The sequence below is a fragment of the Pseudomonas sp. 01L34 genome, assembly GCF_056400265.1.
The window spans coordinates 226,773-688,145 of the sequence record NZ_JBFTSX010000004.1 but is presented as its reverse complement, the minus strand read 5'-3'; the positions used below and the strand labels follow the sequence as shown (position 1 = coordinate 688,145).

General features: G+C 60.0%; 382 protein-coding genes, 5 tRNA genes, 1 other RNA gene, 3 pseudogenes and 1 riboswitch (2 of these 392 running past the window's edge). Of the genes and pseudogenes, 218 read left to right on the top strand and 173 right to left on the bottom strand.

Annotated features, from left to right (window positions below; translation table 11 throughout):
- A protein-coding gene (gene fliK, locus AC1DQM_RS15170; RefSeq protein WP_477746440.1) for a flagellar hook-length control protein FliK crosses the window boundary here: on the bottom strand, window positions 1–1,449 show its 5' portion. The gene continues 126 nt to the left of window position 1, outside the view; the window shows 1,449 of its 1,575 coding nt (coding positions 1–1,449); its start codon is at window positions 1,447–1,449; the stop codon falls past the left edge of the window.
- A 197-nt stretch (window positions 1,450–1,646) separates the two neighbouring features.
- On the opposite strand from fliK, the gene ccmA reads away from it, so the two are divergent.
- The 10 genes from ccmA (at window position 1,647) to AC1DQM_RS15120 (ending at window position 9,032) form a co-directional block, all read left to right on the top strand.
- Complete coding sequence (ccmA, locus tag AC1DQM_RS15165; RefSeq protein ID WP_028940002.1) at window positions 1,647–2,282, top strand: cytochrome c biogenesis heme-transporting ATPase CcmA; 636 nt, start codon at window positions 1,647–1,649, stop codon at window positions 2,280–2,282.
- A complete protein-coding gene (ccmB, locus tag AC1DQM_RS15160; protein ID WP_477746439.1) occupies window positions 2,279–2,947 on the top strand; it encodes a heme exporter protein CcmB in 669 nt (222 codons plus the stop codon). The genes ccmA and ccmB overlap by 4 nt, the downstream gene beginning before the upstream one ends.
- Window positions 2,948–3,027: 80 nt before the next feature.
- Window positions 3,028–3,783, top strand: coding sequence for a heme ABC transporter permease (locus AC1DQM_RS15155; protein WP_007939194.1), 756 nt, complete (start codon window positions 3,028–3,030; stop codon window positions 3,781–3,783).
- Entirely contained in the window at window positions 3,780–3,956 is a 177-nt protein-coding gene (ccmD, locus tag AC1DQM_RS15150; RefSeq protein WP_007939192.1) for a heme exporter protein CcmD, read from the top strand. The genes AC1DQM_RS15155 and ccmD overlap by 4 nt, the downstream gene beginning before the upstream one ends.
- Window positions 3,953–4,408: a cytochrome c maturation protein CcmE gene (ccmE, locus tag AC1DQM_RS15145; RefSeq protein ID WP_007939191.1), complete on the top strand. Its 456-nt coding sequence runs from the start codon at window positions 3,953–3,955 to the stop codon at window positions 4,406–4,408. Before ccmD ends, ccmE begins: the two co-directional genes overlap by 4 nt.
- Window positions 4,409–4,411: 3 nt before the next feature.
- Window positions 4,412–6,415 carry a heme lyase CcmF/NrfE family subunit gene (locus AC1DQM_RS15140; protein ID WP_018925072.1) on the top strand — a complete coding sequence of 668 codons (2,004 nt, stop codon included), beginning with the start codon at window positions 4,412–4,414 and terminating at the stop codon, window positions 6,413–6,415.
- Window positions 6,412–6,948, top strand: coding sequence for a DsbE family thiol:disulfide interchange protein (locus AC1DQM_RS15135; RefSeq protein ID WP_018925073.1), 537 nt, complete (start codon window positions 6,412–6,414; stop codon window positions 6,946–6,948). The genes AC1DQM_RS15140 and AC1DQM_RS15135 overlap by 4 nt, the downstream gene beginning before the upstream one ends.
- Window positions 6,945–7,418 carry a cytochrome c-type biogenesis protein gene (locus AC1DQM_RS15130; protein ID WP_018925074.1) on the top strand — a complete coding sequence of 158 codons (474 nt, stop codon included), beginning with the start codon at window positions 6,945–6,947 and terminating at the stop codon, window positions 7,416–7,418. Before AC1DQM_RS15135 ends, AC1DQM_RS15130 begins: the two co-directional genes overlap by 4 nt.
- The gene (gene ccmI / locus AC1DQM_RS15125) at window positions 7,411–8,619 is read left to right on the top strand and encodes a c-type cytochrome biogenesis protein CcmI (protein WP_477746438.1); all 1,209 of its coding nucleotides are present in this window, start codon (window positions 7,411–7,413) and stop codon (window positions 8,617–8,619) included. The genes AC1DQM_RS15130 and ccmI overlap by 8 nt, the downstream gene beginning before the upstream one ends.
- A 14-nt stretch (window positions 8,620–8,633) precedes the next feature.
- Window positions 8,634–9,032, top strand: a complete 399-nt coding sequence (locus AC1DQM_RS15120) for a hypothetical protein (RefSeq protein ID WP_477746437.1) — start codon at window positions 8,634–8,636, stop codon at window positions 9,030–9,032.
- 56 nt (window positions 9,033–9,088) lie between these two features.
- On the opposite strand, the gene AC1DQM_RS15115 is transcribed toward AC1DQM_RS15120, so the two are convergent.
- From AC1DQM_RS15115 to AC1DQM_RS15105, 3 genes are all read right to left on the bottom strand, one after another.
- Window positions 9,089–9,664 carry a PIN domain-containing protein gene (locus AC1DQM_RS15115; RefSeq protein WP_477746436.1) on the bottom strand — a complete coding sequence of 192 codons (576 nt, stop codon included), beginning with the start codon at window positions 9,662–9,664 and terminating at the stop codon, window positions 9,089–9,091.
- The gene (locus tag AC1DQM_RS15110) at window positions 9,661–10,128 is read right to left on the bottom strand and encodes a helix-turn-helix domain-containing protein (RefSeq protein ID WP_018925078.1); all 468 of its coding nucleotides are present in this window, start codon (window positions 10,126–10,128) and stop codon (window positions 9,661–9,663) included. The genes AC1DQM_RS15115 and AC1DQM_RS15110 overlap by 4 nt, the downstream gene beginning before the upstream one ends.
- A gap of 244 nt (window positions 10,129–10,372) precedes the next feature.
- Window positions 10,373–11,578 (bottom strand): MFS transporter, encoded by a 1,206-nt coding sequence (locus AC1DQM_RS15105; RefSeq protein ID WP_477746435.1) that lies wholly within the window; start codon window positions 11,576–11,578, stop codon window positions 10,373–10,375.
- 235 nt (window positions 11,579–11,813) lie between these two features.
- Here AC1DQM_RS15105 and AC1DQM_RS15100 point away from each other — a divergent pair, with 235 nt between their 5' ends.
- Window positions 11,814–12,446 carry a hypothetical protein gene (locus AC1DQM_RS15100; RefSeq protein ID WP_477746434.1) on the top strand — a complete coding sequence of 211 codons (633 nt, stop codon included), beginning with the start codon at window positions 11,814–11,816 and terminating at the stop codon, window positions 12,444–12,446.
- 57 nt (window positions 12,447–12,503) lie between these two features.
- Here the strand turns inward: AC1DQM_RS15100 and AC1DQM_RS15095 are convergent, their stop codons facing one another.
- From AC1DQM_RS15095 to gcl, 8 genes are all read right to left on the bottom strand, one after another.
- Window positions 12,504–13,502 (bottom strand): sulfate ABC transporter substrate-binding protein, encoded by a 999-nt coding sequence (locus AC1DQM_RS15095; RefSeq protein ID WP_430954874.1) that lies wholly within the window; start codon window positions 13,500–13,502, stop codon window positions 12,504–12,506.
- A gap of 106 nt (window positions 13,503–13,608) precedes the next feature.
- The gene (locus AC1DQM_RS15090; protein ID WP_064619420.1) at window positions 13,609–14,433 is read right to left on the bottom strand and encodes an ion transporter; all 825 of its coding nucleotides are present in this window, start codon (window positions 14,431–14,433) and stop codon (window positions 13,609–13,611) included.
- 21 nt (window positions 14,434–14,454) lie between these two features.
- On the bottom strand, window positions 14,455–15,369 hold the full coding sequence (locus AC1DQM_RS15085; protein ID WP_477746433.1) for an urea transporter: 915 nt from the start codon (window positions 15,367–15,369) through the stop codon (window positions 14,455–14,457).
- Between the two features lie 218 nt (window positions 15,370–15,587).
- The gene (pyk, locus tag AC1DQM_RS15080) at window positions 15,588–17,003 is read right to left on the bottom strand and encodes a pyruvate kinase (protein WP_096479727.1); all 1,416 of its coding nucleotides are present in this window, start codon (window positions 17,001–17,003) and stop codon (window positions 15,588–15,590) included.
- Window positions 16,993–18,273: a glycerate kinase type-2 family protein gene (locus AC1DQM_RS15075; protein ID WP_477746432.1), complete on the bottom strand. Its 1,281-nt coding sequence runs from the start codon at window positions 18,271–18,273 to the stop codon at window positions 16,993–16,995. The genes pyk and AC1DQM_RS15075 overlap by 11 nt, the downstream gene beginning before the upstream one ends.
- A gap of 208 nt (window positions 18,274–18,481) precedes the next feature.
- Window positions 18,482–19,375, bottom strand: coding sequence for a 2-hydroxy-3-oxopropionate reductase (locus AC1DQM_RS15070; RefSeq protein WP_018925086.1), 894 nt, complete (start codon window positions 19,373–19,375; stop codon window positions 18,482–18,484).
- Window positions 19,376–19,562: 187 nt separating this feature from the next.
- Entirely contained in the window at window positions 19,563–20,345 is a 783-nt protein-coding gene (gene hyi, locus AC1DQM_RS15065; protein ID WP_018925087.1) for a hydroxypyruvate isomerase, read from the bottom strand.
- A gap of 141 nt (window positions 20,346–20,486) precedes the next feature.
- Window positions 20,487–22,262 (bottom strand): glyoxylate carboligase, encoded by a 1,776-nt coding sequence (gene gcl / locus AC1DQM_RS15060; protein ID WP_018925088.1) that lies wholly within the window; start codon window positions 22,260–22,262, stop codon window positions 20,487–20,489.
- Window positions 22,263–22,528: 266 nt separating this feature from the next.
- Between gcl and AC1DQM_RS15055 the strand changes: the two genes are divergently transcribed.
- The 5 genes from AC1DQM_RS15055 (at window position 22,529) to AC1DQM_RS15035 (ending at window position 27,247) form a co-directional block, all read left to right on the top strand.
- Window positions 22,529–22,969, top strand: a complete 441-nt coding sequence (locus AC1DQM_RS15055) for a GlcG/HbpS family heme-binding protein (protein ID WP_204125191.1) — start codon at window positions 22,529–22,531, stop codon at window positions 22,967–22,969.
- 223 nt (window positions 22,970–23,192) lie between these two features.
- Window positions 23,193–23,858 carry an arylformamidase gene (gene kynB / locus AC1DQM_RS15050; protein WP_026286331.1) on the top strand — a complete coding sequence of 222 codons (666 nt, stop codon included), beginning with the start codon at window positions 23,193–23,195 and terminating at the stop codon, window positions 23,856–23,858.
- Complete coding sequence (gene kynA / locus AC1DQM_RS15045; protein WP_064619411.1) at window positions 23,855–24,709, top strand: tryptophan 2,3-dioxygenase; 855 nt, start codon at window positions 23,855–23,857, stop codon at window positions 24,707–24,709. Before kynB ends, kynA begins: the two co-directional genes overlap by 4 nt.
- Before the next feature lie 98 nt (window positions 24,710–24,807).
- Window positions 24,808–26,211 carry an amino acid permease gene (locus tag AC1DQM_RS15040; protein WP_477746431.1) on the top strand — a complete coding sequence of 468 codons (1,404 nt, stop codon included), beginning with the start codon at window positions 24,808–24,810 and terminating at the stop codon, window positions 26,209–26,211.
- Window positions 26,212–26,233: 22 nt separating this feature from the next.
- Window positions 26,234–27,247, top strand: coding sequence for an AraC family transcriptional regulator (locus AC1DQM_RS15035; RefSeq protein WP_477746430.1), 1,014 nt, complete (start codon window positions 26,234–26,236; stop codon window positions 27,245–27,247).
- A gap of 228 nt (window positions 27,248–27,475) precedes the next feature.
- On the opposite strand, the gene AC1DQM_RS15030 is transcribed toward AC1DQM_RS15035, so the two are convergent.
- Window positions 27,476–27,949: an Lrp/AsnC family transcriptional regulator gene (locus AC1DQM_RS15030; RefSeq protein ID WP_007939165.1), complete on the bottom strand. Its 474-nt coding sequence runs from the start codon at window positions 27,947–27,949 to the stop codon at window positions 27,476–27,478.
- Window positions 27,950–28,158: 209 nt separating this feature from the next.
- On the opposite strand from AC1DQM_RS15030, the gene kynU reads away from it, so the two are divergent.
- From kynU to AC1DQM_RS15015, 3 genes are all read left to right on the top strand, one after another.
- Window positions 28,159–29,409, top strand: a complete 1,251-nt coding sequence (kynU, locus tag AC1DQM_RS15025) for a kynureninase (RefSeq protein WP_111454381.1) — start codon at window positions 28,159–28,161, stop codon at window positions 29,407–29,409.
- A gap of 106 nt (window positions 29,410–29,515) precedes the next feature.
- A complete protein-coding gene (locus tag AC1DQM_RS15020; protein ID WP_477746429.1) occupies window positions 29,516–30,829 on the top strand; it encodes an OprD family porin in 1,314 nt (437 codons plus the stop codon).
- A 74-nt stretch (window positions 30,830–30,903) separates the two neighbouring features.
- Window positions 30,904–32,313: an amino acid permease gene (locus AC1DQM_RS15015; RefSeq protein WP_019579615.1), complete on the top strand. Its 1,410-nt coding sequence runs from the start codon at window positions 30,904–30,906 to the stop codon at window positions 32,311–32,313.
- 71 nt (window positions 32,314–32,384) lie between these two features.
- Here the strand turns inward: AC1DQM_RS15015 and AC1DQM_RS15010 are convergent, their stop codons facing one another.
- On the bottom strand, window positions 32,385–32,990 hold the full coding sequence (locus tag AC1DQM_RS15010; RefSeq protein ID WP_007939160.1) for a TetR/AcrR family transcriptional regulator: 606 nt from the start codon (window positions 32,988–32,990) through the stop codon (window positions 32,385–32,387).
- 134 nt (window positions 32,991–33,124) lie between these two features.
- Here AC1DQM_RS15010 and AC1DQM_RS15005 point away from each other — a divergent pair, with 134 nt between their 5' ends.
- Window positions 33,125–34,039 (top strand): DUF808 domain-containing protein, encoded by a 915-nt coding sequence (locus AC1DQM_RS15005; RefSeq protein ID WP_111454379.1) that lies wholly within the window; start codon window positions 33,125–33,127, stop codon window positions 34,037–34,039.
- Window positions 34,040–34,136: 97 nt separating this feature from the next.
- Here the strand turns inward: AC1DQM_RS15005 and AC1DQM_RS15000 are convergent, their stop codons facing one another.
- Window positions 34,137–34,925 (bottom strand): MlaA family lipoprotein, encoded by a 789-nt coding sequence (locus tag AC1DQM_RS15000; RefSeq protein ID WP_477746428.1) that lies wholly within the window; start codon window positions 34,923–34,925, stop codon window positions 34,137–34,139.
- Entirely contained in the window at window positions 34,918–36,216 is a 1,299-nt protein-coding gene (locus tag AC1DQM_RS14995; protein ID WP_477746427.1) for a serine/threonine protein kinase, read from the bottom strand. The genes AC1DQM_RS15000 and AC1DQM_RS14995 overlap by 8 nt, the downstream gene beginning before the upstream one ends.
- Window positions 36,217–36,437: 221 nt before the next feature.
- Here AC1DQM_RS14995 and AC1DQM_RS14990 point away from each other — a divergent pair, with 221 nt between their 5' ends.
- Window positions 36,438–36,794 carry a hypothetical protein gene (locus AC1DQM_RS14990; RefSeq protein ID WP_477746426.1) on the top strand — a complete coding sequence of 119 codons (357 nt, stop codon included), beginning with the start codon at window positions 36,438–36,440 and terminating at the stop codon, window positions 36,792–36,794.
- Between the two features lie 94 nt (window positions 36,795–36,888).
- Here the strand turns inward: AC1DQM_RS14990 and AC1DQM_RS14985 are convergent, their stop codons facing one another.
- Window positions 36,889–38,484 (bottom strand): glycoside hydrolase family 17 protein, encoded by a 1,596-nt coding sequence (locus AC1DQM_RS14985; protein WP_477744256.1) that lies wholly within the window; start codon window positions 38,482–38,484, stop codon window positions 36,889–36,891.
- A 285-nt stretch (window positions 38,485–38,769) separates the two neighbouring features.
- Between AC1DQM_RS14985 and AC1DQM_RS14980 the strand changes: the two genes are divergently transcribed.
- The 3 genes from AC1DQM_RS14980 to AC1DQM_RS14970 all read left to right on the top strand — a co-directional run bounded on the left by AC1DQM_RS14980 (window position 38,770) and on the right by AC1DQM_RS14970 (window position 41,784).
- The gene (locus AC1DQM_RS14980; protein ID WP_018925103.1) at window positions 38,770–39,621 is read left to right on the top strand and encodes a glycine betaine ABC transporter substrate-binding protein; all 852 of its coding nucleotides are present in this window, start codon (window positions 38,770–38,772) and stop codon (window positions 39,619–39,621) included.
- A gap of 196 nt (window positions 39,622–39,817) precedes the next feature.
- Complete coding sequence (locus AC1DQM_RS14975) at window positions 39,818–40,129, top strand: DUF485 domain-containing protein (RefSeq protein WP_007939152.1); 312 nt, start codon at window positions 39,818–39,820, stop codon at window positions 40,127–40,129.
- Entirely contained in the window at window positions 40,126–41,784 is a 1,659-nt protein-coding gene (locus AC1DQM_RS14970; protein ID WP_018925104.1) for a cation acetate symporter, read from the top strand. The genes AC1DQM_RS14975 and AC1DQM_RS14970 overlap by 4 nt, the downstream gene beginning before the upstream one ends.
- 385 nt (window positions 41,785–42,169) lie before the next feature.
- Here AC1DQM_RS14970 and gltA read toward each other — a convergent pair whose 3' ends face one another.
- The gene (gltA, locus tag AC1DQM_RS14965) at window positions 42,170–43,459 is read right to left on the bottom strand and encodes a citrate synthase (RefSeq protein WP_018925105.1); all 1,290 of its coding nucleotides are present in this window, start codon (window positions 43,457–43,459) and stop codon (window positions 42,170–42,172) included.
- A 364-nt stretch (window positions 43,460–43,823) separates the two neighbouring features.
- On the opposite strand from gltA, the gene sdhC reads away from it, so the two are divergent.
- The 12 genes from sdhC to AC1DQM_RS14905 all read left to right on the top strand — a co-directional run bounded on the left by sdhC (window position 43,824) and on the right by AC1DQM_RS14905 (window position 58,150).
- The gene (sdhC, locus tag AC1DQM_RS14960; RefSeq protein WP_015096190.1) at window positions 43,824–44,198 is read left to right on the top strand and encodes a succinate dehydrogenase, cytochrome b556 subunit; all 375 of its coding nucleotides are present in this window, start codon (window positions 43,824–43,826) and stop codon (window positions 44,196–44,198) included.
- A complete protein-coding gene (sdhD, locus tag AC1DQM_RS14955) occupies window positions 44,192–44,560 on the top strand; it encodes a succinate dehydrogenase, hydrophobic membrane anchor protein (protein WP_003210573.1) in 369 nt (122 codons plus the stop codon). The genes sdhC and sdhD overlap by 7 nt, the downstream gene beginning before the upstream one ends.
- Before the next feature lie 3 nt (window positions 44,561–44,563).
- Window positions 44,564–46,336, top strand: a complete 1,773-nt coding sequence (gene sdhA, locus AC1DQM_RS14950; protein ID WP_477746425.1) for a succinate dehydrogenase flavoprotein subunit — start codon at window positions 44,564–44,566, stop codon at window positions 46,334–46,336.
- 11 nt (window positions 46,337–46,347) lie between these two features.
- Window positions 46,348–47,052: a succinate dehydrogenase iron-sulfur subunit gene (locus tag AC1DQM_RS14945; protein WP_018925107.1), complete on the top strand. Its 705-nt coding sequence runs from the start codon at window positions 46,348–46,350 to the stop codon at window positions 47,050–47,052.
- 262 nt (window positions 47,053–47,314) lie between these two features.
- The gene (locus tag AC1DQM_RS14940; protein WP_018925108.1) at window positions 47,315–50,146 is read left to right on the top strand and encodes a 2-oxoglutarate dehydrogenase E1 component; all 2,832 of its coding nucleotides are present in this window, start codon (window positions 47,315–47,317) and stop codon (window positions 50,144–50,146) included.
- 42 nt (window positions 50,147–50,188) lie between these two features.
- Window positions 50,189–51,403, top strand: a complete 1,215-nt coding sequence (odhB, locus tag AC1DQM_RS14935; RefSeq protein WP_018925109.1) for a 2-oxoglutarate dehydrogenase complex dihydrolipoyllysine-residue succinyltransferase — start codon at window positions 50,189–50,191, stop codon at window positions 51,401–51,403.
- A gap of 108 nt (window positions 51,404–51,511) precedes the next feature.
- Window positions 51,512–52,948: a dihydrolipoyl dehydrogenase gene (lpdA, locus tag AC1DQM_RS14930; RefSeq protein ID WP_018925110.1), complete on the top strand. Its 1,437-nt coding sequence runs from the start codon at window positions 51,512–51,514 to the stop codon at window positions 52,946–52,948.
- A 199-nt stretch (window positions 52,949–53,147) separates the two neighbouring features.
- Window positions 53,148–54,314: an ADP-forming succinate--CoA ligase subunit beta gene (gene sucC / locus AC1DQM_RS14925; RefSeq protein WP_007919879.1), complete on the top strand. Its 1,167-nt coding sequence runs from the start codon at window positions 53,148–53,150 to the stop codon at window positions 54,312–54,314.
- Window positions 54,314–55,195: a succinate--CoA ligase subunit alpha gene (gene sucD / locus AC1DQM_RS14920; protein WP_007919877.1), complete on the top strand. Its 882-nt coding sequence runs from the start codon at window positions 54,314–54,316 to the stop codon at window positions 55,193–55,195. Before sucC ends, sucD begins: the two co-directional genes overlap by 1 nt.
- A 336-nt stretch (window positions 55,196–55,531) precedes the next feature.
- Window positions 55,532–56,845: a branched-chain amino acid transport system II carrier protein gene (gene brnQ / locus AC1DQM_RS14915; RefSeq protein ID WP_477746424.1), complete on the top strand. Its 1,314-nt coding sequence runs from the start codon at window positions 55,532–55,534 to the stop codon at window positions 56,843–56,845.
- Window positions 56,846–57,011: 166 nt separating this feature from the next.
- Window positions 57,012–57,749, top strand: a complete 738-nt coding sequence (locus AC1DQM_RS14910; protein WP_018925112.1) for a DUF599 domain-containing protein — start codon at window positions 57,012–57,014, stop codon at window positions 57,747–57,749.
- On the top strand, window positions 57,749–58,150 hold the full coding sequence (locus AC1DQM_RS14905) for an MAPEG family protein (RefSeq protein WP_018925113.1): 402 nt from the start codon (window positions 57,749–57,751) through the stop codon (window positions 58,148–58,150). The genes AC1DQM_RS14910 and AC1DQM_RS14905 overlap by 1 nt, the downstream gene beginning before the upstream one ends.
- 76 nt (window positions 58,151–58,226) lie before the next feature.
- Here the strand turns inward: AC1DQM_RS14905 and AC1DQM_RS14900 are convergent, their stop codons facing one another.
- On the bottom strand, window positions 58,227–58,472 hold the full coding sequence (locus AC1DQM_RS14900) for a hypothetical protein (RefSeq protein ID WP_064619386.1): 246 nt from the start codon (window positions 58,470–58,472) through the stop codon (window positions 58,227–58,229).
- A gap of 156 nt (window positions 58,473–58,628) precedes the next feature.
- On the opposite strand from AC1DQM_RS14900, the gene AC1DQM_RS14895 reads away from it, so the two are divergent.
- The 4 genes from AC1DQM_RS14895 to AC1DQM_RS14880 all read left to right on the top strand — a co-directional run bounded on the left by AC1DQM_RS14895 (window position 58,629) and on the right by AC1DQM_RS14880 (window position 62,336).
- Complete coding sequence (locus AC1DQM_RS14895) at window positions 58,629–59,105, top strand: PaaI family thioesterase (protein ID WP_477746423.1); 477 nt, start codon at window positions 58,629–58,631, stop codon at window positions 59,103–59,105.
- On the top strand, window positions 59,102–59,554 hold the full coding sequence (locus tag AC1DQM_RS14890; protein ID WP_019579626.1) for a PaaI family thioesterase: 453 nt from the start codon (window positions 59,102–59,104) through the stop codon (window positions 59,552–59,554). Before AC1DQM_RS14895 ends, AC1DQM_RS14890 begins: the two co-directional genes overlap by 4 nt.
- A gap of 81 nt (window positions 59,555–59,635) precedes the next feature.
- Window positions 59,636–61,540, top strand: coding sequence for a molecular chaperone HtpG (gene htpG / locus AC1DQM_RS14885; RefSeq protein WP_064621333.1), 1,905 nt, complete (start codon window positions 59,636–59,638; stop codon window positions 61,538–61,540).
- 67 nt (window positions 61,541–61,607) lie between these two features.
- Window positions 61,608–62,336 carry a dienelactone hydrolase family protein gene (locus AC1DQM_RS14880; RefSeq protein ID WP_230174789.1) on the top strand — a complete coding sequence of 243 codons (729 nt, stop codon included), beginning with the start codon at window positions 61,608–61,610 and terminating at the stop codon, window positions 62,334–62,336.
- 93 nt (window positions 62,337–62,429) lie between these two features.
- On the opposite strand, the gene AC1DQM_RS14875 is transcribed toward AC1DQM_RS14880, so the two are convergent.
- The 5 genes from AC1DQM_RS14875 to purM all read right to left on the bottom strand — a co-directional run bounded on the left by AC1DQM_RS14875 (window position 62,430) and on the right by purM (window position 66,542).
- Window positions 62,430–63,317 (bottom strand): pirin family protein, encoded by an 888-nt coding sequence (locus AC1DQM_RS14875; RefSeq protein WP_064619378.1) that lies wholly within the window; start codon window positions 63,315–63,317, stop codon window positions 62,430–62,432.
- A 61-nt stretch (window positions 63,318–63,378) separates the two neighbouring features.
- Window positions 63,379–63,795: an OsmC family protein gene (locus AC1DQM_RS14870; RefSeq protein WP_007936063.1), complete on the bottom strand. Its 417-nt coding sequence runs from the start codon at window positions 63,793–63,795 to the stop codon at window positions 63,379–63,381.
- Window positions 63,796–64,111: 316 nt separating this feature from the next.
- The gene (locus AC1DQM_RS14865) at window positions 64,112–64,825 is read right to left on the bottom strand and encodes a DUF3108 domain-containing protein (protein WP_064619375.1); all 714 of its coding nucleotides are present in this window, start codon (window positions 64,823–64,825) and stop codon (window positions 64,112–64,114) included.
- 8 nt (window positions 64,826–64,833) lie between these two features.
- Complete coding sequence (gene purN, locus AC1DQM_RS14860; protein WP_018925121.1) at window positions 64,834–65,484, bottom strand: phosphoribosylglycinamide formyltransferase; 651 nt, start codon at window positions 65,482–65,484, stop codon at window positions 64,834–64,836.
- A complete protein-coding gene (purM, locus tag AC1DQM_RS14855) occupies window positions 65,484–66,542 on the bottom strand; it encodes a phosphoribosylformylglycinamidine cyclo-ligase (protein ID WP_007936066.1) in 1,059 nt (352 codons plus the stop codon). The genes purN and purM overlap by 1 nt, the downstream gene beginning before the upstream one ends.
- Window positions 66,543–66,926: 384 nt before the next feature.
- Between purM and AC1DQM_RS14850 the strand changes: the two genes are divergently transcribed.
- From AC1DQM_RS14850 to AC1DQM_RS14830, 5 genes are all read left to right on the top strand, one after another.
- Window positions 66,927–67,976, top strand: a complete 1,050-nt coding sequence (locus AC1DQM_RS14850) for a DUF2066 domain-containing protein (RefSeq protein ID WP_477746422.1) — start codon at window positions 66,927–66,929, stop codon at window positions 67,974–67,976.
- Between the two features lie 32 nt (window positions 67,977–68,008).
- On the top strand, window positions 68,009–69,082 hold the full coding sequence (locus AC1DQM_RS14845) for an AI-2E family transporter (protein WP_018925123.1): 1,074 nt from the start codon (window positions 68,009–68,011) through the stop codon (window positions 69,080–69,082).
- 230 nt (window positions 69,083–69,312) lie between these two features.
- The gene (gene hda / locus AC1DQM_RS14840) at window positions 69,313–70,017 is read left to right on the top strand and encodes a DnaA regulatory inactivator Hda (protein WP_007936072.1); all 705 of its coding nucleotides are present in this window, start codon (window positions 69,313–69,315) and stop codon (window positions 70,015–70,017) included.
- A gap of 214 nt (window positions 70,018–70,231) precedes the next feature.
- Entirely contained in the window at window positions 70,232–70,867 is a 636-nt protein-coding gene (locus AC1DQM_RS14835; RefSeq protein WP_477746421.1) for a C40 family peptidase, read from the top strand.
- Window positions 70,868–71,033: 166 nt separating this feature from the next.
- Window positions 71,034–71,570 carry a C40 family peptidase gene (locus AC1DQM_RS14830; protein WP_019579635.1) on the top strand — a complete coding sequence of 179 codons (537 nt, stop codon included), beginning with the start codon at window positions 71,034–71,036 and terminating at the stop codon, window positions 71,568–71,570.
- A gap of 128 nt (window positions 71,571–71,698) precedes the next feature.
- On the opposite strand, the gene AC1DQM_RS14825 is transcribed toward AC1DQM_RS14830, so the two are convergent.
- Both AC1DQM_RS14825 and AC1DQM_RS14820 read right to left on the bottom strand, forming a co-directional pair.
- Window positions 71,699–73,012 (bottom strand): PQQ-dependent sugar dehydrogenase, encoded by a 1,314-nt coding sequence (locus AC1DQM_RS14825; RefSeq protein ID WP_477746420.1) that lies wholly within the window; start codon window positions 73,010–73,012, stop codon window positions 71,699–71,701.
- Window positions 73,013–73,080: 68 nt separating this feature from the next.
- Complete coding sequence (locus tag AC1DQM_RS14820) at window positions 73,081–73,665, bottom strand: hypothetical protein (protein ID WP_477746419.1); 585 nt, start codon at window positions 73,663–73,665, stop codon at window positions 73,081–73,083.
- A 154-nt stretch (window positions 73,666–73,819) separates the two neighbouring features.
- Window positions 73,820–74,054: riboswitch (cobalamin riboswitch) on the top strand.
- Between the two features lie 81 nt (window positions 74,055–74,135).
- On the opposite strand from AC1DQM_RS14820, the gene cobO reads away from it, so the two are divergent.
- From cobO to AC1DQM_RS14750, 14 genes are all read left to right on the top strand, one after another.
- Complete coding sequence (cobO, locus tag AC1DQM_RS14815) at window positions 74,136–74,747, top strand: cob(I)yrinic acid a,c-diamide adenosyltransferase (RefSeq protein WP_007936078.1); 612 nt, start codon at window positions 74,136–74,138, stop codon at window positions 74,745–74,747.
- Window positions 74,744–76,069: a cobyrinate a,c-diamide synthase gene (locus AC1DQM_RS14810; protein ID WP_477746418.1), complete on the top strand. Its 1,326-nt coding sequence runs from the start codon at window positions 74,744–74,746 to the stop codon at window positions 76,067–76,069. Before cobO ends, AC1DQM_RS14810 begins: the two co-directional genes overlap by 4 nt.
- Entirely contained in the window at window positions 76,066–76,716 is a 651-nt protein-coding gene (gene bluB, locus AC1DQM_RS14805; protein WP_477746417.1) for a 5,6-dimethylbenzimidazole synthase, read from the top strand. The genes AC1DQM_RS14810 and bluB overlap by 4 nt, the downstream gene beginning before the upstream one ends.
- Window positions 76,713–77,621 (top strand): adenosylcobinamide-phosphate synthase CbiB, encoded by a 909-nt coding sequence (gene cbiB / locus AC1DQM_RS14800; RefSeq protein ID WP_018925130.1) that lies wholly within the window; start codon window positions 76,713–76,715, stop codon window positions 77,619–77,621. Before bluB ends, cbiB begins: the two co-directional genes overlap by 4 nt.
- Window positions 77,614–78,606, top strand: a complete 993-nt coding sequence (gene cobD / locus AC1DQM_RS14795) for a threonine-phosphate decarboxylase CobD (RefSeq protein ID WP_477746416.1) — start codon at window positions 77,614–77,616, stop codon at window positions 78,604–78,606. Before cbiB ends, cobD begins: the two co-directional genes overlap by 8 nt.
- Complete coding sequence (locus tag AC1DQM_RS14790; protein WP_477746415.1) at window positions 78,603–80,054, top strand: cobyric acid synthase; 1,452 nt, start codon at window positions 78,603–78,605, stop codon at window positions 80,052–80,054. Before cobD ends, AC1DQM_RS14790 begins: the two co-directional genes overlap by 4 nt.
- A gap of 42 nt (window positions 80,055–80,096) precedes the next feature.
- Window positions 80,097–80,618 carry a bifunctional adenosylcobinamide kinase/adenosylcobinamide-phosphate guanylyltransferase gene (gene cobU, locus AC1DQM_RS14785; protein ID WP_018925133.1) on the top strand — a complete coding sequence of 174 codons (522 nt, stop codon included), beginning with the start codon at window positions 80,097–80,099 and terminating at the stop codon, window positions 80,616–80,618.
- Window positions 80,615–81,670 carry a nicotinate-nucleotide--dimethylbenzimidazole phosphoribosyltransferase gene (gene cobT, locus AC1DQM_RS14780; RefSeq protein WP_018925134.1) on the top strand — a complete coding sequence of 352 codons (1,056 nt, stop codon included), beginning with the start codon at window positions 80,615–80,617 and terminating at the stop codon, window positions 81,668–81,670. Before cobU ends, cobT begins: the two co-directional genes overlap by 4 nt.
- Window positions 81,667–82,242 carry an alpha-ribazole phosphatase family protein gene (gene cobC, locus AC1DQM_RS14775; protein WP_477746414.1) on the top strand — a complete coding sequence of 192 codons (576 nt, stop codon included), beginning with the start codon at window positions 81,667–81,669 and terminating at the stop codon, window positions 82,240–82,242. Before cobT ends, cobC begins: the two co-directional genes overlap by 4 nt.
- A 2-nt stretch (window positions 82,243–82,244) precedes the next feature.
- On the top strand, window positions 82,245–82,976 hold the full coding sequence (locus tag AC1DQM_RS14770; RefSeq protein WP_477746413.1) for an adenosylcobinamide-GDP ribazoletransferase: 732 nt from the start codon (window positions 82,245–82,247) through the stop codon (window positions 82,974–82,976).
- A gap of 254 nt (window positions 82,977–83,230) precedes the next feature.
- Window positions 83,231–83,635 carry a MarR family winged helix-turn-helix transcriptional regulator gene (locus AC1DQM_RS14765; protein ID WP_007898923.1) on the top strand — a complete coding sequence of 135 codons (405 nt, stop codon included), beginning with the start codon at window positions 83,231–83,233 and terminating at the stop codon, window positions 83,633–83,635.
- Between the two features lie 52 nt (window positions 83,636–83,687).
- Window positions 83,688–84,896, top strand: coding sequence for an MFS transporter (locus AC1DQM_RS14760; protein ID WP_019579647.1), 1,209 nt, complete (start codon window positions 83,688–83,690; stop codon window positions 84,894–84,896).
- Complete coding sequence (locus AC1DQM_RS14755) at window positions 84,893–85,015, top strand: hypothetical protein (RefSeq protein ID WP_007936107.1); 123 nt, start codon at window positions 84,893–84,895, stop codon at window positions 85,013–85,015. The genes AC1DQM_RS14760 and AC1DQM_RS14755 overlap by 4 nt, the downstream gene beginning before the upstream one ends.
- 71 nt (window positions 85,016–85,086) lie before the next feature.
- Window positions 85,087–85,638 (top strand): glutathione peroxidase, encoded by a 552-nt coding sequence (locus AC1DQM_RS14750; protein WP_305411662.1) that lies wholly within the window; start codon window positions 85,087–85,089, stop codon window positions 85,636–85,638.
- Between the two features lie 89 nt (window positions 85,639–85,727).
- On the opposite strand, the gene AC1DQM_RS14745 is transcribed toward AC1DQM_RS14750, so the two are convergent.
- The 3 genes and pseudogenes from AC1DQM_RS14745 to AC1DQM_RS14735 all read right to left on the bottom strand — a co-directional run.
- A complete protein-coding gene (locus tag AC1DQM_RS14745; protein ID WP_064619339.1) occupies window positions 85,728–86,996 on the bottom strand; it encodes an OmpP1/FadL family transporter in 1,269 nt (422 codons plus the stop codon).
- Window positions 86,997–87,142: 146 nt separating this feature from the next.
- Window positions 87,143–87,625 carry a hypothetical protein gene (locus AC1DQM_RS14740; protein ID WP_007936111.1) on the bottom strand — a complete coding sequence of 161 codons (483 nt, stop codon included), beginning with the start codon at window positions 87,623–87,625 and terminating at the stop codon, window positions 87,143–87,145.
- A gap of 410 nt (window positions 87,626–88,035) precedes the next feature.
- A pseudogene (locus AC1DQM_RS14735) lies at window positions 88,036–88,157 on the bottom strand (phosphatidylcholine/phosphatidylserine synthase); the annotation flags it as partial.
- Between the two features lie 484 nt (window positions 88,158–88,641).
- Here AC1DQM_RS14735 and AC1DQM_RS14730 point away from each other — a divergent pair.
- From AC1DQM_RS14730 to AC1DQM_RS14695, 8 genes are all read left to right on the top strand, one after another.
- Window positions 88,642–89,691: a hypothetical protein gene (locus AC1DQM_RS14730; protein WP_477746412.1), complete on the top strand. Its 1,050-nt coding sequence runs from the start codon at window positions 88,642–88,644 to the stop codon at window positions 89,689–89,691.
- Between the two features lie 177 nt (window positions 89,692–89,868).
- On the top strand, window positions 89,869–91,917 hold the full coding sequence (locus AC1DQM_RS14725; protein ID WP_477746411.1) for an iron-containing redox enzyme family protein: 2,049 nt from the start codon (window positions 89,869–89,871) through the stop codon (window positions 91,915–91,917).
- Complete coding sequence (locus tag AC1DQM_RS14720; RefSeq protein ID WP_086945827.1) at window positions 91,914–93,755, top strand: carbamoyltransferase family protein; 1,842 nt, start codon at window positions 91,914–91,916, stop codon at window positions 93,753–93,755. The genes AC1DQM_RS14725 and AC1DQM_RS14720 overlap by 4 nt, the downstream gene beginning before the upstream one ends.
- 141 nt (window positions 93,756–93,896) lie before the next feature.
- Window positions 93,897–94,853 carry a TauD/TfdA family dioxygenase gene (locus AC1DQM_RS14715; protein WP_064619327.1) on the top strand — a complete coding sequence of 319 codons (957 nt, stop codon included), beginning with the start codon at window positions 93,897–93,899 and terminating at the stop codon, window positions 94,851–94,853.
- Between the two features lie 57 nt (window positions 94,854–94,910).
- On the top strand, window positions 94,911–96,167 hold the full coding sequence (locus AC1DQM_RS14710) for an ATP-grasp domain-containing protein (RefSeq protein ID WP_018925147.1): 1,257 nt from the start codon (window positions 94,911–94,913) through the stop codon (window positions 96,165–96,167).
- Window positions 96,164–97,360 carry an ATP-grasp domain-containing protein gene (locus AC1DQM_RS14705; RefSeq protein WP_477746410.1) on the top strand — a complete coding sequence of 399 codons (1,197 nt, stop codon included), beginning with the start codon at window positions 96,164–96,166 and terminating at the stop codon, window positions 97,358–97,360. The genes AC1DQM_RS14710 and AC1DQM_RS14705 overlap by 4 nt, the downstream gene beginning before the upstream one ends.
- Complete coding sequence (locus tag AC1DQM_RS14700; protein ID WP_018925149.1) at window positions 97,357–98,142, top strand: SDR family oxidoreductase; 786 nt, start codon at window positions 97,357–97,359, stop codon at window positions 98,140–98,142. Before AC1DQM_RS14705 ends, AC1DQM_RS14700 begins: the two co-directional genes overlap by 4 nt.
- Complete coding sequence (locus tag AC1DQM_RS14695; protein ID WP_477746409.1) at window positions 98,139–98,774, top strand: LysE family translocator; 636 nt, start codon at window positions 98,139–98,141, stop codon at window positions 98,772–98,774. The genes AC1DQM_RS14700 and AC1DQM_RS14695 overlap by 4 nt, the downstream gene beginning before the upstream one ends.
- A 405-nt stretch (window positions 98,775–99,179) precedes the next feature.
- Here AC1DQM_RS14695 and AC1DQM_RS14690 read toward each other — a convergent pair whose 3' ends face one another.
- Window positions 99,180–99,404, bottom strand: coding sequence for a hypothetical protein (locus AC1DQM_RS14690; RefSeq protein ID WP_007898912.1), 225 nt, complete (start codon window positions 99,402–99,404; stop codon window positions 99,180–99,182).
- A 992-nt stretch (window positions 99,405–100,396) separates the two neighbouring features.
- Between AC1DQM_RS14690 and AC1DQM_RS14685 the strand changes: the two genes are divergently transcribed.
- Both AC1DQM_RS14685 and AC1DQM_RS14680 read left to right on the top strand, forming a co-directional pair.
- Window positions 100,397–100,720, top strand: a complete 324-nt coding sequence (locus AC1DQM_RS14685; protein WP_082920890.1) for an SEL1-like repeat protein — start codon at window positions 100,397–100,399, stop codon at window positions 100,718–100,720.
- A gap of 175 nt (window positions 100,721–100,895) precedes the next feature.
- Window positions 100,896–102,260, top strand: a complete 1,365-nt coding sequence (locus tag AC1DQM_RS14680; RefSeq protein WP_477746462.1) for a DNA recombination protein RmuC — start codon at window positions 100,896–100,898, stop codon at window positions 102,258–102,260.
- 176 nt (window positions 102,261–102,436) lie between these two features.
- On the opposite strand, the gene AC1DQM_RS14675 is transcribed toward AC1DQM_RS14680, so the two are convergent.
- Both AC1DQM_RS14675 and AC1DQM_RS14670 read right to left on the bottom strand, forming a co-directional pair.
- Complete coding sequence (locus AC1DQM_RS14675) at window positions 102,437–105,907, bottom strand: hybrid sensor histidine kinase/response regulator (RefSeq protein ID WP_477746408.1); 3,471 nt, start codon at window positions 105,905–105,907, stop codon at window positions 102,437–102,439.
- 159 nt (window positions 105,908–106,066) lie between these two features.
- On the bottom strand, window positions 106,067–106,606 hold the full coding sequence (locus tag AC1DQM_RS14670; protein WP_064619319.1) for a TetR/AcrR family transcriptional regulator: 540 nt from the start codon (window positions 106,604–106,606) through the stop codon (window positions 106,067–106,069).
- Between the two features lie 91 nt (window positions 106,607–106,697).
- On the opposite strand from AC1DQM_RS14670, the gene AC1DQM_RS14665 reads away from it, so the two are divergent.
- The 4 genes from AC1DQM_RS14665 to AC1DQM_RS14650 all read left to right on the top strand — a co-directional run bounded on the left by AC1DQM_RS14665 (window position 106,698) and on the right by AC1DQM_RS14650 (window position 111,480).
- Complete coding sequence (locus AC1DQM_RS14665; RefSeq protein ID WP_477746407.1) at window positions 106,698–107,891, top strand: MFS transporter; 1,194 nt, start codon at window positions 106,698–106,700, stop codon at window positions 107,889–107,891.
- 42 nt (window positions 107,892–107,933) lie between these two features.
- The gene (locus AC1DQM_RS14660) at window positions 107,934–108,245 is read left to right on the top strand and encodes a cupin domain-containing protein (RefSeq protein WP_007936125.1); all 312 of its coding nucleotides are present in this window, start codon (window positions 107,934–107,936) and stop codon (window positions 108,243–108,245) included.
- A 106-nt stretch (window positions 108,246–108,351) separates the two neighbouring features.
- Window positions 108,352–109,503: a TDT family transporter gene (locus tag AC1DQM_RS14655; RefSeq protein ID WP_477746406.1), complete on the top strand. Its 1,152-nt coding sequence runs from the start codon at window positions 108,352–108,354 to the stop codon at window positions 109,501–109,503.
- Between the two features lie 102 nt (window positions 109,504–109,605).
- Window positions 109,606–111,480, top strand: coding sequence for an MFS transporter (locus AC1DQM_RS14650; RefSeq protein ID WP_477746405.1), 1,875 nt, complete (start codon window positions 109,606–109,608; stop codon window positions 111,478–111,480).
- Window positions 111,481–111,605: 125 nt separating this feature from the next.
- Here the strand turns inward: AC1DQM_RS14650 and sugE are convergent, their stop codons facing one another.
- The 3 genes from sugE to rdgC form a co-directional block, all read right to left on the bottom strand.
- Window positions 111,606–111,920: a quaternary ammonium compound efflux SMR transporter SugE gene (gene sugE / locus AC1DQM_RS14645; RefSeq protein ID WP_018925158.1), complete on the bottom strand. Its 315-nt coding sequence runs from the start codon at window positions 111,918–111,920 to the stop codon at window positions 111,606–111,608.
- Window positions 111,921–112,039: 119 nt separating this feature from the next.
- Entirely contained in the window at window positions 112,040–113,005 is a 966-nt protein-coding gene (locus tag AC1DQM_RS14640; RefSeq protein WP_018925159.1) for a bile acid:sodium symporter family protein, read from the bottom strand.
- A 177-nt stretch (window positions 113,006–113,182) separates the two neighbouring features.
- Window positions 113,183–114,103, bottom strand: coding sequence for a recombination-associated protein RdgC (rdgC, locus tag AC1DQM_RS14635; protein ID WP_007936132.1), 921 nt, complete (start codon window positions 114,101–114,103; stop codon window positions 113,183–113,185).
- Window positions 114,104–114,262: 159 nt separating this feature from the next.
- Between rdgC and AC1DQM_RS14630 the strand changes: the two genes are divergently transcribed.
- From AC1DQM_RS14630 to AC1DQM_RS14615, 4 genes are all read left to right on the top strand, one after another.
- A tRNA-Val gene (locus AC1DQM_RS14630) sits at window positions 114,263–114,338 on the top strand.
- 19 nt (window positions 114,339–114,357) lie between these two features.
- Window positions 114,358–114,434 (top strand) — tRNA-Asp (locus tag AC1DQM_RS14625).
- A 198-nt stretch (window positions 114,435–114,632) separates the two neighbouring features.
- A tRNA-Val gene (locus tag AC1DQM_RS14620) sits at window positions 114,633–114,708 on the top strand.
- 19 nt (window positions 114,709–114,727) lie between these two features.
- Window positions 114,728–114,804 (top strand) — tRNA-Asp (locus AC1DQM_RS14615).
- Window positions 114,805–114,947: 143 nt separating this feature from the next.
- Here AC1DQM_RS14615 and AC1DQM_RS14610 read toward each other — a convergent pair.
- Together AC1DQM_RS14610 and AC1DQM_RS14605 are read right to left on the bottom strand one after the other, a co-directional pair.
- Complete coding sequence (locus AC1DQM_RS14610) at window positions 114,948–116,084, bottom strand: catalase family protein (protein ID WP_477746404.1); 1,137 nt, start codon at window positions 116,082–116,084, stop codon at window positions 114,948–114,950.
- A 3-nt stretch (window positions 116,085–116,087) separates the two neighbouring features.
- Window positions 116,088–117,920 carry a di-heme-cytochrome C peroxidase gene (locus AC1DQM_RS14605; protein ID WP_018925161.1) on the bottom strand — a complete coding sequence of 611 codons (1,833 nt, stop codon included), beginning with the start codon at window positions 117,918–117,920 and terminating at the stop codon, window positions 116,088–116,090.
- A gap of 269 nt (window positions 117,921–118,189) precedes the next feature.
- Between AC1DQM_RS14605 and AC1DQM_RS14600 the strand changes: the two genes are divergently transcribed.
- The 6 genes from AC1DQM_RS14600 to AC1DQM_RS14575 all read left to right on the top strand — a co-directional run bounded on the left by AC1DQM_RS14600 (window position 118,190) and on the right by AC1DQM_RS14575 (window position 122,239).
- Window positions 118,190–118,903, top strand: a complete 714-nt coding sequence (locus AC1DQM_RS14600; RefSeq protein WP_018925162.1) for an FKBP-type peptidyl-prolyl cis-trans isomerase — start codon at window positions 118,190–118,192, stop codon at window positions 118,901–118,903.
- A gap of 295 nt (window positions 118,904–119,198) precedes the next feature.
- Window positions 119,199–119,654 (top strand): YkvA family protein, encoded by a 456-nt coding sequence (locus tag AC1DQM_RS14595; protein WP_028940036.1) that lies wholly within the window; start codon window positions 119,199–119,201, stop codon window positions 119,652–119,654.
- Between the two features lie 113 nt (window positions 119,655–119,767).
- Window positions 119,768–120,109: a helix-turn-helix domain-containing protein gene (locus AC1DQM_RS14590; protein WP_026286335.1), complete on the top strand. Its 342-nt coding sequence runs from the start codon at window positions 119,768–119,770 to the stop codon at window positions 120,107–120,109.
- Entirely contained in the window at window positions 120,106–120,477 is a 372-nt protein-coding gene (locus tag AC1DQM_RS14585) for a hypothetical protein (protein ID WP_007898892.1), read from the top strand. Before AC1DQM_RS14590 ends, AC1DQM_RS14585 begins: the two co-directional genes overlap by 4 nt.
- Window positions 120,478–120,885, top strand: a complete 408-nt coding sequence (locus tag AC1DQM_RS14580; RefSeq protein WP_477746403.1) for an SEL1-like repeat protein — start codon at window positions 120,478–120,480, stop codon at window positions 120,883–120,885.
- A gap of 259 nt (window positions 120,886–121,144) precedes the next feature.
- Complete coding sequence (locus AC1DQM_RS14575) at window positions 121,145–122,239, top strand: hypothetical protein (protein ID WP_477746402.1); 1,095 nt, start codon at window positions 121,145–121,147, stop codon at window positions 122,237–122,239.
- Window positions 122,240–122,421: 182 nt separating this feature from the next.
- Here the strand turns inward: AC1DQM_RS14575 and AC1DQM_RS14570 are convergent, their stop codons facing one another.
- A complete protein-coding gene (locus tag AC1DQM_RS14570; RefSeq protein ID WP_477746401.1) occupies window positions 122,422–124,224 on the bottom strand; it encodes a hypothetical protein in 1,803 nt (600 codons plus the stop codon).
- 634 nt (window positions 124,225–124,858) lie between these two features.
- Between AC1DQM_RS14570 and AC1DQM_RS14565 the strand changes: the two genes are divergently transcribed.
- A complete protein-coding gene (locus AC1DQM_RS14565; RefSeq protein WP_477746400.1) occupies window positions 124,859–125,182 on the top strand; it encodes a hypothetical protein in 324 nt (107 codons plus the stop codon).
- 357 nt (window positions 125,183–125,539) lie between these two features.
- Here AC1DQM_RS14565 and AC1DQM_RS14560 read toward each other — a convergent pair whose 3' ends face one another.
- Window positions 125,540–127,330: a bifunctional diguanylate cyclase/phosphodiesterase gene (locus AC1DQM_RS14560; protein WP_477746399.1), complete on the bottom strand. Its 1,791-nt coding sequence runs from the start codon at window positions 127,328–127,330 to the stop codon at window positions 125,540–125,542.
- Between the two features lie 134 nt (window positions 127,331–127,464).
- Complete coding sequence (locus AC1DQM_RS14555; RefSeq protein ID WP_167331168.1) at window positions 127,465–129,546, bottom strand: carboxy terminal-processing peptidase; 2,082 nt, start codon at window positions 129,544–129,546, stop codon at window positions 127,465–127,467.
- Between the two features lie 140 nt (window positions 129,547–129,686).
- Here AC1DQM_RS14555 and AC1DQM_RS14550 point away from each other — a divergent pair, with 140 nt between their 5' ends.
- On the top strand, window positions 129,687–130,649 hold the full coding sequence (locus AC1DQM_RS14550) for a zinc-binding dehydrogenase (protein WP_019579685.1): 963 nt from the start codon (window positions 129,687–129,689) through the stop codon (window positions 130,647–130,649).
- 167 nt (window positions 130,650–130,816) lie between these two features.
- Here the strand turns inward: AC1DQM_RS14550 and AC1DQM_RS14545 are convergent, their stop codons facing one another.
- The 6 genes from AC1DQM_RS14545 to AC1DQM_RS14520 all read right to left on the bottom strand — a co-directional run bounded on the left by AC1DQM_RS14545 (window position 130,817) and on the right by AC1DQM_RS14520 (window position 136,223).
- Window positions 130,817–131,470, bottom strand: coding sequence for an HAD family hydrolase (locus tag AC1DQM_RS14545; protein ID WP_007936171.1), 654 nt, complete (start codon window positions 131,468–131,470; stop codon window positions 130,817–130,819).
- A 34-nt stretch (window positions 131,471–131,504) separates the two neighbouring features.
- Complete coding sequence (locus AC1DQM_RS14540; RefSeq protein WP_007936172.1) at window positions 131,505–132,494, bottom strand: ABC transporter ATP-binding protein; 990 nt, start codon at window positions 132,492–132,494, stop codon at window positions 131,505–131,507.
- On the bottom strand, window positions 132,491–133,291 hold the full coding sequence (locus AC1DQM_RS14535) for an ABC transporter permease (protein WP_064619278.1): 801 nt from the start codon (window positions 133,289–133,291) through the stop codon (window positions 132,491–132,493). Before AC1DQM_RS14535 ends, AC1DQM_RS14540 begins: the two co-directional genes overlap by 4 nt.
- On the bottom strand, window positions 133,278–134,114 hold the full coding sequence (locus tag AC1DQM_RS14530; protein WP_167331172.1) for an ABC transporter permease: 837 nt from the start codon (window positions 134,112–134,114) through the stop codon (window positions 133,278–133,280). The genes AC1DQM_RS14535 and AC1DQM_RS14530 overlap by 14 nt, the downstream gene beginning before the upstream one ends.
- A 5-nt stretch (window positions 134,115–134,119) precedes the next feature.
- Window positions 134,120–134,926 (bottom strand): alkaline phosphatase family protein, encoded by an 807-nt coding sequence (locus AC1DQM_RS14525; protein ID WP_018925176.1) that lies wholly within the window; start codon window positions 134,924–134,926, stop codon window positions 134,120–134,122.
- A gap of 229 nt (window positions 134,927–135,155) precedes the next feature.
- A complete protein-coding gene (locus AC1DQM_RS14520; protein WP_018925177.1) occupies window positions 135,156–136,223 on the bottom strand; it encodes an ABC transporter substrate-binding protein in 1,068 nt (355 codons plus the stop codon).
- 351 nt (window positions 136,224–136,574) lie between these two features.
- Here AC1DQM_RS14520 and AC1DQM_RS14515 point away from each other — a divergent pair, with 351 nt between their 5' ends.
- Window positions 136,575–137,288 (top strand): UTRA domain-containing protein, encoded by a 714-nt coding sequence (locus AC1DQM_RS14515; protein WP_007940851.1) that lies wholly within the window; start codon window positions 136,575–136,577, stop codon window positions 137,286–137,288.
- 24 nt (window positions 137,289–137,312) lie between these two features.
- Here the strand turns inward: AC1DQM_RS14515 and AC1DQM_RS14510 are convergent, their stop codons facing one another.
- The 7 genes from AC1DQM_RS14510 to minC form a co-directional block, all read right to left on the bottom strand.
- Window positions 137,313–139,466, bottom strand: coding sequence for a mechanosensitive ion channel family protein (locus AC1DQM_RS14510; RefSeq protein WP_477746398.1), 2,154 nt, complete (start codon window positions 139,464–139,466; stop codon window positions 137,313–137,315).
- A 77-nt stretch (window positions 139,467–139,543) separates the two neighbouring features.
- Window positions 139,544–139,720 (bottom strand): hypothetical protein, encoded by a 177-nt coding sequence (locus AC1DQM_RS14505; RefSeq protein WP_477746397.1) that lies wholly within the window; start codon window positions 139,718–139,720, stop codon window positions 139,544–139,546.
- Window positions 139,721–139,972: 252 nt separating this feature from the next.
- Window positions 139,973–141,262 carry a M18 family aminopeptidase gene (locus tag AC1DQM_RS14500; protein WP_018925179.1) on the bottom strand — a complete coding sequence of 430 codons (1,290 nt, stop codon included), beginning with the start codon at window positions 141,260–141,262 and terminating at the stop codon, window positions 139,973–139,975.
- 258 nt (window positions 141,263–141,520) lie between these two features.
- Window positions 141,521–142,156: an RluA family pseudouridine synthase gene (locus AC1DQM_RS14495; protein WP_018925180.1), complete on the bottom strand. Its 636-nt coding sequence runs from the start codon at window positions 142,154–142,156 to the stop codon at window positions 141,521–141,523.
- 91 nt (window positions 142,157–142,247) lie between these two features.
- Window positions 142,248–142,502, bottom strand: coding sequence for a cell division topological specificity factor MinE (gene minE / locus AC1DQM_RS14490; protein WP_007940845.1), 255 nt, complete (start codon window positions 142,500–142,502; stop codon window positions 142,248–142,250).
- Window positions 142,502–143,314, bottom strand: coding sequence for a septum site-determining protein MinD (minD, locus tag AC1DQM_RS14485; protein ID WP_007940844.1), 813 nt, complete (start codon window positions 143,312–143,314; stop codon window positions 142,502–142,504). Before minD ends, minE begins: the two co-directional genes overlap by 1 nt.
- 201 nt (window positions 143,315–143,515) lie before the next feature.
- A complete protein-coding gene (gene minC, locus AC1DQM_RS14480; protein ID WP_026331736.1) occupies window positions 143,516–144,253 on the bottom strand; it encodes a septum site-determining protein MinC in 738 nt (245 codons plus the stop codon).
- A 118-nt stretch (window positions 144,254–144,371) separates the two neighbouring features.
- Between minC and AC1DQM_RS14475 the strand changes: the two genes are divergently transcribed.
- Entirely contained in the window at window positions 144,372–145,304 is a 933-nt protein-coding gene (locus tag AC1DQM_RS14475) for a lipid A biosynthesis lauroyl acyltransferase (protein WP_477746396.1), read from the top strand.
- Between the two features lie 35 nt (window positions 145,305–145,339).
- The gene (locus tag AC1DQM_RS14470) at window positions 145,340–146,512 is read left to right on the top strand and encodes a patatin-like phospholipase family protein (protein WP_111454643.1); all 1,173 of its coding nucleotides are present in this window, start codon (window positions 145,340–145,342) and stop codon (window positions 146,510–146,512) included.
- Between the two features lie 116 nt (window positions 146,513–146,628).
- Here the strand turns inward: AC1DQM_RS14470 and AC1DQM_RS14465 are convergent, their stop codons facing one another.
- The 7 genes from AC1DQM_RS14465 to puuE all read right to left on the bottom strand — a co-directional run bounded on the left by AC1DQM_RS14465 (window position 146,629) and on the right by puuE (window position 154,064).
- Window positions 146,629–147,414 (bottom strand): outer membrane protein OmpK, encoded by a 786-nt coding sequence (locus AC1DQM_RS14465; protein ID WP_019579695.1) that lies wholly within the window; start codon window positions 147,412–147,414, stop codon window positions 146,629–146,631.
- A 567-nt stretch (window positions 147,415–147,981) separates the two neighbouring features.
- On the bottom strand, window positions 147,982–149,340 hold the full coding sequence (locus AC1DQM_RS14460) for a nucleobase:cation symporter-2 family protein (RefSeq protein WP_018925185.1): 1,359 nt from the start codon (window positions 149,338–149,340) through the stop codon (window positions 147,982–147,984).
- A gap of 229 nt (window positions 149,341–149,569) precedes the next feature.
- Window positions 149,570–150,871 carry a urate hydroxylase PuuD gene (locus tag AC1DQM_RS14455; RefSeq protein ID WP_019648213.1) on the bottom strand — a complete coding sequence of 434 codons (1,302 nt, stop codon included), beginning with the start codon at window positions 150,869–150,871 and terminating at the stop codon, window positions 149,570–149,572.
- 51 nt (window positions 150,872–150,922) lie between these two features.
- Window positions 150,923–151,426, bottom strand: coding sequence for an ureidoglycolate lyase (locus AC1DQM_RS14450; protein ID WP_018925187.1), 504 nt, complete (start codon window positions 151,424–151,426; stop codon window positions 150,923–150,925).
- A gap of 115 nt (window positions 151,427–151,541) precedes the next feature.
- On the bottom strand, window positions 151,542–152,537 hold the full coding sequence (alc, locus tag AC1DQM_RS14445; RefSeq protein ID WP_007940834.1) for an allantoicase: 996 nt from the start codon (window positions 152,535–152,537) through the stop codon (window positions 151,542–151,544).
- An 88-nt stretch (window positions 152,538–152,625) separates the two neighbouring features.
- On the bottom strand, window positions 152,626–153,141 hold the full coding sequence (gene uraD / locus AC1DQM_RS14440; RefSeq protein ID WP_477746395.1) for a 2-oxo-4-hydroxy-4-carboxy-5-ureidoimidazoline decarboxylase: 516 nt from the start codon (window positions 153,139–153,141) through the stop codon (window positions 152,626–152,628).
- Window positions 153,138–154,064 carry an allantoinase PuuE gene (puuE, locus tag AC1DQM_RS14435; protein WP_007940832.1) on the bottom strand — a complete coding sequence of 309 codons (927 nt, stop codon included), beginning with the start codon at window positions 154,062–154,064 and terminating at the stop codon, window positions 153,138–153,140. Before puuE ends, uraD begins: the two co-directional genes overlap by 4 nt.
- 435 nt (window positions 154,065–154,499) lie before the next feature.
- Here puuE and uraH point away from each other — a divergent pair, with 435 nt between their 5' ends.
- Window positions 154,500–154,853, top strand: coding sequence for a hydroxyisourate hydrolase (gene uraH, locus AC1DQM_RS14430; protein ID WP_007940831.1), 354 nt, complete (start codon window positions 154,500–154,502; stop codon window positions 154,851–154,853).
- 190 nt (window positions 154,854–155,043) lie between these two features.
- Here uraH and AC1DQM_RS14425 read toward each other — a convergent pair whose 3' ends face one another.
- The 3 genes from AC1DQM_RS14425 to AC1DQM_RS14415 form a co-directional block, all read right to left on the bottom strand.
- Entirely contained in the window at window positions 155,044–155,670 is a 627-nt protein-coding gene (locus tag AC1DQM_RS14425; protein ID WP_018925190.1) for a LysE family translocator, read from the bottom strand.
- Between the two features lie 72 nt (window positions 155,671–155,742).
- The gene (locus AC1DQM_RS14420) at window positions 155,743–157,092 is read right to left on the bottom strand and encodes an NCS2 family permease (RefSeq protein WP_064619262.1); all 1,350 of its coding nucleotides are present in this window, start codon (window positions 157,090–157,092) and stop codon (window positions 155,743–155,745) included.
- A gap of 361 nt (window positions 157,093–157,453) precedes the next feature.
- A complete protein-coding gene (locus tag AC1DQM_RS14415) occupies window positions 157,454–157,909 on the bottom strand; it encodes a MarR family winged helix-turn-helix transcriptional regulator (protein WP_019648217.1) in 456 nt (151 codons plus the stop codon).
- A gap of 82 nt (window positions 157,910–157,991) precedes the next feature.
- Between AC1DQM_RS14415 and AC1DQM_RS14410 the strand changes: the two genes are divergently transcribed.
- A complete protein-coding gene (locus AC1DQM_RS14410) occupies window positions 157,992–159,158 on the top strand; it encodes an aminotransferase-like domain-containing protein (protein WP_477746394.1) in 1,167 nt (388 codons plus the stop codon).
- A 99-nt stretch (window positions 159,159–159,257) separates the two neighbouring features.
- Here the strand turns inward: AC1DQM_RS14410 and AC1DQM_RS14405 are convergent, their stop codons facing one another.
- The 5 genes from AC1DQM_RS14405 to AC1DQM_RS14385 all read right to left on the bottom strand — a co-directional run bounded on the left by AC1DQM_RS14405 (window position 159,258) and on the right by AC1DQM_RS14385 (window position 162,041).
- On the bottom strand, window positions 159,258–159,629 hold the full coding sequence (locus AC1DQM_RS14405) for a glutathione S-transferase N-terminal domain-containing protein (protein ID WP_018925194.1): 372 nt from the start codon (window positions 159,627–159,629) through the stop codon (window positions 159,258–159,260).
- A gap of 101 nt (window positions 159,630–159,730) precedes the next feature.
- Window positions 159,731–160,276 carry a GTP cyclohydrolase I FolE gene (gene folE / locus AC1DQM_RS14400; RefSeq protein ID WP_007988130.1) on the bottom strand — a complete coding sequence of 182 codons (546 nt, stop codon included), beginning with the start codon at window positions 160,274–160,276 and terminating at the stop codon, window positions 159,731–159,733.
- Window positions 160,277–160,353: 77 nt separating this feature from the next.
- On the bottom strand, window positions 160,354–160,911 hold the full coding sequence (locus tag AC1DQM_RS14395; protein ID WP_008005647.1) for a Smr/MutS family protein: 558 nt from the start codon (window positions 160,909–160,911) through the stop codon (window positions 160,354–160,356).
- An 87-nt stretch (window positions 160,912–160,998) separates the two neighbouring features.
- On the bottom strand, window positions 160,999–161,319 hold the full coding sequence (locus tag AC1DQM_RS14390) for a hypothetical protein (RefSeq protein ID WP_018925195.1): 321 nt from the start codon (window positions 161,317–161,319) through the stop codon (window positions 160,999–161,001).
- Between the two features lie 131 nt (window positions 161,320–161,450).
- Complete coding sequence (locus AC1DQM_RS14385; protein ID WP_007940817.1) at window positions 161,451–162,041, bottom strand: cysteine hydrolase family protein; 591 nt, start codon at window positions 162,039–162,041, stop codon at window positions 161,451–161,453.
- Between the two features lie 238 nt (window positions 162,042–162,279).
- Here AC1DQM_RS14385 and prmB point away from each other — a divergent pair, with 238 nt between their 5' ends.
- Entirely contained in the window at window positions 162,280–163,188 is a 909-nt protein-coding gene (prmB, locus tag AC1DQM_RS14380) for a 50S ribosomal protein L3 N(5)-glutamine methyltransferase (RefSeq protein WP_477746393.1), read from the top strand.
- A gap of 57 nt (window positions 163,189–163,245) precedes the next feature.
- Here the strand turns inward: prmB and AC1DQM_RS14375 are convergent, their stop codons facing one another.
- Both AC1DQM_RS14375 and AC1DQM_RS14370 read right to left on the bottom strand, forming a co-directional pair.
- Window positions 163,246–164,037 carry a hypothetical protein gene (locus AC1DQM_RS14375; protein ID WP_064619253.1) on the bottom strand — a complete coding sequence of 264 codons (792 nt, stop codon included), beginning with the start codon at window positions 164,035–164,037 and terminating at the stop codon, window positions 163,246–163,248.
- An 87-nt stretch (window positions 164,038–164,124) separates the two neighbouring features.
- Window positions 164,125–165,123: an alpha/beta hydrolase gene (locus AC1DQM_RS14370; protein ID WP_019579707.1), complete on the bottom strand. Its 999-nt coding sequence runs from the start codon at window positions 165,121–165,123 to the stop codon at window positions 164,125–164,127.
- An 85-nt stretch (window positions 165,124–165,208) separates the two neighbouring features.
- On the opposite strand from AC1DQM_RS14370, the gene aroC reads away from it, so the two are divergent.
- From aroC to mtnC, 5 genes are read left to right on the top strand one after another with little or no spacing between them, the layout of a single operon-like run.
- Window positions 165,209–166,300 (top strand): chorismate synthase, encoded by a 1,092-nt coding sequence (gene aroC, locus AC1DQM_RS14365; protein WP_007940813.1) that lies wholly within the window; start codon window positions 165,209–165,211, stop codon window positions 166,298–166,300.
- Window positions 166,301–166,328: 28 nt separating this feature from the next.
- Window positions 166,329–167,480 carry an MFS transporter gene (locus AC1DQM_RS14360; protein WP_477746392.1) on the top strand — a complete coding sequence of 384 codons (1,152 nt, stop codon included), beginning with the start codon at window positions 166,329–166,331 and terminating at the stop codon, window positions 167,478–167,480.
- On the top strand, window positions 167,477–168,103 hold the full coding sequence (locus AC1DQM_RS14355; protein ID WP_018925202.1) for a methylthioribulose 1-phosphate dehydratase: 627 nt from the start codon (window positions 167,477–167,479) through the stop codon (window positions 168,101–168,103). Before AC1DQM_RS14360 ends, AC1DQM_RS14355 begins: the two co-directional genes overlap by 4 nt.
- Window positions 168,104–168,123: 20 nt before the next feature.
- On the top strand, window positions 168,124–168,669 hold the full coding sequence (locus AC1DQM_RS14350) for a 1,2-dihydroxy-3-keto-5-methylthiopentene dioxygenase (protein ID WP_018925203.1): 546 nt from the start codon (window positions 168,124–168,126) through the stop codon (window positions 168,667–168,669).
- 4 nt (window positions 168,670–168,673) lie between these two features.
- Window positions 168,674–169,357 carry an acireductone synthase gene (gene mtnC / locus AC1DQM_RS14345; protein WP_477746391.1) on the top strand — a complete coding sequence of 228 codons (684 nt, stop codon included), beginning with the start codon at window positions 168,674–168,676 and terminating at the stop codon, window positions 169,355–169,357.
- A gap of 120 nt (window positions 169,358–169,477) precedes the next feature.
- Here the strand turns inward: mtnC and AC1DQM_RS14340 are convergent, their stop codons facing one another.
- The gene (locus AC1DQM_RS14340; protein WP_018925205.1) at window positions 169,478–169,756 is read right to left on the bottom strand and encodes a DUF3509 domain-containing protein; all 279 of its coding nucleotides are present in this window, start codon (window positions 169,754–169,756) and stop codon (window positions 169,478–169,480) included.
- A gap of 343 nt (window positions 169,757–170,099) precedes the next feature.
- Here AC1DQM_RS14340 and AC1DQM_RS14335 point away from each other — a divergent pair, with 343 nt between their 5' ends.
- From AC1DQM_RS14335 to AC1DQM_RS14290, 10 genes are all read left to right on the top strand, one after another.
- On the top strand, window positions 170,100–171,938 hold the full coding sequence (locus AC1DQM_RS14335; protein ID WP_111454651.1) for a long-chain-acyl-CoA synthetase: 1,839 nt from the start codon (window positions 170,100–170,102) through the stop codon (window positions 171,936–171,938).
- A gap of 111 nt (window positions 171,939–172,049) precedes the next feature.
- Complete coding sequence (locus AC1DQM_RS14330; RefSeq protein WP_019648228.1) at window positions 172,050–172,568, top strand: ankyrin repeat domain-containing protein; 519 nt, start codon at window positions 172,050–172,052, stop codon at window positions 172,566–172,568.
- A gap of 225 nt (window positions 172,569–172,793) precedes the next feature.
- Window positions 172,794–173,324 carry a hypothetical protein gene (locus tag AC1DQM_RS14325; protein ID WP_064619242.1) on the top strand — a complete coding sequence of 177 codons (531 nt, stop codon included), beginning with the start codon at window positions 172,794–172,796 and terminating at the stop codon, window positions 173,322–173,324.
- 83 nt (window positions 173,325–173,407) lie between these two features.
- A complete protein-coding gene (locus AC1DQM_RS14320; protein ID WP_007940802.1) occupies window positions 173,408–173,599 on the top strand; it encodes a PLDc N-terminal domain-containing protein in 192 nt (63 codons plus the stop codon).
- Window positions 173,600–173,837: 238 nt separating this feature from the next.
- Window positions 173,838–174,713 carry a polyamine aminopropyltransferase gene (speE, locus tag AC1DQM_RS14315; RefSeq protein ID WP_018925208.1) on the top strand — a complete coding sequence of 292 codons (876 nt, stop codon included), beginning with the start codon at window positions 173,838–173,840 and terminating at the stop codon, window positions 174,711–174,713.
- 155 nt (window positions 174,714–174,868) lie between these two features.
- On the top strand, window positions 174,869–175,102 hold the full coding sequence (locus AC1DQM_RS14310; protein WP_064619239.1) for a hypothetical protein: 234 nt from the start codon (window positions 174,869–174,871) through the stop codon (window positions 175,100–175,102).
- A gap of 198 nt (window positions 175,103–175,300) precedes the next feature.
- A complete protein-coding gene (locus AC1DQM_RS14305) occupies window positions 175,301–175,642 on the top strand; it encodes a ribonuclease E inhibitor RraB (RefSeq protein WP_018925210.1) in 342 nt (113 codons plus the stop codon).
- A gap of 379 nt (window positions 175,643–176,021) precedes the next feature.
- On the top strand, window positions 176,022–177,431 hold the full coding sequence (locus tag AC1DQM_RS14300) for a circularly permuted type 2 ATP-grasp protein (RefSeq protein ID WP_477743805.1): 1,410 nt from the start codon (window positions 176,022–176,024) through the stop codon (window positions 177,429–177,431).
- A 12-nt stretch (window positions 177,432–177,443) separates the two neighbouring features.
- Window positions 177,444–178,394 (top strand): alpha-E domain-containing protein, encoded by a 951-nt coding sequence (locus AC1DQM_RS14295; protein ID WP_026286340.1) that lies wholly within the window; start codon window positions 177,444–177,446, stop codon window positions 178,392–178,394.
- Window positions 178,391–179,200: a transglutaminase family protein gene (locus AC1DQM_RS14290; protein WP_477746390.1), complete on the top strand. Its 810-nt coding sequence runs from the start codon at window positions 178,391–178,393 to the stop codon at window positions 179,198–179,200. The genes AC1DQM_RS14295 and AC1DQM_RS14290 overlap by 4 nt, the downstream gene beginning before the upstream one ends.
- 153 nt (window positions 179,201–179,353) lie before the next feature.
- On the opposite strand, the gene AC1DQM_RS14285 is transcribed toward AC1DQM_RS14290, so the two are convergent.
- Window positions 179,354–180,181 (bottom strand): c-type cytochrome, encoded by an 828-nt coding sequence (locus AC1DQM_RS14285; RefSeq protein WP_018925214.1) that lies wholly within the window; start codon window positions 180,179–180,181, stop codon window positions 179,354–179,356.
- Window positions 180,182–180,761: 580 nt separating this feature from the next.
- Between AC1DQM_RS14285 and AC1DQM_RS14280 the strand changes: the two genes are divergently transcribed.
- The 3 genes from AC1DQM_RS14280 (at window position 180,762) to AC1DQM_RS14270 (ending at window position 184,993) form a co-directional block, all read left to right on the top strand.
- Window positions 180,762–181,967 carry an acetyl-CoA C-acetyltransferase gene (locus tag AC1DQM_RS14280; RefSeq protein ID WP_477746389.1) on the top strand — a complete coding sequence of 402 codons (1,206 nt, stop codon included), beginning with the start codon at window positions 180,762–180,764 and terminating at the stop codon, window positions 181,965–181,967.
- Between the two features lie 38 nt (window positions 181,968–182,005).
- A complete protein-coding gene (locus tag AC1DQM_RS14275) occupies window positions 182,006–184,150 on the top strand; it encodes a 3-hydroxyacyl-CoA dehydrogenase NAD-binding domain-containing protein (protein ID WP_477746388.1) in 2,145 nt (714 codons plus the stop codon).
- A gap of 108 nt (window positions 184,151–184,258) precedes the next feature.
- Window positions 184,259–184,993: an amidotransferase gene (locus AC1DQM_RS14270; protein WP_018925217.1), complete on the top strand. Its 735-nt coding sequence runs from the start codon at window positions 184,259–184,261 to the stop codon at window positions 184,991–184,993.
- An 84-nt stretch (window positions 184,994–185,077) separates the two neighbouring features.
- On the opposite strand, the gene AC1DQM_RS14265 is transcribed toward AC1DQM_RS14270, so the two are convergent.
- The 3 genes from AC1DQM_RS14265 to AC1DQM_RS14255 all read right to left on the bottom strand — a co-directional run bounded on the left by AC1DQM_RS14265 (window position 185,078) and on the right by AC1DQM_RS14255 (window position 187,821).
- A complete protein-coding gene (locus AC1DQM_RS14265) occupies window positions 185,078–186,049 on the bottom strand; it encodes a magnesium and cobalt transport protein CorA (RefSeq protein ID WP_086945797.1) in 972 nt (323 codons plus the stop codon).
- Between the two features lie 146 nt (window positions 186,050–186,195).
- Window positions 186,196–186,918, bottom strand: coding sequence for a 1-acylglycerol-3-phosphate O-acyltransferase (locus AC1DQM_RS14260; RefSeq protein WP_018925219.1), 723 nt, complete (start codon window positions 186,916–186,918; stop codon window positions 186,196–186,198).
- Between the two features lie 213 nt (window positions 186,919–187,131).
- Window positions 187,132–187,821 (bottom strand): crotonase/enoyl-CoA hydratase family protein, encoded by a 690-nt coding sequence (locus AC1DQM_RS14255; protein WP_064619225.1) that lies wholly within the window; start codon window positions 187,819–187,821, stop codon window positions 187,132–187,134.
- 308 nt (window positions 187,822–188,129) lie between these two features.
- Here AC1DQM_RS14255 and AC1DQM_RS14250 point away from each other — a divergent pair.
- The 8 genes from AC1DQM_RS14250 (at window position 188,130) to AC1DQM_RS14215 (ending at window position 191,465) form a co-directional block, all read left to right on the top strand.
- Window positions 188,130–188,219: transfer RNA gene (locus tag AC1DQM_RS14250), tRNA-Ser, on the top strand.
- Window positions 188,220–188,398: 179 nt separating this feature from the next.
- Complete coding sequence (locus tag AC1DQM_RS14245; protein ID WP_019579730.1) at window positions 188,399–188,719, top strand: YbjQ family protein; 321 nt, start codon at window positions 188,399–188,401, stop codon at window positions 188,717–188,719.
- 148 nt (window positions 188,720–188,867) lie between these two features.
- Window positions 188,868–189,062 carry a hypothetical protein gene (locus AC1DQM_RS14240; RefSeq protein WP_007940781.1) on the top strand — a complete coding sequence of 65 codons (195 nt, stop codon included), beginning with the start codon at window positions 188,868–188,870 and terminating at the stop codon, window positions 189,060–189,062.
- A gap of 347 nt (window positions 189,063–189,409) precedes the next feature.
- A complete protein-coding gene (locus AC1DQM_RS14235; RefSeq protein WP_019648242.1) occupies window positions 189,410–189,775 on the top strand; it encodes a glycine zipper domain-containing protein in 366 nt (121 codons plus the stop codon).
- A gap of 193 nt (window positions 189,776–189,968) precedes the next feature.
- Window positions 189,969–190,394, top strand: a complete 426-nt coding sequence (locus tag AC1DQM_RS14230; protein WP_477746461.1) for a hypothetical protein — start codon at window positions 189,969–189,971, stop codon at window positions 190,392–190,394.
- 128 nt (window positions 190,395–190,522) lie between these two features.
- A complete protein-coding gene (locus tag AC1DQM_RS14225) occupies window positions 190,523–190,693 on the top strand; it encodes a hypothetical protein (RefSeq protein ID WP_018925238.1) in 171 nt (56 codons plus the stop codon).
- Window positions 190,694–190,797: 104 nt separating this feature from the next.
- Entirely contained in the window at window positions 190,798–191,013 is a 216-nt protein-coding gene (locus tag AC1DQM_RS14220) for a hypothetical protein (RefSeq protein ID WP_477746387.1), read from the top strand.
- Between the two features lie 101 nt (window positions 191,014–191,114).
- On the top strand, window positions 191,115–191,465 hold the full coding sequence (locus tag AC1DQM_RS14215; RefSeq protein WP_477746386.1) for a hypothetical protein: 351 nt from the start codon (window positions 191,115–191,117) through the stop codon (window positions 191,463–191,465).
- A gap of 93 nt (window positions 191,466–191,558) precedes the next feature.
- Here the strand turns inward: AC1DQM_RS14215 and AC1DQM_RS14210 are convergent, their stop codons facing one another.
- Both AC1DQM_RS14210 and AC1DQM_RS14205 read right to left on the bottom strand, forming a co-directional pair.
- Entirely contained in the window at window positions 191,559–191,957 is a 399-nt protein-coding gene (locus AC1DQM_RS14210) for a hypothetical protein (RefSeq protein WP_477746385.1), read from the bottom strand.
- 3 nt (window positions 191,958–191,960) lie between these two features.
- On the bottom strand, window positions 191,961–196,826 hold the full coding sequence (locus AC1DQM_RS14205) for an RHS repeat-associated core domain-containing protein (protein ID WP_477746384.1): 4,866 nt from the start codon (window positions 196,824–196,826) through the stop codon (window positions 191,961–191,963).
- A 262-nt stretch (window positions 196,827–197,088) separates the two neighbouring features.
- Here AC1DQM_RS14205 and AC1DQM_RS14200 point away from each other — a divergent pair, with 262 nt between their 5' ends.
- A complete protein-coding gene (locus AC1DQM_RS14200; RefSeq protein ID WP_064619198.1) occupies window positions 197,089–197,784 on the top strand; it encodes an HAD-IA family hydrolase in 696 nt (231 codons plus the stop codon).
- A gap of 74 nt (window positions 197,785–197,858) precedes the next feature.
- On the opposite strand, the gene AC1DQM_RS14195 is transcribed toward AC1DQM_RS14200, so the two are convergent.
- Complete coding sequence (locus tag AC1DQM_RS14195; RefSeq protein WP_477746383.1) at window positions 197,859–198,605, bottom strand: 3-oxoacyl-ACP reductase family protein; 747 nt, start codon at window positions 198,603–198,605, stop codon at window positions 197,859–197,861.
- Window positions 198,606–198,729: 124 nt separating this feature from the next.
- Between AC1DQM_RS14195 and AC1DQM_RS14190 the strand changes: the two genes are divergently transcribed.
- The gene (locus AC1DQM_RS14190; RefSeq protein WP_477746382.1) at window positions 198,730–199,653 is read left to right on the top strand and encodes a LysR family transcriptional regulator; all 924 of its coding nucleotides are present in this window, start codon (window positions 198,730–198,732) and stop codon (window positions 199,651–199,653) included.
- A gap of 107 nt (window positions 199,654–199,760) precedes the next feature.
- Here the strand turns inward: AC1DQM_RS14190 and AC1DQM_RS14185 are convergent, their stop codons facing one another.
- The 3 genes from AC1DQM_RS14185 to AC1DQM_RS14175 all read right to left on the bottom strand — a co-directional run bounded on the left by AC1DQM_RS14185 (window position 199,761) and on the right by AC1DQM_RS14175 (window position 203,334).
- Window positions 199,761–200,489 (bottom strand): aspartate/glutamate racemase family protein, encoded by a 729-nt coding sequence (locus AC1DQM_RS14185; RefSeq protein ID WP_019579738.1) that lies wholly within the window; start codon window positions 200,487–200,489, stop codon window positions 199,761–199,763.
- Window positions 200,490–200,546: 57 nt separating this feature from the next.
- Window positions 200,547–202,088, bottom strand: a complete 1,542-nt coding sequence (locus AC1DQM_RS14180; RefSeq protein WP_086945777.1) for an NCS1 family nucleobase:cation symporter-1 — start codon at window positions 202,086–202,088, stop codon at window positions 200,547–200,549.
- A gap of 505 nt (window positions 202,089–202,593) precedes the next feature.
- Window positions 202,594–203,334: a phosphoadenylyl-sulfate reductase gene (locus AC1DQM_RS14175; protein WP_007942164.1), complete on the bottom strand. Its 741-nt coding sequence runs from the start codon at window positions 203,332–203,334 to the stop codon at window positions 202,594–202,596.
- Window positions 203,335–203,505: 171 nt separating this feature from the next.
- Here AC1DQM_RS14175 and thrH point away from each other — a divergent pair, with 171 nt between their 5' ends.
- Window positions 203,506–204,123 (top strand): bifunctional phosphoserine phosphatase/homoserine phosphotransferase ThrH, encoded by a 618-nt coding sequence (thrH, locus tag AC1DQM_RS14170; protein WP_477746381.1) that lies wholly within the window; start codon window positions 203,506–203,508, stop codon window positions 204,121–204,123.
- Between the two features lie 167 nt (window positions 204,124–204,290).
- Here thrH and pabB read toward each other — a convergent pair whose 3' ends face one another.
- From pabB to rloA, 4 genes are all read right to left on the bottom strand, one after another.
- The gene (gene pabB / locus AC1DQM_RS14165; protein WP_018925247.1) at window positions 204,291–205,628 is read right to left on the bottom strand and encodes an aminodeoxychorismate synthase component I; all 1,338 of its coding nucleotides are present in this window, start codon (window positions 205,626–205,628) and stop codon (window positions 204,291–204,293) included.
- Window positions 205,629–205,855: 227 nt separating this feature from the next.
- The gene (locus tag AC1DQM_RS14160) at window positions 205,856–206,842 is read right to left on the bottom strand and encodes an alpha-L-glutamate ligase-like protein (protein ID WP_138866058.1); all 987 of its coding nucleotides are present in this window, start codon (window positions 206,840–206,842) and stop codon (window positions 205,856–205,858) included.
- Complete coding sequence (rloB, locus tag AC1DQM_RS14155) at window positions 206,842–208,377, bottom strand: osmotic stress tolerance membrane protein RloB (protein ID WP_018925249.1); 1,536 nt, start codon at window positions 208,375–208,377, stop codon at window positions 206,842–206,844. The genes AC1DQM_RS14160 and rloB overlap by 1 nt, the downstream gene beginning before the upstream one ends.
- A 5-nt stretch (window positions 208,378–208,382) precedes the next feature.
- A complete protein-coding gene (rloA, locus tag AC1DQM_RS14150) occupies window positions 208,383–208,919 on the bottom strand; it encodes a retropepsin-like aspartic peptidase RloA (RefSeq protein WP_019579744.1) in 537 nt (178 codons plus the stop codon).
- 297 nt (window positions 208,920–209,216) lie between these two features.
- Here rloA and AC1DQM_RS14145 point away from each other — a divergent pair, with 297 nt between their 5' ends.
- The 6 genes from AC1DQM_RS14145 to prpD all read left to right on the top strand — a co-directional run bounded on the left by AC1DQM_RS14145 (window position 209,217) and on the right by prpD (window position 217,745).
- Complete coding sequence (locus AC1DQM_RS14145; RefSeq protein ID WP_019648256.1) at window positions 209,217–209,939, top strand: GntR family transcriptional regulator; 723 nt, start codon at window positions 209,217–209,219, stop codon at window positions 209,937–209,939.
- A complete protein-coding gene (gene prpB / locus AC1DQM_RS14140; protein WP_018925250.1) occupies window positions 209,936–210,826 on the top strand; it encodes a methylisocitrate lyase in 891 nt (296 codons plus the stop codon). Before AC1DQM_RS14145 ends, prpB begins: the two co-directional genes overlap by 4 nt.
- Before the next feature lie 218 nt (window positions 210,827–211,044).
- Window positions 211,045–212,172, top strand: coding sequence for a bifunctional 2-methylcitrate synthase/citrate synthase (gene prpC, locus AC1DQM_RS14135; RefSeq protein WP_018925251.1), 1,128 nt, complete (start codon window positions 211,045–211,047; stop codon window positions 212,170–212,172).
- A gap of 111 nt (window positions 212,173–212,283) precedes the next feature.
- Entirely contained in the window at window positions 212,284–214,878 is a 2,595-nt protein-coding gene (gene acnD / locus AC1DQM_RS14130) for a Fe/S-dependent 2-methylisocitrate dehydratase AcnD (RefSeq protein WP_111454666.1), read from the top strand.
- Window positions 214,879–214,930: 52 nt separating this feature from the next.
- Complete coding sequence (gene prpF, locus AC1DQM_RS14125) at window positions 214,931–216,121, top strand: 2-methylaconitate cis-trans isomerase PrpF (RefSeq protein WP_086945773.1); 1,191 nt, start codon at window positions 214,931–214,933, stop codon at window positions 216,119–216,121.
- A gap of 139 nt (window positions 216,122–216,260) precedes the next feature.
- The gene (prpD, locus tag AC1DQM_RS14120; RefSeq protein WP_477746380.1) at window positions 216,261–217,745 is read left to right on the top strand and encodes a 2-methylcitrate dehydratase; all 1,485 of its coding nucleotides are present in this window, start codon (window positions 216,261–216,263) and stop codon (window positions 217,743–217,745) included.
- 35 nt (window positions 217,746–217,780) lie between these two features.
- On the opposite strand, the gene ppsR is transcribed toward prpD, so the two are convergent.
- Window positions 217,781–218,599, bottom strand: coding sequence for a posphoenolpyruvate synthetase regulatory kinase/phosphorylase PpsR (gene ppsR / locus AC1DQM_RS14115; protein ID WP_018925255.1), 819 nt, complete (start codon window positions 218,597–218,599; stop codon window positions 217,781–217,783).
- 174 nt (window positions 218,600–218,773) lie between these two features.
- Between ppsR and ppsA the strand changes: the two genes are divergently transcribed.
- From ppsA to AC1DQM_RS14075, 8 genes are all read left to right on the top strand, one after another.
- A complete protein-coding gene (gene ppsA / locus AC1DQM_RS14110; protein WP_138866055.1) occupies window positions 218,774–221,149 on the top strand; it encodes a phosphoenolpyruvate synthase in 2,376 nt (791 codons plus the stop codon).
- A 95-nt stretch (window positions 221,150–221,244) separates the two neighbouring features.
- Window positions 221,245–222,234 carry an alpha/beta fold hydrolase gene (locus AC1DQM_RS14105; RefSeq protein ID WP_477746379.1) on the top strand — a complete coding sequence of 330 codons (990 nt, stop codon included), beginning with the start codon at window positions 221,245–221,247 and terminating at the stop codon, window positions 222,232–222,234.
- Between the two features lie 192 nt (window positions 222,235–222,426).
- Window positions 222,427–222,918, top strand: coding sequence for a ribonuclease E activity regulator RraA (gene rraA, locus AC1DQM_RS14100; protein ID WP_019579751.1), 492 nt, complete (start codon window positions 222,427–222,429; stop codon window positions 222,916–222,918).
- Window positions 222,919–222,955: 37 nt separating this feature from the next.
- Window positions 222,956–223,951: a zinc transporter ZntB gene (locus tag AC1DQM_RS14095; protein ID WP_477746378.1), complete on the top strand. Its 996-nt coding sequence runs from the start codon at window positions 222,956–222,958 to the stop codon at window positions 223,949–223,951.
- 63 nt (window positions 223,952–224,014) lie between these two features.
- A complete protein-coding gene (locus AC1DQM_RS14090; protein WP_007940635.1) occupies window positions 224,015–224,263 on the top strand; it encodes a hypothetical protein in 249 nt (82 codons plus the stop codon).
- A gap of 2 nt (window positions 224,264–224,265) precedes the next feature.
- Window positions 224,266–225,090 (top strand): mechanosensitive ion channel family protein, encoded by an 825-nt coding sequence (locus tag AC1DQM_RS14085; RefSeq protein ID WP_007940637.1) that lies wholly within the window; start codon window positions 224,266–224,268, stop codon window positions 225,088–225,090.
- Window positions 225,091–225,176: 86 nt separating this feature from the next.
- The gene (gene sigX, locus AC1DQM_RS14080; RefSeq protein WP_017337463.1) at window positions 225,177–225,767 is read left to right on the top strand and encodes an RNA polymerase sigma factor SigX; all 591 of its coding nucleotides are present in this window, start codon (window positions 225,177–225,179) and stop codon (window positions 225,765–225,767) included.
- Between the two features lie 107 nt (window positions 225,768–225,874).
- Window positions 225,875–226,906 (top strand): OmpA family protein, encoded by a 1,032-nt coding sequence (locus AC1DQM_RS14075; RefSeq protein ID WP_018925262.1) that lies wholly within the window; start codon window positions 225,875–225,877, stop codon window positions 226,904–226,906.
- 84 nt (window positions 226,907–226,990) lie between these two features.
- On the opposite strand, the gene cobA is transcribed toward AC1DQM_RS14075, so the two are convergent.
- The 8 genes from cobA to AC1DQM_RS14035 form a co-directional block, all read right to left on the bottom strand.
- Window positions 226,991–227,755 (bottom strand): uroporphyrinogen-III C-methyltransferase, encoded by a 765-nt coding sequence (cobA, locus tag AC1DQM_RS14070; protein WP_064619181.1) that lies wholly within the window; start codon window positions 227,753–227,755, stop codon window positions 226,991–226,993.
- Between the two features lie 10 nt (window positions 227,756–227,765).
- Window positions 227,766–230,483 carry a nitrate reductase gene (locus AC1DQM_RS14065; RefSeq protein WP_477746377.1) on the bottom strand — a complete coding sequence of 906 codons (2,718 nt, stop codon included), beginning with the start codon at window positions 230,481–230,483 and terminating at the stop codon, window positions 227,766–227,768.
- Window positions 230,483–230,800 (bottom strand): nitrite reductase small subunit NirD, encoded by a 318-nt coding sequence (nirD, locus tag AC1DQM_RS14060; RefSeq protein ID WP_007902067.1) that lies wholly within the window; start codon window positions 230,798–230,800, stop codon window positions 230,483–230,485. Before nirD ends, AC1DQM_RS14065 begins: the two co-directional genes overlap by 1 nt.
- Window positions 230,797–233,250 (bottom strand): nitrite reductase large subunit NirB, encoded by a 2,454-nt coding sequence (gene nirB, locus AC1DQM_RS14055; RefSeq protein ID WP_477746376.1) that lies wholly within the window; start codon window positions 233,248–233,250, stop codon window positions 230,797–230,799. The genes nirD and nirB overlap by 4 nt, the downstream gene beginning before the upstream one ends.
- A 334-nt stretch (window positions 233,251–233,584) precedes the next feature.
- Window positions 233,585–235,255 carry a bifunctional protein-serine/threonine kinase/phosphatase gene (locus tag AC1DQM_RS14050; protein ID WP_477746375.1) on the bottom strand — a complete coding sequence of 557 codons (1,671 nt, stop codon included), beginning with the start codon at window positions 235,253–235,255 and terminating at the stop codon, window positions 233,585–233,587.
- 7 nt (window positions 235,256–235,262) lie between these two features.
- Window positions 235,263–236,474 (bottom strand): nitrate/nitrite transporter, encoded by a 1,212-nt coding sequence (locus AC1DQM_RS14045; RefSeq protein ID WP_018925267.1) that lies wholly within the window; start codon window positions 236,472–236,474, stop codon window positions 235,263–235,265.
- Between the two features lie 377 nt (window positions 236,475–236,851).
- The gene (locus tag AC1DQM_RS14040) at window positions 236,852–237,427 is read right to left on the bottom strand and encodes an ANTAR domain-containing response regulator (RefSeq protein WP_018925269.1); all 576 of its coding nucleotides are present in this window, start codon (window positions 237,425–237,427) and stop codon (window positions 236,852–236,854) included.
- 15 nt (window positions 237,428–237,442) lie between these two features.
- Window positions 237,443–238,654, bottom strand: a complete 1,212-nt coding sequence (locus AC1DQM_RS14035; protein WP_477746374.1) for a CmpA/NrtA family ABC transporter substrate-binding protein — start codon at window positions 238,652–238,654, stop codon at window positions 237,443–237,445.
- A 226-nt stretch (window positions 238,655–238,880) separates the two neighbouring features.
- Between AC1DQM_RS14035 and AC1DQM_RS14030 the strand changes: the two genes are divergently transcribed.
- On the top strand, window positions 238,881–239,900 hold the full coding sequence (locus AC1DQM_RS14030) for a quinone-dependent dihydroorotate dehydrogenase (RefSeq protein ID WP_026331742.1): 1,020 nt from the start codon (window positions 238,881–238,883) through the stop codon (window positions 239,898–239,900).
- A 307-nt stretch (window positions 239,901–240,207) separates the two neighbouring features.
- Here AC1DQM_RS14030 and rmf read toward each other — a convergent pair whose 3' ends face one another.
- The gene (gene rmf, locus AC1DQM_RS14025) at window positions 240,208–240,423 is read right to left on the bottom strand and encodes a ribosome modulation factor (protein WP_003223300.1); all 216 of its coding nucleotides are present in this window, start codon (window positions 240,421–240,423) and stop codon (window positions 240,208–240,210) included.
- 531 nt (window positions 240,424–240,954) lie between these two features.
- On the opposite strand from rmf, the gene rlmKL reads away from it, so the two are divergent.
- A complete protein-coding gene (rlmKL, locus tag AC1DQM_RS14020; protein WP_018925272.1) occupies window positions 240,955–243,225 on the top strand; it encodes a bifunctional 23S rRNA (guanine(2069)-N(7))-methyltransferase RlmK/23S rRNA (guanine(2445)-N(2))-methyltransferase RlmL in 2,271 nt (756 codons plus the stop codon).
- A 143-nt stretch (window positions 243,226–243,368) separates the two neighbouring features.
- A complete protein-coding gene (locus AC1DQM_RS14015; protein ID WP_477746373.1) occupies window positions 243,369–245,759 on the top strand; it encodes a sensor domain-containing diguanylate cyclase in 2,391 nt (796 codons plus the stop codon).
- A gap of 95 nt (window positions 245,760–245,854) precedes the next feature.
- Here the strand turns inward: AC1DQM_RS14015 and dacB are convergent, their stop codons facing one another.
- A complete protein-coding gene (gene dacB / locus AC1DQM_RS14010; protein WP_477746372.1) occupies window positions 245,855–247,315 on the bottom strand; it encodes a D-alanyl-D-alanine carboxypeptidase/D-alanyl-D-alanine endopeptidase in 1,461 nt (486 codons plus the stop codon).
- Between the two features lie 234 nt (window positions 247,316–247,549).
- Between dacB and AC1DQM_RS14005 the strand changes: the two genes are divergently transcribed.
- Window positions 247,550–247,894 carry a YggL family protein gene (locus AC1DQM_RS14005; RefSeq protein ID WP_007941073.1) on the top strand — a complete coding sequence of 115 codons (345 nt, stop codon included), beginning with the start codon at window positions 247,550–247,552 and terminating at the stop codon, window positions 247,892–247,894.
- Window positions 247,895–247,934: 40 nt separating this feature from the next.
- On the opposite strand, the gene AC1DQM_RS14000 is transcribed toward AC1DQM_RS14005, so the two are convergent.
- Window positions 247,935–249,125 (bottom strand): benzoate/H(+) symporter BenE family transporter, encoded by a 1,191-nt coding sequence (locus tag AC1DQM_RS14000; RefSeq protein WP_477746371.1) that lies wholly within the window; start codon window positions 249,123–249,125, stop codon window positions 247,935–247,937.
- A 409-nt stretch (window positions 249,126–249,534) separates the two neighbouring features.
- On the opposite strand from AC1DQM_RS14000, the gene AC1DQM_RS13995 reads away from it, so the two are divergent.
- Window positions 249,535–250,299, top strand: coding sequence for a GntR family transcriptional regulator (locus AC1DQM_RS13995; RefSeq protein ID WP_007941070.1), 765 nt, complete (start codon window positions 249,535–249,537; stop codon window positions 250,297–250,299).
- Between the two features lie 90 nt (window positions 250,300–250,389).
- Here AC1DQM_RS13995 and guaD read toward each other — a convergent pair whose 3' ends face one another.
- The 4 genes from guaD to xdhA form a co-directional block, all read right to left on the bottom strand.
- The gene (gene guaD / locus AC1DQM_RS13990) at window positions 250,390–251,688 is read right to left on the bottom strand and encodes a guanine deaminase (protein ID WP_477746370.1); all 1,299 of its coding nucleotides are present in this window, start codon (window positions 251,686–251,688) and stop codon (window positions 250,390–250,392) included.
- A 61-nt stretch (window positions 251,689–251,749) separates the two neighbouring features.
- Window positions 251,750–252,595: a xanthine dehydrogenase accessory protein XdhC gene (gene xdhC / locus AC1DQM_RS13985; RefSeq protein ID WP_019579882.1), complete on the bottom strand. Its 846-nt coding sequence runs from the start codon at window positions 252,593–252,595 to the stop codon at window positions 251,750–251,752.
- Between the two features lie 117 nt (window positions 252,596–252,712).
- Window positions 252,713–255,112 (bottom strand): xanthine dehydrogenase molybdopterin binding subunit, encoded by a 2,400-nt coding sequence (gene xdhB, locus AC1DQM_RS13980; RefSeq protein ID WP_477746369.1) that lies wholly within the window; start codon window positions 255,110–255,112, stop codon window positions 252,713–252,715.
- Window positions 255,105–256,559: a xanthine dehydrogenase small subunit gene (gene xdhA / locus AC1DQM_RS13975; RefSeq protein WP_477746368.1), complete on the bottom strand. Its 1,455-nt coding sequence runs from the start codon at window positions 256,557–256,559 to the stop codon at window positions 255,105–255,107. The genes xdhB and xdhA overlap by 8 nt, the downstream gene beginning before the upstream one ends.
- Window positions 256,560–256,825: 266 nt before the next feature.
- Between xdhA and AC1DQM_RS13970 the strand changes: the two genes are divergently transcribed.
- The 6 genes from AC1DQM_RS13970 to ffs all read left to right on the top strand — a co-directional run bounded on the left by AC1DQM_RS13970 (window position 256,826) and on the right by ffs (window position 266,170).
- Entirely contained in the window at window positions 256,826–257,485 is a 660-nt protein-coding gene (locus AC1DQM_RS13970; protein WP_477746367.1) for a GntR family transcriptional regulator, read from the top strand.
- Window positions 257,486–257,487: 2 nt separating this feature from the next.
- The gene (gene smc / locus AC1DQM_RS13965; protein ID WP_477746366.1) at window positions 257,488–260,976 is read left to right on the top strand and encodes a chromosome segregation protein SMC; all 3,489 of its coding nucleotides are present in this window, start codon (window positions 257,488–257,490) and stop codon (window positions 260,974–260,976) included.
- A 258-nt stretch (window positions 260,977–261,234) separates the two neighbouring features.
- On the top strand, window positions 261,235–262,086 hold the full coding sequence (gene zipA, locus AC1DQM_RS13960; protein ID WP_018925283.1) for a cell division protein ZipA: 852 nt from the start codon (window positions 261,235–261,237) through the stop codon (window positions 262,084–262,086).
- A gap of 156 nt (window positions 262,087–262,242) precedes the next feature.
- Complete coding sequence (gene ligA, locus AC1DQM_RS13955; protein WP_477746365.1) at window positions 262,243–264,600, top strand: NAD-dependent DNA ligase LigA; 2,358 nt, start codon at window positions 262,243–262,245, stop codon at window positions 264,598–264,600.
- A 154-nt stretch (window positions 264,601–264,754) separates the two neighbouring features.
- Window positions 264,755–265,918, top strand: coding sequence for a zinc-binding metallopeptidase family protein (locus AC1DQM_RS13950; RefSeq protein WP_477746364.1), 1,164 nt, complete (start codon window positions 264,755–264,757; stop codon window positions 265,916–265,918).
- Window positions 265,919–266,073: 155 nt separating this feature from the next.
- Window positions 266,074–266,170, top strand: an RNA gene (gene ffs / locus AC1DQM_RS13945) — signal recognition particle sRNA small type.
- A gap of 184 nt (window positions 266,171–266,354) precedes the next feature.
- Here ffs and AC1DQM_RS13940 read toward each other — a convergent pair.
- Window positions 266,355–266,669, bottom strand: coding sequence for a helix-turn-helix domain-containing protein (locus AC1DQM_RS13940; RefSeq protein ID WP_018925286.1), 315 nt, complete (start codon window positions 266,667–266,669; stop codon window positions 266,355–266,357).
- Window positions 266,670–267,077: 408 nt separating this feature from the next.
- On the opposite strand from AC1DQM_RS13940, the gene AC1DQM_RS13935 reads away from it, so the two are divergent.
- Window positions 267,078–268,778 (top strand): putative bifunctional diguanylate cyclase/phosphodiesterase, encoded by a 1,701-nt coding sequence (locus AC1DQM_RS13935; protein WP_477746363.1) that lies wholly within the window; start codon window positions 267,078–267,080, stop codon window positions 268,776–268,778.
- Between the two features lie 30 nt (window positions 268,779–268,808).
- Here the strand turns inward: AC1DQM_RS13935 and AC1DQM_RS13930 are convergent, their stop codons facing one another.
- Entirely contained in the window at window positions 268,809–269,552 is a 744-nt protein-coding gene (locus AC1DQM_RS13930; protein WP_111454680.1) for a substrate-binding periplasmic protein, read from the bottom strand.
- A 145-nt stretch (window positions 269,553–269,697) separates the two neighbouring features.
- Here AC1DQM_RS13930 and dnaX point away from each other — a divergent pair, with 145 nt between their 5' ends.
- The 3 genes from dnaX to recR all read left to right on the top strand — a co-directional run bounded on the left by dnaX (window position 269,698) and on the right by recR (window position 273,074).
- Window positions 269,698–271,791, top strand: a complete 2,094-nt coding sequence (gene dnaX, locus AC1DQM_RS13925; RefSeq protein ID WP_477746362.1) for a DNA polymerase III subunit gamma/tau — start codon at window positions 269,698–269,700, stop codon at window positions 271,789–271,791.
- Between the two features lie 67 nt (window positions 271,792–271,858).
- Window positions 271,859–272,197, top strand: a complete 339-nt coding sequence (locus tag AC1DQM_RS13920; RefSeq protein ID WP_018925290.1) for a YbaB/EbfC family nucleoid-associated protein — start codon at window positions 271,859–271,861, stop codon at window positions 272,195–272,197.
- 274 nt (window positions 272,198–272,471) lie between these two features.
- Entirely contained in the window at window positions 272,472–273,074 is a 603-nt protein-coding gene (gene recR, locus AC1DQM_RS13915; RefSeq protein ID WP_064619124.1) for a recombination mediator RecR, read from the top strand.
- Window positions 273,075–273,151: 77 nt separating this feature from the next.
- Here the strand turns inward: recR and AC1DQM_RS13910 are convergent, their stop codons facing one another.
- The 8 genes from AC1DQM_RS13910 to ccoG form a co-directional block, all read right to left on the bottom strand.
- The gene (locus AC1DQM_RS13910; RefSeq protein ID WP_007933355.1) at window positions 273,152–273,700 is read right to left on the bottom strand and encodes an adenine phosphoribosyltransferase; all 549 of its coding nucleotides are present in this window, start codon (window positions 273,698–273,700) and stop codon (window positions 273,152–273,154) included.
- A 79-nt stretch (window positions 273,701–273,779) separates the two neighbouring features.
- A complete protein-coding gene (gene fnr / locus AC1DQM_RS13905) occupies window positions 273,780–274,514 on the bottom strand; it encodes a fumarate/nitrate reduction transcriptional regulator Fnr (protein ID WP_018925294.1) in 735 nt (244 codons plus the stop codon).
- A gap of 93 nt (window positions 274,515–274,607) precedes the next feature.
- Window positions 274,608–275,990 carry an oxygen-independent coproporphyrinogen III oxidase gene (gene hemN, locus AC1DQM_RS13900; protein ID WP_018925295.1) on the bottom strand — a complete coding sequence of 461 codons (1,383 nt, stop codon included), beginning with the start codon at window positions 275,988–275,990 and terminating at the stop codon, window positions 274,608–274,610.
- Window positions 275,991–276,107: 117 nt separating this feature from the next.
- Entirely contained in the window at window positions 276,108–276,791 is a 684-nt protein-coding gene (locus tag AC1DQM_RS13895) for a sulfite exporter TauE/SafE family protein (RefSeq protein WP_477746361.1), read from the bottom strand.
- Window positions 276,784–277,002, bottom strand: coding sequence for a cbb3-type cytochrome oxidase assembly protein CcoS (gene ccoS / locus AC1DQM_RS13890; RefSeq protein WP_007933363.1), 219 nt, complete (start codon window positions 277,000–277,002; stop codon window positions 276,784–276,786). Before ccoS ends, AC1DQM_RS13895 begins: the two co-directional genes overlap by 8 nt.
- Window positions 277,003–277,024: 22 nt before the next feature.
- Window positions 277,025–279,475 carry a heavy metal translocating P-type ATPase gene (locus AC1DQM_RS13885; RefSeq protein WP_064619119.1) on the bottom strand — a complete coding sequence of 817 codons (2,451 nt, stop codon included), beginning with the start codon at window positions 279,473–279,475 and terminating at the stop codon, window positions 277,025–277,027.
- Window positions 279,476–279,662: 187 nt separating this feature from the next.
- Entirely contained in the window at window positions 279,663–280,202 is a 540-nt protein-coding gene (locus tag AC1DQM_RS13880; RefSeq protein WP_111454683.1) for a FixH family protein, read from the bottom strand.
- A gap of 11 nt (window positions 280,203–280,213) precedes the next feature.
- Window positions 280,214–281,629: a cytochrome c oxidase accessory protein CcoG gene (gene ccoG, locus AC1DQM_RS13875; RefSeq protein ID WP_007933370.1), complete on the bottom strand. Its 1,416-nt coding sequence runs from the start codon at window positions 281,627–281,629 to the stop codon at window positions 280,214–280,216.
- A 486-nt stretch (window positions 281,630–282,115) separates the two neighbouring features.
- Here ccoG and AC1DQM_RS13870 point away from each other — a divergent pair, with 486 nt between their 5' ends.
- On the top strand, window positions 282,116–283,120 hold the full coding sequence (locus AC1DQM_RS13870) for a metallophosphoesterase family protein (protein ID WP_477746360.1): 1,005 nt from the start codon (window positions 282,116–282,118) through the stop codon (window positions 283,118–283,120).
- Between the two features lie 55 nt (window positions 283,121–283,175).
- Here the strand turns inward: AC1DQM_RS13870 and ccoP (AC1DQM_RS13865) are convergent, their stop codons facing one another.
- The 8 genes from ccoP (AC1DQM_RS13865) to ccoN (AC1DQM_RS13830) form a co-directional block, all read right to left on the bottom strand.
- Window positions 283,176–284,159 (bottom strand): cytochrome-c oxidase, cbb3-type subunit III, encoded by a 984-nt coding sequence (gene ccoP / locus AC1DQM_RS13865; RefSeq protein ID WP_018925300.1) that lies wholly within the window; start codon window positions 284,157–284,159, stop codon window positions 283,176–283,178.
- On the bottom strand, window positions 284,156–284,341 hold the full coding sequence (locus AC1DQM_RS13860) for a CcoQ/FixQ family Cbb3-type cytochrome c oxidase assembly chaperone (RefSeq protein WP_003175465.1): 186 nt from the start codon (window positions 284,339–284,341) through the stop codon (window positions 284,156–284,158). Before AC1DQM_RS13860 ends, ccoP (AC1DQM_RS13865) begins: the two co-directional genes overlap by 4 nt.
- 5 nt (window positions 284,342–284,346) lie before the next feature.
- The gene (gene ccoO, locus AC1DQM_RS13855) at window positions 284,347–284,955 is read right to left on the bottom strand and encodes a cytochrome-c oxidase, cbb3-type subunit II (RefSeq protein WP_018925301.1); all 609 of its coding nucleotides are present in this window, start codon (window positions 284,953–284,955) and stop codon (window positions 284,347–284,349) included.
- Window positions 284,955–286,397: a cytochrome-c oxidase, cbb3-type subunit I gene (ccoN, locus tag AC1DQM_RS13850; protein WP_007942208.1), complete on the bottom strand. Its 1,443-nt coding sequence runs from the start codon at window positions 286,395–286,397 to the stop codon at window positions 284,955–284,957. The genes ccoO (AC1DQM_RS13855) and ccoN (AC1DQM_RS13850) overlap by 1 nt, the downstream gene beginning before the upstream one ends.
- Before the next feature lie 482 nt (window positions 286,398–286,879).
- The gene (ccoP, locus tag AC1DQM_RS13845) at window positions 286,880–287,833 is read right to left on the bottom strand and encodes a cytochrome-c oxidase, cbb3-type subunit III (protein WP_018925302.1); all 954 of its coding nucleotides are present in this window, start codon (window positions 287,831–287,833) and stop codon (window positions 286,880–286,882) included.
- The gene (locus AC1DQM_RS13840; RefSeq protein WP_018925303.1) at window positions 287,830–288,030 is read right to left on the bottom strand and encodes a cbb3-type cytochrome oxidase subunit 3; all 201 of its coding nucleotides are present in this window, start codon (window positions 288,028–288,030) and stop codon (window positions 287,830–287,832) included. Before AC1DQM_RS13840 ends, ccoP (AC1DQM_RS13845) begins: the two co-directional genes overlap by 4 nt.
- A gap of 3 nt (window positions 288,031–288,033) precedes the next feature.
- Window positions 288,034–288,642: a cytochrome-c oxidase, cbb3-type subunit II gene (gene ccoO / locus AC1DQM_RS13835; RefSeq protein WP_007942211.1), complete on the bottom strand. Its 609-nt coding sequence runs from the start codon at window positions 288,640–288,642 to the stop codon at window positions 288,034–288,036.
- Window positions 288,643–288,652: 10 nt separating this feature from the next.
- Window positions 288,653–290,077, bottom strand: a complete 1,425-nt coding sequence (gene ccoN, locus AC1DQM_RS13830; RefSeq protein WP_007942213.1) for a cytochrome-c oxidase, cbb3-type subunit I — start codon at window positions 290,075–290,077, stop codon at window positions 288,653–288,655.
- 111 nt (window positions 290,078–290,188) lie between these two features.
- On the opposite strand from ccoN (AC1DQM_RS13830), the gene AC1DQM_RS13825 reads away from it, so the two are divergent.
- A complete protein-coding gene (locus tag AC1DQM_RS13825; RefSeq protein WP_258612443.1) occupies window positions 290,189–290,863 on the top strand; it encodes an alpha/beta family hydrolase in 675 nt (224 codons plus the stop codon).
- A gap of 99 nt (window positions 290,864–290,962) precedes the next feature.
- On the opposite strand, the gene AC1DQM_RS13820 is transcribed toward AC1DQM_RS13825, so the two are convergent.
- From AC1DQM_RS13820 to acnA, 3 genes are all read right to left on the bottom strand, one after another.
- Window positions 290,963–292,528, bottom strand: coding sequence for a methyl-accepting chemotaxis protein (locus tag AC1DQM_RS13820; protein ID WP_018925305.1), 1,566 nt, complete (start codon window positions 292,526–292,528; stop codon window positions 290,963–290,965).
- A 107-nt stretch (window positions 292,529–292,635) separates the two neighbouring features.
- Window positions 292,636–293,427, bottom strand: coding sequence for a CPBP family glutamic-type intramembrane protease (locus AC1DQM_RS13815; protein ID WP_477746359.1), 792 nt, complete (start codon window positions 293,425–293,427; stop codon window positions 292,636–292,638).
- A gap of 112 nt (window positions 293,428–293,539) precedes the next feature.
- On the bottom strand, window positions 293,540–296,281 hold the full coding sequence (gene acnA, locus AC1DQM_RS13810) for an aconitate hydratase AcnA (protein ID WP_477746358.1): 2,742 nt from the start codon (window positions 296,279–296,281) through the stop codon (window positions 293,540–293,542).
- Window positions 296,282–296,503: 222 nt separating this feature from the next.
- Here acnA and rlmM point away from each other — a divergent pair, with 222 nt between their 5' ends.
- Window positions 296,504–297,577, top strand: a complete 1,074-nt coding sequence (rlmM, locus tag AC1DQM_RS13805) for a 23S rRNA (cytidine(2498)-2'-O)-methyltransferase RlmM (RefSeq protein ID WP_018925308.1) — start codon at window positions 296,504–296,506, stop codon at window positions 297,575–297,577.
- A 77-nt stretch (window positions 297,578–297,654) separates the two neighbouring features.
- Window positions 297,655–297,906 carry a sulfurtransferase TusA gene (gene tusA, locus AC1DQM_RS13800; protein ID WP_007907805.1) on the top strand — a complete coding sequence of 84 codons (252 nt, stop codon included), beginning with the start codon at window positions 297,655–297,657 and terminating at the stop codon, window positions 297,904–297,906.
- A 47-nt stretch (window positions 297,907–297,953) separates the two neighbouring features.
- On the opposite strand, the gene AC1DQM_RS13795 is transcribed toward tusA, so the two are convergent.
- Window positions 297,954–299,363 carry an MATE family efflux transporter gene (locus tag AC1DQM_RS13795; protein ID WP_477746357.1) on the bottom strand — a complete coding sequence of 470 codons (1,410 nt, stop codon included), beginning with the start codon at window positions 299,361–299,363 and terminating at the stop codon, window positions 297,954–297,956.
- A gap of 214 nt (window positions 299,364–299,577) precedes the next feature.
- On the opposite strand from AC1DQM_RS13795, the gene pdxB reads away from it, so the two are divergent.
- Entirely contained in the window at window positions 299,578–300,720 is a 1,143-nt protein-coding gene (gene pdxB / locus AC1DQM_RS13790) for a 4-phosphoerythronate dehydrogenase PdxB (RefSeq protein ID WP_477746356.1), read from the top strand.
- 90 nt (window positions 300,721–300,810) lie between these two features.
- On the opposite strand, the gene AC1DQM_RS13785 is transcribed toward pdxB, so the two are convergent.
- Window positions 300,811–300,990 carry a PA1571 family protein gene (locus AC1DQM_RS13785; protein ID WP_018925311.1) on the bottom strand — a complete coding sequence of 60 codons (180 nt, stop codon included), beginning with the start codon at window positions 300,988–300,990 and terminating at the stop codon, window positions 300,811–300,813.
- A gap of 267 nt (window positions 300,991–301,257) precedes the next feature.
- On the opposite strand from AC1DQM_RS13785, the gene AC1DQM_RS13780 reads away from it, so the two are divergent.
- On the top strand, window positions 301,258–303,042 hold the full coding sequence (locus AC1DQM_RS13780) for an ABC transporter transmembrane domain-containing protein (RefSeq protein WP_138866038.1): 1,785 nt from the start codon (window positions 301,258–301,260) through the stop codon (window positions 303,040–303,042).
- Window positions 303,043–303,121: 79 nt separating this feature from the next.
- Here the strand turns inward: AC1DQM_RS13780 and AC1DQM_RS13775 are convergent, their stop codons facing one another.
- Window positions 303,122–305,050 (bottom strand): transglycosylase SLT domain-containing protein, encoded by a 1,929-nt coding sequence (locus tag AC1DQM_RS13775; protein WP_477746355.1) that lies wholly within the window; start codon window positions 305,048–305,050, stop codon window positions 303,122–303,124.
- A gap of 213 nt (window positions 305,051–305,263) precedes the next feature.
- On the opposite strand from AC1DQM_RS13775, the gene AC1DQM_RS13770 reads away from it, so the two are divergent.
- Complete coding sequence (locus AC1DQM_RS13770; RefSeq protein ID WP_018925314.1) at window positions 305,264–307,186, top strand: ATP-binding cassette domain-containing protein; 1,923 nt, start codon at window positions 305,264–305,266, stop codon at window positions 307,184–307,186.
- 79 nt (window positions 307,187–307,265) lie between these two features.
- Here AC1DQM_RS13770 and AC1DQM_RS13765 read toward each other — a convergent pair whose 3' ends face one another.
- Window positions 307,266–307,703: a universal stress protein gene (locus AC1DQM_RS13765; protein WP_007933196.1), complete on the bottom strand. Its 438-nt coding sequence runs from the start codon at window positions 307,701–307,703 to the stop codon at window positions 307,266–307,268.
- Between the two features lie 104 nt (window positions 307,704–307,807).
- Here AC1DQM_RS13765 and AC1DQM_RS13760 point away from each other — a divergent pair, with 104 nt between their 5' ends.
- The 7 genes from AC1DQM_RS13760 (at window position 307,808) to AC1DQM_RS13730 (ending at window position 316,232) form a co-directional block, all read left to right on the top strand.
- Window positions 307,808–308,245: a hypothetical protein gene (locus AC1DQM_RS13760; protein WP_007933194.1), complete on the top strand. Its 438-nt coding sequence runs from the start codon at window positions 307,808–307,810 to the stop codon at window positions 308,243–308,245.
- Between the two features lie 513 nt (window positions 308,246–308,758).
- Window positions 308,759–310,906, top strand: coding sequence for a fatty acid oxidation complex subunit alpha FadB (fadB, locus tag AC1DQM_RS13755; RefSeq protein ID WP_477746354.1), 2,148 nt, complete (start codon window positions 308,759–308,761; stop codon window positions 310,904–310,906).
- A 30-nt stretch (window positions 310,907–310,936) separates the two neighbouring features.
- Complete coding sequence (gene fadA, locus AC1DQM_RS13750; protein ID WP_007933190.1) at window positions 310,937–312,112, top strand: acetyl-CoA C-acyltransferase FadA; 1,176 nt, start codon at window positions 310,937–310,939, stop codon at window positions 312,110–312,112.
- Window positions 312,113–312,211: 99 nt separating this feature from the next.
- On the top strand, window positions 312,212–312,448 hold the full coding sequence (locus tag AC1DQM_RS13745) for a DUF1653 domain-containing protein (RefSeq protein WP_007933188.1): 237 nt from the start codon (window positions 312,212–312,214) through the stop codon (window positions 312,446–312,448).
- A 114-nt stretch (window positions 312,449–312,562) separates the two neighbouring features.
- Entirely contained in the window at window positions 312,563–315,190 is a 2,628-nt protein-coding gene (gene topA, locus AC1DQM_RS13740; protein WP_018925317.1) for a type I DNA topoisomerase, read from the top strand.
- 142 nt (window positions 315,191–315,332) lie between these two features.
- Window positions 315,333–315,857 (top strand): DUF6586 family protein, encoded by a 525-nt coding sequence (locus AC1DQM_RS13735; protein WP_064619098.1) that lies wholly within the window; start codon window positions 315,333–315,335, stop codon window positions 315,855–315,857.
- A 141-nt stretch (window positions 315,858–315,998) separates the two neighbouring features.
- Window positions 315,999–316,232, top strand: a complete 234-nt coding sequence (locus tag AC1DQM_RS13730) for a hypothetical protein (RefSeq protein ID WP_007933173.1) — start codon at window positions 315,999–316,001, stop codon at window positions 316,230–316,232.
- Between the two features lie 94 nt (window positions 316,233–316,326).
- Here AC1DQM_RS13730 and sulA read toward each other — a convergent pair whose 3' ends face one another.
- The gene (gene sulA / locus AC1DQM_RS13725; RefSeq protein WP_018925320.1) at window positions 316,327–316,800 is read right to left on the bottom strand and encodes an SOS-induced cell division inhibitor SulA; all 474 of its coding nucleotides are present in this window, start codon (window positions 316,798–316,800) and stop codon (window positions 316,327–316,329) included.
- A gap of 10 nt (window positions 316,801–316,810) precedes the next feature.
- On the bottom strand, window positions 316,811–317,419 hold the full coding sequence (lexA, locus tag AC1DQM_RS13720) for a transcriptional repressor LexA (protein WP_026286346.1): 609 nt from the start codon (window positions 317,417–317,419) through the stop codon (window positions 316,811–316,813).
- 230 nt (window positions 317,420–317,649) lie between these two features.
- Between lexA and AC1DQM_RS13715 the strand changes: the two genes are divergently transcribed.
- The 5 genes and pseudogenes from AC1DQM_RS13715 to AC1DQM_RS13695 all read left to right on the top strand — a co-directional run bounded on the left by AC1DQM_RS13715 (window position 317,650) and on the right by AC1DQM_RS13695 (window position 321,135).
- A complete protein-coding gene (locus tag AC1DQM_RS13715) occupies window positions 317,650–318,357 on the top strand; it encodes a TetR/AcrR family transcriptional regulator (protein WP_477746353.1) in 708 nt (235 codons plus the stop codon).
- A 155-nt stretch (window positions 318,358–318,512) separates the two neighbouring features.
- Window positions 318,513–319,523, top strand: a complete 1,011-nt coding sequence (nagZ, locus tag AC1DQM_RS13710) for a beta-N-acetylhexosaminidase (protein ID WP_019579917.1) — start codon at window positions 318,513–318,515, stop codon at window positions 319,521–319,523.
- Window positions 319,524–319,535: 12 nt separating this feature from the next.
- Window positions 319,536–320,273, top strand: a complete 738-nt coding sequence (locus tag AC1DQM_RS13705) for an S-methyl-5'-thioinosine phosphorylase (protein WP_019579918.1) — start codon at window positions 319,536–319,538, stop codon at window positions 320,271–320,273.
- 11 nt (window positions 320,274–320,284) lie between these two features.
- Window positions 320,285–320,497, top strand: a pseudogene (locus tag AC1DQM_RS13700) (sigma-54-dependent Fis family transcriptional regulator); the annotation flags it as partial.
- 383 nt (window positions 320,498–320,880) lie between these two features.
- Window positions 320,881–321,135: a DUF1652 domain-containing protein gene (locus tag AC1DQM_RS13695; RefSeq protein WP_018925324.1), complete on the top strand. Its 255-nt coding sequence runs from the start codon at window positions 320,881–320,883 to the stop codon at window positions 321,133–321,135.
- Between the two features lie 48 nt (window positions 321,136–321,183).
- On the opposite strand, the gene AC1DQM_RS13690 is transcribed toward AC1DQM_RS13695, so the two are convergent.
- From AC1DQM_RS13690 to AC1DQM_RS13680, 3 genes are all read right to left on the bottom strand, one after another.
- Window positions 321,184–321,540, bottom strand: a complete 357-nt coding sequence (locus AC1DQM_RS13690; protein WP_018925325.1) for a hypothetical protein — start codon at window positions 321,538–321,540, stop codon at window positions 321,184–321,186.
- A 249-nt stretch (window positions 321,541–321,789) separates the two neighbouring features.
- Complete coding sequence (locus AC1DQM_RS13685; RefSeq protein ID WP_477746352.1) at window positions 321,790–322,191, bottom strand: lysozyme inhibitor LprI family protein; 402 nt, start codon at window positions 322,189–322,191, stop codon at window positions 321,790–321,792.
- A gap of 59 nt (window positions 322,192–322,250) precedes the next feature.
- A complete protein-coding gene (locus AC1DQM_RS13680; RefSeq protein ID WP_018925327.1) occupies window positions 322,251–323,171 on the bottom strand; it encodes an ADP-ribosylglycohydrolase family protein in 921 nt (306 codons plus the stop codon).
- A 198-nt stretch (window positions 323,172–323,369) separates the two neighbouring features.
- Here AC1DQM_RS13680 and AC1DQM_RS13675 point away from each other — a divergent pair, with 198 nt between their 5' ends.
- Complete coding sequence (locus AC1DQM_RS13675) at window positions 323,370–323,858, top strand: SRPBCC family protein (RefSeq protein ID WP_018925328.1); 489 nt, start codon at window positions 323,370–323,372, stop codon at window positions 323,856–323,858.
- Window positions 323,859–324,431: 573 nt separating this feature from the next.
- On the opposite strand, the gene AC1DQM_RS13670 is transcribed toward AC1DQM_RS13675, so the two are convergent.
- On the bottom strand, window positions 324,432–325,757 hold the full coding sequence (locus tag AC1DQM_RS13670; RefSeq protein WP_258612435.1) for an aminotransferase-like domain-containing protein: 1,326 nt from the start codon (window positions 325,755–325,757) through the stop codon (window positions 324,432–324,434).
- Window positions 325,758–325,846: 89 nt separating this feature from the next.
- Between AC1DQM_RS13670 and AC1DQM_RS13665 the strand changes: the two genes are divergently transcribed.
- A complete protein-coding gene (locus AC1DQM_RS13665) occupies window positions 325,847–326,476 on the top strand; it encodes a LysE family translocator (protein ID WP_018925330.1) in 630 nt (209 codons plus the stop codon).
- 26 nt (window positions 326,477–326,502) lie between these two features.
- Window positions 326,503–326,832 carry an antibiotic biosynthesis monooxygenase gene (locus AC1DQM_RS13660; RefSeq protein WP_018925331.1) on the top strand — a complete coding sequence of 110 codons (330 nt, stop codon included), beginning with the start codon at window positions 326,503–326,505 and terminating at the stop codon, window positions 326,830–326,832.
- Between the two features lie 37 nt (window positions 326,833–326,869).
- Here the strand turns inward: AC1DQM_RS13660 and inhA are convergent, their stop codons facing one another.
- The gene (inhA, locus tag AC1DQM_RS13655; protein WP_064619088.1) at window positions 326,870–327,556 is read right to left on the bottom strand and encodes an isonitrile hydratase; all 687 of its coding nucleotides are present in this window, start codon (window positions 327,554–327,556) and stop codon (window positions 326,870–326,872) included.
- A 90-nt stretch (window positions 327,557–327,646) separates the two neighbouring features.
- On the opposite strand from inhA, the gene AC1DQM_RS13650 reads away from it, so the two are divergent.
- Window positions 327,647–328,639: a GlxA family transcriptional regulator gene (locus AC1DQM_RS13650; protein ID WP_204124995.1), complete on the top strand. Its 993-nt coding sequence runs from the start codon at window positions 327,647–327,649 to the stop codon at window positions 328,637–328,639.
- Here AC1DQM_RS13650 and AC1DQM_RS13645 read toward each other — a convergent pair.
- The 3 genes from AC1DQM_RS13645 to AC1DQM_RS13635 form a co-directional block, all read right to left on the bottom strand.
- Window positions 328,608–329,498 carry an alpha/beta fold hydrolase gene (locus AC1DQM_RS13645; RefSeq protein WP_477746351.1) on the bottom strand — a complete coding sequence of 297 codons (891 nt, stop codon included), beginning with the start codon at window positions 329,496–329,498 and terminating at the stop codon, window positions 328,608–328,610. The two genes, AC1DQM_RS13650 and AC1DQM_RS13645, sit on opposite strands and share 32 nt — an antisense overlap.
- A 59-nt stretch (window positions 329,499–329,557) precedes the next feature.
- On the bottom strand, window positions 329,558–329,947 hold the full coding sequence (locus AC1DQM_RS13640; protein WP_086945113.1) for a hypothetical protein: 390 nt from the start codon (window positions 329,945–329,947) through the stop codon (window positions 329,558–329,560).
- 507 nt (window positions 329,948–330,454) lie between these two features.
- Window positions 330,455–332,278 (bottom strand): glycoside hydrolase family 15 protein, encoded by a 1,824-nt coding sequence (locus AC1DQM_RS13635; protein WP_477746350.1) that lies wholly within the window; start codon window positions 332,276–332,278, stop codon window positions 330,455–330,457.
- Between the two features lie 196 nt (window positions 332,279–332,474).
- Here AC1DQM_RS13635 and AC1DQM_RS13630 point away from each other — a divergent pair, with 196 nt between their 5' ends.
- The 5 genes from AC1DQM_RS13630 (at window position 332,475) to AC1DQM_RS13610 (ending at window position 365,449) form a co-directional block, all read left to right on the top strand.
- Complete coding sequence (locus AC1DQM_RS13630) at window positions 332,475–333,209, top strand: thioesterase II family protein (protein ID WP_477746349.1); 735 nt, start codon at window positions 332,475–332,477, stop codon at window positions 333,207–333,209.
- A 298-nt stretch (window positions 333,210–333,507) separates the two neighbouring features.
- On the top strand, window positions 333,508–345,879 hold the full coding sequence (locus AC1DQM_RS13625; protein WP_477746348.1) for a non-ribosomal peptide synthetase: 12,372 nt from the start codon (window positions 333,508–333,510) through the stop codon (window positions 345,877–345,879).
- A complete protein-coding gene (locus AC1DQM_RS13620; RefSeq protein ID WP_477746347.1) occupies window positions 345,879–359,396 on the top strand; it encodes a non-ribosomal peptide synthase/polyketide synthase in 13,518 nt (4,505 codons plus the stop codon). The genes AC1DQM_RS13625 and AC1DQM_RS13620 overlap by 1 nt, the downstream gene beginning before the upstream one ends.
- On the top strand, window positions 359,393–362,626 hold the full coding sequence (locus tag AC1DQM_RS13615) for a non-ribosomal peptide synthetase (protein ID WP_477746346.1): 3,234 nt from the start codon (window positions 359,393–359,395) through the stop codon (window positions 362,624–362,626). The genes AC1DQM_RS13620 and AC1DQM_RS13615 overlap by 4 nt, the downstream gene beginning before the upstream one ends.
- A 342-nt stretch (window positions 362,627–362,968) precedes the next feature.
- The gene (locus tag AC1DQM_RS13610) at window positions 362,969–365,449 is read left to right on the top strand and encodes a TonB-dependent siderophore receptor (RefSeq protein WP_477746345.1); all 2,481 of its coding nucleotides are present in this window, start codon (window positions 362,969–362,971) and stop codon (window positions 365,447–365,449) included.
- A gap of 269 nt (window positions 365,450–365,718) precedes the next feature.
- Here the strand turns inward: AC1DQM_RS13610 and AC1DQM_RS13605 are convergent, their stop codons facing one another.
- The 5 genes from AC1DQM_RS13605 to pvdM all read right to left on the bottom strand — a co-directional run bounded on the left by AC1DQM_RS13605 (window position 365,719) and on the right by pvdM (window position 375,524).
- Complete coding sequence (locus tag AC1DQM_RS13605; RefSeq protein ID WP_477746344.1) at window positions 365,719–369,894, bottom strand: amino acid adenylation domain-containing protein; 4,176 nt, start codon at window positions 369,892–369,894, stop codon at window positions 365,719–365,721.
- 29 nt (window positions 369,895–369,923) lie between these two features.
- The gene (locus AC1DQM_RS13600; protein ID WP_477746343.1) at window positions 369,924–371,582 is read right to left on the bottom strand and encodes a cyclic peptide export ABC transporter; all 1,659 of its coding nucleotides are present in this window, start codon (window positions 371,580–371,582) and stop codon (window positions 369,924–369,926) included.
- A 131-nt stretch (window positions 371,583–371,713) separates the two neighbouring features.
- Window positions 371,714–372,601 carry a dihydropyoverdine dehydrogenase gene (gene pvdO, locus AC1DQM_RS13595; protein WP_477746342.1) on the bottom strand — a complete coding sequence of 296 codons (888 nt, stop codon included), beginning with the start codon at window positions 372,599–372,601 and terminating at the stop codon, window positions 371,714–371,716.
- 275 nt (window positions 372,602–372,876) lie between these two features.
- Complete coding sequence (pvdN, locus tag AC1DQM_RS13590; RefSeq protein ID WP_477746341.1) at window positions 372,877–374,157, bottom strand: pyoverdine-tailoring periplasmic protein PvdN; 1,281 nt, start codon at window positions 374,155–374,157, stop codon at window positions 372,877–372,879.
- Window positions 374,154–375,524: a pyoverdine-tailoring dipeptidase-like protein PvdM gene (pvdM, locus tag AC1DQM_RS13585; RefSeq protein WP_477746340.1), complete on the bottom strand. Its 1,371-nt coding sequence runs from the start codon at window positions 375,522–375,524 to the stop codon at window positions 374,154–374,156. Before pvdM ends, pvdN begins: the two co-directional genes overlap by 4 nt.
- 326 nt (window positions 375,525–375,850) lie before the next feature.
- On the opposite strand from pvdM, the gene pvdP reads away from it, so the two are divergent.
- On the top strand, window positions 375,851–377,479 hold the full coding sequence (pvdP, locus tag AC1DQM_RS13580; RefSeq protein ID WP_477746339.1) for a pyoverdine maturation tyrosinase PvdP: 1,629 nt from the start codon (window positions 375,851–375,853) through the stop codon (window positions 377,477–377,479).
- Window positions 377,480–377,545: 66 nt separating this feature from the next.
- Here the strand turns inward: pvdP and AC1DQM_RS13575 are convergent, their stop codons facing one another.
- Genes AC1DQM_RS13575 through AC1DQM_RS13565 form a run of 3 tightly spaced genes read right to left on the bottom strand, consistent with a single transcriptional unit; the run spans window position 377,546 to window position 382,094 of the window.
- Window positions 377,546–378,940 (bottom strand): efflux transporter outer membrane subunit, encoded by a 1,395-nt coding sequence (locus tag AC1DQM_RS13575; protein ID WP_477746338.1) that lies wholly within the window; start codon window positions 378,938–378,940, stop codon window positions 377,546–377,548.
- Between the two features lie 7 nt (window positions 378,941–378,947).
- Complete coding sequence (locus AC1DQM_RS13570; RefSeq protein ID WP_477746337.1) at window positions 378,948–380,921, bottom strand: MacB family efflux pump subunit; 1,974 nt, start codon at window positions 380,919–380,921, stop codon at window positions 378,948–378,950.
- Window positions 380,922–382,094 (bottom strand): efflux RND transporter periplasmic adaptor subunit, encoded by a 1,173-nt coding sequence (locus AC1DQM_RS13565; RefSeq protein ID WP_138867974.1) that lies wholly within the window; start codon window positions 382,092–382,094, stop codon window positions 380,922–380,924.
- Between the two features lie 333 nt (window positions 382,095–382,427).
- Here AC1DQM_RS13565 and AC1DQM_RS13560 point away from each other — a divergent pair, with 333 nt between their 5' ends.
- The 6 genes from AC1DQM_RS13560 to AC1DQM_RS13535 all read left to right on the top strand — a co-directional run bounded on the left by AC1DQM_RS13560 (window position 382,428) and on the right by AC1DQM_RS13535 (window position 392,084).
- The gene (locus AC1DQM_RS13560) at window positions 382,428–382,910 is read left to right on the top strand and encodes a sigma-70 family RNA polymerase sigma factor (RefSeq protein ID WP_018925353.1); all 483 of its coding nucleotides are present in this window, start codon (window positions 382,428–382,430) and stop codon (window positions 382,908–382,910) included.
- Between the two features lie 131 nt (window positions 382,911–383,041).
- Window positions 383,042–384,379: a lysine N(6)-hydroxylase/L-ornithine N(5)-oxygenase family protein gene (locus AC1DQM_RS13555; RefSeq protein ID WP_477746336.1), complete on the top strand. Its 1,338-nt coding sequence runs from the start codon at window positions 383,042–383,044 to the stop codon at window positions 384,377–384,379.
- 430 nt (window positions 384,380–384,809) lie between these two features.
- Window positions 384,810–387,527 (top strand): magnesium-translocating P-type ATPase, encoded by a 2,718-nt coding sequence (gene mgtA, locus AC1DQM_RS13550; RefSeq protein WP_477746335.1) that lies wholly within the window; start codon window positions 384,810–384,812, stop codon window positions 387,525–387,527.
- Window positions 387,528–387,700: 173 nt separating this feature from the next.
- Window positions 387,701–388,078: a chemotaxis protein CheY gene (locus tag AC1DQM_RS13545; RefSeq protein ID WP_086945096.1), complete on the top strand. Its 378-nt coding sequence runs from the start codon at window positions 387,701–387,703 to the stop codon at window positions 388,076–388,078.
- Window positions 388,079–388,220: 142 nt separating this feature from the next.
- The gene (locus AC1DQM_RS13540) at window positions 388,221–388,841 is read left to right on the top strand and encodes a response regulator transcription factor (RefSeq protein WP_064619022.1); all 621 of its coding nucleotides are present in this window, start codon (window positions 388,221–388,223) and stop codon (window positions 388,839–388,841) included.
- Entirely contained in the window at window positions 388,842–392,084 is a 3,243-nt protein-coding gene (locus AC1DQM_RS13535; RefSeq protein ID WP_477746334.1) for a transporter substrate-binding domain-containing protein, read from the top strand.
- A 3-nt stretch (window positions 392,085–392,087) separates the two neighbouring features.
- On the opposite strand, the gene dkgB is transcribed toward AC1DQM_RS13535, so the two are convergent.
- Window positions 392,088–392,891 carry a 2,5-didehydrogluconate reductase DkgB gene (gene dkgB / locus AC1DQM_RS13530; RefSeq protein ID WP_477746333.1) on the bottom strand — a complete coding sequence of 268 codons (804 nt, stop codon included), beginning with the start codon at window positions 392,889–392,891 and terminating at the stop codon, window positions 392,088–392,090.
- Between the two features lie 243 nt (window positions 392,892–393,134).
- Between dkgB and AC1DQM_RS13525 the strand changes: the two genes are divergently transcribed.
- The 3 genes from AC1DQM_RS13525 (at window position 393,135) to AC1DQM_RS13515 (ending at window position 396,192) form a co-directional block, all read left to right on the top strand.
- A complete protein-coding gene (locus tag AC1DQM_RS13525; RefSeq protein WP_477746332.1) occupies window positions 393,135–394,001 on the top strand; it encodes a pirin family protein in 867 nt (288 codons plus the stop codon).
- 136 nt (window positions 394,002–394,137) lie between these two features.
- Window positions 394,138–395,586, top strand: coding sequence for a mechanosensitive ion channel family protein (locus AC1DQM_RS13520; protein ID WP_064619013.1), 1,449 nt, complete (start codon window positions 394,138–394,140; stop codon window positions 395,584–395,586).
- Between the two features lie 165 nt (window positions 395,587–395,751).
- The gene (locus AC1DQM_RS13515; RefSeq protein WP_018925362.1) at window positions 395,752–396,192 is read left to right on the top strand and encodes a carboxymuconolactone decarboxylase family protein; all 441 of its coding nucleotides are present in this window, start codon (window positions 395,752–395,754) and stop codon (window positions 396,190–396,192) included.
- 9 nt (window positions 396,193–396,201) lie between these two features.
- On the opposite strand, the gene AC1DQM_RS13510 is transcribed toward AC1DQM_RS13515, so the two are convergent.
- Both AC1DQM_RS13510 and AC1DQM_RS13505 read right to left on the bottom strand, forming a co-directional pair.
- Entirely contained in the window at window positions 396,202–397,794 is a 1,593-nt protein-coding gene (locus AC1DQM_RS13510; RefSeq protein WP_258612415.1) for a DHA2 family efflux MFS transporter permease subunit, read from the bottom strand.
- The gene (locus tag AC1DQM_RS13505) at window positions 397,791–398,918 is read right to left on the bottom strand and encodes an HlyD family secretion protein (RefSeq protein ID WP_477746331.1); all 1,128 of its coding nucleotides are present in this window, start codon (window positions 398,916–398,918) and stop codon (window positions 397,791–397,793) included. Before AC1DQM_RS13505 ends, AC1DQM_RS13510 begins: the two co-directional genes overlap by 4 nt.
- A gap of 171 nt (window positions 398,919–399,089) precedes the next feature.
- Here AC1DQM_RS13505 and AC1DQM_RS13500 point away from each other — a divergent pair, with 171 nt between their 5' ends.
- The 3 genes from AC1DQM_RS13500 to AC1DQM_RS13490 all read left to right on the top strand — a co-directional run bounded on the left by AC1DQM_RS13500 (window position 399,090) and on the right by AC1DQM_RS13490 (window position 403,082).
- Window positions 399,090–399,590, top strand: a complete 501-nt coding sequence (locus AC1DQM_RS13500) for a sigma-70 family RNA polymerase sigma factor (RefSeq protein WP_436275655.1) — start codon at window positions 399,090–399,092, stop codon at window positions 399,588–399,590.
- A complete protein-coding gene (locus AC1DQM_RS13495) occupies window positions 399,587–400,561 on the top strand; it encodes a FecR family protein (protein WP_477746330.1) in 975 nt (324 codons plus the stop codon). The genes AC1DQM_RS13500 and AC1DQM_RS13495 overlap by 4 nt, the downstream gene beginning before the upstream one ends.
- 97 nt (window positions 400,562–400,658) lie before the next feature.
- Window positions 400,659–403,082, top strand: a complete 2,424-nt coding sequence (locus AC1DQM_RS13490) for a TonB-dependent siderophore receptor (protein WP_477746329.1) — start codon at window positions 400,659–400,661, stop codon at window positions 403,080–403,082.
- A 60-nt stretch (window positions 403,083–403,142) separates the two neighbouring features.
- Here AC1DQM_RS13490 and AC1DQM_RS13485 read toward each other — a convergent pair whose 3' ends face one another.
- Both AC1DQM_RS13485 and AC1DQM_RS13480 read right to left on the bottom strand, forming a co-directional pair.
- Entirely contained in the window at window positions 403,143–404,669 is a 1,527-nt protein-coding gene (locus AC1DQM_RS13485) for a trypsin-like serine peptidase (protein WP_477746328.1), read from the bottom strand.
- A gap of 125 nt (window positions 404,670–404,794) precedes the next feature.
- Entirely contained in the window at window positions 404,795–405,946 is a 1,152-nt protein-coding gene (locus tag AC1DQM_RS13480) for an MFS transporter (RefSeq protein WP_018925366.1), read from the bottom strand.
- Between the two features lie 168 nt (window positions 405,947–406,114).
- On the opposite strand from AC1DQM_RS13480, the gene AC1DQM_RS13475 reads away from it, so the two are divergent.
- Window positions 406,115–407,107 (top strand): diaminopimelate epimerase, encoded by a 993-nt coding sequence (locus AC1DQM_RS13475; RefSeq protein WP_477746327.1) that lies wholly within the window; start codon window positions 406,115–406,117, stop codon window positions 407,105–407,107.
- A gap of 57 nt (window positions 407,108–407,164) precedes the next feature.
- Here the strand turns inward: AC1DQM_RS13475 and codA are convergent, their stop codons facing one another.
- The 5 genes from codA to AC1DQM_RS13450 form a co-directional block, all read right to left on the bottom strand.
- Window positions 407,165–408,409 (bottom strand): cytosine deaminase, encoded by a 1,245-nt coding sequence (gene codA, locus AC1DQM_RS13470; protein WP_018925368.1) that lies wholly within the window; start codon window positions 408,407–408,409, stop codon window positions 407,165–407,167.
- 13 nt (window positions 408,410–408,422) lie between these two features.
- On the bottom strand, window positions 408,423–409,694 hold the full coding sequence (gene codB, locus AC1DQM_RS13465) for a cytosine permease (protein WP_477746326.1): 1,272 nt from the start codon (window positions 409,692–409,694) through the stop codon (window positions 408,423–408,425).
- Between the two features lie 310 nt (window positions 409,695–410,004).
- Window positions 410,005–410,835 carry an alpha/beta fold hydrolase gene (locus tag AC1DQM_RS13460; protein WP_258669942.1) on the bottom strand — a complete coding sequence of 277 codons (831 nt, stop codon included), beginning with the start codon at window positions 410,833–410,835 and terminating at the stop codon, window positions 410,005–410,007.
- A 112-nt stretch (window positions 410,836–410,947) separates the two neighbouring features.
- On the bottom strand, window positions 410,948–411,304 hold the full coding sequence (queD, locus tag AC1DQM_RS13455; protein WP_007933061.1) for a 6-carboxytetrahydropterin synthase QueD: 357 nt from the start codon (window positions 411,302–411,304) through the stop codon (window positions 410,948–410,950).
- An 85-nt stretch (window positions 411,305–411,389) separates the two neighbouring features.
- Window positions 411,390–412,469 carry a patatin-like phospholipase family protein gene (locus AC1DQM_RS13450; protein ID WP_477746325.1) on the bottom strand — a complete coding sequence of 360 codons (1,080 nt, stop codon included), beginning with the start codon at window positions 412,467–412,469 and terminating at the stop codon, window positions 411,390–411,392.
- Window positions 412,470–412,748: 279 nt separating this feature from the next.
- Here AC1DQM_RS13450 and AC1DQM_RS13445 point away from each other — a divergent pair, with 279 nt between their 5' ends.
- The 8 genes and pseudogenes from AC1DQM_RS13445 (at window position 412,749) to AC1DQM_RS13410 (ending at window position 418,995) form a co-directional block, all read left to right on the top strand.
- Entirely contained in the window at window positions 412,749–413,057 is a 309-nt protein-coding gene (locus tag AC1DQM_RS13445; RefSeq protein WP_064618979.1) for a PepSY domain-containing protein, read from the top strand.
- Window positions 413,057–413,362, top strand: coding sequence for a PepSY domain-containing protein (locus AC1DQM_RS13440; RefSeq protein ID WP_018925373.1), 306 nt, complete (start codon window positions 413,057–413,059; stop codon window positions 413,360–413,362). The genes AC1DQM_RS13445 and AC1DQM_RS13440 overlap by 1 nt, the downstream gene beginning before the upstream one ends.
- Before the next feature lie 3 nt (window positions 413,363–413,365).
- A complete protein-coding gene (locus AC1DQM_RS13435; protein ID WP_018925374.1) occupies window positions 413,366–414,034 on the top strand; it encodes a response regulator transcription factor in 669 nt (222 codons plus the stop codon).
- The gene (locus AC1DQM_RS13430) at window positions 414,031–415,344 is read left to right on the top strand and encodes a sensor histidine kinase (protein WP_477746324.1); all 1,314 of its coding nucleotides are present in this window, start codon (window positions 414,031–414,033) and stop codon (window positions 415,342–415,344) included. Before AC1DQM_RS13435 ends, AC1DQM_RS13430 begins: the two co-directional genes overlap by 4 nt.
- Before the next feature lie 193 nt (window positions 415,345–415,537).
- Window positions 415,538–416,854 (top strand): Na+/H+ antiporter family protein, encoded by a 1,317-nt coding sequence (locus tag AC1DQM_RS13425; protein WP_477746460.1) that lies wholly within the window; start codon window positions 415,538–415,540, stop codon window positions 416,852–416,854.
- Between the two features lie 91 nt (window positions 416,855–416,945).
- Window positions 416,946–417,770: pseudogene (locus tag AC1DQM_RS13420) on the top strand (cache domain-containing protein); the annotation flags it as partial.
- A 36-nt stretch (window positions 417,771–417,806) separates the two neighbouring features.
- On the top strand, window positions 417,807–418,628 hold the full coding sequence (locus AC1DQM_RS13415; RefSeq protein ID WP_370695268.1) for a methyl-accepting chemotaxis protein: 822 nt from the start codon (window positions 417,807–417,809) through the stop codon (window positions 418,626–418,628).
- A gap of 208 nt (window positions 418,629–418,836) precedes the next feature.
- On the top strand, window positions 418,837–418,995 hold the full coding sequence (locus AC1DQM_RS13410) for a metallothionein (RefSeq protein WP_086945083.1): 159 nt from the start codon (window positions 418,837–418,839) through the stop codon (window positions 418,993–418,995).
- 72 nt (window positions 418,996–419,067) lie between these two features.
- On the opposite strand, the gene AC1DQM_RS13405 is transcribed toward AC1DQM_RS13410, so the two are convergent.
- Window positions 419,068–419,295: a DUF6555 family protein gene (locus AC1DQM_RS13405; RefSeq protein WP_086945082.1), complete on the bottom strand. Its 228-nt coding sequence runs from the start codon at window positions 419,293–419,295 to the stop codon at window positions 419,068–419,070.
- Window positions 419,296–419,440: 145 nt separating this feature from the next.
- Here AC1DQM_RS13405 and AC1DQM_RS13400 point away from each other — a divergent pair, with 145 nt between their 5' ends.
- The 3 genes from AC1DQM_RS13400 to AC1DQM_RS13390 all read left to right on the top strand — a co-directional run bounded on the left by AC1DQM_RS13400 (window position 419,441) and on the right by AC1DQM_RS13390 (window position 421,485).
- Window positions 419,441–420,229 (top strand): AraC family transcriptional regulator, encoded by a 789-nt coding sequence (locus tag AC1DQM_RS13400; protein ID WP_086945081.1) that lies wholly within the window; start codon window positions 419,441–419,443, stop codon window positions 420,227–420,229.
- A 96-nt stretch (window positions 420,230–420,325) separates the two neighbouring features.
- A complete protein-coding gene (locus tag AC1DQM_RS13395; protein ID WP_007933035.1) occupies window positions 420,326–420,499 on the top strand; it encodes a DUF1427 family protein in 174 nt (57 codons plus the stop codon).
- A gap of 29 nt (window positions 420,500–420,528) precedes the next feature.
- Window positions 420,529–421,485 carry a quinone oxidoreductase family protein gene (locus AC1DQM_RS13390; protein ID WP_018925381.1) on the top strand — a complete coding sequence of 319 codons (957 nt, stop codon included), beginning with the start codon at window positions 420,529–420,531 and terminating at the stop codon, window positions 421,483–421,485.
- Between the two features lie 76 nt (window positions 421,486–421,561).
- Here AC1DQM_RS13390 and AC1DQM_RS13385 read toward each other — a convergent pair whose 3' ends face one another.
- Together AC1DQM_RS13385 and AC1DQM_RS13380 are read right to left on the bottom strand one after the other, a co-directional pair.
- A complete protein-coding gene (locus tag AC1DQM_RS13385; RefSeq protein ID WP_477746323.1) occupies window positions 421,562–422,596 on the bottom strand; it encodes a purine-nucleoside phosphorylase in 1,035 nt (344 codons plus the stop codon).
- Between the two features lie 24 nt (window positions 422,597–422,620).
- The gene (locus tag AC1DQM_RS13380; RefSeq protein WP_258612407.1) at window positions 422,621–423,577 is read right to left on the bottom strand and encodes a nucleoside-specific channel-forming protein Tsx; all 957 of its coding nucleotides are present in this window, start codon (window positions 423,575–423,577) and stop codon (window positions 422,621–422,623) included.
- A gap of 308 nt (window positions 423,578–423,885) precedes the next feature.
- Here AC1DQM_RS13380 and selD point away from each other — a divergent pair, with 308 nt between their 5' ends.
- Both selD and mnmH read left to right on the top strand, forming a co-directional pair.
- A complete protein-coding gene (gene selD, locus AC1DQM_RS13375; RefSeq protein WP_019648372.1) occupies window positions 423,886–424,920 on the top strand; it encodes a selenide, water dikinase SelD in 1,035 nt (344 codons plus the stop codon).
- Window positions 424,920–426,023 (top strand): tRNA 2-selenouridine(34) synthase MnmH, encoded by a 1,104-nt coding sequence (mnmH, locus tag AC1DQM_RS13370; protein ID WP_477746322.1) that lies wholly within the window; start codon window positions 424,920–424,922, stop codon window positions 426,021–426,023. The genes selD and mnmH overlap by 1 nt, the downstream gene beginning before the upstream one ends.
- Window positions 426,024–426,086: 63 nt before the next feature.
- Here mnmH and AC1DQM_RS13365 read toward each other — a convergent pair whose 3' ends face one another.
- Complete coding sequence (locus AC1DQM_RS13365) at window positions 426,087–426,761, bottom strand: histidine phosphatase family protein (protein WP_086945078.1); 675 nt, start codon at window positions 426,759–426,761, stop codon at window positions 426,087–426,089.
- A 307-nt stretch (window positions 426,762–427,068) separates the two neighbouring features.
- Here AC1DQM_RS13365 and AC1DQM_RS13360 point away from each other — a divergent pair, with 307 nt between their 5' ends.
- From AC1DQM_RS13360 to hemB, 3 genes are all read left to right on the top strand, one after another.
- A complete protein-coding gene (locus AC1DQM_RS13360; RefSeq protein ID WP_477746321.1) occupies window positions 427,069–427,776 on the top strand; it encodes a glutathione binding-like protein in 708 nt (235 codons plus the stop codon).
- A 23-nt stretch (window positions 427,777–427,799) separates the two neighbouring features.
- Complete coding sequence (locus AC1DQM_RS13355) at window positions 427,800–428,642, top strand: PhzF family phenazine biosynthesis protein (protein ID WP_477746320.1); 843 nt, start codon at window positions 427,800–427,802, stop codon at window positions 428,640–428,642.
- 139 nt (window positions 428,643–428,781) lie between these two features.
- Entirely contained in the window at window positions 428,782–429,756 is a 975-nt protein-coding gene (hemB, locus tag AC1DQM_RS13350) for a porphobilinogen synthase (RefSeq protein ID WP_018925389.1), read from the top strand.
- 15 nt (window positions 429,757–429,771) lie between these two features.
- Here hemB and AC1DQM_RS13345 read toward each other — a convergent pair whose 3' ends face one another.
- Window positions 429,772–431,301 carry an FAD-dependent monooxygenase gene (locus tag AC1DQM_RS13345; RefSeq protein ID WP_477746319.1) on the bottom strand — a complete coding sequence of 510 codons (1,530 nt, stop codon included), beginning with the start codon at window positions 431,299–431,301 and terminating at the stop codon, window positions 429,772–429,774.
- Window positions 431,302–431,461: 160 nt separating this feature from the next.
- On the opposite strand from AC1DQM_RS13345, the gene AC1DQM_RS13340 reads away from it, so the two are divergent.
- A complete protein-coding gene (locus AC1DQM_RS13340; protein WP_477746318.1) occupies window positions 431,462–432,556 on the top strand; it encodes a DUF1615 domain-containing protein in 1,095 nt (364 codons plus the stop codon).
- Between the two features lie 81 nt (window positions 432,557–432,637).
- Entirely contained in the window at window positions 432,638–433,258 is a 621-nt protein-coding gene (locus AC1DQM_RS13335) for a glutathione S-transferase N-terminal domain-containing protein (RefSeq protein ID WP_018925392.1), read from the top strand.
- A gap of 179 nt (window positions 433,259–433,437) precedes the next feature.
- On the opposite strand, the gene AC1DQM_RS13330 is transcribed toward AC1DQM_RS13335, so the two are convergent.
- Window positions 433,438–433,878: a CBS domain-containing protein gene (locus AC1DQM_RS13330; protein WP_007939416.1), complete on the bottom strand. Its 441-nt coding sequence runs from the start codon at window positions 433,876–433,878 to the stop codon at window positions 433,438–433,440.
- A gap of 485 nt (window positions 433,879–434,363) precedes the next feature.
- Here AC1DQM_RS13330 and AC1DQM_RS13325 point away from each other — a divergent pair, with 485 nt between their 5' ends.
- Window positions 434,364–439,148, top strand: a complete 4,785-nt coding sequence (locus AC1DQM_RS13325) for an NEL-type E3 ubiquitin ligase domain-containing protein (protein WP_477746317.1) — start codon at window positions 434,364–434,366, stop codon at window positions 439,146–439,148.
- Between the two features lie 100 nt (window positions 439,149–439,248).
- Here AC1DQM_RS13325 and AC1DQM_RS13320 read toward each other — a convergent pair whose 3' ends face one another.
- Window positions 439,249–441,981 (bottom strand): RHS repeat-associated core domain-containing protein, encoded by a 2,733-nt coding sequence (locus AC1DQM_RS13320; protein WP_477746316.1) that lies wholly within the window; start codon window positions 441,979–441,981, stop codon window positions 439,249–439,251.
- 195 nt (window positions 441,982–442,176) lie between these two features.
- Here AC1DQM_RS13320 and AC1DQM_RS13315 point away from each other — a divergent pair, with 195 nt between their 5' ends.
- Window positions 442,177–444,537 carry a DNA polymerase II gene (locus AC1DQM_RS13315; protein WP_477746459.1) on the top strand — a complete coding sequence of 787 codons (2,361 nt, stop codon included), beginning with the start codon at window positions 442,177–442,179 and terminating at the stop codon, window positions 444,535–444,537.
- Here the strand turns inward: AC1DQM_RS13315 and AC1DQM_RS13310 are convergent.
- From AC1DQM_RS13310 to AC1DQM_RS13300, 3 genes are all read right to left on the bottom strand, one after another.
- The gene (locus AC1DQM_RS13310; RefSeq protein WP_018925394.1) at window positions 444,502–444,972 is read right to left on the bottom strand and encodes a DUF1810 domain-containing protein; all 471 of its coding nucleotides are present in this window, start codon (window positions 444,970–444,972) and stop codon (window positions 444,502–444,504) included. The two genes, AC1DQM_RS13315 and AC1DQM_RS13310, sit on opposite strands and share 36 nt — an antisense overlap.
- Before the next feature lie 30 nt (window positions 444,973–445,002).
- The gene (locus AC1DQM_RS13305; protein ID WP_477746315.1) at window positions 445,003–445,824 is read right to left on the bottom strand and encodes an aldo/keto reductase; all 822 of its coding nucleotides are present in this window, start codon (window positions 445,822–445,824) and stop codon (window positions 445,003–445,005) included.
- A gap of 176 nt (window positions 445,825–446,000) precedes the next feature.
- A complete protein-coding gene (locus AC1DQM_RS13300) occupies window positions 446,001–447,149 on the bottom strand; it encodes an aldose epimerase family protein (protein ID WP_477746314.1) in 1,149 nt (382 codons plus the stop codon).
- Between the two features lie 248 nt (window positions 447,150–447,397).
- On the opposite strand from AC1DQM_RS13300, the gene AC1DQM_RS13295 reads away from it, so the two are divergent.
- Together AC1DQM_RS13295 and AC1DQM_RS13290 are read left to right on the top strand one after the other, a co-directional pair.
- Window positions 447,398–448,147 (top strand): hypothetical protein, encoded by a 750-nt coding sequence (locus tag AC1DQM_RS13295; RefSeq protein WP_018925397.1) that lies wholly within the window; start codon window positions 447,398–447,400, stop codon window positions 448,145–448,147.
- A 164-nt stretch (window positions 448,148–448,311) separates the two neighbouring features.
- Window positions 448,312–449,097, top strand: a complete 786-nt coding sequence (locus AC1DQM_RS13290) for a sulfite exporter TauE/SafE family protein (RefSeq protein ID WP_018925398.1) — start codon at window positions 448,312–448,314, stop codon at window positions 449,095–449,097.
- Here AC1DQM_RS13290 and AC1DQM_RS13285 read toward each other — a convergent pair.
- Complete coding sequence (locus AC1DQM_RS13285) at window positions 449,079–449,474, bottom strand: VOC family protein (RefSeq protein ID WP_007939410.1); 396 nt, start codon at window positions 449,472–449,474, stop codon at window positions 449,079–449,081. The two genes, AC1DQM_RS13290 and AC1DQM_RS13285, sit on opposite strands and share 19 nt — an antisense overlap.
- A 164-nt stretch (window positions 449,475–449,638) precedes the next feature.
- Here AC1DQM_RS13285 and AC1DQM_RS13280 point away from each other — a divergent pair, with 164 nt between their 5' ends.
- On the top strand, window positions 449,639–450,184 hold the full coding sequence (locus AC1DQM_RS13280) for a DUF4174 domain-containing protein (protein WP_019579989.1): 546 nt from the start codon (window positions 449,639–449,641) through the stop codon (window positions 450,182–450,184).
- 138 nt (window positions 450,185–450,322) lie between these two features.
- Here the strand turns inward: AC1DQM_RS13280 and ampC are convergent, their stop codons facing one another.
- Window positions 450,323–451,477, bottom strand: coding sequence for a class C beta-lactamase (ampC, locus tag AC1DQM_RS13275; protein ID WP_477746458.1), 1,155 nt, complete (start codon window positions 451,475–451,477; stop codon window positions 450,323–450,325).
- Between the two features lie 160 nt (window positions 451,478–451,637).
- On the opposite strand from ampC, the gene AC1DQM_RS13270 reads away from it, so the two are divergent.
- Entirely contained in the window at window positions 451,638–452,510 is an 873-nt protein-coding gene (locus AC1DQM_RS13270) for a LysR family transcriptional regulator (RefSeq protein WP_477746313.1), read from the top strand.
- Between the two features lie 193 nt (window positions 452,511–452,703).
- Here AC1DQM_RS13270 and gudD read toward each other — a convergent pair whose 3' ends face one another.
- A complete protein-coding gene (gene gudD, locus AC1DQM_RS13265; RefSeq protein ID WP_477746312.1) occupies window positions 452,704–454,047 on the bottom strand; it encodes a glucarate dehydratase in 1,344 nt (447 codons plus the stop codon).
- Window positions 454,048–454,070: 23 nt separating this feature from the next.
- On the bottom strand, window positions 454,071–455,417 hold the full coding sequence (locus AC1DQM_RS13260; protein WP_111454106.1) for an MFS transporter: 1,347 nt from the start codon (window positions 455,415–455,417) through the stop codon (window positions 454,071–454,073).
- Between the two features lie 283 nt (window positions 455,418–455,700).
- On the opposite strand from AC1DQM_RS13260, the gene AC1DQM_RS13255 reads away from it, so the two are divergent.
- Window positions 455,701–456,417 carry a FadR/GntR family transcriptional regulator gene (locus AC1DQM_RS13255; protein WP_007940425.1) on the top strand — a complete coding sequence of 239 codons (717 nt, stop codon included), beginning with the start codon at window positions 455,701–455,703 and terminating at the stop codon, window positions 456,415–456,417.
- 36 nt (window positions 456,418–456,453) lie between these two features.
- On the opposite strand, the gene trhP is transcribed toward AC1DQM_RS13255, so the two are convergent.
- Entirely contained in the window at window positions 456,454–457,779 is a 1,326-nt protein-coding gene (gene trhP, locus AC1DQM_RS13250) for a prephenate-dependent tRNA uridine(34) hydroxylase TrhP (RefSeq protein ID WP_477746311.1), read from the bottom strand.
- 175 nt (window positions 457,780–457,954) lie between these two features.
- On the opposite strand from trhP, the gene AC1DQM_RS13245 reads away from it, so the two are divergent.
- On the top strand, window positions 457,955–459,016 hold the full coding sequence (locus AC1DQM_RS13245; RefSeq protein ID WP_018925405.1) for an AI-2E family transporter: 1,062 nt from the start codon (window positions 457,955–457,957) through the stop codon (window positions 459,014–459,016).
- Here AC1DQM_RS13245 and AC1DQM_RS13240 read toward each other — a convergent pair.
- From AC1DQM_RS13240 to AC1DQM_RS13230, 3 genes are all read right to left on the bottom strand, one after another.
- A complete protein-coding gene (locus AC1DQM_RS13240) occupies window positions 459,013–459,195 on the bottom strand; it encodes a hypothetical protein (RefSeq protein WP_018925406.1) in 183 nt (60 codons plus the stop codon). The two genes, AC1DQM_RS13245 and AC1DQM_RS13240, sit on opposite strands and share 4 nt — an antisense overlap.
- Window positions 459,196–459,296: 101 nt before the next feature.
- Window positions 459,297–459,491 carry a hypothetical protein gene (locus AC1DQM_RS13235; protein ID WP_018925407.1) on the bottom strand — a complete coding sequence of 65 codons (195 nt, stop codon included), beginning with the start codon at window positions 459,489–459,491 and terminating at the stop codon, window positions 459,297–459,299.
- Between the two features lie 192 nt (window positions 459,492–459,683).
- Window positions 459,684–460,052 (bottom strand): hypothetical protein, encoded by a 369-nt coding sequence (locus tag AC1DQM_RS13230; protein WP_018925408.1) that lies wholly within the window; start codon window positions 460,050–460,052, stop codon window positions 459,684–459,686.
- Between the two features lie 238 nt (window positions 460,053–460,290).
- Here AC1DQM_RS13230 and AC1DQM_RS13225 point away from each other — a divergent pair, with 238 nt between their 5' ends.
- Complete coding sequence (locus AC1DQM_RS13225) at window positions 460,291–461,109, top strand: shikimate 5-dehydrogenase (RefSeq protein WP_018925409.1); 819 nt, start codon at window positions 460,291–460,293, stop codon at window positions 461,107–461,109.
- 163 nt (window positions 461,110–461,272) lie between these two features.
- On the opposite strand, the gene AC1DQM_RS13220 is transcribed toward AC1DQM_RS13225, so the two are convergent.
- On the bottom strand, window positions 461,273–461,373 hold the 3' end of the coding sequence (locus AC1DQM_RS13220) for a YceH family protein (RefSeq protein WP_018925410.1). Its footprint extends 547 nt past the window's final position; the window shows 101 of its 648 coding nt (coding positions 548–648); its start codon lies off the right edge, out of view; its stop codon occupies window positions 461,273–461,275.

The window sequence follows — 461,373 nt, the reverse complement described above, 5'->3', positions numbered from 1 at the left end:
CAGATTGCTTTCGATCAGGCTCGCAGTGTACGGCCGTTCGGCCCACAGCTGACTGGAGAGGCTGCCTTTGATCAGTTGGGCCTGAATCTGCAACGGCCCCAACGGTTCCATGTCGAATGCCAGCTCGACGCGCCATAGCGGTTGCTTGGGTTCGCGTTCGTCGCGGCGTTCGCGCGGTTGTTCTTTTTCGGGGGCTTCTTCGCGCTGGAATTTGACCTGCAACGGCACGATGTCCTGCAGGTTGCGCATGGGGATTTCCAGTTGCCAGGTGCTCATCAACCGCCCGTCACTGGTGACGCCAGTCTGCTCAAGGCTCGACAGCTGATGACTTTGCAAACGTGAAACCGCCGCCGCAGCCAGGCGCAGCAGGTGCTCGAGATCATCTTCGCCTTCCGCGCTTTGCAACAGGCGCTCGGGCAGTGGGAAGCTGGTCGGCGACGGTTTGGCACTGACTTGCCCGAGCATGCCGAGGGCATTGCGCACGAAACTCGGCATGGCCTGGGCCAGGGTGTTGGCGGCGATGATTGCGTTGAGATTGGTGTTGGCCGGCAGGCCCGGCGTCAGCTGGGCGATCAGCTTGAGCAGGTCGCCTTTCATGTCTGGCGCCAGCGTCGGGTTTTGTCCGGTCAGCAATTTGGCTTCGAGGAACAGGCCACTGTTGGCCAGCGCCTGGGCCAGGCCTTTGGGCGTACTCAATTGTTGGACGTCCGGCAGGCCGGCGAGCAATTTGTCCACGGCAGCGCGCAGGTCGCTGGAGGTTTGATCCGACGGCGGCAGGTTTTGCAGGACCTTGATCAAGCCATCCAGAGAACCCTGGCGACTTTGCTGGCTGACCAATTGTTGCGTCACCGCCAACTGTTCCTGACGGCTGCTCAGCGGCACGAATTTGAGTGTCTGGGTGTCCTGCACCAAGGCGCTCAGCAAGCTGCCGATGCGCAGCGGCGTCGGGCTGTCGATGCTCAGCGTGCTGCCGCTCAGCGCGGTGTTGAGCAGGCTCACCATCGAGCGAAACACCGTCGGCTGGCCCGGCACCTGCGGCATCACCTGAGAGGTCAGCACTTTGCCTTGCAGCAGGGTGCCGACCGGCAGTTGCGCCGTGTCGATACGGGTAAGGGTGGCGACGCTGGAGGCGATGGCCTGTTGCACCGTGACTGCCAGATTGCCCGCCGACGGTTGGGTAACCGTCAGGCTGGCGCCCTGGGGCAAAGGCTGAGTGCTGGTGGCCTGGACAGTGGTCTGGTGGCCGCTGTCGAGAGTGACCTTGAGCAACAGTTGAAAGGTCTGATCCGCCTGCTTGAGTGACAGCACTTCAGCCTTGGCGGTCTGACCGGCCGTGATCAGGCCCTCCATCGGCGTCAGCAGATTGAGCAACTCGCTGCTGATCACCAATGGACGCGAAGTCGCCGGGTTGGTTGGCGGGAGCGGGAGGATGTTCATTTCGCCTGTCATACGCGGACACAACCTGAGGAAATTGCACTCTTGAGAGTAGGGAACGCCATGTATAATGCCGCCCGTCTTTCGCTGAGTGGCGAAAACTTTGCAATTGATTGACGCAGCTCTCTAGAACAAGCCGTCATAGCATCTATGCTGCATCTCTTTAGCGGCCGCGCCAGAGCCGACTTGAACCGCATAAGGCCCGTGAACCCTTGACCAGTCCTGTCCTGCAAACCGTTGCCCTTGCCTGTGAGCGAGACCTTCGGCTGCTTTTCGAAAATCTCGAATTGCGACTGGCCAGTGGCGAAATGTTACAGATCAGCGGCCCCAACGGCAGTGGCAAGACCAGCCTGTTACGTCTGCTTTGTGGCTTGATGCACCCGACCGCCGGTCAAGTGTTGCTCAACGGCCAGCCACTGAGCGAACAACGCAGCGAACTGGCGCGCAACCTGCTGTGGATCGGCCATGCCGCTGGCATCAAGGACCTGCTGACCCCCGAAGAAAACCTCAGCTGGCTCTGCGCCTTGCATCAACCGGCCTCCCATGAGGCGATCTGGCAAGCACTGGCGGCGGTGGGGCTGCGCGGTTTCGAGGATGTTCCCTGTCACACCCTGTCTGCCGGCCAGCAACGTCGTGTGGCGTTGGCGCGGTTGTACCTGGACAGCCCGCCGCTGTGGATCCTCGACGAGCCATTCACCGCGCTCGACAAACAAGGCGTGGCGCAACTCGAAGAACACCTGGCCGCGCACTGCGAGCGCGGCGGCATGGTGGTGCTGACCACTCACCACACGCTGAGCCGGATGCCGGCCGGTTATCGCGACATTGATTTGGGGAATTGGGCCGTATGAGTGTTTTCGGCCTGTTGGTCGCCCGTGAGGCTCGTTTGCTGTGCCGCCGTCCCGCCGAATTGGCGAACCCGTTGGTATTTTTCGCCATCGTCGTCTCCTTGTTCCCGCTGGCGGTTGGTCCCGAGACTCAATTGTTGCAAACCTTGTCTCCGGGGCTGGTCTGGGTGGCGGCGCTTTTATCGGTTTTACTCTCGCTGGACGGGCTCTTCCGCAGTGATTTCGAAGACGGATCCCTTGAACAGTGGGTCCTTTCGTCGCACCCCCTGCCTCTTCTGGTGCTGGCCAAGGTGCTGGCACACTGGGCCTTTTCCGGCCTGGCACTGGTTTTGCTCGCGCCATTGCTGGCGTTGATGCTCGGTTTGCCTGCCGCTTGTCTGCCGGTGTTGCTGCTTTCTTTATTGCTCGGTACACCGGTGTTGAGCCTGCTCGGTGCGGTGGGCGCGGCGCTGACGGTAGGATTGAAGCGTGGTGGCCTGTTGCTGGCGCTGCTGATTCTGCCGCTGTATATCCCGGTGTTGATTCTCGGCAGTGGCGCCTTGCAGGCGGCATTGCAGGGCATGCCGGCGACCGGTTATCTCTTGTGGCTTGGTAGCCTGACCGCCCTGGCGATAACCCTGGCACCTTTTGCAATAGCTGCTGGCCTGAAGATCAGTGTCGGCGAATAATGAGGTCTGGTTAAAATTTAACCAGTAAAGACCCTTTGGCTGTTTCGTGATAACGAACAGCAACCGTGATGGAAACAGCAATGAACTGGACCTGGTTTCATAAGCTCGGCTCGCCCAAATGGTTTTACGGCATCAGTGGCAAATTGCTGCCCTGGCTGAGCGTCGCGGCGTTGCTGCTGATTAGCGTCGGCGTGGTCTGGGGCCTGGCCTTCGCACCGCCGGACTACCAGCAAGGCAATAGCTTTCGAATCATCTATATCCACGTTCCTGCCGCCATGCTGGCGCAGTCGATCTACGTGATGCTGGCCGTGTGCGGCGTTGTCGGGCTGGTGTGGAAAATGAAACTGGCCGATGTCGCCCTGCAATGCGCCGCCCCGATCGGTGCCTGGATGACCGCCGTGGCGCTGGTTACCGGAGCGATCTGGGGCAAACCGACCTGGGGTTCGTGGTGGGTCTGGGATGCGCGACTTACGTCCATGTTGATTCTGCTGTTTCTGTACTTCGGTCTTATTGCGCTGGGCAACGCCATCAGCAATCGTGACAGCGCGGCCAAGGCCTGCGCGGTGCTGGCGATTGTCGGCGTGATCAACATCCCGATCATCAAATACTCGGTGGAGTGGTGGAACACCCTGCACCAGGGCGCGACGTTCACCCTCACCGAAAAACCGGCGATGCCTGCCGAGATGTGGCTGCCACTGCTGCTGACGGTGCTGGGTTTCTACTGTTTCTTCGGCGCGGTGCTGTTGCTGCGCATGCGCCTTGAAGTGCTCAAGCGCGAAGCCCGGGCGAGCTGGGTGAAATCCGAAGTGCAGAACAGTCTGGAGGCCGCTCGATGAGTTTCGCTTCATTCGGCGACTTTCTCGCCATGGGCCATCACGGCCTGTATGTCTGGTCAGCCTATGGCATTTGCCTGGCGGTGCTGGCCCTCAACGTGGCGGCGCCGATCCTGGCCCGCAAGCGGTATCTGCAACAAGAGGCGCGTCGTTTGCGCCGGGAGAACGGCCAGTGAATCCGCTGCGTAAAAAGCGTCTTGTCATCATTCTCGCGATCCTGGTCGGTGTCGGCGCTGCCGTCGGCCTGGCCCTGAGCGCCCTGCAGCAGAACATCAATCTGTTTTACACCCCGACCCAGATCGCCAATGGCGAAGCGCCGCAAGACACGCGCATCCGTGCGGGCGGCATGGTCGAAAAAGGCTCGCTGCAACGTTCCGGCGATTCCCTGGACGTGAAATTCATCGTCACCGACTTCAACAAATCCGTGACCATCAGCTATCGCGGCATCCTCCCGGACCTGTTCCGCGAAGGGCAGGGCATCGTTGCCCTCGGCAAGCTCAACGCTGATGGCGTGGTGGTGGCCGACGAAGTGCTGGCCAAGCACGACGAGAAGTACATGCCGCCGGAAGTGACCAAGGCGTTGAAAGACAGTGGTCAGTCGGCACCTACGCCAGCCAAGGAGGGCTAACGGATGACTTCCGCACTTTACAGCTCGGGGCTGTTCATCCCCGAACTCGGCCATCTGGCCATGATCCTGGCGTTGTGTTTTGCGTTGGTGCAGGCCGTGGTGCCGTTGCTCGGTGCCTGGCGCGGCGACCGTTTGTGGATGAGCCTGGCCCAGCCGGCTGCGTGGGGGCAGTTCGCGTTTTTGCTGTTCGCCTTCGGTTGCCTGACCTATGCGTTCATGACGGACGACTTCTCCGTCGCCTACGTGGCCAGCAACTCCAACAGCGCGCTGCCGTGGTACTACAAGTTCAGCGCCGTGTGGGGCGCTCACGAAGGGTCGTTGCTGCTGTGGGCGTTGATTCTCGGCGGCTGGACCTTCGCGGTGTCGGTGTTCTCCCGACAGTTGCCGCAAGTGATGCTGGCCCGGGTGCTGGCGGTGATGGGCATGATCAGCACGGGTTTCCTGCTGTTCCTGATCCTGACGTCTAACCCTTTCGCCCGGATCTTGCCGCAGATGCCGGCGGACGGGCGCGATCTTAATCCTCTGCTGCAAGACATCGGCCTGATTGTTCATCCGCCGATGCTGTACATGGGTTACGTCGGTTTCTCCGTGGCCTTCGCCTTCGCCATCGCCGCGCTGTTGGGCGGTCGTCTCGATGCGGCGTGGGCGCGCTGGTCCCGCCCGTGGACCATCGTCGCCTGGGCCTTCCTTGGCATCGGTATCACGTTGGGCTCCTGGTGGGCCTACTACGAACTCGGCTGGGGCGGCTGGTGGTTCTGGGACCCGGTGGAAAACGCGTCCTTCATGCCTTGGCTGGTGGGTACGGCGCTGATTCACTCGTTGGCGGTCACGGAAAAACGTGGTGTGTTCAAGAGCTGGACCGTGCTGTTGGCCATTGCCGCATTCTCGTTGAGCCTGCTCGGGACCTTCCTGGTGCGTTCCGGCGTGCTGACCTCGGTTCACGCCTTTGCCTCCGACCCTGAGCGTGGCGTGTTCATTCTGGTCTTCCTGCTGTTTGTGGTCGGTGGTTCATTGACGCTGTTCGCCCTGCGCGCGCCGGTGGTCAAGAGCCATGTCGGCTTCAACCTCTGGTCCCGGGAAACCCTGCTTCTGGGCAACAACCTGGTGCTGGTGGTGGCTGCTTCGATGATTCTGCTGGGCACCTTGTACCCGCTGATCCTCGATGCAATGACCGGTGCCAAGCTGTCGGTCGGCCCGCCGTACTTCAACGCGCTGTTCATTCCGTTGATGGCGATCCTGATGATAGTGATGGCGGTCGGTGTGGTGGTGCGCTGGAAAGACACCCCGGTCAAATGGCTGGTGAGCATGCTGACCCCGGTATTACTCGGCAGCGCCGCGCTGGCCGTCGTGGCGGGCGTTGCTTACGGCGATTTCAACTGGGCGGTGCTGGCAACCTTCATGTTGGCTGCCTGGGTGTTGCTGGCCGGTGTGCGGGACATTTTCGACAAGACTCGCCACAAAGGCCTGATCAAAGGACTGCCGACCCTGACCCGCAGTTATTGGGGCATGCAACTCGCGCATTTGGGCATTGCCGTGTGCGCGCTGGGTGTCGTGTTGTCGAGCCAGAACAGTGCCGAGCGTGATCTGCGCCTGGCACCGGGTGAGTCCATGAGCCTGGCCGGTTACCAGTTTGTGTTCGAAGGCGCCAAGCACTTCGAAGGCCCGAATTTCACGTCCGACAAGGGCACCGTACGGGTGATCCGCGACGGTAAGGAAGTCAGCGTGCTGCACCCGGAAAAACGCCTGTACACGGTGCAGAACTCGATGATGACCGAGGCCGGGATCGACGCCGGTTTCACCCGTGACCTGTACGTCGCACTGGGCGAGCCGTTGGGCGAGGGCGCCTGGGCGGTTCGCGTGCACGTCAAACCGTTCGTGCGCTGGATCTGGTTCGGTGGGCTGCTCACAGGTGTAGGCGGGTTGCTGGCGGCGCTGGATCGCCGTTATCGGGTCAAGGTAAAAAGTCGTGTGCGTGAAGCGCTCGGCATGACGGGAGCCACCGCATGAGACGTTGGTTGATGCTGTTGCCGCTGGCGATTTTTCTGGTGGTTGCTGTTTTTCTGTATCGGGGGCTGTACCTGAACCCGGCCGAGTTGCCCTCGGCGATGATCGGCAAGCCGTTCCCGGAGTTTTCCCTGCTCTCGGTGCAGGGCGACAAAACCCTGACCAAAGCAGACATTCTGGGTAAACCGGCGCTGGTCAACGTCTGGGGCACCTGGTGCATTTCCTGCCGGGTCGAGCACCCGGTGTTGAACAAACTGGCCGAGAAGGGCGTGGTGATCTACGGCATCAACTACAAGGACACCAATGCAGACGCCTTGAAGTGGCTGGCCGAGTTCCACAACCCGTATCAACTGGACGTCCGTGACGATGAAGGCACCCTGGGCCTGAACCTCGGCGTGTATGGCGCACCGGAAACCTTCTTCATCGACGCCAAGGGCATCATCCGCGACAAATTCGTCGGGGTGATCGACGAACAGGTCTGGCGCGAAAAACTGGCGGCCAAGTATCAGGCGCTGGTCGACGAGGCCAAGCCATGAAGCGCTGGATTGCCGCCGCCGTTCTGGGGTTGAGCATGGCTGGCGTGGCCCACGCCGCCATCGATACCTATGAGTTCGCCAAAGAAGGCGATCGCGAGCGTTTTCGCGAGCTGACCAAAGAGCTGCGTTGCCCCAAGTGCCAGAATCAGGACATTGCCGATTCCAACGCACCGATCGCCGCCGACCTGCGCAAAGAGATTTTCCGCATGCTCGGCGAGGGCAAGGACAATCAGCAGATCATCGACTTCATGGTCGACCGCTATGGTGATTTCGTCCGTTATAAACCTGCTCTGAATGCCAAGACCGCATTGCTCTGGTTCGGCCCGGCCGGCCTGCTGCTGGGCGGTTTTGTGATCATCGCCGTGATCGTCCGCCGTCGTCGCGTGCAACGCGCTGACAGCCCGGACACGCTTTCTTTTGATGAGCGCGAGCGCCTCGACCACCTGTTGGATAAAACCAAGCATGATTGATTTCTGGCTCGCTGCAGGCCTGCTGCTTCTGGTAGCCCTGAGTTTTTTGCTGATCCCCGTTCTGCGCGGTCGTCGCGCCCAGCTTGAAGAGGATCGTACGGCGCTTAACGTCGCGCTGTATCAGGAGCGCGTGGCTGAGTTGCAGACTCAGCAGGAAGAAGGCGTACTCAACGCCGAACAAATGAATGCCGGTCGCGCCGAAGCCGCCCGTGAACTGCTTGCCGACACCGAAGGCGTCGAGGCACCGCGAGTGTCGCGCCTGGGCAAGCCATTGCCGTTGCTGGCGGCAATTCTGGTGCCTGTGCTGGGCCTTGGGCTGTATCTGCATTTTGGTGCCAGCGACAAAGTCGAGCTGACCCGCGAGTTCGCCCAGGCGCCGCAGTCGATGGAAGACATGACCCGTCGCCTGGAGCGTGCGGTTGCGGCCCAACCGGATTCGGCCGAAGGCCTGTACTTCCTCGGCCGCACTTACATGGCTCAGGACCGCCCTGGCGATGCGGCGAAGATCTTCGAGCGTACCGTGAACCTGGCCGGTCGCCAGCCGGAACTGCTCGGGCAGTGGGCTCAGGCCCAATACTTCGCCGATGGCAAGAAGTGGTCGGACAAGGTCCAGGCCCTGACTGACGAAGCACTGAAAGCCGATCCGAAGGAGGTCACCAGCCTAGGTCTGCTGGGCATCGCGGCCTTCGAAGGCGAGCGTTACCAGGAAGCCATCGACTACTGGAATCGTCTGTTGGTGCAACTGCCGCCGGATGACCAGTCCCGTGTCGCGCTGCAAGGCGGCATCGCCAAGGCCGCCGAGAAGCTTGAAGCCAGCGGTGGCAAGGTGGCTCAGGTTCAGGCTCCGGCAGTGAAGGTTGCAGCACTGCTCAAGGTGCGTGTCGATCTGGCGCCCGACTTGAAAGCCAGGGTCCAGCCCGGCGACAGCGTGTTCATCTTCGCCCGCGCCATTTCCGGCCCACCCGCGCCGCTGGCCGCCAAGCGTCTGACCGTTGCCGACCTGCCAGCGACCGTCGAGCTGGGCGATGCCGATGCAATGATGCCCCAGTTGAAACTGTCGAACTTCCCCGAAGTCCAACTGGTTGCGCGCATCTCCCGCGCCGGCCAACCGACTGCCGGCGAATGGATCGGTCGTAGCCAACCTTTGGCCAGCAGCACCAGCGCGCCACAAAAACTGACCATCGACAGCCCGGATAAATAACAGGAAACGCCACCATGACCGCCTTCGCTCGTATCACTCTCCTCAGCATGATGGTTTTGGGGCTAAGCGCGTGTGCGGTCCAGGAGCACGAGCCCGAACGGCTGCCGCCAATCCCGCCCTCGCAGCCGAGCACCAAACCGACCACACCGAGCAAACCGGTCACGCCGAGCAAACCATCGAAGCCGGTGCCACGCACCTCCGCCAGCTTCGCCCCGCCACCGGGGGGCAATAGCCATTGGGATGCGAAACTCGGTGTTTACGTCCTCGACAATCAAACCAACACCTTCTACCGCCAGCGCACCTACTACCGCTGGGACAACGGCTGGAGCCGCTCGATCAGCCCTAACGGGCCGTGGGAAGAGACGGATATCCATGGCGTACCGGGTGGGTTGGGCAGACAATTCGGGCAGTGAATGGAAACGGCGATCTGAGGATCGCCGTTTTGCTTTTCGGCATTTATGAAGGGCGGTTAAAGAATCGCCTGATAGTGGGTCAACGCCTTGATCGACCGATTCAGGCCCTGGCGTAACAGCAGTTCGAGATAAGTGGTGACATCCATCGGCGGCGTCTTTAGCTGTTTGCGTTGTCGTTGTGCTGCCGCAACAACTGCTGCCGGGTCCAGATCAAACAGGTTATCGACGAACTCGTCAGGATGCTGGGCTTCGATGCCAAAGGCTCCCAGTGTTTCATCCGGAAAATCTTTCTGGTTAAAGGTCACGATGACACTGGCATTGCAGCGTATAGCGGCAGCCAGAACATGTCGGTCATCGACATCAGGCAGTGTTAGCCCTTCGATCAGCCTTTCGTAACCGTAGACGCAAGCATCAGGTATGGCCTGATCCATCAAGTCGGACGTGCGATCCAACTGCTCTGTTGTCAGGTCCGGGCGGTTCTTCAGTAAATTGCGCTTCCATTCGTTATGTATCTCCAGTGACCATCGCGCCCTGAAACGCCCGGAGAGCGCGAGCCACATCAAAAAATCTCTCAAGGGGGCGGGGTACAAAACACATGCGTCATATACAGCGGTAAAAGGGGAGTGCCTCACTCGTATCCTGTCCTTAACGCTTGTGCCTGCTCGGCGAGAAGCGTCATTGCTTGCTCGCTGGCTATGTCGCGCTGGGTTTTATAGTCCATCAAATCGGTAAAGCGCACACGTCGGTGCTTGCCGGTTTTGTGGTAGGACAACTCACCGGACTCCAGCAGTTTGATCAGGTGCGGGCGTGAGACATTGAGCAAGTCCGCCGCTTCCTGGGTGGTCAGTTCAGCGTGTACCGGGACCACTTTGACGGCGTTGCCTGCAGCGAGCTCTGCCAGGATGTCGACAAGCAACCGAAGCGCTGAGGTGGGAAGTTCGACGCTGTGTGCTTCATTCTGCTCATCGAAAATCTGGATATGCTGAGTTTCGAATTGGGTGGCGAGGTAGGCAGCCAAGGCGCGCTGACCTTCGATAGCGGCCTGGACCTCACGCTCCATGGGCAGGTTAAGGGGGGGATGGATAACTGGTGACATGATGCTTTCCAATATTCTGAATAATCGATATTGGAAGGCTATTCGAATCAAACGAAAATCGCAATAAACGAAACGACCGGCTTTTCAGCTCCTTATGCAGTCGCGTTAGTGCTGGAGATCGAGTGTGTAGGCTTGTTCGCGAAGGCGGTGTGACATTTAGCAGAAATGTCGACTGACCTGACGCTTTCGCGGGCAAGCCCGCTCACCCAGGGACTTACGTTTGTTCACGATGTTTCTAACGTTGTTACGCCGTCGCCAGTGCCGGTTTCTCCGACACACTCAAAAACCGCAACAACGCCAGCAACGGAAACACGCTGCCGACGATCACGATCCACAACCAGCCACCGTGTTCGTACACCGCACTGGCCACTGATGAGCCGAACGCGCCGCCGATGAAGATGCTGGTCATGTACAGTGCATTCAGACGGCCGCGGCTCTTGGCGTCGAGGGTGTAGACCGCGCGCTGGCCGAGGACCATGTTCATTTGCACGCAGAAATCCAGTACCACGCCGGTCACGGCCAGGCCGATGACGCTGTAGGCCGGGTGGATGAAGGCCGGCAGGAAGCTCAGGCTGGCGAACAGCATCGCCAGCAGCGAGGCGAGGCGGGTGTGGCCGGCATCGGCCAGTCGACCAGCGATGGGTGCAGCAATCGCGCCGATGGCTCCGACCAGGGCGAAGATCGCGATCTGGGTTTGCGACAGACCGTGATTGCGCGCCAGTTCCAGCGGCACGGCGGTCCAGAACAGGCTGAACGTAGCGAACATGCAACCCTGATAAAACGCCCGTTGACGCAACACCGGTTGCTGGCGCAGCAGCGTCCAGAGCGAGCCCAGTAACTGGCCATAAGAGGCGCTGTGATCAGGCTGGCGCTTGGGCACCGTCAGGGCCAGTACGATGCTGATTGCAGCCATCAAAACTGCGGCAATGACGAACATAGCGCGCCAGCCGAAGTGGTCAGCCACTACGCTGGACACCGGCCGGGCCAGCAGAATCCCCAACAGCAGACCACCCATGATCCCGCCAACCACACGGCCGCGCGACGCTTCCGGCGTCAGGTGGGCGGCCAGCGGAATCAGGATCTGTACCGACACCGAGCTGAAACCCACCAGCAACGAAATCAGCAGAAACACGTTCGGCTGATCGGTGAACGCCGCGCCCAGCAGACTGACAATCGCCACCGCGGTGGTGATGATCATCAAGCGGCGGTTTTCCAGCAGATCGCCCAGCGGCACCAGGAAGAACAGGCCCAGCGCATAACCAATCTGCGTCAGCGAAACGATCAGGCTGGCCATGGTGTCGGTCAGGCCGATGTCCGGCGCGATCAGGCCGATGATCGGCTGGGCATAGTAGATGTTGGCGACGATCGCGCCGCAGCAGAAGGCGAAAAGCAGCACCATGCCCCGGGTCATTGTCGCGGCACCGTGGGGCGCCTGAGTCGCTGGATTCATAACATGGCTCGCTGAACAAGAAGGAATGCGCAGAGGCTAATCGGCTGGCTAGAGCGGCGGAAGAGGGTTTGGATTGATAGTAATCATTCCTTTGCGGAATGAGTGACGCCGGTATGCGCTGCCTGCCGATGAACCATGCGTCCAAACAGTGGGATCCGATGATACATTCACTGACATCTTCTTCGATAGCGTGCTTATGTTCTTCTGCGCTCCATAAACCGGAAGGTACTTCGATATGAATGCGATGTTCCATCACCTGATCCGCGGCGCTTGCGTTGTTACCCTGATCAGCTTGTTCACGGCAGGTCTTGCCCAGGCCGCCGATGTGCCGCCGGGAATGCGCATTGGCGTGCGCGGCGAGATCACCGGCATCAGCGCCGACGTCATGAAAGTCCACGTCAACAGCGGCGAAAACGTGGTGATCAACCTGACCAAGGACACCAAAATTCGCGCCGTCACCCTGGCCAATATCGAAGACATCAAGCCCGGCAGCTACATCGGCTCGGCTGCCGTGCCGCAGGAGGATGGCACGCTCAAGGCGCTGGAAGTCCACGTCTTCCCGCCGGAACTGGCCGGCAGCGGCGACGGCCATCGGCCTTTTGATCTGGTCAAGGGCAGCAGCATGACCAATGGCAGCGTAGGCGATCTGGTGGTCAGCAACGGCCGGGTTCTGACCGTCAATTACAAGGGCGGCCAACAGACGATTCTGGTGCCGGAGGATGTGCCGATCGTCAATCTGGTGTCGGGGGATCGCAGCTTGCTGAAGGTGGGCGTGAAGATCGTGACGTTTGTGACCCAGAGTGCCGACGGGACATTGACCGCTCAATCCATTTCGGCCGGCAAGGACGGTGTGACACCGCCGATGTAACGGTATCCCACAAAAAAGGCGACCTTCACAGGTCGCCTCTCTCATTGAACTCAGTGATTACTGGCCGTTGTAAATCTGGTCGAAAACCCCACCATCATTGAAGTGAGTCTTCTGCACGGTGCGCCAGTCACCAAAGGTCTTCTCCACCGACAGGAAATCCACTTTCGGGAAGCGATCGGTGTATTTCGCCAGCACCGCCGGGTCACGCGGACGCAGGTAGTTGGCAGCCGCAATTTCCTGACCTTCCGGGGACCACAGGTATTTCAGATACTCCTCGGCCGCCGCGCGAGTGCCTTTCTTGTCGACGGTTTTGTCGACCACCGACACCGGCGGCTCGGCTTCGGCGGAAACACTTGGGTAAATCACTTCGAACTGATCACGACCAAACTCGCGAGCAATCATTTCCGCTTCGTTTTCGAAGGTCACCAGCACGTCGCCGATCTGGTTGGTCATGAACGTAGTCGTGGCGGCGCGGCCACCGGTATCCAGCACCGGCGCTTGTTTGAACAGTTTGCCGACGAAGGCTTTTGCCTTGTTTTCGTCACCGCCATTTTTCAGCACATAGCCCCAGGCCGAGAGGTAGGTGTAGCGGCCGTTGCCCGAGGTTTTCGGGTTGGGGACGATCACCTGCACGCCGTCCTTGAGCAGGTCCGGCCAGTCTTTCAGGGCTTTCGGGTTACCTTTGCGCACGATGAATACGGTGGCCGAAGTGAACGGCGCGCTGTTGTTCGGCAGGCGTGTGACCCAGTTGTCCGGGACCAGTTTGCCGTTGTCCGCCAGGGCGTTGATGTCGGTGGCCATGTTCATGGTGATGACGTCAGCCGGCAGGCCATCGATCACCGAGCGCGCCTGTTTGCTGGAGCCGCCGAAGGACATCTGCAGCGTGATGTTTTCGTTGTGCTCGGCTTGCCAGTGTTTCTGGAAGGCAGCGTTGTAGTCCTTGTAGAAATCTCGCATCACGTCGTAGGAAACGTTAAGCAGGGTCGGTGCGGCCTGAGCCATGCTGCTCAAGGCCAGGCCAGCGGCCAGAAGTGAGGCGCCAAAGAGTTTTTTCACTGCGCATTCCTTATTTTATCAAACGTGTTCGATGGAGATTATTGGCAATTTGCCAGCGACTATAGCCGGACCCGCATAGTCGCTTAAAGATTAAAAAACACTTTGCTTATTCCATTTTCTTGAACAACGCATTGCCACAACGAGAGCAGAACGCCGCGCTGTGCTCGTGGCTGTTTTTCTTGCAGACCGGGCAATCGTGTTGCAGTTGATCACCGCGCATGGCGTTGGCCAGTTCCGCGGTAAAGATCCCCGTCGGCACAGCGATGATCGAGTAACCGGTGATCATCACCAGGGATGAAATCACCTGGCCCAGCGGCGTCTTGGGCACGATGTCGCCAAAACCCACGGTGGTCAGCGTCACGATAGCCCAATAGATCCCTTTGGGGATGCTGGTGAAGCCGTGCTCCGGGCCTTCGATCACGTACATCAAGGTGCCGAACACCGTCACCAGGGTGCTGACGCTGAGCAGAAATACGACGATTTTCTGCTTGCTGCCGCGCAACGCCGACATCAAATAGTTGGCTTGTTTCAGATACGGGCTGAGCTTGAGCACGCGGAAAATCCGCAGCATTCGTATGATCCGGATGATCAGCAGGTACTGCGCATCGCTGTAATACAGCGCGAGGATACCCGGCACGATCGCGAGCAAATCCACCAGTCCATAGAAGCTGAACGCGTAGCGCAGCGGCTTGGGCGAGCAATACAGGCGCAGGCCGTATTCGATGACGAAAATGACGGTGAAGCCCCATTCGATGTACGCCAGCACGTCGGCGTAGTTCTGGTGAACGCTGTCGATACTGTCCAGAACCACGATCACCAGGCTGGCGAGGATGATCAACAACAAGATGCTGTCGAAGCGCCGACCGGCCCGGGTGTCGGTCTGGAAGATCATGACGTAAAGCTCTTCACGCCAGTTTTTGCTGCTGTCCATGGATAACGCCTGAATCGAGAATCAGCGCAGCCTAGGGTGATTCTCCCCGCTAGCGCAAGGTGCGCTGTCCATGGCGGACTGACGCAACACCCGAATGCCAGCGCGAATCAGCCAGCAGGCAAGAATGAACGGCGCGGTCAGCGTTGCCAGGCCCAGTGCGGCGAACCCCGGCGTGAGCAATACCGCGAGCAGAATGCCGAGCAGCGGCAGCCAGGGTTGGCGGCGTTGCGGGCTGAAGGCGAGGGCGGCGAGTACCGCGTTGTAACCGCTCAAACCCTGCAAGGCATTTGAAGTTTCGCCATGCAGAAGGGCAAATCCGAGGCCGGCAGCGGAGCCCAGCAGCGCCCAGACAAAGGCGTGGCGATCGGCGATCAGTAATCCGGCGGCAATCAGCGCGCCGGCCAGGGGATGGCCGAGAAACATGACTTGCCCCAGGCCTTTCAATTCGGCAGCGAGCAGGTTGAGGGTGTTCAGTTCGATCAGCGGCGCGGGTTGCTGTGGTGCGGCAAAGCCGAGCAATAACCAGCTCAACCCAACGAAGGGTGCGGTGTACGCCGGTAGACATTGATGATCGCGAGCACCTTTGAGCCATTGCTGAGTGAGCATCGCACTCAGGCCGCCGCAGGCGATGATCAGCGGTGGCAACAGTGCTGACCATGGGAAATACAGGCTCAGCAGCAGGCCGAGCAAAATACCGTTGTAACTGAATAGTCCGGCCTGACGATCCGCCTTGGCATACCCGCGACGTTGCGCGGTAAGCAACCCGGCGACACCGCCCAGCAGCGCACCGCCGAGCAGAGCGGGCGCGGTAAATAGAATCGCTAACAGACACAACAGCCCGCACAGCGGATGGCGCAGGAGAAAGATCTGACTGAAGCCGTTAAGCAGGGCGGTCGCCCAGTCGGGGCAGTGGGTGTTGAAGTGGTTGGCAGGCATGGGTGGGGTCTAGGGCAGAGGAAAATCCAGGGTCTTGCACAAACCTGTGGCGAGGGAGCTTGCTCCCGCTGGGCTGCGGAGCAGCCCTGAAATCAGCAATGCGGTCTTTCTGTTGAAACCGTCATGCCAAAGCGACGACTGCTTCGCAGCCGAGCGGGAGCGAGCTCCCTCGCCACAGGGGTAGTTCTTACCGGGGTAGCTCTTACAGGGGGAGTTCTTTAGATCAATGTCTCGATGCGCAACGAATTGGTTGACCCCGGCTGCCCAAAGGGCACGCCCGCGGTAATCAGCAACGTATCCCCGCGCTGAGCCATCCCCTGTGCCTGGGCGATTTCCAGCGCCGTCGAGCACACTTCATCCACCTGTCGCAGTCGATCGTTGACCACCGAGTGCACGCCCCACGCCACCGTCAATCGCCGGGCGGTTTGCAGGTTTGGCGTCAGGTTGAGGATCGGCACCGTCGGCCGCTCCCGTGCGGCCCGCAGGCTCGAGGTGCCGGACTCGCTGTAGTTCACCAGCACCGCCACCGGCAGCACGTTGCTGATGCGGCGGATCGCGCAACTGATGGCGTCCGACACCGTGGCCTCGGCTTTTGGCCGGCTCACGTCCAGTTGGGTCTGATAATCCGGGCCGTTTTCCACCTGGCGGATGATCTTGCTCATCATCTGCACGGCTTCCAGCGGGTACTCGCCAGACGCGGTTTCCGCCGACAGCATCACCGCATCCGCGCCTTCGGCCACCGCGTTGGCGACGTCGGTGACTTCGGCGCGGGTCGGGGCCGGGGAGAAGCGCATCGACTCCAGCATCTGCGTCGCCACCACCACCGGTTTGCCGAGTTGGCGGCAGGTGCCGATGATGTTTTTCTGAATCTGCGGCACGCTTTCGGCCGGCACTTCCACGCCCAGATCACCGCGAGCGACCATGATCGCATCGCTCAATTCAGCGATTTCCCGCAGCTGAGTCACGGCCGATGGCTTCTCGATCTTGGCCATCAAGAACGCTTTGTCGCCGATCAGCGCGCGGGCTTCGCGGATGTCTTCCGGGCGTTGCACGAACGACAGCGCGACCCAGTCCACCCCCAGCTCCAGACCGAAGCTCAAATCACGGCGGTCCTTGGCGGTCAGCGGGCTCAGGTCGAGCACCGCTTGCGGCACGTTGACGCCTTTGCGGTCCGACAGTTCGCCGCCGTTGAGCACCGTGGTGTCGATGGCGTCGGCGTACTTGGTCACCACCCGCAGGCGCAGCTTGCCGTCATCCAGCAGCAAGTCCATGCCCGGCTCCAGCGCGGCGATGATTTCCGGGTGGGGCAGGTTGACCCGGCGCTCGTCCCCCGGCGTCGCATCCAGATCCAGGCGCAGCGCCTGACCGCGATACAGCTGCACTTTGCCCTGGGCGAATTTGCCGACCCGCAGCTTCGGGCCTTGCAGGTCCATCAAAATGCCCAAGGGGTAATTCAGCTGGCGCTCGACCTCACGAATCCACTGATAGCGCTGCGCGTGGTCGGCGTGATCGCCGTGGCTGAAATTCAGGCGAAAGATATTGACCCCCGCCCGCACCAGTTCACGGATATCGTCGATCCCGTCGGTGGCCGGGCCGAGGGTGGCGAGGATTTTAACCTTCTTGTCAGGCGTCATGTTTAGGGCTCTCGAGGATCAGTATGGCGCGGAAGTCGTTGACGTTGGTGCGGGTCGGCTCGGTGACGATCAGTGCATCGAGCGCCGCGAAGTAGCCATAGCCATTGTTATTGTCCAGTTCATCGCTGGCGCTCAAACCGAGAGCTGCGGCGCGGGCGTAGCTGTCCGGAGTCATGAGGGCGCCGGCATTGTCTTCGGAGCCGTCGATACCATCGGTGTCACCGGCCAGGGCGTAGACGCCGGGCAGGCCCTTGAGGCTGTCGGTCAGGCTCAGGAGGAATTCGGCATTACGCCCGCCACGGCCATTGCCGCGCACCGTGACGGTGGTTTCGCCGCCGGACAGAATCACGCACGGCGCCGCCAGCGGCTGGCCGTGCTGGAGGATCTGCCGCGCAATGCCGGCGTGGACCTTCGCCACTTCCCGGGATTCACCTTCCAGGTCGCCGAGAATCAACGGGCTGAAACCAGCCTGACGGGCTTTCACCGCCGCCGCTTCCAGTGATTGCTGCGGACGGGCGATCAATTGGAAGTGACTGCGGGCCAGGCTCGGATCGCCGGGTTTGACCGTCTCCGACTCGGGGCTTTGCAGCCAGTTGCGCACCGAGGCCGGGACTTCGATGGCATAACGCTTGAGGATCGCCAACGCTTCAGCCGAGGTGCTCGGGTCGGCCACGGTGGGGCCGGAGGCGATGACGGTGGCGAGATCGCCCGGCACATCGGAAATTGCATAGGTGTAAACCGTGGCGGGCCAGCAGGCTTTGCCCAGACGACCGCCTTTGATCGCCGAGAGGTGCTTGCGCACGCAGTTCATCTCGCCGATGGTCGCGCCGGATTTGAGCAGCGCTTTGTTGATCGATTGCTTGTCGGCGAGGGTGATGCCGGCGGCGGGCAAGGCGAGCAGGGCAGAGCCACCGCCCGAGAGCAGGAAGATCACACGGTCGTCTTCGCTCAGGTTGCTGACCAGTTCCAGAACCCGTTTCGCGACGGCCAGACCGGCAGCGTCCGGCACCGGGTGCGCGGCTTCGACCACTTCGATTTTTTCGCACGGGGCGCCGTGGCCGTAGCGGGTCACCACCAGGCCAGACACTTCACCCTGCCAGCAGCGTTCGACCACCTGGGCCATGGCTGCGGCGGCTTTACCGGCGCCGATGACGATCACCCGACCGCTGCGGTCAGTTGGTAAATGGGCTTCAAGGACATGCTGCGGATGGGCCGCGTCGATGGCTGTGGCAAACAGCTCGCGCAGCAATTGTTGCGGATTGACCGACATGGCGGGCTCCCGGAATTCTTGTTATTGGGTTTGTCGCGGACCCTGTGGGAGCGACTCTGTGGCGAGGGGGCTTGCCCCCGTTGGGTTGCGAAGCAGCCCCAAAATCTGTGATGCACTGAAGATCTTGTGAGTGCTGCGCACTCAAACGGGGGCAAGCCCCCTCGCCACAGGCTCGCTCCTGCAGGTTTGATGCGGTTTGGGGCAGGGCTTACTTCTTGTCGCGAATCGAGAAGTTCGCCATGTGTTCCAGGCCCTTGATCAGCGCCGAGTGATCCCAGTTGCTGCCACCGATGGCCGCGCAGGTGCTGAACACCTGTTGGGTATTGGCGGTGTTCGGCAGGTTGATGTTCAGCTCGCGCGCACCGGCCAGGGCCAGGTTCAGGTCCTTCTGGTGCAGGCTGATGCGGAAGCCCGGGTCGAAGGTGCCCTTGATCATGCGCTCGCCGTGAACTTCAAGGATCTTCGACGAGGCGAAACCACCCATCAGCGCTTCACGCACTTTCGCTGGGTCGGCACCGTTTTTCGAAGCGAACAGCAGCGCTTCGGCCACGGCCTGGATGTTCAGCGCGACGATGATCTGGTTCGCCACTTTCGCGGTTTGCCCGTCGCCGTTGCCACCGACCAGGGTGATGTTCTTGCCCATGGCCTGGAACAGCGGCAGGGCGCGTTCGAAGGCATCGGCTTCACCACCGACCATGATGCTCAGGGTCGCAGCCTTGGCGCCGACTTCACCGCCGGAAACCGGTGCGTCGAGGTATTGCGCGCCTTTCTCGTTGATTTTGGCGGCGAAGGTTTTGGTGGCGGTCGGCGAGATCGAGCTCATGTCGATCACGACTTTGCCCTTGCTGACACCCGCCGCAACACCGTCGGCGCGGAACAGCACGTCATCGACCTGCGGGGTATCCGGCACCATGACGATGATGAATTCGGCTTCCTGGGCGACTTCTTTCGGGTTGGCCAGCGCAACGGCGCCAGCAGCCAGCAGATCGGCAGGGGCGGCGTCGTGGTGCGCCGACAGGAACAGGCTGTGACCGGCTTTCTGCAGGTTCAACGCCATTGGGTGGCCCATGATGCCGGTGCCGATAAATCCGATTTTAGCCATGAGAAAATCCTCTTGTTTTTTGTGTGGCTCCCGGCTCTGGACCGATGAGCTCTTTGTGGCGAGGGGGCTTGCCCCCGTTGGGTCGCGAAGCGGCCCCAAAACTGTTTGCGCAGTGAATCAGGTAGAGCGCGTGTGCAGGTTTTACGACTGCTTCGCAGCCGAACGGGGCAAGTCCCCTCGCCACACGTCAGATTGCGTTATGGGTTTTCAACCAGCCCAGACCCGCTTCAGTCGTGGTCAGCGGCTTGTATTCACAGCCGACCCAACCCTGGTAACCGATGCGGTCCAGGTGTTCGAACAGGAAGCGGTAGTTGATTTCACCGGTGCCCGGTTCGTTGCGCCCTGGGTTGTCTGCCAATTGCACGTGGTTGATCTCGTCCAGGTGCGCGGCCATGGTGCGGGCCAGGTCGCCCTCCATGATTTGCATGTGATAGATGTCGTATTGCAGGAACAGGTTGGCGCTGCCGACCTGTTCGCGAATCGACAGGGCTTGCGCCGTGTTGTTCAGGTAGAAGCCCGGAATGTCGCGGGTGTTGATCGCTTCCATCACCAGTTTGATGCCCGCCGCTTGCAGCTTGTCGGCCGCGTACTTGAGGTTGGCGACGAAGGTTTTTTCCACGGTGGCCTCGTCGACGCCTTGTGGACGAATACCGGCCAGGCAGTTGACCTGGGTGTTGCCCAGCACTTGGGCGTAGGCAATGGCCAGATCGACACCGGCGCGGAACTCTTCGACCCGATCCGGCAGGCACGCGATACCGCGTTCGCCCTTGGCCCAGTCACCGGCCGGCAGGTTGAACAACACCTGGGTCAGACCGTTGGCATCGAGCCTGGCCTTGATTTCGGCAGAGCTGAAGTCATAGGGGAACAGGTACTCGACACCACTGAAGCCAGCCTTGGCGGCAGCATCGAAACGGGCAAGAAAATCCTGCTCGGTGAACAACATGGACAGGTTGGCTGCGAAACGCGGCATGGTGATCTCCTGTATATGTGTGAGGCCTCCTGTAGGAGCCGGCTTGCTGGCGATGGCGGTGTATCAATCGACATTGATGTGATTGACACATCGCCATCGCCATCGCCAGCAAGCCGGCTCCTACAGGGGAACGATCAGCGGTTAATCGAGCAACGAAATCGCCGTTGGCGCATCGTTGCCGACCAGCGCCAGGTCTTCGAATTCGTTGACGGCGTTGATCTCGGTGCCCATGGAAATGTTGGTCACGCGCTCCAGAATGATCTCGACGATTACCGGCACCTTGAACTCTTCGATCATCTCCTGAGCCTTGCGCAGGGCAGGCTGGATCTGGCCGGGTTCGAATACCCGCAGGGCCTTGCAACCCAGGCCTTCGGCGACCGCGACATGGTCGACACCGTAGCCGTTGAGCTCTGGAGCGTTGAGGTTGTCGAAGGACAGCTGCACGCAGTAGTCCATGTCGAAACCGCGCTGCGCCTGACGGATCAGCCCCAGGTACGAGTTGTTCACCACGACGTGGATGTACGGCAGCTTGAACTGCGCGCCCACCGCCAGTTCTTCGATCATGAACTGGAAGTCGTAGTCGCCCGAGAGCGCCACCACCTTGCGGGTCGGATCCGCCTTGACCACGCCGAGCGCGGCCGGAATGGTCCAGCCCAACGGGCCGGCCTGGCCGCAGTTGATCCAGTGACGCGGTTTGTAGACGTGCAGGAACTGCGCGCCGGCAATCTGCGACAGACCGATGGTGCTGACGTAGCAGGTGTCCTTGCCGAACACCTGGTTCATCTCTTCGTAAACGCGCTGCGGCTTGACCGGCACGTTGTCGAAGTGAGTCTTGCGCTGCAGGCTGGCTTTGCGCTGCTGACAGTCTTGCAGCCAGGCGCTGCGGTTTTTCAGCTTGCCAGCGGCTTGCCACTCGCGAGCGACTTCGATGAACACGGTCAACGCGGCAGCGGCGTCGGACACGATGCCCAGGTCCGGGGTGAACACGCGGCCGATCTGGGTCGGTTCGATGTCGACGTGGATGAATTTGCGGCCTTCGGTGTAAACGTCGACCGAACCGGTGTGACGGTTGGCCCAGCGGTTACCGACACCCAGCACCACGTCGGACTTCAACATCGTGGCGTTGCCATAGCGGTGCGAGGTTTGCAACCCGACCATGCCGACCATCAACGGGTGATCGTCCGGGATGGTGCCCCAGCCCATCAGGGTCGGGATGACCGGAATACCGGTCAGCTCGGCGAACTCCACCAGCAACTCGCTGGCGTCGGCATTGATGATGCCGCCACCGGCCACCAGCAATGGGCGTTCAGCCTGGTCGAGCATGGCCAGGGCTTTTTCCACCTGCACGCGGGTCGCGCTCGGCTTGGCCAATGGCAGCGGCTGGTAGGCGTCGATGTCGAATTCGATTTCGGCCATCTGCACATCGAACGGCAGGTCGATCAGCACCGGGCCCGGACGGCCGGAACGCATCTCATAGAAGGCTTTCTGGAACGCGTAAGGCACCTGGCCCGGCTCCAGAACCGTGGTCGCCCACTTGGTGACCGGCTTGACTATGCTGGTGATGTCGACGGCCTGGAAGTCTTCCTTGTGCATACGGGCCCGCGGTGCTTGCCCGGTGATGCACAGGATCGGGATCGAGTCGGCCGAAGCGCTGTAGAGCCCGGTGACCATGTCAGTACCGGCAGGTCCCGATGTGCCGATGCACACGCCAATGTTGCCGGCTTTGGTGCGGGTGTAACCCTCGGCCATGTGCGAGGCGCCTTCAACGTGGCGAGCGAGGACGTGATCGATGCCACCGACCTTCTGCAAGGCGGAGTACAGCGGGTTGATCGCGGCGCCCGGGATGCCAAAAGCGGTATCGACCCCTTCGCGGCGCATCACCAGAACGGCGGCTTCGATTGCTCTCATTTTGCTCATGGTTTTGTGCCTCTTACGTTTTGTAATTGTATACAAGTGGCTTTGCGCAGAGTGTATTCACGGCGGACGGCGCAGGTCAATCCATTTTCTCAAGCGGCTGTTTCATTCGTCGGAAGCCCAAATAACTGTGGCTTTTCGTCGCATGTCGCGCTTTTCGAAAATTATTGTATACAAAAAAATAATTCATTGTGTTCTATTTGTTGCATCGGATTGCGCAACACAAAGCAATCCAACGGCTTTCCCTATAACAAAATGAGGACGGCACCATGAGCGCTTTAACCTTGAAAGTCGCAGTCAACCTGGCCGGTCAGGCCATCACCGCGGGGCGGGCGATCTCTGCCGCGCCATTGACCGTTGCAGTACTGGATGCCGGCGGGCACCTGATAACGCTGCAACGTGAAGACGGCGCCAGCCTGCTGCGTCCGCAGATCGCCATCGGCAAGGCCTGGGGCGCGATTGCCCTGGGCAAGGGCTCACGCCTGCTGGCACAGGACGCCCAACAACGCCCGGCCTTCTTCGCCGCGCTGAATAGTCTGGGGCAGGGCAGCGTCGTCCCGGTACCCGGCGGCGTGTTGGTTCGGGATCAGGACGGGACTGTGTTGGGAGCGGTGGGCATCAGCGGTGATCTGTCAGATGTCGATGAGCAATGTGCGATCCGCGCGATCGAGGGGCAGGGGTTGAAGGCGGATGCGGGGGTGGCTGGTTGATCTTCGGCGCCTGATTTACCGCTTTCGCGAGCTTGCTCGCGAAAGTGCCTTGCGGACGAAAACAGCTTTTTAGCTGCCTGCTTTCTCCGTTGAAATTTCCATCCGGTAAATTCCGGATTTTTAGAATTTTGTGCGAAACATTTGGCTGTTGCCGAATATTTTCGCAAGAAAATTCATAGGTATCACTCGTATCATTCTCTCGGAACAGGCCGAGAGCTTTACAATGAAAACAACACTGTCGTGGTGGGATATCAGCCCGCCTCTTAGCACCGCTACACCTACCTGGCCGGGTGACACACCTTTCCAGGAAGAGCGCGTTTGGACGTTCGGACCCGAGTGTCCGGTGAATGTCGGGCGTATCACCCTGTCGCCTCACACGGGGGCCCATGTCGACGCGCCGCTGCATTACAGCGCTGATGGAGTGGCCATTGGCGATGTGTCGCTCGATGTCTATATGGGGCCTTGCCGTGTGCTGCATTGCCTGAATAGCGGCCGGCTGGTACACCCCGAGCAGCTTGAAGGTCGCTTGCAAGACCTGCCTGAACGGGTGCTGCTGCGCACCTGGCAACAAGCGCCATTGAGCGCCTGGGATCCGGATTTCACCGCCGTCGCCAAAGAAACCGTCGACCTGCTGGCGAACCTCGGTGTGCGCTTGATCGGTATCGATACGCCATCGCTGGACCCTCAGCAATCCAAAACCATGGATTCGCACAATGCCGTAGCCCGACATGGCATGGCCATCCTCGAGGGCATCGTGCTCGATGACGTCCCGGAAGGGGACTATGAATTGATCGCGCTGCCGCTGCGTTTTGCCCATCTGGACGCCAGTCCGGTCAGGGCAATTTTGCGTCCACTGAATAAACCGCAACTTGAGGAGCCGACTCAATGAGCCAATGCCCCTATTCAACTGCAAACCAGACGGAAGAATGGCATAACGCCGAGCTGAATTTTTCCGACTCCATGAGCTACGGCGACTACCTGGATCTGGGGCGCATTCTCAGCGCACAGCACCCGTTATCTCCGGACCATAACGAGATGCTGTTCATCATCCAGCATCAGACGTCAGAGCTGTGGATGAAGCTGATGCTGCACGAGCTCAAAGCCGCTCGTGAACACATTCGACAGGGAGAGTTGCCGCCCGCGTTCAAGATGCTGGCGCGGGTCTCGCGGATTTTTGATCAACTGGTGCATGCCTGGACGGTGCTGGCCACCATGACACCCACCGAGTACCACGCGATACGGCCGTTTCTGGGGCAGTCATCGGGCTTTCAGTCGTTCCAGTACCGCGAGATCGAATTCATTCTGGGCAACAAAAGCGCGACCCTGTTGCGCCCCCATGCGCATCGGCCGGAACTGTTGCAGGCGCTTGAAAAGGCGATCGCCACACCGTCGCTGTATGACGAGGCGATTCGCTTGATGGCCAGCGCAGGCTTGACCATCGACCCACAGCGTTTCGAGCGCGATCCGAGCAGTCCGACGGCGCATGACGCGTCGGTCGAAGCCGCCTGGCGCGAGGTCTACACTGACCCTTCGCGTTATTGGGATCTCTATCAGCTGGCGGAGAAACTCATCGACCTTGAGGACTCGTTCCGTCAATGGCGCTTCCGGCATGTGACCACGGTCGAGCGGATCATCGGCTTTCAACCAGGGACCGGTGGCACAGAAGGTGTCGGTTATCTGCGCAAGATGCTCGATACCGTGTTGTTCCCGGAGTTGTGGCGAGTGCGCTCAACTCTTTAATTTACCGAGAATGATGTTTGAACGCTTAAACCGAGCGGCAATTGAGTAAATTGACGCATTCAAACCATGCCTGACCATAACAATTAAAAGGTAACCAGATGGCGGATGAAATCTTGAGGCAAGGCGAGCTCAAGCGAGGGCTGAAAAATCGTCATATTCAGCTGATCGCATTGGGCGGAGCGATAGGGACCGGGTTGTTTCTCGGCTCTGCCGGAGTACTCAAATCGGCCGGGCCGTCGATGATCCTCGGCTATGCGATTGCCGGCTTCATCGCCTTTCTGATCATGCGCCAGCTGGGCGAGATGATTGTCGAGGAACCGGTGGCCGGCTCCTTCAGTCATTTTGCCCACAAGTACTGGGGCGGCTATGCCGGCTTTCTGTCCGGCTGGAACTACTGGGTGTTGTATGTGCTGGTGGGCATGGCCGAGTTGACGGCTGTCGGCAAGTACGTGCAGTTCTGGTGGCCGGAAGTCCCCTCCTGGGTCAGCGCGGCGGTGTTCTTCGTCCTGGTCAATTTGATCAACATGATGAACGTCAAAGTTTTCGGCGAGATGGAGTTCTGGTTCGCCATCATCAAGGTCGTCGCGATCATTGGCATGATCGTCCTAGGCTGCTACATGTTGTTCAGCGGAACAGGCGGCCCGCAGGCCTCGGTCAGCAATCTGTGGAGTCACGGCGGCTTCTTTCCCAACGGCACCACCGGATTGCTGATGTCCATGGCGTTCATCATGTTCTCCTTCGGCGGCCTGGAACTGGTCGGTATCACCGCCGCTGAAGCCAGCGAGCCGGGTAAGGTGATTCCCAAGGCGATCAACCAGGTGGTTTATCGCGTGCTGATCTTCTACGTCGGCGCACTCACCGTGTTGTTGTCGCTGTATCCGTGGGATCAACTGCTACAGACACTGGGCGCTTCGGGCGATGCCTATAGCGGCAGCCCGTTCGTGCAGATCTTCTCCTTGATCGGCAGCGACACCGCAGCGCACATCCTCAATTTCGTGGTGCTCACCGCAGCGCTCTCTGTCTATAACAGTGGCGTCTACTGCAACAGCCGCATGCTCTATGGCCTGGCCGAACAGGGCGACGCACCCAAGGCGCTGATGAAACTGAACAAGCAGGGCGTGCCTCTACTGGCGCTGGGCGTATCTGCGTTGATCACCATGCTGTCCGTGCTGGTTAACTACCTCGCCCCGCATGAAGCGCTTGAGTTGCTCTTTGCACTGGTGGTCGCATCGCTGATGATCAACTGGGCGATGATCAGCCTGACGCACCTGAAGTTTCGCAAAATCATGGGCCAGCGAGGTATCGTGCCGGGCTTCAAGGCGTTCTGGTTCCCTTACAGTAATTACCTGTGCCTGGCCTTCATGGCCATGATCGTCTGCGTCATGCTGATGATTCCAGGGATACGCGCTTCAGTCTTCGCCATACCGGTGTGGGTGTTGATCATCTTCGTTTTTTACCGGATGCGTATGGCCAAGGATCGGGCCTTGCCGATAGTTCAATAGCTTTTGCCGTGGGTGCGCCGTGATGAGTAGCAACGCTGATCCGCAGTTTCGCGACATTCGTATCGATCACTATGACCTCGAGGGTGCAAGGAGCTGGATGTCTGGTATCTGCGGGCCGCACCGCCTGCAGACTTCGACGCCCGAGCGGATCCGCTTTCATCACAGCGCCAATGTGTTCAAGTCGATGGCCACGACCCTGGGCACGCTCTCATACGGCACCGATGTCACCATCGATATCGAAGACGCCGAGCACTTCAGCAGTTACAGCCTGAGTTTGCCTTTGGTGGGCGAGCAGGAGCTGAGCAAGAATGGCAGCGTGTCGAAATCCAACCGCGATCAAGGGGTGATCATTTCCCCGAACGAGAACCAGATGCTGGCGATCTCCGGCGACTGCCGCAAAGTTCAGGTGGTGATCACCCGCGTCGCCATGAGCGAGTCGTTGGAGGGCCTGCTGCAGCGACCGCTGGATACGCCGCTGCGTTTCGAGCCGGTGATGGATGCGGTGGATGGCGCGTCGGCCTCGTGGTGGCGCATGGCGCGTTATTTCATCGCGGAGCTGGAACGCAGCAATGAACTGTACGAACAGGTGGTCTTCACTCGGGACATCGAAAGCTCATTGATCAAAGGCTTGATCCTCGCCCAGCCGAACAACTACTCCGAAGAATTGCGCAACGTGCTCGGCGTGAAACTGCCGCACTACCTGATCAGGGCCAAGCAATACATTCACGACAATGCTCGCGAAGCCTTGCACCTGGAGGATATCGAGGTCGCGGCCGGGGTCTCGCGTTTCAAGCTGTGCGAGGCGTTCAAGAAGTACTTCGCCCTGTCGCCGATGGTCTACCTGAAAAAGTACCGGTTGAACGCTGTGCGCCAGGAAATCCTCGAACACGGCTCGGCGCGCAATATTTCTGCGATTGCCATGGGCTGGGGCTTTACGCATTTGGGACGTTTTTCCGCCGAATACCGCAAGTTGTTCGACGAATCCCCCAGCACGACCTTGCAGCGTAACGAAGCCCGGCGCATGCGCGGGGGCTGAATATCCCGGTGTCCAGAATTGAATCAGATCTGCGACAGCAGCCTGATGAAGCTCTATTTGTGGCGAGGGAGCTTGCTCCCGCTGGGCTGCGAAGCAGCCCTAAAGCCTGCGGATGGGGGATCTCTGACAAACCTCGGTTGCGAATTTCAGGACCGCTTCGCGCTCCAGCGGGAGCAAGCTCCCTCGCCACAATTGATCACCTGATCATCGATATCCATTAACTGGCGCTCACTTACGCACCACCAAATCAAGCAACGTCTCCCGCTCCTTGATTTTCTGCAACACGATTTCCGAGCGGATATCAGTCACTCCCGCCGTACGGTTCAGTTGGTTGACGATGAAGTCGGAGAAGTGTTTGACGTTGCGCGCCTGGACCCGCAGAACATAATTGCTCGCCCCGGTAATCACGTAGGCGGTGACGACTTCCGGCCACAACTGGACCTTCTTGATGAAGGTCTCGTGCCAGTCCTCGACGTCCTGTCGCAATGACACATGGACGATGGCTTCCAGTTCGACTCCCAGCTTCTCTGCGTTCAGCATCGCGCGATAGCCGGTGATGATTCCTTCACTTTCCAGCAGGCGTAAACGGCGCAAACAGGCCGACGGCGACAGTGCGACCTTTTCTGCCATTTCGTGGTTGCTGATACGGCCATCTCGTTGCAAGAGGTGCAGGATCCGCAGGTCTGTGGGGTCGAGAGTCATGACTAGAATAAATCCGCGATATTTGGAGTTGGATTCGAATTTTCTTCGAGATAAATACTAGATGGCCGCTTACTTTGCACGAAAATTCTCTAAAGCTTCGTTCATTATTTCCTCACCGTGAAGGCGCAAATAACGCCTGAAACACGACACTCACACCCAACTATCGCGATCTGCCCGGACGGCACTTCTTTCAAAAAGCAGGACACCCAATGACTACAAGAAACGATTGTCTGACGCTTGATGCGCAGGACGCTCTGGCCCCTCTGCGTCAGCAGTTTGCGCTCCCCGAAGGGGTGATCTATCTCGACGGCAACTCCCTCGGCGCGCGCCCGGTCGCAGCGCTGGCGCGTGCTCAGGCAGTGATCGCCGATGAATGGGGCAATGGCCTGATCCGCAGTTGGAACAGCGCCGGCTGGCGCGACCTGCCTGAACGTCTGGGCAATCGACTGGCGGGGCTGATTGGCGCCGGTGACGGCGAAGTGGTGGTGACCGACACCACCTCGATCAACCTGTTCAAGGTGCTCAGCGCCGCCCTGCGCGTGCAGGCCACGCGGGCACCGACGCGGCGGGTGATCGTCAGCGAGACCAGCAACTTTCCGACTGACCTGTATATCGCCGAAGGTCTGGCGGACATGCTGCAGCAGGGCTACAGCCTGCGTCTGGTCGACAGCCCGCAAGAGCTGCCGCAAGCGATTGACCAGGACACCGCGGTGGTCATGCTCACCCACGTCAACTACAAGACCGGCTACATGCACGACATGCAGGCCCTGACCGCGCTGACCCATGAATGCGGCGCGCTGGCCATCTGGGACCTGGCGCATTCCGCCGGGGCGGTGCCGGTCGACCTGCATCAGGCGCGCGCCGACTACGCCATCGGTTGCACCTACAAGTACCTCAATGGCGGTCCGGGCTCGCAAGCTTTCGTCTGGGTTTCCCCTGAGTTGTGCGATCTGGTGGCGCAACCGCTGTCCGGCTGGTTTGGTCATTCGCGGCAGTTCGCCATGGAGTCGCATTACCAGCCGAGCAGCGGAATCGCCCGCTATTTGTGCGGCACCCAGCCCATCACTTCATTGGCGATGATCGAGTGTGGTCTGGATGTCTTCGCCCAGACCGACATGGCCAGCCTGCGCAGCAAGTCCCTGGCGCTGACGGACCTGTTCATCCAGTTGGTCGAGCAGCGCTGCGCCGCTCACGAGCTGACCCTGGTCACTCCACGCGAACACGCCAAGCGTGGCAGCCATGTCAGCTTCGAACATCCCCAGGGTTATGCGGTGATCCAGGCCTTGATCGCCCGTGGAGTGATCGGCGATTACCGCGAGCCGCGGATCATGCGGTTCGGCTTCACCCCGCTGTACACCCGCTTCACCGAGGTCTGGGATGCGGTGCAGATCCTCGGCGAAATACTTGATCAGAAAACCTGGTCGCAAGAGCAATTCCAGATCCGCCACAGCGTCACCTGATACCCCCCGACGCCTTTGTCTTGCTGCCGCGAATTTCCCGGCAGCAGGGCTTCGGTCGCCTCCGATAAGCACTTCTGTGAAAACACAATAATAAGGAACACGCAGAATGAAATTGTCCCTTTGGCCCGCCTTGCCGCTCGCCATTACCAGCTGTCTCGGCCAAGTGGCCCATGCCGTACCCGACAATGGATTCGTTGAAGACAGCAGCCTGACCCTGACCCATCGCAATTTCTATTTCTACCGCAACAACCTCAACAACCCGGGCGGCCAGAACTATCGGGAGGAGTGGGCCCACGGACTTATGCTCGATTATCGTTCCGGCTATACCCAGGGCACAGTGGGTTTCGGAGTCGACGCCTACGCGCAGTTGGGTCTCAAGCTCGACAGCGGCAGGGGGCGTACCGGCACCGGTTTGTTGCCGGTCGGTTCCGATGGACGCGCCGAGGATGAGTATTCCGAAGCGGGTGGCGCGCTCAAGGCGCGGATCTCGAAGACCGAACTCAAATACGGCAATCTGACACCGCTCAACCCGGTGTTCGGCACCGGCTCGGCGCGCCTGTTCACCACCTACGCCAATGGTTTCCAGCTGACCAGCAACGAGTTGAAAGGACTGCAACTCGATGCCGGGCACTTCACCTCGGGCAATGACAGTGCGTCGACCAACGACGATGGCGCCCTCAAGGCACTGTATGCCGGGGTGGAAACCCGCAGCGTCGATTATCTGGGCGGCAGTTATGCCCTGAGCGATCAATTGAGCGTCAGCCTGTACGGTTCGCAGTTCGCTGATATCTGGCGGCAGTACTACGCCAACGCCAACTACAGCTATGCCCTGAGCGGAAACCAGTCGTTGAACCTGGATTTCAACCTCTATCGCACCAACGACTATGGCCAACGCCTGGCCGGCAAGATCGACAACACTACCTGGTCGCTGGCCGCCGCGTACAAGGTTGGCGCGCACCGCTTGACCCTGGCCTACCAACGGGTCGATGGCGATGAACCGTTCGATTATCTCGGCTTCGATCAGCAGCCGGGCACCTCGGTATTCCTTGCCAACTCGGTACAGATCCTCGACTTCAACGCGCCCAATGAGCGTTCCTGGCAGCTGCGTTATGACCTGGACATGGCGCCCTTTGGCGTGCCGGGCCTGAGCTTCATGTCGCGCTATGTGAGCGGTGACCATATCGACGACAGCCACTACGACGGCGGCCCCAATGGTGCCTATGGACGTTACGGCAGTGACGGCAAGCGCTGGGAACGCGACCTTGAAGCGCGCTACGTGGTGCAGGAGGGCAAGGCCAAGGACCTGTCGATACGTGTGCGTCAGGCCAGTGTGCGTTCCACCGCCCAGGTGGCCCGGGCGGACACCACCGACAACAACGAAGTCCGGGTGATCGTCGAGTATCCGCTGAATATTTTCTGATCCGTGGCTGATCCCCACCGGCAACCCAAACGATTTGCTCTCTTCAAGAAAGACAATATTCAGAGGAAAGAAAAATGACCGATAACGCCGGTTTTGAAAACATCTCCAAGCGTGAGCAGGGCCTCAGGCGCCAGCTCACCTCGGGTCAGATGAGCATGATCGCCATTGGCGGTGCGATTGGCACCGGGCTGTTCATGGGCAGTGCCTACGCCATTGGTTATGCCGGGCCGAGCGTGCTGCTCAGCTATGCGATTGGCGCGATCATCACCCTGCTGTTGATGGGCTGTCTGGCGGAAATGACGGTGGCCCATTCGACCTCCGGCTCGTTCGGCGCCTATGCCGAATTCTATGTCAGCCCATTGGCCGGGTTCCTGGTGCGCTATGCCTATTGGGCGGCGATTGTGCTGGCAGTGGGTACGGAAGTGACGGCGGTGGCGATGTACATGAAGTACTGGTTCGCCAACGTGCCGGAATGGATCTGGATTGTTTCGTTCTCGAGCATGCTGATCGTGCTCAACGCCATCAGCGTGAAAACCTTCGGCACCTTCGAGTACTGGTTCTCGACCATCAAGATCGGTGCGATTGTCGGCTTCATCATCCTCGCGGTGTATGTGGTGTTCGGATCCGGCAACGCGGATTACGGTGTGCACAATTACACCGCCCACGGCGGCTTCTTTCCCAATGGTCTGCAAGGCATGTGGATTGCGGTGATCGTCTCGATCTTCAGCTATCTGAGCGTGGAAATGATCGCAGTGGCCGCCGGCGAGGCGCAGGACCCGGAGCGGGCGGTGAAGAAGGCCTTTCGCGCGACCATCGTGCGGCTGGTGGTGTTCTACCTGCTGACCCTGGCCCTGATGCTGGCGATTGTGCCGTGGGTCCAGGCCGGTCAAGCGCAGAGCCCGTTCGTCACCGTCATGCAGACCATCGGCATTCCCGGCGCAACCGGCGTGATGAATTTCGTGATCCTGATTGCGGCGTTGTCGGCGATGAACAGTCAGCTCTACATCACCACCCGCATGATGTTCAGCCTGTCCCGCGGCGGTTATGCACCCAAGTCCATGGGGGTGTTGAGCAAGACCGGAATCCCGCTGAATGCCTTGTTGCTGTCGAGCTCCGGCATTGCCCTGGCAACGTTGCTCAATGTGCTGTACCCGGAAAGCTCCTTCACCTTGATGATGGCGATCTCGATGTTCGGCGCGATCTTCACCTGGTTCATGATCTTCCTGACCCACTACTGTTTCCGTCGCTACCACGAGCGCAACGGTGAACGGAAACTGTCCTTTCGCATGCGCCTGTTCCCGTACACCACGCTGTTGGGGCTGCTGCTGATGGGCGCGGTGATGATCACCACCTACTTCACCGATGCCTTCAAAATGACCTTGGTATTCGGTGTGCCTTTCCTGCTGATCCTCACGATCGTCTACTGGATCTTCTTCAGAAAACCCAGGGCAGCCGTGGCGTTGAATCCGCTGCCGAAGGTTTAGAGGGCGCAAACACGCAATCCCGACCGGCAGTTTTCATGGACTGCCGAGTCGGCATTGATCCTGGGCCGCTATCAGTCCGGCTCACATCCCTTGAGCACCAACCGGATAATTGTCTGCGCCGCCGCTTCATAGTCGGCCTCATCCAGCTTGGCCTTGCCGGTCACTGCAGAAATCTGCCAGTCGAAATCGGCGTAGGTCTGGGTCGCGGCCCAGATGCTGAACATCAGGTGGTTGGGGTCGATCGGGGCGATCTGGCCGCGGTCGATCCAGGTCTGGATGCAGTCGATGTTGTGCCTGGCCTGGCCGTTGAGCTGCTCGACCAGGTCGGGGCTCAAATGCGGGGCGCCGTGCATGATTTCGCTGGCAAACACCTTGGAGGCGAAGGGCAGGTCGCGGGAGATGCGGATTTTCGAGCGGATGTAGCCACTGAGCACTTCGCTGGGCACGCCGTCGGCGTTGAACGGCGTCGAGGCTTGCAGGATGGGCTCGATGATGCTTTCCAGGACCTCGCGGTAGAGGTTTTCCTTGGATTTGAAGTAGTAGTAGACGTTAGGCTTGGGCAGCCCGGCCTTGGCCGCGATGTCACTGGTTTTGGTCGCAGCGAAGCCCTTGTCGGCAAATTCTTCACTGGCGGCACGCAGGATCAGTTCTTTGTTGCGCTCGCGGATAGTGCTCATAAACCAAGGGGTTCCTTGCCTGTTCTGGCGGTTGCGCATGGTAGCACCGGCCTCGCGCGACGCTCAAGAATGCCCCGTGTGGCCTCGGGTCGCGTTATGCTGCGCACCATTCATTCAAGAAGGAAACCCGATTCATGGCAGGAAGCAGTTTGCTGGTGCTGATCGACGACATCGCCACCGTACTGGACGATGTAGCGTTGATGACCAAAATGGCCGCGAAGAAGACCGCCGGTGTACTGGGCGACGATCTGGCGCTCAACGCCCAGCAGGTTTCCGGCGTGCGTGCCGAACGGGAAATCCCGGTGGTATGGGCAGTCGCCAAGGGCTCGTTTCTCAACAAGCTGATCCTGGTGCCGTCGGCGTTGGCCATCAGTGCGTTCATTCCGTGGCTGGTCACACCGTTGCTGATGGTCGGTGGCGCTTACCTGTGCTTCGAAGGCTTCGAAAAACTCGCCCACAAATTCCTGCACAGCAAAGCCGAAGATCAGGCTGAACACGCAGAGCTGGTCGAGGCCGTGGCCAACCCGGCAGTCGATCTGGTGGCGTTCGAGAAGGACAAGATCAAAGGGGCGATTCGTACCGATTTCATTTTGTCAGCGGAAATCATCGCCATCACGTTAGGCACGGTGGCTGACGCTTCACTGACCCAGCAAGTGATCGTGCTCTCGGGTATCGCCATCGTCATGACTATCGGCGTCTATGGCCTGGTGGCCGGCATCGTCAAGCTCGACGACCTTGGCCTGTGGCTGACCCAGAAGCCGGGCCAGATGGCTAAAAGCATCGGCGACGGGATTCTGCGCGCGGCGCCGTACATGATGAAAAGTCTGTCGGTGATCGGCACGGCGGCGATGTTTTTGGTCGGCGGCGGGATCCTGACCCATGGTGTGCCGGTGGTGCATCACTGGATCGAGAGTGTCACCGCAGCGTCTGGTGGGGCCGGGTTTATCGTGCCAACGTTGCTCAATGCAGTGGCCGGGATTGTGGCAGGGGCGGCGGTGCTGATTGGGGTAATGGCTGTCAGCAAGGTTTGGAAGACAGTGAAAGCCTGAAGCCTCGCTCCTACAGTGATTGGTGGTGTTTGATACGCCGCGCATGAAAAAGGCCATTCGACGCAAATCGAATGGCCTTTTTTTGTTGTCGACGAAGTTACTCGGCGATCTGCAGCTTGCGCGCCTCGGTATACACGTAACGCACTTTTTCATACTCGAACGGTGTGTTCATCTGCCCGTAGCGGAAGCCGTTCTGATAGCGCTTGTCGATGCCGCGCAGTACCCAGATTTCCGGGTGGTTGGAACTGACTTCGGACACGTTCAGGAAATTGATCGCCGATTCGCCGGTGTAGTCGACCGCCAGGCCTGCGGTGTCACGCAGGTTCGACGGGCCGAGGATCGGCAGCACCAAGTAGGCGCCGCCCGGTACGCCGTAGAAGCCCAGGGTCTGGCCGAAGTCTTCATTGCGGCGCGGCAGGCCCATGGCGGTGGCCGGATCCCACAGGCCGGCGACACCGATGGTGGTGTTGAGCAGCAGGCGAGCGGTGGTGTCCAGCGAGCGCTGCCCCTTGAATTGCAGCAGGCTGTTCAAAAGGTTCGGCACATCACCGAGGTTGTTGAAGAAGTTGCTGACGCCGGTGCGCAGGAAACTTGGGGTGACGTAGCGATAGCCGTTGACCACGGGCAGGAACACCCATTCGTCGAACCGGTAGTTGAAGTGGTAGACGCGGCGGTTCCACTCCTCCAGCGGGTCATAGACGTTCAGCGCGTTGAGCGATGAGCGTTCGAACTCGCGCTGATCCAGCCCCGGGTTGAATTTGAGTTTGCTCAGCGGTTCCTTGAAGCCGTCTTTATCGATCAGCACTGGGGCGTTGGCTTTGCTGTTGTCGGCATTGGCGACGCCTGCACAGAGTAATGCTGCGATCAGCAGGAAGTATTTAGCCACGGAAAAACTCCAGCATGGCGTCGCTGTTGACGCGATAGTTGAGGTTGCCGCAATGGCCGCCCAATGGATAAACAGTCAAACGGTCGCCAAAGGTGCGGCGCAGAAAGCCCAGGTCGCCAGGGCCGAGGATCACGTCGTCGGCGTTGTGCATGACGGCGATTTTCGGGCTGTCGTGCAGGTAGTCCTTCAGTGCATACAGGCTGACCTGATCGATCAGTTGCAGCAGGCTGCCACCATCGGTGCGGGCGCGCCACATCGGGATGACCTGCTCGGTGATGTAGCAGTCGAAGTCGCACTGCAGCGCGCGTTTAAGGAACGGCGTGAGGGTTGTGCCTTCGGTGATCGGGAATTTCGGTGGCGTGATCAGGCCGCGACGGTTGATCAGGTCCGAGGTAAAGGCGATGTCCGCCGCCGAGAAACGGAACGAAGTGCCGATCAGCATTGCCATCTGCTCGTTGCTCAGGTGTTGCTTGGACTGCTGGAAGTCGTAGAGCAGGGCGTCGTTGAGGTCGATGTAGCCCTTTTGCTGGAAGTAGCGGGTCAGTTTCCCCAGCACCAGCTCATAGAAAGTGGTGGTGTTGTTGATGCCCTTGACCTCGGTCTGTACCAGCTTGTCCAGGTTGGTGACCGAGGTGTAAAGGTTGACCGGCGGGTTGAGCAGCAAGACTTTCTTGAAGTTGAAGCTGCGACGGGTTTCATCCAGGTGTGCAACAAAAGCCGCATCCAGGGCGCCGAGGCTATAACCGGTCAGGAAATAATCGGTGACCGGCAGCTTCGGGTTTTGCGCCCGCACGGCCTGCATCACCCGGTACATGTCTTCGGCATCTTCCTTGGTTACGCCCGGGGTGGCGAAGCGCGAGGCGGCGCTCATGAAGTCGAAGCTGGTGGGCGACGACAGCTGCACCACGTGATAGCCGGCCTTGTAATAGAGCTTTTTCAGGTATTCGTTAAGGGTGCTGTCATAGCGTGCACCGGTGCCGGAGATCAGGAAGATCAACGGTGCGGCATGATCCTGCGTGGCGATGCGATAGGTGAGTTTTTTCACCGGCCAGAAGTTGTCCGGCAGATTGAACTCACGCTCCGGGCGCATCGTGACACTGCGGTCTGACTGATTGATGTCTTCATCCAGCGGCAATTCCGGGCGCAAGTCGGGCGGTGTCGTGGCGATGGTCGCCTCGAACGGGTTGGTCAGGGGGTAGCCATAACTGGCGGCGTCAATATCGGTCGCCAGTACGGACGCACTTAAAAGCAAGCCGCCAAACAGGGCGACGAAGCGCAAGGAACGGAGCATGACTAGATCCCTTAGAGGAAGGTGCCAGATGAAGTTCGCAGGCTATGACCATCGGATTTGGGCCAAAGTGCCATGCATCGGCCGCAAACAGGCCTGATTTCGGAGCAACGGTAGCGGGACGATACACTTTGCAGTTATTTCATGAACAGTTAATTGATGTTATTTGCTTACCAAGGGCGGGGGATTAAGCTGGCGGCCGATTTCGTTTATTGGAGTGTTTCATGTCCCGCCGTCTGCCCGTGATTCTGCTGCTCGTTCTTCTGCCATTGTGGCTGGCCGCCAGTTATGGCGCGCGTTATGGCTTCATGGAGGATGCTCAATGGGTCGGCATCTGCGTTGATGAGGCCAGTCGCTGGGAGTGCCAGGTGCGCTCGAACCTGGGTTTGATGATTCATTTCAATGTGTTGGGCTGGGCGGCAGTGGCGGCAGCCGTGACCGGTTTTGTGCTGCCGGGGCGGGCAGGGTGGTGGCTGGCGGTACTGGCGCTGGTGCTCGGGTTTCCGGCGCTGGCGTTGTACACCACCACGTTGGCGGTGTTTGCGGTGGTGATTGCTGCTTTGCGTCTGGTTCGGGCATAAAAAAGATCGCAGCCTGCGGCAGCTCCTGCACGGGGATATGCGTTTCCCTGTAGGAGCTGCCGCAGGCTGCGATCTTTTGATCTTGCTGTGTTGATTACCCTTTGCGAACCCGCAAGCTGCGCCACAACGCCGCGACCATCAACACACTCACCAGCGCCCAGCCCCAAGCCTGCTGATTCTGCAGACCTTCACGAAACAGCTGCGGCGCAATGCCGGCGCCGATGATGAAGGTCAGCACGGCGATTTCCCGACGAGGCACTCTCACCGGCCGGCACAGGTACACCAGCGCCGGCAGGATGAAGGCGACACTCGGGAAGCTGCGATAACGCGGGTCGAACACCAGTTCCAGCATCATCACCGCCGCGGCAAAACCTGTCGCTGCCAGCCACCAGCCGGCTCGACGTTCGAGTGCATTGAAGGCGCGTCCACGCCAACCGGTGCGGGCGCTCAAGGTCAGCGCGGCATGGGCCAGTACCAACAGGTTCAACCCCGTCAGCAACGCTACCCACAACCATTCACTGGCAAATCGGGTGGTGACGCGGGCCAGGTCGCCCCAGGCGCCAATCGAGCAGGCCGCCAGGGCACCGAGCAGTGGCAGCACCAACGCTGCGCGGGTGCTGCGAACCCGACCGCCGAGGATCAGCGTGCCGATGAAGATCAAGCCACCCACCGCCAGCCATTGCGACCAGTACGGCACGTTCGAGACCGGCCCGGCGAGCACGCCCTTGTCCTGGCGATCGGCATCGAACAGTCCCCAATAACCGCCCACCGCACCTTCGCTGGCGCGTTTCCAGGGCTGGTCGAACGCCTCGATCAGGTTGTAATGCCAGCCTTGCTGCTCGGCCATGATCACAAAGCTGCGGATGAACTTGGCTTCATTGACCCGGCTCGGCAGCGCCGTTTCGCGCTGACGACCTTCGCTCGGCCAGCCGGTTTCGCCAATCATCACGTCCTTGGGCGCGAACTTGTTGCCGAACACCTGGCGCACTTCTGCCACATGTTGCAACGCAGCATCGATGTTCGACGGATCGTCTTCCCAGTACGGCAATAAATGGATGGTCAGGAAATCCACTGCCGGGGCGACTTCCGGATGTTTGAGCCAGAACTCCCAGACGTCGGCGTAGGTCACTGGTTGCTTGATCCGGCTTTTGACTTTATTGATCAGCGTTGCCAGTTGCGCGCCGGTGACTTCCTTGCGCAGCAGGGCTTCGTTGCCGACGATGACCGAGGTCACCACATCCGGGTTGGCATTGGCCGAGGCGATCAGCAGGTCGACTTCCTTGGCGGTGTCCACCGGGTTGCTGTTGACCCAGGCGCCGATCATCAGCTTCAAGCCGTGCTTGCGCGCCAGGTCGGGCAGATCCTGGAGGCCGGTCATGGAATAGGTGCGGATGCATTCGAAACGGGTCGCCAGCAGCGCGAGGTCGGCGTCCATGCGCTCGGGGCGCAGTTTGAACGGCACGTCGAATGGCGATTGGTCCTTGTCGAACGGGGTGTAGGAGGCGCATTGCAGCTTGTGCGTTGCGCTGACCACGTCCGGCAGGATCACCGGTTTGCCGAGGCCGTACCAGAAGCCGCCGAGGGCAAACAGCCCCAGCAGGCAAGCGAAAAGATAAGCCAAAAAAGGAAAGCGTGATGTCGCGGGCATGTTCAGGCCGTCTGGGAGCAAAGCCGGGCATGTTACCTGCATTTGGCCTACGCTTGGTGGGCTGCTTGGTTTTGACATGCAAAGTTCAGGCGGGATGGCCTATGCATTTTTAGCGGTCGCGATTAATGGCCTTCTGATGTCGTTTCTCGATGTTTTGAGGTCGCTGGCAGAGCAGGTCACTGTTGGCGTCAGGTTGATGATCGACACGTCAGTACTCCACTGATAATCGAGCGAGTTTGCGGTCGGCGTGATGGGGGCGCTGTGCACCATAAAAATACGTTGAGCGACTCGGCATCCGTCGAGTGCAGCACTTTCGGGGAAGTAACGATGAAGATGCGACGACTCTTGGGCGCAGGTGCCGCTTTGGTGCTGGCAATCAGTTCTACCGTAGCCAGCGCTGAAGGCAAGGCAGTAACGATCGGTTATGTGGACGGCTGGTCGGACAGCGTCGCCACGACCAACGTGGCTGCTGAAGTGATCAAACAGAAACTCGGTTATGACGTGAAACTGCAAGCGGTTGCCACCGGGATCATGTGGCAAGGTGTGGCCACCGGCAAACTCGACGCCATGCTGTCGGCGTGGCTGCCTGTGACTCACGGCGAATACTGGGCGAAGAACAAGGATCAGGTCGTCGACTACGGCCCGAACTTCAAGGATGCGAAAATCGGTCTGATCGTGCCGGAGTACGTCAAGGCCAAGTCGATTGCGGACCTGAAAACCGACGAGAGCTTCAAGGGCCGTATCGTCGGCATCGACGCCGGTTCAGGCGTGATGCTCAAGACCGATCAGGCCATCAAGGATTACGGTCTGGACAATTACACCCTCAAGGCCAGTTCCGGCGCCGGCATGATTGCCGAGCTGACCCGTGCCGAGAAGAAAAACGAATCCATTGCCGTCACCGGTTGGGTGCCGCACTGGATGTTCGCCAAGTGGAAACTGCGCTTCCTGGAAGACCCGAAAGGCGTTTACGGCGCAGCTGAAACCGTGAACAGCATCGGCAGTAAAGAACTGGCAACCAAAGCGCCTGAAGTCGCGAAGTTCCTGAAGAACTTCCAGTGGGCGTCGAAAGACGAAATCGGCCAGGTCATGTTGGCGATTCAGGACGGTGCCAAGCCTGAAGCGGCAGCGAAAGATTGGGTGGCTAAACACCCGGATCGCGTTGCCGAATGGACCAAATGATTTGAGCTGAAGCGTCTGGTCAGCACCTCCCAAGGCCCCTTGGCTTAAATGCCAAGGGGCTTTTTGCTTTCTGTGGGAATTCGGCGGGGGAGAAACCGTCATGTCGTTCTAATACTAAGGTCGTCTGGAACCTCTCCGGCAGCCGCATAGAGTGGATAACGTTCCAACTAAAATCTGTGCTGCGAGGATAAAAACAATGAACGACAGCATTTACCTCTCGATTCAAAACAGCCCGCGCTTCAAGGAGCTGGTTAGCAAGAGAGAACGATTCGCCTGGATTCTTTCAGCGATCATGCTTGGGCTGTACTCAGGATTCATCCTTTTGATTGCTTACGGGCCGCATATTCTGGGCGCAAAAATCAGCCCCGAGTCTTCGATTACCTGGGGCATTCCGATCGGTGTCGGGCTGATTGTCTCGGCCTTTGTCCTGACTGGCATCTACGTACGACGCGCCAACGGCGAATTCGACGACTTGAACAATGCGATTCTCAAGGAGGCTCAGCAATGATCCGGCGTCTAATCGCTCTCTTGAGCATCGCAGCCTTTGCACCGGGCGCCTGGGCGGCTGAGGCCCTGACAGGTGCAGTGCAGAAACAACCGCTCAACGTATCCGCGATCATGATGTTCGTGGTATTCGTCGGGGCAACCTTGTGCATCACCTATTGGGCGTCCAAGCGCAACAAATCGGCCGCCGACTACTATGCGGCGGGTGGCAAGATCACCGGTTTCCAGAACGGTCTGGCGATTGCCGGTGACTACATGTCCGCGGCGTCCTTCCTGGGTATCTCCGCCCTGGTGTTCACCTCCGGCTACGACGGCCTGATCTACTCGATCGGCTTCCTGGTGGGCTGGCCGATCATTCTGTTCCTGATCGCCGAACGCCTGCGTAACCTGGGCAAGTACACCTTTGCCGACGTGGCGTCCTATCGCCTGGGGCAAACCCAGATCCGCTCGCTGTCGGCGTGCGGTTCGCTGGTGGTGGTGGCGTTCTACCTGATCGCGCAAATGGTCGGTGCCGGCAAGCTGATTCAGCTGCTGTTCGGCCTGGACTACCACGTTGCGGTGATCCTGGTCGGTATCCTGATGTGCCTGTACGTGCTGTTCGGCGGCATGCTGGCGACTACTTGGGTGCAGATCATCAAGGCGGTGCTGTTGCTGTCCGGTGCCTCGTTCATGGCGCTGATGGTGATGAAGCACGTCAACTTCGACTTCAACACGCTGTTCTCCGAGGCGATCAAGGTTCACGCCAAAGGTGAAGCAATCATGAGCCCGGGCGGCCTGGTGAAAGACCCGATCTCGGCGTTCTCCCTCGGCCTGGCACTGATGTTCGGTACCGCTGGCCTGCCGCACATCCTGATGCGCTTCTTCACCGTGAGTGACGCGAAAGAAGCGCGTAAAAGCGTGCTGTATGCGACCGGCTTCATTGGTTACTTCTACATCCTGACCTTCATCATCGGTTTCGGCGCGATCCTGCTGGTCAGCACCAACCCGGCCTTTAAAGATGCGGCAGGTGCGCTATTGGGCGGCAACAACATGGCGGCGGTGCATTTGGCCAACGCGGTGGGTGGCAGTGTGTTCCTGGGCTTCATCTCGGCGGTGGCGTTCGCGACCATTCTGGCGGTGGTGGCCGGCCTGACCCTGGCCGGTGCCTCGGCAGTGTCCCATGACCTGTATGCCAGCGTGATCAAGAAGGGCAAGGCCAACGAGAAGGACGAAATCCGCGTCTCGAAAATCACCACCATCGCCCTGGCGGTGCTGGCGATCGGCCTGGGCATTCTGTTCGAGAAGCAGAACATCGCGTTCATGGTGGGCCTGGCGTTCTCCATCGCGGCGAGCTGCAACTTCCCGGTGCTGCTGCTTTCCATGTACTGGAAGAAACTGACGACTCGCGGTGCGATGATCGGCGGTTGGTTGGGGCTGGTCAGTGCGGTTGGCTTGATGGTGCTGGGGCCAACCATCTGGGTGCAGATCATGGGTCACGAGAAGGCGATCTTCCCGTATGAATACCCGGCGCTGTTCTCGATGATCATTGCCTTTATCGGGATCTGGTTCTTCTCGATCACTGACAAATCTGCTGCGGCTGACAATGAGCGGGCGCTGTTCTTCCCGCAGTTTGTCCGTTCGCAGACGGGGTTGGGGGCGAGTGGGGCGGTTTCGCACTAAGGCTTCTTATATATAAGCTGCGCTGACACGAATGCCCCGGTCGAGAGATCGGGGCATTTTTATTGGGCTTTTATGGGCGGTTATCGCCCTTTGTAGGGGCGAGGCTTGCCCGCGAAGGCTATATGCAAAAGCCAAAGCGAGGCGGCCGACCGGCCGGCCTGATCGGACGTGGGGATATATTCCTCCCGCAGGAACTGCCGAAAGCTGCGATCTTTTGATCTTGCCGTTGCTTTGGCTTTTGATCTGTCTGCACGTTTCCCGGAGGCCGAGCCGCCGTTACCGAAGAAACGGATATATACACAACCAAAGAGCACAAACAAAAACGGCCTCTATCTACATAGAGGCCGTTCTCGGTGCAACTTAAGACGTTATCGCAAGACAGGTCTTATTTGCGGTCTTCAAGCGGGGTGATGTCACGCGACTCGTAGCCGGTGTACAGCTGGCGCGGACGGCCGATCTTGTACGGGCTGGAGAGCATTTCTTTCCAGTGGGAGATCCAGCCGACGGTCCGCGCCAGGGCGAAGATCACGGTGAACATACTGGTTGGAATGCCGATCGCCTTGAGGATGATCCCCGAGTAGAAGTCGACGTTCGGGTACAGCGAGCGTTCGATGAAGTACGGGTCGGTCAGGGCGATCTCTTCCAGGCGCATGGCCAGTTCGAGTTGCGGATCGTTGGTGATGCCCAGTTCCTTCAATACTTCGTCGCAGGTCTGCTTCATGACGGTAGCGCGTGGGTCGCGGTTTTTGTAAACCCGGTGACCGAAGCCCATCAGTTTGAACGGATCGTTCTTGTCTTTGGCCTTGGCGATGTACTTGTCGATGTTCGAGACATCGCCAATTTCATCGAGCATGGTCAACACGGCTTCGTTCGCACCGCCGTGGGCAGGGCCCCACAGTGCAGCGATACCGGCGGCGATACAGGCGAACGGGTTGGCCCCCGAGGAACCTGCCAGACGTACGGTGGAGGTCGATGCGTTCTGTTCGTGGTCGGCATGGAGGATGAAGATCCGGTCCATGGCCTTGGCGAGTACCGGGCTGATCGGTTTGATCTCGCACGGGGTGTTGAACATCATGTGCAGGAAGTTTTCCGCGTACGACAGGTCGTTGCGCGGGTACATCATGGGTTGGCCCATGGAGTACTTGTAAACCATTGCAGCCAGGGTCGGCATCTTGGCAACCAGGCGGATCGCGGAGATTTCGCGATGCTGCGGGTTATTGATGTCGAGGGAGTCGTGGTAGAACGCCGAGAGGGCGCCAACTACACCGCACATGACGGCCATCGGGTGGGCGTCGCGACGGAAGCCGTTGAAGAAGGTCTTCAACTGTTCGTGGACCATGGTGTGGTTCTTCACGGTGCCGACGAACTGGGCCTTCTGTTCTGCGGTCGGCAGTTCGCCGTTGAGCAGCAGGTAGCAGGTTTCCAGATAGTCCGACTTTTCAGCCAGCTGTTCGATCGGGTAGCCGCGGTGCAGCAGAATACCGTTGTCGCCGTCGATGTAGGTGATCTTCGACTCGCAAGAGGCGGTCGACATGAAACCAGGGTCAAAGGTGAAACGGCCCGTGGCCGTCAGGCCCCGAACGTCGATAACATCGGGACCAACGGTGCCGGTTAAAATGGGCAGCTCGACGGGGGCTGCGCCCTCGATGATCAACTGCGCTTTTTTGTCAGCCATGTGGCCTCCTATTTATGCTTGAAATCATCAGACAGACCCCCCACGCAGGGCCCGCACCACTATAGTGAGATAAATTCGAATGTCAATTTGCCTAAAGTCTTGCTCCAGAAGGCTTTAACCGCACTTTTTTCTCGAAATTGTCTGCCGTTTACGCCTTTTATGTCACTTGTGCAATCCGCTATTAGGGGAAGGTGAACGCGTTGTCATTAGTAGCCTAACTGTCTATACTCGGCCACCGACCGCCAGGGGCTTTTGGGCCTGCTTTATTGGGGGTCGCATCCCTGGGTGGTGGTTACCTGACCAGTGCACTCCCCAACAACTTTGCCCTGATTGTTAGGGGCTCTTCAGTGTGAAAAAAAAAGCCGTGAAAAGCCAACGACCTGTAAACCTAGACCTAAGGACCATCAAACTCCCCATCACCGGCGTTACGTCGTTTCTTCACCGTGTTTCCGGCATCATCCTCTTCCTGGGCCTTGGCTTCATGCTTTATGCATTGGGCAAGTCTCTGGGTTCCGAGGAAGGTTTTGCCGAGGTGAAGGCATGCTTGACCAGCCCGCTGGCCAAGTTCGTAGCATGGGGCCTCCTGTCCGCTCTTCTGTATCACCTGGTAGCCGGTGTGCGCCACTTGATCATGGACATGGGCATCGGTGAGACGCTGGAAGGCGGCCGCCTGGGCTCGAAAATTATCATCGCCGTTTCCGTGGTGTTGATCGTTCTGGCAGGAGTTTGGATATGGTAACCAGCGTTACGAACCTTTCGCGTTCGGGCCTCTATGACTGGATGGCGCAACGTGTGTCTGCGGTTGTTCTCGCGGCTTATTTCATTTTCCTGATCGGATACCTCGCTGCGAATCCTGGCATTGGCTACGCCCAATGGCATGGCCTGTTCGCCCACAACGGGATGCGTATCTTCAGTCTGCTGGCCCTTGTGGCCCTGGGCGCTCACGCCTGGGTCGGCATGTGGACCATCGCGACCGACTACCTGACGCCGATGGCGCTGGGCAAGTCCGCGACTGCAGTACGTTTCCTTTTCCAGGCGGTATGCGGCGTTGCGATGTTCGCTTACTTCGTCTGGGGTGTGCAGATTCTCTGGGGTATCTGATCCATGGCTAACATTCCAACGATTTCTTTCGACGCCATCATTATTGGTGGCGGCGGTGCCGGCATGCGCGCAGCGCTGCAACTGGCACAAGGCGGTCACAAGACTGCCGTGATCACCAAGGTTTTCCCGACTCGTTCGCACACCGTATCGGCCCAGGGCGGCATCACTTGCGCCATTGCATCTGCGGATCCGAACGATGACTGGCGCTGGCACATGTACGATACCGTCAAGGGTTCCGACTACATCGGTGACCAGGACGCTATCGAATACATGTGTCAGGAAGGTCCGGCCGCAGTTTTCGAACTGGACCACATGGGCCTGCCGTTCTCCCGTACCGAAACCGGTCGCATCTACCAGCGTCCGTTCGGCGGTCAGTCCAAGGACTACGGCAAGGGCGGCCAGGCTGCACGTACCTGCGCGGCGTCCGACCGTACCGGTCACGCGCTGCTGCACACCCTTTATCAGGGCAACCTGAAAGCCGGCACCACGTTCCTGAACGAATACTACGCTGTCGATCTGGTAAAGAACGGTCAAGGCGAGTTCGTCGGTGTGATCGCGATCTGCATCGAAACCGGTGAAACCACCTACATCCGTGCCAAGGCCACCGTACTGGCCACCGGCGGTGCAGGTCGTATCTACGCTTCGACCACCAACGCCCTGATCAACACCGGTGACGGCGTTGGCATGGCGCTGCGTGCCGGCGTACCGGTACAAGACATCGAAATGTGGCAGTTCCACCCGACCGGCATCGCCGGCGCCGGTGTACTGGTAACCGAAGGTTGCCGTGGTGAAGGTGGTTACCTGATCAACAAGCACGGCGAGCGTTTCATGGAGCGTTATGCTCCGAACGCCAAAGACCTTGCCGGTCGTGACGTGGTTGCCCGTTCGATGGTTAAGGAAATCATCGCCGGCAACGGTTGCGGTCCGAATGGCGACCACGTAATGCTCAAGCTCGACCACCTGGGCGAGGAAGTGCTGCACAGCCGTCTGCCAGGCATCTGCGAACTGTCCAAGACTTTCGCGCACGTTGATCCGGTCGTCGCTCCGGTTCCGGTTGTTCCGACTTGCCACTATATGATGGGCGGCGTTGCCACCAACATTCATGGCCAGGCGATCACTCAGGACGCCGAAGGCAAGGACACCATCATTACTGGCCTGTTCGCGGTTGGTGAAGTGGCTTGCGTATCGGTTCACGGTGCCAACCGTCTGGGCGGCAACTCGTTGCTCGACCTGGTGGTTTTCGGTCGTGCGGCCGGTCTGCACCTGGAAAAAGCGCTGACCGACGGTATCGAATACGACGACGCCACCGACGCCGACATCAATGCGGCCCTGTCGCGTCTGTCCGCTCTGAACGAGCGTACCGATGGTGAAGACGTGGCAACCCTGCGTCGCGAGCTGCAAAGCTGCATGCAGAACTACTTCGGTGTATTCCGTACTGGCGAATACATGCAGAAGGGTATTGCTCAACTGGCTGATCTGCGTGGTCGTATCGCCAACGTCAAGATCAACGACAAGAGCCAGGCGTTCAACACCGCGCGTATCGAAGCGCTGGAGCTGCAGAACCTGCTGGAAGTGGCCGAAGCTACCGCCATCGCTGCAGAAGTACGTAAAGAGTCCCGCGGTGCTCACGCCCGTGAAGACTTTGAAGACCGTGACGACGAAAACTGGCTGTGCCACACCCTGTACTTCCCGGGTGAGAAGCGCGTTGCCAAGCGTGCAGTGAACTTCTCGCCGAAGACTGTTCCGACTTTTGAACCTAAGATTCGGACTTATTAAGGGTGGCCGCCATGTTGCAAGTCAGTGTTTATCGTTACAACCCTGATCAGGACGCTGCGCCGTTCATGCAGGAATTCCAGGTTGATACCGGTGGTAAAGACCTGATGGTGCTGGACGTGCTGGCCCTGATCAAAGAGCAGGACGAGGGTTTCTCCTATCGTCGCTCTTGCCGTGAAGGTGTTTGCGGTTCCGACGGCATGAACATCAACGGCAAAAACGGTCTGGCGTGCATCACGCCGCTGTCTGCCGTCGTAAAAGGTAACAAGCTGATCGTTCGTCCTCTGCCAGGTTTGCCGGTTATCCGTGACTTGGTCGTCGATATGAGCATCTTCTACAAGCAATACGAAAAGGTTAAGCCATACCTGCAGAACGACACGCCGGCTCCGGCCATCGAGCGTCTGCAGTCCCCTGAAGAGCGTGAAAAACTCGACGGTCTGTACGAGTGCATCCTGTGCGCTTGCTGCTCGACTTCGTGCCCGTCCTTCTGGTGGAACCCGGACAAGTTCCTGGGCCCGGCTGCCCTGCTGCAAGCGTACCGCTTCCTGGCAGACAGCCGCGACACCAAGACGTCCGAGCGTCTGGCTTCGCTGGATGACCCGTTCAGCGTATTCCGCTGCCGGGGCATCATGAACTGCGTCAACGTTTGTCCGAAAGGCCTGAACCCGACTAAGGCCATCGGTCACATCCGTAACATGCTGCTGCAAAGCGGCGTGTGATTCAGCTGCTGTACCCGTAGAACCGCTGTACCCGTAGATGCTACGGCGCAGGCTTCAACCGGCGCCGTAGTTTTAACCTGAGCAGCAGCCCATAAGGCTGCGGCTCTTATTTTGAAGAAATGAGACAAGCAGGGGCATCCGGGCTGGTACCCGGACTATCAGCGTGATCCTAAGTGGCTTGTTTTAGTCGCTGCATTCGGACTTCTGCAAGTTTGCTCGGTGTCGACGCCGGTGGTGTTCCCCTAACCGAGGGTGACCAAGCATGCAAGAAAGCGTGATGCAGCGCATGTGGAACAGCGCCTACCTTTCCGGTAGTAACGCTGCCTATGTGGAAGAGCTCTACGAGCTCTACCTGCACGACCCTAACGCTGTGCCAGAAGAGTGGCGCACCTACTTCCAGAAGTTGCCTGCTGATGGCAACACTGCCACCGATGTTTCGCACTCCACAATTCGCGATCATTTCGTCTTGCTGGCAAAGAACCAGCGCCGCGCCCAACCGGTTTCCGCCGGCAGCGTGAGCAGTGAGCACGAGAAGAAGCAAGTTGAAGTGCTGCGATTGATCCAGGCCTACCGTATGCGTGGCCACCAGGCAGCCCAGCTTGACCCGCTGGGGCTGTGGCAGCGTCCTGCACCTGCAGACCTGTCAATCAATCATTACGGCTTGACCAATGCCGATCTTGATACGACCTTCCGTGCCGGCGACCTGTTCATCGGCAAAGAGGAGGCGAGCCTACGCGAAATTCACGAAGCGTTGCAGCAGACATATTGCCGCACCATCGGCGCTGAATTTACGCACATCACCGATTCCGAGCAGCGCCAGTGGTTCCAGCAGCGTCTGGAAAGCGTGCGTGGCCGTCCGACGTACTCCGCCGACATCAAGAGTCACCTGCTCGAGCGCGTCACTGCCGGCGAAGGTCTTGAAAAATACCTTGGGACCAAGTATCCGGGTACCAAGCGTTTCGGTCTGGAAGGCGGCGAGAGCCTGATTCCGATGCTCGATGAACTGATCCAGCGTTCCGGCTCCTACGGCACCAAGGAAATCGTCATCGGCATGGCCCACCGTGGTCGTCTGAACGTGCTGGTCAACACCTTTGGCAAGAACCCGCGCGAGTTGTTCGACGAGTTCGAAGGCAAGAAGAAGGTCGAGCTGGGTTCCGGTGACGTTAAATATCACCAGGGCTTCTCGTCCAACGTCATGACCACCGGCGGTGAAGTTCACCTGGCGATGGCTTTCAACCCGTCTCACCTGGAAATCGTTTCTCCAGTGGTCGAGGGTTCGGTCCGTGCCCGTCAGGATCGTCGTAACGATCCTACCGGTGAAAAGGTTCTGCCGATCTCCATCCACGGTGACGCGGCATTCGCCGGTCAAGGCGTGGTCATGGAAACCTTCCAGATGTCGCAGACCCGCGGTTTCAAGACCGGCGGCACCGTGCACATCGTGATCAACAACCAGGTCGGCTTCACCATCAGCAACCCGCTGGACTCGCGCTCCACCGAGTACGCGACCGACGTTGCGAAGATGATCCAGGCGCCGATCCTCCATGTGAATGGTGATGATCCGGAAGCCGTGTTGTTCGTGACCCAGTTGGCCATCGACTACCGCATGCAGTTCAAGCGTGACGTGGTGATCGATCTGGTCTGCTACCGTCGTCGCGGCCACAACGAGGCTGACGAGCCAAGCGGTACCCAGCCTCTGATGTATCAGCAGATCACCAAGCAGCGCACCACCCGTGAGCTGTATGCCGATCGTCTGACCCAGAGTGGGGTGCTGGACGCTGAGCGTGTTCAGGCGAAAGTCGACGAATACCGCAACGCGCTGGACAACGGTCTGCACGTAGTAAAAAGCCTGGTCAAAGAGCCGAACAAAGAGTTGTTCGTGGACTGGCGTCCGTATCTGGGCCACGCCTGGACCGCGCGTCACGATACTCGCTTCGATCTGAAAACCTTGCAGGAACTGTCCGCCAAGCTGCTGGAGATTCCGGAAGGCTTCGTGGTTCAGCGCCAAGTCTCGAAAATCTACGAAGACCGTCAGAAGATGCAAGCCGGCGGCCTGCCGATCAACTGGGGTTACGCCGAAACCATGGCGTACGCGACCCTGGCGTTCGAAGGTCACCCGATTCGCATGACGGGTCAGGACATCGGTCGCGGTACGTTCTCGCACCGTCACGCTGTCTTGCACAACCAGAAAGACGCGGGTACCTATATCCCGCTGCAAAACCTGTACAAGGGTCAGCCACGTTTCGACCTGTACGATTCATTCCTGTCCGAAGAAGCGGTTCTGGCGTTCGAATACGGTTATTCGACCACCGAGCCAAACGCTCTGGTTATCTGGGAAGCCCAGTTCGGCGACTTCGCCAACGGTGCCCAGGTGGTTATCGACCAGTTCATCACCAGTGGCGAGCACAAGTGGGGCCGTCTCTGCGGTCTGACCATGCTGCTGCCGCACGGTTATGAAGGTCAGGGGCCGGAGCACTCCTCGGCTCGTCTGGAGCGTTACCTGCAGCTGTGCGCCGAGCACAACATTCAGGTAGCCGTGCCGACTACGCCGGCCCAGATCTACCACTTGCTGCGTCGTCAGGTGATTCGCCCGCTGCGCAAACCATTGGTAGTCCTGACTCCGAAGTCGTTGCTGCGTCACAAGCTGGCCATCTCGACCCTGGAAGATCTGGCCGAAGGTTCGTTCCAGACCGTGATCCCGGAAATCGATGCGCTTGACCCGAAAAAGGTCACTCGCATGATCCTGTGCAGCGGCAAGGTCTACTATGACCTGCTGGAAAAACGCCGTGCCGAAGGTCGTGAAGACATCGCCATCGTGCGTATCGAGCAGCTGTATCCGTTCCCTGAGGACGACCTGATGGAGGCGCTCGCCCCTTACACCAACCTCGAAAACGTGGTTTGGTGCCAGGAAGAGCCGATGAACCAGGGCGCCTGGTACAGCAGCCAGCATCACATGCGTCGCAGCCTGACCAACCATAAACAAGGCCTGGTCCTGGAATACGCTGGTCGTGAGGCGTCTGCCGCACCTGCTTGCGGTTACGCTTCGATGCACGCCGAGCAGCAGGAACAACTGCTGCAAGATGCTTTCACTGTTTAACGCCTTCGCGCACCTGAAACCGAATTTAAGGACCCACAGATAATGGCTATCGAAATCAAAGCCCCCACTTTCCCGGAATCGGTTGCCGATGGCACCGTTGCCACCTGGCACAAAAAACCGGGCGACGCCGTCAAGCGTGACGAACTGATCGTCGACATCGAAACCGACAAAGTCGTACTGGAAGTTCTGGCCACTGCTGATGGCGTGCTGGGCGCGATCGTCAAGAACGAAGGCGACACCGTTCTGTCCGACGAAGTTCTGGGCTCCATCGGTGAGGGCGGTGCTGCCGCCGCTCCAGCCGCTGCTGCACCTGCCGCTGCTGCCGCTGCTCCTGCCGAAGCGGGCGAAGACGATCCTGTTGCTGCACCGGCTGCTCGCAAGCTGGCTGAAGAAAACGGCATCAACATCGCTTCCGTTGCCGGTACTGGCAAAGGCGGTCGTGTGACCAAGGAAGACGTGGTAGCAGCTGTTGCCGCCAAGAAAGCCGCTCCGGCTGCTGCACCTGCCAAGGCTGCTGCACCGGCTGCTTCGGCTCCGGTATTCGCTGCTGGCGACCGCGTAGAAAAACGCGTTCCGATGACCCGTCTGCGTGCCAAGGTTGCCGAGCGTCTGGTTGAAGCTCAATCGAACATGGCCATGCTGACCACTTTCAACGAAGTCGACATGACCGAAGTCATGGCCCTGCGTTCGAAGTACAAGGACCTGTTCGAGAAGTCCCACAACGGCGTACGCCTGGGCTTCATGTCGTTCTTCGTGAAAGCGGCTACCGAAGCGCTGAAACGCTTCCCGGCTGTCAACGCGTCGATCGACGGTGCCGACATCGTTTACCACGGCTACGCCGACGTTGGTGTGGCTGTTTCCAGCGACCGCGGTCTGGTTGTACCGGTTCTGCGTAACGCCGAACTGATGAGCCTGGCTGAAATCGAAGGCGGCATCGCTACCTTCGGCAAGAAAGCCCGTGACGGCAAACTGTCGATGGAAGAAATGACCGGCGGCACGTTCACCATCACCAACGGCGGTACTTTCGGTTCGATGATGTCGACTCCGATCGTCAACCCGCCACAGGCTGCGATTCTGGGTATGCACAACATCATCCAGCGCCCTATGGCGATCAACGGTCAGGTAGTTATCCGTCCGATGATGTACCTGGCGCTGTCCTACGATCACCGTCTGATCGATGGCAAAGAAGCTGTGACCTTCCTGGTGACCATCAAGAACCTGCTGGAAGACCCGGCTCGTTTGCTGCTGGATATCTGATTTCGTTGCACGGGCCGTTCAGATGGACGGCCCTTCTGTAATGACCAGCTTCGTCCCACGACGGTCCTCAAAAGGGGCCGTCCGGTTTGATTCGAGAAGGAATGACACATGACTCAGAAATTCGACGTGGTAGTGATTGGCGCGGGTCCTGGCGGCTACGTGGCTGCCATTAAAGCAGCGCAACTGGGCCTCACCACTGCCTGCATCGAGAAATACACCGACAAGGAAGGCAAACTGGCCCTCGGCGGTACTTGCCTGAACGTCGGCTGCATTCCATCCAAGGCGCTGCTGGACAGCTCCTGGAAGTTTCACGAAGCGCAAGACGGCTTCGCGATCCACGGTATCAACCACGCTGGCGTGACCATGGACGTGCCAGCAATGGTCGGCCGTAAAGCCAACATCGTCAAAGGCCTGACCTCCGGCGTTGCAACGCTGTTCAAGGCTAACGGCGTCACTTCGATCCAGGGCCACGGCAAACTGCTGGCTGGCAAGAAAGTCGAAGTCACCAAGCCTGACGGTTCGGTTGAAGTCATCGAAGCCGAAAACGTCATCCTGGCTCCGGGCTCGCGTCCGATCGACATTCCACCGGCTCCGGTCGACCAGAATGTGATCGTCGATTCGACTGGCGCTCTGGAATTCCAATCCGTACCAAAACGCCTGGGTGTAATCGGCGCTGGTGTTATCGGTCTGGAACTGGGTTCGGTATGGTCCCGTCTGGGCGCTGAAGTCACCGTTCTCGAAGCACTGGATACCTTCCTGATGGCAGCGGACACCGCTGTTTCCAAGGAAGCGCTGAAAACCCTGACCAAACAGGGTCTGGACATCAAGCTGGGCGCTCGCGTGACCGGTTCCAAAGTGAACGGCGACGAAGTCGTTGTGAACTACACCGATGCCAACGGCGAACAGAACATCACTTTCGACAAGCTGATCGTAGCCGTTGGTCGCCGTCCGGTGACCACTGATCTGCTGGCTGCCGATTGCGGCGTGACCCTGGACGAGCGCGGTTTCGTGCACGTTGACGATCACTGCGCCACCACCGTACCGGGCGTTTACGCCATCGGTGACGTGGTTCGCGGCATGATGCTGGCTCACAAAGCCTCGGAAGAGGGCATCATGGTTGTCGAGCGCATCAAGGGCCATAAAGCCCAGATGAACTATGACCTGATCCCTTCGGTTATTTATACTCACCCGGAAATCGCGTGGGTCGGTAAAACCGAGCAGGCCTTGAAAGCTGAAGGCGTAGAAGTTAACGTCGGCACCTTCCCGTTCGCAGCCTCTGGCCGTGCCATGGCCGCCAACGATACCGGTGGTTTCGTCAAGGTCATCGCTGATGCCAAGACTGACCGCGTATTGGGCGTCCACGTGATTGGCCCGAGCGCCGCAGAACTGGTTCAGCAGGGCGCGATCGGCATGGAATTCGGCACCAGCGCTGAAGACCTGGGCATGATGGTTTTCTCCCATCCGACCCTGTCTGAAGCCTTGCACGAAGCAGCGTTGGCAGTGAATGGCGGCGCCATCCACATCGCCAACCGCAAGAAACGCTAAGCGGATAATAAGAAACCACGGCGGTACGGCCCGTCGTGAGCCTTGCGAGCAAGACTCACCGCGGAATGTCCGCTGGACGCAGTCTTGCGTAGCTGCACCGGGTACCCGGAAAGGTTACGCAAGCAGCAGTCACAGGTGGTGCGGCACTTGAATGAGTGCAGCACCGAATGCGCAGTACCTAACGAAGACGGTAATAAGCATGAATCTTCACGAGTATCAGGGTAAGCAGCTGTTCGCTGAGTACGGCCTGCCAGTATCCACCGGTTACGCGGTAGACACCCCGGAAGCAGCAGCAGAAGCTTGCGACAAAATCGGCGGCAGCGAATGGGTTGTCAAAGCCCAGGTTCACGCCGGTGGTCGCGGTAAAGCGGGCGGCGTAAAGCTGGTTCGCAGCAAAGAAGACGCTAAAGCATTCGCACAGCAGTGGCTGGGCAAGCGTCTGGTGACTTACCAGACTGACGCCAATGGTCAGCCAGTCACCAAAATCCTGGTTGAATCGTGCACTGATATCGCTAAAGAGCTGTACCTGGGCGCTGTCGTTGACCGTTCGAGCCGTCGCATCGTGTTCATGGCTTCCACCGAAGGTGGCGTGGACATCGAGAAAATTGCTCACGACACTCCAGAAAAAATTCTGAAAGCCACTATCGATCCACTGGTTGGCGCTCAGCCATTCCAGGGTCGCGAGCTGGCATTCCAGCTGGGTCTGGAAGGCAAGCAAGTTGCTCAGTTCGCCAAGATCTTCGTAGGTCTGGCCAAGCTGTTCAAGGATCACGACCTGGCTCTGCTGGAAGTGAACCCGCTGGTGATCAAGGCTGACGGCGATCTGCACTGCCTCGATGCCAAGATCAACATCGACGCCAACGCCATGTACCGTCAGCCTAAGCTGAAGACTTTCCACGATCCGTCGCAAGACGATCCGCGCGAAGCGCACGCTGCCAAGTTCGAACTGAACTACGTAGCACTGGAAGGCAACATCGGTTGCATGGTCAACGGTGCTGGCCTGGCCATGGGTACCATGGACATCGTCAACCTGCATGGCGGCAAACCAGCCAACTTCCTCGACGTGGGCGGCGGTGCTACCAAAGAACGCGTAACCGAAGCGTTCAAGATCATCCTGTCCGACACTAACGTCGCTGCAGTACTGGTCAACATCTTCGGCGGCATCGTTCGTTGCGACATGATTGCCGAAGGCATCATCGGCGCTGTGAAAGAAGTCGGCGTGAAAATCCCGGTTGTTGTTCGCCTTGAAGGCAACAACGCTGAGCTGGGCGCTAAAGTACTGGCAGAAAGCGGTTTGAACATCATCGCTGCTACCAGCCTGACCGACGCTGCTCAACAAGTTGTCAAAGCTGCGGAGGGCAAATAATGAGCGTCCTGATCAATAAAGACACCAAAGTTATCTGCCAGGGTATTACCGGTTCGCAAGGTAGTTTCCACACCCAGCAAGCCATCGAGTACGGCACCAAGATGGTTGGCGGCGTAACTCCAGGCAAAGGCGGCACCGAGCACCTGGGCCTGCCAGTGTTCAACACCGTGAAAGACGCTGTAGCTGCCACTGGCGCCACCGCCAGCGTGATCTACGTTCCAGCTCCTTTCTGCAAGGACTCCATCCTGGAAGCAGCCTTCGGCGGCATCAAGCTGATCGTTTGCATCACTGAAGGCATTCCTACCCTGGACATGCTGGATGCCAAGGTCAAGTGCGACGAGCTGGGCGTAGTCCTGATCGGTCCTAACTGCCCAGGCGTGATCACTCCAGGCGAATGCAAGATCGGCATCATGCCAGGTCACATTCACTTGCCAGGCAAGGTCGGTATCGTTTCCCGTTCCGGCACCCTGACCTACGAAGCTGTGAAGCAGACTACTGACGCCGGTTTCGGTCAGTCGACTTGCGTCGGCATCGGTGGTGACCCGATCCCGGGTTCGAACTTCATCGACATCCTGAAGCTGTTCCAGGAAGACCCGAAGACCGAAGCGATCGTGATGATCGGCGAGATCGGCGGTTCGGCTGAAGAAGAAGCGGCTGCCTACATCAAGGCACACGTGACCAAGCCGGTTGTTTCCTACATCGCTGGTGTGACTGCTCCTCCGGGCAAGCGCATGGGCCATGCTGGCGCAATCATCTCTGGCGGCAAAGGCACTGCAGACGAGAAATTCGCTGCTCTGCAAGACGCAGGCGTTAAAACCGTGCGTTCGCTGGCAGACATCGGCAAGGCCCTGGCCGAGCTGACCGGTTGGGCCGTCAAGTAAGCCTCGCGCTTAACTGACGCTCCACCAAACAAAGGCCACCTTCGGGTGGCCTTTGTCATTTCCGGGGTTTGAGATATTCGCAGCGCTTTTTGTAGCGAGGGAGGTTGTGAAAATTAGATATGTAAACACGACACTGAAATGTCGCGTATCGGATAGTTCGCCCCGTAATAGTGCGTTTGGTGGGCAAATTCGGTAGGCTAGCCGCCATTTTGCGTTTGCGGCCCACAAGGCTGCGGCGCGCTAAACGGGTCAGTCCTATACGGATCGACAGCATTTCCCTCACCCATAAGGGAAATCCCTCTCTAAATTCCGATTCAGTAGTGTGGTATTTCCTTAATGAAAGTGTTGAAAGGCCAGGACATCCTGGCACTGGGCTTCATGACATTTGCCCTGTTCGTCGGGGCTGGCAACATCATCTTCCCGCCTATCGTCGGTTTGCAGTCCGGGCCTAATGTCTGGATGGCGGCGCTGGGTTTTCTGATCACCGCAGTCGGTCTGCCGGTGATCACCGTGGTCGCCTTGGCCAAGGTCGGTGGTGCAATGGATGCCTTGAGCAGCCCGATCGGTAAAATCGCCGGGGGCCTGCTGGCAGCCGCGTGCTACCTCGCTGTCGGCCCGTTGTTCGCGACACCACGCACCGCGACCGTGTCGTTCGAAGTGGGTCTGGCGCCGCTGACCGGCGAGAGCCCGCTGGCGCTGTTTCTCTATAGCTCGGTGTACTTCCTGCTGGTGTTCTTCATCTCGCTCTATCCGGGCCGTCTGCTGGACACCGTAGGACGGTTCCTCGCACCGCTGAAAATCATCGCCCTGGCCGTACTCGGCATCGCAGCGTTCGCGTTGCCGGCCGGTAACATTGGCGTGGCTACCCCTGAATATGTTGCGGCACCGTTCTCCCAGGGCTTCATCAATGGTTACCTGACCATGGATACCCTGGGTGCGCTGGTATTCGGCATTGTCATCGTCAATGCGATCCGCTCCCGTGGCGTGGAATCGCCGGTGTTGATCACCCGTTACGCGATCATCGCCGGGCTGATTGCCGGTGTAGGTCTGGCGCTGGTTTACGTCAGCCTGTTCCGTCTCGGCTCGGGCAGCCATGAAGTGGCCGCCGGTGCCACCAACGGCGCGGCGGTATTGCACGCCTACGTGCAGCACACCTTCGGTTCGCTCGGCAGCGGTTTCCTCGCGGTGCTGATCTCCCTGGCCTGCCTGGTGACTGCGGTCGGTCTGACCTGCGCCTGTGCCGAATACTTCAGCCGTGTGCTGCCACTGTCCTACAAGACGCTGGTGATCATCCTGGCCGCGTTCTCCCTGCTGGTGTCCAACCTGGGCCTCACCAAGCTGATTGCGTTCTCGATCCCGGTACTGACCGCCATCTACCCTCCGTGCATCGCTCTGGTGGCCCTGAGCTTCTGCAAGGACTTCTGGCATGAGCAGGGCCGCATCGTCGGTCCGGTGATGCTGGTGTCGTTCGTTTTCGGCATGATCGACGCGCTCAAGGGCGCCGGTCTGGCCGACTGGATGCCGGCTCAACTGGCTCACCTGCCGCTGAGCGAGCAGGGCCTGGCGTGGCTGGTGCCGTCGGTCATGACCTTGGCGGTTGCCGTGGCTTGCGACCGCCTGCTGGGCAAGCGCGAAGAAGCGCTGGCTTAAGCCGCTTCATGACCCGCCACAAGCGGGCTTGAGCTACAAATGGAAATGCCCCGTATCAATCGATACGGGGCATTTTTATGCGCGTGATGCAGTGTCTTTTTCCTTGGGTTAACGTCGAAGCACTATCCGCAGGTTTCATCATCGTCTACACATCACAAGGAACTGCATGTCGTTCATCCACGCCAATCTGATCCACATCCTCGCCGCGCTCTGGTTTGTCGTCTGCTGGGGTGGCTACACCCGTTACGCGACATGGAAGGGCCGTGACACCGCATGCCTGGCCAGTGTGCTGCACCTGTACCGCGAAGACTGGATGCGCCGCATGCTGTTGCGCGACAACCGTATCGCCGATGCCAGCGTGATCGGTAACCTGGAGCGCAACGCCTCGTTCTTTGCTTCCAGCACATTGATTATCCTGGCCGGTATTCTCACGGTGTTGGGTGCATCCGAAAGAGCCGTGTCGTTGCTTGCGGATATCCCGATGGTGCAACAGGCTTCCCAAGGCATGTCGGAGATCAAGTTGTTGTGCCTGGCGCTGGTGTTTGTCTATGCGTTCTTTACGTTCAGCTGGTGCATGCGTCAGTACAACTTTGCGGCCATTCTCGTGGGTTCGGCACCGATGATCGGTGAGCGGCATGTGTCCGAGCAAGAGCGTAACGCCTTTGCTTCCCGAGCCGCCCGTGTCATCTCCATGGCGGCCAACCAGTTCAACTTCGGTCTGCGTTCCTATTACTTCGGCATGAGCATGCTGGCGTGGTTTGTCAGCCCCTGGTTGTTCATGTTGATGAGCGCCGGTGTCGTGTTGGTATTGTATCGCCGCGAGTTTCACTCCGACGTTCTTGACGTGATGGTCTATACACCTACAGAGGCGCCATTGCCTGAGCTGAACAAAGAGGCGGCTTGATGAGTATTCCATTCTGGTGTGTGTTTATCAGCGCCTTGTTGATTTTCGTGGCGCGCATGCCGGTGGCCAAGGCGATGAAAGAGCAGGGCGGTTACAACAATCACCTGCCGCGTCAACAACAGGCGCAACTCACAGGTTTCGGCGCCCGGGCATTGGCGGCCCACCAGAACAGTTTCGAGGCGTTCATTTTGTTTGCGGTCGGGGTGTTGATGGCGCACACCACGCAAACGGCGGGATGGCTGATCGATGCACTGGCGATCGCCTTCGTGATCGCGCGCGTTATCTACTTACTGTGTTATTGGGCTGATCTGGCCTGGCAGCGAAGTCTGGTGTGGTTCGTCGGATTAGTGTGTTCGTTGTTGCTAATGATTAGTCCGACTTTTAGGACTGTTTTGCTCTAAGGACGCGTTTCGAGCAAAATTTCAGATAAAAGAAAACCCGCACTTGGCGGGTTTTCTTTTATCACTAAAAACGCTTTTAGTTTTTAGGTGCTTCTGGAGCGGCTTCTTTTGCCGCTGCTTCGTTCGATTCAGTCTGAGCTTTGGCAGCTTCAGCGTTTTCTTTTGCCGCCTCGTTCACTTTATCCTGAGCTTCGCTCATTTTTTCCTGAGCTTGCTCTGTATGTTGGGTGGCTTCTTGAGCTTTGTCCTCGGATTTTTTACCGCAAGCGGCGAGACCGAGGGAAGCGGTCAACATCAAGGCAATAGCTAAAGTCTTACGCATGGGGTGTTTCTCCTGATGGAAAATATTTACTGGCCTTTCGAGCACAGCGACCAGGGTTAAGTTCCTTAAATCATTCAGATATATAAGTTTGTTTTGCTACGGAACTTTTACTTAAGAGCCGGCTACTTCGCCCGGACACTAAGGAGCGTTTACCAAATGGCCGAAAACCCCGTTTTTGAGCGTGCGACGCGATTCCTGTCGGCGTTGCGCCATTGTCAGGTACTCGGCATGCGCCTTCACAGCGCCAGCAGCGAAGGGCTGACGGTGATTCTGCCGTATAGCCCGCAGATCGTCGGCAACCCGCAAACGGGGGTGATTCATGGCGGTGCGCTGACCTCGCTGATGGACACCGCCTGCGGCATGGCCACCCTCTGCGTGCTGCCTGAGTTCGAAGTCTGCCCGACGCTCGACCTGCGCATCGACTACATGCATGCCGCTGAGCCACACAAGGACGTTTACGGCTTCGCCCAATGCTACCGAGTGACTACCGATGTGATTTTTGCGCGCGGTTTTGCCTATCAGGACAACCCCGAGCAGCCCATCGCTCATGTAGTGGGCACCTTCATGCGCATGGGCAAGGGTCTCAAAGGCGCTAAAGGCTTTGGCGGCGCCATTTCCGGAGGTACGAAATGACCGACACGTTCAAGGAGCAGCTTCAACAGGCCCATGCTCAGGGGGACTACGCCGCGCTGCTGCAGCTGATTCCTTACGCCGAGCTGATCGGCGTCGAATGTTCGCGGGTAGGAGATGAGCTGCTGTTTCGTCTGCCGGCCAACAAGGACAACATTGGTAACCCTTTACTGCCAGCGATTCATGGTGGGGTGATTGCCGGGTTCATGGAGCTCTCGGCGGCGCTGCACCTGTTGATTTTCACCGGCTCGCCCGGTGTGCCGAAGATTATCGACTTCTCCCTCGACTACCTGCGCGCGGGGCAGTTTCGCGATACCTGGGCCCGATGCCAGGTTTGTCGCCAGGGGCGGCGGGTGGCGAACGTGGCGATTACCGCCTGGCAAAGCACTGAAGCCGAGCCCATTGCCACGGCCCGGGCCCACTTCAAAATCGAAGAGCCCTTGAAATCCTGATCTCAGCCCCCAACTCTGAGGACAACCCGCCGCCGACCCTCAAGGTCGCGGCCACTGCCATCTGATTGGAGTTTGATGACCATGAGTGTGGAAACTCAAAAGGAAACCCTGGGCTTCCAGACCGAGGTGAAGCAGCTGCTGCACCTCATGATCCATTCGCTGTATTCCAACAAGGAAATCTTCCTTCGCGAATTGATCTCGAACGCCTCTGACGCTGTCGATAAATTACGTTTTGAAGCGCTGGCCAAGCCTGAATTGCTGGAAGGCGGCGCTGAGCTGAAAATCCGTGTGAGCTTCGACAAGGACGCTAAAACCGTCACCCTCGAAGACAACGGCATCGGCATGAGCCGTGAAGATGCGGTCACTCACTTGGGCACCATCGCCAAGTCCGGTACCGCCGATTTCATGAAGCACCTGTCTGGTGATCAGAAAAAAGACTCGCACCTGATCGGTCAGTTCGGTGTTGGTTTCTACTCGGCGTTCATCGTCGCCGATAAAGTTGACGTATTCAGCCGCCGTGCCGGCCTCGCTGCCAGCGAAGGTGTGCACTGGTCGTCCAAGGGCGAAGGCGAATTTGAAATCGCCACCGTCGAAAAAGCTGATCGCGGCACCCGTATCGTTCTGCACCTGAAATCCGGCGAAGACGAGTTCGCCGATGGCTGGCGCCTGCGCAACATCATCAAGAAGTATTCCGACCACATCGCCTTGCCGATCGAGTTGCCGAAAGAAGTGGCAGCCGCCGAAGGCGAAGAGAAGCCTGCCGTTGAGTGGGAAACCGTCAACCGCGCCAGCGCCCTGTGGACTCGCCCTCGCACTGAAGTGAAGGACGAGGAATACCAGGAGTTCTACAAGCACGTTGCTCACGATTTCGAAAACCCGCTGAGCTGGAGCCACAACAAAGTCGAGGGCAAGCTCGAGTACACCTCGCTGCTTTATGTGCCGACCCGTGCTCCGTTCGATCTGTACCAGCGTGAAGCGCCGAAGGGCCTGAAACTGTACGTGCAGCGCGTGTTCGTCATGGATCAGGCTGAGTCGTTCCTGCCGCTGTACCTGCGCTTCATCAAAGGCGTGGTTGATTCCAACGACCTGTCGCTGAACGTGTCGCGGGAAATCCTGCAGAAAGACCCGATCATCGACTCCATGAAATCGGCGCTGACCAAGCGCGTTCTGGACATGCTGGAAAAACTGGCGAAGAACGAGCCTGAGCAATACAAAGGCTTCTGGAAGAACTTCGGTCAGGTCATGAAAGAAGGCCCGGCAGAAGACTTCGCCAACAAAGAAAAAATTGCCGGTCTGCTGCGTTTTGCGTCCACTCAGGGCGACGACGGTGAGCAGGTTGTAAGTCTGGCCGACTACCTGGCTCGTACCAAGGAAGGTCAGGACAAGATCTACTACCTGACCGGCGAAACCTACGCGCAAGTCAAAAACAGCCCGCACCTGGAAGTTTTCCGCAAGAAAGGCATCGAAGTGCTGCTGCTGACCGACCGTATCGACGAGTGGCTGATGAGCTACCTCAGCGACTTCGACGGCAAGAGCTTTGTCGACGTGGCACGCGGTGACCTGGACCTCGGCAACCTGGATTCGGAAGAAGACAAGAAAGCCGCGGAAGAAGTCGCCAAGTCCAAAGAAGGCCTGGTTGAGCGTCTCAAGACCGCTTTGGGTGAGTCCGTTGCTGAAGTGCGGGTTTCCCATCGCCTGACCGATTCCCCGGCGATTCTGGCCATCGGCGAGCAGGACCTGGGCCTGCAAATGCGTCAGATCCTGGAAGCCAGCGGTCAGAAGGTTCCGGATTCGAAGCCGATCTTCGAATTCAACCCGGCTCACCCGCTGATCGAGAAGCTCGACAACGAGCAGAGCGACGAGCGCTTCGGCGACCTGTCGCACATTCTGTTCGATCAGGCGGCCCTGGCGGCCGGCGACAGCTTGAAAGACCCGGCCGCTTATGTGCGTCGTCTGAACAAGCTGCTGGTTGAACTGTCGGTTTAACCACGTTGTATAAAAACCCGCTTCGGCGGGTTTTTTCATTCTGGTGTTTTTTTACTGGGAGTCAGTCATGAGCCAAATCACTGTTCGATCCGTCGCCTATCAGATCGACGGCCAATCGTATGAAAGCCGTCTGGCCTTCGATGCCGACCATAAAGGCCCGCGTCCGGGTCTGTTGATGGCGCCGAACTGGATGGGTGTCAGCTTTGGCGCCGAGGAGATTGCCAAATCGGTGGCATCCAAGGGTTATGTGGTGCTGATCGCGGATCTGTACGGGCAATCGGTTCGTCCGCAGAACGGCGACGAGGCAGGCGCGGCGATGATGCCGCTGAAGAATGATCGCGCCTTACTGCGCAAACGCATGCAGGCAGCCTTCGAACAACTGCAAGGGCAGGGCGAGGCGGCGGTCGATACCTCGAAACTGGCGACCTTTGGTTTCTGCTTCGGTGGTTGCTGCGCGCTGGAGCTGGCGCGTAGCGGTGCGCCGGTGAAGGCTGCGGTGTCGTTCCACGGCACGCTCGATACGCCGAACGTGAACGATGCGAAAAACATCAAGGGTTCGGTGCTGGTGCTGCATGGCGCTGCCGATCCGCTGGTGCCGAAAGAGCAGCTGCCAGCGTTTGAAGCTGAGATGAATGCCGCCGGTGTGGATTGGCAATTGCTGAGCTATGGCGGCGCGGTGCATTCGTTCACCGACCCGCATGCCAACGTGCCGGGCATGATGATGTATGACGCGAAAACCGCGGCTCGCGCGTTCACGTCGATGCATAACTTGCTGGATGAAGTGTTCAAGGGCTGATTGCTGCTCTCGGTCCGGACGATGATCGTTCCCACGCTCTGCGTGGGAATGCCTCTAGGGACGCTCGCGGCGTGGGAACGATCAGCCGATCAGTTACAGGGGCGTTGGCGGGCTTCGGTGTTTCGGCAACTCAATCCGCTCACTTTCCCCCGGCACCGTCGGCCAATCCCCGGCCGCCCAGCGCCGACGTGCTTCATCAATCAACGCCGGATCACTGGCCACGAAGTTCCAGTTGATCCGTCGTGGCCCGTCCAGTGGCGCTCCGCCAAACAGCACGGCATGGCAGTCACTCTCGGCGAACAGCGTCATCTCTTCCCCGGCCGGCAACACTACTAGCGTGTAGGGCTCCAGCAGCTCGCCATCAAGCTGCGCCTCGCCGCTCAACACATACAGCGCCCGTTCTTCATGCTCGGTGGGAATCAGCAGCGTGGTCGCCGTTTGCAGGTTCAATTCGGCATACAGCGTAGGCGAAAGCACCGGGACCGGTGATTCAAGGCAAAAGCCCTTCCCGGCGATCATTCGTATCTTCACGCCAAGGTTTTCGCTGGCGGGCAGCGTGGCTGCTGGATGGTGGCTGTAGTGTCCTGGGCCGTGCTCACGGTCCTTGGGCGAAGCCAGCCAGATCTGTAAGCCGTGCATCGTACCGCCACTGTTCTTCAAGGCTTCGGGCGTGCGTTCGACGTGGGCAATCGCACTGCCGGCGGTCATCCAGCTGACATCGCCGGCATTCACCACCTGATCGGAACCGAGGCTGTCCTTGTGCTGGATTTGCCCTTCGAACAGGTAGGTGAGGGTGGACAGCCCGATGTGCGGATGCTGACGGATGTCCATGCCTTTGCCCGGTGGATAACGGGTTTCGAGCATGTGGTCGAAAAACACGAAGGGCCCGACGTTGCGGCATTTGGCTGACGGCAAAGGGCGAAGGATCGGCTGGCCTTCGACATCTTCGGCGCGGGGGCGGATCACGAGCGGAGTGTTCATGGTGCGTTCCAGGCTGAGCGGGTGACGCAGGGAGCATAACCCGCTTGCGCAGCCGTTGCCGCTATTGGCTGAAGGCGCCTTCGGACAGATGAGTCTCGATGCTGACTTCAGAGGTGGTCATCAGCTTGTGTACCGGGCAGCGGTCGGCCACGCGGTGCAGCTCGTCGCGCTGGGCGTCGGTGAGTACGCCCTTGAGCGTGAGTTTGACGTGCAGGGCATATTTGCCTTTCTGCTCTTCACTGTTGTCGCGCTTGACCTCGACCCCGACGCCGGTCAGTGGGATGCCCTTCTTCTTCGCATACAGTTTCAGGGTCAGGGCCTTGCAGGCGCCGAGGGCCGCGTCGAAATAGTCATGGGGCTCTGGCGCGGTGCCTTCGCCACCGGACGACTTGGGAACATCGGCAAACAGTTCATGGTCATCGATCTGGACGCTGTGACGAAAACCTTCGGCGGAGACAGTATTGACGGTAACGGTCATGGGAAACCTCGCAGGGATCAGGAAAAGTCATTCGATCAAAAAAGACCCTGAATTTATAGAGTATTCCTTCACGTTCGCGTTCCTATTTATTGCCTGACGATTTGGCCACAACATCTGTGGCGAGGGGGCTTGCCCCCGTTGGGTTGCGAAGCGGCCCCAAAACCAGGCAACGCGGCGAATCAGGGAAAACGCGGACACAGGATTTACGACTGCTGCGCAGCCGAACGGGGGCAAGCCCCCTCGCCACAGCTCAAAGTTGTTTAAGCACCAGACGAAAAAAAGCCCCGCGTTTGCGGGGCTTTCATGTCGGTCCGGATCAGCTGCCTTTGACCGTCTTGCCGTTGACCGTACCGTCGAGGAGCATGATGTTGTACTCCTTGCCGTCGGTTTCGACCTGTTGCAGACGGACCAGCAGGTAATCCCAATCCTTGGCGAACCACAGCACGGTGATGCGCTTGCTTTGTGTCGGATCGCGCACGCGCTCGACCTTGACCGCATCGATCTGGCCTGCCTTGGTGTCGACTTTCTCCGAGCCCAGCACGCGGAAGTCATAGGTATCGACTTCGCCGGCATCGACGACCTGATAGCTCATGCTTTTCTTGCCGGAGGCCACGTCATGCTGCAGCGCCAGTTGATAGGTGGACTTGTCGACCATGCCGCGGTTGAGCGGGAGCTTGACGGCGTCACCGCGATCGGTGCCGGTGACCATCTTGTTGGTCCAGTCGAAATCCAGATCAGCCTTCTTGGCTTTGCCCAGGCCACCGCGTTCGAAGTGGTAGGACTGCGGCAGCAGCGTGTCCTTGTCCAGGGTCAGGGTGCTTTCTTCGGTCAGGCTGGCGATCATCATCGATGCCTTGAAGCTGAGTTTCCAGACGCCGTTGGCTTCCTTGGTCAGGCTGCGTTCGGCGGTGCCGCTCATGGGCAGTTGCTTCCAGTCGGCGGTGTAGCTGGCGGAGAAGGGATGAAGGTCCGCGGCCTGCGCAAACGGCAGGGCGAGCAGGGCGCAAGCGAAGAGCAGGGCACGACGCATAAAATCTCCTAGGTTCGAATCAAGTGGCCGCTGGCCGCGAGTAACTGTCCGTCCAGTAAAGCACCTTGTTCGCCGAGTGATAAACGGCCTTCAGCAAACCAGCGTACGGCCATCGGGTAGATCAGGTGTTCCTGGGTGTGGACTCGCTGCGCCAGACTCTGCGGCGAATCGTGCAACTCTACCGGTATTACTGCCTGTACGACCAGTGGTCCGCCATCGAGTTCCTCGGTGACGAAGTGCACGGAGCAGCCGTGTTCCGTATCGCCGGCCTCCAGCGCGCGCTGATGAGTGTGTAACCCTTTGTATTTGGGCAGCAGCGAGGGATGGATATTGAGCAGGCGACCCTGGTAATGGCGCACGAAGTCAGCGCTGAGAATGCGCATGAAACCGGCCAGTACCACGAGTTTGGGGTTGAAGGCGTCGATCAGTTCGATCAGCGCGGCATCGAAGGCCTCGCGGCCCTCGAAAGCCTTGTGATCCAGGGTGCGGGTGTCGATACCCGCGTCCCTGGCGCGTTGCAGGCCGTAGGCGTCGGCGCGGTTGGAAATCACCGCAGCAATGCGGGCCGGGCTGTCGCCGGTCCGCGTGCTGTCGATCAAGGCCTGCAAGTTACTGCCGGTGCCGGACAGCAGCACCACCACATCACAGGTCTGGGACATTAATGAGCCTTGAGGTTCTTCAGTTCGACCTGAGCCGCGCCTTCGGCAGCGGTGGCGATCTGACCGATGACCCATGGCTGCTCGCCAGCTTCACGCAGGACGTTCAGCGCGGTTTCAACGTGCTCTTGAGCCACGCAGATGACCATGCCGACGCCGCAGTTCAGCACGCGGTGCATTTCGGTTTCGTCGACGTTGCCTTTCTCTTGCAGCCAGTCGAACACCGCAGGGCGGGTCCAGCTCGCGACGTCAACCACCGCTTGAGCGCCTTTTGGCAGTACGCGCGGGATGTTGTCCAGCAGGCCGCCACCGGTGATGTGGGCCATGGCTTTGACGGCGCCGGTGTCCTTGATCAGCTTGAGCAGCGGCTTCACGTAGATACGGGTCGGAGCCATCAGCAGGTCGGTCAGCGGTTTGCCGTCGAGCTGGATATTCTCGATGTCGGAACCCGACACTTCGATGATCTTGCGGATCAGCGAGTAGCCGTTGGAGTGCGGGCCGGAAGACGGCAGGGCGAGCAGGGCATCGCCGGCAGCGACTTTCGAACCGTCGATGATTTCGGATTTTTCCACGACGCCGACGCAGAAGCCGGCCAGGTCGTAGTCTTCACCTTCATACATGCCAGGCATTTCAGCGGTTTCGCCGCCGACCAGGGAGCAGCCGGACAGTTCACAGCCGGCGCCGATGCCGGTTACAACCTGAGCAGCGGTGTCGACGTTCAGTTTGCCAGTGGCGTAGTAGTCGAGGAAGAACAGCGGCTCAGCGCCGCAGACCACCAGGTCGTTCACGCACATGGCCACCAGGTCGATGCCGATGCTGTCGTGCTTGTTCAGGTTCAGCGCCAGGCGCAGCTTGGTGCCGACGCCGTCAGTGCCCGATACCAGCACCGGTTGTTTGTAACCGGCCGGGATTTCGCAGAGGGCGCCGAAACCGCCCAGGCCGCCCATGACTTCCGGGCGCGCAGTGCGCTTGGCGACGCTCTTGATGCGTTCGACCAATGCTTCACCGGCGTCGATGTCTACACCGGCGTCCTTGTAGCTCAGGGAGGGTTGCTTGCTCATGATCCAGGCCTTTAGGGGGGATTCAGGGGTAACGACCGAGTTCAGCGGGCCTGTCGAAATTGATGAGGCAATTGCCTCACGCGCTATTTTGACACTACCCGGCTGTAGCCGGTCTGCGAAGGCGCGCGATTTTATCAGGCTTGAGGGGCAGCGGCCATCCTCGTGCCGACGGGCAGGGGCATATCGCGTTAAAAAAACTGATATTGCCCGTGTTGGCGACGTCCCACATGGCTGTATAAGGTACGACGTTAACCGTCTATCGTTATGACAGTGCGAAAACTTACCGCGATCGTGTGAATGTTTTGCTTGGGCCTGCGGTCACAGCCCTGGCTCAATCGTCTTCATGCGGTCTGTTCCAGCCGCTCTTGTCGTCAGGAATCTTCCATGCGTTTTCTTAAATTCTTGTTCGTGGGCTGTTTATCCGTGGTCAGCCTGGCCAGCCATGCCGAAACCGTCAAAGGCCTCTATCAAGTGCGCCAACCGGTCAGCGGCCAGACACCGGAGGAGCGCGACCAGGCGACTCAGCAGGCGCTGGAAACGCTGGTGTTGCGCTTGACCGGCGATCCCAAGGCGGCGCAAAGCCCTGGCCTTGCGACCGTGCGCAAAGACCCTCAGCAGATCATCAGTCAGTTCGGCTACGACGCCGGGCCACCGCAAGTGCTGAAAGTCGATTTCGACCCGGCCACCACCGAGCAGGCCTTGCGTCGTGCCGGGCTGGCCGTGTGGGGGGCCAATCGGCCGTCGATCCTCGGCTGGTGGTTGAACGATTCCACCGAAGGTTCGAGCCTGGTCGGCGATGGTCAGGCCAGTGCTGCGCCCTTGCGTCGGGCGGCTCAGCACCGAGGCTTGCCGCTGCGTTTGCCGCTGGCTGACCTGAATGAACAGATCGTCGCCACGGCACCGAATCTGGAAGGTGCCGACCCTGCGCCACTGCGCAGTGCCTCCGACCGTTACAATGCCGATGCCTTGCTGGCGGTGCATGCCCGTGAAGAAGGGGGGCAATGGCAAGCCAAGTGGCGACTGTGGCTGGGCGATCAAAAAGAGGCCGGCAGCGTGCAGGGCGCCGATACCGCCGCCGTGGCCGATGCGGTGATGCTGGCGGTCAGCGAGCGTCTGGCGTCGCGTTTCGTTGCCAAGCCAGGTGTGTCGGGCGAGCAGTTGTTGGAAGTGCAGGGCATGAATCTGGAGCGTTATGCGACGCTTGGGCGTTTGTTGGAGCCTTTTGGCGCGCGTCTGCAAAGTGTCGATGGCGACCGCGTGCTTTATCGCGTCAACGGCAGCGCCGATCAGCTGCGAGCTCAGTTGTCCCTGGCGCAATTGCAGGAAGTTCCGGCCAGTCAGGTGCCGGCACCTGTTCAGCCGGTGACTGTGGGTTCTGCGCCGGCCGCAGCGCCAGCGCCTGCCCCGACGCCGCAGTTGCATTTCCGTTGGTGAGTTTTTTCTTTATATAGAAGCAGGAGTGGTACATGGCCGATACGCGGCGTTGGTTCTGGCTCGGTGGGGTGGCCCTGCTTTGCGCGTTTGTTTACCTGTTGCATCCGATCCTGACGCCGTTCCTGGTGGCGCTGTTGCTGGCCTATCTGTTCGACCCGCTGGTGGATCGGCTGGAGAAGCTCGGCTTGTCCCGGACATGGGGCGTGGTGGCGGTGTTCGCGTTGTTCACGATGGTCCTCACCACGCTGTTGTTGGTGTTGGTGCCGATGCTCGCCAAGCAGCTGTTTCGCTTGTATGAACTGGCGCCGCAGATGCTCGACTGGTTGCAGCACACCGCGTTGCCGTGGGCGCAATCGAAGTTGGGTTTGTCGGAGGGCTTCTGGAAGTTCGACAAGCTCAAGGCGGCGATCAGCGAGCACATGGGCCAGACCACCGACATTGTCGGCGTGGTGCTGAGTCAGGCGACGGCTTCAGGCCTTGCGCTGATCGGCTGGCTGGCCAATCTGGTGCTGATCCCGGTGGTGAGTTTTTATCTGCTGCGCGACTGGGACCTGATGATGGCCAAGATCCGCAGCTTGCTGCCGCGTGATCGTGAAGAGCGTGTCATGACCCTGGCTGGGGAATGCCATGAAGTGCTTGGGGCGTTCGTGCGCGGACAGTTGCTGGTGATGCTGGCGCTGGGTGTGATCTACGCCGCTGGCTTGATGATCGTCGGGCTGGAGTTGGGGTTGTTGATCGGTCTGATTGCCGGTCTGGCGGCGATCGTGCCGTACATGGGGTTTGTCATCGGGATTGGCGCGGCGTTGATTGCCGGTCTGTTCCAGTTCGGTGGCGATCTGTATCCCATGATCGGTATCGTCGCGGTGTTCATGGTCGGCCAGGCGCTGGAAGGCATGGTTCTGACGCCGTTGCTGGTGGGTGACCGGATCGGCCTGCACCCGGTGGCGGTGATCTTTGCGATTCTGGCCGGCGGCGAGCTGTTCGGTTTTACCGGTGTGCTGCTGGCATTGCCGGTGGCGGCGGTGATCATGGTCCTGGTGCGCCATGTGCATGATTTGTATAAAGATTCGGATATCTACGGCGGTGTCGACGAGTCTGAGAAGTAAGGCTTCGAGATCGCTCGTCGCGGGCAGCCTGGTTTCACGCCGGGTTTGCCCGTATCCCTCGCGCGGCTGTCACATGCACCGCCAAAGAAACTGTCATAAAACCAGCACGTTAACGCAAACCTTTGATTTTGCTTGTGGTCTGTCGCATTGTGCCGTCAGCTTCACGGGTATAAACTTCGCAAACTTTACACAGAGGCCACTAACGGTTCCTTTGGAACTGTTCAGTCAGCATGAAACCGATTCAGCTGCCCCTAGGTGTGCGTCTGCGTGATGACGCCACCTTTATCAATTACTACCCAGGCGCCAATGCCGCTGCACTCGGCTATGTCGAGCGGCTGTGCGAAGCCGACGCCGGCTGGACGGAAAGCCTGATTTACCTCTGGGGCAAGCACGGGGTAGGGCGCACGCATTTGTTGCAGGCGGCTTGCCTGCGTTTCGAGCAGATGGGTGAACCGGCGGTGTATCTGCCGCTGGCCGAGTTGATGGACCGCGGCATCGAAATCCTCGACAACCTCGAACAATACGAACTGGTTTGCCTGGACGATTTGCAGGCGGTCGCCGGCAAGGCGGATTGGGAAGAGGCGTTGTTCCATCTGTTCAATCGTCTGCGTGACAGCGGTCGGCGTCTGCTGATCGCCGCCTCGACATCCCCGCGCGAACTACCGGTGAAGCTGGCGGACCTCAAGTCTCGGCTGACACTGGCGCTCATCTTCCAGATGCGTCCGCTCTCTGACGAAGACAAGTTGCGTGCCTTGCAGTTGCGCGCCTCCCGTCGTGGCCTGCACCTGACTGACGAAGTCGGGCATTTTATTTTGACTCGCGGTACCCGCAGCATGAGTGCGCTTTTCGAGCTGCTTGAACGCCTCGATCAGGCCTCCCTTCAAGCTCAGCGCAAGCTGACAATCCCGTTCCTGAAAGAGACGTTGGGCTGGTAAAAGCCAGGTTTTTCGCGGGTTCCGGCATATTCCAGGCGTCAACAAATCCGCTTTCCTGCAGGGGAGCAGGCTGCGCAAAGGTTCAAAATGGGCTTAAGCGCTTAGATGGAAACGAGAAACCGATAAGTCACATAAAGATCGATTGAATTTGCAAATGAGATCGATAGCGGGCATAGTCTCGGCTTCTTTACAACTATCAGCCACGGTCGTGCCCATGCTAAATCGCTTCGCACCCCTCGTGCCTCTCGCACTCGTCACCCTGTTGTTCGGTTGCGCTGCTCACTCTCCAGTGTCCCAGCAAGAGCCACAACAACAGGTTTCAAATTCAGTTACCGCGCAGTCTTCTTCCATTCTTTTCCAGGAAGAGCTAGCAACCAATAAAGAACTGGCAGACTTCGCCGGCGGCAAGTCGTACCAGCTTCCGGTTCTGGCTGACAGCATCCTCGAACGTGGCATGTCCCTGATCGGTACCCGTTACCGTTTCGGCGGCACCTCCGAGGCTGGCTTCGACTGCAGCGGCTTCATCGGTTATCTGTTTCGTGAAGAGGCTGGCATGAACCTGCCGCGCTCCACTCGCGAAATGATCAACGTTGACGCTCCGTTGGTGGCTCGCAGCGCCCTCAAGCCGGGTGACCTGCTGTTCTTCGCCACCAATGGCCGTCGCGGTCGTGTCAGTCACGCCGGGATCTACGTGGGTGACAACCAGTTCATCCACTCCAGCAGCCGCAAAAGCGGTGGTGTCCGGGTCGATAGCCTGGGCGACAGCTACTGGAGCAAGACCTTCATCGAAGCCAAGCGTGCACTCGCAATGGCACCGGCTGCAGCGCCTATCGTCACTGCGCGCAAATAAGCGGACAGTTTATAAGGCGAACTTAAAGTCTTACTTGAAGTTTGCCGCGTAGCCGCTAGAATCCTGATCTATTATTGATGGTAAACCGCCTGCGTTCTGCGCAGGCGGTTTTCTTTTCTGTCTTTGTGGCAGAAAAAAGCCGCAGCCAGATCAGGATGTTCTGTTTATGACGATGTCGGCCCGCCTCGCACTCATGTTCTTCGCAGCGCTGCTCAGCGCCTGCGCCAGCCGCACACCGCCACCTGCGCCGGTGGTTCGCGCACCGATTGTTTTCGGTTCTCCCCAAGCCTTTTCCCCTGCGGCAGAAGACGTGCTGTTTCGCGCGCTCGGTCTGGTGGGGACGCCTTATCGTTGGGGCGGCAACACGCCGGATTCCGGGTTCGATTGCAGCGGTTTGATCGGTTACGTCTATCGCGATGTCGCAGGCATTTCCTTGCCGCGGTCCACACGCGAGATGATCGGCATGCAGGCTCCCAACGTCGGCAAGGAAGGCCTGCAAACCGGCGACCTGATTTTCTTCGCCACCAATGGCGGCTCCCAGGTCAGCCATGCCGGGATCTATGTCGGCGAAGGGCGCTTCGTCCATGCACCAGCCACGGGCGGCACGGTGAAACTGGACAGCTTGTCCAAGGCTTATTGGCAGAAGGCTTATCTGAGCGCCAAGCGCGTCTTGCAACCTGAACACTTGGCACATAATCCCTAGGGGTTTGTCATGATCGTTCTGGCGGAGTTGTAGGAGCGAGGCTTGCCCGCGAAGGCGGCAGCACAGTCAACATTGATATCGACTGACACACCGCTTTCGCGGGCAAGCCTCGCTCCTACGGACAGACTTTACTTGGCCGCGGAAACGCGCCAAATCTTGTTCCCCACATCATCTGCCACCAACAAGCCGCCCTGCTGATCGATCACCACGCCCACCGGCCGCCCCATGGCTTTTCCCTCGTCGTTGAGGAAGCCGGTAAGCACATCCAGCGGCTGTCCGCTCGGTTTGCCGGCGCTGAACGGCACGAAAATTACTTTGTAGCCGCTGTGCGGTTTACGGTTCCACGAGCCATGCTGGCCGATGAATGCCCCTTGGGTGAACGGCGCGGGCAACTTGCTGCCTTCGGCGAACGTCAGGCCCAGCGACGCGGTATGGGGCCCCACCGCGTAGTCTGGAGTAATGGCCTTGGCGACCAGATCAGGGTTTTGTGGCTCGACGCGAACATCGACATGTTGCCCGTAATAGCTGTAAGGCCAGCCATAGAACCCGCCGTCCTTCACTGAAGTGATGTAGTCCGGCACCAGGTCGCTGCCGATTTCGTCACGCTCGTTGACTGCGGTCCATAAAGCGCCGGTCTGAGGCTCCCAGGCCAGGCCGTTCGGGTTGCGAATCCCCGAGGCGAAGATTCGATGGTTGCCGGTGGCGCGATCCACTTCCCAGATCGCCGCGCGACCTTCCTCCTGATCCATGCCGTTTTCACCGACGTTGCTGTTCGAACCCACGGTGACGTACAGCTTGCTGCCGTCCTTGCTGGCGATGACGTTTTTGGTCCAATGGTGATTCAGTGTGCCGCCCGGCAAATCGACCACTTTGATCGGCTGCGACTTGATCGCCGTCTCGCCGTTTTCATAGTGGAAACGCAGCAAGCGGTCGGTGTCGGCGACGTACAGGTCTTTGCCGACCAAGGTCATGCCGAAGGGCGAGTTGAGGTTTTCCAGGAACACCGTGCGGGTTTCGGCGACGCCGTCGTGGTCCTTGTCCCGCAGCAGAGTGATGCGATTCGGGCTGGGAACGCCGGCCCCGGCACGGCCCATGACTTTGCCCATGACCCAGCCGCGAATGCCTTTGCCGTCGTCGGGTTTGGGCGGCGAGTTGGTTTCGGCCACCAGCACATCGCCGTTGGGCAATACGTAGAGCCAGCGGGGATGATCGAGGCCTTCGGCAAACGCCGCCACCTGAGTCCCTGGCGCGGCAGTGGGTTTTTTACCTTGAGGCCAGCCGATCGCCGGGGCGATGTTCACCGTCGGGATCAGGGTTTTGTTCGGTTCCGGCAGCTTGGGCGACGGTCCGGTGCCGTCCGAGACTTGCAGGCTGGAGGTTTCACCACAGGCGGCGAGCCCTCCGGCGAGCGCGATGATGAAAACGAGCTGGGGTTTGCGCATTACTGATCTTCCCTATGAATGCATTGACGTAATCATAGAGAAGCGTAGACACCCGATGGTTCAACCAGTCAGCCGCGGGCTTCCTTGAACAGCACGGCGATACCCGGGTGGTAGTTGCCGGCTTCATTGCGCAACTTGCGGTAGGCGTAAGGGAAATACCAGGCCACGGCGCAGGTGTGTTCCTTTTGCAGGTCGTCGAGCATGTCCTGGAGTTCTTCCGGGGTGGCGCTGTGCTGGGCTTTTTGCGGGGCGACAAACAGGCAGCCGAGTTTCAGGTCGCTGGCGTAGCTGATGCGCTTCGCGTCGCTGGTGATGTCCGCCAGTGCCTGGGTCAGGTTCAAGCTATTGACCCGCGGCCAGCGCTGGGTGGCTTGCAGGTATGCGCGTTCTTCGCTGGTGGCGATAAACAGATCGGCGCGGGCGTTGCGTTCGCCTTCTTCGGTCTGTTTGCGCGTCGGTGTTTGCTGCAGCGTGACCATTTCCGCCATCCAGGCTGCGGCAGAGAGCAGGCCGAGGTTGGCGTTTTCGTCGTACCAGTAAGGCGTATCGTTATCGCCGCGCACGGCGTTGTAGCGGTCGATACAGTCAAACCAGCGTTCCAGCACCGGGCGCAGGAATTCCAGCTTCGGATTGCTGATGATCATGCCTTGCATGTGGCTCACCCTTGTTATTGTGTTATGAGGTTGTGGCTCTTTGATATCACTGCTGGCAGTGTGGCACAAGATTGGCGTCAGATAATTGATCGGCGGCAGTTATTCGCCGGAAGGCGTCCCGTCTTTAATTGACGCTCCACCCCCAACCCTCTAACCTTCGCGGCTTGTTTCAGGTGCTCTGTGGCCTTGGTCGACAGAGTGAAACAGGGAAGCCGGTGAGTGAGTTTCTTCCAGCGAAGAACGATCGCGATCCCGGCGCTGCCCCCGCAACGGTAAATGAGTGAAGACTGCGCCTTGAGCCACTGTGTCGACGATTGACATGGGAAGGCGCGCAGTCGGGCCAAGTGCCGCTCATGAGCCCGGAGACCGGCCTGATCCATTCAGCGGCATCACGGTGGGCGATGCCAGGCTTCTTGCCGTCTATTCTTGTGCCTGCCCGCCGTTATCCAGCCTCAACGGAGAGCTCCCCCATGACTGATACCCCCGATCGTGACGAACGCCATCTGGCGCGCATGCTGCGCAAAAAAGCCGTGATCGACGAACGCATCGCCAACTCGCCGAATGAATGCGGCCTGCTGCTGGTGCTGAGCGGCAACGGCAAAGGCAAGAGCAGTTCGGCGTTCGGCATGCTTGCGCGCTCCATGGGCCACGGCATGCAATGCGGCGTAGTGCAGTTCATCAAGGGGCGCAGCAGCACCGGCGAGGAGTTGTTCTTCCGGCGCTTTCCGGAGCAGGTGCGTTTTCATGTGATGGGCGAGGGCTTCACCTGGGAAACCCAGGACCGCCAGCGTGACATCGCCGCCGCCGAAGCTGCGTGGGCGGTGTCCCGCGAACTGCTGAGCGATCCGTCGATTGGCCTGGTGGTACTCGATGAATTGAACATCGCCCTCAAGCACGGTTACCTCGATCTCGATCAGGTGCTCAGCGACTTGCAAGCCCGTCCGCCGATGCAGCATGTGGTGGTCACTGGCCGTGGCGCCAAACCGGAGATGATCGAACTGGCTGACACCGTCACCGAAATGGGCATGATCAAGCACGCCTTCCAGGCCGGGATCAAGGCGCAAAAAGGCGTCGAGTTGTGAATCAACCACGTCAATGCCCGGCGGTACTGATTGCCGCGCCGGCCTCCGGTCAGGGCAAGACCACCGTCACCGCCGCGCTCGCCCGTTTGCATCGCAATCAGGGGCGCAAGGTGCGCGTGTTCAAATGCGGCCCGGACTTTCTCGACCCGATGATTCTAGAGCGCGCCAGCGGTGCGCCGGTCTATCAGCTGGACATGTGGATGGTCGGCGAGCAGGAAAGTCGTCGCCTGTTGTGGGAAGCCGCTGGCGAAGCTGACCTGATTCTCATCGAAGGCGTCATGGGGTTGTTCGACGGTACGCCGTCCAGTGCCGATCTGGCGCGGCATTTCGGTGTGCCGGTGCTCGGCGTGATTGACGGCACCGCGATGGCGCAGACGTTTGGTGCACTGGCCCTGGGGCTTGCGCGCTATCAGCCGGATTTGCCGTTTGCCGGTGTGTTGGCCAACCGGGTTGGCACCCTGCGTCATGCGCAATTGCTCGAAGGCAGTCTGACAGAAGGCTTGCGCTGGTACGGCGCGCTGTCCCGGGAAACCGGCATCGAATTGCCGAGTCGGCACCTCGGCCTGGTACAGGCCAGCGAATTGAATGATCTCGATCTGCGCCTCGATGCAGCCGCCGCCTCGCTGGCCAGCAGTTGCGACGTGGCGTTACCGCCTGCCGTGGAATTCGCCGCGCCTGAAGTGATCGCCGCCGAACCATTGCTGGCCGGTGTGCGGATTGCCGTGGCCCGGGACGAAGCCTTTGCATTTACCTACGGCGCGAGCCTGGATCTGCTGCGGGCGATGGGCGCCGAGTTGTCTTTCTTCTCGCCGATCCGCGACCGCGAGTTGCCGGCGGCAGACAGCCTTTATCTGCCGGGCGGTTACCCTGAATTGCACCATGTGGCGTTGTCACAAAACACGCCAATGCTGATCGCCATTCGCGATCACCACGCAGCGGGCAAACCGTTGCTGGCCGAGTGTGGCGGCATGCTGTACCTGCTGGACTCGTTGACCGATGTCGAGGGTACTCGCGCTGAGCTGGTTGGCTTGTTGACCGGTGATGCGGTGATGCAGAAGCGTCTGGCGGCGTTGGCCTTGCAGGCGGTGGAACTGCCTGAAGGTTTGCTGCGCGGGCACACCTATCACCACTCGCTGACCAGCACCGAGCTTGAGCCGATTGCGCGTGGCCTGAGCCCCAATGGCGGGCGAGGGGCAGAGGCGGTTTATCGTGAGGGGCGGATGACGGCCTCTTATGTGCACTTTTATTTTCCGTCCAATCCGGCGGCGATTGCTGCGTTGTTGGCGCCCGATCGTGAAGCCGTCATCGCGAGCAGGCCATGACAGAAAACGCCTTTTCCGAAGCCGAACGCGATGCGGTCTACCGAGCCATCGGCGAGCGTCGTGACATGCGCCACTTCAGTGGCGGCACGGTTGAGCCCGAGTTACTGAGGCGCCTGCTCGAAGCCGCGCACCAGGCGCCGAGCGTCGGTCTGATGCAGCCCTGGCGGTTCATCCGCATCAGCGACCGGGCGCTGCGCGGACAGATCCAGCAACTGGTGGAGGAAGAACGCGTCCGCACCGCCGAAGCCCTCGGCGAGCGCTCCGACGAGTTCATGAAGCTCAAGGTCGAAGGCATCCAAGACTGCGCCGAAGTGCTGGTCGCTGCGCTGATGGACGATCGCGAACGGCATATCTTCGGCCGTCGTACGTTACCGGAAATGGACATGGCCTCGCTGTCCTGTGCCATCCAGAACCTGTGGCTGGCGTCCCGCGCCGAAGGCCTGGGCATGGGCTGGGTGTCGCTGTTCGAGCCGCAAGCCTTGGCGAACCTGTTGGGTTTGCCGACCGGGGCCAAGCCTTTGGCCGTTCTTTGCCTGGGGCCGGTCAAGGAATTCTATCCAGCGCCGATGCTGGTACTCGAAGGCTGGGCGCAAGCGCGTCCGCTCAACGAGTTGCTGTATGAAAATTATTGGGGAGTGAGTCAATGAGTGTGGCGTTGTTGAGTGTCGCCGCGGTCGCGCTGGATGCGCTGCTGGGTGAACCCAAACGCTGGCATCCGCTGGTGGCGTTCGGTCGTTTTGCCGATCGCATCGAACAACGTTTCAACTCCGCTGGCCGCGGCTGGCGCAGTCACGGGGTGACGGCCTGGGTGATGGCGGTCGTGCCGCTGACCTTGCTGGTCACCGCGCTGTCCTGGGCACCTTATGTTGGCTGGATCGTCGAGATTCTCGCGCTCTATTGCGCGCTTGGCATGCGCAGCCTCGGCGAGCATGTCGAGCCGGTGGCCAAGGCCCTGCGCAGCGATGATCTGGTTGAGGCGCGCACACGCGTCGGTTATCTGGTCAGCCGTCAGACCAGCGAACTGGACAAAACCGAAGTCGCCCGCGCCGCCACCGAATCGGTGTTGGAGAACGGCAGCGATGCAGTGTTCGCCGCGCTGTTCTGGTTTGCCGTGGCGGGTGCGCCCGGTGTGGTGCTCTATCGTCTGAGCAACACCCTGGATGCGATGTGGGGTTATCGCAACGAACGCTTCGAGCGTTTCGGCTGGGCTGCCGCAAAGATCGACGATGTCCTGAACTACATTCCTGCACGCCTGGTGGCGTTGACCTACGCACTGTTGGGCAAAACCCGACTGGCGCTGAAATGCTGGCGCACCCAGGGGCCGACCTGGGACAGCCCGAATGCCGGGCCGGTGATGGCGGCTGGTGCCGGTGCGTTGGGTGTCGAGTTGGGCGGGGCGGCGATTTATCACGGCGAACTGCATCAGCGTCCGCAGTTGGGCGAAGGCGTGCCGGCGGATGCCGATTCCATCGACCGTGGCTGGCAATTGGTCCAGCGCGGGGTATGGTTATGGCTGCTGATTCTCTGCGTGGGGGCTGAATTCTATGCTTGAACACGGTGGCCGGTTGCGCAAGGCAGCACTTGAATACGGTATCGCCGAAGCCGATTGGCTCGACCTGTCCAGTGGTCTTGCGCCCTGGCCATTCCCGGTTCCGGATATCCCGCTGCGGGCCTGGGCACGTTTGCCGGAAACCGATGACGGTCTGGAGCAAGCCGCCTGCGACTATTACGGTGCGGCCCAGGTGTTGCCCGTGGCCGGTTCGCAAATGGCGATTCAGTTGCTGCCGCGTTTGCGCAGGGCCGGCAAGGTCGGCGTGCTGTCGCCGTGTTACGCCGAGCACGCTGAAGCCTGGCGTCGCAACGGTTATGTCGTGCGTGAAGTCCTGGAGTCGGAAGTCGATTTCTTTCTCGACAACCTGGACGTGCTGGTGGTGGTCAATCCGAACAATCCCACTGGCCTGAGCCTGACCCCGGCCCGTCTGCTGGATTGGCATGCGCGGCTGGCCCAGCGCGGTGGCTGGTTGGTGGTGGACGAGGCGTTCATGGACAACACACCGCATTTGAGTCTGGCACCGTTCACCAACCAGATCGGCTTGATCGTGCTGCGTTCCTTCGGCAAGTTTTTCGGCCTGGCCGGTGTGCGGCTAGGGTTTGTGCTGGCCGAGCGCAAGTTGCTCAAACTGTTAGCCGAGCAGGTCGGGCCTTGGGCGGTCAGTGGGCCGACCCGCGTACTGGGCCAGGCGTGCCTGACGGATACGCACGGGCACACCCGACAGCGCATTCGCACTGACGAAGCTGGCGAACGTCTGGCGTTGCTGCTTGAGCAGTATGGTTTCAAACCTCAGGGCGGTTGCGCGTTGTTCCAGTGGCTGATCACCGAGCGCGCCCAAGCGCTGCATGAATTCATGGCCCGGCGTGGCATTCTGCTGCGGTTGTTCACCCACAACAGCAGCCTGCGTTTTGGTTTACCTGCGGATGAAGCGGACTGGTCGCGCCTCGAACAAGCCCTGCAAATCCATGCCAAGGAAAACCCATGACAACGTTGATGGTGCAAGGCACCACATCCGATGCCGGTAAAAGCACACTGGTGACGGCACTGTGTCGCTGGGTCACGCGCCAAGGCGTGAGCGTGGTGCCGTTCAAGCCGCAGAACATGGCCCTCAACAGTGCGGTGACCGCCGACGGTGGCGAGATCGGTCGCGCTCAGGCGGTGCAGGCCCAGGCTTCAAACCTTGAACCGCACACCGACATGAACCCGGTGCTGCTTAAACCCAACAGTGATACCGGCGCCCAAGTGATCATCCATGGCCGCGCCGTCACCACCATGAATGCGGTCGCCTATCACGACTACAAAGCCATCGCCATGCAGGCGGTGCTGGCCTCCCATGAACGGTTGAGCGCGGCGTATCCGCTGGTGATGGTTGAAGGGGCGGGCTCGCCGGCCGAGATCAACCTGCGCGCCGGCGACATCGCCAACATGGGGTTTGCCGAGGCGGTGGACTGCCCGGTAGTGCTGATTGCCGACATCAATCGCGGCGGGGTTTTCGCGCATTTGGTCGGTACGCTGGAGCTGCTGTCGCCCAGCGAACAGGCGCGGGTCAAAGGCTTCATCATCAACCGCTTTCGCGGCGACATCGCCTTGCTGCAACCGGGGCTGGACTGGCTGGAAGCGCGCACCGGCAAACCGGTGATCGGCGTGTTGCCTTATGTGATGGACCTGCATCTTGAGGCCGAGGACGGCCTCGATCAGCGTCAGGCCGACAAGGCCGATCAAGTGCTCAACGTGGTGGTGCCGGTGCTGCCGCGCATCAGCAACCACACCGATTTCGATCCACTGCGCCTGCATCCGCAAGTGGACCTGCAATTCATCGGCCCTGGCCAGGCGATTCCACCGGCCGACCTGATAATTCTCCCGGGTTCGAAAAGCGTACGCAGCGACCTCGCGTACCTGCGGAGCAACGGCTGGGACTCGGCGATCGCGCGGCACTTGCGCTACGGCGGCAAAGTGCTGGGAATCTGCGGCGGCCTGCAAATGCTCGGCGAGCAGGTGCATGACCCGCTGGGCCTCGAAGGCGCGCCGGGTTCCAGTGCCGGTTTGGGTTTGCTGGCGTTCGAAACGCAGCTCGAAGAAGAGAAGCAGTTGCGCAACGTACGTGGGCGTCTGGCGCTGGAAGATGCGCAGGTCAGCGGCTATGAAATTCATGCCGGCGTGACCACCGGGCCGGCGCTGGAAAACGCCGCCGTGCAGCTGGACGATGGTCGCAGCGATGGTGCGCAAAGTGCCGATGGGCAGATTTTCGGTACGTACCTGCATGGCCTGTTCGAATCACCGGCGGCGTGCAGTGCACTGTTGCGTTGGGCTGGTTTGCAGGAGGTGCAGGAGGTGGATTACCACGGGTTGCGCGAGCGCGATATCGAGCGGTTGGCGGATCTGGTGGAGAAGCATCTGGATACCTCGCTGTTGCGTGAACTCTGCGGGTTTTGAGGTGGCTGCACTGGCCTCATCGAAGATTTTAAGGAATGAACCATGCTGCAACTGATCCTCGGCGGCGCCCGCTCCGGCAAAAGTCGTCTGGCTGAAAAGCTGGCGACTGACAGTCAGCTCCACGTCACTTACATCGCCACCAGCCAACCCCTGGACGGTGAAATGAACGAGCGGGTGGCCCATCACCGTGCCCGTCGTCCGGCCGAATGGGCGTTGATCGAGGAACCGCTGGAGCTGGCCCGCGTACTGCGCGAAAGCGCCGGCGTCGACCGTTGCCTGCTGGTGGATTGCCTGACGCTGTGGCTGACCAATCTGCTGATGCTCGATAACGCCGAGCGCCTGTCGGCCGAGCGCGAGGCCCTGCTGGACTGCCTGGCATCGTTGCCGGGTGAAATCATTTTTGTCAGCAACGAGACCGGAATGGGTGTCGTGCCGCTGGGCGAATTGACTCGCCGCTATGTCGATGAAGCCGGTTGGCTGCATCAAGCCTTGGCCGAGCGCTGCCAACGTGTCGTCCTGACCGTCGCCGGCCTGCCCCTGACTTTGAAAGGAACTGCATTATGACTCACACCTGGTGGCTGAACCCGTGCAAGCCAATCGATGCACAAGTGGTCGAACAGGCGCAGGCGCGTCAACAGCAACTGACCAAGCCTGCCGGTTCCCTCGGCCAGCTCGAAGCGGTGGCGGTGCAACTGGCCGGGTTGCAGGGGCAGGTCAAGCCGACCCTCGATCAGCTGTGGATCGCGATTTTTGCCGGTGACCATGGCGTGGTCGCCGAAGGGGTGTCGGCGTTTCCGCAGGAAGTCACCGGACAGATGCTGCACAACTTCGTCAGCGGCGGCGCGGCGATCAGCGTGTTGGCGCGGCAGTTGGGCGCGTCCCTTGAAGTAGTCGACCTCGGCACCGTTACGCCGTCATTGAATCTGCCGGGTGTGCGTCACCTGAACGTCGGCCCGGGCACGGCGAATTTCGTCCAGGGCCCGGCGATGACTCAGGCCCAGGGCGAACTCGCCTTGCAGGCTGGTCGCGACAGTGTGCAGCGCGCCATCGCGGCAGGCGCGCAGTTGTTCATCGGCGGCGAAATGGGCATCGGCAATACCACGGCGGCCAGCGCCTTGGCCTGTGCTTTGCTCGATTGCCCGGTGGTGCACCTGGCCGGACCGGGCACTGGCCTGAACGCGGCGGGTGTCAGCCATAAAGCCCAGGTCATCGAGCGCGCCTTGGCGTTGCATGGTGCTCAGCGTGGCGATGCGCTGCAAACCTTGTTCAACCTCGGCGGTTTCGAAATCGCTGCGCTGGTTGGCGCGTACCTGGCTTGTGCTCAGGAAGGTGTCGCGGTGTTGGTCGACGGGTTTATTTGCAGCGTCGCCGCGCTGGTGGCGGTGCGTCTGAATCCGGCCTGTCGTGAGTGGTTGCTGTTCGGTCATCGTGGTGCCGAGCCAGGTCATCGCCATGTGCTGGAAACCCTGAACGCCGAACCGTTGCTGGACCTCGGTCTGCGGTTGGGCGAGGGCAGTGGTGCGGCGTTGGCCGTGCCATTGCTGCGCCTGGCCTGCGACCTGCACGGACAGATGGCAACATTCGCCGAAGCCGCAGTGGCGGATCGCCCGGCATGACCTTGCGCCTGGACCTGTTGCGTCATGGCGAAACCGAACTCGGTGGCGGCCTGCGCGGCAGCCTCGATGACGCGCTGACCGGCAAGGGCTGGGAGCAGATGCGCGCTGCGGTGGTTGAGCAGGGCCCTTGGGATCGCTTGGTCAGCTCGCCGTTGCAGCGTTGTGCACGCTTTGCTGAAGAGCTTGGGACGCAACTGGGGTTGCCGGTGCAGCTGGAAAAGGATCTGCAAGAGCTGCACTTCGGCGCTTGGGAAGGGCAGAGCGCCGCGGCGCTGATGGAAACCAGTGCCGAGGCATTGGGCTTGTTCTGGGCCGATCCCTATTCGTTTACGCCGCCTGATGGTGAGCCGGTTGCCGACTTTTCGACGCGGGTGTTGGCGGCCATTGAGCGGTTACACGCGGTCTATGCGGGTGAGCGGGTCCTGCTGATCAGTCATGGCGGCGTCATGCGATTGTTGCTGGCGCAAGCGCGCGGATTGCCGCGTGAGCAATTGCTCAACGTTGAGGTCGGCCATGGCGCGTTGTTCTCGTTGACGGTTGAATCTGGCGCCTTGTTAAGGGAAGCGATCTGATCATGTTGCCGTTCTGGATCGCCCTGCAATTTCTCAGCAGCCTGCCGATTCGCCTGCCGGGCATGCCAACGCCCGAGGAGCTGGGCCGGTCGCTGCTGTTTTATCCGCTGGTCGGCGTGCTGTTCGGTGCCATTCTGTGGGCGCTGAACGGGCTGTTGCAGGGCGCGCCGTTGTTGCTTCATGCCGCACTGTTATTGACTGTGTGGGTGTTGCTCAGCGGAGCGTTGCACCTGGATGGCCTGGCCGATAGCGCCGATGCGTGGCTCGGTGGTTATGGCGACCGTGAGCGCACTCTCACGATCATGAAAGACCCGCGTAGCGGGCCGATCGCGGTGGTGACGCTGGTGCTGGTGTTGCTGCTCAAATTCGCCGCGTCGCTGGCGTTGATTGAGCAGCAGCACAGCGTGGTGCTGATCATCGCCCCACTAATTGCTCGCAGCGCGCTGTTGGGATTATTCCTGACCACACCTTACGTGCGTCCTGGTGGATTGGGGCAGGCGCTGGCCGATCATCTGCCGCGTTTGGCCGGGAAACAGGTGTTGGTGATCAGTGCGGTGGCGTGTGTGTTGATCGCGGGCCTCAGCGGTGTGTGGGCGCTTGCGCTGGCAGCTGTGGTGTTTGTCTGGTTGCGGCAAGTCATGATGCGGCGATTGGGCGGGACGACCGGCGACACTGCCGGGGCGTTGCTGGAGTTGCTGGAAGTAGCGGTGCTGGTGGGGTTGGCGCTGCTCTGAATCCCCGTAGAAGCGAGGCTTGTCAGCCCGCTAAGCGGATTCAGGTGCAGCACACTCTTGGTAGCAGCTGCCGAGCTCGCGAGGCTGCGTTCGGCTGCGAAGCGGTCGCGAGTTCGGCTGAGGCGGTCTGCCTGATGCGCCGCAAGTTCTGATTTTACGACTGCTGCGCAGCCGAACGCAGGCTTCGCCAGCTGTTACAGGTAAAATGTGTCGAAATATTTGCTTTCATTTAACCGCGGGTATATACACGCACCATGCTTCCTTCTCAATGTTTGTGCACTAACCTGCGTCGCGCCGCTCGTGGCGTCAGCAGGCATTACGACGGCGCGCTCGACGGCTTCGGGATCAACGTTGCCCAGTATTCTCTGCTGTGCAACCTGCAGCGTCTGGATCAGCCGAGCATCTCGACACTGGCCGAGGCCATGGGCCTGGATCGCAGCACCCTGGGGCGCAATCTTCGGGTGCTGGAAGGTGAAGGTCTGGTGACGCTGGTCGAGGGCGAAGACATGCGCAATCGCATCGTCCTGCTCACCGAGACGGGGCGCGAACGTCTGGCAGCGGCCTTGCCGGCCTGGGAAGCGGCGCAGCAGCGGTTGATCGACCGTCTGGGTGCCGAGAAGCGTGAAACCTTGCTGAAACTGCTGGACGAACTGGCTTGAGGCCAGTTTTTTCGATCTTAAGCGGGTATATACCCGCTACCGGAGAACAACAATGACATCGATGTGGCGTACGTGCGGTTGGGTGCTGTTGGGCAGTGCGCTGATTCTGGCGTTGTCCCTGGGGGTGCGACACGGCTTCGGGCTGTTTCTGGCGCCGATGAGTGCCGAATTCGGCTGGGGCCGCGAAGTGTTTGCCTTCGCCATTGCCCTGCAGAACCTGATCTGGGGCCTGGCGCAGCCATTCACCGGCGCATTGGCCGACCGCTTTGGCGCCGCAAAGGTGGTGTTGATCGGTGGTGTTCTGTACGCCCTGGGCCTGATGTTCATGGGGTTGTCCGATTCGGCGGTGACCTTGTCCTTGAGCGCCGGGTTGTTGATCGGTATCGGTCTGTCCGGCACCTCGTTCTCGGTGATCCTTGGTGTGGTCGGCCGTGCCGTACCACCGGAAAAACGCAGTATGGGCATGGGGATCGCCAGTGCTGCCGGTTCCTTCGGTCAATTCGCCATGTTGCCCGGCACGCTGGGGCTGATCGGCTGGCTGGGCTGGTCTGCGGCATTGCTGGTGCTGGGCCTGCTGGTGGCGCTGATCGTGCCGCTGGTGAGCATGCTTAAAGACAAGCCGTTGCCGGTGCTCGGGCATGAGCAAACCCTCTCTGAAGCGCTACACGAAGCCTGCTCCCATTCAGGGTTTTGGTTGTTGGCGTTCGGCTTTTTTGTCTGCGGTTTTCAAGTGGTGTTCATTGGTGTGCACTTGCCGGCGTATCTGGTGGATCAACACCTGCCAGCCTCCGTCGGCACCACGGTGCTGGCGCTGATCGGGCTGTTCAATATCTTCGGTACCTATACTGCAGGCTGGCTTGGTGGACGGATGTCCAAGCCGCGTTTGCTGACCGGTTTGTATCTGTTGCGGGCGGTGGTGATTGCACTGTTCCTCTGGGCACCGGTCACTCAGGTCACGGCCTATTTGTTCGGCATGGCCATGGGTTTCCTCTGGCTGTCGACGGTGCCCTTGACCAACGGCACGGTGGCAACCTTGTTTGGTGTCCGAAATCTGTCCATGCTCGGCGGGATTGTTTTCCTGTTCCACCAGCTGGGCTCGTTCCTCGGCGGCTGGTTGGGCGGGGTGGTGTATGACCGAACCGGGAGCTACGACTTGATCTGGCAGGTGGCGATTCTCTTGAGTCTGATGGCCGCGGCCCTGAACTGGCCAGTGCGCGAGCAGCCGGTGGCGCGCCTGCAAACCCAAGTGAGTGCCGCATGAACAGTCTTTGGCCGCGGATGGCAGCCATCGCCGTCGGCGTATTGCTGCTGGCCCTGGTTTGGTGGGGCTGGCATCAGGGTGGGCTGGCATTGATGCAGCTGGGCATGGGTGCTTGCTAGCGAGCTGCTTGCTAGCGAGCGGCGAAGGCGAGTAGTTTCGCGTTCTGACGATTGCTCAAGGATGCACCGACATGCCGATGCGCTGGCTTGCAGTTCCTGCGTTGCTGATGGTTTTTTCCGGGCTGGCTCAGGCAGCTGAATGCCCGGAGCTGTTGCAAGGCTCATTGCCGAAGCTGCGCGCTAAGGAATCCATCGATTTGTGCCAGCGCTTCGCCGGCAAACCGTTGGTGGTGGTCAATACCGCAAGCTTCTGTGGCTTCGCCCCGCAGTTCAAAGGTCTTGAGGCGCTGTATCAGCGCTACAAGGATCAAGGGCTTGAGGTGGTTGGTGTTCCATCCAATGACTTCAGGCAAGAGTCCAAGGATGGCGCAGAGACTGCCAAGGTCTGTTACGTGAATTACGGCGTGACCTTCACCATGACCGAACCGCAGAAAGTCCGCGGCGATGACGCCACGCATTTGTTCAAGGTTCTTGCCGAGCAAAGCAGTTCGCCGAAGTGGAATTTCTACAAATACGTGGTCGATCGCCAAGGCAACGTGATCGCCAATTTCTCCAGCCTGACCAAGCCCGACAATCCCGAGTTCATCGAGGCGGTGGAGAAAGCCCTGGCCTCGAAGCCCTGATCGACGCGCACTAAAAAGCCCCGCCTCTGTACAAGAGTGCGGGGCTTTTTCAATTCAGGCGGCGAGGGGTTCAGGTTCGCCGTGAATGATCAGAAACGGTAGGTCGCGCCTACACCGAAACCGTTTGCCCAGTTTTCATACTTGGCGTTGTAGCTCTGGCGGCCGTTGCTGTTGTTGACCTTGACCGACTCTTCGCGCAGGTACGAGTACGCTACGTCGATGGTCAGGTCGTCGGTCGGACTCCAGCCCGCGCCCAGGCTGAAAATCTTGCGATCGCCAGTCGGAATGCGCGGGGAGCGGTTTTCGTTGTTGGTTGGTGCCTGGTCGACGGACAGACCGGTACGCAGAACCCATTGTTTGTTCAACTGGTACGAAGCACCGATGGCGTGAGCCCAGGTGTCATGCCAGTTCTGTTCTTCGGTGATGGTACCAAACCGGCTGTTCAGGGCTGCAGGGACGCCGCTGTTTTCGACGCTGATTTCTTTCAGGCGGCTCCAGCGAGTCCAGGTGCTGCCCGCGTAGAGGGTCCACTTGTCATCCAGTTGGTGAGTGAGCGAGATATCAACCGACTCAGGAGTCGTTATGTCCAGGGATGCATCGTACTTCTGGTTAGGGTTCTGACCCAGAGCTCCGAGGAGGCTGTAGTTGACCTTGGTGTCACCTTCGAGCTTGTACTTCACTTTCGAGTGGTAGGTCAGGCCAACGCGAGTGCTGTCGGTCGCTTGTACCAAGATGCCGATGTTGTACCCCAGCGCGGTGTCGTCACCTTTGATCTTGACGTTACCGTCCGCTGCGCGCGGGTTTAGTGACAGGTTCGATTCCAGGGTGCCGTCAATGCGGTTGATGGTCGGACCGAAACCGATCGACACCTTGTCGTTGAAGGCATAGCTGATGGTTGGCTGGAGAGTCACGATTTTGACTTCGCTTTTACTGCCGAAGTAACGGCCGGCGAAGCCGTTCTCGTAGTCGGTCACCAGACCGAATGGAGCATAGACGCCGAAACCGACTGCCCACTGGTCATCGAGTGGCTTTACGTAGTAGCCCATGGGCACGCCCATGAAAGGGACCATGTCACCTTTGTTGGTACCACCATTCGGGCTGGAGCTGGCATCACTGATGTCAGCGTGCGCGTCGATAAATGCAACACCGCCGGTCACTTGTTCGCGCTTGAGGCGAGACATGCCGGCAGGGTTACCAAAAACAGTGGATGCGTCGTCGGCAGAAGAAGATCGCCCGGCAAAACCTGTCCCCATCCCGCTGATGCTTTGTTCGTTGAGGGCAAAGCCACTGGCGAAGATCTGGGTGGATGCCAAGGCAACGGCGAGGCTAAGGGTGGTTTTGAGCATTACTTTTTTCATTATTAGAACTCCTGGTGATCACCGGAGCGAAAATTACCAACATTTTCGTCCGGGCGCCATAGCCTGTATTGCTTGATTTAGAGCGGTTTTGTAGGACAATCCGACCAAAATCGCGACCTGTTGGGCGATTTTCTGAAATGGGTGAATCAGCAGGCGACCTGATTCAACGATGAAACACAGGTTTGCCAGGCGTAGGTGAAGTCTCGCAAACGACCTTGGGGCTGGAAGGTCTGGCGCCAGATTCGGGCCATTCCTAGCAAGTCATCGGAGGCGGGGAGGGGAGTGTTCTGTTCTTCTACCAGCAGCCAGGCGATGGCTGTGGCATAACGCAGGTTGACGGTCAATTCCAGGTGCGGCCCGCTGAGAAAAGCATGCTGGCTGGCCAGGCCGCGAACCAGGCTCGCCCGCTCCGGGTCCAGGGCCAGGTAGTGATCCCAGAGGGCCTGGTGGCGGGGCTCGGCGATCCGGTACAAGCCGTGTCCACGGCGGTCATGCAGGGCTGAACCAAGGGCTGACTGACTGGCGGCGATGCCCAGCAGCAGGGATTCGGCAGTCGCGCTATGGCGCCCGAGGTAGATCAATGTCGGACGGATCACATAACGGCACAGTTCGCTGGCAGCGATACCCATAAAGCCCTCGAAACATCAAGTGGTCGGCGATACCTGAAGAGGCCTTGGCAGCTGTGGATCGAATCAGGCTCGCCGTAAGCGGATCAAGCCGCTTGAGTTGAAGTGTAGTGTCATTATTTTGCTGTAAAGGACTGTTTTTAAAATATTTCCGGCTTCGAGTTATAACCGTTATATCGGTTGGTGCTTAGGCAATGGCGGCTAAAAGAGAAATATCGGGCGATAAAAACCCCGCTTTTCAGGGTGATGCTGTTCACCTAAGCGGAGCCGCCTTACCGTCCTTGGCCTGGAAGGCCTTGGACGGTACAGGCGCGACTCACTCTATGGGGGTGTTTTGGAGGAAGGTGCTCAGGAGCCGGCGTACGCGACGGCGACAGGTCGATGATGTAAAGGCACAGTGCAACCACGTTCTACGTGGCGGCGAAGCCCTGGAAGGAGTTGTCCTTGCTCTTCATGTTGACATTGCAAAAGCAAACAGCGACGGCACCAGAATCAGCGACACGGCCAGCAGCAGGGTGTCGTCAGGCAACTTGACCGGGCATTCATAGGGTTTGTTGATTTACGCGCCTTTTCATGAATATTTTTTTTTCTTGGATAAAATGCAGGTGCTTCATTTGACATTTGGGATCCAATGTCTAGAATCGATCGCATGAGCCCCTCGGATGGGCCAAAAAGAATAAAAGTAAGAAGGAAGATACAATGCATGGAAGCTATCCGTATCAGCGTATTGCAGTCTGCAATACCTTCAAATTGCACCTCGCAAAAATCATCACTGAATTTCCCGCCTCGTCGCATTGTGCTGTGAATTATTTTGCTCGCGCACGGTTTTAATTAATTTCGACCTTCATGCATCTAACAGTTTGGATTGTTGATATCCCAAACTTATGGTGCCTGGCTTGCTGTGGGCCGTTATTGGCAGGTTCGCACTTTCGATATTGAATAATCGAAATAGACGTTCGTCCCAAAAAAGTTGGCTGATCAAATGGAATTCCGATTCTCGCTAAAGGAGTGGCTTGGCCATGTTTAAAAGACGCAAGCGCACCGCGCTGGATGATCCCAGTCTGGAACGTGTGAAGTTAACACCCCAGATGCTCACCTACGATCAATTCGCCAGTCGCAGTCGTTCCCAGTACTTGCCTTATGTGATGGGTTTCAATGCCGCCGATTACCGTTCGGAAGCGATCAATACCGATCGGCTCGGATTTCGCCTGGCCTATGATGCGCAAGGTCGGCCGGTCAGTGTTGGCACCCTCGAGGCCAGCACGCTATCAGAGGTGAATTTACTGGTCGGGGCCTCGTCAGCCTTGGGTTACGGGGCTTCCAGTGATGCCGCCTCGGTAGCGAGCCGCCTGTCCACGCATGATCCCGACGCTACGCCATGGCTGAATTTCGCGGGGCATACCTTTAATGCGACCCAGGAATTGATGCTGTTCATGCTGCATGCTCATCGACTGCCCAAAGTGCGACGCATCGTGATCATGGGCGGCTTCAATACTCTGGTCATGGCGCGTCTTCCTGAGTTCATTCGAGGTGATCTGCCACCGTTCTACTTCTGCGGTGACTATTACGAAAAGTTTGATGAAATTGCTGAGGAAAATGGTGCAGAACTGCCGCCTGGAAAACTTCCAAAATGGCCGGCCGAAACGACTGAGGTTCCGCCTGTTTCGCAAACTCTGGTACGCGCTCTGCAAGACACCATGAATTGTCTGACTACCTGGAAACGCCTCGCGGATTCTTTGGGTGCAGAACTTACGTTTGTTCTCCAGCCCTTGGCGACTTGGGTAAGAACGCCGTGTGCCGAAGAACAGAAGCTGTTCAATGAGCTTGATCAGATTTCCCGGTTTGGTACCTGGCAGCATTTATATGGCGATATATCCGCCCCCACGGTCGCGGAATATTACGCCGATAGTCTGGCCAACAGTTGTCATGACTTGGGTGTTCGATTTGCCAGTTTGATCGATGATTTTAGAGAGCGTCCGGATGATGAATGGTTATACGTTGATCGCGCGCACTTTACCGACCTTGGCAGTGATGTCGTAGCACGCGCCATTCATCGATACCTGCAATGAAAATTTAGGGGGCTCTATGTTAAAGCGAATTCGCAAGGCACTTGGTTCTTTGTTCAAGAAAAAGAAAAAAGCCAAGAAGAAAAACAATTCCTCCATATATCCAATGCACTGATGAAGACTAATAGGAAAATCTTTTCCAGCTTCCTCGGGGCAGAGACCGGGGGAGAGGCCAGGCGCATGTTCACGCCGGTCAGCCTGCGCACTTGCCTGGGTGAGGTGCATGGGACGACGGACTTGGTAGACGTCGACTTCACCAGCCCGGCGGCTTTGGCGGGGCTGGCGAGTGTTGCATGCGAGCGGCTTGGGCCGTTGCGCGACGGATTCCGAAGGTTGGCACAGACAATCGAGGGGAACGAAGCGGATGCCCAGGCGTTGCGTGCCAAGGCGGCGTTGGAGTCGGCTCCCTTTCTGATCGGCAGTCAGCACCTGATTCATGGGGTGTGCGGCAGCTGGAATAATGAAGCACGCCATGCCATGGCAGCGCTTAGTATCCATGCGGCGGATGTGGGTGCCGGTCAGCCAGGGGCCAGTCGTATCCAGCGCTACCTGGAATTGCTGCGTCAGCACGCGCTGGCAGATGCTGGCGAAGATCTCTTGCGAGCAGTGGCCGACCCAAGGATCTCGGACGGTGCCTTCAACTTTGCCTCGACCCTGCTCGTATTGGGGCATTTTCCGGAGTCGCTGACGGCCCAGATCCTGGGGATCAACCTTTACCTGCGTCATTGCGGGCTGTTGCCCTCGTTTGAGTTCATCGCCCATAACGAGCCGTCCGCCCGCCAGTTTCTCGATCTGCGTCGCGACCCCGCTGGTAGTGCCGACGATCTTGCCGTGCTCGCCGAAACGGCAGTCCGGGAATTTCTCGTGCAAATGGGCGCTGCCGGAAACGATGGGGTACGCCAAGGCTACCTGTGGGCGCGCCGGCAGGCCGAGGAGATGAACGAAGCGCTGCTCGATGTGCTTGAGCGTTGGCTCGATCCGAGAGAGGCGGCGCGCCACCTGATCAGCCGACGTCGGCTGGATGCTTGTCAATACCATGACAAGACTCAGTTGAATAAGGTGCCGATGAAGCCCTTGCTCGCAGTCGACGACTCCTTGAAGTTTCTCGACCATCTTGCCGCCAGCGCTTACGTGCGGGCGGGCAGGCCGGAATCGAGTCCACTGCTCACCAGCCTGATTTCGCCGCGGGGCAAGATGTTCCGAATCTTCAGTCGCGACGATATTGCCATTCTTCACCGCTGGATCTGCGGCTTGCCTTACTCCGATGCGCCCAGGCAGACCCCGGCTTTCCAGGTATGGAAAGACGACGGCAAACTCGCCGGGGCTCTTCGCGAGGTCGCTGAAACCCAAGCGTTGGTCGCCAGATTCAGCCCGCGACAGGCCTACCCGCGCCTGTTGCGAATAGAGCTCACGCCGTCGGAGGAATCCTATGCCGGTCACTACGTGAAGAGCTGGCTGGCCAGGGCCGCCCGTGGCGTCACCAAGGGGTATTGCTCGTTGCCGGAGCGTTGGGCTCCCGGTGTCTTGCAGCAGTGGTTGCAGGGCCAGCATGAAGCTTCCAACCAGGCACTGGAGCAGGACGAAGAGCTGCCGTCTCGCGATGAGGTGGTCGCCGATATCCTGTCCCTGGCGCCGCTGACAATGATCGACGGGGCCTGGCTGGCCGGGTTCGCCCACCCGGCGGTAGCCTCCACGGCGTACGGCAGCAGACTGTTCGAAACGCTTTTCGATGAGTTGGGCAACGGAATCGAGGCGCAAAACCATCCCGTCATCTACCGCCATCTGCTCAAGGCAGTACATGGCGAGTTGCCGGCCACCGCCGACCCTGGATACGCCAACGCCGCTTGCTTCAACGACGAGAACTTCGAGCTGCCCGTGTTCTGGTTGTCTATCGGGCGATATCCCCAAACCTACTGCCCGGAGATTCTCGGGCTGAACCTGGCGATGGAGCTATCCGGAGTAGGGGGCGGTTACCGGCGTACCCACAAGGCGTTGGTTGCCTATGGCTATCCGACGATGTTCGTCGATCTGCACAACTCCATCGACAACATCTCCACCGGGCATACGGCATGGGCTGCCGCGAGTCTGGATACCTACCTTTGTGCTTTTTCTCGTAGTGACCGTGATGAACTCTGGGCGCGCGTCCGTAATGGATTCGTCGCGCTCAATCCACCCAGGGAGCAAACAATGCTGGATAAGTTTCGCGAAAAAGTGAGGTCGCTGCTATGACGATTACGCTTGGCATCTCTGCCTTTTATCACGACAGCGCGGCCACTCTGGTAGTGGACGGCAAGATCGTTGCCGCGGCCCAGGAAGAGCGTTTCAGCCGGATACGGCATGACCCGGGTTTCCCACGCAAGGCCATCGAGTACGTCCTGAGGAACGCAGGTATAAACCTGGCCGATGTCGACCATGTCGCCTATTACGAAGACCCGGCACTGAAGTTCCGTCGGGTACTCTCGACGGCCGCCGTGGCCGGGCTTTCGGCAGCGCGCACCTACGCACCGGTGCTTGGCGAATGGCTATCAACCAAGCGCCGGATGGACCGTGAGGTCGTGCGTCATCTCAGAGCGATGGGAGACCGGGACGGTCGCCGAATCGAAGTGCATGGTCACCACGAGTCCCACGCCGCATCGGCATTTTTCCCCAGTCCTTTCGAGAGCGCCGCGATCCTGTGTATCGACAGTGTCGGCGAGTGGGCGACGACCACCATCTGGCACGGCAGGCCAGAAGGTATCAAGCTGGTTGCCGAGTTGTCCTTTCCCCATTCGCTGGGCCTGCTTTATTCGGCCTTCACCTATTTCTGCGGCTTCAAGGTGGACTCCGGCGAATACAAACTCATGGGACTTGCGCCATATGGCAAGCCTCATTACGTCGACACGATCCTCTCGCATCTGATCGATGTGAAGCCCGATGGCAGCTTCAGGCTCGACTGGACCAAGTTTGAGTTCATCAAAGGCCAGGTCATGACGGGCGATGCCTTTGAGCAGCTGTTCGGTGGCCCCCGGCGCTTGCCCGAGGCCCCCCTTACCGATCGCGAGTTCGATTTGGCCGCATCGGTGCAGAAAGTCACGGAGATCGTCGTTTCGCGCCTGGCCAAGACCGCCCGTGAGCTCACTGGCGAGACCGCGCTGTGCATGGCCGGGGGCGTTGCCCTTAACTGCGTAGCCAACGGCGTGATCTCGCGTGAGCGGATATTCGACCGTCTGTGGGTGCAACCGGCGGCTGGCGATGCGGGTGGCTCGCTGGGCGCCGCGCTGCTGACTGACCGCAAGTATCGCGGCGTAGCAAGCCGCGAGCTGCCTGCTGGCGTGCGTGATGGCATGAGCGGAGCATTGCTTGGGCCGGAGTACAGCGAAGAGCAGATCAGGGACGAACTGGAAGCCTGCGGCGCTGTTTTTCACAGGCTTTCGCCGGAAGAGCTCGACCAGCGGGTGAGCACCAGCATCGAGGACGGCGGGGTCATCGGCTGGTTCCAGGGGCGAATGGAGTTCGGTCCGCGATCGCTTGGCAGCCGTTCGATCCTGGGTGATCCGCGCCGCTCGGACACCCAGTCAAACATGAACCTGCGCATCAAGTTCCGCGAGTCCTTCCGCCCCTTCGCTCCCGTGGTGCTTGAGGAAAAAGCGGCAGACTACTTCGACATCGTCGAGGAAAGCCCCTACATGCTGGTGGTCTCGCCCATTGCAACGGGCATTCGCAAGGCGATCCCACAGGAGAGTGCGCGGCTTACCGGGATCGACTTGCTCAAGTTGGTGCGTAGCGATCTGCCGGCAATCACCCACGTGGACTTCTCGGCAAGGGTGCAGACCGTTGACCGGGAGCGCAACCCGCGGTTCCGGGCGCTGCTTGAACACTTCTATCAGCGTTCAGGGTGTCCTGTATTGGTCAACACCTCGTTCAACGTGCGCGGTGAGCCGATTGTGAACACGCCGTTCGAAGCCTATCGCTGCTTCATGCGTACCAACATGGATGTGCTGGCGATTGGCGACTTCTACCTCGATAAATCGGAGCAGCCTCAGTTCGAGGAGGCGGTCGACTGGCGCGAGACAGTACCGCTGGATTAACTCTTTCATACACTAGGGAAGGTGCACTATGGATTATGTTCTGCTCTACCTGATCCTGCCGTTGGGGATGTTTATCCGACGAACCAAGGCGTTCGCCCATCAGCCGGACCCCAAGGTCACCTCATACCTGAACCGCAAATCATGAGCGTCATGGCCATGGATGTTCAGGAGGCTTCATTGGTACAGGTGGTGGTCGTCAATGATCCCGACCTGACCGGGCTGGAGGGCTGTCGTGTGAGGCTGGCCGAAACGCCGCACTGCGCTGAGAGTGTGGGAGCAGTCGGCGGGGACTGGCTCGGCACAGTGTTGGGCCGGGACATCGTCGAGGCAATTCGCGCATTTCCTGACAGCCCTCACAAGGCGCTGCTCATCAGAGGCATTTCGCTCTCTACGGACGTCGCGACGCCGCGCAATGGTTTCCTGCCCAACGCCGAGTGTGTTCTTGACTTCGATCTGCTGCACTTTGGCATGTTGCGGCTGCTGGGTGTCAGGCCGCATGCAGTCGAGTATGAGAACTTCGGCAAGCTGGTCAGAAACGTCGTTCCGGTTCCGGAGGCCGCGGGCACCACCAGCTCTTGGGGCGCGGATGTGGAGTTTTTCTGGCACACCGACAATCCCAACTGGCCCTTCGCCGATCAAAGCCGAAATGTCGCGACCGCCGTGCCGAACTTCTTGGCCTTTACCGCCGTGCGCAACTTTGAAGGCGCCTCCACCGACATTGTTTGTGTGGATCATGTCCTTTCAAAGCTGCCCGGCTGGGCGATCGCCCAGTTGCAGAAGTCTGCCTACACCTTTGGTGCCCCTGCCTCCAACGAGGGCTTCGATGGCCAGCCGAGGGTGCTGCCGGTGCTGGAGCACGACGAGGGCGGTTATCGCCTGCGCTTTGACGATGGCATCGTGGCCGCCCTCGACCTGGACAGCGAAAAGGCACTTGGGCTCCTGCGCCAGTGCCTGCGCGATGCCCAGGGTATAGAGGTGGTGTTGCAACCAGGCGACTTCTTCATTTTCAAAAATGCCCGCGTGCTGCACCGCCGCAAGGCGTTCCAGCCTCTGCTCAACGGCAAGGCGCGCTGGCTGCGCCGGGTGTACGGCAGTTGAGCCTTTGCTTCAAGAACCATCACACAACAAACATCACAGTAGACAGGGAGTTCATGCATGAATAAGCGTATCGCAGTAGTCGGTGGTCGTCCCTCGCCCATTCACGGTGCCAAGGAGCTGGGCATCGACGTAGTGCTGGTGCATCAGGAGGGTGACTACGAGCAGGAAATCCTCGCCCATTGCGAACAGGTGGTGCATGCCAGGATTGACGACGCCGAGGCCATCATCAAGGTCCTCGAGCCCCTGCACCGCGACCGTCCGTTCGATCGCATCATGACCACTACCGAAGTGGCAGGCGAGTCAACGGGCAAAGTGGTCGATCACTTCGGTCTCACCGGGGTTTCCTATAAGACTGCGCGCCTGCTCAAGGACAAAGTGGCCATGCGCGAGTTGCTGGTCGAGCACAACCTGAGCCCGGTTGCCTATCGCCATGTCACCAGTGCGCAGGATGCCGTCGCGTTCGTCAAAGAGCATGGCAAGTCGGTTCTCAAACCCGCCGAAGGCGTGGCCAGCCTGCATATCCATCCCTGCGATGACGCAGCCTCTGCTTCCAAGGCCTGGCAGGCGCTTCAGGATGCCGACGTCAAGCACATTATCATCGAGGAGTACCTGGAGGGGCCGGTCGTCAGCGTCGACTCCTTCTCGTTCCAGGGGCGCCACCTTCCCATTGGTTACTCCCAGTACCGCATGAACGACAAATACGTTGAGTGGGAAGTCAGCACGCCGAGCACCGAGGCCAGGAAATGGCTGAGCGAGCTGAAGGAAATGACCTGTCGCCTGCTCGACGCCGTAGAACTGGAAGAGGGGCCCTCCCATAGCGAGTTCGTGCTGACCCCCAAGGGGCCTCGTGTACTCGAATCCCATGCTCGCCTGGCGGGCTCGGGTGCCCCTGAACTGGTGCGGCGTGCGTTCGGCCTGGACCTGAACCGCATGTTCCTGACTGTGCCGCTGGGTATCGACACTCTGCCGCAAGTGTCGCCCGAGCCGAAAGCGGGTGCCGCGATCCAGTTCTTCGTACCGACACCTGGCAAGGTCAGAAAGGTCGAGCTCGATCTCAAGCCTGACGTCGATGTGCGCCATACCAAGTCAGGCGAGACTCCACGGGTGTTCTTGCCGTTCCTGTTCGAACTGGGCGCAGCCGAGCGTGCCGTAGTCATCCAGAAGCATGAGGGCGATACGATTCCACCGCTCGACACCGTTGCCGACTGCGTTTCAGGGTATGTCCTGGCAACAGGCACCTCGCGCGAGGATGCCGTGCGTATCGGTGACGAACTGGTAGCGGCGGTCAACTTCATCGTGGATCCCACGGAATGAAATATGTCCTCTGCTTGCACCGTTGGGTCGGTAGCCAAGCGCTATACGACCGATACGAACTGCCGGCAGGAATGCAGATTCGGGCGATCTGTACGCCCGAATCCTGCGCGTCCCTGCCGAGCGAGCGCCTGGCGTCAAGCTCGGTGCTCGTCTCACTGGACGATGCTGAGGCGGTCATGGCTGAGGCCGAGCGTCTGGTCGAGCAACATGGGGTTCCAGCGCTGGTGGTTGCCCTCAATGAGGGCGACCTGCTCAATGCGGCTTCTATCCGTGAGCGATGGCAGGTACCGGGAGATCTTGTCGCGTGGACCGAGCGGTTCCGCGACAAGCTCACCATGCTGGAGGTCGCAGGCCGGCAATCGTCGATCGGCGTGCTGCCTGCGTCGCCTGCCGATTCCCGCGAAGCGGTGGAGCGACTGGCCGCTGAACATGGCTATCCGCTGGTGCTCAAGCCGCGCTACGGCACGGCGAGTCGCGGCGTAAAGTTTCTTCGCGGCCCAAGGGATCTTGATCAGATCGGGCAGGCCACGGAGCCGATGATGGTCCAGGCTTGCTGCGCGGCCCCCATCCTGCACGTTGACGGCTGGTGGGATGGGCAACGGATTGTGGTAGTCACGGCGTCGCGTTATGTGAACAGCTGTGCCGATTTCGGTCCGGATAGCCCGCTGGGCAGTATCGAACTCGAGGAGGGCGACAACGAACGGCGGATTGCGGGGCGCGTCGAACAACTGCTAGCAGTCTTCGCGCCTGAGCGAGAAATCGTCTTCCACCTCGAACTGTTCGACCTGGATGACAAATTGCTGTTCCTGGAAATCGGTGCCCGGGTCGGTGGCGCCGAAATCCCGTTCCTCTGGCGAGAGGTGAGGGACATCGACCTGCTGGGGATCGCTTGGGAAATCCAGACCGGGGCGTCTACCCGCTACCGGGACCTTGCGCGCAGCCTTAGCAAGGAGGGCAGGCCATTGCACCGCGAGCGGGGGGCATGGGTTATTGCCCGCCGCAACAGCTCGCCGCGTGAAGGCTTGGGTACCCTGTACTGGGCTCAGCCGCAGAACCTGGATCGCTTCGCCAGCGGTGTTTATGAGGGCGCTGGCACGCGCCTTCGGCTGCGCAGCTTCGATCGTCCCGCGCTGGTACGTGACGTGGGGAAGATCTTCGAACAGTTATCCGAAGCATGGGGAGCTCAATCTTGAAAACAGCAGTTGTTACCGGTGCAAGCAGTGGCATTGGCGAGGCATGCGCTCGTACCTTGGCCAGTCGTGGTTGGCGGGTATTCCTTGTGGCGCGCAGGGGGGATCGGCTCGAGCAGATTGCCGGCGAAACCGGCGGACGCGCCATTGTGCTGGATGTGACACAGGCGCGAGAGGAGGACTTGGTGCAGGTTTTCGAGTGCGATCTTCTGGTGAACTGTGCGGGCGGGGCGATTGGCCTGGATGGGGTAGACGCGGCCAGTGCCGAGGACTGGACGAACATGTTCAACAGTAACGTCCTTGGGACTTTGCGGATGACCCAACTGCTATTGCCTCGGCTCATCGCGTCCCAAGGGTGCATCATCAATATCACCTCAACGGCTGCGCTAGCCGGATATGAGGGGGGAGGCGGCTATTGCGCGGCCAAGAGTGCCCAGCGCGCACTGACCCATTCCTTGCGACTGGAGATGAAGGGTATACCGGTGCGCATCACCGAAGTGCTCCCCGGCATGGTGCATACGCCAGAGTTTTCCTTGAATCGTTTTCGCGGTGACGCCGAACGGGTCAGTGCCCTCTACAAGGATGTCGACCGGCCTTTGAGCGCGGACGATGTCGCCCAGGTTGTGGCTTGGGTTGCCGATCAGCCTGCACATGTTAATGTCGATGAAATCGTGGTTCGGCCAGTGGCACAGCGTGCTCAGCATGCGCTGTTCCGCGGCAGCCTCGGCTGGTTCGAGCCGCAGCGGGCCGACACATCCCCTTTGAACGATGGAGCACGCCAATGATGGCGCTGGAAAGCCTGGCCGGTGTGGCCATCATCTCCTTGGGCATGGTGCTGACACCGGGGCCCAACATGGTCTACCTGACCTCGCGGGCGATTTCCCAGGGGCGGCTGGCCGGGATGATTTCGCTGGCGGGTGTGGCGCTAGGCTTCGTGTGCTACTTGTTGGCGGCGGGACTGGGACTGGCCGCTTTGTTCAAGGCAGTGCCAGTCGCCTACGATGTCGTCAGGGTCGCAGGCGCATTTTATCTGGGCTATCTGGCCTGGAACATGCTGAAGCCCAGGGGGAGTTCCCCCTTCGAGGCGCGGGAGCTGCCACCTCACTCGCGGAGACGGCTGTTCACCATGGGGCTTGTGACGAACCTGCTGAATCCGAAGATTGCGCTGATGTATTCCGCGCTGATCCCGCAGTTCATCGACCCTTCCGCAGGATCTACCTTCCAGCAATTCATCCAGATGGGGCTGGTACAGATCACCATTGCCGTCACCGTGAACGGCATGATCGTTCTCGCCGCCTCCCGGGTCAGTGGATTCCTGGCCAAGCGACCTTCTGCCATGCGCACCCAACGCTGGGTGTCCGGGACTGTCCTGGGCGTCTTCGCGGTCGATATCCTGCTGCGCAAACCGCTCACCTGATAGGGAGCGAGTGTTTCGCCTGACCGTAATGCTGTTCACTTGAGTATTTGAGCCTCAGCCGGACTTCCTCGAAAATCCGATGCCAGACCTCTGGCATCGGATTTTTATGGTGCGCCCGGCATGGGCGTAATCTTGTGCGTAGATCCGGCGGTTGTGCGGGGACATTGTCGTGCAACTGATCGTGATGGCCGCGGACAACCCGATTTCAGGTACAGGCGGATGATTGGCAGGGTTAAGAACCGGTATCGGAGGGGTGTTTCTGAATCACCGTCCAAGGCCTTCAAGGCCAGGGACGGTGAAAATATCAAAGCCCCGGTTTCCAGTGGACCGTAAGGCTGCTCCGCTTAAGTGAGCAGCATTACGCTTTTCAGCAGGGCTTTTGAGGTTTTCAGCCTTTCTGGCGTCTCAGGCAACCAGTGCCTGGCGAGTACGCTCGATCACAGCCTGCAGCGGTTCGGCGCTGGAGTATTGATCGGGGTACAGGCGTTCGCTGTGACGAGCGATGCCGTGTTCGTTGACCAGAGTGAAGCTGAAGCAGCCTTTGCGAGCGGCCATGATCAGGCAGTTCATTGGAGCAAAAGCGTTGGTTAGGGTGCGAATGGCATCCTGAGTGTGGATTTGAGTAGACATAATCGGGTGTTCCTACAAGCGACACGGATAAGAACCGTGCAAAATTAAAACGTTCCAGTGACGACGACCACCATTGGTCGAACGAAGAACCCGACTGGAACAAAGCAGCCAGTTTGAAGCGCTGATAAGTTGGCGCGCTTGGGCTGGCAGGTAGGTACTTAGGAGGGCAGGCAACACATCAGGGGCAAAGGTTCTGGGCCCGGGGTGAAGATCCTGATCAATTTGCAGGTTGGTTCGGTCAGAGTAAGTGAACTTCGCAACACCCTTTGCTTTCGATTCAAAGGCTGTGTTGACGCAAGATTTACCTGGAAACCATCGAGGTGGTCGATCCCGCTTTGTCGGTGAAGGCTTCTCTCAGGGAAGGCTGACCGGGGGGATTTGTTCGACCAGAATTGACTTTCAGCTTGGTACTAACGCCGCGGATACTAACGGATTGAATGGCCGAAGGGAAGCCTGCTCGCAAAAAAACACTGAAGTGCCGGCCGACCACATCCGCAAGTGCTGTCGGAAAATGTCATCGGCCGACACGTGCCCCGCAATTGCCCAAAAAACGGCCGTTGATCCGAGAGGGCGATCGAGCCAGGATCAATCTGCGGCGCGGGTTGCCGGGTTTATCCCCAGGCGTCACCGTAAAAACGCGCCGAAAAAGCGCACCGATATAACCGCCTCGCAGGTACTTGTGCACATTAGTTGCGCGGACTGTCATCCCACTGTCATCCTCGCTTCACCGAGGGTGGGTGCCTGTAACGAAAATTTAAGTCAATGAAAAACATCGCTTTTTTTTACTGGTGAAAAAATCGTCAGTTTGACTGCGAGCCCCATTCCACACGGCTTTGCGCGACTTCAAGGGCGGTTGTCCACTGAGTTATCCACAGCTTCTGTGGATTGTCCCGAGCGCTTGCTCTAGGACGGGCGTGCAGGCTTTTCTCGACTTTACCTGTGCGAAAAAAAGAGTAGAGTGGCGCGCCTTCCGATCTGCCCCACAGTGCTTTATGAAGTTTCGCTCAGTACCAGTCTCTCCTGCCTCAGCACCCTCCAGCATTAACCCACCCAAGCGCTTTTCGATGCGTGTGGCCGAGTGGCTACTGGACAGCCCGCGCCTGGGCGAAAACCCCAACGTCAAACACTTCGCCGGACGTTTACTCAAGCAACCTGCCCGTGAAGGCGTAGTGGCCGCGCAAAGCCGCCTCGGCCAATTGATGTGCCGCGAATGCGGGAATGCCCGGGATCGCCGTATTGGCCAGGACCTGTTGCGCCAGGCTGCGCGCGCAGGGGACCGACGCGCCCAGCAGGAACTCGGCCTGATCGAAGACTGAGCTGTCCAAGACCTGACGCCTTGGTTAACCTTCACGCTTTATCTAATCGGCAGGAGTGGCTATGGCGATGGACTTGACCAGCGCATTGCTGGGGCTGGCGGGCGCTGCACTGCCATTGCTGGTACTGGCTTGGCAACTTCAGCGTCGGGCGAGTACGGGGCAGGCCGAACTGGCATTGCTGGAAGAGCGCCTGGCCATGGCCCAGCTGACGCAGGATGGCTTGAACGCCCAGCTCGACACCTGCCGTGATGAAGTCGCTGACCTGAGCCAGGCCAACGCCGCCAAACAAGCCAATCTGGCCGCCCTGCGCCGTGAAGTCGAATTGCTGCAGATCGAACGCGACGATGCCCGCGACGCAGCCCACGCCTGGAACATCGAACGTGCCGGCAAAGAAGCTGAGTTGCGTCGCCTGGACGCTCAGGCTGCCTCCCTCAACGCCGAGTTGCGTGAGCAGCAGGAAAGCCATCAGCAGCGCCTCAACGACCTGCAAGGCTCGCGAGACGAACTGCGAGCGCAATTTGCCGAGCTGGCGGGCAAGATCTTCGACGAGCGCGAACAGCGTTTTGCCGAAACCAGTCAGCAGCGTCTGGGGCAATTGCTCGATCCGTTGAAGGAACGCATCCAGTCGTTCGAAAAGCGCGTCGAGGAAAGTTATCAGGCCGAAGCCCGCGAGCGCTTTTCCCTGGCCAAGGAACTGGAGCGTCTGCAACAACTGAACCTGCGCCTGAGCGACGAAGCCACCAACCTCACCCGCGCCTTGAAAGGGCAGAAAACCCAAGGCAATTGGGGTGAACTTATTCTTGAGCGGGTGCTTGAACACGCGGGCCTGGAGAAGGGGCGCGAGTACCAGACCCAGGTCAATCTGAAGGGGCCGGACGGTGAGCGATTCCAGCCGGATGTGATTATTTACCTGCCTGGCGACAAGCAGGTCGTGGTCGATTCCAAGGTCAGCCTCACGGCTTATCAGCAATATGTGGCCGCCGAAGACGACGGCATCGGCCAGATCGCCATCAAGCAGCACGTGCTGTCCCTGCGCAATCATGTCAAAGGCCTGGCCGGCAAGGACTACAAGCGGCTCGACGGGCTGCACAGCCTGGATTTCGTCCTGCTTTTCGTCCCGATCGAAGCGGCGTTTTCCGCGGCGTTACAGGCTGAGCCGACGTTGTTTCAGGAGGCCTTCGACCGCAACATCGTGATCGTCAGCCCGACCACGTTGCTGGCCACTTTGCGGGTCATCGACAGCCTGTGGAAGCAGGAGCGCCAGAGCCAGAACGCTCGGGAAATCGCCGAGCGCGCCGGGTGGCTGTACGACAAGTTCGTGTTGTTCATTCAGGATCTGGATGAGGTCGGCAATCGCTTGCAGCAGCTGGACAAGGCCTACAGCTCTGCCCGCAATAAGCTGACAGAAGGCCGCGGCAACCTGGTCAGTCGCAGCGAACAGCTCAAATTGCTTGGCGCGCGGGCCAGCAAGAGCTTGCCGGCGGACCTGCTGGAGCGGGCCATGACGGATGTCGATGGCTTGGCCGAGTTGCCCGAATAAGCCATCTTTTTCGATGGCATCTGTGGCGAGGGGGCTTGCCCCCGCTCGGCTGCGAAGCAGTCGCAAAGCAGGCAGAGCGGTATGCCTGAAACACCGAAGCTGCACAAATCAGGGCTGCTGGCAGCCCAACGGGGGCAAGCCCCCTCGCCACCGTGGTGTGTACCAAACCTGCCCTACTACAACGGTAAATGCCGGCTCAACAACGCCCGTAACGCCGCCGGCTTCACCGGTTTGGCCAGGTAATCCAGGCCCGCTGCATGCACCTGGGCCACGGTCTCCGGCCGTCCATCGGCGCTGATCACCACCCCCGGCACCGGCTCGCCCAATTGCGTGCGCAACCACGCCATCAAGTCGGTTCCGGTCTCGCCATCGTCCAGGTGGTAATCCACCAGCGCCAACTGCGGGCGCATCCCGTCGTTGAGCAGCGTCGCGCATTCATCACGGTTGCGCGCGGTCCAGACCTGGCAACCCCAGCGCGTGAGCAGGCTGTTCATGCCGATCAGGATGCTGTCCTCGTTATCGATGCACAGCACCTGTGCGCCGCCGAGCAAATGGCCATTGAGTTCGGCAACCTTGGCCGGCACCGCGGCTTGTGCCCGAGCCAACGGCACGCTGACACTGAATACACTGCCGCGCCCCGGCCAGGAGCGTACGCGCAAAGTGTGACCGAGCACGCGGCACAGTCCATCGGCAATCGCCAGTCCCAGGCCCAGGCCTTTCTCGGCCCGGGTCTGGTGGCTGTCGAGGCGTTTGAACTCTTCGAAAATCACCTGTTGTTTGTCTTTCGGAATACCCGGTCCACGGTCCCAGACCTCCAGGCACAGCTCGCCGTTGCGCCGCCGAACGCCGAGCAGCACGGGGCCTCTGGCGTAGCGGAAGGCATTGGTCAGGAAGTTCTGCAAGATCCGTCGCAGCAGTTTGATGTCGCTGTCGACCCGTAGCGTGCTGCCCCGGACGCGGAATTTCAGCCCCTGTTCCTGAGCCAGTGCCTTGAACTCGGCCCCCAGCGTGTCAAACAACTCATTGAGCACGAAGGGCCTGCGATCAGGGTTGATCTTGCCGCTTTCCAGACGGGAAATATCCAGCAGATCACTGATCAGGTCTTCGGCCGAACGCAGTGAGCTGTCCAGGTGATGAACCAGCTTCTGCGCTTCGCTGGACAAACCCTCTTCCTGATGGGAGAGGGCGGCGGAGAACAGCCGCGCGGCGTTCAGCGGTTGCATCAAGTCATGGCTGACGGCGGCCAGGAAACGCGTTTTCGACTGGTTGGCCGATTCGGCGGTGCCCTTGGCTTCGGTCAGGGCAAGGTTGAGTTGCGACAGTTCGTGGGTCCGTTCGGCGACCCGCCGCTCAAGGCCTTCATTGGCTTCGGTCAGCGCCTGCTCGGCTTCGCGGAACGCGGTAATGTCGGTGAAACTCATGACGAAACCGCCGCCGGGCATCGGGTTGCCGATCAGTTCGATCACTCGGCCGTTGGGGAACAGTCGCTCGGAGGTATGGGCGCGGCCCTGACGCATCCAGTGCAAGCGACGGGCGACATGCACTTCCGCTTCGCCGGGGCCACACAGGCCGCGTTCGGCGTTGTAGCGAATGATGTCGGCAATCGGCCGGCCGACGCTGATCAAACCGTCGGGGTAGTTGAACAGCTCCAGGTAGCGCCGGTTCCAGGCCACCAGTTTCAGCGACTGGTCGATCACGCTGATGCCCTGGGTGATGTTCTCGATGGCGCCTTGCAGCAGGGCGCGGTTGAATTGCAGCACTTCCGAGGTTTCGTCGGCGATCCGTACGACGTCCTCCAGTTGCATTTCCCGACCTTCGATGGCGGCTTTTACCACCGCCCGAGTCGAAGAGGCGCCGAGTACACCGGCCAGCAAGCGTTCGGTATGGGCGATCCATTCGCCGTCGGCGTTCTGGTTCGGGTTGAAGCCTTTGCCCTGGCGGTAGGCGAAACGGATGAAGCTCTGACGGGCCCGTTCTTCGCCGACAAACCGGGCAGCCAGTTGCAGCAAATCGTCGATCTGTACCGCCAGCATCGAGCGGGCGCTGGGGCGGGGGCTGATTTCCTGGCCGATGAAACGACCGGCCTGCCAGTGCTCCGAAACCCGCGTGCGTGACAGCACCGAGACCCAGGCGAACAAGGTGAAGTTACCCGCCAGGGACAACACCACGCCCTGAGTCAGCGGCGTGATCGGCAGGTTCAGCGGATTGCTTTGTAGCCAGGCCAGGCCCGGAAAACCGCTCAAGGGCAAGCCGAGGCTGTTGGCTGCAATCGGCAACACCAGGGTGTAGAACCAGAGGAATGTCCCGGTGGCCAGACCGGCGAACACGCCACGGCGGTTAGCCTGTTTCCAGTACAGCGCGCCGAGCATGGCCGGGGCCAGTTGGGTCACAGCGGCGAAGGCAATCTGGCCGATGGTCGCCAGGCTCGCGGTCGAGCCCAGCAGGCGATAGCTGACGTAGGCCAGCAGCAGAATGACCACAATGCTCACCCGGCGCACCGAAAGCATCCACTGGCGGAACACTTCGAATGGCCGTTCGGCGTTGTTGCGCCGCAGCAACCATGGCAGCAACATGTCGTTGGAGAGCATGGTCGACAGCGCCACGCTGGCGACAATCACCATGCTGGTCGCCGCCGAAGCGCCGCCGATAAACGCCAGCATTGCCAGGGCAGGGTGAGATTGGGCCAGAGGCAGGCTGATAACGAATGAGTCCGGCAGCACCGAACTGGGTAGCAACATCTGACCGGCCAGTGCAATCGGCACCACAAAAAGCGCGGCCAGCGCCAGATACGTCGGGAACACCCACTTGGCCAGGCGTAAATCCTGGGGGTCGATGTTTTCCACCACGGTCACGTGGAACTGCCGGGGCAGGCAGATGATCGCCATCATCGCCACACCGGTCTGCACTACCATGGACGGCCAGTTGATGGTTTCCTTCCAGTACTCTTCCAGGCGCGGGGCGAGCATGGCCTGGTCGAACAGGTCGTCGAAACCGTCGTACAGGCCGTAGGTCACGAACGCGCCCACCGCGAGAAAAGCGAACAGCTTGACCAGCGATTCAAAGGCAATCGCCAGCACCATGCCGCGGTGGTGTTCCGTGGCGTCGAGGTTGCGGGTACCGAAAACGATGGTGAACAGCGCCAGTACCAGGGAGACGATCAGCGCCGTGTCCTGCGCGCGCGTGCCCATGGCGTCGGCGCCGGCGCCGATCAACAGGTTTACACCCAGCACGATGCCCTTGAGCTGCAAGGCAATGTAGGGCAGCACGCCGACCAGGCAGATCAGCGCGACGACTACCGCCAGGGACTGGGATTTACCGTAACGAGCGGCGATGAAGTCGGCGATGGAGGTGATGTTCTCCTGCTTGCTGATCATCACCATTTTTTGCAGGACCCACGGCGCGCACACCAGCAGCAGGATCGGCCCGAGGTAGATCGGCAGGAAGGACCAGAGTTGTTCGGCTGCCTGGCCCACGGCGCCAAAGAACGTCCAGCTGGTGCAATAAACCGCCAGCGACAGGCTGTACACCCAGGCACGCACCCGTGGCGGCAGCGGCGTGCTGCGACGGTCGCCGTAAAAGGCGATGGCGAACAGGATGGCCATATAGGCCAGGGCGACAATGGCGATCAGCCCGGTGGACAGCGACATGGGAACTCCAGACAAAAGACATCCGGGACTGCGCCCGATCCAGACAGTCTCGCATGACCGCCTGAGTTAGTCAGTGTCGACCAAGGTCGTGGCGTGGCGGGGTGTCGCAGGTTGGGAGTCAGTTGGATCTTTGGTGTCTTTTCGGGTCTCTTCGCGGCGTTACTGACTCAACGCAATATCGATCAGCCGATGCAACTCTTCAACCTCCAGCGCCTGCGCCGCAAACAGGATGCGAAACACCGTCGGTGCCACCACCATATTGATCAACCGGTCGACACTTGGCCGTGATTGATCGGGATAGCGATCCAGAATCGTCTGCAACTGCCCGCCAATGATCGTCACGCAATAGCCCGGCGTGGCGCTGGATTGCACGTCGCGCATCATGTTGCGCCCGGGTTCGGAACTCATTTCGTCCAGATATTGCTCCGCCCAGGCCCGCACGTCCCCGCGCAGGCTGCCGGTATTGGCCGGCTCACTGTCGGGGCGCATGCGGGCGAGGGCGACATCGGCCAGCAGTGCAGACAGATCACCCCAGCGCCGATAAATGGTCGACGGCGTCACCCCGGCCCGGGCAGCGATTTGCGGCACGGTCAGGGTCGCCCGATCCTGCTCTTCAAGGAGCGCGCGGACAGCCGAATGAATCGACTCTTGAACCCTGGCACTTCTGCCACCAGGGCGTAAACCTTCTTTAATAGCCATGCGGCGGACCTTAACACAAAGAATTTGCTTTAAGCGCTGACCAGTAGCAGACTCCGCAAAAGCAAAAAATTAGCTTTTGCGGAGTGTGCTCATGTCTCTTCCAGCGACAAATCGTTTCAGCCTGTGGTTTCTGGCGATCACCTTACTCAGTTTTCTCGCCGCTTCCACCGCGCCGACCCCGTTGTATCACCTCTATCAGGAGCACCTGCAGTTCTCAGCCGCGACCCTGACCCTGATTTTCGGTGTCTACGCCCTCAGCTTGCTGGCGGCGCTGCTCACGGTCGGTTCGCTGTCGGATTATCTGGGGCGCAAACCGGTGATTTTTACCGCCGTGTTGCTGAATATGCTGGCGATGTTGCTGTTCATCAACGCCGACAGCGTCGCCTGGTTGATCGGTGCGCGAGTACTTCAGGGGTTTGCGACGGGAATGGCCACCGCCGTCTTGAGTGCGGCGTTGCTGGACACCGATCGCCAGCAAGGGCCGATGGTCAACAGTGTCGCGCCATTGCTGGGCATGGCGCTGGGGGCCATGGGCTGCGGATTATTGGCCGAGTTTGCGCCCCTGCCGCTGCAATTGACCTATTGGGTGTTGTTCGCGCTGTTTTTGATGCAAGCGCTGTACGTCTGGCGCCTGCCGGAAAGCGTCAGTCGACAACCGGGCGCCTGGGCCTCGCTGCGCCCGACCCTGCATGTGCCGATTCAGGCGCGGCGAATGTTGTGGCGGGTGCTGCCGATAGACCTCGCGGTGTGGGCGCTCGGCGGCTTTTTCGCCTCCCTGGCGCCGTCCCTGGTGCGGACAGCCACCGGGTCCACGTCGAACCTGATTGGCGGTGCGACGGTGGCCGTGTTGACGGTGACCGGTGCCTCGATGATCTACACCTTGCGCAATCGGCCGGCCGACAAGGTCTTGCTGCTGGGCGCGAGCTTGCTGCCCGCAGGCGTTGCGCTGATTCTGCTGGCGGTCCACAGCGCCAGCCTGCCATTGTTTTTCTTCGGCACGCTGGTGGCGGGCAGCGGATTCGGTACGGGTTTCCTTGGCGCCTTGCGCAGCATCGTGCCGCTGGCCTTGCCTCATGAGCGGGCCGGGTTGATGTCGGCGTTTTATGTGCTCAGTTATCTGGCGTTCTGCTTGCCGTCGTTGCTGGCCGGTAATCTGACCCGCAGCTTTGGGCTGGTGGCGACCACCGACGGTTACGGCGCGGTACTGATCATCCTGTCGCTCGGTGCGCTGATCGGGTTGCTTCGTGAGCGGTCTGTCAAAGTCTGTGGCGTCGATGTCAGATGACCGTTAGCCTTGGCACCGCCATTCATTTCGACGGACCGACCCATGAAGATCATCCGCAGCAAATCCTTCACCGGTGACCGCGCCTGGGCGGCGCTGGACATCGCCAACATGAACGGTATCACCACCCGTTTGCACTGGACCGATCAGCCGTATAAATGGCACGTCAACGATGGCCAGGAAGTGTTCGTGGTGCTCGACGGTCAGGTGCAGATGCGTTATCGCGAAGCAGGCCTCGAAAAGGAAACCCTGCTGGAGGTCGGCGATATTTTCTATGCCTCGGTGGGCACCGAACATGTGGCTCATCCGCAGGGCGTGGCGAGGATATTGGTGATCGAGACTGAAGGCAGCGTCTGATGCTATATCTGTAAAACAGATAACAGTTAGAGATATTGCCCGTTATATCGATATTCTATTCGGATCTATCATGAGCTCCTCCCTCATTAGAGGACAGGAGTTCGCCATGACCTGCACCCGTAGCGTTAAACCCGGTATCAAGCCGCTCAGTCATCTGCAGCACCCAAGAGAAGCCATCCGCCAATTCACCCCGAACTGGTTCGCGGCGACCATGGGCACTGGTGTATTGGCGCTTGCGCTTGCGCAACTGCCGGTGTCGACTCCCGGTCTGCATGCGTTGGCCGAAGGCTTGTGGCTATTAAATATTGGCCTGTTTGTGTTGTTCACGGCCATGTATGCCGCGCGTTGGGTCATGTTCTTCGACGAAGCGCGGCGGATTTTCGGCCACTCCACGGTTTCGATGTTTTTTGGCACCATTCCCATGGGCCTTGCGACCATCATCAATGGCTTTCTGCTGTTCGGCCTGCCGCGTTGGGGCGACGGTGTGATTCATGTCGCCGAAGTGCTGTGGTGGCTGGACGTGGCGATGTCGCTGGCCTGCGGCGTACTGATTCCCTACATGATGTTCACCCGTCAGGAGCACAGCATCGACCAGATGACCGCTGTCTGGCTGTTGCCGGTGGTGGCGGCGGAAGTGGCGGCTGCCAGTGGTGGCTTGCTGGCGCCGCACCTGGCCGATGCTCATTCGCAGTTAGTGGTGCTGGTGACCAGCTACGTGCTTTGGGCTTTTTCCCTGCCGGTGGCGTTCAGCATTCTGACCATCCTGTTGCTGCGCATGGCGTTGCATAAATTGCCCCACGAAAACATGGCCGCCTCGAGCTGGCTGGCGCTTGGGCCGATTGGCACGGGTGCGCTGGGCATGTTGCTGCTGGGCGCCGACGCGCCGGCGATCTTTGCCGCCAATGGTCTGCCGGGGATCGGTGAAATAGCTGAGGGCCTTGGGCTGGTGGCCGGGATCACGCTGTGGGGCTTCGGGCTTTGGTGGATGCTGATAGCACTGCTGATCACCGTGCGTTACTTGCGCGCCGGTATCCCGTTCAATCTCGGCTGGTGGGGTTTCACGTTCCCGCTGGGTGTCTATTCCCTGACTACGCTGAAACTGGCCAGCACCTTGAACCTGACGTTTTTCAGTGTCTTTGGTTGCGTGTTGGTGGCCATGCTGGCGGCGATGTGGCTGATTGTCGCCAAACGCACGGTGCAGGGCGCGTGGAAGGGCGAACTGTTTGTCTCACCGTGCATCGCAGGATTAAAGAAATAACCGGCAAAGATTAGGTAATGTGTGTGGCCTGGATCGACGTTCGACATTCCAATAACAGTATCCACGCCACCCTCTACCAAAAAAATCAGGGACACATGGAAGATGAGTCACCCCTCGCAGTTCACCTTGCTTCGCACTCGGCGCTTCCTGCCTTTTTTTGTCACGCAGTCCCTTGGGGCCTTTAACGACAACATCTTCAAGCAGTCGCTGATCCTCGCCATTCTTTACAAGCTGACCATCGAGGGTGACCGTTCGATCTGGGTCAACCTGTGTGCGTTGCTGTTTATCCTGCCGTTCTTCCTGTTCTCGGCCCTGGCCGGGCAGTTCGGGGAGAAGTTCGCCAAGGACGCGCTGATTCGTCTGATTAAGATCGGGGAAATCGTCATCATGACGGTGGGCGCGGTCGGTTTCATGTTCGATCACCTGTCGCTGATGCTGTTGGCGCTGTTTGCCATGGGCACCCACTCGGCGCTGTTCGGGCCGGTGAAGTACTCGATTCTGCCGCAGGCCTTGCGCGAAGAAGAGCTGGTGGGTGGCAACGGGTTGGTGGAAATGGGCACCTTCCTGGCAATTCTCGCCGGGACGATTGGCGCCGGCATCATGATGTCCGCCAGCAACTACGCGCCGGTGGTGTCCACGGCAATCATCGGCATTGCGGTGCTCGGTTACCTGGCCAGCCGCAACATTCCCCGAGCTGCGGCGGCATCGCCGCAAATGCGCCTGAACTGGAATATCTTCAGCCAGTCCTGGGCTACGTTGAAGCTGGGCCTGGGGCAAACCCCTGCGGTCTCGCGTTCGATTGTCGGCAACTCATGGTTCTGGTTTGTCGGGGCGATTTATCTGACGCAAATCCCGGCGTATGCCAAGGAATGGATGCACGGCGACGAGACCGTGGTGACGCTGATTCTTACCGTGTTCTCGGTCGGTATTGCACTGGGTTCGATGCTTTGCGAGAAACTCTCCGGGCGCAAAGTCGAGATCGGTCTGGTGCCGTTCGGCTCATTCGGCCTGACCGTATTTGGCCTGTTGCTGTGGTGGCATTCCGGTGGAATTCCGGACAGCGTTACCGGCCATGGCTGGATCGAAATCCTTGGCTTCGGTCACACCTGGCTGGTGTTGATCGACATCCTCGGGCTGGGAGTCTTCGGCGGTTTCTACATCGTGCCGCTGTATGCGCTGATCCAGTCCCGCACCGTCGAGAACGAACGGGCCCGAGTGATTGCCGCCAACAACATTCTCAACGCCCTGTTCATGGTGGTGTCGGCGATTGTGTCGATCGTCTTGCTGAGCATCGCCAAGCTGTCGATCCCGCAGCTGTTTCTGGTGGTGTCGCTGCTGAACATCGGCGTCAACGCGTACATCTTCAAAATTGTCCCCGAGTTCAGCATGCGTTTCATGATCTGGCTGCTCGGCCATTCCATGTACCGCGTCGAGCATCGCAACCTCGAGCTGATTCCCGATGAGGGCCCTGCGCTGCTGGTTTGCAACCATGTGTCGTTCGTCGATGCGTTGCTGATTGGTGGCGCCGTGCGTCGGCCGATTCGCTTTGTGATGTATTACAAAATCTACAACCTGCCGGTGCTGAACTTCATCTTCCGCACGGCCGGGGCGATTCCGATTGCCGGGCGGCAGGAAGACATTCAAATCTACGAAAAAGCCTTCACCCGCATTGCCCAGTATCTGAAGGATGGCGAGCTGGTGTGTATTTTCCCTGAAGGCAAGTTGACCGCTGATGGCGAGATCAACGAGTTCAAGGGCGGGCTGACGCGGATTCTCGAAGAAACGCCGGTGCCGGTGATTCCGCTGGCGTTGCAGGGGTTGTGGGGGAGTTTCTTCAGCCGCGATCCGAACAAGGGCTTGTTCCGTCGGTTGTGGTCGCGGGTGACGTTAGTGGCGGGGCCGGCGGTGGCGGTCGAGGTGGCGGAGCCGGCGAAGTTGCAGGTGTTGGTGGGGGATTTGCGGGGGACTGTCAGGTAGTCGGTGACTTTGCGGGCCTCATCGCGGGCAAGCCCGGCTCCCACAGGTTTTGTGTTGTGCCACATAGTGTGGTCACACTATCAATCCCTGTGGGAGCCGGGCTTGCCCGCGATGACGTCAGTGGCCTAAGCGCTGACCTTGAGCCCAACCAACCCGGTAATGATCAGTGCCACACTGGCCAACCGAAACAGTGCCATGGATTCACCAAACAGAATGATCCCGGCGATCACCGTGCCCACCGCACCCACGCCGGTCCAGATCGCATAGGCCGTGCCCAGCGGCAATTCCTTCATGGCAAGGCCCAGCAGGCCAAGGCTGATGGCCATGGCGGCAACGGTCAATGCGGTGGGAAGAGGGCGGCTGAAGCCGTCGGTGTATTTCAGGCCAACGGCCCAGCCGACTTCGAACAGGCCGGCGAAAAACAGAATGATCCAGGACATGGAAGACCTCCATCGATGGATGGGGTCGTCCCCGGATTAAGCACTCGATCGAGCCGCGAGGTCGTCCCCGCGTTGCGCGATAGAGTGCCCATCATTAACCCGAGGATCAAGTTTTCGGATCAGTCAGCCACTTGCTGAGCAGCGATTTTCCGATCCTCTTTTTCGCTCATGCGACGGAAATAGGTGGAGAGCAGGGCCCCGGAAATGTTGTGCCAGACGCTGAACAGCGCGCTCGGCACCGCCGCCAGTGGCGAGAAGTGCGCACTGGCCAGTGCCGCACCCAGGCCGGAGTTCTGCATGCCGACTTCCAGTGCCAGGGATTTGCGTTGGGCCAGCGGCAGGTTGAACAGGCGCCCGGTGAAGTAACCCAGCAAGTAGCCGAAGCTGTTGTGCAGCATCACCACGGCCATGATCAGCAGACCGGATTCGGCAATCTTCGCCTGACTGGCAGCCACCACGGCCGTGACGATGATCACGATGCTCACCACCGACACCAGCGGCAACACTTCTACCGCGTGACGAACCCGATCACCGAGCACGCGTTGGGCAACCACGCCAAGTACGATCGGCAACAGCACGACTTGCAGGATCGACCAGAACAGCTCCATGAACGACACCGGCAACCAGGCCGAGGCCAGCAGCCAGATCAGCGCCGGTGTCAGCAATGGCGCGAGGAGGGTGGTGACGGCGGCAATGGCCACCGACAACGCCAGGTCGCCGCGAGCCAGCCAGGTCATCACGTTCGACGAGGTGCCGCTCGGGCAACAGCCGACCAGAATCACCCCGACGGCGATCTCTGGCGGCAGGTGGAATACCTGGCAGAGCAACCACGCCATGCCGGGCATGATCACGAAATGGGCGACCACGCCCAAGGCCACGCGCCACGGATGGCGAGCGACTTCGGCGAAGTCTTCGAGCTTGAGGGTCAGGCCCATGCCGAACATCACCAGCCCCAGCAGCGGCACAATGGCGCCTTTCAAACCGATGAACCAGGCCGGCTGCAGAAACGCCACGATGGCGAAAATCAGTACCCAGTAAGCGAAGGTGTTGCCGACAAAACGACTCAATGCAGCGAGTGCGCGCATGGCCTGATCCTTGTTATGTGTTTAAAAGCGGGTAGGGCTTGGAACTTGGGTTGCCTGCAAAAAGATCGCAGCCTTCGGCAGCTCCTACATTTGAAATGCGATCCTTTGTAGGAGCTGCCGAAGGCTGCGATCTTTTCTTACCAGGCGCCGCCGATCAAGGCCGGCGCCCTAAGGCAATCAGATACCCTGTGGGGTCTCTTCACCGCCCAACGCTTCAACCAGTGCCGGCAGGAAGTCGCCGAAGGTCAGCATCATCAGGGTGAAGCTGGCGTCCAGTTGACCCAGTGCTTCGTCGCCACCGTCCTGTTCCGCCTGATCTTGCAGCAGGTCTTCGAACTTCAGGCGCTTGACCACCATTTTGTCGTCGAGCACGAAGGACAGTTTGTCCTGCCAGGCCAGCGACAATTGAGTGACCACTTTGCCGGTGCTCAGGTGCAGCTGGATCTCTTCGCTGGTCAGGTCCTGACGCTTGCAGCGCACGATGCCGCCGTCTTCGTGGGTGTCGCGCAGTTCGCACTCATCCAGAACGAAGAAGTCATCCGCAGCTTTCTGAGTGGTAACCCACTCGGTCATGGTCGCGGTCGGGGACATCTTCACCGTCAGCGGACGTACCGGCAGCGAGCCGATCACTTCACGCAGGGTGGACAGCAGGTCTTCGGCGCGTTTCGGGCTGGCCGAGTTCACCAGGATCAGGCCCTGTTTCGGCGCAATGGCGGCGAAGGTCGACGAGCGACGGATAAAGGCGCGGGGCAGGAAGGCCTGGATGATTTCATCCTTGATCTGATCGCGTTCCTTTTTATAGACCTTGCGCATTTGTTCGGCTTCGATCTCTTCGACCTTTTCCTTCACTGCGTCACGCACGACGCTGCCCGGCAGAATGCGTTCTTCTTTACGGGCGGCGATCAGCAGGAAGTCTCCGCTGACGTGTACCAGCGGTGCATCTTCGCCTTTGCCGAAGGGCGCGACGAAACCGTAGGTGGTCAACTCCTGGCTTGCACATGGACGCGCCAGTTTGGTGGCCAGTGCAGTTTCCAACGCCTCGGCATCAAAAGGCAGATCTTGGGTCAGGCGATAGATAAGCAGGTTTTTGAACCACATGGGGTGAGTCTCTCCTTTATACAAAGGGGGGCATTATTGTCTTCGCCGGGTCATAGGCCAACCCTTCTCTAAGCCTTTGGAAGGCCTGAGAAAATTATTTAAAAAAGTGCTTGCCAGAGGTTGGGTCGCTCCGTAGAATGCGCGCCACACCGAAGCGAAGGGTGATTAGCTCAGCTGGGAGAGCGTCTGCCTTACAAGCAGAATGTCGGCGGTTCGATCCCGTCATCACCCACCATTCGTTTCAAGTGTTTAGCGCAGCGGTAGTTCAGTCGGTTAGAATACCGGCCTGTCACGCCGGGGGTCGCGGGTTCGAGTCCCGTCCGCTGCGCCATATTCGGTAACCTGGACCACTGAACGCCAGGTCACCACGGAAAAACCCGCTGAGGCGGGTTTTTTTCTGTCTCAAGTTTGTACCTTGTTCCATCGGGTTGTGTCGTTTCACCGGTTCTCGGATTTTTTTGAAAAAAACTTCAATTAAATCAACACTTTACGAAAACTTGTGGCATAATGCGTCCCGTAACGAAGCGAAGGGTGATTAGCTCAGCTGGGAGAGCGTCTGCCTTACAAGCAGAATGTCGGCGGTTCGATCCCGTCATCACCCACCATTCGTTTCAAGCGTTTCGCGCAGCGGTAGTTCAGTCGGTTAGAATACCGGCCTGTCACGCCGGGGGTCGCGGGTTCGAGTCCCGTCCGCTGCGCCATATTCGGTATCTGGAACACTGAACGCCAGATCACCACAGAAAGCCCGCTTAATGCGGGCTTTTTGCTGTCTGGGATTTGGCTTTTTGCCGGATTCACTGAAGAAAGCGACCTGTTCAGGTCGCTTTTTTCGTTTCTGCCTTACTTATTGTTCGCCGTTGCGGCTGTGTCGATAGTCGCTGACGGCCTCGTACACCGCTTTGCGCAACCGGTTGATCCCACCAATCGGCCGATGGGCTTCAAGGCCGAACCATGGATTGAACGACAGGTTGTCGCATTGCAGGTTCAGCGCCGGGGTGTCGAAATCCTGGGCAGGCAGCTTGATCCTGGCCACGGTTTCGAAAGGCGCGTCTTGTTCACGCCACTCGATGCTGGTGTCTTCGATCGGCATATATTGGCTCGGATCCTGGCGTTGGACCTGTAACACGAAGCAGGCCGGCACCCGATCAGTCGACAGCTGCTGGTTCAGCGCACTGCGCAGGAAGTTCGGCAGGTTTTGATTTTGCGTGGGCAGCGTGTAGGTCGGGCAGCTCTCCGGATCCGGGATTACCCGGAATTTGACGTTGGCCTCACCAAACTTGTACGGCGAAACCGAAAAGTAGGTGGTCTGGGTCGGGCTTGCCGGGGCAGGGGAGAGTGTCGCCAGCGCAATAAACAGATGACGAACCTGCCAGGTGCGCGGATCCCAAGCCGGGAAGAACGCCATTATCGTTTTGCCGTCAGCCTGAGCGGCCACATTCTGACGATACTCGGCGACATCGCTGACAAAGAAGTTCGGATGGTTGAACATCACGAAATCCTGCTCGTTGCGCCCTTGTCGATCACTCAGCAACTGTTTACCCGGCACATCGAACAACTTGATCGCCATGCCCCGGGCATCGCGGATGCTGTCGAACTGCGGATAGGCATTGCCGTTGGACAGCCGCATCGTCGCTTGCCAGGTTTTGCCGGGTTCGCTGAACACGCCTTGGCGCAACGCCGTCGCCAGATCCGGCAGCACCTGAACCTCGGCCTTCACGCAACCATGGGCCTTGGCGTGAGCGTCGCGCAGATAACGAGTACTTTCGCGGTGTTGATCGACGATCCGCACCGCTGTCTGGATGATGTCCCGGGTCATCGCCGCTTCGCCGTCCGGAATCAGTTCTTCACCCGATACCGGGCCGCGATGTTGCCAGGCGAGCCATGCCATGGTCAGCGCCCAGCCGAGGACCCCCAAACCCAACAACCAAAGCAGGGTTTTACCAAGGAAGGCACCCAGACGTAGCCAGAGCGTGATCAGCATGGGTCAATCCTTTTGACTGATGAGGTGGTCTGGCAATTGCGACTCCAGCGGGCCGCCCAACACTTTCAGGTATTCCAGCAGTGCCCAGCGCTCCTGCGGTTGCAGCAGGCGACCGATCACGCCATTACCGCGCTCGCCGTCGCGGAATTCGTGGCCGCTGTTGTGATTGCCGGTAATACGCGTGTCGAACACAAAACCGTTGGTAAAGGCTTCGGTGCGATAGCCCAGGTGTTTGGGATCGTATTCGAAGGTGCCCTTATAGAACGTTGTTGCGCGTTCATCCTGGGGCGAGAGCAGTTGATAAATGCTCGGCACCGAACCGTTGTGCAGAAACGGCGGCGTGGCCCAGACGCCCGCCAGCGGCCGGGCCTTATAGCTGCGCAATTCCTGGACACCGATAGGCAGGCCGAAACCGTCCAGGTTCGGGCGCTCCGCCGGTGTCACATTGGCAGCGCGATAGGCCTGGTTCCCCACGAAAGCAGTGACGTAGGCCAGCCCCTTGGCCACTGACAACTGGCTCAAATCCAAGGGCTCCGTGGGTTTTGGATGCAATTGCACGTCCAGTTGCGCAAGCTCTGCCGGATCCCACTGCAGGGCTGTCAGATCGAAGCGATGGTCGGCAATATTGTTGGCGGCGCCGGGGTCTGTGCCAATCACCTCCACGGGCAGTAAGTTCAGGTGGTGCACCGGTCTGCCGTCGCTTTGGGTGACGCGGGGGACGTGGCACCCAGCGCAGTTTTCAGCGAATAGTGCGCGGCCTTTTGCGGCCAACGGTTTGTCGATGGAGCCCAGCAAGGCTTCCGGCCAGACGGGCGGCTTGAGTCGTTGCAGGGTTTGTTCGATCCGGTGCAGATCGCGTACCCGGACGCTGGACGGGTAGCGATCGTCGCCCTTGAGTGGCTGCCCGCTGGCGTCGAAGAAATTCAGCGTGGCGCCGACACCCAGGGCCTCGCCGATGTTACGGGCCATCGGTTGCTGCGCCGAACCGTTCCACTGCACCCAGTCGAAGGTCCACATGTCCCACAGTTGCGGGTAGTCCACCGGCGCGTTGGCCACGCGGTAGTTGGCCGGCGAAATGGCGTCGCCGAAGCTGGCGTTGGCAATGCGCCCGAAGGCGTCGGTACGGCCGGGGCCTTCTTCGGTGGGGTAGAGCCCGCGATGGGTGTCGTTCCAGGCCACTTTCAAGAAGGTATCGAGTGAGCTTTTGAAGTCCTGGCGTAGCTGTTGATGCCGGGCGTCATAGTCCTGGCCCAGGACATTGCGCGCGAAACGTTCGAATTTCCACGGGTTGTAGTAAGTCGAGGCGAGGCTGGCCACCAGTGCCTGGCCGAAACTGCCGCCGCGCAGGGTCGGGACGCTGGATGGCAACACATGCTGGGCCGAGCCACCGTCGATGCGCACGGCCTGGCCGTTGAAACGCAATTCGCCGGTGTGGCAGGCGGAACAGGTGATGTCCAGAAACTCTTCCTGGCTGCCCGGATTCTGATGACGGGCGAAACCGACAGGCAGGTTGCCAGGGTTGTCTGGCGTGGCTTTCTGGCTCGGATCGATCAGAAAACCAAAGCGTGCGAGGTATTCGGGGGCGGCGAATCGTTTTTGCGAGAACGGCAGTTCGAGGGCGTTGAACCAGTCATAGCGCAAGCCTTTGACTTGGGTGCCTTGAGGCGTGAAGTAGTAGGCCTGGCGGTCTGCGGCGCTCCATTGCTCCAGGTAATGCACCTGTTGCGCCGGTGACCAGGCCGGTAATTTCGGGTTGGCGACGTAGTACAGCACCACGGCGAGGCCCAGCCCCAGTAGTACTGCGATCAGAATCAGCAAGCGGATTATGAGGCGCACGATAAACATCCTTGTCAATTTGTAGCTCTCTTATGCCTCAGCTGATGAAGTGCGGCAAGAGGCCATTACGCCAAGGGCTGTGGGAACCGGCATCGGGGGCTGTGAGAGCCAGATGACAGAAGCTTCATCGTTCTAATCCCGAAATGCGTTTAAACACCTGAACTTATCGGAAGTTTCCTGCTCTCATGCCGGTAGCCATTGGTCGTGGCCGCCTGATAAGCTCGCGGCTTTACTCGATTGCCCTTTAGGCGCATGAACAAGGAAATAGCATGAAACAGCATCGGTTGGCGGCGGCGGTGGCCCTGGTTGGCCTGGTACTTGCGGGTTGTGATTCGCAGACCAGCGTAGAGCTGAAAACCCCGGCGCAAAAAGCTTCCTACGGCATTGGCCTGAACATGGGCAAAAGTCTGGCTCAGGAAGGCATGGATGATCTGGACTCCAAAGCCGTAGCCCAAGGCATCGAAGATGCCGTCGGCAAGAAAGAACAGAAACTGAAGGATGAGGAACTGGTTGAAGCCTTCGCAGCGCTGCAGAAGCGTGCCGAAGAGCGTTTGGCCAAGATGAGCGAAGAGTCGGCAGCCGCCGGCAAGAAATTCCTCGAAGAGAATGGCAAGAAAGCCGGTGTCGTCACCACGGCTTCCGGCCTGCAATACGAAGTGGTCAAGAAGGCCGATGGCGCACAGCCTAAGCCGACCGACGTAGTGACTGTTCACTACACCGGTAAACTGACCAACGGCACCGTTTTCGACAGCTCCGTCGAGCGCGGCAGCCCGATCGATCTGCCGGTCAGCGGTGTGATTCCGGGTTGGGTCGAAGGCCTGCAACTGATGCACGTTGGCGAGAAGTACAAACTGTACATCCCTAGCGACCTGGCTTACGGCGCCCAAAGCCCTAGCCCGGCGATTCCAGCCAACTCGGTGCTGGTATTCGACCTGGAGCTGCTGGGCATCAAGGATCCAGCCAAACAAGACGACGCCAAGTAATCCGCGTCTGCTCGAAAAAACAACGCCTCGCTTATGCGGGGCGTTGTTGCATCTGGGGTTTGGTGAAGGTAAACAAAGCGAACGGATGCGGTACGCTGCAGTCATAGCCAGTGAGAGTGCCCGAGCTAGACGTACCGGTGCGCCAAGTCAATGAAATCTTGGGTTTTTTTATGTGAGTAAAAAACGCCCGATCTGAGCAAGACCCTTGTGAAACGGGGCTTCCAGCGGTGAAATGCAGCTCTGTTCACAAGGTTATCCACAATTTGTGTGGATAACATTTCAGTGGGAGGAAAAGATGAAAATGCCCTGGAATTTCGCCCGCTTCCTGCCAATGGCCGGGCGCCTGCTCGCCCGTGGTCGTTTGCCGACCCTGCTGTTCGCGGTTGCCAGCAAAGGCGCGAGCCAAGGTAATCGTCTGGGCAAACTTAAAGACGATCTGCGCTTGTTACAGGCACTCTGCCTGGCCTACTGGCGTGGCGAGTACCGAGCCATCAGCCCGAAAGCGATGGTTTCGGTGGTGGCCGGCCTGATGTATTTCCTGAGCCCGGTGGATGCGATCCCGGATTTCATCCCGGTGTTCGGCATGCTCGACGACATTGCCGTCCTGGCATGGCTGATGAAAGTCCTCGATGACGAACTCAACGCCTTCCGCGCCTGGCGCAAGCGTCAGGCGCCGGAAAAACTCGCAGTGGTTGAACGCCTGCCCGATACCCCGGAACAACTGCAACTTCAGGGCCCGAAAAAAAACTGAACCGATTCAGGATCATCCATATTCATACCCCCCCGCGACCTTGGCCGCTGTTAGGATTACACTTCTAAGGAAAAGTGCCGACTCGCTACGTGTCGTTGTCCTACGGGGTAGTCATGGATATTCAGATAATTACACGCGAAGGCGAACCAGAATATGCGGTTCTGCCATGGGCTCAGTATCAGGCTCTACTGAAAGCAGCAGGCATCAACGAACAACCACCGCGCGAAGCCACAGTGCGTCCCGCGGCCACATCAGACCAGACTCTTCCGGGTCTGGATCAACTACGCAGTTTGCGCGAAGGGAAGGGCATCGCCATTGAGGCGCTTGCCCGCACGGTAGGCATCAGCCCGTCATATCTCGCCTTGATCGAAAGCGGTGAGCGTCAACCCGACGCTGCTATTCGCCGCAGCCTCGCCTGGGAGTTGACGGTGCCAGGATGGAGGGATGAATCGTGAGCGTACGCATCAGTCGTCAACATTGGGATGGATTGCTGGGGGAACTGGATCAGGCGCGCCGTCAGCGCCATCTTCTGACTTATCGGGCATTGCTGGAGCGATTGCAGCTACCCACGCCCGCCATGCAAACCCTGACCGCCGCCCTTGAACACCTGGCCGCGCTGGACGCCAGGGCCGAGCAGCCACTGCGCAGCTCGCTGGTGATCAGCCAGGGCGCCAGTCGTTTGCCGCGCACCGGCTTCTTCGAATGTGTCGAGCGCCTCGGGCGCTTCTCCGGACCGTCCGACGGCGTGGCTGCCGCGTCCTGGCATGCCTCGGAAGTGGTGCGGGTGTTCGAATACGAATACCCCGAGTCGGCGGAAGCCTGAGTGTTTCTACGACTCAAGGCGCGGGCCGGTTACTGGCTGGCCCGGCGCTTATTCCACTGGTCGTGGTTTGTGCGCCAACCGCGCGGCTGGCGCTGGCTCGAGGGCCAGTTCGCGCGCATGGCCAACCTGGGCGATGTCGGCGCCCAGAGCTTCTACGGCCACATCCTGACCTTTCGCGGGGTCGGTCTTGGGGCTCGCGAGGAAGGCGTACGATTACTGCGCCTGGCCGCGTTGGCGGGGGATGGCAAGGCGGCGTATCAGGTGGGCGTGATCTGCCTCGCGGGGACGCCGAGCAAGGCACCGGATCCGGTGGAAGCGGCGCGGTTTTGGCGTATTGCCTTGAAGGCCGGGCATCCGTTGGCTGAGCTTAAGTTGAAAGGGTTGGCGAGTGGCGAGACTGAGCCGTGATTTGATGTTCTTCGATGAGCAAGTGTTGTGGGGGGGCTAATTGATGGTCAATTATAAACTCTATGGCGAGCTGCTTTCGGTCAGAAGGGGACTTTAGAGCGGGAAAAATATGTCTCTTTTCGAACCATTGACGACTTACTGGGTAATTTTTATATAGCTTTTAGCTGCGCGTTCGACACCGTTCACTTCATTCATTGGACTCGTAAAAGCTACGACTTTGCGAGTCTGTTAGCTAAATCGTTAGGTATCATCAACTCCCATGACAACCCCTTCCCACACACCATTCTTCGCCGCACCAGAAAACCTGGAGTCACTTCGACTCTATTCCCGAACACTCAGAAGTTTCGCAGCAGCATCTGATTCCTCTCAGGTCGCGAAATCGCTGCTGCAGATCATCGAGCTGATGATTTCAAACGCGGCTCGATTTGATGAGTATTGCACTTCGAACATCGAGTGGATCGGTGATCAGTTCATGCGAGAGGTTCGAGAGTTTCCAAATCTTGCCGACGACAAGAGATCTGAGGCGATTACCTCAGCTTTCACGTCAGCTTTCCGCTTCTTGTGCGAGCTAGAGTTTGTGCAGCCTGCAGAACCAAGCATTGAAGTCCGGCGGATCGGAAACTTCGTTGATGAAAACCTTGAACTGTTCACCGGGAACGACCGGCAACAGATCACATTCGCAAGATACTCGATGCCAATTCAAGTAGCGAAGAAACTCCTGAACGATCCTGCTATCGCCGAGTTTCGAAAATTCTCGCAAACAGTCGAAGCGGCGTCGAAGCTCAAAGTGGACTGGGACTCCGAACTCGACGAGCGACGACTACATGTCGAGGCCATTAAGCAGGGACTAAAAGACACAACCTCGTCCTACAACTTCGTTGGTCTTGTTGATGGGTTTCGCCAGTTGGCAGCCACAAAGCTCATTGAACGTAGAGTTGCATTCTGGTCGCTGATTGTGCTTGCACTAGCGATGATCGCGCCACCAACCTTTCAGATTTCTTACGTAGTTTCTCACGTAGACGCCATAGAGTCGAAAAAAGGGCTACTGCTGTATACACTTCCAACGATTCTCGCGATCGAAGTGATCCTCATCTACTTCTTTCGCGTTGTCCTCGCGCAATTCCGATCCGTCAAAGCACAAGTTCTTCAGCTCGACCTGCGAATAGCTTTGTGCCAGTTCGTACAAAGCTATGCGGAGTACTCGATGAAGATAAAGAAAGATGACCCGAGCGCTCTCGCGAAGTTCGAGGCCGTTGTCTTCAGCAGCCTTGTCTCAGAAAGCGAAGGCATCCCCTCCACCTTTGATGGCGCTGAGCAACTTGCTAACCTCATCAAGAGCATCCGAGGAACGTAGCGCGGTTAAGCGCAATTGCAACACCGTGCTTCCGTTCCTCGCCCAACTGTCGATTCAACGCGAACGCCAAAGCTGGCCATGCCTTCGGCATTTTCATGACCAGCTTTGGTACCCTCCCTTCTGCGAGCCACGGTGCCGGACAACCTATGGTGTTAGCGTCCGCTTTGGGGCGTTAGTTGCCGTTATTCAATTTCTTTTATTTTGCGCAATTCATCTCTTAGTGCATCGATTTCAGCGAGCAATTTTTTATTCTCCTGCTTTAGAAAGCTTTTTGATGGGCTCTCAGGATTATGATACAAGGGAATAGCGTAGAGTAACTCCAGTTCATCTTTGTAAGGCATCAAAGGTTGGTATAACTGATAAAAAGCACGCCCAACCGCGCCTCGAAATAACTCGAGCGCTGGTTTATTTGCACCAACAGAAAGAATATGGTCAGTAGCGATACCCGGATAGGGATCGATATATATGATTTTCACAATGCCTAGTTGATAAGCTTTTTTCGCACAAAGCTCACAGGGGCTGGCAGTCGTAAACAGAATGCCGCCAAGAAGTTTTTGTCCACCATTTTTCGCTATTTGTAAAAAAGCATTCTCTTCCGCATGCAACGACCTAGTATGGACCTGATTTTTTTCTCCCTCAATTTCATTTTGTATAGATTTGAAACAGAATGGAATGTTTCGCTTTTGAGTAGCGCCAGACTTTATCAAGTCAAAATACTTATCACTTAATGCTTTGCGGAATACATTGTCGTTTTTCTCGTACTCACTATAATCAAAAATATTAACTCCGCTTAGCAAGTCTTCAGCGCTTCTCAGCAAGCATGGGGTTTGTCCTTGAGGAGTACTATTCCAACCTACACATTTCACACTGTAACTATCATCAGTTACTACAGCCCCAACCTGTCGCGATATACAGCCTGAGCTTTGCTTAACTGTGTACGCTATTTGCATACAGTTTTCAACCGATGTAGGCATTACTAAGCCTGGATGCATCATAAGTGCTAGATACCATGCTAACTGACTCACAAGATCATTCTGATTAAACTCACTTGTTTTTGAGTTGTGAATGTGGATATCAGCGATCTCGATGCAAGCTTGAATATTTTGTGCAATAAATTTACTAGTTCCGGAAATTTTCCCAGGATACTCTTTGTTATCGAGATCATGTACTTCTTTTATTGATAGCTTTCTGTACTCATGTAGACTGTTCAGTCTCTTGGTGTTTGATGTATTTATCGACATTAGGTAGAAATTCGCATACCTTCTTTTCAGAAAGAATGCCTCGTACGGATTTCTAATTGCATCTATAACAATTCTGCATGGCGCTCCTTTTGCTTTTGTAAACTTGCGAACAAGCTTAATTAAAAAATTCAAATGCTTGGGGAAGTTGAATAATTTATCGGCATCAAAAAGATTACTATTTGCAAATCCCGATGATCTGATGTTGTCTCCCGACTCTTGATAGAGCTTGGTGAAGGTAGCTCCTCCCAAGTTGTTTTTTAATCTCTCGGTCACAGAGGGTAGTGCTGAGAAGTACAACTCCATCCACGACGCAATTTCGCCCGTCTCAACTTTTCCATTGAACGAGTGAAGCCGAAGTAGCTCTTCTCGTACACAATTCAGGTTGTTATAGCTTTCAGTTGCCTTTTCTTGACGAATATCTGCGCCCGCAACACTTGTCAGGTATGATATAAATGACTCTTTATCCAGCAACAATAGATGATATGTAATTATCGAGCGTGCCTCGAGCTTGTAAAATGGGGTCCATTCGTCTCCTTTTAAGTATTTATGTATTATTTTATGCTTTTTAAGTTCGTTTTCTGTTAAGCCTTCATAGCCATCGGCTGGAAAATCGAAACTCGAAGCACCCAACTTACTAGCCGCAGTGGAGCAACCTGAACCTGTGCGTCCCGTGAGACCAATTATTAGAAAGCTCTTTGCTTCGTCATAAACACCATTTATCGCTTCGCTGGTATTTGCGGACATTCCTTCTTCCTTTTAAGCTCTGTTACCTATGAACGGAAAAATAGGGTCACATATAAACTCATTAGGGAAAGCAATCAGTACCACCTGCGGCGCTACAAATAAAATGTAGCTGGTTTTTGGACGCACCATAGAATTTCGCGAGGCCGAGGCACTACCAAATCTTTGAGAATGATGGACTAACTGCGTTTTGCCGATTGCTGCCTGTCGCCACCAGCAGCTATGGCTCGAAACCGGCTAACCCACAGTGGAGAAAATCAAGCCAGGCTTCAGCGAAGCCTTCCGCCACGTTTGCCTTTTTTGAGCGAAATTTCTGGGCAAGGTCTTCGGAAGTTTCCTTCAAGTTGTGGCGGTTTTCGTGAACTGGTGCGAAAGGAATTCAACCGATAGCCTTTGGTGGTCACTGCACATTCAGTGGCAGGGTGTAGGAACCCTCCAGACCATGAGAAACGCTTTGGCGTCGACACCTGATTTGCGGCTGTTACCATGCGCCCGTAATATCAGTAGCGGCGGCTGTGCGCGGGCACGCTTCGGTGTGGTCGAGTTCTCTGGTCTCGATATTCCTACCCCGCGTATAGCTGCCACCCAAGCCTGTAGGACGGCCGATGGTAGCTCCACTTCTACCAGAGGTTTAAAAATGAAAAATCTTCATCCTGATCCACCCTACGAAAAACCAATTCCCCACCCCAAAAACCGCTTCATGGCGTTGACCAGCAACTGCACCGACATGCCCACCCTGTTTGTCGACACCCATGCGCCGCTGGATATTCTGACCGAAGCCGCCAGCTACCGAATTCGCGCCGTCACCCAAGTGCTTGAGAACCTGTCCATGCGTGGCTCAGTCGAGTGCGATTCGATGATCCTCAGCGACTTTGCCTTGCTCTGTGCCATTCCACTGCGCGATGGCTGTGATGTGCTGGATGTGATTGGGCGGCGGTTGCGGGCTCGGTCTTCGGAGTAGCGTCTAGCGGCTTTTTGTGGCGAGGGGGCTTGCCCCCGTTCGACTGCGAAGCGGTCGCCAAACCAGGCCCCGCGGTGTACCTGACAAATCCGGAATGCAGGTTTTGGGGCCGCTCCGCAGCCCAACGGGGGCAAGCCCCCTCGCCACAGGGTGGGAGTTGTGGTGGTTGGGGCCGCTCCGCAGCCCAACGGGGGCAAGCCCCCTCGCCACAGGGTGGGAGTTGTGGTGGTTGGGGCTGCTGCGCAGCCCAGCGGGAGCAAGCTCCCTCGCCACACAAGAGCAAGATCAAAAGATCGCAACCTTTGGCAGCTCCTGCGCGCCTGTGGGCGCTGCCGAAGGCTGCGATTTTTTTGGTGATCACCGCCGGCCTGAGATCAGTGTCTCTTCGCCGACTGGCACCGCCAGGCTATCAATCACATGCACGCTATACCCCGGCACATTCTTCGCGTGGTGTTTGGCCTGTGAGGCCATTTCCGCCAGTTGGCTCGCATCGAGCTGTCCGCAGGCCTGTGGATGCAGATGCACTACGCCGATGGACAGGGACAGCAGCGGAAACTCCTGGCGTACGCCCTGGCGGTTGGGGGCGATGAAGCAGCCGGCTTCCAGGTGTTCGCTGCGGTAGAAGCGTCGGCATTGGCTGTGGAAGTCGTCCAGCAGTTGGTTCAGGCGTTTGCGCCAGTCTTCCGGGCCGAGCACCAGCAGGAAGTCGTCACCGCCGATATGGCCGACGAAGTCGCGGGATGGGTCGACGCGGTCGTTCAGGCATTGCGCCAGGCACAGTAGGACTTCGTCCCCGCGACCGTAGCCGTAGATGTCGTTGAAGGGTTTGAAGCTGTCGATGTCCACGTAGCAGATCACCGACTCCCGTTCCTGTTGTAGCAGGCGTGTCAGGCATTGCTGGATCGGCACGTTGCCTGGCAGCAGGGTCAGCGGGTTGGCGTAGCGGGCTTGCTGGATTTTCAGTTCGGTAATCAGTTTGAGCACGTCGATCACTCGGCCCAGGCCCAGATAGCCGCCGTTGAGGGTGATGATGAAGTCTTCTTCGATGCGCTGGCGGGCGCGGCTGGTGATCAGGCGGCTGACCTGTTGCAGCGACTGGCTCAGTTCCACGGCGAGGAAGTCGTCGCTCATCAAGCGGCTGATGGGTTTGCGGGCGAACAGGTCGGTGGCAAACGGCTTGAGCAGGGCGTCCGAGAGCGAATGACGGTGAACGATGCCGCACGGCCGGCCTTGCTTGTCGAGCACTGCCAGGGAGTTCAGGTTGGCCTGGCGGCGGAAGGCTTCCAGTACGGTGGCGGTCGGGGTATCGCTGGCCATCGCCGGTTGGTTGTTGAGCAGGGCGCTGAGGTCACTGGCGTCCTCGTTCAGCATCGCTGCGGCGCTGGTTGGTTTGGGCATCAAGGTTCGGGCATCGCGGGGCGGATGCTCCTGGGGCCGGCAGAGCAGATAGCCTTGCACAAGATCGACGCCCATTTCGGTCAGCACGGCGAGTTCTTCTGGCAATTCGATGCCTTCGGCGATCACTTTTGCCCGCGAAGCCTTGGCGATCTGCAGGATCGAGCCGACGAATTCACGTTTGAGCGCGTCCTGATGAATGCCGTCGATAAAGTGTCGATCGATCTTGACGTAATCCGGGCGCAATTCAGACCACAGCCGCAAGCTTGAATAACCCGCACCCAGATCATCCAGCGCAATCGAAAAACCCATCGCCCGATAGTGATGCAGGGCGGTTTGCAGCAACTGGAAATCGTCGGTCGGGGTCTGTTCGGTGAGTTCGATCACCACCTGGCTCGGCGGTATGCCGAAATCCTGCAGCAGTTGCAGGGTGCGTCCGGGTTGGTGGGCGGCTTCGAGCAGGGATTCCGGGGACACATTGAGGAACAGTTTGCCGGGCAGTTGCTGTTCATTGAAGCGTCGGCAAGCGCTTTGGCGGCAAGCGATTTCCAGTTCGCTGAGGCGACCGGCCTGGCGAGCGACCGCGAACAGGGCAATGGGGGAGTGCAGCGGGCTGTTGGAGGGGCCACGGCTGAGGGCTTCGTAGCCGATGATTTGTCGTTCGGAGAGAGAAATGATCGGCTGGAACAGGCTGTGCAAACCGCTTTGAGTCAGTATTGAGCTCAAGGCACTCAGCTGTTCGGTTGTGGTCATGGCGATCTCTGGCGATAAAAAAAGGACTGGGAGCGCAAAGCTCCCAGTCCTTTATTTCACGACAGAATGATGTCTATTTGATGACACTCCGGGGAGCATCAGCACTAAATTGCCATCATCCTGATTGTAAGCACTTAGTGCTTGGCGACCGCGGTGTTGAGTTTCAAGTAATCCAGCAGAATCCGCCCGGTCTCGCTCAGGTAGGCGTCGTCTTCTGGCTTGGTCTTGTCTGGCTCGGCCGCGATGGCATCTTCGTCTTCTTTCTTCAGCTCTTTGAGCGGCTCTTCACCCTTGGCCTTGCGACGGATGTTTTCCATGGCCAGTTGCTTGGCTTCGATATCGGCGTGTTGTGCGCGACGGTCGGCTTCATTGAGGCTGACGGTTTTTTCGGCCATCAGCTTCTGGGCCAGGGCCAGTTTGTCGCGGATGAACACGAACTCCGCGTCTTTTGCCGAACGCATATCATGCTCGGACTTGAGCTGCGTGATGTACGGTTTGAACGGGTCGACCGCCGGCTTGATGGCCGCACGGATGGTGTCCCACGGCATGGCTTCCGGCAGGGCGCTTTCGCCGATTTCCTTGGTGTCGATGATCGACGGGTAATCGATGTCCGGCAGTACGCCCTGATGCTGGGTGCTCTGACCGGAAACCCGGTAGAACTTGGCCAGGGTCAGTTTCAGTTCGCCATGGTTCAGCGGCTGAATGGTTTGCACGGTGCCTTTGCCGAAGGTCTGGCCGCCGATGATCAGTGCACGGTGGTAGTCCTGCATCGCACCGGCGAAGATCTCCGACGCCGAGGCGGACAAACGGTTGACCAGCAGCGCCATCGGGCCTTTGTAGAACGCGCCCGGGTTTTCATCTTCCAGCACATCGACCCGGCCGTCAGCGTTACGCACCAGTACGGTCGGACCTTTGTCGATGAACAGGCTGGTCAGCTCGGTGGCTTCCTGCAAGGAGCCGCCGCCGTTGTTGCGCAGGTCGATGACCACGCCGTCGACCTTGTCTTTCTGCAGCTCGGTCAGCAGCTTCTTGACGTCGCGGGTGGTGCTCTTGTAGTCCGGATCGCCGGCACGGAAGGCCTTGAAGTCCAGGTAGAAGGCCGGGATCTCGATGACGCCGAGCTTGTAGTCCTTGCCATCCTGCTTGAGGCTGAGGATCGACTTCTTCACCGCCTGATCTTCAAGCTTCACCGCTTCGCGGGTGATCGGCACGATCTTGCTGGTCTGGTCATTCGGCGCATTGCTGGCCGGAATCACTTCCAGGCGCACCACGGTGCCTTTCGGCCCACGAATCAGTTTGACCACTTCGTCCAGGCGCCAGCCGACCACGTCGACCATCTCTTTGTTGCCCTGGGCCACGCCGATGATCTTGTCGGCCGGAGCGACCTGCTTGGTCTTGTCGGCCGGGCCGGCAGGCACCAGGCGCACGACTTTGACCTGGTCGTTATCGCTCTGCAACACGGCGCCAATGCCCTCCAGGGACAGGCTCATGTTGATGTCGAAGTTCTCCGCGTTATCCGGCGACAGATAGTTGGTATGCGGGTCGTACGACATGGCGAAGGTGTTGATGTACGCCTGGAAGATATCTTCCGCGCGGGTCTGGTCCAGACGCACCAGCTGATTCTTGTAACGCTTGGTCAGGGTTTCCTGAATCTGCTTTGGCTCTTTGCCGGAGATCTTCATCCGCAGCACTTCGTCCTTGACGCGCTTGCGCCACAGGTCGTCGAGCTCGGCGGTGGTCTTGAGCCAAGGGGCATCCTTGCGGTCGACCAGCAAGGTTTCCTTGGTGGTGAAGTCGATCTTGTCGACGCCCTTGTTCAGCTCGGCAAGGGCAAAGTCCAGACGCGCCTTGACGCGATCCAGATAGCGCTTGTAGATGGTGAACCCGGCGTTCAGGTCGCCGCTCTTGAGGAAGTCGTCAAACTGGGTTTTCCATTTGTCGAATTCGGCAATGTCACTGGCCATGAAGTAGCTGCGCGATGGATCCAGCAGCTTGAGGTAGCTGTCGTAGATGATCGCGGAGCGCGCATCGTCGAGCGGCGGCTTGCTGTAATGGTGACGCTTGAGCAATTCGACGACGTTCAGACTGGCGATGACTTCGTCGCGATCGGGCTGAAGCTTGTCCCAGCTGTTGGCTGCGAACGAATTGCTCGACATCGGCAAGAGACCGAGACCAATGACAAGAGCGAGGGCGGTGCTGGGGAAAAAATGCTTCATGCTGATTCGACGCGGGGACAATTGATCACGCATATTAGGCCGTCTTTGAAGTCGCCGGTTCCCACAAGGGCCGGTCGCATAATGCAAGAAAGCCCGGCGCTATAGCTTCGGGCTCAGTCCAGACTCACTATGGAGGCACTGTGAAAGCATTGCAAGGCGTTGAGGGGCGAGTGGAGTGGGTTGAGGAGCCGAGTCCTACGTGCGATGTAGGACAAGTTCGTATCCGAGTGGCGGCAGCGGGACTCAATCGAGCCGATTTGTTGCAGAAAGCGGGCCTGTATCCGCCACCGCCGGGAGCCAGTCAAGCACTGGGTCTTGAGTGTTCGGGGGTGATCAGCGAGGTCGGCCCGGGCTCGTCCTGGCAGGTCGGAGATCGGGTTTGCGCCTTGCTGGCCGGGGGTGGGATGGCCGAAGAGGTAGTTGTCGACGGACGGCATGTGTTGCCGGTTCCCGAAGGTTTGTCCCTGGCCGAGGCCGCGGCGTTGCCGGAAGTGTATGCGACCGTTTGGCTGAATTTGTTTCAATTGGCTTCGCTCAAACCGGGTGAGAAAGTTCTCCTGCATGCCGGAGCAAGTGGAATCGGTTCAGCTGCCATTCAGCTGTGCAAGGCGTTTGGTAACCCGTGCTGGGTCAGCGTCGGCTCCGAGGATCGTCTGGCCTACTGCGAAGCGCTGGGTGCCCAGGGTGGCGTAGTGCGCAACAAGGATCTGGAGCGTTTGAACGATCTGGGGCCGTTCGATGTGATCCTGGATCCGGTGGGTGGCAACTACGCGGCATTGAACCTCAAGCTGCTGGCTCGCGATGGCCGTTGGGTGTTGATCGGTTTGATGGGCGGTCGTGAAGCGCAACTGGATCTGGCGCAGGTGCTGGCCAAGCGCGTGCAACTGCTGGGTTCGACCCTGCGCAATCGCGACGAGCAGTTCAAGGCCGATTTGTTCAGCGATCTCAGCCAGCACGTCTGGCCGTTGTTTGCCGAAGGGCGTTTGAGCCCGCAACTGGCCAGGACGTTTGCGATCGAGGACGCCGAAGCGGCGTTTGCGGAGCTGGCGACCAATCAGGTGTCGGGCAAGCTGGTGCTGGTGATTGACGACAGCCTGAGCTGACAACATGAACCTGTGAGTGCCTTTGTGGCGAGGGAGCTTGCTCCCGCTCGGTTGCGAAGCAGCCGCAAAACCTGAAAACCGGTTTTACCTGGCTAGCCACAGTGACTGATTTCAGGGCCGCTTCGCGGCCCAGCGGGAGCAAGCTCCCTCGCCACAGGGGACCCGGATTACTTCCAGATATGGATCGGCCAGCCGGCTTTTTCGGCGTGTTCGAGCAACACTGGATCCGGATTCACCACATGCGGGAAATCCACCTTCAGCAGCAGCGGCAGATCGTTGCGTGAATCGGAATAGAAACTCGCGCCTTCAAGGTTTTCCTCTTCGGCGTCCAGCCATTCCAGCAAGCGGGTGATCTTGCCTTCGCGGTAGGTCAGGGTGCCCACCGTGTTGCCGCTGTACACCCCGTGCGCCACTTCCAGCTCGATGCCGAGAATTTCGTCGATGCCCAGACGGTCGGCAATCGGCTTGACCAAATGCGTGCCCGAGGCCGAGATCACCAGAATCCGGTCGCCGGCCTTGCGGTGGGCGGCGATGGTTTTGGTGGCGTCGCTGAAGATGATCGGCTCGATAAAGTCTTCCACCCAGGGCGCTACCAAGTGTTCGAGCTCTTGCGGCGTGCGACCGATCAACGGCTCCAGGCTGAAGGCCATGTAGTCTTCCATCGCCAAGTGGCCCCTGCCGTAGGCATCCATCAATTCCTTGTCACGACGCAGGAAGGATTCGCCATCGACCCAGCCGAGGCGGGCCATCTGTTCGCTCCATAGCGAGGCGCAGTCGCCGTGGATCAGGGTTTCGTCCAGATCAAAAATTGCCAGGGCCATCAGTACGGTTCTCTCTTCAACATCAGCAAGGTCATCAGGCTACCTCACACAGGGCTGTCGGATCGATGGAAAGTGCCAGGCGCTGACCATCGGGATGCAGATCGGACGCCGAGCGGTTCAGCACATCCACCACCAATTCCACCCCCCGGGCTTCGACTCGGTAGCGAATCACGTTGCCCAACAGGCTGTGGCTGCGTACCTGCGCGTCGAGTTCGCCGTTCAGGCTCAGCTCGATGGCCTCCGGGCGGATCGCGATGCGGTGGGTGATCGGCCGTTGCAGCAGTTTGCTGGCGCTGTCGGCGTCCAGCAGGTTGTAGTTGCCGATGAAGCCTGCGGCGAACACGTCGACGGGCGCGGTGTAGAGGGTTTCGGCATCGCCACTCTGTACGATCTTTCCCTGATTCATCAGGAAGATTCGGTCAGACATGGTCAGGGCTTCTTCCTGATCGTGCGTGACGAAGATCGTGGTCAGGCCGAGTTCGCGCTGGATCTGACGGATCTGTTCGCGCAAGTGCTTGCGAATCCGCGCATCGAGCGCCGACAGCGGCTCATCCAGCAACAACAGGCGAGGTCGGGTCACCAACGAACGAGCGAGAGCGACACGCTGGCACTGGCCACCGGACAGCTGATGCGGGTAGCGGGCGGCGAAGTCATTGAGCTCTACCAGTCTCAGCACTTCGGCGACGCGTTTTTGGCTGTCGTCGGCGTTGACCTTCTGCATGCGTAAACCGAAGGCGACGTTCTGCTCCACGGTCATGTTCGGGAACAGCGCATAACTTTGGAACACCATGCCGATTCCGCGTTTCTGCGGGCTCAGTGGGACGAGGTCGTGACCTTCCAGCAGAATCTGGCCACCGTCCACCGAGGTCAGGCCGGCGATGCAACGCAGCAGCGTGGACTTGCCGCAACCGGACGGGCCGAGCAGGGTGACGAATTCGCCTTTCCTGATTTCGCAGTTGATGTCGCTGAAGACGGTGGTGCCTGAGTAATCTTTCTGAAGATGTTGGACGCTTACATAGCTCATTCGCTTTTGTCCTTGTTCAAGATATTGGCCACCCAGGTCAGAACCAGCACAAAGAAGAAGTAGGAAATCACCAGCGCGCTGGTGAAGTGGCCGCTGCTGTTGCGCATGTTGTTGAGGTAGACCTGCAGGGTTTCGTAGCGGGTGCCGACGAGGATGTTGGCGAACACGAACTCACCGAACAGGAACGAGAAGGACAGCAGCAACGCGACCATCAGCCCCTTGCGCAGGTTCGGCAACACCACCAGGAAGGCAGCTTGCCAAGTGCTGGCGCCGAGCAATTGCGCGGCGTCCATCAGGTCGCGCAGGTTGATCGCTTGCAGGTTGTTGGTGATCGCCCGGTACATGAACGGCAGCGCCACGGTGAAGTAGCAACCGATCAGAATCCACGGCGTACCCACCATCGCGAACGGCCCCGAACCGTAGAGCTGCAACAGCCCCACCGACGACACCACCGGCGGCACCGCGAAGGGCAGCAGGATCAGGATGTTCATCAGCGCGTCGAGCTTCGGGAAGTGGTAATGCACCACGAACAGCAGTGGCAGGATCAGCACCACCGACAGAATCAGCGAGCCGATACAAACCAGCAACGACTGACCGAATGCATCGAGAAAGCGCGGATCGCTCCATAGCTGGATGTACCACTTGAAGGTAAAGCCGCTGGGCATAATCGTCGCCGACCAACTGCTGGCGATCGAGTAGATCAAGGTTCCGAGCAGCGGCAACAACAGAATGGCAAACAGCAAATACACGATGACCCGGTGGTAGATACCGACGGGCCCCAGTTCAGCGCGAGACATGGTAGCTCCTCTTCAACAGCAACTGATGCACGATGGTCACCAGGGTCATCAACGCCACCAGCACCACGGCCAAGGCGCTGGCGAGGTTCGGGTCGAGGGATATGTCGCCGGACACCATGGCCGCGATGCGGATCGGCAACACGTTGAAGTTGCCGGTGGTCAGCGCGTAGACCGTGGCGTAGGCGCCCAAGGCGTTGGCCAGCAGAATCACGAACGTGCCCAGCAGCGCCGGGGTCAGCACCGGCAGACCGATGTGTCGCCAGAATTGCCAGCCGTTGGCGCCGAGCAAGGCGGCGGACTCACGCCAGTCTTCGCGCAGGGCATCGAAGGCCGGGTAGAGCAACAGCACGCCCAGGGGAATCTGGAAGTAGGTGTAGAGAATGATCAGCCCGGTTTTCGAGTACAGGTTGAAATCCTGAATGATTCCGGCCTGTTTCAGCATGATGGTGAAGGTGCCGTTGAACCCCAGCAAGATGATGAACGCGAAGGCCAAGGGCACACCGGCGAAGTTGCTGGTCATGTTGGCGAAGGCATTCACGAAGTTGCGCAGTTTCGAGTCGACCCGGCGCAGGGAGTAGGCGCCGAGCACGGCAATGACGATGCCGAATACGCTGGACCAGAAACTGATCTCGAGGCTGTACTGGATCGCCTGCAAATAGAACTTCGAATTGAAGATTTTGCTGAAGTTGGCCAGGCCCCAACCGAACTCTTCCGATTGCAGGCTGTTGATCATCACCCAGAGCAGCGGGGCGATCTCGAACACGAAGAAGAAAATCGCGAAGGGCACCAGGCACAGAGCGGCCAGCCATTTACCGCGGGTCATGGCATTCACTTGAGCAGCTCCCGGCACACAGGTTTGTCGTGGGGCACGCCCAGCAGTTCGCAGACGGTGCCGCACAGTTCGGTTTGTTTCGGTGCAGCGCCTTGGTTGAAGCTGAAGGCGTCGCCGAGGACGAACAGCGGCACTTCGCGTTCTTCAGGCAGCAGGCCGTTGTGCGAGCGGTCGTTGTTCATGCCGTGGTCGGCGGTCACCAGCACCTGATATCCGGCATCGAGCCAGCCTTGCAGGTAGTCGGCGAGGATGACGTCCGCCGAGCGGGCGCTGTTGCGGTATTGCGGGGTGTCGAGGCCGTGCTTGTGCCCAGCGTCGTCGATGTTCATGGGGTGGACCAACAGAAAGTTCGGCGCGTGGCGCAGGCGCAGGTTTTCCGCGTCGGCGAACAGGTGCGAGTCCGGGTAGTGGTCGTTCCAGTAGAAGTGACCGTGCTGGATCGGCAGTTTCGGGTCGTCGGTGTGACGGTCCCGGGCAGCCACGAACGGCGAACGGTTATACAACTCGCTGACCCAGTGATAGGCCGCGGCGGCGGTTTTCAGGCCGGCGTCGGTGGCGTAATGGTAGATGCTGCGCTGGTTGGACAGGCGTGAGACGTTGTTGTGAACAATGCCGCTGTCGATCGGCGCAACGCCGGTCAGGATGCATTCGTAAAGTGGTCGGGACAGAGCCGGCAGTGCACATTCCAGTTTGTAGAGCGCCGCGCGTCCTGCGCCAACGTAAGCCTGCAGATGCCCCATGGCGTGGCGCGCGACTTCGTAATTGAGGCCGTCGAGCACGACAAGGATGACGTTGTGCTTCATGGGGGGTGGGACTCCGCAAAAACAGATGATTCAAGTACGCAACAAATCCCTTGTGGGAGCGGGCTTGTGTGGCGAGGGGGCTTGTCGGACCGCCGCATCGCCCCGTTGGGCCGCGCAGCGGACCCAGTATCTACGAGCGCTGCGCACTCGAACGGGGGCAAGCCCCCTCGCCACAGGCCCGCTTCCCCATTTGGATCTCCATCGGAGTTCCAAATGGGGATCTACAGGTTTACGGCATATTGATGATGACTTCTTCCTGCCACTTCTGCGGCAGCGACTTGGAGGTCTTTTCCCACGCGTCGGCGTCTTTGATCGGCGTGACCTTTTTGTACTGTTCGTTAGGCAGCAGCTTGGCCTTGACCTCTTCCGGCAGAGTCAAATGCTCGGCGCGAATTGGACGGGCGTTGCCTTTTGCCAGGTTGATCTGGCCAGCGTCGCTGAAGATGTATTCGCGGGCCAGTTTGGCGGCGTTCGGGTGCTTGGCGTATTTGTTGATGATGGTGGTGTAGCCGGAAATCACCGAGCCATCGGATGGAATCAGCACGGTGTAGTCATCCGGATTGGCCATCTTGGCCTTGTAGCTCAGGCCGTTGAAGTCCCAGACCACACCGACTTCGATTTCACCCTTTTCCATGGTGGCAATCGTCGGGTTGGCCATGGACAGGCGGCCTTGCTTGGCGATGTCTGCGAACAGCAACAGGGCTGGCTGAATGTTTTTCTCGTCACCGCCATTGGCGAGGGCGGCGGCCAGTACGCCGTTGGCAGCCTGGGCTGCGGTGCTCACGTCACCGATGGAGACTTTGTACTTGCCGCTCTTGAGGTCGGCCCATTTGGTCGGTGCTTCGGAACCGTGCAGCAGCTTTTTATTGATGATGAACGCGATGGAGCCGGTGTAAGCCAGCGCCCAGTTACCGTCCTTGTCCTTGGCCCAATCCGGAACCTGTGCCCAAGTACTCGGCTTGTAAGGTTGCACCACGCCTTGCTTGACCGCGATCGGACCGAAGGCGGCACCGACGTCGCCGATGTCGGCTGTGGCGTTGTCTTTTTCGGCAGCGAACTTGGCGATTTCCTGGGCCGAGCTCATGTCGGTGTCGATGTGTTTCAGGCCGTATTTCTTGGCCAGGTCTTCCCAGGTGCCTTTCCAGTTGGCCCAGTCATCGGGCATGCCGACGCTGTTGACGGCGCCTTCCGCTTTCGCAGCGGCTTCGAGTGTTTTCAGATCGGTGTCCGCCGCCATGGCGGCAGTGCACAGGGCAATGGTCGAGCCTAACAGTGATGCCAGGAAAAACTGTTTCATCCGAAGCTCCTTTGGGCGTTTTCAACGCTGCGATTGCGGTTGTGTTGGTCTAGGTCAGCAATACCTGAGCCAATTTAGGCGTCCTGGATGACATTTTGATGTCGACGACCGGTCGGCCTGAATTTCCTGCGCTCGGATACGCGGGGTGCGAGATAAGCGTAGACCATGGCTAAAGGGCTGATATGAAAGGGACTTGGCCATGAAATTGCAGGTGTCTGAAGCAACCGTTCGGCGGCTTTGTCATCTGTCAGTCATCTGCAGTGCCTAGGCTTGCAGGCAATTGATGGAGCCCGGTTTCAATCGCGGTTCTGCCCTGAATCAGTGCTGGTCTAGTCCAGATAGGTAACGTTGATGCGCATCGAGACAACCAAAGCGGTGACAGCGATCGGGCAGGTTCTGCAAGAACAGCTCGACCACGGGCTGTTGGCGCCCGGGAGCAAGTTGCCGGCCGAGCGCAAGCTCAGTGAGTTGTTCGGTACCACGCGGATTACCGTGCGTGAGGCGTTGTTGCAGTTGGAGGCCCAGGGCCAGATTTATCGCGAGGAGCGGCGCGGCTGGTTCGTGTCGCCACCACGGCTGGCTTATAACCTGATGCAACGCAGCCACTTTCACGCGATGGTCAGCGCCCAGGGGCGGGTGCCGTCCACCGAGGTGATTTCCGCGCGTTTGCAACCGGCGTCAGCGGCGGTGTGTGCCTGGCTCCAGTTGCCGGCGCTGTCGAGCGTGATCCAGATCTGCCGCTCGCGACGGATTGACGGGCGATTGGTGCTGTATGTGGAGCACTACCTGAACCCGCAGTATTTTCCGGGGATCCTGGATTTCGATCTGAATCAGTCGATGACCGAACTGTATGCGCGGCATTACGACTTGCACTACGGGCGGGTGCGCTTCGAGATTGTGCCGACAGCGCTGTCGGTGGACGCGGCGGCGGCTTTACGGGTGTCGGTGGGCAGCCCGGGGTTGCGGATTGCCCGGGTCAACTACGATCAGCACCAGCGGCTGATCGATTGTGACCTGGAGTTTTGGCGCCATGATGCGATTCATGTCGGGGTGGATGTGGTCTGAACCTGCACACACGATATTTCTCACCTACGCAGATTGTTCGCCACCAGGTGTGATCACCTGAATGCTCATCCGCGGTGTCGCCAGATCCAGCCCGGCCTCATCCAGATGCCGCTTCAGCGACAAATTGAACGCCCGGGACACTTCCCACTGCTTGATCGGCGCAGTCTTGAAGCGGGCGCGAAGAATCGCATTGCCTGACTCGAAACTTTCGACCCCCTGGATCTCCAGCGGCGACCAGATGTTGCGCCGTTGCAGCGGGTCGGTGCGCATTTTCTGGCCGACATCGCGCATCAGCTTGATCGCCTCGTCGATGTCCATGTTCGAGGGCACAGCCACCCGGAAGATCGCGTAGCCGAATTCCCGGGAGTAGTTCTTGATGCTTTTGATTTCGCTGAACGGAATAGTGTGGACGATGCCGTCGATGTCCCGCAGGCGCACGGTGCGGATGGTCAGGCCTTCGACCGTGCCCAGGTGGCCGCCGACGTCCACGTAGTCGTCGATGGCCAGGGAGTCTTCGATGATGATGAACAGCCCGGTGATCAAGTCGGCCACCAGCGATTGCGCGCCGAAGCCGATGGCCAGGCCGATGACGCCGGCACCGGCCAGCAGCGGCGTGACGTTCATGCCCATGTTCGCCAGGGCGACGATCAGCGCAATGATGAAAATCGCCACGAACAGCACGTTGCGGATCAGCGGCATCATCGTCTGCGCGCGGGCATTGGCCAGGCCTTTGCGCGAGCGGGTTAGGGCGTGGTGCACGGCGGTGTCGCTGAGAATCCAGATCAGCCAGGCAAAAATCAGCGTGCCGCCGAGGCTGAACAGTTTGACGCTGACTTCATGGCCTTCGCCTTCGGTGAAGCGAATCAGCGACATGCCCCAGACCCGCAGGCCGAGTTCGATGAACGCCAGCCATACCAGCAGATGGGCGAGGGTGTAGAAGAAGCTTTTCAGGCGATCCGAATACAGCGCATGGCGCTTGGGGCCGCGTTGTGGCTTGAGTGCATGACGGCGCACCAGCCCGTTGATGACCATGCACAACACCAGCAGCACGGTGCAGATCAGCGACTGACGCAACGCGGTGCTGGTGTCGCCGGCAGAGACGAAGGTGGCGAACAGTGAGATGCCCACCAGCACCAGCGCCGGCAGATACCAGAACGTCCCGAGGATTTCGATCGTGTCGCTCAAGGCGCGGCGGGTCAGGCGCCGAGACAGCGGCTGGTTGCGGATCAGGTGCGCGATAGGCCGGCGGAAACGCAGAATGAAAAAACCTGTGAAGATCGCCGCCAGTACATTGGCGAACGTCGCCGCCGTATGGGCCAGATGTTCACCGAGGCTGGCGATCAGGCGCGGGTCGTTCAGGGCTTCACCGAAGGCGGCGAAACTGCCGATCAGCCACAACGGGCGGAAGGCCTGATGCCGCAGGATGTACAGGGCGCGATGGCGATGCGGGCCATCGAGCAGGGAAAACGCGATGACGCAGATCGCCGAGAAACAGGTACCGACCACCAGCGCGTAAGCCAGCACCATGGCCAGGCTTTTGCCCAATGACGAGGGCAGGGCGTAGGTCATGTATACCGTCATGACCAGGGCGATCATCCACGGCCCGAGTTTGCGCAAGGCAAAGCGCAGCATGTCCAGGGCCTTGGGGTGTTGCGGCAGTTCTTCGGTGAGGCCGAAGCGCATGCGCACCCGGTGGCCGAGCCAGATCAGGGCGGCGGCCAGCAGGCTCCAGACCATCAGGATCATGGCGAAGGCAAAGATGATGGGCAGCCATTCATTGGCCGGCAGCATGAGTGCCACCAGTTCATCCTTGGCCAGGTTGACTTCTTCGGACCAGCGAGTGAGGGGGCTGTCGGCGCCGGAAAATTGCTTTTCGAAACTGGCCAGGGTGCCGCCGATCAGGCCCAGTACGCCTTCTTCTGTGGTCGGTTGGGCTTTTTTGCTCACGTCGCGCAGCTTTTTCAGGTCCGCCAGCAGTTTGGTCCGTTGCTGATCGTTTTCCAGCGACTTGATGACTTCGTCCAGCGACTGCCCCAGTGGAGCTTGCGCTTCGGGCTGGTTTTTTGCCGAGCCGCTGAGCAGCCCCGGCAAGCCGGCCGCCTGGGCAGGCGTCAGCGGCAGCAGCGTCATCAGGCAGACAAGGAACAAACAGTGCAGGGCAAAAAGACGAGCGAACACTAGGCGGTCAACCTCGGATGAGCGAATCGGCCGAGTGTACGAGCCCGTCAAAATCAATGCGAGCCGGGCGTAAGGATTTATTCGTTGAGTTTGGCGAGGATCTTGTAGATCACGGTGGCGAGGATCATCAGCATGCCGACCCACATCGCGAACACACCGGCGTTCTTGTCGCGAAAGTTGAAGCCGACGGCCAGCATGATCATCCCGGAAAGAATCGGAACCAGCATGGCGTGAAACGAAGACATCGAGATCATGGTGACAGCCTTGTCGGAGGGGTTACTGCAAGTCTAGGCGGCTTTCGGGCGGGCGTTGGTGATGTGTGGCAGGGACGGGGTATGACTGTTGCTTGAGCAACGAGCTTCCTGTGGCGAGGGGGCTTGCCCCCGTTCGACCGCGAAGCGGTCGCAGTGCCGGCTCATGCGCTGTGCCAGACAGAACGCAATGGCAGGTTTTGGGGCTGCTTTGCAGCCCAACGGGGGGCAAGCCCCCTCGCCACAGGGACAGGGTTATGGCAACTCGCGGCAGGCGTAGAACGCGCTCAGCACTTTGACCAGGTGTGCCAGGTCATGGCTACCGCACAGCTCGCGGATCGAGTGCATGGCGAACGTCGGCAGGCCGATGTCCACGGTGCGCACGCCCAGGTGGCTGGCGGTGATCGGGCCGATGGTCGAGCCGCAGCCCATGTCGCTGCGCACCACGAAGCTCTGCACCGGTACTTCTTCGGCCATGCACAAATGACGGAAGAACCCGGCGGTTTCGCTGTTGGTGGCGTAGCGCTGGTTGCTGTTGACCTTGATTACCGGGCCGGCGTTGAGTTTCGGGCCGTGGTTGGCGTCGTGCTTGTCGGCGTAGTTCGGGTGCACGCCGTGGGCGTTGTCGGCCGAGACCAGCAGGGATTTCTGAATGGTCCGTACGAATTCATCCCCTTCCGGCAACAAACGACGCAGGGTTTGCTCAAGCATCGGACCGTCGGCGCCACAGGCCGAGCAGGAACCGACTTCTTCGTGATCGTTGCAGACCAGCACGCAGGTTTCGTCGGTTTCGGTCGTCAGCAATGCTTGCAGGCCGGCGTAGCACGACAACAGGTTGTCCAGGCGAGCGCCCGCGATGAAATCGCCATGCAGGCCAATGACCGCAGCGCTTTGGGTGTCGTAGAAGCTCAGCTCGTAATCGAGCACCACGTCGGCATTCAGGCCATGTTCGCGGGCCAGCTGATCGGTGAGCACGGCGCGGAAGTCCACGCGTTCGTCACCGGCGAATTGCGCGAGAATCGGCGGCAGCTCGGTCTGGGCATTGATCGCCCAGCCCATGTTGGCTTCACGGTTGAGGTGAATGGCCAGGTTCGGAATGATTGCAACGGGAGCCTTGAAGTCGATCAACTGGCTCTCGACCTTGCCATCGCGACGGAAGGTCACGCGGCCGGCCAACGACAGATCGCGGTCGAACCACGGCGCCAGCAGTGCACCGCCATAGACTTCGACGCCCAATTGCCAGAAGCCCTGGCGTTGCAGTTCCGGCTGGGGTTTGACCCGCAGGCACGGGCTGTCGGTGTGCGCGCCGACCAGGCGAATGCCGCCATGCAGGGGCGAATGACGGCCCATTTTGAACGCGACGATCGAAGAGTCGTTACGGGTGACGTAGTAACGGCCATTGGCTTCGGTGGTCCATGGCTCGCGCTCGTCGAGGCGCACAAAACCGGCCGCTTCCAGGCGCTGGACAAGGCTGGCGGTGGCATGGAACGGGGTAGGGGAGGCCTTAAGGAAGTCGATCAGGCCTTGGTTCAACTCTTCGCGCATAAGAAGCTCCAGACAGCAGTGGCGCCAGTTTAACGTATTGAAAGCGCAAAGTGCGGCGGGTGAAGGACTGCTGTTGTGGCGAGGGGGCTTGCCCCCGTTCGGCTGCGAAGCAGCCGCAAATCCTGCTTGCGCGGTGTGCCCGATAGAATACGGTCGCCGGGCTAGGGAGCGCTTCGCACTCCAACGGGGGCAAGCCCCCTCGCCACAGAAGCCCCTCGCCACAACAGCTCCCTCGACACCGAAGCCTGGGCACCGCCGTTAGAACGGTGCCGGGCACTCGAAGCGCAGGCGTTCGCCGCTTTGCGGATGAGTGAAGCTCAGCATGCTCGCGTGCAGGCACAGGCGTGGCCAGGCAGCCAGGGCTTGCGGATGGGCGTAGAGCCCGTCACCCAGCAGCGGGTGGCCGATGGAGAGCATGTGCACGCGCAACTGGTGAGAACGGCCGGTGATTGGTGTCAGCTCGACGCGGCACCAGTCGCCACAACGCTCCAGTACACGCCAGAAAGTCAGGGCGTGCTTGCCGAATTCGTGGTCCACCACATGCCGTGGCTTGGTCGGCGGATCGTAGCGCAGGGGCAAATCGATGCTGCCACTGTCCAGTTCCGGTTGTCCCCAGCACAGGGCGGTGTAGGCCTTTTCGGTTTCGCGGTCGTGAAATTGCCGAGACAGCTCGCGATGAGTGTCCGGGTCACGGGCCAGCAGAATGATGCCGGAGGTTTCCCAGTCCAGCCGATGGACAATTCGCGCTTCCGGGTAGCCGTTTTCTTGCAGGCGCGTAATCAGGCAGTCCTTGTTGTCATCAGCCCGTCCGGGGACGGAGAGCAACAGGGTCGGTTTATCCACCACCAGTACGGCGGCGTCCTGATAGATGATGCGGATGTTGGACAACGGCATTAAAACAGCCTCGTAACAAACGCCAACGGCGACTCAGGCCCCCTCCAGTCATGGAAGGGCCCTGAGCCGCCGTGGCTCCCGCCGGATCGACTCAGCGATCGGGCAGGGTGATATTGAGTTCCAGAATCGAGCAGCTGCCCTGGTTTTCCAGAGCGACGTGCACGTCATCGGACCCGATATTGACGTACTTGCGGATCACTTCCACCAGTTCCTTCTGCAAGGCTGGCAAGTAGTCCGGCGTACTGCGTTGGCCGCGTTCATGCGCCACGATGATCTGTAGACGCTCTTTCGCTACCGAGGCGGTACTGGGCTTTTTGTTGGCACGAAAGAAGTCAAAAAGGTTCATTACCTACCTCCAAAAAGTCGCTCGAAGAATCCCTTCTTCTCGACATCGAGGAAACGATGGTCCACGGTCTTGCCCAACAGACGATCGACAGCATCGCTGTACGCCTGGCCGGCGTCGCTCTGGTCGTCGAGAATCACCGGCACGCCCTGGTTGGAGGCTTTGAGGACGGCTTGCGATTCCGGAATCACGCCCAGCAGGGTCACCGCGAGGATTTCCTTGACGTCTTCGACGCCGAGCATTTCGCCGTTGACGACGCGCGTAGGGTTGTAGCGGGTCAGCAACAGGTGTTCCTTGATCGGGTCTTCGCCGTTTTCGGCGCGACGGGACTTGCTGGCCAGCAGGCCCAGCATGCGGTCCGAGTCACGTACGGAGGAGACTTCCGGGTTGGTCACGACGATCGCTTCATCAGCGAAGTACATGGCCAGGTGGGCACCTTTCTCGATACCGGCCGGGGAGTCGCAGACCACGAATTCGAAGTCTTCTTTCAACTGCATCAGGACTTTTTCTACGCCTTCCTGGGTCAGCGCGTCTTTGTCGCGGGTCTGACTGGCGGCCAGCACGTAGAGGTTTTCCAGGCGCTTGTCTTTGATCAGGGCCTGTTGCAGGTTGGCTTCGCCGTTCACCACGTTGACGAAGTCATACACCACGCGGCGCTCGCAACCCATGATCAGGTCGAGGTTACGCAAGCCGACGTCGAAGTCGACGATAACTGTTTTGTGACCACGCAGAGCGAGGCCGGTACCGATAGCGGCGCTGGTGGTGGTCTTACCCACACCACCCTTGCCGGATGTAACCACGAGAATCTTGGCCAAGGTGTTTTACCCCTAAGGAAAAAGGACGTTTAGCCCCTGAAAAACATCTCTTGAAAAACTACTGCAGTCGGACAGCCTTGGCTGGAATCCGGTTTTGAGCGGTATCTACCCCCGGTAAACACTGCTTTTAGCCTTTTTCCTACTTCGTTTGAGCCGTTTTCGCTACGTTTTAGAGATGCTTGGAAAATGCGGCAGTATCCGTTAAAGCCGAATGATGTTCAACACGTCACCCGACAGGCTGACTTGTACTCCGGCGCCCCACAATGGATCGCGGCGCAGGTCCTCGGAAACCTTGTAGTGACCGGCGATGGAGACCAGTTCAGCGGTCATTTGCTGACAGAAAATCCTGGCTTTCGTATCACCTTTGACGCCGGCCAGCACACGACCGCGCATCGCGCCGTATACATGGATGTTGCCGTCGGCGAGAAGTTCCGCCCCCGGGCTGACCGACGAAATCACCACCAGATCGCTGCCCTGGGCATAAATCTGCTGGCCACCACGTACTGGCGACGTGATGATTTTTGTCGGTTTGATGGTCGGCTCCGGTGGTTTTTCCGGTTTCTTCGCCACGACGCCTTCGAGCGGATCGAGCGGGCGTTCCCGCGCGCCGGACGGCGGCAGCACTGGCAGATCGACCGCAATGGCGGCGGCGATGTCTTCAATGCGGCTGGCACGGATCGCCAGGGTGCGCAGGCCATGCTGGCGGCAGATGCGCATCAATCCCGGCAGGTCGACCGAGCCTTCGCTGGCCGGGAGTTTGTCCAGGGCCAGTACCAGCGGCGCGTTACTGAAGAAGTTGGGCGCCTGGGCGACCTTGGCGGCCAGTTGCCGATCAAGGTTCTCGAGGTCGTTACGGGCCAGTTCCAGCACCGTAATGGCCAGCATGCTGCCCTTCAACTGGAACACGGGATCTTGGTCTAGCGGTTCGGTTTGGCTCATGGTCGGCATACAACGGCTTGTCACTAAAAGTGCCGAGACTTATAACGAGAACGCCCGCAGGCCGCAAGCCGGGTCGAACGATGTAGAATGCGCGGCCATTAACTTTCCGGAACCTTTAATGGAACGCCCGCGATTTCGAACAGCATTTCTTTCTCCGCGTTTCTGGCCGCTGTGGTGTGGCTTGGGGCTGTTGTGGCTGATTGTGCAGTTGCCGTATCCGGCGTTACTGGCGATCGGTCGCGCCCTGGGTGCATTGATGTACCGAGTGGCCGGCGACCGACGGCGCATTGCCAAGCGCAATCTTGAGCTGTGTTTCCCTGAAAAATCCGCTGCCGAGCGCAAACGCCTGCTCAAGGAAAACCTCGCGTCCACCGGCATCGCCTTCTTCGAGATGGCCATGAGCTGGTGGTGGTCGCGCAAGCGTCTGGCGAAACTGGCCCATGTCGAAGGCCTGGAGTATTTGAAACAGGCTCAGGCGCAAGGCAAGGGCGTGATTCTGATGGCTGTGCACTTCACCACGCTGGAGATCGGCGCAGCGTTGCTCGGTCAGCAACACACCATCGATGGCATGTACCGCGAACACAAGAATCCGCTGTTCGACTTCATCCAGCGCCGAGGCCGCGAGCGGCATAACCTCGACTCGCTGGCGGTGGAGCGCGACGACGTGCGTGGCATGCTCAAACTGCTGCGCGCAGGGAGAGCGATCTGGTACGCACCGGATCAGGACTATGGCGCCAAGCAAAGTATCTTCGTGCCGCTGTTCGGGATTCAGGCGGCGACTGTCACCGCCACCAGCAAATTCGCACGCTTGGGCAAGGCGCTGGTGGTGCCGTTCACCCAGGAGCGCCTGGCTGACGGCAGCGGTTATCGACTGGTGATTCATGCCCCGCTCGAAGGCTTTCCCGGCGAGACGGAAGAGGCCGATTGCATTCGGATCAACCAATGGGTGGAGGGTGCGTTGCGCGAATGTCCGGAGCAATATCTCTGGGCGCATCGCCGCTTCAAGAGCCGCCCACCGGGCGAGCCGAAACTGTACGCCAAACGCGGTTGAGTCACCGATCCCTTTAAGCACCATGGAGTGTTGCAATGAGTCCTGCTGAACCGGTTACAGGGTTGATTCTTTCCGGCGGTGGGGCTCGTGCGGCCTATCAAGTAGGCGTGCTGGCAGCGATTGCCGAGCTGCTGCCGATGGGGGCGACGAATCCGTTTCCGGTGATCGTCGGCACCTCGGCCGGTGCGATCAATGCGGTCAGCCTGGCCAGTGGGGCGATGGATTTTCGGAGTGCGATCGAGCGTCTGACGGCCTTCTGGCAAGGTTTTCGCAGCCATCTGGTATTACGCAGCGATTGGCCGGGGGTGATTCATCAGGCCGCCCGTTTTGTCAGTCACAACCTGATGGGCATTGGCTCGCCGGTGCCGGTGGCCCTGCTTAACAGTTCGCCGCTGCGCCGCTTGCTTAATCACAAACTGCACATGCCCGGGATTGCCGAAGCGATTGCGCAAAAGCAATTGCGGGCCGTAGCGGTTACAGCGTTCGGCTACGAGTCCGGCCAGGCCGTCACGTTTTATCAGGGCGGCGGCACCATCGAATCCTGGTTGCGCCATCGGCGAGTCGGCGTGCCGACCCAACTGACTGTCGACCATCTGCTCGCCAGTTCCGCGATTCCATTGCTGTTCGCACCGGTAAAAATCGGCGAAGAATATTTCGGCGATGGCGCGGTGCGTCAATCGGCACCGATCAGCCCGGCCCTGCACCTGGGTGCCAGTCGCGTGCTGGTGGTGGGCGTCAGCGGCAACCCGCGCGGGATCGATCCGCAACAGCCGCTGCAACGTGCCTACACCGGTCAACAGCCGACCCTGGCGCAAGTCGGTGGGCACCTGCTCAACAGTACGTTCATTGACAGCCTGGAAAGTGACATCGAGTTGTTGCAGCGTCTGAACCAGTTCAGCCATCTGCTGCCCGATGGCATCTCGAGTCGTGCATTGGGAGCGGCGCCAGTGGATGTGTTGGTGATTTCACCGAGTCAGCCGATCGATGAAATTGCCGCGCGGCATCGCCAGGAACTGCCGGCAGCCTTGCGCCTGTTTTTACGCGGGCCGGGGGCGACCAAGACCAGCGGGGCAGGGGTGCTGAGTTATCTGCTGTTCGAGGCGGGGTATTGCAGCGAATTGATTGATCTGGGGCGGCGCGATGCGTTGGCCAAGCGCGATGAGCTGTGCCGGTTTCTGGGGTTGGTGGAGCCTGCGGTTCCGGCTTGAGATTTGCGGTGTGGCTGTTCGCGGGCAAGCCTCGCTCCTACGGATTTGAGTCGTTCACATAACCGGTGAACGACTCAAATCCGTAGGAGCGAGGCTTGCCCGCGAAGCTTTTACGATCAGAAGTGGAACTTCACCAGGAAGCTCGTGTTGCTCTGATCGGTCTTGAAGTACTGACTGTCCCTGATCCCGTACTTGTCCGACCAATAGTCGTACTCGACACCCACATACAACTGCTTCTCGCCAATGTTCAGCGCTTTGCCCAAGTCGTATTTGATCTGCGGGTTGAAGTGCAGGTTGGCGTGGTAGGTGCCTTTGCTGTTCTTGTCGTTGTCGACCACCCAGTCCATGAAGCCATCGATCAGGATGTTCGAATCGCCCACCGGAATGGTGTAGGACCAGACCGGGGTGATCTGCCAGACGTTGTCACCAGGGCGGCTGCCTTCGGTGTGACGCTGGTAGAAGTTCAGCTGGAAGTAGTCGAAACCAGGAATCGCCAGGTCGAAACCCGGACCGATCAGGTAAGACTCGGTATCGCCTTCACCGAACTCGTACGTCATGGCCAGCAGCACGTCCTTGACCGGGCCGAACTCCAGTTTCTGGTCGAAGATTTTGCCAAACGACAAGCGCGGGCTGATTTCGCCGTAGTAGGTGTTCGAACCGACGCCGGGGTCGTCCTTGCCGTTGTAGAAAATCTTGTCGACGAACATGAAGTTGTCGCCGTATTTCCATGCATCGGCGTGCTCGAAAGTGACGGTTTGCTGAATGCGCGGGTTGACCTGGAAGTCCTTGCCATAAAGGTAGGTCAGGCTGTTGTTCTGCCATTGCAGCAAGTCGCCGGCCATGGCCTGGCCCCCGGCCAGCAAGGATCCCGCGAGCATCAGGCTGGTGCACGTACGTTTCATTCGGTTGCTCCCAAAAAGTAGGTGGTTCCACGTTATTTTTCTAAGGTCGGCGCTCTGGTGTGGCGCCTTTTCTTGCTGCTGTAAAAAATCATCCATGTGGTCAGCTTTGGTGCTGTTAGCAAGAGCTGAGCCAAGGCTTTCAAAAAGCCAAAAAATGCCCGTTCGGCTGTTCTAAAACAGTCGATTGAGCGTCTTTTCGGGAAGCCTTGGTACTGTCCAGAACCGGGGTAAATTGGCTTTCTGGTCAGGAATTAAATCCGGGCTTTTTTTTAGACCGGATTCGGGCGGCCGCGGAGAATACTGACTCCTTGGCCAGGTCTCAAGTGCCCCGCAACAGAGCACTGGCGACAGGTGTGGGGCATTGCTGAACGACAGACTTGTCTGGGTACGAATCATCTGTTGCTCCCTCTTGTTTTTATTGTTTTGTGGCGAGGGGGCTTGCCCCCGTTGGGTCGCGAAGCGGCCCCGGTATTTCCCCAGCCATGCCTTGTCGGCAGGTTTTGCGACTGCTTCGCAGCCGAGCGGGGGCAAGCCCCCTCGCCACGGGGAGCGCCTTCACAGGTTCGATTAGTGCGTGTGGGCGTGGCAGTCGTTGACGGCTGCGCGTTCGTGACCGCCGAGGATGTTGAACAACAGGTTCAATGCCAGGGCGCTAAGCGTGGCCATGGCGATGCCGCTGTGGGTGATCGGGCTCATCCACATGGGCAGGTGGGCGAAGAATTCCGGGCGCACCACCGGGATCAGCCCCATGCCGATACTCACCGCCACCAGCAACTGGTTGCGCCGGTCACCGATGTCGGCCTCCTGGAGAATCTTGATCCCGGTGGCGGCGACCATGCCGAACATCGCAATCGCCGCACCGCCCAAGACTGCCGGCGGAATCGACGCCACCAGGAACGCGGCTTTGGGCAGCAGGCTCAGCACGATCAGTAAGCCACCGGCGACGATGGTCACCGAGCGGCAACGTACGCCGGTCATTTGTACCAGGCCGATGTTCTGAGCGAATGAGGAGTGGGTGAAGGTGTTGAAGAAGCCGGCGAAAAACGAAGCACCGGCATCGCACAGCAAGCCGCGACGCAGCATCCGCGGCGTGACGTCCTGGCCGGTGATTTTGCCCAGCGCGAGGAACATCCCGGTGGACTCGACGAAGATGATTACCACCACCAGGCACATGGACAGAATCGGTGCGAGCTCGAATTTCGGCATGCCGAAATGCAGCGGGGTGACGATTTGCAGCCACGGCGCCTGGTCCATGCCGCTGAGGTCGACCATGCCGATCACGCCGCAAATCGCGTAACCCAGGCACATGCCGATCAGCACCGAGATGTTGACCCAGAATCCGCGCATGAAGCGGTGGACCAGCAGAATGGTGGCCAACACCAGTGCAGCAATGGCCAGGTAGACAGGTGAACCGAATTGAGCCGCGCCAGCGCCGCCACCGGCCCAGTTCACGGCTACAGGGAACAGCGATAAACCGATCGAGGTGATGACAGTGCCGGTCACCAGTGGCGGGAAGAAGCGCACGACCTTGGACATGAACGGTGCGATGAGCATGCCGAAGAAACCGGCGGCAATGGTCGCGCCGAAAATCCCTTGCAGGCCGATGCCGGGCATCCCGGCCATGGCCACCATGCTGCCGACCGCGGCGAAACTGGCGCCCATCATCACCGGCATGCGAATGCCCATCGGGCCGATGCCCAGCGACTGGACGATGGTGGCAATGCCAGCCACCAGCAGGTCGGCGTTGATCAGGAAGGCGATTTCTTCACGGTTCAGGCCGGCGGCCTGCCCGATGATCAGCGGCACTGCAATGGCGCCGCCATACATCAGCAGAACGTGTTGCAGACCGACCAGAATCAGTTGCACAAGGGGTAAACGTTGAATGGCGGGTGCGTCGGGGATGCGCGCTTCGGATAGCTCGGACATGCAACACCTCGGATCTTTTTTATTCTTGTGATTTTTGTATCAGGCAGACCTGTGGCGAGGGAGCTTGCTGTGGCGAGGGGGCTTGCCCCCGTTGGGCTGCAAAGCAGCCCCAATCCCAGCAATCGCGTTCTATCTAGAGGACCGCATCCGCCGGTTTTACGACCGCTTCGCGGTCGAACGGGGGCAAGCCCCCTCGCCACACAAACCCTATCTCCACAATGGTTTTTACTTACTTGGTCGGAGCTCCCTGAACAATCCACGCGCCGATCAGGTCACGTTCCTGCTGGGTCATCTGGGTGATGTTGCCCAGTGGCATGATCTGGCTGGTGACCGCTTGAGCCTGGATGCGAGCGGCGTTTTGGCGGATCTGTTCTGGCGTATCGAACATCACGCCGGCCGGTGCGGCACTGAACAGCGGGCTGGTGGGTTTGGCCGAGTGACAGACCGCGCAACGTTCCTGAATCACGCTGTGAACCTTGTCGAACGTCGGGCCCTGATTCGAGGCTTGGGCCGGTGCAGCGGCAGGCGCATCAGGTTTCGCCGCTTCAGGTTTGGCACCACCGCCCAGGGCGGTTTCCGGCAGCGGCTGGTACTCGATGGTCCCAGGTGCCTTGGCCACTTCAGGTGCGCTGGACATCGGCGCCGGGCCGGTCACGTAGGCCAGGCAAATCATGCCGACCGCCGCAACGGGCAGGGTCCAGGCGAATTTGTGGCTGTCGTGACGGGTGTTGAAGTAGTGACGCACCAACACCGCCAGCACCGCGATCCCGGCCAGGATCAGCCAGTTGTACTGGCTGCCGTAGGTGCTCGGGAAGTGGTTGCTGATCATGATGAACAGCACCGGCAAGGTGAAGTAGTTGTTGTGCCGCGAACGCAGCAAACCTTTGGCCGGCAGCGCCGGATCGGGCGTGCGGTTTTCGGCGATCGCCGCCACCAGGGCGCGCTGGGCCGGCATGATGATGCGGAACACGTTGCCGACCATGATGGTGCCGATGATCGCGCCGACGTGCAGGTACGCGCCACGACCGCTGAACACTTTGCTGAAGCCGTAGGCGGCGCCGATGATCAGCACGAACAGGATTGCGCCTAGCAGGGCAGGGCGTTTGCCCAGGGCCGAGTCGCAGAGGAAGGAGTAGATGAACCAGCTGATGAACAACGAGCCGAGGCCGATAGCCACGCCTTCAGGGCCGCTCAGGGTGCTGCCCGGTGCCAGCAGGTACAGCGTCGGGTTGGAGTAGAACACCACGCACAGCAGCGCGATCCCCGACAGCCAGGTGAAATAGGCTTCCCATTTGAACCAGTGCAGGTTGTCCGGCATGGTCGGTGGAGCCAGTTTGTATTTTTCCAGGTGGTAGATACCGCCGCCATGGATTGCCCACAAATCGCCCGCCAGCCCGTTTTTCGGGTTGACCCGATTGAGGTTGTTTTCCAGCCAGACGAAATAGAACGACGCGCCGATCCAGGCCACGCCAGTGATCATGTGAACCCAGCGCACGCTCAGGTTCAGCCATTCCAACAGATGTGCTTCCACAGTCTTTACCTCTCGCCTGTCACCCTTGTTGTCGAGTGATCAGACCTTCTCTTATTGGTGGGGGGCGAGGATCAAACACTCATCCTCTTGGAAAAAATGCTCATCGCAGTTGTTGCCTGTGCCACTGCGATCAACCACCAGGAAGTCATCCCGCTTTTCGATCGTCAGCACCGGGTGGTGCCAGACGCCGCGATGGTAATTAATGCCCTGCCTGCCGTTGGTGACGAAGGCGCGGACCAAGCCTGATACAGGTGCATCGCCAAGTGGCGCGACCACGATCAGAAAGGGGTTGCCGAGCAGCGGAATGAACGCCTGACTGCCCAGCGGATGGCGCTCCAGCATGCGCACGGTCAGCGGCATGTCCTGCGCGTCGGCGCGGAAGATGCTGATGATCGCCTTGTCCTCTGGCGTGGCGGTTTCCACCGTCGCCAGTTTGTGGAAGCGCATGGTCGAACCGTTGTTGATCATGAAGTGATCGCTGCCGTCGGTTTCGATCACGTCACCGAAAGGGGCGAAGGCTTCTTTGGTCAGCGGTTCAATCGTCAATGTGCGCATGCTGGTCTTCTTAATCTCGAATGTGTTGGGGTACTGCTTTTGTAGGAGCCGGCTTGCTGGCGATGGCGTCAGTGAGGGCGCTATCGCCAGCAAGCCGGCTCCTACAGGCTCAGCATTACTTCGCGACCTTGCCCAAAACGCGCAGGCGGCTCACACCACCATCCGGGAACACGTTCAGGCGGATGTGGGTGATCGGGCCCAGCGCCTTGATCTGTTCGGCGAAGGTGTGTTCGGCGTGCATTTCCAGCTTCTGGCTTGGCAGCAGTTCGCGCCAGAACAGCGATTGGGTTTCGATCTGGCTGTCGGTGCCGCCCTTCACGAATGCACCCTGGATCGAGCAGCTGTCCGGGTAGTTGCCCTTGAAGTGCAGGGTGTCGACGATGACTTTCTCGACTTCACCCGCATGGCCCAGCGCGACGATCACCCAGTCATTGCCCGGGGTACGACGACGTGCGGTTTCCCAGCCATCGCCCATGTTGATGCCACGGCCCGGGTTGAGGATGTTGCTCATGCGGCCGAAGTGTTCGTCGGAGCAGGCGAGGGCGCGACCGCCGTTCAGGGCTGCAGCCAGGTCGACTTGTTCGTTGTCGCCAACGGCCGACCAGTCGCGGAACGGAATGCCGTACACGCGCAGACGGGCCACGCCACCATCCGGATAGATGTTGAAGCGCAGGTGGCTGAACGCCTGGTCGTTATTGATTTCGTGGTAGTGGTGGCTGTTGCCCTGCAGTTCGACGGCCGACAGCACTTCAGTCCACTGGGTGTTTTCGTCCGGCTCGCCCGAGGCCAGGAAGCAGGCTTCCAGGGAGGCCGATGGCGGGTAGTTGCCGGTGAAGAATGAAGTGTCGATGTCCACGCCTTTGATCGAACCCGGTACGCCCAGGCGGATCACCGCGCTGTCGTAGCCTTCGAAGCGCTTGCGGCGCGACTCCCAGCCGTCCATCCACTTGCCGTTGTCATCGAACACGCCCTCTTTCCACACGGCCGGGGTCGGCTGGAACAGACGGTTGGCGTCTGCGAACCAGTCATCGGTGACCGAGATGATTTTGGTGCCCAGACGGGCGTCGGCCAGGTTGACGAACTTCTCGAAAGGTACGGCGTAAGCTTTCATTCTTCTTGTCTGCCTTTAATAAGTTGGCTTGGGATGCTTGCAGTGCCCTGGGTGCTGTTTGCGTTTGAGAACACTCGGGCAAAGCTCGCTATAGGGTCAGTAATCGGAACAACGCGATCTTGTTGATCTGCGCCAGCGCGCATTTGAATTCGGTGTCGACCGAATTGTGAATGCGCGTTTCGAACGCCGCGAGGATCTGATGCCGGTCGCTGCCTTTTACCGCCATGATGAAGGGAAACTTGAACTTGGCCTTGTAGGCGTCGTTCAGCTCGGTGAAGCGCTCAAACTCTTCGGCCGTGCATTGGTGAATACCGGCGCCAGCCTGTTCATGGGTGCTGGCTTCGGTCAGTTGGCCCTGGACGGCAGCTTTGCCGGCCAGGTCCGGATGCGCGTTGATCAGGGCCAGTTGGCTGGCGTGATCGGCGCTCAACAGGATATCGCTCATGCGCTGGTGCAGGGTTTCGATCTGGTCGATCGAAGCGTCCTGGCCCAGGTCGAAGGCCTTCTCGGCCACCCATGGCGAGTGTTCGTAGATGTCGGCGAAGGCGGCGACAAACGCGTCGCGGCTCAGGGTCGATGGCTTCAGTGTCTGGAAGTGGCTCATTTGGCAGCCCCTTGGTACGGATGGGTTTGCTGCCAGTGGCGAGCGATGTCGACGCGGCGGCTGAACCACACCTGTTCATGACTTTTAGCGTATTCGATAAAGCGCTTGAGCGAGGCCAGGCGCGCCGGGCGGCCGATCAGCCGGCAGTGCAGGCCGATCGACAACATCTTCGGTGCCTCGGCGCCTTCGGCATAAAGAACGTCAAACGCGTCCTTCAGGTATTCGAAGAAGTCGTCGCCCTTGTTGAAACCCTGGACCTGGGTGAAGCGCATGTCGTTGGTGTCCAGGGTGTACGGAATCACCAGGTGTGGCTTGCCGGTCGGGTTGTTCGGTTCCCAGTAGGGCAGGTCGTCGTCGTAGGTGTCGCAGTCGTAGAGGAAACCGCCTTCCTCCATCACCAGCCGACGAGTATTCGGACCGGTGCGGCCGGTGTACCAGCCCAGCGGGCGCTCGCCGGTGATTTCGGTGAGGATGCGGATCGCTTCGAGCATGTGCTCGCGTTCCTGTGCTTCGTCCATGTACTGGTAGTCGATCCAGCGATAGCCGTGGCTGCAGATCTCGTGGCCGGCCTCGACCATCGCGCGGATCACGTCCGGGTGACGCTGGGCGGCCATGGCCACGGCGAAGATGGTCAGCGGGATGTCGAATTCCTTGAACAGTTTCAGAATCCGCCAGACGCCGGCACGGCTGCCATACTCGTAAAGGGATTCCATGCTCATGTTGCGCTCGCCTTGCAGCGGCTGCGCCGAGACCATTTCCGAGAGGAAGGCTTCGGACTCTTTATCGCCGTGAAGGATATTGCGCTCGCCACCTTCCTCGTAGTTGAGCACGAAGGACAGGGCGATGCGGGCATTGCCCGGCCAGTGTGGGTGAGGAGGGTTACTGCCGTAACCGATCAGGTCGCGTGGGTAGTCAGCGCTCACTGCAGTCTTCCTTCTTGTTCGTGTCGACTTGTTCAAAGTCAGGGTGTGTGTGGCGGCCTGGCGATGAGAGGGCAGGCTGGCGTCACAGCGATGGAGTGATTGTATACAACTTTATATTCACTTTGTAAGCCCGATTTTTTGCATTTTTCACTGACTGCTCTCATTGGAGGGTACTGCAAGAAACCTGCCTGACTGGTCAGTTAATGGATAGAAGGTCCACTGATCTTATGGTTTGGTGCAAGATTCGCCTGCAAACCCTGAATGCCGTTGGTGGCAGTAAAAATGTCGTTTTTATTGTGTACAATTTTTTTGAAAAATGTCTTAATCAGTCACTCGCCGCAACGTTTCGTGCTCCGGAACGGTGCGGTCTCCTTTTCAACTGACTTCGGGAGGCGCGAGGTCTGACTGCTCCACGCAGGCAGGCGCGCAGAACCAATGGGACGTTTGACTACACACGTTTTGGACGCTGCACACGGTTGCCCGGGCAGTTCGATCAAGGTCGAGCTGTACCGCGTCGAAGGCTCGCAGCTGGAGCTGGTCGCCACGGCGCTCACCAACAGCGACGGCCGGGTCGATGCGCCGTTGCTGCAAGGCGATGACTACCGTACCGGGGTCTATCAGCTGCAATTTCATGCGGGCGATTACTACCGCGCCCGTGGCGTTCAGTTGCCTGAGCCTGCGTTCCTCGACGTGGTGGTGCTGCGGTTCGGCATTTCTGCCGAACAGGATCACTACCACGTGCCGTTGCTGATTTCGCCGTATAGCTATTCCACCTATCGCGGCAGCTGATCCCCCAAGCAGCTGCCTCAACCTGGAAGCGACTGCGCATATAGCTTCTTTGGTCTTTTGCCCGCTCACACTGCGGGCTTTTTTTCGCCTGGTGGAAAGTCAAAAGATCGCAGCCTTCGGCAGCTCCTACATGGAAACGCATTCCCCCTGTAGGAGCTGTCGAGTGCAACGAGGCTGCGATCTTTTGCCCTTAGCGGCTCAACAATGAGGCCGCGCCCGCACCGCTGAACAACCCGGCACTGACCCGGTTAAACCAGCTTTGCCCCTTGCCGCTACGCAGATACCGCGCCGCGCCATGAGCCCCCAGCCCATAAGCCAGCTTGCACAGCAGATCCAGCACGGTCCAGGTGGCAATCATCACCAGCAACTGCGGCAGGAACGGTTGTTCGGCACTCAAAAACTGCGGCAGGAACGCGGCAAAGAACAAAATGTCTTTCGGGTTGCTGGCGCCGAGCATGAATGCGCGCCCGAACAGTGCACGAAAGCGTGGCACCGGCGCAGCCTGGGGCACTTCGGCGCCCAGGGAGGGTTGGCGTGATTGCTGCCAGCTCTGCCAGGCGAGGTAGAACAGATACAGCGCGCCGACGATTTTCAGGGCGCTGAACAGCTGTTCCGACGCCAGCAGCAATGCGCCCAAGCCGAACGCCGAAGCGCTGAGCAGGCAGATCGAGGCAAACACGCCTCCGAGAAACGCCGGGTAAGAACGACGCAAACCGTAATTCAGACTGTTGCTGATCATCAGCAAAGACAGTGGCCCCGGGATCAGGATCACCACCAGCGCAGCGCCGCTGAACAGCAGCCAGGTTTCCAGACTCATCACTTTCCTCCCTATGCACAAAAGCCCCACCCGACGGGGTGAGGCTGGTTTGAAACGCGTACCGCGTGACGCTTACAAGAAGATGAACTTGGCGATGAAGATCGCGCAGAGCACCCACAGGCTGACGGATATTTCCTTGTACTTACCGGTGCCGGCCTTCAGCACCACGTAAGTGATGAAGCCCAGCGCGATGCCGTCGGCGACCGAGAAGGTCAGCGGCATCATGATCGCGGTGACGATCGCCGGAATGCTGTCGGTCGCTTCTTCCCATTCGATGTGCGCCATGCCGCCCATCATCAGCATCGCTACATAAATCAGCGCACCGGCGGTTGCATAAGCGGGGATCATGCCAGCCAGCGGCGCGAAAAACATTGCGGCAATAAATAGCACACCTACGGTCACGGCGGTAAGACCAGTCCGACCACCCGCCGCTACGCCAGCGGCACTTTCCACGTAACTGGTGACCGGCGGAACACCCACCACCGCCCCGAAAACGCTGGAGGCGCTGTCGGCTTTCATGGCACGGGACAGGTTTTCGATCCGGCCGTCAGCGTTCACCAGGTTGGCGCGCTGGGCGACGCCCATCAAGGTGCCGGCGGTGTCGAACATGTGCACAAAGAGGAAGGCCAGCACCACACTGATCATGCTGACGTTGAACACGCCGGCGATGTTCATGGCCATCCAGGTCGGTGCCAGGCTCGGCGGGGCCGACATGATGCCCTCGTAGTGCACCAGGCCCAGGCCCCAGCCGGCGAGGGTCACGGTGATGATGCTGATGAGGATCGCGCCGAACACTTTGTGGTAGCTGAGCACGGCGATCATCAGGAAGCAGATGGCAGCCAGCAGCGGGCCGGGCTCGCGCAGGGAGCCGAGCTTGATCAGGGTGGCCGGGCTATCGACGACGATGCCCGAGGTTTTCAGGCCGATCAGCCCCAGAAACAGGCCCACACCCGCACCCATGGCGAAGCGCAGGCTCACCGGAATGCTATTGAGCAGCCATTCACGAATCCGGGAAAAGGTCAGGAACATGAACAACACGCCGGACACGAACACCGCGCCGAGAGCGGTTTCCCAGTTGTAGCCCATGGTGCCGACCACGGTGTAGGTGAAGAACGCGTTCAGGCCCATGCCCGGCGCCAGGCCCACCGGCCAGTTGGCGTACAGGCCCATCAACAGGCAACCCAGCGCGGCGGCGATGCAGGTGGCCACGAACGCGGCACCGTGATCGATCCCGGCATCGGCCATGATGTTGGGGTTGACGAAGATGATGTAGGCCATGGTGATGAAGGTTGTCAGACCGGCGATCAGCTCGGTCTTCACCGTGGTGCCGTGCAAGCTGAGTTTGAAGATGCGCTCCAGCCAGCCATTGCGTAACGGCGGCGAGAGTTCCAGCGTCGAGGCTTCGGATTTGCGGCTTTCCACAGCGAGTACTCCTCAAGAGTTTTATTGTTATTTCCAGGGCCGGACCCATGAGGGTGGCAGCGACCCTTTGAGGTACTTGCGAATTTGTTGACCTGATGGTCAGGAACTCGCACGAAGCGAATTATGCTTTTGTATACAAATAAAGCAAATAATGTTTTTGATTTTGTAGACGAAAAAAATGGCAGGCGGGGTATATAGATATGAAATGTGATGTGTAGCGAGCTTTTTGTGGCGAGGGAGCTTGTTCCCGCTGGGACGCGCAGCGGCCCGACTCAGGCGGTGGCAATTTTTCAGGCATACCGGCGTTATCGTTCTTTGCGACTGCTGCGCAGCCGAACGGGAGCAAGCTCCCTCGCCACAGTCAGGTGTCGTCCCGATCAACTCTGGTTACTTCCCCCAATGCCAGATTCACCGCCAACCACCCATTCACCGCCGTCTCCCCAGCTTCGGCAAACACCCGCTCGAGCAATTTCACCTGCTCGCGCCGCAACGACTGCTCGAACCGCGCGCCTTCCACAGTCAGTTCCAGCAGCCGCTTACGCTTGTCGGTCTGGGACGCGACGCTGTTCACCAAATGCATTTCCACCAACTGCCGCAGCGGAATGTTCAGCGCCTGCTTGGTCACGCCGAGCAACGCCAGCAACTCCTTGACACTCAGGTTCGGATAACGCGCGATGAAAAACACAATGCGCTGATGCACCCGGCTCAAGCCGCGCCGCTCGAGCATTTCATCAGCCTTGGCGGTGAAGGCCTGATAGCCGAAGAAAAACGCTTCCATGGCTTGTTGCTGGGTGGTGGGGTTTTTAAGGTCAAGCATGTTGACGTATCCGCTCGGTCTGTCGTAATTTCGGTCAATCAGTTTGACTCATTTTCCTCAGGCCTCGCTACCGGTGACCCCCATGGCTTTTTCCGAACGTGTCTCGCGCCTTAAAAGTTCTTTGATCCGTGAAATCCTCGCCGCCGCCCAGCGCCCGGAAGTGATGTCGTTCGCCGGCGGTTTGCCGGCCGAAGCCATGCTGCCGAAAGTCGAGTGGGCGCAGATGCCGCTGTCCATGGGCCAATACGGGATGAGCGAAGGCGAGCCGGCACTGCGTGAAGCGTTGGCGGCCGAAGCCCGGGCGTTGGGCGTGCCGTGTGAGGCGAGTCAGGTATTGGTGGTCAGCGGTTCGCAACAAACCCTCGATCTGGCGGCCAAGCTCCACATCGACAAAGGCACCGAAATCCTGCTTGAAGCGCCGACCTACCTGGCGGCGTTGCAGATTTTCCAGCTGTTTGGCGCCGACTGCATCACCGTCCCGCTGGAGGCTGATGGCCCGAACCTGGTGCAACTGCGCAGCCGTCTGGAACAACACAAGCCAGCGTTCATCTACTTGATCCCGACGTTTCAGAATCCGTCGGCGGTGCGCTACAGCGAAGCCAAGCGCGACGCGGTGGCAGCGTTGCTCGACGAATTCGGCGTGACCCTGATCGAAGACGAACCCTACCGCGAACTGACCTTCGATGGCGGCAGCGCCACGCCGATCGTCAGCCGCTTGAACAAGGCCAGCTGGATCTACACCGGCACCGTGTCGAAAACCCTGCTGCCGGGCCTGCGGGTCGGTTACTTGATTGCCAGTCCGGACCTGTTCCCGCATTTGCTGCGGCTCAAGCAATCGGCCGATCTGCACACCAACCGCATCGGGCAGTGGCAAGCGCTGCAATGGATCGGTACTGAAAAGTACCAGCAGCACCTGGGCGAGTTGCGGGACTTCTACCGGGTTCGTCGGGATGCGTTCCAGTCGGCACTTGAAAGGCATTTTTCCGATCTGGCGGATTGGAACGTGCCGCAGGGTGGGCTGTTTTTCTGGCTGACGCTCAAGCAGCCGCTGGATACCCGCACGCTGCTCAAAGCTGCGCTAGCGGCGGATGTGGCGTTCATGCCGGGTGAACCGTTTTTTCCTGAGCCGGATAACAATCCTGGCCATCTGCGACTGAATTTCAGCCACATTGACCCGGCACGGCTGGACGAAGGGCTCAAGCGATTGGCAGCGGTGGTGCGTCAGGCCCAGGCGGCGCAAGCGGCCTGAGGCTGTTGGTGGGAGAGGGGGTAGAAACGAATAAACCGGCCAATCGACCGGTTTATTTTTGTTCGGGTTTTGCGGTGTTTTACCAGCGCCACAGACGCGTCAGACCGCAGCAAACCGCTTATCCAGATAATCAATGATCACCTTGGACTCATACATCCAGGTGGTCTGGCCATTCTCTTCGATGCGCAGGCACGGCACCTTGATCTTGCCGCCTTGCTCCAGCAGGGCCTGGCGATCCTGTTCGTTGTTCTTCGCATCGCGCAAGGCCACCGGAACGTTCAGGCGACGCAGGGTGCGGCGGGTTTTCACGCAGAACGGGCAGGCGTGGAACTGATACAGCGTCAGGTCCTTGGCGGCCGCTTCGACCTGAGCCTGAGCGGCGGCGGGGCGCTGCTTCTTGCCTGGACGGGTGATGAAATCGATGAAGATGATCAGTTGGCCGAGGCCGACACGAAGCGCTTTGACGAACACGGTATAAGTCTCTCAGGGCAAACAGAAGGCGCGCAGCTTACCTGATTTTTCGCAGGCGAAAAAAAACCGGCGATCAGTGCCGGTTTTCTTCGTGCTGCGAATTACTTGATCAGGCTGAGAAACTCGCTGCGGGTGGCCGCGTTTTCGCGGAACTCACCGAGCATCACCGAGGTGATCATCGTCGAATTCTGTTTCTCCACACCGCGCATCATCATGCACATGTGCTTGGCCTCGATCACCACCGCCACGCCCAGGGCGCCGGTGACTTGCTGGACCGCATCGGCGATCTGGCGGCTGAGGTTTTCCTGGATCTGCAGGCGGCGGGCGTACATATCGACGATCCGCGCGACTTTCGACAGTCCCAGTACCTTGCCGCTCGGAATATAGGCAACGTGCGCCTTGCCGATGAACGGCAGCAGGTGATGCTCGCACAACGAGTAGAGCTCGATGTCCTTGACCAGCACCATCTCGCTGTTGTCGGAGCTGAACAAGGCACCGTTGGTGACCTCTTCCAGCGTCTGTTCATAACCGCGGCAGAGGTACTGCATGGCTTTGGCGGCACGTTTTGGCGTGTCGAGCAGGCCCTCGCGGGACACGTCCTCGCCCAATTGGCCGAGAATCGCGGTGTAATTCTGTTCCAGGGACATGAAACTACCTGTGGGATTTTACGCAAAGGGCAAGGGTACGGTGGCAAACACGGCGCTGCAAGCGTGAAGCGACAGCTTTACTCGTCGCGACCTTCCATCATGGTTCGTTTAAGCATCACGTAAACCGCTCCAGCGCCGCCGTGTTTCGGCTGGCACGAGGTGAAGCCGAGCACCTGTGGATGCTGACGTAGCCAGGTGTTGACGTGACTCTTGATCATCGGCCGCTTGCCGTCCAGACGCACGGCTTTGCCGTGGGTGACGCGCACGCAGCGGATTTCGAATTTAGTTGCTTCGGCCAGAAACGCCCAGAGGGTTTCACGGGCCTTTTCCACGTTCATGCCATGCAGGTCGAGGCTGCCTTCGAACGGAATCTGTCCGATCTTGAGCTTGCGCATCTGGCTTTCCTGAACACCGTCACGCGCCCACATCAGCTCGTCTTCCGGGCCGACATCAATCACAAACTGATCGGACAGCCCGTCAACGGTGGTCGCATCGGTGCGCACAGTGGCGGCCTGGCGCAGCTTGGCGATTTGCGCGCGGTCGGCCTTGGGTTTGCCGGTTTCGGCGCGATCGTGCTTGATCGGCTTGACGCCTTGGATCGCGCTTTTGAACAGGGAAAAATCGTCGTCTTGCATGTCAGCCTCCGCGAAGGGGGGGCAGTTTACCCAAGTCGGAGCGCTATCCATAACAATTGAGGCCCGTCAAAACGCCAGGCCTTTGATTCAGTCGTGTTTTTTCATCAGGTGCGGGGCTATGTTCAGCTCTCGCGACTGGCGCGAACGGCGACGGCAGCGGCGCCATAGCGACACGCCGAGGTACAGCACGAACACGCCCACCGCCAGAATGATCGACGAGCCCAGCGGGCTGGCATTCAACTCGCCCAACGCCGGTGGCCGCCCGAGCAGGCTGGCCGCGCCGGCCATCGCCAGCAATACACCGCACATCGCCAGCAGGGCAGCGAACGCTGCGCCGAAACGAAATCGCCAGTTGCGTTGGCCCTTGGGCCGCAAGCGGCGTGCATCAAAACCATCGGATAACTTCATTCCGACCTTCCTCAATGGGTATCGGCCCTTCGACCGGGAGTTGACCGGGATGTTCCTGAGGCTAGGGCAATTACGGCAAATGAGAGGCTTTTGCGGATGAGCGGCGGTTTGGGCCGCTCATCGACGGTCGATCAGATCAGATCGCGGGTCAGGGCGAGGGTGGCGAAGTTGTCCGCCATGATCGCCATTTCGGTCTGCTGAACGTGTTCGGCGCTGAGGATCCCGCCCTTGCAAGGCAAATCCCGCGTCGCGCAGGCGTCTTCCACCAGAGTGCAGCGAAAGCCCAGGTTCTTCGCCGCACGCACGGTGGTGCTGACGCTGGAGTGACTCATGAAACCGCAAACGATCAGGTCGAGCGAGCCCAGTTGTTGCAGGCGATCGTACAGTTCGGTGCCGTGAAACGCGCTTGGCAGCAATTTACCGATGACGGTTTCGTCGCCCTGTGGCTCCAGGCCCGGGATGAACTCGCCGCGTTCGCCCTGGGGATCGAACAGCCCACCGACGGTGCCGAGGTGACGCACGTGCACGATTGGCCGACCGGCTGCACGGGCAGCGGCCAGCAGGTGTTTGATGTTCGCGACGGCAGCATCCATGCCGCTCAGGGCCAGCGGACCACTGAGGTATTCTTTCTGGGCATCGATGATGACTAGGGTCGCATGACCCAGATTGGCCGCTGCGTAACCACGGCCGCTGAGTTGAAACATCGTTTTTGGAACGGACATTCTGGGGCTCCTTCGGGTGGGGCTTTTGCGGCATTGTCCTCTGGCTGAGCGCTTCTGTGAATCGCTTCCATCGCAGGCACCGCCGTTGCTGGCTCGCAGCCTTGTCAAGATACTCGTTCTGTTCAATAGCTCGCTGAAAAAATAGAAGAGTCCTACATCTGATCCGGTGTTTTTCCTGCGTCGTCGCGGCGCCTTTTGGCTGTTAGAATCGTCAGTCGTTTTTTCTGGAGTTTACCCCGTGATCACTTCCCGCCTTCGTACCCTGCGTGACCATATCCGTTGGGCCGTCAGCCGCTTCCATGGGGAGGATCTGTTTTTCGGCCATGGGACCGACAACGCCTGGGACGAAGCCCGTCAACTGGTATTGGGTGCGCTGCACTTGCCGTGGGAAATCGCCGACAGCTATCTGGACTGCCGTCTGGAGGACGATGAGCTGGTCAATCTGCAACGCTTGCTCAAGCGCCGCATCGAAGAACGCATTCCGACCGCTTACCTGCTGGGCGAAGCCTGGTTCTGCGGCTTGTCGTTCATTGTCGACGAACGCGTGCTGATCCCGCGTTCGCCGATTGGCGAGCTGATCGAAAAACGTTTCGAGCCGTGGCTGGGTGCCGAACCTGCGCGCATTCTCGACTTGTGCACCGGTTCCGGTTGCATCGGTATCGCCTGTGCCTATGAGTTCCAGAACGCCGAAGTGGTTTTGGCCGACCTGTCGTTCGAAGCACTGGAAGTGGCTAACCAGAACATCGAGCGCCACGGTGTCGACGAGCGCGTGTTCACCGTTCAGGGCGATGGTTTCGGTGGTTTGCCAGGGCAACGTTTCGACCTGATCGTGTCGAACCCGCCTTACGTCGATGCGGAAGATTTCGCCGACATGCCGGACGAATACCAGCATGAACCGGAGCTGGGCCTGGCCTGTGGCGACGACGGTTTGAATCTGGTGCGCCGCATGCTCGCCGAAGCGGCGGATCATCTGACCGAGAAAGGTTTGTTGATCGTCGAGGTGGGTAACAGCCAGGTTCACGTCGAGGCGTTGTACCCGGAAGTCGATTTCGCCTGGCTGGAGTTCGAGCGCGGTGGGCATGGGGTGTTCATGCTGACCGCCGAGCAGTGCCGCGATCATCAGGCGCTGTTCGCTTCTCGCATCTGACCCCGAATATTGTGGTGAGGGAGCAAGCTCCCTCACCACAATTGGGTTTGATGTCGGTTACCGATGCGTGGCAATCCAGATCAACAACCCCGCCTGAAACACCGCAAACGCCACCAGACAGGTAATGGTAAAGCGCAATCCAGCGTCTTCACGCTTGTACTTGCTGACCTTTTCTTCGTGTTTCTTCAGTTTGACTTCCTGTTCCGCCAGGTTCTGCTCGGCTTGCTGGAGCATCTGCGCGGCTTCGAGGATTTCCACCTGTTGCAGCTTTTCGCTGTTCCAGTCGCCCAGCAAATCACCGATCTGCACCTCTTTGACGCTGCCCTTCAAATGCTGGGCATCGGCGTAGGCCACGTCAAAACCGTGCACCCGCAGAAAGTGGTCGCGGCGCAGGCGCGTGTCTTCGTTCAACGCGTCCTTGTTGTTCAGGTCGGTGCCGTCGACGGTGTAGGCGGGCCATCGTTTCTTCGCCCAAGTGATGCCTTGAGCCGCCATATAGCGCCCGATGCCACGGTTCATCGGCTCTATCTGCAAGCCGCTTTCCGGAGCGAAATGCACGCGTTTGGCGGTGTGATCGACCCACACATCCAGATGATTCTGTTCTTTGCGCACCCTTTGGCCTGGCAGCTTGATGGCCATGCGCAGCAGGCTGTGCTCCTTGCTGTTGCGTTCGGCGTAACCGAATTCGACAAAGCGCAGCGGCCGCCCGCCGGTGTTACGGTCGGTTTGCAACGGCGCCAGGCGGAGCATTTTGTGGTGCTCGACGTGGACGTCCGCCCACGGCAGCTCGACCGCTGGCGGTGTGTCTTTTTCAGCGGTGGAGTCGGGTGAAGTCTGGGTATCAGTCATAACGGCGAGATCCTGTCCAAGCTCTGTTGCCGCCAGTCATAGCGCTGGCGACAAAGGCTTATCGGCCGTTTTTTTCAGGACTGGAGCTTAACTGGGGCGAAGTCCGTCAATAAATCCGAGGATTCGTGCGCCGAGCTCCGCCGCCAGGGGCAATTGCGGATCTTTATAGGAGGCCAATTGCCGCTTCACGTCGTTGGGCACGATGCGCATGACGTGGTTCATGCCTTCGATCAGTGCCAGTTCGGCGTCCGGTTTGGCGGCTTTGAGCGCCCTGGCGTCACCCACGCCGACCTGGATGTCGTTGCTGCCCTGAATGATCAGTGCCGGCATCTTCAGTTTGGCGAAGGCGGCTGCCGGGTCCTGGCGGAACAGTGAAATCAGGTACGGCTGCACGCTGGGGCGGAAAATCACCTGCAACTGCGGCGGCACGTTGTCGTCAGTGTGGCCGGCCTTGAGGCTGTCGAGCAGTTCATTGCTGCGCAGCATCAAGGCCGGCGGCAAGCGATTGCTCAACTGCTGGCGCAGCACTTGATCGATCGGCCGCGCGCTGCCGGACAGGGAAATCACCGCCGCAGCGTCGACACTTGGCGCCGCCAGGCTGGCAATCAACGCACCTTCGCTGTGACCCAGCAAAATCAGTTTGCCCAGACGTGGGTCGGCCTTGAGCTTCTGCCCCCAGGCCACGGCATCGGCCACATAGGCTTCCACCGACAGATTGCGTTCATCGGGCGTTGCCGCAAGGCTCGCCGCCACGCCGCGTTTGTCGTAACGCACACTGGCAATGTTGTGTTTGGCCAACACCCACGCCAGCCGTTTGAGGCTGTCATTGCGCCCGCCGTCGGGGTTGTTTCCGTCACGATCCGTGGGACCGGAGCCGGAAATGATCAGGACAACCGGTACCGGCGTGTCGGACTTGGGCAGCAACAGCGAGCCGAAAAGCTCGCCACTGCCGGTGTCCAGGGTAATCGGGCGTTGCAGGACGGAGGCCTGTACAAAACCGGTAAACAGGGTAAGGCTCAAGGCTAGAACTCGCAGCATCATCACGCCATCATCAACAAGGTGCCGGTTGGACTCGCAGGCACCCATAAGGTTCGAGGATGAACTACTTGGGTAGCCTGCGTATACTGGCGCGCATTACGTATTTTAGGTTCGATTTCACGGAGCGTCCTGCATGTCCGGCAATACCTACGGCAAGCTGTTCACTGTCACCACCGCGGGCGAAAGCCATGGTCCGGCGTTGGTCGCCATTGTCGATGGCTGCCCGCCGGGCCTGGAGATCTCCCTTGAGGACCTGCAGCGCGACCTGGACCGCCGCAAGCCCGGCACCAGCCGACACACCACCCAGCGCCAGGAAGCCGACGAAGTCGAGATCCTTTCCGGCGTGTTCGAAGGCCGCACCACCGGTTGCGCCATCGGCCTGTTGATCCGCAACACCGACCAAAAGTCCAAGGACTACTCGGCGATCAAGGATCTGTTCCGTCCGGCCCACGCCGACTACACCTACCATCATAAATACGGTGAGCGCGATTACCGCGGCGGCGGTCGCAGTTCGGCCCGTGAAACCGCCATGCGCGTAGCCGCCGGCGCGATTGCCAAGAAATACCTGGCCACCCAGGGCATCGTCATTCGTGGCTACATGAGCCAGCTCGGCCCGATCGAAATCCCGTTCAAGACCTGGGATTCGGTGGAAGAGAACGCTTTCTTCAGCCCCGACCCGGACAAAGTGCCGGAGCTGGAAGCCTATATGGACCAGTTGCGTCGCGACCAGGATTCGGTCGGCGCGAAGATCACCGTGGTCGCCGAAGGCGTGATGCCGGGCCTCGGCGAGCCGATCTTCGACCGCCTCGACGCCGAACTGGCCCATGCGCTGATGAGCATCAACGCGGTCAAGGGCGTGGAAATCGGCGCCGGTTTTGCCAGCATCGCCCAGCGCGGCACTGAACACCGCGATGAAATGACCCCGGAAGGTTTCCTCAGCAACAACGCCGGCGGCATTCTCGGTGGCATTTCGTCGGGGCAGCCGATCGTTGCGCACCTGGCGCTCAAGCCTACATCGAGCATCACCACGCCGGGCCGTTCCATCGATATCCATGGCAACCCGGTGGAGGTCGTCACCAAGGGCCGTCACGACCCGTGCGTCGGCATCCGCGCCACACCAATCGCCGAAGCGATGATGGCCATCGTGCTGATGGACCACTTGCTGCGTCACCGCGGGCAGAACGCCGATGTGCGCGTGAGCACTCCGGTGTTGGGGCAGCTTTAATGGCTGATCTGAAAGCCGCTGCAGTCTGATGACGGTGGCGGCGCTCCCGTACTGGCGGCTTTCCAGCTTCTACCTGTTCTATTTCGCCTTGCTCGGTTCGACAGCGCCGTTTCTGGCGCTGTACTTCGATCATCTGGGCTTCAGCGCCGCGCGCATTGGCGAACTGGTGGCGATCCCGATGCTGATGCGCTGCGTGGCGCCGAATATCTGGGGCTGGCTCGGTGACTACACCGGGCGACGCCTGGCGATCGTGCGTTTCGGCGCCGCCTGCACCTTGCTGACCTTCTCGCTGATTTTCGTCAGCAAAAGCTACACCTGGCTGGCGATGGTCATGGCCTTGCACGCGTTTTTCTGGCATGCGGTGTTGCCGCAGTTCGAGGTCATCACCCTGGCTCATTTGCGGGGACAGACCTCGCGCTACAGTCAGATTCGCCTGTGGGGCTCCATCGGTTTCATCATCACCGTGGTGGCGCTGGGCCGATTGTTCGAATGGCTCAGCCTCGACATTTACCCGGTGGCACTGGTGCTGATCATGGCCGGGATCGTCGTCAGCAGTCTCTGGGTGCCCAACGCGCAACCGGTCCAGGGTGAACGGTTGACGGGGGACGGATTCCTCCAGCAATTGCGCAGTCCCGGGGTGTTGGCGTTTTATGCGTGCGTGGCGCTGATGCAGATGAGTCACGGGCCGTATTACACCTTTCTGACCTTGCACCTTGAGCGACTCGGTTACAGTCGCGGGCTGATCGGCATGCTCTGGGCGGTCGGCGTGGTCGCCGAAGTCTTGATGTTTCTGTTCATGAGCAAGATTCTCGCGCGCTTCTCGGTACGCCGGGTGCTGCTGGCGAGTTTCCTGCTGGCGGCTTTGCGTTGGTTGTTGCTCGGCTCGTTTGCCGAGTTCCTTTGGGTGTTGCTGTTCGCCCAGGTGCTGCACGCCGCCACCTTCGGCAGCTTTCACGCCGCTGCCATCCAGTTCGTGCAACGTAGCTTCGGCGCGCGCCAGCAAGGGCAGGGCCAGGCGTTGTATGCCGCGCTGGCCGGCACCGGCGGTGCACTGGGCGCGTTGTATTCCGGCTACAGCTGGAATGCCCTCGGCGCCACATTGACCTTTAGTATTGCCAGCCTCGCAGCCTTTGCCGCTGCCGTTATCATTGCCACACGTATGCAAGAGGACAGGCCATGAGCCTTACCCGTGAACACCTCGCCCAGGAAATCATCGACGCCGGGCGCTTTCTGTATGGTCGCGGCTGGTCGCCGGCCACCAGCAGCAATTACTCGACCCGCCTGTCGCCGACCGAAGCCTTGCTGACCGTGTCCGGCAAGCACAAGGGCCAACTGGGCCCGGACGATGTGCTGGCCACCGACTTGTCAGGCAACAGCCTGGAGCCAGGCAAGAAGCCGTCCGCCGAAACCCTGTTGCACACCCAGCTCTATAGCTGGCGTCCGGAGATCGGCGCGGTGCTGCACACCCATTCGGTGAACGCCACGGTGCTGTCGCGCCTGACGCCGGAAGATTTCATCGAGTTCGAAGACTACGAACTGCAAAAGGCCTTCAGCGGCGTGTCGACCCACGAGTCCCGGGTGCGCGTGCCGATTTTCGACAACGACCAGGACATTGCGCGGCTGGCCACCAAGGTGCAGCCTTGGCTCGACGCCCACCCTGATTGCGTCGGCTACCTGATTCGCGGTCATGGCCTCTACACGTGGGGCGCGCGCATGAGCGACGCACTGCGGCAGATCGAGGCTTTTGAATTTTTGTTCGAGTGCGAGTTGAAGACGCGCTCGCTCTTTAACCGTAATGCATGAACTGTTAAGGAGTTGCCCTGATGAGCAGCCTGTCCGTTTACCACGTCTCAAGCCCTGACATTCCGAACAAGGTGCTGACCCACTTTGAAGACATCGCCTCGACCCTGGCCGAGCAGGGCGTGCGTTTCGACCGTTGGCAAGCCGCAGCGAAAATCCAGCCCGGCGCCAGTCAGGAAGAAGTGATCGCCGCGTACCAGGAGCAAATCGACAAGCTGATGACCGAGCGCGGTTACATCACCGTCGACGTGGTCAGCTTGAACAGCGATCACCCACAAAAAGCCGAGTTGCGTGCCAAGTTTCTCGATGAACACCGTCATGGCGAAGACGAAGTGCGATTTTTCGTCGCCGGCCGTGGCTTGTTCACCCTGCACATCGACGATTACGTGTACGCCGTGCTCTGCGAGAAGAACGACCTGATCTCGGTGCCAGCCGGCACAAAGCACTGGTTCGACATGGGTGAAAACCCGCATTTCGTCGCAATCCGCCTGTTCAACAACCCCGAAGGCTGGGTGGCCAACTTCACCGGCGATGACATCGCCAGCCACTTCCCGTGTCTTGAGGACTGAACCGATGCCGATCAAAGCGATTCTCACCGATATCGAAGGCACCACCAGCGCGGTGAGTTTTGTGTTCGACGTGTTGTTCCCGTACGCGGCCAAACACCTGCCGGACTTCGTTCGCGAAAATGCCGAACGTGTTGACGTCGCCGAACAGCTCGCCGCTGTTCGGCGTGACAGCGGTGAACCGCAAGCCGACGTCGAGCGGGTTATCGAAATCCTCTTGGGCTGGATCGCCGAAGACCGCAAGGCCACGCCGCTCAAGGCGTTGCAAGGCATGGTCTGGGAGCAGGGGTATCTGGCCGGGCAGTTGAAAGGCCACGTTTACCCGGACGCCGTTGAAGCGCTGAAACGCTGGCATCAGGAAGGCTATCAACTGTTTGTGTATTCCTCGGGATCGATTCAGGCGCAAAAACTGATTTTCGGTTGTTCGGAGGCGGGGGATCTGTCGCCACTGTTCAGTGGCTATTTCGACACCACTTCAGGGCCCAAGCGCGAAGCGCAGTCCTATGAGCGCATCACCCAGGCGATTGGTGTCGAGGCTTCGCAGATTCTGTTTTTGTCCGACATCGTTCAGGAACTGGACGCGGCGCGCACGGCCGGTATGGCCACCTGTGGCCTGGCCCGTGAAGGCGGGGAATTGGCAGGGCATGTGACGGTGGACAGTTTTGCGCGGATCACTCCTTCTGCCCTGTAAACCCCAGAACCTGTAGGAGCAGAGCTTGCTCGCGAAGGCGGCAGGTCAGTCAACATTAATGTCGCCTGACACTCCGCTTTCGCGAGCAAGCTCTGCTCCTACAGGGGATTGCGTGACGATTTATGCCGAGTGATAGGTCGGCAATGCGAACCGTTGCTGGCTTTGCAGCATGGAAATCTGCGGCAGTTCGCTGGCCTGTTCGGCGACGTCACGGCGAATCGCGCTGATGACCCATGACAGCTGATCGCCGGCATGCAATTGCTGGTAGGAAATCGAACGTTTGAAGACTTTACCGTCGTGGCTGCGCAGGGTCAGCAGAATGCCGCCATCCGGCCGGGGCTGGGTGGTCACTTCGAAGTTGGAGAACAGCGACGAAAATTTTTCCTGGATCAGGCTCATGTCTATCAGCTCCATTTTGTGCTTGAAGGGCAACATGGAGGGGTAGTTGCAGTGATTGTGCCAGCACCTATATTTTTAAAATTTCATATAAATCAGTAAGTTATATTTTTATGATTTTTTGGCTTTCGTGCAATTTGCATGAATGGCCATCGTGCATCCTGCATTTTGCGAGATCGTCGACAACTGGATGGAACCAATCGCAACGGCGGAGTTCCGCTTTGCGAAGGCATCGGTCGCGGATACAAAACATTGCAAAAACCGCGTGTACAGCTCAAGAAGCCCTGACGTATTTTCGGCCTCAATCAACGCCACCCGACAATAAAAAGATCGAACGGGAGCAACCATGAGCCGCACGCTGCACGACACGATTACCTGGGGCATGATGCTCCGCAAGCTGCCTTCCATTGCCAAAGCCATCCCCCGCGTGGTGAAGGGCATGAAAGTCGCCAACGTCAAGGATCCGACCCAACCGTGTGGTCTCGGCTGGAGCTTCGAACAGGCGACGTTGCGCAATCCCGATGGCCCGGCATTGCTGCAGGGCGACGTGATGCTCACTTATGCACAGGCCAATCAGTGGGCCAATCGCATCGCCCATCACCTGATTGCCCAAGGCATCGGCAAGGGCGATGTGGTCGCGGTGTTTATCGAGAACCGTGTGGAACTGCTGGTGACGATATTGGCGGTGGCCAAGGTCGGTGCGATCAGCGCCTTGCTGAATACCTCCCAGACCCGCGATACCCTGGTTCATAGCCTGAATCTGGTGGCGCCTGTAGGGATTGTGGTCGGAGAAGAGCTGGTTCCGGCCTTCAATGCGGTCCGCGAGCGGGTGGCCATCGATGTGGCGCGCACCTGGTTTGTCGCCGATCAAGATACTGACCGTGATCCGGGCAAAACGCCCGATGGCTTCATTAACCTGATGGCGGCCAGCTGCGACGCGCCCAGTGACAATCCCGTCAGCAGCCGGCAAGTTTTTTTCGATGACCCTTGTTTCTATATCTACACCTCGGGCACTACCGGGTTGCCCAAGGCCGGGGTGTTCAAACACGGCCGCTGGATGCGCAGCTCCGCCAGCTTCGGGCTGATCGCCCTGGACATGCAGCCGCAGGACGTCGTCTATTGCACCTTGCCGCTGTACCACGCCACCGGGCTTTGCGTGTGCTGGGGCTCGGCGATCAGCGGGGCGTCGGGGTTTGCCATCCGCCGCAAGTTCAGCGCCAGCCAGTTCTGGAGCGACGTGCGCAAATACCGGGCGACCACCCTCGGGTACGTTGGCGAATTGTGTCGCTACCTGGTGGATCAACCGCGCAGCGTCGACGACAGTCGGCACAGCGTGAGGAAGATGATCGGCAATGGTCTGCGCCCCGGCGCGTGGAACGAGTTCAAGACGCGATTTGCCGTCGACCACATCTGCGAGCTGTACGCCGCCAGCGACGGCAATATTGGTTTCACCAACATCCTCAACTTCGACAACACCATTGGCTTTTCCCTGATGTCCTGGGAGCTGGTGGCGTACGACCACGACAGCGGTGCCCCCACGCGGGATGCCAAGGGGTTCATGCGCAAAGTGGCCAAGGGCGAGCAGGGGCTGTTGTTGGCGAGGATCGACGACAAGGCGCCTCTGGACGGCTACACCGATCCACAGAAGACCGCAAAAGTGGTGCTCCATGACGTGTTCGTGAAGGGCGACCGTTACTTCAATACCGGTGACCTGCTGCGCAACATCGGTTTCGGTCACGCGCAGTTTGTCGATCGCCTGGGCGACACCTACCGCTGGAAGGGCGAAAACGTCTCCACCACCGAGGTCGAGAACATCCTGTTGCAACACCCGCACATCGCCGAAGCCGTGGCCTATGGCGTGGAAATTCACAACACCAATGGGCGGGCAGGGATGGCGGCCATCACCCCGGCCGAATCCCTGGCGACCCTGGATTTCAGTGAGTTGCTGGCGTTCGCCAGGCAACAAATGCCGGCCTATGCGGTGCCACTGTTCCTGCGGGTGAAAGTGAAAATGGAAACCACCGGGACCTTTAAGTACCAGAAGACCCGGCTCAAGGACGAAGCCTTCGACCCGAGCAAAACCGGCGATGACCCGATTTATGCCTGGCTGCCGGGCACCGAAACCTACGTGCGAGTCACCGAGCAGGTGCTGGCGGATATTTACGGAGGCAGGCATCGCTATTGAAAGGGTCGCTATTGAATATCGCTATGACCGTCCATGAGAAAAAACAAGTGACAGGTTCCGGGCTGCTCGGGAAACTATCGGCTTTCCGATTGACCGAATGTGGAGTCCCCAATGTCAGACAAAAGCCGCCAGATGACCCCCGAAGAGGCTGCTGAATTTGCCGAACAGGTGTTCAACAAAGCGCGCGAGGGCGATGCGGCCATGATGGCTGCGCTGCTGACCAAGGGCCTGCCGCCGAACCTGCGCAACCACAAGGGCGACACTTTACTGATGCTCGCCGCGTACCACGGCCATGTCGACACCGTAAAAGTTTTGCTCGAACACAAGGCCGATCCCGAGATTCGCAACGACAACGGCCAGAGCCCGATTGCCGGCGCGGCATTCAAGGGTGATCTGGCAGTGGTCAAGGCGTTGGTCGAGGGTGGCGCTGAAGTGGAAGGTTCCTCCTTCGACGGTCGCACTGCGCTGATGATGGCGGCGATGTTCAACCGCGTCGAAATCATCGACTACCTGATCAGCAAAGGCGCCGATCCGAAAGCCAAGGACGCCAATGGTGTGTCTGCGCTGGACGCGGCCAAGACCATGGGCGCGGCGGATACCACGGCTCAGCTGCAAAAACTCCTGGCCTGATTCGGGCTTTTGTGGCGAGGGAGCTTGCTCCCGCTGGGCTGCGAAGCAGCCCCAAAATCAGCGATCGCGGTCATTCAGATAGACCACATTCACCGGATTTACGACTGCTTCGCAGCCGAACGGGGGCAAGCCCCCTCGCCACAGGTTCCTGCCAGGTCCCGCAATCCGTTTCCGAATGCGTTATCCTTCGCGCCCTCAAAATTCCCTTGCTACAGGATCCACCTCATGAAAGCCGCACTCGTCGAACTCATCAGCAAAATCAGCTCCGGGTGCATGGGCGAGGACGAAATCCTGAAAATCGCTGACGAAGCGGCTCAGGCCTACGCCGATCCCGAGGCTTTTCTGGCGGCCAATCCAGATATCAACTACGACGACACCTTTCCGATCCCGTTGGGCGAGTGGGTTGTCGTCGGCAGTCTGCCGGAAACCGTGCTGTTCCAGGCCGACACCTACATGGACCTGTTCGCGCAGATCGTCGCCTCGTTCGGCCCCGGCGTTGAGTTCAACATCAAGCCCAAGCAACTGGCCAAAACCGAAGCTCTCACGGCACTCAATCGCATTCAGGTGCAGATGAGCAGCCTGAACAAGGAAAACGGTGGCTACACCTTGATGAATTTCAGCCAGTTGCTCGACGACGAACTGCAAGTGGTGCTGGTCTTTGGCAACGACGTGCCACGGGTGCTGGAGTTGTGCGCCGAAGTCGGCATCGCCGCCGCGCCCTCCCTGGAAGCCCTGAAAGTGGCCATCCACGTCTGAAACCGTCTACAACGGTAATAAAACGGAACCCTCGCCAGGCCCGACTATCCTAAGAGTGCCTACCATTTTTTTGGAGCGACACCATGGGTTCCACGTTCAACACCCTGATCGGCCTGATTATTTTTGCCCTGGATATCTGGGCCATCATCAACGTGCTTAAAAGTGGCGCCGAAACCGGGATGAAAGTCCTTTGGGTGCTGTTGATCCTGCTGCTGCCGGTGCTGGGCCTGATCATCTGGGCCATCGCCGGGCCAAGAGGCGATGTGCGGATCTGACGATCTTCATGGTAGGAGCGAGGCTTGCCCGCGAAAGGATCGCTGCGGTGTACCTGATAGACCGAGTCATCGTTCTTCGCGGGCAAGCCTCGCTCCTACCGGTGTGTGCATCAGAAGGTTCGACCTGTCATGTTCCGCGACGTAGAATGCGCGCCTTTCCCGGTCAATCGAGGCGATCGATTGGCCATCATGGGCGGGTAACCGTCCGTTGCCACCCGCATTCATCGGAGCACTTCCCATGAGCAATACCCCAACCAGCGAGTACCTGGAAACCCTCTACGAAGGCTATGGTCAGCGTTTTCGCATGGAAAAACTGCTGCACGAAGTGCGCACCGAACACCAGCACCTGGTGATCTTCGAAAACCCGCGCATGGGCCGGGTGATGGCGCTGGATGGTGTAATCCAGACCACCGAAGCCGACGAATTCATCTACCACGAAATGCTCACCCACGTGCCGATCCTCGCCCATGGCACCGCCAAGCGCGTGCTGATCATCGGTGGTGGCGACGGCGGCATGCTGCGTGAAGTGGCCAAGCACCGCAGCGTCGAGCACATCACCATGGTCGAAATCGACGGCACCGTGGTCGACATGTGCAAGGAATTCCTGCCGAACCACTCCAAGGGTGCGTTCGATGATCCACGCCTGAACCTGGTGATCGACGACGGCATGCGTTTCGTCGCCACCACCACCGAAAAGTTCGACGTGATCATTTCCGACTCCACCGACCCGATCGGTCCGGGCGAAGTGCTGTTCTCCGAAAACTTCTACCAGGCTTGCCACCGCTGCCTGAACGAAGGCGGCATTCTGGTGACCCAGAACGGCACCCCGTTCATGCAAATCGAAGAAGTCAAAACCACCGCCGGTCGTCTGCGCAGCCTGTTCCCGGACTGGCACTTCTATCAGGCGGCCGTGCCGACCTACATCGGCGGCGCAATGACCTTCGCCTGGGGCGCGACCGATACCGCTTATCGCAAATTGTCCCGCGAAACCCTGCAACAGCGCTTCGCCGGCAGCGGCATCATCACCCGCTATTACAACCCGGAAATCCACATTGGTGCCTTCGCGTTGCCGCAGTACGTGCTGCAAGCGGTGAACAAACCTAGCAACGACTGATGCTTCGTCGATAAGAAAGGCCGTCGCCGGTGTTTGAAACACGCGGGTGACGGCCTTTTTTCATGTCTTGCTTTTAGGATCCCTTGGAACGATCGGCCAATGCACGAGTCGAGATAGATGTAAGCCCATCCATGGGTTTTACCGAGGAGGCACCGATGCAAAAGTGGAAAATCACTTTCGTGGATGATCACGGTGAATCAGTCGACGAACTCTTCGAGTGCGAGGAGTGCCCGAGCAAGGAGCAAGCCGCCAAACTCGTTCGCGCCCGACGCCTGCCGGTCGCTGCCGAACTGGACCTCAATGATCTGGAGGGTCGTACCGCTGATCCGACCGTCAAAAGTCTGAAATCCCAAAACAGCATTGAAATCCTCAGTATTACTCCGATTTGATACACCTCCTGTCACATTCACCACCAGGCCTTGGCAGCGGCTCTGTCTTGAGGCTACTCTGCAACCGAGATCAGCGAGTGACTCGCTAAGGTCTGGTCTTGTCAGCTACATGCTTGTTTCCCGGCGGCAACCTCTGTTGCTGCATCGAAAGTGCAGGGAATACGGAAAGTCTATCCATCAGTCTGAGGGGGACGTTTCATGAGCACAGCCTATCAAGAAGACATCAGCAGCAGCGTGCTGCGCCGCATGAAAGAAGGCGGTTTCGATTTTTCACGATTCCATCCCATCGAGTTCTACGCCATTTTCCCGGACGAGGAGCGGGCACGCAGGGCGGCAGGTCATTTTTGTGGTGAATCCTTGAATGCCCAGATCAGCGCGCGTGACGACGGCGCGTGGTCGCTGGAACTGAGCAAAGTGATGTACGCCACCTACGACGGGATCGGCGACTTCGAGCAGGACTTCGAGGCGGTGGTCGAGCCTCTGGGTGGCATCATCGAGGGATGGGGCGTCAAACAGGAGATACGAGGGCTACTCGCATAAGCTTATGAACAGTGACACTTAGTAACGGCTGACCTTTGGGTTGGCCGTTTTTGTTTCAATCTTTTTATTTCGCCACATTTCAAACGGACAAAAAAAAGCCACCTGAACAGGCGGCTAAAGGGAAGAGCGATCAGTTTTCCAGCGAATGCACGGATTATCCGCATCTCCCTCCCGAGCAGTGAAATCAACTCTGACTATGCTGCTGATAGGCGACAGCATTGCTTCGCCATGAAGCGGGGGCGATCAGGGTGGGGCAATTACCGCACAGGATTGGTGCGGGGCGCGCAGCAACATTATCCAACTGATTGATATCAAAGCGTTTCTGCCTATGGCACGGGCCTTGCGAAGGCCTGGATGTCCGTGTGACAAGGAGTACGGCATGATCCGCACCTATTTTGATGAGATGTACGATGCCGGCGGCCAGGTCCGTCCGCATTATCGGGAGTTTGCCCGTTGGTTGGCCGAAACGCCTGACGAGCTTCTGGCACAACGGCGACGCGAGGCCGATCTGTTATTTCATCGCGCCGGGATTACCTTCACGCTCTATGGTGATAAGCAGGGGACAGAGCGCCTGATTCCCTTCGACACCATTCCCCGCAGCATCCCCGCCAGTGAATGGCGGGTCGTCGAACGCGGCTGCATTCAGCGGGTCAAGGCATTGAACATGTTCCTTGCCGACCTCTATCACGAGCAGCGCATCATCAAGGCCGGCATCATCCCGGCCGAACAAGTGCTGGCCAACGAGCAATACCAGTTGGCGATGCAAGGGCTGGATCTGCACCGCGATATCTATTCGCACATTTCCGGCGTCGACCTGGTACGCGATGGCGACGGCACGTACTACGTGCTCGAAGACAACCTGCGTACCCCCAGCGGCGTGAGCTACATGCTCGAAGACCGCAAGATGATGATGCGCTTGTTCCCCGAGTTGTTCGCGGCCCAGCGCATCGCGCCGATCGACCACTACCCGAACCTGTTGCTCGACACCCTGAAAAGCTCCAGCCCGATCGACAACCCGAGCGTGGTGGTGCTGACGCCGGGGCGTTTCAACAGTGCGTTTTTCGAGCATGCGTTCCTCGCTCGGGAAATGGGCGTTGAACTGGTGGAAGGCGCCGACCTGTTCGTGCGCGACGACAAGGTGTTCATGCGCACCACGGACGGGCCGAAAGCGGTCGACGTGATCTACCGTCGCCTCGACGATGCTTTCCTCGATCCGCTGGCGTTCAACCCCGATTCGATGCTTGGCGTTCCAGGGCTGCTGTCGTCCTACCGCTCCGGCAATGTGGTGCTGGCGAATGCCATCGGCACCGGGGTCGCGGACGACAAGTCGGTGTATCCCTTCGTCACGGACATGATTCGTTTCTACCTCGATGAAGAGCCGATCTTGAAGAACGTGCCGACGTGGCAGTGTCGTAATCCTTCTGAACTGTCCCACGTGCTGGCCAACCTTCCGGAGCTGGTGGTCAAGGAAACCCAAGGCTCCGGCGGTTACGGAATGCTGGTGGGGCCGGCGGCGACGGCGGCGGAGATCGAGTCTTTCCGCGAGCGGATCAAAGCCAAGCCCCACGCGTACATCGCGCAACCGACGTTGTCGTTGTCGACCTGTCCGACCTTTGTCGAAAACGGCATCGCACCGCGCCACATCGACCTGCGTCCGTTTGTATTGTCTGGCCGCGAAACCCGGGTTGTGCCCGGCGGTTTGACCCGTGTCGCCTTGCGTGAAGGCTCCCTGGTGGTGAACTCGTCCCAGGGCGGCGGAACCAAGGACACCTGGGTGGTCGAGGATTGAAGGAAGCTTGCCATGTTAAGTAGAACTGCCTCGGATCTGTACTGGATGTCGCGTTACCTGGAGCGGGCGGAAAACCTCGCGCGGATGCTCGACATCAGTTATTCGCTGTCGCTGATGCCCCAGGACGGTCGTGGCGACGGCTTGCACGAACTGGCCATGCCGTTGCTGATCACTGGCACCCTGGACGATTACCTGGCGCGCCACGGCGATCTGCATGCCGAACGGCTGCTGCATTTTTTCGCCCTGGACGCGGCCAACCCGGCGAGCATCTACAGCTGCCTCGGTGCCGCGCGAGCCAGCGCCCATGCGGTGCGTGGGCGAATCACCGCCGACATGTGGGAAAACATCAACGCCACCTGGCTGGAAATTCGCGGGATCGCCGAGCAGGGCTTGAGTCGCTACGGCATGAGCCGTTTCTGTGAGTGGATCAAGGAACGTTCCCACCTGTTCCGCGGCGCTTGCTACGGCACGATCATGCGTAACGACGCGTTCCGCTTCATTCGTCTGGGCACCTTTATCGAAAGGGCCGACAACACCTTGCGCCTGCTTGATGCCCGTTACGAAATGGCCGGCGATCAAGCCGAAGCCGTCAGTGACGGTACGGCCCACGCCTACTACCAATGGAGCGCCTTGTTGCGGGCCTTGTCATCGTTCGAGGCCTACACCGAAATCTACCGCGACGCCCCCGGCGCCCGGCATGTGGCCGAGCTGTTATTGCTGCGCGCCGATGTGCCGCGATCCCTGCGAGCCTGCACCGAAGAGGTCGATCAGATTCTCGCTCAACTACCGGGGGCCAACGGCCGTCCCGCACAACGCCTGGCGGCGGAAATGGACGCGCGCCTGCGCTACACCGGTATCAACGAAATCCTCGACGAAGGCCTGCACACCTGGCTGACCGAGTTCATCCCGCTGGTGCGCCAGTTGGGCAATGCCATACACAGTTCCTATCTGGAGGCTGCATGAGACTTTCCATTAGCCACGAGACCGCCTATCACTACGAAGATCAGGTGCGGGCGAGCATCCAGTACCTGCGACTGACACCCCACGACAGCGAGCGCCAGCACGTGCTGAGCTGGCAACTCGACCTGCCGCGCCCGGTGCGCGCGCAACTCGATCCGTTCGGCAACATCCTGCATGTGTTGACCCTGGACGAGCCGCATGAGGCGATCATCATCGGCGCCCGTGGCCAGGTCGATATCGACGAGCTGCGCGAAGCCGAGCACGAGAGTCAGTCGGCGCTGCCGTTCCTGCGTTTCACCCGGCTGACCGAAGCCGACGAAGCCCTGCGCGCGTTTGCCGAGAAGGCGTGCAAGCAACGGCGGGATCGCACGGCGCTGATCGATTTGATGCATGGCCTGAACCAGCACATGACCTACACGCCGGGTTCCACTGAAGTGGAGACCAGCGCCGCGCAAGCTTTCGCCGGGCGTTCCGGGGTCTGCCAGGACCATACCCATGCGTTTCTCGCCTGCGCCCGCAGCCTGGGCATCCCCTCGCGTTATGTGTCGGGGTATTTGTACAGCGAGAACAGTGAACACCTGGCCAGTCACGCCTGGGCGGAAGCCTGGCTGAATGACGCCTGGTATAGCTTCGATGTGACCAACGAACTGGCCCGGCCTGAACGTCACTTGAAACTGGCCGTGGGCCTGGACTACCTCGACGCCTGCCCGGTGCGCGGTATGCGCCGTGGCGGTGGGTATGAGCAGATGCATGCCAAGGTGTTGGTCGCGCCGACGCCTGCGCCGGTGATCTCCGTCCAACAGCAGTAGCAGTCATTCATTGTGGCGAGGGAGCTTGCTCCCGCTCGGCTGTGCAGCAGTCGCAAACCCGGCGAATGCGGTTTGCCTGACGGATCGCGTCGCCTGATTTGAGGGCCGCTTCGCGCCCCAGCGGGAGCGAGCTCCCTCGCCACAGGTGGATGTTTACTTGGCCGTAGACACCTTGCGTCCCGCCATGTGCTTCAAATACCCCACCAACAACTCCAGATCCCCCTCAGGCAACACCGTCGGCGAGAACCCGGGCATCTTCGCCTGCGGCCACTGGCGCAAGCTCTGCGGGTCACGGATGTAACGCTTGAGGAAGTCTGCGCCGAAATACTCGGTCGGGTTGAACGGAATATTCAGGTCCGGCCCGAACTGCGCGTCCCCCGCGCCATTGAGTCGATGGCAGGCCAGGCAGTTCTTCTGAAACAGCGCAAAGCCCTTGTTCACCGGATGGTCCGCCTTCAATGCAGGATCGGGTAACAGGGCAGGGAAGCGCTCATCCACCGGGGCCATGCGCTTGATGCTCGCCACTTCGAACGGCCATTGCTCGGGACTGATATTGCCCGCCTGTGGATCGGTCCAGACCAGATAGAACGGCCCGGCACTGGGCTTGCCCTCGGACAGTGGCGGCCAGGGCTTGGCCGGGTCTTCAATCGCCAGCCAGGCCTGCGCGCCCTGGGTATTGAGCAACGGCGCGGCGGCCAGTTCGGCGGCAAAACCGTCCAGGGCCACGGCTTGCAAGTGGTCGTCAGGCTTGATGCCCGTCAACAACGCTGCCAACGGCACGGCGCGATAGCTCATGTCCCGTTTGTAGGAAACGTCGTTAGTGATCGTGATGGTCTGAGCCTGAGGATGCTTGAGCAATTCCTCGGTCTGCCAGGTGCGAGGGCTCGCGCCCAACTCAAGATTCAGCTGCGCGGCGGACAGAGGCGTGCTGAGCAGCAAGGCCCCAAACAAAATGAGCGCTTTCAAGTGATCGTCGTCCATGTCGTGGAAGTGCCGCAAAGGTTGGCACAGCCACGCCGGCCCGGATAGCGAGCCAGTCACATTTTTATCAGGCGAAATGAAAACCCCCGCTGCTCGATCAGCCAAGCACCTTGGTCAGGTTCGGCAAAATCAACAACAGCGTAGTAGCAAATAGAATGAGCCCGGCTTGACGTACTTTCGAATGTTTGAACATGGCTTGACCGCCTTTTTTGTTATTTCCTGGTTGCCTGCCTGCATATCTCCATGACGGCAGAGCGCTGCACTTCCTGTAGGACGAGAGCCTCGGCAAAACCCGACGACAACTTCGTACAGGTTTACATTAGGGCCCGCGTCACGCTTGGCTTAGATCCATTTCGTATGGACTTAGCGCTGACCACTGCCAAAAAGACATGAGGCCTATGGCCATCTTCTTGGGCGCCCGTTGGCTAGACAGCTTGGTGACACGAATCGATTAATCCGATAGCTGACTACCGTTCGTCTGAGCGTGACCGTCAACGCCAATGAGCGCTGTGGTCATTGAATCCACAGCTGCTCGGCATAAGGTGAGGGTATAGAGATCACCCTCAGGTTCGAGAACGCCATGACCCAAGCTTTGATATTTGACGCGTTACGCACGCCCCGTGGCAAAGGCAAGGCCAATGGCGCCTTGCACAGCGTCAAGCCAGTGAACCTGGTGGCCGGGCTGCTGACGGCGTTGCAGCAGCGCACCTCCCTGGACACCAGTCAGGTCGACGACGTGGTGCTTGGCTGTGTGACGCCTATCGGTGATCAGGGCGCCGACATTGCCAAGACCGCCACACAAGTGGCCGATTGGGACGTCAGCGTGGCGGGTGTGCAACTCAATCGCTTCTGCGCGTCGGGGCTGGAAGCAGTGAACCTGGGCGCGATGAAAGTGCGTTCCGGCTTCGAAGATCTGGTGGTGGTCGGTGGCGTCGAGTCGATGTCCCGCGTGGCCATGGGCAGCGACGGCGGGGCCTGGGCGCTGGACCCGGAAACCAACTTGCACAGCCATTTCACACCCCAGGGCGTGGGTGCTGACCTGATCGCGACAATCGAAGGTTTCAGTCGTCAGGACGTCGATGCCTTCGCGTTGCACTCCCAGCAGAAAGCGGCGCGGGCGCGGGCGGATGGTTCCTTCAACAAGTCGCTGGTGCCGGTGCAGGACCAGAACGGCATCATCCTGCTTGATCACGATGAGTTCATTCGCGCCGATTCGACGATGGAAGGCCTGGGCAAGCTCAAGCCGAGTTTCGAAATGATCGGGCAAATGGGCTTCGACGCCACGGCATTGCGGATGTACAGCCAGGTCGAGCGGATCAACCACGTTCACACGCCGGGCAACAGCTCCGGGATCGTCGATGGCGCGGCGCTGATGCTGATCGGCTCCGAAGCGAAGGGCCGGGCGCTGGGCTTGCAGCCACGGGCGCGGGTCGTCGCCACGGCGGTCACCAGCACCGACCCGACTATCATGCTCACCGGCCCGGCGCCGGCCACCCGCAAGGCACTGGCCAAGGCCGGGCTGCGGGTCGAAGACATCGACCTTTTCGAGGTCAATGAAGCGTTCGCCTCGGTCGTGTTGAAGTTCATCAAGGACATGGCCATCGACCCGGACAAGGTCAACGTCAACGGCGGCTCCATCGCCATGGGCCACCCGCTCGGCGCCACCGGTTGCGCGATTCTCGGCACGCTGCTCGATGAACTGGAAACCCGGCGCCTGCGCTATGGCCTGGCGACATTGTGTGTCGGCGGCGGCATGGGCATTGCCACCATCATCGAACGCCTCTGAGCCTGCGTTTAAGAAAATCCGACTCAAGGAAAATTGCCATGACCCAAGCCATTCGTTACGAAAAGGGCCAGGACCGGATCGTCGTCTTGACCATCGACATGCCGGGCCAGAGCGCCAACACCATGAACGCGGTCTACCGCGAGGCCATGGCCACCTGTGTCGAGCGCCTGGTCGCCGACAAGGATGCGATTGCCGGCGTGATCATCACCTCGGCCAAGAAAACCTTCTTCGCCGGTGGCGACCTCAATGAACTGATCAAGGTCGGCAAGTCCGAAGCTCAAGCCTTTTACAACATGGTGCTGACCCTCAAGGGCCAGTTGCGCACCCTGGAAACCCTCGGTAAACCGGTGGTTGCCGCCATTAACGGTGCGGCGCTCGGCGGCGGTTGGGAAATCTGCCTGGCATGCCATCACCGTGTGGCGCTCGACAACCCGTCGGTGCTGCTTGGCCTGCCGGAAGTCACCCTCGGCCTGTTGCCGGGCGGCGGCGGGGTGGTGCGCATGGTGCGCATGCTGGGCATCGAAAAAGCTCTGCCGTATCTGCTGGAAGGCAAGAAAATCCGCCCGCAACAGGCGCTGCAAGCGAGGTTGATCGATGAGTTGGCTGTCGATCACGATGAGCTGATGGCCAAGGCGCGGGCGTGGATTGCTGCTCATCCGGTTGCTGTGCAGCGTTGGGATGTGAAGGGTTATCAGATCCCTGGCGGTACGCCGTCGGATCCGAAAGTCATGCAGATGCTGGCCATCACGCCGTCGATCCTACGTAGTAAAACCCAGGGGTGCCTGCCCGCGCCGGAGAAAATCCTCTGCGCCGCGGTGGAGGGCGCTCAGGTGGATTTCGACACCGCGCACCTGATCGAAACCCGCTATTTCACCGAACTGACTACGGGCCAGGTGTCGAAAAACCTCATCGGCACCTTTTGGTTCCAGCTCAATGAGATCAATGCCGGCGGTTCGCGACCTCAGGGCATAGCGCCTTACGTGACGAAGAAAGTCGGCGTGCTCGGCGCCGGGATGATGGGCGCGGGCATCGCGTTTGTCAGCGCCTCGGCCGGTATCGATGTGGTGCTCAAAGACATCAACCTCGCCGCGGCAGAGAAGGGCAAGGCCCACTCGGCGGCGCTGCTGGACAAGAAGGTTGCTCGGGGCCAGTTGAGCCGGGAACAGCGCGAGGCGATTCTGACGCGGATCCATACCACTCAAGACGATGCGGATCTGGCCGGTTGTGATTTGATTATCGAAGCGGTGTTTGAAGATCGTGAACTGAAGGCCAGGGTCTCATCGGCAGCGCAAACCGTCGTCGGCCCGGACGCGGTGATCGCCTCCAATACCTCAACGTTGCCGATCAGTGGTCTGGCCACCGCCGTGCCAGACCAGAGCAAATTCATCGGCCTGCATTTCTTCAGTCCCGTGGAGAAAATGCCGCTGGTGGAAATCATCAAAGGCGTCCATACCAGCGACGAAACCCTGGCTCGCGGTTTCGATTTCGTCCTGCAAATCAAGAAAACTCCGATTGTGGTCAATGACAGTCGTGGCTTTTTTACGTCGCGGGTGTTTGGCACCTTCACCAACGAAGGCATCGCGATGCTCGGCGAAGGCGTGAGCGCGCCGATGATCGAGACCGAAGCGCGCAAGGCCGGCATGCCCGTCGGGCCTCTGGCGATCTCCGACGAAGTTTCCCTCAGCCTCATGAGCCATATCCGCCAGCAAACCGCCAAAGACCTGCAAGCGGAAGGGAAACCACTGATTGAGCACCCGGCGTTCGCCGTGATTGACTTGCTGCTCAGGGAATTCAAGCGTCCGGGCAAGGCCGCTGGAGGTGGTTTCTACGATTACCCGGCCGCCGGGCAGAAACATTTGTGGCCGGAGCTGAAAACCCGTTTCGAGAAAGCTGACGGGCAGATTTCGCCGAAGGATGTGCGTGATCGGCTGCTGTTCATCCAAGCCATCGAAACCGTGCGCTGTGTGGAGGAGGGCGTGCTGACCTCGACGGCGGATGCCAACGTTGGCTCGATCTTCGGCATCGGCTTCGCGGCCTGGACCGGCGGTGCGCTGCAATTCATCAACCAGTACGGTGTGAAAGACTTTGTTGCCCGCGCCCAGTACCTGGCCGAGCAATATGGCGAACGCTTCACGCCGCCTGCGCTGTTGCTGGAGAAAGCCGCCAAGGACGCGCTGTTCTAAGGCGGCGTTCCAAGGGACCGATGACGCCTTCCGGGGCTTGCCTTGCCACCGTGTTTCAAGGCAGGCTCTGGGGTGTGCATTATTCCCACCATGTGTCAGGTATTTTTTATGTCGTTACGCATCTGCATTCTGGAAACCGACATCCTGCGTCCGGAACTGGTCGATCAATATCAGGGTTACGGGCAGATGTTCCAGCGTCTGTTTTCGCAGCAACCCATCGCGGCCGAATTCAGCGTGTACAACGTGATGCAGGGCGATTATCCCAGCGATGACCTGACCTTCGATGCGTATCTGGTCACCGGCAGCAAGGCCGATTCCTTCGGCACCGACCCATGGATTCAAACCCTCAAGACGTATCTGCTGAAGCGCTACGAGCGTGGCGACAAACTGCTGGGCGTGTGCTTCGGTCACCAACTGTTGGCGCTGCTATTGGGCGGCAAGAGCGAGCGGGCGACCCAGGGCTGGGGAGTCGGCACCCACAAATACAAACTCGCGGCCAAGGCGCCGTGGATGAGCCCGGTGAGGGAAGAACTGACGTTGCTGATCAGTCACCAGGATCAGGTCACCGCATTGCCGGAAAACGCGACGGTGATTGCTTCTAGCGATTTCTGCCCGTTCGCCGCGTACCACATCAACGATCAGGTGCTGTGCTTCCAGGGGCATCCGGAGTTCATTCACGATTACTCGCGGGCGCTGCTGGATATCCGCCAGGAAGCACTGGGCGAGCAGATTTATTCGCAAGGTATGGCGAGTCTTGAACACGAGCATCACGGCACTACCGTCGCAGAGTGGATGATGCGGTTTGTGGCGCACAAGCCTGAGACTGACTCGGTTAAGCCTTAAAAGCTTCGCGGGCAAGCCTCGCTCCTACGGATAACCCTGTAGGAGCGAGGCTGCCCGCGAATTTTGCAGACGCCTCGGTCCCGACTACAACCACCCAGACTTTTTGAAGCTCGCCCACAAACCGACGCACCCAACGGTGATAAACCCCAGCACCGCGAAATACCCGTAATGCCAGCTCAACTCCGGCATGTTCTGGAAGTTCATCCCATAGATCCCGGCCACCGCGGTCGGGAATGCCAGAATCGCCGCCCATGCCGCAAACTTGCGCTGCACCACGCTCTGGCGTGACGCCTCCAGCAACACCCCGACCTCGATGGTCTGGCTGGCAATGTCCGCCAGGGTCGTCAGGTCTTCCAGTTGCCGCGTGACATGAATCTGCACATCGCGGAAATACGGGCGCATATTTTTGTCGATAAACGGAAAGCTCAGCTTTTGCAGTTCCTCACCGATCTCCACCATCGGTGCCGCGTACCGGCGCAAGCGCAATACATCGCGGCGCAGGCCGTGGAGTTTCTGGATGTCGCGTTCGTTCAGGGAACCGCAGAGGACATTACTCTCCAGCTCATCGATCTCGGCATGAATCGCTTCGCCCATCGGCTGGTAGTTTTCAATCACGAAATCGAGGATGGCATAGAGTACGAAATCTTCCCCATGCTCCAGCAACAGCGGGCGCGCCTCACAACGCTGTCGGACATGGGCGTAGGACGCCGAATGACCGTTACGTGCGGTAATGATGTAGCCCTTGCCGGCGAAGATGTGCGTCTCGATGAACTGCAATTTGCCTTCGTTGCGGATCGGTGAATACGTGACGATGAACAGCGCATCGCCGAACGTTTCCAGCTTCGGTCGGCTGTGTTTTTCCAGGGCGTCTTCGATGGCCAGTTCGTGCAGGTTGAACTGGCGTTGCAGGTTGAACAGCTCCTGCGCATTGGGCTCTTCGAGGCCGATCCACACAAAGTGGCCAGGCTTGGCAGCCCAGGCAGCGCCTTCGTCGAGGGTGATGTTGGTGACTTTTTTACCGGCGCTGTAAACCGCAGCAGCAACGACTCTACCCATGATGATTCACTTCTTATCGGTCGCTTTCTATTGGTAAAGACTGGCGGTGCCAGGCAGGTTTCAGCTTAACCTTGTCTACTGCTTGAGAGTCAGCAAAATCGGTAGAGTTCGCAGGCAAAAGAAAACCCGCACAGGGCGGGTTTCATTCAGGCGGCTTGCAGTTGCCGATCCATCGAGTCGATGCACTCACGCATCTGTTCGCGGCACTGGGCGATCAACATCGGCATGTCATCCAGACTCAATCCAGCCGTAGGAATTGCCGGTAACGAACGGATCAGAATCTTCCCACTGCGCCAGCGGTTCAATCGCATGTGTTTGACGTAACTGCTGACACACACCGGCACGATTGGCACGCCGGCGGCAATCGCCATCTGGAACGCGCCTTTCTTGAACGGCAGCAGCTCTTCGCCCAAGTTGCGGGTGCCCTCGGGGAAGACCCAGATCGAGGTGTCTTCATTCTGCAAGGTGTGCGTGGTGGTCAGCATCGACTGGCGTGCCTTGTGCGCATTGCCGCGATCGATCAACACATTGCCCGCCAGCCAGAACAACTGTCCGAACAGCGGCACCCACTTCAGGCTCTTCTTGCCGATGCACACGGTGCGGCGGGGCACCACGTTGCCGAACACAAACAGATCGTAGTTGGACTGGTGGTTGGCGATGATCACACAGCTGTCGGGTTTATCCATCAACGGCCCGACATCGGCCTTCACCCGCAAACGCAAAATACACATCGCGGGCCACGCATACAGACGCGCGCATAAACGGCTGTTGTCCGGATTAAACGGCCGGCATAGACCGAGGATCACTCCAAGCACGCCGGCCAGAATAAAGTGCAAGCCCATCAATAACATACGAAACACAAACAGCATTTAAAGGCCCACCGGGACAAAAGGTGGCGCAGTGTACGGATGTGCACTGTTTTCGGCAATTGCCGCTATAGAAGTGGGAGATAGCCGATTTTTGAATGCATGTTTCCGACTTGTGGGTCAGATGCGGCCTAGAGCGGTTGTAAGGTTTTAAACCAGACACCCAAGAAAAAGCCCGACACGACGGTCGGGCTTTTCGGTGCAACGCGTTCGGGCTTAGCCCATGTGCTCCTGATCCAGGATGATCGCGTTGTCCAGCGTCTCCAGCAGCGCCTTGCGCGTTTTCAACTTGGTGTTCTTGTGGGCGATCATGTTGAGCTTCTTCAACTGACGAGCCGCCGCCAGCGCCGCGTCTTGCAGCTCTTCGGCCGACACCACCTTATCGAGGAAGCCGGCATCCACGGCGTTTTGTGGGTTGAACATCTCGGCATTGATCACCGCGCGATGGAACGCCGACTTGCGCAGACGATCACGGGCCAGTTCGATACCGGCATGGTGCATGGTCATGCCGATCTGCACTTCGTTCAGGCCAATGCTGAACGGGCCATCGACACCGATGCGGTAGTCAGCCGACAACAGAAGAAACGCACCTTTGGCCACCGCATGCCCAGGACATGCCACGACCACCGGGAACGGATGCGACAGCAGGCGACGAGCCAGGGTCGAACCCGCAGCCACCAGTGCCATGGCCTCGTTAGGGCCGGCCGTCATCACCTTCAAATCATAACCACCCGACAAAATTCCCGGCTGACCGGTAATGATCACCACCGCCCGATCCGCTACCGCCCGATCCAGCGCAGCGTTAAAGGCGACAATCACGTCTGGAGAGATGGCATTGACCTTGCCATTGCTCAAGGTCAGGGTCGCGATACCGTCTTCGAGATGGTAGGAAATCAACTCACTCATGACGCCAATCCTTCTAATAAAGTAGGGCAGACGTTACCCACCGCTGTAGGCCAGGTAAAGCGCCGTGACTGACCCGTCAGTCACCGTTTTCCAGCTCTCCAGGCATTGTCCGCCCCGCCCATCGTGCATTGGCTTCTATATAGAAGGGGAGGCGAAGCCGGAGATTGGCAGGTTTGCCATGCCCTTGAACGCCCCCAAAGCGCTAATCGCGTTAAGCGCATGAAAATTCTGAAAAAAATGTTTGCCATCAGAAAAGCTTTCGACTACATTAGCGCGCCTCGACAGACTGAATAGGTTTGACGAGATACGGTGAAGTGTCCGAGTGGCTTAAGGAGCACGCCTGGAAAGTGTGTATACAGGAAACTGTATCGAGAGTTCGAATCTCTCCTTCACCGCCAAATTCGATATACACAAAACCCCTGATTTCGAGAGAAGTCAGGGGTTTTGTGGTTTCTGGCGTCTGGATTTCATGCATTAGACTGCCAAACTCCTTGAGCGGAATCGACCTCGGTGCCCAAACCCTCGAGTCAGTTTCGTCGTTTCAGCCATTGATGACAGCTCTGAACAAGGACATCCCATGATCACCACCACTACCCACACCATCGAAGGTCGGCAAATCACCGCCTACTTGGACATCGTCAGCGCCGAGTCGGTGCAGGGCGTTAACGTGATTCGCGACATGTTCGCCGGGATGCGGGATTTTTTCGGTGGGCGTTCTCAGACGTTGGAGCGGGCATTGAAGGAGGCGCGGATTCAGGCGACCGATGAGATCAAGGAGCGGGCGCGGGTGCTTCAGGCGGATGCGGTGGTGGGGCTCGATTATGAGATCAGCATGCCTGCCGGCAAGGGTGGGATGGTGGTGGTGTTTGTGACCGGGACGGCGGTCAAGCTGAGGTAGGTTGCTCGGTACTGGCCATTCGTCGGGCATGTAACGATCTGAATCACAAGTCTGGGAATGACCGGCTAGTCTCAAAAACCAGGGTGGTCGATATTTTTCAGGCAAAAAGGGCTTGCCGGTATCGACCCGTTTTGAGAGGAGCGAAGATATGGCTGAGCCGTATATCGAAGACGACGGTGCAGAGTTTCCAATCAATGATTGCGTGCAGTGTGGTCAGACGGACTATGTGCCGAGCTTCGGCGAAGACCGTATCAAAATCAACAAAATCAAATCTGCAGTGCCTCGGACCCGAGGGCCGAAATCGAAATTTATGCCCAAGCTGGGGGCGCCCTCCAGGAAGTAAACCGATCACAGCACGAACCCCGCCATTGAGCGGGGTTTCTTGTTTCTGAAGGGCGGGAAACGTGGCTCGGTGGCAATGCTGAGAAATGTCCTACAACTTTGCGAGCACTGGTATTTTTTTCACAAACTTTTCACACCGGCCTCCGTAGGCTCAGCTCATCCGTTAGAAAGCAGTACCCTGGCCCGTCTCCCCAGCGGGCTTTTTTTTGCCTGTCATAAAACCTTTTGCATAAACGCTGTCCAACCGTCGCCATTGGCGAGGTTGTTCTGGTTTTGTGTCTGGACTTTCCCTCCGCTAAAGCATTCAATCTCCGGCCTTTCGGTTCCCCTTTTTTTGAGGTTCTTGTTATGCGTTTGACACTGCCTGCTCTGGTTCTGGGCCTTTTGGTTGCTCAAGGTGCGATGGCTGCCGGCGACGGCACGGCCGCGCTCGGTGGTGGTCTGGGTGGTGCGTTGGGTAACGTGGTTGGCCAAAAAATGGGCGGCAGCACTGGCGCAGCGATTGGTGCTGGCGTAGCGGGTGCAGCCGGCAGCGCTGTTGCCGCACGTAAAGGCAGCCGCACCAAAGCGGCCATCGGCGGCGGTGTTGGCGCGGCGGGTGGTTCGATAATCGGCAACAGCCTGGGCGGCAAGAACGGCTCCACCATCGGCGCAGGCCTGGGTGGCGCATTGGGCGGCGGCGTAGGCAGCAACCTGTCCAAAAAGCGTCATTGATCCTTAAGGTCAGCTGAAAAAGCCCGGCTTAATGCCGGGCTTTTTCGTTTTGGAACGTTTCTGCATCATGTGGCTCAAATCTCATACAGTCGGTATTGGTTTTCTGTATAACAGACCCAGATACAGGCTGATGCCTATCCGCGGCACGTTCTTCCCCCCAATGCGGAAATTAGAGGTGCATATCATGCGTTTCATGCGTTTGACATTGTCCACGATGTTTTTGGGGCTTTTGGTCGCTCAGGGCGCAATGGCGGGTGGCAACGGTGACGCTGCAGTCGGCGGTGGTCTTGGCGGTGTGTTGGGCAACGTAGTCGGCGGGCAGTTGGGCGGCAGCACCGGGGCCGCGGTGGGCGCTGGCGTCGGCGGTGCGGCAGGCAGTGCGGTCGGTGCGCGCAAGGGCAGTCGCACAGAAGCGGCCGTCGGCGGTGGTCTCGGCGCGGCGGGTGGTTCGGTGATCGGCAACAGCCTGGGTGGCTCCACTGGTTCGGACATTGGCGCAGGCCTGGGCGGCGCAGCCGGTGGCGCGGTGGGCAGCAACATGGGTGATGACCGCGGCAGTTCGCATTCCGGTGGTGGCTACTACAAACACAAGCATAAAAATAAGTACAAGAATCACTAACTCGATATCGAGTTAAAGTAAAACCCGGCCGAGTGCCGGGTTTTTCGTTTCTATCGATAGGACGCTGGAACGATTTGCCGTAGGACCTCTCGAACTTTATATAACTCTGAACGTTGTGAGGCATGCCCATGAGTCCGGAAACCGAAGACAAGGAAGAAGAAGGCCCGATCAACGATCCTGGCAACGAAGATCCGGGGTCTCTGATGGACGACGCCACGGTGCCGCTCAACGATGCCGATGACGCAGGCGATGTGGGCAACCTGGAGAATGATGAGTATGACGAGGAAGACGATGAGTGATTTAGCGGTCGGCCCGACCGATTAATCCCTCTGATCGAACCGTGTCTGTCGTGTTGGCCTCGAAAGGCAAGGATCTGCTTTTCAGGTCCATTGAGAGGTGCGTTATGAACGCTGATCCGAAAGACTCCGATATCGACGATACCCCCGAATATCCGCTGCCTTCGCCCACCAATTCGCTGCGCCGCGACCAGCGCCCGCCCGACGATGACGACACTGCTGTGGAGCAAGTGCCGGACGGTGATGTGAAGCGCGGTAATGTGGAGGCCGACCCGGACGACCCGGACATTGCCGGTGATGACGCTTCGGGGGAACCGAGCTGAAACCTGTGTGGTGGTGCATCGCAGATTGTCGATTGAGCGACACCTTTTAAAAGCGATCACCGCCAGAGATCAGGTAAAGCACTCTTTAAAGGAGATGCACCATGATCAGATCAAAATGGATGGCGCTTACGATGGTCGGCTTTTTGTCGATCAGTTCATTGACGGCGTTTGCTGAATCTACCGGTCGCGATGCGCCGGTCGACAAGGGCGGGATGCCGCCTTATTCGGAAATGAATGCGGGTACCTCGGATGGGAAGGCGCTGCCGCCGGACACCATTGGTGGTGGCAAAGGTGGTGATGCCAACGGGAGTAGCATCGACCCGGGGAAGGGCAGCGGGTCGGTGAGTGGTGGAAGTTCGATGGGGAGTGGTTCTGGAAGTGGGTCTGGAGGATCAGGTGGTTCTGGGGTGAGTGGAGGCGGTGTAGGTAAAATCGGTAATTCGGGCGGCTAAGTCAGATTCTTTACCGTTGCACTGAGCCCAGCATCGAGCTGGGTTTGGTGTTTGCACTGGAGTTCCAAGTTTCCTGCCCTATTTTTTCGACCGCTACTCCTCTTCAATATCTGATTCAAACCAGCGCATAAAGAAGTCTCGTTGAACCTCTGGATCGTTGGTAAGGTTATTTTTTTCATAGTCAAAAATATTTACCAGGTCATTCCTTGTTGCATATTTACCTAGTGTAAGTTCATATGCTTTTACTCCAAGCGTCATTTGTGAGGACATACTGGAAGGGTGTACGTTTATTTTTGCTCCTTTGCACAGGAAAACTACATCGCAGTGCTCTTTTCTGATATTACCAAGGCACTCGTAAAAATCTCCCCCTGCATAAGTTTTGCTATATCCATCCTCCGTCACAAAATTAATAGTCAGTGCTTCCGAGTCGCAGAAAAGCTTCGCGATCTGGCGTCTACCGTTTTTGATTATCACAATTTCTACTCTGTCCACTTTCTATTTCCTGTTCGGATTTAAGGTGGTGTAACTAGTGGGGCGACCATCAGCACCAATAGGCGTAACACCGAGAATATCTTCTCTTTTGACTCCACCTTGGATTGCTACCTCCCTTTCATTACTAAATTTGTATTTTTTTCCAAGTTCCTTGACTAGATCTCTACCTTGAATCATTCGTATAGTGTACAAAAAACCACTTCTCATATTGAATTTTGTCGCGAAATCAATTCCAACATCTCTTTTGGGCGAAGTGCTAACAAAATTGCTCGGTGGTTTATTACTGTCAAGTGAGTGAAGTAGCAAATCATTGCTGTCGCCCTTGGTTTTAAAACCCTGGTAAAAAATTTCATCTGGATGGCGGCTATCTCCACGATATAAATATTTTTCCTCCGTATATAAGGGAAGTTGAGCATCCCCCTCATCAGCCCTAGCCTTACCCGCCGGATCCTCATCCCCAAACGACGGCTTCTTACACCCATCCCCCCCAGGGCACTCACTCAACCCCAACGGATCAACCCAACCCGCCGGATTGCGCGTGTACTGATAGCCGTTTAACCCGCCCGCCAACTTGCTCGGGTCCGGCGTCAGGTACCGCCCGATATCCGGATTGTAGTAGCGATGCCGGTTGTAATGCAGGCCGGTTTCCGCGTCGTAATACTGCCCTTGAAAGCGCAGCGGTTGATCGAAGACCTGGTGGGTGTCGCGGTTGAGGCGGGTGAGGCGGCCATAGGCGGTGTATCGGGCGGCCCAGATGATGTCGCCACTGTAGTCCGTGAGTTCTTGCGGGGTGCCGAGGTGGTCGAGCTGGTAGTAGAAGGGACAAGCCTTACGCGGGCCTTTGCCGTCGAGCATGGCCAGCGGGCGGAAGGTGCCGGGTTCGTAGACGTAGCTGCGATGGTGGTCCTGGCTGTGTTCGGCGACGAGGTGGTCGCCTTGCCAGAAAAACTCGATGGTTTTGCCGTCGACGGTTTTGGCGATGCGGCGGCCGAAGGCGTCGTAGCGATAACTTGAACAACGACCATCCGGCGTAGTGACGCCGACCAGCCGATGCTGGCGGTCGTAGCGGTATTCGGTGACGAGTTTCTGCGCGGTGCCGCGGCGCTCGCGGATCAGGTTGCCGAAGGTGTCGTAGTCGAAGTGGCGATCGCCCTGCATCAACAGGCGATTGCCTTTGACGGACGTCGGGCCGGGGCGGTCCTGCATCAGCAGGTTGCCGGCTGGGTCGTGGGCGTAGCTTTCCGGCTGTTGGTCGCGGGAGTGGCGCACGCGGATCAGTCGATTGAGCGGGTCGTACTGATAGCTGCGCTGGCCATGGCGGGTGTCGGCGATGCTGTCGAGATTGCCATTGAGGCTGTAGGCATAGTCGCGGCGGTAGAGCGGATGTTGGTGCTGGCCGACAGCGTGGGCCTTCAGCCGGCCCTGTTCGTCGTAGGCATATTCACTGAGCAGCAGGCCCTGTTGGCGGTTTTGTTCGCGACCGGCGAGGAACGTATGCGAGGTCAGTCGTGCGCCATTGAGGTCAATGGCCGTCAGCGCACCGCCCTTGGCGTGGCGGTAGTCGAGTTTGCTGCCGTCCGGCAGGCGCAGGCGGTTGAGCTGGCCGCAGGCGTCGTAGCCATAACGCAACGTGCCCCAGCCTTGGTGCTCGGTGATCAGCCGGTCCTGCTGGTCGTACTCGAACTCCAGCGGGTGATCGTGGCCGTCGTCGACGCGGGTCAGCCGGCCCAACGAGTCGTAGCGGTATTCGACCTGGATGCCGTCGGGCAAGGTCTTGACCAGCAAGCGCCCGGCCGAATCCCGTTTGTAAGCCGTCACCAGCTGCGAGCCGTCATCGCCGAACTCGGTTTTCTCCAGCAGGTGCCCATTGAGATCGTAGGCGTACGCGGTACGACGGCCGTCGAAGCCGGTTTCCTGTCGGATCAGGCCGCTGGGCGTGTAGTCCAGCCGATAGTGTTCGCCGGATTCGTTCTCGATTTCCGTCAGCAGCAGCTGCGCATTGTCATAGCGGTACTTGAGCTGGGTGCCGTCGGGATTGATCCGGCGGCTGACCAGGTGCAGGTCGTCGACGTATTCATAGCGGGTGATGCGGCCCAGTTCATCGCGTTCGGCGGTGATCTTGCCGTAGGCGTTGTAACTGAACCCACGGGTGGCGCCGGTAGGGAATGTTGTCTGGACCAGTCGGCCAATGGCGTCCCATTGGTACTGGGTAAGCGCACCGTGTTCGTCCTGACGAGTCGTCTGCCGTCCCAGCGCATCGTAGGAAAAGCGCCGCTGCCCACCGTCCGGCAAGGTCTCTTCGAGCAACTGGCCCAAGGCATTCCAGACAAAGACATGCCGACTGGTGTCCGGGTAGCGGACCGACAGCAACCGGCCCTGAGGGTCGTAGTGGTAATGGGTGACCTGACCGTCGGGATCGGTCGCCTCGGTGACATCGCCCTGGGCATTGCGCTGGTATTTCCACACCGCCTGACCGCGATAGCGCGCATGCAGGAAACCGTTGCGATACTCGTAGGACGTCGGCTCGTCTTGCGGCGGAATCAGCGCGACCAAGCGTCCGACGTCGTCGTAACGGTATTCGGTGACGGCGCCGAGCGGATCCTGTTCGGCCACCAATCGGCCCTGCTCGTCATAGGCCTTGAGCTGTTCGCCGCCGTCCAGCCCGACCCGGCGCACCAGTCGCGCCCGGTCGTCGTGGACGTAAACCTCTTCGCTGCCGTCGATGTTCCGGACGGTGACGCGGCCCTGGTCATCCCAGACATAACGAGCATCCATCTGCGCAAACGACGCCCAATGCCGTACGCAGCGTGCCGCCTTGCCGGACCGTTCCCACTCCCAGAAGAAACTCGCGCCACCGGCCAGCTGCCGCTGCAAAATGACGTGGTTGTCGTCGTAGTCGTAACGCTCGCTTTCCCCGGCGGCACTGGTCGCTTCGATCAAGCGCTGGCGGGCGTCGTAGCGGTAGAAAGCCAGCGTCTGCTCTGTACGCCAGGCTTCACCCAAGTCATCGCTGGGGCAAAACGACTGGTATTCGACGGCAACCAGGTGCCTGCGCTCGTAGCGCAACAGCAAGGCACGACCGGCACCGTTGTCGAGGCGTTGAATACGCTCCTGTCGGTCGCGAGTGATGCGCAGGCGGTTGTTGTAGGCGTCACTGATCGCCGTCAGCCGGCCGTTATGAAAGTGATAGAACCGGCTCGTCTCGCCGGCTAGCGCGAGGATCAGCTCCTCGGGGTCATCACCGAGATAAATCGCCGCGCGCGAAAGGCTGTTGTGGATCGCGGGGCGTTCGTTGCTCGGCAGCGGGAACGTCGTTCGACGGTTTTCATGGTCGATCCAGACGACCTGTTCAACGCTCAGCTCCAACCGCTGCGCCAGCGAATGGCTCCAGCCCCAGCCCAGCCCGCAATCGATCTCCACCGCGCTGGTGCGGTACAACCGGGTGAAGGCAAACGGCAGCAGCCCGTCCAGCGCACCGTCGGACAGGGTCAGCAGTTCTTCGCCGCTAACCATCGACACAGGACAGCCGTTGGTGCAGGTCAGTGCCGCGCAATCGGCGCTGTCGCCATTGGGATTTTTCGCTTGATTCGGTGCGTCGTCGTGGGGTTCGTGACGTCCCAACCGGGTCTTGGCTGCAGACTTGTCGCGGGCAATGGCGAGCGGATTGTTCACCTGCACAGCCGGTGAGTTGCCGGCGCTGATCTGCAGTGGAACCGTCGGTCCAGGTCTCAGCGGTGCATTGCGCGCGCTGACCACGAGCGGTTTGAGGACGCCAGCGTGGGCTGTCAGATCGGATTTGGCCGTCAGTTCGGCCAGTCGCAAACTGGCTGCCGCCAACCACTGCCGGGCCCGCTGGGACTTGATCTTGTCCAGCACTTTGGCGCTCATGCCGAGCTTCAGGCCTGTAGGACCTGTGAGACGCACCAGCAGGAAACTGATCAATATTTCCGTACGAACTTGTGCTACGACTTCAGCGATGTACTGCGGCGGCAACATCCTCAGCCAACTGGTGAAGGCTGCGAGATGGATGAACATCAACGGCTCATCGCTCAACATCAGCAACACATTGGCAATGGTTTCAGCCGAAGCGTTCAGCAGCGTCTCAAGCTCGCCTTGTGTCAGGTACTCAAGGAGTTTTTCGCTGCTGCCTTGCAGGTCCGCCACCAGGGCGTAGACCTGCTTCACGTCATCCCACAAGCCGTGCAGCGAACGCTCGAAACCATGCCAGTCAGCCTGTTGCAGCAGGCCGTAGCGTTGAGTGAAACCAGCTTTGGAAAAATCTGCCCATAAAGGCTCGAATTCGCTCCTCCATTCGTTGCGCAACCAGCCTTCCAGCTCGCCGATCACGCCCTGATAGGAGGCGTAGAGTGCTTTAACGTGTTCAGTGGAAACATTGGGAAAGAAGGTGATGCGATAGCGATGGCCGCGCCAACATTCGGGGATTTCGAGAATGCCGCTGGGGCCGATGGTTGCGTGGACGGGCTCACCGAACGTGAGCTCACCGTTGTGCTGGGAGATAACCGGCTCGAGCATCACCGGCGTATCGCCGATTGGCACGAAACGCGCGGCTTCAAACATATGCACCAGGGTCAACGGACCGCTGGCCGGGCACATGGCGAGTGTCGAACTGACAGGCGCGGTGGAGTCCTTCGGTGCGCTGAGCCGGACTTCGTTGCCGACCTTGAACACTTGCTCGACGTTGAGCGCGCCACCGGTCCAGAAGTTTTCCGCCCAGGCCTCGTAGTCGTTGAGGCAGAGTCGGAAATCACCGAGCAGGGCTTTGATGTCCGGCTGTTTGGGGTTCATGGCGGCGACCACCAGCAGACCGATGGCGTTGTTCAAGGCCAGGACCTTGTCAGGTTCGAACATTCGCAGTCCCTCGCGCTGATCAATGTGGAGCGAGAGACTTTGCGGGGGATCAAAAAGGAAAGAAGTCGGGAAAGGAGGTGTTTGGTGTAGGGGAAATCGCTAAATCATCACGGCGCCCTCGGCAGAGGATTTTGTATCCGCCAGGCATTGCCCGTTGCTCTCGACCAATCGCGCTCGCTATGCTGCTGAACCCTTTAATCCATCACGGATCCGGCCGTACCTGAGCCGTCCTGGGATGTCATGAGAAAACGGATCAGATGCGATGAGTGCACCCTTGGATGAGTTCGGTCCGATCAAGGCCGTGATTTTCGATATGGACGGTTTGCTGCTGGACACCGAGGGCATTTACACCGAGGTCACGTCCATCATTGCCGAGCGCTATGGGCGGACCTTCGACTGGAGCGTCAAACAGAACATCATCGGCCGTGGTGCGGGTGATCTGGCGCGCTATGTGGTCGAGGCGCTGGACTTGCCGATCACCGCCGAAGAGTTTCTGGTGATCCGCGAGCCCTTGATGCGCGAGCGTTTTCCGACGGCGCTGGCGATGCCCGGAGCAGAGGAACTGGTTCGGCACTTGAAAGCCAACAACATTCCTATCGCGGTGGGCACCAGTTCTTCGCGTCAGTCGTTTGGTCAGAAAACCACTTTGCACCGCGACTGGTTCGCGCTGTTTGACTTCATTGTCACCGCTGACGACCCGGAAGTGGGGGCGGCGAAACCGGCGCCGGATATTTTCCTGACGGCGGCACGACGCCTTGGGGTCGCGCCCCGGGATTGCCTGGTATTCGAGGATTCGCCGTTCGGCGTCACTGCAGCCAAAGCGGCGGGAATGACGGCGATTGCTGTCCCGGATGCGGCGATGGCCGACGAAAAGTACGCACACGCCGATGGCATTCTTCGTACGTTGAAGGCGTTCAAGCCCGGTGCATGTGGCTTGCCGGCGCTTGAATGGAACTGACCATTCGATAATCCCTGACACAAAAGAACGCCGGCAATTGATTGCCGGCGTTTTTGTTTCAGTCGAGCGGTGTATCAGGCGCCGAAACCACCGTCGATGGTCAGGCTGGCACCGGTGATGTAGCCAGCTTCGGGACCTGCGAGATAGGCGACGAAGCTGGCGATTTCTTCCACGTTGCCGTAACGACCCACAGCCATCAGCGGGATCAGGCTATCAGCGAAGTCGCCGCTGGCGGGGTTCATGTCAGTGTCGACCGGGCCTGGTTGCACGTTGTTGATGGTGATGCCCCGTGGGCCGAGGTCGCGAGCCAGGCCTTTGGTCAGGCCGACCAGCGCCGATTTGCTCATGGCGTACGGGCCACCGCCGGCGAAAGGCATGCGATCGGCATTGGTGCTGCCGATGTTGATGATGCGACCGCCTTCGGTCATGTGGCGGGCGGCTTCCTGGGTGGCGATGAACACACTTCGCACGTTGATGGCCAGGGTCTGGTCGAAGTCTTCGAGTTTAAAGTCCTCCAGCGGTGCGACGGCCAGAACGCCTGCGTTGTTGACCAGGATGTCCAGGCGGCCGAAGGTCTCGACGGTGGCATTGACGGCATTGCGAATAGCAACGGCATCGGCGCTGTCGGCCTTGATGGCCAAGGCTTTGCCGCCGGCGGAGATGATGCTGTTTTGCAGGTCTTCGGCTTTGGCGGTAGAGCTGACATAGGTGAAGGCGACGGCTGCGCCTTCGGCGGCCAGGCGTTTGACGATGGCAGCACCGATACCGCGTGAACCGCCTTGAATCAGAGCTACTTTACCGCTGAGGTGTTGAGTGGTCATGTCGATCTCCAGAAGTTCAAGGCAGGCTGCCTTGTTGTCGGAGTCGAGTATCGGCTTCGCATTACTCGGCGGGTAGACTGTGATTGCTATAGTCTGTGTAAACCAGAAGTTTATAGTGGCGCTTATGGAAACCTTCAGCAGTATCGAATGCTTCGTGCGCAGCGCTGAGGTCGGCAGCTTCGCCGAGGCTGCGCGACGCTTGAGCCTGACGCCTGCTGCGGTGGGCAAGAGCGTCGCCAAGCTGGAGGCGCGACTTGGTGTGCGGCTGTTCCAGCGCAGCACGCGTAGCCTGACGCTGACCGAGGCCGGTCAGCTGTTTCTCGGCGAAGTCAGCGCCAGCCTGCACACGATCCAGAATGCCGTGGCCAACCTGGCCAGCGCCGAAGGACGTCCGGCGGGAACGCTGAAGGTCAGCATGGGCACGGTGTTCGGGCGCTTGTACATCGTGCCGTTGCTCGGAGAGTTTTTGCGGCGCTTTCCGGCGATCAACCCTGACTGGCATTTCGATAACCGTCAGGTCGACCTGATCGGCCAGGGGTTCGATGCGGCGATTGGTGGTGGATTCGACCTGCCCCAGGGCGTGGTGGCGCGCAAGCTGACGCCCGCCCATCGAGTGTTGGTGGCTTCAGCCGGGTACCTGGCGGGGCACGAAGCGATCATCGAGCCCGATGACCTCCAGCACCACGATGGCATCCTGATACGATCGCCGCAGACGGGGCGCGTGCGTTCCTGGCAATTGACCTGTCGCAACCGGCAACACAGCCCGCTGACGCTCAAGGCGCGAATGACCATGAGCGATTCGGAAGCAGCCTGCGCGGCGGCGACCCAGGATTTGGGCATTGCATTGGTGAGCATGCCGTTCGCCGTTGGCTATCTGGACGCCGGGACCTTGCAGCGGGTGCTGCCCGACTGGTACGTCGACGATGGCAATATCTCCATCTATTACGCCGAGCACAAACTGCTGCCGGGCAAGACCCGGGCGTTTGTCGACTTCATCATTGAACAGTTTGCCGAGCAGGGGTTGGGGCAGCGGTTCAGTGCAGTTTGAGCCCGGCTTGGGACCGAGGTATGGCCATCGTGGGCAAGCCACGCTCCCACAGAGTGATGCAAACCCCTGTAGGAGCGAGGCTTGCCCGCGAAGAACGATAACGCGGTCTAGCGCCCAAACCGCCCAGGCCAACCAATAATGGTCTTCGGCCGAGGCGTCGCATACGTCCGCACTTTCGACGTCGACAACCCCAACCGCACCAGGGATTCGGCAATGGTCACCGCCGCCGTCACGCCATCCACCACCGGTACGCCGGTGCGCTGACGAATCTGTTCAGCCAGCCCGGCCATGCCGCCACAGCCCAGGCAAATCACCTCGGCCTTGTCCTCGCTCACCGCCAGTTCCGCCTGGCGGACAATCGCCTCCAGCGCACGCTCTGGGTCGGACTCCAGCTCCAGCACCGCCAACCCACTGGCCCGCACCGATGCACAACGATCCCAGAGCCCGGAGAGTTTGAGGCGATCCTCGATCAGCGGCACGGTGCGGTCGAGGGTGGTGACCACCGAATAGGCATGGCCGAGGAACATCGCGGTGCTGGCGCCGGCATCGGTGATGTCCACCACCGGCACGTTGAGCAACTCCTGCAAACCTTCACGGCCGTGCTCGCCGTAGCCGGCCTGGATTACCGCATCGAAGGGCTGATCGTAGGACATGACCCGGTCCATCACGGCGATGGCGGCCAGGTAGCTTTCGAAATTGCCTTCAATGGAGTCGGCGCCGAAATGCGGGGTCAGGCCAATGATTTCCGTGCCGGGCGCGGCCACGGACTGCGCTTGGCGGGCGATGGCCTGGGTAATGGATTCGGTGGTGTTGACGTTGACCACGAGAATTCGCATGGGAGGTCCTTATAGCGAGGTGGTTTGCGGCCCGATGTCACCGGGCCGCCAAGAGGATTAATGGCTGACGTTATCGACCGCGATGGCTTCACCGCTGACATCGGCGTAGTAAGGCTGCCGTTTGGCGATGATCAGGTAGAGCATCCCTGCAATCCCGGCGCCAATCAGCCAGGAGAATGGCGAGACACTGTCGAAACCTGGCACCAGGGCCAGGACAATGGCGATCAAGGCGGCCGGAATGAACGCCGCCACGGCGCGCAAATTGACCCCGCGGCTGTAGTAATAATCGCCATCTGGATCTTCGCTGTACAACTGCGGCACGTTGATCCGGCCTTTTCGTACCTGCCAGTAGTCGACCATGATCACCCCGTACAACGGGCCGAGCAGGGCGCCGAGGCCAGACAGGAAATACACGATCACCAGCGGGCTGTTGTAGAGGTTCCACGGCAGGATCAGCACCGCGATGGTCGCGCTGATCAGCCCGGCGCGGCGGAAGGTCAGGTATTTGGGCGCCAGATTGCTCAGGACAAAGGCCGGGGCCACGAAGTTGGCCATGATGTTCACTGCCACGGTGACAATCAGGAACGCCAGGCAACCGAGTACCAGAAAGAAGGTATTGGGAATCGACGCGATGATCTCGGTCGGGCTTTCGATGATCCGGCCGTTGATCTGAAATTGCGCACCGCACAGCAGGACGGTGATCCCGGCGAATACCAGAATGTTGACGGGCAGGCCCCAGAAATTTCCGACCCGGATGGTCTTGCGGCAGGGAGAAGAGCGGGCGAAGTCGCAGAAATTGAGGATTAGCGTGCCGTAGATCGACAGCCACAAGGCGCCGCCGGCAAAGATATTGCGCCACATCTCACCGCCACTCAGCGGTTCACGAATCGACCAGGCGATGGTGGCGTTGGCCTGGAAGTACATCCAGCCGGCGAGGGCGGCGACGGTCAACAAAATCACCGGGCCGGCAAACGCCTCGTAGCGTCGCACCATTTCCATGCCATAGGCCAGGATCGCCAACTGCACGAACCAGATCGCCACGAAACACACCCAGCCCAGGCTCGACAGCCCGAGTATCGAATTGTGGTCGTAATCGGCGAGTCCGGGATGCACCGCCGTCAGCAATACGCGAAAGACCACTGACGCCAGATACGTCTGAATTCCGAACCAGGCAATGGCGATAACGGCGCGAATCAATGCGGGAATCTGCGCGCCATGGATGCCGAAACTTATCCGGCTGATCACCGGAAACGGCACCCCGGTTTTCTGGCCCATGTAACCGGAAAGGTTCATGAAGCAATACACCAGCGCCGCACCGATTCCCAAGGACAGCAGAATCTGCCAGCCGCTCAGGCCCAGTGCATACAAGCCAATGGCAAAGGAGTAGTTGGCAATGTTGTGCACATCGTTTGTCCACAGGGCAAAGATGCTGTAACGGCCCCAGCGCCGACCTTCGGCCTTGGTCGGCGCGAGGTCCTTGTTATGCAGGCGGGGGCTGAGCACGACGGGTGGTTGAAACGTTTGATCGTGAATCACGGAGGTAGAAAGAGGAGAGGTCAGATCCAGCGCAATATTGTTATTGGGGAGGCTAGTACGCATTCCGGCAGGCTCCTGAAGCTCGTTGCCGCGATGACTGTGCATGAGCGTGGGCTCGACAAATCTTCGTCGCGGGTGGGAGAGCATCATTGGTTACGGGGCATCTGCAGCCTGTACGGGATAGGGCGCTTCAGGCTTGCGGATCTAAAGTGTGTGTATGTTTTTGTATTTATTGTATACAAAGCATGTGTTCACTTAAGCCAGATATGTGCCAGTCGGTGATCTATAAAATTTAAGGCTAATTTCGTTTTGTTATTGATTGAAGATAAGTAGTTGAAAAAAAGACGATATAAATTGACCGATTGAACAGGTATTTATTTTGGGCAGGGTTTTGTCGGAGTGTTCGACTGAGGAAGTCAGGACAGGGGAATGTAACTTTCTGGGGCACTGAAACTAAAAGTGCACACAGATATGGCACTTATGGTGACATTTCTGTGTACACTTTTTTAAAGTAAAACCATCACAGGCTTCGCCAGCTCCTGCAGGAGCTGCTACGGGCTGCGATCTTTTAAGCTTTGGACTTGCTGATGATGTTCCCGGCATGCAGCCCGCATTCTTTCTGCGTGGCTTCTTCCCACCACCAACGACCTTCGCGCTCATGCTGGTTCGGCAGCACCGGACGGGTGCAAGGCTCGCAACCAATGCTGATGAATCCGCGTTCATGCAGGCTGTTGTACGGCAGCTCCAGCATGCGGATGTAACCCCAGATCTCTTCGCTGGTCATCTGTGCCAACGGGTTGAACTTGTACAGGGTACGTTCCGGGGTGGAAAACGCGGTGTCGATTTCCAGCACCGCGACGGCGCTGCGGGTGCCCGGGCTCTGGTCCCGACGCTGGCCGGTGGCCCAGGCGGTCACGCCAGACAGTTTGCGGCGCAGCGGCTCGATCTTGCGAATGCCGCAGCACTCGCCATGGCCATCCTTGTAGAAACTGAACAGGCCTTTTTCCTTCACGAAAGGTTCGAGCTTGCTGTAGTCCGGCGACACCACTTCGATATCGATCTTGTAGTGCTCGCGCACCTGCTCGATGAAGCGGTAGGTCTCGGGATGCAAGCGGCCGGTGTCGAGGCTGAACACTTTGACGTTCTTGTTCAGCTTCCAGGCCATGTCCACCAGCACCACATCCTCGGCGCCGCTGAAAGATATCCACAGGTCATCGCCGAACTCGGCGAACGCGAGTTTCAGGATGTCCTGGGCGGATTTGTTGGCATAGGTCGTGGCGAGTTCCACGACATCGAACGATGGGCTCATCAGGGCGGCTTCCTACAGGTCGGTGGCGCTGGGCGCTCTATATGCGTCGATGGTAACAAAATCCTGCGGTGGCTGGCGCGTCCTCTGCGTTGCACGGAGGGGGGCGAGTCGCTAGAGTTCGGCAGTCCTTTTGCTCGCTCGACTCATAAATAATACTAATGGGAGTGTCTTGTGGAAATTGCCTGTCTGGATCTTGAAGGTGTGCTGGTCCCGGAAATCTGGATCGCCTTTGCCGAAAAAACCGGGATCGAGTCCCTCCGGGCCACCACTCGGGACATTCCCGACTACGACGTGTTGATGAAGCAGCGCCTGCGGATTCTCGACGAGCATGGCCTGAAGCTCTCCGACATCCAGGAAGTGATCGCTACGCTCAAGCCTCTGGAAGGCGCCAGTGAATTTGTCGACTGGCTGCGTGAGCGCTTTCAGGTGGTGATTCTGTCGGACACCTTTTACGAATTTTCCCAGCCGCTGATGCGTCAACTGGGCTTCCCGACTTTGCTTTGTCATCGTCTGATTACTGACGATGGCGGTCGGGTCACGGGCTATCAGCTGCGTCAGAAAGATCCCAAGCGTCAGTCGGTTTTGGCGTTCAAGAGCCTCTATTACCGAGTGATCGCGGCGGGGGATTCCTACAACGACACGACGATGCTGGGCGAGGCGGATGCCGGGATTTTGTTCCACGCGCCGGACAATGTGATTCGCGAGTTCCCGCAGTTCCCGGCGGTGCACAGCTTTGCCGAGTTGAAGCAGGAATTCATCAAGGCTTCGAACCGGGCGTTGAGTTTGTGAACACAACACTGTGGCGAGGGGGCTTGTCGGAACGCCGCATCGCCCCGTTCGGCTGCGAAGCAGTCGCAAACCGGTGCATGCGTTCTATTTGAAAATTCGCGGTGTCGGATTTTAGGGGCGCTTCGCACCCCAACGGGGGCAAGCCCCCTCGCCACAGAAGTGCGATATCAGAGGTTCTGCAACGTTTCGAGCAGCACCTTCACCTTGGTAATCGATTCCTGATACTCCGCCTGCCAATCCGAATCCGCGACGATCCCCCCGCCGCCCCAGCAGCACACCTGCCCATCCTTGACCAACAAACTGCGAATGGCGATGGAACTGTCCATCTCCCCGCGCACGTCCAGATACAGCAATGAACCGCAATACAACCCGCGACGGGTCGGTTCCAGTTCATCGATGATCTGCATGGCGCGAATTTTTGGCGCGCCGGTAATCGAGCCGCCGGGGAAGCTGCCGGCGATCAAGTCCAGCGCGTCCTTGTCATCCGCCAGTTCGCCGGTAACGCTGCTCACCAGGTGATGCACGTTCGGATAGCTTTCCAGGCTGAACAGCTCCGGCACTCGTACCGAGCCGATACGGCAGGTACGACCCAGATCGTTGCGCAGCAAGTCGACGATCATCAGGTTTTCCGCGCGGTCCTTGGGGCTGGCCAGCAGTTCGGCGGCGTTCGCCGCATCTTCGGCAGCGGTCAGCCCGCGGGGGCGAGTGCCTTTGATCGGGCGGGTTTCGACGTGGCGCTCGCTGACTTTGACAAAGCGCTCCGGCGACAGGCTTAGCACCGCGTCGCCGTCGGGCAGGCTCTGGAAGCCGGAAAACGGTGTCGGGCAAGCCGCCCGCAGCGCGCAATAGGCCGCCCACGGATCGCCCTGGCATTGGGCGCGAAAGCGCTGGGCGAAGTTGACCTGATAGCAGTCGCCAGCCTGGATGTACTGCTGAATGCGTTCGAAGGCTTGCCGATAGTCGTCAGCGCTCAGGTCAGCACTCATCGGGCCGTCCAGTTTAAATGGCTGGATATTCTCGGTGGTGGGCTGAGTGAACAGTTCGATCAGCCGTTGTCGTTCACTGTCGATCAGCGTCGGGTGGAACACCAATTGACTGGTAGCCAGATGGTGATCGCTGATCAGCGCCCAGTCATACAGCCCGAAGCGTGCGTCGGGCAATTGCAGATCGTCCCGCGCCTGGCTCGGCAGGTTTTCCAGATGCCGTCCGAAGTCGTAGCTCAGGTAGCCGATCAGGCCGCCGGCGAAGGGCAAGTCGTCAGGGACGGTTGCTTCACCGAGCCGTGTAAGGTTCTTGCGAAGGCGTTGCAGGAAATGGCTGCCGCTTTCATCCGGCAACACGGCCAGTTGCTCCAGCGGCCAGGCGCTGAGCAGGTCAAAACGCCCACGTTCGGCACTCGGCCGGCCGCTGTCGAGCAGCACGGCACCAGGGGCATGACGAATCGCCGCGAAGTACTCGGCAGGGTTGGCGCGATAGGGCAGCGGGTGTACAGAACAGGTCAACATGGGCGGGGCAGATCAGCCAACGAGGCGGGGGAGCGATTGTAGTCCTCTGCAGGATTTGCTCCTAGAGGGGATGTCGGGGATTGGCAGGTTGAGAGCAGCTGCGCAAGACCTGTGGCGAGGGGGCTTGCCCCCGTTGGGCAGCGAAGCGGCCCCAATCCAGTCTCCCTGCATCGGCTGATTTGACGACTGCTGCGCAGCCGAACGGGGGCAAGCCCCCTCGCCACAGGTCAGCCCTCAACCGCCGGAATATGCCCAAACAATTCCTGAACGAACGCCACACGTTCCTGCGCCGTTTCGGTGATCCCGCGCGCCTTCAGCTCTTCGAGTCGCGCCTCGACCGCGTGGGTACGGGACGTCAGCCCGCAATCGTTGGCGATCTGAATGTTCAACCCAGGCCGGGCATTGAGCTCAAGAATCAGCGGCCCTTTCTCCTGGTCAAGCACCATGTCGACACCGATGTAGCCCAGCCCGCACAACTCGTAACAGCCGGCGGCCAGTTTCATGAAACCGTCCCAGTAGGGCAGTTGCACGCCGTCTACCGCGTTGGTGGTGTCCGGGTGTTTGTTGATGATGTTGTTCAGCCAGGTGCCGCGCAATGTCAGGCCAGTGGCCAGGTCGACACCGACGCCGATGGCGCCCTGGTGCAGGTTGGCCTTGCCGCCGGACTGGCGGGTCGGCAGGCGCAGCATGGCCATCACCGGATAACCCATCAGCACGATGATGCGGATATCCGGCACACCTTCATAGCTGATGCTTTTGAAGATCTGGTCCGGGGTCACGCGGTATTCGATCAGCGCACGGTCGCGGTGCCCGCCCAGGGAATACAGGCCGGTGAGGATGCTCGAGATATGGTGCTCGAGTTCCTCATGGTCAATGATCTTGCCGGACACTGTGCGATAGCGCCCCTCGAACCGGTCGGCAACCACAATGATGCCGTCGCCGCCGGCGCCCTGGGCCGGTTTGATCACGAAGTCGGTGCGCCCGCCGATGATCTCCTTGAGGTTATCGATTTCCTTCTCGGTGGAGATCACGCCGTACAGCTCCGGCACGTGGATGCCGGCGGCGATGGCGCGTTCCTTGGTGATGATCTTGTCATCGACGATCGGGTACAGGCTGCGCTTGTTGTACTTGAGCACGTAGTCGGCGTTACGCCGATTGATCCCCATGATGCCCCGGGCCTCCAGGGCTTTCCAGGTCTTCCAGAGACCGAACATCAGGCGTCAGCCTCCTTCAGGAAAGCCTTGAAACGCACCAGTTCGGTCAGGCGGTAACCGCGATAGCGACCCATGGCCAGCATGAAAGCCACCAGAATCAGCAGGACCGCCGGGAAGGTGAACACGAAGTACACCAGCTCCGGCACGCTCATGATCAGGTGCGCCAGGGAGGCGGCGAACAGTGTGCCGATCGCCACTTTCATGGCATGGCCGCCACCGCGCTCTTCCCAGGTGATCGACAGGCGTTCGATGGTCATGGTCAGAATCACCATCGGGAACAGCGCCACCGACAACCCGCGCTCCAGGCCGAGTTTGTGGCTGAACAGGCTGATCGCCGCGATCAGCACCACCACGAAGGTCAGCACCACCGACAATCTCGGCAGCATTTGCAGTTTCAAGTGCTCAAGGTAGGAACGCAGCGACAGCCCCAGCGCCGTGATGATGGTAAACAGCACGATGCCGAAGCCGAGCTGGGTTTCCCGGAAGGCGAGGGCGATCAGCACCGGGGTAAAGGTGCCGAGTGTCTGGATGCCGATCAGGTTGCGCAGGATCAGGATCACCAGCACGCCGATCGGGATCATCACCATGATCATGAAGGTCTGCTGGGTTTGCAGCGGCAGGCCGTACAGCGAGTAGTCGAGGAAATTGGCGTCGGAATTCTCGTCGGTCAGCTTGGCCAGGCGAATGGCGTTCATTTCGCTGTTGTTCAGGCTGAAGGTGACGTTGGCTTTCTTGCCGCCATCGACGGTGATCAGGTTTTCATCGCCGGTCCACCACAGCAAGCGGTCGGTGGGCAGGCCCTGTTCGCCGGTTTCCGGGTTGAAGTACAGCCAGTCGGTACCGTTGAAACTGCGCAACCAGAGTTCAGGCGTTTGCGGCTGATCGGCCACCAGGCGGATGGTGTGGACCTTTTCCACCGGCACGTGGGCGATGGACAGAACCAGCTCAACGATTTTGGCTTTGTTCGCGGTGGACGTATCGCCGGCCAGCAGCAGTTTCACGTTGTCGTCGTTGAGGTTGTTGACACGCTTGATGGCTTCGCCGATGAAAGTTTCGACGTCGGCCGAATGCTGGCGGATCGGCGCAAGCAAGGCTTCGGCGGCGATTTTTTCCGGACCTTCGACGGCGATGCTGTCGCGGAAGGTCGCCCCTTTGACCTTGGATTTTTCGCCGGTGTAGCGCTTGGTCAGCACCAGGCGGTAATAAAGGGTCTGGTTGCCCTTGGCCCGACGTGCCGACCAGGTGACCTTGCGGTTGCCGTCGACACGGTTCACTGCCACACCGTAGTTATTGGAAATGAAACTCTCGTTAAGGCTCACGTAGTCGCGGCTCAGCGGCGGCACGAACATCTGGATCTTGATCGGGTCTTTGGCGTTGGCGACGAACTCGACCTTGGCGTCGATGTTCCACAAGTCATCGGTGGCATCTTCAGTCACCGGAATACCGAGCACGAAAATCTGATAGGCCGTAACTGAAATGCCCAGCACCACCAGGATGGCGATCAGCAATTTCAGATGGAGGGTAAGAGAGCGCATTGGAATTACTCTGCGGTATGTGCGTCGGTGGCGCAGGCAGGTTTGCCAGCAGCGTATTTAAGACTTGGATCGACCAGCGCATCGAAACGCTTGAGTGCCTCGGAGCCGATCAAGAGCGGGTATTGGAAGGCGCTGCGGTCGGTCAGGTTCACTTCAATACTGCGTAAAGCCGACCCCATGCAGATATCCAGCTCGATGACCGGACGGGCGGTGTACTTCTTGCCTTCTTCCGGGTCGTAGTCACCGGCCCGGCGCTTGATCTTGCTGACACGGGCCAGCGGTCGTTCGATCGGGTGCGAATGCGCGGCGTCGATGGCCAGATAGAAGCGCACCCAGGATTCGCCATTGCGTTTGAAACGTTTGATGTCGCGGGCGCTCAGCGAGGCAGTTTTCGCCCCGGTGTCGAGTTTGGCGGCAACTTCCAGGTTGATGCCGTCCAGCGACGCGTACTCATTGAGGCCGTACACAGTCTTTTCCCCTGCCGCGGCAAAACCTGACAGGCCAAGAAGACAAAGAAATGTGGTGAAGAGCTTGAGTCTCATAAATCCTGATGCGCAGCGGTCCGTTCTTCAATTCAAGGCCCTGGCATTGCTGCACAAGCTCCCTCGTATGCCTATCCTTTTTTTATGACAGGCAATGCAGATGACAAGCAAATGCGGGCGGCATTCTAGCACGGTGGTTTTATGGCGCCAGCGCTGGCGGACGGCTGTAACCGGGGGGGCTGCTTCTTTATGGTGCAAGCGGTTATTAGACGATTGTCGACAATGTCTATTTATCCTTTGACGTAACTGGCCTTATTCGCTAGTTTTTGCGGCATTGCTTTTAAAGGTGTCGACAATATGCTGGATCAACTCGATCCCCCGGTCACGGTTCAGGACGACTCGGAAACACTTTCCGAAAACGTCTTCCGACGCATTCAGGCGGCCATCGTCAAGGGCGAGATCGCCCCGGGCAGCAAGATCTCCGAGCCGGAGCTGGCGCGCACCTATGGCATCAGCCGCGGGCCATTGCGTGAGGCGATCCACCGTCTGGAAGGCCAGCGCCTGCTGGTTCGCGTGCCGCACGTCGGGGCGCGAGTGGTGTCGTTGAGTCACGCCGAATTGCTGGAACTCTACGAAATCCGCGAATCCCTGGAAGGCATGGCCTGCCGTCTGGCGGCTGAACGCATGACCGTTGAAGAAATCGACGACCTGCGCCGGGTGCTGGAAACCCACGAGCGCGATGCGGCGTTTCAGGCAGGCGTCGGCTATTACCAGCAGGAAGGCGATTTCGACTTTCATTACCGGATCATTCAGGGCAGCGGCAACCGCACCCTGACCCAGATGCTCTGCGGCGAGCTCTATCAACTGGTGCGCATGTACCGCATCCAGTTTTCCACCACGCCCAATCGGCCACGCCAGGCGTTTGCCGAGCACCACCGAATTCTCGATGCCATCGCCGACCGTGACGGTGAACTGGCCGAGTTGTTGATGCGCCGTCACATCGGCGCCTCCAAACGCAATATCGCCCGTCACTACCAGGACGGCGCTAACCCGACAGCCACTGAACGAGGTGAGTCATGAGTTCCAACAAGAGCACTCCAGGCCAGCGTTTCCGCGATGCGGTCGCCAGCGAGCATCCGCTGCAAGTGGTCGGCACGATCAACGCCAACCACGCGCTGTTGGCCAAGCGCGCCGGTTTCAAGGCTATCTACCTGTCGGGGGGCGGGGTGGCTGCCGGCTCCCTCGGCGTGCCGGACCTGGGCATTACCGGCCTGGATGACGTGCTGACCGACGTGCGCCGCATCACCGACGTTTGCGACCTGCCGCTGCTGGTGGACGTGGACACCGGTTTCGGTTCCTCGGCGTTCAACGTCGCCCGTACCGTCAAGTCGATGATCAAGTTCGGCGCGGCGGCAATTCACATCGAAGACCAGGTCGGCGCCAAGCGTTGCGGTCATCGTCCTAATAAAGAGATCGTCTCGCAGCAGGAAATGGTCGACCGCATCAAAGCCGCTGTTGATGCGCGCACCGACGACAGCTTCGTGATCATGGCCCGCACCGATGCCCTGGCGGTGGAAGGTCTGGAGTCTGCACTGGATCGCGCCGCCGCGTGCATCGAGGCCGGCGCCGACATGATCTTTCCGGAAGCGATCACTGAACTAGAGATGTACAAACTGTTCGCCAGCCGCGTGAAAGCGCCGATCCTGGCCAACATCACCGAGTTCGGCGCGACCCCGCTGTACACCACCGAGCAGCTCGCCGGTGCCGATGTGTCGCTGGTGTTGTACCCGCTGTCGGCGTTCCGCGCGATGAACAAGGCTGCCGAAAACGTCTACACCGCGATCCGCCGCGACGGCACGCAACAGAACGTCATCGACACCATGCAGACGCGCATGGAGCTTTACGATCGCATCGATTACCACACGTTCGAGCAGAAGCTCGATGCGTTGTTTGCGGCGAAGAAGTAATGAAAGCCCTGTAGCAGCTGCCGAGCTTGCGAGGCTGCGTTCGAGACCGAAGGGCTCGCCAAGCCAGGCAGTTCGGTCTTTCAGATACACCGCGTATGCAGGGTTTACGACTGCTGCGCAGCCGAACGCAGCCTCGCAGGCTCGGCAGCTGCTACGAAAATAAGATAACCGTATAGAAGTTGCAGATTCCCTAACAAATTCAAAAACTGGAGACAGCAATGGCCGAAGCAAAAGTACTCAGTGGCGCCGGGCTCCGTGGCCAGGTTGCCGGGCAAACCGCACTGTCCACCGTGGGCCAGTCGGGTGCCGGCCTGACCTATCGCGGTTACGACGTGCGCGAACTGGCGGCTGACGCACAGTTCGAAGAAGTGGCTTACCTGCTGCTGTACGGCGAACTGCCGACCCAGTTACAACTGGCCGGCTATACCGAGAAACTAAGCAAGCTGCGCGACCTGCCGCAAGCGCTGAAAGAAGTGCTGGAGCGCATCCCCGCCGACGCCCATCCAATGGATGTGATGCGCACCGGTTGCTCGTTCCTGGGCAACATCGAGCCGGAGAAAGACTTCTCCGAGCAGCACGACAAAACCGACCGCCTGCTGGCCGCGTTCCCGGCGATCATGTGCTACTGGTATCGCTTCAGCCACGACGGCAAACGCATTAATTGCGTGACCGACGAAGCCTGCATCGGCGGCCATTTCCTGCACCTGTTGCACGACAAGAAGCCGAGCGAGTTGCACGTCAAGGTGATGAACGTTTCGCTGATCCTCTACGCGGAGCACGAATTCAACGCCTCGACCTTCACCGCCCGGGTGTGTGCCTCGACGCTGTCGGATCTGTATTCCTGCATCACCGCTGCCATCGGTTCCCTGCGCGGCCCGCTGCACGGCGGGGCCAACGAAGCGGCGATGGAAATGATCGAGCGCTTCAGCTCGCCGGAAGAGGCGGTTGAGGGCACCCTCGGCATGCTGGCACGCAAGGACAAGATCATGGGCTTCGGCCACGCGATCTATAAGGACAACGATCCGCGCAATGAGGTGATCAAGGGCTGGTCGAAAAAACTCGCCGACGAAGTGGGCGACACGGTGTTGTTCCCGGTTTCAGAAGCCATCGATGCAACCATGTGGGAACAGAAGAAACTGTTCCCGAACGCCGACTTCTACCACGCCTCGACGTACCACTTCATGGGCATCCCGACCAAGTTGTTCACACCGATCTTCGTCTGCTCGCGCCTGACCGGCTGGGCGGCCCACGTGTTCGAGCAACGTGCCAACAACCGCATCATCCGCCCGAGCGCCGAGTACGTCGGCGTCGAACAGCGCAAGTTCGTGCCAATCGAACAACGCTGACCGGGGAGGGCGCCGGTACTGGTTACTGAAGAAACCGGGAACCCTGCAAGTCGGGGTTCTGCCCGGTGCCAGGCGCCTACCTATTGAAATTACCGTGACCGAGTCCTGACGATGAATACTGAATTCCGCAAACCGCTGCCCGGCAGCTCTCTGGATTATTTCGACGTCCGTGCGGCGGTCGATGCCATTGCACCCGGCGCCTACGACACCCTGCCGTACACCTCCCGCGTGCTGGCGGAAAACCTCGTGCGTCGCTGCGACCCGGCCACGCTCACCGATTCCCTGAAACAACTGATCGAGCGCAAACGCGACCTCGACTTCCCATGGTTTCCGGCCCGTGTGGTGTGCCACGACATTCTCGGCCAGACCGCCCTGGTGGACCTTGCCGGCTTGCGCGATGCCATTGCCCTGCAAGGCGGCGACCCGGCGCAAGTGAACCCGGTGGTGCCGACGCAATTGATCGTCGACCATTCCCTGGCCGTCGAGCGTGGCGGCTTCGATCCCGAGGCCTTCGAAAAGAACCGCGCCATTGAAGACCGTCGCAACGAAGACCGTTTCCACTTCATCAACTGGACCAAGAAAGCCTTCAAGAACGTCGACGTGATCCCGCCGGGCAACGGGATCATGCACCAGATCAACCTGGAGAAAATGTCGCCGGTGATCCAGGTGCGCGACGGCGTGGCTTTCCCTGATACCTGCGTCGGCACCGACAGTCATACCCCGCATGTCGATGCGCTGGGTGTGATCGCCATCGGCGTCGGCGGTCTGGAAGCGGAAAGCGTGATGCTCGGCCGCGCGTCGTGGATGCGTTTGCCGGAAAGCGTTGGCGTCGAGCTTACCGGCAAGCTGCAACCGGGCATCACCGCCACCGACATGGTGCTGGCGCTGACCGAATACCTGCGCAAACAAAAAGTTGTCGGCGCATGGCTGGAGTTCTTCGGTGAAGGCGCATCAAACCTGACCCTCGGCGACCGCGCGACCATTTCCAACATGGCCCCGGAATACGGCGCCACTGCGGCAATGTTCTACATCGACCAGCAGACCATCGACTACCTGAAACTCACCGGCCGTGAAGACGAGCAAGTGCAACTGGTCGAGAGCTACGCCAAACAGACCGGCCTGTGGGCCGATAGCCTCAAAGGCGCGCAGTACGAGCGCGGGTTGAGCTTCGACCTGTCCTCGGTGGTGCGCAACATGGCCGGCCCGAGCAATCCGCATGCGCGTGTCGCGACCTCGGATCTGGCTGCCAAAGGCATCTCCGGCCAGTGGGAAGACGTGCCCGGCCAGATGCCGGACGGTGCGGTGATCATCGCCGCCATCACCAGTTGCACCAACACCAGTAACCCGCGCAACGTCATTGCCGCCGGCCTGCTGGCGCGCAATGCCAACCAGCTTGGGCTGACCCGCAAGCCATGGGTCAAGTCGTCCCTGGCACCCGGTTCGAAAACCGTGGCGCTGTATCTGGATGAAGCCGGCCTGACCAAAGAGCTGGAGCAACTCGGCTTCGGCGTCGTGGCCTTCGCCTGCACTACCTGCAACGGCATGTCTGGTGCGCTGGATCCGGTGATCCAGCAAGAGATCATCGACCGCGACCTGTACGCCACCGCCGTACTCTCCGGCAACCGCAACTTCGACGGACGGATTCACCCGTACGCCAAGCAGGCGTTCCTCGCATCGCCGCCATTGGTGGTGGCTTATGCCATCGCCGGCACCATCCGTTTCGACATCGAAAAAGATGTACTGGGCGTGGTCGATGGCAAGGAAATCCGCCTGAAAGACATCTGGCCGAGCGACGAAGAAATCGACGCGGTGGTCAAGGCCTCGGTCAAGCCGGAGCAGTTCCGCCAAGTGTACATTCCGATGTTCGCCATCCACGAAGACACCGGCCCGAAAGTCACGCCGCTGTACGACTGGCGCGAGATGAGCACCTACATCCGTCGTCCGCCGTACTGGGAAGGCGCGCTGGCCGGCGCGCGTCCGCTCAAGGGCATGCGCCCGCTGGCGGTGCTGCCGGACAACATCACCACCGATCACCTGTCGCCTTCGAACGCGATCATGCTCGACAGCGCGGCGGGTGAGTACCTGGCGAAAATGGGCCTGCCGGAAGAGGACTTCAACTCCTACGCCACGCACCGCGGCGACCACTTGACCGCGCAGCGCGCAACCTTCGCCAACCCGAAACTGTTCAATGAAATGGTGCAGGAAAACGGCAAGGTCAAGCAGGGTTCTCTTGCCCGCGTGGAGCCGGAAGGCAAAGTGATGCGCATGTGGGAAGCCATCGAAACCTACATGGAGCGCAAGCAGCCGCTGATCATCATTGCCGGTGCCGACTATGGCCAGGGTTCGTCCCGGGACTGGGCGGCCAAAGGCGTGCGTCTGGCGGGGGTGGAAGCGATTGCCGCCGAAGGTTTCGAGCGCATTCACCGCACCAACCTGGTGGGCATGGGCGTGTTGCCGCTGGAGTTCCTGCCGGGCACCAATCGTAAAACCTTAGGGATAGATGGCAGCGAAACCTATGACGTGATCGGCGATCGCACCCCGCGCGCGACGCTGACGCTGGTGATCAACCGCAAGAACGGTGAACGCGTCGAAGTGCCGGTGACCTGCCGCCTCGACACCGCCGAAGAAGTGTCGATCTACGAGGCCGGCGGCGTGTTGCAGCGTTTCGCTCAGGACTTCCTCGAAGAGTCGGCGGTTGCCGTTTAACACGACGAGCCGCGCGGGATTTCAAGTCCCGCGCTGGCCATACAGGATCAATATGGCTCACGCATCTCAGATAAAAATCCCTGCCACCTACATGCGCGGCGGCACCAGCAAAGGCGTGTTCTTCAGCCTCAAGGATTTGCCCGAAGCGGCGCAGATGCCAGGCACCGCCCGCGATGCCTTGTTGCTGCGCGTGATCGGCAGCCCCGACCCGTACGAGAAGCAAATCGACGGCATGGGCGGCGCGACGTCCAGCACCAGCAAAACCGTGATCCTGTCGAAAAGCATCAAGGCCGATCACGACGTCGATTACCTGTTCGGTCAGGTCGCCATCGACAAACCTTTCGTCGACTGGAGTGGCAACTGCGGCAACCTGTCGGCGGCGGTCGGTTCGTTCGCCATCAGCAATGGCCTGGTGGATGCCAGCCGCATTCCGCACAACGGTGTGGCGGTGGTGCGTGTGTGGCAGGCCAACATCGGCAAGACCATCATCGCTCATGTACCGATCACCAATGGCGAGGTGCAGGAAACCGGTGATTTTGAACTCGACGGCGTGACCTTTCCGGCCGCCGAAGTTCAGCTCGAATTCATGGATCCGGCGGCGGAAGAAGAGGGTGGCGGTGGCTCGATGTTCCCCACCGGCAATCTGGTGGACGACCTTGAAGTGCCGGGTGTCGGCACGCTCAAGGCTACCCTGATCAACGCTGGCATCCCGACCATATTCATCAACGCCGAAGACATCGGCTACACCGGCACCGAGTTGCAGGGCGCGATCAACAGTGACCTGGAGGCTTTGGCAATGTTCGAAACCATCCGCGCTTACGGTGCGCTGCGCATGGGGCTGATTGAACACCTGGATGAGGCCGCCAAGCGCCAGCACACGCCGAAGGTCGCGTTCGTCGCCCCACCTGCGGATTACATCGCGTCCAGCGGCAAGAAAATCGCAGCCGCCGACATCGACCTGCTGGTGCGCGCGTTGTCCATGGGCAAGCTGCACCACGCCATGATGGGCACGGCAGCGGTGGCGATCGGCACGGCGGCGGCGATTTCCGGCACCTTGGTCAACCTGGCAGCGGGCGGTATCGAACGCAACGCCGTGCGCTTCGGCCATCCGTCCGGCACCTTGCGCGTGGGCGCCGAGGCCGCAAAGGTCAACGGTGAGTGGACGGTGAAAAAAGCCATCATGAGCCGCAGTGCGCGGGTGTTGATGGAAGGTTATGTCCGGGTGCCGGGGGATTGTTTCTAACCTCAATCCAGGCATACACAAATCCCTGTGGGAGCGCCGCTCCCATAGGTGATGCATTTCCAAAACAAGAGTGTTGTACCGACTGAGACTACCCTGAACCGAGGTCCCATCAACGAACCACTTCAAGAGTGAATCGAACATGAGCGCCAACGTCGACCTGAACACCCGCCCCGACTACGACACGGTTCTGCAGGACATCGCCGACTACGTCCTCAATTTCAACATCCAGTCGCCCGAGGCGCTTGATACTGCCCGCAATTGCCTGATGGACACCCTCGGCTGCGGCTTGCTGGCGCTGCGTTTCCCCGAATGCACCAAACACCTGGGTCCTATCGTCGAAGGCACTGTCGTCCCCTTCGGCGCCCGCGTGCCCGGCACCAGCTATCGTCTCGACCCGGTCAAGGCCGCTTGGGACATCGGTTGCATCGTCCGCTGGCTCGATTACAACGACACCTGGCTCGCCGCCGAATGGGGCCATCCGTCCGATAACCTCGGCGGTATTCTCGCGGTGGCCGACCACCTGTCGCAAAAGCGCCTGGCCAATGGCGACGCCCCGTTGACCATTCGCGCCGTGCTGGAAGCCATGATCATGGCGCACGAGATTCAGGGCGTGATCGCCCTGGAAAATTCGTTCAACCGCGTCGGTCTCGATCACGTGATTCTGGTGAAAGTCGCCTCGACCGCCATCACTGCCAAACTCATGGGCGCCAATCGCGAGCAGCTGCTGTCGGCGTTGTCTCATGCCTTTGCCGATGGCCAGGCGCTGCGCACTTACCGGCATGCGCCGAACGCCGGATCGCGTAAATCCTGGGCGGCCGGAGACGCGACCAGTCGGGGCGTGCGTCTGGCGGACATTGCGATGCGTGGTGAGATGGGCATCCCCGGCGTACTGACCGCCAAGCAATGGGGTTTCTACGATGTACTGTTCAGCCACACCAACAACGACCTGGGGCTCAAGCCTGAAGGCAAGCGCGCTTTCAGTTTTTCCCGGCCGTTCGGCAGCTATGTGATGGAAAACGTGCTGTTCAAGATCAGCTTCCCCGCCGAGTTCCACGCGCAAACGGCCTGCGAGGCTGCTGTCACCCTGCATCCATTGGTCAGGAATCGTCTGCATGAAATCGACAGGATCGTTATCACCACCCACGAATCAGCGATCCGCATCATCTCCAAGGTCGGCCCGCTGGCCAACGCTGCGGACCGCGATCACTGCCTCCAGTACATGACCGCCGTACCCCTGGTATTCGGCAATCTGGTGGCCGAGCAGTACGAAGACGACTTCCACGCCGCGCACCCGATTATCGATGTGCTGCGCGACAAAATGGTCATTGTCGAAGACCCGCGCTTCACCCGCGAATACCTGGAGGCGGACAAACGCTCCATCGCCAACGCGGTACAGGTGTTCTTCAAGGACGGTTCCAGCACCGATAACGTGATGGTGGAGTACCCGATCGGTCATCGCCGGCGCCGTGCTGATGGCATTCCGTTGCTGGAGGACAAGTTCAAGGTCAACCTGACGACGCGCTTCACGGCTCAGCGAAGCGCCGAGATCCTCGCGCTGTGCAAGGACCCGGCAGCACTTGAAGCGACGCCGGTGAACCGGTTTGTGGATTTGTTTGTGATCTAGCTGGCCGCGAAGGCGGCATAACTGCCGCCGACTATCTACTTGAACCGCCGTTCCACACCTTTCTCCACCAGAATCTTCGCCGAGATCTCTTCCACGGAGAAATGCGTGGAATTGATGTGGGGAATGTTCTCGCGTCGGAACAGATTCTCCACCTCGCGCACTTCGAATTCGCACTGCGCGTAGCTCGAATAGCGGCTGTTGGGCTTGCGTTCGTTGCGGATAGCGGTGAGGCGGTCCGGGTCGATGGTCAGGCCGAACAGCTTGTGATGATGGGCGCGCAGGGCGGTCGGCAGTTGCAGGCGCTCCATGTCGTCTTCGGTCAGCGGATAGTTGGCTGCGCGGATGCCGAATTGCATGGCCATGTACAAACACGTCGGTGTTTTGCCGCATCGCGACACGCCTACTAGTATCAAGTCAGCTTTGTCGTAATAGTGCGTGCGGGCGCCATCGTCATTGTCGAGGGCGAAGTTCACCGCCTCGATACGCTCCATGTAATTGGAGTTATGGCCGATGGAGTGGGATTTGCCGACGGTGTAGGAAGAATGCTCGGTCAGCTCCTGTTCAAGGGGCGCCAGGAAGGTCGAGAAAATGTCGATCATGAAACCATTCGACGTTGCGAGAATCTCACGAATGTCCTGATTGACAATGGTGTCGAAAATAATCGGACGAAAACCATCGTTTTCGGCGGCTTTGTTGATTTGTTGTACCATGGCCCGCGCTTTATCAGCGTCGTCGATGTACGGTCGTATGATTTTGCTGAAGGTAATGTTTTCGAACTGCGCCAGCAGGCTTTGGCCGAGGGTTTCGGCGGTAATGCCGGTGCCATCGGAGATAAAGAAAGCAGATCGTTTCATTTGCACCTTGGGCCTTAAGCTAGTGACGATTCTTGGATATAGTAGGCGCGATTTGTCGGCCACCGATGGCCCGCATTCTCACTTATTTTCCAGGTCCAGGCCATACAGCCGGCAAAGGCTCCCCCGAGTCGCCGGCTTCTGAGCTTTTCCAACACAGTTAGTGGAGAGATCACCTTGGTAGAGTACGTAGTTTCCCTCGATAAGCTCGGCGTCCATGATGTAGAGCATGTGGGGGGCAAGAACGCATCCCTGGGCGAGATGATCAGTAACCTTGCAGGCGCCGGTGTATCGGTGCCAGGTGGCTTTGCCACGACAGCTCAGGCTTATCGTGATTTTCTGGAACTGAGCGGCCTGAACGATCAGATCCATGCCGCCCTCGACGCCCTGGACGTCGATGATGTAAACGCCTTGGCCAAGACCGGCGCCCAGATCCGTCAATGGATCATGGAAGCCGAGTTCCCCGAGAAGCTCAACGCCGAGATCCGCACCGCGTTCGCCACGCTGTCGGCCGGCAACCCTGACATGGCTGTGGCCGTGCGCTCTTCCGCTACCGCCGAAGACCTGCCGGACGCTTCCTTCGCCGGTCAGCAGGAAACCTTCCTGAACATCCGTGGTGTCGAAAACGTCATTCGCGCCGCCAAAGAGGTGTTCGCTTCACTGTTCAACGATCGCGCCATTTCCTACCGCGTCCACCAGGGCTTCGACCACAAGCTGGTGGCCCTGTCGGCTGGCGTGCAGCGCATGGTCCGCTCCGAAACCGGCACCGCCGGGGTGATGTTCACCCTCGATACCGAGTCGGGCTTCCGTGACGTGGTGTTCATCACCGGCGCGTACGGCCTGGGTGAAACCGTCGTACAAGGCGCGGTGAACCCGGATGAGTTCTACGTCCACAAAGGCACGCTGGAAGCCGGTCGTCCGGCCATCCTGCGTCGCAACCTGGGCAGTAAAGCCATCAAGATGATCTACGGTGACGAAGCCAAGGCCGGTAAATCGGTCAAGACCATCGACGTGGACAAGGCCGATCGTGCGCGTTTCTGCCTGACCGACGCCGAAGTCAGCGAGCTGGCCAAGCAGGCGATGATCATCGAGAAGCACTACAAGTGCCCGATGGACATCGAATGGGCCAAAGACGGCGACGACGGCAAGCTCTACATCGTGCAGGCCCGTCCGGAAACCGTGAAGAGCCGTACCCAGGCCAACGTCATGGAACGTTACCTGTTGAAAGAAACCGGCACCGTGCTGGTGGAAGGTCGTGCCATCGGCCAGCGCATTGGCGCCGGCAAGGTGCGGATCATCAAGGACGTGTCCGAGATGGACAAAGTCCAGCCGGGCGACGTGCTGGTTTCCGACATGACCGACCCGGACTGGGAACCGGTCATGAAGCGCGCCAGCGCCATCGTCACCAACCGTGGCGGCCGCACCTGCCACGCGGCGATCATCGCTCGCGAGCTGGGCATCCCGGCCGTGGTCGGTTGCGGCAACGCCACCCAGCTGTTGAAAGACGGCCAGGGCGTGACCGTTTCCTGCGCTGAAGGCGACACCGGTTACATCTTCGAAGGCGAACTGGGCTTCGACATCAAGAAAAACTCCGTGGATGCCATGCCGGAGCTGCCGTTCAAGATCATGATGAACGTCGGCAACCCGGACCGCGCCTTCGACTTCGCGCAACTGCCGAACGCCGGTGTGGGCCTGGCCCGTCTGGAATTCATCATCAACCGCATGATCGGCGTGCACCCCAAGGCGCTGTTGAACTACGGTGGCCTGCCGCAGGAAATCAAGGACAGCGTCGACAAGCGCATTGCTGGTTACAACGACCCGGTTGGCTTCTATGTCGACAAACTGGTCGAAGGTATCAGCACCCTGGCGGCAGCGTTCTGGCCGAAAAAGGTCATCGTGCGTCTGTCGGACTTCAAGTCCAACGAATACGCGAACCTGATCGGCGGCAAACTCTACGAGCCGGAAGAAGAAAACCCGATGCTGGGTTTCCGTGGCGCTTCGCGTTACATCAGCGAATCGTTCCGTGACTGCTTCGAGCTCGAATGCCGCGCCCTCAAGCGCGTGCGTAACGAGATGGGCCTGACCAACGTTGAAATCATGGTGCCGTTCGTCCGTACCCTGGGCGAAGCGAGCCAGGTGGTCGATCTGCTGGCTGAAAACGGTCTGGCCCGTGGCGACAACGGTCTGCGCGTGATCATGATGTGCGAGCTGCCGTCCAACGCGATCCTGGCTGAAGAGTTCCTCGAGTTCTTCGACGGTTTCTCCATCGGCTCCAACGACCTGACCCAGCTCACCCTGGGCCTGGACCGTGACTCCGGGATCATCGCGCACCTGTTCGACGAGCGAAATCCTGCGGTCAAGAAACTGCTGGGCAACGCCATTGCCGCGTGCAACAAGGCCGGCAAGTACATCGGCATCTGCGGTCAGGGCCCTTCGGACCACCCGGACCTGGCCAAGTGGCTGATGGAGCAGGGCATCGAAAGCGTTTCGCTGAACCCCGATTCCGTACTGGAAACCTGGTTCTTCCTGGCTGAAGGTCAGGCTTCGGCCTGATGGTGTGAGTGAAAGGGCCGATCTGTGATCGGCCCTTTCAGAGATTCAAGTAGGGCGGGCTCCTCTGGATGCCGCCCTTTTTTGTGCAAGAGCATATGCAAAGTAGCAGCAACCTATTTCCTGTCGCCCTGATCAGCGCCGAGCGGCGCGGCGATCTGAGCGAAGACGTCTATCGTTTGAAACCCGGCAACAGCCCCGACGGCACCGTTGAGCTGGCTGTGACACGCCTGGGCCTGGCCGATGAGCCGGCGGTGCGTGGCGTGCCGGTGATTCTGCTGCATGGCAGTTTTTCCAATCGGCGGTTCTGGTTTTCTCCCAAAGGTTTGGGCCTGGGCGCTTACCTGACGCGTCTGGGATTCGATGTGTGGATTCCGGAAATGCGCGGTCACGGCCTGTCTCAGCGCAACCAGAACTATCGCAAGAACAGCGTCGCCGACTATGCGCGTTACGATTTGCCGGCCATTGGCGCGTTCGTGCGCGAGCAAAGCGGCCAGATCCCGCACTGGATCGGCCATTCGCTGGGCGGCATTACCCTCGCCGCGGCGTTGGGCGGCCAGTACCTGGGCGAGCCCGCCGTGGCTTCCGCGGCGTTTTTCGGCACGCAAGTCAGCCGTACTTACTGGCCGTTGAAGTTTCCACCGGTGGAGTGGAGCGGGCGCTTCATTCTCAAGCGTTTTGCCCAACTGTCGGGCTCTCGGCTCAAGCGCGGCCCGGAGGACGAGCCGATAGGCCTGGCCCTGGAAAGCATGCGTTGGTACGGGCTGTTCGGCCGCTTCGGCGATGCCGACAAAGACTGGTGGGCGGGTTTGGCCGAGGTGCAATTGCCGGTGCTGGCCGTGAGTGCCGCGGGCGATCATCAGGACCCGACCTGGGCCTGCCATAAGCTGTTCGATCAAGTCGGCTCCGAGCACAAGCAGTTCATCACTCTTGGCCGCGAGCAAGGCTTTGGCGATAATTTCGGTCACGTGGAAATGCTGGTCAGCAAGGCTGCGCAGGCTGAAGTCTGGCCGTTGGTGGCTCGCTGGCTGGCGGATCAACAGACGCCTTTACTGGGTGAAAAGCCGGATTTGGCCACAGCGATTTGAGCCTGATGCTCTAACAAGGGCATTTCTCTCTGGTCGGCTTGCGGCTAATATGTGACGCATTGAGTGGTTCTGGTCACTTTGAGTGATTGATGCGGTCGCTGTGTTCGTGCGAACGGAGCAATTTGCAACCGTCCAGCCTTGGCCCGAGTATGCTGCATACTCGATTGTCTTCCTTGTTACAGGAGTTTCTCGATGAACCATTACCTCACGCCTGACCTGTGCGACGCCTATCCGGAGCTGGTGCAGGTGCTGGAACCGATGTTCAGCAATTTCGGCGGCCGTGATTCTTTCGGCGGCGAAATCGTGACCATCAAATGTTTCGAAGACAACTCGCGGGTCAAGGAGCAAGTCGAGCTCAAGGGCAACGGCAAGGTGCTGGTGGTCGACGGTGGCGGTTCCCTGCGCCGCGCGCTGTTGGGCGACATGCTGGCCGAGAAAGCCGCGAACAACGGTTGGGAAGGGCTGGTGATCTACGGTTGCATCCGCGACGTCGACGTCATCGCGCAAACTGATCTGGGGGTTCAGGCCCTGGCCAGTCACCCGATGAAAACCGACAGGCGCGGTGTTGGCGATCTCAACGTTGCCGTGACCTTCGCGGGCGTGACCTTTCACCCGGGCCACTACGTTTATGCGGACAACAACGGGGTGATCGTCTCGCCAAGCCCGCTGAAAATGCCTGAATAAGCGCTGCTGGCTTTTTGTTTCAAGAATAGGGGTGAGGATGTTCGAGGAAGAAAACGCGCAGTGGGGGCTGGTGCATGCCCTGGTGCTGGACGGTAAAGGCGGTGCGCGTTCGATAGCCCGGACTGAACTCGATGACTTGCAGTTGCAGGCCCACGAAAGCCTGTGGCTGCACTGGGATCGCAGCCACCCGCAAACCCAGACCTGGCTGCGAAAATCCAGCGGGCTGAGTGAATTTAGTTGCGATTTGTTGCTGGAAGAGAACACCCGACCGCGTCTTTTGCCGCTGCCGGACTCTGAACTGCTGCTGTTTTTGCGTGGGGTCAACCTGAACCCGGGCGCGGAGCCGGAAGACATGGTCTCGGTGCGGATCTTCGGTTCGGCCCAACGGGTGATTTCCCTGCGTCTGCGACCGTTGCGTGCCACCGAAGAATTGTTGGTGCAGCTGGCCGACGGCAAAGGGCCGAGAAGCGCTTCCGAGCTGATCCTGTATATGGCGCAATACCTTACCCATAAAGTGCAGGATCTGGTCGGCGACCTCTCGGAAGTTGTCGATGAGGAAGAAGAAAAGCTGGATGCCGACGAACGGTATACACCTGAGCATGGGGCTGTTTTGCAGATCCGCCGCAGGGCCGCTGGGCTGAAGCGTTTTCTGGCGCCGCAGCGGGATATTTTCGGTCAGCTGACGCGGATAAAACTGCCGTGGTTCTGCGAAGACGATGGCGATTACTGGAACGAATTGAACAACAGCCTGACCCGGTATCTCGAGGAGCTGGAGTTGACCCGGGAGCGTGTGGGGCTGGTCCTGGAGGCTGAAGACCGGCGTTTGAGCGTGCGCATGAACCGCACGATGTATCGCTTCGGGATCATCACCGGAATCTTTTTGCCGATGAGTTTTCTGACCGGTCTTTTGGGCATCAACGTCGGCGGTATTCCGTTCTCTGCCAATCCCTACGGCTTCCTGATCGCCTGCCTGTTGATGATCTTGGTGGCGCTGGGGCAGTGGTGGTTATTCCGACGTTTGCGCTGGGTCTGACGATGAGCCATGTGACCCGACCAAATTTAACCGCGTCTTTGACAGACATCACGAGAGGTGCGTATGCACGATCCGTTTGAACAGTCTTTGCGTGACATGCTCAAAGCATCGCCGTCCAGCCGTGACGACGATGCCTGTCTGGGGCGTGTACTGAAAACCGCCAACCGCCAGGTCGGTGCCGGCGATCTGTTCAGCCTGCTGGGCCGTTGGCTGCCCGCGCTGATGATCGCCCTGAATAACGGATCGGCGCATGTAGCGCCGGTTTCTCGTCTGCGTAAACCTACCGCCCGCACTGCTGATAAGGCTGATTGAATATGGAACTTGATCTCTGGACTCAGAGCCTCGTCACTGCAATGACTGCGTTGTGGACCAAAGTTGCGAACTTCATTCCGAACCTGTTTGGCGCACTGGTTGTGCTGCTGCTGGGTTTTGTCGTGGCCAAGCTGCTGGACACGCTGCTCTCAAAATTGCTCGCCAAATTGGGCCTTGATCGCCTGATGGGTGGCACCGGACTGACCAAATTGCTGTCCCGCGCCGGCCTCCAGGTGCCTATTTCGACGCTGATCGGCAAAATTGTTTACTGGTTCGTCCTGTTGATTTTTCTCGTTTCTGCCGCAGAATCCCTTGGACTTGAACGAGTTTCGGCTACGCTGGACATGCTGGCGCTGTATGTTCCGAAAGTATTCGGCGCGGCGCTGGTGCTGCTGGTGGGTGTCTTGCTGGCGCAACTGGCCAATGGGCTGGTGCGTGGCGCGGCAGAAGGTGTAGGGCTGGATTACGCCGCGGGCCTGGGGCGGATTGCCCAGGGCCTGGTGATCATCATCAGTATTTCGGTTGCGATCAGCCAGTTGGAGGTCAAGACAGACCTGCTCAACCACGTGATTGTGATCGTCTTGATTACCGTTGGTCTGGCGGTTGCGCTGGCCATGGGGTTGGGAAGCCGGGAAATTGCCGGTCAGATTCTTGCGGGAATCTATGTGCGAGAGTTGTATCAGGTTGGGCAACAAGTGCGTGTTGGCGAGGTCGAAGGGCAGATCGAAGAGATCGGCACGGTGAAAACCACGGTGCTGACCGACGAGGGTGAGCTAGTCTCTCTCTCGAATCGGATTCTCCTGGAGCAGCATGTGAGTAGCCGCTAACCCGGCAAATCCTGCTAATGTATGCCGCCGCAAAATGCCCTGAGGGGTTGCGGCGGACATTGACCTGACTGTCGGCCCGACTTGTTTTGAATAAAGCTCAATCGCTCTCCACGCGCTACGACCCCCGCGAGCTCTCTGATGAGGAGTTGGTCGCGCGCTCGCATACCGAGCTGTTTCACGTAACGCGCGCCTATGAAGAACTGATGCGGCGTTACCAGCGAACATTATTTAACGTTTGTGCACGGTACCTGGGGAACGATCGTGATGCAGACGATGTCTGTCAGGAAGTGATGTTGAAGGTGCTGTACGGCCTGAAGAACTTCGAGGGGAAATCGAAGTTCAAGACGTGGCTCTACAGCATCACGTACAACGAGTGCATCACGCAGTATCGGAAGGAACGGCGTAAGCGTCGCTTGATGGACGCTTTGAGTCTGGACCCCCTCGAGGAAGCGTCTGAAGAAAAGGCGCCGAAACCCGAGGAGAAAGGCGGACTTGATCGCTGGCTGGTGTATGTGAACCCGATTGACCGTGAAATTCTGGTGCTACGTTTTGTCGCAGAGCTGGAGTTTCAGGAGATCGCAGACATCATGCACATGGGTTTGAGTGCAACAAAAATGCGGTACAAACGCGCTCTAGACAAATTGCGTGAGAAATTTGCAGGCATTGCCGAAACTTAGTTTGGCGCAAATATCTCTTACGTGTAGGCAAGTTCTGATAGACTTGCCGCCGAGTTGTCCCCCGGTTTGCGGGACTGCTTCACAATCACCAGATGGGGATTTAACGGATGAAACTGAAAAACACCTTGGGCTTGGCCATTGGTTCTCTTATTGCCGCTACTTCGTTCGGCGCGCTGGCACAAGGCCAAGGCGCAGTTGAAATCGAAGGCTTCGCCAAGAAAGAACAGTACGACAGCGATCGTAACTTCAAGAACAACGGCAACCTGTTCGGCGGCTCGGTTGGTTACTTCCTGACCGACGACGTAGAACTGCGTCTGGCCTACGACGAAGTACACAACGTACGTGCAGATGATGGTCGCAACGTAAAGGGCGCTGATACCGCTCTGGACGCTCTGTACCACTTCAACAACCCAGGCGACATGATCCGTCCATACGTTTCTGCCGGTTTCTCGGACCAGAGCATTGGCCAGAACGGTTCGGGTCGTAACCGCTCCACTTTCGCCAACGTTGGCGGCGGTGCCAAGCTGTACTTCACTGAAAACTTCTACGCCCGTGCTGGCGTTGAAGCTCAGTACAACATCGACCAGGGCGACACCGAGTGGGCTCCTAGCGTCGGTATCGGTGTGAACTTCGGTGGCGGCTCCAAGCCTGCTGCTGCTCCAGTTCCAGCACCGGCTGAAGTTTGCTCCGACAGCGACAACGATGGCGTTTGCGACAACGTTGACAAGTGCCCAGACACCCCAGCCAACGTAACTGTTGACGCTGATGGCTGCCCAGCAGTTGCTGAAGTTGTTCGTGTTGAGCTGGACGTGAAATTCGACTTCAACAAGTCGGTAGTCAAGCCTAACAGCTACGGCGACATCAAAAACCTGGCTGACTTCATGAAGCAGTACCCATCCACCACTACTGTTGTTGAAGGTCACACTGACTCCGTCGGTCCTGACGCTTACAACCAGAAACTGTCCGAGCGTCGTGCAAACGCCGTTAAGCAAGTTCTGACCAACCAGTACGGTGTTTCGCCGTCCCGCGTTCAGTCTGTTGGCTACGGCGAATCCCGCCCAGTTGCTGACAACGCCACTGAAGCTGGTCGCGCTGTAAACCGTCGCGTAGAAGCGAAGGTTGAAGCTCAAGCTAAGTAATTAGCTCGCAGCTCAAGAAAAGCCCGGCTTAGGCCGGGCTTTTCTTTGTCTGCGATTTGGTGAAGAGGGAGTAATAGGTAGGGTTCAGGCTGATTGATCGGCCACCATCGCGGGCAAGTCGCGCTCCCACATCGATGAAGTTGCGCAGGCTGCCACGGCACCGATCACCAGGATCGCCGGGCTCTTCAACTGAAAGCTGAGGGCATCCTCTTCCATCGCTGTCAGGTCGCTCCGACATTCCCGTTGGTGCGGCAGCGAAGCGTTTTCGATCATCGCCACGGGTGTATCGGCTGCCATTCCGCCGGCCAGCAATTGTTCGCGGATTTCACTGAGTTTCGCCACGCCCATGTAGATCACCAACGTGGTTCCGCCTTGAGCCAGGGCCTGCCAGTTCAGGCTACTGTCATCCTGAGTGTGCGCCGTGACCAGTGTCACGCCACGGGCGACACCCCGCAGCGTCAGTGGAATATCACATTGGGTCGCGCCGGCAAGGCCAGCGGTGATGCCATTGACCAATTCAACCTCGACCCCTCGTTCACGTAACCACTGCGCCTCTTCACCGCCGCGTCCGAAGATGCACGGATCGCCACCCTTGAGCCGCACCACGCATTTGCCGTGGCGGGTATAACGCAGCATCAGGCGATGAATGAAGGCTTGAGGCGTGGATCGACAGCCGCCGCGCTTGCCCACGGGAATAATTCGCGCATTCGGGCAATGCTCCAGTACCGCAGGATTGACCAGATCGTCGATCAACACCACGTCCGCTTCGCGCAACGCACGAACCGCCTTGAGGGTCAGCAATTCCGGATCGCCGGGACCCGCACCCACCAGCCAGACTTTTGCGCTCATAGTGTTTTCCTCACGAGGTGACGGCGACTGGCTGCGCAGTGGCGGCCAGTAAACGCTTGATTTCCGGGACGCAGGAGCCGCATTGCGTGCCGCAGGCCAATTCTTGTTTCAAACCTTGCAAGTCCAGGCCACGGCTGATTCCGGCACAGATTGCGTTCTGGCTGACGTTCATGCAGTTGCACAGGGTTTTGCTGCCGGATGCAGGGGCGCCAGCGTTGCCTGGTGGCGCACTCAACGGTGCCAGCAGCCAACGGCGCAGTTGTTCGTCGGCGCGACCTTCGAGCCACAGGCTTTGCAGCCAATGCTGGGCGAGTGTTTCACCGGCCAGGCGAATCGCGGTGATCCGGCCGTTCTCGATACGCACCCGTTTACCGATCGAACGCCGGGGATCGTCATAAGCCAATACCGGGCCGTCGTTGAGCCCCAGGCATTGATCGATATCGCGCAGCAGCTGCGGCTCTGGCGCGGTGGCGCTGGCGGCGCGTATCAGCAGCGCGGGACGCTCACGGCCGGCCAGGCTGAGGCTCGCGTAGGAAAACGCCTCGCAGAGTGGTCGCAGCGTCTCCAGGTGCTGTTGAACATCGCCTTCGATCAGGGCGAAAAGCTGCCAGGGCAAGTGCACAGGCTCGAGTCGCACACCGCTGTGTTTGAGTTCCGGTTGCTTCGACAACGGATCGAAGGCGGGAAGGGTGAGGGTATTCACACCGCCCTTGAGAAAGCGGTCGCCCCAATGCATCGGCAGGAAAGCCTGGCCCGGACGTACGCTGTCGTCGCTGCTGACCGGCAGGATCACCGCGCCCCGGCGACTTTTCAGATTGATCAGGTCGCCAGGTTGCAGGCGATGCCGACGCAGTTCATCCGGGTGCAGGCTCAACACGGCTTCGCTGACATGGCCGAACAGCTGCGCGGCGGTGCCGGTGCGGCTCATGCCGTGCCATTGATCGCGCAGGCGGCCGGTGATCAAGGTCAGCGGGAAACGCGCATCGCGTTGCTCCTTGGCGGCGCGATAGGGGTCGGTCACGAACTGCGCACGCCCGCTGGCGGTCGGGAATACCCCGTCAAGGTACAACCGCGCGGTGCCTTCGCGGGCTCCGGCGGGGAAGGGCCATTGCTGCGGTCCGAGCTGGTCGATCAACTCATGACTGATCCCGGACAGGTCGAGGTCGCGGCCGCGAGTCAGTTGTTTGTATTCGTCGAAGACCTGTGCCGGGGTTTCAAAGGCAAACAGGCTGGAGGCTCCAGGACGCAGGTGTTTTTCCAGGCGCTGTGCGAAATCCACCGTGATCGCCCAATCGGGCCGTGCTTCACCGGGGGCGCCGATGGCTCGGCGGACGTGGGAAATGCGTCGCTCGGAGTTGGTAACCGTGCCGTCCTTTTCACCCCAACTGGCGGCGGGCAGCAACAGGTCGGCGAATGCGGCGGTTTCGGTGGTGTGGAAGGCTTCCTGCAACACCACGAACGGGCAGGCTTGCAGTGCCTCGCGCACAGTGGTCTGGTCCGGCAGCGACTGGGCAGGGTTGGTGCAGGCAATCCACAGGGCTTTGATCTTGCCGCTGCGCATCTGCTCGAACAGTTCGATGGCCGTGAGCCCGGTGTTTTCGGGCAGTTGATCGACGCCCCAGTAGGCGGCCACTTGCGCGCGGTGCTCGGCATTGGCCGCTTCGCGATGGCCTGGCAGCAGGTTCGACAAGCTGCCGGTTTCCCGGCCGCCCATGGCATTGGGCTGACCGGTCAGCGAGAAAGGTCCTGCGCCGGGCCGACCGATTTGCCCGGTAGCCAAGTGCAGGTTGATCAGCGCGCTGTTCTTCGCGCTGCCGGCGGTGGACTGATTCAGCCCCATGCACCACAGCGACAGAAAGCTCGGTGACGTGCCGACCCATTCCGCGCATTGGTGCAGTTGCTCGACGCTGATGCCACAGAGTTGCGAGACCATTGCCGGGGTGTAGTCGCGTACCAGGTTTTTCAGCTCGGCCAGGCCTTCGGTGTGGGCCTTGATGAAGTCGCGGTCGATCCAGTCTTCCCACAGCAGCAAGTGTAAAATCCCATGGAACAACGCGACATCGGTACCGGGCAGAATCGCCAGGTGCAGGTCAGCCAGATCGCAGGTGTCAGTGCGCCGTGGGTCGATGACGATGACTTTCATCTGCGGACGATGGGATTTGGCTTCTTCCAGGCGACGAAACAGGATCGGGTGGGCGTAGGCCATGTTGCTGCCGACGATCATCACGCAGTCGCTCAGTTCCAGGTCTTCGTAGTTGCAGGGCGGAGCATCGGCGCCGAGGCTGCGCTTGTAGCCGACCACCGCTGAAGACATGCACAGCCGTGAATTGCTGTCGATGTTGTTGGTGCCCACCAGCGCCCGCGCCAGTTTGTTGAAGGCGTAGTAATCCTCGGTCAGCAATTGCCCGGAGATATAGAACGCGACGCTGTCCGGGCCGTGTTCGGCGATGGTCTTGGCGAAGACACTGGCGGCGTGATCGAGGGCGCTGTCCCAATCTGTGCGGCTGCGAGCCAGTCCTTTGCCCAGGCGCAGTTGCGGGTACAAGGCCCGCGCCGTCAGGTCGCCGGTCAGATGCAAGGTCGAACCTTTACTGCACAATTTGCCGAAGTTGGCCGGGTGCGCCGGATCGCCGCTGACGCCGAGAATGCGCTCGCCGTCGTGCTCGATCAGCACGCCGCAGCCGACCCCGCAGTAGCAGCAGGTGGAGGCGGTGATTTGGCGGTCCATCAGCTTGCTTCCCGCAGAGCCAGCAGCACCCGGCCATTTTCGACCCGTGCCGAATGATGGTGGGCACAGCCGATATCGGGAGCCTGGGCCTCGCCGGTTTCCAGGTCGATCTGCCAGTTGTGCAGCGGGCAGGCGACCCGTTTGCCGTAGATCAAGCCTTGGGACAGTGGTCCGCCCTTGTGTGGGCAGCGGTCGTCGAGGGCGAAAACCTCATCGTCGCTCGTACGAAAAATCGCAATGTCACCTTTCGGGCCGGCGATGATCCGCGAGCCAAGGGTGTTGATCTCTTCCAGTGCGCAGATATCCAGCCAGTTCATGCCGACACCTCCAGGTTCTTCACGGGAATGACCTCGAATTCTTTTTTCAGCAGTGGTTGCTCGAGGCGTTCCTTCCACGGATCCTGTTCGAACGACAGGGAGAATTGCAGGCGTTCGTTCAATGCCTTGCGTCGAACCGGGTCTTCCAGCACGGCTTTCTTGATGTGTTCCATGCCGACCCGTTGCAGGTAATGCACGGTGCGCTCGAGGTAGAAGGCTTCTTCGCGGTACAGCTGCAGGAAAGCGCCGTTGTATTCGCGCACTTCTTCGGCGGTTTTCAGCTTGACGAAGAACTCCGCGACTTCGGTCTTGATCCCGCCGTTGCCACCGATGTACATCTCCCAGCCGGAATCCACGCCGATAATTCCGACGTCCTTGATCCCCGCTTCCGAGCAGTTACGTGGGCAACCGGAGACAGCCAGTTTCACTTTGTGCGGCGACCACATGTTGAACAGGTCATGTTCGAGCTCGATGCCCAGTTGCGTGGAATTCTGGGTGCCGAAGCGGCAGAACTCACTGCCGACACAGGTTTTCACCGTGCGGATGGATTTGCCGTAGGCGTGTCCGGACGGCATGTCGAGGTCTTTCCAGACGCCCGGCAGGTCTTGCTTTTTGATCCCCAGCAAGTCGATGCGTTGGCCGCCGGTGACCTTGACCATCGGCACGCTGTACTTGTCGGCCACGTCGGCGATGCGCCGCAGTTCTGATGGATTGGTCACACCGCCCCACATCCGCGGGACGACAGAGTAAGTGCCGTCTTTCTGAATGTTGGCGTGGGCCCGTTCGTTGATCAGTCGCGATTGCGGATCGTCCTTGGCTTCGCCTGGCCAGGTGGAAATCAGGTAGTAGTTGAGCGCCGGGCGGCAGGTGGCGCAGCCGTTCGGGGTGCGCCAGTTCAGGTAGCTCATGGTGCCGGCGATGGTCAGCAGATGCTGGTCTCGGATGGCCTGGCGGATTTGCCCGTGGTTGAGGTCGCTGCACCCGCAGATGGCTTTTTCGCTTTTCGGTTTGACGTCTGCCGCACCGCCCACGGTGTTGATCAGGATCTGTTCGACGAGGCCGGCACAAGAGCCGCAGGAGCTGGCGGCCTTGGTGTGTTTCTTCACGTCGTCGACGCTGAACAGCCCGTGTTCCTGAATGGCTTTGACGATGGTGCCTTTGCACACGCCGTTACAGCCGCAGACTTCGGCGGTGTCGGCCATGCTCATGGCTTTGTCCTGGCCTTGATGTCCTACATCGCCTAAAGCATTTTCGCCAAACATCAGGTGATCGCGGATCTCGCCGATGGCATGGTTCTCACGGATCTGCCGGAAATACCAGCCACCGTCTGCCGTATCGCCGTACAGACAGGCGCCGACCAGCACGTCATCCTTGATCACCAGTTTCTTGTAGACCCCGCCGATCGGGTCGGAGAGGGTGATGGTCTCGGTGCCTTCGCCGCCCATGAAGTCGCCGGCGGAGAACAGGTCGATGCCGGTGACTTTCAATTTGGTCGACGTCACCGAGCCCTTGTAAGTGGCGAAGCCCAGTTGGGCGAGGTGGTTGGCGCACACCTTGGCTTGTTCGAACAGCGGTGCGACCAGGCCGTAGGCGGTGCCGCGGTGGCTGGCGCATTCACCGATGGCGTACACCCGAGGGTCGTAGGTTTGCATTGTGTCGTTGACCAGAATCCCGCGGCTGCAAGGGATGCCGGCTTTTTCCGCCAGTTCGGTGTTGGGGCGAATGCCGGCGGCCATCACCACCAGATCGGTGGGGATGATGTCGCCGTTCTTGAACTGCACTGAGCCGACCCGGCCATTGCCGGCGTCGTGCAGGGCCTGGGTCTGTTCGCACAGGCGGAAATGCAGGCCACGGGCTTCCAGGGCGGTTTGCAGGAGTTGGCCGCTGGTTTTGTCCAGTTGGCGCTCCAGCAGCCATTCGCCGATGTGCACCACGGTGACGTGCATGCCCCGCAGCATCAGGCCGTTGGCGGCTTCAAGGCCCAGCAGGCCGCCACCGATGACCACGGCGTGCTTGTGGGTCTTGGCGGTGTCGATCATCACTTGGGTGTCGGCAATGTCGCGGTAGCCGATCACGCCCTGCAAGGTATTGCCGGGGATTGGCAGGATGAACGGGGTCGAGCCGGTGGCAATCAGCAGGCGGTCGTATTCAGCCTCGGTACCGTCTTCGGCGATGACCCGGCGTTTGACCCGGTCGATCTCCACCACTTTGCGGTTGAGCAGCAGCTTGATGTTGTTTTCCAGGTACCAGTCCAGATCGTTGAGCACGATCTCTTCGAACGTCTGTTCGCCGGCCAGTACGGGGGACAGCAGGATGCGGTTGTAGTTGGTATGCGGTTCGGCGCCGAAGACCGTGATGTCGTACAGCTCATTACTCAGCTTGAGCAGTTCTTCCAGGGTACGAACCCCGGCCATGCCGTTGCCGATCATCACCAGTTTTAGTTTTTTCATCAGGTTCTCCGGGGAGCTCGGGCCTGCCTCATCAGGGCATTCAGGCCTTGCTCGACAAAATTTTGCGCAAACAAAAAAAGGCGTCCCGCTAGCTAACTAGCGAGGACGCCTTTGTCCTTGTCCCGTTCTCTCGGGCAGCGCAGCCTTCTACGTTGAAGGCCGGGCTTTATGTCTGTTGGGAAAGGTAATGCAGTGGTTGTGCCAAGTTCTTCAGACGCCAGAATTTGCTGGGGTTGGTCGCGGTCTCGGTATTTGATTGGGATGTTTGTGCACCGAAACAATGCATGTTGCCCGCAATTGGCGCGGTCTCTGTAGCTGCTACAAAGAATGGGTGTTAGCCATGAAACAACAAAAACAGCAGCACCAGATTCACCAGCAACGATACCAGCGCCAACGTCCGCCAGACCTTCAACGGTTCGCGCTCCAGCAACGGTCTGGGGCGCACGCTCAAACTGCGTCGTTCCCCCTGTTCCAGCAGCAACAACCACTCTTCGGCCGTTTCAAAGCGCTGATCCGGGTCTACCGCCACCGCGCGCTCCAGACTTTGCGCGATCCATTCCGGCAGGTCGGGCCGGTAGCGACTGGCGCTGACAGGCACGCCAAACCGTGGGCGCTGGAACGCTTCGATTTCGCCGTAGGGATAATGCCCGGTGAGCAGGTAGTACAAGGTCACGCCGACGGCATACAGATCCTGTTGTGGTGTCGGCAGGTCGCCGCGGAACGCTTCTGGCGCGATATAGCTGGGCGTTCCAGGCAGGGCGAAGGCTTGATCTTCGGACAGCCCCGGACAGTAGGCGAGGCCGAAATCCAGCAGGCGCAACTCGCCGTCGTCCCCCAGCAGCAGATTCTCCGGTTTGATATCGCGATGCAGAATCTGCCGTCGATGCAGGATGCCGACAGCCCGCAGCAAGCGTTCGGCCAAGTCCTGCCATTGCGCCAGTGGCAGCGTTGTGACGCGCTCATGCAACTCAGCCAGGGTCGATCCGGAATACTCACGCATCACGTAATACAAATGCTGACGCTGACTGGCGGCATGGACTTCAGGGAAATGCCGACCGGCTACACGCTTGAGAAACCATTCCTCCGACAACAATGCCTGCCCGGCCTGGTGATCGTCACGCAGAGCGCCGGGCAAGGTTTTCAGTAGCCAGCGCTGTTGTTGTGCATCGCGCACCCGGTAGAGCAGCGATTGCTGGCTCTGGCCGAGGATCCCTTCGACCTGCCAGCCTTCGAAGGTCTGGCCGGGTTTCAGTGCAGGCGGCAGAGGCCATTGCTGCAGGTGAATCAGTGCATCGCCAATGCTGGTTTCGCCAAGGGCATCGACCCGCACCAGCAGGGCGCTGGCATTGTCCTGGCTGCCGGCCAGGTGCGCGGCGCTGACCAGGGTCTGCGCGGCACTGTTGAGGTCAGGTTGATCGCGCAGAATCGCCGCGATGGCGGTGTCGCCCAGCACGGCCCAGATGCCGTCGCTGAGCAGCACGAAACTCTCGTTCAGGCGCAATTCGCCGTCCAGAAAGTCCAGCACCAGATGTTGATCCAGCCCCAAGGCCCGCTTGAGCACATGCTGCATGCCCGGCTGGTCCCAGACGTGATCCTCGCTCACCCGTTGCAAGGTGTCGGCGTGCCAGCGGTAAACCCGGCAATCGCCGACATGCGCCAAAGTGAAACGCCTGCCGCGCATCACCAAGGCACTGACCGTGGTCAGCAGCGGTTGCCCGCCGCCGTTGGCCTGCAACCAGCGGTTTTGCGCCAGCAGCAGGCGATCGAGTGCCTGGGCGACACCCCAGGTTTCCGGTGTGGCGTAATAATCCAGCGCCAAAGCCTGCAAGGTCGAACGGGCCGCGAGACCGCCGTCGGCGCATTGGCTGACGCCGTCGGCGATGGCGAACAGGTAACCCTTGCTCGCCGCCAGTGCCGGGGCCGGAGTGACCAGGCGCAGAGCGTCCTGGTTCTCTTCGCGAGGCCCGATGGCGCTGGCTTCGGCAAAACTCAGTTGCAGGCTCATTAAATCCTCACACCCGAGCAGCGGTGACGGCTGCCGAACCCCAAGTGGTTCTCCAGCGACGTTTCACCCCGTGCAGACCGAACCAGGCGAGTACGCCGAGGCTGGCGAACAACCACAAGGCCATTTGATAGCTGCCGGTACTTTGCTTGATCGCGCCCATGCCGGCCGCCAGTGCGAAGCCACCGATGCCACCGGCCATGCCGATCAAACCGGTCATCACACCGATCTCCCGACGAAAACGCTGTGGGACCAACTGGAATACGGCACCGTTACCTGCACCTAAACCGAGCATAGTGCAGACGAAAAGCGCCAATGCTGCGTAGGAACTCGGCAGATTGAAACCCACGGTCGCAATGCAGATCGCTGCCACGGTGTACATCGCCAACAGGGTGCGAATCCCGCCGAAGCGATCCGCCAGCGCGCCACCCAACGGACGCATCAGGCTGCCACCGAATACACACGCCGCGGTGTAGTAACCGGCGGTCACCGGGCTCAAGCCGTACTGGTCGTTGAAGTAGCCAGGCAGGGCGCTGGCCAGACCGATGAAGCCGCCGAAGGTCACGCTGTAGAAAAACATGAACCACCAGCTGTCGCGGTCACCCAGGGCCTTGAGGTAGTCGGCCATGGACTTGGCTTTCGGCCGCTCAGGGGCGTTCTTGGCCAGCCAGGCGAAGACGATCAGGGTCAGGATCAACGGGATCAGGGCGAAGCCGAACACGTTGCTCCAGCCATACGCGGCGGCCAGCACCGGAGCGATCAGGGCGGCCAGCACGGTGCCCGAGTTACCGGCACCGGCGATGCCCATGGCTTTGCCTTGGTGCTGCGGCGGATACCATTGCGAGGCCAGCGGCAGGGCGACGGCGAAGGACGCACCGGCCATGCCGAGGAACAGGCCCAGCAACAGCGCCTGCTCGTAACTGTGGATGCCGACTTTCCAGGCAACGAGCAGGGCGCTGATGACGATTATCTGGCCGATGATCCCGGCGGTTTTTGGCGACAGGCGATCAGCCAGCAGGCCCATCGCAAAGCGCAATACGGCACCGGCCAGAATCGGCGTGGCCACCACCAGCCCGCGCTGTTGGGTGGTCAGGTGCAGGTCAGCGGCGATCTGCACCGCCAGGGGGCCGAGCAGGTACCAGACCATGAAGCTCAGATCGAAATAGAGGAAGGCTGCGAACAGTGTCGGGGTATGGCCGGATTTCCAGAAGCTTGAATTCATCGCGCACCTCAGCTGTCAGGCGTATCAAGAAGGAGTCATGAGCTTGCAGGTGGGGCGCCGCAACGGCCGCACCACCAGCCCCGGTCTCTGGGGCCAAAACGGAAAAACGCCGCTACCTGATTCGCAAAAGGGGGCGAATGAGGTGAGCGACGTCTTTGTCGTAGGTGGGGCAACCGCCGTTGGTTACCTTGCAGGGATTACTTAGCGAGATCTGTGCCAACAATCTGCTTTTTGTGGCGAGGGGGCTTGTCGGACCGCCGCATCACCCCGTTCGGCGGCGAAGCCGTCGCAAGACCTGTTTGCGAAGTCTTCTGAAGGAATGCAAGGGGCCGCTTCGCAGCCCAACGGGGGCGAGCCCCCTCGCCACAATGATCGGATCAACCCAACAGTTCACTCATGGCAATGATTTGCTCCGCCACCTGTATCAGCTTCTGCTGGCGGCTCATGGCCTGGCGGCGCATCAGGGTGTAGGCCTCTTCTTCGTTGCAGTCCTTCATCTTCATCAGCAGCCCCTTGGCCAGCTCGATGCGCTTGCGCTCGGCCAGTTGCTGGTCGCGGGCGTGCAGTTGCGCGCGCAGGGCCTGATCGCTTTCAAAGCGAGCCATGGCCACGTCGAGAATCGGCTGCAAGCGTTGTGCGTGAATGCCTTCGACGATGTAGGCACTGACGCCGGACTTGATCGCCTGGCGCATCACGCCGGGATCGTGCTCGTCGGTGAACATCACGATTGGTCGTGGTTGGTCGCGAGTAACCAGCACCACTTGTTCCATCACATCGCGGCTCGGTGACTCGGTATCGATCAGAATCACGTCCGGACGCACCGTTTCGACGCGCGCGGGCAGGTCAATGGTCAGGCCGGACTCGTCGATGACTTCGAACCCGGCTTCGGTCAGGGCCGCTTTCAGACGCCCGACTTTTTTCGCGGTGTCATTGATCAGCAGGATACGCAACATATTCGCAGGCTCCTGTCAGCGGCTGGCGAGAAGGGGAGCGCTGTCGCTCATGGCGTGCAGCGTGAAGCTGCGGGCATAGCCGGCCGGGTCCGAACCGTCCCAGACTTTGCCGTCGATCAGTTGACTACTGCGCATTTCCTGAGCCTGGGCGGGCACGCCGACAGCGGTGGCGGCCTCACGGTATAAGTCTAGTTGCTGGACCTGACGGGCCACGCGGAGGTAATCCGGGTCGTCGCGCAACAAGCCCCAGCGACGGAACTGGGTCATGAACCACATGCCGTCGGACAAATACGGCAGATTGACCTCGCCGCCACTGTGGAAACGCATCGCATGCGGGTCTTGCCAGTGATTGCCCAGGCCGTCGGTATAGTCGCCGAGCAAGCGCGGTTCGATGCAATCGAGCGGGGCATCGAGGTATTCGGGGGCGCTCAACAGTTGCGCGGTGCTGCGGCGATTTTCGCGGCTGGCTTCGATGAAGCGGCTGGCCTCGAGGATCGCCATCACCAGGGCCCGGGCGGTATTGGGGTATTGCTCGACGAAGGCGCGGGTGCAGCCGAGGACTTTTTCCGGGTGGTCGGGCCAGATGGTCTGAGTGGTGGCCATGGTGAAACCGAGATTCTGTCGCACCGCACTGGCAGCCCACGGTTCGCCGACGCAGAACCCGTCGATGCGCCCGGCTTGCAGGTGCGCGACCATTTGTGGCGGCGGCACCACCACGCTGTCGACATCCTGCAACGGATGAATGCCCTGGCTCGCCAGCCAGTAATACAGCCACATGGCGTGGGTGCCTGTGGGAAATGTCTGGGCGAAGGTCAGTTTTGGGCGACTTTGGTGCACGTGATGGTCCAGTGCTTCAGGACTGGTCACGCCCAAGGCCTGCAAGCCGTGGGAGAGGTTGATGCTCTGGCCATTCTGGTTCAGGCCCATGAGCACAGCCATATCGGTGGAGGCTACGCCGCCGATGCCCAGATGCACGGCGTAAATCAGGCCGTACAGGCTGTGGGCGGCGTCGAGTTCGCCGCTGACCAGTTTGTCCCGCAGGTTGGCCCAGGACGACTGGCGCTTGAGGTTCAGGGTCAGACCGTAAGGCTGGGCGAAGCCCTGGGTGGCGGCGACCACCACTGAGGCGCAGTCGCTCAGAGCCATGAAGCCAAGGTTTATTTCGGTTTTTTCCGGGGCATCGCTGCCGTTGACCCAGGCCAGTGGGCCGGCTGATGGTTCATTCATCGATTTGCACCTTCCAAAAAAAACGTCGTCCCATGGCCTCTGCGCGAGCAGAGCCGGTGACGACGCCATTGTCCTTCCACTCATTCCGTCGTTGGCATGAGTGCTGATGATCATGTTGGTGCAAGGCATATGCCATCGCTGGCTGATTTTGTCGTGCGCCTCGCCTGTGGACTCGATGCGCGGCTATAATCGCCGCCTCTCATCGCCACCCGAGTCAAGCCTGCCCATGTACACCCTGGCCCGTCAGCTGCTGTTCAAACTTTCCCCGGAAACCTCCCACGATCTGTCCCTGGACCTGATCGGCGCGGGCGGGCGTTTGGGCCTCAACGGCTTACTGTGCAAGGCACCGGCGAAAATGCCGGTGACGGTCATGGGCCTGGAATTCCCGAACCCGGTCGGTCTGGCGGCCGGTCTGGACAAGAACGGCGCGGCGATCGACGGGTTTGCCCAACTGGGTTTCGGTTTCGTCGAAATCGGTACCATTACCCCGCGTCCGCAACCGGGTAATCCGAAACCACGGATTTTCCGCTTGCCGCAAGCCGAGGCGATCATCAACCGCATGGGTTTCAACAACCTCGGCGTCGATCACTTGCTCGCTCGCGTGGCGGCAGCCAAGTACAAGGGCGTGCTGGGTATCAATATCGGCAAGAACTTTGATACGCCGGTTGAACGTGCGGTTGACGACTACCTGATCTGCCTGGACAAGGTCTATGCACACGCCAGCTACGTGACGGTCAATGTCAGCTCGCCGAACACACCGGGCCTGCGCAGCCTGCAATTCGGCGATTCGCTCAAGCAATTGCTTGCCGACCTGGCCACGCGCCGGGCGGAATTGGCCCTGCGCCACGGCAAACATGTGCCTTTGGCGATCAAGATCGCACCGGACATGAGCGATGAAGAAACCGCTCAAGTCGCCCAGGCGTTGATCGAAACCGGGATGGATGCGGTGATCGCCACCAACACCACCCTGAGCCGCGTCGGCGTCGAAGGCCTGGAGCACGGTGACGAGGCGGGCGGATTGTCCGGCGCCCCGGTTCGCGACAAGAGCACCCACACCGTGAAGGTGCTGGCGGCGGAACTGGCCGGTCGCTTGCCGATCATCGCCGTGGGCGGTATCACCGAAGGCAAGCACGCGGCTGAGAAAATCACTGCGGGTGCGAGCCTGGTGCAGATCTATTCGGGCTTTATCTATAAAGGCCCGGCACTGATTCGTGAATCGGTAGATGCCATCGCCGCGCTGCGCTGAAGACAGTGTAGGGGCATTGTGCTGAGGGCTTTTGTGGCGAGGGGGCTTGCCCCCGTTCAGCTGCGAAGCAGTCGTAAACCCTGTGTCCATGTTCTCTCTGATTCACCGCGTTGCCTGGTTTTGGGGCCGCTTCGCAGCCCAACGGGGGCAAGCCCCCTCGCCACAATGGTTTCTTCGCTGAATTTGGAGCAGGCATAAAAAAGGGCTCCCCGAAGGAGCCCCTGGGCCGAAGCCCGCCGTCCGGATAGGACGTGCGTGGTTAAGTCGTAGCGTAATCAGATTGTCGTGTCGGAGTGTGTGCCCTGTATTAGCCGACGGCGTGAAGTTCGTTGAGTCTGTGGATTCCCGCAGTGCCGGTCATACCGTCCCAATTGTCGCCGCGTCCTTCTCGCCAGCCATTGATCCAGGCTTGGCGTACCGACGGTAGAGTAAAAGGGCAAAGCTCACGGGATTTACCACCAACGCCATATTGATATCCGCGCAAAAATGCTCTTTCCAACGGATCACGCTTAAGTCTTCTCATAGGGTGTTTCCCTCACTTGTTGACTGTATGTATCGCGTCGACCTCAATCGAGGTCAGGCAGAAAAATTCTGCCGTTGGTGGCTCGCTGCCGGCGTCGCGAGCCAAGGTGTTGACGCCGTTGCGACGTCAACCTGAGTGGAGTTCTAACCAATGCGTCACATCGAGGGAATGACCGTTTTGTCATAAGAACGTAACCATAAAGATGGTATGGCCATAAGTAACACGATATTTGTGCCGTGTTGATTGGCCAAAGCCCGGTATGATCGGCCCTTCGCTGGGATGCTGGGGGTTGCGCCTTAACGAGAATGACACCCGTTGCTCTTGGGTATTATTCGACGAAGGGTCGACTTATGACATTTTGTTTCATCAACTTTTTTATCTGCCCTGGCATCTAAGCTCTTTTAACCCGAGCAGTCAGGGTGGGACGGCACACCTTCGTGCCACGCGGGCGTTCTGTTAGAAAAACGCCTGATTGAAAACCGGATCGGCAACGCGTTGCCGGTTCACTTAGCTAAAGGCTCTGGAATTACCATGTCCGATCGTTTCGAACTCTTCCTCACTTGCCCCAAAGGCCTTGAAGGTCTGCTCATCGAGGAAGCCGTCGGGCTTGGCCTTGAGGAAGCACGCGAGCACACCTCGGCTGTGCGCGGCATGGCCACCATGGAAACCGCTTATCGCCTGTGCCTGTGGTCGCGTCTGGCGAACCGGGTGCTGTTGGTGCTCAAGCGCTTCCCGATGAAGGACGCCGAAGATCTCTATCACGGCGTGCTGGATATCGATTGGCAAGACCACATGCTCAACGACGGCACCCTGGCCGTCGAATTCAGCGGTCACGGCTCTGGCATCGACAACACGCACTTTGGCGCCTTGAAGGTCAAGGATGCCATCGTCGACAAACTGCGCACCCCGCAAGGCGATCGCCCGTCCATCGACAAGCTCAACCCCGACCTGCGCGTTCACCTGCGTCTGGACCGTGGCGAAGCCATCCTGTCCCTCGACCTGTCCGGGCACAGCCTGCACCAGCGCGGTTATCGCTTGCAGCAAGGCGCGGCGCCGCTGAAGGAAAACCTCGCGGCAGCGATTCTGATCCGTTCCGGCTGGCCGCGCATTGCCGCCGATGGTGGCGCGCTGGCTGACCCGATGTGCGGTGTCGGCACGTTCCTGGTGGAAGCCGCCATGATCGCCGCCGACATGGCACCGAACCTGCGCCGCGAGCAGTGGGGCTTCACCGCCTGGCTCGGGCACGTGCCGGCGCTGTGGAAAAAACTCCACGAAGAAGCCACTGAACGCGCCGCGGCCGGCCTGGCCAAGCCACCGCTGTGGATTCGCGGTTACGAAGCCGACCCACGCCTGATTCAACCGGGCCGCAACAACGTCGAACGTGCCGGCCTGAGCGAGTGGATCAAGATTTACCAGGGCGAAGTGGCAACGTTCGAGCCGCGTCCGGACCAGAACCAGAAAGGCCTGGTGATCTGCAACCCTCCGTACGGCGAGCGTCTGGGCGATGAGGCGAGCCTGCTCTACCTCTACCAGAACCTCGGTGAGCGTCTGCGTCAGGCGTGCTTGAACTGGGAGGCGGCGGTGTTCACCGGTGCTCCGGACCTGGGCAAGCGCATGGGCATCCGCAGCCACAAACAGTATTCGTTCTGGAACGGCGCGTTGCCGTGCAAATTGCTGTTGATCAAGGTCACGCCAGACCAGTTCGTCACCGGCGAGCGTCGCACCCCGGAACAGCGTCAGGCCGAGCGTGAACAGGCGGCCTACGATGAAGCGCCGAGTGAGCCGCAAGAGCGCAAGTACAACAAGAACGGCAATCCGATCAAACCGGCTCCGGCACCCGCCCCGGTGATCGAGCAGCCGCGCCTGAGCGAAGGTGGGCAGATGTTTGCCAACCGTCTGCAAAAGAACGTCAAGGCGCTGGGCAAGTGGGTCAAGCGTGAAGGCATCGACTGCTACCGCGTCTACGATGCCGACATGCCGGAATATTCCATGGCCATCGACCTGTATCACGACTGGGTCCACGTTCAGGAATACGCCGCGCCGAAATCCATCGATCCGGAAAAAGCCTCGGCGCGGATGTTCGATGCCCTCGCGGCAATCCCGCAGGCGTTGAACATCGACAAGAGCCGCGTGGTGGTCAAGCGTCGCGAACGTCAGAGCGGCACCAAGCAGTACGAACGCCAGAGCGCCCAGGGCAAGTTCAACGAGGTCAACGAAGGCGGCGTGAAGCTGCTGGTGAACCTCACCGACTACCTCGACACCGGGTTGTTCCTCGACCACCGGCCGATGCGCATGCGGATTCAGAAAGAGGCGGCCGGCAAACGCTTCCTCAACCTGTATTGCTACACCGCGACCGCCAGCGTGCATGCGGCCAAGGGCGGTGCGCGCAGCACCACCAGCGTCGACCTGTCGAAAACTTACCTGGACTGGGCGCGGCGCAATCTGTCGCTGAACGGTTTCTCCGACAAGAACCGTCTGGAGCAGGGCGACGTGATGGCCTGGCTCGACGCCTGCCGTGACGAATACGACCTGATCTTCATCGACCCGCCGACCTTCTCCAACTCCAAGCGCATGGAAGGGATCTTCGACGTGCAGCGTGACCAGGTGCAGTTGATCGACCTGGCCATGGCGCGACTGGCACCGGGTGGGGTGTTGTACTTCTCCAACAACTTCCGCAAGTTCCAGCTCGAGGAAAACCTCACCGAGCGTTATGCCGTTGAGGAAATCACGGCCCAGACCATCGATCCGGATTTCGCCCGTAATGGCAAGATCCACCGTGCCTGGAAGATCACTGCTCGCTGACACTTAAGCCTGATTGGATCCACAGAGCCTTGATTTTTAAAGGCTCTTTGGTTCTTTCAGTGCTGGTCAAATTAGTGGCTAATAGCTATAACTCAACTCATGGCCAATGGGCTTTCCGGCACCTGGCGTTATGAGTTGCGTTTATGTCGTTACACGCCGTGCGCCCCAAGATCCTGGGTTTTATCAGCGAAGATGTCTCGGCCTGGCTGGTCGCGCTGCTGGTATTGCTCGTCGGCGGGATTCTTACGGGGTTGCTGGCCTGGGCAACACTCAATCAGTTTCATCAGCAAATGCGGCAACGTTTCCAACTGCTCGCCAGTGAACGCTACAGCCGTATCGTAGAACGTTTCGAAGATCAGGAGCAGCGCCTTGATGGCCTGCGCCGGTTCTTCGCCAATTCCGAGTCGGTGTCCCGCGAGGAATTCGACGGTTACGCCAAACCTCTTTTGCGGCGCACCCAAGCCTATTCCTGGGCACCACGGGTTTCCCGCGCCGAACGCCCCTTGCTTGAACGCTTCGTGCATGACGAAGGCTTGAGCAATTTCACCTTTCGCGAACTCACCGCCGACGGCCGGTTGCAACCGGCCGCGGAGCGGGACGAGTACGTACCGGTGCTCTATACCCAAACCCAGAGCCGACTGCCCACGCCGCTGGGTTACGACCTGCTGGCCCAGCCCCTGCGCCGTTCGACCCTGGAGCGTGCCGATCGAACTGGCCGCATGGCTGTCTCGCAACCATTGCATCTGGTAAGCATTGAGCCCGCCTATTCACGGGGTGTGTTGCTGGTGGCACCGGTCAGCCGTCAGCAGCTGCCGGGCACCACGCCCGCCGGATATGTGATGGCGGTGATCAGCATGCGCCAGCTGCTGGCGGACGGGCTGCCGGAAGAGAATCATGATTCTCTCTCGGTGCGCATCCTCGACTTGTCCACCGATGACCAACACGAGGTGCTGTACGAGTCGACCAACCCGGCGGGGGCCAGTGACTTGTCCTCTACGCGCTTGCTGCGCCTGGCCGACCACGATTATCAAGTGGATATGCGCCCCAGTGCTGCGTTCCTGCAAGCCAACCATTCTTCAGTGACCAGCCAGGTGGTGCTGGGTGGTTTACTCAGCTTGTTGCTCAGTGTGTTTCTCTATGTGTTGGTCAGCCAGCGGCAACGGGCGCTGAAAATGGTCGAGCAACGGACCGAGGAACTGCACGCCCGTGAGCAAGAGCTGCGCGGCACGCATGGCCAATTGCGCGGCGTGCTGGATGCTGCGACTCAGGTGGCGATCATCGCCACCGACCTGCGGGGGATCGTCAGCACTTTCAATGCCGGTGCCGAGCACATGCTCGGTTACTCCAGTGCGCAGGCCGTGGGCCACATGACCCTGGAAAACCTGCACCTGCCCCGGGAGCTCGAGGCGCGGTCGGCGGAGTTGAGCGCGCGCTATGGCAAGCCGATTCCGACCTGTCAGGCCATGTTGGTCGAAGGCGGGGAAGAGGGCGGTCACGAAGCCCGGGAGTGGACGCTGGTGCGCCGCGACGGCAGCCATTTGACGGTGAACATGCTGGCGACCCCAGTTCTCGACGAACAAGGGCTGTGGGTTGGGCACCTGGCGATCTGTATCGACGTCACCGAGCGCAAGCGTGTCCACGAGGCTCTGGCGGCGCGGGACCTGTTGTTGAAGAAGCTCAGTGCCCATGTGCCCGGCGGGATTTACCAGTTCAAGATGGAGTTCGATGGGCGCTTCAGCATTATCTACGCCAGCGACGGGATGCGCGAGATCTACGAACTCGAATTGGAGGTACTGCTGAGCAATGCCGAAGCGGTGTTCTCGCGGATTCATCCTCAGGACTCGCGCCGGGTCCGCGCGTCGATCCAGGTGTCGGCGGACAACCTCAGCCCCTGGCGCGAAGAGTATCGCGTGCAATTGCCCGAGCGTGGCCTGCGCTGGGTCCGCGGCGAAGCAACGCCGGAGGAACTGCCCGGTGGCGGTGTGCTGTGGCATGGCTACATTTCGGACATTTCCGACCTCAAGCGGGTGGAAGAGGAGTTGCGCGCACTGTCGGTGACCGACTCATTGACCGGGATTTATAACCGCCGCTACTTCCAGGAGCGCCTGACCACCGAAATGGCCCGGGTCGAGCGCGGCGGTGGCGAGTTGTCGGTGATCATGCTCGACATCGACCACTTCAAACGCATCAATGACCAGCACGGCCATGCCGTGGGCGATCGGGTATTGCAGGCGGTGTGTGAGCGTATTGGCCGTCGCCTGCGGCGCACCGATGTGTTCTGTCGCCTGGGGGGCGAAGAGTTCATGGTGCTCTGTCCGGACATCGACGGCGAGCAGGCTCATGTGCTGGCCTTGGAACTGTGGCAAGGGTTGCGCAGTTCGCCGATCGACGAGGTGGGGATCGTTACCGCGAGTTTCGGGATTGCCAGCTGGCGGGCCGGGGAAGGCGCGGATGCGTTGCTGTTGCGGGCGGATTCGGGGGTTTACGCGGCGAAGCAGGCGGGAAGGGATCGGGTTGAAGGGCAGATGAGCTAGGTCTGCATACAGACCCTGTTGGAGATTCTATGTTGCAGGGTTGCCCTGCAACATAGAATCTCCGACATTGGATCTGAGGTGTTCTATGGATCCGGTTACAACACCGATGCCGTGGTCGGCAGTTTCGGCTGGCGATACAGGTCCAGCAGCACCTGATCCAGCACCGAAGACGCGCCAAACGGAGCCTTGTCGTTAAGAATCGCCACCACCGCCCAGGTATTGCCATTGACATCGCGGCTGAAGCCGGAGATGGCACGCACGGTGTTCAGGGTGCCAGTCTTGACGTGGGCTTCACCGGTCATGGCCGTGTGTTTCAGGCGTTTGCGCATGGTGCCGTCGGTGCCGGCAATCGGCATCGAGCTGATGAACTCGGCGGCGTACGGGCTGCGCCAGGCGGCTTGCAGCATTGCGGCCATTTCACGTGCGCTTACCCGTTCGGCGCGGGACAGGCCGGAACCGTTCTCCATCACCAGGTGCGGTGCGGTGATGCCTTTCTGCGCCAGCCACTGACGCACCACACGCTGGGCCGCTTTGGCGTCATCACTGTCGGCGTCGGTGCGGAACTTCTGGCCCAGGCTCAGGAACAACTGCTGAGCCATAGTGTTGTTACTGTATTTGTTGATGTCGCGAATGATTTCCGCCAGGTCTGGCGAGTAGGCCCGGGCCAGCACCTTGGCGCTGCTCGGCGTCGGTGCCAGACGATCCTGGCCCTGGATGCTGCCGCCCAATTCCTTCCAGATCGCGCGCACGGCGCCGGCGGTGTAGGTCGCGTGGTCGAGTAGCGACAAATAGGTCTGGGAGCTGCAACCTTCGCCCAACTGGCCGCCGACGGTCACGGTGACGCTGCCATCAGCCTGGGTCACCGGGTTGTAGCGCACGCCCCCGGTGCATTGCTTGGAGTTGAGCGCCTTGACCTGATTGTCGATGCGGATGCTGGCAATCGGCGGCTCGACCGACACCAGGACCTTGCCCGAGTCGTTGCGGGCCACGAAACGCAGGGCCTTGAGGTTGACCAGCAGTGCGTCGGGCTTGACCAGGAACGGTTTGTTCTCGTCATTGCCGTCGTCGTTGAACTCGGGCAGTTGCGGCTGCACGAAGAAGCCGCGGTCCAGCACCAGGTCGCCGGTGACCTGGGTCACGCCATTGGCGCGCAAGTCGCGCATCAGCAGCCAGAGTTTTTCCATGTTCAGCTTCGGATCGCCGCCACCCTTGAGGTAGAGGTTACCGTTGAGGATGCCACCGCTGAGGGTGCCATCGGTGTAGAACTCGGTTTTCCACTGGTGGTTCGGGCCAAGCATTTCCAGCGCGGCATAGGTGGTGACCAGTTTCATGGTCGAGGCCGGGTTGACCGAAACGTCAGCGTTATAAACGGTTGGGGTGCCCGGACCGTTAAGCGGGATCATCACCAGCGACAAGGCACTGTCCGGCAATTTGCTGGCCTTGAGGGCCTTTTCAACGTTGGGCGACAGGGCGGTGTTGATCGGTGCGGCGGAAACGGGGAGGGCCAGGGGCAGAAGAAGGCTGGCCAGCAGCAATGGACGCAAAGATTTGATCATCTGAAATAAAACCCTACAGCCGAGGGGAAAAAAGACGAGGGCATGGTGATAAATTCCCTCAGCGGTCATGAAAGTGTCGGCATTATGCCCCAAGGTGCAAGGGCTTGTGCCGCACCTTGGTCGACTAATCCGCTATTTTTTTACCGACGGTAGACGTCGCGCCGTTCTGAGGCGGGTAATCGGCGCCTGAAACTGCTAAAGTGCCGCCCGTTATTACTTATGAGGATTGTTCCAATGGCGACTAACCGTTCCCAGCGTCTGCGCAAAAAACTGTGCGTCGATGAATTTCAAGAGCTGGGTTTCGAACTGAACCTGGATTTCAAAGAAGATTTGGCTGATGAAGCCATTGATGCTTTCCTCGACGCGTTCCTGAAAGAAGCCATGGAAGCCAACGGTCTGGGTTATGTGGGCGGCGATGACTTCGGTCTGGTTTGCCTGCAGAAGCGTGGCTCGGTGACCGAAGCACAGCGTGCCGCTGTTGAAGCCTGGCTCAAGGGCCGCAGCGAACTGACAGAAGCTACTGTCAGCCCGCTGATCGACGTCTGGTACCCGGAAAAGCCGATCAATCCGGTAGCCTGATGTTCTAAAAAACGGCGACCCCAAGGGTCGCCGTTTTTTTTCAGGCTTTACGCCAATTCAGAATCACCAGCGTCAACACCCCCGCGACAATCCCCCAGAACGCCGAGCCGATGGAAAACAGCGTCAGCCCCGATGCCGTCACCATAAAGGTAATCAGCGCCGCTTCCCGTTCCTGCACTTGCGCCATGGCAATGCTCAGACCGTTGATGATTGAGCCGAACAGCGCCAGCGCGGCAATCGACAGCACCAGTTCTTTAGGCAATGCGGCAAACAACGCCGCCAGAGTTGCACCGAACACCCCGGCAATCCCGTAGAAAATCCCGCACCAGACCGCGGCCGTGTAGCGCTTGTTGCGATCTTCATGGGCATGTGGCCCGGTGCAGATCGCTGCGCTGATGGCGGCCAGGTTGATCCCGTGGGAGCCAAACGGCGCCAGCAGCAACGAGGCAATCCCAGTGGTGGTGATCAGCGGCGAGGCCGGGACGTTGTAGCCGTCGGCGCGCAAAACGGCGATGCCCGGCATGTTCTGCGAGGTCATCGCCACCACGAACAGCGGGATGCCGATGCTGATGGTCGCGGCCAGGGAGAAATGCGGCGTGGTCCAGACCGGCGTCGCGACTTCCAGGTGAAAGCCACTGAAATCCAGCAACCCCATGAAACCGGCCAGCGCGGTGCCGATCAACAGTGCCGCGAGCACGGCGTAGCGTGGCGACAGGCGCTTGACCAGCAGATATGTGAAGAACATCCCCAGGACCAGCGCGGTGCGGTGCTGGGCGGCGACGAAAATCTCGCTGCCGATCTTGAACAGAATCCCCGCCAGCAACGCTGCCGCCAACGAGGCCGGAATCTTTTTCATCAGCCGTTCGAAACTGCCCGTCAGGCCGCACACGGTCACCAACACTGCGCAAGTAATGTAGGCGCCGATGGCCTCGCCATAGGAAACACCGCCCAGGCTGGTGATCAGCAACGCCGCGCCGGGGGTCGACCAGGCAATGGTAATCGGGGTGCGATAGCGCAAGGACAGGCCGATCGAGCACACCGCCATGCCGATGGAGATCGCCCAGATCCACGACGAAATCTGCCCGCTGCTCAGGCCCGCCGCTTGCCCGGCCTGGAACATCAGCACCAGCGAACTGGTGTAACCGGTCATCATGGCGATGAACCCGGCGACAATGGCCGAGGGCGACGTGTCGGTCAGGGGACGAAGCTGCGTGTGCGTGGCGTCGGTCATGACAGCGGTGTTCCTTGTTTTATAGAAATAATCAACTCCGGGGAGCTTTTGTGGCGAGGGAGCTTGCTCCCGCTGGGCTGCGAAGCGGCCCCCCAAACAATCCAATGCGCTCAGATAGATGAAGCGCGTTAGCAGCATCAACGACGGCTTCGCCGCCGAGCGGGAGCAAGCTCCCTCGCCACAATGGTCTCTTCACTTCAGTTCCCGCCCACAGGTTTGTGCGTTCAAGCCTAAACTGAAACGTAACCGGTCGTTGCAATACAGCAAAGGCGACAAACAGCCGTACAGTCGTGTTGCCACCCGCCATTGTGTACAATTGCAGTGTTTTTTACGCGATACTTGCCAGTGACCCACTGTGCCGTATTACAGTCACGGTCAATTCGCCGCAGTTCTCCCGACTCGAGTGCCCATGAACGAACAGTTGCAACCCCTCAAGAAACAACCGCGAGCAGGCAAAGCCGGCCGCAGCGGTACCCAGGACGATATTGTCTACGCGCATATCTTCGAGGCCATCCTCGAACAGCGTCTGGCTCCCGGCACCAAGTTGAGCGAAGAAGCGCTGGGGGAAATTTTCGGGGTCAGTCGCACCATCATTCGCCGCGCGCTGTCGCGTCTGGCCCATGAAGGCGTGGTGTTGCTGCGTCCGAATCGCGGCGCTGTCGTCGCCAGCCCGAGTGTTGAAGAGGCCCGTCAGGTGTTCATGGCGCGGCGTCTGGTGGAGCGGGCGATCACTGAATTGGCGGTGCAGCACGCCACTGCCGAGCAGATTGCCGACTTGCGGCAGATGGTCAACGACGAGCGCGACAGCTTCTCCCGTGGCGATCGCGGTGCCGGTATTCGTCTGTCGGGCGAGTTCCACTTGAAACTGGCCGAAGCGGCGAAGAACGCGCCGCTGATCAGCTTCCAGCGCAGCCTGGTGTCCCAGACATCGCTGATCATCGCCCAGTATGAGAGCGGCAACCGTTCCCACTGTTCCTACGATGAACACACCCAGCTGATCGACGCCATCGAAGCGCGGGACGCGACGCTGGCGGTGGATTTGATGATGCATCACATGGACCACATCGACAGCAAACTCAACCTCGACGAAGAAAGCGCGTCGGATGATTTGCATGCGGTGTTCTCGCATCTGTTGCAGACCAAGAAGCCAGGGCGCTCGACTGCCAAGCTATAAATCGGGCCGAGTCGCGATAGCGGTCTGACAGGCGACAAAAAAATCCCCCGCAATCAATGAGTGCGGGGGATTTTTTATGCCCGAAAAACCTTAACGCTGATGCACCAGATGCCCCGCCGCGTACGTCTGCAGCACAGTCCGATCATCCCCCAGCGTCATCAACACAAACAACGTCTCGGCTATGTTATTGGCCTGCTTCAGGCGATAGCTCAGCAGCGGCGTCGCGTTGTAGTCCAGCACCAGGAAGTCCGCGTCGGTGCCCGGTTGCAGGGTGCCGATCTTGTCTTCCAGGCGCAGCGCGCGGGCACCGCCGAGGGTGGCGAGGTAAAGCGACTTGAACGGGCTCAGCCGTGCGCCTTGCAGCTGCATGACCTTGTACGCTTCGTTCAGGGTTTGCAGCAGCGAGAAACTGGTGCCGCCACCGACGTCCGTGCCCAGGCCGACATTCAGCTTGTGCTTCTCGGCCATCGGCAGGTTGAACAAGCCGCTGCCGAGGAAGAAGTTCGAGGTCGGGCAGAACGCAATCGCCGATCCGGTCTGTGCCAGGCGCGCGCATTCGTCGTCGCACAGGTGCACGCCGTGGGCGAACACCGAGCGCTCGCCGAGCAGTTGGTAGTGATCGTAGACGTCCAGGTAGCCCTTGCGCTCCGGGAACAGTTCCTTGACCCACTCGACTTCCTTGAGGTTTTCGCTGATGTGGGTCTGCATGTACAGATCCGGGTATTCGCTGAGCAACTGGCCGGCGAGGGTCAGTTGCTCCGGGGTGCTGGTCGGGGCGAAGCGCGGGGTGACGGCGTAATGCAGGCGGCTCTTGCCGTGCCAGCGTTCGATCAGCGCCTTGCTTTCGACGTAGCTCGATTCGGCAGTGTCAGTCAGGTAGTCCGGCGCGTTGCGATCCATCATCACCTTGCCGGCGATCATTCGCAGATCCAGTTGCTCGGCAGCCTCGAAAAACGAGTTCACCGATTGCGGATGCACGCTGCCGAAGACCAGGGCGGTGGTGGTGCCGTTGCGCAGCAGTTCCTTGATGAAAATATCTGCGACTTCATCGGCGTGAACCTTGTCGGCAAACTGGCTTTCGCACGGAAAGGTGTAGGTGTTCAGCCAGTCCAGCAGTTGCTCGCCGTAGGCGCCGACCATGCCGGTTTGCGGCAGGTGAATGTGGGTGTCGATGAAGCCGGGAGTGATCAGTGCGTTCTGATAATGGGTGATCTCGATGTCGGCCGGCAGCGTTGGCAGCAATTCGCTGGCGTGGCCGATGGCGTTGATCTGGCCGTTCTCGACCACCAGCAGGCCGTCTTCGAAATATTCGTAGGAGGCTTCGATGCCCACTTCGGCAGGGTCGGCGATGCTGTGCAAAATGGCGGCGCGGTAGGCTTTGCGAGTCATTGGCTTGGGTTCTCAATTGGTTCGAAGCTTTGCAATTCGAGGCTTTTCAGTTCGAAGCTCTTCAGTTAGAAGCTTGGCTGCGGCGCGAAGCAGGCAGCAGTTTGGCGATCGATGATCCGGCGCTGGCGGTGTGCTGGCCGAAATTCGCGTTATAGGTGGCGATGATTTCGCCGGCGATGGAGATGGCGATTTCCACAGGCAACTTGCCTTTGACTTCGCCCAGCCCCATCGGGCAGCGCATGCGTTGCAGCACGGCACTGTCGAAACCACGATCACGCAGGCGGTGTTCGAATTTCACCCGTTTGGTTTTCGAACCGATCAGGCCGAAGTAGGCGAAGTCGTTGCGCTTGAGGATCGCGGCGGTGAGTTCGAGGTCGAGCTGGTGGTTGTGGGTCATGACAATGCAGTAGCTGCCAGCGGGCAGGTCATCGACTTCATCCAGCGGTTCTTCGGTGACGATTTTGCGCACACCGTGGGGGATCTGTTCGGGGAATTCGGCTTCCCGCGAATCGATCCAGCGCACCCGGCAGGGCAGGCTGGCGAGCAGCGGCACCAGCGCCCGACCGACGTGTCCGGCGCCGAATACAGCAATCTGCGCTTGCACCTGGCCCATCGGTTCGAACAGCAGCACGGTCACGCCGCCGCAGCACTGGCCCAGGCTGGCGCCGAGGCTGAAGCGCTCCAGATGGGTGTCCTGCCGGCCGCTGGCAAGCATCTCGCGGCCGATCTGCATGGCCTTGTATTCCAGATGCCCGCCACCAATGGTGTCGAACGTTTGCGTGGCGCTGATGACCATCTTCGAGCCGGCATTGCGCGGCGTCGAGCCGAGCTCTTCGATAATGGTCACCAACACACAGGGTTCACCCCGGTTTTGCAGGTCGGCGAGGGCGTCGATCCAGTTGTACATGGTTCACCTCAACATCTCTGTTGTCTGTTCGGGTCTCATCGCGGGCAAGCCACGCTCCCACAAGGAATGCATCGTACCTGTGGGAGCTTGCTTGCTTGCGATGGCCGCGCCTAGGTCTTACAGCGAAGCCAACTCGGCTTCAGCCTCAACAGGCTTCAAAGCCTTCAACTGACGCATCTGCTCACAGCCCCACAACACCCGCTCCGGCGTCGCCGGCGCGTCGATTTTCGGTTGATGCCGGTAGTCGCCCAAACTCGCCACGGCGTCCTTGATCGCGCACCAGACGGCGATGCCAAGCATGAACGGCGGCTCACCCACAGCCTTGGAATGGAACACCGTGTCTTCCGGGTTCTTGCGGTTTTCCACCAGCTTCACCCGCAGGTCCAACGGCATGTCCGCCACGGCCGGGATTTTGTAGCTGGCCGGGCCGTTGGTCATCAGTTTGCCTTTGTCGTTCCACACCAGTTCTTCCATGGTCAGCCACCCCATGCCCTGGATGAAGCCGCCCTCGACCTGACCGATGTCGATGGCCGGGTTCAGCGAGGCGCCGACGTCGTGGAGGATGTCGGTACGCAGCATCTTGTACTCGCCGGTCAGGGTGTCGACGATCACCTCGGCGCAGGCCGCGCCGAAGGCGTAGTAGTAGAACGGCCGACCGCGAGCCTGACTGCGGTCGTAGTAGATTTTCGGAGTCTTGTAGAAGCCAGTGCTCGACAACGACACCTGGGCGAAATACGCCTGCTGGATCAGCGCTTCGAACGTCAGGATGTGATCGCGAACCCGCACATGACCGTTGTGGAATTCCACGTCTTCTTCGCTGACCTTGTATTGTCGCGCGGCAAATTCCACCAGGCGTTTCTTGATGATTTCCGCGGCATTCTGTGCGGCTTTACCGTTGAGGTCGGCGCCGCTGGAAGCGGCGGTCGGCGAGGTGTTCGGCACTTTGTCGGTGTTGGTCGCGGTGATCTGCACCCGGTCCATTTCCACCTGGAATACTTCAGCCACCACTTGTGCAACCTTGGTGTTCAGGCCCTGGCCCATCTCGGTGCCGCCGTGGTTCAGGTGGATGCTGCCGTCGGTGTAGACATGCACCAGCGCACCGGCCTGGTTGAGGAAACTGGCGGTGAAGGAAATACCGAATTTCACCGGGGTCAGCGCCAGGCCTTTTTTCAGGATCGGGCTGTTGGCGTTGTAGCGGCGAATCGCTTCGCGACGCTCGGCGTACTGGCTGCTGGCTTCCAGTTCGGCGGTCATTTCCTCGAGCATGTTGTGCTCGACGGTCTGGTAGTAATGGGTGACGTTGCGCTCGGTCTTGCCGTAGTAGTTGGCCTTGCGCACCGCCAGCGGATCGAGGGCCAGATGACGGGCTATGGCGTCCATCACTTCTTCGATCGCAACCATGCCTTGCGGGCCACCGAAGCCACGGTAAGCGGTGTTCGATGCGGTGTTGGTCTTGCAGCGGTGACCATTGATGGTCGCATCGCCCAGGTAGTACGAGTTGTCGGCATGGAACATCGCGCGGTCGACAATCGACGCCGACAAATCCGGTGAGCAACCGCAGTTACCGGCCAGCTCCAGGGCGATGCCGTGCAGGCGGCCGGTGCTGTCGAAGCCCACGTCGTACTCGACGTAGAACGGGTGACGCTTGCCGGTCATCAGCATGTCTTCGACACGCGGCAGGCGCATTTTGGTGGGTTGACCGGTCAGGTGCGCGATCACCGCGCACAGGCACGCCGGGCTTGCCGCCTGGGTTTCCTTGCCGCCGAAACCACCGCCCATGCGGCGCATGTCGACGACGATCTTGTTCATCGACACGTCCAGCACTTCCGCCACCAGTTTCTGCACTTCGGTGGGGTTCTGGGTCGAGCAGTAAACGATCATCCCGCCGTCTTCAGTCGGCATCACCGAAGAGATCTGGGTTTCCAGATAAAAGTGTTCCTGGCCGCCGATGTGCAGCGTGCCCTGGATGCGATGCTCGGCAGTGGCCAAGGCATTGGCCGAATCGCCGCGCTGGTGGGTATGGCTGTCGAGCACGAAATGGCGTTTGCGCAGGGCTTCGACCACGTCCAGAACCGGTTCGAGGTCTTCGTATTCGATGATCGCCGCCATCGCGGCTTTGCGCGCGGTTTCCAGGTCTTTCGCGGCGACTGCGAGCACCGGTTGGCCGACGAACTGCACATCATCGATGGCCAGCAGCGGATCGCCCGGCAACAGCGGGCCGATGTCTTTCAGGCCTGGCACGTCTTCGTGGGTGATGGCGATGCGCACGCCTTCAAAGGCGTAGCAGGGCTTGGTATCGATGCTGATGATTTTCGCATGGGCGCGGTCCGACAGCCGTGCATAAACGTGCAGCTGATTGGGGAATTCCAGCCGATCGTCGATGTACTGCGCTTCTCCGGACACATGCTTGGCGGCGCTGTCGTGCTTGACGCTGCGGCCGACTCCGGTGGTCAGATCCTTGGCGAACAATTCAGCCAGTTCGGCTTGGGTCTTCTCTACGGCGTGATGATTAGACATAAGCGGTCACCCGAGTCTCGATGTGCGGTGTTTGCAGTTCGATGAAGTATTTGCGCAGCAGGTTCTGCGCGCTGAGCAGGCGGTATTCCTTGCTGGCGCGGAAGTCCGAGAGCGGTGTGAAATCTTCGGCTAGTGCGGCGCAGGCGCGTTCAATGGTGGCGTTGTTGAACGGTGCGCCAACCAGCGCGGCTTCGCAGTTTTTCGCACGTTTCGGGATGGCCGCCATGCCGCCGAAAGCAACGCGGGCGTCGGCGACTACGCCATTGTCGATGCGCAGGTTGAAGGCTGCGCAGACTGCGGAAATGTCGTCGTCCAGACGCTTTGACACCTTGTAGGCGCGGAACAGTTGTTCAGCGCTGGCGCGGGGCACGATGATCTTCTCGATGAACTCGCTTTCCTGGCGCGCGGTGACCCGGTAATCGATGAAGTAATCTTCCAGGGCCAGGGTGCGGCGAGTCTCGCCTTTGCACAGCACGATCTGCGCGCCAAGGGCGATCAGCAGCGGTGGCGAGTCACCGATCGGCGAGGCGTTGCCTATATTGCCGCCGAGGGTGCCCTGGTTGCGAATCTGCAACGAAGCGAAGCGCTGCAGCAATTCGCCGAAGTCCGGGTACTCGGCCTTCAAAGCGTCGTAACAGTCGGAGAGGGCGGTGGCGGCGCCGATTTCCAGGCGATCGTCGAAGCGCTCGATGCGCTTCATTTCGGCGACGTTGCCGACGTAGATCATCACCGGCAAGGTGCGGTGGAATTGCGTGACTTCCAGCGCCAGGTCGGTACCGCCGGCCAGCAGGCGGGCCTGTGGATAAGCGTCGTAGAGGTCGGCCAGATCGGCCACGGTCAACGGCACCAGGCAGCGTTTGTCGCCACTGTTGAGTTCACCGATGTCGGTGGGGGCGATGGCTTTCAGGCGAGCGATGGTTTGCGCTTCGCGAGCATCGAACTGGTCCGGTTGCTTGTTGCAGCAGGATTGCTCGGCGGCGGCCAGGATCGGCCGATAACCGGTGCAGCGGCAGAGGTTGCCGGCCAGCGCTTCGTGGGCCTTGTGGGAGTCCGGTTGATCGCTGTTCTTTTGCAGGGCGAACAACGACATGACAAAGCCCGGGGTGCAGAAGCCGCACTGCGAGCCGTGGCACTCGACCATGGCTTTTTGCACGCTGTGCAGTTGGCCTTGGTGCTTGAGGTCTTCGACGCTGATCAGTTGCTTGCCGTGCAGCGACGAAACAAAGGTCAGGCACGAGTTGAGGCTGCGATAGCGAATGTGTTCGCGGCCATCGTCATCCGTCTGCAACTCGCCGACCACCACAGTGCACGCGCCACAGTCACCGCTGGCGCAGCCTTCTTTGGTGCCGGGTTTGCCCACATGTTCGCGCAAGTAATTGAGCACAGTCAGGTTCGGGTCCAGGGCGTGCTCGCTACGGAGTTCCTGGTTGAGTAAAAACTGGATCACGGATGGCCTCGCAAACTCATTATTGTTGTTAACCGACATGAGCCGAATTTATCAGGTCTGACTTTCCGGTCAATGATTTTCTGACTTAAAGGTCAGGAAATGGCATTTTGTCGATCAACGACTCGTTCCTTCATTATTGACCCTCACGGGATAGCCTGCTTTTTGCTTGAATCGTGCCAAAAACCGCTGGGTGGGCACTCCGCCATGACCCCTCAATTGCGCTACACTGCGCCGCTTGTGCAGATCGAAGAGTTTGAAGGACAACCATGACGTTCAAGGCGCCGGACAGCCTCGCCGAGCAAATCGCTCACCACCTCGCCGAACGTATCATTCGCGGCGAAATGAAGCCGGGGGAGCGCATCCAGGAACAGAAGGTCACGCTGGCCCTCAATGTCAGCCGCGGTTCAGTCCGTGAGGCCTTGCTGATCCTCGAGCGCCGCCACTTGATCGCGATTTTACCGCGACGTGGCGCCCACGTGACTGAACTGACGCCGCATAAGGTGCAGAGCCTGTGCACGCTGATGAGCGAGTTGTACATATTGCTCGGCAACGCCGTGGCCAGCGGTTGGCAAGTCCAGGCCGACATGGCGCCATTCCTGCAGATCCAGCAGCGCCTGACCGCCAGCTACGAACGCCAGGACATCCGCACGTTCGTCGACGACAGCTTCAGTGTGATGCGTGCCGCGTATCCGTTCGCCAACAACCCGTACTTGCAGGAAACCGTCGAGAATCTGCAGCCGGCCATGAGCCGTGCGTATTTCCTGGCGTTGGAGCAGCGCAAGGCCTCGATGAGCGAGTTCCTGGAACTGTTCGAACGCCTGCTGGCCGCCGTGCTGGCCCGTGACTTTGCGCAGATCCGCGTGGTGCTGACGGCGTATGCCCAGCGCAGTTGCGATCTGGTGGTTTCTGCCTTGACGGTCGCTTAAGCGTGCGGCTCAAGTGCATTAAACTGGCGGGGTTCAAATCCTTCGTCGACCCGACCACGGTGAACTTCCCCAGTAACATGGCGGCAGTGGTCGGGCCCAATGGCTGTGGCAAGTCGAACATCATCGACGCCGTGCGTTGGGTGATGGGCGAGAGCTCGGCCAAGAACTTGCGCGGCGAGTCGATGACCGACGTCATCTTCAACGGCTCCACCAGCCGTAAACCGGTGAGCCAGGCGAGCATCGAGCTGGTGTTCGATAACTCCGATGGCACCTTGATCGGCGAATACGCCGCCTACGCGGAAATTTCCATCCGCCGCAAAGTGACCCGCGACAGCCAGAACAGTTATTTCCTCAACGGCGCCAAATGCCGTCGTCGTGACATCACTGACATTTTCCTCGGCACCGGTCTCGGCCCGCGCAGCTATTCGATCATCGAGCAGGGGATGATCTCCAAGCTGATCGAAGCCAAGCCGGAAGACCTGCGCAACTTTATCGAAGAAGCGGCGGGCATCTCCAAGTACAAGGAGCGTCGACGCGAAACCGAAAACCGCATCCGCCGCACCCACGAAAACCTGGCCCGCCTGACCGACCTGCGCGAAGAGCTCGAGCGTCAGCTTGAACGCTTGCACCGCCAGGCCGAGGCCGCCAAGAAGTATCAGGAATACAAGGGCGAAGAGCGTCAGCTCAAGGCCCAGTTGTCAGCCCTGCGCTGGCAGGCGCTGAACGAGCAGGTCGGCCAGCGCGAAGCGATCATCGGCACCCAGGAAATCACCTTCGAAGCTCTGGTGGCCGAGCAGCGCAATGCCGACGCGGCCATTGAACGCCTGCGTGACGGGCATCACGACCTGTCCGAGCGCTTCAATCTGGTGCAGGGGCGCTTCTATTCGGTCGGCGGCGACATCGCCCGGGTCGAGCAGAGCATCCAGCACGGCCAGCAGCGCTTGCGTCAATTGCAGGATGACCTGAAAGAAGCCGAACGTGCGCGGCTGGAAACCGAATCGCACTTGGGCCATGACCGCACCTTACTGCTGACTTTGGGCGAAGAGCTGGACATGCTCACGCCGGAACAGGAAGTCACCAGCGCCGCCGCCGAAGAGGCCGCCGCCGCACTGGAAGAATCCGAAACCACCATGCATGGCTGGCAGGAGCAGTGGGACACCTTCAACCTCACCGCCGCCGAGCCGCGTCGCCAGGCTGAAGTTCAGCAGTCGCGGATCCAGCAGCTGGAAACCAGCATGGAGCGATTGGCCGATCGTCAGAAGCGTCTGGCCGAAGAGCGCGCGTTGCTTTCGGCAGACCCGGAAGACGCGGCGATCATGGAGCTCAGCGAGCAGTTGGCCGCGTCCGAGGCGACGCTGGAAGACTTGCAGGCCAGTGAAGAGGCGCAAGTCGAACGTCTTGAGCAACTGCGTCAGGAGTTGCAGCAAGCGTTGTCGGCGCAGCAGCAAGCCCAAGGTGATTTGCAGCGGCTCAACGGTCGGCTGGCGTCGCTGGAAGCCTTGCAGCAAGCCGCGCTCGATCCGGGCACCGGCACCGCCGAATGGCTGCGCGAACAGCACCTGGCGGATCGTCCGCGTCTGGCCGAAGGCCTGAAGGTTGAGGCCGGGTGGGAGCTGGCGGTGGAAACCGTACTCGGTGCCGACCTGCAAGCAGTGCTGGTGGACGACTTCGGTGATTTCGATCTGGCCGGGTTTGCCCAAGGCGATTTGCGCCTGCTCAGTCCGGCCAGTGATGGCGTGCGCATGCCCGGCAGTTTGCTCGACAAGGTCGAGGCGCAGATCGATCTGTCGCCTTGGCTGGGGCAGGTCAAACCGGTCGACAGCCTTGAACAGGCCTTGGCCTTGCGCGGGCAATTGGCTGCCGGCCAAAGCCTGATTAGCCGCGACGGCTACTGGGTTGGCAGGCACTTTTTACGCGTACGTCGGGCTAGCGAGGCAGAAAGCGGCGTGCTCGCCCGTGGCCAGGAAATCCAACGGCTGGGCCTGGAGCGTGAAGAACGCGAAGCCACGGTTGAAACTCTGGAAACCCAACTTCAGAATCTAAGGGCGCAACAGCGTCAGCAGGAAAACGGCCGCGAACATTTGCGCCGTCTGCTGCAAGACGAAGCGCGTCAGCAGGGTGAATTGAAAGCCCAGTTGTCGGCTGGTAAAGCCAAGGTCGAACAGTTGACCCTGCGCCGCAGCCGTCTCGATGAAGAACTCACCGAGCTCAGCGAACAGCGCGCCCTGGAACACGAAAACATCGGCGAAGCGCGCCTGCAATTGCAGGAAGCCCTCGACAGCATGGCGCTGGACACCGAGCAGCGCGAGTTGCTGCTGGCCCAGCGCGACAGCCTGCGCGAACGCCTCGACCGGGTGCGTCAGGAAGCCCGGCAGCACAAGGACCATGCGCATCAATTGGCGGTGCGCCTGGGGTCGTTGAAGGCGCAACACGATTCCACCCGTCAGGCTCTTGAGCGGCTGGAAATGCAGGCGGAGCGCCTGACCGAGAAGCGCGAACAGCTGAGCCTCAATCTGGAAGAGGGCGAGGCACCGCTGGAAGAGTTGCGGCTGAAGCTCGAAGAGTTGCTCGACAAGCGCATGACCGTCGACGAAGAGCTCAAGACCGCGCAAATCGCCATGGAAGACGCCGACCGTGAACTGCGCGATGCTGAAAAGCGCCGGACTCAGGCCGAGCAGCAATCCCAGTTGATTCGCAGCCAGCTCGAACAGCAACGCATGGAATGGCAAGCGTTGACGGTGCGGCGCAAGACCTTGCAGGATCAATTGCTCGAAGATGGCTACGACCTCAATGGCGTACTCGCCACCCTGGTGGCCGGAGTCAGCGAGAAAGACGCCGAAGAAGAACTCGAGCGTATTGCCGCGCGGATTCAGCGCCTGGGCGCGATCAACCTCGCGGCCATCGACGAATACCAGCAACAATCCGAGCGTAAACGTTATCTGGATGCCCAGAACGACGATCTGGTGGAAGCACTGGACACTCTCGAGAACGTGATTCGCAAGATCGACAAGGAAACCCGGAACCGCTTCAAAGATACCTTTGATCAGATCAATGGCGGTTTACAGGCCCTTTTCCCAAAAGTTTTCGGTGGAGGCAGCGCCTATTTGGAACTGACGGGCGAAGATCTACTCGATACAGGGGTGACGATCATGGCGCGGCCGCCAGGAAAGAAGAACAGCACCATCCATTTGCTCTCCGGTGGCGAAAAAGCCCTGACCGCATTGGCCCTGGTATTTGCCATCTTCAAGTTGAATCCGGCGCCGTTCTGCATGCTCGATGAAGTTGACGCGCCATTGGATGACGCTAACGTTGGACGCTACGCGCGGCTGGTCAAAGAGATGTCGCAGACGGTGCAGTTCATCTATATCACCCACAACAAGATCGCCATGGAAATGGCCGATCAATTGATGGGGGTGACGATGCATGAACCGGGTTGCTCGCGTCTGGTGGCAGTGGATGTGGAGGAGGCGATGGCCATGGTGGACGCCTGAGTCATTGCATGTAGGACAGGTAATTTTAAGCTGTAGGGCTTTTTTACCTGGCTTGACTTGCTGGCCAATCGACATATTCGCGCAAGCCATTGTGACAGACGGTGTAAAGTTATCTTTGGTCGTGCTAGTTTAATGTCAATTTTTCGTATACGTGGGCAAAACGCCTGTCAGAACATAGAGTTGGCGCCACGTTTTAAAGCGGTTTACACAATGTAAACCCCTTATTTTTCAGCATTTTTTATAGAGGCACGGGATTACATGGAAATCGGTCTGCGCGAGTGGCTGATCGTCATCGGCATTATTGTCATTGCCGGTATTCTTTTCGATGGCTGGCGTCGCATGCGCGGCGGCAAGGGAAAACTGAAATTCCGTCTTGACCGAAGTCTGTCCAACCTGCCGGACGAGGACACCAGCGCCGAGCTGTTGGGCCCGCCCCGCGTGCTGGACACCCAGAAAGAACCGCAACTGGACGAGCACGACCTGCCGTCGGTGAGCATGCCTGCCCGTGAACCGCGCGAATCGGGTTCCAAGCGCGGCAAGCGTGGCCATGGCGAGCCGTCGCAAGGCGATATGAACCTCAGCCTGGACCTGGACGGTGGCCCGAGCTTCAGCAGCCGTGACAACGATTTCCCGGATGACCGCAAGTCCGCCAGCTCACCTGAAAAAGATCAGCCACAAGCCGAAGAAGTGCTGGTGATCAGTGTGATCTGCCGCGACCCGGCCGGCTTCAAGGGCCCGGCGTTGTTGCAGAACATTCTGGAAAGCGGTCTGCGTTTCGGCGAGATGGACATTTTCCACCGCCACGAAAGCATGGCCGGTAACGGCGAAGTGCTGTTCTCGATGGCCAACGCGGTCAAGCCGGGCGTTTTCGATCTGGATGATATCGACCACTTCAGCACCCCGGCGGTGAGCTTCTTCCTCGGTCTGCCAGGCCCGCGTCATCCGAAGCAAGCCTTCGACGTGATGGTGGCGGCGGCACGCAAGCTGTCCCAGGAGCTGAACGGCGAACTGAAGGACGACCAGCGCAGCGTGCTGACCGCCCAGACGATTGAGCACTACCGTCAGCGCATCGTCGAGTTCGAACGCCGCGCATTGACCCAGAAGCGCTGAGGTCAAAGGATCGCAGCCTCGTTTCACTCGACAGCTCCTACAGGGTTCGCGATTTTCTGTAGGAGCTGTCGAGTGAAACGAGGCTGCGATCCCTTGATCTTGATGAAATGAGATTGAGCAGCCTCGGCTGCTCTTTTGCTTTATGAGAGAACACCCATGACTGCCGCCGAAACCCGCATTCTAGAGCTGCGCGCCGAGCTCGATCAGCACAACTATCGCTACCATGTGCTGGATGAGCCGAGCATTCCGGACGCCGAATACGATCGCTTGTTCCATGAACTCAAGGCGCTCGAAGCGGCCCATCCCGAACTGATCACCAGCGACTCGCCGACCCAGCGCGTCGGCAGTGCGGCGCTGTCGGCGTTCACTCAGGTGCGTCATGAAGTGCCGATGCTCAGCCTTGGCAACGCCTTCGAAGAAACCGACATGCGTGAATTCGATCGCCGGGTGACGGAAGGTCTGGACTTGCCGGTCGGCGACCTGTTCGGTGGCGGCGCAGCGGTGGAGTACAGCTGCGAACCCAAGCTCGATGGCCTGGCGGTCAGCCTGCTGTATCAGGACGGCATGCTGGTGCGCGGCGCCACTCGCGGCGATGGCACCACGGGCGAAGACATCAGCGTCAACGTGCGCACCGTGCGCAATATCCCGCTCAAGCTGCATGGCAGCGGCTGGCCGGCGACCCTGGAAGTGCGCGGCGAAGTGTTCATGTCCAAGGCCGGTTTCGAGCGGCTCAACGCCACGCAACTGGAAATGGGCGGCAAGACCTTCGCCAACCCGCGGAACGCGGCGGCAGGTAGCTTGCGGCAGCTGGATTCAAAGATCACCGCCAACCGTCCGCTGGAATTCTGCTGCTACGGCATCGGCCAGGTTTCCGCCGATATCGCCGACACGCACATTGGCAATCTGCAGCAACTCAAAGCCTGGGGTATGCCGATCAGTCATGAATTGAAATCGGCTCGTGGCATCGATGAGTGCCTGGATTACTACCGCGACATCGGCGAACGCCGCAATGCGCTGCCCTATGAAATCGACGGCGTGGTGTTCAAGGTCAACAGCATTGCCTCCCAGCGCGAGTTGGGTTTCCGTGCCCGCGAACCGCGTTGGGCCATCGCGCATAAATTCCCGGCGATGGAAGAGCTCACCGAGTTGCTCGATGTGGAGTTTCAGGTCGGTCGCACCGGTGCCGTGACGCCGGTGGCACGCTTGAAACCGGTCAAGGTCGCCGGTGTTACCGTGGCCAATGCGACGTTGCACAACATGGATGAGGTCGCGCGGTTGGGGCTGATGATCGGCGACACCGTGATCATCCGTCGCGCCGGTGACGTGATTCCGCAAGTGGTGCAAGTGGTCATCGAGCGTCGTCCTGAGGATGCACGACCGGTACAGATTCCCGAGCATTGCCCGGTCTGCGGTTCGCATGTCGAGCGTACGCAACTGGTCAAGCGCAGCAAGGGTCGCGAGACTGTCAGCGAAGGTGCGGTGTATCGCTGCGTCGGCCGTCTGGCCTGCGGTGCGCAACTCAAGCAGGCGATCATTCACTTCGTTTCACGCCGGGCCATGGACATCGAAGGGCTGGGCGAGAAGAGCGTCGAGCAACTGGTGGACGAAGGTCTGGTGAATTCGCCAGCCGATTTGTACGCATTGACCTTCGAACAAATCGTCGACCTCGAAGGCTTTGCCGAGCTGTCGAGCAAGAACCTGCTCGGCGCTATCGAAGACAGCAAGCGGCCGGGTCTGGCGCGGTTCATCTACGCCTTGGGTATCCCTGATGTCGGCGAAGAGACGGCCAAGGTGCTTGCACGGTCTCTCGGCTCGCTGGAGCGGGTTCAGCAGGCATTGCCGCAAGTACTCACGTACCTGCCGGATGTCGGGCTGGAAGTGGCTCACGAAATTCACAGCTTCTTTGAAGACCCGCATAACCAGCAGGTGATTGCCAATCTGTTGAAGCACGGCCTGCAGATTCAGGATCAGGGTGCGTTGGGGGCTGAATTCGCTGCAAGCACCACGCTTGGCGGTTTTCTCGACAAGCTGAACATTCCTTCGGTCGGGCCGGGTGGGGCGCAGAAGCTTGCCGACAAATTCGGATCGCTTGAAGCGGTGATGAATGCTGACTGGCTGGACATGCGCCAGGCGTTGCCGGAGAAGCAGGCGACCTCGGTGCGTGAGTTTTTTGCGGTCGCAGAAAATCGTCAGCTCGCTGAGTCCGCTGAAAAGCAGCTGAGCGATTTCGGCATGCATTGGCAGAGCGAGAAAAAAGTCGTCGAAGGATTGCCGCTGGCTGGGCAGACCTGGGTGCTGACCGGTTCGCTGGAACTGATGAGTCGCGACGTTGCCAAGGACAAACTTGAAAGCCTCGGGGCCAAGGTGGCCGGTTCGGTGTCGGCCAAGACCCATTGCGTGGTCGCCGGGCCGGGCGCAGGTTCGAAGCTGGCCAAGGCCAATGAGCTGGGGTTGAAAGTGCTGGATGAAGAGGCGTTTGTCGAGTTTCTTGGCAAGCACAATATTTCGGTTTAACTGATCGTTCCCACGCTCTGCGTGGTAACGCATCCCGTGACGCTCTGCGTCACAGCGGACGCGGAGCGTCCGGGGCGGCATTCCCACGCAGAGCGTGGGAACGATCATGTCTGAGCAATGATCTAGTCTTGGCAGTCCCCAAAGAGAGATCGCCATGTACCGCTTCTTCGAACAGCTCAGTTCACGCATCGCCGCGCCCTTCATGGGTGAGCGTTCGCGCAACAGCAAGGTCTGGCATTGTCGCTGCGGGCAGTCGCTGTTCTTTTGCAACAGCCAGTGCCTGGCCTGTTCGGCGGCACTGGGCTATCAGCCGCAGCAAAGTCGCTTGTCATCGCTGCAACCCGGCCCGCAAGCGGATACCTGGTTGCTCGATGCCGACCCTGACGCCGGTATTTTCCGCCGTTGCGCCAATCTCGATTCCCCGGCTGCGTGCAACTGGTTATTGCCGGCCAATCATCACGATGGGTTGTGCATCGCCTGTAGCCTGAATCGCACCATCCCCGACCTGTCGATTCCCGAGAATCACGAACGCTGGCGCAAAGTGGAAACCGCCAAGCGTCGTCTGGTGGCGCAGTTGCTCAGCCTGGGCTTGCAGGTCATTCCCAAAACGGTGGACGAAGGGGCTGGTCTGGCCTTCGATTTCATCGGTATCGACCTCGAAGGCAAGCCGCCGACCACCGGGCACGCCAACGGCCTGATCACCCTCGATATCAAAGAAGCCGACGACGCCCACCGCGAGCAGGTTCGCGTGCAGATGCACGAACCCTATCGCACGCTGCTCGGTCACTTTCGGCACGAGACAGGGCATTACTACTGGGACCGACTGATCGCCAACAGTGCCTGGCTGGAACCGTTCCGCGGCCTGTTCGGCGACGAGCGTGCCAGCTACGCCGAGGCTCTTGAGCAGCATTATCAACAAGGTGCGCCGCTCGACTGGCAGCAACATTACGTCAGCGCCTACGCCACCATGCACCCTTGGGAAGATTGGGCGGAAACCTGGGCTCACTACCTGCACATGATGGATGCGGTGGACACCGCTCTGTGTTTTGGCATGAGTGCCCAGGAAATGGAGTTCGACTATCAGCCGTTTCCGCCTAGCACGCTGTTTGATCCGCAGCACCCCGGCGGTCCGGCGTTCCTGTCGTTCGTCGACGCGTGGATCGAACTGGCCGGCATGCTCAACGAGCTGTCACGCAGCATGGGGCAGCCGGACTTCTATCCGTTCGTCTTGCCGCCGGCGGTGATCGCCAGGCTGCACTTCATTCACCTGGTGATCCAGCAAGAGGGCGGCCGGGCGGATGAAGTGTTGGTGCAATAGGATCAAAAGACCGCGGCCTGGTCGCGATCTTTTGAAGGCCGGCGCATGTCCTTGAAGCAGCTCATGTTTTTTAATCCGCCCGAACGGTTGTAACTTCGTCTCAGATAGGTACAATGGCGCGGCTCGCCGTCAGGTGAGCGTCGTTATGGTGACCCCATCGGTCCCCCCGCAACGATTACCCGTGAACCTGGTCAGATCCGGAAGGAAGCAGCCACAGCGGGAACATTGTGTGCCGGGGTGTGGCTGGTGGGGTTGCCTCCATAACGCAACACGAACCCTCTCTCGTGTTTTCTATCTAAAAATACTGTTTTTCTTTACCTGCCATGGAGCTCATCCAGGGCGGCTTTTCGTCGTTTCCGAATGAAGCAGCGGGATATATAAAAGGAGGCCGATCTGTCGCGTTCGACAGGTCGGCCTCCTTTTTTATTTGTTAGCATCAAGGCTTGGACAAGGCCTGGTCAACCGCTGCGATCAGCTTTCCCAGATCCTTCGGGGTGGCTTTGTGTATGACGTTGAACAGGTACGCTCGCTGTTCATCCTCGTCGCCTAGATCTGCGAAAAAGGCTTTCAGCTTCACACCCAGCACGTCGGCAAGCAGGAACAATGCTTCCACGCTGGGGGTATAGGTGCCAGTTTCGAAGCGGCTGATGGTTTTGGGGTCAAAACCGGTTTTTTCGCCGAGTTCAGCCTGAGTAAGCCCTGCGACCTTGCGGTAGCGTCGGATGGCTGGACCCAAACTTGAAATTTGCATCGCTCAATTCCCATTTAGAATCAAGAACTTAACGATAGATTTTTGCATTAGGCAACTGCATGATCCATCACCTTGCTTTGCAAAATGTGATGCATTTCGTAGAATCGCCGCTTCGGAGGGGGTTTTGATGATCTGCTGTCTGAAGTTTAGGCGATATGAAACAGCCAGCATTGTCTTCCCTTGCCGGGTGTGCAGAGAAGCCGTTGGCGGTCTGAAACCCTCGCGAAATGTTACCAGAGTCGGTGTTGCTACCTTGCCCGAGACTAGTTGATCTTCGGCGGTCCAGGGGCCATCAAATGCTGTTCATGGAGTGATAACGTGTCTCTGCGCTGTACGTCTCAAAACATCTCTTCCGGGCATCCTGCACTGGTCGAGCGGTACCTCCGCTAGCGACAGTGAGCCTCACTCATGGATGAGAAATACCGCAGGGCCGTGGATGCCGCCGCAATTTTTTCCGAGACTGATCTCAACGGCCGGATTACTTACGTCAACGATCAATTCTGCGTCGTGTCCGGCTACAGCCGCGAGGAATTGCTGGGGCAAAACCATCGCCTGCTGAACTCCGGCCTGCATTCCGCCGATTTCTTCGCTGCCATGTGGCGCACCATTGCTCTGGGCAATGTCTGGAAGGGCGAAATCTGTAATCGCGCCAAGGATGGCAGGTTGTATTGGGTCGACAGCACAATGGTGCCGGTGCTCGACGACACCACCGGGCTCGTTGACCGATACCTGTCGATTCGTTTCGACATCAGCGAAAAACGCCAATTGCTGCAATCCCTGCAATGGCGGGTCGGGCATGACGTGCTGACCGGGCTGCCCAATCGCGCGTTCCTGTCGGATCTGCTGGATCAGGCGCTGGAGTTTTCCCGGCAGGAAAACATTCCGCTGGCAGTGTGCATGCTTGACCTCGACGGGTTCAAAGCGGTCAACGACGGCTACGGTCACGCCAGTGGCGATATGTTGCTGGTGGAAGTGGCCAAGCGTCTGCGTGACATTGTGCGCGGCGAAGATGTGGTGGCGCGATTGGCCGGTGACGAGTTCGTGCTGGTGTTGCGTTACGTGCGTGATCTGCCGGAATTGCGCGCGGCGTTGAGTCGCGTGCTGGGGGCGATCTCGGCGCCTTACACACTGCACGGTAAGGACATCAATGTGTTTGCCAGTATCGGCGTCACCCTGTTTCCCCATGACAACGAAGATGCCGAAACCCTGCTGCGCCACGCCGACCAGGCGATGTATGTGGCCAAGCAGCGCGGGCGAAACCGCTTCCATCTGTTCGATGTGTCCCGGGATCAAGAGGTCAAAGCCACGCACCAGACCGTCGAGCGGGTGCGTCAGGCGCTGGTCTCCGGTGAATTTCGCCTGCACTTTCAGCCCAAGGTGAACATGCGTCGTGGCGAGGTCGTCGGTTTCGAGGCCTTGTTGCGGTGGCAGCACCCGCAAAACGGCATGGTGCCGCCCCGGGAGTTTTTGCCGCTGGTAGAGGATACCGACCTGATCATCGATATCGGCGAATGGGTGATGGACCAGGTGCTGGCGCAGTTGCACCGCTGGCAGCAAGCGGGGCAGGGCTGGCCGATCAGTATCAACATCGCGGCGCGACATTTTCAGCGCGCGGATTTCGTCGACCGGCTCAGACAGGTACTCGCTCGGCATGCTCAGGTTGCCCCGCGGATGCTCGACCTGGAAATCGTCGAGTCGGTGGCGATCGAGAATATCCAGCATGTCAGCGCCTGTTTGCAGGCCTGTCAGGCGTTGGGGGTGCAGTTTTCCCTGGGGGATTTCGGCACCGGTTATTCGTCCCTGAGTTATCTCAAGCGTTTACGCACCCAGACTATCAAGATCGACAAGTCATTTGTACGTGACATTCTGAATGACCGGGATGACCTGGCCCTGACCACGGCGGTGATTGGCCTGGCCCGGGCATTCGGTCGGCAGGTGATTGCCGAGGGGCTGGAAAGCCTTGAGCACGGTGAGTTGTTGTTGCGGCTGGGGTGCGAAGTCGCTCAAGGCTATTTCATCGCCCGTCCGATGCCGCCCTCCGAGGTGCCGGCCTGGGTGGCGGGGTTTGTCGCCCCGTCGCAATGGCAGGCACTCGATCAAATAGCCTGACTCGCTCTATATGGCAGCCTTCGGCAGCTGCTACGGGGTCTGGTTGCCGGTATAGAGCCGGATGATGTCATTGATCTCCCCCGACGTTTTCATTTGCTGCAACGTACGCAAAATGCGTTGTACCGGCACTTTGGGGTCATTGCGCACGTAACAACTGATAGGCTGTTCCTGCACCAGCGCTACGCTTTTCAGTTGCTGGTCGGGCAGCAGGCGCTGGTTGAACCAGTCCAGGGTCCATTGGTTGCTCACCGCGTAGCGATAGCGTCCAGCCAGCAGCTTTTCCAGCACCTGTTCCTGATTGCGTGCGTCCTCGCGGTGCAGCCGGTCGGCGTCGAACAGCGGTTGCAGGGTCGGGTAGCTATAGCCGAGCACGGTGCCGATCGACTGTCGTGGCAGGTCCGCTGGATTGACAGAGTCGGGTGGGCCTTGCCGGCCAATCAGCATGTCGCGCTGAACCAGCAGCGGAACGCTCCAGATATAGTCGCCGGACGGGGTCGACAACCAGTCTTGTGAGACGAAACAGCGCACATCGGCTTCGCCGTGTTCCATGGCGTTCTGTACTCGCGGCCGAGGCAACACGTGAAATTGCGCCGGCGCGCCGACCTGAGTCGCCAGGCTAAGCATGATGTCGTGCAGAATGCCCTGGGTCGGCCGGTCGCGCTCGATTTGCACCAAGGGCATGGCCCAGCTGTCCGGCACGACAAAGCGCAACGGCGCTTCGGCGGCCGCGACGCTCAGGCTGACGAATAGCAGTGCCCCCAAGGCAAAGTGCATAAATGCTCCGGTACGGCTCAAGCCTGAGCTGATAAAAGCTCCTCAAAGTGCAGCTTAGCCAGAATAGACGAGCGCACCGGATGCAATTTTGGCCTTGCTCCGCTAGCATTAGCCGCTTCTGCTTCCTTCGCTGCGACGGTTTTCGATGAGTTATCAGGTTCTTGCACGTAAATGGCGTCCGCGCTCGTTCCGCGAAATGGTCGGCCAGACCCATGTGCTCAAGGCTCTGATCAATGCCTTGGACAGCCAGCGGCTGCACCACGCCTACCTGTTTACCGGTACCCGCGGGGTCGGCAAGACCACCATCGCGCGGATCATCGCCAAATGCCTGAATTGTGAAACAGGTATCACTTCGACGCCTTGTGGCGAGTGCTCGGTGTGCCGCGAAATCGATGAAGGCCGCTTCGTCGACCTGATCGAGATCGACGCCGCGAGCCGGACCAAGGTCGAAGACACCCGAGAACTGCTCGACAACGTGCAGTACGCGCCGAGCCGTGGGCGCTTCAAGGTCTACCTGATCGACGAAGTGCACATGCTTTCCAGCCATTCCTTCAATGCGCTGTTGAAAACCCTCGAAGAGCCGCCGCCCTACGTCAAGTTCATCCTGGCTACCACCGATCCGCAGAAACTTCCTGCAACGATTCTCTCGCGGTGCCTGCAGTTCTCCCTGAAGAACATGACCCCTGAGCGGGTGGTCGAGCATCTGAGCCATGTGCTGAGCGTCGAGAACGTGCCGTTCGAAGACGATGCGCTGTGGTTGCTGGGTCGCGCCGCCGACGGTTCGATGCGCGATGCCATGAGCCTGACCGACCAGGCCATCGCCTTCGGTGAAGGCAAGGTTCTGGCCGCCGACGTGCGGGCGATGCTCGGCACCCTCGATCACGGCCAGGTCTACGACGTCCTGCATGCGTTGATCGAAGGCGACGCCAAGGCGTTGCTCGAAGCCGTGCGCCATCTGGCCGAGCAAGGCCCGGACTGGAACGGCGTGCTCTCGGAAATTCTCAACGTGTTGCACCGTGTTGCCATCGCCCAGGCCCTGCCTGAAGGTGTCGACAACGGTCATGGCGACCGTGATCGAGTATTGGCACTGGCCCAGGCACTGCCGGCCGAAGATGTGCAGTTCTATTACCAGATGGGCCTGATTGGTCGCCGGGATTTGCCGCTGGCACCGGATCCGCGCGGCGGTTTCGAAATGGTCCTGCTGCGAATGCTCGCATTCAGGCCAGCAGACACCGAGGACGCTCCGAGGCAACCGCTAAAGCCAGTGGGGATCAGCCAGGCCACAGTTGATTCCGCAAACTCAGTGGCTGCCGCGCCGATTGTTGCGCCGGTAGTCGCTGCGGCCGTGGTACCGGTTCCAGTGGCGCCCGTGGTTGCACCAGCACCAGTACCTGTCCCGGCCGTTGCGCCTGAACCTGTTGCGCTGGTGGCGGTGCCTGAGCCCGAGCCCGTGGTCGAGCCTGTAGCGGTCGAAGAAGTCGTCGATCTGCCCTGGAACGATCCGGTAGAGCCCGAGGTTGTCCAGCAGCCCGCCGTCGAGCCAATGCTGGAGACGGCCGGCGAACAACCCGAATTACCACCGATGCCCATGCCGACGCCGGACAGCGTGGTGCCGGATGCGCCTGAGTGGGCCGCTGCGCCGATTCCGGAACCGTCCGTGGCCGAAGTCGATGCCGCCACGCCAGGCATCGACCTGGATGACGAACCGCCGCTGGACGAGGACTACATCGAGCCGGACATGGATTCGGCCTACAGCTACCTCGACGATCTGGCCAGTGAGCACACCGCCGAACCTGCGGCGCAGCCCGAGCCTGAACCGGCTGCGATGCCGGCCACCGGCCTGGCCCTGCAATGGCTGGAGTTGTTCCCGAAATTGCCGGTGTCCGGCATGACCGGCAGCATCGCCGCCAACTGCACGCTGATCGCCGTCGATGGCGACAATTGGCTGTTGCATCTGGACCCGGCTCACAGCGCCCTGTTCAACGCGACGCAACAACGTCGCCTCAACGATGCGCTGAACCAGCACCACGGGCGCACGCTGACCCTGAGCATCGAGCTGATCAAGCCTGAGCAGGAAACCCCGGCCCAGGCAGCGTCCCGGCGTCGTGCCGACCGTCAGCGCGAGGCCGAGGAGTCGATCCATGGCGATCCGTTCATCCAGCAAATGATGCAGCAGTTCGGGGCGGTGGTCCGTCACGATACTATTGAACCTGTCGAAGCCCTGGTCAGTCAGGGCTAATAACTGAAGGCGCTTGGCCGCACTCGCCGGGCGCTGTTTTTATCCAAGTACTTTTGAGGTGATTCCCATGATGAAAGGTGGCATGGCCGGCCTGATGAAGCAGGCGCAGCAGATGCAGGAAAAAATGGCCAAGATGCAGGAAGAGCTGGCCAACGCCGAAGTCACCGGTAAGGCCGGTGGCGATATGGTCACCGTGGTAATGACCGGTCGTCACGACGTCAAGCGCGTGACCATCGACCCAAGCCTGGTCGAAGGCCTGAGCGAAGACGACAAAGAGATGCTGGAGGCTGTATTCGCCGCCGCCGTCAACGACGCCGTGCGCAAGATCGAAGCCAACAGCCAGGAAAAAATGGGCAGCATGACCGCTGGCATGCAACTGCCACCGGGTATGAAATTGCCATTCTGATTCGCCAACGCGCGTCGGATGGGTTAAAAAAATGCCAGGCATCGCGCCTGGCATTTTTGTTTCTGCCTGCGGTTTACCCTGTGGCGAGGGGGCTTGCCCTCGTTCGGCTGCGCAGCAGTCGTTAAATCAGTCAATACAGCTTTCGATGCTGGGCCCGCTTCGCGAGCCAACGGGGGCAAGCCCCCTCGCCACAGGGTAATTGGCGCTGCTATTTGACGCTAAACAGAGGCGCGGGTATAAACCGCGTCTCGTTGTTATGTCGGACTTTTTCCCCATGAGCTTCAGCCCTTTGATTCGCCAACTGATCGATGCCCTGCGAATTTTGCCGGGTGTGGGTCAGAAAACTGCCCAGCGCATGGCGTTGCAACTGCTTGAGCGCGATCGCAGCGGCGGTTCGCGACTGGCCCAGGCGCTGAGCCAGGCCATGGAAGGGGTGGGCCACTGCCGTTTGTGCCGCACGCTGACCGAAGACGATCTGTGCCCGCAATGCGCCGATTCACGCCGCGACGACACCTTGCTGTGTGTGGTGGAAGGTCCGATGGACGTGTACGCGGTGGAGCAGACCGGTTTTCGCGGTCGCTACTTCGTGCTCAAGGGCCACTTGTCGCCTCTGGACGGGTTGGGGCCGGAAGCCATCGGCATTCCACAACTGATGGCGCGGATCGAAGAGGCGGGCACGTTTACCGAAGTCATCCTCGCCACCAACCCGACGGTGGAAGGCGAGGCCACGGCGCATTACATCGCCCAGTTGCTCAGCAACAAGGGCCTGATCGCCTCGCGCATTGCCCACGGCGTGCCGTTGGGTGGCGAGCTGGAACTGGTGGATGGCGGGACATTGGCGCATTCGTTTGCCGGGCGTAAGCCGATTTCGCTGTAACCGTATCAAAATCAAAAGATCTGCAAATCCTCTTTTGAAAACTTGGCGGCTCGCGAAGGCGTCCTTCCAGACGCCGCTTACTTATCGCTCAACGCAAACTGCGTCAGACAGAAAGTCGGAATCCCCATGTCTTCCAGCCGTTGCGAACCACCCAGCTCCGGCAAGTCAATGATCGCCGCCGCTTCATGCACCCGCGCGCCCATGCGCCGAACCAGGTTGGCCGCCGCAATCAGCGTGCCGCCGGTGGCGATCAGGTCATCGAACAGCACCACCGAATCCCCCTCGCACAGGCTGTCGGCGTGGACTTCGAGGAAGGCTTCGCCGTATTCGGTCGCGTAACCTTCGGCCAGCACGTCGGCAGGCAATTTGCCCTGCTTGCGGAACAACACCAATGGCTTGTTCAGCTGATACGCCAATATCGAACCGATCAGGAATCCGCGCGCGTCCATGGCGCCGATGTGGGTGAAGTCGGCCTCGACGTAGCGATGGGCGAAGCTGTCCATCACCAGGCGCAGGGCTGTGGGCGACTGAAACAGCGGGGTGATGTCGCGAAAGATCACGCCCGGCTTGGGGAAGTCGATCACGGGGCGGATCAGTGATTTGATGTCGAAGGAGTCGATGACCATCGTCGAAGTGTCCTGGCGGGCTGCAAATGTCGCAGTATAACGGTGGCTGAACCGTTTCGCTCAGCCACCGTCAACAGGGTCAGCCTTCGATCGAGCCACCGGCCAGGGCGCAGAGCTGGATCGGGTCGAGGATGTGCACTTCCTTGCCCTCGGCGGCGATCAGTTCGTTTTGCTGGAAGCGCGTGAACACCCGGGACACGGTTTCCACCGCCAGGCCCAGGTAATTACCGATTTCGTTGCGCGACATGCTCAGCCGGAACTGGTTGGCCGAGAAGCCTCGGGCGCGGAAACGGGCCGACAGGTTGACCAGGAAGGTGGCGATGCGCTCGTCGGCGGTTTTCTTCGACAGCAGCAACATCATTTGCTGATCGTCACGAATCTCGCGGCTCATCACGCGCATCAACTGACGGCGCAGTTGTGGCAGTTGCAGGGCCAGTTCGTCGAGGCGCTCGAACGGGATCTCGCACACCGAAGTGGTTTCCAGGGCTTGCGCCGAGACCGGATGCTTTTCGGTGTCCATGCCCGACAGACCGACCAATTCACTCGGCAAATGGAAACCGGTGAGTTGTTCTTCGCCGCCATCGCTCAGGCTGAAGGTCTTCAGGGCGCCGGAGCGTACTGCATAAACGGAATCGAACGTGTCGCCCTGGCGAAACAGGAATTCGCCTTTTTTCAGCGGGCGACCACGTTTGACGATATCGTCCAGCGCATCCATGTCTTCCAGATTCAGAGAAAGTGGCAGGCAGAGAGGGGCCAGGCTGCAATCCTTACAATGGGCCTGGTTATGAGCGCGCAGCTTTACTGGCTCGGACATTTCTTTAATCCTTGTGGGAAAACACGCATAAGACGTAAGGGTACCCCACGGGAGGACATTCGGACCAGCCTGCGACAATTTAACCGCAAGGCATTAGATCACTCGTGAAAAGCGCTGGCGATTGGTGTGTTCCAGGTATGCATCGAACACCATGCACACCGAGCGCACCAGCAGTCGGCCTGCGGGGAGTACGGTGATCCGTTCATTGTCGAGCTCGATCAACCCGTCCTTGGCCATGTCCTGCAGCTGTGGCCAGAGCTCGCCGAAGTAACCGCGAAAATCGATGTTGAAGGCCTGCTCGATTTCCGCGAATTCCAGGTTGAAATGGCAAATCAGTTGCTGAATCACCGCCCTGCGCAAGCGATCGTCGGCATTGCACAGCAGGCCACGGGCGGTGGCCAGTTGCGCGGACGCCAAAGCGTTCTGGTACTGGGTCAGGTCGCTGCTGTTCTGGCAGTACAGGTCGCCGATCTGGCTGATGGCCGATACCCCCAGACCGATCAGATCGCAATGACCGTGGGTGGTGTAGCCCTGGAAGTTGCGTTGCAAGGTCGACTCTTCCTGGGCAATCGCCAGTTCATCATCGGGCAGGGCGAAGTGGTCCATGCCGATGTAGCGGTAACCGGCGGCCGTCAGTTGTTCGATGGTGCGCTGGAGCATTTCCAGCTTCTGCGCCGGTTCCGGTAGATCGTTGCTGTTGATCCGCCGTTGCGGCATGAAGCGCTCTGGCAGATGGGCGTAGTTGAACACCGAGAGCCGGTCCGGTTGCAGGTTGATGACTTCGTCGACGGTGCGGGCGAAGTTCTCGGGCGTCTGCTTGGGCAGGCCGTAGATCAGATCGATGTTGATCGAGCGATATTGCAGAGTCCGGGCGGCGTCGATCACCGCGCGGGTTTCTTCCAGGCTTTGCAGGCGATTGACCGCCCGCTGTACCGCCGGGTCAAGGTCTTGCAGGCCGATGCTGACCCGGTTGAAGCCCAGTTCCCGGAGCAGGCCCATGGTCGACCAGTCGGCCTCGCGCGGGTCGATCTCGATGCCGTAGTCGCCGGAATCGTCGTCCAGCAGATTGAAATGCTTGCGCAGCCGGGCCATCAGCTGACGCAGTTCATCGTGGCTGAGAAAGGTCGGTGTGCCGCCGCCGAAATGCAGTTGCTCGACTTTTTGCATGGGGTCGAGGTGGCAGGCGATCAGCTGGATTTCCTGTTCCAGGCGCTGCAAATAGGGCAGGGCGCGGCCTCGGTCCTTGGTGATGACTTTGTTGCAGGCGCAGTAGTAGCAGATGTTCGCGCAGAACGGCACGTGCACATACAGGGATAACGGCCGCAGCGCCTTGCGGCTGTCGCGCAGGGCATGAAACAGGTCGAAGGTGCCGACCTGGCTGTCGAATTGCACGGCCGTCGGATACGAGGTGTAGCGCGGCCCCGCCAGGTCGTAACGGCGGATCAGATCTGTGTCCCAACGAATGGCGTCGAGCATGCGGGCATTCCCCCGGATAGGCTGGCAGTGTCGGCGAGTCTAGGGGGGGCGGCATTGCGGCATCTTGATTTGCATCAACGGTGATTGGCGATAGCGATAGTTTTTGTGGCGAGGGGGCTAATGCCCCATGAGCCAATGCTGATGCGGCCCCGGCAAGGTCCAGATGCCGAACACCATCACCAACAAGCCGCCGGTCATGCGCACGCTGCGTTTACGCAACAACGCCGTGACCCGCTCGGCGGCCAGGCCTGTGGCGAGCAGCACCGGCCAGGTGCCCAACCCGAACGCCAGCATCAGCAACGCACTGTCCAGCGCATTACCCTGGCTCGCCGACCACAGCAATGTGCTGTAAACCAGCCCGCACGGCAGCCAGCCCCACAGCGCGCCGAGCAGCAAGGCGCGGGGCAGGTTCGACACTGGCAACAGTGTGTTGGCCACCGGCTGGATATGCCGCCACAGGCCGCGACCGAGGCTTTCGATGCGGGTCAAGCCGCTCCACCAACCGGCCAGGTACAGCCCCATGGCGATCAGCAGTAATCCGGCGAGGATGCGCATGAACATCGCCGCCGGGCTATTGGCCACGGCCCAGCCAGCCAGGCCGATCAGCAGGCCGGCCGCGGCGTAGCTGAGAATCCGCCCCAGGTTGTAGGCCAGCAACAAGCGCAAGCGTCGGCTGCGCTGTTCCTTGGGGATCGCCAGGGTCAACGCGCCCATCAAACCGCCGCACATGCCCAGGCAATGGCCGCCACCGAGCAGGCCGAGGATCAGCGCAGAGACCAGCAGTGGCGCCAAATCAAGCATGGGGTGGCGCCTTGTCGTCCGGCTTGGCCGGATGGCCGCTGGCCTCGTCGACCGCTGCCGTATGCTTCGGGTCCTGGTCGTCGAACAGGATGCTGTGGGCCGGGCCGTCGAGGTCGTCGTACTGACCGCTGTCGACCGCCCAGAAGAAGATGTAGATAGCGATGGCCACGATCAGCAGCGCGGCCGGGATCATCACGTAGAGAGCTGGCATCTGGACTCCATGCCCGCGCGGCTCAGGCCGGCAGCGGGCGGGTTTCTGGCGTGGCGCTAGTGGCTGGCGCGCTCGGCAGGCGAGTCAGGCGCAAAGCATTCAACACCACGGTCAACGAACTGATGGACATGCCGACCGCGGCCCACACCGGAGTGATCCAGCCGAGGGCGGCGAATGGCAACATGAGGCCATTGTACAGCGCTGCCCACAGCAAGTTCTCGATGATGACCCGACGGGTGCGACGGGCCAGGCTGAAGGCTTGCACCAGCGCGTCGAGGCGGTTCGACAGCAACACCGCGTCGGCACTGGTTTTTGCCAGATCGGTGGCCGAGCCCATCGCCACGCTGATGTCGGCGGCGGCCAGCACCGGCACGTCGTTGACCCCGTCACCGAGCATCAACACCTTGCGGCCTTCCTGGTGCAGTTGTTGCAGCACCTGCAATTTATCGTCCGGACGCAAACCGCCACGGGCCTCGTCGATGCCCAGTTCGGCGGCGACGCTGGCGACCATCGGCGAGCTGTCGCCGGACAGCAGCAAGGTGCGCCAGCCGCGAGCCTTGCAGGCCGCCAGCAGAGCGGGGGCGTCGGCGCGCAAACGGTCGTCGAGGACGAACCACGCCAGTGGTCCCTGGCTGTCGCCGAGCAGCAGCCATTGGCCGGGTTCATCGGGCATCATCGGCACTTGAGCACCGCTGAGCTCGCAGACAAAACCCGGTTGGCCAATGCGCAGGCGTTGCGCGCCGACCAAGCCTTCGAGACCCAGGCCCGGCGTGCTGTGGACCTCTTCGGCGGCCAGCGGCGCGCGGCCAAAAGCCCGGGCGATCGGGTGTTCGGAACGGTTTTCCAGGGCGGCGGCGAGGCTCAGGCATTGATCGCTCGCCAGTGCCCCAAGCGGCCGGATCGAACGCAAGGCCAGCCGACCTTCGGTGAGGGTGCCGGTTTTGTCGAAAATCACCGTGTCGATCTGGTTCAGGCCTTCCAGTACATGGCCGCGCGTCAGCAAAAGCCCCAGTTTGTGCAGCGTGCCGGTGGCGGCGGTGAGAGCGGTCGGCGTGGCCAGGGACAAGGCGCACGGGCAGGTCGCAACCAGCATCGCCAGGACAATCCAGAACGCTCGCGATGAATCCAGCTCCCACCAGAGCAGGCCGATGGCGGCCACTGCGATAAGCGTCAGCAGCAAGAACCATTGCGCGGCGCGGTCGGCGATTTCCGCCAGCCGTGGCTTTTCGGCCTGGGCGCGATCCAGCAGGCGGACGATGGCCGACAGGCGCGTGTCCTGACCCAGCGCCAGGACCTCCACGGTCAACGCACCCTCGACGTTCAAGGTGCCAGCGGTGACAGCGTCGCCCAGGGTTCGTGGTTGCGGCAGGTATTCGCCGGTGAGCAGGGATTCGTCAATGCTCGACTGACCGTCGAGGATCTTGCCGTCGGCCGGCAGGATCGCGCCGGGGTGCACCAGCACCTGATCGCCCACGCGTAACTCGCTGAGCAGAATCCGCTCGCTCTGGCCGTCGGCACTCAGCCGCAGGCAGGAGGCGGGCAACAGATTGACCAGTTGTGCGGTCGCGGCGGCGGTTCGTTCCCGGGCGCGGCGTTCCAGGTAGCGCCCAGCCAGCAGGAACAGCGCAAACATTCCCACCGCATCGAAATACAGCTCGCCGACCCCGGTGATCGAGGTCCAGATCCCGGCGATATAGGCACTGCCAATTGCCAGTGACACCGAGACGTCCATCGTCAGGTGCCGGGTGCGCAGATCGCGCATCGCCCCTTTGAAGAACGGCGCACAGCTGTAGAACACGATCGGCGTGGTGAGAAACAACGCGACCCAACGCAAGATGGTGTGCAGTTCGGGGCTGAGGTCAATGTTGAATTCCGGCCAGGTGGCCATGGTCGCCATCATCGCCTGGAACCACAGCAACCCGGCGACCCCGAGTTGGCGCAGGGCCAGACGGTTTTCGCTGGCCAGTTGTTCGCTGGCACGGTCGGCCTGATAAGGGTGAGCGGCGTAACCGATGTGGCGCAATTCGCTGAGCACCTGGCTCAACGGCAATTGCGCGTCGGCCCAGCGCACGTGCAGGCGATGGTTGGACAGGTTCAGGCGTGCTTCGGCCACCGCCGGCAGGCTGCGAAGATGCTTTTCGATCAGCCAGCCGCAGGCGGCGCAGCTGATGCCTTCCATCAACAGGGTGGTTTCGGCGAGTTCGCCTTCGTGACGGACAAAGGGTTGCTGCACGTCGGCGCGATCATACAGCGCCAACTCGTCGACCAACTGCACCGGCAAGGCTTCGGGGTTGGCCGAGGCTTCGCTGCGATGCTGGTAATAACTTTCCAGCCCACCGGCCACGATGGCCTCGGCCACCGCCTGGCAACCCGGGCAGCAGAATTCGCGGGTATCCCCGAGGACAGCGGCGGTGAAGCGGCTACCGGCCGGGACGGGCAGTGCGCAGTGGTAGCAGGGGGTTGGACTGGTCATGTTTGTTGCCATGAAAACCATTGTGGCAGGCCCAAAGGCCTCTGTGGCGAGGGGGCTTGCCCCCGTTGGACCGCGCAGCGGTCCCAAAGACAGTCAGCGCGAACTTCTCGATAGATCGAGTAGACAACTTGCGGCTGCTGCGCAACCGAACGCGGGCAAGCCCGCTCGCCACAGGAGATCGTTGTGACTATTTCTTCAGGTCTTCGGCACCTTGCAACGGCTCATCACCGAGCAGCAGATCCTTGGCATGGCTGACCTGTTCTTCCTCGAACATGCGCCAGGTCTTGTCATCCTGCATACCCAACAACTCAACGAAACGCCGGCCTTCAACCTTGTCGCTCAACTGGCCAATGTAGCGGCCCTGTTCAGTTTCACTGCGGGCCAGGGTGATCTTGCGATCCTTCTCCGGCTGGGTCGGCGAAATCAGATTCAGCTCAAGGGTTTTCGGTTGGCTGTTGCCGCTCAGGCGCAGGTCGACTTCGCCGGTCAGCTCATCCAGGTGCACGCTGGCTCGCAGTTGCAGGGTCTGGGCCAGCAGTTCACGGTCCAGGGAGCGGTTGATGCCTTTGCCGGCCTCGTAATAGTTGTCGTTGACCAGGTTGTCCGGGTTGTTCACCGCGATGGTCACCATCGACAGGGTCAAGGTCACCGAGCAGGCCAGGATGGCGATGATGATCCACGGCCAAAGGTGCTTGTACCAGGGACTTGCGGCAGTTGCTGCGGGCATGATCACTTCTCTCAACGAATTTGTGGGCCGATGAATCGGCTCTTGGCTTCAACGTGGACGCTGGCGTCATCGGCATCCTTGAGGATGAACTTCACCTCGTTGGTGCTCGACGGCAGTTGCTCCGGCGAGCTGGACAACTCGACCGGCTGGCTGAAAATTTCCCCGGCGGCGACTTTGATCTCGCGCTTGCCTTGCAGCTTGAGGTCCGGCAGGCCGGTGGCTTCGAGCACGTAGGTGTGGTCGCGCTGGTCCTTGTTCATGATCTTCAGGCTGTAGACGTTTTCGATCCGGCCTTCGGCGTTCTCACGGTACAGCACGCGGTCTTTGCTGACATCGAAACCGACCAGCGAGCGCATGAAGAACGCAGTCACCAGCAACGCGATCATGGTCAGCAACACCAGGGCGTAGCCGATCAGGCGAGGGCGCAGTTTATGGGTTTTTTGCCCCGACAGGTTGTGCTCAGTGGTGTAGCTGATCAGGCCGCGCGGGTAATCCATCTTGTCCATGATGCTGTCGCAGGCGTCGATGCAGGCCGCACAGCCGATGCATTCGATTTGCAGGCCGTCGCGGATGTCGATGCCGGTGGGGCAGACCTGGACGCACATGGTGCAGTCGATGCAATCGCCCAGGCCCTGAGCCTTGTAGTCGATGCCTTTCTTGCGCGGGCCACGGCTTTCGCCACGGCGCGGGTCGTAGGAGACGATCAGCGTGTCCTTGTCGAACATCACGCTCTGGAAGCGGGCGTACGGGCACATGTAAATGCACACCTGTTCGCGTAGCCAGCCGGCGTTGCCGTAGGTGGCGAGGGTGAAGAAACCGACCCAGAAATACGACCAGCCATCGGCTTCACCGGTGAAGAAGTCGATCACCAGTTCACGAATCGGCGAGAAGTAGCCGACGAAGGTCATGCCAGTCACGAAGCCGATCAGCAGCCACATCGTGTGCTTGCTGAATTTGCGCAGGAATTTGTTGGCGCTCATCGGCGCCTTGTCGAGCTTGATGCGCTGGTTGCGGTCGCCTTCGGTGACCTTTTCGCACCACATGAAGATCCAGGTCCAGACGCTTTGCGGGCAGGTGTAGCCGCACCAGACCCGACCGGCATACACGGTAATGAAGAACAGGCCGAAGGCGCTGATGATCAGAATGCCTGAGAGCAGGATGAAATCCTGGGGCCAGAAGGTCGCGCCAAAAATGAAGAACTTACGCTCCGGCAGGTTCCACCAGACGGCCTGATGACCGCCCCAGCTCAGCCACACCGTGCCGAAATACAGCAGAAACAGTGCGGCACCACCCGTCATCCGCAGGTTGCGGAACAGACCGGTGAAGGCGCGGGTGTAGATCTTTTCTCGAGAGGCGTAGAGGTCGACGCTGTTGTTCGCGTTCTTGGCGGGTGGAGTGACGTCGTGTACCGGAATCTGATTGCTCATCATTGCATCCCACGGCAGTGGAAAAATGCCTCGGTCAGTACGTGCCGACCGCGGTCAAAAAGAGGTGTTGCAGTGGCGCAATGATACGCCTGTAGCTCTAACTCAAGGGTGCGACCTTTGGTCACGTTGGTGGAAGTCAACTGACAGTGTAATGACTTGAATCAATTGACTTGTGAATTATGGACGGTTTTGAGGGGGCGGCGAGCTCATTCGAGCGCTACGGTGGCATCGACCGGCAAAATCCTGGCATCGAAGGCGGTATGACGTGGCGGCGCTTCAGCCAGGCGCGCATTACGTTTCCCTGTACGGGAGTCCTATGCTGCTGGCGAAAGCATCGACGTCAGTTGTTATAAGCAAGTCGGAAATATATTAACTGAATTGCCCGCTGTTTGATGTTTGCGGTTTTCTATTTTCTGGAATAAGTTGTTCTGGCATGCCGTTGTTATATAGCGGCGTGCCTATCTAATATTACGGAAATGGAATTCTATGAACATTGTAAAAGGTGCGAAGTTATTCGCATGCATGTGGATCCTGTCGCTGGCATCTGTCGCATATTCAAATGAAGGTGCACCTATTCATATGGTCTTCGCGTCTGATCCGCAGTATCCGTGGACGGATAAAACGGACAGTGAGGAATATGAACCTGACAGCGAGTTTGAACAGCGTGCCAAATGGCTGGTGGAGACCCAGTTCGCGAGTATTGCGGATTTCAGAAGCAAGATGGGCGGGCACTCGCAGGTACCGCTGATGATCAATGGTGACATGACGGCGTTTGGTCATGGTTGGCAGCGTTCGTATATCAATTCGACGCTGCAGAAGTACTTTAATAAAGACTATCTGTACGGCTTGGGTAATCATGACTATCAGAACAATGTAGATGATTGTTTCACTAATAGTTGTGCGGCGGGCAGTATTGTCGAATATCAAGAGCATCATGCCGGCAAGGTAGATGATTTCGATTTGAAGATTACGGGCTTTTTGTTCAATAAGATGTATTCGGGCAGTCTTGCCTATTCCAAAAATATAGGGGAGGTTCATCTGGTCCAGCTTAATAATGAGCCGACTTACGCAACCAAAATTTCCCATCCCCTGAATCCTACAACTTTTAACATTACCGCTGCGCTGGATTGGCTTGAAAATGATTTACGAGTCGCCCGGGCCCAAGGTTACGCGATCATTATCAACATGCATAAACCCTATGACTGGCAGGGTGACTGGAGTCAGGAAAGTCGTTTCAGGGACATGATCGCAAAATATGAAGTGACGGCCATATTCGCCGGTCATCTTCATGAAAACGGCGGTTCCATGTCCTATAGGGGGAATGTGCCCGTTTTCCTCAGTGGCAGCGCTTCCCAGGAGACCTATCTGATTGCCAGTTTTTCCGCGGATCGCAAGCAACTGCAGGTCGATCTGGTCGAAAACAACCAGTGGCATAACCGCAAGCTTGTAGCGAAAGTGCCGGTGAAATCAATTTTCACCAGTCGCCCATGAAAAAGGCCCCGCCAGATCACTGGCGGGGCCTTTTTTGTTGCATCGAGCGTTTGCCTTACTGGGCGTCTGCCACCGGCGCTTTCTCACCGTGAGAGAGGCTGTAGACGTAAGCGGCCAGCAGGTGAACCTTGTCGTTGCCTTGCAGCTGTTCCTGCGCAGGCATCTGGCCCTGACGGCCGTAACGGATGGTCTGCTGCAGTTGAGCGAAGCTCGAACCGTAGATGAACGCTGCCGGGTGAGTCAGGTTAGGGGCGCCCATGGCCGGGGTGCCTTTGCCTTCCGGACCGTGGCAAGCCACGCAGTTGGCAGCGAACAGCTTCTGGCCGGCAACCGGGTCAGCCTTGGCGCCTTCCGGCAGTTTGCGGCCATCGAGGCTGGTCAGCACGTAAGCGGCAACGTCGCTGACGCCTTGTTCGCCGATCACTTCGGCCCAGGCCGGCATCACGGCGTGACGGCCGCCCATGATGGTGGTCTTGATGGTTGCCGCTTCACCGCCCCAGCGCCAGTCGGCGTCGGTCAGGTTAGGGAAGCCATAAGCGCCTTTGGCGTCGGAACCGTGGCAGACCGAGCAGTTGGAGGCGAACAGGCGGCCACCCATCTTCAGGGCTTGCGGGTCCTTGGCGACTTCTTCGATTGGCATGGAAGCGAACTTGGCGAAGATCGGGCCGAACTTGGCGTCCGACCTGGCCATTTCCTTTTCCCACTCGTGGACGCCGGTCCAGCCGGTCTGGCCGTTGGCGAACGCGGTCTGCTTCTCGTTATCCAGGTAGTTGTAACCTGGCAACAGGCCTTTCCAGTTACCCAGGCCCGGGTACAGGACCAGATAGCCAAGGGCGAAGATGATGGTGCCCACGAACAGCATGAACCACCATTTCGGCAGTGGGTTGTCGTACTCCTCGATCCCGTCGAAGGAGTGGCCGACCGTCTCGTCGGTCTGCTCGGCGCGCTGGCCCTTGCGGGTGGACAGCAGCAGCCAGGTCAGGGCGAAGATGGTGCCGAGACTGAGGACTGTGACGTACAGACTCCAGAACGTAGTCATTCTTTGTTACTCCTAGAAGCTTGCTCGACGTGCTTGATGGCTTCGGGATCATCCGCGAAAGGCAGCAAGGTCGCGTCTTCAAACTCCGACTTGCGCTTGGGGCTGAATACCCACAACGCCAGACCGATGAAGGCCACCATCACAACAACGGTGCCCAGGCCACGAATCATCCCGATATCCATCTAAATCACCGTTTGCTTTTGATGATGGTGCCCAGGCCTTGCAGATAGGCCACCAGCGCGTCCATTTCGGTTTTGCCCTTCACAGCATCCTTGGCGCCGGCGATGTCTTCGTCGGTGTAAGGGACGCCGAGCGTGCGCAAGACTTCCATTTTCTTGGCGGTGTCTTTGCCGTCGAGCTTGTTTTCCACGAGGAACGGGTAAGCCGGCATTTTCGACTCGGGCACCACGTTGCGCGGGTTGTACAAGTGCGCACGCTGCCAGTCATCGGAGTAACGACCGCCGACACGGGCCAGGTCCGGACCGGTACGCTTGGAACCCCACAGGAACGGGTGATCCCAGACGCTTTCACCGGCGACCGAGTAGTGGCCGTAGCGTTCGGTTTCAGCACGGAACGGACGGATCATCTGCGAGTGGCAGCCGACACAACCGTTGGCGATGTAGATGTCGCGGCCTTCCAGTTCAAGGGCGGTACGAGGCTTCATGCCCTCGACCGGCTTGTTGGTAACGTCCTGGAAAAACAGCGGAACGATCTGGGTCAGGCCGCCGATGCTGACGGCGATAACCATGAAGAAGGCCAGCAGGCCAATATTCTTCTCGACTGCTTCATGCTTCATCAGTGAGCTCCAACTACAGCAATCTTGGCGGCGGCTTCAGCTTCAGCCGGGTCCGAGGCACGAACGGTACGGAACACGTTGTAGGCCATCAACAGCATGCCGCTGGCAAAGAACGCGCCGCCCAGGGCACGAACGATGAAACCAGGGTGGCTGGCTTGCAGCGCTTCCACGAACGAGTAGGTGAGGGTGCCGTCGTCGTTGATTGCACGCCACATCAGGCCCTGGGTGATGCCGTTGACCCACATCGAAGCGATGTACAACACGGTACCGATGGTCGCGAGCCAGAAGTGCGCGTTGATCAGACCGGTGCTGTGCATTTGTGCACGGCCGAACAGTTTCGGGATCATGTGGTAGATGGCGCCGATCGAGATCATCGCTACCCAGCCCAAGGCGCCGGCGTGTACGTGGCCGATGGTCCAGTCGGTGTAGTGCGAGAGCGAGTTGACGGTCTTGATGGCCATCATCGGGCCTTCGAAGGTCGACATGCCGTAGAACGCCAGCGATACCACCAGGAAGCGCAGGATCGGGTCGGTGCGCAGCTTATGCCAGGCGCCCGACAGGGTCATCATGCCGTTGATCATGCCGCCCCAGCTCGGAGCCAGCAGGATGATCGACATCGCCATGCCCAGGGACTGAGCCCAGTCCGGCAGTGCGGTGTAGTGCAGGTGGTGCGGACCGGCCCAGATGTACAGGGTGATCAGCGCCCAGAAGTGCACGATCGACAGGCGATAGGAGTAGATCGGACGCTCGGCCTGCTTCGGCACGAAGTAGTACATCATCCCCAGGAAACCGGTGGTCAGGAAGAAGCCCACGGCGTTGTGGCCGTACCACCACTGGATCATCGCGTCGGTCGCACCCGCGTAGGCCGAGTAGGACTTGAACAGGCTGACCGGTAGCGACATGTGGTTGACGATGTGCAGCATCGCGGTCACGACGATGAAGGCACCGTAGAACCAGTTACCGACATAGATGTGCTTGGTCTTGCGCTTGACGATGGTGCCGAAGAACACCAGACCGTAGGTGACCCAGACGATGGCCAGCAGAATAGCCAGGGGCCATTCCAGTTCCGCGTATTCCTTGGTGGTGGTGAAACCCATCGGCAAGGTCACGATCGCGCCGACGATCACCGCTTGCCAACCCCAGAAGGTGAAGGCCGCGAGGCTGTCGGAGATCAGTCGCGTTTGGCAGGTTCGCTGCACGACGTAATAAGAAGTGGCAAACAGAGCACAACCACCGAAGGCGAAAATCACCAGGTTGGTGTGCAACGGGCGTAAGCGTCCAAAAGTCGTCCACGGCAGACCGAAGTTCAATTCCGGCCATACGAGCTGTGAGGCGATGAAGACACCAAGCCCCATGCCAAGGATCCCCCAGACCACCGTCATGATGGCGAACTGGCGGACTACCTTATAGTTATAAGCAGTCGGACTGATTGCTGTGCTCATTCTAAGGTTCCACGGTTTGGGTGTTTTATTAGGAGTAAAAATCGGCCGCAAGTATGGAGAAAGCGGGGGGTCATTGCAACGCGCCATGACCTGGGTCAATGCTTTCAAAACCTGATTCTGCGGCCTTTCCATGCGCCGCGTAAGGACAAAATTGCCCTCTGACAAAATGTCGCAGCGGATGAAAAAGGCGAGGGGTTCAAGTCAGATGTAACGGGGTGTGTTCAAACGCAACGATCAAGGGACAGACGGCAATTTGCGCGACAGCCGGTATCTACCAGCCTTTGCGGCCTGTCATCGAACAGAATCGTCGAACACATCGGGTAAAATCGACCTGGAACCGGCTCATGCCAGTCCGCACCGAGGAAGCTTAGACCCGAATCTGGTGAACCGAAAGGAAGGGGAACGGCAGGGTGCGACAATGGGTCGCAAAGAGGCAGGGAACTGCCGCATTCCGCAGAATGCGGCAGCAGAGCGGTCAAAAATTATTCGCTTTTGCCTTGTGCCTGCAAACGCTCGGTGCCGACTCCGTGGGACAAGCTGTACACATAAGCGGCCAGCAATTGCACCTTGTCGTTGCCCAGCAGTTCGTTTTGCGCCGGCATATGGCCCTGGCGGCCATGGCGAATAGTCTGTTGCAGTTGCGCCAGGCTGGTACCGTAGATAAAACCGGCCGGGTGCGTCAGATTCGGCGCGCCCATGGCTTCAGTGCCCTGGCCGTTTGCCCCATGACAGGCTACGCAGGTGGTGCTGAACAGCTGCTGTCCGGCTTGCACGTCGGCACCACTGTCGGCTGGTAGCGGCAGGCCGGCCAATTCGTGACGCACGTACGCGGCGACGTTCTTCACCCCGGTCTCACCCAACACTTCACCCCAGGCCGGCATGGCCGCCATCCGGCCACCCATGATGGTGGTCTTGATGGTCTCGGCACTGCCGCCCCAGCGCCAATCGCTGTCGGCCAGGTTGGGGAAGCCGAATGCGCCCTTGGCATCTGAGCCGTGGCACACCGAGCAGTTGGAGGCGAACAGGCGTCCGCCCATTTTCAGCGCTTGCGGGTCTTTCGCTACTTCTTCCACCGGCATTGCCGCGAATTTGGCGAAGATCGGTCCGAACTTCGCGTCTGCCTTGCTCATCTCCTTTTCCCATTCATGGACACCAGTCCAGCCGTTTTCATAACCGGGCAGGATGCCTTTCCAGTTGCCCAGGCCCGGATAAAGAATCAGGTAGCCGACCGAGAACACCAGGGTGCCGGCGAACAGCATGAACCACCACTGCGGCAGCGGGTTGTCGTACTCCTCGATGCCGTCGAAGCTGTGGCCCATGGTCTGGTCGACGCTGCCCTTGGTTTCGCCCCGGCGGGTGCCGATCAGCAGCCAGGTCAGGCCGATCAGGCTGCCGATGGTCAGTACGCAGATCCACGCACTCCAGAAGGTGGTCATGGCCGGGCACTCCTTGTTGTTGCAGATTCTTGGGTAGTTTCGGGTTGCGGCTCGTCAGCGAACGGCAGCAGGCGCGCTTCGGCGAATTGCGGATTGCGCTTGCTGTTGAACACCCACAGTGTCAGGCCGACGAAGGCCACGAACACCACGACTGTGCCGAGGCCGCGGATCAGGCCTGTGCTCATATCAATGACCATGACTCACCTCTTGCTCTTGATGGCAGTGCCGAGCACTTGCAGGTAGGCAACCAGCGCGTCCATCTCGGTCTTGCCCTTGAGCGAAGCGACCGAGCCTGCAATGTCTTCGTCGGTGTATGGCACGCCGAGGGTGCGCATGGCGCGGATCTTGGTTTCGGTGTGGCTGCTGTCGAGCGGGTTGGCCACCAGCCATGGATACGCCGGCATCTTCGATTCCGGCACCACGTTGCGCGGGTTGTACAAGTGCGCGCGGTGCCAGTCTTCGGAGTAGCGCCCGCCGACTCGCGCCAGGTCCGGCCCGGTGCGCTTGGAGCCCCAGAGGAACGGGTGATCCCACACGCTTTCCCCGGCCACCGAGTAATGGCCGTAGCGTTCGGTTTCGGCGCGGAACGGGCGGATCATCTGCGAGTGGCAACCGACGCAGCCTTCGCGGATGTAAATGTCGCGACCTTCCAGTTGCAGCGCGGTGTAGGGCTTCATGCCTTCCACCGGTTTGTTGGTCACGTCCTGGAAGAACAGCGGGACGATCTGGGTCAGGCCGCCGATGCTCACGGCGAACACCATCAGCAACATCAGCAGGCCGACGTTTTTCTCGATTGTTTCGTGTTTCATGGCGGACTCCTCAGGCGATCTGCGCGGCAGCGACGGCTTCGGCAGGCTGCGAGGCCCGCACGGTGCGCCAGGTGTTGTAAGCCATCAGCAGCATGCCGCTGAGGAAGATCGCGCCGCCGACCAGTCGCACGATGAAGCCAGGATGGCTGGCCACCAGGGTTTCGACGAAGGAGTAGGTCAGCGTGCCGTCCTCGTTGACTGCGCGCCACATCAGGCCCTGGGCGATGCCGTTGACCCACATCGAGGCGATGTACAGCACGGTGCCGATGGTAGCGAGCCAGAAGTGCGCGTTGATCAGGCCGATGCTGTGCATCTGCTCGCGGCCGAAGACTTTCGGGATCATGTGGTACAGCGCACCGATGGAAATCATTGCCACCCAGCCGAGCGCGCCGGCGTGAACGTGGCCGATGGTCCAGTCGGTGTAGTGGGAGAGGGCGTTGACCGTCTTGATCGCCATCATCGGCCCTTCGAAGGTCGACATGCCGTAGAACGCCAGGGACACCACGAGGAAACGCAGGATCGGGTCGCTGCGCAACTTATGCCAGGCACCCGACAGGGTCATCATGCCGTTGATCATCCCGCCCCAGCTCGGCGCCAGCAGGATCAGCGACATCACCATGCCCAGCGACTGTGCCCAGTCCGGCAGCGCGGTGTAGTGCAGGTGGTGGGGACCGGCCCAGATGTACAGGGTGATCAGCGCCCAGAAGTGCACGATCGACAAGCGATAGGAATACACCGGGCGTTCGGCCTGTTTCGGCACGAAGTAGTACATCATTCCGAGGAAACCGGCGGTGAGGAAAAAGCCTACGGCGTTGTGGCCGTACCACCACTGCACCATGGCATCGGTCGCACCGGAGTACAGCGAGTAGGACTTGGTCAGACTCACCGGCAATTCCAGGTTGTTGACGATGTGCAGGATTGCCACGGTGATGATGAATCCACCGAAGAACCAGTTACCGACATAGATGTGCTTGGTCTTGCGTTGCATGATCGTGCCGAAGAACACGATGGCGTAAGCCACCCAGACGATGGTGATCAGGATGTCGATCGGCCATTCCAGTTCGGCGTATTCCTTGGAGCTGGTGTAACCCAGCGGCAGGCTGATCGCCGCCAACAGGATCACCAGTTGCCAGCCCCAGAAGCAGAACGCGGCGATTTTCGGCGCAAACAATCGAGTCTGGCAGGTACGCTGTACCGAGTAGAACGAACTGGCGAACAACGCACAGCCGCCGAAGGCGAAGATCACCGCGTTGGTGTGCAGCGGGCGCAACCGGCCGAAACTGGTCCATGGCAGATTGAAGTTGAGTTCGGGCCAGACCAACTGGGCGGCGAGAAAAACCCCGAGCCCCATGCCGACGATGCCCCACACCACCGTCATAATGGCGAATTGGCGGACCACCTTGTAGTTGTAGGCGGTACTGATAGAAGTGTTCATGGTTCCCCATCCACGGTTCAGCCGAAGTGAGGGCCCGTCTTTGCGAGTAAACCGCGCAAGGCAGACGCTCCCTTCGCCTGGAGTTATAGGCAGACTAAAAGCGAGGCAAGCATGGACAAACAGCACAAGGCCAGTATTGACGGGGATCAATGGGCGCAGTGCGTGCGGGATCACGGATGGTTGTGGAATGCCGCCTCGGTGCCGGCCTCGGCGACACTGATTCTCGCCCATGGCGCCGGTGCGCCGATGGACAGCGGCTGGATGAGCGACATGGCTGCGCGCCTTGCCACGCAAGGCGTCAACGTGCTGCGCTTCGAGTTTCCGTACATGGCCCAACGGCGAGTGGACGGCGGCAAGCGCCCACCGAACCCGGCGCCGAAACTGCTGGAGTGCTGGCGCGAGGTGTACGCCGTGGTGCGACGCCATGTCACTGGGCGTCTGGCCATTGGCGGCAAGTCCATGGGCGGGCGGATGGCCAGTCTTTTGGCCGATGAGCTGGAAGCGGATGCGCTGGTGTGCCTCGGTTATCCGTTTTATGCCGTCGGCAAACCGGAGAAACCTCGGGTTGAGCATTTGGCTGCGCTAAAGACACGGACGTTGATTGTGCAGGGTGAGCGCGATGCGCTGGGCAATCGTGAGGCCGTTGAGGCTTATACGTTGGCGCCGGGTATCGAGGTGTTCTGGCTTGAGGCGGCGGATCATGATTTGAAGCCGTTGAAGGCTTCAGGGTTTACGCATGAGCAGCATTTGGACGCGACAGCGAAGAAGGTCGCCGGATTTTTGTGAGAAGCAAGATCAAAAGATCGCAGCCTTCGGCAGCTCCTACGGGGTGTACGCCGTTCAAATGTAGGAGCCGGCGCAGCCTGCGATCTTTTGACTTTGTTGTCAGCGGTTAAACCGCTCCACCAACGAATACTGGGTATTCGCCGTCTTGGTCAGTTCTTCACTCAGTAGCGCCGAGTTCTGTGCCTGTTCCGAGGTCTGATCAGCCAGTTGCGAGATGTTGCTGATGTTGCGGCTGATTTCTTCGGCCACCGAACTTTGCTCTTCGGTCGCGGCAGCGATTTGGGTGGTCATGTCGGTGATGTGGGCTACCGCTTCGCTGATGCCCACCAGCGCCTGATCCGCTTCCAATACCCGCGCCACACCTTCTTCAGCCTGGCGATGGCCGGCCTCCATGGTTTGCACCGCCGTGCTGGCGGTTTGTTGCAGCTTGGCGATCAGGGCGTGGATCTGCCCGGTGGATTCGCTGGTGCGCTGCGCCAATTGGCGCACTTCGTCGGCCACCACCGCAAAACCACGGCCCATCTCACCAGCACGGGCGGCTTCGATCGCAGCGTTCAAGGCGAGCAGGTTGGTCTGGTCGGCAATGCCTTTGATCACATCGACCACGCCACCGATTTCGTCGCTGTCCTTGGCCAGTTGAGTGACCGTCAGACCGGTTTCACCGACCACCACCGACAGGCGTTGAATGGCTTCGCGGGTTTCACCTGCGATGTCGCGACCGCGACCGGTCAGGCGATTGGCTTCCTGAGTGGCGTCGGCGGTGCGCTGCACGTGACTGGCGACTTCCTGAGTGGTAGCGGCCATCTGATTGACGGCGGTCGCCACTTGCTCGGTTTCGACGCGCTGACGTTCCAGGCCGGTGGAGCTGTTATGGGCCAGCGTGTCGGACTGTTTCGCTTGTTCGTTCAGATGCTCGGCGGTGTCTTGCAGGCGCGTCAGGCAGGTTTTCAGGCGAGCTTCCTGGCTGAGAATGGACATTTCCAAGCGTGCCTGGGCACCGCGGCTGTCGGTGTACATCTGCGCGATCAGCGGGTCGGACGTGGTCTGTTCGGCCAGGCGCAGCAAGCGCTTGATGCCGCGCTGTTGCCAGCTCAAGCCCATCAAGCCCAACGGCACCGAAAGACCGGCGGCGAGGGCGAAGCCCCATTGCGACGTCAGGGTGGCGCCGATCATGAAGCTCAACTGGCTGACCAGAATGAACGGCAGCCAGTCCTGAAGCACCGGCAACCACTTATCCCTTTGAGGAACGGCTGACTTGCCCTGATTGATGCGTTGGTAGAGCGCTTCGGCACGGCGGATCTGCTCGGCGGTGGGCTTGACCCGCACCGACTCGTAACCGATCACCTGATTGCCTTCGAACACCGGTGTGACATAGGCGTTAACCCAGTAGTGGTCACCGGTCTTGCAGCGATTCTTGACAATGCCCATCCATGGCAAGCCTTGTTTCAGTGTGCCCCACATGTGCGCGAACACCGCAGACGGGACGTCGGGATGACGAACCAGGTTATGCGGCGCACGGATCAGTTCTTCACGCGAAAACCCGCTGATCTCGACGAAAGCATCGTTGCAGTAGGTGATCATGCCCTTGGCATCGGTGGTGGAAATCAACCGTTGCTGCGCCGGGAAGGTCCGTTCGCGTTGTGTAATGGGCTGGTTGTTACGCATGGCTTTTTCAATCCGCAAGGCTTTGATGGTGTATCGGCATCGCTGGGCATTTATTGAAGTTTTTTTTCAATAAATCAGTAACGCGTCGCAAAACGACCGCTGCGTCATCATCCCGCGAGCATCGGATACGTGAACAAGCCGAAATGCAGCAGATTCAAACCAAAATGGGTGGCGATGGCCGCACCCAGCCCACCGAACCGGTAGGCCAGGCTATAGCCGACACCGGCCAGGCTGGCCAGCAACACCCATTGCCAGCCAGCGCCCAGATGAACGAGGCCAAATAGCAATGATGCGAGCACCAGCGCGAGGCTTTCACCATAAGGCAGGTGTTTAAACTGCCGGCTCAGACCGCCCTGGATGTAGCCGCGAAACAGCGCTTCTTCCACCAGCGTCACCAGCAACAGATTGTTCAGCATCCACAGCCAGGCCTGATCCGGCCATTTCGGTGCCCAACTGATCACCCCCAGCAATAGCGCACCACCCAGAGCCAGTACGGCACTCACGGTCAGGGCGAGGGCGGTGGCATACACCGACAGGCGCAGGGAGCGCCGGCCGACAATCCATGGGCAGACCAGTAACAGCCAGAAGCCGATCAGGGGTTTGTCCTGATTCAGGTACATGGCGAACCGCACGGCATCGTCGGTGAAACGCAGGGGATCGATAGCGCGACCGTTGTAGAAACCGGGAAGCCAGTGTGTCGCCAGCGCCACCGCCAAGACGATGAACAAGCCGTGGCCGAGGTAGCGGCCGAGGGGGATCTGTTGTTGGCGAACGGCGAAACCGGCGATCAGCAGTAACCCGAAAGAAATGGCAGCCAGCCAGCCGAGATGGCCGTAGATCAAAGCCAGGCTGTAGCCGAGCGAGAGAAGTGCCAGATAGATCCATGGCAGAGCGATCATTTGAAGTCCTTGAGGGCGGAGGTGCCTGTTTTCTTGGGGCGCGCAATTATAGAGACATACACCGCCCAAACAAAAACACCGCCCGAAGGCGGTGTCGTTGTCAGCGGAGGCGTTACGAGGCAATCAACTGCCGCAACACGTAATGCAAAATCCCTCCGGCCTTGAAGTACTCCACTTCGTTCAGGGTATCGATCCGGCACAATACCTCGACCTTCTCCTGGCTGCCGTCTTCACGGGTGATGACCAGCGTCAGGTTCATCCGCGGAGTCAGTTCGACGCCCGTCAGGCCAAGAATGTCCAGGGTTTCCTTGCCAGTGAGGTTCAGGCTCTTGCGGTTCTGATCCAGCTTGAACTGCAGCGGCAACACGCCCATGCCCACCAGATTTGAACGGTGAATCCGCTCGAAGCTTTCTGCGATGACGGCTTTGACCCCCAGCAGGTTGGTGCCCTTGGCCGCCCAGTCACGGCTCGATCCGGTGCCGTATTCTTGCCCGGCGATCACCACCAGCGGCGTGCCCGATGTCTGGTAACGCATGGCCGCGTCGTAGATCGGCAGTTTTTCCCCGGTCGGAATGTAAATTGTGTTGCCGCCTTCTTCACCACCGAGCATTTCGTTGCGAATGCGGATGTTGGCGAAGGTGCCGCGCATCATCACTTGGTGGTTACCGCGACGCGAGCCGTAGGAGTTGAAGTCCCGTGGTTCCACCCCTTGTTCGCGCAGGTAACGGCCGGCAGGGCTGTCGGTCTTGATGTTGCCGGCGGGGGAGATGTGGTCGGTGGTTACCGAATCGCCGAGCAGCGCGAGGACTTTCGCCCCTTCGACATTCTTGACCACCGGCGCAGGGCCGCCAATGTCATCGAAGAAGGGCGGGTGCTGGATATACGTCGAATCGTTGTTCCAGACATAAGTCGCCGTCTGCGGCACTTCGATCGCTTGCCACTGCTCGTCGCCGGCGAACACTTCGGCGTACTCCTTGTGGAACATTGCGGTGTTCACCTGAGTTACCGCGTCGGCGATTTCCTTGGTGCTCGGCCAGATGTCTCGCAGGTAAACCGGGTGGCCGTCCTTGTCGTTTCCCAATGGCTCGCTGCTGATGTCGATGCGCACCGTGCCGGCCAGCGCGTAGGCGACGACCAGGGGCGGGGAGGCCAGCCAGTTGGTTTTCACCAGCGGATGTACGCGGCCTTCGAAGTTGCGGTTGCCCGACAGCACCGAGGCGACGGTCAGGTCGGCTTTCTGGATGGCTTTTTCAATCGGCTCCGGCAACGGCCCGGAGTTGCCGATGCAGGTGGTGCAGCCATAACCGACAAGGGCAAAACCGAGTTGGTCGAGGTATTGGGTCAGGCCGGCTGCCTTGTAGTAGTCGGTGACCACTTTCGAACCGGGGGCCAGGGAGCTCTTGACCCAGGGTTTGCGCTTGAGGCCTTTTTCCACGGCTTTTTTCGCCACCAACCCGGCCGCCATCATCACACTGGGATTGGAGGTGTTGGTGCAGGAGGTGATCGCGGCAATCACCACCGCACCGTTTTTCAGCCGATGCGTATGGCCTTCGTGGGCGTAGTCCGCTTCACCGATCAGATCGGCGTTGCCTACCGCGACGCCACCGCCGCCCTCACTTTCGAGGCGACTCTCTTCCTTGGTGGAGGGTTTGACTTGCAGGCCGAGAAAGTCAGTGAACGCTTGCGCGACATCCGGCAACGAGACGCGGTCCTGCGGGCGTTTCGGCCCGGCGAGACTGGCCTCGACGCTGCCCATGTCCAGGGCCAGGCTGTCGGTGAAAACCGGCTCCTTACCGGGCAGGCGCCACAGGCCCTGAGTCTTGCTGTAGGCCTCCACCAGTTTCACGGTTTCCGCGGTACGGCCGGACAGGCGCAAGTATTCCAGAGTCACCTCGTCCACCGGGAAGAAGCCACAGGTGGCGCCGTATTCCGGGGCCATGTTGGCAATGGTCGCGCGGTCGGCCAGCGGCAGGTCGGCGAGGCCGTCGCCGTAGAACTCGACGAATTTCCCGACCACGCCTTTCTTGCGCAGCATCTGGGTCACCGTCAGCACCAGATCGGTGGCGGTGATGCCTTCCTTGAGCTTGCCAGTGAGTTTGAAGCCGATCACTTCCGGAATCAGCATCGACACCGGTTGACCCAGCATCGCCGCTTCCGCTTCGATCCCGCCGACGCCCCAGCCGAGTACGCCGAGGCCGTTGATCATGGTGGTGTGGGAGTCAGTGCCGACCAGGGTGTCCGGGAAGGCATAGGTGCGGCCGTCCTCATCCTTGGTCCAGACCGTGCGACCCAGATATTCAAGGTTGACCTGGTGACAGATACCGGTGCCCGGCGGCACCACGCTGAAGTTGGCGAAGGCGCTCTGACCCCAGCGCAGGAAGGCGTAGCGCTCGTGGTTGCGCTGCATTTCGATGTCGACGTTCTGTTCGAAGGCGCTACTGCTGGCGAATTTGTCGACCATCACCGAGTGGTCGATCACCAAGTCCACCGGCGACAGCGGATTGATGCGCTGCGGGTCGCCACCGGCCTTGGCCATGGCGGCGCGCATGGCGGCCAGGTCGACCACGGCGGGGACGCCGGTAAAGTCCTGCATCAATACCCGCGCGGGGCGGTATTGGATTTCGCGGTCGGAGCGACGCTCCTTGAGCCAGGCGGCAATCGCCTTGAGGTCGGCGCCGGTGACGGTTTTCTCGTCCTCCCAGCGCAGCAGGTTTTCCAGCAACACTTTCAACGACATGGGCAGCTTGTCGAGATCACCCAGGCTCTTGGCGGCTTCGGGCAAGCTGAAGTAGTGATAGGTCTTGTCGTCGACTTGTAAGGTTTTAAGGGTTTTCAGGCTATCGAGGGACGGCATTGAAATGACTCCTTTAAGTCCACACGGCTACGGACTGAGGGACGGGCAGAGGTTTAAACCTAGTCCTGTTTGGTGCTTAAGGCTAATAACTGGACCCTAAGGGCAAGTCCAAGGTTCCGAACTCGGCTATCATGCGCCGGTTTTCGTGACAGGCTTTGCTTCAACGCAAGCCTGGGCATCGCGCAGTGGCGCAATTTTTCCGCCAACTGCCCAGGAGTAAGAATGAACACCCTCTTTATGCATTGCCGACCGGGCTTCGAAGGCGAAGTCTGTTCCGAGATTTCCGAACATGCCGCGCGGCTGAACGTGGCCGGTTATGCCAAGGCCAAAACCGCCAGCGCCTATGCCGAATTCATCTGCACCGAAGAAGACGGCGCCGAACGCCTGATGCGTGGCCAGCGTTTCGCCGACCTGATCTTCCCGCGCCAGTGGGCCCGTGGGATCTTTATTGATCTGCCGGAAACCGACCGCATCAGCGTGATCCTCGCCCACATGGCGGACTTCCCGCTGTGCGGCAGCCTGTGGCTGGAAATGGTCGACACCAACGATGGCAAAGAGCTGTCGAACTTCTGCAAGAAGTTTGAAGTGCACCTGCGCAAGGCGTTGATGGCGGCCGGCAAACTGGTGGAAGACCCCAACAAGCCGCGTCTGCTGCTGACCTTCAAGAGCGGCCGCGAAGTGTTCATGGGGCTGGCGGAGTCGAACAACTCGGCGATGTGGCCGATGGGCATTCCGCGCCTGAAGTTCCCCCGTGAAGCGCCGAGCCGTTCGACGTTGAAGCTGGAAGAGGCCTGGCATCACTTCATTCCCCGCGACCAGTGGGATGAGCGTCTGCACAGCGACATGACCGGTGTCGACCTCGGCGCCGCCCCTGGCGGCTGGACCTGGCAACTGGTCAACCGCGGCATGCTGGTGACCGCCATCGACAACGGCCCGATGGCCGAAAGCCTGATGGATACCGGTCTGGTGCAGCACTTGATGGCCGACGGTTTCACCTTCAAGCCCAAACAGCCGGTGGACTGGATGGTCTGCGACATCGTCGAGAAGCCGGCGCGTAACGCGGCGATGCTGGAAGAATGGATTGGCGAGGGGCATTGCCGGGAAGCGGTGGTCAACCTCAAGCTGCCGATGAAACAGCGTTATGCCGAAGTGAAGCGCTTGCTGGAGCGTATTGCCGAGGGGTTCAAGGCGCGGGGCATTCGGGTTGAAATCGGCTGCAAGCAGCTGTATCACGACCGTGAAGAAGTGACCTGCCATTTGCGCCGGCTTGACGTGAAAAAACCGAAATCCCGCTGATTCATACGGTCCCGCTCCCATAGGTGACCGAACACCCGGCAATGCGCGACAATGCCGGCAAGTTTCAGGAGTAAACCATGAGTGAAATGATCGATACGCCGGTTGACGGCACCCTCGATGCCACCGGCCTCAATTGCCCGGAACCGGTGATGATGCTGCACCAGCACATCCGTGACCTGGTGCCTGGCGGCCTGCTGAAGGTGATCGCCACTGACCCGTCGACCCGTCGCGACATTCCCAAGTTCTGCGTGTTCCTCGACCACGAGTTGGTGGCGCAGCACGAAGAGGCAGGCACCTACCTGTACTGGATCCGCAAGAAGCTCGCTTAACGGGCACAAAAAAGGCCTGCATGTGCAGGCCCTTTTTTTGCGCTCGCTTAACCGGCCGAACGGCTGGTGCGGATCCGCTTGCGTGCGCTGCGCGCCAGGCGGATCGACAGCATCAGCGCCGCGCAACTCAAGCCGACGATCAAACCCTGCCACAGCCCGCTCGGGCCGCTCGGCGCGCTGAACCAATCGGTCAGGCCCAAGGCGTAACCCACCGGCAAACCGATGCCCCAATAAGCGAACAGCGTCAGGATCATCGTCACTCGCGTGTCTTGATAGCCGCGCAGTGCACCGGCCGCCGTCACCTGGATCGCATCGGAAAACTGGAACAGCGCCGAGTACACAATCAGCATCGCGGCCACGTGAATCACCGTCGGGTCGGCGGTGTAGATCGCGGCGATGGGTTCACGCAGCAACAGCATCATGCTTGCGGAAATACACGCATAAGCCAGTGCCGTGCCCATGCCGACTCCGGCGGCGAAGCGTGCTTCGCGTGGTTCTTCGCGGCCCAGTGCCTGGCCGACCCGCACGGTCACGGCCATGCCCAGGGAGTAGGGGATCATGAACACCAGTGAGCTGAAATTCAGGGCGATCTGGTGCCCGGCGACCACAGTGGCGCCGAGGCTGCCGATCAGCAGGGCGATCACCGCAAAGATGCTCGACTCGGCGAAAACGGCGATGCCGATCGGCAGGCCGATGCCCAGCAAGCGTTTGATCACTGCCCACTGCGGCCAGTCGAAACGGCTGAACAACTGGCTCGACTGATAGGCCGGTGCCCAGCGTTCCCAGCCGGCCATCCCCAGCGCCATCACCCACATCACGATTGCCGTGGCCCAGCCGCAGCCGACACCGCCCATCGCCGGCACACCAAAGTGGCCATAGATGAAAATGTAATTGAGCGGAATATTCAGCGCGAGCCCGCACAAACCAAGGACCATGGCCGGACGCGTGCGACCCAGGCCATCACTGAAGCAGCGCAATACGTGATAGAACGCGACGGCGGGCAGGCCGCTGGCGATGCCGTGCAGGTACTGCATGCACGGGCCGATCAGCTCGGGATCGACCTTCATGAAATGCAGGATCGGTTCGGCGCTGAACAGTAGGCCGGTCGCCATCAAACCCACCACCAGCGCCAGCCACAAGGCCTGACGCACGATCGGGCCAATCTCGCTGTGAGTGCCGGCACCGAAGCGCTGGGCGACTTTCGGGGTGGTGGCCAGCAGCGTACCGGTCATCAACAGAAACACCGGCACCCAGATCGAGTTGCCCAGCGCGACGGCCGCAAGATCGCGAGGCCCGACCCGTCCCGCCATCACCGCATCGACGAAGCCCATGGCGGTGGTCGCCAGTTGCGCGATCATGATCGGCAACGCCAGGCCAAGCAGGTTTTTCAGCTCCAGGCGAACCCGGGCCGGGCGGTTGAGGGAAATAGCGGCGGTGGGGTCAGTCACGGAATTCAAGGCGAAACGTCCAAAGGATTTTGATGCGCGAGGCGGCGCATTCTACGCCTTGACGCAATGGTCAGGAAAAATCCTGTGTTGCGGATTTGTAATCGGTTTTACAGGCATCCCCCACTCCCTCGCCACAGGGGGGGGGGCGACTAAGGTGCTTAATACCTGCTGGCCCATCACCTCCATCTGCGCCTAAACTGCCGGTCCGCCAAAGGAGCCTGCCATGTTGATTGTTGCCGACGAAAATATCCCGTTGCTCGATGCCTTCTTCGAAGGTTTCGGTGAAATCCGCCGAGTGCCGGGACGTTCTATCGACCGCGCCACCGTCGAGCAGGCTGATGTACTGCTGGTGCGCTCAGTGACCAACGTCAACCGTGCATTGCTCGAAGGCAGCAAAGTGCGCTTTGTCGGCACGTGCACCATCGGCACCGATCATTTGGACCTGGACTACTTTCAGCAGGCCGGCATCACCTGGTCCAGCGCGCCAGGCTGCAATGCCCGGGGTGTGGTCGATTACGTGCTGGGCAGTCTGTTGACCCTGGCCGAAATCGAAGGGGTCGACCTGGCTCAGCGCACTTACGGCGTGGTCGGCGCCGGCGAGGTGGGCGGGCGGCTGGTCAAGGTTCTGCAAGGCCTGGGCTGGAATGTGCTGGTTTGCGATCCGCCACGGCAAGCCGCTGAAGGGGGCGATTACGTCAGTCTCGAGCAGATCATCGAGCAATGCGATGTCGTCAGCCTGCACACGCCGCTAGACAAGCAAGGCCCTCAGGCAACCTGGCATCTGTTCGAAAAAAACCGTTTAAACCAACTCAAACCCGGCACCTGGCTGATCAATGCAAGTCGTGGCCCGGTGATCGACAACGCCGCCCTGCGTCAGGTGCTGTTGCAACGTGAAGATCTGCAAGCGGTGCTGGATGTCTGGGAGGCTGAGCCTGAAGTCGATGTAGCGCTGGCGGAGTTGTGTGTCATCGCGACGCCGCACATTGCCGGCTACAGCCTCGACGGCAAACAGCGCGGGACGGCGCAGATCTATCAGGCGTTTTGCAAATTTCTTGGGCAACCGGAACAGGTCAGCCTGAACGATTTGCTGCCAGCGCCATGGCTGTCGGCTGTTACGTTGAATGCTGATACCGATCCGGCCTGGGCGCTGGCGATGTTGTGCCGTGGCGTGTACGACCCGCGCCGTGATGACGCGGATTTCCGTCGCAGCCTCGTAGGCAATGTGAGTGAACAGCGTGCGGCGTTCGATGGGCTGCGCAAGCATTACCCGCTGCGGCGTGAGATCGATGGGTTGAAAGTGCGAATTGAAGGGGATTCGCCGGCGTTGCAGCAGATCGTGGTGGCCTTAGGCGCAACCTCGGCCTAGAAAACTGACCGGATTCCTACAAAGCCACACAAAACAGGCACCCATAAAAAACCCGGCCAACAGGGCCGGGTCAAGAAGACGGTGGCTATATCACTTTTGTTCGGCAGGCTTGACCAATCGCTTTTCCAGTTCGCGACAAGCGTCCTGGATCATGCTTTCAGTGATCGGTACTTCACGCCCATCCTCATCGATAATCGAGCAACCCAGAGACTGGTCTGGCTGTGTGCGGATCACTTGAATCTTGTCATCGCTGCTGTTTTGCAAGGACATGGCCTGTCTCCTCATCAGGTTGTGCGCTTACTGTAAAACCGCCAGGTGACCGGGCTGTGACAATTCCCTGCGATCTTTCAGGTCGGCATCTTCAGTCCATCAGAAATACCCTGATGTTTCCACCCGGACTTTAGACCAATATTCTCTAGCCACTAGTCTAGGCGGTCATAATTAACCCGACTCATTGTGATTTACAGCGTTCAATCCGATTGAGCAGTGTAGGCTTGATCGGGTCAAAACAATGGGTTACGCCTTCGGATGATCTTCATGCTTTCTGCCCGTCACCGCCGCGCCATTCGCCTGGCCAGCCGTTTCATCACGCCTTATCGCTGGCCGGCCTTCGGCGCCTTGCTGGCGTTGATTGTCACTGCCGGCATCACCTTGTCCATGGGGCAGGGGATTCGCCTGTTGGTGGATCAGGGTTTCATGACCCAGTCGACGCATTTGCTCAATCAATCCATCGGCCTGTTCATGTTGCTGGTGATCGGTCTGGCGATTGGCACCTTTGTGCGCTTTTACCTGGTGTCGTGGATTGGCGAGCGCGTTGTCGCGGACATTCGCCGTCGGGTGTTCAACCACCTGGTCTATCTGCATCCGGGTTTTTATGAAGACAACCGCAGCTCCGAGATCCAGTCACGACTGACTGCCGACACCACGCTGCTGCAATCGGTGATCGGCTCTTCGCTATCGCTGTTCCTGCGCAACGGGCTGATGGTGATCGGCGGGATTGTCTTGTTGTTTATCACCAACCCCAAGCTGACCAGCATCGTAGTGGTCGCATTGCCGTTGGTGGTCGCGCCGATCCTGATTTTTGGCCGCCGGGTACGCACCCTGTCGCGCCAGAGCCAGGATCGGGTTGCCGATATCGGCAGTTATGTGTCCGAAACCCTGAGCCAGATCAAAACCGTGCAGGCCTACAACCATCAGGTGCAGGACGAGCAGCGTTTTGCCGCGACCGTGGAAGAGGCTTTCAGTACCGCCCGCAAACGCATTTTCCAGCGAGCCTGGTTGATCACCCTGGTGATCCTGCTGGTGTTGGGCGCGGTCGGGGTGATGCTCTGGGTCGGCGGAATGGACGTCATCGCCGGGCGGATTTCCGCGGGTGAGTTGGCAGCGTTCGTCTTTTACAGCCTGATCGTCGGTGGCGCCTTCGGCACATTGAGTGAAGTGATCGGCGAACTGCAGCGAGCAGCAGGGGCGGCGGAGCGGATTGCCGAGCTGTTGCGTTCGGAAAACATCATCCAGCCACCGACCCATGGGCTGGTGACCCTGCCTGAACGGGTGAAGGGCGATCTGGTGCTGCAAGATGTGCGCTTTTCCTACCCGTCGCGTCCTGAGAGCTATGCCGTCGATGGTTTGAGTCTGACGATCAATGCCGGCGAAACCCTCGCTCTGGTCGGGCCGTCAGGTGCCGGCAAATCGACGGTGTATGACCTGCTGTTGCGCTTTTACGACCCCGCTGAAGGACGCATCCTGCTGGACGGTGTGCCGCTGACCCAACTCGACCCTCTGGACCTGCGTCGCTGCTTCGCCCTCGTCTCGCAAACCCCGGCGCTGTTCTTCGGCAGCATCGAAGAGAACATTCGCTACGGCCACCCGACGGCGACTTTGGCCCAAGTCCAAGAGGCCGCCAAAATTGCCTACGCCCACGACTTCATCGAGCAAATGCCCAACGGCTACCAGACCCACCTCGGCGACGCGGGTCTCGGTCTGTCCGGCGGTCAACGCCAACGCCTGGCGATCGCCCGGGCGCTGCTGGTGGACGCGCCGATCCTGCTGCTGGACGAAGCCACCAGCGCCCTCGACGCCCAGAGCGAGCACCTGATCCAGCAAGCCCTGCCCAGCCTGATGAAAAACCGCACCACGCTGGTCATCGCCCATCGACTGGCGACAGTGAAAAACGCTGACCGAATCGCGGTGATGGACCAAGGGAAACTGGTGGCGGTGGGGACGCATCAGGAGTTGATTGCGAGCAATGCGTTGTATGCGCGATTGGCGGCGTTGCAGTTTAGTGATGGGCTCCATGCCCCAACTGACCAAGTAACCGAATAAGTAACCGACCAAGTCGAGCACCATAAAAAAAGCCCGCATCAATCGATGCGGGCATTTTTGTCAGCGTTTCAAAGCAGGCTCATTGATCGTCAAAGTAACGTTCATGCCAATCCACCAGCGGCTGCGGTGAATTGAGCTTCTGGCCGTAGATCACCGAATACGACAGCACGTTCTGCACGTACTGGCGGGTTTCGTCGAACGGGATGCTTTCCACCCACACATCGAAGCTCAGGTGGTCGGCGCCGCGCAGCCATTGACGCACGCGGCCGGGGCCGGCGTTGTAGGCAGCGGAGGCGAGCACGCGGTTGCCGTTGAACTGGCTATGGACCTGGCTCAGATAAGCGGCGCCGAGCTGGATATTCTTGTCCGGATCGAGCACTTGCTGCGGCGAGGCCAGGGGAATGCTGAACTTGCGCGCGGTTTCCTTGGCGGTGCCGGGCATCAGTTGCATCAGGCCGCTGGCGCCAACGCCGGAACGGGCGTCGTCCATGAAGGCGCTTTCCTGACGAGTGATCGCGAACACCCAGCTCGAGTGCAGGCCACGGACCTTGGCTTCACGCACCAGGGTATCGCGGTGAGCCATCGGGAAGCGGATGTCCAGGTCGTCCCAGTACTGCGCCTGACTGATGGTGCGGATCGCCGGGAAATACCATTTCAGGTCGTAAGCCAGTTTCGCCTGGGCAACCATTTCATCACGGCTGAAGTGCCGGCTGACGTGGTACCACTCGCGTCGGCCGTCGACGATCTGCCCGCGTGCATGGAACTCCAGCGCGCGGCGCACACCGGGGGTATTGCGCACCTTGTTGATCAGCGCCTGGCTGAGCACCAGCGGTTTGTTGATCAGCGAATAGGGAGACTGCGAGCGATCGGCCGCCAGGAAGCCGTAGAAGTCGCGTTCGCGAGCCAGGCCCTTGTAAAGCGTTTGCGCTTGCGGATTCTGTGGCTGCGCCAACTCCAGGGTGCGAGCCTGCCAGTAACGCCAACGGTTGGTGGTGGCCAGGTCCTGAGGCAGGCGGCGGGTCAACTGATAGGCATCGTCCCAGCGGGCCAGACGCAACAGCAGGCGCAAACGCCATTCCGAAACGGTGTTGTCCCGCAGCTCCGGGTCGTATTTGGTCATCACGTCCAGCGCGCGACTGTCGAAACGTCGAGCGAGGGTCAGCCCGATTTCCCGGGCGATCGCGACTTTTTCGTCCCGGGAGAAGTGCATGCTGCTGGCGTAGCCGTCGAGCAGGGCCATGGCCCTGTCCGGATCCTGACGGGCCAGGCGGCGCAGGCCAAGGCTGACGATGTCGGACATCGGCTCATCGGCCGGGGTAAAGCGCGACGGCTGATTCAGCAGTTCGGGTTTCTGCGCCACATCCACCAGCAGGCGACCGCGCGGGGCGAGGGTCGTCAGGCCATTGATCAGGCTGTTGGCCAGCGGGTAGTTGCCGGCCTGGGCGGCGAGCTTGGTGCGTTCCCAGCGTTTCTGTTCAGTCAGTTGACCATCGGCGGCCCACATGCCGAACACTGCATCGCATGCCTCGGGCCGGGTTTTGCCGCTCAGCCAGAGTTTGTCGGCGTTGGCGTAACCTTCGGTCTTACGGTTATGGCTGATTTGATACTGCGCGTTCAGGCAGTCCAGTTCGGTGAAATTGAGCTTGGGGTCATAATATCTGACGAACGTTTCCCAATCGCCGCGTTCGGCCAGCCAGCGCAACCAGCGCAATTTCATCCAGTTGGCTTGTGGCAGGTCACCGTGTTCGGCGAGGAAGTTCTCGATTTCGGCATTGTTTGCGGTTTTCAGCCGCGCGGTCAGTTCGTCATAAGCCAGGTAGGGGGTCAGCGGATAATCGCTGAGCGCCTGGCTATAACGGAAATAAGGGCCGGAATCGCCCTTGGCCAAGGCACGCTTGGCTTCGTCGTAATACTGGCGTTGGGTAGACAGGTCTACCGCCTGGGCGGATTGAACGGCAGCGGCTGTAAGAAGCAAACACGAAAAAAGACTGAAAAGGCGACTGCGCATGAGACATCCGGGCAGAAAAATCATGACAAGTGCTGGTAAAACCGGCACCTAATTATATGTAGCTTAGCCTTTTGCCAGCAGCGGGTGAAAGCTTTGCCGACATGCCAGCATAAGTTCGCAACAATTGTTGTGCAGAGTGCTTCGACATTGAAATTGCCGGCCTTCTGTAGCCTCAAGTCAGGTAGAATGCGCGCCCGGTTTTTGGAGAAGCTCATGACCCTGCTCAAATTCAGCGATGTGTCCCTTGCTTTCGGCGCTATGCCGTTGTTGGACAAGGTGTCCTGGCAGATCGCCCGTGGTGAGCGGGTGTGCATCATCGGCCGCAACGGCACTGGCAAGTCCAGCATGATGAAGCTCGTCAAGGGCGACCAGAAGCCCGACGATGGCTCCGTTTGGCGCGCACCTGGCCTCAAGATTGGTGAATTGCCGCAAGAATTGCCGGTAGCCGACGAGCGGACCGTGTTCGACGTGGTCGCCGAAGGCCTCGACGGCGTTGGTGCGTTGCTTGCCGAATATCACCATCTGAGCCAGAACATCGTCACTGACGCCGATCTGGACAAGCTGATGCACGTCCAGCACGACCTCGAAGCCCGAGATGGCTGGCGCTTGCAGCAACTGGTCGACAGCACCTTGAGCCGTCTGCAGTTGCCTGCCGACAAGACCCTCGCCGAATTGTCCGGCGGCTGGCGTCGTCGCGTCCTGTTGGCTCAGGCGCTGGTTTCCGAACCGGACCTGCTGCTGCTCGACGAACCGACCAACCACCTGGACATCGGTGCCATCGCCTGGCTTGAAGAAGCGCTGAAGGATTTCCAGGGCGCCGTACTGTTCATCACGCACGACCGTTCATTCCTGCAGAACCTTGCAACCCGTATCCTGGAACTGGATCGCGGCGGCTTGATCGACTGGAACGGCGATTACGCCAGCTTCCTCGTGCACAAAGAGGCCACACTGGCCGCTGAAGAAACCGCCAACGCGCTGTTCGATAAAAAACTGGCCCAGGAAGAAGTCTGGATCCGCCAGGGCATCAAGGCGCGTCGCACCCGTAACGAAGGCCGTGTCCGTGCACTGAAAGCCCTGCGCGTCGAGCGTAGCGAGCGTCGTGAGCGTACCGGCAAGGCCAACATTCAGCTCGATACCGCCGACAAGTCCGGCAAGCAGGTGATGGTGCTCGAGAACGTGAGCTTCGCTCACCCGGGCGGCCCGTTCCTGATCAAGGATTTCTCGATGGTCCTGCAGCGCGGCGACCGCATCGGTCTGCTCGGCGCCAACGGTACCGGCAAGACCACGCTGTTGAAGCTGATGCTCAACGGTCTGCAACCGACCAGCGGCACAGTGGAAGAGGGGACGCGCATCGACGTGGCCTATTTCGACCAGCTGCGCCATCAGTTAGACCTGGAAAAGACCGTGATCGACAACGTCGCTGAAGGTCGCGACTTCATCGATATCGATGGCCAGAGCCGTCACGTACTGAGCTACCTCGGCGACTTCCTGTTCAGCCCGCAGCGTGCCCGCACGCCGGTCAAGGCGTTGTCCGGTGGTGAGCGAGCGCGTCTGCTGCTGGCGAAACTGTTCAGCAAGCCGGCGAACCTGCTGGTGCTTGACGAACCGACCAACGACCTCGACGTGGAAACCCTCGAACTGCTGGAAGAGGTCTTGCTGACCTTCAACGGCACTGTGCTGATGGTCAGTCATGACCGGGCATTCCTCGACAACGTGGTCACCAGCACCCTGGTCTTCGAAGGTGAAGGCAAGGTTCGCGAGTACGTCGGCGGTTATCAGGACTGGCTGCGTCAGGGCGGCTCGCCGCGCCTGCTGGGTGTGACCGAGAGCAAGTCCGGCAAAGCCGACCTGAATTCGGCTGTCGTGACGGCCGAACCTGCGCCGGTTGCTGCAGTGGAAACGCCAGCGCCGGTGGCGAAAAAGAAACTCAGCTACAAGTTGCAGCGTGAGCTGGAAGCCTTGCCTGGCCAGATCGAAGCCATGGAACAGCAGATCGCGGTGGTTGAAGCGCAGATGGCGGACGCCGGCTTCTATCAGCGTCCTCCTGCCGAGACGGCTGCAGTGATCGCTCAGCTTGAGCAGTTACAGGCTGAACTCGACGTGATGGTCGAGCGCTGGGCCGAACTGGATGCCTGATTGATCCGGCTATAAAAAAAGCCCGGCTTCACTCGTGTGAATGCCGGGCTTTTCGTAAGGGGTTTATTGTTGCTTGTTGTCAGCTTTTTTGCAGGCGCACGGCAAGTACATCGCAAGGCGCGCCGTGCAGCACGTCATTGGCAGTGGAGCCGAGCAACAGTGCCAGGCCATGCCGGCCATGACTGCCCACCACGATCAGGTCGCACGTTTGCTCCTTGGCGAGATGGTGAATCTCCTGTCGCGGCTGGCCGTAGGTCAAGTGGCTGTATTCCTTGGAGAGCTCCGGGTATTTCAGGATCAATCGCTCAAGGCGCTCCTTGGCCTGATCGAACTGTTGCTGTTGCAACTGGGAAAGGTCCATCGGCACGTCGCCGCCAAAGGCCATGGCCATCGGCTCGACGATATGCACCAGGGACAGCTTTGCGCCATTGCTCACCGAAAGTTCGCGGGCGCGGTGGATTACAGGATCGCACTCTTCGGTTAGATCTACAGCGACCAGAATATGGTGGTAGGGCATGAGGTGCTCCTCCTGAGGATTGCAATATTGGTAAGTATGGCTGGTTTCAAGCGCATTGGTTTCAACGTGACCCAATGGGCTCATCAAGAATCGGGAGTACAGATATGACGGTCTGGATAGTGGTGTCAATCCTGCTGGTGGTGCTGAGCCCGCTGGCCTGGTTGCGACCGTCTCGTGTCCAGAGCGGTCGCATGGCCCTGCGCATGGAGGCACGGCGCATCGGCCTTGCCATGCAATTGGCGCCCCAGGAGTGGCCGCACTGGCTGAGCCAGGAGCCGCCAAGCCCTTGCGCCCAGTACCACCGACCGCGCCGTGGCACTCAGCCAGCGTGCTGGAGCTATTGGCAGAAGGCGCCGGGTGTGTGGGTCAATCAGTGGCAGGAAGTCTGCGAGGATGGAGTGCTCCTGAATCATTTCGAAAAACTGCCTGCCAACGTCTACAAGGTCGAGGCAGACAAGCAAATGATTGCCCTGTATTGGGGCGAGAAGGGCGAAGCCGAGGTTCTGCAACAGATCGACGCTACGCTCAAGGCACTCGCCTGAACCCCGATCTGTTACGGAAGGCAATAAAAAGCCCGACATCATCATCGGGCTGAGGTTGGCCAGGCAGGCCGGTAATTCTTTGTGGCACAGATCTTACGCTGGGCATTCGTCAAAGCGTTCAAATTTTTTCTTCAGGGTCACGCCAGCGTAGCCTGTTAAACACAGGTTGCCGCGAATTAGGGCGACTTTTCTAACTATTGATTCTATGAATGGCCTCACATGCATCCGCATGTTGCAGGGCTTCGTGGTACGGAAGTGACCGGAAAGTCGCGTTTCAACCAGTATTTTGGGCGATTGACAATTGCCGGAAATTCCGTGAAGGTGACACACCCAAATCAAACGGGCGTATGAATTGAGCGTTTGTATTACAGACTGCTCCTACAGAATCCCGACTATCGCGTTGGCGGGTGTGCCGGGTGAGTTGGCGTTAGCATTGACGATAAACGTCCCTGCCGAGCCAGCCGCCTGCGTCCGACGTGTACTGTTCAGCTTCCATATCGTGGAGATCAGTTGATGATTTACGAAGGTAAAGCCATCACGGTTAAGGCTCTTGAAAGTGGCATCGTCGAACTGAAGTTCGACCTCAAGGGTGAGTCCGTCAACAAGTTCAACCGTCTTACCCTGAACGAGCTGCGTCAGGCTGTAGACACCATCAAGGCAGATGCTTCGATCAAGGGTGTGATCGTCAGCAGTGGCAAGGACGTATTCATCGTCGGCGCCGACATCACCGAATTCGTCGACAACTTCAAGCTGCCGGATGCCGAGCTTGTTGCTGGCAACCTCGAAGCCAACAAGATTTTCAGCGATTTCGAAGACCTCAACGTCCCGACTGTTGCCGCGATCAATGGCATCGCACTGGGTGGCGGTCTGGAAATGTGCCTGGCGGCGGATTTCCGCGTCATGGCCAGCACCGCCAAAATCGGTCTGCCGGAAGTCAAGCTGGGCATCTACCCAGGCTTCGGTGGTACCGTGCGCCTGCCGCGCATCATCGGTGCCGACAACGCCATCGAATGGATTGCCGCCGGTAAGGAAAACCGCGCTGAAGACGCACTGAAAGTCGGTGCCGTCGACGCGGTGGTCGACTCGCAGAAGTTGCACGAAGCGGCGCTGAACCTGATCAAAGGCGCCATCTCCGGCACGTTTGACTACAAGGCCAAGCGTCAGCCGAAGCTCGAAAAGCTCAAGCTCAACGCCATCGAACAAATGATGTCGTTCGAAACCGCCAAAGGTTTCGTGGCCGGCCAAGCGGGCCCGAACTACCCGGCGCCGGTCGAAGCGATCAAGACCATCCAGAAAGCCGCGAACTTCGGTCGCGACAAGGCCCTGGAAGTCGAAGCCGCCGGTTTCGTCAAACTGGCCAAGACCTCTGCCGCACAGAGCTTGATCGGTCTGTTCCTGAACGATCAGGAGCTGAAGAAAAAGGCCAAGGCCTACGACGAAATCGCCAAGGAAGTGAAGCAGGCCGCCGTATTGGGCGCCGGCATCATGGGTGGCGGTATCGCTTATCAGTCGGCCTCCAAAGGCACGCCGATCCTGATGAAGGACATCAACGAGCACGGTATCGAGCAAGGTCTGGCCGAAGCCGCCAAGCTGCTGGTTGGCCGCGTTGATAAAGGTCGCATGACCCCGGCGAAGATGGCCGAAGTGCTCAACGGCATTCGTCCGACCCTGTCCTACGGCGATTTCGGTCACGTCGATCTGGTGGTCGAAGCCGTGGTCGAGAACCCGAAGGTCAAGCAAGCCGTTCTGGCCGAAGTCGAAGACAAGGTCAAAGAGGACACCATTCTGGCGTCCAACACCTCGACCATTTCCATCACCTTGCTGGCCAAAGCCCTCAAGCGTCCGGAAAACTTCGTCGGCATGCACTTCTTCAACCCGGTGCACATGATGCCGCTGGTTGAAGTGATCCGTGGCGAGAAGTCCAGCGAAGTGGCCGTTGCCACCACCGTTGCCTACGCCAAGAAAATGGGCAAGAACCCGATCGTCGTCAACGACTGCCCGGGCTTCTTGGTCAACCGCGTGCTGTTCCCGTACTTCGGCGGTTTCGCCAAGCTGGTCAGCGCCGGTGTGGACTTCGTCCGCATCGACAAGGTCATGGAGAAGTTCGGCTGGCCAATGGGCCCGGCATACCTGATGGACGTGGTCGGCATCGACACCGGCCACCATGGTCGTGACGTCATGGCTGAAGGCTTCCCGGATCGCATGAAGGACGATCGCCGTTCGGCCGTCGACGTGCTCTATGAAGCCAAGCGCCTGGGCCAGAAAAATGGCAAGGGCTTCTACGCCTACGAGACCGACAAGCGCGGCAAGCAGAAGAAAGTCGCCGATTCGTCGGTGCTGGAAGTGCTCAAGCCGATCGTTTTCCAACAGCTCGAAGTCACTGACGAAGACATCATCAACTGGATGATGATCCCGCTGTGCCTGGAAACCGTGCGCTGCCTGGAAGACGGCATCGTCGAAACCGCCGCCGAAGCCGACATGGGGCTGGTCTACGGTATTGGTTTCCCTCCATTCCGTGGCGGTGCGCTGCGCTACATCGATTCCATCGGTGTTGCAGAGTTCGTTGCCCTGGCTGACCAGTACGCTGATTTGGGCGCGCTGTACCACCCGACCGCGAAGCTGCGTGAAATGGCCAAGAACGGTCAGAGCTTCTTCGGTTAAGCGCCCACACTAGAGCGAGAGTGAAAGTATATGAGCTTGAATCCTAGAGACGTCGTGATTGTCGACTTCGGTCGTACGCCGATGGGCCGCTCCAAGGGCGGCATGCACCGCAACACCCGCGCCGAAGACATGTCGGCACACCTGATCAGCAAATTGCTGGAACGCAACGTCAAGGTCGACCCGAGCGAAGTCGAAGACGTGATCTGGGGCTGCGTTAACCAGACCCTGGAGCAGGGTTGGAACATCGCCCGCATGGCGTCCCTGATGACTCAGATTCCACACACCTCGGCCGGCCAGACCGTCAGCCGTCTGTGTGGCTCGTCGATGAGTGCGCTGCACACTGCCGCGCAAGCGATCATGACCGGCAACGGTGACGTGTTCGTCGTTGGCGGCGTCGAGCATATGGGTCATGTGAGCATGATGCACGGTGTCGATCCGAACCCGCACATGTCCCTGTACGCGGCGAAAGCCTCGGGCATGATGGGCCTGACTGCGGAAATGCTCGGCAAAATGCACGGCATTACTCGCGAACAGCAGGACGCCTTTGGCGTGCGCTCCCACCAACTCGCCCACAAGGCGACCGTGGAAGGCAAGTTCAAGGACGAAATCATCCCGATGCAGGGCTACGACGAGAACGGTTTCCTGAAACTGTTCGACTACGACGAAACCATTCGTCCGGAAACCACCCTGGAAAGCCTGGCGGCTCTGAAACCAGCGTTTAATCCGAAGGGCGGCACCGTGACCGCTGGTACTTCGTCGCAGATCACCGACGGTGCTTCGTGCATGATCGTGATGTCGGCACAGCGTGCCCAGGACCTGGGCATCCAGCCGCTGGCGGTGATTCGCTCGATGGCAGTGGCAGGTGTGGACCCGGCGATCATGGGCTATGGTCCAGTACCGGCAACGCAGAAAGCATTGAAGCGCGCGGGCCTTGGCATCAACGATATCGACTTCTTCGAGCTCAACGAAGCTTTCGCGGCACAGGCCCTGCCAGTGCTGAAAGATTTGAAAGTGCTCGACAAGATGAACGAGAAGGTTAACCTGCACGGCGGCGCGATCGCCCTGGGTCACCCGTTCGGTTGCTCCGGTGCACGTATTTCGGGCACCTTGCTGAACGTGATGAAGCAGAATGGCGGCACCTTTGGGGTGGCCACCATGTGCATTGGTCTCGGCCAAGGTATCTCCACCGTCTTCGAACGCGTTTAAGCGTTTCGTCGATGGAAGCCGGGGCCAAGTGCCCCGGTTTTTGTTTTTCCGGATTTATTTTTGTTTTTATTTTGAAAAAATTTGAGTGAGGGCCAAAGCATGCCGATACAACCTGGGCTCTACCAACATTACAAAGGTCCGCAGTACCGCGTATTCAGTGTTGCGCGGCATTCGGAGACCGAAGAAGAAGTGGTCTTCTACCAAGCCCTGTATGGCGATTACGGCTTTTGGGTGCGCCCCTTGAGCATGTTCCTGGAGTCGGTCGAGGTTGACGGCGAACAGGTGCCACGCTTTGCTTTGGTGCAAGCCGAACCGAGCATTTTTCCGCAGCCATAAGGGGAGTGCGCGCAGAACCCTGCGCTTGACCTCACCTTGTAGCCACTATATATAGCGGTGCCGCGTCAGGCGCCAACCGCCTTTCACTTCTAGAATTCAGGAATTTTCTGATCCATGGGCAAATCGCTGGTCATTGTGGAATCCCCGGCTAAGGCCAAGACCATCAACAAGTATCTGGGTAACCAATACGTGGTGAAGTCGAGTATCGGCCATATCCGAGACCTGCCCACCAGCGGTTCGGCTAGCGCCAGCAAAGAGCCTGCCGCCAAGCGTGGCAAGGCCGCCGCAGGTGAAGGTCCGGTGCTCACGCCGAAAGAGAAAGCGCGCAAGCAGCTGGTCTCGCGCATGGGTGTCGATCCCGATCATGGCTGGAAAGCCAAGTACGAGATCCTCCCGGGCAAGGAAAAGGTTATCGAAGAGCTGCGCCGGCTCGCCAAAGATGCTGACACCATCTATCTCGCAACCGACTTGGATCGCGAGGGGGAAGCCATTGCCTGGCACCTGCGCGAAGCCATCGGTGGTGACGACAGCCGCTACAAGCGCGTGGTGTTCAACGAAATCACCAAAAAAGCGATCCAGGAAGCTTTCTCCCAGCCGGGCGAGCTGGACATCGATCGCGTAAACGCTCAGCAGGCGCGTCGCTTCCTCGACCGCGTGGTGGGTTACATGGTTTCGCCGCTGCTGTGGGCCAAGGTTGCTCGTGGCCTGTCCGCCGGTCGCGTGCAATCGGTTGCCGTGAAGCTGGTGGTTGAGCGTGAGCGCGAAATCCGCGCGTTCAACCCGGAAGAGTACTGGGAAGTTCACGCTGACCTCGGCACCGCCAAGGGCGCGACTGTGCGCTTCGACGTGGCTCGCGAGAAAGGCGAAGCCTTCAAGCCGCTCAACGAAGCCCAGGCCATGGCCGCGCTGGAGAAGCTCAAGGCTTCCAGCTACAGCATCGTCAAGCGCGAAGACAAACCGACCAGCAGCAAGCCGTCGGCACCGTTCATCACCTCCACCCTGCAGCAGGCCGCGAGCAACCGCCTGGGCTTCGGTGTGAAGAAAACCATGATGATGGCCCAGCGTCTGTACGAAGCCGGCTACATCACTTATATGCGTACCGACTCCACCAACCTCTCGGCCGATGCCGTGACGATGGCGCGTACTTATATTGAAGGCGAATTCGGCAAGAAGTACCTGCCGGAAACCCCGAACGTCTACAGCAGCAAGGAAGGCGCACAAGAGGCTCACGAAGCGATTCGTCCGTCTGACGCCAATACCGAGCCAAGCAAGCTGTCGGGCATGGAGCGTGATGCCGAGCGGCTTTACGAGCTGATCTGGCGCCAGTTCCTCGCCTGCCAGATGCTGCCGGCCCAATACCTGTCGACCACGGTCACCGTCGGTGCCGGTGACTTCGAGTTGCGCGCCAAGGGCCGCATCCTGAAGTTCGACGGTTACACCCGCGTCATGCCGCAAATCACCAAGCCTGGCGATGACGATGTGCTGCCGGACATGGCCCAGGGCGATGCGATGAAGCTGATCAAGCTTGATCCGACCCAGCACTTCACCAAGCCGCCGGCGCGTTACTCGGAAGCGAGCCTGGTAAAGGAAATGGAAAAACGCGGCATCGGTCGTCCTTCGACCTATGCGGCGATCATTTCGACCATCCAGGACCGCGGCTACGTGGCGCTGCACAACCGTCGTTTCTATTCGGAAAAGATGGGCGACATCGTCACCGAGCGTCTGGCCGAGAGCTTCTCCAATCTCATGGACTACGGCTTCACCGCCGGCATGGAAGAGAATCTCGATGACGTGGCCCAGGGCGAGCGCGACTGGAAAAACGTGCTCGACGAGTTCTATGGCGACTTCAAGAAGAAACTCGAAGTGGCCGAAAGCGCCGAAGGCGGCATGCGCGCCAACCAGCCGGTAATGACTGATATTCCATGTGTGGTGTGCGGTCGTCCGATGCAGATTCGTACTGCATCGACCGGCGTGTTCCTCGGTTGCTCGGGCTACAGCCTGCCGCCAAAAGAGCGCTGCAAGGCCACCGTCAACCTGGTGCCGGGCGACGAAATCGCTGCGGACGACGAGGGCGAGTCGGAGTCGCTGGTTCTGCGCGGCAAGCACCGTTGCCCGATCTGCAGCACGGCGATGGACGCTTACCTGCTCGACGAGAAGCGCAAGCTGCACATCTGCGGTAACAACCCGGATTGCGCAGGCTACGAGATCGAAGAGGGCGCTTACCGCATCAAGGGCTACGAAGGTCCGAGCCTGGAATGCGACAAGTGCGGCAGCGAGATGCAGCTCAAGACCGGCCGTTTCGGCAAGTTCTTCGGTTGCACCAACGCAACCTGCAAGAACACCCGCAAGCTGCTGAAAAGCGGTGATGCGGCGCCGCCGAAGATGGATCCGGTGAAGATGCCTGAGCTCAAATGCGAAAAGGTCAACGACACCTATATCCTGCGTGACGGTGCTTCCGGCCTGTTCCTGGCGGCCAGCCAGTTCCCGAAAAACCGCGAGACCCGTGCGCCATTGGTCGTCGAGATCGTGCCGCACAAGGATGAGATCGATCCGAAGTACCACTTCCTCTGCGAAGCACCGAAGAAAGATCCTGACGGTCTGCCAGCAGTGATCCGTTACAGCCGCAAGACCAAAGAGCAATACGTGCAGACGGAAGTCGACGGTAAGCCGACTGGCTGGAAAGCGTATTACGATGGTGGCAAGTGGACGGTTGAAGACAAGCGTCCAGCAGCCAAGGCTTAAAAGCCGCTGCACATAAAAAGGCCGCATGAAAACCCGAGGGTTGTCATGCGGCCTTTTTGTTTTGGGCTTGCGGTGAGCTTGGGTGATCCATGACACTGTCAGACCTGCGTGAAGCAATTATTTCGTTGTGGAGGCTGCCGTCATGGCCCACGAACTCTATACCCGTACCAACCAGAAAATTTATTTCGCCGGCTTGTCGCTGGAAGCGCTCGCCAAGGCCGAAGAGGGGCGAGCGATGAACTCCCTGGCGCTGATTCAGGCCGGTCGCGAATCGGCGTTGTTTCACCTGTACGGGGCGCTGTTGGGGCTGTGCCATGAAATCGCCGGTTTCTATCGCTTGCCTCAGGCCAATGCGCCACGGGCAGAGATGCTGCTGACCCGCGAAGTACTCGAAACCATCGCTATTCCGGAAATGGCCGAGATGGTCGAGTTGGCGCAAAACCCTGAAACCTGGCTGGCCAAGCTGCTGTCGGCTTATGCCGCACTGTTTCAACCGCCTCGTGCTCCACACAAGCCCAAGGGTGATGTGACGCAGCCGCTTATTCTGGCCGTCAACCTGGACGAAGAAGAGGCGTCTGAAGAGCTGAGCCGGGAAGAACTGGAGAGCTGGCGCCAGAATCTGAAAAGCTTGGCGATCCGGTTTCGCGACGGGCTGAACGAGTGCTGAAAGATTGAGTGCTCGGTGAATGGTCCGCTCAAGGAAGCGTGATGTCAGAAATTTCTCTTCGTGATGGCATCTGGTCAAGATCCTGAGCGAAGCTTGGCCGATGCCTATATAATCCCTGCCTTTCGTGGAGAACAGTCCTTTATGCCAACGTCCTTTCTAGAAATTGTCGAGTTACCAGACGGCCGAATCGAGCTGCGTAGGGCCGAGGACGAGGGTTCTCTGGTTACTTTGGATTTCTCCGAGGATGCCAAGGCTTTCCTGCAAGGCCAGCACGTGGAAGTCGCCAAGGCGATGTTGAGCGTCGGTGTTCAGATGGCAGGACGCCTGGTTGAAGGCGAATTTGATAAGGAAGAGGGGCCACGGGTTCTTCATTGATCCCGCCCGTCGGATTTTGCGGATACCTCTACAGACCGGCTTCTCTATCCTTGGAGAAGCCCCGCGCTGTTCAGTGCAAACACTGTTTTGTCAGTTAACCCAGCCGAATATTCAGACTTTGCGCATCCCCGGTACGGGCGGCGCTGATCAGCTGTTGCCGCGACGATGTGCTCAACGGGTTTAGCCAGCTGACGACCGTATGGCTGCGGCCAAGTCGCAAAGCTTCACAGGTCAGCTGCTGAGCGCTCTGTGTGCCGCGTGGTTGCAGCAGCAGAATGCGCTCACGGTTCAGGCCGGCGTCTCGCAGCCAGGCCTGGGTCAGGCTGGCGGGCGGGGCGATCAGAGTCAGCCAGCGAGCGTCCTGATCCTGGCTCAGCTCCCTGAGGATTGGTGCCAGAAGGTTCAGGCAGTTCCCGGCCGCGCCACGCAATGACAGCTCGCTGAAGACTTCGGGCTCGGCGCTCCAGGGCGACTCGACCACTTCTTTCAGGATCGGCGCCAGCGGCTGCGCCATGAATGCCTCGAACAACGGCAGTTGGGCTTGCTGTGAAGTGTGTGGGAACTGCATAAAGCCTCCTTTAGCGGCGAATCACGCCGACGCTCAAGCCTTCGATCACCAGTTCCTGATCTTTCAGGTTGACTTCGATAGGGGCGAATTCAGGGTTTTCGGCAATCAGCCAGACTTTGCTGCCGTCGCGCTTGAAGCGCTTGACGGTCACTTCGTCGCCAATCCGCGCCACCACGATCTGACCGTTACGGGCTTCGCGGGTGGTATGGACGGCCAGCAGGTCTCCGTCGAAAATGCCGACGTCCTTCATGCTCATGCCATGGACCCGCAACAGATAGTCAGCGCGAGGGTGGAAGAACGAAGGGTTGATGTTGCAGGATTCTTCGATGTGCTGCTGGGCGAGGATCGGAGCGCCTGCTGCCACTCGGCCGATGATCGGCAGGGTAGAATCGTCGGCCTTGGCTTCGAAGCCGGGGATGCGAATGCCACGGGAGGCGCCCGGGGTCATCTCGATCGCGCCCTTGCGGGCCAGTGCCTTGAGGTGTTCTTCCGCCGCGTTGGGCGACTTGAAGCCCAGTTCCTGAGCGATTTCCGCGCGGGTTGGCGGGTAGCCGTTGTCTTCGAGGCAGCGTTTGATGAAGGCCAGAATCTCTGCTTGGCGTGGCGTCAGCTTTAGCATATTGATCGCTCTGTCTTTTTATACAGTGACTGGGATTATATACAGTGAACCGGTCTTGGCAATGCCCCTTTTTTTGCCGGCCGCTGGACGGTCATTCAGCTCGCCGATTGAAGCGCCAGTGTTGTATGGTTAAATAGCTGACCGACCATTCCCAAAACGAACCCGCCAGACTTGACAAGGCCTGGGCTGAAACGTATGTTTCAAACAAGTGTTTGTCAGGCGGAGTAGCCATGGCCCAGTCGGAAACCGTTGAACGCATTCTCGATGCTGCCGAGCAATTGTTCGCGGAAAAAGGTTTCGCTGAAACCTCGTTGCGTCTGATCACCAGCAAGGCCGGTGTCAATCTGGCGGCGGTGAACTATCACTTCGGATCGAAGAAGGCGCTGATTCAAGCGGTCTTCTCGCGTTTTCTCGGGCCGTTCTGCCTCAGTCTCGATAAAGAGCTGGAGCGCCGTCAGGCCAAACCCGAGAACAAACCGACCCTCGAAGAATTGCTGGAGATCCTCGTCGAGCAAGCCCTGGTGGTGCAACCACGCAGCGGCAACGACCTGTCCATCTTCATGCGTTTGCTGGGGCTGGCTTTCAGTCAGAGCCAAGGGCACTTGCGTCGTTATCTGGAAGACATGTACGGCAAGGTTTTCCGCCGCTACATGCTGCTGGTCAACGAAGCCGCGCCACGCATTCCTCCGATCGAACTGTTCTGGCGCGTGCACTTCATGCTCGGTGCAGCGGCGTTCAGCATGTCGGGGATCAAGGCCTTGCGTGCGATTGCCGAGACCGATTTCGGCGTCAACACTTCCATCGAGCAAGTGATGCGTCTGATGGTGCCATTCCTGGCTGCGGGCATGCGTGCCGAAACCGGCGTCACCGACACCGCCATGGCTACCGCACAGTTGCGTCCACGCAGCAAATCGACCCCGGTGGCCGTCAAGGTTTAACCGCACACGGGTGGGCGCGGCAGCTGACATCCGCTAAGCTAGCCGCCCATGCCGACTCTCGTTTTGAACCCCCTCATTGATATCGCCGACCTGCCGGGCTTAGCCCATGGCGGCGAATTCGTGCGAGCCGGGTTTATCGTATTCAAGGAATTTCCATGACTGCTGGCCTGCAAGGCTCGTTGATGGTGGACGTCGCCGGTACCTGGCTGACGTCTGAAGATCGCCAATTGTTGCGCCAGCCCGAAGTGGGCGGCCTGATCATTTTTGCCCGCAACATCGAACACCCGCGTCAGGTGCGCGAATTGAGCGCCGCGATCCGCGCCATTCGTCCCGATCTGCTGCTGGCGGTCGACCAGGAGGGCGGTCGGGTTCAGCGGCTGCGTCAGGGCTTCGTGCGACTGCCCGCCATGCGCGCCATCGCCGACAACCCAAATGCCGAATACCTGGCCGAACAGTGCGGCTGGATCATGGCGACCGAAGTGCTTGCGGTCGGTCTCGACCTGAGCTTCGCCCCGGTGCTGGACCTGGATTACCAGCGCAGCGCCGTTGTCGGCACCCGTTCGTTCGAAGGTGATCCCGAGCGCGCTGCCTTGCTCGCCGGTGCATTCATCCGCGGCATGAACAGCGCCGGGATGGCTGCCACCGGCAAGCATTTCCCCGGTCATGGCTGGGCCGAGGCCGATTCCCACGTTGCAATTCCCAACGACGAGCGCAGCCTCGAAGAGATCCGCGCCAACGACCTGGTGCCATTCGCGCGATTAAGCAAGCAATTGGCCGCCGTCATGCCGGCCCACGTTATTTATCCACAAGTCGATTCCCAGCCTGCCGGCTTCTCCCGTCGCTGGTTGCAGGACATCCTGCGCGGCGAGCTGCAGTTTGATGGCGTGATCTTCAGTGACGACCTGTCGATGGCCGGTGCGCACGTGGTGGGCGATGCCGCCAGTCGCATCGAAGCGGCATTGACCGCCGGTTGCGACATGGGCCTGGTGTGCAACGACCGTGCGGCTGCCGAGTTGGCTTTGAGTGCCGCCCAGCGGTTGAAGGTCAAGCCTTCGGCGCGTATCGCGCGGATGCGTGGGCAGGCGTACGCCAGCACCGAATACCGTCAAGACCCGCGCTGGCTGACGGCCGTCGGCGCGCTCAAAGAAGCTCAATTGATTGATTAAGGACTTTTCGTTATGACGGTTTACGCGATTATCGGTGGCACCGGCCTGACTCAACTCGAAGGCTTGAGCATTCGTCAGTCATTGGCGGTGGACACCCCTTACGGTGCGCCTTCGGCCGAGGTGCAGATCGGTGAGTACGCCGGCAAGGAAGTGCTGTTTCTCGCACGTCACGGCCACCCGCACCGCTTCCCGCCGCATCAGGTGAACTACCGCGCCAATCTGTGGGCCTTGAAGCAGGCCGGAGCTGAAGCGATTCTCGCGGTCAACGCCGTGGGCGGGATTCATGCCGCGATGGGCACCGGGCATTTCTGCGTGCCGCATCAATTGATCGACTACACCAGCGGTCGCGAACACACCTATTTCGCCGATGACCTGGAACACGTTACACACATCGACTTCAGCTATCCCTACAGCGAACCCCTGCGTCAGCGATTAATCGCGGCGTTGGCGGCTGAAGGCGTCGGCTATAGCAGCCATGGCGTGTACGCCTGCACTCAAGGGCCACGTCTGGAAACAGTTGCTGAAATCGCGAGGCTGGAACGTGACGGTTGCGACATCGTCGGCATGACCGGTATGCCAGAAGCTGCATTGGCGCGTGAACTGGAACTGGACTATGCCTGTCTGGCGCTGGTGGTGAACCCCGCGGCGGGCAAATCGACGGCGGTCATTACCATGGCCGAGATCGAACAGGCACTGCATGATGGCATGGGCAAAGTGAAGTCGACGCTGGCGCGGGTATTGAAAGGCTAAGCTCGACACTCTCGAGCGCCAGTCTCGACGGGCTGCTGGCGAGCAATCGGTTGTTGATCGATGCGGCGATGCCGGCCATCGACTATCTGGCCGATCGCCAAGGCAAGGAAGGGCTGATCATCCTCGCCAATTCCGACGCCACCATCCTCGCCGTCGAAGGTCGCGCCGACCGTCTCAAGGGCAGCGGCCTGCAAGACATCACCCTTGGCGCAGGGGCATGGTCTGGCCGTCGGGCGGCCTCGACCCAGTCACCGCCAATGAGCATGCGCGGTGCGCGCTGGATGAACGCCGAGGTGGCGGGAAGCAGATAAGGGAGGGGCATGGCAAGACTTCTTGTTGTGCGTGAAAACGGGGGCTTGCTCACTGTTTGGCAATGGCTGTGCCAAGTGTCGGGAAGGGGCTGATAGCTCAGTGACAGCGGGGTTTTGAGTGATGCGAGGGGGCGGGCGACTCGCTTGGAGGTGTCGCAAATCGCGACAGCCCGATGAGACGACGAGCAACCTGTCACAGCCTTGAGACACCCGCTAATGAGGATTAGAATTTTCAGGCTAAAGGGTGAAATGACGGAGCATTTGCCCGGCATCCATCTGGCGTGAGGGAGGTAGCGATGTTCCTATCACCCCTGGAAATCCAAAACATCATCGAGCAAAGTTTTCTGCCCGCCGTGTGCACCTGTAGCATGGAGGCAGACCAGTTCCTGACGATTCGGGTCTGCGATTGCATGACCGGCAAAGTGGATCTGGTGGCCACTCACGTACCGGTATGGACACTGGACAGTCCCCATGCAATTGCATCGCTGGTGGCTGATATGCGGTTGGAAATCGAGGCTCACAAAGGCGTTCACCCGACGTTCTACAGCTGAACCGATGTCACGCCGCACCTGTCGATGGTGCGGCGTGCGTCTGTCATGTCAGGACGGGATTTTTCGGGAAATCTCATCGAACGTGTCGTTGTCTACAGCCGCCAGCAACCTTCTTCCATCCTTGAGTGTGGCCAGAAAGGTTACCTCGGTTTCCTTGCCAGCCAACATGAAGCCGGCAATTGCGCCGATAGGCCCCAGCAACATGGCCCCCGCCACGCCGAAGCCGATGACATCCTTGATGTTGTTGATCGAATCCTCGTTGGCCACTTCTACACTCTTGAACAATGAGAGCGGGAGGGTGATGCCGGGCCACGGGTGAAGCGACGTCCTGAGCGTGAAAACGCCGTCTGTGTACTCTCCATCACCCTGCAGAAAGTCCCCCGCCAGGACCGTTATGCTTGCCATGTTCTTACCCTCTGACTGGCAATCGGTGAACCCACATTTCGCGCCTGCACTGCAGCATCGTCAATCGCCGGGCGATGAAGTGTTCCGGCCGGGGGCCTCTATGCTTGTCTCACACTGCAACAGATATCGCGATATTAGACGCGGGCGATCTCGTTCAGACGCGCCCATAAGCCAGTTATTTCAAGTAACTGATTGATTTTTATAGTGATCGTTAAGCTGGCACGCGGCGGCATCAAGAACGCCGCAGCATCAAGCCTCAGGCACCGGGCAACTCAAATCCCCTTCCTTACACTTCAAGTAAGTCTTGAAGGCTTCGACCCGCGCCTTGGTCAGCGCCGTGGTGCAGTTGCTATAGATCAGCGGGTAAACACTGCCTCCCTCCACTCCGGACGCCGAGAACTTGCACTCGGCATCGCGAAACGCAATCCATGAGCGCTGGGCACCGACCAACAGCTTCTTGGCGTCAGGGCTATCCTTCAATCGCGTGGTGATCTGCTGGTAAAGCGCATTCAGCTCCTTGTCGGCCGCTTTGTTCTGCTGCGCCGCGCACTGATTCATCGTTGTCTGGTCGGTGGCGTGGTCGCAGTCGACGGCATGCGCAAGAGGGGTGAACAGCAGCGGCGTCAGTGCCAGGAGCAAGCGTGGGTGCATGGGAATTCTCGCTGTGACAATTGAAAAGAGGAGGTTGCAGTGTAGCGAAGACGCAGGCTTCAGCTTGTAGAAAGGGCGCCTGAAGCCGCGAGTAACTGGTCCGCACAAACCTGGATGTCAGCGCGCCTGTGCAACTTCGCCAGCCAGCCTTCAGGGATGGCCTGCGCACCATAGTGAGCCCCGGCCAACTGACCGACGATGGCGGCAGTGGTATCGGCGTCGTCACCCAGGTTCGCGGCTTCGAGGATGGCGGCTGCAAAACTGTCAGTGTGGTGAAAGCACCACAAGGCCGCTTCCAGTGATGCAACGCAGTAGCCGCTGCCCCGGATATCGTCTTTGGACTTGTCGAGGTAGTCGCCTCGGGCGATGGCCATGACTTTTGGTTCCAGGAATATTGTCTCTGGCAGGCGCTGCAAATCCGGCTTGGTGGCGCCTAGCAATGCCTTGCGGAGCAGTTCGGCAAGCAACTGACAGCATTCAAGTGCCTCCGGCGCGGCATGGGTAGTACGCGAACTGTCTACGGAAAACGTCCTGATCCGGTCGCGGTCGGGAAAGTAGTACAAGACTACCGGCGCCAGCCGCATCAGCGAACCGTTGCCCGCCGTGTCGGGATCGGAGGAGCCTGCGAATGGCTGACCGGTTTTCTGATAACGAGCCAGCGCGTCACGTACGGTCATGCCAATGTCGAAGCATTCGCCGGTCGAACTCTGGTAACCCCATTGCCACCAGTTGAGGTAACGGCCCATCTGGTCAGCCGCATCAAAACCTTTTTTGTTCAGCAGACTTTCAGCCAGGCAAAGTGCCATGGATGTGTCATCGGTCCATTGCCCCGGCTTCAGATTGAACGGGCCGCCGCCAACCATATCGGTCAGGGGCTCGAACGAGCCGCGTGGCTGGAATTCGACACTGGTGCCGATAGCATCTGCGCAAGCAAGCCCAAACAGGGTTGCGCGATAACGCTCCGTGAGTGAAGGCTGCATGAATCTTTCTTGTAAGGTTGCACGTCGTTGCAAACGTTAGCAGTTTCAATCCGTTGACTGTGCCTTTCAAACCAGAACTTATGGCCAAAATCGAGGCCGAATATTTCAGGTACGGTTGATTGCAGCGGCCGTTTGATACAACTTTTAGGTTGGTCTTCTGGTCTTTACGGGCCTACTGTTCAATACAGGAGGTGACTTATGAACCCAGCATCAGATCGCATCGAAAGGAAGATCCTGCTCAAGGCGCCGCGCTCGCGGGTCTGGCGCATGCTGGCCAATGCCGAAATGTTCGGACAATGGTTCGGCGTGGCACTCGAAGGCAAGCGCTTTGTCGCCGGCGAGTGGACCCAGGGGCAGATTACGTATCCTGGTTATGAGCACTTGTTGTGGAATGTACTGGTGGAGCGGGTCGAGCCGGAGCGGGTGTTTTCGTTTCGCTGGCACCCGTATGCGGTGGAGCCGGAAGTCGATTACTCTCAGGAGCCCACCACGCTGGTGAAATTCGAACTCCAGGACATGGACGAAGGTACGCTGTTGACGGTCGTCGAGTCCGGTTTCGATCACGTTCCCCAGTCGCGCAGGCTCAAGGCTTTCCGCATGGACAGCCGTGGCTGGGATGAGCAGATGAACAACATCGAACAGTTTCTGGCAGAAAACACCAAGGCCCACGAGCGTCAGGGAAGTTGATGGCTGCAAGCCGCGAAATTCGCGGCTTCGGCCCATGATGGTTGATACGTCCAAGGGTTTTCGGAAGGGTGGCTATAGCGAATGTCTTACACGCGGTAGTAGCTATATCGTCTATTGCTGATTGGATCCGAAGCGTAATCTAGCCCCATCAACTGAAGCACAGGAAGTGCTCAGGGTCACGGATGATCGACCATAAGCAAGGATTGCTGCCGACAGGGAGTCGATATGGTCTTGGGAAAACCCGCTTCGGCGGGTTTTTTTTCGTCTGCAGGAAATTGCGACCGATCTCCCGTACCTGTACCCATACTAGTAGCAGCTGCCGAACGCAGCCTTCGGCAGCTGCTACAGGGGCTGCTTTCAGGTGCTGAATGGTCAATGGCTTACACGCAGCCGCTGTTATGTCGTCTTTTGAAGCTTCGCCAATGTGTTTAATCTGGATCCATCAACTGAACACAGGACGTGTTCAGGATCACGGATGATCGACCATACGCCAGGATGGCTGCCGACAGGATGTCGCAATGGTCTTGAGAAACCCGCTTAGGCGGGTTTTTTTATGGGTGTCAGAAAAGTCCGTCAGATGTCCACGACTTCGCGCAGAGTCTCCAGGGCGCGCTTCAACACGTCGAGGCTGATCGATCCCATGGCCACCCGCAGTGCAGGAGGCACATGAGTGGTCGTGGCAAAGGGTGCGGCGCTGGTCACCTGCACGCCTTTTCGTTCCAGCTCGGCAACCACCGTTTCGGCCCGCAAGCCTTCGGGCAATCTGAGCCAGAGGTAGTAGGAAGCGGGATGCGCCACCAGTTCGCAGTTTTTCAGGATTTGCCGAGCCAGGTCCTGTCGCTGCCGGGCGTCCAGGCGTTTTTGCTCTTCGAGGTTGTCGACTTCGCCGCTATCGATCCAGCGGCAGGCCAGCGCGACGGTCAGCGACGGGGTGCTCCATGTCGACACTCGGATGGCTTGCTCCAGCGCCGGCATCATCGCTTTCGGTGCAACGATGAAACCGATGCGCAGGCCCGAGGCAACGCTTTTCGACAGGCCGCTGATGTACAGCGTGCGCTGCGGGGCCAGGGTAAACAGCGGTTTGGGTGCCGGTTCTGCGAGGAAGGCATAGGCGCCGTCTTCGATGATCAGAAAGTCGTATCGCTCGGCCAATTGCACCAGGCGTTCACGGTCGGCGATGGACATCACCGTCCCCAACGGATTGTGCATCGTCGGCATGCTGTAGAGCGCCCGCACGGGGCGCCGCTTGCACAGCGCTTCCAGGGCGTCGAGGTCGGTGTGCCCGGCGATTTGCGGGAGGGCTTCGAGGTCCAGCCGATGGGCCTGGGCCAAGGTTTTCAGGCCGGGGTAGGTGAGGGCGTCGAGGGCCAGAATATCTCCCGGCTTGAGCAGTGCCATCAGCGTCACGGCAAGACCTTGCTGGGCACCGTTGACGATCAGAACCTGATCGCCCCCCACCCGAATGTCCCGATTGCGTAAATGCCGGGCAGCCGTCTGCCGTTCATGCGGCCGCCCGCCCTGAGGCGCGGAATGCAATAGCGCATCGATATCCCCGGAGGCGGCAATCGCTCGCAAACCCTCGCGCAATAACTCGTCCTGACCGGGTACCGACGGGTAATTGAAGGTCAGGTCCACCGTGCCGATGCCCAGTGGTTGCTGTTCCAACCCCAGTCCGCGAGGCAAGGACGTGTCGCGCACAAAGGTGCCACGGCCGGTCTCGCCGACCACCAGGCCGATCGCCTCCAACTCGTGATAGACCCGCAAAGCCGTGGCCAGGGCGATCCGTTCGCTCTGCATCAACGCGCGAATGGTCGGCAATTGCGTGGCGGGTGGCAGTTCACCGCTGCGAATCTTCCCGGCGAACTGATCCACCAGGCGTTTGTAGCGAATACGGGTCATGGGTGAGCGCTCTTTGTATCTGGATCAATTTTTTGTTTGTATCAGATTGGCGCTCTAATCTACAGGCTTTCCAGGACGGAGACTTCGCTGTGATTGACCCTGCGACCTTATCGATTTTCGTCGGCGCGGTGATGCTGTTGCTGCTGTCACCCGGGCCGAACATGGCCTTCGTAATCAGCCATGGTGCCAGTTATGGCTGGCGCGGCGGTGTGGCGTCGGGATTGGGCATTGGCCTGGCCGATCTGATCCTGACGGCGCTGACCGCGATGGGGGTTACGGCACTGGTTGCCAGTTGGCCACCGGCCTTCGACCTGATCCGTTATGCCGGCGTTCTGTATCTGCTGTGGCTGGCGTTCAAGGCGTTGCAAAAGCCATCGGCCAGCGGCACGTCGGATGTTGCGCAGGTGCCGCTCAAGACCCTGCTGATCCGGGCGATGCTCAACAGCCTGCTGAACCCCAAGGCCTTGCTGTTTTTCATGGTGTTCCTGCCGCAATTCGTTAACGCGCAACGAGGCTCGATTGCCGTACAGCTGGTGCTGCTGGGCATGGTGCTGACCCTGGTCAGTGGCGTGTTTCACACCCTGCTCGGGGTTTTCGGCAGCACGGTCAGCCGGCGTATTTCCAGCACGTCGACATTCGCCACATGGCAGTCATTGGGGCTGGCCGCGGTATTGCTGTTGCTCGCCGTCCGGCTGGCCCTGATGACACGTCCGGCCTGACTCATTCACTGAAAAGGAACCTCTGCATGTACATCGCATCGTTTATCTACAAACCCGGGCAACGAGACGAGGAGTTCAACCTGTTGAGCACGTTGATCGACGAAGTCGCGATCAGCATCGAAGGGTTCGTCGGTACCCAGTCCTGGTGCTCGGCCGATGGCGAATTGGTCAACGCCAGTTACTACTGGCAGGACGAAACCTCTATCCGGGAATTCGCCAGCCACCCCAGGCACCTGGAGGCCAAGCGTCAGTACCGCAAGTGGTATGCGGGTTATCAAGTGGTGATCGCTAAAGTGGAGCGGGCTTATGGCGATGACTCGTTCGAGCTGTTTGTGCCGAATGGCCGGCGTGAGTGACTGGCTGCGGGGGGATAGCCCCCCGCGGCCATCTCTTTCACTGGAGGTCGAGTTTCGCCGCTGCACGTTCGGTGATTTCCGTACGTAATTTCAACGACCCGGCAGCACGTTTACGGGCTTCCTCCAGTACGCCGGCTGGCGCTGTCTCGGGGCTGCCCGAAGCAAACGGCGGTGCCGGGGCATATTCCAGCTGCAATTGCACCAATTGCGCGGTGTCCTTATCGAACAATTCAGCGGCCAGGGTCAGGGCAAAATCGATTCCCGCGGTGATCCCGCCACCGGTCAGCAGATTGCCGTCGCGCACCACCCGATCCTTCACCGGGATCGCCCCCAACAGCCCGAGCAACTCGTGATACGCCCAGTGCGTGGTGGCGCGCTTGCCCTTGAGCAGCCCTGCCGCGCCAAGCACCAGGGCACCGGTGCAGACCGAGGTGACATACCGCGCCGTGGCGGCCTGAGTCTTGATGAAGGCCAGGGTTTGTTCATCCTCCATCAATGGGCCGACGCCGCCACCTCCGGGAATGCAGATCACATCCAGCGGCGGGCAATCGTCGAAGGTGATGGTCGGTTTCAACACCAGCCCGGTACTCGCGGTGACGGGCACCAGGTCCTTCCAGATCAGGTGCACCTTCACGTCCGGCAGCGAGGCCAGCACGTCATAAGGGCCGGTCAGGTCCAGTTGTTGAACCTGTGGAAACAACAGTAAACCGATCTGCAACGTCATGGCGTTTTTCTCCTGATTGGGGTGGACGGCTTCACTGTAGGCTCGTAGGATTTGGCGAATACGCCAATAACCCCACGAATTACGCCAATCATGCCAAACCACCCGAAAACCATTCATGTGCTGGCCTTCGCCAACGTGCAAGTGCTCGATGTCACCGGGCCGTTGCAGGTGTTTGCCTCGGCCAACGACATTGCCCGCCAGCAAGGTCTGCCGCCGCCCTATGCGCCGTCGGTGATTGCCAGCGGTGGCGGGGCGGTGATGTCGTCGGCGGGGTTGGCACTGTTGGCAGAACCGCTGCCGGATCGGGGCAGCGACACCTTGATCATTGCCGGTGGCTGGGGCGTTTACGCGGCGGCGCAGGACGCGTCGCTGGTGGGGTGGGTGCGTGAGCATGCGCGAGATTGCCGGCGGGTGTCGTCGGTGTGTACCGGGGCGTTTTTGCTGGCGGCCAGCGGCTGGCTTGATGGTCGACGGGTGGTGACGCACTGGACCCGCTGCGAGCAATTGGCGCAGCAGCATCCCAAACTGCAGGTCGAACCCAACCCGATCTTCATCAACGACGGTCCGGTCTGGACCTCGGCCGGGGTTACCGCGGGCATTGACCTGGCGCTGGCCATGGTCGAACAAGACCTCGGCCGAACCATGGCCCTCGAAGTCGCCCGGCAACTGGTGGTGTTTCTCAAGCGGCCGGGGGGCCAGTCGCAGTTCAGCGTGACCCTGTCTTTACAGAAAGAAGGCAACCGATTCGACGAGCTTCACGCCTGGATCAGCGAAAACCTCACCAAAGACCTCGGCATTCCAACCTTGGCCTTGCAGGCCGGGATGAGCGAGCGCAGCTTCGTCCGTCACTACCGCGCCGACACCGGCCAGACCCCGGCGCGGGCCATAGAACTGATTCGGGTCGAGACCGCGCGACGACTGCTCAGCGACACCGGCGTACCGATCAAACGGGTCGCGGTGCAATGCGGGTTTGGTAGCGAAGAGACCCTGCGCCGCAGTTTTCTGCGGGCCATGGGCGTGACACCGCAGGCTTATCGCGAGCGGTTTTCCGTCAGCCCTTCAGCAGATCCAGTATTGCCCTGAGCGTCGCTTCGGGTGCTTCCTCGGGAATGTTATGCCCGACGCCCGCCAACACTCGGCGTTCGTAGGGGCCGGTAAAATGTTCGGCGTCTTCATCGACTTCAGGCGCGGGCCCCACACCGTCATCGGCACCGCACAGGGAAATGGTCGGCACGCTGATTGCCGGTTGTCGGGTCAGCGCTTGTTCCATCCACTCCAGCGCCGGGTCGCCAGGCGCATACATGAACCGGTGCCGGTACGAGTGAATTACTACGTCGACGAAATCCGGATTATCGAAGGCTGGCGCGCTCAAGGGATATCGTTCGGCATTTTGCGCCCAGGTCGGTGACCACAGGCGCCAGAGCAGTTCGCACAGGGCCCGGCGGTTTTGGGTCAAGCCTTCCACGCCGCGCGGGGTGTGGAAGTAATACTGATACCAGAGACGATGTTCGGTCTGCGGATCCAGAGGCTGGCTGGAGCGGGGAATGTTCTGCAGGTTGTAACCGTCCCCGGTCACCAGGCAGCGCACCCGCTCCGGCCTTAGCGCCGCGACAATGCACGCCGCCCGACCGCCCCAGTCGTAACCGCACAGCGCGGCCTGTTTGATGGCGAGGGCGTCCATCAGGTCCAGCAAATCCTGGGCGAGGGCGGCCTGCTGGCCAGAGCGCAGGGTGGCGGGGGAGTTGAAACGGGTCGGGCCGTAGCCGCGCAGGTACGGAACGATCACACGGTAGCCCTTTGCGGCGAGGGCTGGAGCGATGTCGTCGTAGGCGCGGGGGGAGTAGGGGAAGCCGTGCAGAAGGATGACTGGGTCACCGGTGCTGGGGCCGTGTGTTTCGCAGGCAATATCGAGGTTTGGCGTCAGGACATGTTGGATCTGCATTCGATGCTCCATGGGCTGTCTATCAACGGCTGATTCAGATCGACCTGAGGCCTTGCTTCTCAGGCTTCCACGTCCGCTACCTGGTTGAAATACTTCGACCGATCCGGCGTAAATGTCACGACCATTTTGGTCCTGGAACAGGTCAGTGCCCGTTCTGCGCTCAGATCAATATCCAGATCTTCCCCGCGTAACCCTTGCCATTGGGCGAGGTATTTGAGGGATCCGTATTTTTCGAGTTTCTTCAGGCTGCGGCTGACGCCACCTTTCCAACCCAGCACCGGGAGTTCGCCGGTGAGGCATTGGTGGGCGAGGTCGGGGAAGCGGGCGGCGCGCTGACGGCCGATCTCCCAGCATTTGATCAAGCCTTTGTCGGGGCCTTCCCACAATTCAGTCCGGTTCAGGCCTGATCGGAGTGGGACGTTGATGCTGCGATGGATGCGCTGGGTCATTCTGGTTCCTTGAATTCGGGTTTTGTTGGACAGCTCCGCTGTGCCCGTTGAGCGTGGATGGTAGGGATGGATGTAGGTGCTGGCAACAAGGTATTTCCGGATGTAGGAATCAGTTACCAGGTGTTGATTGGGCTGGTTTGTTTAGTGAATGTAGGCGATTGGCCTACGCAATCCTGTGGCGAAGGGGCTTGCCCCCGTTCGGCTGCGCAGCAGTCGCTAAGCCAGTAAATACAGTGCTTCTGGAGGAATGTGGTTGAGCATTCGAGGGGCCGCTACGCGACCCAACGGGGGCAAGCCCCCTCGCCACGGGAGGTCATTCCTGCCAGGCAGAGTGTGTTTAAGTTCATCGCGGGTAGGTCTTGATCCTACAAAAAGTGTCGTAAAAGTGGATATTTCTGACGAGTTCTGGCGGTAGTCACAACGGCGGTACCGAAGCCAGCGCCACCCACAGTTGAACGGTATACATCTGTAGGAGCGAGGCTTGCCCGCGAAGCAGTCACCTCAGTCTCAAGGCTGCCAGAAGTTCTTCTCCCCACTCAACTTCCGATCCAGAAAGCTCGCCGCGCTGATCAGCGCCAGGTGCGTCAGTGCTTGCGGTGTATTGCCCAAATGCCGCGCGTGGCTGTCTAGCTCTTCGGCGTACAACCCCAACGGGTTGGCGTACCGCAGCAATTGCTCGAACTCCAGCTGCGCCTTTTCTACCTGGCCGGCGCGGGCCAGGCATTCGACGTACCAGAACGAACAGGCAGCGAAGGCGCCTTCGGTGCCGGGCAGGCCGTCGATCTGGCTGTCGTCGTTGCGGTAGCGGTAGACCATGCCCGCACGCACCAGGTGTTTTTCGATGGCTTCGAGGGTCGCGATCCAGCGCGGATCCTTGGCGCTGACGAAGCGCACCAGCGGCATCAGCAGCATCGAGCCGTCGAGGCCGGTGCCGCCGATGTGCTGGACGAAATGCCCGCGTTCTTCGTTCCAGAAGTTGCTCCAGATGTCGGCGTAGATCGCTTGACGGGTCTGGTCCCAACGGGCAAAAGGGGCGGGCAGCGAGCGTTTGGAGGCCAGCCGGATGGCCCGATCCAGCGCTACCCAGCACATCAGTCGCGAGTGCAGGAAATGATGCTGCTCGCCGCGCATTTCCCAGATGCCAACGTCCTTTTGCTGCCAGGTTTCGCAGACCTGATCGACCACTTCCACGGTGTGTTTCCAGCCTTCGTGGGAGATCGCCTCACCGTACTTGTTGACCAGGTACACCGCGTCCATCAGCTCGCCGAAGATGTCGAGCTGGATTTGTTCGTAGGCCTGATTGCCGATGCGCACCGGCGTCGCGCCGCCATGGCCGGACAAGTGCGCCAGTTTGACTTCCGGCAACTCCTGGCGGCCATCGATGGCATACAGAATATTGAGTTTCATCGGTTTACCACGGCAATCGCTGACCCTGCCGCGTAGCCAGCGCATGTAGGCGTTGGCTTCTTCGACGAAGCCCAGGCGCATGAAGGCGTAGACGGTGAACGAGGCGTCGCGGATCCAGGTGTAGCGGTAGTCCCAGTTGCGTGTGCCGCCAGGTGTTTCCGGCAGACCGAAGGTGGCGGCGGCGAGGATGGCGCCGTGTTTGCGCGAGGTCAGCAGCTTCAGCGCCAGGGCCGAGCGATTGACCATTTCCCGCCAGCGCCCGCGGTAATTGGACTGGCCGATCCAGTCGCGCCAGAACTTCAGGGTGCGCTCCAGGCACAGATCGGCGGCGCCTTCCTTGAAGCGCGGATCGTCAACGCCGCCGAGCAAAAACTCGGCGCTCTGGCCCTGTTCGAGGGTGAATTCGGCAATCGCTGCGTTGCCCTCGACGCGCAAGGGCTGATCCGCACACAGCTGCATGGGCGGCTGACCGGTGGCCTCGAAATACACACTGCGGCCGCGCGCCCGCGCCTTGGTGTGAGCCCGCGCATAGTCATGACGCAGGTAGCACAACATCTGAATCGTCGCTTGACCGCTGACCACGCGCACCCGGCGCATCAACATCGGCCAATCATCCTCGCTGTCGCCGATGGGCAGCAGGTCGGTGACTTCGACCACCGCATGATCGCTGAGCCAGCGGGTTTGCAAGACGTTGGTGTCGGGCAGGTAAATCTGCTCGCGGCGGGCGTCGGGCAGGTCCGGAGCCAATTGGAAGATGCCGGCTTCGGGGCTGTCCAGCAGCGAGCAGAAGATCGACGGGCTGTCGAATTCCGGCCAGCAGAAAAAGTCCACGCTGCCCTTGTCGTTGACCAGCGCCGCGCTGCGCATGTCGCCAATGATGCCGTGGGCGTCGATCGCGCTTTGTCGTTCGGAAGGATCAGCCATTGCCGCAGAACTCCGGGATTCGAGGGCCTAACCAGCTGACTGGTTTAAGCCACAGAGAGTTCATTTGGCGACGAACCGGCCTTCACACTCAACCAATAATTCGACGCTTTCTCCCAGGCGGGATTTATCGGCGCCGACTAATTTGCGCCGCTTGCGGGTCGTCTTCCCCTACAGACGACTTTTCGAGGTAAACGCGGTGACCAAGCTGACCCTGCTGTGCCTGCCGTATTCTGGCGCCAGTGCCATGGTCTACAGCCGCTGGCGGCGCAAGTTGCCGCAGTGGCTGCTGTTGCAACCGGTGGAGCTGCCGGGGCGGGGCGCACGGTTCGGCGAACCGCTGCACACCGACATGCGCGCGCTGGCGATGCAATTGGCCAGGGAGTTGCGTTCTACGCTCAAGGCGCCCTATGCACTGTTTGGCCATAGCCTGGGCGCCTTGCTCGCGTGTGAACTGGCCCACGCCTTTCGTGCGCTGGGCTGCCCGGAACCGGTGGCGCTGTTTGCCTCGGGAACGGCGGCGCCAACAATGCGGGCCGATTACGATCGCGGCTTTGCCGAGCCGAAAACCGATGCGCAGTTGATCGAGCAGCTACGAACGCTCAATGGCACCAGCGAAGAGGTGCTGGCCAATGAAGAGCTGATGAGCCTGACACTGCCGATTCTGCGTGCGGATTTTCTATTGTGCGGGCGTTTTCAGCCAGTGCAGCGGCCATTGCTCAAGTGCCCGGTGCATGTGCTGGGTGGCAAGGCCGACAAGGCCACCACCGAACAGTTGATCGGCTGGAGCAGGGAAACCCACGGCAGCTTTTCGGTGGACATGCTGGCCGGTGGGCACTTCTTCATTCATGAGCACGAAGCCAAGGTGCTGCGGGTGATCAAGGATCAGCTGAGGGGGCATCATCGGCGGCATGCCTTGGTTGCAACTGCCTGAACATCCGCCCGGTTTCACCCTGTGGGAGCGAGCCTTTGTGGCGAGGGGGCTTGCCCCCGTTCGGCTGCGAAGCAGTCGTAAGCCCTATGCATGCGGTTTGACTTTGAAATGCCGGGGGCGCTTCGCACCCCAACGGGGGCAAGCCCCCTCGCCACACAAGGGTTACGGTCATCTGTGTTTCCTCGCTCGACCTCCCTTCCTGATACTTGTTCTCAAACGCTAATTTTTCCGGTCTGCATTCGTTTCATAGGGACGACGTGCCTTTGTGCTTCCTGCCTACTGATCCGGATGCTAAGAAATGAATGCTGAAGACTCCTTGAAACTTGCTCGCCGGTTTATCGGGTTGCCCCTGGAAAAGCGCCAGATGTTCCTTGCGGCCTTGCACAAGGAGGGCGTGGACTTCGCCCGTTTTCCGATTCCGCAAGGGGTCGAGGCCGAGGACCGGCAAGCGCTGTCCTACGCCCAGCAGCGCATGTGGTTCCTCTGGCAACTGGACCCGCACAGCGGCGCCTACAACTTGCCGGGCGCAGTGCGCCTGACTGGGCAACTGAACCTGCCGGCCCTGGAGCAAGCGTTCACCAGCCTGGTGGCGCGTCATGAAACCCTGCGCACGGTGTTCCAGCGCCAGGCCGACGAGTCCCTGCAACAGGCACCTGCCAGTGCGCCGTTGGTGATCGAGCAAATTGATTTCAGCGCGCTGCCAACCCTTGAGCGCGAACAGGCCGTGGCCGAGGCCGCCCAGCAGCAATCGTTGCTGCCGTTCGATTTGGCCGTCGGGCCGCTGCTGCGGGTCAAGCTGCTCAAGCTCGCCGAGCAGGAGCACGTGCTGCTGCTGACCCTGCACCACATCGTTTCTGATGGCTGGTCGATGAACGTGTTGATCGACGAGTTCATCCGCTGCTACGACGCCCATGATGCCAGCGTGCAACCGCAGCTCGCGCCGTTGCCGATTCAATACAGCGACTATGCCTTGTGGCAACGCCGCTGGCTGGAAGCCGGGGAGCAGGCGCGGCAGCTGGAATACTGGCAAGCCCAATTGGGCTTCGAGCATCCGGTGCTGGAGCTGCCCACCGATCACCCGCGCCCGGCGATGCCCAGCTATCGCGGCACGCGTTATGAGTTCGGCGTCGACGGCCCACTGGCCGAGCAACTGCGAGCCACCGCGCAGAAGCACAACATCACCTTGTTCATGCTGTTGCTTGGTGCGTTCAACGCGTTGCTGCACCGTTACACCGGGCAGACCGACATCCGCGTCGGCGTGCCGATCGCCAACCGCAATCGCGGTGAAATCGAAGGCCTGATCGGTTTCTTCGTCAACACCCAAGTGCTGCGCACCCGGCTCGACGGCCAGACCCGCGTGGCCGATTTGCTCAGTGACATCAAGGAAACTGCCCTCGGCGCCCAGGCCCATCAGGACTTGCCATTCGAGCGGCTGGTGGAAGCGTTGAAGCTGGAACGCAGCCTCAGCCACACGCCGTTGTTCCAGGTGATGTACAACCATCAGCCGCAGGTGGCGGACATTTCCACGGTGACCACCGCCTCAGGCCTGGAGCTGGGCGTGATCGAATGGGAAGGGCGCACCACCCAGTTCGACCTGACCCTGGACACCTATGAAAAGGCCGGCACACTGCATGCCGCGCTGACCTATGCCAATGATCTGTTCGATGCGCCGACCATCGAGCGCATGGCGCGGCACTGGACCCATTTGCTGCACGGCATGGTCAGCGACAGCCAGCAGCGCATCAGCGATTTGCCGCTGCTTGAAGCCGAGGAATACCAACGCATCGTCCATGATTGGAACCGCGCTGACGAAGGTTTCGCCGATGATCTGTGCATCCATCAATTGATCGACCGCCAGGTCGCCGCCCAACCGGATGCGCTGGCGGCGACCTTCGCGGCCAAACAACTGACTTACGCCGAACTCGACAGCCGCGCCAACCCACTCGCCCACAAGCTGATCGAGTTGGGCGTGGGTCCGGAAGTGCGGGTCGGCGTGGCGATGCAGCGTTCCGACAGCTTGCTGGTAGCGCTGCTGGCGGTGCTCAAGGCCGGCGGCGCCTACGTGCCGTTGGACCCGGATTACCCGGCCGACCGCGTGGCCTACATGCTCGAAGACAGCCGTGCATTGGTGCTGCTGACCGAGCAGGCCGTTGCGGCAACATTGAGCATCGCTGCCGAGACACAAGTGTTGTTGATGGACAGCGCCGAGCCATGGCTGGCCGCTTACCCAAGCAGCGCTCCGGTCACTCGCGTCACGCCGGATAACCTCGCTTATGTGATCTACACCTCCGGCTCCACCGGCAAGCCCAAAGGCGTGGCCATCGCCCATCGCAACGTGCTGGCGCTGATCGACTGGTCGCAATCGGTGTACAGCCGCGACGATATTCAGGGTGTGCTGGCCTCGACCTCGGTGTGTTTCGACCTGTCGGTGTGGGAGCTGTTTGTCACCCTGGCCAACGGCGGTTCGGTGATCATCGCCCGCAACGCGCTGGAGCTGCCGCAATTGCCGGCCCGCGATCAGGTGCGCCTGATCAACACGGTGCCATCGGCGATCAATGCGCTTCACAGTGCCGAGCAGATTCCGCCGGGCGTGCGCATCATCAACCTCGCCGGTGAGCCGCTGAAGCAGTCGCTGGTCGACGCGCTGTATCAGCAACCGACCATCGAGCACGTCTACGACCTCTACGGCCCATCGGAAGACACCACCTATTCCACCTGGACTCGCCGCCAGTCCGGCGGCAGCGCCAACATCGGCCGACCGCTCAAACACACCGCCAGCTATTTGCTCGACGCCGATCTGCAACCGGTGCCGCAGGGCGTATCGGCTGAGCTGTACCTGGCCGGTGCGGGCATCACCCGGGGTTACTTGGCGCGACCGGGCATGACTGCCGAGAAGTACGTGCCGAACCCCTTTGCCAGCAACGGCGAGCGTCTGTATCGCACCGGTGATCTGACCCGCTATCAGGTCGACGGCGCGCTGCAATACGTCGGTCGCATCGACCATCAGGTCAAGGTTCGTGGTTTCCGCATCGAGCTGGGTGAGATCGAAGCGCGGCTGTTGCAGCAGGACGCGGTACGCGAACTGGCGGTGCTGGCTCAGGATGGCGCCAGTGGTCAGCAACTGGTCGCCTACATCGTGCCGACCGATGCCGCGGTGTTGGCGGACGATGCCGATGCTCAAGCGAGCCTGCGCGAAACCCTGAAAGCCGCGCTGCGCCAACATTTACCGGACTACATGGTCCCGGCGTATCTGCTGTTCCTCGAACAATTGCCGTTGACCCCCAACGGCAAGCTCGACCGCAAGGCCTTGCCTGCGGTTGACGGCACCCAGCAACAACGTGAACACGTGGCGCCGCGCACGGCGCTGGAAAAGTCGCTGGCGGCGATCTGGCAAGACATCCTGGCCATCGACAACGTCGGCCTTGAAGACAACTTCTTCGAGCTGGGCGGCGACTCCATTGTGTCGATGCAAGTGGTCAGCCGCGCGCGTCAGGCGGGCATCCTGTTGAGCCCCAAAGACTTGTTCCAGCACCAGACTATCCGCGGCCTGGCGCAAGTGGCCCGCAGCGGCGAACAGAACCTGATCGATCAAGGTCCGGCTGTTGGCGCGGTGGCCTTGGCGCCGGTGCAGCACTGGTTCTTCGAGCAAGCCATCCCTGAGCGTCATCACTGGAACCAGTCGCTGCTGCTGGTGCCGCGCGAAGCGCTGGATGCCGGGGCGTTGGATCAGGCGTTGGCGCAGTTGCTCCAGCATCACGATGGGTTGCGTCTGCGTTATCAACAGACCGATGCCGGTTGGCTGCAGGCTTATGACGCAGCGACTGTTGAGTCGGTGCTGTGGCAACGCTCGGCGCAATCGCTCGAAGAGCTGAATGCGTTGTGCGACGAAGCCCAGCGCAGTCTTGATCTGGGCAACGGCCCGTTGCTGCGAGCGTTGTCGGTGCAGATGGCCGATGGCACTCAGCGGCTGTTGCTGGTGATTCACCACTTGGCGGTGGACGGTGTGTCGTGGCGGGTATTGCTGGAAGATCTGCAGCAGTTCTATCGCCAGGCACGCGATGGCTCGACGCTGACGACGGCGGCGAAAACCAGTTCATACCAGCGCTGGGTGGCGCGTCTGCAAAGCCACCTGCCAACGTTCCAAAACAGTGTCGATTATTGGCAGGAGCAATTGCGCGCCGCGCCGCAAAACGACTTGCCGTGCGACCGCCCTGACGGCGCACTGCAAAACCGTTTCGAGCAGAAAGTCGAACTGACCTTCGATGCCGAACAAACCCGCAAACTGCTGCAACAGGCGCCGGCGGCTTATCGCACTCAGGTCAATGATTTGCTGCTGACCGCGCTGGCGCGGGCCGTGTGCCGCTGGACCGGGCAGGGCAGCACGTTGATCCAGCTCGAAGGCCACGGCCGTGAAGACCTGTTCGACGATATCGATTTGACCCGCACTGTCGGCTGGTTCACCAGTCTGTTCCCGGTCAACCTGAGCCCGGTCGGCGACCTCGGCGCATCGATCAAAACGGTCAAGGAGCAACTGCGCGCGGTGCCGGACAAAGGACTGGGCTACGGCGTGCTGCGCTATCTGGGCGACTCGCAGGTTGGCGCCGCACTGGCAGCCATGCCGCAACCGCGCATCACCTTCAACTACCTGGGGCAGTTCGACCGTCAGTTCGACGAAGCGGCGTTGTTTGTGCCGTCCAGCGAAGGCAGCGGCGTGGCCCAGGATCCGTCGGCGCCGTTGGCCAACTGGCTGACGGTTGAAGGCCAGGTGTACGGCGGCGAGCTGTCGATGAGCTGGGGCTTCAGCCGCGAGATGTTCGACACCACGACCATCCAGCAGTTGGTTGATCAATACGCTGTTGAACTCAACGCATTGATCGAGCATTGCTGCACCCTTGAGGTGCCACAGGCCACGCCGTCGGACTTCCCGCTGGCGCGCATCACCCAGGCACAACTCGATGCATTGCCGGTGGCCGTCGGCCAACTCGACGACCTCTATCCGCTGTCGCCGATGCAGCAGGGGCTGTTGTTCCATACCCTGTACGAGCAGGCGGCGGGTGAATACATCAATCAGTTGCGGGTGGATGTGCAAGGCCTCGAACCGGAGCGTTTCCGCACCGCTTGGCAGGCCACGGTCGATGCCCAGGACATCTTGCGCACAGGTTTTGTCTGGCAAGGCGAACTGGAACATCCGGTGCAGATCGTCCACAAACAAGTGCAGTTGCCGTTCACCGTGCTCGACTGGCGTGAGCGTGAAGATCAGCTTCAGGCCTTGAATGAACTGGCTGATGCCGAGCGCCAACAAGGATTCGATCTGAGCCAGGCGCCATTGCTGCGACTGGTGCTGGTGCGCACCGCAGCCGATCGCTGGCAGCTGATTTACACCCATCACCACATCCTGATGGACGGCTGGAGCAACTCGCAGTTGCTCGGTGAAGTCTTGCAGCGTTACAGCGGTCGCACGCCGGCGTCCTCCGGTGGGCGCTATCGCGATTACATCGCTTGGTTGCAGCGTCAGGATGGGCAACTGAGCCAGGACTTCTGGCGCGAGCCATTGGCGTCCTTGCAAGAGCCGACCCGACTGGCGCGGGTGCTGTCCGGCAATGAAACCCTGAGTGGGCACGGCGATCATTTCCAGACCCTGGACATCAGTCGCACCCAACACCTTGAAACTTTTGCCCGGCAACAGAAAGTCACCCTCAACACCTTGGTGCAAGCCGCGTGGCTGCTGTTGCTGCAACGCTACACCGGACATGAAACCGTGGCGTTCGGCGCCACGGTGGCCGGGCGTCCGGCAGACTTGCCCGGCATCGAGCAAGCGGTCGGCTTGTTCATCAATACCTTGCCGGTGATCGGCACGCCGCGTCCGGACCAAAGCGTCGGCCACTGGTTGCAAGCGGTACAGGCGCAAAACCTCAGCCTGCGCGAGTTCGAGCACACGCCGTTGGCGGACATTCAACGCTGGGCCGGGCAGGGCGGCGAAGCCCTGTTCGACAACATTCTGGTGTTCGAGAACTACCCGATTGCCCAGGCGCTGCAGCAGGGCGCGGAGCAAGGCGTGGTGTTCGGCGACGTCGCCAACCTTGAGCAAACCCATTATCCGTTGAGCGTTGCTGTGACATTGGGCCAGACCCTGGCCCTGCATTACAGCTTCGACCGGGCGCATTTCTCAACGTCCACGATCGAACGCATCGCTGCGCACTTGCTGCAACTGTTGGAGCAGTTCGCCGAGTCGGCCGAACGCAATCTTGGTGAAATTGCCCTGGCCAGCGCCGCCGAACGGGCGCAGCAACAGGCCGATAACCAGCCGCAGCCGTACCCGGTGAATGTCGCCGTGCACCAACGCATCGCCGAACTCGCCGCCCAACGCCCCGAGCGCACAGCGGTGATTTTCGCCGGTCAGCGGTTCAGCTATGGCGACATCGACCAACGCGCTAATCAGTTGGCCCACGCCCTGATCGCGCGGGGTGTCGGCCCGGAAAGCCGGGTCGGCGTGGCCTTGCCGCGCAGCGAAGGGGTGATTGTCGCGCTGCTGGCGGTGCTCAAGGCCGGCGGTGCCTACGTGCCGCTGGACACCAGCTACCCGCGCGAACGCCTGGCCTATCTGATCGAGGATTCGGGGCTGGCGTTGTTGCTCAGCGATTCGTCGGTTTCTGCGCAGTTGCCGGTGGATGATGCGATCCCGGTGCTGGAGCTCGACCGTCTCGATCTGCGCAGCCAATCCCTTACCGCGCCCAAGGTGCCGCTCGATCCGCAGAACCTCGCTTACGTCATTTACACCTCCGGCTCCACCGGTAACCCCAAAGGCGTGAGCGTCGCCCATGGCCCGCTGGCGATGCATTGCCAGGCCATTGGCGAACGCTATGAAATGCGTGACAGCGACTGCGAATTCCACTTCATGTCCTTCGCCTTCGACGGCGCCCACGAGCGTTGGCTGACCAGCCTGACCCACGGTGCCTCGCTGCTGATTCGCGACGACAGCCTGTGGACCCCGGAACAGACCTACAACGCCATGCGCGAACACGGCGTGACGGTGGTGGCGTTCCCGCCGGTCTACCTGCAACAACTGGCCGAACACGCCGAGCGTGAAGGCCACCCGCCGAAGGTGCGGATCTACTGCTTCGGCGGCGATGCCGTGCCCAACGCCAGTTTCGAACGGGTCAAGCGTGCGCTCGATCCGGACTACATCATCAACGGCTACGGCCCGACCGAAACCGTGGTCACGCCGCTGATCTGGAAGGCCGGGCGCGACGTGCAGTGCGGCGCGGCCTACGCGCCGATCGGCAGTCGCATCGGTGACCGCAGCGCTTACGTGCTGGACGCCGACCTGAACCTGCTGCCCCAAGGCATGGCCGGTGAGCTGTACCTGGGCGGCACCGGCCTGGCCCGGGGTTACCTGAATCGTCCGGGGCTGACGGCGGAACGCTTTGTCGCCGATCCGTTCAGCGCGGTCGGTGGCTTGCTGTACCGCACCGGCGACCTGGTGCGGCAGCGTGCCGATGGCACGTTCGATTACCTGGATCGCATCGACAATCAGGTGAAGATTCGCGGTTTCCGCATTGAACTGGGGGAAATCGAAGCGCGCCTGCAAACCCTCGACGGGGTACGCGAAGCGGTGGTGGTCGCCCAGGAAGGCACCGCCGGCAGCGGCAAGCGCCTGGTGGCTTATGTGGTCGCCGATGCACTCAACGCCGAGCGTGCTGATTTCGCCGACAGCCTGCGCGAGCAACTTAAAGTCGCGCTGCCGGCGCACATGGTCCCGGCGTATTTGCTGCTGCTTGAGCGCCTCCCGCTGACTCCCAACGGCAAACTCGACCGCAAGAACCTGCCCAAGCCGGACATCAGCCAATTGCAGCAAGCCTATGTGGCGCCGCAAAGCGCACTGGAGCAGCAACTGGCGACAATCTGGCAAGACGTGCTGAAACTCGATCAGGTCGGTTTGAGTGACAATTTTTTCGAACTGGGCGGCGATTCGATCATCTCGATTCAAGTGGTCAGCCGCGCCCGTCAGGCCGGCATCCGCTTCACGCCAAAAGACCTGTTCCAGCACCAGACCATCCAGGCACTGGCCACGGTGGCGCGGTTGGGTGAGCAGGCTCAGGTCATCGATCAAGGGCCGGTGACCGGCGAGTTGGTGTTGCTGCCGGTGCAACAGGTGTTCTTCGAACAGACCATCCCCGAGCGTCAGCACTGGAACCAGGCGGTGATGCTCAAGCCGACGCAAATACTGAATGCCAATCTGCTTGAGCAGGCGTTTGGTGCGCTGGTTACTCACCACGATGGCTTGCGCTTGAGTTTCGTCGAACAGGCCGAGGGCTGGCGGGCGCAGTACCGCGTGCCGGGCAGCCAGACCGACGCGATGGTCTGGGCAGTCGACGTCGCCGACGCCACGGCACTGGAAGCAGTGGCCAATGAAGCGCAACGCAGCTTGAACCTGCAACACGGGCCGCTGCTGCGCGCGGTGCTGGCGAACCTCGATGACGGCACTCAGCGCCTGTTGCTGGCGATCCACCATCTGGTGGTGGACGGCGTGTCGTGGCGGATTCTGTTTGACGATCTGCAAACCGCTTACCGTCAGCTGTTGAGCGGCGAGCCCCTGCAATTGCCAGGCAAAACCAGTGCGGCCAAGGTTTGGGCCGAGCACCTGCAAACCTACGCCCACAGTGCTGAATTGCGCAGCGAACTGGCCTGGTGGCAACAGCAGTTACACGGCGCCGACGTGGCGTTGCCGGTGGACAATCCCGAGGGCGGGCAGCAGAACAAGCATGCACTGACGGTGCGCACGCAACTGAACAAGGAAATGACCCGGCAACTGCTGCAAGACGCCCCGGCGGCGTATCGCACGCAGGTCAACGACCTGCTGCTGACCGCTCTGGCCCGCGTGATGGTGCGCTGGACCGGGACCGACAGCGCATTGATTCAGCTCGAAGGTCATGGCCGTGAAGAGCTGTTCGACGGCGTTGACCTGACCCGCACCGTCGGCTGGTTCACCAGCCTGTACCCGGCCAAATTGACGCCGGTCGCTGACCTCGGTGGCTCACTGAAACAGATCAAGGAACAGCTGCGCGCGATCCCGAACAAGGGCCTCGGTTTTGGCGCGCTGGCCCATCTGGGTGACGACGCTGCACGTCAAATCCTCAGCCAATTGCCGGTACCGTGCCTGACCTTCAATTACCTGGGCCAGTTCGACGGCAGCTTCACCGAAGCCGACGGCGCCTTGTTCGTACCGTGCAGTGACGCGGCCGGTGATGAACTGGATGCTCGTGCGCCATTGGCCAACCAGTTGGCCCTCAATGGTCAGGTGTATGGCGGTGAACTGAACCTGGGCTGGACCTTCAGCCGCGAACGGTTCAATGAGTCGACCATTCAGGCGCTGGCCGACGATTACGCCCAGGAACTGCAAGCGCTGATCGTCCATTGCTGCCGGGCCGGGCAGCACGGCGTTACTCCGTCGGACTTCCCGCTGGCGCGCTTGAGCCAGGCCCAACTGGACGGTTTGCCGCTGGCGCCGCAGTCGATCGAAGACCTGTATCCGTTGTCGCCGATGCAGCAGGGCATGTTGTTCCATGCCGTGTACCAGGAAACCACCGGCGATTACATCAACCAGATTCGCCTGGACGTCGACGGGCTCGACCCCGAGCGTTTCCATCAGGCCTGGCAAGCGGCGGTGGAGTCCCACGACATTCTGCGCACGCGCTTTGTCTGGCAGGGCGAACTGGAAAACCCGGTGCAGGTGGTCAGCAAATACGCGCAGATGCCTTACAGCCTGCATGATTTACGCGCCCATCCGCAGCGCGATCAGGCCTTGCAGACGCTTGCCGACACGGAGCGCCAGGCCCTCAACTTGAGCGCACCGACCTTGTTGCGGTTGGTGATTGCGCGCATCGACGACCACCGTCATCACCTGATCTACACCAACCATCACATCCTGATGGACGGCTGGAGCAACTCGCAATTGCTTGGCGAAGTGCTACAGCGTTACAGCGGCCAGTTCAACGCCGCTCACAGCGGACGTTACCGCGATTACATCGCCTGGCTGCAACGCCAGGATACGGCAGCCAGCGAAGCGTTCTGGACCCCGGCGCTGCACGCACTGGACGAGCCGACGCGCTTGGCCCAGACCGTCGCGAAACCTCAAGCGTCTATCGACAGCCAAGGTTATGGCGATCATTTCCAGGAGCTGGAGGCCGATCTGACTCTGCGTCTGGGCGAGTTCGCCCGGGCCGCGAAAGTCACGGTCAACACGCTGGTGCAGGCGGCCTGGTTGCTGCTGTTGCAACGCTACACCGGTAAGAACACCGTGGCCTTCGGCGCGACGGTCGCTGGTCGTCCGGCGGACTTGCCGGGTGTCGAGCAGCAGATCGGGCTGTTCATCAACACCTTGCCGGTGATCGCCAGCCCACGGGCCGAGCAATCGCTTACTGGTTGGCTGCAAGCGGTGCAGGCGCAAAACCTGGCCTTGCGCGAGTTCGAACACACCGCGCTGTTCGATATTCAGCGCTGGGCCGGGCAGGGCGGTGAAGCGCTGTTCGACAACATTCTGGTGTTCGAGAACTACCCGATTGCCCAGGCCCTGGAGCAGGGCGCCCCGCAAGGGCTGCGTTTTGGTCCGGTGGCCAGTCAGGAGCAAACCAACTATCCGCTGACCCTGCTGGTGAGCCTCGACACGCAACTGTCAATGCACTTCAGTTATCAGCGCGGCAGTTTTGCGCCGGCGACGGTGAGGCGATTGGCGGCTCATTTGCAGCACTTGTTGAGCCAGATGATCGACGCCGGTGAACGCTGTCTCGGCGAGTTGTTGCTGCTGGATGAAACCGAGCAGCAACAAGTGTTGCTGGATTGGAACCCTGCTGACGAAGGTTTCGCCGATGATCTGTGCATCCATGAGCTGATCGCCAGGCAGGTCGCGGCCATGCCGGATGCGCTGGCGGTGACCTTCGCAACCAAGCAATTGACTTACGCCGAACTCGACAGCCGCGCCAACCAACTCGCCCACAAGCTGATCGAGTTGGGCGTGGGCCCGGAAGTGCGGGTCGGCGTGGCGATGCAGCGTTCCGACAGCCTGCTGGTGGCGCTGCTGGCGGTGCTCAAGGCCGGTGGCACTTATGTGCCGCTGGACCCGGATTATCCAGCCGACCGCGTGGCCTACATGCTCGACGACAGCCGTGCGCTGGTGCTGCTGACCGAGCAGGCTGTTGCGGCAACATTGAACGTGACGGCGGGCACTCAAGTGCTGTTGATGGACAACGCCGAGTCGTGGCTGGCCACTTACCCAAGCAGCGCACCGGTCACCCGTGTCACGCCGGATAACCTGGCCTACGTGATCTACACCTCCGGCTCCACCGGCAAGCCCAAAGGCGTGGCCATCGCCCATCGCAACGTGCTGGCGCTGATCGACTGGTCGCAATCGGTGTACAGCCGCGACGACATTCAGGGTGTGCTGGCCTCGACCTCGGTGTGTTTCGACCTGTCGGTATGGGAGCTGTTTGTCACCCTGGCCAACGGCGGCTCGCTGATCATCGCCCGCAACGCGCTGGAGTTACCGCAATTGCCGGCCCGCGATCAGGTTCGCCTGATCAACACCGTACCGTCGGCGATCAATGCGCTGCACAGTACCGGGCAGATCCCGCCAAGCGTGCGCATCATCAACCTGGCCGGTGAGCCGCTGAAGCAGTCGCTGGTCGATGCGCTGTATCAGCAGCCGACCGTGGCGCATGTCTACGACCTTTATGGCCCGTCGGAAGACACCACCTATTCCACCTGGACTCGCCGCCAGTCGGGCGGCAGCGCCAACATTGGTCGCCCGCTCAAACACACCGCCAGCTATTTGCTCGATGCCGATCTGCACCCGGTGCCGCAGGGCGTATCGGCCGAGTTGTACCTGGCCGGTGCCGGTATCACCCGGGGTTACCTGGGCCGGCCGGGCATGACCGCCGAGAAGTACGTGCCGAACCCGTTTGCCAGCAACGGCGAGCGTCTGTATCGCACCGGTGACCTGACCCGCTATCAGGCCGATGGTGTGCTCGAGTACCGAGGCCGAATCGATCATCAAGTGAAGATCCGCGGCTTCCGCATTGAACTGGGTGAAATCGAAGCGCGCCTGCTGGAGCAGCCAGCGGTTCGCGAAGTGGCGGTGCTGGCGCAGGAAACCCTGGGCAATCAGCAACTGGTGGCCTACGTGGTCGCTTCACCACTGGAGCTCGATGATCAGCAGTCCCTGCGCGATGAACTCAAGGCACGGCTCAGGGAGTCTTTGCCGGAATTCATGGTCCCGGCGCACCTGCTGTTCCTCGAACAATTGCCGCTGACGCCCAACGGCAAACTCGACCGCAAGGCGTTGCCGACGGTGGAGGGCGGTCATTTGCAGGGGCGTTATGTCGCCCCGCAGAGCGAGCGCGAGCAGCAGGTCGCGGCGATCTGGCAGCACGTACTGCAAGTCGAGCGTGTCGGCCTGCTGGATCACTTTTTCGAACTGGGCGGCCACTCGTTGCTGGCCGTCAATGTGGTTTCACGCCTGCAACTGGAACTGGGCCTGAAACTGACCCCACAACTGATTTTTCAACACCCCGTACTCACGGATTTCGTCAGCAGTCTGGCCACCGCAGGTGAGCAGGTCGATACGTTGAAACTGAGCAAGCTGGACGCCCTGCTTGATGAAATGGAGGAAGCTTGATGGATACCAATGTCGCTTTGAAGATCGCCCGGCGCTTCATTACTTTGCCGCTCGACAAGCGCAGGGTCTATCTGCAGAAGATGCTCGAGGAGGGCGTTTCGCCGGCGAACCTGCCGATTCCCGAAACCCAGTCGCAGTTCGATCCGGTACCGCTGTCTTTTGCTCAGGAGCGCCAGTGGTTCCTCTGGCAGATGGACCCCGACAGCGCCGCCTACAACATCCCCAGTGCCATGCAGTTGCAGGGCGAACTCGACATCGCGGCACTCGAACGGGGTTTCAACGCGCTGATTGCCCGTCATCAAAGCCTGCGCACCACGTTCCGGCAGCAGGATGAGCAAGCGGTGCAAGTGATTCATCCGCACATGAACCTGACCGTCGCCGTGCATGAACTGGATGAACGCCCCGATGCCCTGTCGCCAGAGGCACAGATACAAGCGTTCGTCGCCGAACAGACCGGGCAGCCGTTCGACCTGATCAACGGGCCGCTGCTGCGCGTCAGCCTGCTGCGCCTTGGTGCGCAGGAGCACGTGCTGACCCTGACCCAGCACCACATCGCCTCGGATGGCGCGTCGATGCGGGTCATGGTCGATGAACTGCTGCAACTGTACGGCGCTTACCGCCAGGGCCAGGAACTCGCTTTGCCGGCGCTGTCGATCCAGTACGCCGACTATGGCATCTGGCAACGGCACTGGATGGAAGCCGGGGAGCGCGAGCGGCAGTTGGAGTATTGGCAGGCGCACTTGGGCGGCGAACATCCGGTGCTGGAATTGCCCACCGATTACCCGCGTCCGGCGGTGCAGAGCCTGCGTGGCGCCCGTCATGAGCTGGCGTTGCCGACGGCACTGGGCGAGCGCTTGAGGGCCTTGGCCAAAAGCGAAAACGTCACCCTGTTCATGCTGTTATTGGCGTCGTTCCAGACCTTGTTGCATCGCTACAGTGGCCAGGCCGACATCCGCGTCGGCGTGCCCACCGCTAACCGCAACCGGGTCGAGACCGAGCGGCTGATCGGCTTCTTCGTCAACACCCAGGTGCTCAAGACCGAGTTCGACGCTCAGGCCACGTTCAGCACGCTGCTGGCCCAGGTCAAACAGACGGCGATGGCTGCCCAGGCCCATCAGGACCTGCCTTTCGAGCAATTGGTCGAAGCCTTGCAACCGGAACGCAGCCTGAGCTTCAGCCCGCTGTTCCAGGTGATGTACAACCACCAGAGCACCGGCGCCAGCCAAAGCCGCCAAGGCACGGGCGAGTCAGCGCTGACGATCCGCCACTTGCATCAGCCCTCGCGCACCGCGCAATTCGACCTGACCCTGGAAACCTTCGACGGCCCCGAGGGCCTCGGCGCACAGCTGACCTATGCCACCGACCTGTTTGACGGCGCGACCATCGAGCGTCTGGCACGGCATTGGCAAAACCTGTTGGGCAGGATCGTTGCCGATCCGCAGCAGCGTGTAGGCGAACTAGGTCTGCTCGACGAAACCGAACAACAGCAGGTGCTGGTCGACTGGAACCGCAGCGCCGCCGAATACCCGACTGACCGTTGCATTCATCAATTGATCGAAGCCCAGGCGATGCGCACGCCAGAGGCCACGGCGTTGGTGTTCGACGGGCAATCCCTGAGTTATGCACAACTCAATCGCCAGGCCAACCAGTTGGCCCATCGGCTGATCGAACGGGGCGTCGGCCCGGATCAGTTGGTCGGTATCGCCATCGACCGCAGCCTGGAAATGCTGATCGGGCTGTTGGCGATTCTCAAGGCGGGCGGTGCCTACGTGCCGCTGGACCCGCAATACCCTGAAGACCGTCTGGCGCACATGATCGAGGACAGCGGTCTGCAACTGCTGCTGACCCAGGCGCATTTGATCGGGCACTTGCCGATTCCGACCGGCGTGCAAACCCTGTTGCTCGACCCGCAAGGCGAACACGCCCGTGGTTACAGCGAAGCTGATCCGCAGGTAGCGCTCAGCGGTGAACACCTGGCGTATGCGATTTACACCTCCGGTTCCACCGGCAAGCCCAAAGGGGTGATGGTGCGCCATCAGGCGCTGGTGAACTTCGTGGTGAGCATGGTCAAGGCGCCGGGCATCGAGGCCCAGGACCGCATGCTGTCGCTGACTACGTTTTCGTTCGATATTTTCGGCCTGGAAATCTACGGCCCGCTGCTCAGCGGTGCCCGTGTGGTGCTGGTGGACAAGCACACCGCCCAGGATCCGCAAGCGCTGCTGGAGATGATCCGGCAACAGCAAGTCACGGTGGTGCAAGCCACGCCGTCGACCTGGCGCATGTTGCTCGACCATGAACAGGCGCCCACCCTCCAGGGTTGTAAATTCCTCTGCGGCGGCGAAGCGCTGGCCGATGACCTGGCCCAACGCATGCTCGGCCTGGCGGGGCAGGTCTGGAACCTTTATGGCCCGACCGAAACCACCATCTGGTCGGCGGCCTGGCAGCTGACCCGCGAGCAGCGCCAGCCGTACCTCGGCCAGCCGATTGCCAACACCTCACTGTACATTTTGGGCGACGATCTGGCGCCGAACCCGGCGGGCTCGATTGGCGAACTGCTGATCGGCGGCGACGGCCTGGCCCGTGGGTATCACCACCGTGCGGCGATGACCGCCGAGCGCTTCCTGCCCGACCCGTTCGGCAACGGCGCGCGGCTGTACCGCACCGGCGACCTGGCGCGCCATCGTCACGACGGCGTGCTCGAATACATGGGGCGCATCGACCATCAAGTGAAGATCCGCGGTTTCCGCATCGAACTGGGTGAAATCGAAGCGCGTTTGCTGGAGCAGCCAGCGGTCCGCGAAGTGGCGGTGCTGGCGCAGGAAGCCCTGGGCAGCCAGCAACTGGTGGCCTATGTGGTCGCGCCGCAACTGGACCTCGATGCCGCCGACGAGCAACTGTGTCTGCGCGATGAACTCAAGGCGCGGCTCAAGGAATGCCTGCCGGAATTCATGGTCCCGGCGCATCTGCTGTTCCTCGCCAACCTGCCGCTGACACCTAACGGCAAACTCAATCGCAAGGCGTTGCCAGCGGTGGACGCGAGCCAGTTACAGGCGCGTTATGTCGCCCCACAGAGCGAGCGGCAACAGCAAGTCGCCGCCATCTGGCAGGACGTACTGAAGCTGGACCGCGTGGGCCTGACCGACAACTTCTTCGAGCTGGGCGGGCACTCCCTGCTGGTGACCCAAGTGGTGTCGCGGGTGCGTCGGGTGCTGGGCATTCAGGTGCCGTTGCGCAGCCTGTTCGAGCACAGCACCCTGGAGGATTTCGTCCAGGCGCTGGGCGCCGAGCCGGGCGAACAGTCACCGCCGATGACCCGAGTCGACCGAGACCAACCGCTGGCGCTGTCCTTTGCTCAGGAGCGCCAATGGTTCCTGTGGAAAATGGACCCCGACAGCGCCGCCTACAACATCCCGACCGCGCTGCGGATGCGCGGCGCGCTGGACAAAAACGCCCTGCAACGCAGCTTCGAGGCGTTGGTGGAGCGTCACGAAAGTTTGCGCACAGCGTTCGTCGAGGAAGATGGCCGCACCTGGCAGGTGATCCGCCCGCAAGGTCGCGTGAGCTTTGTCGAGCAACGTCTGGCTGCCAGCGATGAAGCGAGCATCAAGGCCTTCGTCGAACAGGAGACGCAACGCCCGTTCGATGTGCTCGACGGCTCGTTGGTGCGTTTCGTTCTGCTGCAGGTGGGCGAGCAGGATCACGTGCTGATTCTGACCCTGCACCACATCGTTTCCGACGCCTGGTCGTTGCAGGTGATGATCGATGATTTGATGGGCCTGTATGCGGCGATCAGTCAGGGCCGGCCGGCCGAACTGCCGCCATTGCCGGTGCAGTACGCCGACTACGCGGCGTGGCAGCGTCAGTGGATGGCCGCCGGCGAACGGGATCGGCAGTTGGCCTACTGGCGCGAAAAACTCGGCAGCGAACAGCCGCTGCTGGAGCTGCCACTGGATCATCCGCGTCCGACGCAGCAAAGTTTTCGTGGCGCGCGTCTGCCGATTGCCCTCGACGAATCCCTGAGCAATGCCCTGAAGGCCTTGGCCCGACGGGAAAACGTCACGCTGTTCATGCTGTTGCTCGGCTCGTTCCAGACCTTGCTGCATCGCTACAGCGGCCAGGCCGATATCCGCGTCGGCGTGCCGATTGCCAACCGTAATCGGCTGGAGACCGAGCGTCTGATCGGTTTCTTCGTCAACACCCAAGTGCTGCGCGCCGAGTTCGACGGCCAGCTGACGGGCGCGCAATTGCTGCAACAGGTGAAGCAGACGGCCATAGCGGCGCAGATGCATCAGGACCTGCCGTTCGAGCAACTGGTCGATGCGCTGCAACCGCAACGCAACCTGAGCCACAGCCCGCTGTTCCAGGCGATGTTCAACCATCGCAGCGAATCGGCCTCAACGCTGGCCGAATCGTTGCCGGGCATCGAGCTGGCAAACCTCAGTTGGGAACACCGCACCGCGCAGTTCGACCTGACCCTGGACACCAGTGATAACCCGCAAGGCCTGCACGCGTCACTGACCTACGCCACTGATTTGTTCGAGCCATCGACCATCGAGCGCATGGGCCGGCACTGGCTGAATCTGTTGCAGGGCCTGGTCGAGGACATCCACCGTCCGGTCGGGCAATTGGCGTTGCTCGATGACCGCGAGCGGCAATTGACGGTCGCCGGTTGGAACGCCACCGCTGTCGACTACCCGTTGCATCGCAGCGTGCAGGCGCTGATCGAAGAGCAGGTCGGTAAAACCCCGCAGGCGTGTGCGCTGGTGTTTGCCGAGCAACGCTTGAGCTACGCCGAACTCAATGGCCGTGCCAACCAACTGGCTCACGTGCTGATCGAGCAGGGCGTCGGCCCGGATATGCTGGTGGGCATCGCGGTCGAGCGGTCGGTGGAAATGGTCGTGGGCCTGCTGGCGATTCTCAAGGCCGGCGGTGCTTATTTGCCATTGGACCCGGAATACCCGCAGGAACGTTTGGCCTACATGTTTGAAGACAGCGGCATCCAATTGTTGCTGACCCAGAGCCATTTGCTTGAGCAATTACCGGTCCCACCCGCCATTCGCAGCCTGGTGCTGGATCAGGACGGCGACTGGCTGGAAGGTCGCAGCGATGCCAACCCTGGCGTTGATCTCGACGGGGAAAACCTTGCCTATGTGATCTACACCTCGGGCTCCACCGGCAAACCCAAAGGCGCGGGCAACCGTCATTCGGCACTGGTCAATCGCCTGTGCTGGATGCAGCAGGCCTATCGGCTCGACGCCACGGACAGCGTGTTGCAAAAAACGCCGTTCAGTTTCGACGTGTCGGTCTGGGAGTTCTTCTGGCCGCTGCTGACCGGTTCGACCCTGGTGGTGGCCGCGCCAGGTATTCATCGCGATCCGGCGCAGCTGATCGAATTGATCACCGCGCAACGCATCACCACGCTGCACTTTGTGCCGTCGATGTTGCAGGCGTTTCTGCAAGACTCTTCGGTGGGCCAGTGCAGCAGCCTGACCCGGATCGTCTGCAGTGGCGAAGCCCTGCAAGTGGACGCGCAGCAGCAAGTGTTTGCCAAGCTGCCGAATGCCGGGCTGTACAACCTCTACGGCCCGACGGAAGCGGCCATCGACGTCACGCACTGGACGTGCATCGAGGAAGGGCGCGACAGCGTGCCGATCGGCCAGCCGATCGCCAACCTGGGCACTTACATTCTCGATCACGAGTTGTCGCCGGTGCCGGTGGGCGTGATTGGTGAGTTGTACCTGGGCGGCGAAGGCCTGGCCCGGGGTTATCACCGTCGCCCGTCGCTCACGGCGGAGCGCTTCGCGACCAGCCCGTTCGGTGACGGCCAGCGTCTGTACCGCACCGGCGACCTGGCGCGTTATCGCGCCGACGGGGTGATCGAATACGCCGGGCGCATGGACCATCAGGTGAAAATCCGTGGCCTGCGCATCGAATTGGGCGAGATCGAAGCGCGCCTGGCCGAACACGCCGAAGTCCGTGAAACCGTGGTCATCGCCCAGGACGGCACGCTGCTGGTGGCGTATGTGGTGCCGACCCGCGACGCGTTGCTGCACGTCGACGATGAAACTCGCAACGCCTTGCAGCGCAGCCTCAAGGAACACCTGAGCCAGACTTTGCCGGACTACATGGTCCCGCAGCATTGGCTGTGGCTGGAAAAAATGCCGGTCAGCCCCAACGGCAAACTGGAACGCAAAGCGTTGCCCAAGGCTGACACCACAGCCAGCAGCAAGGCTTACACCGCCCCGACCAGCGCCATCGAACAAGCATTGGTGGAGATCTGGCAAAGCGTGCTGGGTCGGCCGCAGGTGGGAATCAGCGACAACTTCTTCGAGCTGGGCGGCGATTCGATCATCTCGATCCAGGTAGTCAGCCGGGCGCGTCAGGCGGGGATTCATTTCAGCCCCAAAGACCTGTTCCTGCACCAGAACGTGCAAAGCCTCGCGGCGGTGGCGAAGGTCGGCGACAGCGACTTGCGCATCGACCAGGGCCCGGTCACTGGCGACACGCCGCTGCTGCCATTCCAGCAGTTGTTCTTTGAGCGCGAGATGGCCGAGCCGCACCACTGGAACCAGTCGGTGCTGCTCAAGTCCGCCAAACCGCTGCACGCCGAACACCTGGAGCGGGCGTTGCAGGCGCTGGTCAGCCATCACGACGCGTTGCGTCTGGCCTTCACCCGTCAGGGTAATAAATGGACCGCGCAGCATCGCTCCCTGGCCGAGCAACAGGCGCTCTGGCAACAGTCGCCGCTGCTGTGGACCGCCGACGTTGCTGATGCGGCGGCACTCGAACAGTTGGGCGAACAGGCACAGCGCAGCCTCGAACTGGCGAACGGTAATCTGCTGCGCGCGGTGCTGGCGAACATGGCCGATGGCAGTCAGCGACTGTTGCTGGTGATCCATCACCTGGTGGTCGACGGCGTGTCCTGGCGGATTCTGCTCGAAGACCTGCAACAGGCCTGCGAGCAGTTGCAGGCGGGCCAAACGCTCACATTGCCGGCCAAGACCAGCGCCACCCAGGCCTGGGCGCGACGCTTGCAACAACATGCCGACAGCCCGGCGATGCAGGCTCAGCTGAGGTTCTGGCAAGAGCAGTTGCAGGGTTCACGCAATGACTTGCCCTGCGATCGACCCCAGGGCGAGTTGCACAATCGCCACGCCTTGCATGTGCAGACCCGTCTGGACAAACAGCAGACTCGCCAGCTGTTGCAGGAGGCACCGGCGGCCTATCGCACGCAGGTCAACGACCTGTTGCTGACGGCGCTGGCGCGGGTGATTGCGGACTGGACGGGTGAAGCCTCGACCCTGATCCAGCTCGAAGGCCACGGTCGCGAGGCGCTGTTCGACGAACTCGATTTGAGCCGCAGCGTGGGTTGGTTCACCAGTCTGTTCCCGGTCCGGCTGACCCCGGCGAGCACGCCGCAGGACTCGATCAAGACGATCAAAGAACAACTGCGGGCGATCCCCGATAAAGGCCTGGGCTTTGGCGCGCTGCGCTACCTGGGCAACGACCGCGCCCGCCAGGCGCTGCAAGCCTTGCCCGTGCCGCGCATTACCTTCAACTACCTCGGCCAGTTCGATGCCGGGTTTGGCGACGAGGCGGGCGCACTGTTCACCCCGGCCAGCGAATCGGCGGGCGCGGAGCAAAGTCCGCTGGCGCCGCTGGACAATTGGCTGACCCTGAATGGCCGGGTGTATGGCGGCGAACTGAGTATCGGCTGGACGTTCAGCGGGCAGATGTTCGATCCGTCGACCATCGAGCGATTGGCGCAGGCTTATGCGCGGGAACTGGGGCTGTTGATCGAGCACTGCTGTGAGGCTCGGCATCAGGGCCTGACACCGTCGGACTTCCCGCTGGCCGGGTTGACGCAACGCCAGCTTGATTCATTGCCCGTGACGCCACGCCAGGTCGAAGACATTTACCCGCTGTCACCGATGCAGCAAGGCATGCTGTTCCACACCCTCTACGAGCAGCAGGCCGGCGATTACATCAATCAGCTGTGCGTGGATGTCGAAGGCTTGAACGTCGAGCGTTTCCGCGAGGCCTGGCAAGCGGCAATGGATGCGCACGATGTGCTGCGCAGTAGTTTTGTCTGGGACGGCGAATTCAAGCGTCCGTTGCAGGTGATCCACAAGCAACTGGCCGTGCCGTTCACCTTCCATGACTGGCGCGACCACAGCGATGTGGCCCTGGCGCTCAGCGAACTGGCGGCCGCGCAGCGCCAGCAGGGTTTTGATCTTGCCGCCGCACCGTTGCTGAACCTGACGGTGGTGCGTCTCGACACCGCGCGTTTTCACCTGATCTACACCAGCCATCACATCTTGATGGACGGCTGGAGCAATTCGCAGCTGCTCGGTGAGGTGCTGCAACGCTATAGCGGCCAGGTGCCGGCGAACACGGCGGGGCGTTATCGCGACTACATCGAATGGCTGACGCAACAGGACGCGCAGGTCACCGAAGGTTTCTGGAAGGGCCAGTTGGCCGGGTTCGATGAGCCGACCCGGTTGGCCAAGGCGCTGGTATGGACCGGCAGCGATGCGGCCAACACCGCTCAAGGCGAGCACTTCCTGACCCTGGACCAAGCGCAGACCGCCGGGCTCAATGGCTTTGCGCGGGAACAGAAAGTCACCCTCAACACCCTGGTGCAAGCAGCTTGGCTGCTGCTGTTGCAACGCTATACCGGGCTGGACACGGTCAGCTTCGGCGCCACGGTGTCCGGACGTCCGGCGCAACTGGCCGGGGTCGAGCAGCAGATCGGTCTGTTCATCAACACCTTGCCGGTGGTCGCCAGCCCACGGGCCGAACAGTCGCTGGCGCAGTGGTTGCAACAGGTGCAGGCGCAGAACCTGGCCTTGCGTGAGCAAGAACACACCGCGCTGTTCGACATCCAGCGTTGGGCCGGGCAGGGCGGCGAAGCCCTGTTCGACAACATTCTGGTGTTCGAGAACTACCCGATCTCCGAAGCCCTGCAACAGGGCGCACCGCAAGATCTGCGCTTCGGCGAAGTGGGTAACTTCGAGCAAACCAATTACCCGTTGACCCTGTCGGTCAACCTCGGCGCCGAGTTGTCGTTTCAACTGAGTTTCGATCGTCAGCAGTTCGATGACGCCGCGATTGAACAACTGGCCGGGCATCTCGCGCACCTGCTGTTGCAGATGGTCGAGGCACCTGCCGCCAGTGCCGTGGGCGATCTGGCCCTGGTCTCGACCGCTGTGCGCGAGCCGCTGGCGCTGCCGGTCGATGACGTGTGCGTGCAGCGTTTGTTTGAACGGCAAGCCGAACGCACGCCGCACGCGCTGGCGTTGATTTTCGACGAGCAACGCCTGAGTTATGCCCAGCTCAATGCCCAGGCCAACCAATTGGCCCGCGTGCTGCTGCAACACGGCGTCGGCCCCGAAGTGCTGGTGGGCATTGCGGTCGAGCGTTCGACGCAGATGATCATTAGCCTGCTGGCGGTGCTCAAGGCCGGTGGCGCCTACGTGCCGCTGGACCCGGAGTACCCGGCCGAGCGACTGGGCGCGATGATCGAGGACAGCGGTCTGCGTGTGCTGTTGACCCAAAGCCACCTTGCGCCGACGTTGCCAGAAGCTGCGGGAGTGACCGTCCTGAGCCTGGATCAACTGGATTACCCGACCCGGACCGACAATCTGCCGCAGCGCAGCGGCCCGCAAAACCTGGCGTATGTGATGTTCACCTCGGGCTCCACCGGGCGCCCGAAAGGGGTTGGCATCACTCAATCGGCGCTGACCCGTCATGCCCGGGTGGCCCTGGATTTCCTCGGCCTCACGCCGCAGGACCGCTCGCTGCAATTTGCCACGTTCAACTTCGATGCCTTTGTCGAGCAGCTTTACCCGGCACTGATTTGCGGTGCCTCGGTGGTGCTGCGCGGGCCGGATATCTGGGACAGCGAGACCTGGTATCGCGAACTGCGCGACAAGCAGTTCAGCGTCAGCGACCTGACCACTGCCTACTGGAATATGTTGGCCAAGGACCTCGCGGCGGCGGGTTATCGTGACTATGGCGCGTTGCGCCAGGTGATCGTCGGTGGCGAAGCCATGCCGCCGGAAGGTGTTGCCGCCTGGGGCCAGGCCGGGCTGGGCCATGTGCGCCTGCTGAACACCTACGGCCCGACCGAAGCGACGGTCAGCGCCACGCTGCTCGATTGCAGCGACTACGTGTCCGGCCGCAACCCGTTGCCGGTGACCATGCCGATTGGCCGGGCGTTGGGCGGCCGGGCGATTCATGTACTCGACAGCCAGGGCCAACCGGCGCCGGCCGGTGTGGTCGGTGAACTGGTGATTGGCGGTGAGCTGCTCGCACGGGGCTACTTCCAGCGCCCGGAATTGACCGCCGAACGCTTCATTCCCGACCCGTTCGATCCACTGGGCGGAGGCCGCGTGTACCGCACCGGCGACCTCGCGCGTTATCGCGCCGACGGCGTGATTGAGTACGTCGGGCGGGTCGATCATCAGGTGAAGATTCGTGGTTTGCGCATTGAGCTCGGTGAAATTGAAACCCATCTGCTGCGGGTTCCTGCGGTGCGTCAGGCACTGGTGGTGGCGCAACCGGGCGCCATCGGTCAGCAATTGGTGGCGTACGTGGTGTTCGACGATCCGGCGCAAGCCAGCGCCGATTCATCCACGCTGGCGGCGTTGCGCAACGACATCAAGGCACGTCTGAAGGCCAGCCTGCCGGATTACATGGTTCCGGCCCATGTGCTGTTCCTCGAAGGCCTGCCCCTGAGCCCGAATGGCAAGATCGATCGCAAGGCCTTGCCGGGCGTCGATGCCAATCTGGCGGCGTTGGACTTTGTCGCGCCTGAAGGTGCACTGGAACAGCAGATCGCTACGGTCTGGCAGGACGTGCTGGAACGGAATCAGGTCGGCCGCGACGATCACTTTTTCGAACTGGGCGGGCATTCCCTGCTCGCGACGCAAGCGGTCTCGCGCCTGCGCAAACTCACAGCCTGTACGTTGAGCCTGCGCGACCTGTTCAGCCATCCGCGACTCAAGGACCTGGCGGCGTGGATCGCGCAGCAGCAGGGCACACCTGAGCCGAACGGCCACGGTGTGGTGCTCAAGGCCCATGGCACCCGGCACAGCGCACCGTTGTCGCTGGTGCAGCGTCGCTTGTGGATCGCCGAGCAATTGTCCGGCGGCACCGCGGCCTATGGCATGCCGATGGCCTTGCGTTTGCGTGGTGAGTTGTCGGTGGAACGGCTGATCAGCAGTTTCGCCGAGGTGGTGCGCCGCCATGAAGTACTGCGCACCGCGTATACCCAGGACGATGAAGGTGACCCGATTGCCGTGATCGCCGAGCAGGTTGAACTGGATTTCCCGGTGATCGATTTGTCCGGTCTGTCCCGCAGTGCCCAGGAAGAATGGGTGGCACAAGCGGCACTGGAAAACGCGCGCACGCCGATTGATATGGAACACGCACCGCTCTTGCGTGGGCGGATCCTGCACCTGGGGCCGACCGAGCATGTGATGCTGTATGCGATGCACCACATCATTTCCGATGGTTGGTCGATGGGCTTGCTGGTCAACGAACTGGTGCAGATTTACCACCGCACCAAGGCCGGTGACCTGACCCCGTTGCCGGCGCTGGAGGTGCAGTATTCCGACTTCGCGCTGTGGCAGCAGGAGCTGGAACAGCAAGGCGTGCTGGCGCGTCAGGCCGAGTACTGGAAAGCGCGGCTCGCGGGCTATGACGGGCAACTGAAGTTGCCATCGGACAACCCCCGTGGCTTGACACCGTCCTATGCGGGTGACTCGGTGCAGTTCCAGCTCACCACGCCACTCAGCACGGCCTTGCGCCAGTTGTCGATGGACGCGGGCGTCACGCTGTACAGCACGCTGCTGGCCTCGTTCCAGGTGTTGTTGCACCAGGTCAGCGGCGTTGCGGATGTGTTGGTCGGCGCCGACGTGGCCGGGCGTGAACAGCCGGAGCTTGAACGGTTGATCGGCTTCTTCGTCAACGTCTTGCCGTTGCGTTCGCAGTTCGACGCCACCACGCCGTTCGCCCGATTCCTGGGCCAGACCCAGGAATCCCTGCTCAGTGCCCTGGAGCATCAGGACCTGCCGTTCGACATGATCGTTGACGCCTCGGACGTGCCGCGGCACAAGGGCATGAACCCGCTGGTGCAAGTGTTGTTCGTGATGAACAACCTGCCGGGACGCACCCAGGCCATCGGCGGTTTGAGCGTGGAATCGCTGCCGGCGCTGGAGACCCATTCTAAATTCGACATGGCGTTGTTCGTTGACGATGAAGCAGGGCAATTGCTGGGTAATTGGCAATTCGCCACAACCTTGTTCGGACACGAGCGCATCCAGTACCTGGTGAAGGCCTGGATAGCCCTGTTGGAACAGATCGTCGCTGATCAGGACATTCAATTGGGAGCTATCAGCATGCCTGTCGACAATTTAGCGGTGGCCACCAAGCCTGCCGTCCCCGGACCCAAGGCCGACAAACTCGGTAAGTTCCTCAAGCGTGGCGCCGCCCCGGCGGCCAAGGCCCGACCGGCGCCAATACGCGAATCGCTGATCGCCGCGCCACAGCCGTTCCCGCTGCTGCTGGAACCGAACGAGCCGCACCTGGACTTGATCGAGTGGATCAACAACAACCGGCCGCTGATCGAAGAAAAACTCGCCAGGCATGCCGGGATTCTGTTCCGTGGTTTCGAACTGGATGGCATTCAAGGCTTCGAGGCGTTTGCCGAAGCGATCCAGCCAGGGCTTTACGGCCAGTACGGCGATCTGCCGAAGAAAGAGGGCGGCAAGAACACCTACCGCTCCACGCCGTACCCGGAACGCAAGATGATCCTGTTCCATAACGAGAGCTCCCATCAGGACCGCTGGCCGCGCAAGCAGATGTTCTATTGCGAGCAAGCCGCGTCCATTGGCGGTGCGACTCCAGTGGTGGATTGCCGGTTGATGTACGAAAAACTGCCGGCGGACCTGCGGGACAAGTTCGAGGAAAAAGGCCTGCTTTACGTGCGCACCTTCACCGACAACCTCGACGTGTCCTGGCAGCACTTCTTCAAGACTGAAGATCGTGCCGAAGTCGAGGCCCGTTGCCGGGCCGGTGGCATCGAATGGCGCTGGCTCGACAACAACGAATTGCAAACCCGCACCCCAGGGCCGGCCATCATTCGTCACCCGGTGACCGGCGCCAAATCGTTCTTCAACCAGGTGCAACTGCATCACATCTATTGGCTGGAGCCGGACGTGCGGGAAGACCTGTTGTCGATGTTCGGCCTGGACCGCTTGCCGCGCCATGTGTTCTACGGCGACGGCACGCCGATCGAAGACGAAGTGATGCAACGCATCGGTGACTTGTACGAAGAATGCGCGGTGCGTTTCGACTGGCAAAAAGGCGACGCCATCCTGCTCGACAACATGCTGGTGGCCCACGCCCGTGATCCGTTCGAAGGCCCGCGCAAGATTGTCGTGGCCATGGGCGATATGTTCGACCGCAGCGCCCTTGAACGCGAAATGAACACCGAGGAAACCGGAGCATGAACGAGGTATCGATGGACCAGCAGGACCTGGGTTACGCCTTGACGCCTGAACAGCAACGGTTGCTGGAGCAGTTGCCCAAGGCCCCGGCCTGTGGTGATGCGCTGCATTTCCTGGAGGTCGAGATCCGCGGCGCCCTCGATCCGCAGCGGGTGCAAAACGCACTGGATCGCTTGCTGGCGCAACAGCCGATGCTGGTTGCGCGGCTGGGCAAGGCGCCGGGATTCCATGGTGTCCGACAGTTCGTCGGGGGGGCGGAGCGCTTCCCGCTGAGCGTGCAGGCGCGGGTCGATACCCCGGCCGGTATTCAGGCTCAGCTCAGCGAATGGGCGGAGCGTGCTTTTGTCGTCGGTGAATCCGAGGGCGCGCAAGCGGTGCTCTATCGCCTGGCCGATGATCAATGGAAATTGGTCTTGGGTCTGGCCCGGCACAGCCTCGATCAAAGCGGCGCGCGGTTGCTGTATCAGCAATTGGTGCGGGCCTATGGGCAATCAGCGGCGGCGGACGACGAAGAGACCGGTGAATTCACCCAGTACCTGGAATGGCGCAGTGAAGTGGTGCTCGACGAAGACGCGGCCGGCGCACGTACTTACTGGCAGGAACACCTGCAAGGCGCCGATCCCGATTTGAGTACTCCGTGGCTGGCCTATCGCAACGCGAATCCTGGATTGTCGTCGGCCACTGAATCGCTGGCGCTCACGCTCGATCCGGCACTGCGCAGCGGTTTGCAGCAAGTGGCCGAGGCGTTGGAGCAATCGCCGAGTGTGGTGCTGCAAGCGGCCTGGTGGCTGTTGTTGGGTCGGCTCAGCGGGCATCAACAGGTGCTGGTCGGTGTGCGGCATGACAGTCGCGAAGATTACCAATACTTCAGCGATGCCGTGGGCGTGTTCGAGAAAACCCTGCCGCTGAACCTGTCACTGACGGCGAATGCAGCATTCAGCACTTGGGTGGCGGCGTTGGCGGCGCGTCTGGATGAGCACCGTACGTGGCAGGAATACTGGTCGCCTGAACTGGCGCCGACGGCGGCTCGCCCGGCGTATGGTTTTGCTGTTTGCCGGGCCACGCAAGCCGCGACGTCCGCTGATTTGCAATGGACTCCGCGTTCGGCAGTGCGCGAAGCACTGTTTGAATTAATGCTTGAACTGGAAACGAACGAGGCGGGCAACGCCCACGAATTCCGCCTGCATTACAACGCGTCCCGCTACTCGGTTCAGGCGATGGAAGGGTTGCTGGCGCAGTTGCGCGTATTGCTCGAAAACATCGTCGCCAATCTTCACGCCGAACTCGGTCAACTGAACGTGTTGGGAGCCGCCGAACAACAGCGCTTGCTGGCGATCAACCCGCCAGTGCGAGCACGGGTCGATAGCCGGTTCTTGCCGCAGCGCATTGCCGACTGGGCCCGGACCACGCCGCAAGCTATCGCCCTGACTGACGGCGATCGACGTCTGAGTTACGGGCAGTTGCAGGCGAAGGTCGAGGTGTTGGCCCAGGCATTAAAAGCCCAGGGCATGGCGCCGGGGGCTATCGTCGCGCTGGCCTTGCCACGCTCGGCGGAGCTGGTGATCGCCATGCTCGCGGCGTGGCGCATCGGCGCCGCGTACCTGCCGCTGGACCCGCAATGGCCGCAAGCCCGTCAAGCCTTGATGCTGGAACAGGCCGGCGCTGCGTTGCTACTGGTCGACGCCGGGCACATCGCGCAATGGCACGATTATCCGTTGCCCCTGGCGACCGTGGATCGTGTGCTGCAATCGGCCCCGGCGAGCACGTCGGCCATCACCCTCGACACACAGGGCGATCAGGCGGCGTACGTGTTGTTCACCTCCGGCTCCACCGGTATGCCGAAAGGCGTGGTCATCGAGCACCGGCAATTGCTCAATTACACCGCTCACGTCAGCCAGGCCCTGGGGCTGGAGCAATGCCAGCAGTTCGGCTTCACCTCCACGGTGGCGGCAGACCTGGGCAACACGGCGCTGTTCGGCGCCTTGTTCAACGGCGCCGCGCTGCATGTGGCCAGCGATGAGCAAATGCAGGACGGCAATTTGTTTGCCGACTTCCTGCAACGGCAAGCCATCGATTGCCTGAAGATCGTTCCGTCGCACCTGGCCGCGCTGCTCGACAGCGAACGCGCGCAACTGCCGCGCACGCTGGTGCTGGGCGGCGAGCCGATTGCCCAGGCATTGGTGCAACGGATCGCCGGTTTGCGCAGTGATTGCCGGGTGTTCAATCACTACGGCCCGACCGAGGCCACGGTCGGCGTGCTGGTTCATCCGCTGGATCTGGAGGCGGCGGTGCCTGACGTCGGCGTTCTGTCCCGGGTGTTGGGCAACAATCAGGTGTTTGTACTCGACGATAACCTGCAACTGGCGCCGGTCGGTGTGCTGGGCGAGTTGTACCTTGGCGGCGCGCAGTTGTGTCGCGGCTACGTGAATGTCGAGGCTGATTCGCAAGTGTTTATCCAGAGCCCATTCAATCCGCAGGAGCGCCTGTACCGCACCGGCGACCTGGCCCGCTATCGCCCGGATCTGGCGATTGCGTTGCACGGTCGGCGCGATCAGCAAATCAAGGTACGGGGTTTTCGCATCGAACTGGCAGAGATCGAAGCCGAGTTACTGCGTTTGCCGCAGGTCGCGCAAGCACTGGTGTTGCCGGGGCCGTCCGCGCAAGACGGGATGCTCGCGTTCATCGTGCCGCATCAGGCGCCTTCGGCGACGTTGCTCGATGCCGTTCGCGACGAACTGGCGCGGCGTCTGCCCAGTGTGATGTTGCCGCAGCACTTGCAGTTGATCGACAGCTTCCCGCGACTGGCCAACGGCAAGGTTGACCGCAAGGCCTTGCAACAACTCGCGTCTACCTCGGCTGACGATGAAGGCATGCAGCCCCGCGATGCTCTTGAGCAACTGCTGGTGACGCGCATGGCGCAGTTGCTGGGGGTTGAGCGTCTGGGCATCGACCGGGACTTTTTCGCCGCTGGGGGCCATTCCTTGCTGGTGATCAAACTGGTGGCTGGCATTCGCAAGTTGTTGCAGTGCGAAATCCAGCCGGGCGTGGTGTTTGACCATCCGACCGTGGCGGGTCTGGCGGCGGTGTTGCGCTCCCGGGAAAGCAGTCCGGGTCAGTTGGAGAAAATCGCCCAGGCGCGGTTGCGTCTGGACAATATGAGCCCCGAAGAAAAAGCGTTGCTCACCGAAAAAGCCCGGCAACTGCAAAACGCCAAGGCTGCACAAAACGGTTGAAGTAGCAGAAAAAAAGGCCGACGCCCAATGCGTCGGCCTTTTTTTTGAATTTTTGCGCAAATGATAAATAAACTCATTCCGGTTTTTGCGCGGTGCTGCGTCTTACTTACGTAAGCAGATAAATCGAGCCGGGCAGGGTAGCCACTGGGCTCAGGTTTTCCCAGCCGTACACATTTTTACCGCTGCCCGGACAAACGATCGTGCCCGGGGAGGGGCCGGTCATCGACTTGCGACACGTTGCCCGAGATGGCAGCCGATCCAGGTGGTTCACAGGTCCAGGCAGCGGCAGGGCACTCGGTTGCCCATGGATCCTATCCATTTCAATTAAAAATAGAGAGCACGATGTCAGCAATTCATGAGTTGAAACCTCTGTTCAAGGCCTTGGTCATTGCCCGAACCTTGCGCTCGCGTCGCTCGTTGGCCGGTCTGGGCATGGCTTGCCTGCTGCCGCTCAGCGCGCAGGTCCACGCGGAAGACTTCACCCTCGACATTCCTGCCCAGCCTTTGCCCCAGGCGTTGCAGGCGTTTGGCACGCAGACCAATCAGCAGGTGATCTACAGCGCCGATGACATGGCCGGCCTGCGCAGCACACGCGTCAGCGGCAAGTTGAGCAGCGAAGCGGCGATTGCCCAATTGCTCAAGGGCACGGGCGTGCACTACAGCTTTGAAGGCAACACGCTGATGCTGGTACGCGGCAGTTCGACCGAGGGTCTGGAACTGGGCGCCACCACCATCAACGCGCAACAGGTGGGCGCGACCACCGAAGGTTCAAATTCCTACACCTCGAATGCCGTGACCATCGGCAAGGGCACCCACACCCTCAAGGAAATCCCGCAGTCGGTCACGGTGATGACCCGCAAGCAAATGGACGATCAGGATATCGTCGATCTCAAGGACGCGGCCAACAAGACCACCGGACTGGTCGGTGCCCAAGGCGTCGGCAGAGGTTTGATCCTCTCTTCGCGCGGTTTCCAGATCGATGACTGGCAGTACGACGGTGTGCCGATTCCGCGCAACACTTACGCGCTGGGCAATTGGGCCACGCAGGACTTGATTTTCTTCGACCGCATGGAAGTGCTGCGTGGTGCGTCGGGCTTGCTGCAAGGCACCGGCAGCCCGGGTGGCGCGGTCAACCTGGTGCGCAAGCGCGGTCAGGCCACACCGACCGTGACCCTGACCGGCAAGGCTGGCTCCTGGGATCACTACGGTCTGCAACTGGACGCGGGCGGGCCGTTGAACCAGAACGGCACCATTCGTGGACGCTTCGTGGCCGACCAGGACGACACCCACACGTTCGTTGATTCCGAATGGTACAAGACCACCTCGCTGTACGGCGCGCTGGACTTCGATCTGAGCGAAGCCACCACCGTGGGCGTGGCGGTCAGCCAGTCCGACGGCGAATCGCGCGCGAATGTCCGCGGCTTCCCGCGTTACTCCGACAGTAAACCCATCGACCTGCCGCGCAGCACGTACACCGGGGCGAAGTGGAACCATTCGGATATCGACGTCACCACGCTCTACACCGATCTGGAACACCGTTTCAACGATGACTGGGCTTTCAAGATCGGCGCCGTGCGCATGACGGAAACCAACAAGGCGAAGAACCAGCGGGTGCAATCCACCGGCGATGGCATCAATCCCGATGGCAGCGGCGTGCAATACGCGGACTTCGTGACGGACATGGACTCCACCAAAGTCGCTCTGGACATGAACCTCACCGGCAAGTTCGAAGCCTTGTCCATGCCGCAGGAAATCATGGTGGGCGGCAACTATTCCAAATACACCTCGGACGACAAATACGCCCGAACCTTCAATGACAGCTCCGACAATATCTTCGACATTGATCACAACCGTCCGGAGATCAGCTACGAAGGCTTGATCAATAGCCCCGGTGGTCGTGGGACTCCCAGCCAATACGACATCCGCCAGAAAGGCCTGTACGGCAGCTGGCGGGTCAAGCCTGTTGAAGACCTGACCCTGGTGCTCGGCTCGCGCGTCAGTTGGTACGACTACAATTACAAGTCTTCGACCCAGACCGCGAGCGGCATTACAGAAGATCCAAAAAGCACCGCCACTGAAACCGGAGAAGTCACGCCCTATGCCGGTATCGTCTATGACCTGAGCCGCGAATGGGCGGTCTACGCCAGTTACACCGACGTATATACACCGCAGACCGAACGCGATACCGCCGGCGCGGTACTCAAACCGATTATCGGCAGTAACTACGAGATTGGTCTCAAGGGCGAGTTGATGGACGGCCGGATCAATACCTCCGTGGCCCTGTTCCGTTACGACCAGGAAAACCGTGCCGTTCTCGATACGCAGGGTGCGCAAACCTGCGACGGTTGGTTCTGCTCGACGGCATCGGGCAAAGTGCGCAGCCAGGGTCTGGACGCCGAAATCAGCGGCGAAGTGATCGACAATCTGCAACTGTTTGCCGGCTACACCTACAACACCACCAAATACCTCGACGACCCTGACAACGAAGGCAAAATCTTCAGCTGGTGGACGCCTAAACACATGCTGCGTGTGTGGGGCAATTATCAGTTGAGCGGCGACTGGAGCCGTGTGAGTACAGGCCTGGGCTTTACCGCACAAACCCACACGATAGGTTTCGACCACTCCGTCAACGTTCCGGGTTACACCGTGTGGAATGCCCGCGTCGGTTACCAGCTCACCCCGGAAATCGAGCTGGCGATGAACGCCAACAACCTGTTTGACAAGACCTACTTCGCAGCGGCCTACAACCAGATCAACGGCAACAACAACTACGGTGATCCACGCAACGTGATGTTCAGCGTGAAATACACACCGCAGTTCTGAGTCCTTTGCACTAGCGTCAATGTCCCGGCCCGCGCCCTTTTACCAGGGGCGCGGGCTAATCTTGTAGCAGCTGCCGAGCAGCGCGAGGCTGCGTTCGGCTGCGCAGCAGTCGTAGACCCTAAATGCACGGTGTATCTGACAGACTGCAGTGCCTGATTTTACGACTGCTTCGCAGCCTCGCGCTGCTCGGCAGCTGCTACGGTATTGCCGGAAGTACAAACAAAAACGCAGAAGCCATGGCTTCTGCGTTTTTTTTTGCCGTCGCTCGGTCAGCTACATGACTCGCCCGCGCTGCCGAGGAACACTTCGGTAAACGACTCCAGTAGCGACTCGGTGTAGATCATGCTGCGGTGCGGCAGTGGTGAGTGGATCGAGGTGTGCAATTGGCCTGTCACGTTGTGGGCCCTGAGCAGTTGTTCCGAATACAGCACTTGCTCCAGGGTTTTATGCGACAGCGACCACCAGCAACTGGCCTTGACCTTGAGCAGCGGCAGCGAGAAGGCATTGAACGCGTCCACCAGGCGATCGTGAATCGCATAGGCCTGGGCGTTCATGACTTCCTGCTTGATGCCTTCCAGGGTCGCGATCATCTCTTGCTCGCCGGTGGCCGTCTGTTCGCTGGCCCAGCGATAGAAGGTCTTGAGGTCGGCCGTCGGGTTCCGGGCGATGAAGCTCGCCGCCGCCGGTTCCAGATGCGCGAACATCAGGTTGAAGACTTCGAGTGCTGCCAGCAGTTCGTTTTCCGCGCTGAGGTGGTTCGGGTTGTCTTCTTCCAGAGGCTTGCGCGGCAGGTCGGCGGGCAAGGCATGTTCGGGCAATGTGCTGTCGACGAGGCCGAGGAAGGTCACTTCCTTGCCCTGGCGCTCCAGGTGGGCGGCGACGTCCATGGCAATCGCGCCCCCCAATGACCAGCCCATCAATCGGTAGGGGCCGTGTGGCTGCTTCTCGACGATCTGTGCGCTGTAGTCGGCAATCATTTCGGCCCATGTCTGAGCGTTCGAGTCTTTGTCGGCAAAGCCCTTGTGCATCACGCCGAAGGTCCGGGCATGGGCACTGAGTTTTTTCGCCAGCGGCTGATAACAGAACACGATACCGCCGCTGGGGTGCAAGCAGAACAGTGGCGGTGCCGACGCTGTCGAGGCATTGAGTTCGACCACGCATTGCACATGCTGCTGATGCTCCCGTGCGATGAATCTGGCCAGTGCCTGGACATTGGGGTGAGCCAGCATGTGTTGCAGCGCCAGTTTGATGCCCAGGCGCGCGTTAAGGGTCGAGATGAATTGAATGGCCAGAATCGAGTGGCCACCGAGTTCGAAAAAGTTGTCGTCCAGGCTGACACGCTCGACCTGCAATGCTTCTTGCCAGAGTTCGGCGAGCGCCTTTTCCAGGGGCGTTTCGGGAGCAATGAAGTGGCGCTGCGTCTGGCTGAGGTCGGGCTGCGGCAGGGCCTTGCGGTCGAGCTTGCCGTTGGGGCTCAACGGCATGGCGGCCAGTACCAGCAGATGGCTGGGCACCATGTAGTCCGGCAGATTGGCCTTGAGCTCAGCCTTGAGGGTTTCGCGCAGGTCGAGTTGTTGCTGTTCGCTCAGCGAGTCGCTTTGGGCCACGACATAGCCGACCAGTTGCAAACCCACCGCGCCTTCCCGGGCAACCACCAACGCCTCGCGGACCTGCGGCGATCGCAGCAGGCATGACTCGATTTCCCCGAGTTCGATGCGGAAGCCGCGAATCTTCACCTGGTGATCCAGCCGGCCTGCATACTCGATCACACCGTCGGCGCGATAGCGCGCCAGATCGCCGGTGCGGTAGAGACGACCGCCGCCCTGAACATCGAACGGGTCGGGGATGAAGCGCTCGGCCGTGAGCTCAGGTCGCTTGAAGTAGCCGCGTGCGAGCAGGTCGCCGGCAATCATCAGTTCACCGACGACACCTACTGGCACTGGCTGGCCGCCGGCATCGAGCAGGTAAATCGCCCGTCCGGCCAGAGGCTGGCCGATCGGCATGCTTTTGGGCAGGGCGATATGCCCTGTCACGTAGTCGCTGCAATCAAGCACCGTGGCGCTGACTGTCGTTTCCGTCGGCCCGTAGGTGTTCAGCAGCTTCACGTGCCCGAGCCCGGCCTTGCCCCAGGCCGCCACGCCCTCCGGTGGCATCGCTTCGCCACCGACGATCACTTGCCGCAGTGCACCGTAGTCGCGCTGACCGGCAGCGGCGAAGTCCTTGGCCAGCATGTTCCAGTAGGTGGTGGTCAGGTCGCTGACGCTGAACTGTTTGTCGAGCAGTTCGCGGTACCAGGTTTCACTGTCCCAGATATCCGGCCCGCGCAGCACCACCGAGGCGCCGCAGATCAACGCCGGGTAAAGCTGCTCGACAAAGGCATCGAAGTTGAACGTGGCGAACTGCAGGGACCGGTCCTGTGCGCTCAGGCCGAGAAACTCCAGCGCCACCTGGGCGTGACGGGTCAACGCCGCCTGGGTGATACCGACCCCTTTGGGGCGACCGGTAGAGCCGGACGTGAACATCACATAGGCGAGGTTTTGGCCGGTGGTGCGGCAGGGCGGGTCAAGTGCGGGCAGCGTCCCCCGGACATCGATGTCGTCGACGCAGCGTCGCTGGACGCCGGGCATCGATGGCAGCCGATCAAGCAGCGAACGCTGGCTCAGCAACACGCTCAGGCCACTGTCTTCAATCATCCAGGCCAGGCGTTCCTGCGGATAATCGGGGTCCAGCGGGACATAGGCGCCGCCGGCCTTGAGCACCGCCAGCAGGCTGACAATCATCTGCGCCGAACGCTCCACGGCAATGCCCACCAGCACCTCGGGGCCGACCCCGCATTCAATCAGGGTGTGGGCCAGGCCGTTGGCCGCATGGTTGAGCTGCGCATAACTGAGTTCAAGGTCGTTGAAGATCAGGGCCACCGAATCGGGGGTTGCCAGCGCCTGGCGTTCGAACAACTGATGCACGCCGTCCTCAGGCATGGCTGACGCGGGCGGATTCCACTGCTGCAACTGAACCTGGCGTTCGTCGCTTGCCAGCAACGGCAATTCGCCGAGCGCACGCAGCGGATCTTCCGTGAGTGCATGGAGCAGGTTCAGCCAGTGCCGGGCCAGGCGTTCGAGGGTGGCAGGGGCGTAGAGGTCCTGGCTGTATTCGAGACTCGCGCTGATGCCCTCGAGCGAATAGCCGACGTCCAGGGACAGATCGAATTTGGCCTGGCCGGGACCCGCGCCGAGGAACTCCAGCGCCAGCCCGTCCAGGTCGATCCGGTCTGGTTGCCCGGTGTCGGTGCGCCAGTTGAACAGCACCTGGAACAACGGATTGGCGTGTTCGCTGGCGTGCAATTGCAACGCGTCGAAACTCAATTCCAACGGGTAATCGCCATGGTCCAGCGCCGCCAGCGATTCGCGCCGCAGCCGCTGGAGAAAGTCTGCGCAGGACAGCAGCGGATCAATGCGCGCCCGGTACACCTGGGAGCTGACGAAAAAGCCGACCAGGTTCTGGGTTTCGCTGCGATTGCGGGTGGCGTTGGGTACGCCGACGGTAAAGTCGTATTGGCCACTGTAGCGGCTCAATAACAATTGCCAGGCCCCGAGGGCCACGACGAAAGGCGTCAGTTTTTGCTGCTGGCAGAAGCGGTTCAGGGCTTGCGCGAGGGGCGCGGGCACACTGAAGTCATACTGCCCGGCAGGGTGGCTGTGCCGGGCATTTCGTGGGAAGTCCACCGGCAGATCGAGGGCCGGCAATGTTTGCCCCAGATACTCTTGCCAGTATTCGGCGCTGCTGGCGCAGATTGCGCTGTGCAGGTATTCGCCACGCTGCCAGGCGGCATAGTCGGCGTACTGGATGGCCGGGCGGGGCAAGGGTGATGTATCGCCGCTGCCGGCCTGGGCAAAGGCCCGTGTCAGGTCTTGCATCAGAATGGCATTGGACCAGGCATCGGAAACGATGTGGTGCATGTTCATCAGCAACAGATGCTCGTCGACCGAAATCTGCAGCAGTGTCGCCCGCATCAGCGGCGCCTGGCGCAGATCGAACGGCATGCCGGCCTGGGCCTCGATACGTAGCGCGATCCGGTTGGCGCGGGCTTCGTCCGACAGGCCCGACAGGTCTTCATGGCCGAGCACCAGTGTTGCCTGCGCATCGACCACCTGCATGGCGCAACCATCGATTTCGACGAAGGCACTGCGCAAAATATCGTGACGCTCAAGCACCTTGTTCAGGGCTGTTTCCAGCCGCCGGGGCGCCAGGGGGCCGGTGATGCGCATGACACGGGGCAGGTTGTAGGCGGCGTTGTCCGGTGACAGTTGCTGGAGAAACCACAGCCGCTGCTGGGCGAAAGACAGCGGCGCCGGGCGCTGGCTGGCGCGGGCAGTTATCCCTTGGGGTTGATCCCCGGCATCGGCCAGCAACAGCGCCAGTACATCATCATCGATCAAGTCGTTCATCGGGGCTCTCGTAGTCGGCGGTGGATCGTTCAGGCGGTCGCCAACGGTTTTTTTTGCGCGACGAGCTTGCCGCCTTCCATCCGCACCAATTGGTCGGCGACATCGAAGTAACGGTCGTCGTGGGAAATGACGATGATGGTCTTGCCCAGGTATTTGAGTTCCGGCAACAGCTCGGTGTAGAAGATGCGCCGGAAGGCCGGGTCCTGGTCGGCCGCCCACTCGTCGAACACCAGCACCGGGCGTTCTTCCAGCCAGGCGTTCAACAGGGCCAGGCGTTTGCGCTGGCCGGTGGACAGGTCGGTGGTGCTGAAGGCGCCATCGCGGATGCAGACCTTGTGCGAGATTTCCAGGCGTTCCAGGTAACGGTTGGCGTCTTCGGGAACGTTCTGCTCGCCTTGTACCAATTCGTCGAACAGGTAGTAGTCGGCGAAAATCGTGGTGAACAACTGGCGATAGTCGTCGCGGTTATGCGCCAGGACCGGCTTACCGTTAAGGATGATTTCCCCGCCCTGGGGCGCATACAGCCCCAGCAGCAACTTGATCAGCGTGGTCTTGCCGCCGCCATTCTCGCCGACGATAAACACGATCTCGCCCTGGGCGATGGACAGGTTGACCGGTCCGAGGGCGAAGGGCTTGCTGCCGTCCACCGTCGGGAAGGCGAAATGCACGTCGCGCAGTTCAAGGTGTTCGACCACCGGTTTCGGCGCGTCTTTGTCACTGAGCAGCAGGTGCGGTTCCGGCGAGGAAAACTGCTCCGCCAGGTCGGCGATGCGCTTGAACGCAATGTTGGCGCGGCTGACCACCGGCAGGGTGGTGACCAGGTATTCCATCGGGCCCTTCATGTACAGCAGCACCAGCACGAACCCGCTGAGCACCGCTTTATCGGTGCCCAGCCACAGCGATTGCAGGGCCAGCGCCAGGCCGATCACCACGAAAAACAGCATCGAGCCAAGGGTCTTGGCCACCACGAAGGTGTTGACCGCGCGGATGTGCGTGTTGCAGATGAAATCAGCGGTGCCTTCGATGCGCTGGCTGAACATGCGTTGGCGGCGCGGACGATGGATACGCAGTTCCTTGGCGCCGGCGGCAATCGCGCTGTAGTGCTTTTGCAGTTCGTCCTCGGCTTCGCGAGCCGCCTGGAAACCCTTGATGCCCTTGGTCCGGGCCACGTATTGCAGCGCGGTGCCGATCACCAGGGCCACCAGCAGCAAGGCAAACATCGGCAACGACAGGTAGGCCAGGTAGCTCAGGCAGCCGAGGGTGACGGTGAACGCAATGGCCAGCGGCGCGAAGGAAAAGGCAAAATCACTGACGGTGTCGACGTCATGGGTCAGCACCGGAATCAGTCGATAACTGCGGAAGCGCTCGATCTGTACGATCGGTGCCAACAGGACTTTTTCCCCCAGGGATTTACGCAGCCCGGCAATGATGTGTTGCCCGACATGGTTGGTGCCGATGTCCGACAGGATCGACGTCAGCAACGCCACCGCGCACAGGCCGATAAACGTTGCCAACACCCGGGTCGACGGGGTGTCGGCGGCGTTCAGCGCGTCATTGATGGTCGCCAGTAACGCGGTGATGCTGAGGCCACCGAGCATGCCGAGCATGATCGACACCACAACGATGACCCGGAAAGGCCTGAGCAGGCCGAGGACTTCACTGAAGGCTCCGCGGGATTTTGAGGTCATGGAAGTTTCCGCTTCAAGTGCCGCTAAAGGGCAAAGGTTCAAGAGTTTGGCTGCTTAAAAGACGAAACCCGTGGGCGGCGATTTAGCCGCGCACGGGTTTGTTGCAGGTCATGCGACAGGAGGTGGGAGCCTCAAAGATCCCGCGCGACGCGAAAACCGAGCCAGTCGCCACGGGTGTCGGGGAAGGTGGCATTACGGTTGCCCGAACGCGAGAACACCGGTGCTTCACCCCAGTCATTGCCGCGAATGCGCCGGGCGGTGCATTCGCCGGTCAACCAGGCGCTGCCATCGCTCGGTGCGCCGACGTAGTTGTCGTTGTAGCAATCGGCGGTCCACTCATAGACGTTGCCGTGCATGTCGTACACGCCGAAGGCGTTGGCCGGGAAGCTGCCCGCCGGTGAGGTGAAGTTGTAGCCATCGGCGGCGCCGTAGGTGTTGGCGTGTTTGGCGATGCTGTATTCCTTGCCTTCATCGAACGGGAAGGGGAACGGGCCACTGCTGCCCGCGCGGGCGGCATACTCACGCAGCGATTCGCTGACCAGTCGATAGTGCTTGCCGGTCTTCTTCGAGAGCCAGGCCACATAGGCATTGACCTCGGGGAAGTTCATGCACACCGCCGGATGCCTGGCCGTGCGTTCATAGCGCGGCACGCCAGCCTTGCACTCGCGGCCCGGCCGGGTGTCGCCGTCGGGCATGAGGTAACCGCTGTCGCGCAGGTACGCGTCCCACTCGCCGGCCAGCACCTGAAAGCGGCTGATGGCCAGCGGTTTGGCGAAGGTCACCGGGTGCAACGGACCCTCGTCGGGCTCGCGGCCCACCTCATTGTCCGGGGTGCCCATGGTGAAAGTCCCGGTGGGCAGCACGACCATTTCCGGGCAGTCCTTGCAGTCCTTGAACACTTTGCCGGGCGGGGCGGGGGCGGCGGCCTGAGCGGCGCCCGGCAGCAGGCCTGCAACCACGGCGGCGAAGGCCAGTGCGGGGAGCGTTTTCAGGGAAAAGCTACGCAGCTCACTGTTCATCATTGCTCTCGATAAAAAGTTGAAAGGAATAAGGAGGCTGATGCCAGTCAGTTAAGTGAACGCCAGACTTGTGGCGAGGGGGCTTGTCGGAACGCCGCATCGCCCCGTTCGGCTGCGAAGCAGTCGCAAATCCGGCATATGCGGTGTGCCTGGCAGAACGAGGTTGCAGGTTTCAGGACTGCTTCGCAGTCCAACGGGGGCAAGCCCCCTCGCCACGGGGCTGCACTTGGCGCAGGCTTTTCTTAACTGACTGACATTAATCACGGGGCTGGCGATCAGAGCTGTTTGCCGAGCAACGCGATGAAGCGGTCGACTTCAGCTTCGGTGTTGAGCAGCCCCGGCGCGGTGCGGATCACCGGGCCCACGTCGCGCTCCACGGCATCGGCGATCACGCGGTTTTGCATCAGCCAGGCGGCGATCTTGTCGCAGCTTTTGCCCTTGACCCGGAAGAAGCTGAAGCCGGACGACAGCTCGGGGCTCAGGGGTGTGACCAGTTCGATTTGCGGGTGCGTTTGCAGGCGTTTTTTCATGTAGCTGTTCAGCGCATGGATACGCGCCTGAACATCGGCCTTGCCCCATTGCAAATGCAGCTTGAAGGCTTCGTTCAGTGCCCAGCGGTGCTCGAACGAGTGGTAGCCGCCCGGTGTCATGGTGGTTGAGAACGCCGTGGCTTCGGAGAAGGTCGGGATGATTGGTGTGACGTATTTGACCTGTTCACTGCGGCTGCAAACGATGCCGGTGCCACGGGGGCCGAACAGCCATTTGTGGGTGCCGGCGATGAAGAAATCGCAGTTCATGGCCGGAAAACTCAAGTCCTCGACACCAAAACCGTGCACGCCGTCGACCAGGTAAATAATGCGATCGTGGTCGGCGCGATTGCGGTTGTGCTTGTCCACCAGCGCGCCGATGTCAGCGATCGGCAGTTTCACGCCGCTGCCGGAGTGCACCCAGGTCATGCCGAGTACACGGGTTTGCGGTTTGATGTTCTGGTCGATCGAGGCCAGGATCTCCGCTTTGGACACCGTCTGCGGATCCTTGAACAACCTGATCTTGCGCGCCCGAGTACCGTCCCGTTGGGTGCGCAGATCGAGAATGGTGTGGGTCGCGTAATGCTCGTGGGCGGTGGTGAGGATTTCCTGGTCCGGGCGCACATGAACGCCGCCGTAAATCATCGCCAGGCCTTCGGTGGTGCTGCCGGTCAAGGCGATCTGTCTGGCATTGGCTTGCAGGTAGCGACCGGCCCAGACACGTACCTCTTCTTCACGCTGCTCGATCACGCCCAGGTCCCAGTCCATCGCCAGTCCGGGGTTTTTATCGAGGGCGGCACGGTGCATCTCGATCGCTTCACGCACAGGCTTTGGGTGCGAGGTGATCAGGAAATTGGAGAAATGCAGGTAATCCGGATCCTGGTCGAACAGCTGCCGCAGCTGTGCCCATTTGTCCCCAGGCGGCGAGGGCACTGGCGTGGCGTTGGCGACGTTGTTCAGGCCGGCAGTCAACGGCAGGCCGGCGGCGAGGATCCCGGCCTGTTTCAGAAAGGTGCGACGATCGCTCATGGTGTGCTCGTGCCTTGTTGTGAAATCAGCGCTGGCTTGGCGGCTTTCTGCACCTGATCCCAGACCCGCAGGAAGTTGCCGCCCCAGAGCTTGGCGATGTCTGCTTCGGAGTAGCCGCGCGAGATCAGTTCCGCCGTGACATTGCGAATGTCACCGACGTTTTCCCAGCCTTTGACGCCGCCCCCTTCGTTGAAGTCGGAGCTGATGCCGACATGGTCAATGCCGATTTTTCGCACCGTGTAATCGATGGCGTCGCCGAGGTCCTTGAGGCTGGCTTTGGGTTCTTCTTCAAGAATCGCGTAGAGACGGCTGGCGTACTGGCCGAATTTTTTCTCGGGCCAGGCAGCGATGACCGGATCGCCCGGCATCAATGCCATGGCGAGGTTCGGCAGGGGCGGCAGGTCGAACGCTTTGCGCAGTTCGTTGAGTTTGTCCTGGGTGGTCTGGGTCAGCGGGCGCAGGTATTGGGAAAAACCGACCACCTGCACCACGCCACCGCTGTTCTTGATCAGCTGCATTTCCTTGTCGCTGAGGTTGCGCGGGATGTCGACCATCGCCCGTGGCGCCGAGTGCGAGGCGACCATCGGCGTGCGGCTCAATTGCGCGACTTGCTCCAGGGCCTTGGTCGACATTTGCGACACGTCGATGATCACGCCCAGGTCATTCAAGCGATGTACCGCTTGCTTGCCCAGGTCCGAGAGGCCGTCGAGGGCATCCGGCGAATCGTTGAAAAACGGCAAGGGGCGCGAAGAGTCGGCCCAGTCGTTATTGCCGATGTAGCTGAAGCCGAACATGCGCATGCCGCGTGCCGTCCACAGGTCCAGCAGGTTCAGGTCGTGGCCCAGCGGGTAGGCATTGAGCATGCTGATGAAAATCGCGAACTTGCCTTCGCCGTGCAAGCGACGGAAATCGTCGGGGGTGTAGGCAATGGCGACCTGATTGGGAAAATCACGGACCATCCCGGAAATAATCTTGTAGCGGATCTCCTGCTGGTTGCGTGCCTCTTCGACAAAACCGGCGGTGGGCTTGTGCGGCGCGTTGGCGCCATTCCACAGTTCCGGCCAGCCGAAAATCGTCAGGGCCGCGCCGGACAGGCGTCCGCGGTTGGCCTTGACCAGGTCGAACTGCCCCGTTCCGTCCTTATCGGCTTCGTTGCCCTGGGTGCCGAAGTTCTGCATCAGGCTGATGTGGCTATCGAAGGAGAGCATGCGCTCGTGCAACTCGTCGGCCTGTTGCATGACCTTGATCGGGTAACCGGGGGGGGCCGTGAATCCGTAATACCAGACTGCGAAGCCCGCGCCGGCGCTGATCGCCAGGGCCAGCGGCAGGCCGATGTAGAGAGCCTTTTTCGAACGTGGTTTTGTCATTGCCATCTCTGTCAGGTTCGCCGCCCCGGTGCAGGCGCAGGGGCCTTTGCTATCTGGGAGGAACGAGTGGCTGGCAGAAAAAATTAGGAGACAGCGAGATACCCTGTGGCGAGGGGGCTTGCCCCCGTCCGGCTGCGAAGCAGTCGTAAATCCGGTGCATGCGGTTTGCCTGGCGGAACGAGGTTGCAGGTTTCAGGACTGTTTCGCAGTCCAACGGGGGCAAGCCCCCTCACCACAAGGCTTGTGTTTGGCACGCTTAAATTTCCCCCCACAACAAACGTTCTAGCTTGGATAAAGCCTGCTTCATGGCTGACACAGGTAGGGCAATGACGATTTCTCGACGATGGTTCATGGCAGGCCTGGCGCTGACTGGCGCTGCCGTGCCTGCGGCTTATTATGGGCATCGCGAATGGACGAAGCCGGACCCGACGATTACCCCCGGCGAGGCGACGGTCGACCTCGCGGACACCGCGGGTCAGCAGTTGGCCAACTCGCTGCGAGGCATCTGGGATATCCGCTTCGAAGGTTCGCAAGCGGGCCTCGACGGTTTACCGCAGCACGGGCTGGAGCTGTTTCTCGACATCGCTCAGCGCGGCCGTGGCCTGCGTGGCTGCCTCGATACCGCGCAGCAGTTACGCGGTGAAGCCGAGCCGCGTTATCGGGTGATCGGCGACCTGGTGTCGCCTGACGCCAGCCAGCTGTACTGGCGCCTGATCGATCGGCAATCGGCCAACGGCGCGCCGGCTTATGAGCTGGCGGTCACGTTCGATGAGGTCTGGGCCGATTTCGGCAATGCCGGCAGTGGCACCCTCAGCGGGCGGATCCTGCGCCTGGATCGCCCGCTCGGTTTGCTGGAACTGGACAATCGTTTTGTCGCGCGCAAACGGCTGTTTCCCGAAGCCCGTGAGCGTGTGGGGTTGAATCCGCCGTTGCTGGCGTGGCTGATTTCCCCCGAGCACCGTTTGTTCCACCAGCTCTGGCACGCCTCGCGGGACAAATGGCACAAACTCTCCAAGGACCAACAGGACGCCTTGCGCGGCATCGGCTGGCAGCCGGGCCCGCGAGGCAATGAGCGCGATGCCCGGGGGCCGCGCAAAGACCGTAACGGCTCGGGGATCGACTTTTTCTTCATGCACCGGCACATGCTCGGCACGGCGCGTTCGATGCAGGACCTGCCGTCCTGGTCGAGCTTCCCGATGCCGCAGCCGGAGCTTGAACGCGACCGTCAGGGCTTCGCCCGCTATTTCGACAATCACGATGGCACGGCGCTGCCGCCCACCTGGCTGGCCGCCGAAGACACCGAGTACACCCAGTGGGTCAGCGATATCAAGACTGCCGAGACCTACCACAGCAATTTTCAGGTATGGGAGTCCCGTTACCGCGACCCGCGTTACCTGTCGAAGCTGACCCTGGGACAGTTCGGTTCGGAGATCGAGCTGGGGCTGCACGACTGGCTGCACATGCGCTGGGCCTCGGTGCCACGGGATCCTTCCAACGGTCAGCCGGTGCCTTTCGCCCGGGATCCGGCGGACTTTGCCGCGCGCTGGTATGCGCCGGAAAACGACTTCCTCGGTGACCCGTTTTCATCCCACGTGAACCCGGTGTTCTGGCACTTCCATGGCTGGATCGACGATCGCCTGGAAGACTGGTTCCGCGCCCACGAGCGTTTCCATCCGGGGGAGCTCAGTCGGCTTGAGGTCAATGGCGTGCCTTGGTTCGCCCCGGGGCGCTGGGTTGAAGTCGATGATCCGTGGCTCGGCCCGAGCACCCACGGTTGCAGCACTACGCCGGGATTGCAGGTCGGCAAGTCGGTGGAAATGGACCCGGAAACCATGAAGCTGGCGCTGCGCATTACCTTCGGTACGGATGAAAAGAAACTCGCGGATTTGTTCCGGCGAGTGCCGCAACGGCCGTGGTATGCGCGGAATCTGAAGGTCAAGCCGCTGAGTTCGTAAGCCAGGCACTTGTGGCAAGGGAGCAAGCTCCCTCGCCACACAGTTTTTGGTGACGGATAACCTCGATCAAAGCACCTGCCACCCCCCACCCAACGCCTTGTACAACGCAATGCTCGCCTGCAACCGCGACAACCGCAGTTGCACATTCGAGTCCTGCGCCGCATACAGCGTGCGCTGCGTTTCCAGCACCGTCAGCCAATCCTCGGCGCCAGCCTGATAGCGGCTTTGCGCAATGTTGAACGCGGCCTGGGCCTGGTTCAGTTCTTCGCGTTGCCACTGCCGCTGTTCATCCAGGCCGCGAATGCTGTTGAGGGCTTTTTCGACGTCGGCAAACGCATTGATGATCGCGCCTCGGTAGGCTTCCAGCAGTTCTTGTTGGCGGGCCGTGGCCTTGTCGCGCTCGGCACCGAGGCGGCCGTTATTGAAGATCGGCGCGATCAGCCCGGCGGTGAGGTTGTAGAACGGGCTGCGCAGAATGTCGTTGGCCGTGTTGGCGCCCGAGCCGATGCTGGCGCTCAGGGTCACGGCGGGCAACATGGCCGCGCGTGCGACCGTGACGTTGGCCTGAGCGGCGGCCAGTTGCGCTTCGGCGCGGGCGATGTCCGGGCGGCGGCTGAGCAGTTCGCTGGGCAATCCGGCATCGATGGCAGGCCATTGCAGTTGATCGAAGGATTCGTGGCTGGGCGGCAGTTGCTGGACCGGTCGGCCGAGCAGGGCGGCGAGGCTGATCCGGGCGTCCTCGGCTTGCTGGCGAATCAGCGGCAGTTGCCGTTGTTGCGCCGCCACCAGGCTTTTCTGTTGCGCCAGTTCCAGTGCGGTGGCCGAGCCTGAGTCGAAACGGGTCTGCACCAGTTTCAAAACGTTCTGTGCGTTGGCCAGGTTCAGCGCGGCAATGCGACTTTGTTCATCCAGCGACAAGGCTTGCGCGTAGCTGTTGGCCACGCCGCTGAGCAAGGTCAATTCAACCGTGGCCTGATCGAACTCGCTGGCGCGCAGCCCGAATTGCGCATTGTCCCGGGACGCGCGTTTGCCGCCCCAGAAGTCGATTTCGTAACTGGCGCTGAGGTTGGCGTCAAAGTAGTCCACGGCCTTATTGCTGCTGTCGGCATCGAGTTGGCTGTAGCCGTTGCCGCGCAACAGTTTTTGGCGGTTGGCGTTCATGCCGGCCTTGATCTCCGGCAGCTGCGAGCCGCCGGCAATCACTGTGTCGGCCCGGGCCTGATGCACCCGAGCGATGGCGGCGGCGAGGTCATAACTGCCGACGCGGGCCTGTTCGATCAGGCGATCAAGCTGCGGGCTGCCGAACTGCGTCCACCATTGTCGACTCGTCCGGGAGGCACTTTCATCGTGTGGCGATTGCCAGGCCGACGGTGGTTGAATGCCGCTGTCCGGGCGCGCAGCCGGATGGCTGCAGGCGCCGAGCAGCAGGCAAAGGGTCAACAGGCTCAGTTGCGGTTTCATAGATCGATCATTCACTGGTAAGGGCCGTGACCGGGTCGAGTCGGGCAGCTTTGCGGGCCGGCATGAAGCCGAAGACAACGCCGGTGATCAGTGCGCAGGCGAAGGCGCCGATGACGGCCGCCAGGGAAAAGGCCACCGCGACTTTGCTGAGCACCAATACGCCGCCGACGATCAGCGCCAGGGCGATGCCGGCGATCCCGCCGACCACCGAGAGCATCACCGCTTCAGTGAGGAACTGGCGCAATATGTCGCGCTGACGAGCGCCGGTGGCCATGCGGATACCGATCTCCCGGGTCCGTTCGCGCACGGTCATGAGCATGATGTTCATCACGCCGATGCCGCCCACCAGCAGCGAGATCGCCGCAATCGAACCGAGCATCAGCGACAGCGTATTTTGCGTGCGCGCCTCGGCCTGAATCATCGCGGCGTTGTTGGTCAGTTCGAAATCGTGTTTGCCGTCGTGCAGGCGCAGCATCAACTGCTCGATGGCCTTTTCGGTCTCTTTGACCTTGCGCGCGTCGGCCGCGGAAATGGCCACGTATTCGGGGTTGTGGGTGCCGAACAGCCGGACACTGGCGGCCGAGTAGGGCACGGCAATCCGATTGTCGCTGTCGGAATCGCCGGAACTGGCGCCTTTTTCCGCGAGTACGCCGACGACCTGAAAGGGCACGTTTTCGATCAGGATGTACTGGCCGATGGGGTTGGCGACGTCCTTGAGCAGTTTGCTGCGCACCTTGTGGCCGATCACCGCGACCGCTGCGGCGTTGCGCTCATCGGCCTCGGTGAAGTAACTGCCCTCGACCACCGGCCAGTTGAAGATCGCCGGAAAATTCGTGTCATTGCCGCCGACGTAGCTCAGGTGATCGAGGTTGCCGAAGCGCACCCCGGCTTCGGCGCCGTTGACCGGCATGATTCGCATGACTTGCGGCAGGCTGGCCAGCGCGGCGACGTCATCCAGGGTCACGATGCCGGGCGGCGTGCGCGGGTTGGGGGCGGAGCCGCTGAGGTAAATGATGTTCGAGCCGAACGCGCCCATCTGCGCCATGACCTGACGCTTGCTGCCTTCGCCGACGGCCAGCATCACCACCACCGAGGCGACGCCGATGATGATCCCCAGCAGCGTCAGGGCGGTGCGGAAGCGGTTGATCCACATCACCCGCCAGGCCGCGTGTATCGCATCCACCAATTCGCCTTTCCAGGCACCGGTGGCCTCGCTGCCTTCGCTCAGCCGCTTGCGCAAATCCACCGCTTGCAGCGCACCGGGATTGGCCGAGGCCTGCACGGCGGGGGTGTCGCGGGCGCTGTCGCTGATGATCAGGCCGTCACGGATTTCGATCACGCGTTTGGCCCGGGCCGCCACGTCGCGGTCGTGGGTGATGAGGATCACCACATGGCCCTGGCTTGCCAGTTCGTCGAGCAGCGCCATGACCTCGGCGCCGCTGTGGCTGTCGAGGGCGCCGGTGGGTTCGTCGGCGAGGATGATGTGGCCGCCATTCATTAATGCGCGAGCGATGGACACCCGTTGCTGCTGGCCGCCGGAGAGCTGGTGCGGACGGTTGCCGGTGCGTGCTGCCAGGCCGAGACGGTCGAGCAGGGCGGCGGCGCGGGCGTGGCGTTCGGCCGCTGGGGTGCCGGCGTAGATCGCCGGCATCTCGACGTTTTCCTGGGCCGAACCGGACGGAATCAGGTGATACCCCTGAAACACGAAACCGAATGCCTCGCGGCGCAGCCAGGCCAGTTCATCGCTGTCGAGTGCCGCGACATTTTCGCCGGCGAACCGATACTCGCCGGACGTTGGCCGGTCGAGGCAGCCGAGGATGTTCATCAGCGTCGATTTGCCGGAGCCGGAAGCACCGACGATCGCCACGAACTCCCCGGCGTGGATCGACAGGTCGATGCCGCGCAACACATGAACTTCAGGCGCGTCGCCGCCACCGTAGGATTTACGAATGTCCTGCAGGTCGATCAGAGGCGTTTGCATTCAACCTCCGCTGCCGTCGGCGGGGCCGATCAACAGGTGATCGCCTTCGGCCAGTCCGTCGAGGATCTGCACCTTCAGGCGGTCGCTGATGCCGGTGCGCACGGTCCGTTGCTCGATGCTGCCGTTCTGGGCGACCACCCGAGCCGTTTGACTGTCGGCCTGCGGGCCGCCCTGCAAGGCGGCGACCGGCGCGGTAAGGACGTTTTTTGCCTGGTTGGAAACGAAGAACACTTGGGCGGTCATTTCCGCCATCAGCGCGTTGTCGGCGTTGTCGACGTCCAGCAGCACCGTGTACAGCACCACGCGGGCCGTCCCGCTTTTACTGGAACTGGCTGGACTGCCGCCGCCCTGGCTGGTCTGATCCAGTGGTTTGGGCGGTATCGGCAAAATCTGCCGCACCGTGCTGCTCCAGCGCCGGTTACCGCCGCTGAGCGTGGTGAACCAGGCGCTCATGCCGGGTTTGACGTGGCCGATGTCAGCCTCCGAGACCTCGGCCCAGACCGTCATCGGCGACAGTTTGGCGATGCGCAGGATCAGCGGCGTTTGTTGCTGGGCGTTGAGGGTCTGGCCTTCGCGGGCATCGAGGGCCACAACCGTTCCGCTCATCGGTGCGTAAATGCGCGTATAGCCGAGTTCGGCCTGATCGCTACGCAGGTTGGCCTGGGCCTGGCGGATCTGCGCCTCGAACATGTCGATGCGCGCCTGGGTGGTGCGCAGTTCGGCCTGGGCCGTTTGCACGTCTTCGTCCCGTGTCGCGCCGCCGGCGGCGAGGTTCTGTTGACGCTGATATTTCTGCCGGGCCAGGTCGTGCTGTGCCCGCTGCTCCTGCAGCTGCGCCTTGAGGTTGTCGATGGAAAAACGCCCGGCGTCGAGTTTGGCCTGTTGGGTGGAGGGATCGATTTCCACCAGCAACTGGCCTTCCTTGACCACGTCACCGACCTCCACATGGATCTTGTGGATCTGCCCGGAGGCCTGGGCGCCGACATCGACATACCGCCTCGGTTGCAGGGTTCCCAATGCCGTGACGCTGCTTTCAATGTCGCCGCGCGCGACCTGGACCGTGGCGAACCGGTCACGACCCGCAGGCAAAACCTGCCAGGCCGCGATGGCGATAACGGGGATCAGACAAAGGGCAACAAGCAGGGCGCGTCGGGTGTGACGGGGACGTTTCATGCAGGGTTCCGGCCAATAGGATTCGGCCCGTCATTCAGCAGGCGTACCAAACCTGGCGACAGCTGAACGCTGTCGGAGGACCGACAGCCACGGGGAGCTGTCCTGTAGACGAGGGAAGGGGCGGGGAATTTAAGCGTTGAGGCTTTGAGTGACAGACAAAGTCAAAGGTATAGGACAGCACTATTTAGCAGGCAAATAGAAACAGCGCTTTAAATCTATATGAGAATTACTATAAATTACACACTCGAAATCGCCATCATCGTGCCACTGCCTACTTGGGCGGTGGCAGATCTGGTTCAAGGATAGAAACCGCACCCCGTGCGGCCGGGAGTCATGTTGGAAAACTACTATCGCGAGCTGGTGTGTTTCCTGAACGCCAGGCTAGGCAACCGCCAGGTGGCCGAAGATGTGGTGCATGACGCGTATCTGCGGGTACTGGAGCGTTCCAGCGACACGCCGATCGAACAACCCCGGGCGTTCCTTTATCGCACCGCGCTCAACCTGGTGATCGACGACCATCGACGCAATGCCTTGCGTCAGGTCGAGTCCCTGGATGTGCTCGACAGCGAAGAGCGCTACTTCATCCCTTCGCCCCACAACAGCCTCGATCACGGTCAGCGCCTGGACATGCTCCAGCGCGCACTGGCGGAATTGCCACGGCTGTGTCGCGAGAGCTTTCTGCTGCGCAAGATCGAAGGCCTGTCACACCCGCAAATCGCCGAGCACCTGGGTATTTCCAAAGCGCTGGTGGAAAAGCACATCGTCAATGCCATGAAGCATTGCCGGGTGCGCATGCGCCAGTGGGACGTCGCTTAAATCAGTCCTTGTTAAATTTTTTTTCATGGTCCTCGTTCCTATTCAACAGACGATCTGCTGCCGCCAAAGGCCGGTCAGGTCACCCAGGCTTTATCCCCGCAGCTGCGGGGTTTATCCAGAGGACACTGGAAATGACACAGGCAATTGCATCGCCCATCGTTCACGACCTGATCGGCGTCGGTTTCGGCCCTTCGAACCTGGCCCTGGCCATCGCCCTGCAAGAGCGCGGGCCGAGCCAGGGCGAGCTGGATGTGCTGTTTCTCGATAAGCAGGTGGACTACCGCTGGCACGGCAACACCCTGGTCACCCAGAGCGAACTGCAGATTTCTTTTCTCAAGGACCTGGTGACGCTGCGCAACCCGACCAGCCCGTATTCCTTCGTCAACTACCTCAAGCACCATGGTCGTCTGGTGGACTTCATCAACCTCGGCACCTTCTATCCGTGCCGCATGGAGTACAACGACTACCTGCGCTGGGTCGCCGGGCAATTCACCGGGCAGAGCCGCTACGGCGAGGAGGTGCTGACCATCGAGCCGGTGCTGCATAACCAGCAGGTCGAGGCGTTGCGAGTGATCTCGCGTGATACCCAGGGTTTGCAGCATGTGCGTACCACCCGTTCGGTGGTGGTCAGCGCCGGCGGTACACCGCGGATTCCCGAAGCGTTCAAGGCACTGAAGGATGACGGCCGGGTGTTCCACCATTCCCAGTACCTGGAGCGCATGGCCAAGCAGCCATGCCTGAACAACCAACCGATGAACATCGCGATCATCGGCGGCGGACAGAGCGCGGCGGAGGCCTTCATCGACCTCAACGACAGCTTCCCGTCGGTGCAGGTGGACATGATCCTGCGCGGCTCGGCCCTGAAACCGGCCGATGACAGCCCCTTCGTCAACGAAGTGTTCTCGCCGGAGTTCACCGACCTGGTGTTCCAGCAGGCCAGCAGTGAACGCGAGCGTCTGGTCAACGAGTACCACAACACCAACTATTCGGTGGTGGACATCGACCTGATCGAACGCATCTACGGGATCTTCTACCGGCAGAAAGTCTCGGGCGTTGCGCGCCATGCGTTCCGCACCCTGACTACCGTCGAAAAAGCCACCGCGACCGAGCGCGGTATCGAGCTGGCGATGCGCAACAACGCCACCGGCGAAGTCACGGTTCACCGCTACGACGCCGTGGTGCTGGCCACCGGTTACGAGCGGCAGATGCACCGCAAACTGTTGGCGCCGCTGGAGCAATACCTCGGCGATTTTGAGGTCGATCGCAACTACAGACTGATCACCGACGAGCGCTGCAAGGCCGGGATCTACATGCAGGGCTTCTGCCAGGCCAGCCACGGCTTGAGCGACACCTTGCTGTCGATCCTGCCGATCCGCGCCGATGAAATTGCCGGCTCGTTGTATGACCATGGCAAATCCCGCGGGCATGGCCGGTCGGTCAGGGACTTGTTGTTGGCTACTGCCAGCTGAGATTTTGTGGCGAGGGGGCTTGTCGGAACGCCCCCTCGCCACAGGTTTGCGATCAACCTGAACCCTTCCTGAAGAACCCCGCGATTCCCCCCGCAACACCCCTGCGCAGCGTTTACTCTCTAGATATCGCGGCGTAAGCTTCACGCGTTTTCATCAATTAGCGGAGACCCACAGTGGGTACTTGTTCGAGTGACAGTTGTCGGCCGGTCTCGGTAACCGGCATTTTCCCGGCAAGATAACGCGCAGCCTTTTTGTGCCGTTGTCTCGCCGTAAAGCGAGCAGCGGCATCCCGATCGTGGCCGGTTTGGCCCGACTCCCGACGTCCTCTCATCGACGCTGAACAGCGTGTGATGTTCGACCCCGTGTCGTCATCGCAGCGCCTCGACACGCCTGCTCGACGGTTTCCCGGCTGACCCTGGGGGGCACTGCCATGAACCTGACCTGGCTGAAAGAATTCTTCGCCGGATTCCTGCGTAACCGCCACATCGCCCGGCACTTCCGTCGACTGGCGCTGCTGGAAAGCTTCACCGACACCACGGTCAGCCGTGAAGTCCCGCCGACGCTCGCGCAAACCCTGGTCGCCGCCGCCAACAGCGGCACCGATCAATTGCTGGAAAACCTCGGCAGCCACACCGACGGCCTGAGTGAAGCCGAAGCCGATACCCGGCGCGAGCAACATGGCCTAAATGAAGTCGAGCACGAGCAACCGCTGCCGTGGTGGACGCACCTGTGGCACTGCTACAAAAACCCGTTCAACCTGCTGCTGACCTTGCTGGCGGTGATCTCCTGGCTGACCGAAGACATGAAAGCCGCCATCGTGATTTTCTCGATGGTGGTGCTCTCGACCTTGCTGCGTTTCTGGCAGGAAACCAAATCCAACCAGGCCGCCGACGCGCTCAAGGCGATGGTCAGCAACACCGCCACGGTGATGCGTCGGGAAGAGGCGAACAACGGTGCGCAACGCCTCGAATTGCCGATCAAGCAACTGGTGCCGGGTGACCTGATCGTGCTCTCGGCCGGTGACATGATTCCTGCCGATTGCCGAGTGCTCAACGCCAAGGACCTGTTCGTCAGCCAGGCCGCGATGACCGGTGAATCGATGCCGGTGGAAAAATTCCCACGTCAGCAGGACAACCACACCCACAACCCGCTGGACCTCGACAACATCCTGTTCATGGGCACCAACGTGGTGTCCGGCACGGCCATGGCGCTGATTCTCACCACTGGCAACAACACCTATTTCGGCGCGCTGGCGCAGCGGGTCGGTGCCACCGATCGTGCGCCGACTTCGTTTCAGACCGGGGTCAACAAGGTCAGCTGGTTGCTGATCCGCTTCATGTTCGTCATGGCGCCGCTGGTGTTGTTCATCAACGGTTTCACCAAGGGTGACTGGACCGAAGCGTTGCTGTTCGCGCTGTCGATCGCCGTGGGCCTGACCCCGGAAATGTTGCCGATGATTGTCACCTCGACCCTGGCAAAAGGCGCGGTGTTCCTGTCGCGCAAAAAAGTCATCGTCAAACGCCTCGATGCGATCCAGAACTTCGGCGCCATGGACGTGCTCTGCACCGACAAGACCGGCACGCTGACCCAGGACAAAATCTTCCTCGCGCGCAACGTCGATGTCTGGGGTAACGATTCCGATGACGTGCTGGAAATGGCCTACCTCAACAGCTACTACCAGACCGGCCTGAAAAACCTGCTGGACGTGGCCGTGCTGGAACACGTGGAGATCCACCGTGAACTGAAAGTCGGCACGGCGTTTCGCAAGGTCGACGAGATTCCGTTCGACTTCACCCGTCGGCGCATGTCGGTGGTGGTGGCCGAGCGTGATCAGCCGCATCTGCTGATCTGCAAAGGCGCGGTGGAAGAAGTGCTGGCGGTGTGCACCCGGGTGCGCCATGGCGATGCCGACGAGGCGCTGAGCGATGAATTGCTGGCGCGCATTCGCCAGGTCACCGCCACCTTCAATGCCGAAGGCCTGCGGGTGGTGGCGGTGGCGGCGCGGCCAATGATCGAGGGCCGCGACACTTACAGCCTGGCCGATGAACAGGCGCTGACGCTGATCGGTTATGTGGCTTTCCTCGATCCACCGAAGGAAAGCACCGCGCCGGCGCTCAAGGCCCTGGCCGCGCACGGTGTGGCGGTGAAAGTGCTGACTGGCGACAACGAACTGGTGACCGCGAAAATCTGCCGTGAAGTCGGGCTGGAACAGCAAGGCCTGCTGATGGGCAACGACATCGAGCGCATGAGCGACGCCGAGCTGGCGGTGGCGGTCGAGACCACCAACGTCTTCGCCAAACTCACGCCGTCGCACAAGGAACGCATCGTCCGCCTGCTCAAGGGCAACGGTCACGTGGTCGGTTTCATGGGCGACGGCATCAACGATGCGCCAGCCCTGCGCACTGCCGACATCGGTATTTCGGTGGACAGCGCGGTGGACATCGCCAAGGAAGCGGCGGACATCATCCTTCTGGAAAAGAGCCTGATGGTGCTGGAGGAGGGCGTGCTGGAAGGGCGGCGGACCTTCGCCAACATGCTCAAGTACATCAAAATGACCGCCAGCTCGAACTTCGGCAACGTGTTCTCGGTGCTGGTGGCCAGTGCGTTCATTCCGTTCCTGCCCATGCTGCCGATGCACCTGCTGGTGCAGAACCTGCTCTATGACATTTCGCAGATCGCCATCCCGTTCGATAACGTCGATGAAGACATGCTGAAACAGCCCCAACGCTGGCAGCCAGCGGACGTCGGACGCTTCATGCTGTTTTTCGGCCCGATCAGTTCGATCTTCGACATCAGCACCTTTGCCTTGATGTGGTACGTGTTCGATGCCAACACCCCGGACCACCAGACCCTGTTCCAGTCCGGCTGGTTCGTGGTCGGGCTGCTGACCCAGACGCTGATCGTGCACATGATCCGCACGCCGAAGGTGCCGTTCCTGCAAAGCCGCGCCGCCATGCCGCTGCTGGTGATGACGGGCATCATCATGGCCGTGGGGATTTTCCTGCCGATGGGGCCGCTGGCGCATTACTTCAAACTGCAGGCGCTGCCGTCGCTGTATTTCGTGTTCCTGCCGGTGATTCTGCTGGCGTACATGGCACTGACCCAGGCGGTGAAAGGCTTCTATATTCGGCGGTTTGGCTGGCAGTAAGGCTGCCAAAAGTAGGAGCTGTTGCAAGCTGCGTCAGCTCCTACGAAGGCCGCGATCTTTTGATCTTTAAGTCGGACAGAACCCTCGATTTTTAGGAAAGGTCCTACAGAACGCTTCTCGGGTCTTCCGTAGCCTTGCCGCCTCACTCATCAGCCATCGACCTGAGGCCCGTGATGATCAACAAAGCCTTGCGCATCCTGATCGCCGACCAACAGCATTTTTACCGGATGAAAACCGAGCGGTTGTTCAACCAGCTCGGTTATTACCGAGTGGCGCCGGTGCAAAGTCTTGCCGACATGCTGAATCTGGTCGAGTACGGATGCGAGCCGTTCGACCTGGTGATCATCAATGCCTCTCTGGCGGCAGGGGCATTGGATCTGTCCGGGTTCTTGCGCGATAACCGCCAGGTTCACCACGCCTTGATCTACGAAGACCACGCGGCGCTGCCGGATTTAGCCGCCATTCGACGGCTGATGGAGCTCATCGATCCGCCTGCGTGTGAAGCTGCATCGCCACTGGATCAGGAGCGGAGTCGACAACGGATGGGTTGAGTTCAGGGTTACCGTTCGTCGGTACTATCATTTCTGATAGGTACATTTCTCCTGCTTTCCGTGCAAAAGTCATTGCGCAGCCGCTGCGTCTATCCCGGCGGTTACCGGCGGGCAATCGTTGAGTTTTTGCAAAGGAATTGCCATGAAGAAAGCGCTGATTGTGGACGATCATCCGGTGGTACGTGCCGCAGTCACACTTGTACTCGAGCGGGAAGGCTTCAAACTCATTTTTGAGGCGTCCAGTGTTGGCGAGGCCTTATCGATACTTCGTGAGCATGCAGTCGATCTGGTGATACTGGATCTGGTTATGCCCGGTGGCGATGGGCTGGAGCTGCTGGACCGGATCAGGGCCAATGGTTGGCTATGTCTGGTACTGGTTTTCACTTCCCTGGATCCGCTTTTTTTTCAAGAGCGTTGCATGCGCGCCCGGGCCATGGCTTATGTCGCCAAGACCCGCTCCTTGCAACAATTGCAAAAAGCCGTGCACGCCGTCATGGCCGGTTACACCTTTTTCGCGCGGTTGCCTGCGGGATCGCAGGACCCCCGGCAACGCAGCGAAAAAGAGATGATCGATAAACTTTCCAACCGCGAACTGACAATCCTGCGGTATTTGGCCCAGGGTATGAGTAACAAGGCCATCGCCGAGCTTACGCACCTGAGTCACAAAACCGTCAGCACCTACAAGACCCGCTTGATCGAAAAACTGGGCGTGAACGCTGCGGTACACCTGCGCGATTTCGCCAAGCGCAATCATCTGATCTGAATGAACCCGACCGTGCGCATCTTCCTGTGGGTGTTGATCCTATGTCTTGCATCGCAGGCCCTGGTCGCGGTAGCCGACGAGCCTAAGTCATTGCGCCTGCTGGGGCGCTCCACGGTGGATGGCTATGCCGTCCAGCTGGGCATGGATGACCGCAATTGGCTGGTCAGCAAACGGGTGTTGCGCGTCGGAGTAACGGGGCCGGACTACCCGCCCTTCGAATTGACGCGCAATCACGATGAGCTGGAGGGCATTACCGCCGATTACGTCGAGCTGCTTGCGCAACTGCTGCACGTCAACGTCGAGGTGCTGCGCTACGGCACACGCGAGTCGGCGATGGAGGCACTCAAACGCAAAGACCTGGATCTGCTGGGAACCTCCAACAGCTTCGAGGCCGCCGATCCCGAACTGAAGCGAACCAGCGCCTATGCCGAAGATCAGCCGATGCTGGTCACCAGACTGGACGAGCGCATGCCCGAGGATCTGGCGGGTAAACGCATCGCCATGGTCGCCGACTATCTGCCGGAGCAGACCGTCAAAGCCTTCTATCCCAAGGCTGATCTGCAACGTTACCCGTCGGCGCTCGATGCACTCGGAGCCGTGGCATACAGGCAGGCTGATGTGTATCTCGGCGACCTTATCAGTGCCAATTACCTGATCAACAACAACTACCACAATAACGTTCAGTTGATGGGGCCATCCGGCCTTGACGCCAACCCGTTCGGTTTCGCATTGGCGCGGGACAATACGCGCCTGAAAAACATCGTCGACCAGGCACTGGCGGCGATCCCGATGGAGCAACGCTCTGCCATCGAGCAACGATGGAGTGCCGGCCGCGCCAATCGACTGGGTCTGCAGCGGGTGAGTCTGAGCACCAGTGAACAGCACTGGCGGGATCAGCATCCGACGGTGAGCGTCGGAGTGGTCGGGGACTTTGCGCCTTTGACTTTCTATGACGCCGAAAGGCGATTCAGCGGGTTGACCGCGCAATTGTTGACGCTGATCAGCCAGCGTAGCGGTTTGAACTTTGACGTGCAGCGGGGCCAATCCCTGGACGAGCAGATCCAGCGACTCAAGGCTGGCGAGATCGACATATTGCCGGCGCTCATCCCCACGACTGAAGGTGTGGCCGGGCTGCGTTTTACCAGCCCTTACGTCACCAATCCATACACGCTGGTCAGTGCAGTCACCCCCGGCAGCCCGAGAACGCTGGACGATCTGGCCGGCAAACGCCTGGCGATTTATCACAGTCATCCCATGCGCGCATTCATTCTTGCCAGGGCACCGCAGGTGCGGATGCTGGATGTGCAAAGCCCGGCCCAAGGCCTGGAAATGGTCATGAAGGGGGAAGCCGATGCCGCGCTCAGTTCGTTGTTCATGACCCGCTACCTGATTGCCCGGTATTACAGCGGGCGTCTGCGCATCAGCAGTACCGTGGGCGATGAACCGGCACGCATCGCTCTGGCGACCGGAAGTGATGCGCTGGAGCTGCACTCGATACTGAACAAGGCATTGCTGAGCATCTCGCCCCAGGAGATGGACGATCTGGTGGCCCGCTGGAGCAATGACGTGGTGGTGGATGACAGCTATTGGTTGCGTCATCGCCAAGGCATTGTTCAAGCGTTTGCCGTGGCGGGAGCCTTGCTGTTGCTCGCCTTGGGCTGGATCGCCTGGCAGCGTCGGCAGATCCGCCAGCGCCAGCAATGGTTGCGGCAATTGCAGGACGCCAAGGCTGAGGCGGAGGATGCCAATGGCGCCAAAACCACTTTTCTGGCGACCATGAGTCACGAGCTACGCACACCGTTGTACGCCCTGATCGGCATGCTCGAACTGGCCTTGAAGCGTGCGGACGAGGGCGTCACCGACCGTAGCGCCATTGAGGTGGCGTCCAGTGCCGCACAACAATTGCTGGCGCTGATCGGCGACATCCTGGATATCGCGCGTATCGAGTCAGGGCATTTATCCCTGACCCCTGAGCGCGCCAATCTGCGGGGGCTGGTGGAGTCGGTGTGTCGGGTTTTCGAAGGCTTGGCACGGCAGAAAGCGCTGGCGTGGCGAATCGATCTGGACGAACACAGTGACTGTGATGTGTTGATCGATCCCACACGCTTCAAACAGGTGCTGTCCAATCTGCTGAGCAACGCCATCAAGTTCACCCATGAGGGTGAAGTGAGCCTGACGCTGCGAGTGGCGGCCGTCATGTCAGGACATCTGGCGGTCAGCGTGCAGATTGAAGACACCGGCATAGGCATCAGCACCGTCGACCGACAACGGTTGTTCAGCCCGTTCATCCAGGCCGATAACGGCCGACAGTCAGCCCGAAGCGGCTCTGGCCTGGGGTTGGTGATCAGCCGCACGCTGTGCGAAATGATGGGCGGGCGGTTGCAACTCGACAGCGTCCTTGGACAAGGCACGCAGGTCGACATCAATCTTGAGCTGATCGCATTGCCGTCGTTGCCTTCCATTGAGGCCGTGGAGAGCGGATTGCAGGCGCCAACGCGGCCACTGACGATTCTGGTGGTTGACGATCACCCGCCTAATCGACTGTTGCTTTCACGGCAACTGAGCCACCTTGGGCATCATGTTCTGGAGGCCGAAGAGGGCGCACGGGCGCTTAAGCTGTGGCGCAAACATGAGTTCGATCTGGTGGTTACCGACTGCAATATGCCCAGGCTCAGCGGTTATGAACTGGCGGGTGCAATCCGCGATGAAGAGTGTGCCAAGGGATTGCCAGCTACATTGATTCTGGGCTGTACCGCCAATGCGCAGCCCGAGGAGAAGGCCCGATGCCTGGAGGCGGGCATGGACGACTGCCTGTTCAAACCGATCCTGCTGGCGGATCTGAACACTTGGTTGGCCTCCAGGTTTTTGAACCAGACGCCAGAACTTGTCGCAGAGCCCTCAACGCCGGAGATTGACCTCAGTGGCCTGGAGCAATACGTCGGTGCGGACCGCACGTTGATTGATCGTCTGGTGCGCGAACTGACGGTGACCAACCGGGTGGATCGGGATGATCTGCTCCAGGCGCACGCCAGTGGCAATCATCGTGTGCTGCGCGACCTGGCGCACCGCATCAAGGGCGGTGCGCGCATGGTCCGGGCACAGCGCTTGGTTGAGCATTGCGAGCAACTGGAGCGTGTCATCGATGTGGGGGATTCAGCGCTGCTCGACGAAGCCGTCGATCAATTGCAGCGCGCGATGTCATCGCTGGATGAACGCTTGAGCCAAGATTTAAGTCAGGGCTGAAACTCAGTCCCACTGCGGCGCAATGCCGTTGGGGCTGGTCAGTCGCTGGCCGCGATCCAGGCCCGCGATCAGCGCCATGTCGGCGTCGCTCAGGGTCAGGGCGCAGGCGTGCAGATTGCTTTGCAGGTTGGCGCGTTTGGTGGAAGAGGGGATCACCGCGTACCCCAGTTGCATGGCCCAGGCCAGGGTGACTTGGGCCGGTGTTGCCTGCAGGCGATCGGCGATCTGCTGGATGACCGGATCTTTCAGCACTTCGCCATAGGCCAGGGTCATGTAAGAGGTGATCTGGATGCCCTGGCTTTGCGCAAATTCGACGACCTTGCGGTTTTGCAGGTACGGGTGCAGTTCGATTTGGTTGGTGGCGATGTTCTCGGCGCCGACCGCAGCGATGGCTTGCTTCATCAGGTCGACCGTGAAGTTGGACACGCCGATCCGGCGGGTCAGGCCCAGTCGTTTGGCCTCGAGCAGCGCCCCCATGAACTCTTCGACCGGCACCTGATCTTCCGGTGACGGCCAGTGGATCAGGGTCAGGTCCAGATAGTCGGTTTGCAGCTTATCCAGGCTCTCTTTGAGGCTGTCGATCAACCGGTCTTTGGCAAAGTTGGCGACCCAGATTTTGCTGGTGATGAACAACTCTTCACGGGCAATGCCGCTGGCGGCGATGGTCTGGCCGACTTCGGCTTCGTTTTCGTAGATTTGCGCGGTGTCGATGACCCGGTAGCCCAGTTCAAGACCGGTGCTCACCGAATCGATGACCACTTGGCCTTGCAGGCGAAACGTACCAAGACCGAATGCGGGAATAGACATCAAAGACTCCAGGGGTTGCAGTGAGAATGGGCGGGAGTATCCCCGGCTGCACCCTTGAGAAAAACCGCTGGTTTGGCAAAGCACTGTTTACCGCAAGTCATGAATGGGTTGTTGGAAGATCAAAAAATCTTCCTCCATCGTTCTCCAGATAGAACGATGAGGCTGATTTTTGCAGTCTAGTGCGCCAAAGGTCATGGTTTTAAGCTTTATCCATCGCGTCACACAACAGATTCAGAGGCCAAGATGAAAAACATCATCGGTATCTACACCAGTCCACGACCTCATTGGGTCGGCGACGGTTTTCCGGTTCGCACGCTGTTTTCCTACGACAATCTGGGCAAACACATCAGCCCGTTCCTGCTGCTGGATCACGCAGGTCCCGCCGACTTCACTCCGACCACCGAGCGTCGTGGCGTGGGTCAGCATCCGCACCGCGGGTTCGAGACCGTGACGATCGTCTACAAGGGCGAGCTGGAACACCGTGACTCCACCGGCAGCGGCGGCAAGATCGGCCCCGGCGATGTGCAATGGATGACCGCAGCCTCGGGGATCATTCATGAGGAGTTTCACTCCGAAGGTTTCGCCAAAACCGGCGGCACCCTGGAAATGGTGCAGCTGTGGGTCAACTTGCCGGCCAGGGACAAGATGGCCGAGCCCGGTTACCAGACGATTCTCGACGGTGACATTGCGCGTATCCCGCTGAAAAACAATGCCGGCAGCCTGCGCTTGATCGCCGGTGAGTTCGACGGCCACAAAGGCCCGGCGCGGACCTTCACGCCGATCGACGTGTGGGATGTGCGCTTGAACGCCGGCAAGTTGCTGACTCTGGATCTGCATGAAGGACGCAACACCGCACTGGTGGTGCTGCGCGGTACGGTTCAGGTCAATGGTCAGGAACTGGTGCGTGACGGGCAGTTGGCGTTGTTCGAACGCAACGGTGATCAGCTCAGCCTCGAAGCCGACAACGATGCAGTCGTGCTGCTGCTCAGCGGCGAGCCGATCGACGAGCCCATCGTCGGCCACGGCCCGTTTGTAATGAACACCGAGCAGGAAATCCATCAGGCCTTCAGCGACTTCCAGTCGGGCCGGTTCGGCCGGATGAGCGGTTGAATACAACGCAGTAGTGGGTTGCTCTGCAACCTGGTATCTCCCACATTGGTTTTGTGGTGTTTTGCAGATCGCAGGCTTCGCCAGCTCCTACAATCTGTGAGATCTTCACGCCATTGGCCATTGTTGGAGTTGCTTGATGCTGTCACTGCTCACCAATCACCCGTTGCTTAGCGCGCTGATCCTGATCCTGATAGATCTGGTGTTGTGGCGTTTGATCACGGCCAGTAGCAGCAACTGGAAACTGGCCGCGCGGGTGGTGATTTTCGCGTTGTTCAGCGTGCTGCTGTTCAACGAAGGCTTGAACCCCATGGCGCCGGCGCCCTGGGCCGACAATGTGCCGTTGCACCTGGCGGCAACCGGTTTGCAGATTGGCTGGTGGCTATACGCAGCGCGCACCCTGACAGTATTGCTCGGCGCGGTGATGATGCAACGGGTCGGGCACACCGGGCGCTTGTTGCAGGACCTGCTCGGCGCGGTGATTTTCCTGATCGCGGTCATTGCTGCCCTGGCGTACGTGCTCGAATTGCCGGTCAAGGGCGTGCTGGCGACATCCGGCGCATTGGCGATCGTCGTCGGCCTGGCCTTGCAAAGTACCCTCAGCGACGTGTTTTCCGGGATCGTCCTGAACACCACCAAACCCTATCAACTGGGGGACTGGATTTCCATCGATGGCACCGAAGGTCGGGTCACCGATATCGATTGGCGCGCCACACGCCTGCAAACCTCCCAAGGCAGCATGGCGGTGATCCCCAACTCCCTGGCGGCCAAGGCCAAGATCATCAATTTCAGCCGGCCCAGCGATATATTCGGCGTCTCGATCAGTTTGCAAGTGAGCCCCCACGCGCGTCCGCAAACGGTGATCGATGCCCTGGAGCGGGCCATGCAGGGGTGCCGCTTTCTGTTGGACAAACCGGCACCGTGCGTGGCGTTGAAAAGCTCCGGCAGCACCGGCGTGGAGTATGAAATCAGCGGCTTCGTGGTCTCCATGGATCAGAAACGCATGGTGCGCAATCTGCTGTTCGACCTGGCGTTCCGGCACTTGCAGGCATCCGGCGTCATCCTGTTGTCGAACGTCGAGCCCAACGCTCCTGCGGCCTTGTCACGGCAACGGGCGTTGTTGGACAGCTCGAACATCTTCTCGACCCTGCGTCAGGAAGAGAAAGAAACCTTCAGCCAGAACATGAAGCTGCAAACCTTCCGCGCCGGAGAAATGATCCTGCCAGCGGGGGAGGTCAGCGATCATCTGTTCATCATTGAATCCGGCGTCGTGTCGGTGGAGCTGAGCCGCGGCGGGGTCAAGATCGAAAGCGGGCGCATGGGGCCGGGAGAGGTGATCGGCGAGGGCGGGATTTTGTCCGATATGGCGATGCCGGCGGACTTTAAAGCCAAGACGACCTGCAGCTTGTACCGGATTGAAAGGGAATACCTCCAACCGTGCCTGGATGCGCGGCATGACATCGGTGAAGCGATGAAGACGTTGCTGGATTTCCGCTTGAACAAGGCTCAGGCGCTGAGTCAGGAAACACCCAAGGTGGTGGAGAAAAAAGGGTTTTTGCAGTGGTTGCGCAATCGTAGTCACCAATAGGTTGGTTGCCTGTTCCGGCGCCTTCGCGAGCAGGCGTCGGCGTCGGCACTGTCACTGAAATTCTTCTGGTCTATTGGCATTCTCAACTTCCCAATAATTGGCTATTTGTTCAACCTCAGGTCCGCATTAACGTAGCGCCAACACCCATTGTGATTGGAGCTCGCCATGCAAACCCGTATCGATTTCTACACTGCCTCCCCAGACGCCTTCAAAGCCATGATGGCCCTGGAAACCGCTGTCTCGAAACTGCCCCTGGAAAAGTCGCTGATCGAACTGGTCAAGCTGCGCGCCTCGCAGATCAACGGCTGCGCCTTCTGCATCGACATGCACACTGCCGATGCCATGAAGGACGGGGAAACGCCACGCCGGCTGTTCGCCGTGACCGCCTGGCGCGAGGCACCGTTTTTCACCAATCGCGAGCGCGCCGCACTGGCCTGGACCGAGTCCATGACCCAAGTGAGCCTGACCCACGCGCCGGACGAAGACTATGCGCTGCTCAGCGCCGAGTTCAGCCCCAAGGAAATGGTCGACCTGACGGTGGCGATTTCCACCATCAACAGCTGGAACCGCCTGGCTGTGGGTTTCCGCAAGATGCCTCAGGAGTAACAATCAGGCTCAATGAGCATCGGCACTCGGCGCGGCTGGTGGTTGTACCTTGCGCATCAGGGGCACCATCGCCGTGGCGAGAATGAAGCAGACCATGATCATCAGGAACGCGTCGCCGTAGGTTTGCGTCTGCGCTTCGCGATACGTCAGCAGCCACAGCTGACGCAGGCTGGCGGTGACGCCGATGTCACCACTCTGGCCGAGGGCGGCGAAGTTATGGCCGACCTGGGACAGCCACTGATTGAGTGCTTCGTTGGTGCTGTTGAGGTTCTCCGCCAACCGGGTGAAGTGCAGGTTGGTGCGGTCATTGAGGATGGTCGCGCACGCGGCGATCCCCATCGCGCCGCCAAGGTTACGCATCAGGTTAAATAACCCCGAAGCATGTTTGAGCCGCGACGGTGCCAACCCGCCAAGGGTCAGGGTCACCGCCGGCGGCACCGCCAGTTGTTGCGCGATCCCGCGCAAGGCTTGCGGCAGTATCAATTCCCTGGCGCCCCAGTCGTGGGTGATCGGGCTGAAGTCCCACATCGACAGGGCGAACAGCCCAAGGCCGGTCATCATGATCCAGCGCAGGTCGATGCGATTGGCCAGAAAGGCGTACAGCGGAATCGCCATAATCTGGAACACCCCGGTGGAAAACACTGCCAGGCCAATGTCCAGCGCGCTGTAGCCGCGTACCCGGCCGAGAAACAGCGGCGTCAGGTAAATCGTCGCGAACAAGCCGATCCCGGTGACGAACGAAAAGAAACAACCGAGGGCGAAGTTGCGGTCTTTCAAGGCGCGCAGATCGACGATCGGGTTGGCCACGTACAAGGTTCGACCGATGAAGGCCAATCCGGCCAGGCCGCTGATCCACGCAGTGGTCAGAATCGTGCTGTCGCTGAACCAGTTCCAGCGCGGGCCTTCTTCGAGGGTGTATTCCAGGCAACCGAGAAACACCGCCATGAACAGCATGCTCAGGTAGTCGGCGCCTTTGAGCAGCGACAATTCCGGCTGGTCGATTTTCACCAGCATCGGCACTGCCACCGCGACGAAAATCCCCGGCACCAGGTTGATGTAGAACAGCCAGTGCCAGGACGAAATGTCAGTGATCCAGCCACCGATGACCGGCCCCAGCGTCGGCGCCAGCGATGCCACTGCGCCGATGGTTGCGGCGGCGATCACCCGTTGCTTGCCGGTGAAGAAAAAGAAGGCGGTGGTGAACACCAGCGGAATCATCGAGCCACCGAGAAACCCTTGCAGGGCGCGGAAGGCGATCATGCTCTGGATGTTCCAGGCCACACCGCAGAGCAGGCTGGCCAGGGTGAAGCCAATCGCCGAGGCGCAGAACAGCCAACGGGTCGAGAACACCCGGGACAACCAGCCCGACAGCGGAATCACGATGATTTCGGCGATCAGGTAACTGGTCTGCACCCAGGCGGTTTCGTCGGTGCCCGCCGAGAGCCCGCCGCCGATGTCACGTAGCGACGCCGAGACGATCTGGATATCCAGCAGCGCAATGAACATGCCGATGCACATCGTGGCGAAGGCGAACACCTTGGTCGCCGTCGCCATGTTGGCGGCGTTGAACGGTTGCGCGGGGGCGGCGAGGGCGCGGCTCATGGCGCGCTGGCCACGGTTGGGGTTTGCGCTTCAGGCTCGGCGCGGGTGTCCACTTCGGCCGTCACCGACAGGCCTGGACGCAGATGACCGAGTACGCCATCCGCCGGGTCGAGCAGGATCCGCACCGGCACCCGCTGGACGATTTTGGTGAAGTTACCGGTGGCGTTTTCCGGTGGCAGCACGCTGAACTGCGAACCGCTGGCCGGCGCCAGGCTGTCCAGATGCCCGTGGAATTCACGCCCCTTGAGCACGTCGGCATGAACGATCACACGTTGGCCCGGCGTCATCCGCGCTAGCTGATCCTCCTTGAAATTGGCATCGACCCACAATCCGCTGGCCGGCACCAACGACAACAATTGCGAGCCGGCCTGGGCGTAAGCGCCGACCCGCGCCCGACGATTGCCGAACACGCCGTCGACGGGGGCTTTCAACTCGGTGTAGCCGACGTTCAACTGCGCCAGATCACGCTCGGCCCGCGCCTGTACCAATGCGGCACGGGCTTGTTGTTTCTGGGTTTCGATCACGTTCAACTGGCGTTGCGCGGCCAGCAGTTCGGCCTGGGCCCGGGCACTCTGCGCCTGGGCCGTCTTGAAGGTGGCGTCGGCCCGTTGCGCGCTTTCCACCGAGACGGCATTGCTGCCCACCAGGCGTTTGTAGCGGGCATTGTCGTCCCGCGAGCGCGCGGTTTCAGCGCCCGCGGCATCGATACCGGCGCGGGCCTGGCCGATCACCGCGTGTTGCAGTTGTTCGGTGGCGTCGAGGTTGGCGAGCAACGCTTCTTCAGCGGCCACTGCGCCTTCAGCCTTGGCCAGGTTGGCGCGATAGTCACGGGCGTCGATCCGGATCAGCACATCGCCGGCCTTGACCCTCTGGTTGTCGGTCACCAGCACTTCTTCGATATAGCCGGCGACTTTCGGGCCGATCACCGTGACGTCGCCACCAATGTAGGCATCGTCGGTTTCTTCGATGAAGCGCCCGGCAGTCCACCAATGGTTCGCGTACAGCCCGATGAACACCAGGGCTGCGATGGCTGCCGTCAGCAGCACCAGCCGTTTCAGCAGGGGAGGCTTGGGTGGGGTCGCTGCGACGGCAAGGTCGGGTTCAAGGCTGGGCATGCTGGTCATGGAGAAATACCTGTGGGAAACGAGGCGTTATTATTGGTGTAATATGACGCAGGTAATATTTTGTGACAACGGGTTTTGGCTACCGATCGTCTGGTGCTCCCAAGTGGAATCCATTGCCTCCGGTTAATAGGAAGCATTACTATTCGCACCTCCTCCCCACAGCACGCCGCAATGACCCCCAAGCTGCCCCGCAGACCCGGCTTTTTCGAGCATTACGAAGAGTTGATCGGCACCTGGACCCGTCGCCTGAGAAATCGTCAGCAGGCCGAGGACTTGGCCCATGACACCTTCGTGCGGGTGCTCGAGTCCGATTCGGCGGCGGTGCAGCAACCTCGGGCGTATTTGCACCAGACCGCGCGCAACATAGCGGTGGACGGTTATCGGCGTGAGGATCGGCGGGGCGCCATGGAGTCGGAGGCGATCGATCACAGTGTGTCGTCGTCCGGCGACCCGGAGCATTTCATGCACGCGATCCAGTTGGCGGATTCCATCGAGCGGGCGCTCGCCGAGTTGCCGCTCAACTGCCGCAAGGTGTTCGTCTGGCAGAAGATCGAAGGCCTGACCCAGGCCGAAATCGCCGAGCGCCTGGGGCTGTCCAGGAACATGGTGGAAAAGTATATGATCCGCACCCTGCGGCATCTGCGTGATCGTCTGGACGGGGCACAGCCATGATGGATACTCGTGATTGTGCGTGCGGGCAAACAACGGTTCGCGACGACGCGGCGCGGTGGTTTGTGCGTTTGCAGGAACCTGCCGCCAGCGCCGAAGAGCAGCGCCGCTTCGAGAGCTGGCTGGACGAACACCCTCAGCATCGCAACGAATATCAGATACTCCAGAACCTGTGGGTGGCGGCCGATCGATTGCCGGCCAAGCGTCTGCGCGCCTTGTGTGAAACACCGGCGGTGCGCAGTAAACGTCGTCCGCTGGTGCGTTACGCGGTGGCCGCCAGCGTGTTGGCGGTGGCGCTCGGCCTGGGGCTGTTCAGCGGCTTGAACCCTCCGGCGACCTACACGGCTGAATATTCCACGGCCCTTGGCGAGCGTCGTCATGTGGCGTTGCCGGACGGTTCGGTGATTGATCTGAACAGCCGCAGCCGGGTGCAGGTGCGCTATGAAAAGGACCGTCGCGGCATCGAGTTGATGCAAGGCGAGGCGATGTTCAGCGTCGAGCACGACAGCAGTCGACCGTTTGTGGTCGAGGCGGGCAGCGGCAGGGTCACGGTCACCGGCACCCGGTTCGATGTGCGCCGCGACAGCGCCGAAACCAGGGTCGCGGTGGAGCAGGGCACGGTCAGGGTTCAAGGGGGCGGCGATGATTTCGTCAGCCTCACCGCCGGCTTCGGCACTCGCATCAATGCCCAGGGCAAGGTGGCCACCGCCTATATGGTCAACCCTGCGGAACTGACCGCATGGCGCAGCGGCAAACTGGTGTTCAACAACGCCAGCCTCAGCGAAGTGGCCGAAGAAGTGTCGCGTTATCGGGAGAAACCGCTGACAGTCGGCAGTGCCAACGTGGGCAACCTGCGCCTGACCAGCGTGTTCAAATCCGACAACACCGATGCGCTGCTCAAGGCCTTGCCGAGCATTCTGCCGGTGACCATCCGCACCCTCGATGACGGCAGCCAGGAAATAATCTCCCGATAGATTCAGGTTTTTTTCGAGTTCTTCGTCTTCTTGTTCAACTGCAACTGGTTTGCATTAACAGACGCGCACTCTTGCGATCCACAGGACAACGTTCGACGTGAAGAAAACCACCGCTAAAAATAACAAATCATCCTGGCTGCCCCTCGCGCTCGCCCTGTCGGTCAGCTCGGCGCTGCCTCAGGCATTCGCCGCCGATGCCATTCATATTCAGGCGCAGCCATTGGGCCAGGCCTTGAGTCAGTTGGGCCAGCAAACCTCGCTGCAGGTTTTTTTCAGCCCGGAACTGGTGGCCGGCAAACAGGCTCCGGCAGTGGACGGCAACCTCTCGCCGGAACAGGCCTTGCGCCAATTGCTGCAAGGCAGCGGTCTGCAATACCAGATCGATGAAGGTTCGGTCACGCTGATGCCGGCACCGACTTCCGCCTCAAATGGCCCGCTGGAACTGGGCGTGACCGACATCAAGGTGGTGGGTGACTGGCTCGGTGACGCCGATGCCGCCGTGGTGCAAAACCATCCCGGCGCGCGCACGGTGATTCGCCGTGAAGCGATGGTCGAGCAGGGCGCCATGAATGTCGGCGACGTGTTGAAGCGCGTGCCCGGCGTGCAAGTGCAGGACGCCAACGGCACTGGCGGCAGCGACATTTCCCTGAACGTCGGTGTGCGCGGCCTGACTTCGCGCCTGTCGCCACGCTCCACCGTGCTGATCGACGGTGTGCCGGCTGCCTTCGCCCCTTACGGCCAGCCACAGCTGTCGATGGCGCCGATTTCCTCCGGCAACCTCGACAGCATCGACGTGGTGCGCGGCGCCGGTTCCGTGCGTTACGGGCCGCAGAACGTCGGTGGCGTGATCAACTTCGTCACCCGCGCGATCCCGGAGAAAGCCACCGGTGAAATCGGCACCACCCTGGAAACCACCCAGCGTGGTGGCTGGAAACACATCGACACCGCGTTTCTCGGCGGCACCGCCGATAACGGCATGGGCGTGGCGCTGTTGTATTCCGGGGTGAACGGAAACGGTTATCGCAAAAGCAACAACGGCAATGACATCGACGACGTGATCCTCAAGACTCACTGGGCGCCCACCGATCAGGACGATTTCAGCCTCAACTTCCATTACTACGACGCCAGCGCCGACATGCCCGGTGGCCTGACGCAGAAGCAGTACGACGCCGATCCGTTCCAGTCCGACCGCGACCACGACAACTTCAGCGGCCGCCGCAAGGACGTGTCGTTCAAGTGGGCGCGGCAGATCGACGACCGGACCCAGGCCGAAGTGCTGACCTACTATTCCGACAGCTTCCGTGGCAGCACCATCGCCGCGCGTGACCAGAAAACCCTCAGCTCTTATCCACGTACTTACTACACCTTCGGCATCGAGCCACGGGTGTCCCATGTGTTCGACCTGGGCCCGACCACGCAGGAAGCCAGCGTCGGTTATCGCTACCTCAAAGAAGGCATGCACGAAGAGTCGAGCCGTCTGGCGCTGGTGAACAATCAGCCGGTGGTCAGCAAAACGTCCGATGGCCATGTGTTCCAGGACCGCACCGGTGGCACCGAGGCCCACGCCGTTTACCTCGATGACAAGATCGACGTCGGCAACTGGACCGTGACCCCCGGCATCCGTTTTGAAAGCATCAGCACCGAATGGCACGACAGGCCGGTGCTCGACACCGCCGGCAAACCGGTGCAGGAAAAACGCCGCAGCATCGACAGCAACGAGCCGCTGCCGGCCCTGAGCGTGATGTATCACCTGTCCGAGGCCTGGAAGCTGTTCGCCAACTACGAAACCTCGTTCGGCAGCCTGCAATATTTCCAGCTCGGCCAGGGTGGTTCGGGTGACAACACCGCCAATGGCTTGAGCCCGGAAAAGGCCAAGACCTACGAGATCGGTACACGCTACAACGATGACGTGTGGGGCGGGGAAGTGACGCTGTTCTACATCGACTTCGATGACGAACTGCAATACATCAGCAACGACGTGGGCTGGACCAACCTCGGCGCGACCAAGCACCAGGGCCTTGAAGCGTCGGTGCATTACGACCTGTCGGCGCTCAACCCGATGCTCGACGGCCTGACCGCCAATGCCGGTTTTACCTACACCCGCGCCACCTACGAAGGCGAGATCCCGGGCTTCAAGGGCCGTGATCTGCCGTTCTACTCGCGTCAGGTGGCCACCGCCGGGCTGCGTTACGACATCAACCGCTGGACCTACAACCTCGATGCCTTTGCCCAGTCCAAACAGCATTCGCCGGGGACCGGTGTGAATGCCGATGGCAGCTTCAGCGGCAACTACATCACCGAAGGTTCCGCAGACGGGCAGTACGGTGACATTCCGGGTTACGTGACCTGGAACCTGCGCGGTGGTTATGACTTCGGTTCGCAGTTGTCGAACCTGAAAGTCGGCGCCGGGGTGAAAAACATCTTCGACAAGCAGTATTTCACCCGTTCCAGCGACAACAACTCGGGGATGTACGTCGGCGCGCCACGCACGTTCTTTGTGCAGGCCTGCGTCGGGTTCTGATGAGTGACTGGTCGGCAATTCCGGGTTGCCGATCAGCTTCTGATAGGTGTCGACACAGGCTTACGGGGCGGCGTCTGGCAGTCGGAAGTCGATGACAGGCGAAGGATTGCCTGCCATGTCCACGGTCTTGAGGCAGATTTTTTTCTCGCCGTCGCTCGTGTCCACTTCAAAATCCAGCAGTGGCGGCCTGACCTGCTTATATCCCTCAGCTTGTTGGCAATCAATCGTGGCCGATGTACCGATCTTGTATTGATGCCCTGCTACATCCAGATCGGGCGTGACCTGAGAAGGCGCTACAGAATAGACGCCCTCTCCTCTATTCGTGATGTTGAATACTGGCGCCATTTGAGCGGGTTCTGCCAATACCCACCGCCAAAAAATCCTGGCGTTTCGCGCATCCCATTTTCCGGGTGGTCCCGCCTGATGGTTTTGCCCCATCACGCACAAGAAATACAGCCCTGGTCCTTGGCGCAGTTCATAGCGTAACTCGCTCTCGCCGCCTGAGTCAGTGGTACGCACCTCACTGTAATCCCTGATATCCGCACAATTTTCGGCAGTGCGCGTGTACTTGAAGCGAAAGAAGGGTTGGTTGCTCAAAAAACGATGCTCCCACAACAACGGCAGGTAGTTCCCTTGTTCATCTCGGGGCTGTTTGAGGAAGTGATCGCCATACTTCGAGCCGAATTCCGACACGGGCCCCAGTACACAGGGCTCGCGGTCCCCAACGAAGCGCCCCCCTCTAAAACAGGTATCCAGGCCATTGGCGGGCGTCGCGTAATTGGTGTCTTGCGCTTTATTGGGCATGCCTTCGATCACTTCGCAAGGTGCGCTGATACTGCATCGCGATCGCCCGCTGTCGCGCGTGGTGGTGCCAATCACCGCGACGATTTCGTTGGTGTAGCGATTCAGAAGTGGAGAGCCAGAGATTCCATTGATGACCCCCAGGCATCGATTGCTGATTTGATCCACCCAAACCCACCCGGCTTCGAGAATTCCTGCGCGGTGTTCCTGCGGACATGCCGAACGCTGGATAAAATCATCGACAGCGGCGCCAACCACCAGCGTATCGGTGCCTTCGGTCAGGGCATGGCTCGCAACTTTCAAGGGCTGGATGCCATCGTTCATCACTTGGCCGAGGGTGCGATCGAGTACCAGCAGCGCAATGTCCTGGCCACGCAGGGTGCTCCAGGCGATTCTGGTGACGGGATAGTTTTTTTGTTGTGGCGTCGTGTCCCGGAAAAAATTGAAGGTAGCCTGTCCGGACGCAGGCTCGTTCACGATAAATCGACCGACATTACCTTTTGCACAATGACCTGAGGTGAGCACATACGCTGGGCCGCTGCGATCATCGTTTGCTCCACGGGTATCGATCAGGCTGCCGCTGCAGATCCGGCCTTCATCAACCTTGACCCTGGCGATGGACTGCCAATGGTTGTATCGCCCATCGGCATTGGACAAGAGACGTGCCGGTGCGAAATTTTCAATACCCTCGCCCCAGTCATGTTGGGCAAGCGGCGATTTGCTGCAACCGTTCGCGCCCATCAGCAGCAACAAAACCAGCAGAACCTTGAGGTTGAACGTGTTCATGAGGAGCTCACCCGCCTGGGATATTCAACTCATGGTCGATGCGCAGCCAAAACGTGTCTACTGTCAGAACTGATAGTAAAGCGGTGAAAAATACGAGCTCCTGTCGTTTTTCGTGCTGCTGAGCATTAGACCTTCAGCACTTTCCCTCCAATCGCCACCGCCACCAGCAGGCCCCCCATTAGACCGAACGCGAAGCTCAGGCTGCTGCCATGAGCCACAAAACCGATCACCGCCGGTCCCGCCAGAATCCCGGCATAACCCAGGGTCGTGATGGCCGGCACCGCGATGCTTTGCGGCATCACCGTCTGCTTGCCCACGGCGGTGTACAGCACTGGCACGATGTTCGAACAACCGGCACCGAGCAGCGCATAACCGAGCAGCGCGGCTTGCCATCCCGGTGCGAAGGTCGCCAGAAACAATCCTGCCGCAGCCATCAGTCCGCCGAACAGAATCACCCGCGTGGCGCCCAGGTGCCGGACAATCGCGTCACCGGTCAATCGCCCGGCGGTCATGGTCAGCGCAAATGCCGCATAACCCAGCCCGGCATACGCGGTGTCGATCCCGCGTTCCTGCGCCAGGAACACCGCGCTCCAGTCGAGCGCCGCGCCTTCGGCCAGGAACACGATGAAGCACATCCCGCCGATAAACAGCACGATGCCATGGGGTACGGCAAATGCCGGGCCGGAGCTTTCACTGCCGTAAGGCAACAGGTGCGGCGCGGCTTTAAGCAATGCCAGCACCAGCACCACGATCACCACGCACATCGCCCCCAGCGGCGAAAAACCCAGACCGAGCAGGCCGCTGACACCCGCCGCGCCGACGATCCCGCCGAGGCTGAACAGCCCATGAAAACCCGACATCATGGTCTTGCCGCTGGCCCGCTCGACGATCACCGCTTGCAGGTTCACCGTCGAATCCACCGTGCCCAGGCCGGCGCCGAACATGAACAATGCCGCGATCAACGCCGGAATCGAGGATACCGTCGCCAACAGTGGCAGCGCCGCGCAGATCAACAAGGTGCCGCCGCTCAACACCCGACGGCAGCCGAAACGCGTCGCCAGAATCCCGGCCATGGGCATCGCCAGAATCGAACCCACCCCCAGACACAACAGCAACAGCCCGAGGGTGCCTTCATCCAGCCCGGCCCGCGCCTTGGCGTAAGGCACCAGCGGCGCCCAGGCCGCGATGCCGAAACCGGCGATGAAGAAGGCGATGCGCGTGGACATCTGTTCCAGACGTCCGGGGACGAAGGTGGCTTGGGTGTTGAGGTTGGTCATATCGATCCTTGGCAAAAAACGTCGCGTCCCAAAGGACAGTGAACAACCGCAAAGGGTTCGATCACCACGTTCAGGCGGGGGCAGCAGTCACGCAGAGTGACATCCTTGCACAGCCAGCCGTTGTTTCGCGATATTGTCGACGCATCAATTGTTCATAGGGGGGGCGCCATGACGCGGATGTACGATGCTCGAGGCAATATCTACGCGGTGGTGGCGCCTGACGCCCTGCGCGATAGCGGTATCGAGCTGCCTGAACAGGCCAGCCAGGCGGCGCAAACCCGTGAGGCCTGGGCGTTGTCGGCCATCGAGGCATTCTGCGGCTGGGCTCCCGGGACACAATCGCCCGGCAGCAAGGCGCATCGTTGCGATGGCTTGCTGGTGGGGCCGTTTCAATCTTCGCCGCCGTTTGACCTGCTGATCGTCAACACCGACGGCAGCCTGGCCGAGCGCAGTGGCAATGGCCTGACGATTTTTTCCCAGGCCCTGAGTGAACAAGGGCTGATGCCGAGGGAGGAGGCTTGCTTGCTCAGGGTTCATCACGACAAGCGCGATGCGCTCTCGCCAGTGGTGACTTCGGTGAAGTCTGCCGAAATCGATGGTGTGCAAGGATTCTGGCTGGACTTGGGGCAGCCTTCGTTCGGGCCTGAAGCGGTGGGTGCGCAAGGGGTCGAAACCGTGGTGTTGAACGGGCGTGATGTCAGTCAGGTGCGGCCATTGTCGACGCTCGACCCTGCCTGGAGCCGCAGCCAGTTCGTGCGCATCGGTAACCCCCATTGTGTGACGTTAGTGACAGGCGCCGATGCGTTGCCGAGCAACGCGCAAATGCGCGAGCCGGAGTTGTCTGGAGGGTTGACCCGCATCGCTTACGCCACGCCGACCGGGGCAGGGCAGCCGTGTGCGGCCGGGGTGAACCTGCAATGGGCGATGCTTGAATCCGAAGGGCGAATCGTTGCGCGGGTGTTCGAGCGTGGCGAAGGGCCGACCGCGTCGTCGGGTACCAGCGCCAGTGCGGTGGCGTGCGCGGCGTGGCGAGTGGGTTGGGTGGCGGCGGGGGAAGTGAAAGTGGTCATGCCCGGCGGCACGGCGCCGATTCTGCTGGAAGAACGGGAGGGCGAATTGAGTCGGGTCAGGTTGTTTGGGACGGCGCGGTTGATGGGGTGATTTTGAGACCGTCATCGCGAGCCTGCTCGCGATGACGCTCGAACGGTCAGCGAAGATTCAGAGCCGATCCGCCCACTCAACCACCGGCATCTGTCGTTTCATCAACACCTTGCCCCCGCGAATCGAATACAGCGGCAGACCCTGGCTGCGGATCACCTCGTAATCGCTGTCCGCCGACAGAATCAGCAGATTCGCCGGCCGGCCCCGTTCCAGACCATAGCGATCGCCCAGGTTCATCGCCTTGGCACTGTTGTCCGTGACCAGGTCCAGCGCACTCTGCAAATTGCGATAACCGAGCATGTGGCAGATGTGCAAACCGGCCTCGAGCACCCGCAGGATGTTGCCATTGCCCAGCGGATACCACGGGTCGACGATCGAGTCCTGACCGAAACACACGTTCATCCCCGCTTCGAGCAACTCATTCACGCGAGTCACGCCACGGCGTTTCGGGAAGTTGTCGAAGCGGCCTTGCAGGTGAATGCTTTCGGTGGGGCAAGAAACAAAACTGATCCCCGAGTGCCCGAGCAAGCGAAACAGTTTCGCGCAGTAAGCGTTGTCGTAGGAGCCCATCGCCGTGGTGTGGCTGGCGGTGACGCGCGAACCCATGTCGCGGCTGCGGGCCTCTTCGGCCAGCACTTCAAGGAAGCGCGAGTGCGGGTCGTCGGTTTCGTCGCAATGCACGTCCACCAGACACCCCGTGCGTTCGGCCAGGTCCATCAGGAACTTCACCGAGCTTACGCCCTGGTCCCGGGTGTATTCGAAATGCGGAATGCCGCCGACCACATCGGCGCCCAGGCGGATCGCTTCTTCCATCAGCTCGCGCCCGTTGCGGTACGACTCGATGCCTTCCTGGGGGAACGCGACGATTTGCAAGTCGATAAGGTGGTGGCTTTCCTCGCGGACTTCGAGCATCGCCTTGAGCGCGATCAGTTCCGGGTCGGTGACATCGACGTGGGTGCGCACGTGCTGAATGCCGTGGGCGGCGAGGGTCTGGATGGTTTTTTTGGCGCGGGTCTTGGTGTCTTCCTGAGTGATGGTGGCCTTGCGCTCGCCCCAGCACTCGATACCTTCGAACAGCGTACCGCTCATGTTCCAGCGCGGCTCGCCGGCCGTCAGGGTGGCGTCGAGGTGAATGTGCGGTTCGACGAAGGGCGGCACCACCAGATTACCGCCGGCGTCCAGGTCATCCGGCCCCAGTGACGGGGCTTCGGTTTGCCGGGCGATGCTGTGAATCAGGCCGTTTTCCAGGTGCAACTCATGCAGGCCTTCTTGGTTGCGCAGGCGGGCGTTGATGATGTGCATCAGGCGAGTCCTTTTAGAGATCTTGTAGTGGTGCTTCGGCGGTACGGGCACCCAGTACGCCGGTCAATAACACATACGTTAGCGCGGCAGTGGCAATCCCTACCAGCGGCGCGATCCACGGCGAGCTGAATGCCGCGACGGTGCCGACCGCATAAGCGCTCAGGCCAGGCCAGTTGAACGCCGGCAACCGGGCATCGGCCAGGCGTGGATATTGCCCACGGTAACGGAAGAAAAAGTCCGCCATGATCACCCCGCCAATCGGCGGAATCACCGTGCCCAGCAGAATCAGGTAAGGCACCAGCATGTCGTACATGCCCAGCAGCGCCAGCAGCGTGCCGATCACCGCGCCGGCCAGGGTCACGGTTTTGCGCCGGCCGGTGCGCAACAGATTGCAGCCGGCGACGGCGAAGTTGTAGATCGTGTTGTCCTGGGTGCTCCAGATGTTGAGCAGCAACATCGCCATCGCGGCCATGGCGAAGCCTTGCAGCAACAGCACTTCGACTACGTCCGGTTGCTGATAGACGATCGCGCCATAGGCACCGATCAACACCATCAGGCCGTTGCCGATGAAAAAGCCGATCAGGCTCGCCAGCACCGCGACTCGCGCCGAACGGGAGAAACGTGTCCAGTTGGTCGCCTGGGTCGCGCCACTGACGAAGGTGCCGAACACCAGGGTAATCGCGGTCGACCAGTCCAGTGTTGCCGTCGGCACCACGGCGAGCAAACCCTCGAGCCCGCCGACCTTCACCGTCGCGACCCACATCGACAGCATCAGCAGCAACATCATGGCGGGTACGGCGATGTACGACAGAATCTCCAGCCCGCGATAGCCGATGTACGCCGTGGCGCAAAAGCCCAGGCCGAACAGCACCATCAGCCCCAGAACGGTGCTTTCGCTCAGTTCGAAATATTTGCCGAGTACGACGGCTGCGGTCGCGGTGCCCCAGGCGTACCAGCCGATCTGGGTGAAGCCGAGGATCAGGTCGCTGAGCTTGCTGCCCACTTCGCCGAAGCAGAAACGGCCCATCAGTACCGAATTGAGGCCGCTTTTGAAGGCGATGTAGCCAAGCCCGGCTGCGTAGATTCCCAACAGCAGATTGCCGGCGATGATCACCGCCAGCATCTCGCTGAAACTGAATGCCACCCCCAGCTTGCCGCCGGCAAACATGGTCGCCGTGAAGAAGGTAAAACCCAGCAGCACCATGGCTGTAGAGGCAAGCCCTTTGCGGGCATGCATCGGGACTTCGCTTAAAGGGTAATCGTTGCCCGGATCGTTCTGCGTCATGTGGCATTCCTTGCTGGATGGAGGACGCGAGGGTGTTGCAGTGCTCGTGCCAATGGCGCGAGGGTGTTGTTCTTTATAGCCGAGCCGGCGGATTTAGCCTGAAGAGGGGCACGAAAGCAGTGCGGCGGTGGTTCAAATTGGAACGCAGCAATCAGGTAGTCACAAAGTCCTGTGGCGAGGGGGCTTGCCCCCGTTTGAGTGCGTAGCGCTCACAAGATTTTTGGTATATCAGAGATTTTGGGGCCGCTTCGCGACCCAACGGGGCGATGCGGCGTTCCGACAAGCCCCCTCGCCACAGGGGCTCCGTCGATCAGGCGTTCTGTGCCAACGGTAAAAACCGCAATATCGCCGCCATGATCGCCTCCGGTGCATCCTCCTGCACCAGATGCCCGGCATTCGCAACGGGATGAAACTGCGACCCCGCAATCATCTGATGCAACGCCCGCCCGCGCTCAATGGGAATCCATTGATCGTCTTCCCCCCAGAGAATCTGCACCGGGCAGCGAATCGTCGGGTACAGCGCTTCGACCTCGCGGGTATAACGCTCATCCATCTGCGCGATCTGCCGATAGAACGCCGCTTGCCCCGAATCACCCAGCCAGGGCTGCACGTAAGGCGCCAGCTCCTGATCGGAAATCTCGCGCTTGATCGCGCCACGAATATAGGTCGGCACAATCGCCCGTTGAATGTAATCAGGCAGCCCGCTGAACGCCGCTTCATGCTGACGCACATGCTGCACGAACGGCGAACCCCAGGGCGACAGCGCCACCGGGTCAATCAGCGTCAGGCTGCGGTAATCCTTGCCATCGAGCAGATGCGCGCGCAACACAGTGGCGCCGCCGAAATCGTGGGCTACCACGTCTGGCCGTTCCAGGCCCCAGTGCTCCAGCAATTGCGCCAACAGTTGGTTCTGTACGCCCAGCGACACATCGCCGTCCGGCTGTGCGGACTGCCCGTAACCCAGCAAATCGAAGTAATACACCCGGTGCGTGGTGATGAAGTGCGGCGCGATCCGGTGCCACACATGAGAAGAGAAGGGCGTGCCATGCACAAACACCAGCGGCGGGCCGTCGCCACGCACGGCGTAGCGAACGGAGTGCCCGTTGAAACGATAGGTCTGAGCCAGCGGCCAGTCAGTCATGGGTGCGTCCTCTTGGCGTGTGCGAGCCCAAAAGCATAGGCATAAAAAAACAGCCATTGAAGGCTGTTTTTCATATCACTGACGAAACGCATTCTCCTTATGGGATTTACGTTTACTCACCGCGATAGATGCAACCGCTGGTGCAGGTCTCGTGGATGCGGATCGCGCTGAGTTCCGGCAACAATGGCTTCAACTCATTCCAGATCCACTTGGCCAGCACTTCGCTGGTCGGGTTTTCCAGGCCGGGAATGTCGTTCAGGTAATTGTGATCGAGGCGCTCGTAGAGCGGCTTGAAGATCTCTTTGATTTCCGAGAAATCGCGGATCCAGCCGGTGTGCGGATCGAGGTCGCCGCTCAGGTGAATCGCCACTTTGAACGAATGACCATGAAGGCGGCCGCACTTGTGGCCGTCCGGTACGTGGGGCAGGCGATGGGCGGATTCGAAGGTAAATTCTTTGAAGATTTCCACAGTGATGTTCAGCTCTTTCAGGTGGCGATCGCCGCGGCGATGTGGGCAGGTGGCGAGTTTACCAGAGCTCCGGGCAAAACACTGACTAAAGGGTCAGCAAGCGCTCGCCGAGGCGACCGTTGGCGGTCAGTTCAAGGAATTCATCGCCCAGGCGACGGCTTTCATCCATCGTTGCGCGCCAATACTTCTGTCGGCTCGGGGCATCGCCCATGAAGCGCTTGAAGTCGTTGCGGTCCGGCAGCTTGCCGTAGGGCAGGCGTGCCAGGTATTCCTTCGACGGGGCCAGCAGCAGAACATCCTGCAAGCGCTCAGGGCAGGCGCGGCGCCATGGCAGCGTCTTGTCGAACCAGCCGGGGATCACCCGGTCGGTGAAGTGCGGATACAGCACGATGTCGTTGCCGCTATAGGGCAGGTCGAGGTGATAGTCCAGCAGACCACCATCGCGGAACGTCCCCGCGCCGGCCCCCGGCAAGTCGCGCACGCCTTGCATGACCATCGGGATCGAACCCGAGGCCAGCAGGGCCTGGCGCAGGTTGCCGGTATTCAGTGAGATGAAGCGCGACGGGAAGTCGTTCAGCGCGTTGACCGGTGGTGCCAGGCGCGGGTCGTGGATGATCAGCCGCTCGAAATGCCGCGACAGCCGTGAACGACCGCGCAGGTTGTCGGCGATCACTGACGACAGGCCCAGCCCCAACCGGCCGCGATGATCGTCCGCCAACAGGCCGTGGCTTTTGACCACCATGATGTTCAGGCGGTAGTGGGCGTTATCCAGAATCGAAGCATCGCGGCCGTCGAGCAGGTCATCGAGCATGCGTCGGGAGCTCTGGCTGATCTGCGCCATGGTCACGCCTTTGGCGAAGTTCTGCTCGGTGTACAGATGACCGAGGCGGCGGATGCCTTCGGCGGCATCCGGCAGGCAGGCGCTGGCGAACCGCCAGGAACCCACCGAGGCGCCGATCAGCGAACGCTCCCGGGGCGCCGCCGGCAGCCATTCGCCAAACAGCGCCAGGTCCAGACCCTGAATCCCCAGCGCTTTCGGGCCACCGGCGGCGCCCGGCAACGTGCCCACATCGGCAGCGTTCAAGCCGTTGGCACGGATGCGCGCCAGAGCACGCGGGCCGGCCTTGAGGGTCAGGGAAGGGAACTTGATGTGGATAGCGGTCATACCGGTCTCGATGTCTGGCAAGCAGGGATTATAAGCACCTCTTGGGCTGCGATTGTCCCCGATCAATGCAGGAGCTGCCGAAGGCTGCGATGCTTTGATCTTTGGCTGCGTCATGCACGCAAAAAATCCAAATCAAAAGATCGTCCGATCGCGGCCCGAGCCTTCGGCAGCTCCGGGTTATGCGTAAGCTATTCCCAATGATGGCAATTCAGTTTCAGTTAAGTTCGAATCGCTAAGGTCGCGCCGTCGGCAACACATAAGAAAATACGGAGCCACCCCATGAAAATCCTGACTGCCCTGTTCACCGCGTCCCTCATCTGCCTGACCGCCAGCCTCGCTCATGCCCGCGACCTGGGCCCCGACGAAACCCTGAGACTGCGCGACGCTGGTACCATTGTGTCTTTCGAGAAGCTCAACGCCACCGCTCTGGCCAAACACCCCGGCTCGACCATCACCGGCACCGAGCTTGCAGAAGAGTACGGCAAGTACAAATACCAGATGGAACTGCGCGACCCGCAAGGCATTGAGTGGGATATGGAATTGGATGCGGTCAGCGGGCAGGTTCTCAGGGATCATCAGGATACGTAATGAAGGTGCTTTCATTTTCAAGCATGGCGCTGGTGCTTCTGGCTTTTTGCTCGGTGGCCGTGGCCCGCGACCTGGATCAGGACGAAGCCCTGCGCCTGCGCCAACAGGGCGTGATCCTGCCGCTGGAGCAGCTCTTGCAGCAAGCGCTGGACCGCTATCCCGGGGCCAAGTTGCTGGAAGCCGAGCTTGAAGAAAAACACGACGTCTATGTTTATGAAGTCGAGCTGCTGACCGCCGAAGGCGTGGTGCGCGAGCTGGACGTCGATGCCACCACCGGCCACGTGCTGAAAGACAAGGAAGATTGATCGATGCGTTTGCTCCTGGTGGAAGACCACGTGCCGCTGGCCGACGAATTGATGGCCGGCCTCAATCGGCAAGGCTACGCCGTGGACTGGCTGGCCGACGGCCGCGATGCGGTGTACCAGGGCAGCAGCGAGCCTTATGACCTGATCATCCTCGACCTCGGCCTGCCGGGTTTGCCGGGGCTTGAGGTGCTGGCGCAGTGGCGGGCCGGTGGCCTGGCCACGCCGGTGCTGATTCTCACCGCACGCGGTTCCTGGGCCGAGCGGATCGAAGGCCTCAAGGCTGGCGCCGACGATTACCTGAGCAAACCCTTCCACCCGGAAGAACTGCACCTGCGCATTCAGGCCTTGTTGCGCCGCTCCCACGGCCAGGCCAATCAGCCGACGCTCAAGGCTGCCGGGCTGCACCTGGATGAAGGTCGCCAGTGCGTGACCCGCGACGGCGCCGACATCCAGCTCACCGCCGCCGAATTTCGCCTGCTGCGCTATTTCATGCTGCACCCCGAACAGATCCTTTCCAAAAGCCACCTCGCCGAACACCTCTATGACGGTGAAACCGAGCGCGACTCCAACGTGCTAGAAGTCCACGTCAATCACCTGCGCCGCAAGCTCGGCCGCAGCGTGATCGAAACCCGTCGCGGTCAGGGTTACCTGTTCGGCGGGCAAGCCCAGTGAGGTCGATCCAGCGTCGCTTGAGCCTGGGCCTGATCAGCGTGATGGTGATCGTCGGCCTGGTGCTGGCGCAAACCAGCCTGTGGCTGTTCGAAATGGGTTTGCAGCGCTACCTCGAAGCCGGGTTGCGCAACGACAGTGAAAACCTGCTGGTGGCGCTGGTGCGTGGCCCGCAGGGGTTGCAGCTGGATGAGCGCCATCTGTCGCCGGCCTATCAGCGCCCGTTTTCCGGGCACTATTTTCGTATCGACTTTGCCGACAGCCATTGGCGCTCCCGCTCGTTATGGGATCAGGACCTGCCGCGGCTCGAACACCCGGGCCTGAACAGCAACCTGCAACTGGGGCCGGAAGGGCAGCAGTTGCTGGTGCTGCGTTCGGACTACCGGCGGCTGGGCCAGGCGATTTCCATCAGCGTCGCTCAGGACTACACGCCGGTGCGCGAGAGTTTCTGTCGCATGCAACAAGTCGGTCTCGGGTTGGGGCTGGCGGGGCTGTTGCTGATTTTGCTGTTGCAACGGATCACCGTGCGCCGCGCCTTGCGCCCGCTGGAAAAGGCCCGCGAGCAAATCGCCCAGTTGCAGCAGGGCCAGCGTTCGCAACTCGACGAAGCCGTGCCGGTGGAGCTGGAACCGCTGGTGGCGCAGATCAACCATTTGCTGGCCCACACCGAAGACAGCCTCAAGCGTTCGCGCAATGCCTTGGGCAACTTGGGGCATGCGTTGAAAACCCCATTGGCGGTGTTGTTGAGCCTGGCTTCCAGCGAGAAGCTCGATGCGCACCCGCAGCTGCGCAAGGTGATTCAAGCGCAACTGGAGCAGGTCCAGCAGCGACTCAATCGCGAACTCAATCGCGCCCGGTTGTCCGGCGATGCACTGCCGGGGGCGTTGTTTGATTGCGATGCCGAGCTGCCGGGGTTGCTGGCCACGCTGAACATGATTCACGGTGAACACCTCGACCTGAGCTCCCGCGCACCGGCCGGTTTGCAACTGCCGTGGGATCGCGAAGATCTGCTGGAGTTGCTGGGCAACCTGCTGGACAACGCCTGCAAATGGGCGGATGCCGAGGTTCGGTTAAGCGTGGTTGAAACGGCTGAAAGTTTTCAGTTGAGCGTGGAAGACGATGGGCCGGGGATTCCCGAAGACCAGCGTGACCAGGTGTTCAGCCGCGGTACACGGCTTGATGAACAGACCGATGGGCATGGATTGGGATTGGGCATCGTGCGCGACATCGTCGACACGTGGGGCGGGGTGTTGAGGCTGGAGGAAAGCGAGTGGGGCGGGTTGAAAGTGATGATCGAACTGCCCAAACGCTGACACCGAGCGGAAGCCAACCCATAACCCTGTGGGAGCGCAATCCGTTACATATCGGCAATAGCCGTTCGCTTTGACAAGGGGACGATGCTGCGGCACAGTGCGCGCCCTCTAATAAAACCCTCTCTTCAATCCGCTGGCGGCGCTTGTGCGCACTGCCGGACGGACTCTTTCCGCTTGCCTTGAGGTAACGATGATTAATGCAGTAATTGCCGCGGTCGGCATCATGCTGATACTCAGCCTGTCCCGCGTGCATGTGGTAATCGCGCTGATTGTGGGTGCGCTGGTCGGTGGTTTGACCGGTGGCCTGGGGATCGATGCGACCCTCAAAGCCTTCAACAGCGGCCTGGGCGGCGGGGCGACAGTGGCGTTGTCCTACGCCTTGCTCGGCGCGTTCGCCGTGGCCATCGCCAAGTCCGGCCTGGCCCACGCCCTGGCGGACAAAGCCCTGGCCATGGTCGATCGCCAGCACGCCAATGGTGGCGGCAATGTCAAATGGCTGCTGATCGGCCTGCTCTGGGTGGTGGCCATCGCCTCGCAGAACATTTTGCCGATTCATATCGCGTTTATCCCGTTGCTGGTGCCGCCTCTTTTATATGTGCTGACCAAACTGCAACTGGACCGGCGGTTGATCGCCTGCGTGATGACCTTCGGGCTGATCACGCCGTACATGTTCCTGCCGGTGGGCTTCGGCAACATCTTCCTCAATGAAATCCTGTTGGCCAACGTCGCCCGTAGCGGGGTGGACATCAGCGGCATCAACGTCACCCATGCCATGGGAATTCCGGCGCTGGGCATGGTGTTTGGCCTCGCGGCAGCCTTCATCAGCTACCGCAAGAAGCGCGTTTACGACCTGGAAAAGATCGAGCAAGTCGAACAGGTCGCGGTGCAGTACAACCCCTTGAGCCTGATGGTCGCCGGTCTGGCGATTATCGTGGCGTTCATTATTCAGCTGTTGCTGGACTCGATGATTATCGGGGCGCTGGTGGGCTTTCTGATCTTTTCGGCGTCGGGCATCGTCAAGTGGCGTGAAACCGACGACCTGTTCACCGAAGGCATGAAGATGATGGCGATGATCGGCTTCATCATGATCGCCGCATCCGGTTTTGCTGAAGTGATGAAAGCCACCGGTCATGTGCAGACACTGGTGGAGTCCTCGGCCTCGTGGATCGACCACAGCAAAGGCATCGGGGCGCTGTTGATGCTGCTGGTGGGCCTGTTGGTGACCATGGGCATCGGCTCGTCGTTTTCCACCGTACCGATTCTGGCGGCGATTTTCGTGCCGTTGTGCGTGCAACTGGGCTTCAGCCCGATCGCCATCGTGTGCATCGTCGGCACTGCCGGCGCGCTGGGCGATGCCGGTTCACCGGCGTCGGACTCGACCCTGGGCCCGACCTCCGGTCTGAACATCGACGGCCAGCATCACCACATCTGGGACACCGTGGTCCCGACCTTCCTGCACTACAACCTGCCGTTGCTGGCGTTCGGTTGGGTGGCGGCGATGGTTCTGTAACCACTCTACCTTGTAGGACCGCGTTCAACTTTTGATCTGGCGTGCCGTTATAGCCTTTAACCACGCCAATAAAATCAAAAGAGTGAACGTCATGCGCATGAGCCTGAAGGCCAAAGTCCTGTCCCTTGCCGTCCTCCCGGTGTTGCTCTTTGCGCTGGTCATCAGCCTGACCACGCTGTTCATTCTGCAGGAACAGGCCCGCAAGGAAGTCGAGGAAACCCGTCAGCGCCTGCTCAGCGATGCCAAGGCAACCCTGCAAAGCTACGTTGCCGTGGCCATGACCGCGATCAAACCGCTCTACGACGCGGCCGCTCCCGGCGATGACGCGGCGCGGGCGCAGGTGATCAAGTTGCTGTCGAGCATCACCTACGGCAAGGACGGCTACTTCTTCGGCTACGACTCCAACACCGTGCGCCTGTTCAAGGCCAACAGCCCCGAAGGCGTGGGCCAGAGCTTCAAGGACAACCGCGACCCGAACGGCATCTACGTTAACCGCGACCTGGTGAAAGTCGCCAAGGACGGGACCCACTACCTGCAATACAGCTCGCCACTGCCTGGTAATACCCAAGTGCAGGTGCCCAAGCTCGGCTACACCGAATACCTGTCGAAGTGGGACATGGCGGTCGGCACCTCGGTCAACCTCGACGGCATTGAAGCGCAAGTGGCGCTGGTCGAGATCAAGGTCCAGGAACGCATGCAAGGCGTGGTGCTGAGCATTGTCGGGATTGCCGTGCTGGTGCTGCTGGTGATCGCCGCGGCCGGGATGCTGCTGGCCAATACCATTCTGCGTCCGCTGAACCTGATGAAAGCCAACCTCGACGACATCGCGGCGGGCGAGGGCGACCTGACCCGGCGCCTGACCATCACCAGCCAGGATGAACTCGGCGAACTGGCCGGCTCGTTCAACCGTTTCGTCGACAAGATCCACAGCCTGGTGCGGCAGATCACCGAAATGACCTCGCAACTGACCGGGCTGGTGAATCAGGTTTCCGATCAGGCCCAACGCTCGGATCAGGCCATGGAGCGCCAGCGTCACGAGACCGATCAGGTGGCCACGGCGATCAACCAAATGTCGGCGGCGGCCCAGGAAGTGGCCAAGAGCGCGCAAAACGCCGCGGTCGCTGCCCAGCAGACCGACGAAGAAGGCCAGGCCGCCAAGCGCGTGGTGGCCGGCAGCATCGTGAAGATTCATGCACTGGTGAACGACATTCGCAGCAGCGGCGTGTCCCTCGACAGCCTGCAGAAAGACGTGTCGTCGATTGTCAGCGTGCTCGGGGTGATCCGTTCGATTGCCGAGCAGACCAACCTGCTGGCGCTCAACGCCGCCATTGAAGCGGCCCGCGCCGGTGAGGCCGGACGTGGTTTTGCGGTGGTTGCCGACGAAGTGCGGGCGCTGGCCAGTCGCACGCAAATCAGCACCCAGGAAATCCAGGGCATGATCGACCGCTTGCAGGCCGGCACCCAATCGGCGGTCGAGTCCATGCGCCGCTCCAGCGAGGCCGGCGACGGCACATCGGCCCAGGCCAACGAGGCCGGGGCGTCGCTGGACGCCATGGCTCAGTTGATTGGCACCATCAACTCGATGAACGCGCAGATTGCCAGCGCCGCCGAAGAGCAAACCGCCGTGGCCGAAGAGATCAACCGCAGCGTGCACCAGATCGCCGTGGCGGTAGACAGCGTCGCCGACGAGACCCAGCGCGGTGCGCAAACCTCGCGCAGCCTGGCCGATCTCGGTCAGCGCCTGGGGCAATTGGTCGGGCAATTCCGTATTTGATTGATGTCGCTGAGAGCGTTTTGCGATCCGTAGCAGCTGCCGAGCCCGCGAGGCTGCTGCTACGGGGGAGCCACATCGCGACTACCCTCAATAGTAAGCAAACTCCGTCCAGGCATCTGTTTGAACCGGTTTCTGCAACGGGCGGTCATTTGCTTCAGGTGCCGCGCACCCGCGGCACCCGGACGACCCTAACCATGGAGTCAGACTCATGAACGACGGTACCTGCGACTGCCCGAAATGCTCCTGCAAACTGGGCGATCACCCCATCGTGCGTCACGGCAAGCACTATTGCTGCGAAGGCTGCGCCAAACATCACGAACACGGCGAAGAATGTTCCACCAAAGGCTGCAAGTGCGCTAAGCACTGACCGCTCATCCAAAAAAAGTGGAGCCGCTGCGGCTCCACTTTCAGTTCGAATATTCACCCTCCCGTTCAACGTTCAACTCGTCGGCCGCCAGGTCACGTTCTCGACGCCGAATTTTTCCGCCACAGGTTTGCTGGTCTTTTGCACCCGCTCACGGCCAAAACGAGGGATCCGGCCTACGCCGGCATCGCAACTGGCCCAGTGCCAGGCTTCTGCGTTGTCCATTTTGTCCTGGCGGATGATGAAAGACTTAGGCTTGCCATGAAGTGTGTATTCAATGACGAAAAGCTTTGCGTTGTTCATAAAGCCTGTATTCCTCCCTGTTGTTATAGAAGGATCGTGAGGCGCGCGAAAAATTCCGTCGGATTGTCAGTCGGTTACAGCGACTGGCGACACGTCGCACGCCTCGCTACCGTGGAGCCTTTCCGTCCCCTAATGATCCTAGCCTATGGCCAAGGCCGCACCCCCTGATTTAAGCGATACCGATGTGCCGGTGCAACCGCTGGCACGTACTTACCCGCGTGGGTTGTATATCGAGCCTCACGAACATGCGTGGGGCCAGTTGCTGTACGCGATGAGCGGCGTGATGTGGGTCGAGACGCCCAATGAAGCGCTGGTGGTGCCGCCGCAACGGGCGGTCTGGCTGCCGCCGGGTGTGCCGCACGGGATTCGCGTGGTCTCTGACTTGCAGATGCGCAACATCTACCTGCGGCCGTCATTGGCGGCGACACTGGACGACAGTGTGCAAGTGATTGAAGTCGGCGGCTTGCTGCGCGAACTGATCGTCGGGCTGGTGGAGCAGGGCGACGACGGTGCCCCGGATTACTACGACGCGCTGGTCGGCCTGGCCTTGCTGGAGCTCAAGCGCGCCCGGCGCTCATTGCTGAAAATACCGCTACCGGACGATTCCGACCGGCGGCTGATGAACCTGTGCCAGGCGGTCATGGCCTCACCGTCGCTGGACATTCCCTTCGAGCAGCACGCCGAAAATGCCGGTGCCAGCGTGCGTACCCTGGCGCGGTTGTTCAAGGACGGTTTGGGCATGGGCTTCGCCGAATGGCGGCGGCAGGTGCAACTGGCGACCGCGGCGGCCGAATTGATTCAGGGCGTACCGGTCAGCGCGATAGCCCGGGAACTGGGTTATTCGCCGAGCAGCTTCAGCGACATGTTCCGCCGGGAACTGGGCGTCGCGCCTTCGCAGTTTTGCGTGAGCCAGCAACGGGGCGGCGCTGCGTAAAAAGCGCTTTGGCCGACATTCAGAAGTACTTGGCCGACGTCCGTGGCGACCTCTCTCTAGACTCTGCGCATACCCTCTTATGCCACGGAGTCTGTCATGAACTACCTTATCTCGTTGGGTATCGGTCTGGGCGTCGGCCTGCTCTATGGCGCGCTGGATTTTCGTTCCCCCGCACCGCCGGCCATCGCGCTGGTGGGCCTGCTGGGCATGCTTGCCGGTGAGCAGTTGTGGCCCTTGGGCCGGCAACTGGTGGCGGGCTGGATCTCCTGAAACCTCTTATCCATTTGGTGGAAATGCCCATGAAAGCACTGCAATTCGACAAAACCGGCGACCTCTCGGCCCTGCGCTACGTTGAGGTGCCCACCCCCGTTCCCGGCGCTGACGAAGTGCTGGTCCAGATCAAGGCGGCGGGCCTCAATCCCAGCGATGTGAAAAACGTACTGGGGCGCTTTCCCTACACCACATTGCCGCGGATTCCCGGGCGTGATTTCGCCGGTATCGTCGTCGAAGGCCCGCAGGCGCTGATCGGCCAGGAAGTCTGGGGCACCGGCCGGGAGTTGGGCTTCTTTGCCGACGGTTCCCACGCGCAATTCGTCAAACTGCCGGCCAATGGCGTGGCGCTGAAGCCGACGCATCTGAGCTTTGCCCAGGCTGCCAGCCTCGGTGTGCCGTACACCACGGCGTGGGATGCGTTGGAACGCAGTCTTGTCACGACCGGAACGCGGTTGTTGGTGATCGGCGGCGGGGCGGTGGGCAGCGCAGCATTGGCGCTGGCCAAAGTCCGGGGCGCCCAGGTGCTGGCGGCGGCGCGGCGGCCGGAGCAGGTCAAGGATTTGCAGGCTCAGGGTTATCAGACGCTGCAACTGGATAAGCCTGAGGACCTGGGCGCACAGGTCAACGCCGTGTATGCCGGCGGTGCCGACGTGATCTTCGACACCACCGGTTTCTGGCTACCGGCCTCGGTCCCGGCGCTGGCCGCGTTCGGTCGCATCGCAATCATCGCCGCGCCGGCGGATGGGCATGTGCAATTGCCGGCCTTGGCGCTGTATCGCAAGGGCGGTTCGGTGGTGGGGATCAATTCGTTGCTGTACGGGGTTCAGGCGTGTGCGGCGATGCTCGAACAGTTCGGAAGCTTTTTCGATCAGGGCCTGTTGCCGTTGCCGGAAGGGCTAGTTGAATCGCCGTTGGCCGAGGGGCTGGAACGGTATGCCGAGGTGAATCAGGGCAGTGGCGACAAGGTGATTTTGTTGCCTTGAAATGGATGCAACTGGAAATACACCCCGGATCAAATGTGGGAGCGGGCAAGCCCGTTCCCACATAGGGACGTATGAATCAGGCCTCAGGCACGCCTTTCTCCCAAGCCGACCAATTCTTTAAAATCTCCTGCACCAACGGATTCCCCGTGCGGTACAGGTTCTCCAGTGCCGGCACAAACCCGCCCTGATCGGCGTATTTGAGCAGGTTACCCACTTCGCTCTGGCCCGGCGCCGGCCGGTCGAAGTCGGAACCGGCGCGTACCACCGCCAAACGGCGGACATCCACCAGACCTTCGCGACTGGCCCGCAGCAGTGCCTCGTAGGTGGAGTTGTCTTCTTGCTGAGTGGTGCAGTAGACACCTTCATTGTTGGTCAGCAATTTTGTCCAGACTTCCGCCCGCTCACTCAAGCGCGTCCCGGAAAACCAGGTATTGCCCGCCAGCGTGTCGCACTGGGTCACCACCGGCGGCTGATTGGCCGGGGCCGACGGATACTTCAAGCGCCACGCCGCCGACTCCTTGCTCTCGCTCAGTTCGACTTTGTGGCTCAGGGCGAAGGCTTTGGCCTGCAACTTCGGATTGAGTTCGAAGACTTCGGTCTTGTAATCCAGCGGCGGTTTTTCGTTCGGGCCTTTGGTGTTGATGCCCAGGTAACCGGTCGGCCAGTCTTTCGGCGCGTCCCGGGAGTCCAGTTCCCACTGGGTGCCGAACTCCACCAGGTAGTGCGCCCACGCGGTGGTGCCGATGGTCCCGTGTTTCGGGCTGATGCCGGCAATCCCGGCGATCAGGAAGTAACTTTTGCGCAGGTCGAATTTCGGCGACAGCGCCAGGGCCAGGGTCGAGGCCGCCGCATTGGTCTGGCCCATGCCGGTGACCATCAGGCACACCTGTTCGGTGTTGCAGCGAATGTTCGGGTACTCGGCGGACAGGCCCGGTACTCGCACTTCCTGCTTGAGTTCCAGGCGATCGATCCAGTTCTGCGCCTCGGGAGCGAACATAGTGATCAGCATCACTTTCGGCTGGATCGGCGCTTCTACCGCCCAGGCAGAGGAAGAGAGCAGGGTGCTTGCCGCAAAACCGACAGACAGGGAAATACGCGTCATTGCTTTCATAAAACCTCCTGATTCAAATGAGCCTTAAAACTGATAGCCGACACCGGCGTAGTAACCCCAGCCGTTGGAACGGGCGCGGAAGTCGCCGTCGCCGAAATTCAACTCACTGCCGTCCTCCCAGTTGCCGCCGTTGTGGAAGTAACGGCCGACCAGGGTGAAACGCAAGTGGGTGAAGGCGTAGAGCAACACGTTGGTGGCCACGGTGGCATTGGCGGTGCGGGCCGGGTTGTCCTTGTGCAGATCGGAGCCGAAGTCGAAGTTGGTGAAACCGATGTAGGTCAACGAAGCGCCGTTGCTGAAACTGCTGATGGGCACGATGTATTTGAGCTGGGCGCGGTAGCCGTCCCACGAATACTCGTTGCTGGCGCCGTAGTTTTCCCACTGGTAGCGACCGTAGAAGTTGGCCGACAGGTTGACCCGCGAATGGGTGTCGATGTCGGTGCCGAGGCCGCTGTACAGCGTGTTGGCACGGTTGGCGCTGTTGCTGCCGTGGTCGTAGATCCAGTCGAACGCCACGTACCATTCCTTGAACGGCCCGACGGCCAGACTGCGGCCGGCGAGGTAGTCGATGGAAATCCGCGGTTCGTGCTCCATGAACACTGGCGAGCCGTGGTCCCATACGCCTTTGTCATGGCTGTTGCCGATGTCGAAGATCTTCGGAATGTCGATGTAGCCGTACAACTCGAACGGCCCCTTGCGGCCGAAGTACTCGTATTCCAAGTAGATGTCGTCGGCCGGTTGCGGGCCGAAACTGATGTCCTTGCTGCCGATGACGGTCAGGTCCTGATTGAACCAGTCCGACAGGTACGCGCCTTTTTTTGGTGGGTTGGCTTCAGGACTGAGGGCTTCGCCCTGGGCGGACTCTTCGGTGGTGGCCGGTTGGGCCAGCGCGGAGCTGCTGAGTAGTCCTGTAACGCTGGCCAACAGCAAGGAAACAGCAAACGTGCGCGAGCAAGTCACGCGACTGGGGGTGCAATGCATTAAAAGTCCCTTTTCGTGCGGATCGAAGCCCCGGTGGTGCGGGCTTGTGCGGTTTAAGTGGCGAACAGGCCGGTATCGGCGGCTCGCAAACGTTTGCATAAGCTATACCAATTTTCGCAATGCGCTGAAAAGCCGGAGGAATTGGCGGTTTTGCTGTCCTTTTGGTCAAGGATTTCGAGGGGCGGGGGAAAGGCGGGGGAGCTGAATGCACCAAAGTGAGTTTCGCTGCACAAAGATCGTTCTTACGCGGCTTCTGCCAAATGGGGTTGCTGTAGAATCATCGCCATTGACTTCACAAGGTGCATCCCATGAGCGAGCCGATACGTCTGACCCAATACAGCCACGGCGCAGGTTGCGGCTGCAAGATTTCGCCCCAGGTGCTGGAGGTGATTCTGGCCGGCAGCGGGGCGCAGAACCTGGACCCGAAACTCTGGGTTGGCAACGCCTCGCGCGATGACGCGGCGGTGTATGCCATCGATGAAGAGCGCGGCGTGGTGTCGACCACTGACTTCTTTATGCCGATCGTCGACGATCCGTTCGATTTCGGCCGTATCGCCGCCACCAACGCCATCAGCGACATTTACGCCATGGGCGGCGATCCGTTGATGGCAATTGCGATCCTCGGCTGGCCGGTCAATGTGCTGGCGCCGGAGATTGCCCGGGAAGTGATTCGCGGCGGGCGGTCGGTCTGCGATGAAGCGGGAATCCCCTTGGCCGGTGGCCATTCCATCGACGCACCTGAGCCGATCTTCGGCCTGGCCGTGACCGGACTGGTGGAAAAGCGCCACATGAAGCGCAACGACACTGCCACCGCCGGATGCCTGCTCTATCTCACCAAACCCTTGGGCATCGGCATCCTCACCACCGCCGAGAAAAAGGGCAAGTTGCGCAATGCCGACATCGGCCTGGCCCGCGACTGGATGTGCACCCTGAACAAACCCGGAAGCCGTTTTGGCAAGCTCGATGGCGTGACCGCAATGACTGACGTCACCGGTTTCGGCCTGCTCGGGCATCTGGTGGAAATGGCCGACGGCAGCAACGTGACCGCCCGCATCGGCTATGACCGTGTGCCGCGCCTGCCGGGCGTCGAGTATTACCTCGATCAGGGCTGCGTGCCCGGCGGCACACTGCGCAATTTCGACAGCTACGCCAGCAAGGTCGGCCGGCTCCAGGAGTTGCACAAACGCGTGCTCTGCGACCCGCAGACCAGCGGCGGTTTGCTGATTGCAGTCACGCCCGAAGGCGACGCAGCGTTCCTGGCGGTGGCGGCCGAACTTGGGCTGGCCCTTCAGCCGATCGGCGAACTGGTTGAGCGACAGACCCACGCGGTTGAGGTGGTTTGATGTCCAGAGACTTCACCGATTACCGCGACATCTTCCTCAACGACCGGCCGATGATGGATGTGCGCGCGCCGATCGAATTCCTCAAGGGCTCATTCCCCGGTGTGGTCAACCTGCCGCTGATGAATGACCACGAGCGGCAACGGGTCGGCACTTGCTACAAGCAACACGGTCAGCAAGCAGCCATCACGCTGGGGCATCAATTGGTGGCCGGCGCGACCAAGGCCGAGCGTATCCAGGCCTGGGCCGATTTTGCCCGGGCGCATCCGGATGGTTATTTGTATTGTTTTCGCGGTGGGCTGCGTTCGCAGATCACCCAGCAGTGGCTCAAGGACGAAGCGGGCATCGACTATCCGCGGGTCGGTGGCGGCTACAAGGCCATGCGCACCTTCTTGCTCGACACGCTCGACCAGGCCGTTGCCCAGTGCGATTTCGTTTTGCTGGGCGGCATGACCGGCACCGGCAAGACCGAGGTGCTCACGCAATTGAGCAACGCGCTGGACCTTGAAGGTCATGCCCATCATCGCGGCTCCAGCTTCGGCAAACGCGCCACCGGCCAACCCTCCAACATCGACTTTGAAAACCGCCTGGCCGTGGACGTGCTGAAAAAGCGTGCCAGCGGTATCGAGCAGTTTGTGCTCGAAGACGAGAGCCGCGCGATCGGCAGTTGTGCGCTGCCGTTGCCGCTGTATCAGGGCATGCAGCAGTTTCCGATGGTCTGGCTGGAAGACAGCCTGGAAGGGCGCGTCGAGCGGATCCTGCGCGATTACGTGGTGGATTTATGCGCCGAGTTCACCGAGGTGTATGGCGATGAAGGCTTCGCACTGTTTTCCGAGCGGATGTTGGCGAGCCTGAACAATGTCCAGAAACGCCTGGGCGGCGAACGTCATCGGCGGATGCTGACCTTGATGGAGGATGCGCTGGCGGAACAGGCCAATAGCGGCGCGGTGGATTTGCACCGGGGCTGGATCGAAGGGTTGCTGCGTGAGTATTACGACCCGATGTATGTGTTTCAGCGGGAGAAGAAGGGGGCGCGGATCGAGTTTGTCGGGGATCGGGGGGCGGTTCTCGAATATTTGCGGGAGCGGGGTAAGCAGCGGGGGTGATGTTGTTTTTACTGGCCCCTTCGCGAGCCTGCTCGCGATGAGGCCTGGCAGGTGCCCGACCGCTTACGTCGGACAAGTCTCCGGGCCGTTATTGAGCCCTTGCTTATAGAGGTGGCTCTGCAGGCTGGCCTTGCCGTTGTGCCAGGTCAGCGTGAGCACGTACAGCGAGTCATAGTCGCTGGATGCCCAGTCATCGGTGATGCGCTGTTCTGAGCCGACGGCTTCCCCGGCGACCTTGTTGATCAGCTCGGGCAGGTAGCCATGAGACCAGGCGGTATAGATGATCGAGTTGTGATACTTGTCGCGAAGCAGTTCATCGGCCAGGTCGCTGGTGTCGTTGGCCGAAAATTCGATGTTCACCGGCAAGCCGAGCTTGATCGCGCTGGGGCTGATGGTCATCAGGGGGCGAATGTAACTGTAGGAATTATCCAGTTCGCCTTCCTCTACATTGCGCGTCGGGTTGGCGGCAAACACGTAGTTGGCCTTGCCGAATTTTTCCGGCAGCAAGGTGGCCAGGTCGATGGCGCGGTTCAGTCCCTGACAATTGAGCTGACCCAGGCCGCCGGCCGGTTTTTCCGCGTGACGCAAAAACACCAGCGTCTGTGTACCGTCCACCGGTTGGGCGCGGCTTACACTGGACTCCAGTGACAAAAACAACGCGCTGGCCGCCAACAGAGCGGGCAGGAAGATATAAGCGCGATGTTTGAAGCGGTTGGTGAGTTTCAAAGGATTCATCATCGAATAGGTAATCTTCAGCGCATTTGGTTAAGGCCGACAAACCTTGACACCTCAAGTGCCTAGCATAGGGTGTTTGCCATGTCGTTGACCCGGTCCATTTCTAACAGGGCAATGCTCAGAGTCCGCTGAAGCCCTTTTGGTTCGATTCGAGCTTCGATCCGGGCCAGGTGCCTGGCACTTTAGCGGCAACCTTGAACGGATTGGGGGGAAGGTTATCGACAGGATGTTTCGGATTGATGGGCACAGTACACATGTTAGCCCTGTCCCCCTTATGATCTTCACTCCGACTTTCCCGTGGAAGCTCCCGATGACCGATTTGTCTGCATTCCCCATCACTCGAAAATGGCCGGCCCAGTACCCGGAGTGGATCCAGCTCTATTCCTTGCCAACGCCCAATGGCGTCAAGGTTTCGATCATGCTCGAAGAGATCGGGCTGCCCTACGAGCCGCATCGTGTGGGCTTCGACACCCAGGATCAGCTGTCCCCTGAGTTTCTGTCGCTGAACCCCAACAACAAGATTCCGGCGATCCTCGACCCCCACGGCCCGGGCGACCAACCGCTGGCGCTGTTCGAGTCCGGGGCGATTCTGATTTACCTCGCCGACAAGAACGGGCAACTGCTGGCCCAGGAGTCGGCAGCGCGTTACGAGACCCTTCAGTGGCTGATGTTTCAGATGGGCGGTATCGGGCCGATGTTCGGCCAGCTCGGCTTTTTCAACAAATTCGCCGGCAAGGACTACGAAGACAAGCGTCCCCGTGATCGTTACGTCGACGAAAGCAAGCGCTTGCTCAAGGTCCTCGATGGCCGTCTGCAAGGGCGCGACTGGATCATGGGCGAGCGCTACACCATTGCCGACATCGCGACTTTTCCGTGGGTGCGTAACCTGATCGGCTTCTACGAGGCCGGTGATCTGGTCGGCATCCAGAATTTCCCCAATGTCACTCGCGTGCTGGAGCGTTTCCTGGCAAGGCCGGCGGTGATTCGTGGGCTGGAAATCCCCAAGCAATCCCTTTGAATCCCTCATCACCAAGGCAGGCAATGAGCTCATTCGATTTCAAGCAAGTAGATGTCTTCAGCCACGTCGTGCTCAAGGGCAACGCGCTGGCGGTGGTGTTTGGCGCAGACAAGCTCAGCGATGAACGCATGGCGGCGTTCGCGAACTGGACCAACCTCAGCGAAACCACTTTCGTGCTCGAACCTCGAGACCCCCGGGCCGACTATCGGGTACGCATCTTCACCACCCTGCAAGAGTTGCCGTTCGCCGGTCATCCGACGCTGGGCACCTGCCATGCCTGGCTCGAGGCCGGTGGGGTGCCCAAAGGCGAGGAGATCATTCAGGAATGCGGTGCCGGGTTGGTGCGAGTGCGTCGGCAGGGGGCGGAGCTGGCGTTTCTCGCGCCACCGTTGCTCAGGTCCGGCCCGGTGGACGCCGGGCTGGTCGAGCGTGTACGGCTGGGCCTCGGATTGGCGCCGGGAGCGATTGTGCGCACGCAATGGGTCGACAACGGTGCCGGTTGGCTGGCGGTGATGCTCGAGGACCGCCAGCAGATTCTGGACTTGCAGCCGGATCATGCACAGATGCTCGGCCTCGCCGTCGGTGTCATCGCGCCATGGCACCCCGAGCGCGATGGTGCTGAGGCGCAGTTCGAAGTGCGTGCATTCATCTCCGGCGACGGCATGCCGGAAGACCCGGCCACCGGCAGCCTGAACGCCGGAATCGCTCAATGGTTGCTCAGCGAAGGGCTGGCCCCGGCATCTTATGTCGTCAGTCAGGGCCTGACCATGGGCCGCGCCGGGCGGATTCGGGTGGAGCAGGTGGGAGATGAGATTTGGATTGGTGGTGCTGTCGTGACGTGTATTACCGGAACGCTGACGATCTAACCTGTGAGAGCAGGCGGTATTCGATGCGGGCGATTGTTGCCGCCGCGGTAACGTTGTCTTGAGCGATCGAGGTTTGTGTCCCGCACCTTGCAGGGCATAAGCTTTGCGCCCTACGAATTTCGTCTCTTCAGGAAGGTCCATGTCCAGTCAGTTCCCAGAAGCACGTCCACGCCGTCTGCGCCGCAATGCGAGCCTGCGCAGCCTGTTCCAGGAAACCGAGTTCAGCTTGAACGATCTGGTGCTGCCGATTTTCGTCGAGGAAGAGATCGACGATTTCGTGCCGATCAAGAGCATGCCCGGGGTGATGCGCATTCCCGAGTCGAAACTGGCCGGCGAGATCGAGCGTTACGCCCGGGCGGGGATCAAGTCGGTGATGACGTTCGGCGTGTCTCATCATCTGGACAGCAACGGCAGCGACACCTGGAACGATAACGGCCTGGTGTCGCGCATGTCGCGCATCGCCAAAAACGCCGTGCCGGAAATGATCGTGATGTCCGACACCTGTTTTTGTGAGTACACCGACCACGGCCATTGCGGCGTGTTGCACCAGCACGAAGTCGATAACGACCAGACACTGATCAACCTCGGCAAACAAGCCGTGGCCGCCGCCCGGGCCGGCGCCGATGTGATCGCGCCGTCGGCGGCGATGGACGGGCAGGTCCAGGCGATTCGCCGGGCGCTCGATGCGGCGGGTTTCAGCCAGACCGCGATCATGGCCTATTCGACCAAATTCGCCTCGGCGCTTTATGGCCCGTTCCGCGAAGCCGGCGGCAGTGCGCTCAAGGGTGACCGCAAAAGCTATCAGATGAACCCGATGAACCGTCGTGAAGCGGTGCGTGAGTCGTTGCTGGACGAGCAGGAAGGCGCCGACGCGCTGATGGTCAAGCCGGCCGGCGCGTACCTGGACATCATCCGCGACATCCGCGAAGCCTCGCGTCTGCCGTTGTCGGCGTATCAGGTGAGCGGTGAATACGCGATGATCAAATTCGCCGCCCAGGCTGGGGCGATCGATGAAGATCGCGTCGTGCGTGAGAGTCTGGGGGCGATCAAAAGGGCGGGGGCGGATTTGATCTTCACCTACTTCGCAATGGACCTGGCCCTGGCCGGGATCTAACAAATCAAAAGATCTTCAGGTGATATAAGGCCGTATCCCATGATCGCGGAAATACCGTTCGATCACCTTCGGATCGGCGCTGTAATCGGCGATCGCCACATAGGTATCGGGGCGCAGCAGGTAAAACCCGTTGCGCGCCAGGCCCACGGTTTCAAATACCGGTCGCCAGTCGAACACCTGCAACGGCAGGTGATGCGCGCTGCACCAGGCGATCATCTCGTCGCTGGTTTCGCCATACACATGCACCTGCCAGGTCAGGTATTTCAGCGATTCGAAGTTGTCCCCTTCATCGTCGTGGGCCCAGGGCAGGCGATCACCGCCGTGAATATGGCCGGTAACGCCCTCACTCAACGGCATGCCGCGATAGTTGAGGGTGGTCTGTGACACCGTGCGAAACATGAACTCCCGGACGGCCTCGAACGAGATCATTTTCGGGATCAAAAAGGGCGCCACGCGCATGCGCATCACGTCGGCAATTGGCCCATCGGCCGTGACGAAATTGAACACCCGATCAGTGGTGGCCACCAGACGCTGGGCAAAGGCGATGCGTTCGGTTTCATAACTGTCGAGCAGTTTGGCCGTGGCGCTGCCACTTAACACCGCCGCGAGCTTCCAGGCCAGATTGATCGCGTCGCCAATCCCGGTGTTCATGCCCTGGCCACCCGCCGGGCTGTGGACATGGGCGGCGTCACCCAACAGAAACGCGCGTCCGGTACGAAAGTGATCCGCTACCCGGTGATGCACGCGGTAGGTCGAGAACCAGTTCACCTGATCGATCTGCACCTTTAAATTCTCGATGGCCCGCCTGCTGACGTCTGCAAACTGGAGGGTTTCGGCGCGCTCGGCGCGTTCGTCGCGAACCGTGCCGATCAGTCGGGCGCGACCTTCGCTGGACAAAGGAAAAATGGCGAGAAAGTCGGCTTCGTCGAGGTCCACATGCAATTCACCGTTGAACGTCGGGCCGCGGGCCTGCACATCCGCCACGTAGAAAATCTGTTGGTAGGTGCCCCCCGGAAAATCGGTGTCCAGGGATTTGCGCACGATCGAGCGGGCGCCGTCGCAGCCAGCGAGGTAGCAGGCCTGGCAGGTTTGCTGCTGGCCATCGGGCAAGCGCAGCGTTGCGGTGATGCCATCGCCAGTTTCCTCGAAACTGTGCAATTCGGTGTTGCGCTCCACCGTAATGCCAAAGGTCTCCAGGCGTTCGATCAGCAGTTGTTCATGCTCGTCTTGCGGATAGATTTCCAGGAACGCATAGGGCGTCAACCCCTCGCCGATGGCGCTCAGCGGCAGGTGTGCGACCGGTTCGCCCTTGACCCAGAAATTCGCGGCGCACACTTTATGGCCGTTCTGCACCACGGCGTCGCTGAGGTCGAGCTGGCGATACAGCTCCAGCGTTCGGGCCTGTACTGCCAACGCGCGTGAGGTAGTACCGGGGGCCGAGGTCTTGTCGATAATCCGCACCCCAATCCCCAGCTTGCTCAGCCACAGCGCCAGGACCAGCCCGGTCGGGCCGGCGCCGATGATCAGCACGTCGCTACGGTTCATGAGCCTGTCCTCCTCGGTGTGTGGATCAAGTATGGTTCAACCGGGACGCGCTCGCAGGCTCGACAGCGGCTACGGAACAGGGAGAGGGCGGGATAGTCATAGCCTGCGCCATGCCATTGATCGTATGGTTAACCCGGCTCAACGGATTTGATGGAGCACCATGCAAGCCAATCGATTGATCATGAGCGTGGCCGCGCTGTTGGTACTGGCCGGTTGCGGCACTCAGCGCCCTCAGGAACCGCCGGCCCGCAAGCCTGCCGAGGTCAAGGCCGAGATCGTCAGCCTGCTGCCGGCCAAAACGGTCGACCGTCAGGGCTGGGCCACGGACATCTACGCAGCATTTGCCGCGCAAAAGATTTCACCGACCACGCAAAACCTGTGTTCGGTACTCGCGGTCGCTGAGCAAGAGTCGACGTTTCAGGCTGACCCGCTGGTGCCAGGCCTGGGCAAGATCGCCCGGGATGAAATCGACCGCCGCGCCGATAAGGCCCACATCCCCAGCTTGCTGGTCAGCGGTGCCTTGCAGGTGCGTTCACCCAACGGCAAAAGCTACAGCGACCGGCTGAATGCCGTGCGCAGCGAGAAAGAGCTCAGCGAGATTTTCGATGACTTCATCGGCATGGTGCCCATGGGCCGGACCTTGTTCGGCGGCTTCAACCCGGTGCACACCGGCGGGCCGATGCAGGTCAGCATCGACTTTGCCGAGCAGCATGTGCGGGATTATCCCTACCCGGTGAACGGCTCGATTCGTCACGAAGTGTTCACCCGTCGCGGTGGCCTGTATTTCGGTATCGCCCACTTGCTCGGCTATCCGGTGAGCTATCAGCAGCCGCTGTATCGCTTCGCCGATTTCAACGCCGGTTGGTACGCCAGCCGCAATGCGGCGTTTCAGAACGCGGTCAGTCGTGCGACGGGTATCCCGCTGGCGCTGGATGGCGACCTGGTGCGCTACGACTCGATCATGCCCGGCACCACGGAACTGGCGGTGCGCACCCTTGGCAAGCAATTGGACATGCGCAACCCGACCATTCGGGATCAACTGGAGGAGGGCAAAAATCTTCAGTTCGAGGACACCACGCTCTATCAACGCGTCTTCGCTTTGGCCGAACAGGCCGAAGGCCGGCCATTACCCCGGGCGGTGTTGCCGGGGATCGTGCTGCAAAGCCCGAAAATCACCCGAAAACTCACCACGGCGTGGTTTGCCAAGCGGGTCGACGAGCGCTATCAGCGCTGTATGAAGCGCGCGGGAGGGTAACCGGGCAAGTTCGCTCCCACATGGTTCGTGCGCAGTCTTTGGCATCTGCTACAAAGAGAGAGTCGCAGAGGAGATTTAGTCATGTACCAGCTCTATGGGCATCAGAATTCGGGGGCGGCCGCCATCGAAGCCGCGCTGGAACTGTGCGAGGTTCCTTATCGCTTCATCGACGTTTCATCGTCCCCGCAGGCGCTGCATGCGCTGGAGAAGCTCAACCCGCTGAAGCAGGTTCCCACTCTGCAACTGCCTGATGGCGGCGTTCTTACCGAGAGTGCGGCCATCCTGATTCACCTGGGCCTTACGTTTCCGGAGTCGAATCTGTTGCCGGAAAATCCGATCAAGCGCGATCAGGTGATTCATGGCCTGGTGTATATCGTCAGCAATTGTTACACCGCCATCGGCATCATCGATTACCCCGAACGCTGGCTGGCCGAGGCGGACGAGTCGTCCCGGCAAAACCTCATGGCCGGTGCCCGCCAACGCCTGCATTGGCATTGGGAGGTGTTTGCCGATCAGTTCGCCGGCAAGTTGTACCTGGACGATGGAAAACCGGGCGCGCTGGATATTCTGGCAGCGGTGGTAACGCGGTGGGCGGGCACCCGGGAACACTTGCGCATTGCGCGGCCGGGGTTCTTCGCCTGGCTCGAACGCTTCGACCGCCACCCTGCATTGGCGCCGGTCTTCTCTCGGCATTGGCCATAGGAACACCGCCAAACACATGTTGTGGGGGAGGGGCGGGCTTATCTGTGGCGAGGGAGCTTTTGTGGCGAGGGGGCTTGCCCCCGTTGGGTCGCGAAGCGGCCCCAAAAGCTTTGCGACTGCTTCGCAGCCGAACGGGGGCAAGCCCCCTCGCCACAAAAGCCCCCTCGCACAGTGTGCAATCACTCGCCGCGAATGTACTGCTCCAGCTGCCGAATCAGTTCAGCCTGTTCGGCAATGGCTTCCTTGACCAGGTCGCCGATCGACAGCAAGCCCATCAGCTCACCGTCCTCCACCACCGGCAAATGCCGCAGGCGTTTGTCGGACATGATGCCCATGCAGGTTTCGACGGTTTGATGGGTGTCCACGGTGATCACCGGCGACACCATGATGTCGCTGACCGGTGTGCCGACGGAGGAGCGCCCCTTGAGCACCAGTTTGCGCGCATAGTCCCGCTCACTGATGATGCCGACGACCTTTCCGTCTTTGAGGACCGGTAACGCGCCGACGTTTTTGGCGGCCATCACCATCAGCGCTTCCAGCACCATTTGATGAGGCGCAATGGTGTGGACTGCCTGATTCTGTTGGGCCTTTAACTTGAGCAACTGGGCGACGGTTTTCATGACGGCTTCTCGGGTGTTGTCGTTGTTCTTGAAGAATCGTAGAGACACGCTCACAGAGCAAGGGAGAAAGCGGCAGATAACACGCAAATAGCGTCATTCAGGCTTTTTTTTCATAACCCCCCCCGATTCATCGAGAGAATGTGTCGATTAGCAGGATAGGCTCAGGCCCGGAGGGCGTTCAGTTTTGTCGCGTGTCGACCGGGGAGGCCGGGTAACGGGGATTATGGGTTTTTTGGTTAATACCTTGAAATAGAGGGAGGAAAATCGAATAAAGAAATTCGGGTAGGCTCATACCTCTAATAAGTCATGGATGACTCGTCATTATGTTTGATGCTCTAACGGCTGCTGAATCTACGCAGCGTTCACTTCCTGAGTCTATGACTCAGAGTCCGCACATACCTTTTATTGCCAAGTCTATTCCAGACTGGCTATTGAGCGCCCGTACAGAAAATCGCACCGCTTTAAAACAGAATGTTGGACCTGCCATGCCCTGGTATGACATGGCGTCGGCGCAATTACGTGGTGAGATGAAAAGGGCGTTTGAGGACAGTTGGGTATCACAAAACGAAACTGATAAAACCCTGAACAAAATTCAGGAAGTCGAAACGTTCGCAGAACAGCTTTTAATCACTGCGCTGAAAGATAAATACGGCATTACCCTGGATGTCAAAGCGACCTACCTGCGGCTTTACTGCCCCAAGGGCATTGTCGTCGGGTTTGATGTGCGGACGCTGTCACTGCTTGAGGCCTCGCTGCATAACTTCGAAGTTAAAGAAACCCGAGCGGGTTATTTCGACAGGGCGAGCGACTTCATTACGAAGCCTTCCGCTTCCGGGCAATTCGACGTCGTGCCGATCAAACATAAACTGTCTGTCGAGGCCTTTGCAGCGCTGTGTCGTGAACTGGATATCGGGGCTCGATACCAAGCTTACCTGAAGGCATTCATGGGGTTCACCAACCCGGTGGCAAGGGCGGTGTTACAACATAAAGTACAGGCCAGCCAACAGGATGCGTTGCGTGCGGCCAGTGTTCTGGCGCTCATGAAACAAGACATCGATCACGATACTCACCGGATGCTGTTGAATCTGGTTGCGGGGCATCAAGCACTGACTTTGCAGGGCCAACCCATGCACTGTTACGAGTTGAGGATGATGGATACGGCCCTGACAGGCATTGTTCTGATTGCGGCGGACCTCGATAGCAGCCGTCAGATTGAACAAGTCATCGCCTATGTCCCCCATGATCCGGAACATCCGGTCAAACAATACCCCTCCCTGGCCAGCTTCCATAGAGAACTGATCTCACAATTACGCTCGCCTGAGTATCAGCGCTTTTTCAGCCGGTTTGTCCCTCATCAACAGCGAGGCACCTTCTTTTTCCAGCTCAATAACCGGCTTTCAAGCATTCAATGGCATGCATCCTTGCCGTTTGAACAAAAGCCGGCGTGGCGTGAGGAGCCGAATATCAATCCTGATTTGCGGATGACCTATCTGCGAAACAGCGGTGACTTCTGGCCCCGTGACTTTCACCAGAAACTGAACAAGATCCTCAATGACGCTCGGGCGATGGCGGTTCCCACTGGCGATGAAGATGAAAAAACTCGTTGGGCGCGTTGGGATAGTTTTCAAAAGGTCGCCGCGGTCGTTCTTGAAGCGGCCACTTTTGTGGCGACGCTCTTTGTACCGTTACTTGGCGAGCTGATGCTGGCCTATACCGCCTATCAACTGCTTGATGAAACGTTCGAAGGGATTGTCGAGTGGTCAGAGGGACAGAGAAGCGAAGCTGCCGGGCATTTGATCGGTGTGGCTGAAAGTCTGATCCAGTTGGGTGCATTCGCGGCAGGAGGCAAAGTAGTGGGCACCCTGTTGCCGCTCAAGTCGTCGCCCTTTATCGAGGGCATGAGGGTCGTAGAAAAGAGCGATGGCAGGTCGCGGTTATGGGACGCGGATCTGCAGCGCTACGCACAGTCGATTACCCTTGATGAGTCTGTCCGGCTGGATGAAAAGGGCATTTATCGACATTCCGGACAGGAGGTGCTGCCGCTCGATGGCACGCAGTTTGTGATTGAGCCTGATCCTGGATCGGATCAGTACCGCATCCAGCATCCCCGTCGGGGCGACGCCTATGCCCCCCGTCTTGTACACAATGGCGTTGGTGCGTGGGCGCATGAGGCTGAGCGCCCTCAGACCTGGCAGGGCGTCACCCTGATGCGACGCCTGGGACATCGCGTCGATTCGTTTTCCGATCAAACCCTGGAGCAGATCCGGATCGTCAGCGGTGTTGACGACGCGGTATTGCGCAAACTACATGTCGAGCATGAGCGGCCGCCGGCGTTGCTGGTGGCAACCATCAAGCGTTTTACCGCTGACCAGGAGGTTAAAACTTTCATCGAGCGAATAAGTAGCCGTGACCCGCAGGTGTATGGTCAAGCCGATGTGCAGACTCAACTGAAACTGCTGACGGGTCATCGCAAATGGCCCAAGAACCGCCCCGTGCAGTGGCTCGATGCGCAAGACAAGGTGCTCTGGCAATCTTCGCCAGACCTGGGCGAATCGATCATCAAGGTCAGATCCGGGCAGACCGGTTACCACGATCTGGCCGCAACGATGCTCTCCCAACTGCAGGAACAGGAGGTCAAGACGCTGCTGGATGAAGCGTTTGGCAATGGAATCATCGCCCTGGATGTGCGGGCGGCCAGACTGCGTGCGCTCATCGCCACGGCGGCCAGTGAGCAAGAAACGACGTTGGTGGATGCTCGTTTCAGCCTTGATGAAGCTCCTGTCGGCCCCGACGTTGCGGCGCACGTTGGATGGTTGCGTAGTGAGTTTCCTCAATTGCCGGGTGCCATCATGGATGAGCTGCTGGTCGGTATCACCGAGGCGGAACAAAGACAGATGAGCGATCGACAGCATTTGCCGTTTCGTCTGCGGCAGGAGGTCCGCACGGCGATGCGCGAATGGCGGATTGTTCGGGCGTACGAGGGGCTGTATTTGCCCTCGAACGCGAATCTGGATACCAGTCGGCTGGCGTTGCACAGCCTCGAGCGCCTGCCGGGCTGGTCGCCCGAGGTACGCATCGAAATTCGCAACCAGTCATTCGAGGGACCGCTGCTCGACAGTATCGGGCCGGAACACGCGTCCATTCGCAAAGTGCTGGTGCGAACCATGGAAAACACCTTTCAGTCCCATGACGAAGAGGGTAATACGCTGCATGGCGCCGACGATTTCTATACCGCCCTGTTACAAGCCTTGCCTGACGCCGCGCGCAGAAAACTGGGCCGCGAAATCGGCCAGGGCATCCAGTTGCGACAGACATTACAGAACGCACCGCTGACGCATGCGGCATTGCGCGAAATTCTCCCGGATCCCTCCATTCGACATGTAATGGACACCGTGGCCGCAACCCGTTTGCGCGGAGCCGTTCAGGGGTATGCACGGATCAATGAGCCTCTGCTCGGTACAGGGGGGACCTTGAGTCTGGAGGATCGGTTCAAGGTGCTGTACCCGCAGGCGAGTGCGGATACGTTTGCCGATTTTGTCCGCTCATCCGGCTCGCAGACTCAGGCGTTGCGGGGCATCGGCGAACGGGAATTGGAGGTCGAGGAACTGACCAAAGCCCTGGATAGCTGGGTGGCGATCGAGAGAGGCGAGCTTCTGCCCATGGATCAACGCTACCACAAGGGACGTTTTGCCAAGGCGATCAAGCAATGCTGGCAGGCTGCACTAACTTCGGGGCCGGACGGCTACGCCCTGGATCTGAATTTTCACTGGACGAGTGATTTTCTGGAGTATCTGCCAGCATTGAATGCTGATTTCCGGCATGTCAGTTCGCTACAGTTCCGCCATGTCGAACTGCGTACCGATATCACCGGTTTTCTTCGTTATTTTTCCAACTTGAGGGCGCTGGATTTGAGTGATAACGCGCTGGTCGCCGCCCCTCGCTTGCAAGAAAGTCTGCCGGTGCTCGAGCATCTGAACCTGTCCAATAACCAACTGACGCTGACCGCTGACAGTGTGGCGGATCTGGCTGGTCTGACTCGTCTGCAAACACTGAGACTGGCCGGCAACCCGGCGCTGTCGCAGCAGCCGGATGTCAGCCGGATGGCTGAACTCCACCTGTTGGATTTGCACGATACCGGTATCACGGAGTGGCCCACCGGCCTGCTCACGCTGCCGCGACCGCGCGCCTTTGAACTGGATCTGCAGGGCAATCCGATCGAACAGGTCCCCCAAGTGACACCCGGTTCGGAGCAGGCACGGCTTGTTGCCCGCACCCGCTTGAGCCGCGACCGGTTGTCTGATCAAGGTCGTGAACAATTTCAGAGCTATATGCGTTCTGTAGGGTATGACCCGGCACGCAGTTACCCGCCCAAAGGCGAGGAAACCAGTGTGTACTGGCTGGAAGGTTTGTCTGGCGCAGAACGACAAAGCAGGCAAACGTTGTGGGATGAGCTTGAAGGGGAGCCGAATGCCCAGGGGTTTTTCGAGGTGCTGGAGCAACTCGCCGACTCAGCCGATTACGTCGAAGAAGCCAGTCGCCCCGAGCTGACACAACGAGTGTGGCGCCTGCTCGATGCCGCTGCCCGGGATACCCCGCTGCGCGAAGAACTGTTTCGCATGGCGAGCAACCCTGATTCATGCGCCGACGCCGGTGCGCAGATTTTCAATGAAATGGGGTTCAAAGTACTGGTTCACGAAGCGTATCTGGCCGGCAGCCCTGAGCAGATCGAAACCAGCCTGATCAGGTTGGCGAAGGGCAAGTCCCGTCTGGATCAGGTCAATGAAATCGCGCGCGCCACTGTCCAGAGCCGATTGCAGGCCGGTGAAAGCTTTATGGCGGTCGATGAAGACGGGGACATCACCGGTACCATCGACGAAGTGGAAGTTTATCTGGCGTTTCAGACCGGTCTGGCGGATCGGCTTGATCTGCCATGGCAATCGCGGGGCATGTTGTTCCGGGAGATGGCCGAGGTCAGTGATGCGCAGATAGATCAGGCGTATGAATCGGTTTTGACGCTTGAGGCGGGTGAGGGGCTGGTGAACCGGATGATTGAGCAGCGGTTTTGGTGCAAGTACCTGAAGAGTCGCCATGCGCAAGCATTCGCACAGAATTCGACGGCGTTTAATGCTCGCTCAGAGGAGCTGCTCAATCGGCATTTGGCGGGCACCGTCTCACAGCAGGTATATGAGCGCGAACTTCTTGAGTTGGCCGAGGGGCGTAAGGGATTATTGAGGACGCTGACAGCGCAGGCGTGGAAAAAGGCCGCATAGCCTGCACGGTACCGTATCGCATCACGCGACCGGTCTGTCGTTGCGCACAGACCGGTTTTTTTGGGGCCGTTAGCGTGTTTGGCTCCAGAAGGATATTGCCCTACCGGTATTCCACTATCGCGCTGTTCCACTGGGACCGAGTCGTCGCCGTTCTCCCCGTCAAGACATCAAAGGCTGATGTATTGTCGTAGGACTCAAGCAAGATATGGGTGCAGTTGAAACAAGCGGGAAAGGCCTGCGCTGCTATCGCCCCTTGTAGTTTTTGCGTCACCACTTGAATGAGCGCCGGGTCGGTTGTCCCGGTCTGCGCTTTCTGGATATAAAGCGCCAGATTGGCCGCTTGAACTTCTGCGTGGGCGGCAGGGAGTCCACTGGATTGGGGCAGGTCACCTTCGCTTGCCGCTATATGACCTTGAATACGGTTCTTTATCAGCGGGTGAAGTGGCGTTTGTTCATACTCTATGCCGGCCAGGTCAATCGTTTCAGATGTCGTCCCTCGGTAGATTTTTACAGGAAGCGCAGGATCTTTGATTCGCTCGATATACCGGTTGCTCAAATATTCCGTATATCGATCAGGGTCGGTGAATCTCAGGATGCCACCTGTGACCGGATTGTCTCTACCGAGGCTATCATCCGCCTGTCTGTGCATCTCTACGCCATGTTTGGCGTTAGTGAGCGTTACATTTCTTTCCAAAGGGATATTGAAAAAGTCGGTGATGTAAATGGCATCGTCAGGTGTTGAGCCTTCAATCGCTACTCCCGCATGTGCGACAGCGACCTCGGATCTAAACGTTTTTGAGAACCGCGCATCTGGATGTGTCTTAAAGTGTTCTTCGTTTGCAGCCAGTTGTTTTGTCGCGGAGCCTTTCACTTTAGGCACCGGATGAGTGCGCGGCACCTCAAGCATGGCGGTGGTTCGGGCACTTACCCTCTGGTTAAGCGCGGCTCCTTTGGTAAGCCCAAGCCTATCGACAAAACTCATCGGGTTACTACCCACCATCTCATACAGATTCAACCCGTCCACTGTTCCCGCCGGGTCGGCACTGATCCAGCGTTGCAACCACGACGCGAAATAACGCCGTCCGTAGTAGTAAAGTCCGCTGTCATCCCGCTCCTTGCCCGAATAGCGGATGGTTTTATAACTGACTTCCCGCACCGAATCCGCTCTCAGCGAGGCCGTGCCGCCGAAGGGATAATAGTCCTCGTGACTGATCAGGCGGCCCGCTTGATCGAGCTCGATGAGGCTGGAACCCAGGCTGTCGTCGAGGCAGTAGCGCACCTGATTGGCATCAATGTCTTCCGGTTTACCCTGGAGCCAATGCAGGCAGCGTACGTTGCCTATTACGTTCGGCAAGGTGATGACGTGCAGCTCTTCACCCGTGTCGCGGCAGCGTATTTCCAATCCGGGAAGGTAGCGTACTTCGTGGAAATGGCTGGTCGATGATGTATGGGTTTCGTGGCGTTTATAGACACGTACGCCATTGCTGTAGCGAAAGGTTTCCGTATCGTGGAGGCCATTTTCGCGCTCGATCAGCGTGATGGAGGCCAGCTCATCATGGCTGTTCCATTGCAACGCCTGGCCCGGTTGCAAGGCCTGGAGATTGCCATGGCGGTCAAACAGCTTTGAAAAATCGGGTTCAGGATCCCCTTCTTTCCAGCGCACGCCACGGTTGCTGGACGGATCAATGCACATCCGATGGGTGTAACCGCGTACCGCGCGGCTATGAGTAATCTTGATCAGGTTGTTGCCTGTATCGTACTCGAAGGTTTGTGTGTACTTCAGGAAGTTGTTGGGGGCGTTGGGCAGCGGCCTCCCCGGCATGCTGGACGGCGGGGGGCTATCATGACCGGTGGCGCTGACCAACCGGTACAGGGGGTCATATATGAATTCGCGGGCTCCATCAATGTACTGGTTGGCCAAGAACACCGGATTGAAGGTGTGATCCTTTATGCTCAGTACGTTACCGACCTTGTCATAGTCATATTCCAGATCTTGCCGCAGGTTCTGGCCAGGCACTCCAGCCTTCATGCGTGTCAGCCGACCATCCGCCTGGTCGTAGATCCAGGTTCTGGTCATGCCGTTGCCAAGTCGTTGCTCGATGACCTGGCCGGCGGCGTTGTACTGCGCGTTTTTGAGGATGTCCTGAGCGGAGTCGCTGGCATTGATTTGCAGTGTCACTTGCTTGAGTTGCCCGGCAACGTCGTAGCGTGAATGCTGCTGATGGTTGCCGGCATCTGTCTGGCTCAGCGCCTTGCCGTCTGCACCGTAGCGCCATCGTGTGGTGTAGACGCAGCCATCGAATAACGTGCGGGTTTCTTCTAAAGGCAGGTAATGCAAACTAAAGGAATCGAATGCAATCGAACCCGAAGGATCGACTTTCTTGATCAGCTGACCCCGCAAGTTTTTCCCGGGATCCGCATCGCCCCGCCCATAGGTCAAGACTTCGACGTTCGGTTGCGCATTGGCGTCAACCGCCAACATGCGCAGTTGATCATCGTAGGTATTTCGCCATTGATTGCCGCGCTCATCCCAGCGGCAGAGGACTTCACCGGCCACACCGAGCAAGCTCAGACGCCAGCCGGAATCGACGCTGTCGACCTTCAGCGGTTGGCCGGTCAGCCCATGGACCGTCGTCAGGTTGGGCCTGGAGCCATACAGACGCGGATCCCAGTGTTCCACCGGTCTGCCGGTGACGTCATGACGCTGTCGGGTGATGAGCGCTTCCAGAGGCTCGCGAGCGCTATTGCGCAGGTAGGCCACATGGCGAACCGCCAGGCCGCGGCCATCATTGGCAGTAATCGAAGAGGTGTTCCGATGCACGGTGAGATCCATCTCTCTATCTCCTTCAATGCGTAGCATCGGTCACGGCAAGGATTTTCTCCAAGGCTCGATGCTATCAACGTACGAGGGGTGTGTAACCTGTCAGATATGACAGGTGACAAGGGACGCACCTATCCCAACGCATCCACACGGTTGCCCAATGACGCGTAGAATCACCCCTTGAATCAAATCGTTGAGGTCGCAGTGGTGGATTTACAGCAGGGCTTCGTCCTGACCCGGCATTGGCGCGATACCCCGGCCGGCACCGAAGTCGAGTTCTGGCTGGCGACCGATGCCGGTCCCCGGCGCATCCGCCTGCCGCATCAACCGTCGGTCGCGTTCATTCCACAGGCCATGCGCGAGCAAGCCGAAGCGGTGTTGCGCGGCGAAAAGAACGTTGAACTGCGGCCGTTGGCGCTACTGGACTTCGAGCACCGCCCGGTGCTGGGCCTGTATTGCCAGCAGCACGGCCAGCTGATGCGCCTGGAAACCGCACTGCGCAAATCAGGCGTCGAGGTGTTTGAAGCCGACATCCGCCCGCCGGAACGCTACATGATGGAGCGGTTCATCACCGCGCCGGTTTTGTTCGGTGGCACGGCTGGCGCCGACGGCCTGCTGTTCGACGCGCAAATGAAACCCGCCCCCGGCTATCGGCCGAACCTGCGGCTGGTCTCGCTGGACATCGAAACCACCGCCCAGGGCGAGTTGTACTCCATCGCCCTGGAAGGCTGCGGCGAGCGTCAGGTGTATATGCTCGGGTCGCCCAATGGTGATGACAGTGGGGTGGATTTCCAGCTCGAATACTGCGATTCGCGAACCCTGCTGCTGAAAAAACTCAATGAGTGGTTCGCCCGGCATGACCCCGATGCCATCATCGGCTGGAACGTCGTGCAGTTCGACCTGCGCGTCCTGCACGAACATGCCCGCCGCCTGGCGGTGCCGCTGAAGCTGGGGCGTGGCGGCGAAGAAATGCAGTGGCGCGAGCACGGCAGCGGCAATCATTTTTTCGCCTCGGCTGCCGGCCGGTTGATCATCGACGGCATCGAGTCGTTGCGCTCGGCCACCTGGAGCTTCCCCTCGTTCAGCCTTGAAAACGTCGCGCAAACCCTGTTGGGCGAGGGCAAGTCGATCGACAACCCGTACCAGCGCATGGATGAAATCAATCGCATGTTCACCGAGGACAAACCGGCCCTGGCCAAGTACAACCTCAAGGACTGCGAACTGGTGACGCGAATCTTCGCCAAGACCGAGTTGCTGACTTTCCTGCTGGAGCGCGCCAGCGTCACCGGATTGCCGGCGGACCGCAGCGGCGGCTCGGTAGCGGCGTTCACCCATTTGTACATGCCGTTGATGCACCGCCAGGGTTTCGTCGCACCGAACCTTGGCAATAAACCACCGCAGGCCAGCCCCGGCGGTTTTGTCATGGACTCGCAGCCGGGGTTATACGAGTCGGTGCTGGTGCTCGACTACAAAAGCCTCTATCCGTCGATCATCCGCACCTTCCTGATCGACCCGGTGGGCTTGATCGAGGGGCTCAAGCATCCTGACGACAGCGAGTCGGTGCCAGGCTTTCGCGGCGCACGTTTCTCACGGACCCGGCATTGCCTGCCGGCCATTGTCGCCCGAGTCGCCGAAGGCCGCGAAACCGCCAAGCGCGAACACAACGCGCCGCTGTCCCAGGCGCTGAAAATCATCATGAATGCGTTTTACGGTGTACTGGGTTCCAGCGGTTGTCGCTTCTTCGATACCCGGTTGGCTTCGTCCATCACCTTGCGCGGGCACGAGATCATGCTGCGTACCCGCCAACTCATCGAAGCTCAGGGCCACGCGGTGATCTACGGCGATACCGACTCGACTTTCGTCTGGCTGCGTCGCCCCCATGGTCAGGCCGAAGCCGCGCAGATCGGTCACGCGCTGGTGGACCACGTCAACCAATGGTGGCGCGAGCATGTGAAGCAGGAGTACGGGTTGGAAAGTGCCCTGGAGTTGCAGTTCGAAACCCACTACAAACGCTTTCTGATGCCGACCATTCGCGGTGCCGAGGAGGGCAGCAAGAAGCGCTATGCCGGATTGGTTACCCGTGCCGATGGCTCCGACGAGATGGTCTACAAAGGCCTGGAAACCGTGCGCACCGACTGGTCGCCGCTGGCCCGGCAATTCCAACAGGAGTTGTACCTGCGCATCTTCAACCGCAAGCCCTATCAGGATTACGTGCGTGACTATGTGCGCAAGACGTTGGCCGGTGAGTTCGATGAGCGCCTGATCTACCGCAAACGCCTGCGTCGGCCCCTCGATGACTATCAGCGCAATGTGCCGCCCCATGTGCGGGCCGCGCGGATCGCCGATGACTACAACGACCAACAGGGGCGGCCGCGGCAGTATCACAACGGCGGCTGGATCCGTTACGTGATCACGGTTGCTGGCCCCGAGCCGCTGGAAGTGCGCAGCACGCCGATCGACTACGACCATTACATCACCCGGCAGCTGCAACCGGTGGCGGACGCTATCCTGCCGTTCGTGGATGACGATTTCTCAACGCTGATTGGGGGGCAGCTGGGCCTGTTTTGAGTCCAGCAGCGACAGCGTCCAGTCATCCGGTATGCCGTGAAAGTACTGATCCAGCGCCTGATGGAACAGGCTGCCTTTTGGCGAAACCTGGGCGAACAGTGTCATCGATGAATGAAACTTGAGGTTGTCGGGGTGCCCGAAAATCTTGGTGATCGAACGTTGAGGAGCATCCAGCACCAATTGCGTGCAGGTGCGCAAGCGCGGCCCCAGCAACGGATGCTCGAGGTACGCCGCGGCCTCTTCACTGGAGCGAATGGCAAAGTAGCGGGACATTTCGCTGTCACCCAATCCGGCAAACTGCGGAAAGATGAACCACATCCAGTGTCGGCGCTTTTGGCCGGCGCGCAGTTCATCCTGAACCCACTCGAACACAGGATCCTGCGCCTGGACGAAGCGTGGCAAATTGAAAGAGTCGAGCTGATCGGTACTTCTCATGCCGATGCCCTCTGATAGATCCGCGATGGCTCAGACCATGGCCAACCGCTGCTTGCGTTGTGGCGCGCGAAACCCTTGGTCCAGCGCCTCCAGATCCCCAGCCTCCAGACGCAATTGCGCCGCTTGTGCGTTGAGCCGCACATGCTCGGGGTGGACCGCTTTGGGGATGGCGATCACTCCGTTCTGACGCAGAATCCATGCCAGCGCTACCTGCGCAGGTGTCGCCTCGTGACGGGCGGCAACTTGTTTGAGCATTGGATTGGCCAGCATGTGTCCGCCCTGGCCGATCGGACAGTAGGCCATCACCGGCATCTTTTGCCGTTGGCTCCAGGGCAGCAGATCGAATTCGATGCCGCGCTCTTCCAGGTTATACAGCACCTGATTGGTGGCGCAGGCCGGTGAGGCCAGCTCTTCCAGATCATCCAGGTCGAAATTGGACACGCCCCAACGGCCAATCTTGCCGTCTTCGCGCAGGCGTTCGAAGGCCTCGACGGTTTCCTCAAGGGGATACTCGCCGCGCCAGTGCAACAGATAAAGATCGATGTAATCGGTATTCAACCGCCGCAGGCTGCGTTCACAAGCCTGGGGGATGCCTCTGCGGCTGGCGTTGTGAGGGTAGACCTTACTCACCAGGAAAACCTGGTCGCGCAGGCTTGTGATGGCTTCACCCACCACTTCTTCGGCGCCCCCTTCAGCGTACATCTCAGCGGTGTCGATCAGGGTCATGCCCAACTCGATACCCAGGCGCAGCGCTGCAACTTCCCTGGTGTGTCGGGAGCGTTCCTCTCCCATGTGCCAGGTGCCTTGGCCGATGACCGGCACAGGGCGGCCGGCCAGCTCAAGAGTCCGCATGAATCCTCCTTGTCGAAGTCCGATCGATACTACAGTTGGCAGCAAAATAGCAGGGTGGTTCCGTCGTCATCATGAAAGATCGCAGCCTGCGACAGCTCCTGCGAGGGCGGGGCACACCCGCGATATCACGGGTGTATCCAGCCCCCTGGAGCTGCCGAAAGCTGCGATCTTTTGATCTACCGGGCGGAGAACCTGAACACGGTGGTCTGGGCATAGGTCTTGCCCGGATCCAGCCGCGTGGACGGGAAGCTCGGCTGGTTCGGCGAGTCCGGATAATGCTGGGTTTCCAGAGTAAAGGCACCCCAATGCGGGTAAATCTTGCCGGCCTTGCCCTTGACCGAGCCGTCGAGGAAGTTGCTGGTGTAGAACTGTACGCCAGGTTCGGTGGTGTAGAGCTGCAAGCGACGGCCGGATTGCGGATCGCTGACATCGGCGGCGAGTTTGCCCAGGTCACCCTTGGCGTCCAGCACCCAGTTGAAGTCAAAACCGCCTTGTTTCGGTTCGGCGAATTTCAACTGTGGGTGATCGGCCTTGATGTGTTGACCGATGGCGGTCGGTTGAGTGAAGTCCATGGGCGTGCCGGCGACCGGGGCCAGTTCACCGGTGGGGATCAGTTTGCCGGTGACTGGCGTGTAACGGGCGGCGTGCAAGGTCGCCAACTGCTTCAACACATCGCCGTTACCCGCGCCGGCCAGGTTGAAATAGCTGTGGTTGGTCAGGTTCAGCACCGTGGGCTTATCGGTGCTGGCCTTGTAGTCGATGCGCAGCTCATTGTTCTCGGTGAGGCTGTAGGTGACCTCGGTTTTCAGGTTGCCGGGGAAACCCATTTCGCCATCCGACGACAGGTACGTCAGCGTCACTCCCACCGAATCCTTGCCCTTGCTCGGTTCGGCTTTCCACACCCGCTTGTCGAAACCTTGAGCCCCGCCGTGCAGCGAATTGCTGCCGTCGTTGAGCGGCACTTGAAAGCGCTTGCCATCCAGCTCGAAGGCGCCGTTGGCCAGGCGATTGCCGAAGCGGCCAATGGTCGCGCCGAAAAACGCCGTGCCACTTTGATAACCCTGCACGTCGTCGAAACCGAGCACCACATCTTCGAGCTTGCCGTTTTTATCCGGCACTTTCAGCGACTGGAGAATTCCGCCGTAAGTAATGACCGTGGCCTGCAGGCCATGGCTGTTGCGCAAAATGTATTGCTCGACGGGCGTGCCGTCATTGGTTTTGCCGAAGGCTTTTTGTTCGCTGGACAAGCCAGTGGCGTGAGCGGAGAGGGTGGCGATCATCAGGGACAGTCCGAGGCCGGAGAGCAGGTGTCGGGATTGAAGCATGGTTGACCTTCCTTTTTGTTGTTTTTAAGAAGTAGTCATACTAATGATCGTGTTTCAGCGCGATCAAGGAAGGATTTATAGCTTATGTCTCGAGCATTGCAATTAAAAGTATGACTAATAAGGGATCGCTTTCATGGTGACCAGAGCTTACGGACCACCGGCACTGCACTTTTTCAGCTTTCACGGTTCTATCCTTGGCCAGCCTGCGGCGATCCCCACTGCCGGCCCATGCCCAAGTTCAAGAACCCATGGCTCGAGTTTTACCCCGTTTTACTCTGCACATTCGCCGTCATTGCTTGCTGCTGATTAGCCTGTCGATGCTCCTCGCCAGTGGTTGCAGCCATCAGCCGGGCAACGATGTCATCAGCCAGTTTCGCGATGGCAAACCCCAGGAGCTCCTCCAGACCAGCGTCGACCGCATGGCGACCCTGACGATGCGCGACAACCTCGAAAGCCTCTACCTGCTGATGAACAAGCTCTACCTGCGCAACCCGCAGGAGCTGAAAAAATCCGGCTTCCTCGATGTCGGCACCGCAGAAAAACAGGTGCGCATGGCCATCGAACAGCAAGAGCCGCTGCCCACCCTCGGCGGCAAAAAAGACCTCGCGGCGCTGAGCTTCGCCATGAGCCCGGAATTCCTCGGTGACCGGGTCGGCGCGTTCATCTATGCGATTGGCAGCATGCTGGTGACGGCCCATGGCAATCGGCTGGAGTTCTACATGACGGATGCGCTCAACCCGACCTTCGTCAGCAATGCCGCGCGCAACATCGAAAAAGCCACCTGGATCTTGAGCCAACGGCAAAACAGGCAAGGCGAGCCTTTGCTGTTCTCCAACGAAATTTCGGAGGAGGGCAGCAACCTGAGTTTTGCCGTGGAGTTCGGCAAAATCGTCGCGCGACTGGACCTGCTGACCCAGATGCTCGATGAGCGGTACCGGCGGATCGGCCTGAACTACGCCCAGAGTCTGCTGTTCCTGAATTTTTTGCCGGTGCAGTGAGATGTCGGATAAAGCGTAATTCTTGTGGGGTTGGTATTGAGTGGGGAGTCGCTGTTTCAAATCGGTGAATTGGCATAACGATAGACCGCATCGATATATGTGGTTATAAGAAAAATCGCTATGCTGCTGACCGGTTTGTTTCCTGCGAATTTCTGGGCGTATTAATGGATTTCGGTAATTTCGGGTTGGTCGTGGCGGGTCTGGTGGTCGGCTTTATTGTCGGCATGACCGGTGTTGGGGGCGGTTCGTTGATGACGCCAATCCTGCTGTGGTTCGGCGTTAACCCGGCCACGGCGGTGGGCACGGATTTGCTGTACGCGGCCATTACCAAATCCAGTGGTGTGCTGGTTCATCGCAAGAACAAGAACATCGACTGGGCGATCACCGGTTGGTTGACCCTCGGCAGTGTGCCGGCGGTAGCCCTGACACTGTGGTTCCTGAGCACTTTGCAAACCTCGCCCGAGGCGATGAACGCCGTCATCAAACAGGCGCTGGGCTTCGTATTGTTCGCCACGGCGCTGGCGATTTTCTTCAAGAAACGCTTGCTCGATTTCGCTCACAAACGGGCGGGCGGTCACTACAACCCCAGCGGTTCCCGGTTGAATGCACTGACCGTGATCACCGGTCTGGTGCTAGGCACCATGGTGGCCCTGACCTCCATCGGCGCTGGCGCCCTGGGCACCGTTGCGCTGTTCATCCTGTATCCGCTGCTGCCCACTCGTCGCCTGGTCGGCACCGAAATCGCCCACGCGGTGCCCCTGACCTTGGTCGCCGGCCTGGGCCACGCGAGCATGGGCAACATGGATTGGCACGTCCTGGGTTTCTTGCTGGTCGGTTCGTTGCCTGGGATTTACCTGGGCAGCCATTTGACCGGGCGCATCTCCGACGAACTGCTGCGTCCGTGCCTGGCCACGATGCTGGTGCTGATCGGCTATAAACTGGCGTTCTGATCCGATACCGCTTCCCGAGTAAAAATCTCCAGCAGATGCCCGTCCGGGTCATCGAAATACACCCGCCGGCCACCGGCGTAATCGTTGATCTCGTTGGGCCGCTGCTTACCGGGGTCGGCCCACCACGGCTGCTTGATCGCCTGCAGGCGAGCGAAGGCCGCATCGAAGTCGTCGTCTCCAATCAAGAACGCATAGTGCTGGGACGCGATGGGCGGGTCGTTGTTGTAGAAATCCAGCGACACCCCGTTATCAAACTTGACCACCAGCATCGGCCCGAACGGCTCGGGATCGGGCAGGCCGAGGAGGTCGGTCAGGTAGCGTGCCGAAACCTGTTTGTCACGGCACCAGACGATGGTGTGGTTCAGCTGAGCGCTCATGGATAAACCCTCACGATGAATCAGCTATGAGATTAGCTCAGGCTGTTGCGCAATGACCGCCCTGACCTAAGCTTGGGCAAGGCGGAACACAATCGCGGTGCATCGCCCGGAACGATCACCGCGATGCGCAATCATTAGAGCGTGGATATCAAAAGGAGATGCGCATGCTCATCAGGTCTTTGACCCTGGCTACCCTGTTGGCTTTCGTCGGTCCTTCATTTGCCGCCGATGACGATTCCCCTCTGGTTAAAGACGTGGGCCGGGCTCGTCCCCTGATAGTCATCGCGCCCAGTTCGGTGGACCCGGTTTGGCTCAACCTGAAAAAGTCACTGGACGACTCTGCCAACCGCAAGGGTTTCACCGATCGAAACATGGTGCTGTACACCGTGATCAATACGATGGGCCAACGGGACGGCAAAGACCTCGACCCGCAATCGACGATGGCGTTGATCCGCTCACTCAAGCTGGGCGCCGGGGCGAAGAGCAAAATCATCCTGATCGGCAAGGATGGCGAAAAGAAGCTTGAGCAGTCGGATGCGGTCGAGTTGAAAGAGATATTCAACACCGTCGACCAGCTGCCGACGGCCGAGAAGGAAGCAACAGTACCGGTGCCAGCGCCGGTGGCTGAAGTCGCACCGGTCAAAGGTGCTAAAGGCACCAAAGGCAAACCGGCGAAGCCCGCCAAGCCGGCTGAGCAGCCGGATGATTGAATTGAGCTGAGTAGTGGTGAGAAGGCTTACCCCAATGGGCGACCCCGACAGGTCGCCCATTTTGTTTGCCAACGGAAATCCGAAACTTGGTGACCCATTGTGGTGAGGCACAAGTGAGTGGCTGTCGGGTTACTGGGATCAATCGGCCAGCGTACTCAATATTTTGTGAGCAATTTTGACTCGGTCCGGGTTCGGGTAGTTTTTGTTGGCCAGGATCACGATGCCGATGTCCTTCGCCGGGATAAAAGCGACGTAGGCGCCAAAGCCGCCGGTTGAGCCGGTTTTGTTGATCAGCACGGTGTCGCGTTGAGGTTGTGGCGGGGTCAGCCACCGGACTTCATGGGCCTCAAATGCCATCTGCGACGAGTTGCCGGCCAGTAGGGTGTCGAGCGTCACCGGGTAGTTGTAGAGCTCCCATCCCAACCCTTGAGTCATCTCGCCAACCCGGTAATACCCGGTGTGAGTGCTGGCGATGGCTTGCTGCAAAGGCTTTTCCAGCGACGCGGGATTCATGTTCGCCTCGACATAGCGAAGCAGGTCCGCGGCGCTGGTTTTCACGCCGTACGCTTCGGAATCCAGCGCACCCGGCTCGACCCGCACAGGCTTGTCATCCTTGCTGTAACCCTGGGCGTAAAGCGCCATCTGATCCTGCGGCACCTTGAGGTAGCTGTGCTTGAGGCCGAGTTTCGGCAGCAAGGTTTTCTCCATCAGCTCATCGAACGGCGCCCCCATGCTCTGGGCTGCCAGATAACCGAACAGCCCGAGGCTGGGGTTTGAATACTGGCGATGAGTGCCGGCGGCGTAGGTGGGTTTCCACTGCTTGAAATAGCCGAGCATCTTGTCCTGACGGTCTGCCTCGCCAGGGAATTGCAGGGGCAGGCCGCCGGCGGTGTAGGTGCCGAGTTGCAGCACGCTGATGTTATCGAACGCGCTGCCGCGCAAGGCCGGGAGTACCTGGCTGGCGTTGTCCGACAAGGACAGTTTGCCGCTCGCCTGGGCATAGGCGGCGAGGGTGGCGGTGAAGGTTTTGCTCACCGAACCGATCTCGAACAGGGTGTTTTCGGTGACGGCTTTACCGTTTTCTTTCGAGGCCACGCCGTAGTTAAAGTAATGCGGCTGACCATGGACGGTGATTGCGACCGCGAGGCCGGGGATCTTCTGTTGCTGCATCACCGGTTCGACGGCGGCTTTAACGATGGTTTCGATGCGCTCGTCAGCAAAGCTGTGGCTGGCACCGAGGAAAAGTGCGAAAGCACTGTAGGATATGAGTTTCTTCTGATTCTTTTTACGCATGATTGAGACGCTGTCCATGATTGTTCGTGGTGTTAACCGCTACACTCCGAGCGGTCTTTCAAGGCGGTCCGCTGTTGGGCGAGCCAAATCTAGGCAGTTTGGCGAAGACCGGCAAACGACGATATTTCGGATGAGCCATTAGAAAATTTTGGGGGCTGGCATGATTCGACCTCATTTGCCGCTGAATGCGTTGCGTGCTTTCGAGGCTTCGGCGCGCCATTTGAGTTTCACCCGGGCGGCCGTGGAGTTGTGCGTCACGCAGGCGGCGGTGAGCCATCAGGTCAAAAGTCTTGAAGCCCAGCTTAACGTGACTTTGTTCAAACGCCTGCCCCGCGGCCTGATGCTGACCAGCGAAGGTGAAACCCTGCTGCCGGTATTGCGCGAATCCTTCGACCGGATTGCCGAAACCCTGGAGCGTTTCGAGGGTGGGCATTTTCGTGAAGTGTTGACGGTGGGCGCCGTGGGGACGTTCGCGGTCGGTTGGCTATTGCCGCGATTGGCGGATTTTCAGAAGAAACATCCGTACATAGATTTGCGCCTGTCGACCAATAACAACCGGGTGGACGTGGCCGCTGAAGGCCTGGATTACGCCATCCGCTTTGGCGCGGGGGCGTGGCATGGGATTGAAGCGGTGCGGTTGATCGAGGCACCACTGTCGGTGCTCTGTGTGCCGGAGATCGCCCGGCAATTGCAGACGCCAGAGGATCTGTTGCAACAAACACTGTTGCGCTCCTATCGCACGGATGAGTGGCCGGAGTGGTTTCAGGCGACCGGTCTTTCGGCCCATGCCGTGCTGCCCCGAAGCATCGTCTTCGATTCCTCGCTGGCGATGATGGAGGCTGCGTTGCAAGGTGCAGGAGTGGCATTGGCGCCGCCGCTGATGTTTGCCCGGCAACTGGCGGCGGGCGCAATCGAGCAACCGTTCGCCATCGGGATCACCACCGGCTGCTACTGGCTGACCCGCTTGCAGTCGCGCCCCGAAACGTCGGCGATGGCGGTGTTTAAGGATTGGTTACTGCAAGCTTCGCTTTAATACAAAAGCCTGTGGGAGCGGGCTTGTGTGGCGAGGGGGCTTGCCCCCGTTGGAGTGCGCAGCACTCCCAATGCCATCACCGGGTTATGTCTGAAAGAACCGATTAGCCACTTTTGCGACTGCTTCGCAGTCGAACGGGGGCAAGCCCCCTCGCCACACAGGCTCTCCACAGGATTGTGGTGCTATCAGAATACTACCGCACCAGGCACGGCCGCTTGTTATCGAACTTCCATCCCGGAATCAGAAACTGCATCGCCACGCTGTCATCCCGCGCGCCGAGCCCCATGCCTTTGTACAGCTCATGGGCCTTGGCCAGTTGATCCATGTCCAGCTCAACCCCCAGACCAGGTTTTTTCGGTACTTGCACGCAGCCGTCGACGATTTGCAGCGGCGCTTTGGTCAGGCGCTGGCCGTCCTGCCAGATCCAGTGGGTGTCGATGGCGGTGATCTCGCCCGGCGCGGCGGCCGCGACGTGGGTGAACATGGCCAGGGAAATATCGAAGTGGTTGTTGGAATGCGAGCCCCAGGTCAGGCCCCACTCGTGACACATCTGCGCCACCCGCACCGAGCCCTGCATGGTCCAGAAGTGCGGGTCCGCCAAAGGAATGTCCACCGACTGTAGCTGGATCGCGTGGCCCATTTCCCGCCAGTCGGTGGCGATCATGTTGGTCGCGGTTTTCAGGCCCGTGGCACGACGAAATTCAGCCATGACTTCGCGGCCCGAGTAACCGTTTTCCGCCCCGCAAGGGTCTTCGGCATAAGCCAGAACATGATGCTGATCCCGGCACAGGCGGATCGCTTCCTTGAGCGACCAGGCGCCATTCGGATCGAGGGTAATGCGCGCATCGGGAAAGCGCTCGGCGAGGGCCGTGACCGCTTCGATTTCCTCGTCGCCGCTCAACACGCCGCCCTTGAGTTTGAAGTCCTTGAAGCCATAGCGGGCGTGAGCGGCGACCGCCAGGCGCACCACGGCGTCGGCGCTCATGGCTTTTTCGTGACGTACGCGGAACCAGTCATTGTCGGCATCCGGTTCATCGCGATAAGCCAGATCGGTTTCGTTGCGATCACCGACGTAAAACAGGTAGCCGAGCATCTTCACTTCATCGCGTTGCTGGCCTTCGCCGAGCAGTGCGGCCACCGGCACGTCCAGGTGCTGGCCAAGCAAGTCGAGCAGGGCCGCTTCCAGGCCGGTGACCGCGTGAATGGTGATGCGCAGGTCGAACGTCTGCAAACCGCGACCGCCGGCATCGCGATCGGCGAAGGTCTGGCGCACTTGATTGAGGATCTTCTGGTAGGTGCCGATCGGGCTGCCGACCACCAGTGCGCGCGCGTCTTCCAGGGTCTGGCGAATGCGCTCGCCACCGGGTACTTCGCCGACGCCGGTGTGACCGGCGTTGTCCTTGAGAATCACGATATTGCGGGTGAAGAACGGGCCATGGGCGCCGCTCAGGTTGAGCAGCATGCCATCGTGGCCGGCCACCGGCACAACCTGCATGCTGGTGATGATCGGGGCTTTTGCGGCTTCTTGTGGGTTCATTTTTTTGTCCTTTAAACCAATATTCAAGCGTGATTCGGCGCTGGTTTGCCCAGTGCAACGGCCGGTGCGGGTTTCGGTTTATTGCGCGCGGCGAAAACGATGATCGCGGCGATGATCGAGGTAGCGGCCAGGCCGTAGAGCCCGCCCTGGATTGAACCGGTGTGCTCTTCCAGCAAACCGAAGGTGGTCGGCGCCACGAAGCCGCCGAGGTTGCCCACTGAGTTGATCAGCGCGATCACGCCGGCAGCGATCCGCGCATCCAGGTACGCCTGGGGAATCGGCCAGAACAGCGACGAAGCCGATTTGAAACCCAATGCGGCGAAGCAGATCGCAACGAACGCGAAGATCGGCCCGCCGGTGGTGGACATGAACATCCCCGCCGCGGCGATCAGCAGGGCAGTGGCGACCCAGGCTTGCTGGTGCTTCCATTTGCCCGACAGCGAGGCAAAGGCGTACATGCCGACGATCGACAGCAACCACGGAATCGAGTTGAACAAGCCGACCTGGATGTCGCTCAGGTCGCCCATTTTCTTGATGATGCTTGGCAGCCAGAAGGTCGCGGCATAGATGGTCAATTGAATGAAGAAGTAGATCAGGCAGAACAGGATGATCTGGCGGTCCTTGAGCAGTGTGCCCAGCGACGGTTTGATCGGCGTCGCGGCTTCGCGGGCCAGTTGTTCGTCATCGATGGCTTTGACCAGCGCGTCCTGTTCAGCCAGGGTCAGCCATTTGGCGTCGTGGGGTTTGGAGTCCAGCCAGCACCAGACGAACACGCACAACCCGACCGAGAACATGCCCTCGATGAAGTACATCCACTGCCAGCCGTGCATGCCCAAACCGTTGATTTGCAGCAGCAGCCCCGACAGCGGGCCGGAGATCAGCGAAGCAATCGCCGAACCGCTGAGGAAGATCGCAATCGCCTTGCCGCGTTCCACACCGGGCAACCAGCGGGTGAAGTAATAGATCACACCGGGAAAGAACCCGGCTTCAGCCACGCCGAGCAGAAAACGCAGGATGTAGAAGTGGGTTTCGTTCTGGATGAACGCCATGCAGGCGGCCACCAGGCCCCAGGTCAGCATGATGCGGGTCAGCCAGATTCGCGCGCCGACTTTTTGCAGGAGGATGTTGGAGGGCACTTCGAACAGCGCGTACCCGATGAAGAACAGACCGGCCCCGAGGCCGTAGGCGGCAGCGCCAATCCCCAAGTCATGTTCCATGTGGGCGCGGACGAAGCCGATGTTCACGCGGTCGATGTAGTTGACGATGAACATGATCACGAACAGCGGCAGGACGTGGCGTTTCACTTTTGAGATGGCGGACTTCAGGACCGAATCGGCGCCATCGTTCATCCCGGATATGGATGTATTCACTTCGTTTTCTCCCACTCGTTATTTTTATGCGGGGTGTGGCTGGATATTGCGATGTTGATAGACATCATACAACTGAATTTTTCGATTCGACAAGCACTGTAGTCCAATAAAATGGCTATTTGTCGGATGATTTCTATGCTTTTTTGGGTCGGGTGTGGGGTTGTGATGGTGTTCGAATGGTGAATTTGTTGAGTGTTGTCATACAAGTTTGAGGCTGTTTTCTGGGGATTCCAATCGATTCCGGTGCTACGATCCGGATAGCCCTGCCTTACGGATAATCACCATGCAAGAAGACATCGACGCACCCGCCCGCAAGCGCGCTCACAACCTGGCCCATGATCTGGTGGCCAAGCTGACCCAGAGCATTTTGCTCGGCCAGATGCTGCCGGGGGACAAGCTGCCTTCGGAGAATTCGATTGTTCAGGAGCATGGGGTCAGCCGTACGGTGGTGCGCGAGGCGATTTCGAAATTGCAGGCTTCAGGGCTGGTGGAAACCCGTCACGGCATCGGCACCTTTGTCATCGAGCGTGCGCCGGAGCAGGGGTTGCGGCTGAATGTCGATACCGCGCTGGGGGTGCGCAGCATTCTGGAGTTGCGCATGGGCCTGGAAACCCAGGCCGCCGCGCTGGCAGCGGTGCGTCGTACCGATCAGCAATTGGCGCAGATGCGTGAAGCGCTGGATGACTATCAAAGTTTGCTGGCCAACAACGACAGCTGCGTCGAGGCCGACAAACGTTTCCACCTGCTGATCGCCGAAGCCACCGGCAATGTATGCTTCACAGAGATCATGCAGCACTTGGGCAATGCGATGATTCCCCGCACCCGCGTCAATGCCGCCGAGCGCGGGTCAGCGGATTTGAGCAAGCTGGGGCAACTCGCCAACCTCGAACACGAGGCGATTCTCAACGCGATCAAGCGCCAGGATCCGGATGCTGCGCGGGCGGCGATGTGGTTGCACCTGACCAACAGCCGCGACCGCTTTTCGGCGGGCGGCAGCTGATTCGTCAGTGACCTGTGGGAGCGGGCTCGATGATTTTCAGCTCACACCAACATCGCGCATCAGCAATCCATAGCGCAAATCCACCGCATCCGGAATCGGCAAATACACCGTGTGCCCATCCCCAGGCGCCACTTCAGTCGCCTCGCCCCTGAGGTTCTGCAGTTGATGCAGGTCGAAGTGGAAGTTGCCCTTGGGCGTCATCAGTTCCATGTGATCGCCCAGGCCAAAACGATTTTTCACCCGCACCTCGGCCAGCCGGTCGCGGCGTTCGCCAGTCAACTCCCCAACGAACTGTTGGCGCTCTGAAATCGAGCTGCCGTTCTGGTAGTTCTGGTATTCGTCATGCACGTGCCGGCGCAGAAAACCTTCGGTGTAGCCGCGCTGAGCGAGGGACTCCAGATCAGTCATCAAGCTGCGATCGAACACTCGGCCAGCCACCGCATCGTCGATCGCGCGGCGGTAAACCTGGGTGGTGCGCGCGCAATAGAAATGCGATTTGGTCCGGCCTTCGATTTTCAGTGAGTGCACACCCATCTGCATCAGGCGCTCGACGTGCTGGACGGCGCGCAGGTCCTTGGCGTTCATGATGTAGGTGCCGTGTTCATCCTCGAACGCCGGCATCAGTTCGCCGGGGCGATTGGCCTCTTGCAACAGGAACACCTGATCGGTCGGCGTGCCGAGGCCCAGGGTCGGTTCGGGAGAGTGGTGCTGGACGATTTCACCCAGTTGATTTTCGCTGGCCGGTGTCGCCGAGTATTTCCAGCGACAGGCATTGGTGCAGCTGCCCTGATTGGCGTCACGCTTGTTCATGTAGCCCGACAACAGGCAGCGCCCCGAATAGGCCATGCACAATGCGCCGTGCACAAACACTTCCAGCTCCATCGCCGGGACGTGCTGGCGGATTTCGGCGATTTCTTCCAGTGACAGTTCGCGGGACAGGATGATCCGGCTCAAGCCCTGTTGCTGCCAGAACTCGACGCTGGCCCAGTTCACCGTGTTGGCTTGCACCGACAGGTGGATCGGCATCTGCGGGAAGTGCCGGCGCACCAGCATGATCAGGCCGGGATCGGACATGATCAGCGCGTCCGGCGCCATGCCGATCACCGGTTCCAGATCCTTGAGGAACGTTTTCAGCTTGGCGTTGTGCGGGGCGATATTGACCACCACATAAAAACGCTTGCCCTGAGCCTGGGCCTCGGCGATGCCGAGCGCGAGGTTGGCGTGATCGAATTCGTTATTGCGCACTCGCAGGCTGTAGCGCGGTTGGCCGGCGTATACCGCATCGGCACCGTAGGCGAAGGCATAACGCATGTTTTTCAGGGTGCCGGCAGGGGCGAGCAGTTCCGGGGGGATGAGTGGCATGGCGCAAGTCATGGCAGTGTCGATCGCAAAAGCCGGCAAGGGTAAGCGGCCTGCACGCGGGGTTTATTGATCTGGATCTATGCTTGACCAACAAACAGATGGCACTCGCGCCAACCGTGGCGGACTAAACATAAGGACGCGAATTTTCGCCTCTGCGCATTGGCATGGACCGGACATGAACGAAACGAAGCTCCAGAACACTTCGCTGATGGTCTTGCTGGCTGTGGTGACCGTTGCCTTCGTCTGGATTCTGCTGCCGTTCTACGGTGCGGTGTTCTGGGCGGCCATCCTCGGCATTCTGTTTGCGCCCTTGCAGCATCAGTTGCAGCTGAGATTCGGTTGGTCACGCAACCTGACGGCCCTGTGCACCTTGAGTCTATGTGTGCTGATTGCGATCCTGCCGGTAATCATCATCAGTACCTTGCTGGTTCAGGAGGGTGCGGCGCTTTATGGCCGAATCGAAAGCGGCGAACTGGACATTGCCGGGCATGTGTCGCAGTTCAAACACAGCTTGCCGCCGTACTTTCAGCACTTGCTCGATCGTTTCGGCATGGGTGAACTGAGTGGGCTTCGCGAGAAAATCATCAAGAGCATGATGCAAGGCAGTCAGTTTCTGGCGTCCCAGGCGTTCAGTTTTGGCCAGGGGACGTTCGATTTCGTGGTGGGTTTTTTCATCATGCTGTATCTGCTGTTTTTCTTTCTGCGGGACGGGTCTGAACTGGCGCGCAAAGTGCGCGCGGCGATACCGCTGGAAGATAACCAGAAGCGTCGCTTGCAACTCAAATTCAATCGGGTGGTGCGGGCCACGGTGAAGGGCAGTTTGCTGGTGTCGATCACGCAAGGGGCGTTGGGCGGGTTGATTTTCTGGTTTCTGGATATCCCGAGCGTGCTGCTCTGGGCGGTGTTGATGGCATTCCTGTCGCTGTTGCCGGCGGTGGGGGCGGGTATCGTCTGGGTGCCGGTGGCGGCGTATTTCCTGCTCAGCGGTGCGATCTGGCAGGGCACGGTGCTCGCGTTGTTCGGGGTGTTCGTGATCGGGTTGGTGGACAATATCCTGCGACCGATTCTGGTGGGCAAGGACACCAAAATGCCTGACTACCTGATTCTCATCTCGACCCTGGGTGGCCTGGCGATTTTCGGCCTGAACGGTTTTGTCATCGGCCCGTTGATTGCCGCGTTGTTTATGTCGAGCTGGGCGATTTTCGTCGATACCAAACAGCGGGTTCAGCTGCCTTAAGCGTTGAGCTGGCCTGAGCCGATACGTTGCGACAGGGCTTGGGCGTCGGGAAGCGAAGTGAGCGGGCCGCTGATCGGTTCGCCGTCCTGTACGAGATACCAGCAGGCAAGCAATCCCAGTGCTCTGAGCGGTGCGGGAACGGCGCTGCCGATAACGGACATAATCTGAACCTGAGCCATAAGTACCTCCATCAATCTGTGGGGTTACCTTACGGATCGGACGCTTGAGTGGAAAATCAACGCTTTCGATAGTCGTCATTGATGCCAGTGAGTGTTGGCGATCAGTCCACGACTTGATCGAGCATATGCACGACTTCCTGTTCATTGAGCAGGCCTTTGCGCACCAGGTTTTCCGCCAGCAGCGAGAGAAACTTGGCGCTGCGATGGCCTTCCAGGTGCTTGAGCTCGGTCAGTGCGTTGTACACCTTGCTGGATGTGCACAAGCCGACAATGCGGTGCGGGTTTTGTGTGGGCATGAGGTCGTCCTTGTTTTTATCAACCTGTTGTTTATGGACAGATCAAGCTTGCGGGCCTGTCATGACATAAATATGACCGACTTTACCTGCCGGTACTGTCCCGACAGCGACCTTGACGAGATTTATTCAGACTCCGTTCGCCTTGCGGCCACAAAAAAGGCCCCGCTGTTGAGGCGGGGCCTGATGAGTCTGTTACCAGCGGTCGTCACGGTAATAACCATGGGGATGGCCATAGTAGCCGCGCGGTGGGCCATAGTAGCCGCGTGGTGGACCGTAATAAATCGGTGCCGGGCGGTAGTACATCGGTTGTTGGACATAGACCGGCGCCGGTTGGTAGTAAACGGGCGGTGGCTGTACGTAAACCGGTTGAGGCTGAGCGTAAACCGGTTGCTCTACATACACCGGCCGGTCGCGGCCGATAATTGCCGAGCCGATGATTGCCGAGCCGACGATCGCACCAAACACAGCCGGACCTTCCCAGCCACGACCACCTGCTTCTGCCTGCCCTGCGATAGCGAGAGCACCGATCAGCAAGGCTACTGTGGGGATTTTACGGATCATGATAAGTCCTCGGTTCTTCGACCCGGCGCTTGGGTCTGCAATAGACACAAGTTGTCGCGGGGATACTTCTAAGACAGCAATTTTTTGAAAATCAGCACAGCCGTTGGGTAAATTTTGTGTAAGGTCTGTACCGGTTTCTTTACGGTGCTGTCTGGTACAGACATACCCTTATGATCGACCACAATCCGGTGGAATTGTTAATTCCGTCCATCTGAAAGTGCTACTGAAGGAGATTCGGATGCAGATGAACCCCAACAAAGACACCCAGTTGTGCATGTCACTCTCGGGCCGTCCCGGCAATTTCGGCCTGCGGTTTCACAATCATCTGTACGAACAACTGGGGCTGAATTTTTACTACAAAGCCTTCAGCAGCCAGGACCTGACGGGGGCTGTCAGCGGCATTCGTGCGTTGGGCATTCGGGGGTGCGGCGTGTCGATGCCGTTCAAGGAGGCCTGCATCGCGCTGGTCGATGAGCTGGATGCATCGGCCGAGGCTATTCAATCGATCAACACTATCGTCAACACCAACGGCCACCTCAAGGCCTACAACACTGATTACATCGCCGTCGCCCAGTTACTCGAAACCCACCAGGTGCCCAAGGATTCGACCTTTGCCCTGCGCGGCAGCGGCGGCATGGCCAAGGCTGTGGCCAGTGCCTTGCGCGATGGCGGCTACAAAAACGGCTTGATCGTGGCCCGTAACGAACGCGCCGGGCGTGCCCTGGCCGAATCGCTGGGTTACCAATGGCAGGCGGAACTGGGTGCTCAACGCCCGCAGATGCTGATCAACGTCACGCCGATCGGCATGACCGGTGGCCCGGAAGCCGATCAACTGGCGTTTCCCCCTGAAGCCATCGCTGCCGCTGAAACGGTCTTCGATGTGGTGGCGATTCCCTCGGAAACACCGCTGATCGTGCGTGCTCGTGCCGAAGGCAAACGGGTGATCACCGGGCTGGAAGTGATTGCCATCCAGGCGCTGGAGCAGTTCGTGTTGTACACCGGCGTGCGTCCGACCGATGAGCAGTTTCAGAAAGCCGTGGCGTTTGCCCGGAGCTGAATTCCGATTATCGGTTGGACCTGTGGCGAGGGAGCTTGCTCCCGTTGGGTCGCGAAGCGGCCCCAAAGCAGTCAGCACACCGAGTTTGCCGGCCTTGCGGCTGCTTCGCAGCCGAACGGGAGCAAGCTCCCTCGCCACAGGGAACTCGGTACATCGGGAAGGGTTATTCGAGGCGCGCCAGGCGTTCTTCCAGCGCCGCAATCCGCGCTTCAAGCTCTTCGATTCGCTCAACCGACACACCGCCACCGGTGCCACGTTCCACCG

Bases quoted from the DNA above. Each gene is read 5' to 3' on its own strand.
- ccmB (WP_477746439.1), top strand. From the start codon at position 2,279: ATGAGTGTTTTCGGCCTGTTGGTCGCCCGTGAGGCTCGTTTGCTGTGC.
- AC1DQM_RS15155 (WP_007939194.1), top strand. From the start codon at position 3,028: ATGAACTGGACCTGGTTTCATAAGCTCGGCTCGCCCAAATGGTTTTAC.
- ccmD (WP_007939192.1), top strand. From the start codon at position 3,780: ATGAGTTTCGCTTCATTCGGCGACTTTCTCGCCATGGGCCATCACGGC.
- AC1DQM_RS15140 (WP_018925072.1), top strand. From the start codon at position 4,412: ATGACTTCCGCACTTTACAGCTCGGGGCTGTTCATCCCCGAACTCGGC.
- AC1DQM_RS15135 (WP_018925073.1), top strand. From the start codon at position 6,412: ATGAGACGTTGGTTGATGCTGTTGCCGCTGGCGATTTTTCTGGTGGTT.
- AC1DQM_RS15130 (WP_018925074.1), top strand. From the start codon at position 6,945: ATGAAGCGCTGGATTGCCGCCGCCGTTCTGGGGTTGAGCATGGCTGGC.
- ccmI (WP_477746438.1), top strand. From the start codon at position 7,411: ATGATTGATTTCTGGCTCGCTGCAGGCCTGCTGCTTCTGGTAGCCCTG.
- AC1DQM_RS15120 (WP_477746437.1), top strand. From the start codon at position 8,634: ATGACCGCCTTCGCTCGTATCACTCTCCTCAGCATGATGGTTTTGGGG.
- AC1DQM_RS15110 (WP_018925078.1), bottom strand. From the start codon at position 10,128: ATGTCACCAGTTATCCATCCCCCCCTTAACCTGCCCATGGAGCGTGAG.
- AC1DQM_RS15105 (WP_477746435.1), bottom strand. From the start codon at position 11,578: ATGAATCCAGCGACTCAGGCGCCCCACGGTGCCGCGACAATGACCCGG.
- AC1DQM_RS15100 (WP_477746434.1), top strand. From the start codon at position 11,814: ATGAATGCGATGTTCCATCACCTGATCCGCGGCGCTTGCGTTGTTACC.
- AC1DQM_RS15090 (WP_064619420.1), bottom strand. From the start codon at position 14,433: ATGGACAGCAGCAAAAACTGGCGTGAAGAGCTTTACGTCATGATCTTC.
- AC1DQM_RS15085 (WP_477746433.1), bottom strand. From the start codon at position 15,369: ATGCCTGCCAACCACTTCAACACCCACTGCCCCGACTGGGCGACCGCC.
- pyk (WP_096479727.1), bottom strand. From the start codon at position 17,003: ATGACGCCTGACAAGAAGGTTAAAATCCTCGCCACCCTCGGCCCGGCC.
- AC1DQM_RS15075 (WP_477746432.1), bottom strand. From the start codon at position 18,273: ATGTCGGTCAATCCGCAACAATTGCTGCGCGAGCTGTTTGCCACAGCC.
- AC1DQM_RS15070 (WP_018925086.1), bottom strand. From the start codon at position 19,375: ATGGCTAAAATCGGATTTATCGGCACCGGCATCATGGGCCACCCAATG.
- hyi (WP_018925087.1), bottom strand. From the start codon at position 20,345: ATGCCGCGTTTCGCAGCCAACCTGTCCATGTTGTTCACCGAGCAGGAT.
- gcl (WP_018925088.1), bottom strand. From the start codon at position 22,262: ATGAGCAAAATGAGAGCAATCGAAGCCGCCGTTCTGGTGATGCGCCGC.
- AC1DQM_RS15055 (WP_204125191.1), top strand. From the start codon at position 22,529: ATGAGCGCTTTAACCTTGAAAGTCGCAGTCAACCTGGCCGGTCAGGCC.
- kynB (WP_026286331.1), top strand. From the start codon at position 23,193: ATGAAAACAACACTGTCGTGGTGGGATATCAGCCCGCCTCTTAGCACC.
- kynA (WP_064619411.1), top strand. From the start codon at position 23,855: ATGAGCCAATGCCCCTATTCAACTGCAAACCAGACGGAAGAATGGCAT.
- AC1DQM_RS15040 (WP_477746431.1), top strand. From the start codon at position 24,808: ATGGCGGATGAAATCTTGAGGCAAGGCGAGCTCAAGCGAGGGCTGAAA.
- AC1DQM_RS15035 (WP_477746430.1), top strand. From the start codon at position 26,234: ATGAGTAGCAACGCTGATCCGCAGTTTCGCGACATTCGTATCGATCAC.
- AC1DQM_RS15030 (WP_007939165.1), bottom strand. From the start codon at position 27,949: ATGACTCTCGACCCCACAGACCTGCGGATCCTGCACCTCTTGCAACGA.
- kynU (WP_111454381.1), top strand. From the start codon at position 28,159: ATGACTACAAGAAACGATTGTCTGACGCTTGATGCGCAGGACGCTCTG.
- AC1DQM_RS15020 (WP_477746429.1), top strand. From the start codon at position 29,516: ATGAAATTGTCCCTTTGGCCCGCCTTGCCGCTCGCCATTACCAGCTGT.
- AC1DQM_RS15015 (WP_019579615.1), top strand. From the start codon at position 30,904: ATGACCGATAACGCCGGTTTTGAAAACATCTCCAAGCGTGAGCAGGGC.
- AC1DQM_RS15010 (WP_007939160.1), bottom strand. From the start codon at position 32,990: ATGAGCACTATCCGCGAGCGCAACAAAGAACTGATCCTGCGTGCCGCC.
- AC1DQM_RS15005 (WP_111454379.1), top strand. From the start codon at position 33,125: ATGGCAGGAAGCAGTTTGCTGGTGCTGATCGACGACATCGCCACCGTA.
- AC1DQM_RS14995 (WP_477746427.1), bottom strand. From the start codon at position 36,216: ATGCTCCGTTCCTTGCGCTTCGTCGCCCTGTTTGGCGGCTTGCTTTTA.
- AC1DQM_RS14990 (WP_477746426.1), top strand. From the start codon at position 36,438: ATGTCCCGCCGTCTGCCCGTGATTCTGCTGCTCGTTCTTCTGCCATTG.
- AC1DQM_RS14985 (WP_477744256.1), bottom strand. From the start codon at position 38,484: ATGCAGGTAACATGCCCGGCTTTGCTCCCAGACGGCCTGAACATGCCC.
- AC1DQM_RS14980 (WP_018925103.1), top strand. From the start codon at position 38,770: ATGAAGATGCGACGACTCTTGGGCGCAGGTGCCGCTTTGGTGCTGGCA.
- AC1DQM_RS14975 (WP_007939152.1), top strand. From the start codon at position 39,818: ATGAACGACAGCATTTACCTCTCGATTCAAAACAGCCCGCGCTTCAAG.
- AC1DQM_RS14970 (WP_018925104.1), top strand. From the start codon at position 40,126: ATGATCCGGCGTCTAATCGCTCTCTTGAGCATCGCAGCCTTTGCACCG.
- gltA (WP_018925105.1), bottom strand. From the start codon at position 43,459: ATGGCTGACAAAAAAGCGCAGTTGATCATCGAGGGCGCAGCCCCCGTC.
- sdhD (WP_003210573.1), top strand. From the start codon at position 44,192: ATGGTAACCAGCGTTACGAACCTTTCGCGTTCGGGCCTCTATGACTGG.
- sdhA (WP_477746425.1), top strand. From the start codon at position 44,564: ATGGCTAACATTCCAACGATTTCTTTCGACGCCATCATTATTGGTGGC.
- AC1DQM_RS14945 (WP_018925107.1), top strand. From the start codon at position 46,348: ATGTTGCAAGTCAGTGTTTATCGTTACAACCCTGATCAGGACGCTGCG.
- AC1DQM_RS14940 (WP_018925108.1), top strand. From the start codon at position 47,315: ATGCAAGAAAGCGTGATGCAGCGCATGTGGAACAGCGCCTACCTTTCC.
- odhB (WP_018925109.1), top strand. From the start codon at position 50,189: ATGGCTATCGAAATCAAAGCCCCCACTTTCCCGGAATCGGTTGCCGAT.
- lpdA (WP_018925110.1), top strand. From the start codon at position 51,512: ATGACTCAGAAATTCGACGTGGTAGTGATTGGCGCGGGTCCTGGCGGC.
- sucC (WP_007919879.1), top strand. From the start codon at position 53,148: ATGAATCTTCACGAGTATCAGGGTAAGCAGCTGTTCGCTGAGTACGGC.
- sucD (WP_007919877.1), top strand. From the start codon at position 54,314: ATGAGCGTCCTGATCAATAAAGACACCAAAGTTATCTGCCAGGGTATT.
- brnQ (WP_477746424.1), top strand. From the start codon at position 55,532: ATGAAAGTGTTGAAAGGCCAGGACATCCTGGCACTGGGCTTCATGACA.
- AC1DQM_RS14910 (WP_018925112.1), top strand. From the start codon at position 57,012: ATGTCGTTCATCCACGCCAATCTGATCCACATCCTCGCCGCGCTCTGG.
- AC1DQM_RS14905 (WP_018925113.1), top strand. From the start codon at position 57,749: ATGAGTATTCCATTCTGGTGTGTGTTTATCAGCGCCTTGTTGATTTTC.
- AC1DQM_RS14900 (WP_064619386.1), bottom strand. From the start codon at position 58,472: ATGCGTAAGACTTTAGCTATTGCCTTGATGTTGACCGCTTCCCTCGGT.
- AC1DQM_RS14895 (WP_477746423.1), top strand. From the start codon at position 58,629: ATGGCCGAAAACCCCGTTTTTGAGCGTGCGACGCGATTCCTGTCGGCG.
- AC1DQM_RS14890 (WP_019579626.1), top strand. From the start codon at position 59,102: ATGACCGACACGTTCAAGGAGCAGCTTCAACAGGCCCATGCTCAGGGG.
- htpG (WP_064621333.1), top strand. From the start codon at position 59,636: ATGAGTGTGGAAACTCAAAAGGAAACCCTGGGCTTCCAGACCGAGGTG.
- AC1DQM_RS14880 (WP_230174789.1), top strand. From the start codon at position 61,608: ATGAGCCAAATCACTGTTCGATCCGTCGCCTATCAGATCGACGGCCAA.
- AC1DQM_RS14875 (WP_064619378.1), bottom strand. From the start codon at position 63,317: ATGAACACTCCGCTCGTGATCCGCCCCCGCGCCGAAGATGTCGAAGGC.
- AC1DQM_RS14870 (WP_007936063.1), bottom strand. From the start codon at position 63,795: ATGACCGTTACCGTCAATACTGTCTCCGCCGAAGGTTTTCGTCACAGC.
- AC1DQM_RS14865 (WP_064619375.1), bottom strand. From the start codon at position 64,825: ATGCGTCGTGCCCTGCTCTTCGCTTGCGCCCTGCTCGCCCTGCCGTTT.
- purN (WP_018925121.1), bottom strand. From the start codon at position 65,484: ATGTCCCAGACCTGTGATGTGGTGGTGCTGCTGTCCGGCACCGGCAGT.
- purM (WP_007936066.1), bottom strand. From the start codon at position 66,542: ATGAGCAAGCAACCCTCCCTGAGCTACAAGGACGCCGGTGTAGACATC.
- AC1DQM_RS14850 (WP_477746422.1), top strand. From the start codon at position 66,927: ATGCGTTTTCTTAAATTCTTGTTCGTGGGCTGTTTATCCGTGGTCAGC.
- AC1DQM_RS14845 (WP_018925123.1), top strand. From the start codon at position 68,009: ATGGCCGATACGCGGCGTTGGTTCTGGCTCGGTGGGGTGGCCCTGCTT.
- hda (WP_007936072.1), top strand. From the start codon at position 69,313: ATGAAACCGATTCAGCTGCCCCTAGGTGTGCGTCTGCGTGATGACGCC.
- AC1DQM_RS14835 (WP_477746421.1), top strand. From the start codon at position 70,232: ATGCTAAATCGCTTCGCACCCCTCGTGCCTCTCGCACTCGTCACCCTG.
- AC1DQM_RS14830 (WP_019579635.1), top strand. From the start codon at position 71,034: ATGACGATGTCGGCCCGCCTCGCACTCATGTTCTTCGCAGCGCTGCTC.
- AC1DQM_RS14825 (WP_477746420.1), bottom strand. From the start codon at position 73,012: ATGCGCAAACCCCAGCTCGTTTTCATCATCGCGCTCGCCGGAGGGCTC.
- AC1DQM_RS14820 (WP_477746419.1), bottom strand. From the start codon at position 73,665: ATGCAAGGCATGATCATCAGCAATCCGAAGCTGGAATTCCTGCGCCCG.
- cobO (WP_007936078.1), top strand. From the start codon at position 74,136: ATGACTGATACCCCCGATCGTGACGAACGCCATCTGGCGCGCATGCTG.
- bluB (WP_477746417.1), top strand. From the start codon at position 76,066: ATGACAGAAAACGCCTTTTCCGAAGCCGAACGCGATGCGGTCTACCGA.
- cbiB (WP_018925130.1), top strand. From the start codon at position 76,713: ATGAGTGTGGCGTTGTTGAGTGTCGCCGCGGTCGCGCTGGATGCGCTG.
- cobD (WP_477746416.1), top strand. From the start codon at position 77,614: ATGCTTGAACACGGTGGCCGGTTGCGCAAGGCAGCACTTGAATACGGT.
- AC1DQM_RS14790 (WP_477746415.1), top strand. From the start codon at position 78,603: ATGACAACGTTGATGGTGCAAGGCACCACATCCGATGCCGGTAAAAGC.
- cobU (WP_018925133.1), top strand. From the start codon at position 80,097: ATGCTGCAACTGATCCTCGGCGGCGCCCGCTCCGGCAAAAGTCGTCTG.
- cobT (WP_018925134.1), top strand. From the start codon at position 80,615: ATGACTCACACCTGGTGGCTGAACCCGTGCAAGCCAATCGATGCACAA.
- cobC (WP_477746414.1), top strand. From the start codon at position 81,667: ATGACCTTGCGCCTGGACCTGTTGCGTCATGGCGAAACCGAACTCGGT.
- AC1DQM_RS14770 (WP_477746413.1), top strand. From the start codon at position 82,245: ATGTTGCCGTTCTGGATCGCCCTGCAATTTCTCAGCAGCCTGCCGATT.
- AC1DQM_RS14765 (WP_007898923.1), top strand. From the start codon at position 83,231: ATGCTTCCTTCTCAATGTTTGTGCACTAACCTGCGTCGCGCCGCTCGT.
- AC1DQM_RS14760 (WP_019579647.1), top strand. From the start codon at position 83,688: ATGACATCGATGTGGCGTACGTGCGGTTGGGTGCTGTTGGGCAGTGCG.
- AC1DQM_RS14755 (WP_007936107.1), top strand. From the start codon at position 84,893: ATGAACAGTCTTTGGCCGCGGATGGCAGCCATCGCCGTCGGCGTATTG.
- AC1DQM_RS14750 (WP_305411662.1), top strand. From the start codon at position 85,087: ATGCCGATGCGCTGGCTTGCAGTTCCTGCGTTGCTGATGGTTTTTTCC.
- AC1DQM_RS14745 (WP_064619339.1), bottom strand. From the start codon at position 86,996: ATGAAAAAAGTAATGCTCAAAACCACCCTTAGCCTCGCCGTTGCCTTG.
- AC1DQM_RS14740 (WP_007936111.1), bottom strand. From the start codon at position 87,625: ATGGGTATCGCTGCCAGCGAACTGTGCCGTTATGTGATCCGTCCGACA.
- AC1DQM_RS14730 (WP_477746412.1), top strand. From the start codon at position 88,642: ATGTTTAAAAGACGCAAGCGCACCGCGCTGGATGATCCCAGTCTGGAA.
- AC1DQM_RS14725 (WP_477746411.1), top strand. From the start codon at position 89,869: ATGTTCACGCCGGTCAGCCTGCGCACTTGCCTGGGTGAGGTGCATGGG.
- AC1DQM_RS14720 (WP_086945827.1), top strand. From the start codon at position 91,914: ATGACGATTACGCTTGGCATCTCTGCCTTTTATCACGACAGCGCGGCC.
- AC1DQM_RS14715 (WP_064619327.1), top strand. From the start codon at position 93,897: ATGAGCGTCATGGCCATGGATGTTCAGGAGGCTTCATTGGTACAGGTG.
- AC1DQM_RS14710 (WP_018925147.1), top strand. From the start codon at position 94,911: ATGAATAAGCGTATCGCAGTAGTCGGTGGTCGTCCCTCGCCCATTCAC.
- AC1DQM_RS14705 (WP_477746410.1), top strand. From the start codon at position 96,164: ATGAAATATGTCCTCTGCTTGCACCGTTGGGTCGGTAGCCAAGCGCTA.
- AC1DQM_RS14695 (WP_477746409.1), top strand. From the start codon at position 98,139: ATGATGGCGCTGGAAAGCCTGGCCGGTGTGGCCATCATCTCCTTGGGC.
- AC1DQM_RS14690 (WP_007898912.1), bottom strand. From the start codon at position 99,404: ATGTCTACTCAAATCCACACTCAGGATGCCATTCGCACCCTAACCAAC.
- AC1DQM_RS14685 (WP_082920890.1), top strand. From the start codon at position 100,397: ATGAAGTTTCGCTCAGTACCAGTCTCTCCTGCCTCAGCACCCTCCAGC.
- AC1DQM_RS14675 (WP_477746408.1), bottom strand. From the start codon at position 105,907: ATGTCGCTGTCCACCGGGCTGATCGCCATTGTCGCCCTGGCCTATATG.
- AC1DQM_RS14670 (WP_064619319.1), bottom strand. From the start codon at position 106,606: ATGGCTATTAAAGAAGGTTTACGCCCTGGTGGCAGAAGTGCCAGGGTT.
- AC1DQM_RS14665 (WP_477746407.1), top strand. From the start codon at position 106,698: ATGTCTCTTCCAGCGACAAATCGTTTCAGCCTGTGGTTTCTGGCGATC.
- AC1DQM_RS14660 (WP_007936125.1), top strand. From the start codon at position 107,934: ATGAAGATCATCCGCAGCAAATCCTTCACCGGTGACCGCGCCTGGGCG.
- AC1DQM_RS14655 (WP_477746406.1), top strand. From the start codon at position 108,352: ATGACCTGCACCCGTAGCGTTAAACCCGGTATCAAGCCGCTCAGTCAT.
- AC1DQM_RS14650 (WP_477746405.1), top strand. From the start codon at position 109,606: ATGAGTCACCCCTCGCAGTTCACCTTGCTTCGCACTCGGCGCTTCCTG.
- sugE (WP_018925158.1), bottom strand. From the start codon at position 111,920: ATGTCCTGGATCATTCTGTTTTTCGCCGGCCTGTTCGAAGTCGGCTGG.
- AC1DQM_RS14640 (WP_018925159.1), bottom strand. From the start codon at position 113,005: ATGCGCGCACTCGCTGCATTGAGTCGTTTTGTCGGCAACACCTTCGCT.
- rdgC (WP_007936132.1), bottom strand. From the start codon at position 114,103: ATGTGGTTCAAAAACCTGCTTATCTATCGCCTGACCCAAGATCTGCCT.
- AC1DQM_RS14610 (WP_477746404.1), bottom strand. From the start codon at position 116,084: ATGCTGATCACGCTCTGGCTACGTCTGGGTGCCTTCCTTGGTAAAACC.
- AC1DQM_RS14600 (WP_018925162.1), top strand. From the start codon at position 118,190: ATGAAACAGCATCGGTTGGCGGCGGCGGTGGCCCTGGTTGGCCTGGTA.
- AC1DQM_RS14595 (WP_028940036.1), top strand. From the start codon at position 119,199: ATGAAAATGCCCTGGAATTTCGCCCGCTTCCTGCCAATGGCCGGGCGC.
- AC1DQM_RS14590 (WP_026286335.1), top strand. From the start codon at position 119,768: ATGGATATTCAGATAATTACACGCGAAGGCGAACCAGAATATGCGGTT.
- AC1DQM_RS14575 (WP_477746402.1), top strand. From the start codon at position 121,145: ATGACAACCCCTTCCCACACACCATTCTTCGCCGCACCAGAAAACCTG.
- AC1DQM_RS14570 (WP_477746401.1), bottom strand. From the start codon at position 124,224: ATGTCCGCAAATACCAGCGAAGCGATAAATGGTGTTTATGACGAAGCA.
- AC1DQM_RS14565 (WP_477746400.1), top strand. From the start codon at position 124,859: ATGAAAAATCTTCATCCTGATCCACCCTACGAAAAACCAATTCCCCAC.
- AC1DQM_RS14560 (WP_477746399.1), bottom strand. From the start codon at position 127,330: ATGACCACAACCGAACAGCTGAGTGCCTTGAGCTCAATACTGACTCAA.
- AC1DQM_RS14555 (WP_167331168.1), bottom strand. From the start codon at position 129,546: ATGAAGCATTTTTTCCCCAGCACCGCCCTCGCTCTTGTCATTGGTCTC.
- AC1DQM_RS14545 (WP_007936171.1), bottom strand. From the start codon at position 131,470: ATGGCCCTGGCAATTTTTGATCTGGACGAAACCCTGATCCACGGCGAC.
- AC1DQM_RS14540 (WP_007936172.1), bottom strand. From the start codon at position 132,494: ATGAGCTATGTAAGCGTCCAACATCTTCAGAAAGATTACTCAGGCACC.
- AC1DQM_RS14535 (WP_064619278.1), bottom strand. From the start codon at position 133,291: ATGTCTCGCGCTGAACTGGGGCCCGTCGGTATCTACCACCGGGTCATC.
- AC1DQM_RS14530 (WP_167331172.1), bottom strand. From the start codon at position 134,114: ATGACCCGCGGTAAATGGCTGGCCGCTCTGTGCCTGGTGCCCTTCGCG.
- AC1DQM_RS14525 (WP_018925176.1), bottom strand. From the start codon at position 134,926: ATGAAGCACAACGTCATCCTTGTCGTGCTCGACGGCCTCAATTACGAA.
- AC1DQM_RS14520 (WP_018925177.1), bottom strand. From the start codon at position 136,223: ATGAAACAGTTTTTCCTGGCATCACTGTTAGGCTCGACCATTGCCCTG.
- AC1DQM_RS14515 (WP_007940851.1), top strand. From the start codon at position 136,575: ATGCGCATCGAGACAACCAAAGCGGTGACAGCGATCGGGCAGGTTCTG.
- AC1DQM_RS14505 (WP_477746397.1), bottom strand. From the start codon at position 139,720: ATGATCTCGATGTCTTCGTTTCACGCCATGCTGGTTCCGATTCTTTCC.
- AC1DQM_RS14500 (WP_018925179.1), bottom strand. From the start codon at position 141,262: ATGCGCGAAGAGTTGAACCAAGGCCTGATCGACTTCCTTAAGGCCTCC.
- AC1DQM_RS14495 (WP_018925180.1), bottom strand. From the start codon at position 142,156: ATGCCGTTGTCCAACATCCGCATCATCTATCAGGACGCCGCCGTACTG.
- minE (WP_007940845.1), bottom strand. From the start codon at position 142,502: ATGAACCTTTTTGACTTCTTTCGTGCCAACAAAAAGCCCAGTACCGCC.
- minC (WP_026331736.1), bottom strand. From the start codon at position 144,253: ATGAGCCAAACCGAACCGCTAGACCAAGATCCCGTGTTCCAGTTGAAG.
- AC1DQM_RS14475 (WP_477746396.1), top strand. From the start codon at position 144,372: ATGGAACGCCCGCGATTTCGAACAGCATTTCTTTCTCCGCGTTTCTGG.
- AC1DQM_RS14470 (WP_111454643.1), top strand. From the start codon at position 145,340: ATGAGTCCTGCTGAACCGGTTACAGGGTTGATTCTTTCCGGCGGTGGG.
- AC1DQM_RS14465 (WP_019579695.1), bottom strand. From the start codon at position 147,414: ATGAAACGTACGTGCACCAGCCTGATGCTCGCGGGATCCTTGCTGGCC.
- AC1DQM_RS14460 (WP_018925185.1), bottom strand. From the start codon at position 149,340: ATGTCCGAGCTATCCGAAGCGCGCATCCCCGACGCACCCGCCATTCAA.
- AC1DQM_RS14450 (WP_018925187.1), bottom strand. From the start codon at position 151,426: ATGCGCACATTGACGATTGAACCGCTGACCAAAGAAGCCTTCGCCCCT.
- alc (WP_007940834.1), bottom strand. From the start codon at position 152,537: ATGAAAGCTTACGCCGTACCTTTCGAGAAGTTCGTCAACCTGGCCGAC.
- uraD (WP_477746395.1), bottom strand. From the start codon at position 153,141: ATGAGCCACTTCCAGACACTGAAGCCATCGACCCTGAGCCGCGACGCG.
- uraH (WP_007940831.1), top strand. From the start codon at position 154,500: ATGGGACGTTTGACTACACACGTTTTGGACGCTGCACACGGTTGCCCG.
- AC1DQM_RS14425 (WP_018925190.1), bottom strand. From the start codon at position 155,670: ATGAGTCTGGAAACCTGGCTGCTGTTCAGCGGCGCTGCGCTGGTGGTG.
- AC1DQM_RS14415 (WP_019648217.1), bottom strand. From the start codon at position 157,909: ATGCTTGACCTTAAAAACCCCACCACCCAGCAACAAGCCATGGAAGCG.
- AC1DQM_RS14410 (WP_477746394.1), top strand. From the start codon at position 157,992: ATGGCTTTTTCCGAACGTGTCTCGCGCCTTAAAAGTTCTTTGATCCGT.
- folE (WP_007988130.1), bottom strand. From the start codon at position 160,276: ATGTCCCTGGAACAGAATTACACCGCGATTCTCGGCCAATTGGGCGAG.
- AC1DQM_RS14395 (WP_008005647.1), bottom strand. From the start codon at position 160,911: ATGCAAGACGACGATTTTTCCCTGTTCAAAAGCGCGATCCAAGGCGTC.
- AC1DQM_RS14390 (WP_018925195.1), bottom strand. From the start codon at position 161,319: ATGAAGTTATCCGATGGTTTTGATGCACGCCGCTTGCGGCCCAAGGGC.
- AC1DQM_RS14385 (WP_007940817.1), bottom strand. From the start codon at position 162,041: ATGTCCGTTCCAAAAACGATGTTTCAACTCAGCGGCCGTGGTTACGCA.
- AC1DQM_RS14375 (WP_064619253.1), bottom strand. From the start codon at position 164,037: ATGACTGATACCCAGACTTCACCCGACTCCACCGCTGAAAAAGACACA.
- AC1DQM_RS14370 (WP_019579707.1), bottom strand. From the start codon at position 165,123: ATGGGTGCCTGCGAGTCCAACCGGCACCTTGTTGATGATGGCGTGATG.
- aroC (WP_007940813.1), top strand. From the start codon at position 165,209: ATGTCCGGCAATACCTACGGCAAGCTGTTCACTGTCACCACCGCGGGC.
- AC1DQM_RS14360 (WP_477746392.1), top strand. From the start codon at position 166,329: ATGACGGTGGCGGCGCTCCCGTACTGGCGGCTTTCCAGCTTCTACCTG.
- AC1DQM_RS14355 (WP_018925202.1), top strand. From the start codon at position 167,477: ATGAGCCTTACCCGTGAACACCTCGCCCAGGAAATCATCGACGCCGGG.
- AC1DQM_RS14350 (WP_018925203.1), top strand. From the start codon at position 168,124: ATGAGCAGCCTGTCCGTTTACCACGTCTCAAGCCCTGACATTCCGAAC.
- mtnC (WP_477746391.1), top strand. From the start codon at position 168,674: ATGCCGATCAAAGCGATTCTCACCGATATCGAAGGCACCACCAGCGCG.
- AC1DQM_RS14340 (WP_018925205.1), bottom strand. From the start codon at position 169,756: ATGAGCCTGATCCAGGAAAAATTTTCGTCGCTGTTCTCCAACTTCGAA.
- AC1DQM_RS14335 (WP_111454651.1), top strand. From the start codon at position 170,100: ATGAGCCGCACGCTGCACGACACGATTACCTGGGGCATGATGCTCCGC.
- AC1DQM_RS14330 (WP_019648228.1), top strand. From the start codon at position 172,050: ATGTCAGACAAAAGCCGCCAGATGACCCCCGAAGAGGCTGCTGAATTT.
- AC1DQM_RS14325 (WP_064619242.1), top strand. From the start codon at position 172,794: ATGAAAGCCGCACTCGTCGAACTCATCAGCAAAATCAGCTCCGGGTGC.
- AC1DQM_RS14320 (WP_007940802.1), top strand. From the start codon at position 173,408: ATGGGTTCCACGTTCAACACCCTGATCGGCCTGATTATTTTTGCCCTG.
- speE (WP_018925208.1), top strand. From the start codon at position 173,838: ATGAGCAATACCCCAACCAGCGAGTACCTGGAAACCCTCTACGAAGGC.
- AC1DQM_RS14310 (WP_064619239.1), top strand. From the start codon at position 174,869: ATGCAAAAGTGGAAAATCACTTTCGTGGATGATCACGGTGAATCAGTC.
- AC1DQM_RS14305 (WP_018925210.1), top strand. From the start codon at position 175,301: ATGAGCACAGCCTATCAAGAAGACATCAGCAGCAGCGTGCTGCGCCGC.
- AC1DQM_RS14300 (WP_477743805.1), top strand. From the start codon at position 176,022: ATGATCCGCACCTATTTTGATGAGATGTACGATGCCGGCGGCCAGGTC.
- AC1DQM_RS14295 (WP_026286340.1), top strand. From the start codon at position 177,444: ATGTTAAGTAGAACTGCCTCGGATCTGTACTGGATGTCGCGTTACCTG.
- AC1DQM_RS14290 (WP_477746390.1), top strand. From the start codon at position 178,391: ATGAGACTTTCCATTAGCCACGAGACCGCCTATCACTACGAAGATCAG.
- AC1DQM_RS14285 (WP_018925214.1), bottom strand. From the start codon at position 180,181: ATGGACGACGATCACTTGAAAGCGCTCATTTTGTTTGGGGCCTTGCTG.
- AC1DQM_RS14280 (WP_477746389.1), top strand. From the start codon at position 180,762: ATGACCCAAGCTTTGATATTTGACGCGTTACGCACGCCCCGTGGCAAA.
- AC1DQM_RS14275 (WP_477746388.1), top strand. From the start codon at position 182,006: ATGACCCAAGCCATTCGTTACGAAAAGGGCCAGGACCGGATCGTCGTC.
- AC1DQM_RS14270 (WP_018925217.1), top strand. From the start codon at position 184,259: ATGTCGTTACGCATCTGCATTCTGGAAACCGACATCCTGCGTCCGGAA.
- AC1DQM_RS14265 (WP_086945797.1), bottom strand. From the start codon at position 186,049: ATGGGTAGAGTCGTTGCTGCTGCGGTTTACAGCGCCGGTAAAAAAGTC.
- AC1DQM_RS14260 (WP_018925219.1), bottom strand. From the start codon at position 186,918: ATGCTGTTTGTGTTTCGTATGTTATTGATGGGCTTGCACTTTATTCTG.
- AC1DQM_RS14255 (WP_064619225.1), bottom strand. From the start codon at position 187,821: ATGAGTGAGTTGATTTCCTACCATCTCGAAGACGGTATCGCGACCCTG.
- AC1DQM_RS14245 (WP_019579730.1), top strand. From the start codon at position 188,399: ATGATCACCACCACTACCCACACCATCGAAGGTCGGCAAATCACCGCC.
- AC1DQM_RS14240 (WP_007940781.1), top strand. From the start codon at position 188,868: ATGGCTGAGCCGTATATCGAAGACGACGGTGCAGAGTTTCCAATCAAT.
- AC1DQM_RS14235 (WP_019648242.1), top strand. From the start codon at position 189,410: ATGCGTTTGACACTGCCTGCTCTGGTTCTGGGCCTTTTGGTTGCTCAA.
- AC1DQM_RS14230 (WP_477746461.1), top strand. From the start codon at position 189,969: ATGCGTTTGACATTGTCCACGATGTTTTTGGGGCTTTTGGTCGCTCAG.
- AC1DQM_RS14225 (WP_018925238.1), top strand. From the start codon at position 190,523: ATGAGTCCGGAAACCGAAGACAAGGAAGAAGAAGGCCCGATCAACGAT.
- AC1DQM_RS14220 (WP_477746387.1), top strand. From the start codon at position 190,798: ATGAACGCTGATCCGAAAGACTCCGATATCGACGATACCCCCGAATAT.
- AC1DQM_RS14215 (WP_477746386.1), top strand. From the start codon at position 191,115: ATGATCAGATCAAAATGGATGGCGCTTACGATGGTCGGCTTTTTGTCG.
- AC1DQM_RS14205 (WP_477746384.1), bottom strand. From the start codon at position 196,826: ATGTTCGAACCTGACAAGGTCCTGGCCTTGAACAACGCCATCGGTCTG.
- AC1DQM_RS14200 (WP_064619198.1), top strand. From the start codon at position 197,089: ATGAGTGCACCCTTGGATGAGTTCGGTCCGATCAAGGCCGTGATTTTC.
- AC1DQM_RS14195 (WP_477746383.1), bottom strand. From the start codon at position 198,605: ATGACCACTCAACACCTCAGCGGTAAAGTAGCTCTGATTCAAGGCGGT.
- AC1DQM_RS14190 (WP_477746382.1), top strand. From the start codon at position 198,730: ATGGAAACCTTCAGCAGTATCGAATGCTTCGTGCGCAGCGCTGAGGTC.
- AC1DQM_RS14185 (WP_019579738.1), bottom strand. From the start codon at position 200,489: ATGCGAATTCTCGTGGTCAACGTCAACACCACCGAATCCATTACCCAG.
- AC1DQM_RS14180 (WP_086945777.1), bottom strand. From the start codon at position 202,088: ATGCGTACTAGCCTCCCCAATAACAATATTGCGCTGGATCTGACCTCT.
- AC1DQM_RS14175 (WP_007942164.1), bottom strand. From the start codon at position 203,334: ATGAGCCCATCGTTCGATGTCGTGGAACTCGCCACGACCTATGCCAAC.
- pabB (WP_018925247.1), bottom strand. From the start codon at position 205,628: ATGTTGACCTGTTCTGTACACCCGCTGCCCTATCGCGCCAACCCTGCC.
- AC1DQM_RS14160 (WP_138866058.1), bottom strand. From the start codon at position 206,842: ATGTTCGGTCTCTGGAAGACCTGGAAAGCCCTGGAGGCCCGGGGCATC.
- rloB (WP_018925249.1), bottom strand. From the start codon at position 208,377: ATGCGCTCTCTTACCCTCCATCTGAAATTGCTGATCGCCATCCTGGTG.
- rloA (WP_019579744.1), bottom strand. From the start codon at position 208,919: ATGAGACTCAAGCTCTTCACCACATTTCTTTGTCTTCTTGGCCTGTCA.
- AC1DQM_RS14145 (WP_019648256.1), top strand. From the start codon at position 209,217: ATGCTGGATCAACTCGATCCCCCGGTCACGGTTCAGGACGACTCGGAA.
- prpB (WP_018925250.1), top strand. From the start codon at position 209,936: ATGAGTTCCAACAAGAGCACTCCAGGCCAGCGTTTCCGCGATGCGGTC.
- prpC (WP_018925251.1), top strand. From the start codon at position 211,045: ATGGCCGAAGCAAAAGTACTCAGTGGCGCCGGGCTCCGTGGCCAGGTT.
- acnD (WP_111454666.1), top strand. From the start codon at position 212,284: ATGAATACTGAATTCCGCAAACCGCTGCCCGGCAGCTCTCTGGATTAT.
- prpF (WP_086945773.1), top strand. From the start codon at position 214,931: ATGGCTCACGCATCTCAGATAAAAATCCCTGCCACCTACATGCGCGGC.
- prpD (WP_477746380.1), top strand. From the start codon at position 216,261: ATGAGCGCCAACGTCGACCTGAACACCCGCCCCGACTACGACACGGTT.
- ppsR (WP_018925255.1), bottom strand. From the start codon at position 218,599: ATGAAACGATCTGCTTTCTTTATCTCCGATGGCACCGGCATTACCGCC.
- AC1DQM_RS14105 (WP_477746379.1), top strand. From the start codon at position 221,245: ATGCAAAGTAGCAGCAACCTATTTCCTGTCGCCCTGATCAGCGCCGAG.
- rraA (WP_019579751.1), top strand. From the start codon at position 222,427: ATGAACCATTACCTCACGCCTGACCTGTGCGACGCCTATCCGGAGCTG.
- AC1DQM_RS14095 (WP_477746378.1), top strand. From the start codon at position 222,956: ATGTTCGAGGAAGAAAACGCGCAGTGGGGGCTGGTGCATGCCCTGGTG.
- AC1DQM_RS14090 (WP_007940635.1), top strand. From the start codon at position 224,015: ATGCACGATCCGTTTGAACAGTCTTTGCGTGACATGCTCAAAGCATCG.
- AC1DQM_RS14085 (WP_007940637.1), top strand. From the start codon at position 224,266: ATGGAACTTGATCTCTGGACTCAGAGCCTCGTCACTGCAATGACTGCG.
- AC1DQM_RS14075 (WP_018925262.1), top strand. From the start codon at position 225,875: ATGAAACTGAAAAACACCTTGGGCTTGGCCATTGGTTCTCTTATTGCC.
- cobA (WP_064619181.1), bottom strand. From the start codon at position 227,755: ATGAGCGCAAAAGTCTGGCTGGTGGGTGCGGGTCCCGGCGATCCGGAA.
- AC1DQM_RS14065 (WP_477746377.1), bottom strand. From the start codon at position 230,483: ATGGACCGCCAAATCACCGCCTCCACCTGCTGCTACTGCGGGGTCGGC.
- nirD (WP_007902067.1), bottom strand. From the start codon at position 230,800: ATGAACTGGCTGGATATCTGCGCACTGGAAGAGATCAACACCCTTGGC.
- nirB (WP_477746376.1), bottom strand. From the start codon at position 233,250: ATGAAAAAACTAAAACTGGTGATGATCGGCAACGGCATGGCCGGGGTT.
- AC1DQM_RS14050 (WP_477746375.1), bottom strand. From the start codon at position 235,255: ATGAGCCTGCAACTGAGTTTTGCCGAAGCCAGCGCCATCGGGCCTCGC.
- AC1DQM_RS14045 (WP_018925267.1), bottom strand. From the start codon at position 236,474: ATGAATTCAAGCTTCTGGAAATCCGGCCATACCCCGACACTGTTCGCA.
- AC1DQM_RS14040 (WP_018925269.1), bottom strand. From the start codon at position 237,427: ATGTTGCGTATCCTGCTGATCAATGACACCGCGAAAAAAGTCGGGCGT.
- AC1DQM_RS14035 (WP_477746374.1), bottom strand. From the start codon at position 238,654: ATGAATGAACCATCAGCCGGCCCACTGGCCTGGGTCAACGGCAGCGAT.
- AC1DQM_RS14030 (WP_026331742.1), top strand. From the start codon at position 238,881: ATGTACACCCTGGCCCGTCAGCTGCTGTTCAAACTTTCCCCGGAAACC.
- rmf (WP_003223300.1), bottom strand. From the start codon at position 240,423: ATGAGAAGACTTAAGCGTGATCCGTTGGAAAGAGCATTTTTGCGCGGA.
- rlmKL (WP_018925272.1), top strand. From the start codon at position 240,955: ATGTCCGATCGTTTCGAACTCTTCCTCACTTGCCCCAAAGGCCTTGAA.
- AC1DQM_RS14015 (WP_477746373.1), top strand. From the start codon at position 243,369: ATGTCGTTACACGCCGTGCGCCCCAAGATCCTGGGTTTTATCAGCGAA.
- dacB (WP_477746372.1), bottom strand. From the start codon at position 247,315: ATGATCAAATCTTTGCGTCCATTGCTGCTGGCCAGCCTTCTTCTGCCC.
- AC1DQM_RS14005 (WP_007941073.1), top strand. From the start codon at position 247,550: ATGGCGACTAACCGTTCCCAGCGTCTGCGCAAAAAACTGTGCGTCGAT.
- AC1DQM_RS14000 (WP_477746371.1), bottom strand. From the start codon at position 249,125: ATGACCGACGCCACGCACACGCAGCTTCGTCCCCTGACCGACACGTCG.
- AC1DQM_RS13995 (WP_007941070.1), top strand. From the start codon at position 249,535: ATGAACGAACAGTTGCAACCCCTCAAGAAACAACCGCGAGCAGGCAAA.
- guaD (WP_477746370.1), bottom strand. From the start codon at position 251,688: ATGACTCGCAAAGCCTACCGCGCCGCCATTTTGCACAGCATCGCCGAC.
- xdhC (WP_019579882.1), bottom strand. From the start codon at position 252,595: ATGTACAACTGGATCGACGCCCTCGCCGACCTGCAAAACCGGGGTGAA.
- xdhB (WP_477746369.1), bottom strand. From the start codon at position 255,112: ATGTCTAATCATCACGCCGTAGAGAAGACCCAAGCCGAACTGGCTGAA.
- AC1DQM_RS13970 (WP_477746367.1), top strand. From the start codon at position 256,826: ATGACGTTCAAGGCGCCGGACAGCCTCGCCGAGCAAATCGCTCACCAC.
- zipA (WP_018925283.1), top strand. From the start codon at position 261,235: ATGGAAATCGGTCTGCGCGAGTGGCTGATCGTCATCGGCATTATTGTC.
- ligA (WP_477746365.1), top strand. From the start codon at position 262,243: ATGACTGCCGCCGAAACCCGCATTCTAGAGCTGCGCGCCGAGCTCGAT.
- AC1DQM_RS13950 (WP_477746364.1), top strand. From the start codon at position 264,755: ATGTACCGCTTCTTCGAACAGCTCAGTTCACGCATCGCCGCGCCCTTC.
- AC1DQM_RS13940 (WP_018925286.1), bottom strand. From the start codon at position 266,669: ATGCAAATTTCAAGTTTGGGTCCAGCCATCCGACGCTACCGCAAGGTC.
- AC1DQM_RS13935 (WP_477746363.1), top strand. From the start codon at position 267,078: ATGGATGAGAAATACCGCAGGGCCGTGGATGCCGCCGCAATTTTTTCC.
- AC1DQM_RS13930 (WP_111454680.1), bottom strand. From the start codon at position 269,552: ATGCACTTTGCCTTGGGGGCACTGCTATTCGTCAGCCTGAGCGTCGCG.
- dnaX (WP_477746362.1), top strand. From the start codon at position 269,698: ATGAGTTATCAGGTTCTTGCACGTAAATGGCGTCCGCGCTCGTTCCGC.
- AC1DQM_RS13920 (WP_018925290.1), top strand. From the start codon at position 271,859: ATGATGAAAGGTGGCATGGCCGGCCTGATGAAGCAGGCGCAGCAGATG.
- recR (WP_064619124.1), top strand. From the start codon at position 272,472: ATGAGCTTCAGCCCTTTGATTCGCCAACTGATCGATGCCCTGCGAATT.
- AC1DQM_RS13910 (WP_007933355.1), bottom strand. From the start codon at position 273,700: ATGGTCATCGACTCCTTCGACATCAAATCACTGATCCGCCCCGTGATC.
- fnr (WP_018925294.1), bottom strand. From the start codon at position 274,514: ATGTCCGAGCCAGTAAAGCTGCGCGCTCATAACCAGGCCCATTGTAAG.
- hemN (WP_018925295.1), bottom strand. From the start codon at position 275,990: ATGCTCGACGCCATTCGTTGGGACACAGATCTGATCCGCCGTTACGAC.
- AC1DQM_RS13895 (WP_477746361.1), bottom strand. From the start codon at position 276,791: ATGCTTGATTTGGCGCCACTGCTGGTCTCTGCGCTGATCCTCGGCCTG.
- ccoS (WP_007933363.1), bottom strand. From the start codon at position 277,002: ATGCCAGCTCTCTACGTGATGATCCCGGCCGCGCTGCTGATCGTGGCC.
- AC1DQM_RS13885 (WP_064619119.1), bottom strand. From the start codon at position 279,475: ATGACCAGTCCAACCCCCTGCTACCACTGCGCACTGCCCGTCCCGGCC.
- AC1DQM_RS13880 (WP_111454683.1), bottom strand. From the start codon at position 280,202: ATGCCCGCAGCAACTGCCGCAAGTCCCTGGTACAAGCACCTTTGGCCG.
- ccoG (WP_007933370.1), bottom strand. From the start codon at position 281,629: ATGAGCAATCAGATTCCGGTACACGACGTCACTCCACCCGCCAAGAAC.
- AC1DQM_RS13870 (WP_477746360.1), top strand. From the start codon at position 282,116: ATGAACATTGTAAAAGGTGCGAAGTTATTCGCATGCATGTGGATCCTG.
- ccoP (WP_018925300.1), bottom strand. From the start codon at position 284,159: ATGACTACGTTCTGGAGTCTGTACGTCACAGTCCTCAGTCTCGGCACC.
- AC1DQM_RS13860 (WP_003175465.1), bottom strand. From the start codon at position 284,341: ATGGATATCGGGATGATTCGTGGCCTGGGCACCGTTGTTGTGATGGTG.
- ccoO (WP_018925301.1), bottom strand. From the start codon at position 284,955: ATGAAGCATGAAGCAGTCGAGAAGAATATTGGCCTGCTGGCCTTCTTC.
- ccoN (WP_007942208.1), bottom strand. From the start codon at position 286,397: ATGAGCACAGCAATCAGTCCGACTGCTTATAACTATAAGGTAGTCCGC.
- ccoP (WP_018925302.1), bottom strand. From the start codon at position 287,833: ATGACCACCTTCTGGAGTGCGTGGATCTGCGTACTGACCATCGGCAGC.
- AC1DQM_RS13840 (WP_018925303.1), bottom strand. From the start codon at position 288,030: ATGGTCATTGATATGAGCACAGGCCTGATCCGCGGCCTCGGCACAGTC.
- ccoO (WP_007942211.1), bottom strand. From the start codon at position 288,642: ATGAAACACGAAACAATCGAGAAAAACGTCGGCCTGCTGATGTTGCTG.
- ccoN (WP_007942213.1), bottom strand. From the start codon at position 290,077: ATGAACACTTCTATCAGTACCGCCTACAACTACAAGGTGGTCCGCCAA.
- AC1DQM_RS13825 (WP_258612443.1), top strand. From the start codon at position 290,189: ATGGACAAACAGCACAAGGCCAGTATTGACGGGGATCAATGGGCGCAG.
- AC1DQM_RS13820 (WP_018925305.1), bottom strand. From the start codon at position 292,528: ATGCGTAACAACCAGCCCATTACACAACGCGAACGGACCTTCCCGGCG.
- AC1DQM_RS13815 (WP_477746359.1), bottom strand. From the start codon at position 293,427: ATGATCGCTCTGCCATGGATCTATCTGGCACTTCTCTCGCTCGGCTAC.
- acnA (WP_477746358.1), bottom strand. From the start codon at position 296,281: ATGCCGTCCCTCGATAGCCTGAAAACCCTTAAAACCTTACAAGTCGAC.
- rlmM (WP_018925308.1), top strand. From the start codon at position 296,504: ATGAACACCCTCTTTATGCATTGCCGACCGGGCTTCGAAGGCGAAGTC.
- tusA (WP_007907805.1), top strand. From the start codon at position 297,655: ATGAGTGAAATGATCGATACGCCGGTTGACGGCACCCTCGATGCCACC.
- pdxB (WP_477746356.1), top strand. From the start codon at position 299,578: ATGTTGATTGTTGCCGACGAAAATATCCCGTTGCTCGATGCCTTCTTC.
- AC1DQM_RS13785 (WP_018925311.1), bottom strand. From the start codon at position 300,990: ATGTCCTTGCAAAACAGCAGCGATGACAAGATTCAAGTGATCCGCACA.
- AC1DQM_RS13780 (WP_138866038.1), top strand. From the start codon at position 301,258: ATGCTTTCTGCCCGTCACCGCCGCGCCATTCGCCTGGCCAGCCGTTTC.
- AC1DQM_RS13775 (WP_477746355.1), bottom strand. From the start codon at position 305,050: ATGCGCAGTCGCCTTTTCAGTCTTTTTTCGTGTTTGCTTCTTACAGCC.
- AC1DQM_RS13770 (WP_018925314.1), top strand. From the start codon at position 305,264: ATGACCCTGCTCAAATTCAGCGATGTGTCCCTTGCTTTCGGCGCTATG.
- AC1DQM_RS13765 (WP_007933196.1), bottom strand. From the start codon at position 307,703: ATGCCCTACCACCATATTCTGGTCGCTGTAGATCTAACCGAAGAGTGC.
- AC1DQM_RS13760 (WP_007933194.1), top strand. From the start codon at position 307,808: ATGACGGTCTGGATAGTGGTGTCAATCCTGCTGGTGGTGCTGAGCCCG.
- fadB (WP_477746354.1), top strand. From the start codon at position 308,759: ATGATTTACGAAGGTAAAGCCATCACGGTTAAGGCTCTTGAAAGTGGC.
- fadA (WP_007933190.1), top strand. From the start codon at position 310,937: ATGAGCTTGAATCCTAGAGACGTCGTGATTGTCGACTTCGGTCGTACG.
- AC1DQM_RS13745 (WP_007933188.1), top strand. From the start codon at position 312,212: ATGCCGATACAACCTGGGCTCTACCAACATTACAAAGGTCCGCAGTAC.
- topA (WP_018925317.1), top strand. From the start codon at position 312,563: ATGGGCAAATCGCTGGTCATTGTGGAATCCCCGGCTAAGGCCAAGACC.
- AC1DQM_RS13735 (WP_064619098.1), top strand. From the start codon at position 315,333: ATGGCCCACGAACTCTATACCCGTACCAACCAGAAAATTTATTTCGCC.
- AC1DQM_RS13730 (WP_007933173.1), top strand. From the start codon at position 315,999: ATGCCAACGTCCTTTCTAGAAATTGTCGAGTTACCAGACGGCCGAATC.
- sulA (WP_018925320.1), bottom strand. From the start codon at position 316,800: ATGCAGTTCCCACACACTTCACAGCAAGCCCAACTGCCGTTGTTCGAG.
- lexA (WP_026286346.1), bottom strand. From the start codon at position 317,419: ATGCTAAAGCTGACGCCACGCCAAGCAGAGATTCTGGCCTTCATCAAA.
- AC1DQM_RS13715 (WP_477746353.1), top strand. From the start codon at position 317,650: ATGGCCCAGTCGGAAACCGTTGAACGCATTCTCGATGCTGCCGAGCAA.
- nagZ (WP_019579917.1), top strand. From the start codon at position 318,513: ATGACTGCTGGCCTGCAAGGCTCGTTGATGGTGGACGTCGCCGGTACC.
- AC1DQM_RS13705 (WP_019579918.1), top strand. From the start codon at position 319,536: ATGACGGTTTACGCGATTATCGGTGGCACCGGCCTGACTCAACTCGAA.
- AC1DQM_RS13695 (WP_018925324.1), top strand. From the start codon at position 320,881: ATGTTCCTATCACCCCTGGAAATCCAAAACATCATCGAGCAAAGTTTT.
- AC1DQM_RS13690 (WP_018925325.1), bottom strand. From the start codon at position 321,540: ATGGCAAGCATAACGGTCCTGGCGGGGGACTTTCTGCAGGGTGATGGA.
- AC1DQM_RS13685 (WP_477746352.1), bottom strand. From the start codon at position 322,191: ATGCACCCACGCTTGCTCCTGGCACTGACGCCGCTGCTGTTCACCCCT.
- AC1DQM_RS13680 (WP_018925327.1), bottom strand. From the start codon at position 323,171: ATGCAGCCTTCACTCACGGAGCGTTATCGCGCAACCCTGTTTGGGCTT.
- AC1DQM_RS13675 (WP_018925328.1), top strand. From the start codon at position 323,370: ATGAACCCAGCATCAGATCGCATCGAAAGGAAGATCCTGCTCAAGGCG.
- AC1DQM_RS13670 (WP_258612435.1), bottom strand. From the start codon at position 325,757: ATGACCCGTATTCGCTACAAACGCCTGGTGGATCAGTTCGCCGGGAAG.
- AC1DQM_RS13660 (WP_018925331.1), top strand. From the start codon at position 326,503: ATGTACATCGCATCGTTTATCTACAAACCCGGGCAACGAGACGAGGAG.
- inhA (WP_064619088.1), bottom strand. From the start codon at position 327,556: ATGACGTTGCAGATCGGTTTACTGTTGTTTCCACAGGTTCAACAACTG.
- AC1DQM_RS13650 (WP_204124995.1), top strand. From the start codon at position 327,647: ATGCCAAACCACCCGAAAACCATTCATGTGCTGGCCTTCGCCAACGTG.
- AC1DQM_RS13645 (WP_477746351.1), bottom strand. From the start codon at position 329,498: ATGCAGATCCAACATGTCCTGACGCCAAACCTCGATATTGCCTGCGAA.
- AC1DQM_RS13640 (WP_086945113.1), bottom strand. From the start codon at position 329,947: ATGACCCAGCGCATCCATCGCAGCATCAACGTCCCACTCCGATCAGGC.
- AC1DQM_RS13635 (WP_477746350.1), bottom strand. From the start codon at position 332,278: ATGGCTGATCCTTCCGAACGACAAAGCGCGATCGACGCCCACGGCATC.
- AC1DQM_RS13625 (WP_477746348.1), top strand. From the start codon at position 333,508: ATGAATGCTGAAGACTCCTTGAAACTTGCTCGCCGGTTTATCGGGTTG.
- AC1DQM_RS13620 (WP_477746347.1), top strand. From the start codon at position 345,879: ATGGATACCAATGTCGCTTTGAAGATCGCCCGGCGCTTCATTACTTTG.
- AC1DQM_RS13615 (WP_477746346.1), top strand. From the start codon at position 359,393: ATGAACGAGGTATCGATGGACCAGCAGGACCTGGGTTACGCCTTGACG.
- AC1DQM_RS13610 (WP_477746345.1), top strand. From the start codon at position 362,969: ATGTCAGCAATTCATGAGTTGAAACCTCTGTTCAAGGCCTTGGTCATT.
- AC1DQM_RS13605 (WP_477746344.1), bottom strand. From the start codon at position 369,894: ATGAACGACTTGATCGATGATGATGTACTGGCGCTGTTGCTGGCCGAT.
- AC1DQM_RS13600 (WP_477746343.1), bottom strand. From the start codon at position 371,582: ATGACCTCAAAATCCCGCGGAGCCTTCAGTGAAGTCCTCGGCCTGCTC.
- pvdO (WP_477746342.1), bottom strand. From the start codon at position 372,601: ATGAACAGTGAGCTGCGTAGCTTTTCCCTGAAAACGCTCCCCGCACTG.
- pvdN (WP_477746341.1), bottom strand. From the start codon at position 374,157: ATGAGCGATCGTCGCACCTTTCTGAAACAGGCCGGGATCCTCGCCGCC.
- pvdM (WP_477746340.1), bottom strand. From the start codon at position 375,524: ATGACAAAACCACGTTCGAAAAAGGCTCTCTACATCGGCCTGCCGCTG.
- pvdP (WP_477746339.1), top strand. From the start codon at position 375,851: ATGACGATTTCTCGACGATGGTTCATGGCAGGCCTGGCGCTGACTGGC.
- AC1DQM_RS13575 (WP_477746338.1), bottom strand. From the start codon at position 378,940: ATGAAACCGCAACTGAGCCTGTTGACCCTTTGCCTGCTGCTCGGCGCC.
- AC1DQM_RS13570 (WP_477746337.1), bottom strand. From the start codon at position 380,921: ATGCAAACGCCTCTGATCGACCTGCAGGACATTCGTAAATCCTACGGT.
- AC1DQM_RS13565 (WP_138867974.1), bottom strand. From the start codon at position 382,094: ATGAAACGTCCCCGTCACACCCGACGCGCCCTGCTTGTTGCCCTTTGT.
- AC1DQM_RS13560 (WP_018925353.1), top strand. From the start codon at position 382,428: ATGTTGGAAAACTACTATCGCGAGCTGGTGTGTTTCCTGAACGCCAGG.
- AC1DQM_RS13555 (WP_477746336.1), top strand. From the start codon at position 383,042: ATGACACAGGCAATTGCATCGCCCATCGTTCACGACCTGATCGGCGTC.
- mgtA (WP_477746335.1), top strand. From the start codon at position 384,810: ATGAACCTGACCTGGCTGAAAGAATTCTTCGCCGGATTCCTGCGTAAC.
- AC1DQM_RS13545 (WP_086945096.1), top strand. From the start codon at position 387,701: ATGATCAACAAAGCCTTGCGCATCCTGATCGCCGACCAACAGCATTTT.
- AC1DQM_RS13540 (WP_064619022.1), top strand. From the start codon at position 388,221: ATGAAGAAAGCGCTGATTGTGGACGATCATCCGGTGGTACGTGCCGCA.
- AC1DQM_RS13535 (WP_477746334.1), top strand. From the start codon at position 388,842: ATGAACCCGACCGTGCGCATCTTCCTGTGGGTGTTGATCCTATGTCTT.
- dkgB (WP_477746333.1), bottom strand. From the start codon at position 392,891: ATGTCTATTCCCGCATTCGGTCTTGGTACGTTTCGCCTGCAAGGCCAA.
- AC1DQM_RS13525 (WP_477746332.1), top strand. From the start codon at position 393,135: ATGAAAAACATCATCGGTATCTACACCAGTCCACGACCTCATTGGGTC.
- AC1DQM_RS13520 (WP_064619013.1), top strand. From the start codon at position 394,138: ATGCTGTCACTGCTCACCAATCACCCGTTGCTTAGCGCGCTGATCCTG.
- AC1DQM_RS13515 (WP_018925362.1), top strand. From the start codon at position 395,752: ATGCAAACCCGTATCGATTTCTACACTGCCTCCCCAGACGCCTTCAAA.
- AC1DQM_RS13510 (WP_258612415.1), bottom strand. From the start codon at position 397,794: ATGAGCCGCGCCCTCGCCGCCCCCGCGCAACCGTTCAACGCCGCCAAC.
- AC1DQM_RS13505 (WP_477746331.1), bottom strand. From the start codon at position 398,918: ATGACCAGCATGCCCAGCCTTGAACCCGACCTTGCCGTCGCAGCGACC.
- AC1DQM_RS13500 (WP_436275655.1), top strand. From the start codon at position 399,090: ATGACCCCCAAGCTGCCCCGCAGACCCGGCTTTTTCGAGCATTACGAA.
- AC1DQM_RS13495 (WP_477746330.1), top strand. From the start codon at position 399,587: ATGATGGATACTCGTGATTGTGCGTGCGGGCAAACAACGGTTCGCGAC.
- AC1DQM_RS13485 (WP_477746328.1), bottom strand. From the start codon at position 404,669: ATGAACACGTTCAACCTCAAGGTTCTGCTGGTTTTGTTGCTGCTGATG.
- AC1DQM_RS13480 (WP_018925366.1), bottom strand. From the start codon at position 405,946: ATGACCAACCTCAACACCCAAGCCACCTTCGTCCCCGGACGTCTGGAA.
- AC1DQM_RS13475 (WP_477746327.1), top strand. From the start codon at position 406,115: ATGACGCGGATGTACGATGCTCGAGGCAATATCTACGCGGTGGTGGCG.
- codA (WP_018925368.1), bottom strand. From the start codon at position 408,409: ATGCACATCATCAACGCCCGCCTGCGCAACCAAGAAGGCCTGCATGAG.
- codB (WP_477746326.1), bottom strand. From the start codon at position 409,694: ATGACGCAGAACGATCCGGGCAACGATTACCCTTTAAGCGAAGTCCCG.
- AC1DQM_RS13460 (WP_258669942.1), bottom strand. From the start codon at position 410,835: ATGACTGACTGGCCGCTGGCTCAGACCTATCGTTTCAACGGGCACTCC.
- AC1DQM_RS13450 (WP_477746325.1), bottom strand. From the start codon at position 412,469: ATGACCGCTATCCACATCAAGTTCCCTTCCCTGACCCTCAAGGCCGGC.
- AC1DQM_RS13445 (WP_064618979.1), top strand. From the start codon at position 412,749: ATGAAAATCCTGACTGCCCTGTTCACCGCGTCCCTCATCTGCCTGACC.
- AC1DQM_RS13440 (WP_018925373.1), top strand. From the start codon at position 413,057: ATGAAGGTGCTTTCATTTTCAAGCATGGCGCTGGTGCTTCTGGCTTTT.
- AC1DQM_RS13435 (WP_018925374.1), top strand. From the start codon at position 413,366: ATGCGTTTGCTCCTGGTGGAAGACCACGTGCCGCTGGCCGACGAATTG.
- AC1DQM_RS13415 (WP_370695268.1), top strand. From the start codon at position 417,807: ATGACCTCGCAACTGACCGGGCTGGTGAATCAGGTTTCCGATCAGGCC.
- AC1DQM_RS13410 (WP_086945083.1), top strand. From the start codon at position 418,837: ATGAACGACGGTACCTGCGACTGCCCGAAATGCTCCTGCAAACTGGGC.
- AC1DQM_RS13405 (WP_086945082.1), bottom strand. From the start codon at position 419,295: ATGAACAACGCAAAGCTTTTCGTCATTGAATACACACTTCATGGCAAG.
- AC1DQM_RS13400 (WP_086945081.1), top strand. From the start codon at position 419,441: ATGGCCAAGGCCGCACCCCCTGATTTAAGCGATACCGATGTGCCGGTG.
- AC1DQM_RS13395 (WP_007933035.1), top strand. From the start codon at position 420,326: ATGAACTACCTTATCTCGTTGGGTATCGGTCTGGGCGTCGGCCTGCTC.
- AC1DQM_RS13390 (WP_018925381.1), top strand. From the start codon at position 420,529: ATGAAAGCACTGCAATTCGACAAAACCGGCGACCTCTCGGCCCTGCGC.
- AC1DQM_RS13385 (WP_477746323.1), bottom strand. From the start codon at position 422,596: ATGAAAGCAATGACGCGTATTTCCCTGTCTGTCGGTTTTGCGGCAAGC.
- AC1DQM_RS13380 (WP_258612407.1), bottom strand. From the start codon at position 423,577: ATGCATTGCACCCCCAGTCGCGTGACTTGCTCGCGCACGTTTGCTGTT.
- selD (WP_019648372.1), top strand. From the start codon at position 423,886: ATGAGCGAGCCGATACGTCTGACCCAATACAGCCACGGCGCAGGTTGC.
- mnmH (WP_477746322.1), top strand. From the start codon at position 424,920: ATGTCCAGAGACTTCACCGATTACCGCGACATCTTCCTCAACGACCGG.
- AC1DQM_RS13365 (WP_086945078.1), bottom strand. From the start codon at position 426,761: ATGATGAATCCTTTGAAACTCACCAACCGCTTCAAACATCGCGCTTAT.
- AC1DQM_RS13360 (WP_477746321.1), top strand. From the start codon at position 427,069: ATGACCGATTTGTCTGCATTCCCCATCACTCGAAAATGGCCGGCCCAG.
- AC1DQM_RS13355 (WP_477746320.1), top strand. From the start codon at position 427,800: ATGAGCTCATTCGATTTCAAGCAAGTAGATGTCTTCAGCCACGTCGTG.
- hemB (WP_018925389.1), top strand. From the start codon at position 428,782: ATGTCCAGTCAGTTCCCAGAAGCACGTCCACGCCGTCTGCGCCGCAAT.
- AC1DQM_RS13345 (WP_477746319.1), bottom strand. From the start codon at position 431,301: ATGAACCGTAGCGACGTGCTGATCATCGGCGCCGGCCCGACCGGGCTG.
- AC1DQM_RS13340 (WP_477746318.1), top strand. From the start codon at position 431,462: ATGCAAGCCAATCGATTGATCATGAGCGTGGCCGCGCTGTTGGTACTG.
- AC1DQM_RS13335 (WP_018925392.1), top strand. From the start codon at position 432,638: ATGTACCAGCTCTATGGGCATCAGAATTCGGGGGCGGCCGCCATCGAA.
- AC1DQM_RS13330 (WP_007939416.1), bottom strand. From the start codon at position 433,878: ATGAAAACCGTCGCCCAGTTGCTCAAGTTAAAGGCCCAACAGAATCAG.
- AC1DQM_RS13325 (WP_477746317.1), top strand. From the start codon at position 434,364: ATGCCCTGGTATGACATGGCGTCGGCGCAATTACGTGGTGAGATGAAA.
- AC1DQM_RS13320 (WP_477746316.1), bottom strand. From the start codon at position 441,981: ATGGATCTCACCGTGCATCGGAACACCTCTTCGATTACTGCCAATGAT.
- AC1DQM_RS13310 (WP_018925394.1), bottom strand. From the start codon at position 444,972: ATGAGAAGTACCGATCAGCTCGACTCTTTCAATTTGCCACGCTTCGTC.
- AC1DQM_RS13305 (WP_477746315.1), bottom strand. From the start codon at position 445,824: ATGCGGACTCTTGAGCTGGCCGGCCGCCCTGTGCCGGTCATCGGCCAA.
- AC1DQM_RS13300 (WP_477746314.1), bottom strand. From the start codon at position 447,149: ATGCTTCAATCCCGACACCTGCTCTCCGGCCTCGGACTGTCCCTGATG.
- AC1DQM_RS13295 (WP_018925397.1), top strand. From the start codon at position 447,398: ATGGCTCGAGTTTTACCCCGTTTTACTCTGCACATTCGCCGTCATTGC.
- AC1DQM_RS13290 (WP_018925398.1), top strand. From the start codon at position 448,312: ATGGATTTCGGTAATTTCGGGTTGGTCGTGGCGGGTCTGGTGGTCGGC.
- AC1DQM_RS13285 (WP_007939410.1), bottom strand. From the start codon at position 449,474: ATGAGCGCTCAGCTGAACCACACCATCGTCTGGTGCCGTGACAAACAG.
- AC1DQM_RS13280 (WP_019579989.1), top strand. From the start codon at position 449,639: ATGCTCATCAGGTCTTTGACCCTGGCTACCCTGTTGGCTTTCGTCGGT.
- ampC (WP_477746458.1), bottom strand. From the start codon at position 451,477: ATGCGTAAAAAGAATCAGAAGAAACTCATATCCTACAGTGCTTTCGCA.
- AC1DQM_RS13270 (WP_477746313.1), top strand. From the start codon at position 451,638: ATGATTCGACCTCATTTGCCGCTGAATGCGTTGCGTGCTTTCGAGGCT.
- gudD (WP_477746312.1), bottom strand. From the start codon at position 454,047: ATGAACCCACAAGAAGCCGCAAAAGCCCCGATCATCACCAGCATGCAG.
- AC1DQM_RS13255 (WP_007940425.1), top strand. From the start codon at position 455,701: ATGCAAGAAGACATCGACGCACCCGCCCGCAAGCGCGCTCACAACCTG.
- trhP (WP_477746311.1), bottom strand. From the start codon at position 457,779: ATGCCACTCATCCCCCCGGAACTGCTCGCCCCTGCCGGCACCCTGAAA.
- AC1DQM_RS13245 (WP_018925405.1), top strand. From the start codon at position 457,955: ATGAACGAAACGAAGCTCCAGAACACTTCGCTGATGGTCTTGCTGGCT.
- AC1DQM_RS13240 (WP_018925406.1), bottom strand. From the start codon at position 459,195: ATGGCTCAGGTTCAGATTATGTCCGTTATCGGCAGCGCCGTTCCCGCA.
- AC1DQM_RS13235 (WP_018925407.1), bottom strand. From the start codon at position 459,491: ATGCCCACACAAAACCCGCACCGCATTGTCGGCTTGTGCACATCCAGC.
- AC1DQM_RS13230 (WP_018925408.1), bottom strand. From the start codon at position 460,052: ATGATCCGTAAAATCCCCACAGTAGCCTTGCTGATCGGTGCTCTCGCT.
- AC1DQM_RS13225 (WP_018925409.1), top strand. From the start codon at position 460,291: ATGCAGATGAACCCCAACAAAGACACCCAGTTGTGCATGTCACTCTCG.